The 449,370-nt window shown below is 67.0% G+C and carries 422 protein-coding genes, 5 tRNA genes, 1 other RNA gene and 1 riboswitch (2 of these 429 cut by a window edge); of the genes, 210 read left to right on the forward strand and 218 right to left on the reverse strand.

Annotated features, from left to right (window positions below; translation table 11 throughout):
• The 3 genes from LCM15_RS00775 to ccmE form a co-directional block, all read left to right on the forward strand.
• Positions 1-3,147 carry the 3' portion of an indolepyruvate ferredoxin oxidoreductase family protein gene (locus LCM15_RS00775; RefSeq protein ID WP_224852325.1) on the forward strand. It extends 276 nt beyond the left edge of the window, so 3,147 of the gene's 3,423 nt are visible here — the last part of the coding sequence; the start codon falls outside the window, past its left edge; the stop codon is at positions 3,145-3,147.
• Between the two features lie 128 nt (positions 3,148-3,275).
• Positions 3,276-4,088 (forward strand): glutamate racemase, encoded by an 813-nt coding sequence (locus LCM15_RS00780; protein ID WP_224852326.1) that lies wholly within the window; start codon positions 3,276-3,278, stop codon positions 4,086-4,088.
• A 141-nt stretch (positions 4,089-4,229) separates the two neighbouring features.
• The gene (gene ccmE / locus LCM15_RS00785) at positions 4,230-4,679 is read left to right on the forward strand and encodes a cytochrome c maturation protein CcmE (RefSeq protein ID WP_224852327.1); all 450 of its coding nucleotides are present in this window, start codon (positions 4,230-4,232) and stop codon (positions 4,677-4,679) included.
• Positions 4,680-5,148: 469 nt separating this feature from the next.
• Here the strand turns inward: ccmE and grxD are convergent, their stop codons facing one another.
• The 3 genes from grxD to xth all read right to left on the reverse strand — a co-directional run bounded on the left by grxD (position 5,149) and on the right by xth (position 6,759).
• Positions 5,149-5,511: a Grx4 family monothiol glutaredoxin gene (gene grxD, locus LCM15_RS00790; RefSeq protein ID WP_224852328.1), complete on the reverse strand. Its 363-nt coding sequence runs from the start codon at positions 5,509-5,511 to the stop codon at positions 5,149-5,151.
• Between the two features lie 131 nt (positions 5,512-5,642).
• Positions 5,643-5,885 carry a BolA/IbaG family iron-sulfur metabolism protein gene (locus tag LCM15_RS00795; RefSeq protein ID WP_224852329.1) on the reverse strand — a complete coding sequence of 81 codons (243 nt, stop codon included), beginning with the start codon at positions 5,883-5,885 and terminating at the stop codon, positions 5,643-5,645.
• A gap of 91 nt (positions 5,886-5,976) precedes the next feature.
• Positions 5,977-6,759: an exodeoxyribonuclease III gene (gene xth / locus LCM15_RS00800; RefSeq protein WP_224852330.1), complete on the reverse strand. Its 783-nt coding sequence runs from the start codon at positions 6,757-6,759 to the stop codon at positions 5,977-5,979.
• Positions 6,760-7,077: 318 nt separating this feature from the next.
• On the opposite strand from xth, the gene LCM15_RS00805 reads away from it, so the two are divergent.
• The 3 genes from LCM15_RS00805 to LCM15_RS00815 all read left to right on the forward strand — a co-directional run bounded on the left by LCM15_RS00805 (position 7,078) and on the right by LCM15_RS00815 (position 9,870).
• A complete protein-coding gene (locus LCM15_RS00805) occupies positions 7,078-7,845 on the forward strand; it encodes a DUF6749 family protein (protein ID WP_224852331.1) in 768 nt (255 codons plus the stop codon).
• An 85-nt stretch (positions 7,846-7,930) separates the two neighbouring features.
• The gene (locus LCM15_RS00810; RefSeq protein WP_224852332.1) at positions 7,931-8,989 is read left to right on the forward strand and encodes a DUF6902 family protein; all 1,059 of its coding nucleotides are present in this window, start codon (positions 7,931-7,933) and stop codon (positions 8,987-8,989) included.
• A complete protein-coding gene (locus LCM15_RS00815) occupies positions 8,986-9,870 on the forward strand; it encodes a DMT family transporter (protein WP_224852333.1) in 885 nt (294 codons plus the stop codon). The genes LCM15_RS00810 and LCM15_RS00815 overlap by 4 nt, the downstream gene beginning before the upstream one ends.
• Positions 9,871-9,953: 83 nt before the next feature.
• Here the strand turns inward: LCM15_RS00815 and LCM15_RS00820 are convergent, their stop codons facing one another.
• Together LCM15_RS00820 and pth are read right to left on the reverse strand one after the other, a co-directional pair.
• On the reverse strand, positions 9,954-10,322 hold the full coding sequence (locus LCM15_RS00820; RefSeq protein WP_224853048.1) for a DUF2237 family protein: 369 nt from the start codon (positions 10,320-10,322) through the stop codon (positions 9,954-9,956).
• 84 nt (positions 10,323-10,406) lie between these two features.
• A complete protein-coding gene (gene pth / locus LCM15_RS00825) occupies positions 10,407-11,162 on the reverse strand; it encodes an aminoacyl-tRNA hydrolase (RefSeq protein ID WP_224852334.1) in 756 nt (251 codons plus the stop codon).
• A 170-nt stretch (positions 11,163-11,332) separates the two neighbouring features.
• Here pth and LCM15_RS00830 point away from each other — a divergent pair, with 170 nt between their 5' ends.
• The gene (locus tag LCM15_RS00830; protein ID WP_224852335.1) at positions 11,333-13,582 is read left to right on the forward strand and encodes a molybdopterin-dependent oxidoreductase; all 2,250 of its coding nucleotides are present in this window, start codon (positions 11,333-11,335) and stop codon (positions 13,580-13,582) included.
• An 18-nt stretch (positions 13,583-13,600) separates the two neighbouring features.
• On the opposite strand, the gene LCM15_RS00835 is transcribed toward LCM15_RS00830, so the two are convergent.
• From LCM15_RS00835 to LCM15_RS00850, 4 genes are all read right to left on the reverse strand, one after another.
• The gene (locus tag LCM15_RS00835; RefSeq protein WP_224852336.1) at positions 13,601-14,173 is read right to left on the reverse strand and encodes a hypothetical protein; all 573 of its coding nucleotides are present in this window, start codon (positions 14,171-14,173) and stop codon (positions 13,601-13,603) included.
• A gap of 71 nt (positions 14,174-14,244) precedes the next feature.
• Complete coding sequence (locus LCM15_RS00840) at positions 14,245-14,562, reverse strand: hypothetical protein (RefSeq protein ID WP_224852337.1); 318 nt, start codon at positions 14,560-14,562, stop codon at positions 14,245-14,247.
• Between the two features lie 548 nt (positions 14,563-15,110).
• Positions 15,111-15,731 carry a 50S ribosomal protein L25/general stress protein Ctc gene (locus LCM15_RS00845; protein WP_224852338.1) on the reverse strand — a complete coding sequence of 207 codons (621 nt, stop codon included), beginning with the start codon at positions 15,729-15,731 and terminating at the stop codon, positions 15,111-15,113.
• 479 nt (positions 15,732-16,210) lie between these two features.
• The gene (locus tag LCM15_RS00850) at positions 16,211-17,377 is read right to left on the reverse strand and encodes an alpha-hydroxy acid oxidase (RefSeq protein ID WP_224852339.1); all 1,167 of its coding nucleotides are present in this window, start codon (positions 17,375-17,377) and stop codon (positions 16,211-16,213) included.
• 142 nt (positions 17,378-17,519) lie between these two features.
• Here LCM15_RS00850 and LCM15_RS00855 point away from each other — a divergent pair, with 142 nt between their 5' ends.
• Positions 17,520-18,287 (forward strand): ZIP family metal transporter, encoded by a 768-nt coding sequence (locus LCM15_RS00855; protein ID WP_224852340.1) that lies wholly within the window; start codon positions 17,520-17,522, stop codon positions 18,285-18,287.
• 101 nt (positions 18,288-18,388) lie between these two features.
• Positions 18,389-19,333: an N-acetyl-gamma-glutamyl-phosphate reductase gene (gene argC / locus LCM15_RS00860; RefSeq protein WP_224852341.1), complete on the forward strand. Its 945-nt coding sequence runs from the start codon at positions 18,389-18,391 to the stop codon at positions 19,331-19,333.
• A gap of 237 nt (positions 19,334-19,570) precedes the next feature.
• Here argC and trpA read toward each other — a convergent pair whose 3' ends face one another.
• The gene (gene trpA, locus LCM15_RS00865; protein ID WP_224852342.1) at positions 19,571-20,362 is read right to left on the reverse strand and encodes a tryptophan synthase subunit alpha; all 792 of its coding nucleotides are present in this window, start codon (positions 20,360-20,362) and stop codon (positions 19,571-19,573) included.
• Between the two features lie 159 nt (positions 20,363-20,521).
• Between trpA and ppk2 (LCM15_RS00870) the strand changes: the two genes are divergently transcribed.
• Positions 20,522-21,499, forward strand: a complete 978-nt coding sequence (gene ppk2 / locus LCM15_RS00870; protein ID WP_224852343.1) for a polyphosphate kinase 2 — start codon at positions 20,522-20,524, stop codon at positions 21,497-21,499.
• A gap of 10 nt (positions 21,500-21,509) precedes the next feature.
• Here the strand turns inward: ppk2 (LCM15_RS00870) and LCM15_RS00875 are convergent, their stop codons facing one another.
• On the reverse strand, positions 21,510-22,151 hold the full coding sequence (locus LCM15_RS00875) for a TIGR02453 family protein (RefSeq protein ID WP_224852344.1): 642 nt from the start codon (positions 22,149-22,151) through the stop codon (positions 21,510-21,512).
• 122 nt (positions 22,152-22,273) lie between these two features.
• Here LCM15_RS00875 and LCM15_RS00880 point away from each other — a divergent pair, with 122 nt between their 5' ends.
• From LCM15_RS00880 to LCM15_RS00900, 5 genes are all read left to right on the forward strand, one after another.
• Positions 22,274-22,906 (forward strand): DUF1007 family protein, encoded by a 633-nt coding sequence (locus LCM15_RS00880; RefSeq protein WP_224852345.1) that lies wholly within the window; start codon positions 22,274-22,276, stop codon positions 22,904-22,906.
• Positions 22,888-23,829, forward strand: a complete 942-nt coding sequence (locus tag LCM15_RS00885; protein WP_224852346.1) for a nickel/cobalt transporter — start codon at positions 22,888-22,890, stop codon at positions 23,827-23,829. The genes LCM15_RS00880 and LCM15_RS00885 overlap by 19 nt, the downstream gene beginning before the upstream one ends.
• A 74-nt stretch (positions 23,830-23,903) precedes the next feature.
• Positions 23,904-25,268 carry an MATE family efflux transporter gene (locus LCM15_RS00890; RefSeq protein WP_224852347.1) on the forward strand — a complete coding sequence of 455 codons (1,365 nt, stop codon included), beginning with the start codon at positions 23,904-23,906 and terminating at the stop codon, positions 25,266-25,268.
• A gap of 82 nt (positions 25,269-25,350) precedes the next feature.
• The gene (ychF, locus tag LCM15_RS00895; RefSeq protein ID WP_224852348.1) at positions 25,351-26,448 is read left to right on the forward strand and encodes a redox-regulated ATPase YchF; all 1,098 of its coding nucleotides are present in this window, start codon (positions 25,351-25,353) and stop codon (positions 26,446-26,448) included.
• A gap of 360 nt (positions 26,449-26,808) precedes the next feature.
• Positions 26,809-27,594 carry a hydroxypyruvate isomerase family protein gene (locus LCM15_RS00900; RefSeq protein WP_224852349.1) on the forward strand — a complete coding sequence of 262 codons (786 nt, stop codon included), beginning with the start codon at positions 26,809-26,811 and terminating at the stop codon, positions 27,592-27,594.
• On the opposite strand, the gene LCM15_RS00905 is transcribed toward LCM15_RS00900, so the two are convergent.
• On the reverse strand, positions 27,591-28,517 hold the full coding sequence (locus LCM15_RS00905; RefSeq protein WP_224852350.1) for a sugar kinase: 927 nt from the start codon (positions 28,515-28,517) through the stop codon (positions 27,591-27,593). The genes LCM15_RS00900 and LCM15_RS00905 overlap by 4 nt on opposite strands.
• A 42-nt stretch (positions 28,518-28,559) precedes the next feature.
• Positions 28,560-29,933, reverse strand: a complete 1,374-nt coding sequence (locus tag LCM15_RS00910; protein WP_224852351.1) for an FAD-binding oxidoreductase — start codon at positions 29,931-29,933, stop codon at positions 28,560-28,562.
• Between the two features lie 140 nt (positions 29,934-30,073).
• On the opposite strand from LCM15_RS00910, the gene LCM15_RS00915 reads away from it, so the two are divergent.
• From LCM15_RS00915 to LCM15_RS00925, 3 genes are read left to right on the forward strand one after another with little or no spacing between them, the layout of a single operon-like run.
• Entirely contained in the window at positions 30,074-30,811 is a 738-nt protein-coding gene (locus LCM15_RS00915; RefSeq protein WP_224852352.1) for an SDR family oxidoreductase, read from the forward strand.
• A 6-nt stretch (positions 30,812-30,817) separates the two neighbouring features.
• Positions 30,818-31,498 carry a GntR family transcriptional regulator gene (locus LCM15_RS00920; RefSeq protein ID WP_224852353.1) on the forward strand — a complete coding sequence of 227 codons (681 nt, stop codon included), beginning with the start codon at positions 30,818-30,820 and terminating at the stop codon, positions 31,496-31,498.
• Complete coding sequence (locus tag LCM15_RS00925; protein ID WP_224852354.1) at positions 31,495-32,337, forward strand: fumarylacetoacetate hydrolase family protein; 843 nt, start codon at positions 31,495-31,497, stop codon at positions 32,335-32,337. The genes LCM15_RS00920 and LCM15_RS00925 overlap by 4 nt, the downstream gene beginning before the upstream one ends.
• 408 nt (positions 32,338-32,745) lie before the next feature.
• On the opposite strand, the gene LCM15_RS00930 is transcribed toward LCM15_RS00925, so the two are convergent.
• Positions 32,746-35,535 carry a bifunctional aconitate hydratase 2/2-methylisocitrate dehydratase gene (locus LCM15_RS00930; RefSeq protein WP_224852355.1) on the reverse strand — a complete coding sequence of 930 codons (2,790 nt, stop codon included), beginning with the start codon at positions 35,533-35,535 and terminating at the stop codon, positions 32,746-32,748.
• A gap of 319 nt (positions 35,536-35,854) precedes the next feature.
• Positions 35,855-35,944: transfer RNA gene (locus tag LCM15_RS00935), tRNA-Ser, on the reverse strand.
• A gap of 538 nt (positions 35,945-36,482) precedes the next feature.
• On the opposite strand from LCM15_RS00935, the gene LCM15_RS00940 reads away from it, so the two are divergent.
• The gene (locus tag LCM15_RS00940) at positions 36,483-38,159 is read left to right on the forward strand and encodes a BCCT family transporter (RefSeq protein ID WP_224852356.1); all 1,677 of its coding nucleotides are present in this window, start codon (positions 36,483-36,485) and stop codon (positions 38,157-38,159) included.
• Between the two features lie 145 nt (positions 38,160-38,304).
• Here LCM15_RS00940 and LCM15_RS00945 read toward each other — a convergent pair whose 3' ends face one another.
• Positions 38,305-39,237, reverse strand: a complete 933-nt coding sequence (locus LCM15_RS00945; protein ID WP_224852357.1) for a 2-hydroxyacid dehydrogenase — start codon at positions 39,235-39,237, stop codon at positions 38,305-38,307.
• A gap of 38 nt (positions 39,238-39,275) precedes the next feature.
• On the opposite strand from LCM15_RS00945, the gene LCM15_RS00950 reads away from it, so the two are divergent.
• The gene (locus LCM15_RS00950; protein ID WP_224852358.1) at positions 39,276-40,187 is read left to right on the forward strand and encodes a LysR family transcriptional regulator; all 912 of its coding nucleotides are present in this window, start codon (positions 39,276-39,278) and stop codon (positions 40,185-40,187) included.
• Between the two features lie 3 nt (positions 40,188-40,190).
• Here LCM15_RS00950 and LCM15_RS00955 read toward each other — a convergent pair whose 3' ends face one another.
• The 13 genes from LCM15_RS00955 to LCM15_RS01015 form a co-directional block, all read right to left on the reverse strand.
• Entirely contained in the window at positions 40,191-40,868 is a 678-nt protein-coding gene (locus LCM15_RS00955; protein ID WP_224852359.1) for an RraA family protein, read from the reverse strand.
• Between the two features lie 34 nt (positions 40,869-40,902).
• A complete protein-coding gene (locus LCM15_RS00960) occupies positions 40,903-42,189 on the reverse strand; it encodes a TRAP transporter large permease (RefSeq protein ID WP_224852360.1) in 1,287 nt (428 codons plus the stop codon).
• A 3-nt stretch (positions 42,190-42,192) separates the two neighbouring features.
• Complete coding sequence (locus LCM15_RS00965; RefSeq protein WP_224852361.1) at positions 42,193-42,756, reverse strand: TRAP transporter small permease; 564 nt, start codon at positions 42,754-42,756, stop codon at positions 42,193-42,195.
• Complete coding sequence (locus LCM15_RS00970) at positions 42,753-43,751, reverse strand: TRAP transporter substrate-binding protein (RefSeq protein WP_224852362.1); 999 nt, start codon at positions 43,749-43,751, stop codon at positions 42,753-42,755. The genes LCM15_RS00965 and LCM15_RS00970 overlap by 4 nt, the downstream gene beginning before the upstream one ends.
• Before the next feature lie 61 nt (positions 43,752-43,812).
• Positions 43,813-44,622 (reverse strand): creatininase family protein, encoded by an 810-nt coding sequence (locus LCM15_RS00975; protein ID WP_224852363.1) that lies wholly within the window; start codon positions 44,620-44,622, stop codon positions 43,813-43,815.
• A 114-nt stretch (positions 44,623-44,736) separates the two neighbouring features.
• Entirely contained in the window at positions 44,737-46,071 is a 1,335-nt protein-coding gene (locus tag LCM15_RS00980) for an NAD(P)/FAD-dependent oxidoreductase (protein WP_224852364.1), read from the reverse strand.
• The gene (locus LCM15_RS00985; protein WP_224852365.1) at positions 46,071-46,787 is read right to left on the reverse strand and encodes an SDR family NAD(P)-dependent oxidoreductase; all 717 of its coding nucleotides are present in this window, start codon (positions 46,785-46,787) and stop codon (positions 46,071-46,073) included. The genes LCM15_RS00980 and LCM15_RS00985 overlap by 1 nt, the downstream gene beginning before the upstream one ends.
• Positions 46,784-47,800, reverse strand: a complete 1,017-nt coding sequence (locus tag LCM15_RS00990) for an ABC transporter ATP-binding protein (protein WP_224852366.1) — start codon at positions 47,798-47,800, stop codon at positions 46,784-46,786. The genes LCM15_RS00985 and LCM15_RS00990 overlap by 4 nt, the downstream gene beginning before the upstream one ends.
• Entirely contained in the window at positions 47,797-49,653 is a 1,857-nt protein-coding gene (locus LCM15_RS00995) for a dipeptide/oligopeptide/nickel ABC transporter permease/ATP-binding protein (RefSeq protein ID WP_224852367.1), read from the reverse strand. The genes LCM15_RS00990 and LCM15_RS00995 overlap by 4 nt, the downstream gene beginning before the upstream one ends.
• Entirely contained in the window at positions 49,654-50,610 is a 957-nt protein-coding gene (locus LCM15_RS01000) for an ABC transporter permease (protein ID WP_224852368.1), read from the reverse strand.
• A 10-nt stretch (positions 50,611-50,620) separates the two neighbouring features.
• A complete protein-coding gene (locus LCM15_RS01005) occupies positions 50,621-52,153 on the reverse strand; it encodes an ABC transporter substrate-binding protein (protein WP_224852369.1) in 1,533 nt (510 codons plus the stop codon).
• A gap of 61 nt (positions 52,154-52,214) precedes the next feature.
• Complete coding sequence (locus LCM15_RS01010) at positions 52,215-53,813, reverse strand: hydantoinase B/oxoprolinase family protein (RefSeq protein ID WP_224852370.1); 1,599 nt, start codon at positions 53,811-53,813, stop codon at positions 52,215-52,217.
• Entirely contained in the window at positions 53,810-55,912 is a 2,103-nt protein-coding gene (locus LCM15_RS01015) for a hydantoinase/oxoprolinase family protein (RefSeq protein WP_224852371.1), read from the reverse strand. The genes LCM15_RS01010 and LCM15_RS01015 overlap by 4 nt, the downstream gene beginning before the upstream one ends.
• A 116-nt stretch (positions 55,913-56,028) precedes the next feature.
• Between LCM15_RS01015 and LCM15_RS01020 the strand changes: the two genes are divergently transcribed.
• A complete protein-coding gene (locus LCM15_RS01020) occupies positions 56,029-56,706 on the forward strand; it encodes a GntR family transcriptional regulator (RefSeq protein WP_224852372.1) in 678 nt (225 codons plus the stop codon).
• A gap of 33 nt (positions 56,707-56,739) precedes the next feature.
• Here LCM15_RS01020 and LCM15_RS01025 read toward each other — a convergent pair whose 3' ends face one another.
• From LCM15_RS01025 to LCM15_RS01065, 9 genes are all read right to left on the reverse strand, one after another.
• Positions 56,740-57,843, reverse strand: a complete 1,104-nt coding sequence (locus tag LCM15_RS01025) for a c-type cytochrome (protein WP_224852373.1) — start codon at positions 57,841-57,843, stop codon at positions 56,740-56,742.
• Entirely contained in the window at positions 57,840-58,418 is a 579-nt protein-coding gene (locus LCM15_RS01030; RefSeq protein ID WP_224852374.1) for a cytochrome c oxidase assembly protein, read from the reverse strand. The genes LCM15_RS01025 and LCM15_RS01030 overlap by 4 nt, the downstream gene beginning before the upstream one ends.
• On the reverse strand, positions 58,412-58,834 hold the full coding sequence (locus LCM15_RS01035; protein ID WP_224852375.1) for a hypothetical protein: 423 nt from the start codon (positions 58,832-58,834) through the stop codon (positions 58,412-58,414). The genes LCM15_RS01030 and LCM15_RS01035 overlap by 7 nt, the downstream gene beginning before the upstream one ends.
• The gene (ctaD, locus tag LCM15_RS01040; protein ID WP_224852376.1) at positions 58,831-61,389 is read right to left on the reverse strand and encodes a cytochrome c oxidase subunit I; all 2,559 of its coding nucleotides are present in this window, start codon (positions 61,387-61,389) and stop codon (positions 58,831-58,833) included. The genes LCM15_RS01035 and ctaD overlap by 4 nt, the downstream gene beginning before the upstream one ends.
• 7 nt (positions 61,390-61,396) lie before the next feature.
• Complete coding sequence (gene coxB, locus LCM15_RS01045; protein ID WP_224852377.1) at positions 61,397-62,371, reverse strand: cytochrome c oxidase subunit II; 975 nt, start codon at positions 62,369-62,371, stop codon at positions 61,397-61,399.
• Between the two features lie 93 nt (positions 62,372-62,464).
• On the reverse strand, positions 62,465-63,508 hold the full coding sequence (locus tag LCM15_RS01050; protein WP_224852378.1) for an AI-2E family transporter: 1,044 nt from the start codon (positions 63,506-63,508) through the stop codon (positions 62,465-62,467).
• Between the two features lie 174 nt (positions 63,509-63,682).
• Positions 63,683-64,801 carry a carboxylate-amine ligase gene (locus LCM15_RS01055; RefSeq protein ID WP_224852379.1) on the reverse strand — a complete coding sequence of 373 codons (1,119 nt, stop codon included), beginning with the start codon at positions 64,799-64,801 and terminating at the stop codon, positions 63,683-63,685.
• A gap of 72 nt (positions 64,802-64,873) precedes the next feature.
• On the reverse strand, positions 64,874-65,254 hold the full coding sequence (locus LCM15_RS01060) for a hypothetical protein (protein ID WP_224852380.1): 381 nt from the start codon (positions 65,252-65,254) through the stop codon (positions 64,874-64,876).
• Between the two features lie 283 nt (positions 65,255-65,537).
• Positions 65,538-67,037, reverse strand: a complete 1,500-nt coding sequence (locus tag LCM15_RS01065) for a CoA-acylating methylmalonate-semialdehyde dehydrogenase (protein ID WP_224852381.1) — start codon at positions 67,035-67,037, stop codon at positions 65,538-65,540.
• Positions 67,038-67,142: 105 nt separating this feature from the next.
• Here LCM15_RS01065 and LCM15_RS01070 point away from each other — a divergent pair, with 105 nt between their 5' ends.
• The 3 genes from LCM15_RS01070 (at position 67,143) to coaD (ending at position 69,118) form a co-directional block, all read left to right on the forward strand.
• Positions 67,143-68,039 (forward strand): LysR family transcriptional regulator, encoded by an 897-nt coding sequence (locus LCM15_RS01070; RefSeq protein ID WP_224852382.1) that lies wholly within the window; start codon positions 67,143-67,145, stop codon positions 68,037-68,039.
• Positions 68,040-68,099: 60 nt separating this feature from the next.
• Complete coding sequence (locus LCM15_RS01075; RefSeq protein ID WP_224852383.1) at positions 68,100-68,534, forward strand: CBS domain-containing protein; 435 nt, start codon at positions 68,100-68,102, stop codon at positions 68,532-68,534.
• Between the two features lie 86 nt (positions 68,535-68,620).
• Positions 68,621-69,118, forward strand: a complete 498-nt coding sequence (gene coaD, locus LCM15_RS01080) for a pantetheine-phosphate adenylyltransferase (RefSeq protein ID WP_224852384.1) — start codon at positions 68,621-68,623, stop codon at positions 69,116-69,118.
• Here coaD and LCM15_RS01085 read toward each other — a convergent pair.
• Positions 69,115-69,261: a glyceraldehyde-3-phosphate dehydrogenase gene (locus LCM15_RS01085; protein ID WP_224852385.1), complete on the reverse strand. Its 147-nt coding sequence runs from the start codon at positions 69,259-69,261 to the stop codon at positions 69,115-69,117. The genes coaD and LCM15_RS01085 overlap by 4 nt on opposite strands.
• A 34-nt stretch (positions 69,262-69,295) precedes the next feature.
• Positions 69,296-69,469: a hypothetical protein gene (locus tag LCM15_RS01090; RefSeq protein ID WP_224852386.1), complete on the reverse strand. Its 174-nt coding sequence runs from the start codon at positions 69,467-69,469 to the stop codon at positions 69,296-69,298.
• A gap of 213 nt (positions 69,470-69,682) precedes the next feature.
• On the opposite strand from LCM15_RS01090, the gene LCM15_RS01095 reads away from it, so the two are divergent.
• Positions 69,683-69,898 (forward strand): hypothetical protein, encoded by a 216-nt coding sequence (locus LCM15_RS01095; protein ID WP_224852387.1) that lies wholly within the window; start codon positions 69,683-69,685, stop codon positions 69,896-69,898.
• Positions 69,899-70,170: 272 nt separating this feature from the next.
• On the opposite strand, the gene gap (LCM15_RS01100) is transcribed toward LCM15_RS01095, so the two are convergent.
• The 6 genes from gap (LCM15_RS01100) to speB (LCM15_RS01125) all read right to left on the reverse strand — a co-directional run bounded on the left by gap (LCM15_RS01100) (position 70,171) and on the right by speB (LCM15_RS01125) (position 75,416).
• Positions 70,171-71,172, reverse strand: a complete 1,002-nt coding sequence (gene gap / locus LCM15_RS01100) for a type I glyceraldehyde-3-phosphate dehydrogenase (protein WP_224852388.1) — start codon at positions 71,170-71,172, stop codon at positions 70,171-70,173.
• Between the two features lie 93 nt (positions 71,173-71,265).
• Positions 71,266-71,409 carry a hypothetical protein gene (locus tag LCM15_RS01105; protein ID WP_224852389.1) on the reverse strand — a complete coding sequence of 48 codons (144 nt, stop codon included), beginning with the start codon at positions 71,407-71,409 and terminating at the stop codon, positions 71,266-71,268.
• A gap of 375 nt (positions 71,410-71,784) precedes the next feature.
• Complete coding sequence (locus LCM15_RS01110) at positions 71,785-72,258, reverse strand: disulfide bond formation protein B (protein WP_224852390.1); 474 nt, start codon at positions 72,256-72,258, stop codon at positions 71,785-71,787.
• Entirely contained in the window at positions 72,255-72,833 is a 579-nt protein-coding gene (locus LCM15_RS01115) for a YqaA family protein (RefSeq protein WP_224852391.1), read from the reverse strand. The genes LCM15_RS01110 and LCM15_RS01115 overlap by 4 nt, the downstream gene beginning before the upstream one ends.
• A gap of 288 nt (positions 72,834-73,121) precedes the next feature.
• A complete protein-coding gene (locus LCM15_RS01120; RefSeq protein ID WP_224852392.1) occupies positions 73,122-74,264 on the reverse strand; it encodes a CaiB/BaiF CoA transferase family protein in 1,143 nt (380 codons plus the stop codon).
• Between the two features lie 171 nt (positions 74,265-74,435).
• A complete protein-coding gene (gene speB, locus LCM15_RS01125; RefSeq protein WP_263619525.1) occupies positions 74,436-75,416 on the reverse strand; it encodes an agmatinase in 981 nt (326 codons plus the stop codon).
• A gap of 360 nt (positions 75,417-75,776) precedes the next feature.
• Here speB (LCM15_RS01125) and guaB point away from each other — a divergent pair, with 360 nt between their 5' ends.
• The 3 genes from guaB (at position 75,777) to LCM15_RS01140 (ending at position 80,856) form a co-directional block, all read left to right on the forward strand.
• Entirely contained in the window at positions 75,777-77,225 is a 1,449-nt protein-coding gene (gene guaB, locus LCM15_RS01130) for an IMP dehydrogenase (protein ID WP_224852393.1), read from the forward strand.
• Positions 77,222-78,376, forward strand: a complete 1,155-nt coding sequence (locus LCM15_RS01135) for an RsmB/NOP family class I SAM-dependent RNA methyltransferase (protein WP_224852394.1) — start codon at positions 77,222-77,224, stop codon at positions 78,374-78,376. Before guaB ends, LCM15_RS01135 begins: the two co-directional genes overlap by 4 nt.
• Before the next feature lie 155 nt (positions 78,377-78,531).
• A complete protein-coding gene (locus tag LCM15_RS01140; protein ID WP_318246052.1) occupies positions 78,532-80,856 on the forward strand; it encodes an ATP-binding protein in 2,325 nt (774 codons plus the stop codon).
• 19 nt (positions 80,857-80,875) lie between these two features.
• Here the strand turns inward: LCM15_RS01140 and LCM15_RS01145 are convergent, their stop codons facing one another.
• Positions 80,876-81,472 (reverse strand): gamma-glutamyl kinase, encoded by a 597-nt coding sequence (locus LCM15_RS01145; protein ID WP_224852395.1) that lies wholly within the window; start codon positions 81,470-81,472, stop codon positions 80,876-80,878.
• Between the two features lie 178 nt (positions 81,473-81,650).
• Between LCM15_RS01145 and recA the strand changes: the two genes are divergently transcribed.
• The 4 genes from recA (at position 81,651) to LCM15_RS01165 (ending at position 86,301) form a co-directional block, all read left to right on the forward strand.
• Entirely contained in the window at positions 81,651-82,724 is a 1,074-nt protein-coding gene (gene recA / locus LCM15_RS01150; RefSeq protein WP_224852396.1) for a recombinase RecA, read from the forward strand.
• A gap of 323 nt (positions 82,725-83,047) precedes the next feature.
• On the forward strand, positions 83,048-85,723 hold the full coding sequence (gene alaS, locus LCM15_RS01155; RefSeq protein WP_224852397.1) for an alanine--tRNA ligase: 2,676 nt from the start codon (positions 83,048-83,050) through the stop codon (positions 85,721-85,723).
• Between the two features lie 4 nt (positions 85,724-85,727).
• Positions 85,728-86,012: a DUF1330 domain-containing protein gene (locus LCM15_RS01160; RefSeq protein ID WP_224852398.1), complete on the forward strand. Its 285-nt coding sequence runs from the start codon at positions 85,728-85,730 to the stop codon at positions 86,010-86,012.
• A gap of 1 nt (position 86,013) precedes the next feature.
• Positions 86,014-86,301 carry a DUF1330 domain-containing protein gene (locus LCM15_RS01165; protein ID WP_224852399.1) on the forward strand — a complete coding sequence of 96 codons (288 nt, stop codon included), beginning with the start codon at positions 86,014-86,016 and terminating at the stop codon, positions 86,299-86,301.
• A 121-nt stretch (positions 86,302-86,422) separates the two neighbouring features.
• On the opposite strand, the gene LCM15_RS01170 is transcribed toward LCM15_RS01165, so the two are convergent.
• A tRNA-Leu gene (locus tag LCM15_RS01170) sits at positions 86,423-86,508 on the reverse strand.
• Between the two features lie 202 nt (positions 86,509-86,710).
• Here LCM15_RS01170 and lipA point away from each other — a divergent pair.
• A complete protein-coding gene (lipA, locus tag LCM15_RS01175; protein ID WP_224852400.1) occupies positions 86,711-87,661 on the forward strand; it encodes a lipoyl synthase in 951 nt (316 codons plus the stop codon).
• Between the two features lie 118 nt (positions 87,662-87,779).
• Here the strand turns inward: lipA and LCM15_RS01180 are convergent, their stop codons facing one another.
• The 7 genes from LCM15_RS01180 to ssrA all read right to left on the reverse strand — a co-directional run bounded on the left by LCM15_RS01180 (position 87,780) and on the right by ssrA (position 93,037).
• Positions 87,780-88,007, reverse strand: coding sequence for a ribbon-helix-helix domain-containing protein (locus LCM15_RS01180; RefSeq protein WP_224852401.1), 228 nt, complete (start codon positions 88,005-88,007; stop codon positions 87,780-87,782).
• Positions 88,004-88,180 (reverse strand): DUF4169 family protein, encoded by a 177-nt coding sequence (locus LCM15_RS01185; protein ID WP_224852402.1) that lies wholly within the window; start codon positions 88,178-88,180, stop codon positions 88,004-88,006. Before LCM15_RS01185 ends, LCM15_RS01180 begins: the two co-directional genes overlap by 4 nt.
• Positions 88,181-88,474: 294 nt before the next feature.
• Positions 88,475-89,869 carry a class II fumarate hydratase gene (gene fumC / locus LCM15_RS01190; RefSeq protein WP_224852403.1) on the reverse strand — a complete coding sequence of 465 codons (1,395 nt, stop codon included), beginning with the start codon at positions 89,867-89,869 and terminating at the stop codon, positions 88,475-88,477.
• A 118-nt stretch (positions 89,870-89,987) separates the two neighbouring features.
• A complete protein-coding gene (locus LCM15_RS01195; RefSeq protein WP_224852404.1) occupies positions 89,988-90,464 on the reverse strand; it encodes an SspB family protein in 477 nt (158 codons plus the stop codon).
• 131 nt (positions 90,465-90,595) lie between these two features.
• Positions 90,596-91,846, reverse strand: coding sequence for a chromate efflux transporter (chrA, locus tag LCM15_RS01200; protein WP_224852405.1), 1,251 nt, complete (start codon positions 91,844-91,846; stop codon positions 90,596-90,598).
• Positions 91,847-91,902: 56 nt separating this feature from the next.
• A complete protein-coding gene (locus tag LCM15_RS01205; RefSeq protein WP_224852406.1) occupies positions 91,903-92,559 on the reverse strand; it encodes a DUF1194 domain-containing protein in 657 nt (218 codons plus the stop codon).
• Between the two features lie 125 nt (positions 92,560-92,684).
• Positions 92,685-93,037, reverse strand: a transfer-messenger RNA (tmRNA) gene (gene ssrA / locus LCM15_RS01210).
• Between the two features lie 265 nt (positions 93,038-93,302).
• Here ssrA and purM point away from each other — a divergent pair.
• Both purM and purN read left to right on the forward strand, forming a co-directional pair.
• On the forward strand, positions 93,303-94,349 hold the full coding sequence (gene purM / locus LCM15_RS01215; RefSeq protein ID WP_224852407.1) for a phosphoribosylformylglycinamidine cyclo-ligase: 1,047 nt from the start codon (positions 93,303-93,305) through the stop codon (positions 94,347-94,349).
• The gene (gene purN / locus LCM15_RS01220) at positions 94,346-94,942 is read left to right on the forward strand and encodes a phosphoribosylglycinamide formyltransferase (RefSeq protein ID WP_224852408.1); all 597 of its coding nucleotides are present in this window, start codon (positions 94,346-94,348) and stop codon (positions 94,940-94,942) included. The genes purM and purN overlap by 4 nt, the downstream gene beginning before the upstream one ends.
• Here purN and LCM15_RS01225 read toward each other — a convergent pair.
• Entirely contained in the window at positions 94,929-95,114 is a 186-nt protein-coding gene (locus LCM15_RS01225) for a hypothetical protein (RefSeq protein ID WP_224852409.1), read from the reverse strand. The two genes, purN and LCM15_RS01225, sit on opposite strands and share 14 nt — an antisense overlap.
• A gap of 239 nt (positions 95,115-95,353) precedes the next feature.
• Here LCM15_RS01225 and rnd point away from each other — a divergent pair, with 239 nt between their 5' ends.
• Positions 95,354-96,511, forward strand: coding sequence for a ribonuclease D (gene rnd / locus LCM15_RS01230; protein ID WP_224852410.1), 1,158 nt, complete (start codon positions 95,354-95,356; stop codon positions 96,509-96,511).
• Positions 96,512-96,601: 90 nt separating this feature from the next.
• Here the strand turns inward: rnd and LCM15_RS01235 are convergent, their stop codons facing one another.
• Positions 96,602-97,108 (reverse strand): hypothetical protein, encoded by a 507-nt coding sequence (locus LCM15_RS01235; protein WP_224852411.1) that lies wholly within the window; start codon positions 97,106-97,108, stop codon positions 96,602-96,604.
• A 131-nt stretch (positions 97,109-97,239) separates the two neighbouring features.
• On the opposite strand from LCM15_RS01235, the gene LCM15_RS01240 reads away from it, so the two are divergent.
• Positions 97,240-97,647, forward strand: a complete 408-nt coding sequence (locus LCM15_RS01240) for a SufE family protein (RefSeq protein WP_224852412.1) — start codon at positions 97,240-97,242, stop codon at positions 97,645-97,647.
• A gap of 211 nt (positions 97,648-97,858) precedes the next feature.
• On the opposite strand, the gene LCM15_RS01245 is transcribed toward LCM15_RS01240, so the two are convergent.
• The 5 genes from LCM15_RS01245 to LCM15_RS01265 all read right to left on the reverse strand — a co-directional run bounded on the left by LCM15_RS01245 (position 97,859) and on the right by LCM15_RS01265 (position 101,940).
• A complete protein-coding gene (locus LCM15_RS01245) occupies positions 97,859-98,824 on the reverse strand; it encodes a putative zinc-binding metallopeptidase (protein WP_224852413.1) in 966 nt (321 codons plus the stop codon).
• 130 nt (positions 98,825-98,954) lie between these two features.
• Positions 98,955-99,656, reverse strand: coding sequence for a hypothetical protein (locus tag LCM15_RS01250; RefSeq protein ID WP_224853054.1), 702 nt, complete (start codon positions 99,654-99,656; stop codon positions 98,955-98,957).
• Between the two features lie 2 nt (positions 99,657-99,658).
• Positions 99,659-100,951, reverse strand: coding sequence for a serine--tRNA ligase (gene serS, locus LCM15_RS01255; protein ID WP_224852414.1), 1,293 nt, complete (start codon positions 100,949-100,951; stop codon positions 99,659-99,661).
• Between the two features lie 51 nt (positions 100,952-101,002).
• Complete coding sequence (locus LCM15_RS01260) at positions 101,003-101,746, reverse strand: trypsin-like serine peptidase (protein ID WP_224852415.1); 744 nt, start codon at positions 101,744-101,746, stop codon at positions 101,003-101,005.
• Entirely contained in the window at positions 101,746-101,940 is a 195-nt protein-coding gene (locus LCM15_RS01265) for a hypothetical protein (protein ID WP_224852416.1), read from the reverse strand. Before LCM15_RS01265 ends, LCM15_RS01260 begins: the two co-directional genes overlap by 1 nt.
• Before the next feature lie 305 nt (positions 101,941-102,245).
• On the opposite strand from LCM15_RS01265, the gene yajC reads away from it, so the two are divergent.
• The 10 genes from yajC to LCM15_RS01315 all read left to right on the forward strand — a co-directional run bounded on the left by yajC (position 102,246) and on the right by LCM15_RS01315 (position 109,595).
• Positions 102,246-102,533: a preprotein translocase subunit YajC gene (gene yajC / locus LCM15_RS01270; protein WP_007799984.1), complete on the forward strand. Its 288-nt coding sequence runs from the start codon at positions 102,246-102,248 to the stop codon at positions 102,531-102,533.
• Between the two features lie 16 nt (positions 102,534-102,549).
• Positions 102,550-104,211, forward strand: a complete 1,662-nt coding sequence (gene secD / locus LCM15_RS01275; RefSeq protein WP_224852417.1) for a protein translocase subunit SecD — start codon at positions 102,550-102,552, stop codon at positions 104,209-104,211.
• A gap of 1 nt (position 104,212) precedes the next feature.
• Entirely contained in the window at positions 104,213-105,190 is a 978-nt protein-coding gene (gene secF / locus LCM15_RS01280; RefSeq protein WP_224852418.1) for a protein translocase subunit SecF, read from the forward strand.
• A complete protein-coding gene (locus LCM15_RS01285; RefSeq protein ID WP_224852419.1) occupies positions 105,183-105,935 on the forward strand; it encodes a sulfite exporter TauE/SafE family protein in 753 nt (250 codons plus the stop codon). Before secF ends, LCM15_RS01285 begins: the two co-directional genes overlap by 8 nt.
• A gap of 10 nt (positions 105,936-105,945) precedes the next feature.
• Complete coding sequence (locus LCM15_RS01290) at positions 105,946-106,299, forward strand: Mth938-like domain-containing protein (RefSeq protein WP_224852420.1); 354 nt, start codon at positions 105,946-105,948, stop codon at positions 106,297-106,299.
• A gap of 92 nt (positions 106,300-106,391) precedes the next feature.
• Positions 106,392-107,006 (forward strand): heme ABC exporter ATP-binding protein CcmA, encoded by a 615-nt coding sequence (ccmA, locus tag LCM15_RS01295; RefSeq protein ID WP_224852421.1) that lies wholly within the window; start codon positions 106,392-106,394, stop codon positions 107,004-107,006.
• Complete coding sequence (gene ccmB, locus LCM15_RS01300) at positions 107,003-107,659, forward strand: heme exporter protein CcmB (protein ID WP_224852422.1); 657 nt, start codon at positions 107,003-107,005, stop codon at positions 107,657-107,659. Before ccmA ends, ccmB begins: the two co-directional genes overlap by 4 nt.
• Before the next feature lie 490 nt (positions 107,660-108,149).
• Positions 108,150-108,878: a heme ABC transporter permease gene (locus tag LCM15_RS01305; RefSeq protein WP_224852423.1), complete on the forward strand. Its 729-nt coding sequence runs from the start codon at positions 108,150-108,152 to the stop codon at positions 108,876-108,878.
• A complete protein-coding gene (gene ccmD, locus LCM15_RS01310) occupies positions 108,875-109,036 on the forward strand; it encodes a heme exporter protein CcmD (RefSeq protein ID WP_224852424.1) in 162 nt (53 codons plus the stop codon). Before LCM15_RS01305 ends, ccmD begins: the two co-directional genes overlap by 4 nt.
• Positions 109,029-109,595, forward strand: coding sequence for a DsbE family thiol:disulfide interchange protein (locus LCM15_RS01315; protein WP_224852425.1), 567 nt, complete (start codon positions 109,029-109,031; stop codon positions 109,593-109,595). The genes ccmD and LCM15_RS01315 overlap by 8 nt, the downstream gene beginning before the upstream one ends.
• Positions 109,596-109,649: 54 nt before the next feature.
• Here the strand turns inward: LCM15_RS01315 and LCM15_RS01320 are convergent, their stop codons facing one another.
• The 12 genes from LCM15_RS01320 to LCM15_RS01375 form a co-directional block, all read right to left on the reverse strand.
• Entirely contained in the window at positions 109,650-109,805 is a 156-nt protein-coding gene (locus LCM15_RS01320; RefSeq protein WP_224852426.1) for a hypothetical protein, read from the reverse strand.
• A gap of 265 nt (positions 109,806-110,070) precedes the next feature.
• Positions 110,071-110,370, reverse strand: coding sequence for an FtsB family cell division protein (locus LCM15_RS01325; protein ID WP_224852427.1), 300 nt, complete (start codon positions 110,368-110,370; stop codon positions 110,071-110,073).
• A gap of 91 nt (positions 110,371-110,461) precedes the next feature.
• Positions 110,462-111,229: a bifunctional hydroxymethylpyrimidine kinase/phosphomethylpyrimidine kinase gene (gene thiD / locus LCM15_RS01330; RefSeq protein WP_224852428.1), complete on the reverse strand. Its 768-nt coding sequence runs from the start codon at positions 111,227-111,229 to the stop codon at positions 110,462-110,464.
• Positions 111,226-112,182 carry a HesA/MoeB/ThiF family protein gene (locus LCM15_RS01335; RefSeq protein ID WP_224852429.1) on the reverse strand — a complete coding sequence of 319 codons (957 nt, stop codon included), beginning with the start codon at positions 112,180-112,182 and terminating at the stop codon, positions 111,226-111,228. The genes thiD and LCM15_RS01335 overlap by 4 nt, the downstream gene beginning before the upstream one ends.
• The gene (locus tag LCM15_RS01340; protein ID WP_224853056.1) at positions 112,179-112,787 is read right to left on the reverse strand and encodes a thiamine phosphate synthase; all 609 of its coding nucleotides are present in this window, start codon (positions 112,785-112,787) and stop codon (positions 112,179-112,181) included. Before LCM15_RS01340 ends, LCM15_RS01335 begins: the two co-directional genes overlap by 4 nt.
• A complete protein-coding gene (locus LCM15_RS01345; protein ID WP_224852430.1) occupies positions 112,787-113,545 on the reverse strand; it encodes a thiazole synthase in 759 nt (252 codons plus the stop codon). Before LCM15_RS01345 ends, LCM15_RS01340 begins: the two co-directional genes overlap by 1 nt.
• A gap of 4 nt (positions 113,546-113,549) precedes the next feature.
• Positions 113,550-113,747, reverse strand: a complete 198-nt coding sequence (gene thiS / locus LCM15_RS01350; RefSeq protein WP_224852431.1) for a sulfur carrier protein ThiS — start codon at positions 113,745-113,747, stop codon at positions 113,550-113,552.
• Positions 113,737-114,684, reverse strand: coding sequence for an FAD-dependent oxidoreductase (locus tag LCM15_RS01355; RefSeq protein WP_224852432.1), 948 nt, complete (start codon positions 114,682-114,684; stop codon positions 113,737-113,739). Before LCM15_RS01355 ends, thiS begins: the two co-directional genes overlap by 11 nt.
• Entirely contained in the window at positions 114,681-116,465 is a 1,785-nt protein-coding gene (thiC, locus tag LCM15_RS01360; RefSeq protein ID WP_224852433.1) for a phosphomethylpyrimidine synthase ThiC, read from the reverse strand. Before thiC ends, LCM15_RS01355 begins: the two co-directional genes overlap by 4 nt.
• 125 nt (positions 116,466-116,590) lie before the next feature.
• A riboswitch (TPP riboswitch) is annotated at positions 116,591-116,718 on the reverse strand.
• A gap of 599 nt (positions 116,719-117,317) precedes the next feature.
• Positions 117,318-117,626, reverse strand: a complete 309-nt coding sequence (locus LCM15_RS01365; protein ID WP_224852434.1) for a MarR family transcriptional regulator — start codon at positions 117,624-117,626, stop codon at positions 117,318-117,320.
• Positions 117,627-117,726: 100 nt separating this feature from the next.
• A complete protein-coding gene (locus tag LCM15_RS01370; RefSeq protein WP_224852435.1) occupies positions 117,727-118,317 on the reverse strand; it encodes a hypothetical protein in 591 nt (196 codons plus the stop codon).
• Positions 118,318-118,815: 498 nt separating this feature from the next.
• Positions 118,816-119,706 (reverse strand): LysR substrate-binding domain-containing protein, encoded by an 891-nt coding sequence (locus LCM15_RS01375; RefSeq protein WP_224852436.1) that lies wholly within the window; start codon positions 119,704-119,706, stop codon positions 118,816-118,818.
• A gap of 129 nt (positions 119,707-119,835) precedes the next feature.
• Here LCM15_RS01375 and LCM15_RS01380 point away from each other — a divergent pair, with 129 nt between their 5' ends.
• Entirely contained in the window at positions 119,836-121,056 is a 1,221-nt protein-coding gene (locus LCM15_RS01380; protein ID WP_224852437.1) for an acyl-CoA dehydrogenase, read from the forward strand.
• Positions 121,057-121,469: 413 nt separating this feature from the next.
• Here LCM15_RS01380 and trhA read toward each other — a convergent pair whose 3' ends face one another.
• The 9 genes from trhA to LCM15_RS01425 form a co-directional block, all read right to left on the reverse strand.
• Positions 121,470-122,111, reverse strand: coding sequence for a PAQR family membrane homeostasis protein TrhA (trhA, locus tag LCM15_RS01385; RefSeq protein WP_224852438.1), 642 nt, complete (start codon positions 122,109-122,111; stop codon positions 121,470-121,472).
• A gap of 250 nt (positions 122,112-122,361) precedes the next feature.
• On the reverse strand, positions 122,362-122,649 hold the full coding sequence (locus LCM15_RS01390) for a putative quinol monooxygenase (RefSeq protein ID WP_224852439.1): 288 nt from the start codon (positions 122,647-122,649) through the stop codon (positions 122,362-122,364).
• A gap of 154 nt (positions 122,650-122,803) precedes the next feature.
• Positions 122,804-125,005, reverse strand: coding sequence for a 3-hydroxyacyl-CoA dehydrogenase NAD-binding domain-containing protein (locus tag LCM15_RS01395; RefSeq protein ID WP_224852440.1), 2,202 nt, complete (start codon positions 125,003-125,005; stop codon positions 122,804-122,806).
• 17 nt (positions 125,006-125,022) lie between these two features.
• Positions 125,023-126,234, reverse strand: a complete 1,212-nt coding sequence (locus LCM15_RS01400) for an acetyl-CoA C-acetyltransferase (RefSeq protein WP_224852441.1) — start codon at positions 126,232-126,234, stop codon at positions 125,023-125,025.
• Between the two features lie 13 nt (positions 126,235-126,247).
• Positions 126,248-126,886, reverse strand: a complete 639-nt coding sequence (locus tag LCM15_RS01405) for a glutathione S-transferase family protein (protein ID WP_224852442.1) — start codon at positions 126,884-126,886, stop codon at positions 126,248-126,250.
• A 488-nt stretch (positions 126,887-127,374) separates the two neighbouring features.
• Positions 127,375-127,587, reverse strand: a complete 213-nt coding sequence (locus tag LCM15_RS01410; RefSeq protein ID WP_224852443.1) for a hypothetical protein — start codon at positions 127,585-127,587, stop codon at positions 127,375-127,377.
• Between the two features lie 61 nt (positions 127,588-127,648).
• Positions 127,649-129,430, reverse strand: coding sequence for an acyl-CoA dehydrogenase (locus tag LCM15_RS01415; RefSeq protein WP_224852444.1), 1,782 nt, complete (start codon positions 129,428-129,430; stop codon positions 127,649-127,651).
• Positions 129,431-129,462: 32 nt separating this feature from the next.
• Positions 129,463-129,861: a MerR family transcriptional regulator gene (locus LCM15_RS01420; protein WP_222605535.1), complete on the reverse strand. Its 399-nt coding sequence runs from the start codon at positions 129,859-129,861 to the stop codon at positions 129,463-129,465.
• A 307-nt stretch (positions 129,862-130,168) separates the two neighbouring features.
• On the reverse strand, positions 130,169-130,540 hold the full coding sequence (locus LCM15_RS01425; RefSeq protein ID WP_224852445.1) for a MerR family transcriptional regulator: 372 nt from the start codon (positions 130,538-130,540) through the stop codon (positions 130,169-130,171).
• Between the two features lie 125 nt (positions 130,541-130,665).
• Here LCM15_RS01425 and LCM15_RS01430 point away from each other — a divergent pair, with 125 nt between their 5' ends.
• The 4 genes from LCM15_RS01430 to LCM15_RS01445 all read left to right on the forward strand — a co-directional run bounded on the left by LCM15_RS01430 (position 130,666) and on the right by LCM15_RS01445 (position 134,418).
• Positions 130,666-131,091, forward strand: coding sequence for a PaaI family thioesterase (locus LCM15_RS01430; RefSeq protein WP_224852446.1), 426 nt, complete (start codon positions 130,666-130,668; stop codon positions 131,089-131,091).
• Positions 131,088-131,597: a PaaI family thioesterase gene (locus LCM15_RS01435; protein WP_224852447.1), complete on the forward strand. Its 510-nt coding sequence runs from the start codon at positions 131,088-131,090 to the stop codon at positions 131,595-131,597. The genes LCM15_RS01430 and LCM15_RS01435 overlap by 4 nt, the downstream gene beginning before the upstream one ends.
• A 119-nt stretch (positions 131,598-131,716) precedes the next feature.
• Positions 131,717-133,066 (forward strand): MATE family efflux transporter, encoded by a 1,350-nt coding sequence (locus LCM15_RS01440; protein ID WP_224852448.1) that lies wholly within the window; start codon positions 131,717-131,719, stop codon positions 133,064-133,066.
• 527 nt (positions 133,067-133,593) lie between these two features.
• Complete coding sequence (locus LCM15_RS01445) at positions 133,594-134,418, forward strand: MurR/RpiR family transcriptional regulator (RefSeq protein ID WP_224852449.1); 825 nt, start codon at positions 133,594-133,596, stop codon at positions 134,416-134,418.
• Positions 134,419-134,428: 10 nt separating this feature from the next.
• On the opposite strand, the gene LCM15_RS01450 is transcribed toward LCM15_RS01445, so the two are convergent.
• Both LCM15_RS01450 and LCM15_RS01455 read right to left on the reverse strand, forming a co-directional pair.
• On the reverse strand, positions 134,429-137,026 hold the full coding sequence (locus LCM15_RS01450; RefSeq protein ID WP_224852450.1) for an AAA family ATPase: 2,598 nt from the start codon (positions 137,024-137,026) through the stop codon (positions 134,429-134,431).
• Positions 137,023-138,162, reverse strand: a complete 1,140-nt coding sequence (locus LCM15_RS01455) for a metallophosphoesterase family protein (RefSeq protein ID WP_224852451.1) — start codon at positions 138,160-138,162, stop codon at positions 137,023-137,025. Before LCM15_RS01455 ends, LCM15_RS01450 begins: the two co-directional genes overlap by 4 nt.
• Before the next feature lie 905 nt (positions 138,163-139,067).
• On the opposite strand from LCM15_RS01455, the gene LCM15_RS01460 reads away from it, so the two are divergent.
• The 5 genes from LCM15_RS01460 to uvrA all read left to right on the forward strand — a co-directional run bounded on the left by LCM15_RS01460 (position 139,068) and on the right by uvrA (position 147,370).
• On the forward strand, positions 139,068-141,884 hold the full coding sequence (locus tag LCM15_RS01460; RefSeq protein WP_224852452.1) for a xanthine dehydrogenase family protein molybdopterin-binding subunit: 2,817 nt from the start codon (positions 139,068-139,070) through the stop codon (positions 141,882-141,884).
• Entirely contained in the window at positions 141,881-142,402 is a 522-nt protein-coding gene (locus tag LCM15_RS01465; RefSeq protein WP_224852453.1) for a (2Fe-2S)-binding protein, read from the forward strand. Before LCM15_RS01460 ends, LCM15_RS01465 begins: the two co-directional genes overlap by 4 nt.
• The gene (locus tag LCM15_RS01470) at positions 142,399-143,382 is read left to right on the forward strand and encodes a hypothetical protein (RefSeq protein ID WP_224852454.1); all 984 of its coding nucleotides are present in this window, start codon (positions 142,399-142,401) and stop codon (positions 143,380-143,382) included. Before LCM15_RS01465 ends, LCM15_RS01470 begins: the two co-directional genes overlap by 4 nt.
• Positions 143,379-144,074: a Crp/Fnr family transcriptional regulator gene (locus LCM15_RS01475; RefSeq protein ID WP_224852455.1), complete on the forward strand. Its 696-nt coding sequence runs from the start codon at positions 143,379-143,381 to the stop codon at positions 144,072-144,074. The genes LCM15_RS01470 and LCM15_RS01475 overlap by 4 nt, the downstream gene beginning before the upstream one ends.
• A gap of 419 nt (positions 144,075-144,493) precedes the next feature.
• Positions 144,494-147,370: an excinuclease ABC subunit UvrA gene (uvrA, locus tag LCM15_RS01480; RefSeq protein WP_224852456.1), complete on the forward strand. Its 2,877-nt coding sequence runs from the start codon at positions 144,494-144,496 to the stop codon at positions 147,368-147,370.
• 133 nt (positions 147,371-147,503) lie between these two features.
• Here uvrA and LCM15_RS01485 read toward each other — a convergent pair whose 3' ends face one another.
• Together LCM15_RS01485 and LCM15_RS01490 are read right to left on the reverse strand one after the other, a co-directional pair.
• Positions 147,504-147,851, reverse strand: a complete 348-nt coding sequence (locus LCM15_RS01485) for an excinuclease ABC subunit A (protein WP_224852457.1) — start codon at positions 147,849-147,851, stop codon at positions 147,504-147,506.
• 341 nt (positions 147,852-148,192) lie between these two features.
• Positions 148,193-148,978 (reverse strand): enoyl-CoA hydratase, encoded by a 786-nt coding sequence (locus tag LCM15_RS01490; protein ID WP_224852458.1) that lies wholly within the window; start codon positions 148,976-148,978, stop codon positions 148,193-148,195.
• Positions 148,979-149,036: 58 nt separating this feature from the next.
• On the opposite strand from LCM15_RS01490, the gene LCM15_RS01495 reads away from it, so the two are divergent.
• Complete coding sequence (locus LCM15_RS01495) at positions 149,037-149,465, forward strand: PaaI family thioesterase (RefSeq protein WP_224852459.1); 429 nt, start codon at positions 149,037-149,039, stop codon at positions 149,463-149,465.
• Between the two features lie 137 nt (positions 149,466-149,602).
• Here LCM15_RS01495 and LCM15_RS01500 read toward each other — a convergent pair whose 3' ends face one another.
• Positions 149,603-149,830, reverse strand: a complete 228-nt coding sequence (locus LCM15_RS01500; protein WP_224852460.1) for a DUF1127 domain-containing protein — start codon at positions 149,828-149,830, stop codon at positions 149,603-149,605.
• Positions 149,831-149,899: 69 nt separating this feature from the next.
• Between LCM15_RS01500 and LCM15_RS01505 the strand changes: the two genes are divergently transcribed.
• The 4 genes from LCM15_RS01505 to LCM15_RS01520 all read left to right on the forward strand — a co-directional run bounded on the left by LCM15_RS01505 (position 149,900) and on the right by LCM15_RS01520 (position 153,310).
• Complete coding sequence (locus LCM15_RS01505; RefSeq protein ID WP_224852461.1) at positions 149,900-151,324, forward strand: PLP-dependent aminotransferase family protein; 1,425 nt, start codon at positions 149,900-149,902, stop codon at positions 151,322-151,324.
• A gap of 171 nt (positions 151,325-151,495) precedes the next feature.
• Positions 151,496-151,954 (forward strand): 50S ribosomal protein L13, encoded by a 459-nt coding sequence (rplM, locus tag LCM15_RS01510; protein WP_224853057.1) that lies wholly within the window; start codon positions 151,496-151,498, stop codon positions 151,952-151,954.
• 2 nt (positions 151,955-151,956) lie between these two features.
• Positions 151,957-152,445, forward strand: coding sequence for a 30S ribosomal protein S9 (gene rpsI / locus LCM15_RS01515; protein WP_224852462.1), 489 nt, complete (start codon positions 151,957-151,959; stop codon positions 152,443-152,445).
• 73 nt (positions 152,446-152,518) lie between these two features.
• Entirely contained in the window at positions 152,519-153,310 is a 792-nt protein-coding gene (locus LCM15_RS01520; RefSeq protein WP_224852463.1) for a putative nucleotide-diphospho-sugar transferase, read from the forward strand.
• Here the strand turns inward: LCM15_RS01520 and LCM15_RS01525 are convergent, their stop codons facing one another.
• Positions 153,311-154,333: a glycosyltransferase family 2 protein gene (locus tag LCM15_RS01525; protein ID WP_224852464.1), complete on the reverse strand. Its 1,023-nt coding sequence runs from the start codon at positions 154,331-154,333 to the stop codon at positions 153,311-153,313.
• 116 nt (positions 154,334-154,449) lie between these two features.
• Here LCM15_RS01525 and LCM15_RS01530 point away from each other — a divergent pair, with 116 nt between their 5' ends.
• Positions 154,450-155,562 (forward strand): glycosyltransferase family 4 protein, encoded by a 1,113-nt coding sequence (locus LCM15_RS01530; RefSeq protein ID WP_224852465.1) that lies wholly within the window; start codon positions 154,450-154,452, stop codon positions 155,560-155,562.
• 3 nt (positions 155,563-155,565) lie between these two features.
• On the opposite strand, the gene LCM15_RS01535 is transcribed toward LCM15_RS01530, so the two are convergent.
• From LCM15_RS01535 to guaA, 9 genes are all read right to left on the reverse strand, one after another.
• Positions 155,566-156,180, reverse strand: a complete 615-nt coding sequence (locus LCM15_RS01535) for a TetR/AcrR family transcriptional regulator (RefSeq protein ID WP_224852466.1) — start codon at positions 156,178-156,180, stop codon at positions 155,566-155,568.
• The gene (ppk2, locus tag LCM15_RS01540) at positions 156,180-157,049 is read right to left on the reverse strand and encodes a polyphosphate kinase 2 (RefSeq protein ID WP_224852467.1); all 870 of its coding nucleotides are present in this window, start codon (positions 157,047-157,049) and stop codon (positions 156,180-156,182) included. Before ppk2 (LCM15_RS01540) ends, LCM15_RS01535 begins: the two co-directional genes overlap by 1 nt.
• 51 nt (positions 157,050-157,100) lie before the next feature.
• A complete protein-coding gene (locus LCM15_RS01545; protein WP_224852468.1) occupies positions 157,101-158,051 on the reverse strand; it encodes an alpha/beta fold hydrolase in 951 nt (316 codons plus the stop codon).
• A 1-nt stretch (position 158,052) separates the two neighbouring features.
• The gene (locus LCM15_RS01550) at positions 158,053-159,006 is read right to left on the reverse strand and encodes a homoserine O-succinyltransferase (RefSeq protein ID WP_224852469.1); all 954 of its coding nucleotides are present in this window, start codon (positions 159,004-159,006) and stop codon (positions 158,053-158,055) included.
• Positions 159,007-159,087: 81 nt separating this feature from the next.
• Positions 159,088-159,945, reverse strand: a complete 858-nt coding sequence (locus tag LCM15_RS01555; protein WP_224852470.1) for an ATPase — start codon at positions 159,943-159,945, stop codon at positions 159,088-159,090.
• Between the two features lie 147 nt (positions 159,946-160,092).
• Positions 160,093-161,247 (reverse strand): OmpP1/FadL family transporter, encoded by a 1,155-nt coding sequence (locus tag LCM15_RS01560; protein ID WP_224852471.1) that lies wholly within the window; start codon positions 161,245-161,247, stop codon positions 160,093-160,095.
• A gap of 132 nt (positions 161,248-161,379) precedes the next feature.
• Positions 161,380-162,234 carry a DMT family transporter gene (locus LCM15_RS01565; protein ID WP_224852472.1) on the reverse strand — a complete coding sequence of 285 codons (855 nt, stop codon included), beginning with the start codon at positions 162,232-162,234 and terminating at the stop codon, positions 161,380-161,382.
• Positions 162,231-162,503: a putative quinol monooxygenase gene (locus LCM15_RS01570; RefSeq protein ID WP_224852473.1), complete on the reverse strand. Its 273-nt coding sequence runs from the start codon at positions 162,501-162,503 to the stop codon at positions 162,231-162,233. Before LCM15_RS01570 ends, LCM15_RS01565 begins: the two co-directional genes overlap by 4 nt.
• A gap of 147 nt (positions 162,504-162,650) precedes the next feature.
• Positions 162,651-164,216 (reverse strand): glutamine-hydrolyzing GMP synthase, encoded by a 1,566-nt coding sequence (gene guaA, locus LCM15_RS01575; RefSeq protein WP_224852474.1) that lies wholly within the window; start codon positions 164,214-164,216, stop codon positions 162,651-162,653.
• 337 nt (positions 164,217-164,553) lie between these two features.
• On the opposite strand from guaA, the gene LCM15_RS01580 reads away from it, so the two are divergent.
• Positions 164,554-166,083: a trimethylamine methyltransferase family protein gene (locus tag LCM15_RS01580; RefSeq protein WP_224852475.1), complete on the forward strand. Its 1,530-nt coding sequence runs from the start codon at positions 164,554-164,556 to the stop codon at positions 166,081-166,083.
• On the opposite strand, the gene LCM15_RS01585 is transcribed toward LCM15_RS01580, so the two are convergent.
• On the reverse strand, positions 166,076-166,372 hold the full coding sequence (locus LCM15_RS01585) for a DUF6477 family protein (protein WP_224852476.1): 297 nt from the start codon (positions 166,370-166,372) through the stop codon (positions 166,076-166,078). The genes LCM15_RS01580 and LCM15_RS01585 overlap by 8 nt on opposite strands.
• Before the next feature lie 223 nt (positions 166,373-166,595).
• On the opposite strand from LCM15_RS01585, the gene LCM15_RS01590 reads away from it, so the two are divergent.
• Positions 166,596-167,714 carry a DUF6456 domain-containing protein gene (locus LCM15_RS01590; protein WP_224852477.1) on the forward strand — a complete coding sequence of 373 codons (1,119 nt, stop codon included), beginning with the start codon at positions 166,596-166,598 and terminating at the stop codon, positions 167,712-167,714.
• A 42-nt stretch (positions 167,715-167,756) separates the two neighbouring features.
• Here the strand turns inward: LCM15_RS01590 and eda are convergent, their stop codons facing one another.
• The 5 genes from eda to metF all read right to left on the reverse strand — a co-directional run bounded on the left by eda (position 167,757) and on the right by metF (position 172,191).
• Positions 167,757-168,404 (reverse strand): bifunctional 4-hydroxy-2-oxoglutarate aldolase/2-dehydro-3-deoxy-phosphogluconate aldolase, encoded by a 648-nt coding sequence (gene eda / locus LCM15_RS01595; protein ID WP_224852478.1) that lies wholly within the window; start codon positions 168,402-168,404, stop codon positions 167,757-167,759.
• A gap of 84 nt (positions 168,405-168,488) precedes the next feature.
• A complete protein-coding gene (locus LCM15_RS01600; protein ID WP_224852479.1) occupies positions 168,489-169,715 on the reverse strand; it encodes a glycosyl transferase in 1,227 nt (408 codons plus the stop codon).
• Complete coding sequence (locus tag LCM15_RS01605; protein ID WP_224852480.1) at positions 169,708-170,499, reverse strand: HAD-IIB family hydrolase; 792 nt, start codon at positions 170,497-170,499, stop codon at positions 169,708-169,710. Before LCM15_RS01605 ends, LCM15_RS01600 begins: the two co-directional genes overlap by 8 nt.
• A 164-nt stretch (positions 170,500-170,663) precedes the next feature.
• Entirely contained in the window at positions 170,664-171,176 is a 513-nt protein-coding gene (locus LCM15_RS01610) for a hypothetical protein (RefSeq protein ID WP_224852481.1), read from the reverse strand.
• A 148-nt stretch (positions 171,177-171,324) separates the two neighbouring features.
• Positions 171,325-172,191: a methylenetetrahydrofolate reductase [NAD(P)H] gene (gene metF / locus LCM15_RS01615; RefSeq protein WP_224852482.1), complete on the reverse strand. Its 867-nt coding sequence runs from the start codon at positions 172,189-172,191 to the stop codon at positions 171,325-171,327.
• A gap of 94 nt (positions 172,192-172,285) precedes the next feature.
• On the opposite strand from metF, the gene LCM15_RS01620 reads away from it, so the two are divergent.
• Positions 172,286-173,191, forward strand: coding sequence for a LysR family transcriptional regulator (locus LCM15_RS01620; protein ID WP_224852483.1), 906 nt, complete (start codon positions 172,286-172,288; stop codon positions 173,189-173,191).
• 61 nt (positions 173,192-173,252) lie between these two features.
• On the opposite strand, the gene LCM15_RS01625 is transcribed toward LCM15_RS01620, so the two are convergent.
• Entirely contained in the window at positions 173,253-173,459 is a 207-nt protein-coding gene (locus LCM15_RS01625; RefSeq protein ID WP_224852484.1) for a cold-shock protein, read from the reverse strand.
• 229 nt (positions 173,460-173,688) lie between these two features.
• Here LCM15_RS01625 and LCM15_RS01630 point away from each other — a divergent pair, with 229 nt between their 5' ends.
• Positions 173,689-174,009 carry an ArsC/Spx/MgsR family protein gene (locus LCM15_RS01630; protein ID WP_224852485.1) on the forward strand — a complete coding sequence of 107 codons (321 nt, stop codon included), beginning with the start codon at positions 173,689-173,691 and terminating at the stop codon, positions 174,007-174,009.
• A gap of 102 nt (positions 174,010-174,111) precedes the next feature.
• Here the strand turns inward: LCM15_RS01630 and thrS are convergent, their stop codons facing one another.
• Complete coding sequence (gene thrS / locus LCM15_RS01635) at positions 174,112-176,061, reverse strand: threonine--tRNA ligase (protein ID WP_224852486.1); 1,950 nt, start codon at positions 176,059-176,061, stop codon at positions 174,112-174,114.
• 263 nt (positions 176,062-176,324) lie between these two features.
• Between thrS and LCM15_RS01640 the strand changes: the two genes are divergently transcribed.
• Positions 176,325-176,657 (forward strand): hypothetical protein, encoded by a 333-nt coding sequence (locus tag LCM15_RS01640; protein WP_224852487.1) that lies wholly within the window; start codon positions 176,325-176,327, stop codon positions 176,655-176,657.
• 7 nt (positions 176,658-176,664) lie between these two features.
• On the opposite strand, the gene LCM15_RS01645 is transcribed toward LCM15_RS01640, so the two are convergent.
• Both LCM15_RS01645 and gyrA read right to left on the reverse strand, forming a co-directional pair.
• Positions 176,665-177,357: a M48 family metalloprotease gene (locus tag LCM15_RS01645; protein ID WP_224852488.1), complete on the reverse strand. Its 693-nt coding sequence runs from the start codon at positions 177,355-177,357 to the stop codon at positions 176,665-176,667.
• 399 nt (positions 177,358-177,756) lie between these two features.
• Positions 177,757-180,486: a DNA gyrase subunit A gene (gene gyrA, locus LCM15_RS01650; protein WP_224852489.1), complete on the reverse strand. Its 2,730-nt coding sequence runs from the start codon at positions 180,484-180,486 to the stop codon at positions 177,757-177,759.
• Positions 180,487-180,716: 230 nt separating this feature from the next.
• Between gyrA and LCM15_RS01655 the strand changes: the two genes are divergently transcribed.
• Positions 180,717-180,986 (forward strand): usg protein, encoded by a 270-nt coding sequence (locus tag LCM15_RS01655; RefSeq protein ID WP_224852490.1) that lies wholly within the window; start codon positions 180,717-180,719, stop codon positions 180,984-180,986.
• A 335-nt stretch (positions 180,987-181,321) separates the two neighbouring features.
• On the opposite strand, the gene LCM15_RS01660 is transcribed toward LCM15_RS01655, so the two are convergent.
• Entirely contained in the window at positions 181,322-181,876 is a 555-nt protein-coding gene (locus LCM15_RS01660) for a YSC84-related protein (protein WP_224852491.1), read from the reverse strand.
• A gap of 138 nt (positions 181,877-182,014) precedes the next feature.
• A complete protein-coding gene (hemB, locus tag LCM15_RS01665; RefSeq protein ID WP_224852492.1) occupies positions 182,015-183,013 on the reverse strand; it encodes a porphobilinogen synthase in 999 nt (332 codons plus the stop codon).
• 231 nt (positions 183,014-183,244) lie between these two features.
• On the opposite strand from hemB, the gene LCM15_RS01670 reads away from it, so the two are divergent.
• The 4 genes from LCM15_RS01670 (at position 183,245) to LCM15_RS01685 (ending at position 192,046) form a co-directional block, all read left to right on the forward strand.
• Positions 183,245-183,766 carry a component of SufBCD complex gene (locus LCM15_RS01670; protein ID WP_224852493.1) on the forward strand — a complete coding sequence of 174 codons (522 nt, stop codon included), beginning with the start codon at positions 183,245-183,247 and terminating at the stop codon, positions 183,764-183,766.
• Positions 183,767-184,113: 347 nt separating this feature from the next.
• A complete protein-coding gene (gene mfd / locus LCM15_RS01675) occupies positions 184,114-187,590 on the forward strand; it encodes a transcription-repair coupling factor (protein ID WP_224852494.1) in 3,477 nt (1,158 codons plus the stop codon).
• A 392-nt stretch (positions 187,591-187,982) separates the two neighbouring features.
• Positions 187,983-189,716, forward strand: coding sequence for an alpha-amylase family glycosyl hydrolase (locus LCM15_RS01680; RefSeq protein WP_224852495.1), 1,734 nt, complete (start codon positions 187,983-187,985; stop codon positions 189,714-189,716).
• Between the two features lie 779 nt (positions 189,717-190,495).
• Complete coding sequence (locus tag LCM15_RS01685; RefSeq protein ID WP_224852496.1) at positions 190,496-192,046, forward strand: Hint domain-containing protein; 1,551 nt, start codon at positions 190,496-190,498, stop codon at positions 192,044-192,046.
• Positions 192,047-192,298: 252 nt separating this feature from the next.
• Here the strand turns inward: LCM15_RS01685 and LCM15_RS01690 are convergent, their stop codons facing one another.
• From LCM15_RS01690 to LCM15_RS01700, 3 genes are all read right to left on the reverse strand, one after another.
• On the reverse strand, positions 192,299-193,726 hold the full coding sequence (locus LCM15_RS01690; RefSeq protein WP_224852497.1) for a TRAP transporter large permease: 1,428 nt from the start codon (positions 193,724-193,726) through the stop codon (positions 192,299-192,301).
• A gap of 1 nt (position 193,727) precedes the next feature.
• On the reverse strand, positions 193,728-194,525 hold the full coding sequence (locus LCM15_RS01695; protein ID WP_224852498.1) for a TRAP transporter small permease subunit: 798 nt from the start codon (positions 194,523-194,525) through the stop codon (positions 193,728-193,730).
• Positions 194,526-194,603: 78 nt separating this feature from the next.
• A complete protein-coding gene (locus LCM15_RS01700; protein ID WP_224852499.1) occupies positions 194,604-195,665 on the reverse strand; it encodes a TRAP transporter substrate-binding protein in 1,062 nt (353 codons plus the stop codon).
• 325 nt (positions 195,666-195,990) lie between these two features.
• Here LCM15_RS01700 and LCM15_RS01705 point away from each other — a divergent pair, with 325 nt between their 5' ends.
• Positions 195,991-197,214, forward strand: coding sequence for a hypothetical protein (locus LCM15_RS01705; RefSeq protein WP_224852500.1), 1,224 nt, complete (start codon positions 195,991-195,993; stop codon positions 197,212-197,214).
• On the opposite strand, the gene LCM15_RS01710 is transcribed toward LCM15_RS01705, so the two are convergent.
• Positions 197,168-197,917 (reverse strand): FadR/GntR family transcriptional regulator, encoded by a 750-nt coding sequence (locus tag LCM15_RS01710; protein ID WP_224852501.1) that lies wholly within the window; start codon positions 197,915-197,917, stop codon positions 197,168-197,170. The two genes, LCM15_RS01705 and LCM15_RS01710, sit on opposite strands and share 47 nt — an antisense overlap.
• Before the next feature lie 88 nt (positions 197,918-198,005).
• On the opposite strand from LCM15_RS01710, the gene LCM15_RS01715 reads away from it, so the two are divergent.
• The 10 genes from LCM15_RS01715 (at position 198,006) to LCM15_RS01760 (ending at position 210,259) form a co-directional block, all read left to right on the forward strand.
• Positions 198,006-198,521, forward strand: coding sequence for a DinB family protein (locus tag LCM15_RS01715; RefSeq protein WP_224852502.1), 516 nt, complete (start codon positions 198,006-198,008; stop codon positions 198,519-198,521).
• A 611-nt stretch (positions 198,522-199,132) separates the two neighbouring features.
• On the forward strand, positions 199,133-199,546 hold the full coding sequence (locus LCM15_RS01720; protein WP_224852503.1) for a universal stress protein: 414 nt from the start codon (positions 199,133-199,135) through the stop codon (positions 199,544-199,546).
• A gap of 48 nt (positions 199,547-199,594) precedes the next feature.
• Positions 199,595-201,241 carry a BCCT family transporter gene (locus LCM15_RS01725; RefSeq protein WP_224852504.1) on the forward strand — a complete coding sequence of 549 codons (1,647 nt, stop codon included), beginning with the start codon at positions 199,595-199,597 and terminating at the stop codon, positions 201,239-201,241.
• Positions 201,242-201,532: 291 nt separating this feature from the next.
• On the forward strand, positions 201,533-202,735 hold the full coding sequence (locus LCM15_RS01730; protein WP_224852505.1) for an aminotransferase class V-fold PLP-dependent enzyme: 1,203 nt from the start codon (positions 201,533-201,535) through the stop codon (positions 202,733-202,735).
• A gap of 78 nt (positions 202,736-202,813) precedes the next feature.
• On the forward strand, positions 202,814-204,235 hold the full coding sequence (locus LCM15_RS01735) for a cryptochrome/photolyase family protein (protein ID WP_224852506.1): 1,422 nt from the start codon (positions 202,814-202,816) through the stop codon (positions 204,233-204,235).
• 146 nt (positions 204,236-204,381) lie between these two features.
• Positions 204,382-204,822: a TrgA family protein gene (locus LCM15_RS01740; protein ID WP_224852507.1), complete on the forward strand. Its 441-nt coding sequence runs from the start codon at positions 204,382-204,384 to the stop codon at positions 204,820-204,822.
• Positions 204,823-204,833: 11 nt separating this feature from the next.
• Complete coding sequence (locus LCM15_RS01745) at positions 204,834-205,961, forward strand: NUDIX domain-containing protein (RefSeq protein WP_224852508.1); 1,128 nt, start codon at positions 204,834-204,836, stop codon at positions 205,959-205,961.
• 58 nt (positions 205,962-206,019) lie between these two features.
• Positions 206,020-207,048: a cysteine synthase A gene (locus tag LCM15_RS01750; protein WP_224852509.1), complete on the forward strand. Its 1,029-nt coding sequence runs from the start codon at positions 206,020-206,022 to the stop codon at positions 207,046-207,048.
• 5 nt (positions 207,049-207,053) lie between these two features.
• Positions 207,054-209,546 (forward strand): DUF3772 domain-containing protein, encoded by a 2,493-nt coding sequence (locus tag LCM15_RS01755; RefSeq protein ID WP_224852510.1) that lies wholly within the window; start codon positions 207,054-207,056, stop codon positions 209,544-209,546.
• Positions 209,543-210,259 (forward strand): alanyl-tRNA editing protein, encoded by a 717-nt coding sequence (locus tag LCM15_RS01760; RefSeq protein ID WP_224852511.1) that lies wholly within the window; start codon positions 209,543-209,545, stop codon positions 210,257-210,259. Before LCM15_RS01755 ends, LCM15_RS01760 begins: the two co-directional genes overlap by 4 nt.
• A gap of 20 nt (positions 210,260-210,279) precedes the next feature.
• Here the strand turns inward: LCM15_RS01760 and LCM15_RS01765 are convergent, their stop codons facing one another.
• On the reverse strand, positions 210,280-211,173 hold the full coding sequence (locus LCM15_RS01765) for a DMT family transporter (RefSeq protein ID WP_224852512.1): 894 nt from the start codon (positions 211,171-211,173) through the stop codon (positions 210,280-210,282).
• A gap of 80 nt (positions 211,174-211,253) precedes the next feature.
• On the reverse strand, positions 211,254-212,084 hold the full coding sequence (locus tag LCM15_RS01770; protein WP_224852513.1) for a DUF533 domain-containing protein: 831 nt from the start codon (positions 212,082-212,084) through the stop codon (positions 211,254-211,256).
• Between the two features lie 133 nt (positions 212,085-212,217).
• Between LCM15_RS01770 and LCM15_RS01775 the strand changes: the two genes are divergently transcribed.
• Entirely contained in the window at positions 212,218-213,099 is an 882-nt protein-coding gene (locus LCM15_RS01775; RefSeq protein ID WP_224852514.1) for a DMT family transporter, read from the forward strand.
• Positions 213,100-213,108: 9 nt separating this feature from the next.
• On the opposite strand, the gene LCM15_RS01780 is transcribed toward LCM15_RS01775, so the two are convergent.
• Complete coding sequence (locus LCM15_RS01780) at positions 213,109-214,527, reverse strand: protein adenylyltransferase SelO (protein ID WP_224852515.1); 1,419 nt, start codon at positions 214,525-214,527, stop codon at positions 213,109-213,111.
• Between the two features lie 485 nt (positions 214,528-215,012).
• On the opposite strand from LCM15_RS01780, the gene LCM15_RS01785 reads away from it, so the two are divergent.
• Positions 215,013-215,945, forward strand: a complete 933-nt coding sequence (locus LCM15_RS01785) for a pirin family protein (protein WP_224852516.1) — start codon at positions 215,013-215,015, stop codon at positions 215,943-215,945.
• A 130-nt stretch (positions 215,946-216,075) separates the two neighbouring features.
• Here LCM15_RS01785 and LCM15_RS01790 read toward each other — a convergent pair whose 3' ends face one another.
• A complete protein-coding gene (locus LCM15_RS01790) occupies positions 216,076-216,522 on the reverse strand; it encodes a GNAT family N-acetyltransferase (RefSeq protein WP_224852517.1) in 447 nt (148 codons plus the stop codon).
• A complete protein-coding gene (locus LCM15_RS01795; RefSeq protein WP_224852518.1) occupies positions 216,519-217,457 on the reverse strand; it encodes a nucleoside hydrolase in 939 nt (312 codons plus the stop codon). Before LCM15_RS01795 ends, LCM15_RS01790 begins: the two co-directional genes overlap by 4 nt.
• A gap of 221 nt (positions 217,458-217,678) precedes the next feature.
• Here LCM15_RS01795 and zwf point away from each other — a divergent pair, with 221 nt between their 5' ends.
• The 4 genes from zwf to LCM15_RS01815 all read left to right on the forward strand — a co-directional run bounded on the left by zwf (position 217,679) and on the right by LCM15_RS01815 (position 222,335).
• Positions 217,679-219,139 (forward strand): glucose-6-phosphate dehydrogenase, encoded by a 1,461-nt coding sequence (gene zwf / locus LCM15_RS01800; protein WP_224853059.1) that lies wholly within the window; start codon positions 217,679-217,681, stop codon positions 219,137-219,139.
• The gene (gene pgl / locus LCM15_RS01805) at positions 219,136-219,813 is read left to right on the forward strand and encodes a 6-phosphogluconolactonase (protein WP_224852519.1); all 678 of its coding nucleotides are present in this window, start codon (positions 219,136-219,138) and stop codon (positions 219,811-219,813) included. Before zwf ends, pgl begins: the two co-directional genes overlap by 4 nt.
• A gap of 63 nt (positions 219,814-219,876) precedes the next feature.
• On the forward strand, positions 219,877-221,460 hold the full coding sequence (gene pgi / locus LCM15_RS01810; protein ID WP_224852520.1) for a glucose-6-phosphate isomerase: 1,584 nt from the start codon (positions 219,877-219,879) through the stop codon (positions 221,458-221,460).
• Positions 221,461-221,579: 119 nt separating this feature from the next.
• Positions 221,580-222,335, forward strand: coding sequence for a PRC-barrel domain-containing protein (locus LCM15_RS01815; protein WP_224852521.1), 756 nt, complete (start codon positions 221,580-221,582; stop codon positions 222,333-222,335).
• A 58-nt stretch (positions 222,336-222,393) separates the two neighbouring features.
• On the opposite strand, the gene LCM15_RS01820 is transcribed toward LCM15_RS01815, so the two are convergent.
• The gene (locus LCM15_RS01820; protein WP_224852522.1) at positions 222,394-222,831 is read right to left on the reverse strand and encodes a cupin domain-containing protein; all 438 of its coding nucleotides are present in this window, start codon (positions 222,829-222,831) and stop codon (positions 222,394-222,396) included.
• Between the two features lie 125 nt (positions 222,832-222,956).
• Here LCM15_RS01820 and LCM15_RS01825 point away from each other — a divergent pair, with 125 nt between their 5' ends.
• The 6 genes from LCM15_RS01825 (at position 222,957) to LCM15_RS01850 (ending at position 228,482) form a co-directional block, all read left to right on the forward strand.
• Positions 222,957-223,577, forward strand: coding sequence for a holin-associated N-acetylmuramidase (locus tag LCM15_RS01825; RefSeq protein WP_224852523.1), 621 nt, complete (start codon positions 222,957-222,959; stop codon positions 223,575-223,577).
• Positions 223,568-224,080, forward strand: coding sequence for a holin family protein (locus tag LCM15_RS01830; RefSeq protein ID WP_224852524.1), 513 nt, complete (start codon positions 223,568-223,570; stop codon positions 224,078-224,080). The genes LCM15_RS01825 and LCM15_RS01830 overlap by 10 nt, the downstream gene beginning before the upstream one ends.
• A 426-nt stretch (positions 224,081-224,506) precedes the next feature.
• Complete coding sequence (locus LCM15_RS01835; protein WP_224852525.1) at positions 224,507-226,474, forward strand: heme lyase CcmF/NrfE family subunit; 1,968 nt, start codon at positions 224,507-224,509, stop codon at positions 226,472-226,474.
• Positions 226,471-226,929 (forward strand): cytochrome c-type biogenesis protein CcmH, encoded by a 459-nt coding sequence (locus LCM15_RS01840; protein WP_224852526.1) that lies wholly within the window; start codon positions 226,471-226,473, stop codon positions 226,927-226,929. Before LCM15_RS01835 ends, LCM15_RS01840 begins: the two co-directional genes overlap by 4 nt.
• Positions 226,930-227,119: 190 nt before the next feature.
• A complete protein-coding gene (locus LCM15_RS01845) occupies positions 227,120-227,620 on the forward strand; it encodes a DUF2087 domain-containing protein (protein WP_224852527.1) in 501 nt (166 codons plus the stop codon).
• An 85-nt stretch (positions 227,621-227,705) separates the two neighbouring features.
• Entirely contained in the window at positions 227,706-228,482 is a 777-nt protein-coding gene (locus LCM15_RS01850; RefSeq protein ID WP_224852528.1) for an enoyl-CoA hydratase-related protein, read from the forward strand.
• A 312-nt stretch (positions 228,483-228,794) separates the two neighbouring features.
• Here LCM15_RS01850 and gltA read toward each other — a convergent pair whose 3' ends face one another.
• Complete coding sequence (gene gltA, locus LCM15_RS01855) at positions 228,795-230,093, reverse strand: citrate synthase (RefSeq protein ID WP_224852529.1); 1,299 nt, start codon at positions 230,091-230,093, stop codon at positions 228,795-228,797.
• Positions 230,094-230,196: 103 nt separating this feature from the next.
• Positions 230,197-231,603 (reverse strand): glutamate--tRNA ligase, encoded by a 1,407-nt coding sequence (gltX, locus tag LCM15_RS01860; RefSeq protein WP_263619527.1) that lies wholly within the window; start codon positions 231,601-231,603, stop codon positions 230,197-230,199.
• Between the two features lie 77 nt (positions 231,604-231,680).
• Here gltX and LCM15_RS01865 point away from each other — a divergent pair, with 77 nt between their 5' ends.
• On the forward strand, positions 231,681-233,726 hold the full coding sequence (locus LCM15_RS01865) for a ComEC/Rec2 family competence protein (protein WP_224852530.1): 2,046 nt from the start codon (positions 231,681-231,683) through the stop codon (positions 233,724-233,726).
• 10 nt (positions 233,727-233,736) lie between these two features.
• Here the strand turns inward: LCM15_RS01865 and lexA are convergent, their stop codons facing one another.
• From lexA to LCM15_RS01900, 7 genes are all read right to left on the reverse strand, one after another.
• A complete protein-coding gene (lexA, locus tag LCM15_RS01870) occupies positions 233,737-234,432 on the reverse strand; it encodes a transcriptional repressor LexA (protein WP_224852531.1) in 696 nt (231 codons plus the stop codon).
• Positions 234,433-234,510: 78 nt separating this feature from the next.
• Positions 234,511-235,680, reverse strand: a complete 1,170-nt coding sequence (gene glp / locus LCM15_RS01875) for a gephyrin-like molybdotransferase Glp (RefSeq protein WP_224852532.1) — start codon at positions 235,678-235,680, stop codon at positions 234,511-234,513.
• Positions 235,677-236,153 carry a cyclic pyranopterin monophosphate synthase MoaC gene (gene moaC / locus LCM15_RS01880; RefSeq protein WP_224852533.1) on the reverse strand — a complete coding sequence of 159 codons (477 nt, stop codon included), beginning with the start codon at positions 236,151-236,153 and terminating at the stop codon, positions 235,677-235,679. Before moaC ends, glp begins: the two co-directional genes overlap by 4 nt.
• Positions 236,150-236,953 (reverse strand): indole-3-glycerol phosphate synthase TrpC, encoded by an 804-nt coding sequence (gene trpC / locus LCM15_RS01885; protein ID WP_224852534.1) that lies wholly within the window; start codon positions 236,951-236,953, stop codon positions 236,150-236,152. The genes moaC and trpC overlap by 4 nt, the downstream gene beginning before the upstream one ends.
• Complete coding sequence (locus LCM15_RS01890; RefSeq protein WP_224852535.1) at positions 236,950-237,606, reverse strand: uracil-DNA glycosylase; 657 nt, start codon at positions 237,604-237,606, stop codon at positions 236,950-236,952. The genes trpC and LCM15_RS01890 overlap by 4 nt, the downstream gene beginning before the upstream one ends.
• Positions 237,603-238,625 (reverse strand): anthranilate phosphoribosyltransferase, encoded by a 1,023-nt coding sequence (trpD, locus tag LCM15_RS01895; RefSeq protein WP_224852536.1) that lies wholly within the window; start codon positions 238,623-238,625, stop codon positions 237,603-237,605. Before trpD ends, LCM15_RS01890 begins: the two co-directional genes overlap by 4 nt.
• Positions 238,622-239,203, reverse strand: a complete 582-nt coding sequence (locus LCM15_RS01900; RefSeq protein WP_224852537.1) for an anthranilate synthase component II — start codon at positions 239,201-239,203, stop codon at positions 238,622-238,624. The genes trpD and LCM15_RS01900 overlap by 4 nt, the downstream gene beginning before the upstream one ends.
• Positions 239,204-239,340: 137 nt before the next feature.
• Between LCM15_RS01900 and LCM15_RS01905 the strand changes: the two genes are divergently transcribed.
• Positions 239,341-241,185, forward strand: coding sequence for a divergent polysaccharide deacteylase family protein (locus LCM15_RS01905; protein WP_224852538.1), 1,845 nt, complete (start codon positions 239,341-239,343; stop codon positions 241,183-241,185).
• 89 nt (positions 241,186-241,274) lie between these two features.
• The gene (locus tag LCM15_RS01910) at positions 241,275-241,400 is read left to right on the forward strand and encodes a hypothetical protein (protein ID WP_318246053.1); all 126 of its coding nucleotides are present in this window, start codon (positions 241,275-241,277) and stop codon (positions 241,398-241,400) included.
• Between the two features lie 348 nt (positions 241,401-241,748).
• Here the strand turns inward: LCM15_RS01910 and LCM15_RS01915 are convergent, their stop codons facing one another.
• Complete coding sequence (locus LCM15_RS01915) at positions 241,749-241,922, reverse strand: hypothetical protein (RefSeq protein WP_224852539.1); 174 nt, start codon at positions 241,920-241,922, stop codon at positions 241,749-241,751.
• Positions 241,923-242,393: 471 nt separating this feature from the next.
• Between LCM15_RS01915 and LCM15_RS01920 the strand changes: the two genes are divergently transcribed.
• Positions 242,394-243,479, forward strand: coding sequence for a PA0069 family radical SAM protein (locus LCM15_RS01920; protein WP_224852540.1), 1,086 nt, complete (start codon positions 242,394-242,396; stop codon positions 243,477-243,479).
• A 397-nt stretch (positions 243,480-243,876) separates the two neighbouring features.
• Here LCM15_RS01920 and LCM15_RS01925 read toward each other — a convergent pair whose 3' ends face one another.
• The 3 genes from LCM15_RS01925 to LCM15_RS01935 are packed head-to-tail and all read right to left on the reverse strand — an operon-like array spanning position 243,877 to position 245,800.
• Entirely contained in the window at positions 243,877-244,524 is a 648-nt protein-coding gene (locus tag LCM15_RS01925) for an HAD family hydrolase (RefSeq protein ID WP_224852541.1), read from the reverse strand.
• A 19-nt stretch (positions 244,525-244,543) separates the two neighbouring features.
• Entirely contained in the window at positions 244,544-245,467 is a 924-nt protein-coding gene (locus tag LCM15_RS01930) for a methylenetetrahydrofolate reductase (RefSeq protein ID WP_224852542.1), read from the reverse strand.
• Between the two features lie 30 nt (positions 245,468-245,497).
• On the reverse strand, positions 245,498-245,800 hold the full coding sequence (locus LCM15_RS01935) for a hypothetical protein (protein WP_224852543.1): 303 nt from the start codon (positions 245,798-245,800) through the stop codon (positions 245,498-245,500).
• Between the two features lie 257 nt (positions 245,801-246,057).
• Here LCM15_RS01935 and LCM15_RS01940 point away from each other — a divergent pair, with 257 nt between their 5' ends.
• Together LCM15_RS01940 and LCM15_RS01945 are read left to right on the forward strand one after the other, a co-directional pair.
• Positions 246,058-246,756, forward strand: coding sequence for a sulfotransferase family 2 domain-containing protein (locus LCM15_RS01940; RefSeq protein WP_224852544.1), 699 nt, complete (start codon positions 246,058-246,060; stop codon positions 246,754-246,756).
• Positions 246,757-246,788: 32 nt separating this feature from the next.
• The gene (locus LCM15_RS01945) at positions 246,789-247,901 is read left to right on the forward strand and encodes a Ppx/GppA phosphatase family protein (protein ID WP_224852545.1); all 1,113 of its coding nucleotides are present in this window, start codon (positions 246,789-246,791) and stop codon (positions 247,899-247,901) included.
• Between the two features lie 355 nt (positions 247,902-248,256).
• On the opposite strand, the gene ssb is transcribed toward LCM15_RS01945, so the two are convergent.
• Positions 248,257-248,790, reverse strand: coding sequence for a single-stranded DNA-binding protein (ssb, locus tag LCM15_RS01950; protein ID WP_224852546.1), 534 nt, complete (start codon positions 248,788-248,790; stop codon positions 248,257-248,259).
• Between the two features lie 324 nt (positions 248,791-249,114).
• On the opposite strand from ssb, the gene LCM15_RS01955 reads away from it, so the two are divergent.
• On the forward strand, positions 249,115-249,732 hold the full coding sequence (locus LCM15_RS01955) for a lytic transglycosylase domain-containing protein (RefSeq protein WP_224852547.1): 618 nt from the start codon (positions 249,115-249,117) through the stop codon (positions 249,730-249,732).
• A gap of 102 nt (positions 249,733-249,834) precedes the next feature.
• The gene (locus tag LCM15_RS01960; RefSeq protein WP_224852548.1) at positions 249,835-250,983 is read left to right on the forward strand and encodes a cytochrome-c peroxidase; all 1,149 of its coding nucleotides are present in this window, start codon (positions 249,835-249,837) and stop codon (positions 250,981-250,983) included.
• A 3-nt stretch (positions 250,984-250,986) separates the two neighbouring features.
• On the opposite strand, the gene LCM15_RS01965 is transcribed toward LCM15_RS01960, so the two are convergent.
• Entirely contained in the window at positions 250,987-252,672 is a 1,686-nt protein-coding gene (locus LCM15_RS01965) for an ABC transporter substrate-binding protein (RefSeq protein WP_224852549.1), read from the reverse strand.
• A gap of 140 nt (positions 252,673-252,812) precedes the next feature.
• A complete protein-coding gene (miaA, locus tag LCM15_RS01970) occupies positions 252,813-253,727 on the reverse strand; it encodes a tRNA (adenosine(37)-N6)-dimethylallyltransferase MiaA (protein WP_224852550.1) in 915 nt (304 codons plus the stop codon).
• Positions 253,728-253,817: 90 nt separating this feature from the next.
• Between miaA and pyrH the strand changes: the two genes are divergently transcribed.
• On the forward strand, positions 253,818-254,543 hold the full coding sequence (pyrH, locus tag LCM15_RS01975) for a UMP kinase (protein WP_224852551.1): 726 nt from the start codon (positions 253,818-253,820) through the stop codon (positions 254,541-254,543).
• 251 nt (positions 254,544-254,794) lie between these two features.
• Here pyrH and LCM15_RS01980 read toward each other — a convergent pair whose 3' ends face one another.
• Complete coding sequence (locus LCM15_RS01980) at positions 254,795-256,150, reverse strand: TrkH family potassium uptake protein (protein ID WP_224852552.1); 1,356 nt, start codon at positions 256,148-256,150, stop codon at positions 254,795-254,797.
• Positions 256,151-256,154: 4 nt separating this feature from the next.
• Positions 256,155-256,817: a potassium channel family protein gene (locus tag LCM15_RS01985; protein WP_224852553.1), complete on the reverse strand. Its 663-nt coding sequence runs from the start codon at positions 256,815-256,817 to the stop codon at positions 256,155-256,157.
• Positions 256,818-256,990: 173 nt separating this feature from the next.
• Here LCM15_RS01985 and frr point away from each other — a divergent pair, with 173 nt between their 5' ends.
• From frr to lpxB, 12 genes are all read left to right on the forward strand, one after another.
• On the forward strand, positions 256,991-257,554 hold the full coding sequence (gene frr / locus LCM15_RS01990; RefSeq protein WP_224852554.1) for a ribosome recycling factor: 564 nt from the start codon (positions 256,991-256,993) through the stop codon (positions 257,552-257,554).
• Positions 257,555-257,594: 40 nt separating this feature from the next.
• Complete coding sequence (locus LCM15_RS01995; RefSeq protein ID WP_224852555.1) at positions 257,595-258,320, forward strand: isoprenyl transferase; 726 nt, start codon at positions 257,595-257,597, stop codon at positions 258,318-258,320.
• Entirely contained in the window at positions 258,317-259,105 is a 789-nt protein-coding gene (locus LCM15_RS02000) for a phosphatidate cytidylyltransferase (RefSeq protein WP_224852556.1), read from the forward strand. Before LCM15_RS01995 ends, LCM15_RS02000 begins: the two co-directional genes overlap by 4 nt.
• Positions 259,102-260,274 carry a 1-deoxy-D-xylulose-5-phosphate reductoisomerase gene (gene dxr / locus LCM15_RS02005; protein ID WP_224852557.1) on the forward strand — a complete coding sequence of 391 codons (1,173 nt, stop codon included), beginning with the start codon at positions 259,102-259,104 and terminating at the stop codon, positions 260,272-260,274. Before LCM15_RS02000 ends, dxr begins: the two co-directional genes overlap by 4 nt.
• 5 nt (positions 260,275-260,279) lie before the next feature.
• On the forward strand, positions 260,280-261,623 hold the full coding sequence (gene rseP, locus LCM15_RS02010; protein WP_224852558.1) for an RIP metalloprotease RseP: 1,344 nt from the start codon (positions 260,280-260,282) through the stop codon (positions 261,621-261,623).
• 119 nt (positions 261,624-261,742) lie between these two features.
• Positions 261,743-261,868, forward strand: coding sequence for a hypothetical protein (locus tag LCM15_RS22735; RefSeq protein WP_263619528.1), 126 nt, complete (start codon positions 261,743-261,745; stop codon positions 261,866-261,868).
• A gap of 80 nt (positions 261,869-261,948) precedes the next feature.
• A complete protein-coding gene (gene bamA / locus LCM15_RS02015) occupies positions 261,949-264,312 on the forward strand; it encodes an outer membrane protein assembly factor BamA (RefSeq protein ID WP_224852559.1) in 2,364 nt (787 codons plus the stop codon).
• A gap of 1 nt (position 264,313) precedes the next feature.
• The gene (locus LCM15_RS02020) at positions 264,314-264,886 is read left to right on the forward strand and encodes an OmpH family outer membrane protein (protein ID WP_224852560.1); all 573 of its coding nucleotides are present in this window, start codon (positions 264,314-264,316) and stop codon (positions 264,884-264,886) included.
• Positions 264,887-264,956: 70 nt separating this feature from the next.
• Positions 264,957-265,418 (forward strand): 3-hydroxyacyl-ACP dehydratase FabZ, encoded by a 462-nt coding sequence (gene fabZ / locus LCM15_RS02025; protein WP_224852561.1) that lies wholly within the window; start codon positions 264,957-264,959, stop codon positions 265,416-265,418.
• On the forward strand, positions 265,415-266,203 hold the full coding sequence (gene lpxA / locus LCM15_RS02030; RefSeq protein ID WP_224852562.1) for an acyl-ACP--UDP-N-acetylglucosamine O-acyltransferase: 789 nt from the start codon (positions 265,415-265,417) through the stop codon (positions 266,201-266,203). Before fabZ ends, lpxA begins: the two co-directional genes overlap by 4 nt.
• Positions 266,204-266,207: 4 nt before the next feature.
• Positions 266,208-266,993 (forward strand): LpxI family protein, encoded by a 786-nt coding sequence (locus tag LCM15_RS02035; protein WP_224852563.1) that lies wholly within the window; start codon positions 266,208-266,210, stop codon positions 266,991-266,993.
• Positions 266,990-268,147 carry a lipid-A-disaccharide synthase gene (gene lpxB / locus LCM15_RS02040; protein WP_224852564.1) on the forward strand — a complete coding sequence of 386 codons (1,158 nt, stop codon included), beginning with the start codon at positions 266,990-266,992 and terminating at the stop codon, positions 268,145-268,147. The genes LCM15_RS02035 and lpxB overlap by 4 nt, the downstream gene beginning before the upstream one ends.
• A gap of 80 nt (positions 268,148-268,227) precedes the next feature.
• Here the strand turns inward: lpxB and LCM15_RS02045 are convergent, their stop codons facing one another.
• Positions 268,228-268,908 carry an invasion associated locus B family protein gene (locus tag LCM15_RS02045; RefSeq protein WP_224852565.1) on the reverse strand — a complete coding sequence of 227 codons (681 nt, stop codon included), beginning with the start codon at positions 268,906-268,908 and terminating at the stop codon, positions 268,228-268,230.
• Between the two features lie 401 nt (positions 268,909-269,309).
• Here LCM15_RS02045 and LCM15_RS02050 point away from each other — a divergent pair, with 401 nt between their 5' ends.
• Positions 269,310-270,884, forward strand: a complete 1,575-nt coding sequence (locus LCM15_RS02050; RefSeq protein WP_224852566.1) for a helicase HerA-like domain-containing protein — start codon at positions 269,310-269,312, stop codon at positions 270,882-270,884.
• A gap of 277 nt (positions 270,885-271,161) precedes the next feature.
• On the opposite strand, the gene LCM15_RS02055 is transcribed toward LCM15_RS02050, so the two are convergent.
• Entirely contained in the window at positions 271,162-271,278 is a 117-nt protein-coding gene (locus LCM15_RS02055; RefSeq protein WP_224852567.1) for an entericidin EcnA/B family protein, read from the reverse strand.
• Positions 271,279-271,359: 81 nt separating this feature from the next.
• Positions 271,360-273,180 carry an extracellular solute-binding protein gene (locus tag LCM15_RS02060; RefSeq protein WP_224852568.1) on the reverse strand — a complete coding sequence of 607 codons (1,821 nt, stop codon included), beginning with the start codon at positions 273,178-273,180 and terminating at the stop codon, positions 271,360-271,362.
• A 362-nt stretch (positions 273,181-273,542) separates the two neighbouring features.
• On the opposite strand from LCM15_RS02060, the gene LCM15_RS02065 reads away from it, so the two are divergent.
• Positions 273,543-274,316: a 3-hydroxybutyrate dehydrogenase gene (locus LCM15_RS02065; protein WP_224852569.1), complete on the forward strand. Its 774-nt coding sequence runs from the start codon at positions 273,543-273,545 to the stop codon at positions 274,314-274,316.
• A 125-nt stretch (positions 274,317-274,441) separates the two neighbouring features.
• A complete protein-coding gene (locus LCM15_RS02070) occupies positions 274,442-275,491 on the forward strand; it encodes a patatin-like phospholipase family protein (protein WP_224852570.1) in 1,050 nt (349 codons plus the stop codon).
• A 242-nt stretch (positions 275,492-275,733) separates the two neighbouring features.
• Here the strand turns inward: LCM15_RS02070 and LCM15_RS02075 are convergent, their stop codons facing one another.
• The 3 genes from LCM15_RS02075 to LCM15_RS02085 all read right to left on the reverse strand — a co-directional run bounded on the left by LCM15_RS02075 (position 275,734) and on the right by LCM15_RS02085 (position 278,316).
• A complete protein-coding gene (locus LCM15_RS02075; RefSeq protein WP_224852571.1) occupies positions 275,734-276,429 on the reverse strand; it encodes a DUF502 domain-containing protein in 696 nt (231 codons plus the stop codon).
• A 79-nt stretch (positions 276,430-276,508) separates the two neighbouring features.
• On the reverse strand, positions 276,509-277,426 hold the full coding sequence (locus LCM15_RS02080; RefSeq protein ID WP_224852572.1) for a pseudouridine-5'-phosphate glycosidase: 918 nt from the start codon (positions 277,424-277,426) through the stop codon (positions 276,509-276,511).
• The gene (locus LCM15_RS02085) at positions 277,423-278,316 is read right to left on the reverse strand and encodes a PfkB family carbohydrate kinase (protein ID WP_224852573.1); all 894 of its coding nucleotides are present in this window, start codon (positions 278,314-278,316) and stop codon (positions 277,423-277,425) included. The genes LCM15_RS02080 and LCM15_RS02085 overlap by 4 nt, the downstream gene beginning before the upstream one ends.
• 448 nt (positions 278,317-278,764) lie before the next feature.
• Between LCM15_RS02085 and aroQ the strand changes: the two genes are divergently transcribed.
• Both aroQ and LCM15_RS02095 read left to right on the forward strand, forming a co-directional pair.
• Positions 278,765-279,208: a type II 3-dehydroquinate dehydratase gene (gene aroQ, locus LCM15_RS02090; protein WP_224852574.1), complete on the forward strand. Its 444-nt coding sequence runs from the start codon at positions 278,765-278,767 to the stop codon at positions 279,206-279,208.
• Positions 279,205-279,972: a LuxR family transcriptional regulator gene (locus LCM15_RS02095; RefSeq protein ID WP_224852575.1), complete on the forward strand. Its 768-nt coding sequence runs from the start codon at positions 279,205-279,207 to the stop codon at positions 279,970-279,972. The genes aroQ and LCM15_RS02095 overlap by 4 nt, the downstream gene beginning before the upstream one ends.
• A 466-nt stretch (positions 279,973-280,438) precedes the next feature.
• Here the strand turns inward: LCM15_RS02095 and tsf are convergent, their stop codons facing one another.
• On the reverse strand, positions 280,439-281,314 hold the full coding sequence (gene tsf / locus LCM15_RS02100) for a translation elongation factor Ts (protein WP_224852576.1): 876 nt from the start codon (positions 281,312-281,314) through the stop codon (positions 280,439-280,441).
• A gap of 98 nt (positions 281,315-281,412) precedes the next feature.
• On the reverse strand, positions 281,413-282,180 hold the full coding sequence (rpsB, locus tag LCM15_RS02105; protein WP_224852577.1) for a 30S ribosomal protein S2: 768 nt from the start codon (positions 282,178-282,180) through the stop codon (positions 281,413-281,415).
• Between the two features lie 247 nt (positions 282,181-282,427).
• Here rpsB and LCM15_RS02110 point away from each other — a divergent pair, with 247 nt between their 5' ends.
• Complete coding sequence (locus LCM15_RS02110) at positions 282,428-283,096, forward strand: helix-hairpin-helix domain-containing protein (protein ID WP_224852578.1); 669 nt, start codon at positions 282,428-282,430, stop codon at positions 283,094-283,096.
• A 46-nt stretch (positions 283,097-283,142) separates the two neighbouring features.
• Here the strand turns inward: LCM15_RS02110 and phoB are convergent, their stop codons facing one another.
• The 6 genes from phoB to LCM15_RS02140 all read right to left on the reverse strand — a co-directional run bounded on the left by phoB (position 283,143) and on the right by LCM15_RS02140 (position 289,357).
• A complete protein-coding gene (gene phoB / locus LCM15_RS02115; protein WP_224852579.1) occupies positions 283,143-283,832 on the reverse strand; it encodes a phosphate regulon transcriptional regulator PhoB in 690 nt (229 codons plus the stop codon).
• 14 nt (positions 283,833-283,846) lie between these two features.
• Positions 283,847-284,572: a phosphate signaling complex protein PhoU gene (phoU, locus tag LCM15_RS02120; protein ID WP_224852580.1), complete on the reverse strand. Its 726-nt coding sequence runs from the start codon at positions 284,570-284,572 to the stop codon at positions 283,847-283,849.
• Positions 284,573-284,575: 3 nt separating this feature from the next.
• Positions 284,576-285,373, reverse strand: coding sequence for a phosphate ABC transporter ATP-binding protein PstB (gene pstB, locus LCM15_RS02125; protein WP_224852581.1), 798 nt, complete (start codon positions 285,371-285,373; stop codon positions 284,576-284,578).
• A 36-nt stretch (positions 285,374-285,409) separates the two neighbouring features.
• The gene (pstA, locus tag LCM15_RS02130) at positions 285,410-286,771 is read right to left on the reverse strand and encodes a phosphate ABC transporter permease PstA (protein WP_224852582.1); all 1,362 of its coding nucleotides are present in this window, start codon (positions 286,769-286,771) and stop codon (positions 285,410-285,412) included.
• Positions 286,768-288,222 (reverse strand): phosphate ABC transporter permease subunit PstC, encoded by a 1,455-nt coding sequence (gene pstC, locus LCM15_RS02135; RefSeq protein ID WP_224852583.1) that lies wholly within the window; start codon positions 288,220-288,222, stop codon positions 286,768-286,770. The genes pstA and pstC overlap by 4 nt, the downstream gene beginning before the upstream one ends.
• Positions 288,223-288,316: 94 nt before the next feature.
• On the reverse strand, positions 288,317-289,357 hold the full coding sequence (locus LCM15_RS02140; protein ID WP_224852584.1) for a substrate-binding domain-containing protein: 1,041 nt from the start codon (positions 289,355-289,357) through the stop codon (positions 288,317-288,319).
• A 235-nt stretch (positions 289,358-289,592) separates the two neighbouring features.
• Here LCM15_RS02140 and LCM15_RS02145 point away from each other — a divergent pair, with 235 nt between their 5' ends.
• Positions 289,593-290,279: a hypothetical protein gene (locus LCM15_RS02145; protein WP_224852585.1), complete on the forward strand. Its 687-nt coding sequence runs from the start codon at positions 289,593-289,595 to the stop codon at positions 290,277-290,279.
• Between the two features lie 9 nt (positions 290,280-290,288).
• On the opposite strand, the gene LCM15_RS02150 is transcribed toward LCM15_RS02145, so the two are convergent.
• On the reverse strand, positions 290,289-291,329 hold the full coding sequence (locus LCM15_RS02150) for a sensor histidine kinase (RefSeq protein WP_224852586.1): 1,041 nt from the start codon (positions 291,327-291,329) through the stop codon (positions 290,289-290,291).
• A 377-nt stretch (positions 291,330-291,706) separates the two neighbouring features.
• Between LCM15_RS02150 and LCM15_RS02155 the strand changes: the two genes are divergently transcribed.
• Positions 291,707-292,219, forward strand: a complete 513-nt coding sequence (locus LCM15_RS02155) for a hypothetical protein (protein ID WP_224852587.1) — start codon at positions 291,707-291,709, stop codon at positions 292,217-292,219.
• 20 nt (positions 292,220-292,239) lie between these two features.
• Here the strand turns inward: LCM15_RS02155 and LCM15_RS02160 are convergent, their stop codons facing one another.
• Genes LCM15_RS02160 through LCM15_RS02170 form a run of 3 tightly spaced genes read right to left on the reverse strand, consistent with a single transcriptional unit; the run spans position 292,240 to position 294,294 of the window.
• Positions 292,240-292,761, reverse strand: a complete 522-nt coding sequence (locus LCM15_RS02160) for a gamma carbonic anhydrase family protein (protein ID WP_224852588.1) — start codon at positions 292,759-292,761, stop codon at positions 292,240-292,242.
• On the reverse strand, positions 292,758-293,399 hold the full coding sequence (gene gmk, locus LCM15_RS02165) for a guanylate kinase (protein WP_224852589.1): 642 nt from the start codon (positions 293,397-293,399) through the stop codon (positions 292,758-292,760). The genes LCM15_RS02160 and gmk overlap by 4 nt, the downstream gene beginning before the upstream one ends.
• 4 nt (positions 293,400-293,403) lie before the next feature.
• A complete protein-coding gene (locus LCM15_RS02170; protein ID WP_224852590.1) occupies positions 293,404-294,294 on the reverse strand; it encodes a YicC/YloC family endoribonuclease in 891 nt (296 codons plus the stop codon).
• A 244-nt stretch (positions 294,295-294,538) separates the two neighbouring features.
• Between LCM15_RS02170 and LCM15_RS02175 the strand changes: the two genes are divergently transcribed.
• Entirely contained in the window at positions 294,539-295,246 is a 708-nt protein-coding gene (locus LCM15_RS02175; protein WP_224852591.1) for a PAS domain-containing protein, read from the forward strand.
• 133 nt (positions 295,247-295,379) lie between these two features.
• Here LCM15_RS02175 and LCM15_RS02180 read toward each other — a convergent pair whose 3' ends face one another.
• Positions 295,380-296,294 carry a UTP--glucose-1-phosphate uridylyltransferase gene (locus LCM15_RS02180; RefSeq protein ID WP_224852592.1) on the reverse strand — a complete coding sequence of 305 codons (915 nt, stop codon included), beginning with the start codon at positions 296,292-296,294 and terminating at the stop codon, positions 295,380-295,382.
• Positions 296,295-296,733: 439 nt separating this feature from the next.
• Between LCM15_RS02180 and LCM15_RS02185 the strand changes: the two genes are divergently transcribed.
• Genes LCM15_RS02185 through ggpS form a run of 3 tightly spaced genes read left to right on the forward strand, consistent with a single transcriptional unit; the run spans position 296,734 to position 300,160 of the window.
• On the forward strand, positions 296,734-297,867 hold the full coding sequence (locus LCM15_RS02185) for an NAD(P)H-dependent glycerol-3-phosphate dehydrogenase (protein ID WP_224852593.1): 1,134 nt from the start codon (positions 296,734-296,736) through the stop codon (positions 297,865-297,867).
• Positions 297,864-298,640 (forward strand): HAD-IIB family hydrolase, encoded by a 777-nt coding sequence (locus tag LCM15_RS02190; protein ID WP_224852594.1) that lies wholly within the window; start codon positions 297,864-297,866, stop codon positions 298,638-298,640. Before LCM15_RS02185 ends, LCM15_RS02190 begins: the two co-directional genes overlap by 4 nt.
• 5 nt (positions 298,641-298,645) lie before the next feature.
• On the forward strand, positions 298,646-300,160 hold the full coding sequence (ggpS, locus tag LCM15_RS02195; RefSeq protein ID WP_224852595.1) for a glucosylglycerol-phosphate synthase: 1,515 nt from the start codon (positions 298,646-298,648) through the stop codon (positions 300,158-300,160).
• A 115-nt stretch (positions 300,161-300,275) separates the two neighbouring features.
• Here the strand turns inward: ggpS and LCM15_RS02200 are convergent, their stop codons facing one another.
• Together LCM15_RS02200 and LCM15_RS02205 are read right to left on the reverse strand one after the other, a co-directional pair.
• Positions 300,276-300,713 (reverse strand): DUF4174 domain-containing protein, encoded by a 438-nt coding sequence (locus LCM15_RS02200; protein WP_224852596.1) that lies wholly within the window; start codon positions 300,711-300,713, stop codon positions 300,276-300,278.
• Between the two features lie 160 nt (positions 300,714-300,873).
• Positions 300,874-302,244, reverse strand: coding sequence for a class II 3-deoxy-7-phosphoheptulonate synthase (locus LCM15_RS02205; RefSeq protein WP_224852597.1), 1,371 nt, complete (start codon positions 302,242-302,244; stop codon positions 300,874-300,876).
• 206 nt (positions 302,245-302,450) lie between these two features.
• On the opposite strand from LCM15_RS02205, the gene LCM15_RS02210 reads away from it, so the two are divergent.
• Positions 302,451-303,461: a GlxA family transcriptional regulator gene (locus LCM15_RS02210; protein ID WP_224852598.1), complete on the forward strand. Its 1,011-nt coding sequence runs from the start codon at positions 302,451-302,453 to the stop codon at positions 303,459-303,461.
• A gap of 182 nt (positions 303,462-303,643) precedes the next feature.
• Here LCM15_RS02210 and LCM15_RS02215 read toward each other — a convergent pair whose 3' ends face one another.
• A complete protein-coding gene (locus LCM15_RS02215) occupies positions 303,644-304,732 on the reverse strand; it encodes a PQQ-dependent sugar dehydrogenase (RefSeq protein ID WP_224852599.1) in 1,089 nt (362 codons plus the stop codon).
• 153 nt (positions 304,733-304,885) lie between these two features.
• Between LCM15_RS02215 and LCM15_RS02220 the strand changes: the two genes are divergently transcribed.
• The 7 genes from LCM15_RS02220 to LCM15_RS02250 all read left to right on the forward strand — a co-directional run bounded on the left by LCM15_RS02220 (position 304,886) and on the right by LCM15_RS02250 (position 310,871).
• Complete coding sequence (locus tag LCM15_RS02220) at positions 304,886-306,073, forward strand: ABC transporter substrate-binding protein (protein ID WP_224852600.1); 1,188 nt, start codon at positions 304,886-304,888, stop codon at positions 306,071-306,073.
• A gap of 99 nt (positions 306,074-306,172) precedes the next feature.
• Positions 306,173-306,952: an ABC transporter ATP-binding protein gene (locus LCM15_RS02225; protein WP_224852601.1), complete on the forward strand. Its 780-nt coding sequence runs from the start codon at positions 306,173-306,175 to the stop codon at positions 306,950-306,952.
• Between the two features lie 76 nt (positions 306,953-307,028).
• A complete protein-coding gene (locus tag LCM15_RS02230) occupies positions 307,029-307,853 on the forward strand; it encodes an ABC transporter ATP-binding protein (RefSeq protein ID WP_224852602.1) in 825 nt (274 codons plus the stop codon).
• Between the two features lie 62 nt (positions 307,854-307,915).
• Complete coding sequence (locus LCM15_RS02235; RefSeq protein ID WP_224852603.1) at positions 307,916-308,926, forward strand: branched-chain amino acid ABC transporter permease; 1,011 nt, start codon at positions 307,916-307,918, stop codon at positions 308,924-308,926.
• Positions 308,923-310,212, forward strand: coding sequence for a branched-chain amino acid ABC transporter permease (locus tag LCM15_RS02240; RefSeq protein WP_224852604.1), 1,290 nt, complete (start codon positions 308,923-308,925; stop codon positions 310,210-310,212). Before LCM15_RS02235 ends, LCM15_RS02240 begins: the two co-directional genes overlap by 4 nt.
• A 139-nt stretch (positions 310,213-310,351) precedes the next feature.
• On the forward strand, positions 310,352-310,591 hold the full coding sequence (locus LCM15_RS02245; RefSeq protein ID WP_224852605.1) for a DUF4777 domain-containing protein: 240 nt from the start codon (positions 310,352-310,354) through the stop codon (positions 310,589-310,591).
• A gap of 88 nt (positions 310,592-310,679) precedes the next feature.
• Positions 310,680-310,871 carry a hypothetical protein gene (locus tag LCM15_RS02250; RefSeq protein ID WP_224852606.1) on the forward strand — a complete coding sequence of 64 codons (192 nt, stop codon included), beginning with the start codon at positions 310,680-310,682 and terminating at the stop codon, positions 310,869-310,871.
• Positions 310,872-310,935: 64 nt separating this feature from the next.
• Here LCM15_RS02250 and LCM15_RS02255 read toward each other — a convergent pair whose 3' ends face one another.
• Positions 310,936-311,556 carry a helix-turn-helix domain-containing protein gene (locus tag LCM15_RS02255; protein WP_224852607.1) on the reverse strand — a complete coding sequence of 207 codons (621 nt, stop codon included), beginning with the start codon at positions 311,554-311,556 and terminating at the stop codon, positions 310,936-310,938.
• Positions 311,557-311,621: 65 nt separating this feature from the next.
• Between LCM15_RS02255 and LCM15_RS02260 the strand changes: the two genes are divergently transcribed.
• On the forward strand, positions 311,622-313,133 hold the full coding sequence (locus LCM15_RS02260) for a class I adenylate-forming enzyme family protein (RefSeq protein ID WP_224852608.1): 1,512 nt from the start codon (positions 311,622-311,624) through the stop codon (positions 313,131-313,133).
• A gap of 205 nt (positions 313,134-313,338) precedes the next feature.
• Here LCM15_RS02260 and LCM15_RS02265 read toward each other — a convergent pair whose 3' ends face one another.
• From LCM15_RS02265 to pdxH, 5 genes are all read right to left on the reverse strand, one after another.
• Positions 313,339-316,986 (reverse strand): vitamin B12-dependent ribonucleotide reductase, encoded by a 3,648-nt coding sequence (locus LCM15_RS02265; RefSeq protein WP_224852609.1) that lies wholly within the window; start codon positions 316,984-316,986, stop codon positions 313,339-313,341.
• 530 nt (positions 316,987-317,516) lie between these two features.
• Positions 317,517-317,593 (reverse strand) — tRNA-Pro (locus LCM15_RS02270).
• 57 nt (positions 317,594-317,650) lie between these two features.
• Positions 317,651-318,127, reverse strand: a complete 477-nt coding sequence (locus tag LCM15_RS02275; protein ID WP_224852610.1) for a DUF192 domain-containing protein — start codon at positions 318,125-318,127, stop codon at positions 317,651-317,653.
• The gene (locus tag LCM15_RS02280) at positions 318,100-318,642 is read right to left on the reverse strand and encodes a cold-shock protein (RefSeq protein WP_224852611.1); all 543 of its coding nucleotides are present in this window, start codon (positions 318,640-318,642) and stop codon (positions 318,100-318,102) included. The genes LCM15_RS02275 and LCM15_RS02280 overlap by 28 nt, the downstream gene beginning before the upstream one ends.
• A 106-nt stretch (positions 318,643-318,748) precedes the next feature.
• The gene (pdxH, locus tag LCM15_RS02285; RefSeq protein WP_224852612.1) at positions 318,749-319,354 is read right to left on the reverse strand and encodes a pyridoxamine 5'-phosphate oxidase; all 606 of its coding nucleotides are present in this window, start codon (positions 319,352-319,354) and stop codon (positions 318,749-318,751) included.
• A gap of 101 nt (positions 319,355-319,455) precedes the next feature.
• Between pdxH and fabI the strand changes: the two genes are divergently transcribed.
• Both fabI and gpt read left to right on the forward strand, forming a co-directional pair.
• The gene (fabI, locus tag LCM15_RS02290; RefSeq protein ID WP_224852613.1) at positions 319,456-320,262 is read left to right on the forward strand and encodes an enoyl-ACP reductase FabI; all 807 of its coding nucleotides are present in this window, start codon (positions 319,456-319,458) and stop codon (positions 320,260-320,262) included.
• Positions 320,263-320,280: 18 nt separating this feature from the next.
• Complete coding sequence (gpt, locus tag LCM15_RS02295; protein WP_224852614.1) at positions 320,281-320,805, forward strand: xanthine phosphoribosyltransferase; 525 nt, start codon at positions 320,281-320,283, stop codon at positions 320,803-320,805.
• Between the two features lie 67 nt (positions 320,806-320,872).
• On the opposite strand, the gene LCM15_RS02300 is transcribed toward gpt, so the two are convergent.
• The gene (locus LCM15_RS02300) at positions 320,873-321,742 is read right to left on the reverse strand and encodes an SDR family oxidoreductase (protein ID WP_224852615.1); all 870 of its coding nucleotides are present in this window, start codon (positions 321,740-321,742) and stop codon (positions 320,873-320,875) included.
• 92 nt (positions 321,743-321,834) lie between these two features.
• Between LCM15_RS02300 and LCM15_RS02305 the strand changes: the two genes are divergently transcribed.
• The 4 genes from LCM15_RS02305 to trpE all read left to right on the forward strand — a co-directional run bounded on the left by LCM15_RS02305 (position 321,835) and on the right by trpE (position 326,948).
• Positions 321,835-322,257: a winged helix-turn-helix transcriptional regulator gene (locus LCM15_RS02305; RefSeq protein ID WP_224852616.1), complete on the forward strand. Its 423-nt coding sequence runs from the start codon at positions 321,835-321,837 to the stop codon at positions 322,255-322,257.
• Positions 322,258-322,338: 81 nt separating this feature from the next.
• A complete protein-coding gene (locus tag LCM15_RS02310; RefSeq protein WP_224852617.1) occupies positions 322,339-323,541 on the forward strand; it encodes an aminotransferase in 1,203 nt (400 codons plus the stop codon).
• A 36-nt stretch (positions 323,542-323,577) separates the two neighbouring features.
• Positions 323,578-325,425 (forward strand): peptidyl-prolyl cis-trans isomerase, encoded by a 1,848-nt coding sequence (locus LCM15_RS02315; RefSeq protein WP_224852618.1) that lies wholly within the window; start codon positions 323,578-323,580, stop codon positions 325,423-325,425.
• 8 nt (positions 325,426-325,433) lie between these two features.
• On the forward strand, positions 325,434-326,948 hold the full coding sequence (gene trpE / locus LCM15_RS02320; RefSeq protein WP_224852619.1) for an anthranilate synthase component I: 1,515 nt from the start codon (positions 325,434-325,436) through the stop codon (positions 326,946-326,948).
• A 305-nt stretch (positions 326,949-327,253) separates the two neighbouring features.
• Here the strand turns inward: trpE and LCM15_RS02325 are convergent, their stop codons facing one another.
• Positions 327,254-328,855, reverse strand: coding sequence for an NAD(P)H-hydrate dehydratase (locus LCM15_RS02325; RefSeq protein ID WP_224852620.1), 1,602 nt, complete (start codon positions 328,853-328,855; stop codon positions 327,254-327,256).
• A gap of 173 nt (positions 328,856-329,028) precedes the next feature.
• Between LCM15_RS02325 and LCM15_RS02330 the strand changes: the two genes are divergently transcribed.
• The 4 genes from LCM15_RS02330 (at position 329,029) to LCM15_RS02345 (ending at position 332,987) form a co-directional block, all read left to right on the forward strand.
• Entirely contained in the window at positions 329,029-329,367 is a 339-nt protein-coding gene (locus LCM15_RS02330) for a P-II family nitrogen regulator (protein ID WP_007800427.1), read from the forward strand.
• A 64-nt stretch (positions 329,368-329,431) separates the two neighbouring features.
• Positions 329,432-330,838 carry a type I glutamate--ammonia ligase gene (gene glnA, locus LCM15_RS02335; RefSeq protein WP_224852621.1) on the forward strand — a complete coding sequence of 469 codons (1,407 nt, stop codon included), beginning with the start codon at positions 329,432-329,434 and terminating at the stop codon, positions 330,836-330,838.
• 420 nt (positions 330,839-331,258) lie between these two features.
• Positions 331,259-332,071, forward strand: a complete 813-nt coding sequence (locus tag LCM15_RS02340; protein ID WP_224852622.1) for a lytic transglycosylase domain-containing protein — start codon at positions 331,259-331,261, stop codon at positions 332,069-332,071.
• A 121-nt stretch (positions 332,072-332,192) separates the two neighbouring features.
• Positions 332,193-332,987, forward strand: a complete 795-nt coding sequence (locus LCM15_RS02345) for a hypothetical protein (RefSeq protein ID WP_224852623.1) — start codon at positions 332,193-332,195, stop codon at positions 332,985-332,987.
• On the opposite strand, the gene LCM15_RS02350 is transcribed toward LCM15_RS02345, so the two are convergent.
• Complete coding sequence (locus LCM15_RS02350; protein ID WP_224852624.1) at positions 332,977-333,723, reverse strand: heme-dependent oxidative N-demethylase family protein; 747 nt, start codon at positions 333,721-333,723, stop codon at positions 332,977-332,979. The genes LCM15_RS02345 and LCM15_RS02350 overlap by 11 nt on opposite strands.
• Before the next feature lie 116 nt (positions 333,724-333,839).
• Positions 333,840-334,439 carry a biotin transporter BioY gene (locus LCM15_RS02355; protein ID WP_224852625.1) on the reverse strand — a complete coding sequence of 200 codons (600 nt, stop codon included), beginning with the start codon at positions 334,437-334,439 and terminating at the stop codon, positions 333,840-333,842.
• 232 nt (positions 334,440-334,671) lie between these two features.
• Between LCM15_RS02355 and LCM15_RS02360 the strand changes: the two genes are divergently transcribed.
• The 3 genes from LCM15_RS02360 to LCM15_RS02370 all read left to right on the forward strand — a co-directional run bounded on the left by LCM15_RS02360 (position 334,672) and on the right by LCM15_RS02370 (position 335,710).
• Positions 334,672-335,016: a TfoX/Sxy family protein gene (locus tag LCM15_RS02360; protein WP_224852626.1), complete on the forward strand. Its 345-nt coding sequence runs from the start codon at positions 334,672-334,674 to the stop codon at positions 335,014-335,016.
• Between the two features lie 110 nt (positions 335,017-335,126).
• Positions 335,127-335,297 (forward strand): YqaE/Pmp3 family membrane protein, encoded by a 171-nt coding sequence (locus LCM15_RS02365; protein WP_007800413.1) that lies wholly within the window; start codon positions 335,127-335,129, stop codon positions 335,295-335,297.
• A gap of 5 nt (positions 335,298-335,302) precedes the next feature.
• The gene (locus LCM15_RS02370) at positions 335,303-335,710 is read left to right on the forward strand and encodes a DUF4112 domain-containing protein (RefSeq protein WP_224852627.1); all 408 of its coding nucleotides are present in this window, start codon (positions 335,303-335,305) and stop codon (positions 335,708-335,710) included.
• Between the two features lie 89 nt (positions 335,711-335,799).
• Here the strand turns inward: LCM15_RS02370 and ndk are convergent, their stop codons facing one another.
• The gene (gene ndk / locus LCM15_RS02375) at positions 335,800-336,222 is read right to left on the reverse strand and encodes a nucleoside-diphosphate kinase (protein WP_224852628.1); all 423 of its coding nucleotides are present in this window, start codon (positions 336,220-336,222) and stop codon (positions 335,800-335,802) included.
• Between the two features lie 217 nt (positions 336,223-336,439).
• Between ndk and LCM15_RS02380 the strand changes: the two genes are divergently transcribed.
• Entirely contained in the window at positions 336,440-338,299 is a 1,860-nt protein-coding gene (locus LCM15_RS02380; RefSeq protein ID WP_224852629.1) for an ABC-F family ATP-binding cassette domain-containing protein, read from the forward strand.
• 228 nt (positions 338,300-338,527) lie between these two features.
• Here LCM15_RS02380 and LCM15_RS02385 read toward each other — a convergent pair whose 3' ends face one another.
• The 5 genes from LCM15_RS02385 to LCM15_RS02405 form a co-directional block, all read right to left on the reverse strand.
• Positions 338,528-339,619 (reverse strand): ABC transporter ATP-binding protein, encoded by a 1,092-nt coding sequence (locus LCM15_RS02385; RefSeq protein WP_224852630.1) that lies wholly within the window; start codon positions 339,617-339,619, stop codon positions 338,528-338,530.
• 19 nt (positions 339,620-339,638) lie between these two features.
• The gene (locus LCM15_RS02390; RefSeq protein WP_224852631.1) at positions 339,639-341,294 is read right to left on the reverse strand and encodes an alpha-glucosidase; all 1,656 of its coding nucleotides are present in this window, start codon (positions 341,292-341,294) and stop codon (positions 339,639-339,641) included.
• A gap of 15 nt (positions 341,295-341,309) precedes the next feature.
• Positions 341,310-342,566, reverse strand: coding sequence for a carbohydrate ABC transporter permease (locus LCM15_RS02395; protein WP_224852632.1), 1,257 nt, complete (start codon positions 342,564-342,566; stop codon positions 341,310-341,312).
• Between the two features lie 2 nt (positions 342,567-342,568).
• Positions 342,569-343,543: a carbohydrate ABC transporter permease gene (locus tag LCM15_RS02400; RefSeq protein WP_224852633.1), complete on the reverse strand. Its 975-nt coding sequence runs from the start codon at positions 343,541-343,543 to the stop codon at positions 342,569-342,571.
• A gap of 86 nt (positions 343,544-343,629) precedes the next feature.
• Positions 343,630-344,994 carry an ABC transporter substrate-binding protein gene (locus tag LCM15_RS02405; RefSeq protein WP_224852634.1) on the reverse strand — a complete coding sequence of 455 codons (1,365 nt, stop codon included), beginning with the start codon at positions 344,992-344,994 and terminating at the stop codon, positions 343,630-343,632.
• 251 nt (positions 344,995-345,245) lie between these two features.
• Here LCM15_RS02405 and LCM15_RS02410 point away from each other — a divergent pair, with 251 nt between their 5' ends.
• From LCM15_RS02410 to LCM15_RS02460, 11 genes are all read left to right on the forward strand, one after another.
• On the forward strand, positions 345,246-346,277 hold the full coding sequence (locus tag LCM15_RS02410) for a LacI family DNA-binding transcriptional regulator (RefSeq protein ID WP_224852635.1): 1,032 nt from the start codon (positions 345,246-345,248) through the stop codon (positions 346,275-346,277).
• Between the two features lie 11 nt (positions 346,278-346,288).
• Complete coding sequence (locus tag LCM15_RS02415; protein WP_224852636.1) at positions 346,289-347,620, forward strand: GH1 family beta-glucosidase; 1,332 nt, start codon at positions 346,289-346,291, stop codon at positions 347,618-347,620.
• The gene (locus LCM15_RS02420) at positions 347,617-348,600 is read left to right on the forward strand and encodes an ROK family protein (protein ID WP_224852637.1); all 984 of its coding nucleotides are present in this window, start codon (positions 347,617-347,619) and stop codon (positions 348,598-348,600) included. Before LCM15_RS02415 ends, LCM15_RS02420 begins: the two co-directional genes overlap by 4 nt.
• Before the next feature lie 93 nt (positions 348,601-348,693).
• The gene (locus tag LCM15_RS02425; protein WP_224852638.1) at positions 348,694-351,078 is read left to right on the forward strand and encodes a glycogen/starch/alpha-glucan phosphorylase; all 2,385 of its coding nucleotides are present in this window, start codon (positions 348,694-348,696) and stop codon (positions 351,076-351,078) included.
• A gap of 61 nt (positions 351,079-351,139) precedes the next feature.
• The gene (gene glgB / locus LCM15_RS02430) at positions 351,140-353,326 is read left to right on the forward strand and encodes a 1,4-alpha-glucan branching protein GlgB (RefSeq protein WP_224852639.1); all 2,187 of its coding nucleotides are present in this window, start codon (positions 351,140-351,142) and stop codon (positions 353,324-353,326) included.
• A gap of 72 nt (positions 353,327-353,398) precedes the next feature.
• Positions 353,399-354,664 carry a glucose-1-phosphate adenylyltransferase gene (gene glgC / locus LCM15_RS02435; protein WP_224852640.1) on the forward strand — a complete coding sequence of 422 codons (1,266 nt, stop codon included), beginning with the start codon at positions 353,399-353,401 and terminating at the stop codon, positions 354,662-354,664.
• Positions 354,661-356,073 carry a glycogen synthase GlgA gene (gene glgA / locus LCM15_RS02440; RefSeq protein ID WP_224852641.1) on the forward strand — a complete coding sequence of 471 codons (1,413 nt, stop codon included), beginning with the start codon at positions 354,661-354,663 and terminating at the stop codon, positions 356,071-356,073. Before glgC ends, glgA begins: the two co-directional genes overlap by 4 nt.
• Positions 356,070-358,127 (forward strand): glycogen debranching protein GlgX, encoded by a 2,058-nt coding sequence (glgX, locus tag LCM15_RS02445; protein ID WP_224852642.1) that lies wholly within the window; start codon positions 356,070-356,072, stop codon positions 358,125-358,127. Before glgA ends, glgX begins: the two co-directional genes overlap by 4 nt.
• A complete protein-coding gene (locus LCM15_RS02450; RefSeq protein ID WP_224852643.1) occupies positions 358,124-359,980 on the forward strand; it encodes a 4-alpha-glucanotransferase in 1,857 nt (618 codons plus the stop codon). Before glgX ends, LCM15_RS02450 begins: the two co-directional genes overlap by 4 nt.
• A 12-nt stretch (positions 359,981-359,992) precedes the next feature.
• Positions 359,993-361,627, forward strand: coding sequence for an alpha-D-glucose phosphate-specific phosphoglucomutase (locus LCM15_RS02455; RefSeq protein WP_224852644.1), 1,635 nt, complete (start codon positions 359,993-359,995; stop codon positions 361,625-361,627).
• Positions 361,628-361,634: 7 nt separating this feature from the next.
• Positions 361,635-362,519 carry a DMT family transporter gene (locus LCM15_RS02460; RefSeq protein ID WP_224852645.1) on the forward strand — a complete coding sequence of 295 codons (885 nt, stop codon included), beginning with the start codon at positions 361,635-361,637 and terminating at the stop codon, positions 362,517-362,519.
• A 157-nt stretch (positions 362,520-362,676) separates the two neighbouring features.
• On the opposite strand, the gene LCM15_RS02465 is transcribed toward LCM15_RS02460, so the two are convergent.
• Positions 362,677-363,825, reverse strand: a complete 1,149-nt coding sequence (locus LCM15_RS02465; RefSeq protein ID WP_224852646.1) for a mechanosensitive ion channel family protein — start codon at positions 363,823-363,825, stop codon at positions 362,677-362,679.
• A gap of 231 nt (positions 363,826-364,056) precedes the next feature.
• Here LCM15_RS02465 and eno point away from each other — a divergent pair, with 231 nt between their 5' ends.
• Positions 364,057-365,331, forward strand: coding sequence for a phosphopyruvate hydratase (gene eno / locus LCM15_RS02470; RefSeq protein ID WP_224852647.1), 1,275 nt, complete (start codon positions 364,057-364,059; stop codon positions 365,329-365,331).
• A gap of 381 nt (positions 365,332-365,712) precedes the next feature.
• On the opposite strand, the gene LCM15_RS02475 is transcribed toward eno, so the two are convergent.
• The 4 genes from LCM15_RS02475 to LCM15_RS02490 all read right to left on the reverse strand — a co-directional run bounded on the left by LCM15_RS02475 (position 365,713) and on the right by LCM15_RS02490 (position 368,022).
• Positions 365,713-366,096 carry a hypothetical protein gene (locus LCM15_RS02475; protein WP_224852648.1) on the reverse strand — a complete coding sequence of 128 codons (384 nt, stop codon included), beginning with the start codon at positions 366,094-366,096 and terminating at the stop codon, positions 365,713-365,715.
• Complete coding sequence (locus LCM15_RS02480; protein WP_224852649.1) at positions 366,089-366,676, reverse strand: Panacea domain-containing protein; 588 nt, start codon at positions 366,674-366,676, stop codon at positions 366,089-366,091. The genes LCM15_RS02475 and LCM15_RS02480 overlap by 8 nt, the downstream gene beginning before the upstream one ends.
• A gap of 399 nt (positions 366,677-367,075) precedes the next feature.
• Positions 367,076-367,480: a cell division protein ZapA gene (locus tag LCM15_RS02485; protein ID WP_224852650.1), complete on the reverse strand. Its 405-nt coding sequence runs from the start codon at positions 367,478-367,480 to the stop codon at positions 367,076-367,078.
• Entirely contained in the window at positions 367,477-368,022 is a 546-nt protein-coding gene (locus LCM15_RS02490) for a hypothetical protein (protein ID WP_224852652.1), read from the reverse strand. The genes LCM15_RS02485 and LCM15_RS02490 overlap by 4 nt, the downstream gene beginning before the upstream one ends.
• A gap of 231 nt (positions 368,023-368,253) precedes the next feature.
• Between LCM15_RS02490 and tkt the strand changes: the two genes are divergently transcribed.
• Positions 368,254-370,272, forward strand: a complete 2,019-nt coding sequence (gene tkt / locus LCM15_RS02495) for a transketolase (protein WP_224852654.1) — start codon at positions 368,254-368,256, stop codon at positions 370,270-370,272.
• 380 nt (positions 370,273-370,652) lie between these two features.
• Here tkt and LCM15_RS02500 read toward each other — a convergent pair whose 3' ends face one another.
• Positions 370,653-371,621, reverse strand: a complete 969-nt coding sequence (locus LCM15_RS02500; RefSeq protein WP_224852656.1) for a DUF808 domain-containing protein — start codon at positions 371,619-371,621, stop codon at positions 370,653-370,655.
• A 276-nt stretch (positions 371,622-371,897) separates the two neighbouring features.
• On the opposite strand from LCM15_RS02500, the gene gap (LCM15_RS02505) reads away from it, so the two are divergent.
• Positions 371,898-372,905 (forward strand): type I glyceraldehyde-3-phosphate dehydrogenase, encoded by a 1,008-nt coding sequence (gap, locus tag LCM15_RS02505; RefSeq protein WP_224852658.1) that lies wholly within the window; start codon positions 371,898-371,900, stop codon positions 372,903-372,905.
• Positions 372,906-372,997: 92 nt separating this feature from the next.
• Here the strand turns inward: gap (LCM15_RS02505) and LCM15_RS02510 are convergent, their stop codons facing one another.
• From LCM15_RS02510 to LCM15_RS02530, 5 genes are all read right to left on the reverse strand, one after another.
• Entirely contained in the window at positions 372,998-373,549 is a 552-nt protein-coding gene (locus LCM15_RS02510; protein WP_224852660.1) for an NADPH-dependent FMN reductase, read from the reverse strand.
• A gap of 138 nt (positions 373,550-373,687) precedes the next feature.
• Complete coding sequence (locus tag LCM15_RS02515; RefSeq protein ID WP_224852662.1) at positions 373,688-374,896, reverse strand: beta-ketoacyl-[acyl-carrier-protein] synthase family protein; 1,209 nt, start codon at positions 374,894-374,896, stop codon at positions 373,688-373,690.
• Positions 374,893-375,153 (reverse strand): acyl carrier protein, encoded by a 261-nt coding sequence (locus tag LCM15_RS02520; protein ID WP_224852664.1) that lies wholly within the window; start codon positions 375,151-375,153, stop codon positions 374,893-374,895. Before LCM15_RS02520 ends, LCM15_RS02515 begins: the two co-directional genes overlap by 4 nt.
• 38 nt (positions 375,154-375,191) lie before the next feature.
• Positions 375,192-376,286, reverse strand: a complete 1,095-nt coding sequence (gene lpxD, locus LCM15_RS02525) for a UDP-3-O-(3-hydroxymyristoyl)glucosamine N-acyltransferase (RefSeq protein WP_224852666.1) — start codon at positions 376,284-376,286, stop codon at positions 375,192-375,194.
• A 30-nt stretch (positions 376,287-376,316) separates the two neighbouring features.
• On the reverse strand, positions 376,317-377,951 hold the full coding sequence (locus tag LCM15_RS02530) for a L,D-transpeptidase family protein (protein ID WP_224852668.1): 1,635 nt from the start codon (positions 377,949-377,951) through the stop codon (positions 376,317-376,319).
• Between the two features lie 334 nt (positions 377,952-378,285).
• Here LCM15_RS02530 and LCM15_RS02535 point away from each other — a divergent pair, with 334 nt between their 5' ends.
• A complete protein-coding gene (locus tag LCM15_RS02535; protein ID WP_224852671.1) occupies positions 378,286-378,855 on the forward strand; it encodes a YcbK family protein in 570 nt (189 codons plus the stop codon).
• 180 nt (positions 378,856-379,035) lie between these two features.
• Here LCM15_RS02535 and LCM15_RS02540 read toward each other — a convergent pair whose 3' ends face one another.
• From LCM15_RS02540 to LCM15_RS02555, 4 genes are all read right to left on the reverse strand, one after another.
• Complete coding sequence (locus LCM15_RS02540; protein WP_224852673.1) at positions 379,036-379,602, reverse strand: GNAT family N-acetyltransferase; 567 nt, start codon at positions 379,600-379,602, stop codon at positions 379,036-379,038.
• Positions 379,603-379,713: 111 nt separating this feature from the next.
• Positions 379,714-379,983 (reverse strand): 50S ribosomal protein L27, encoded by a 270-nt coding sequence (gene rpmA / locus LCM15_RS02545; protein ID WP_224852675.1) that lies wholly within the window; start codon positions 379,981-379,983, stop codon positions 379,714-379,716.
• An 18-nt stretch (positions 379,984-380,001) separates the two neighbouring features.
• The gene (locus LCM15_RS02550) at positions 380,002-380,583 is read right to left on the reverse strand and encodes a 50S ribosomal protein L21 (protein ID WP_224852677.1); all 582 of its coding nucleotides are present in this window, start codon (positions 380,581-380,583) and stop codon (positions 380,002-380,004) included.
• Positions 380,584-380,778: 195 nt separating this feature from the next.
• Positions 380,779-381,597 (reverse strand): DUF2059 domain-containing protein, encoded by an 819-nt coding sequence (locus LCM15_RS02555; RefSeq protein ID WP_224852679.1) that lies wholly within the window; start codon positions 381,595-381,597, stop codon positions 380,779-380,781.
• 168 nt (positions 381,598-381,765) lie between these two features.
• Between LCM15_RS02555 and LCM15_RS02560 the strand changes: the two genes are divergently transcribed.
• A tRNA-Ser gene (locus LCM15_RS02560) sits at positions 381,766-381,855 on the forward strand.
• A 478-nt stretch (positions 381,856-382,333) separates the two neighbouring features.
• On the opposite strand, the gene LCM15_RS02565 is transcribed toward LCM15_RS02560, so the two are convergent.
• From LCM15_RS02565 to purC, 6 genes are all read right to left on the reverse strand, one after another.
• The gene (locus tag LCM15_RS02565) at positions 382,334-383,668 is read right to left on the reverse strand and encodes a sigma-54-dependent transcriptional regulator (protein WP_224852681.1); all 1,335 of its coding nucleotides are present in this window, start codon (positions 383,666-383,668) and stop codon (positions 382,334-382,336) included.
• A 43-nt stretch (positions 383,669-383,711) separates the two neighbouring features.
• Positions 383,712-385,478: a sensor histidine kinase gene (locus tag LCM15_RS02570; protein WP_224852683.1), complete on the reverse strand. Its 1,767-nt coding sequence runs from the start codon at positions 385,476-385,478 to the stop codon at positions 383,712-383,714.
• Between the two features lie 37 nt (positions 385,479-385,515).
• Entirely contained in the window at positions 385,516-386,184 is a 669-nt protein-coding gene (gene purQ, locus LCM15_RS02575) for a phosphoribosylformylglycinamidine synthase subunit PurQ (RefSeq protein WP_224852685.1), read from the reverse strand.
• Positions 386,185-386,327: 143 nt separating this feature from the next.
• The gene (locus LCM15_RS02580) at positions 386,328-387,365 is read right to left on the reverse strand and encodes a zinc-binding dehydrogenase (RefSeq protein WP_224852687.1); all 1,038 of its coding nucleotides are present in this window, start codon (positions 387,363-387,365) and stop codon (positions 386,328-386,330) included.
• Between the two features lie 170 nt (positions 387,366-387,535).
• Positions 387,536-387,766, reverse strand: coding sequence for a phosphoribosylformylglycinamidine synthase subunit PurS (gene purS / locus LCM15_RS02585; protein WP_224852689.1), 231 nt, complete (start codon positions 387,764-387,766; stop codon positions 387,536-387,538).
• Positions 387,767-387,854: 88 nt separating this feature from the next.
• Positions 387,855-388,616, reverse strand: coding sequence for a phosphoribosylaminoimidazolesuccinocarboxamide synthase (gene purC / locus LCM15_RS02590; protein WP_224852691.1), 762 nt, complete (start codon positions 388,614-388,616; stop codon positions 387,855-387,857).
• A 159-nt stretch (positions 388,617-388,775) separates the two neighbouring features.
• On the opposite strand from purC, the gene LCM15_RS02595 reads away from it, so the two are divergent.
• The gene (locus tag LCM15_RS02595; protein ID WP_224852693.1) at positions 388,776-389,090 is read left to right on the forward strand and encodes a DUF1476 domain-containing protein; all 315 of its coding nucleotides are present in this window, start codon (positions 388,776-388,778) and stop codon (positions 389,088-389,090) included.
• Between the two features lie 269 nt (positions 389,091-389,359).
• On the opposite strand, the gene LCM15_RS02600 is transcribed toward LCM15_RS02595, so the two are convergent.
• Positions 389,360-390,640 (reverse strand): ATP-binding protein, encoded by a 1,281-nt coding sequence (locus LCM15_RS02600; RefSeq protein ID WP_224852695.1) that lies wholly within the window; start codon positions 390,638-390,640, stop codon positions 389,360-389,362.
• A 42-nt stretch (positions 390,641-390,682) separates the two neighbouring features.
• Between LCM15_RS02600 and LCM15_RS02605 the strand changes: the two genes are divergently transcribed.
• The 4 genes from LCM15_RS02605 (at position 390,683) to LCM15_RS02615 (ending at position 392,421) form a co-directional block, all read left to right on the forward strand.
• Positions 390,683-391,597: an MBL fold metallo-hydrolase gene (locus LCM15_RS02605; protein ID WP_224852697.1), complete on the forward strand. Its 915-nt coding sequence runs from the start codon at positions 390,683-390,685 to the stop codon at positions 391,595-391,597.
• Between the two features lie 128 nt (positions 391,598-391,725).
• Positions 391,726-391,800 (forward strand) — tRNA-Asn (locus LCM15_RS02610).
• Between the two features lie 124 nt (positions 391,801-391,924).
• Positions 391,925-392,146 carry a DUF6538 domain-containing protein gene (locus LCM15_RS22880; RefSeq protein WP_412103267.1) on the forward strand — a complete coding sequence of 74 codons (222 nt, stop codon included), beginning with the start codon at positions 391,925-391,927 and terminating at the stop codon, positions 392,144-392,146.
• Between the two features lie 56 nt (positions 392,147-392,202).
• Positions 392,203-392,421: a hypothetical protein gene (locus tag LCM15_RS02615; RefSeq protein WP_224852699.1), complete on the forward strand. Its 219-nt coding sequence runs from the start codon at positions 392,203-392,205 to the stop codon at positions 392,419-392,421.
• Between the two features lie 602 nt (positions 392,422-393,023).
• On the opposite strand, the gene LCM15_RS02620 is transcribed toward LCM15_RS02615, so the two are convergent.
• Positions 393,024-393,911 (reverse strand): SDR family oxidoreductase, encoded by an 888-nt coding sequence (locus LCM15_RS02620; RefSeq protein WP_224852701.1) that lies wholly within the window; start codon positions 393,909-393,911, stop codon positions 393,024-393,026.
• A gap of 115 nt (positions 393,912-394,026) precedes the next feature.
• On the opposite strand from LCM15_RS02620, the gene LCM15_RS02625 reads away from it, so the two are divergent.
• The 10 genes from LCM15_RS02625 (at position 394,027) to LCM15_RS02670 (ending at position 402,305) form a co-directional block, all read left to right on the forward strand.
• Positions 394,027-394,572: a TetR family transcriptional regulator gene (locus tag LCM15_RS02625; RefSeq protein ID WP_224852703.1), complete on the forward strand. Its 546-nt coding sequence runs from the start codon at positions 394,027-394,029 to the stop codon at positions 394,570-394,572.
• 339 nt (positions 394,573-394,911) lie between these two features.
• Complete coding sequence (locus LCM15_RS02630; protein WP_224852705.1) at positions 394,912-396,495, forward strand: ABC-F family ATP-binding cassette domain-containing protein; 1,584 nt, start codon at positions 394,912-394,914, stop codon at positions 396,493-396,495.
• A 264-nt stretch (positions 396,496-396,759) separates the two neighbouring features.
• Positions 396,760-397,590 carry a class I SAM-dependent methyltransferase gene (locus tag LCM15_RS02635; protein WP_224852707.1) on the forward strand — a complete coding sequence of 277 codons (831 nt, stop codon included), beginning with the start codon at positions 396,760-396,762 and terminating at the stop codon, positions 397,588-397,590.
• A 378-nt stretch (positions 397,591-397,968) separates the two neighbouring features.
• Entirely contained in the window at positions 397,969-398,604 is a 636-nt protein-coding gene (gene catB, locus LCM15_RS02640; RefSeq protein ID WP_224852709.1) for a type B chloramphenicol O-acetyltransferase, read from the forward strand.
• Between the two features lie 656 nt (positions 398,605-399,260).
• Positions 399,261-399,467 (forward strand): cold-shock protein, encoded by a 207-nt coding sequence (locus LCM15_RS02645; protein WP_224852712.1) that lies wholly within the window; start codon positions 399,261-399,263, stop codon positions 399,465-399,467.
• Complete coding sequence (locus tag LCM15_RS02650) at positions 399,464-399,703, forward strand: hypothetical protein (protein WP_224852714.1); 240 nt, start codon at positions 399,464-399,466, stop codon at positions 399,701-399,703. The genes LCM15_RS02645 and LCM15_RS02650 overlap by 4 nt, the downstream gene beginning before the upstream one ends.
• Positions 399,704-399,805: 102 nt before the next feature.
• Positions 399,806-399,970: a hypothetical protein gene (locus LCM15_RS02655; protein ID WP_224852716.1), complete on the forward strand. Its 165-nt coding sequence runs from the start codon at positions 399,806-399,808 to the stop codon at positions 399,968-399,970.
• Positions 399,971-400,174: 204 nt separating this feature from the next.
• On the forward strand, positions 400,175-400,426 hold the full coding sequence (locus tag LCM15_RS02660) for a DUF982 domain-containing protein (protein WP_224852718.1): 252 nt from the start codon (positions 400,175-400,177) through the stop codon (positions 400,424-400,426).
• A 159-nt stretch (positions 400,427-400,585) separates the two neighbouring features.
• Entirely contained in the window at positions 400,586-401,734 is a 1,149-nt protein-coding gene (locus LCM15_RS02665; protein ID WP_224852720.1) for a GAF domain-containing sensor histidine kinase, read from the forward strand.
• A 76-nt stretch (positions 401,735-401,810) separates the two neighbouring features.
• A complete protein-coding gene (locus LCM15_RS02670) occupies positions 401,811-402,305 on the forward strand; it encodes a hypothetical protein (protein WP_224852722.1) in 495 nt (164 codons plus the stop codon).
• A gap of 4 nt (positions 402,306-402,309) precedes the next feature.
• Here LCM15_RS02670 and LCM15_RS02675 read toward each other — a convergent pair whose 3' ends face one another.
• A complete protein-coding gene (locus LCM15_RS02675) occupies positions 402,310-402,762 on the reverse strand; it encodes a BON domain-containing protein (protein ID WP_224852724.1) in 453 nt (150 codons plus the stop codon).
• 158 nt (positions 402,763-402,920) lie between these two features.
• Here LCM15_RS02675 and LCM15_RS02680 point away from each other — a divergent pair, with 158 nt between their 5' ends.
• On the forward strand, positions 402,921-403,154 hold the full coding sequence (locus LCM15_RS02680; RefSeq protein WP_224852726.1) for a hypothetical protein: 234 nt from the start codon (positions 402,921-402,923) through the stop codon (positions 403,152-403,154).
• A gap of 475 nt (positions 403,155-403,629) precedes the next feature.
• Here the strand turns inward: LCM15_RS02680 and LCM15_RS02685 are convergent, their stop codons facing one another.
• Positions 403,630-404,484 carry an SDR family oxidoreductase gene (locus LCM15_RS02685; protein WP_224852728.1) on the reverse strand — a complete coding sequence of 285 codons (855 nt, stop codon included), beginning with the start codon at positions 404,482-404,484 and terminating at the stop codon, positions 403,630-403,632.
• A gap of 538 nt (positions 404,485-405,022) precedes the next feature.
• Between LCM15_RS02685 and LCM15_RS02690 the strand changes: the two genes are divergently transcribed.
• Positions 405,023-405,661, forward strand: coding sequence for an exopolysaccharide biosynthesis protein (locus LCM15_RS02690; RefSeq protein ID WP_224852730.1), 639 nt, complete (start codon positions 405,023-405,025; stop codon positions 405,659-405,661).
• A gap of 148 nt (positions 405,662-405,809) precedes the next feature.
• On the opposite strand, the gene LCM15_RS02695 is transcribed toward LCM15_RS02690, so the two are convergent.
• Complete coding sequence (locus LCM15_RS02695; RefSeq protein ID WP_224852732.1) at positions 405,810-408,029, reverse strand: glycosyltransferase; 2,220 nt, start codon at positions 408,027-408,029, stop codon at positions 405,810-405,812.
• The gene (locus tag LCM15_RS02700; RefSeq protein WP_224852734.1) at positions 408,026-409,072 is read right to left on the reverse strand and encodes a lysylphosphatidylglycerol synthase transmembrane domain-containing protein; all 1,047 of its coding nucleotides are present in this window, start codon (positions 409,070-409,072) and stop codon (positions 408,026-408,028) included. The genes LCM15_RS02695 and LCM15_RS02700 overlap by 4 nt, the downstream gene beginning before the upstream one ends.
• Positions 409,073-409,429: 357 nt before the next feature.
• Between LCM15_RS02700 and LCM15_RS02705 the strand changes: the two genes are divergently transcribed.
• Together LCM15_RS02705 and LCM15_RS02710 are read left to right on the forward strand one after the other, a co-directional pair.
• Positions 409,430-410,050 (forward strand): MarC family protein, encoded by a 621-nt coding sequence (locus tag LCM15_RS02705; RefSeq protein WP_224852736.1) that lies wholly within the window; start codon positions 409,430-409,432, stop codon positions 410,048-410,050.
• Between the two features lie 61 nt (positions 410,051-410,111).
• A complete protein-coding gene (locus tag LCM15_RS02710) occupies positions 410,112-410,693 on the forward strand; it encodes a TIGR02281 family clan AA aspartic protease (protein ID WP_224852738.1) in 582 nt (193 codons plus the stop codon).
• A gap of 9 nt (positions 410,694-410,702) precedes the next feature.
• Here LCM15_RS02710 and LCM15_RS02715 read toward each other — a convergent pair whose 3' ends face one another.
• Both LCM15_RS02715 and LCM15_RS02720 read right to left on the reverse strand, forming a co-directional pair.
• The gene (locus tag LCM15_RS02715) at positions 410,703-411,161 is read right to left on the reverse strand and encodes a DNA polymerase III subunit chi (RefSeq protein WP_224852740.1); all 459 of its coding nucleotides are present in this window, start codon (positions 411,159-411,161) and stop codon (positions 410,703-410,705) included.
• 59 nt (positions 411,162-411,220) lie between these two features.
• The gene (locus LCM15_RS02720) at positions 411,221-412,693 is read right to left on the reverse strand and encodes a leucyl aminopeptidase (RefSeq protein ID WP_224852742.1); all 1,473 of its coding nucleotides are present in this window, start codon (positions 412,691-412,693) and stop codon (positions 411,221-411,223) included.
• 149 nt (positions 412,694-412,842) lie between these two features.
• Here LCM15_RS02720 and lptF point away from each other — a divergent pair, with 149 nt between their 5' ends.
• The 6 genes from lptF (at position 412,843) to rsmA (ending at position 420,357) form a co-directional block, all read left to right on the forward strand.
• Positions 412,843-413,958, forward strand: a complete 1,116-nt coding sequence (lptF, locus tag LCM15_RS02725) for an LPS export ABC transporter permease LptF (protein ID WP_224852744.1) — start codon at positions 412,843-412,845, stop codon at positions 413,956-413,958.
• The gene (gene lptG / locus LCM15_RS02730) at positions 413,955-415,049 is read left to right on the forward strand and encodes an LPS export ABC transporter permease LptG (RefSeq protein WP_224852746.1); all 1,095 of its coding nucleotides are present in this window, start codon (positions 413,955-413,957) and stop codon (positions 415,047-415,049) included. The genes lptF and lptG overlap by 4 nt, the downstream gene beginning before the upstream one ends.
• The gene (locus LCM15_RS02735) at positions 415,049-417,232 is read left to right on the forward strand and encodes an LPS-assembly protein LptD (RefSeq protein ID WP_224852748.1); all 2,184 of its coding nucleotides are present in this window, start codon (positions 415,049-415,051) and stop codon (positions 417,230-417,232) included. Before lptG ends, LCM15_RS02735 begins: the two co-directional genes overlap by 1 nt.
• A complete protein-coding gene (locus tag LCM15_RS02740) occupies positions 417,223-418,455 on the forward strand; it encodes a peptidylprolyl isomerase (protein ID WP_224852750.1) in 1,233 nt (410 codons plus the stop codon). Before LCM15_RS02735 ends, LCM15_RS02740 begins: the two co-directional genes overlap by 10 nt.
• On the forward strand, positions 418,452-419,441 hold the full coding sequence (gene pdxA, locus LCM15_RS02745) for a 4-hydroxythreonine-4-phosphate dehydrogenase PdxA (RefSeq protein WP_224852752.1): 990 nt from the start codon (positions 418,452-418,454) through the stop codon (positions 419,439-419,441). The genes LCM15_RS02740 and pdxA overlap by 4 nt, the downstream gene beginning before the upstream one ends.
• Before the next feature lie 79 nt (positions 419,442-419,520).
• Positions 419,521-420,357, forward strand: coding sequence for a 16S rRNA (adenine(1518)-N(6)/adenine(1519)-N(6))-dimethyltransferase RsmA (gene rsmA, locus LCM15_RS02750; protein ID WP_224852754.1), 837 nt, complete (start codon positions 419,521-419,523; stop codon positions 420,355-420,357).
• Between the two features lie 102 nt (positions 420,358-420,459).
• Here the strand turns inward: rsmA and LCM15_RS02755 are convergent, their stop codons facing one another.
• The 7 genes from LCM15_RS02755 to LCM15_RS02785 all read right to left on the reverse strand — a co-directional run bounded on the left by LCM15_RS02755 (position 420,460) and on the right by LCM15_RS02785 (position 427,358).
• Complete coding sequence (locus tag LCM15_RS02755; RefSeq protein WP_224852755.1) at positions 420,460-421,161, reverse strand: DUF4167 domain-containing protein; 702 nt, start codon at positions 421,159-421,161, stop codon at positions 420,460-420,462.
• A 221-nt stretch (positions 421,162-421,382) separates the two neighbouring features.
• The gene (gene prmC / locus LCM15_RS02760) at positions 421,383-422,231 is read right to left on the reverse strand and encodes a peptide chain release factor N(5)-glutamine methyltransferase (protein ID WP_412103271.1); all 849 of its coding nucleotides are present in this window, start codon (positions 422,229-422,231) and stop codon (positions 421,383-421,385) included.
• 11 nt (positions 422,232-422,242) lie between these two features.
• Positions 422,243-423,292, reverse strand: coding sequence for a peptide chain release factor 1 (gene prfA / locus LCM15_RS02765; RefSeq protein WP_224852759.1), 1,050 nt, complete (start codon positions 423,290-423,292; stop codon positions 422,243-422,245).
• Between the two features lie 93 nt (positions 423,293-423,385).
• Positions 423,386-423,796 (reverse strand): DUF1499 domain-containing protein, encoded by a 411-nt coding sequence (locus tag LCM15_RS02770; RefSeq protein ID WP_224852761.1) that lies wholly within the window; start codon positions 423,794-423,796, stop codon positions 423,386-423,388.
• Positions 423,797-423,990: 194 nt separating this feature from the next.
• On the reverse strand, positions 423,991-424,950 hold the full coding sequence (speB, locus tag LCM15_RS02775) for an agmatinase (RefSeq protein WP_224852763.1): 960 nt from the start codon (positions 424,948-424,950) through the stop codon (positions 423,991-423,993).
• A 22-nt stretch (positions 424,951-424,972) separates the two neighbouring features.
• Positions 424,973-426,139 (reverse strand): M20 aminoacylase family protein, encoded by a 1,167-nt coding sequence (locus tag LCM15_RS02780; protein WP_224852765.1) that lies wholly within the window; start codon positions 426,137-426,139, stop codon positions 424,973-424,975.
• A gap of 58 nt (positions 426,140-426,197) precedes the next feature.
• Positions 426,198-427,358: a M20 aminoacylase family protein gene (locus LCM15_RS02785; protein WP_224852767.1), complete on the reverse strand. Its 1,161-nt coding sequence runs from the start codon at positions 427,356-427,358 to the stop codon at positions 426,198-426,200.
• Positions 427,359-427,421: 63 nt separating this feature from the next.
• Between LCM15_RS02785 and mazG the strand changes: the two genes are divergently transcribed.
• Together mazG and LCM15_RS02795 are read left to right on the forward strand one after the other, a co-directional pair.
• A complete protein-coding gene (gene mazG / locus LCM15_RS02790; RefSeq protein ID WP_224852769.1) occupies positions 427,422-428,258 on the forward strand; it encodes a nucleoside triphosphate pyrophosphohydrolase in 837 nt (278 codons plus the stop codon).
• 83 nt (positions 428,259-428,341) lie between these two features.
• Positions 428,342-429,343, forward strand: a complete 1,002-nt coding sequence (locus tag LCM15_RS02795; RefSeq protein ID WP_224852771.1) for a Fe(3+) ABC transporter substrate-binding protein — start codon at positions 428,342-428,344, stop codon at positions 429,341-429,343.
• Between the two features lie 372 nt (positions 429,344-429,715).
• Here LCM15_RS02795 and LCM15_RS02800 read toward each other — a convergent pair whose 3' ends face one another.
• The 3 genes from LCM15_RS02800 to fabD all read right to left on the reverse strand — a co-directional run bounded on the left by LCM15_RS02800 (position 429,716) and on the right by fabD (position 431,977).
• Positions 429,716-429,949 (reverse strand): acyl carrier protein, encoded by a 234-nt coding sequence (locus LCM15_RS02800; RefSeq protein ID WP_007800270.1) that lies wholly within the window; start codon positions 429,947-429,949, stop codon positions 429,716-429,718.
• Between the two features lie 218 nt (positions 429,950-430,167).
• A complete protein-coding gene (fabG, locus tag LCM15_RS02805; protein ID WP_224852774.1) occupies positions 430,168-430,905 on the reverse strand; it encodes a 3-oxoacyl-ACP reductase FabG in 738 nt (245 codons plus the stop codon).
• Positions 430,906-431,035: 130 nt separating this feature from the next.
• On the reverse strand, positions 431,036-431,977 hold the full coding sequence (gene fabD / locus LCM15_RS02810) for an ACP S-malonyltransferase (protein WP_224852776.1): 942 nt from the start codon (positions 431,975-431,977) through the stop codon (positions 431,036-431,038).
• A gap of 183 nt (positions 431,978-432,160) precedes the next feature.
• Between fabD and LCM15_RS02815 the strand changes: the two genes are divergently transcribed.
• The 12 genes from LCM15_RS02815 (at position 432,161) to LCM15_RS02870 (ending at position 443,819) form a co-directional block, all read left to right on the forward strand.
• Positions 432,161-433,360, forward strand: a complete 1,200-nt coding sequence (locus LCM15_RS02815; RefSeq protein ID WP_224852778.1) for a cytochrome b/b6 domain-containing protein — start codon at positions 432,161-432,163, stop codon at positions 433,358-433,360.
• Positions 433,361-433,628: 268 nt separating this feature from the next.
• A complete protein-coding gene (pyrC, locus tag LCM15_RS02820; RefSeq protein ID WP_224852780.1) occupies positions 433,629-434,663 on the forward strand; it encodes a dihydroorotase in 1,035 nt (344 codons plus the stop codon).
• Between the two features lie 189 nt (positions 434,664-434,852).
• Positions 434,853-435,533 (forward strand): orotate phosphoribosyltransferase, encoded by a 681-nt coding sequence (locus LCM15_RS02825; RefSeq protein ID WP_224852782.1) that lies wholly within the window; start codon positions 434,853-434,855, stop codon positions 435,531-435,533.
• Positions 435,534-435,778: 245 nt separating this feature from the next.
• Positions 435,779-437,263 (forward strand): replicative DNA helicase, encoded by a 1,485-nt coding sequence (locus tag LCM15_RS02830; protein ID WP_224852784.1) that lies wholly within the window; start codon positions 435,779-435,781, stop codon positions 437,261-437,263.
• A 61-nt stretch (positions 437,264-437,324) separates the two neighbouring features.
• Entirely contained in the window at positions 437,325-438,362 is a 1,038-nt protein-coding gene (gene alr, locus LCM15_RS02835; RefSeq protein ID WP_224852786.1) for an alanine racemase, read from the forward strand.
• Positions 438,359-439,141, forward strand: coding sequence for an MlaE family ABC transporter permease (locus tag LCM15_RS02840; protein ID WP_224852788.1), 783 nt, complete (start codon positions 438,359-438,361; stop codon positions 439,139-439,141). Before alr ends, LCM15_RS02840 begins: the two co-directional genes overlap by 4 nt.
• A gap of 17 nt (positions 439,142-439,158) precedes the next feature.
• The gene (locus LCM15_RS02845) at positions 439,159-439,905 is read left to right on the forward strand and encodes an ABC transporter ATP-binding protein (RefSeq protein WP_412103272.1); all 747 of its coding nucleotides are present in this window, start codon (positions 439,159-439,161) and stop codon (positions 439,903-439,905) included.
• A 3-nt stretch (positions 439,906-439,908) separates the two neighbouring features.
• On the forward strand, positions 439,909-440,292 hold the full coding sequence (locus tag LCM15_RS02850) for a hypothetical protein (protein ID WP_224852792.1): 384 nt from the start codon (positions 439,909-439,911) through the stop codon (positions 440,290-440,292).
• A 4-nt stretch (positions 440,293-440,296) separates the two neighbouring features.
• On the forward strand, positions 440,297-440,764 hold the full coding sequence (locus tag LCM15_RS02855) for a paraquat-inducible protein A (RefSeq protein ID WP_224852793.1): 468 nt from the start codon (positions 440,297-440,299) through the stop codon (positions 440,762-440,764).
• Positions 440,765-441,067: 303 nt separating this feature from the next.
• Positions 441,068-441,784, forward strand: a complete 717-nt coding sequence (locus tag LCM15_RS02860) for a DNA repair protein (protein WP_224852795.1) — start codon at positions 441,068-441,070, stop codon at positions 441,782-441,784.
• 57 nt (positions 441,785-441,841) lie between these two features.
• Positions 441,842-443,206 (forward strand): DNA repair protein RadA, encoded by a 1,365-nt coding sequence (gene radA, locus LCM15_RS02865; protein ID WP_224852797.1) that lies wholly within the window; start codon positions 441,842-441,844, stop codon positions 443,204-443,206.
• A gap of 40 nt (positions 443,207-443,246) precedes the next feature.
• The gene (locus LCM15_RS02870; RefSeq protein ID WP_224852799.1) at positions 443,247-443,819 is read left to right on the forward strand and encodes a CvpA family protein; all 573 of its coding nucleotides are present in this window, start codon (positions 443,247-443,249) and stop codon (positions 443,817-443,819) included.
• Between the two features lie 275 nt (positions 443,820-444,094).
• On the opposite strand, the gene LCM15_RS02875 is transcribed toward LCM15_RS02870, so the two are convergent.
• The 3 genes from LCM15_RS02875 to LCM15_RS02885 are packed head-to-tail and all read right to left on the reverse strand — an operon-like array spanning position 444,095 to position 446,659.
• Positions 444,095-444,199, reverse strand: a complete 105-nt coding sequence (locus LCM15_RS02875; RefSeq protein ID WP_224852802.1) for a DUF2474 domain-containing protein — start codon at positions 444,197-444,199, stop codon at positions 444,095-444,097.
• Positions 444,199-445,215 carry a cytochrome d ubiquinol oxidase subunit II gene (cydB, locus tag LCM15_RS02880; protein WP_224852804.1) on the reverse strand — a complete coding sequence of 339 codons (1,017 nt, stop codon included), beginning with the start codon at positions 445,213-445,215 and terminating at the stop codon, positions 444,199-444,201. Before cydB ends, LCM15_RS02875 begins: the two co-directional genes overlap by 1 nt.
• A gap of 16 nt (positions 445,216-445,231) precedes the next feature.
• Entirely contained in the window at positions 445,232-446,659 is a 1,428-nt protein-coding gene (locus LCM15_RS02885; RefSeq protein WP_224852806.1) for a cytochrome ubiquinol oxidase subunit I, read from the reverse strand.
• A gap of 223 nt (positions 446,660-446,882) precedes the next feature.
• Here LCM15_RS02885 and purF point away from each other — a divergent pair, with 223 nt between their 5' ends.
• From purF to LCM15_RS02900, 3 genes are all read left to right on the forward strand, one after another.
• A complete protein-coding gene (purF, locus tag LCM15_RS02890) occupies positions 446,883-448,349 on the forward strand; it encodes an amidophosphoribosyltransferase (RefSeq protein ID WP_224853063.1) in 1,467 nt (488 codons plus the stop codon).
• Positions 448,350-448,515: 166 nt separating this feature from the next.
• Positions 448,516-448,779 (forward strand): amidophosphoribosyltransferase, encoded by a 264-nt coding sequence (locus tag LCM15_RS02895; protein ID WP_224852808.1) that lies wholly within the window; start codon positions 448,516-448,518, stop codon positions 448,777-448,779.
• Positions 448,780-448,811: 32 nt separating this feature from the next.
• Positions 448,812-449,370: the 5' portion of an SDR family NAD(P)-dependent oxidoreductase gene (locus LCM15_RS02900; RefSeq protein ID WP_224852810.1), read on the forward strand. Its footprint extends 89 nt past the window's final position; 559 of the gene's 648 nt are visible here — the first part of the coding sequence; it begins with the start codon at positions 448,812-448,814; its stop codon lies beyond the right edge, outside the window.

The raw sequence follows: 449,370 nt of genomic DNA on the forward strand, positions 1-449,370 counted from the left end.
GGCAGCCAGCAGGCCGAGCTGCGCGGCGAGGGCAAGTATGACGGCGTGTTCGGCCTCTGGTACGGCAAGGGGCCGGGGGTGGACCGGTCCGGCGACGTGATGCGCCACGCCAACATGGCGGGCACCTCGCCGCATGGCGGCGTCATCATGGCGATGGGCGACGACCACACCGGCGAAAGCTCGACCGTGCTGCACCAGTCGGAATGGGCGATGGTCGATGCCTACATGCCGGTGGTCTCGCCCGCGGGCGTGCAGGAGATCCTCGATTACGGTGTCTATGCCTATGCGCTGTCGCGCTTCGCCGGCGTCTGGGTCGGGCTGAAGACCATGAAGGACACGGTCGAGGCCACGGCGGTGGTCGATGGCCGCCCCGACCGCATGTCGCTGGTCACGCCCGAGTTCGAGATGCCGCCGGGTGGCCTCAACATCCGGCTCGGCGATACGCCGCACGAGCAGGAAAAGCGCATCATCGACTACAAGCGCTTCGCCGCCGAGGCGTTCTCGCACGCCAACCGGATGGACAAGCGCATGTGGGGCAAACCCGGCGCCAAGATCGGCTTCGTCGCGGCGGGCAAGAACTGGCTCGATCTCGTGCACGCGCTGTCGCTGCTGGGCATCGACGAGGCCGAGGCCGAGCGGCTGGGGATCACCACCTACAAGGTCGGCCAGACCTTCCCGCTCGACATGCTGGGCTTCCACGACTGGGCCGAGGGGCTCGACCTGATCGTCGTGGTCGAGGAGAAGCGCAAGCTGATCGAGGTGCAGGTCAAGGAGGCGATCTTCGACGACCGCCGTGGCCGCCGGGTCTATGGCTGGCACAAGGGCGGCGGCGCCGGCTCGATGCACGGGCCGGAGCTGTTCCCGACGCAGGGCGCGCTCGATCCGATCATGATCGCCGAGCGCCTCGGCACCATCCTGATCGAGGAGGGCCGCGATACCGAGCGCCTGAAGGCCGCGCTGCAAACCCTTGCGAACGCGCGGAAATCCGACAATGCCGAGGATATCGCGGCGCGGCTGCCCTATTACTGCGCCGGCTGCCCGCACAACACCTCCACCAAGGTGCCCGAGGGCAGCCGCGCCTATGCCGGCATCGGCTGTCACTACATGGTGCAGTGGATGGACCGCGAGACCACCGGTTTCACCCATATGGGGGGCGAAGGCGCCAACTGGATCGGCGAGGCGCCGTTCTCGAAGCGCCCGCACGTGTTCCAGAACCTCGGCGACGGCACCTACAACCACTCCGGGGTGCAGGCGATCCGCGCGGCGCTCGCCGCCGGGACCAACATCACCTACAAGATCCTCTACAACGACGCCGTGGCGATGACCGGCGGGCAGGCCAACGAGGGCGGCCTCACTGCCGACCGCATCGCCCGCGAGCTCGTCGCGATGGGGGTGCAGCACATCGCCGTCGTCTACGACGAGAAGGAAGACGTGAATTTCGACCTCTTCCCGCGCGGCATCGACACCCACGAGCGCGCCGAGATGGAGGCGGTGCAGAAACAGATGCGCGAGGTCGAGGGCGTGTCGGTCATCCTCTACATCCAGACCTGCGCCGCCGAGAAGCGCCGCCGCCGCAAGCGGGGCCTGTTCCCCGACCCCGACAAGCGCGTCTTCATCAACACTGACGTGTGCGAGGGCTGCGGCGATTGCGGCGTGCAGTCGAACTGCGTCGCCATCGTGCCGGAAGAGACCGAGCTTGGCCGCAAGCGCGCCATCGACCAGTCGAGCTGCAACAAGGATTTCTCCTGTCTCAAGGGCTTCTGCCCGTCCTTCGTGACCCTCGAGGGCGCAAAGGTCCGCAAGGGTGCGACGACCGAGCTGGATCTGCCCGACATGCCCGAGCCGGCATTGCCGCGGATCGACGGCACCCACAACGTGGTGATCACCGGCGTCGGCGGCACCGGCGTGGTGACAATCGGCGCGGTGCTGGCGCAGGCGGCGCAGATCGCGGGCCTTGGCGCTGGGATGATGGAGATGGCGGGGCTGGCCCAGAAGGGCGGCGCGGTACATATCCACCTGCGGCTTGCCAACCGCCCCGAGGATATCTCGGCGGTACGCGTGGCGATCGGCGAGGCGCATGCGCTGATCGGCGGCGACCTGGTGGTGAGCGCCGGGGCCAAGACGCTGGGGCTGACCGCCTCGGGGCGCACCGGCGCGGTGGTCAACAGCCACGAGATCGTCACCGGCGAGTTCACCCGCGACACCGAGTTCGCCCTGCCGAACGACCGGCTGAAGCTCGCCATCGAGGCGCGGATGCAGGAACGTGCCAAGCTGTTCGATGCCACCGAGCTCGCCAAGGCGACGCTGGGCGACTCGATCTTCTCCAACATGATGATCCTCGGGGCGGCGTGGCAGCAGGGGCTGGTGCCGCTGCCGCATGACGCCATCGCCGAGGCGCTGCGCCTCAACGGCGCCGCGGTCGAGAAGAACCTGCGCGCCTTCGAGATCGGTCGCTGGGCGATGCTTCACCCGGAGGCGGCGGCCAAGCTGCTCAGCCCCACGGTGATCGATAAGCCCAAGACGCTGGGAGAGAAAATCGCCTTCCGCGAAGCGCATCTCACGGCCTACCAGAACGCGCGGCTCGCGAAGCGCTACCGCCGCATGGTCGACCGCACCGAGGACGCGCGCCTGCGCGAGGCCATCGCCAAGGGCTATCACAAGCTTCTGGCCTACAAGGACGAGTACGAGGTCGCGCGCCTGCATCTCGACACCGAGGCCAAGGCGCGGGCGCAGTTCGAGGGGGACTTCAAGATGCGCTTCCACCTCGCGCCGCCGCTGCTGTCGAAGACTGGCCCGGACGGGCGCCCGCAGAAGAAGGAGTTCGGCGAGGGGATGCTGCGCAACTTCCGCCTGCTGGCCAAGCTCAAGGGGCTGCGCGGCACGCCGTTCGATCCCTTCGGGCGCACCTCGGAGCGCAAGATGGAGCGGGCCTTGATCGCGCAGTACGAGCGCGACATGGACGAGGTTCTGCCCATGCTCACCCCCGAGACCCGGGATGCCATCGTGGCGCTGGCCGAGCTGCCGCTGAAGATCCGCGGCTTCGGCCCGGTCAAGGAGGCCAACGAGCGCGAGGCCGCCAAGCGCCGCGAAGAGCTGCTGGCGGTGATCCGCGACGGCGGCGGGGCGTTGGCACGGGCGGCGGAGTGATCCGCCGTCCCGGCACCCTTCGGCCCAAGCCTTCGGTCGCGATGGATTTCCGCGCCGAAGCGCCGTAAGAGCAGACCATACCGCGCAACGAGTCGCGGGATTGGGCAGTGGCGGCAGGAGGCAGGCCGATGGCGGTTGGCGTATTCGATTCCGGGCTTGGCGGGCTCACGGTACTGGACGCGGTGAGCAGGCGCTTGCCCGAGGTGCCCTTCGTCTACTTCGCCGACAGTGCCCACGCGCCCTACGGTGTGCGCGATGCCGACGATATCTACGACCTCACCACCGCCGCGGTGGAGCGTCTCTGGGAGGCGGGTTGCGATCTCGTCATCCTTGCCTGTAACACCGCCTCGGCCGCCGCGCTGCGCCGGATGCAGGAGAACTGGATCCCGCGCGACAAGCGGGTGCTGGGCGTCTTCGTGCCGCTGATCGAGGCGATGACCGAGCGCCAGTGGGGCGACAACTCGCCCCCGCGCGAGGTTGCGGTGCAGCACGTGGCGCTGTTTGCCACGCCCGCCACCGTGCGCAGCCGCGCGTTCCAGCGCGAGCTGGCGTTCCGCGCCATCGGTGTCGATGTCGAGGCGCAGGCCTGCGGCGGGCTCGTGGATGCCATCGAGGAAGGCGACATGATCCTCGCCGAGGCGCTGGTGCGCAGCCATGTCGACGCGCTGAAGCGCAAGATGCCCGCGCCGCAGGCGGCGATCCTCGGCTGCACGCATTACCCGCTGATGCAGGAGATCTTTCAGGAAGCGCTTGGCCCGGACGTCGCGGTTTATTCGCAGGCCAACCTCGTGGCCGAGTCGCTGGCCGACTACCTGCAGCGCCATCCCGGCATGTTCGGCACCGGCACCACCGGACGGTTTCTCACCACCGGCGATCCGCGCAAGGTCTCGGGCCACGCCACGCGCTTCCTGCGCCGCGAGATCACCTTCGAGGCGGCCTGAGCCGCCCAAGGCGTCCGCGTCCGCTCGCCGCAGTTTGATCTGTAACACTTACAGGTGCGCCGCCGAATGCGATATAGTCCGGGCTGACAGCGCGGGACGCGCTCGGCAAGCGGCCGCCGACCGGTCAGAACAGGAGACACCATGTCGCTCAAATCGCTCAAGAAACAGCGCCGGATCCAGGTGGTTGCTCTGGCCGCGGTCGCTCTTGTCGTCTCGACCGTGCTGATCGGATACGCGATGCGCGACGGCATCAACTTCTTCCGCTCTCCCAGCCAGGTGATGCAGGAGCCGCCCGCGCCGAATGAGACCTTCCGTATCGGCGGGCTGGTCGAGGACGGCTCGCTCATCCGGGGCGAGGGCCACGAGATCCGCTTCAGCGTCACCGATGGCGGCGCCTCGGTGCCGGTGGTGTTCGCCGGCGTGCTGCCCGACCTGTTTGCCGAGAACCAGGGCATGGTGGGCACCGGGCGCTACGTGGACGGGACGTTCGTGGCCTCCGAGATTCTCGCCAAGCACGACGAGACCTACATGCCGAAAGAGGTCATGGACGCGCTGAAAGAGCAGGGCGTCTATCAGGATCCCAACAGCTGAGAGGCTGGGGGCGCGACGGGATGGCTCGTCTTGAAACTACGCTCGAACGCGCATGGCGCGGAATCAAGGCCGAAGGCCGCCGCGCATCGTTCATGCTGAAAGCATGCCTTCGGCATGACCCGCCCCCCGGGCCGGCGATTTGGTTGAGGTCGGCGCTTAGCTTCGAGGTCCTTCGGACGTGGCAGATATAAATCGCGGGATTCCACGACAGGATCGCCACCCCGCGGACCGGCGAAGCGCAGCGGCGTCTAAGTTCGGATGATCTTGCGATTTGGCAGGGCCTTTTGCGCGGCCTAGAGCTCCTTCGGAACTGTCGGGCCCTCTTCACGGGCTACACATGCGGCGCGCCACTCGGCGGCCCGGCGATGCGCGGCGGCGTCGATGGCCAAAACGCCGTAAGAGACCGCCCACCAAAAGAAAAAGGCGGGCCCGAGAGCCCGCCTTTCCAAGTCTTACCAAGTAGATCGGATCACGCGTTGGCTTCGCGGATCTTCTCGGCGGCATCCTTGTTGTACTCGACACCGTTCTGCTCGAAGAGCTGGTCCAGCTCGCCCGAGAGGGTCATCTCGGTGATGATGTCGCAGCCGCCCACGAACTCGCCCTTGACGTAGAGCTGCGGGATGGTGGGCCAGTCGGAATAGTCCTTGATGCCCTGGCGGATCGCGTCGTCGGCCAGAACGTTCACGTCGTGAAAGTCTACGCCCATGTAATTCAGCACCCCGGCCACGCGGCTCGAGAAGCCGCATTGCGGCATGGTCTTGGTGCCTTTCATGAACAGCACCACGGTGTTGGACTTCACCGTCTCGTCGATCGTCGTCTTCGCGTCGGTCATATCTCTCTCCTGTCTGCGCGGTGCAGTGGCACCGGCTGGCCCCGCGCGCGGCAAGGCCGGTATCTCTCAGACCCCGGACCGGATCGTCGCGACGCGAGGCCGCAGACCCGGGCACGGGCGTCGGTGCGTGGTCAGTCCGGCGCCTTGGTGGTCAGCGCCAGCGCGTGCAACTCGCCATGCGCCCCGTCCATCTTGCCCTTCAAGGCGGCATAGACGGCGCGCTGCTGCTGGACGCGGTTCTTGCCGCGAAAGCTCTCGTCGATCACCTCGGCGGCGTAGTGGTTTCCGTCACCGGCGAGGTCGGTGATGGTGATCTTGGCATCGGGAAACTCGGCTCGGATGAGCTGTTCGATTTCCGTCGCTTCAATGGCCATTGGGGCGTGTCTCCGCTGTCGTCCGTTCCCACAAGATGTAAGCCCCGTGCGGGTCGGGTGCAAGCAGCCGCTCGCCCGGGTGCGGGCAGGATCAGGCGGCGAGGTCGATCCAGACCGGCACGTGATCCGACGGCTTGTCGCGGCCGCGGATGTCGCGGTCGATCTGGACGTCGGTCATCAGGTCGGCGGCCTGCGGGGTCAGCAGCAGGTGGTCGATGCGGATGCCGTTGTTCCGCTGCCACGCGCCGGCCTGGTAGTCCCAGAAGGAATAGTGGCCGGGGCCCTGGGTGCGGGCGCGGAAGGCCTCGGTGAAGCCGAGGTTGAGGATGCGGCGGAACGCGGCGCGGGTCTCGGGCAGATAAAGCGCGTCCTCGGTCCAGGCCTCGGGCTTGGCGGCGTCCTCGGCCTGCGGGATGACATTGTAGTCGCCCGCCATCACCGCCGGCATCTCGCTGGCCAGCAGGTCGCGGGCGCGGGCCTCGAGCCGGCTCATCCATGAAAGCTTGTAGTCGTATTTCGGCCCCGGGACCGGGTTGCCGTTGGGCAGGTAGAGTCCGCAGAGCCGCACCGCGTGGCTCTCGCCGACGACCGTGGCCTCGATCCAGCGCGCCTGCTCGTCCTCGTCATCGCCGGGCAGGCCGCGGGTGACATCCTCGAGCGGCAGCTTCGACAGGATGGCGACGCCGTTGAAGCTCTTCTGGCCGTGGGTCTCGACCTGCCAGCCGCGCTCTTCGAAGTGCTCGCGCGGGAAGGCCTCGTCGACCGACTTGATCTCCTGCAGGAGCGCGACGTCGGGCTGCGCCTCGTCGAGCCAGTCGGTGAGGGCGCCGATCCGCGCCTTGATGCCGTTGATGTTGAAGGTGGCGATCTTCATTTGGCCCTCCGGAATTTGAGCAAGCTATCGCCGAAGCGGCGCTCGGGAGCAAGGCCAAGGCGATTTTCGCGCTACGATTCGCGGCCGATTCACCGGCAGAAACCGGGTTTCAACAAGGCGCAAAAATTTATCCACAGAAATTATTGTTCTGTGAGCAACCTTGAATTGTGTTTTTTTTGTGTCTTTTAGGTTTTGGTCTTCATGTGGATAACTCTTGTATAACTCAACCTTAGCAAGAAACTATATTGCCAGAAACATGCATTGGAGGAAACCCTGAGCGTGCCAAAACGCAAACGCTACACCAGGAAGGGTTACCCAATGTCTGCACAACTCAAGCATGAAATCATTGAAGAATTCGCCAACGACTTCGGCGGCGACATGTTCGGTGGGGAAGGTGCCTCAATGTTCACCTCCTGCGCCGCTCCCGAGAGCTTTGGCAGCGCGCTGACCGGCGAAGCTGTGGATATGTTCACCTCCTGCGCAGCCCCGGTGAGCGGCTCTGCAGCCACCGGTGAGGCGACCGGCCTCTACACCTCCTGCGCCGCACCGCTGACCGGCTCGGCCGCGACCGGCGAGGCCACCGGCCTCTACACCTCCTGCGCCGAGCCCAAGGCCTCCGAGGCGCTGACCGGCGACGCGGTGGAGATGTTCACCTCCTGTGCCGCGCCGACCACCGGCTCGACCGCAACCGGCGACGTCGTGGGCCTGTTCACCTCGTGTGCCACCCCGACCATCGGTTCGACCGCAACCGGCGAGGCCACCGGCCTGTTCACCTCGTGCGCCGAGCCGAAAGCGTCCGAGACCCTGACCGGCGACGCCGTCGAGATGGTCACCTCCTGCGCCGCGCCGACCACCAGCTCGACCGATGCCGGCGATGCGGTCGAGATGTTCACCTCGTGTGCGACCCCGACCACCAGCTCGGTGGATGCAGGCGACGTGACCGGCCTGTTCACCTCCTGCGCCGAGCCGAAGGCCACCGCGGCCCTGACCGGCGACGCGGTCGAGATGGTGACCTCCTGCGCGGCACCCCGCGACAGCCGTGCCGTCAACGGTGACGTGACCGGCTCCTTCACCTCCTGCGCATAAGCCAGGGCAGCTATCGCTGCGGGCGTCTTATGGGGATGAGACGCCCGCGTGCGGCCGGAAACAGAACGACACAGGGAACTCCGTCATGACCAACGTTATCGCACTTCGCCCGAAGGCCCCCGTCGCATCGCAGGATGCCGGCGTCGCAGCGCTCGTGAAGAGCTTTGCCACCAGCCGGCGGCGAGAGGATGACGTGTTCTGGCTGAAGGAGAACGCCGAGCTTCTGAACATTCTGGAATGCACCGGGACCTACGTGCCCCGGGCCGCGCTCGCGCCGCTGCGCGGGTTCTACCATTCGGTGGAAGAGCGCATGGCCTTCTTCCCGCAATACTACCGCTTCCTGCTGTCGCTCACCCTCGATCTCGAGGATCTGGGCATGGAGGGCGACACCGGGGCCAAGCTGACCGAGCGCGCCGCGCGCCAAGGCTTTGCCGATGCCGAACTGTCGGACCTGCAGCGCATGGAAGCCCGCCGCCTTCTGGCCCGCCGGGGGCAGGTGAGCGCCGACGACGAGGGGCTGGCCGACCGGCTCCGCGCCTTCTGCGCGCGCTCGCAGACCTTCGCGCTGCCCAACAAGAAGGCCGCCTACGAGCTGACCCATATCGTCTTCTATCTCAGCGAATATGGCCGTCGCGACCCCGGGCTCGAGGAGGAGGCGATCAACAGCCTCTACTTCGCCGGAAACCTCGCCTATCTTGACCAGAACTCCGACCTGCTGGCCGAGATCTGCATCGCGCTGCGCTATGCCGGCGAGGTGCCGCCGCCGCTCTGGACGATCTGGCTCGATCGCGAGACCCACCTCTTCACCGTCGAAAGCGGCGAGACGCTCTCGGTGGCCGACGATTACCACGACTTCCTAGTGTGCAACTGGCACGCCGCGGTGATTGGCGGCAAACCGTTCCACAAGCCGCTCGACGGCGGGCGGATGCGCTTTGAGCGGGCACAGCGCGTCGCGCCGCTGCGCGAGCTGTCCGAGGCGCTCTTTGCCGAAGGCTCTGCCCGCAGCACCGACTGGGCCGGAATGCGCGCGCGGATGGGGGCGCGGCTGTCGCCGCAGACCCTCGACGTGGTCGACCAGCTTGCCGATCATTCGCCGCGCTTCGACGCCTTCTTCGAGGGCTTCGCCCGGGCAGGCAACGCATGAACGGGACACGCACAGCCATCGTGGGCGCCGCCCTTGTCGCGCTCTATACCGGGGCCATCGCCGCGGCGGACGGCATCACCAAGCTCATCGCCGGCGGCTATGCCGCGCCGCAGCTCTTCGCGCTGTCGGCGGGGCTCGTGCTGCTGATGTCCCTCGGCGCCGCGCGCAAGAACGGCGAGACGCTGCGCACCAGCTGCCGCGGCGCGATGGCGCTGCGGGCGCTGCTCACCGTGGTCTCGGCGCTGAGCTTCTTTCAGGCCTTCCGCCTGCTGCCCTTCGCCGATGTCTTCCTGTTCATCGCGCTGGTGCCGCTGATTGCTGCCTTGATGTCGGGCCCGGCGCTCGGCGAGCCGGTGCGCCCGGCGGTCTGGATGGCGCTGCTGCTCGGGGCGGGCGGCCTGCTCTTCGTGATGCCGGCGGGCGAATTCGCGCTCGATCCGGGCCATCTCTGGGCGCTCTTCGCGGCCTTCACCGGCACCGGCTCGATGATCGCCGCGCGCTACATCGCCCGCATCGAGCGCGTGCCGGCGGCGCAGGTGTTCTGGCCCAACCTCGCGCTGATGCTGAGCATGGCCGTGGCGCTGCCCTTCGTCTGGCAACCGATGCCGCTGTCGGATCTCGGTTGGGTCGTGACCTACGCGGTGTTTCTCTTCGCGGCGCGCTGGCTCTCGGTCGAGGCGCTGCGCCTGCTGCCCGCCTACGTGGCGACCCCGCTGATGAACCTGCAATTCGTCTGGATGGTGGTGATCGGCTGGTTCGGCTTCGGCGAGATCCCCGCGGTGGGCACCGTTCTGGGCGTCACGCTGGTGGTCGGCTCGGGCCTGTGGCTGCTCTTCGACGAGGCGGTCACGCAGGAGCGTCGCAGCTCGGCCAACGCCTGATCGATCCGGAAAGAAAAGACCCGCCCCGCAGCGCCCGCCGCTGTGGGGCGGTCGCGTTTCGGGGGCTTGGTCGGGCAGGGCGCTCAGGCGGCGTTGGCCTCCAGCACCTCGAGCGGCACGATCTCGAGCGCGCGCATGTGGGTCGCCTCGAGCGAGACCTTGGGCGCGCAGCCCTCGTCATGCGCCTGCAGGAACCGTGCGGCGCAGAGGCACCACGGGTCGCCGGGCTTGAGGCCGGGGAAGTGGAACTCGGGCCGGGGCGTCGACAGGTCGTTGCCGACGTAGGCGGAATAGGCGAGGAACTCGGCGGTCATCACCGCGCAGACCGTGTGGCTGCCGGCATCCTGCGCGCAGGTGTTGCAGTGGCCGTCGCGGAAAAAGCCGGTGACGGGCGCCATCGAGCAGGGCGAGAGCGGCCCGCCCAGAACGTTGATCGATCGGTCTTTCTGCATCATCGCACGTCTCCCTTGCGGGCAGGGTGACAAAGCGGCGCCGGGCTGTCCAGCGTCGCGCGGTCACGGCGTCGTCAGGCTCCGTCAGCGGAACTTGTCGGCGAGCTTCTGCAAGGGGGACCGGTCGTCGCGCTCTGCCTCTGCCTCCGCCGGGCGGTCGGGGGGCGGTGCACCTGCATCTGCGGCGATGGCGCTCTTGCCCGGCGCGCCCTTTGCGGGGGCGGCATCGGGGGAGGCGGGCGCCTTGTCCTGCTTGCCGCCCGATGACCGCGGCGGGTTCACCCGCAGCGCCACGGCGTTCTGGAACTTTCCGGTCTCCCTGCGTGCCAGCTCGCCCGCGCCGTCGGAGATGCCGCGCAGCAGGTCATCGAGCCAGTCCTCGTCGGCCTTGTGGAAATCGTGCAGCACGTAGGCCGCGACCAGATCCTTGCGGCCGGGATGGCCGATGCCCAGCCGCACCCGGTGATAGGCCTCGCCGATATGGGCGTGGATCGAGCGCAGCCCGTTGTGGCCGGCATGGCCGCCGCCGGTCTTCACCCGGCACTTGCCGGGCGCGAGGTCGAGCTCGTCGTGGAAGACCGTCACGTCATCGGACTCGAGCTTGAAGAAGCGCATCGCCTCGCCAACCGCCTGACCGGAGAGGTTCATGAAGGTGCCGGGCTTGAGCAGCAGCACCTTGTCGCCGCCGAGCCGGCCCTCGCTCACCTCGCCCTGAAAGCGGGCGCGCCACGGACCGAAGCCGTGATCCTCTGCGATCCGGTCGAGCGCCATGAAGCCGATATTGTGCCGGTTTCTGGCGTATTTGCCGCCGGGATTGCCCAGCCCCACGAAGATCTGCACGCGCACCTCCATCTGTTCCGCCTCTAGATAGGGCGGAGAGGGGGCGTTTCACAACCCGGAAGCCGGCCCGCCACGCCCTTGCGCTCATCGCCCGGGGCGCAGAATATGCGCCACCGCGTCGCGGCGAGCCAAGGGGCGTCGCGCGCGACCGACAGCAAGGAGTCCGGGAAATGTCCGATCGCAACCGCCGCACACGGGTCACTTCAAGCCATTGGGGTGCGTTCGAGCTCGATGTGGAGGGCGATCGCATCGTCGCCGCGCGGCCCTTCGCGGCCGATCCCAATCCGCCCGAGATCCCGCAGGCGATTCCCGCTGCCGTGCATCACCGCAGCCGGGTGGCGCGGCCCTCGATCCGCAAGGGCTGGCTCGATGGGCGCAAGCGGGGCGGGCGCGGCTGCGAGCCTTTTGTCGAGCTGCCCTGGGACGAGGCGCTCGACATCGCCGCGGCCGAGATCGACCGGGTGCGCCATACGCATGGCAACGAGGCGATCTTCGGCGGCTCTTACGGCTGGTCCTCGGCGGGGCGGTTCCACCACGCCCAGAGCCAGGTGCACCGTTTCCTCAACAGCGTCGGCGGCTACGTCGCCTCGTTCGGAAGTTATTCGACGGGCTGCGCGCAGGCGATCATGCCGCATGTCTTCGGGCGTGATTTCATCTCGCATCTCTACGACCATCAGGAGAACTGGCAGACGCTGGAGGCCGAGACCGAAACGCTTGTGATGTTCGGCGGCATCAACCCCAAGAACAGCCAGGTCAGTATGGGCGGCGTGACCGAACATGGCACCGCCGGCTGGATCGGGCGGTTCCTCGCCAAGGGCATGTACTGCGTCAACATCGGCCCGCAGCGCGGCGACGCCCCCGAGGGCTGCGAGTGGATGCCGGTGACGCCGGGCTCGGACACCGCCCTGATGCTGGCGCTGGCGCATGTGCTTGAAAGCGAGGGCCTCGCGGATCACGCGTTCCTCGCGCGCTGCACCACCGGCTACGACCGCTTCCGCCCCTATCTGCTGGGCGAAAGCGACGGGCAGGCCAAGACGCCCGAATGGGCGGCGCCGCTTTGCGGGGTGGCACCGGAGGCGATCCGCGCGCTTGCCCGTCGCATGGCCTCGACCCGCACGATGATCACCGTGGCGTGGTCGCTGCAGCGTGGCGAGCACGGCGAGCAACCCTATTGGATGTCGGCGGTGCTCGCGGCGATGCTGGGGCAGATCGGCCTGCCCGGCGGCGGCGTGGGCTACGGCTACGGCGCGATCGGCGGCGTCGGGCACAGCTTTCGGAGGATGCGGGGCATGACGCTGCCGCAGGGCGTCAATCCGGTGACCAAGGTGATCCCGGTGGCGCGCATCGCCGACATGCTGCGCAACCCCGGCCAGCCCTATGATTTCAACGGCCGGCGCGAACCCTATCCCGACATCCGCCTGATCTACTGGGCGGGCGGCAACCCGTTTCACCACCATCAGGATCTCAACGCGTTCCACGAGGCGTGGCAGCAGCCCGAGACGATCCTGGTCAACGAGCCGTGGTGGACGCCCACCGCCAAGCGCGCCGACATCGTCTTCCCGGCGACCACACCTTACGAGCGCGAGGACATCGGTCGCTCGCCGCTCGACGACTATCTCTTTCACATGCCGGCGATGATCCCCCCGGTGGGCGAGGCGCGCGACGATTACGACATCTTCGCCGCGCTTGCCGAACGGATGGGAGCGGCGCAGGCCTATACCGAGGGCAGAACCAGCACCGAGTGGATCGAGGCGCTCTACGAGGGCTATCGCCAGGTGTCCGCCGAGGACGGCATCGAGGTGCCCGATCTCGACGGGTTGCGCGAGGTCAACTGGCTGAAGCTGCCGATACGCTACGAGGGGCCGACCCCGAGCTTCCTGCGCCGCTTCCGCGACGACCCAGAGGGCGCGCCGCTCGGCACGCCCTCTGGGCGGCTCGAGATCTTCTCCGAGACCATCGACGGCTTCGGCTATGCCGATTGCCCCGGCCACCCGGTCTGGCTGCCGCCCTCCGAATGGCTGGGCGCGGCGCGGCAGGAGGCGCCGTTGCACCTTGTCTCGCCGCAGCCGGGCGACAAGCTGCACAGCCAGCTCGAGGCGGCGCTGGCGGACCGCCCGGGCGCGCGCCCCGAGACTCTGGTGATGCATCCCGACGATGCGGCGGCGCGCGGCATCGCAAGCGGCGATCTGGTGCGGGTGTTCAACACCCGCGGCGCGGTGCGGGCGCGGGCGCGGGTCAGCGACGAGATCCGCCCCGGCGTGGTGGCGCTGCCGACCGGCGCGTGGTTCGGCGACCCCGGTGAGAACCTCGATCCGCACGGCAACCCCAACGTGCTCACCGCCGATATCGGCACCTCGCGGCTGGGCCAAGGCTGCAGCGCGCATACCGCGCTGGTCGAGGTGTCGGGCCTCGACGCGTGAGGCGGGCGGGCGCCGGCCTCAGCCGCGCGCCCGGTCCGCGCGGAGCCAGCGAAACACCAGCATCAGGATGAGGGTGGTGGCGATCAGGCCAAAGAGATCGCCCACCGCATAGGCCACCAGAACGACCGCCGACCAGTTCGACAGGATCACCCCCGAGAACACCAGCGACTGACCCACAGAATTGATTACCGAGGCCAGCATCCCGACCAGCAGCAGCCATTTCCAGTGCACCCGCAGGCGCTCCTTGGCGTAGAGGTTGAACCCGAAGGCGCGCATCAGCTCGAAGGCAACCGGCGCCGCGACCGCACCGATGAGGATCGAGATCAGGACCATCGGCTCGCTCGCAGACCCGATCCCGGCATCGGCAAAGATACATTCCGACAGGAAGGCGCCGACGCAGAGCGCCGGGATCGCCGCGCGACCCAGCAGCCACGTCGCGAGAACCCGGACGCCGTGCGGCAGGTAGAGCAGGCTGGCGAAGCTGGTGACCTCGGGCAGAAGCCGCGCCTGCACGGGCGTGATGATCATCGTCGTGAGGCCATGGGCGAGGACATAGGCCACGACGGTCACACCGAAATATGGGATTTGCATCAGGAACAGGTCTTTCTCATCCGGGGTCTCGCGGCGTCGACCGCGCGGCACGACGGAGGGTCGGGTGCGGATCAGCTCGGAGGCAGATCCTTGCCGACCAGATCGCTGCGCACAACATAATTCCGCCCCCGGCTCTGTCCGGTCTGCTCGAGCAGCCCATAGCCCAGCAGGGTGCGGATCGCGCGATAGAGCGTGGCCTGCGCCACCGGTTCCAGCAGAGAGTGCTTGCGGATCTGTTCGGTGCTGATCTCGTCGTCAACACAGGAGGTCAGGCTGTGCGCCGCCAGCAGCACATCGCGCTCGGTGCGGCTGAGGTCCTCGAGCCCGACATCGCGTTCGAGCTTTCGCAGCATCTCCCGCAGTTCGAAGATCGGCGTCAGTTTGTCCATGGTCCGGGTCCCGTGAAACGCACGGCGTGCTTGTAAACAAAAGGAAAGAGAACCTCCTCAAGACGTTTATCACAATGATAAAGCAATGGAAGCCCTCTGCGCGGCGTGGTACTATCATCGAGACGACGTTCCGTGAGTGGTGCCGCCGTCTTGTATTTATATCAGTGTAGCCTCGGTGACCCCCGGTCATCGAGGCGTTTTCTTTTTACGCCTATTGCGTGTGCCGGCGCGTGGGCGCTTTGGACGTCGCGTGACGCAGGGCAGCCCCGCCCAAACCGCGCCACGCGGTTCCGTCATTGACGGCGGCGGTGGGGACGATCCGCCTGCCTCCCGCCGGTCGCGACACGCAGAAGATGAGTGCCAAACGCCGCGGCCCCATCCCTTGCCCAGCTCTCTGAAGACAACGTCGCCGGACGAGGGCGCGATCAGCCGCCGCGCGAGCCCGAATCAGGGGCCCTTTGTCGCGCACCCGAGCTGGCGTCGCGGAAACCAAAACGGCCCCGCCGCGAGGCAGGGCCGTTTCGTGATCTGTCGAAGCTGCGGAGGCGTTATTCCTCTGCGGCCTCCTCTTCGCCTTCATCGCCGTCTTCGGCGCGCAGGCCGCGCGGTGCCGAGATGTTGGCGATCACGAAGTCGCGGTCGATGGTCGGCTTTGCGCCTTCCGGCAGCGTCACGTCCGAGATATGGATGACGTCGCCGATCTGCTTGTCCGCGAGGTCCACGGTGATGTGGTCCGGGATGTCGCCGGCGAGCACTTCGAGCTCGACTTCCTGACGCACGACGGTCAGCACGCCACCCTTCTTCAGGCCCGGCGCGGTTTCTTCATTGATGAAGTCCACGTGGATGAAGAGGTTGATCCGGCTGGTGCGGCGCAGGCGCATCAGGTCGAAATGGGTCGGAAGGTCCTTCACGACATCGCGCTGCACGTCGCGGCAGATCACGCGCACGTCGTCATGCCCGTCGACCTTCAGGTTGAAGAGGGTCGACTTGAAGCGGCCTGCCTTCAGGCGCTTGAGCAGTTCGTTGAAGGGCACCTGGATCGCCAGCGGCTCTGCGTCGCCACCGAAAACAATCCCCGGAACCATGCCGTCGCGACGGACCTGACGAGCGGCGCCCTTGCCTGTCCCCGTACGTTCCAGAGCCACGAGATCAGGAATCTCACCAGCCATGTTGATATCTCCATAAATAAGGGCAGGGTGCCTCCAAGGCTGTCACCCCGCGTAAGAGCCGCTCCGATAGACCGGATCGCCCCCTTTCTCAAGTCTCTTTTTGCCCGCGGCCGCGCTTAGCGCGGGGTCAGGGCGATCTCGCCCCGCCTCGAGCACGGCCATGCCGGCGTTTCCCCGGCGTGCTGTCGAGGGGCTGAGCCCGCGCCAGCCTCTGGATCCCTCGGCGCCTTTGCTGAAACGCGCCTTAACGGCACCGACCTGCCTGCCTCCGGCGGGAGTATTTTTGACGAAGAGAAGCCGGGGGCGCGGCGCTCCTGGCTTCTTTGGTTCAAAAATACCTCGGGGGTGAATTGGCCGAAAGCCAAGAGGGGGCAGCGCCCCCTCTTTTCCATTAAAGGCGCACTTTTGGTGCGACAGGGGGCAGCGCCTCCTCCCGCATTCCATCTTGCTGTAGCGTCAGCCGGGCAGGGACTTCGCCCTCACGCCTGCCAGTCGCCCGAGAACCCTTTCGGGATCAGCAGGATGTCGCGGTCGACCTCATTGATGTCGGTGCGCCCGCAGAGCCCCATCGAGCTGTCGAGCTCTTTGTGGATCACGCGCAGCGCTTCGGAGACACCTTTCTCTCCCATCGCGCCCAGCCCGTAGACATAGGCGCGGCCGATCCAACAGCCCTTGGCGCCCATGGCCACGGCCTTGAGCACGTCCTGGCCCGAGCGGACGCCGCTGTCGAGATGCACCTCGATCTTGTCGCCCACCGCGTCCAGGATCGGCGCCAGCGCCCGGATCGAGCTCAGTGCGCCATCGAGCTGGCGGCCGCCGTGGTTGCTCACGACGATGGCATCGGCGCCGACATTGCAGGCCTCGAGCGCGTCGCGCGGGTCGATGATCCCCTTGATGATGAGCGGGCCCTCCCACATCTTGCGGAACTCGCGGATGCGGTCCCAGTTCAGCGCCTGATCGAAGCTCTGGGCGGTCCAGGTCGCCAGGCTCGAGGGGTCCTCGACGCCCTTGGCGTGGCCGACGATATTGCCGAAGAAGCGCCGCTTGGTCTGCAGCATCTCCAGCCCCCAGGGCACCTTGGTCATCATGTTGGCCACGGATTTCGGCGTCAGCTTGGGTGGGGCGGAGAGGCCGTTCTTGATGTCCTTGTGGCGCTGGCCCAGCAGCTGCAGGTCGACGGTGATCACCGCCGCCGAGCAGTTCGCCGCCTTGGCGCGGTCGAACAGGCGCTGCATGAAATCGTCGTCCTTGAGTGTGTAGACCTGCATCCAGAACGGCGCCGAGGTGTTCTCGGCCACGTCCTCGATCGAGCAGATCGACATGGTCGAGAGGCAATAGGGCACGCCGAATTTCTCGGCGGCGCGGGCGGCGTGGATCTCGCCATCGGCGTGCTGCATCCCGGTCAGACCCACCGGCGCCAGCGCCACCGGCATCGCCGCATCCTGTCCGATGAGCGTCGTCGCGGTGGAGCGGCCCGTCATGTCGATGGCGACGCGCTGGCGCAGGTAGATGTCGTCGAAATCCGAGCTGTTCTCGCGGAAGGTCTGCTCGCTCCAGCTGCCGGATTCGCAATAGTCGTAGAACATCTTGGGGACGCGGCGGCGGTAGATCCGCTTGAGGTCCTCGATTTCGGTGATGTGGGGCATGGACGGGTCCTTCAGCGCGATGCGGTCAGGTTTGATTACCAATTCGCGACAGTTTGCGCAATCTACCGATCTGGACATTTCCCCGCCCGGTCGGGTTAGTGGCGGCCGGGGAGGTCGGTGAGTGCAGTCAGGGGACGATGCGATGATCCTATGGGGCCTTCTGGCCAGTCTCGGAGCCGGTCTGATGACCGGGGTGGGGGCGCTGCCTGTGCTGTTCGGGCGCGAGATATCGCGCCGGACCAATGACATGATGCTGGGCTTCGCGGCGGGGGTGATGATCTCGGCCTCGTTCTTTTCGCTGATCCTGCCGGGCATCGACCAGGGCGAGGTGATCTTCGGCTCGACCGTGACGGCGGCGCTGATGGCGGCTGCGGGCATCGCGCTCGGGGCAGCCACGGTCGCGGGGATCAACCGCTGGGTGCCGCACGAGCATTTCGTCTCCGGCCCCGAAGGCGCCGATCCCGGCGCGCTGTCGAAGCTGTGGCTGTTCATTCTCGCGATCACCATCCACAATTTCCCCGAGGGCATGGCGGTGGGCGTGGGCTTCGGCGGCGGGGACGTGACCAACGGCATGTCGCTGGCCACCGGCATCGGGCTGCAGAACGCGCCGGAGGGCCTCGCGGTGGCTTTGGCCCTGCGGGGGCAGGGCTATGGTCGGCTGCGCAGCGTGTGGTACGCCACGCTGACCGGGCTGGTCGAGCCGATCGGCGGTCTCATCGGCGTGGCGGCGGTGTCGGTCTCTGTCTACGTGCTGCCGGTCGGGCTGACCTTCGCCGCGGGTGCCATGCTCTTCATCATCAGCCACGAGATCATTCCCGAAACCCACCGCCACGGGCACCAGAACCGCGCCACCACCGGGCTTCTGGTCGGGCTGATCCTGATGATGTTCCTCGACGTGACGCTGGGCTGAGGCGACGATCGTCCTGCGCGGGCGCTGGGGCGCGCGCGCGCGCCGTTTCCTTTTCACCGGCGCTCTGCTATAGCCGGGCCTCGCAACAAAGGAGGCACGACATGGCCCACAAGGTGTTCATCGACGGCGAAGCCGGTACCACGGGATTGCAGATCCGCGAGCGTCTCGAGGCGCGCGCCGATATTGCCCTGGTCCAGGTCGCCCATGAGCGCCGAAAGGACCGTGACGCGCGCTCCGAGGCCCTGGCCGAAGCCGACGTGGCGATCCTGTGCCTGCCCGACGATGCCGCGCGCGAGACCGTCGAACTGGCGGCGCCGCACGGCACCCGCATCATCGACGCCTCGACCGCGCACCGGGTGGCCGATGACTGGGTCTTCGGCTTCGCCGAGATGGCCAAGGGGCAGCGCGCGGCGATTGCCGGCGCGCAATACGTCTCGAACCCAGGCTGCTGGTCGACCTGCGCCATCGCGCTGATCCGGCCGCTGGTCGAGGCGGGGATCCTCGCGCCGGATGCGGGCCCGGCAATCTCGGGCGTGTCGGGCTATACCGGCGGGGGCAAGGCGATGATCGCCGAGTTCGAGGCCGGCGAGACCGACGGCGCCTTCCTCTACGGTGTGTCGCAGGGCCACAAGCACCTGCCGGAGATCTCGAAGCACGGCCTGCTGAGCGCCGCGCCGGTGTTCGTGCCTTCCGTCGGTCACTACACGCAGGGCATGGCGGTGGCGGTGCAGCTCGCGGGGCTGGGCGCGGACGGCATTGCCGCGGCGGAGGCGGCGCTGCGCGCGGCCTACGAGGGCGAGCGCTTCGTCTCGGTCGTTGCGGCGTCGGCGCACGAGCCGCGGGTGATGCCGCAGCGCCTGAACGGCACCAACCGGCTCGAGCTGTCGGTGCATGGCAACGCGGCGAGCGGCGCGGCGGTGCTGGTGGCGGTGCTCGACAACCTCGGTAAGGGCGCGTCCGGCGCCGCGGTGCAGAACCTCAACATCATGCTGGGCGTCGACGAGGGCGCCGGGCTCGAGGGGGCGGAGGCGCAGGCGGCCGAATAGGACGTTGCTTGGCTTCGGGTCGCAGAAGGGGCTCTGCCTCCTGTCGCACCGGAGGCGTGCCTTTTAAATTAGGGGAGGGGGCGCTGCCCCCCTCTGGGCCTGCGGCCCATTCACCCCCGAGGTATTTTTGAACCAAAGAAGATGTGGGGCTGCGCTGAGGTGGTGTCGGTAAGACAGAAGGGGCGTCCGGTTGGGCGCCCCTTTCTCTTCGTGCGTCGTCGTTTGGCCCTGGCGGGCTCAGGCGCGGTGGGCGCCGTCGGCGAGGGATTTCACGAAGGCGAGCACCTCTTCGGTGGGTTTGCCCTCGGCCTGGGCGGCAACGATGGCGGAGCCCACGACGCAGCCATCGGCGACGCCGGCGATGCTCTCGGAGGTTTCGGGCGTGCGGATGCCGAAGCCCACGATGACCGGCAGGTCGGTCTTGGCCTTGATGCGCGCCACTTCCGGGGCGACGTCGGCGGCTTGTGCGGCAGCGGCGCCCGTGATGCCGGTGATCGAGACGTAGTAGACGAACCCGGAGGTGTTCTGCAGCACCTTGGGCAGGCGCTTGTCATCGGTGGTCGGGGTGGCGAGGCGGATGAAGTTGAGGCCCGCCTTCTGCGCCGGGAGGCAGAGCTCGTCGTCTTCCTCGGGGGGCAGGTCGACCACGATCAGCCCGTCGATGCCGGCCTCGTTGGCGTCCTCGAGGAAGCGCTCGACGCCGTGGTGGTAGATCGGGTTGTAGTAGCCCATCAGCACGATCGGGGTCGTGTCGTCGCCGGTGCGGAAGTCGCGCACCATCTGCAGCGTCCGTTCCAGCGTCTGGCCCGCCTCAAGGGCGCGCTGGCCGGCAAGCTGGATGGTCGGGCCGTCGGCCATCGGGTCGGTGAAGGGCTGGCCGAGCTCGATGATGTCGACGCCGGCGGCGGGCAGGCCCTTCACCAGCTCGAGCGAACGGTCGTAGTCGGGATCGCCGGCCATGACATAGGCGACGAAGGCCTTCTTGCCCTCTGCGCGGAGCGCGGCGAATTTTGCGTCGATGCGGGTCATGGCGGTCCTTCCCTGATGCTCGCGGCAGGTCTGCCGGAATGGCGGGCGGAAATCAATAAGCTGTGCGCCGGGAGGCGGGCGCTTTCTTGACACCGGTCAAGGCGGCGCACAGCCTGCGAGGGGTAGGGATGTGAGCAGGACCGAGAGGAAAGCCATCCGATGAGCGCAACGCCCCCCGAGACCGACACCGCCGCCCATATCCCGACCCGGACGGAGACCGACGCCCCGGCGCCCGATGGCGCAGCCGCCGCCGCGCCGCGCAGCGCGCGCCGGATGGCCCCGACCCCGGACGAGATCAGGCGCGCCTTCGAGACCGGCGCCTATCCCTACGACACCAAGATGTCGACCAAGAGCTACGAGCACCAGAAGGCGCAGCTTCAGGCCGAGCTACTCAAGGTGCAGCTGTGGTTCCAGCAGACCGGCCAGAAGGCCGTCCTGCTGTTCGAGGGCCGGGACGCCGCCGGCAAGGGCGGCACCATCAAGCGCTTCACCGAGCATCTCAACCCGCGCCACGCCCGGGTGGTGGCGCTCAACAAGCCGTCCGAGCTGGAGCGCGGGCAGTGGTATTTCCAGCGCTATATCGAGCATCTGCCCACCGCCGGGGAAATCGTGCTCTACGACCGGTCGTGGTACAACCGCGCCGGCGTCGAACGGGTGATGGGGTTCTGCGCGCCCAACGACTATCTCGAGTTCATGCGCCAGACGCCGGAACTCGAGCGGATGCTGGTGCGGTCGGGGATCAAGCTCTTCAAGTACTGGTTCTCGGTGACGCAGGAAGAGCAGCGCCGGCGCTTCGAGAGCCGCGAGACCGACCCGCTCAAGCAGTGGAAGCTGTCGCCGATCGACAAGGCGAGCCTTGGCCGGTGGGACGATTACACCGAGGCCAAGGAAGCGATGTTCTTCTACACCGACACCGCCGATGCGCCCTGGGTGGTGATCAAGTCGGATGACAAGAAACGCGCGCGCCTGAATTGCATGCGGCATTTCCTGTCGCTGCTGGACTACCCCGGCAAGGACCGACACATCGCCGCGCCGCCCGACCCGCTGATCGTCGGCGGGGCGGGGCATGTGATCCATCGCGCTGACCACATCCTCGGCACCGCGCTGCATCCGGACACCCGTCACGCCGAGGGCTGAGAGGCGCGTCTCACAGATGCCGGGCGAGCCAGTCCTGCAGGGGCGAGAACCGGTCGAAGGTCTGCGCGAGCGTGGCCTCGGGGTCGCGCGCCAGCGCCTCGAAGAGATCGTCGGACCACGCCACGCAGCCGGACCGGCGCAGCAGGTCCGCGCGCGGATGCGAGGCCGGGTAGGGCGCTGGCACATCGCTCAGGGTCGCGGCGTCGAGCCTCGCGTTCAAACGCCCGAGCACGGTGGTGAGCGCGTCTCCGGCGACGCCCGCCACCGACTGCCGCCACGACAGGGACTGGTCACCGTCGAACGCCATCACGCCGGCCCCGGCGGTGGCATAGTCGGGCGAGAGCCCGAAATACCAGCTGCGCCCGCCGGGCAGGGTCCAGGCGGCGTGAAGATGGGTGTAGAACGGCGTCTTGTCACCGGAAAACCGCACGTCGCGATGCGGGCGGAACAGCTTGCCGCGCACCGGACGACCTGCGGCGGCGGCCAGCCGCGCAGAGAGGCGGTCGACCAGCATTTCGGCGGGGCGCCTCACCTCGCTGTCGTAGCGCTGCTTGTTGCGGCGGAACCAGTCGCGGTCGTTGTTGGCGGCAAGATCGGCCAGGAAGCGCCGGGTGTGGGGGGCAAAATCGGTCAGGTCAATCTGCGCGATCATCGCGCGGCTCCAATCCTTGAAAAACAATATGACTCGTACGTAACAGCTCACCATAGCACAGCTCCGCCGATGTGATCCAAGGAACCTTGCCAAGGGCGCCCGGCGCGGCTAGTCCGAAGCCCATGACACGCTGGATCGCCTGCATTCCGCTGCTACTGTCCGCTTCGCAGGCGGTCGCGCATCCGCATGTCTTCGTCGACAGTGCCCTGCGGATCGAGACCGATGCCGCGCGCAACGTTACCGGGGTCGAGCTGAGCTGGGCCTATGACGAGTTCTTCACGCTGCTGATCTTCGAGGACATGGGGCTCGACCCGGATGGCGACGGTCAGCTCACCGAGGACGAACTGGCGCAGCTTCAGGGCTTCGAGACCGACAACTGGCCCTCGGATTTCGAGGGCGATCTCTACCTTTCCTCAGAGGGGGAGGCCGTGACGCTCGGCGCGCCGGAGCCGCGTGAGACGCGGGTCGAGGACGGGCGCATCATCTCGGCGCATTTCCGTCCCGTGAACGGCGTTGCCGCCGACGGGCTCGAGGTCCGGCAGTACGATCCGACCTTCTACGTGGCCTACGAGATCACCCGCGGCGTCGAGATCGCCGCGCCCTGCCGTGCCGAGATCGAGAAGCCCGACCGCGACGCCGCCGACGCCTACGTCCAGAAGGAGCTCGAGCGCGTGCCGGAGGACCAGTTCGAGGTGCTCGAGGTCGGGGAACAATATGCCGACAGGATCAGCCTGACATGCGACCCGTCCTCCTGATCGGCGCCGCCGCGGTGGCGGCGCTGGCGGTCTGGCTCTGGGGATTTGGCGGCGCGGCCTGGGTCGAAGCCGCCGCGGTGCAGGGCCAGCGCGAGGCGCAGGTGGCGATGGCGCGCGGGCTCAGGGCGCTGCGCGCGGGCGAGCCCGGGGCGCTGACGGCGCTTCTGGGCCTGTGCTTCGCCTACGGTTTCTTCCACGCCGCGGGGCCCGGTCATGGCAAGCTGCTGATCGGCGGCTACGGTGTCGGGCGCCGCGTGCCGGTGCTGCGGCTGTCGACGCTGGCGCTGCTGTCGAGCCTTGCGCAGGCGGCGGGCGCGGTGGTGCTGGTCTATGCCGGACTCTGGGTGCTTGGCTGGGGGCGCGAGCAGCTCACCGACGCGGCAGAGGACTGGTTCGCCCCCGCAAGCTACGCCGCCATCGGGCTGATCGGGCTGTGGCTGGTGCTGCGCGGCGGGCGCAAGCTGCTGACGCGGGCGGAGACCGGACACGCACACGAACACGCACATGGCGACCACCATCACCACGCGCACGCCGATCATCACGGGCCGGGCGAGGTCTGTGCGAGCTGCGGCCACGCCCACGGCCCCAGCCTCGAGCAGGTCGAGCAGGTCCACTCGCTGCGCGATGCGCTGCTGCTGATCGGGGCCATCGCGCTGCGCCCCTGCACCGGGGCGCTGTTCCTGCTGATCCTGACCTGGCGCATGGGCATCGTCTCTGCCGGCATTCTCGGCACCTTCGCCATGGGGCTCGGCACCGCGACGGTCACGGTGGCGGTGGCGCTGGCCTCTGTCACGCTGCGCGAGGGCGCGCTTAGCCGCCTTACCGCGGGGCCGGGCGCGCTGCGGGTGATGGGCGCCATCGAGGCCGCCGCGGGCGCGGTGATCGCCATCCTCGCGGCGCAGGTGGTGTTGCACGCCATCTAGGGGCGAGGCGGCGTGGTCGGGCGGTCCAGACGCTGGACTTGCCTGCGCGGGATGCGCCCTCTAAAGCCCAAATCATGAGCACTGCAAAAACACATCTGGCCCACGCGCGGGAGATGCTTCTCCTTGGCTTGCCGCTGATCGGCGGCCACGTGGCGCAGCTTGCCATCATGTTCACCGACACCGCGATGATTGGGCGCTACGGCGTGGCCGAGCTGGCGGCGCTGACGCTGGCCGGCACGGTGTTCTCGCTGTTCTTCCTGTTCGGTTCGGGCTTTGCCTGGGCGGTGATGCCGATGGTGGCCAGCTTTGACGCCAGCAACGACCACCCTCAGATCCGCCGCGCGACCCGCATGGGGCTGTGGCTCTCGGCGGGGTTCTTCGCTCTGGTGATGCCGCTGCTGTGGTTCTCGGGGAGCCTTCTGCTGGCGCTGGGGCAGGCGCCGCAGGTGGCCGCCGACGCTCAGACCTACCTGCGCATCGCCGGCTGGGGACTGCTGCCGGCGCTCGGCGTGATGGTGTTCAAGAGCTTCCTCGCCGCGCTCGAGCACACCCGCGTGGTGTTCTGGATCACCGTCGTCGCCGCGATCGCCAACGGCATCGCCAATTACGCGCTGATCTTCGGCAACTGGGGCGCGCCCGAGCTTGGCATCCGGGGCGCCGCCGTGGCCTCGCTGGTGGCGCATGGCTGTTCGCTGATCGGCGTCGTGGCCTATGCAAGGCTGCGCCTGCCGCAGTACCCGCTCTGGCGCCGCTTCTGGCGGCCCGATCTCGAGATGCTGCGCGAGGTCTTTGCCCTCGGCTGGCCGATCGGTCTGACGACGCTGGCCGAGGTCGGGCTGTTCGCCGCCACCGCCATCCTGATCGGTTGGATCGGTCCGGCGCCGCTGGCCGCGCATGGCATCGCGCTGCAGCTCTCGGGGCTGACCTTCATGGTGCATCTCGGCCTCGCCAACGTCGCCACCGTGCGGGCCGGGCAGGCGCGCGGGCGCGGCGATACCGAGCGCCTGAAGCGCGACGCCCACATGCTCTTCGCGCTCTCGATCGCCACGGTCGTGCTCACCGTGATCGCCTTCGTCACCATTCCCGAACTGCTCATCGGCCTGTTCATCTCGCCCGACGATCCGCAGCGGGCCGAGATCATCTCCATCGGCGTGCTGCTGCTGCTGGTCGCGGCGCTGTTCCAGCTGGTCGACGCGCTGCAGGTGATCTCGCTCGGCATCCTGCGCGGGCTGCACGACACCCGCGCGCCGATGATCATCGCGGGGCTCTCCTATTGGGGGCTGGGGCTGCCGGCGGCCTACGTGCTGGGCTTCCCGGCGGGGTTCGGCTTTGTCGGCGTCTGGTTCGGTCTGGTGATCGGCCTCGGCATGGCCGCGATCCTCCTGATGCACCGCTTCTTCACCCGCGCGGGCACCGGCCCGACGGCGGGTCTCGTCTGAACCGAGGGGCCCTGCAGCCTCTCTTGCGCTTGCCCCGATCCGCGCCTAGAAGGCGCCCAACCAAAGCCAGAGGAGCCGCAAGATGGGATTTCGCATGGGGATCGTGGGTCTGCCCAACGTGGGCAAGTCGACCCTGTTCAACGCGCTGACCAGGACCGCCGCGGCGCAGGCGGCGAACTTCCCGTTCTGCACCATCGAGCCCAACGTGGGCGACGTGGCGGTGCCCGATGCGCGGCTCGACCAGCTTGCCGCCATCGCCAAGTCGCAGAACATCATTCCCACCCGCATGACCTTCGTCGACATCGCGGGTCTGGTGAAGGGCGCCTCCAAGGGCGAGGGGCTCGGCAACCAGTTTCTCGCCAACATTCGCGAGACCGACGCCATCGCCCACGTGCTGCGCTGCTTCGAGGATGACGACGTCACCCACGTCGACGGCCGCGTCGATCCGGTCTCGGATGCCGAGACCATCGAGACCGAGCTGATCATCGCCGACATGGAGAGCCTCGAGAAGCGGCTTCAGAACATCGTCCGCAAGGTGCGCGGCGGCGACAAGGAGGCGATCCAGCAGGAGCGCCTGATGAAGGCGGCGCTGGAGATGCTCGAGCAGGGCAAGCCTGCCCGCATGGTCGAGGTCGATGCCGAGGACCGCAAGCAGTGGACCATGCTGCAACTGCTCAGCGCCAAGCCCGTACTCTATGTCTGCAACGTCGACGAGGACGAGGCCGCCACCGGCAACGCGCTCTCCGAGGCGGTGGCCAAGATGGCCGCCGAGCAGGGCAACGCTCACGTGGTGATCTCCGCCAAGATCGAGGAGGAGATCTCCCAGCTAGATGGCGAGGAAGCCGAGATGTTCCTTTCCGAGCTTGGCCTGAAGGAAGCCGGTCTCGACCGGCTGATCCGTGCCGGCTACGAGCTGCTGCACCTCGAGACCTATTTCACCGTCGGTCCCAAGGAGGCGCGCGCCTGGACCATTCGCAAGGGCACGCTGGCGCCGCAGGCCGCGGGCGTCATCCACGGCGATTTCGAGAAGGGCTTCATCCGGGCCGAGACCATCGCCTTCGACGATTTCGTGGCGCTCGGCGGCGAACAGCCCGCCAAGGAAGCCGGCAAGATGCGCGCCGAGGGCAAGACCTACACGGTCAAGGACGGTGACGTCCTGCACTTCCTCTTCAACACCTGAGCTTTGCCCGGGGACGGCGCCCACGCGCCGTCCGACCGCACCGGCGCCTCTGGGCTATTCGAGACAGGCGTTGCCGGGGACGTCATGCGGCTGGCCTCGCGGGCACTTGTCGGCCACCCGATGCAGGCGCCGCCGTTTCACCCACCCGGACCGCAGGCGTGTAGCCTTACGAGACGCCTCACCGGGGCCCGTTCTGCGCCGGCGCTTTAGCACCCCCACGCCGACGCTCGCCGGCGTCTCGGACAGGCGCGCAACACGACAGCTCTCGACCTTCCCCTTCTTCTGGCTGAAAATATCCCGGGGAGCGCGAGGGGCAGCGCCCCTCGTCTCCGGCGCCCCCACACAGCGCAAGGCTCCCTGATGCAGGTCTCCGCCAATCTCGGCTTTCTCTATACCGATCTGCCGCTGCCCGCGCGCATCCGGGCTGCCGCGTCCGATGGTTTTGACGCGGTTGAATGCCACTTTCCCTACGCCCACGACCCGGCCGAGATCCGCAGCGCCCTCGAGGCCACCGGCCTGTCGATGCTGGCGCTCAACACGCGCCCCGGCGATCAGGGCGCGGGCGAGTTCGGCCTCGCAGCCCTTCCCGGCCGCAGCGATGACGCCCGCGCCGCCGTGGCGCAGGCGGTGTCCTATGGTGCGGCGATCGGGGCGGGTGCGGTGCATGTCATGGCAGGGCGCAGCGGTGCGGCGGCGGGCGCCGAGGCCGCCTTCCGGGACACGTTGGCACATGCCTGCGACCTCGCGGCGCCGCACGGCATGACGATCCTCATCGAGCCGATCAACACGCGCGACGTGCCGGGATATCACCTGACCTCGCTGGAGCAGGCTGCCGGCACCATCGCCGCGCTCGGGCGCGACAACCTGAAGATCATGTTCGATTGCTACCACCTGCAGATCCTGCAGGGCGATCTGACACGGCGCTTTGCCGAGCATCTGCCGCTGATCGGCCACGTGCAGATCGCCGCCGTACCGGATCGGGGCGAGCCCGATGCGGGCGAGCTATGCTACGCTGGCCTCCTGCGCGGTTTCCGGGAGGCAGGCTACCGTGGCGCCGTTGGCGCCGAGTACCGCCCGCGCGGCGGGGCCACGCGCGCGGGGCTTGGCTGGCTACCGCCCCTGCGCGCCGCGCTCGACGCGCCTTAGGCGGGCTCCAGCCCCGCCTTGTTCACGGCCTCGGCGACCAGCGCGCCGCGGCCCTGGATCACCTGGCCCGCCAGCGCCATCGCGGCGTGGGCCGAGTCTTCCAGCGTCTTGCCCCGTGCGAGCCCGGCCAGAAGCCCCGCGGCGAAGCTGTCGCCGGCAGCGGTGGTGTCGACCACGGTCTCGACCTTGGTCGCCGGAATCACCCGCGCGCCGCTTTCGCGCTGCCAGAGCAGCAGATCGCCCGGACCCTGCTTGACCGCGACCAGATCGGCCCCCTGCGCGCGATAGCGCTCGAGGCTCTGCTCCGGGGTCTCGTCGCCGAACAGGACTTGCTCCTCGTCGAAGGAGGGCAGCACGATGTCCGAGGTCCGCGCCCCCATCATCAGGCCCGCGCGCATGGCCTCGGGGCTTTCCCAGAGCTTGGGGCGCAGGTTGGTGTCGAAGGCCACGATGGCCCCGCGCGCCCGGGCTCGCGCCAGCGCGCCGCAGAAATACTCGCGCTCCTTGGCCGGCAGGATGGCCAGCGTGATGGCCGAGAAATGGATCATGTCACGGCCCTTGAGCGCCGCGTCGAGCCATTTCAGATCCTGCCCCATGCGCTTGGCCGCCGACTGCCCGCGCCAGTAGGAGAAGCTGCGCTCGCCGTCCTCGACCGAGATCATGTAGAGCCCGACCGTGGCATCCGGCAGCCGGCGCACCGCCGAGGTGTCGATGCGCTCGCCCTCCATGTAGGCCAGCATTTCCTGACTGATCGCGTCCTCGCCAACGCAGGTCGCATAGCCCACGCCCCAGCTCTCGGGCAGCATCCGGCGCATGTACCACGCGGTGTTGAACGTGTCGCCGGCAAAGCCGCGGCGATAGAGCCCGTCGCCGGCCTCGGACAGTTCGACCATGCATTCGCCAATGGCGAGAAAGGCGCTCATTGCGTCACTCCTTCGTCTCCGGATGCGCGGGCGGGGCGCCCGTCAGCGTTCCGGCGGTAACAGTTTGCCGGGGTTGAGAACAGCCTGCGGATCGAAGGCCGCCTTGACCCGGCGCATGATGGCCACAGCGGCGCCGTGCTCGGCGTCCATGTAGCCCTGCTTGCCAAGCCCGATGCCGTGCTCGCCGGTCACCGTGCCGCCAAGCCGCAGCGCCACCTTGGCGAGCGCGCCGGAGAACGCCAGAACCTCGGCGATCTCGGCGGGGTCGCCGGGATCGAAGCGCAGGCCGCAGTGGAAGTTGCCGTCACCCACATGGCCCACGATGGTACAGGTGAGCGCGCGGGTCTCGGCCTCGGCGCGGGCCGCGGCGATGGCCTCGGCCAGCCGCGAGATCGGCACGCAGACATCGGTCGAGTAGGTGCGCTTGCCGGGGCGCGGATCGAGCGCGCCGATCGCCGGCAGGGCGCCGTGGCGCAGGCTCCAGAGCGCGGTGCGGGCCTCGGTGGTCTGGGCCTCCTGCCAGTCTTGGGCGCCGGCATCCTCCGCGATCTCGCGGAAGCTTGCCACCTGTTCGCGTGCCGCTTCAGGAGCGCCGTGGAACTCTAGGAAAAGATGTGGTTTTTCCGGCATGTCGGTGCCTGAGTGCAAGTTGAACCCGCGCACCATCATCTCGTCGACCAGCTCGATCCGGGCCATCGGGATGCCGCTCTGGATCGTCAGGATCACGCAATCGACCGCCGCCGCCACGTCGTCGAAGCGGCAGGTCGCCGCCGCCACCGCCTCGGGCTGGCCGTGCAGCTTCAGCGTCAGCTCGGTGATCAGGCCGAGCGTGCCCTCCGAGCCCACGAGCAGGTGGGTCAGGTCATACCCCGCGGACGACTTGCGCGCCGCGCTGCCGGTGCGGATGATCGTGCCGTCGGCCATCACCGCCTCGAGCGCCAGAACGTTCTCGCGCATGGTGCCGTAGCGCACCGCCGTGGTGCCAGAGGCGCGCGTCGCCGCCATGCCGCCGAGCGAGGCGTCGGCGCCCGGATCGACCGGGAAGAACAGCCCCGTCGCGCGCAGCTCTTCGTTGAGCTGCTTGCGCGTCACGCCGGGCTGGACGACCACGTTCATGTCCTCGGCATGGATCTCGAGCACCTTGTTCATGCGCGAGAAATCGAGGCTGATGCCGCCGTTCACCGCCAGGTGCTGGCCCTCCAGCGAGGTGCCGGTGCCGAAGGCCACGATGGGCACGCCCTGCGCGGCGCAGATCCGGACGATCTCGGCGACCTCTTCGGTGCTCTCGGGAAAGGCCACCGCGTCGGGCAGGGCCTCGTCGTAATGGGCCTCGTTGCCGGCGTTCTGCTTGCGCGCGGCAAGGGCAGTGGAAAAGCGCGGGCCAAGAAGCTGCCCGAGCGCGTCAAATGCACTCATCTCGATGGTCTCCTGCGCCGGGGAATGCGCTTGCATTCGGTATACCAGCCAGTGACACTGTGGCAAGCAACTGGCGGAGGGGCGTTGCCCCAACCGGCAGGCAGGAGGGCGCTGGAGTGCGCGTCAAGGGAGGAGGGGTCATGACCCGGAGCATCGTCATCACCGGCGCGGGCAGCGGCATCGGCCGTGTCACCGCGCAGGCCTTCCTCGAGGACGGATGGCGCGTGGCGCTGGTAGGCCGCCGCGAGGCGCCGCTGCACGAGACCGCGAATTGCGATCCCAACGCGCTGGTGGTGCCGTTCGACGTCTCCGAACCAGCGGCGGTGGAGCAGGGCTTTGCGCAGATCGCCGAGAGCTGGGGCCGGATCGACGCGCTGTTCAACAATGCCGGCATCTTCACCAAGGGCGCGCCGATCGACGAGATCACGGTCGAGGACTGGCTGCAGCTCAGCGCCGTCAACATCACCGGCATGTTCCTCTGCGCCCGCGCGGCCTTTGGCGCTATGCGCCGTCAGGACCCGCAGGGCGGACGCATCATCAACAACGGCTCGATCTCCGCGCATGTGCCGCGCCCCGGTTCGTCGCCCTACACCACCTCGAAGCACGCGGTGACCGGGCTGACCCGCTCGATCAGCCTCGACGGGCGGCCATACGACATCGCCTGCGGCCAGATCGATATCGGCAACGCGCTGACCGAGATGGCCGCGCCGATGGCCGCCGGCGTCACGCAGGCCAATGGCGAGATTGCCGCCGAGGCGGTGATGGACCCTGAACATGTCGCCAGCTCGGTGCTGCACATGGCCAAGCTGCCGCTCGATGCCAATGTTCAGTTCATGACGGTGATGGCGACCAAGATGCCCTATATCGGGCGGGGCTGAGCCGGGATGGACACGCCGCAGGACACGCTGGCCGAGCAGATCGCCGCGCAGTTGCGCCGGGCGATCCTGTTCGGCACCCTGCCACCGGATGCGCCGATCAAGGAGCGCGACACCGCCGCTGCCATGGGGGTGAGCCGCACGCCGATGCGCGAGGCGATCCGCATCCTCGCCAAGGAGGGGCTGGTGGTGCTGCGCCCGGCGCGCAGCCCAGTGGTGGCACGGCCCTCGATCAAGGAGGTGCGCGATCAGGTCGTGGTGCTGCAGACGCTCGAGCAGCTGTCGGCGCGGCTGGCCTGCGACGCGGCGACCGAGGCCGATCTCGACGGCATCGCGGCGCTGCACCGGCGCATCGCCGAAACCTACGATCAGCTCGATGCGCTCGACGCCTTCGAGCTCGACATGAGCTTTCACCGCCGCATCGCGCAGGCGGCCCATAACGACGCCTTGGCGCAGACCCACAACCGTTACCTCGCGCGGCTGTGGCGGGCGCGGTATCTCTCGGCCCGGATGCAGCACAACCGGGCCCGCGTCGTGGGCAATCACGAAATCATCCTGCAGGCGCTCCGAGCCCGCGACGTGGACGCGGTGACCCGCGCCGTCGAGGATCACCTCGCGAGCCTTGCAGACGACATCGCCGCCGCCCTCGAAGCCGAGGCGGCGGCTGCAGACCAGGAGGACGAGACATGAAACTGATGCGAGTGGGCCCGCAGGGCCAGGAACGCCCGGTGGTGCTGGACAGCCAGGGCGAGATGCGTGACCTGAGCGGCGTGGTGCCGGATCTGGCAGGGAACGGCGTGTCGCTCGACGCGATCGAGGCGATCCGCGCGATCGATCTCGGGACCTTGCCGGTGCTGCCCGACGGCGCCCGCATCGGCGCCTGCCTGGATGGCGTGCCGAACTTTTTCTGCGTCGGTCTGAACTACGCCAAGCACGCCGCCGAGACCGGCGCCAAGCCGCCGAAGGAGCCGATCCTGTTCTCCAAGGCGGCCTCGGCACTCGCCGGTCCCAACGATGGGGTGATGCTGCCGCCGGGGTCGGAGAAATCCGACTGGGAGGTCGAGCTTGGCGTGGTGATCGGCAAGCCGTGCTGGCAGGTCTCGGAGGCCGACGCGCTGGACTACGTGGCGGGCTATTGCGTGGTCAACGACCTGTCGGAGCGGGCCTGGCAGATGGAGCATGGCGGCCAGTGGATCAAGGGCAAGTCGGCGCCGGGCTATGGCCCCTGCGGCCCGTATCTGGTGACCGCGGACGAGGTGCCTGACCCTCAGGCGCTGCGCCTGTCGCTGGCGCTGAACGGCGAGACGGTACAGGACAGCGATACCTCTGACATGATCTTCGGGGTGGCCGAGATCGTCTCCTACATGAGCCGGTTCATGGCGCTGGTGCCGGGCGACCTGATCGCCACCGGCACGCCCTCGGGCGTGGGCCTCGGCATGACCCCGCCGCGCTTCCTGCGCGCCGGCGACGTCATGGAGCTGAGCGTCGAGGGGCTGGGAACGCAGCGCCAGGAGGTGGTCGCGGGGTAGGGTGCTCGCGACCCACTCGCAGGCGCGGCTTGTGGATGCTAGCCGCGCCTGCGACATGCGCAAGAGACCAGAACCGAGGCGCCACGTCTGAAAGGGGCCCCGAGCGCGAGACGCCGAAGGCGCCGCGCATTCCCCACGCTGGATGGATGCCTTCGGCATGACCCGCCCCCCGGGCCGACGATCTGGTGACGCTGGGCTTTCAGCTTCGCGGTTTTTCGGCCTTGGCAGGGAGATATCGAGGGAGGCCGAAGCCGGATCGCTCTCCTGCGGACCGGTGACGGGAGTCACGCTTCTGAGGGCCGTCGTCGGACCTCACCAGACGACGCAAAAAAAGGCCGCGCCTGAGCGCGGCCTTTTCGATTTGTCCAGCGGCGTGCCGAGGCGCCCCGCGCCCCGGCGCTCAGCCGATCAGAAGTGGACCGAGCGGGTGGCCTCGGGGGTCTCGGTCGGCGGGGCGAACTTGGTCAGGTCGATGCCGTCTACCGCGGTCTTGTACTCGTCCGCGTTCGGTGTGCGGCCGAGGATCGCGGACAGCACCACCACCGGGGTCGAGGCGAGCAGCGACTCGCCCTTCTTCTCGGTAGAGTCCTCGACCACGCGGCCTTGGAACAGGCGGGTCGAGGTGGCGAGCACCGTGTCGCCCTTCGCGGCCTTCTCCTGGTTGCCCATGCAGAGGTTGCAGCCCGGACGCTCGAGATAGAGGATGTTCTCGTATTCCTTGCGCGCCTGGGTCTTCGGGAACATGTCGTCGAACTCGAAGCCCGAGTACTTCTGCAGGATCTCCCAGTCGCCCTCGGCCTTGAGCTCATCGACGATGTTGTAGGTCGGTGCGGCGACCACGAGCGGCGCCTTGAACTCGACCTTGCCGTTGGCCTTCTCGATGTTCTTCAGCATCTGCGCGACGATCTTGATGTCGCCCTTGTGCACCATGCACGATCCCACGAAGCCGAGATCCACCTTCTTCTCGCCACCATAGTACGAGACGGGGCGAATGGTGTCGTGGGTGTAGCGGCGCGAGGCGTCGGTGTTGTTGACATCCGGGTCGGCGATCATCGGCTCGTCGATCTTGTCGAGATCCACGACCACCTCGGCGACGTACTTGGCGTTTGCGTCCGGGGTCAGCGCGGGCTTCTCGCCCGAGCGGATCTCGGCGATGCGCTTGTCGGCCTTGTCGATCAGGCCCTGCAGGGTCTGAGCGGCGTTGTCCATGCCCTTGTCGATCATCACCTGGATGCGCGACTTGGCCAGCTCGAGCGAGCCGATCAGGGTCTCGTCGTTGGAAATGCAGATCGAGGCCTTGGCCTTCATCTCCGCGGTCCAGTCGGTGAAGGTGAAGGCCTGGTCGGCGAGCAGGGTGCCGATATGCACTTCGATGACGCGGCCCTGGAAGACGTTGTCGCCGAACTGTTCGAGCATCTGCAACTGGGTGGCGTGCACCACGTCGCGGAAGTCCATGTGATCGGCCATTTTGCCCTTGAAGGTGACCTTCACGGACTCGGGGATCGGCATGGTCGCCTCACCGGTCGCCAGCGCCAGCGCCACGGTGCCGCTGTCGGCGCCGAAGGCCACGCCCTTCGACATGCGGGTGTGGCTGTCGCCGCCGATGATGATGTCCCAGTCATCCACGGTGATGTCGTTGAGCACCTTGTGGATCACGTCGGTCATGGCGTGGTATTCGCCCTTGGGATCGCGCGCGGTGATCAGGCCGAAATCGTTCATGAACTTCATCAGGCGCGGGATGTTGGCCTCGGCCTTCTTGTCCCAGACGGACGCGGTGTGGCAGCCGGACTGGTAGGCGCCGTCGACGGTCGGCGAGATCACCGTCGCCGCCATCGCCTCGAGCTCCTGGCTGGTCATCAGGCCGGTGGTGTCCTGGCTGCCCACGATGTTGACCTTGACGCGCACGTCCGAGCCCGCGTGCAGGGTCTTGCCCGGCGTGGTGCCAAGCGCGTTCTTGTTGAAGATCTTCTCGACCGCGGTCAGGCCCTGGCCCTCGACCGAAACTTCCTTCGAGGGGGCAAAGACCGGGGTCGGCTCGACGCCGAGGGTCTCGGCGGCAAAGGTCTGCAGCTTCTTGCCGAACACGATGGCGTAGGAGCTGCCGGCCTTCATGAACTCGACCTTCTGCGGCGTGAAGGCGGAGGAGACGTCGACCAGCTCCTTGCCGTTCTCGTCGGTCAGTTTCATCGCCTTGGTGTCGATCTTCAGCACGGTGCCGGTGGCGACCGAGTATTTCTGCTCGAGCACCGGGTTGCCGTCATTGTTGAGGATCGCCTTGCCGTCCTCGTCGACCTTCTTGACCCAGTTCTTCAGGTCGAGCCCGATGCCGCCGGTCACGCCCACGGTGGTCAGGAAGATCGGCGAAATGCCGTTGGTGCCGGCCACGACCGGGGCGAAGTTGACGAAGGGCACGTAAGGCGAGGTCGGCTTGCCGGTCCACAGCGCCACGTTATTGACCCCCGACATCCGCGAGGAGCCCACGCCCATGGTGCCCTTCTCGGCGATCAGCATCACGCGCTTGCCCGGGTGCTGCAGCTTCAGCGCCTCGATTTCCTTCTGGGCGGTCTCGGAGATCATGCACTTGCCGTGCAGCTCGCGATCCGAGCGCGAGTGCGCCTGGTTGCCGGGCGAGAGCAGGTCGGTCGAGATGTCGCCTTCGGCGGCGATGTAGGAGACCAGCTCGATCTCTTCGTCGATATCGGGCAGCTTGGTGAAGAACTCGGCCTTGGCATAGCTGGCGAGGATGTCGTCGGCGATGGCGCTGCCTTCGGCATGGGCCTTGGCAAGGCGGTCCATGTCGGCCTCGTAGAGGAAGACCTGCGTCTTGAGGACCTCGGCGGCCTGCTGCGCGATCTCGCCGCTCTGGTTGAGCGCGAGGTCGAGCAGCACTTCGACCGAAGGGCCGCCCTTCATGTGCGAGAGCAGCTCGAAGGCGAAGGCCGGGGTGATTTCAGCGACCTTGGCCTCGCCGAGGATGATCTTCTTCAGGAATGCAGCTTTCACGCCAGCGGCGGAGGTGGTGCCAGGCAGGGTGTTGTAGATGAAGAACTGCAGGGAGTCGTCGCGGTGCGCGTTGCCGGTATCCTCGATCTGCACGATCAGCTCCGCCACCAGTGCGCCATCGTCGATCGGCTTGGGGTGCAGCCCCTCTGCCTTGCGCGTTTCGATCTCGGTTAGGTAGTCTGTGTACAAGCTCATGACGGTCCCTGCGGTTCAGAGTGGGCGAAGCGAACACGGCGGGCTCGACCACGTCGACCGGGCCGTATTCGCTAATTGTATGCGGCAGTATACGAATGCCGGATACGTGACAAGACCCCTGACAGCGGCAATGCGCTGCAGGTGCATCATGTGGTGGGACGTACTGGGTACGGGGGTGTCGCGTAGCCTGATTTGCTTGCGGGAAGCGACGGGGAGACGCTCACGCGCCGTCGGACGGCTGCAATCAAGCCGCATCCGGGGTGCGGTCCGTCCCGGGATGGCGCCGGGTCGGATGTGCCGGTCACTCAGAGTGTGAGGATGGCGGAGACGAAGGGATTCGAACCCTCGAGACGGTTTCCCGCCTACTCCCTTAGCAGGGGAGCGCCTTCGACCACTCGGCCACGTCTCCGTCGACGCGTATATCCAAGCGAAAGAGGGGAGTACAAGGCGAAATGTTGGGGGATTTGAAAACTTTTCTCGAAGGGGCGTTTGACGGCGGGGCGCGGGGCCTTGGGCATCGCAGGGCACGCGACAGGGGGCCGTGCCTTTCGCAGAGGCGTGCGGTTGAGCGGGCGCGTGGCTGACAGTGGGATATCGTTGAGAGTCCGCCCGGGCCGGACATTGGTCCGCGTTGATCGCGCGCGGCCTATGGAGGGGGCGCGGTGCAATGAACGACTGTGAGCGGCTTGAATGTGCTTGGATCGGTCCGGACGTTTGGTCTCAAGGTCTCAAGGTCTCAAGGTCTCAAGGTCTCAAGGTCTCAAGGTCTCAAGGTCTCAAGGTCTCAAGGTCTCAAGGTCTCAAGGTCTCATGGTCTCAGCGTCGGCAGTGCGGTGCCGCCCGGTCAACGGCGCAGGCGCGGGGGATCGCGCACAGATTGTGCGGAACCATTAGAGAGCGCTTCGGTTGGAGTATTGTGACAGTGTAAAAATACAAAGGCTCAACCCTTGGAACAGCTCGCCCGCCGCCTCGGCCTGAGAACCGATCCGACGATTTTCTTCGTTTCGGCAGCATGTACGGTCGTCTTCGTCCTCGCCCTCGTGCTCTTTCCCACACCCATCGAAGAGGCGTTCGCCGCCGGGCGAAGTTGGATCGTCACCAACCTTGGCTGGTTCTTCGTCCTGGGCGTCAACGTGTGGCTCGGCTTCCTGATCTGGGCGGCCATGTCGCGCCATGGCCATATCCGGCTGGGACGGAAGGGCGAGCGCCCGGTCTATTCCAACCTGTCGTGGTTCACCATGCTGTTTGCCGGCGGCATCGGCACGGTTCTGATGTTCTGGGGCGTGGCCGAGCCGATCAGCCATTTCTCCGACCCGCCGCTGCCCGGGGTCGATCCGTTCACCGAGGAGGCCGCACGGGATGCGATCTCGATCGCGATCTACCACCTCGGCCTGCACACTTGGACGATCTTCACCCTTCCGGGCCTCGCATTCGCCTATTTCATCAACCGCTACGACCTGCCGGTGCGGGTGAGCTCGGTGTTCTACCCGCTGCTGGGCGAGGGCATTCACGGCCCCGTCGGCAAAGCCATCGACATCGTCTCGATCCTCGGCACGCTGTTCGGCGTTGCGGTCTCGCTAGGGCTCGGCTCGAGCCAGATCGCCGCGGGCCTCGATGCGCTCCTCGGCACCGGAACCGGCGCCTGGGTGCAGGTCATCATCCTCGCGGTGCTCACCGCGGTGGCCGTGGGGTCGATCGTGGCAGGCCTCGACAAGGGCGTGAAGTTCCTGTCGAACCTCAATATCGGCATGGCGGTCGCGCTGATGATCTTCGTGCTGGTCTGCGGCTCGACGCTGTTCCTGCTGCGCGGCATCGTCGAGACCTTCGGGCTCTATCTCACCAACCTGCCGCGGCTCGCGTTCTGGAACGACATGCTCGCCAACGAGAACCCGACCACCGAGGCGTGGGGCTGGCAGGGCTCGTGGACGGTGTTCTACTGGGCGTGGACGGTGACGTGGTCGCCCTTCATCGGCCTGTTCGTGGCGCGCATCTCGCGCGGGCGCACGGTGCGCGAGTTCGTCTTCGGCGTGCTCATGGCGCCGTCGCTCTTCACCCTAATCTGGTTCGCCATCTTCGGCTGGCAGGCGATGGATTTCGACGGGCTCGGCGTGGCCGCCCGCGAGGCGATGGGCGACAGCGCCGGCGCGATCAGCAGCGCGGTGGCCGAGAGCGTGCCGCTGGCGATGTTCGCCTTCTTCGAGCAGTTCCCCTTCACGGAGTTCATCCAGGGCTTCGCGGTGGTGATCGTGGCGATCTTCTTCGCCACGTCCTCGGACTCGGCCTCGCTGGTGGTCGACATGCTTTGCACCGGTCAGGCGACCCCCGGCCCGGTCCATCAGCGGGTGTTCTGGGGTGTAGCCGAGGGCCTGGTCGCCGCGATGCTGATCCTGCTCGCGGGCGAGGCGGGGCTGACAGCGCTGCAGCAGGTGATCACCGTGGTCGGTCTGCCGATCTTCGTACTTGTGAGCATGATGATCCCGTCGATCATCCGGGGCTTCGCGGCCGAGGATATCGACCATATCAACATCGGCAAACGGCCCGAGCTGGAAGAGTTCGGCCACGGACCGGCCAGCGAGGAAAGCACCTCGGGCGGTCTGCGGGAAGAGAGCAGCCCGGCGGAGTAAGCGCCTAAGCCGGGACGCAGGCGCGGCCTAGCGGGGCCGCGCCTCTATCGCTGTCTCGAGCGGTGTCCGGCACAGGGCATCGAGCCCTCTCAGCAGGCGCCGAAGCAAGAGAACGCCGCGCGGTATCACAGCGCGGCGTCTTGCGTCAGTAGCCGCGCGACGCATCGGCGAGATCGGCGCAGGAGCCGGTGTCCTCGAAGGTCTTGAGGTTCGCGGCGATGATCCGTCCGCCGGTGGCGGCATCGATCTGAGACGCCACGTGCGGGGTCACGGTTATGCCGGGCGTGGTCCAGAACGGATGATCGGCGGGCAGCGGCTCCTGGTGGAACACGTCGAGCGTGGCCTGCTTGATCAGGCCGCTCTCGAGCGCCGCGAGCAGATCCTCATCCACGAGATGCGGACCACGGGCGCAGTTGATCACGCAGGCGCCCTCGGCGAGCTTGCCGAACAGTTCGGCGTTGAGGATGCCGGCGGTTTGCCCGGTCAGCGGCAGCAGGTTCACGAGGATCTCGCAGCCGTCGAGGAAGGCGTCCATCTGCTCGGGGCCGGTGAAGGTCTCGACACCGTCGATCGACTTGGGCGACTTGGACCAGCCGCGGGTGCAAAAGCCCAGCATCGACAGGGTCTGCGCCGCCGCCGCGCCGAGATTGCCGAGGCCCATCACGCCCACGGTGCGGTTGGGCGCCACCGGCACCACGATGGCATGCCAGTGGCGCTCGGTCTGAGCCTGCAACTGGCGCGGCATGTCGCGGTGGTGGCGCAGCACGTGCAGCGCCACGTATTCGCGCATCCGCTGGGTCAGATCATCGCCAACGGTGCGGATGATCGGCACGCCCTGCGGCAACTTCTCGTCGTTCAGAACGTGGTCGATACCCGCCCCGATCGAAACGATGGCCTTGAGATTGCTGAATTTCGCGAGATCGCCTGTACGCGGTCGCCAGACCACGGCATAGGTGACGTCGTCGGGGTCGGTGATGCCCTCCAGCGCGGCGATGTCCCAGCCTGGCATCAGCTCCTGCAGCATCTCTACCCACCACTGGGTCTTGTCTTCGAAGGGAAGGTAGACGGCGACGGTCATGTTCGCTCCTTTTGGTCGGTCATTTTTGGGGAATGGCAATGAATCTCAAGCAGCTCGAGGCGTTCTACTGGCTGAGCCAGTTCGGAAATCACCGGCAGACGGCCGAGTATCTCGGGCTGACGCAGCCTGCGGTCTCGGCCCGCATCACGGCGCTTGAGAAGGATCTTGGCAAGACCCTGATCGACCGTGAGGCCAACGGCTTTGCGCTCACCGATCAGGGGCTGGAAGTTGCGGAATTCGCGGTTCAGTTCCTGAACCTGCGCGAGGCGATGCTGGGCCGGTTGCAGGACCGGCACAAGCGCGGCGTGAGCCTTGGCCTCGTAGGCATGGCGGGGCTGACCTGGGGGCCGCGCCTTCGCAAGGCGCTGCTGTCCGAATTGCCCGAGATGACGATCGACATCTATGTCGGCTCGGATCTGCAGCTGCGCCGGCTGGTCGAGGCCGGCACGCTCGACGCGGCCTTCACCGCCACCGGCGACCGGGCGCGGGGCGCGGATTTCGCGGTGCGCTATGAGGTCGGCTGGGTGGCGCGGGCCGACGTGATCGCAGGATGCGCCCAGCCGATGAGCCCGGACGATTTGCGTGCGTTGCCGCTGGTGCACTACCCGAAGACCTCGCCGCTGTTCAATCCGGTGGCTGACTACGTCGACGAGATGGCCGAACGCAGCGCGCCGCGGCACTACGGCAATTCGCTCTCGGCGATCTGCGAGATGGTGCGCCTGGGCTACGGCGCCTCGGCGCTGCCGCTGGCGGCCCTCGAGAGCGAGATCGCCAGCGGCAAGGTCGTGGAGATCGCCGCCACCGAAGGGCTGGCGCCCTTGCATGTGGCCTGCACCCACGCCAACCGCGCCCGCCGCAAGCAGGTCGGCCAGGTGCTCGAGCTCGCGCGCGAGCAGGCGAGGGCGTGGTGCGCAGAGCATGGGCGCTACAGCTCCTTCGTGGACCTTTAGGCCTCAGCCCTTGGTCTTTTCCTCGACCATCTTGCTGGCACCCGACATCTCGCCGAGATGGGTGCCTGCGGTGACCTTGGCCTCGTTGACGCGGCCGCGTTCGGTCAGGAACTCGCCGCGCTCGATCACCTCGTCAAGGTCTTCGGGTGCGATGAAGAGCACGCCGCAATCATCGGCCAGCACCGCGTAGCCCGGCAGCACCGCTGCGCCGCCGATCGAGACCGGTACGTTGAAGCCGCCGCCGGTGTTGTAGAGGCGGGTGGTCACCGGCGAGGCGCCGCGCGACCACATGGCGAAGTCCTGCTCGGCAATCTCGGCCGTGTCGGTGTGGGGGCCGTCGACGCAGCCGCCTTCAAGCCCGATCATCGCCGCCATCCGGGTCACGCCGCCGCCCCAGCAGGCATACTTGGTGTCTCCGAGCCGATCCACGGCGAGGAAATAGCCCGGCCCGCACTGGCTCAGGCAATGGTGCAGGAGCGTGGAGTCGAGGCCCGGGATCGCCAGCGTGGCGAGGGTGCCGACCACGACCTTGCCGGGCAGCACCGGCTGGATCGCGGGGGCTGCAAAGCCATAGTGGTAGAAGTGGCCGATGGTCGCGGTCTCGAGCTTGGCGAGACGGTCGAGCTTCTCCTGCGGGATCTTCTCGGGCATCGGGTTGAGCTTGTAGACGAGGTTGGACATGGAAGGTCCCTTCTTTGGTCAATGGGTCAGGAGATCAGTTCTGCGGCCCGAGGATCAGGTCCGGCAGGAAGGTCACGGTCTGCGGCACGTAGGTCAGCAGCAGAAGCACGGCGATCAGCGGGATCAGCATCGGCAGCACTGCCATCGTCACCTTCTCGAAGCGGACACGGCCCACCTCTGCAACGATATAGAGGGCGATGCCCATCGGCGGCGTGGCGATGCCCAGCAGCAGGCCAAGCTGGATGATGATGCCGAAATGCACCCGGTCGATGCCGTAGGCGTCGATCAGCGGCAACAGCGTCGGCACGAGGATGAGCTTGGCCGGCACCCCCTCGACGACACAGCCGACGAGGATGATGAAGATCAGCAGCAGACCGAGGAAGACGTTCTTGTTCTCGGTGAACGAGAAGGTGAAATCTGCCAGCTTCTGCGGCGTCTGGTCGATGGCCAGAAGCCAGCCCATCGCGATCGAGAAGGCGATGATGATCATGATCACCGCGGTCATCATCGCGGTGTCGCTGAGCGCGGCAAAGAACGCGCGGAAGGTGAGATCCTTGTACCAGATGCCGATCAGGATGCAGTAGATGCAGGCCAGCACGCCCGCCTCGGTGGCGGTGACGAAGCCGAACATGATCGAGCCGAGGATGATCGCCGGCGCGACAAGCGCGAGAAAGCCGTGCTTGGCGGTGCCTGCGACCTCGCGCACGGTGGCGCGCGGCTGGGTCGGGAACTCCTGGAACTGGGCCCGGATGCGCACGTAGATCATCAGCGACAGGCCCACGAGGATGCCGGGGATCAGCCCCGCGAGGAACATCCGCTCGATCGACTGCTGCGCCAGAAAGGCATAGAGCACGAGCCCGATCGACGGCGGGATCAGCGGCCCGATGACCGACGACGCCACGGTGATCGCGGCGGCGAAGTCGGGCTTGTAGCCGCGCTCGCGCATCGCCTTGATCTCGATGGCGCCAAGGCCCGCGCAGTCCGCCACGGCGGCGCCCGAGATCCCGGCGAAGATCATCGAGGACAGGATGTTGACCTGCGCGAGACCGGCCTTGAGATGGCCCACCAGCGCGTTGGCGAAGGCAAAGATGCGCTCGGTCACGCCGGTGGCGTTCATCAGGTTGCCGGCCATGATGAAGAACGGCACCGCGGTGAGCGAGGCCTTGTTGACGCCCTCAAGCATCTGCTGCGGGATGATCTGCAGCGCGCTCGAGAAATCCGAGGTCAGGAAGGTGAGAACCGTCGCCGAGCCGATGGCGATGGAGATGGGCACGCGCAGCAGGATCAGCGCGATGAAGGTGCCGAAGAGGATCCAGGCCATGGGTCAGACTTCCGGGTGATGGTCGGTGACGTTCTCGGGCAGACCTGCCGCGAGCTTGACGATGTCGAGCACGGCGGTCAGCGCGACGAGCACTGTCGAGATGAAGAGGGGAAGCGAGAGCGCGAGGCGCGGCAGCTCGGTGCCCGCGGGCAGGGTGGCGCCGTCATAGATGCCGGTCGAGGTCGCGATCACCTTGGGCACTTGCAGCAGCAGCACGCCGGTGACGAGAAGCGTCGCGGCGTCCGAGACGATCCTCGTAATCGCCATGCCCGACGGTCCCATGCGCTCGGCGATGAAATCGATGCGCACGTCCTTGAGCCGGGCATAGAGTGCGAAGAACCCGAAGAAGCTCAGCCAGATGAAGAACACCATGGTCCACGGCCAGAGCCAGTAGGGCGCCAGCCCCATCGGGCGCAGGATCATGGTGGCGGTGGTCAGGCCCAGCATCGCCAGCAGGCAGGCGTTCGAGATCCACAGGAAGGCGCCGCCCAGCGTCCAGTTCAGCCGGTCGATCCGGTTGAGAGCCCGCTGCAGCGGGCTCTCGGGGGTGTAGTCGAACGGGGTCACTGGGCAACCCGCGTGGCTTCGACGGCGTCGAGCAGGCCTTCGGGCAGGGCGCCGGCCTCGTCCTGCGCCTCGTAGTAGGACTTCATCGTTTCGACCAGCGGCGCGGTGTCGAGCACGGTGTAGGTGGCCCCGTCCTCGACCATGCGCGCGATGCTCTCCTCGGCGACCTGGAACATCAGCTCCTGCGACATGGCGCCGGCCTCGTCATAGGCCTTGAGCAGGCCCTCGCGGGTCTCGTCGTCGAGCGCCTCGAGCGCGTCTTCGTTGACCATGAAACCGATCGACTGCCAGTACTCGTCCATCCGGGCGATGTTGGGGGCGACCTCGTTGAAGCGCATCGATTCCACCAGCGCGATGGGCGAGTTCACCGCCTGGACGATGCCTTTCGAGATCGACTGGTAGACCTCGGTCCAGGGCAGGGTGATGACCTCGGTGCCGATGGCGTCCCAGGTCTCGATGGCGCTCTTGCTCTCGTGCATACGAAGCTTCAGGCCCTGGTAGTCCTCCGCCGTGGTGAGCGGCACGTTGGCGACGGTCACCCGGAACGGACCGCGCAGCACGCGGGTCGGATCGCCGAGCGGGCGCACGCCGGCCTGCGAGGCGGCATTGTCGAACCAGCCTTTCACCAGGTCCGAGTTCATGAAGCGCACCCAGTGGTCGTAATCGTCGAAGGCGAAGGCGGGGGTGGTCCAGTCGAGCGCCGGCTCCCACTTCTTCATGTAGCTGTAGCCCTCGGCGTAGATCTGGATGATGTTGGCCTGCAACTGTTCGAGCACCGCGTTCTCCTTGCCGAGCTGCTCGTTGGGGTAGACGGTGATCTTGAGCTCGCCGTCGGTGTATTCCTCGGTGAGTTCGGCGAATTTCTCGAACACCTGACCCTCGGGGCTGTCGACCGGCATCTTGGTCGCCATCTTCCATGTGGTCTCGGCATGGGCGGCTCCGCCCAGGATCATCGCAAGGCCCGTGGCCATGCTGAGAAGCGTCTTGGTTTTCATTGGGATTAACCTCGATGTTGAAAGGTGGAGTGCCGGCTTTGCCGCCGGTCTTGAGGATGGCTCAGTCGTGCAGGCCCTTGGCCACGTGGTCGCGGACAAGGCCCGTGCCGATGGCGGCAAGGCGCTTGACCAACGCCTCGCCGGTCTCGGCCGAGCACAGGGTGGGATCGCAGCCATAGGCGCCGGTCTCCGTCGCCTCGAGCGCTTCGATGGGCGCCTGGATCTTGGCGCCGTCATAGACCACCGACGAAAAGCCGCCGATCTTCATGCCCTTGATCTCGCTGTCCGTGGGGGCGGGCCTGATCAGGTCGGCGCGGAGAAGGTCGGGATAGAAGTGCAGGCCGACCGAGGTCAGCGGGTCGCCGCCGTGGCCCGAGCTCGCCTTGGCGGTGTCGGCCCCGATGAGGGCGGGAAGTTCGCCATAGGCGACCTGCCAGAGATACATCGACGGGATGAAGAGCCCGGCCTTCTGGCGCCAGCGTAGCGCCACCTCGGTGATCGCGGGCACGTTGCCGCCATGGCCGTTGACGATCATCAGCTTGCGGATGCCGTGGCGCTCGAGGCAGCCGAACATGTCGTCGAGGATGCCGCAGAGCGTGGCGTGCGAGATCGAGATGCCGCCGTGGCTGCTCTCGAAATAGTCCTTGCCGCCGAAGGGAATGACGGGGGCCACGAAGGTGGGGACACCCTCGGCACGCGCGCCCTTGGCAATCTCGATCGCCATCAGGTCGGCGGCCATGTAATCGCCCATCGGCGCGTGGATGCCCTGATCCTCGAGCGAGCCCATGGGCAGCAGAACCACCGCCTCGGACGTGAGTTCCTGGCGCGCCTCTTCCGAGGTCAGTTCCGCGATCCGGATCTTTTCGATCATGCTGTCATGTCCTTGTCATCTTGTCCGCCAGCGTTGACGGGGAGTGAACGGGGCGGCGCCCCTCGGGTCCAATTCAATCGGGTTGCGGGCCGATAAACGGAATTTTTCGCCCGCTCATTCCGCTGCCGTCGCTACGGGGGCAGCGCCTGCGAGCGCCCCGAAACGCGACAGGCGGAAAGGGGCCGGGTCGACCAGAACTGTTTGATTCAACGCCATTTCCGAGGCGAGCTGTCCGGCGGCGGGGCCGATGCCGAAGCCGTGGCCCGAGAAGCCGGTGGCGATCACCAGCCCGGGGATCGCGGCGGCATGGTCGATGACCGGAACCGCGTCCGGGGTCACGTCGATGATCCCGCCCCATTTTTCAGCGATTTTCACGTCCCGGAAGGCGGGGAACACCTGCACCACCGCGCGCAGCGCCTGATCGAGCAGGGCGTGCTGCGGTTCGGGATCGAGGACGCGGCAGCGCTCGAACGGGGTAACGCTGTCGGCACTCCAGCGCCGTGGCGTTCTGAGGCCGTCCCAGAGGCCGCGGTCGAGGGTGAGAGAGACCTCGCCGCGATGCGCTTTCAGACTTTTCATGAAGTGCGGCAGCAGGCGGAGGCTGTCTGGGGTGATCTGCACCTTGGCGCGGCCCCGGCGCGAGATCGTGTAGCCGCCGTCGAGCCGCGGACGGATGCCGAACTGGCCATTGCCGAGCGCGTATTTCGGCCCGCCCGAGAGAGCTTCTGTGCGCATCACCGAGCCGCGCACCCGCAGCTGCGGCAGCGACACGCCGAGATTGCCGAGAAACAGCCGCGACCACGCGCCGCCGGCGAGGATCGCGGCACCGCAGGGGATGCGGCCGCGCTCGGTCAGCACCGCCGAGAGGCGCCCGCCCTTGGTCTCGAGGGTGCGCACGGCGCAGTTGGTGAGGATCGCGGCCCCCTTGGCCCGGGCGCCCTTGGCCAGCGCGGGGGCGGCAAGGGCCGGTTCGGCACGGCCATCATCGGCGGTCAGAAGGCCGGCGCGGGCCGGCACGCTGCCACCGGGAAACCGCGCCTGCAACTGCGCCTCGGTCAGGCGTTGCGCGCCGATGCCGAAGGTCTCGGCGTCCTGCGCGACGCTCTCGATCCACGCCATCTCGGCGTCGGTCCGGGCGGTGTAGACGATGCCGGTGCGGCGAAAGCCGGTGTCGTGGCCGGTGCGCTGTTGCAGCGTGTCCCAGATCCGCAGGCTCTCGATGCCCAAGGGGTACTCGGCGGCGTCGCGGCCCATGCGGCGCACCCAGCCCCAGTTGCGACTCGACTGTTCGCCAGCGATGCGGCCCTTCTCGATCAGGGCGACGCGAAAGCCCTGCTCGGCGGCCCAGAACGCCGCGGCGCAACCGACGATGCCGCCGCCGATGATGGCGAGGTCGACCTCGCCGGGCAGCTGGGCATCGCCTTCGACGGTGTCGACATAAGGTCTCATCACAGCCCCGGCTCATAGCGCCAGTTGACCACCAGCTCCGAGACGCTGGCGGTGTTCGGCAGGGTGACGACCTCGGCCACGAGTTTGGCGAGGTCTTCGGGCTGGGTGATTTCGTGGCGCGGCAGGTCGTGGCGCAGGGTGAGATCGGTGGCCACGAAGCTGGGACAGACGGCGCAGGCGCGCACGCCGTCGTCCCAGCCCGCCCGCCGCGCGGCGTGGGAGAGCGCAACGGCGGCGTGCTTGGTCATCTGATAGCCGGCATTGAGCCCGAGCACGCGCTTGCCCGAGGCCGAGGCGAGCACGATCACCCGCCCCGAACCGCTGCGGCAGAGCGCCGGCAGCGCCGCGCGGGTCAGGCGGAAGGGCGCCTTGATGTTGATCGAAAGCAGCGCGTCGAGCATCTCTTCCATCTCGTCGTCGGGTTGCGGCTTGTCCGGCATCAGCTCGAGCGGTCCGGCAATCCCGGCGTTGTTCACCAGCGCGTCGATGCGGCCGAAGCGTGCCTCGGTCGCCGCGACGAAGGCGCGGGCGTCCTCGGGCTTGGCCGCGTCGTAAGGAACCACCAGCGGATCGTATCGCGCCAAGCTCTCGGGCAGGCTGTCGGGGTCGCGCAGACCCAGCGACAGGGCATAGCCGCGCTCGGCGAGCGCATGGGCGATCGCGGCACCGATGCCGCGGTTCGCGCCGGTGATCATCGCGACGGGGTTCTCGCTCATGCGTGGACCTCCCGCATGGTCGCAGCCACCGGACCGGCCTTGATGCAGCGCACGTTCCAGCCGTCTCCGACCGGATCGAGCGGCGGCACGGCGCTGGCGCAGGCCTCCTCGGCGATCGGGCAGCGGGTGCGGAACGGGCAGCCCGAGGGGGGATTTGCGGGGCTCGGCAACTCGCCCTTCAGGATGCGGTCCGCGTCCGACCCCTCGTTCGGTTGCAGCGAGGGCGTCGCGGCGAGTAGCGCGCGGGTGTAGGGATGGGCGGGCGTGCCAAAGACCTTTTCGGCCGGCCCTTCCTCGACGATGCGGCCGAGATACATCACGACGATGCGGGTGCAGAGATGGCGCACCACGTGCAGGTCGTGGCTGATGAACATCATGGCGAGGTGGAGATCGCGGCGCAGATCCTCGAGCAGGTTCACCACCTGCGCCTGGATCGACACGTCGAGCGCCGAGACCGGCTCGTCTGCGACGATGAAGTCGGGCCGGGTCGAGAGCGCGCGCGCCACCGCGATGCGTTGGCGCTGGCCACCCGAGAACTCGTGCGGGCGGCGCTGTGCGGCCGAGGTCGGCAGGCCCACCTGTTCGAGCAGCCGCGCCACCTCGGCCTTGACCTCCGGGCCGGGCACGATGGCGTGGGTGCGCAGACCGTCAGCGATCTGAGCGCCGACGCTGCGGCGCGGGTCGAGCGAGCCGAACGGGTCCTGAAACACCATCTGCATCCGGCGCGAGAGCTTGCGCATCTCGGGGCCGGAGAGTGCCGAGAGGTCGTGCCCGTCAAAGCGCATGGCGCCGGTCGTGGGCAGGTCGAGCCCCATCATCATGCGGCCCAGCGTGGACTTGCCGCAGCCAGACTCTCCGACGATCCCGACGGTCTCGCCACGGGCGATGGTCAGGCTCACGTCGCGCACCGCCCAGACGTCGTGCGCCCGGCCCAGAAGCCCGCGACGCGTGGGGAAGTTGCGCCCGAGATTTTCGGCCACGACCAGCGGTGCGGCGGTGTCATGCTCGCTCATGTGACGGTCTCCCAGTGGAAGCAGCGGGTGACGCGGCCAGGGGCCGGGTGCTCTGCCGGAGGGGGATGAGCGCTGCAGCGCTCGGTGGCGAAGCCGCAGCGCGGCGCGAATCGGCAGCCGCGTGGCATCTGGCGCGGCGAGGGGACGGAGCCGGGGATCGCGGTCAGCCGCGCGGCCCCGCCCTCGGGGACGGAGGCGATCAGCGCGGCGGTGTAGGGGTGGCGCGGGCGCTCGAAGACCTCGGCCACGGGCCCTTCCTCGACCACCTCCCCGGCATACATCACCGTCACCCGGTCGGCGATCTCGGCCACCACGGCAAGGTCGTGGGTGACGAAGATCATGCCCATGCCCGGCGTGTCGCACTTGAGCTGCGCAAAGAGCTGCAGGATCTGCGCCTGAATGGTGGGATCCAGCGCGGTGGTCGGTTCGTCGGCGATCAGCAGGCGCGGGTTGTTGGCCACGGCCACGGCGATCATCGCACGCTGGCGTTGTCCGCCCGAAAGCTCGTGCGGGTAGGCGCGCGCCCGCTGCTCGGGGTCGGGGATGCCGACTTGACGCAGAAGCTCGACCACGCGCGTCTGCAGCGCCTCGCCCTCGACCTCGTGATGGGCGCGGATCGCCTCGGCCACCTGCTCGCCGATGCGCAGCACCGGGTTGAGCGCCGCGGCGGCGTCCTGGAACACCATCGACACTTCCTCACCGCGCAAGGTGCGGATGCCCTCTTCGTCGAGCTTGGCGAGATCCACCGCCTTGCCCGCGCGCGTGGTGTAGAGCGCCGTGCCGCCAGTGACGCGCAGCGTGTCCGGCAGCAGTCCGGTCATGGCGAGGCCGGTCAGGGTCTTGCCCGAGCCGCTTTCCCCGACCAGCGCCACGGTCTCGCCGGGGCGGACGGTCAGCGAAACGCGGCGCACCAGTTCCATGTCGCGCACGGCGATCGACATGTCTCGGATCTCGAGCAGGGGCGCGTCGGCCTCGGCCTCGAGCGACGTGATGCGCTTCTTGGCCGCCGCCGAACGCGGGCGCAGCCAGAGCGCGCCGCCGGCGGTGACGGCGCGGGGATCGAGCGCCGATTGCAGCCGGTCGCAGAGCAGGTTGAAGGTCAGGATGGTGCCGGCAAGCGCCAGCGACGGCCAGACCAGCAAGAGCGGCGCGACCTCCATGGCGCCGCGCGCCGAGCGGATCATCAGGCCCCACGAGGGCGTTGGCGGCACGACGCCAAGTCCGAGAAACGACAGCCCGCTCTCGATCACCATGGCCGAGGCCACCACAAGCGACATCTGCACCAGCAGCGGCGGCAGCACGTTGGGCAGGATGGTGCGCACGAGGATCGTCATCGGGTGCGTGCCCATGGCGCGCTGCGCGGTGACGAAGTCGAGACCGCGCACCTGCTGCGTGGCGGCATAGACCACCCGCGCATAGTTCGGGGTGTAGAGGATGGTCAGCGCCAGCACGAGCGGCCAGGTGCCCGCGCCGAGGATGGTCACCACCAGCAGCGCCAGAAGCAGCGGCGGAAGGCAGAGAATGATCTCGGCCGCGCGCACCGTGACAAGCTCTACGGCGCCGCGGAAGTAGCCACCAAGGAGGCCGAGCGCGGTGCCGATGATGGCGGCGAAGATCGCCGAGCCGACGGCGATGAACAGCGAGGCCCGCCCGCCCCAGATCAGGCGCGAGAGCACGTCGCGGCCGAAATCATCCTGTCCGAGCCAGTGCCCGGCCGAGGGGCCTGCGAAGCGGTTGGGGATGTCCATGCCGCGCACGTCCTGCAGCGGCAGGACCGGGGCGAGCAGCACGGTGGCGACGATCAGCGCGGCGATGGTGCCGGGCAGGATCAGCTTGCGAACAGAGCGGCTCATTCAGCGCACCAGAGAAATTCGGGGGTCGAGCAGGGCGTTCACCACATCCACGACGAGATTGAGAAACACGAAGAGCACCGAGATCGTCATCACGATGCCGACCACTTCGGGGTAGTCGCGCGCATCGACGGCGGCGACGAGGTAGCCAGAGAGGCCCGGCCAGTTGAACACGAACTCGACCAGAACGGTGCCGCCGATCAGTGTGCCCATCTCGAGGCCGAGCACCGTGAGCACGGGGATCAGCGCGTTGCGCACCACGTGGCGGCGCAGGATCGGATTGCGCTTCAGCCCCTTGGCGCGGGCGGTGCGTACGTAATCGCGCTGCAGCACCTCGAGCACCGAGGCGCGGCTCATCCGGGTGATGACGGCGAGCAGCGACAGCGCCACGGTACAGGCGGGCAGCAGCAGCAGCTGCAGGTGTTCGAGCGGGTCGTCGGAGAACGGGGTGAAGCCGCCTGCGGGGAGCCATTGCAGCTTCTGCGCGAAGATCAGGATCACCACCGAGCCCACGACGAAGACGGGTGTCGAGAGCGAGGCCGAGGCGAAGAACGAGATCACCGCATCGGCCTTGCCGTCGGCCCGGATCGCCGCATAGGTGCCCAGCGGCACGCCGATGCCGGTGGCGATCAGCGAGGCCGCGAGGATCACCTCGAGCGTGCGCGGCAGGCGCAGGGCGATCTGCTCGATCACCGGCGCGCCGTCGCGGAACGACCCGCCGAGATCACCGGTGAGCACACCGGTCATATGGTCGATATATTGCTGCCAGAGCGGGGCGTTCAGCCCCATCTGCTCGCGCAGCGCGGCGACGGCCTGAGGGTCGGCGGCGACATTGCTCTGACTGAGCAGCAGCTCTGCCGGGTCGCCCGGGATGAGGTGCAGGAGAAGGAACACCACAGAGACGACGATCCAGACTAGGAACAGCGCCACGAGGCTTCTGGCAGCAATATATCTCAGCATGGGCTCAGCGTCAGCCCAGCACGGTTTCTTCCAGCGTCATGCCGGAATAGAAGACAAGCTGGCCGGGCATCACGGTGAACCCTTCTGCGTTGGCGCGCATCGCGTAGCCCTGCGAGCGCCATGACAGCCCGACGATCGGCACCGTATCGATGGCGATCTCTTCCAGCTCCTTGTAGATCGCCCTGCGCTCCTCGGTGTCGAAGGTGGCGCGGCCGCGTGCGAAAAGCTCGGAGATTTCCGGTGTTTCCATGCCGTGGCTGCGCACGAAGCTCGGGCTGAGCGAGCCGTCGAGCACGGTGGCAAGACCGTCGGGGTCGTTGTTCATCGCCGCGGTGCCCATGACGGCGAGATCGTAGCTGCCCTCGTTGCCCTTCTTCACGCGGGACGACCATTCCGGCAGGTCGAGCTGCACGTTGATGCCGATCATCGACAGATACGCCTGACAGACCTCGGCAGTGGACTGGTGCATCCCGTACTGCGCCGTCGACAGCATCACGCAGTCAAAGCCGTCCGGATAGCCTGCCTCGGCCAAGAGCGCCTGCGCCTTCTCGGGATCGTAGGCCCAGGAATTGGCCAGCTCGAGATTGTAGAACTCGGAGCCCTCCGCGATCGGCAGGTGCTCGAGCGCGCCGCCGCGGCCGTAGAACGCCGCCGCCGCGATGTCTTCGCGCTTGATGGCGTGGGCCACCGCCTGACGGACCTTCGGGTTGTCGAAGGGCGGGCGCGAGGCGTTGAAGGTCAGGTACATGAACGGGCCGTCGGTGGCCTGCAGCGCGAGCGCGTCATTGGCCTCGATCTGGTCCATCGCCTGCCACGGCACGTATTCGATCAGGTCGACGTCGCCGGCCTCGAGCGCCGCCACGCGCAGGTTCTCGTCGGCATAGACGATGGCCTCGACGCCCGCCACCTTGGGCCGCTCGTCCTTGTAGTAGCCATCCCACGCCGAGAGCGAGATCGACACGCCGCGGTCGGCGCTGCCATACAGGAACGGGCCCGAGCCCATGGTGGTGTCGCGGGCTTCGCCTTTCTTGATCATCGGCATGTTGAAATGCGCGAACCAGCCCGGCAGAACCGCCAGCGGCTCGTCGGTGACCATGCGCACGGTCTTTTCGTCCGGGGTCTCGACCGAGGTGATCGCGGCGAGCTGGCCCTGCAGGTACGCGGCGCTGTCGGGCTTTTGCGCCTCGAGCACGTTCCAGGCGATGTCTTCGGAGGTGACGGGGGTGCCGTCATGCCAGGTGGCGTCGCGCAGGGTGAAGACCCATGCGCCATCGTCGTCGACATCCCAGCTCTCGGCCAGTTCGCCGCGCAGGGTGCCGTCGGGGCCATAGCCCAGAAGGCCGCGGTGGATCATCAGCTTGATGGTGCCGGCCGCCGTGCCGTTCGAGGCCCAGGCATCGAGACTCGGCGGATATGTCGAGAGGCCGAAGCGCAGTGTGCCGCCGTCCTGGGCATGGAGGGCCTTGGGTCCGAGAAAGCTCAGCGCGCCTGCGGCTGCGCCGGTGGTGGCGAGAAAGCCGCGACGGTTCATTCGCGTGGTCATTGCAGGGGTCTCCTTGTCGGGTTGTGGCGGGCTCTTGCTGGCCCCGTTGAATTCGGTCGGATTATTCCGCCGCGATCCGTGTTTCCGTGCTGTCCTCCGGTGTCCCGTAGCCCCCGCCTCCGGGGGTGATGACCTCGAGCCATTCGCCGGCGCGCAGCGTGCCGTAGCCACGCTCGAACGGGGCGCAGCCGGGGCTGGTGACGAAGCTGCCATGGCCGCCTTCGCCGCCGCCGCCGAGGCCCCATGAGCGCGACTTGTTGCGCGACACGTCGACATGCACCATGCACGGCTCGGTGGCGCGGTAGACCCGGCGCAGGCCCATGCCGCCGCGGTGCCTGCCGGCGCCGCCAGAGCCGTCGACCAGTTCGTAACGCTCTAGGATCAGGGGATATTCGCCCTCTAGCGCCTCGACGGGGAGGTTCGAGGTGTTGGTCGCGTGAACATGGATGCCGTCGAGCCCGTCCGCCTGCGGCCGGGCACCGCCGCCGCCGCCGATGGTCTCGAGATAGACCCAGTAGGTGCCCGCGTCGGGTCCGCTCTGGCGGGTGCCCGAGAACACCGCCACCGAGCAGGCGGAGTTGGTGCAGGCCGAGACCCTCCCGGGCACCGCCTGCGCGAGCGCGCCGAGGATCAGGTCCGCGACGCGCTGGCAGGTCTGGACCCGTCCGTTGACCGCGGCAGGGTGCTTGCAGTTGAGGATCGAGCCATGCGGCGCGGTGACGGTGATCGGACGCGCAAGGCCGGCATTGGGCAGAACCGTTGGGTCGATCACCGATTTCACGATGTAGTACACCGTTGCCAGAAGCGCCGTGCGGGTCATGTTGATCGGGGCGCGGATTTGCTCGGGCGCCTCGAAATCGAGCGCCAGTTCGTCGCCCGCGACGCTCACCGTCACCGCGAAGGGGATCGGGTCGTCGAAGTCGAGATTGTCGAACACGTCCTCGAAGCGCCAGCTGCCGTCGGGGAGGGCGGCAATGCCGGCGCGCATCTTGCGCTCGGCGTAATCGAGCAGTGCCTCGCCCGAGGTCAGCACCACGTCCGGGCCGTGGCGCGCGCAGAGCTCCTGGAAGCGCCGCACGCCGACCCGGTTGGCGGCCATCTGCGCGCGCAGGTCCGACAGCCGCTCCCGCGGGACCTGGCAGTTCAGCAGGATCAGTTCCTGGATGTCCTTTTGCAGCTCTCCGGCCCGGTAGAGCCGCACCGGCGGGATGCGCAGGCCTTCCTGGTAGATGTGGGCGTGCGCGCGGTCGACGAAATCCGAGTGGTGCGCGAGGTTGACCGTCCACGCCACCAGCCGGTCGTCGACGAAGATCGGCTCGGCCAGCACGATGTCGGGCAGGTGGGTGCCGCCGCCGCGATAGGCGTCGTTGCCGACAAACACGTCGCCGGGGCGCAGGTCCTCTTCGTCGTGATCCGCCAGCAGCATCGGGATGAAGTCGAGGAAGCTGCCGAGATGGATCGGGATGTGCTCGGCCTGACAGAGCGTGCGGCCCTGCCGGTCAAACAGCGCCGTGGAGCAATCGCGGCGTTCCTTGATGTTGGTCGAGTAGGAGGCACGCACGAGCGCCTCGCCGGTCTCTTCCACGATCGAGGAGAGCGCGGCGCCGATGACCTCGACGGTGATCGGATCGAGCGCGTGAGAGTGGGGTGAGCCGGTCATGCGCGGATCTCCAGGATCAGGTTGTCGATCTTGTCCACCGTGGCAGTGACACCGGGCGGCACCAGCGTCGTGGTGTCCATCTGCTCGACAATGGCGGGGCCGGAGAAGGCCATGCCGGGGACGAGCTTTTCGCGGGCATAGAGGGTGGTTTCGGTGAAGGTGCCGGTCTCCGGGTACCAGACCTCGCGGCTGCCGATGACGGCGGGGTCGGCGTCGGGATCGCCAAGCGCGCGCTCGGGCAGCTCGGCCTTCTGCACGAGGCCCATCGCCTCGGCGCGGAAGGTCACGCAGAGAATGCGCTCTTCGGGCACGGCAAAGCCGTAGAGCCGCTCATGCGCCTCGGTGAACCCCTGCCTGAGCGCTCGAAGAGTGGCCTCGGTCACCGGGCCGTCGGGCAGCGGGATCGACAGCTCGTAGTTCTGGCCATCGTAGCGCATGTCGATGCGGCGGGTGAGGCGGCGCTTGTCGACGGGAATTTCCTCGGTATCGAACCAGTCGGTGGCCTCGGCCTCGACGGAGGCCACGGTGTCGGCGATGGTGCCGAGATTGCCGGGATCGAGCGCGGTCAGGCGGGTGGCGGAGAAGTCGGCGCGCAGATCCGTGAGCAGCAGCCCCATGGCGCAGAGGATGCCCGGGCTGCGCGGCACGATCACCGTGGTCATGCCCAGCTCCTGCGCAAGCCGCACCGCGTGCAGGGGGCCGGCGCCGCCAAAGGCCATCAGCGCGTAGTTGCGAGGGTCGTGGCCGCGCTGCACCGAGATCACCCGGATCGCCTTGGCCATGTTGGCGGTCACAACCGAGATGATGCCCTGCGCCACCTCCATCGTCTCCATGCCCAGCCGCTCGCCGAGCTTGGCGATGGCCTCGAGTGCGAGGTCGCGGCGCACCTTCATGCGGCCGCCGAGGATCTCGACGGGGTTGAGGATCTGCAGCACGATATTGGCATCGGTGACGGTCGGATCGGTGGCGCCGCGTCCATAGCAGACCGGGCCGGGATCGGCGCCGGCGCTTTCCGGGCCGACCTTGAGCAGCCCGCCCGAGTCGATCGACGCGATCGAGCCGCCGCCGGCGCCCACGGTGTGGATGTCGAGCATCGGCGCCTTGATCGGGTAGCCGTGCACGACGCTTTCGTTGGTCTGGGCGGTCTCGCCGCCGGCCATGAGCGCCACATCCGACGAGGTGCCCCCGACGTCGAAGGTGATGATGTCGTCAAAGCCCGCGCGGGCGCCGATGGCCTGCGCCGCGACCACGCCGGTGGAGGGACCCGACAGCACCGCCCGGACCGGGGTTTGCGCCGCCGCCTCGAAGCGCACCACGCCGCCGTTGGACTGCGTCAAGTGCGGTGCCACCGGCATGCCAAGCTCCTGCAGGCGCGGGGTCAGCCGGCTGATGTAGCGGTGCATGATCGGGCCGAGATAGGCATTCACCGTGGCCGTCGAGAGGCGCTCGAACTCGCGGAACTCGGGGGCAATCTCGTGACTGGCGCAGAGGAACACGCCGGGCAGCTCGTGCTCGACGATGCGGCGGGCGGCCTGTTCGTGCACCGGGTTCACGAAGGCATAGAGAAAGCAGATCGCCACCGCCTCGACCCCGGCCTCTTTCATGGCGCGGGCAGCCGCGCGGACGGCCTCTTCGTCAAGCGATGTGTCGATCTCGCCGGTGCGCAGCATCCGCTCGGGCACCTCGAAGCGCAGCGCACGCGGCACGAGGGTTTGCGGCTTCTCGGCGAAGAGATCGTAGAGGTCGGGGCGCTTCTGGCGGCCGATCTCGAGCAGGTCGCGGAAGCCCTCGGTGGTGAGTAGTCCGACCTTGGCACCGCGATGGGTGATCAGCGCGTTGGTGGCGACCGTGGTGCCGTGGCCGAGATAGGCGATGGCGGCGGCGGGGCCGCTCGCGCCGCCCCCGGCATGCTCCGTCATGCCTTCCTCGACACCCTGCGCGATGCCGCGCGACGGGTCATCAGGGGTCGAGGAAACCTTCCACACCTCGATGCGACCGCTGGCCTCGTCGAACAGGCAGACATCGGTGAACGTGCCGCCGGAATCAACGCCGACGCGCCATGTGCCTGCTGCGGGGATGCCGTGCGATCCATCCATCATCGAAGTCTTGGCCTCCTGACGTGTACCTCATGTATACAAGAAAGCGAGATCGATTCTGTCCAGCTTTGTTTTGCCCGAAGGGGAATATTGGCCGGATAATCATGGAAGATTGATGGATGAGTAGTCAAACTTTTGTGGATACGGGCGATAATAGCGTATCCCAGGAAGGGTCCGCGCGGGATCGGGCCTATCAGGGTGTCCGGGCGGGCATTCTAAAAGGCGATTTCCCACCGGGCAGCTTCATCGAGGAGGCCGTGGCCTGCGAAGTGACAGGGGTATCGCGCTCCCCGGTGCGCGAGGCGCTGAACCGGCTGGCGGCGGAGGGTTATCTCGAGCTGCACCGTCGCCGCGGCGCGATGGTGTGCCGGCTCTCGGCCACCGAGCTGCGCGATCTCTACGAGGTCCGGCTGATGGTCGAGACCCACGCCGTGCGCAAGATCTGCCGCGAAGGCCGAACGCTGCCGCCCGACCTGCTACGGCTCTGCGATGCGCATGAGGCGATGCCGGCGGAGGATCTTTTGGGCTGCGTCGAGATCAACCGGCTGTTTCACCAGGCGCTTGTGGCGGCGGCGGGCAACCGCGTGCTGGTCGACGTGTTCGACGGGCTGCAGGCGCCGTTGTCGCGGGTCGCGATGGTGTCGCTGCAGCAGGGCTTCGGCAAGACCGAGGTGATCGAGGAGGAACATCGCGAGATGATCGCGGCGCTTTCGGTGCATGACGAGGCGCGGGCGCTCGCGGTGGTCGAGCGCCACCTCGCCCTGATGCCGCGCTTGCAGTCGGTGCTTTCGTCCTGAGCGGTCGAAAGCGGGGCGGCTTCTCGGGGGTGTTCACTCCGACGTGGCAACGCCCCGACCGGCGTACCACGCCGCGAGGTCGGCGATATCGTCGTCGCTGAGCGGTTTGGCCGCGGCCTGCATCAGATGGGCGCGGGGCGTTTCCGGCACAGGCCCGTCGCGGTACATCTTGAGCCAGTTGTAGATCCAGTAACCATCCTGCCCGGCGATGCGCGGGGTGTCGGCGCGCTTGGACGACCTCCCGTCGGCGCCGGCCCCCTCGTGGCAGGCGGCGCAACTGGCGATGTCGTCGTGCTCGCTGCCTTGTTCGGCCAGTTCACGACCGCGCTCAGGGTCGCCGAAGGGCAGCGGGCGTCCCTGCCACGTGGGCTCCATCCCGGCAAAGCGCGCGGCGATTCCGGAGATGGCATCTTTGCCCAGCGGGGCGGCGAGTGGCTCCATGAAGCCGCTCTCGCGATGGCCCTCGGCATAGGCGGTGAGCACCGTCGTGAGCCAGCCCTCGGACTGACCCGCGAGCTTCGGTCCGGTGCCCTCGCGGCCCAGACCGTCCTCGCCATGGCAGCGCGCGCAGGCAAGCTCGGGCTTGATCGCGCCAGGAAGGCCGCCGAAGCGCACGCCGGCGCTGTCATAGGAATCGGCCTCGCCGAAGGCAGCGATTTCAAAGGCTTCCCGGTCGAAGTTGTCATATTCGTTGAGGAACGCGGCGAGCGCCCACGGTTCGTCGTCCCGCTTTTCACCGGGCCAGGCGGGCATCCCGGTATATTTGAACCCGTGGCGCGCGATCCAGTAGAACTCCTTGGCGTCGTAATCCTCGGAGGTCAGCATCGGCGGCTCCGGCCGCATCCCCTCGACCACCGGGTTGCGCGGAATGCCGGGCCCGCCGTGGCAGGTCAGGCAGCCGGTGGCGAAGTGCCCGGCGCCGAGGCGGATCAGGCCGGGATCCTCGAGATCGACCTGTCGCGGCACCTCGAGCGAGATGGCGCGGATTGCCACGGCATTGCCGAGGTAGCCGTGCAGGATGCTGGCCACGCCCGGCAGGTGCGGCGCCGAGGCGGCGATGTTGTAGGGCGCGAGAAAGAAAAACGCGCCGCCAGCGACGGCAAGCGCCGCGACGCTTCCGAGAATGTAGCGCCTCATGTGGTGGCCTCCGTCAGTTTCAGCGCCAGACCCAGCCGGCGCATCGCGGCCACGAGATAGATCGCGCCACCGGCGCCGGCCATCATCGCGCCCGCGACCTGCTGCTCCTGCAGCGCGCTGAGGCCGAGATGCCCGGCGCAGATATCGCCGTAGAGATCACGCGGCGAGAGGCCGATCAGGGCGCCAAGAAGGGTCATGTGCATGGTGGTGGCGAGCAGCACCACGGCGCCGCCGAAGCCGCCGGCGGTGCGCACCGTGGCCCAGAGCAGCATCCCGGCGCCGAGAAAGCTCGCCTGTTCGAGGATGAACCCTGTCGTGCTCAGCCGCGCCCAGATATGCAGCGAGGGCAAGTGCCAGGCCCAGACAACCAGCATCTCGGCCACCGCGCCGAGCGTCAGCGCCATCGCGCCCGCGGGCAGGCGCAGCTTCGGCGCGTAGAGTGCCGGGACCACCGCCGTGACGCCCAGATGAAGCACCATGTGCAGCACCATCGAGCCGGTCGCCAGCGCCGGGAGCGGCGAGAGCCAGAGCGTCGCCAGCAGTCCCAGCGCAAGGAGGCGGCGAAGACTCAGCATGTGGCGAAGACCAGGCCGGGGATGACGGTGAAGCCGATCGCCACCACCGACAGCACGCAGAGCAGCAGCGCCACGTGGCCGATGAACCGATCCCGGCCACGCTCGGAGCTTTCGGTGATCTCCTCGAAGATCACGAAGACCCCGCCGTAGCGCCGCACCGCGATCCAGCCCAGCCACGTGATCAGCGCCGCCGAGATCAGCCCGAGCGCCACGATGATCCAGCGCGGCTCGACCAGCGACGCCATCGGGCCGGACTTGGCGCACCAGATCGCCGCCAGCCAGTAGCTGAGCAGGAAATGCGCCGCCCAGATCGAGGGTGCGGCCACGAGGATCCAGACCGAGCCCTGATCGATCACGCGAGGCGCGTCTCCGGGGGCGGTGAAGTGGCGGGGTTGCTCGTCGGAGCCGTGTCTCATGGGCCTACCCCCATCATCAGCGGGAACAGCGCCAGCAGCGCGAAGATCGTCACCGCCGTGAGCGCGAGGAAGTGCGAGAACAGGGTGAGGTTCATCAAGTCGGCGCGATACTCCGGCGTGCAATGGCCGAACTTCACCCGCGCCGCGACGTAGAGGTGCATCACCCAGTTCAGCAGCAGGTGCAGCCCCATCCAGAGGATCAGCATCCAGACCATGGCATCGAAGCTCTGCACGGTCGGGTCGAGCCCCTTGGCATAGGCCGACCAGCCCCATGCGCCGATCCCGAGCGCGCCCACCGGCAGCGCGCCGATCAGGAGCGCCATCGAAAGCCGGCGCCGTCCATGGCCCAGCGTCTCGCGCGAGGCGGTGGTCATGGCCCATGCGCCGATCAGCAGCGCCAGCCCCAGCAGCAGCCAGCCGAAGCCCGGCAGATGCGCGGCGGAGGGCAGGAAATCTGGCAGGGCGGTCCAGTAGAAAAAGTAGGAGAATACCAGCCCCATGAACGCCGTCATGTCGCCGGTCATGGTGATGAACACCGCCCACCAGCCCGGAGAGCGGTTGCCCTGCGCATAGGTCGGCAGAGTCAGCCCGCGCCCGGCGTATTTCTCGGGCCTTTCGGGGATCAGAGAGGTGCCGGTCCAGAGCCACCAGAGCGTGAAGCCGACAAAGCCCGCGCCGAAGATCAGGGTGATGGTCCAGAGGTGGAAGGTCGCGAGGATGAACACCGCGCCGAGGCAGAAGGCCGAGCCGAGGGTCAGGAAGCTCGGGCCGCCGACGCGCTGCACGAAGAGCGGCCGGGCGTCGAGGATGTCGGTCACGATCAGCTCGCGCTTGCCTTCCTCGGCATCGGGCAGGAACCACTCGCCCCGGTCGATCTCGCCGATGAGGCCGTCCTGCTCCCAAAGCGGGTAGCGGGTGTGGATATAGGGGATCGAGCGCACGCCCCACGGCTTGTCGGGCACTTCGGCCGCCCATTCCATCGTTCCGGCGTTCCACAGGTTGCGCTCGACCAGCGGGGCCTTGCCGCGCGGCCAGAGCACGTTGAGCGCCAGCACCGCGAAGCCCGCCGCGAAGATGAAGGCGCCGATGGTTGAGACCATGTTGAGCACGGCCCATCCATCCGAGAGGTCATAGGTCCAGACCCGGCGCGGCATCCCCATGATGCCGGTCCAGTGCATCGGCAAGAACGCCACGTTGAAGCCGCCGAACATCAGCCAGAAGCTCCACCGGCCGGCGCGGGCGTTGAAGGTCTTCTGGGTGACGAACGGGTACCAGTAATAGATGCCGGCAAAGAGCGGGAAGAGCATCCCACCGATCAGCGTGTAATGCAGGTGGGCGACAACGAAATAGCTGTCATGCGCCTGCCAGTCGAAGGGCACGAGCGCCACCATCACGCCGGTCAGACCGCCGAAGACGAAGATCGCCAGCGCGCCGCCGGCAAACAGCATCGGCACCGAGGGGCGCACCTTGCTCACCAGCATGGTGGCGATGAAACAGAAGATCTGGATGCCCGTCGGCACCGCCACCGCCTCGGAAGCGGCGGAGAAGAAGCTCAGCGAGATCTCGGGCAGGCCGGTGGTGAACATGTGGTGCACCCACAGCCCGAAGCTGAGGAAGGCCACGCCCACGGCGCTCAGCACGATCCAGCTGTGCCCGACCATGGGCCGGCCCGCGAAGGTCGGCAGCATGGTGGCGATGAGCGCGATCGAAGGCAGGAAGATGATGTAGACCTCCGGGTGGCCGAAGATCCAGAACAGGTGCTGCCAGAGCAGCGGATCGCCGCCGCGGTCGGGATCGAAGAAGGCCCAGCCGAAGGCGCGCTCCATCTCGAGCAGCAGGTCGCCGGCGATCAGCGGCGGGAAGGCGAAGAGGATCATGCCCGCCACCACCAGCACGTACCAGCAATAGAGCGGCATCAGGTTCAGCCGCATCCCCGGCGGGCGCGATTTCAGCACGCCCACGATCAGCTCGACCGCGGCGGCGATCGAGCTGACCTCGATGAACGACAGGCCCAGCAGCCAGATATCGGTGCCAAGCCCGCTATAGGCCGGGTCCGACGACAGCGGCGTGTACATGAACCAGCCGCCATCGGGCGCCACGCCGAAGAAGATCGAGCCGCTCACGAAGATGCCGCCGATCACGAAGCACCAGAAGCCGAAGGCCGACAGCCGCGGGAAGGGCAGGTCGCGTGCGCCGAGGATCTCGGGCAGGATGAGGATCGCCACCGCCTCGAAGATCGGCACGGCGAAGAGGAACATCATCGCGGTGCCGTGCAGGGTGAACAGCTGGTTGTAGAGCTGCTGCGATAACAGGTCGTTGCCCGGTACGGCAAGCTGCGCGCGCATCATCAGCGCGAGGATGCCGGCGAAGGTGAAGAAGGCGAAGGAGGTCAGCAGGTACCACTTGCCGATGTGCGAGTTGTTGACCGCCGAGATGATCTTCCAGCCCGGCGGCTCGCGCCACGCATCCATCAGGCGCTTGCGCTGCGCCTTGTCGCGGGCCTGGTCGTAAGGCTCGGGCGGCGGCAGGCGGGAGAGGTCGATCTCGTCGGTCATGGGCGGGTCAGTCCAGGCTCATCAGGAAGGCGACGAGCCGGTCGAGCCGGTCGCCCTGCAGGTCGGGATAGGGGGGCATGTCGATATCGGGCTTCATCGCGTGCGTGTTGGTGATCCACCGCGCCATGGTCTCGGGCGTGATGTCGTAAAGGCCCGCGCCCAGTTTCTCGCGGCTGGCGAGATGGGTGAGGTCGGGGCCCACGGGGCCCTGGGCCTCGGTGCCGCGGATGGTGTGGCAGGCGCCGCATCCTTCGGCCTGGAAGATCTCGAGGCCTGGGTCGCCCTCGGCGACCTCTGCGGGCGCGGCCTGCGCCGTGAGCCACGCATCAAAAGCCTCCTGCTCCATGACGATGGTATCGAAGCGCATCAGCGCGTGGGCGCCGCCGCAATACTCGGCGCAGAGCCCGCCCCAGTTGCCGGTGGCGACTGGCGTCAGCGCCAGCGTCGTCTCACGGCCCGGGATCATGTCCATCTTTCCGCCAAGGGCGGGCACCCAGAAGGAGTGGATCACATCGTCTGCGGTCAGCCGGAAGAACGCGGTGCGGTCGACGGGAAGCCGGATCTCGTTTGCGGTGACGACCTCGCCCTCGGGTGTTTCGTAGATCACCCGCCACCACCAGCGCTCGCCGTCCACGCGCACCGTCAGGTCGCCCTCGTCGGCGGTAATGTCGCGCAGGATGACGAGGCCCCAGACCAGAAGCGCGCCCACCACGACCGTGGGAAACACCGCGCCGCCCCAGAGGATGAAGCGTCGCGCCTGCGTCTCGAGCGACGGGTCGACCTGCCGGCGATGCGCATAGACCGCGGCCCCGATCACGAGGCACCAGATCAGCACGGCGCCGATCAGCAGCACCCAGAACAGGTCTTCGACCCGCTGCGCCTCGGCGCCGGCGGAGGCCAGCCAGTTGTGACGCCCCTCGCATCCCGCGAGGAGCGCCGGACCGATAAGAAGAATGCCGCGCCGCAACAGTTGCCCCGTCAAATCCCGTTTCCCTAGGGGCGCAACCTGCGACGGCGCGTCGCGGTTCCCGAAAATGTGACGCGGAGTGAGATCTTTGCGCGGAACCCGCGCGGCTCAGACCTTGCCGGAGGCCGAGAGCAGGATGGCGAAGGGGCGGGTGGCATCGATTTCGGCCATGACGATGATCAGGCTCGCGGTCAGTGGCACCGCCAGCACCGCGCCGGGCAGCCCCCAGAGCGCGCTCCAGAACGCCAGTGCGAAGAGCACCACGAAGGGGCTCAGATTGAACGCCCGGCTCATCATCCGCGGCTCGAGATAGCCTGCGACAAAGAGCTGCGCCGCGGTCAGCGAGACCGCCACCAGAGAGGCCACGGTGAAGGAGCCGAACTGCGCAAGGCTCAGCAGCACCGGGAAGATCACCCCAATCAGCGAGCCAATATAGGGGATATAGTTCAGCAGGGCGATGAGGATCGCCCAGAACAAGGCGAAGTCGATGCCGAAGAGCAGCATCACCCCGAAGGACAGGGCGCCGAGGATCACGTTCACCACCGTCTTCACCGACAGGTAGTCGCCGATCCGGTTGTTGATGCGGTTGATCAGAACGATGGTGCGGTTCTCGGCATCGGCGTTGCCCTCGAGCGCGAGGTTGAGCTTGCGCGCCATGCTCTCGCGCTCCGCCGTCAGGAACGAGGCGTAGAGCACCACGAGGAACAGCGTGCCGCCGAGGCCGCGGATCGACAGGATCACCGGCCCGATGAACGGCTGGATCTCGAGCCGGCCGAAGGTCATCGCGCGCAGCTTGGCCCAGCTCGGCTCATCGTCGAGCCCGACAAGTTGCGCCACATGGGTCATCAGGCTCTCGAGGTTGGCCTTGTAGCTCGGCAGTACGGCGGCGACCTGTGTGAAGGTGTCGAGCACGTAGGTGAAGAGCGCCACCAGCACGACGGTAAAGGCAAGCAGCACGAGGACGCGTCGGAGGATCGATGGCAGCAGGCCGATCACCGGCACCCGACCGAGGCGCGCGGTCACGTCGAACAGGATGTAGACCGAGATCACCGCCATCAGCACCGGCAACAGGACCGGTTTGCCGATGTGCAGAATGAAGCCGATCATGATGAGCAGCGCGAGCAGGTAGGTGGTTTGTCTCAGGGTGACCATTATGGGCGCATTTCGAAGTCGGGGGCCTCTGTCCAGCTGCAGCGTTCATGTGCCGCTCTATCCTCATGGCATATCTAGGGTTTCCGCAAGCCGATTACCTCCCCGCGACGCCGCTGCGGGGCGTTTTCTTTCATCGTGCCGTCCGAACTCCCGGCAGCGGTCACCCGCCGGTTGTCAGAGCCCCTCGTGGAATTCCTCGATCAGATGGCTGACCACGGCGCGCATCTGCGCGTCCCCGTCCTCGGGATGTGCCGCAGCCACCGCGCGCTGGCGTGACGAGGAATTGCCCTCGGCCACCACCTCGCGGCAGCGCTCGACCTCGGCCACGCACCCCAGCGCCGCGGCATCCTCGGCGATCAGCGCGATCAGCTCTTCGGTGAGCACCTCGAAGGGGGTGATCTGCCCGGCGCCGAAATCGATCAGACCTTCGGTGATGCCATAGCGCTGCGCCCGCCAACGGTTCTCGCCGATCAGGAAGTTCTCGTAGATCCGCCAGCGCAGGTTCTGCCGCCGCAGCCGCCAGAGCATCCGCAGGAGGCACTGGTTGATCGCCGCCAGCATCAGCGCGTCCTCGAGCCGCGGCTGGACGTCCATGATCCGGGTCTCGAGGGTCGGGAAGCGGGACGAGGGGCGCAGGTCCCACCAGATCTTCGAGCTGTCCTCGATGATCTCCAGATCGACCAGCGCCTGCACCGAGCGCTGGTAGTCTTCCCAGTTGGTGAACTGTGGCGGCAGCCCGGTGCGCGGCAGGTTGTCGAAGACCGAGATGCGGTAGCTCGCCAGCCCGGTGTCGATGCCCTGCCAGAACGGCGAGGACGTCGACAGCGCCAGCAGATGGGGCAGGAAGTAACTCGCCTGCCGCATCAGGTCGGCGCGCAGCTGATCGTCGCCCAGCCCGACATGCACGTGCATCCCGCAGATCAGCATCCGCTGCACCACGCCGCCGAGATCGCGCCGCAGGTCGCGATAGCGCTCCTTGTCGGTGTGGCTCTGGTTCTTCCAGTGCGCCAGCGGATGGCACGACGCGGCGATTGGCGCGAGATTGAAGCGCGCCGCGTGCTTCGAAATCGCCGCCCGCAGCCGTCTGAGATCGTCACGCGCCGTCGCGATGTCGGCACAGGGTTGGGTGCCGATCTCGATCTGGCACTGCAGGTATTCCGGGCTGACCTGCCCCTCGAGCTCCTGGCTGCAGGCCTCGAGCAGGCTTTTGGGCGCTTCACTCAGAGCCAATGTGTCGCGATCGACAAGAAGGTACTCCTCCTCGATCCCGAGGCTGAACTCAGGCATCTGCATCGACCCCTCCTTTCGATGGCGTTCGCCGAGGAAAGCAGAGCGGACGCCGCCGGGCAAGCCCGGCGATCGGTCTCAGCCGTGATCGGCCAGCAGATTGGAGAAACATCCCTGCCGCAGGCCGAGCACCGAGAGCGCGTCGTCCTCGTGTTGCTGGATGATCGGGATGACCGAGTTGATCCCGACCCACGAGCGCAGGATCATCTTGGCGACGGACAGCGACAGCTTGGTTGGGCAGTAATAGACCTTGAGCGTCTGGCTGCCCCGGCCGCAGAAGAAGCCGGCCTTCAGGGCCTGAAGCTGCATGAGCTTCACATAGTCCCACTCGATGGCGGTGACGCCGGACAGGTCAACCAGATGCTTCTGGGCCGGATGGGCATCCGGGTGCCGGGTATACGCCCGGAAAGCTTGGATATTTTCGTCGATCAGGATGCGGTCCTCGAACCGGAGATACACAACCCCTGATCTGGGCAGAATTCGGAAAGCGACAGGCATAAGGCAGCTCACCACTTATTTGTTAAAAATGTACTTATTCAATCGAGAGCGGGCGTCCGCGAACTCTGCGGCCCCGCTTCGTGCCCTGAGGTATGCCCCGAGCGGCCGTGTGGTGCAAGTCAGGCGGGTAGGACTTTTGCCGATCGCAACCACGAAGACACGTCTCAGGACATAGCCTGCACGCGAAACGCCCCGGATCGGTCAGATCCGGGGCGCCTGCTCTCATCCGTAATTCGGATGCGTGTCAGTCCATGGCCTTGAAGTTGAACTCGCCGCCTTCCTTAATCCCCGAGAACCAGCGCGCGGTGACGGTCTTGGTCTTGGTGTAGAAGCGGAAGGCGTCGGGGCCGTACTGGTTGAGATCACCGAAGGCGGATTTCTTCCAGCCTCCGAAGGTATGGTACGACAGCGGCACCGGGATCGGGAAGTTGATGCCGACCATGCCCACGTTGACCCGGTGCGCGAAATCGCGCGCGGTGTCGCCGTCGGCGGTGTAGATCGCCGTGCCGTTGCCGTAGGGGTTGTCGATCACCAGATCGAGCGCCTCCTCATACGATCCCGCGCGAACCTGGCTCAGCACCGGGCCGAAGATCTCTTCCTTGTAGATGTCCATGTCCGGCGTGACGTTGTCGAACATCGACGGGCCCACGAAGAAGCCGTTCTCGTAGCCCTGGAGCGTGAAGTCGCGTCCGTCGACCACCAGCTTGGCGCCCTGATCCACACCCGAGCTGATCAGGCCCTCGATGCGGCTCTTGGCGGCGCCGGTGATGACGGGGCCATAATCCACGTCCTCGCCCGCGGTATAGGGGCCGACCTTGAGCTTCTCGATGCGCGGCACCAGCTTCTCGACCAGCGCGTCGGCGGTTTCCTGACCCACCGGAACGGCCACCGAGATCGCCATGCAGCGTTCGCCCGCGGCGCCGAAGCCTGCGCCCACGAGCGCGTCGGCCGCCTTGTCGAGATCGGCGTCGGGCATGATGATCATGTGGTTCTTGGCGCCGCCGAAGCACTGGGCCCGCTTGCCGTTGCTGGCGGCCCGGCCATAGATGTACTGCGCGATCGGGGTCGAGCCGACAAAGCCCACCGCCGCGATGTCCTCGTTGTCGAGGATCGCGTCGACCACTTCCTTGTCACCGTTCACCACCTGCAGCACGCCCTCGGGCAGGCCGGCCTCGATGATCAGCTCTGCAAGGCGCAGCGAGGTCGAGGGCACGCGCTCGGACGGCTTGAGGATCATGGCGTTGCCGCAGGCCAGAGCCGGGGCCATCTTCCACAGCGGGATCATGGCGGGGAAGTTGAACGGGGTGATGCCCGCCACAACGCCGAGCGGCTGGCGCATCGAGTAGAGGTCGATGCCGGGGCCGCCATTGTCGGTGTACTCGCCCTTGAGCATGTGCGGCGCGCCCATGCAGACCTCGACCACCTCGAGACCACGCTGCACGTCGCCACGGGCGTCGGGCAGGGTCTTGCCGTGCTCCATCGAGAGCATCTCGGCCAGCTCGTCCATGTGTTCGTTGATCAGGGCACCGAACTTCATCATCACGCGGGCGCGGCGCTGCGGGTTGGTCGCACCCCAGGCCTTCTGGGCCTCGGCGGCCTTGGCGACCGCGTCGTTGAGCTCCTCGACGGTGGCGAGCGGCGTCTTGGCGATGGCTTCGCCGGTGGCCGGGTTGAACACCTCGGTGAAGCGGCCCGAGGTGCCCTTCACGTGCTGTCCGTTGATGAAATGCGTCAGTTCTTTCATGATCGCGCCTCCTGCTGGTCGGATTTGCCGCAAACTTAGTCTTGCGCAAATGCAGGCGACAGAGGTAATCGGGCAAAAGGGTTTTGCAAAAATGCAGGTGTGCCGATGCGCGGGAACTGGGACGATTTGCGGATTTTCCTTGCCGTGGCGCGGGGAGACAGCCTCTCCGGCGCCGGCCGGGTCCTGCGCATGGACCCGGCCACGGTGGGCCGCCGCATCGGCAGGCTCGAGGAAAATCTCGGCCAGCCGCTCTTTGCCAAGAGCCCGCAGGGCTACGCGCTGACCGAGGCCGGGGCGCGGCTGCTGTCGCACGCCGAAGAGGCCGAGCAGGCGCTCGGGCAGGGCGCCGAGGCGGTGCGCGGCGCGGGCGAGGGCCTGTCGGGGCAGATCCGCATCGGCGCACCTGATGGCTGCGCCAACTTCCTCTTGCCGCAGGTCTGCGCCGAGATCGGCGCGCAAAACCCTGATCTCGAGATCCAGATCGTGGCCCTGCCGCGCATCGTGAACCTGTCCAAGCGCGAGGCCGACATCGCCATCGGCGTCTCAGCCCCCACCGCCGGGCGGCTGGTGGTGCAGAAACTCGCCGACTACAAGCTGCACCTCGCCGCCTCCGAGGCGTATCTCGCGCAGCATCCACCTATCAACAGCCGCGCCGATCTGCGCGATCACCGCATCGTGGGCTATATCCCCGACATGATCTTCGACAAGGAACTCGACTACCTCGCGGACCTGGGAATCGAGCGGGTCGGGTTGGCCTCGAACAGCGTTTCGGTGCAGTTCCACTGGCTACGTCAGCACGCGGGCCTTGGCATCGTGCACGATTTCGCGCTGCCCGCGGCACCGGGGCTGCGCAAGGTGCTGCCGGAAGAGGTCGAGATCACCCGCAGCTTCTATCTCGTGCGCCACGAGGACGACCGCCGGCTCGGGCGGCTCAACGCCTTCGCAGGAGCGCTGGCGCAGGGGATTCGCAAAGAACTAACCCTGCTCGAAGGTCTGACTTGACAGATTGTCGCAGCCGCCGGACGCTGGATGCACGCGCAGAGATGGCATGGAGGAGAGCCGATGCAGGTGCAGCAGATTCTGAAGGACAAGGCCGATGACGGTGTCGTCACCGTGCCCCCCGCCACCACGGTCGCCGATGCGGTGCAGGTGCTGGCGGAACGGCGCATCGGCGGCGTGGTGATCTCTGAGGATGGCCAGACCCCGCTGGGGATCCTGTCGGAGCGCGACATCGTGCGGGTTCTGTCATCGCAGGGTGCGGACGTGCTCTCGGCCACCGTCGACACGCTGATGACCACCAAGCTTCAGACCTGCACCCGGGACGAGGACAGCGACGTGGTGCTGGCGCGGATGACCGAAGGCCGGTTCCGCCACATGCCCGTGGTCGAAGACGGCGTCATGGTCGGAATGATCTCGATCGGCGACCTCGTGGCGGCACAGATCGCCGAGCTTTCGATGGAGAAAGAAGCGCTTCAGGGCATGATCATGGGGCACTGACCGAACCGCCCAAAGCGGTCAGGGGGTTGCATTCAGGGAAGCAATATTGTTGCGTGCCTGAAAACTGACAGATCAGGGGCAGCCCTATGCGCATCGGCCTATATCCCGGCACCTTCGACCCAATCACGCTTGGTCATATCGACATCATCCGCCGCGCCGCGGCTCTGGTGGATCGACTGGTGATCGGCGTCGCCATCAATCGCGACAAGGGCCCGCTGTTCGATCTCGAGACGCGCGTCTCGATGATCGAGGCGGAATGCCGGGCGCTCTCGGAGGAAACCGGCACCGAGATCGTCGCTCACCCGTTCGAGAACCTGCTGATCGACTGCGCGCGCGATGTCGGAGCGCAGATCATCGTCCGCGGCCTGCGGGCGGTGGCGGATTTCGAGTATGAATTCCAGATGGTCGGGATGAACCGCTCGCTCGACGACAGCATCGAGACGGTGTTCCTGATGGCCGAAGCCCGGCATCAGGCCATCGCCTCGAAGCTGGTCAAGGAGATCGCCCGGCTTGGCGGTGACGTCAGCAAGTTCGTCACGCCAGCCGTGCACGATGCGCTGGTGAAGCGCTTCGAGGACGCTTAGGCGCCGTAGACCGCGCGGCGGGCGACTTCGGTCTCACGCCCAAGGATGTCGCAGTCCATGCGGGTGCGCTCGGGCAGGTTCTGCAGCGTGTAGAGGGCGCGGCGGTAGGCGTAGCGGCGGTAGATGCTGTTCAGTACGGTCATGTCATCGGTCCTTTGAGTCTGGAGAGGTCGGCGGTTAGGCGCGGGCCCGGCCGTAGACGGCCTCGGATGCGATGCGGCGCAGGTCGCCGCGAGAGATGCCGAGATCGAGCGCGGTGTTGAGGGACATCCGGCGCAGTTCGCGCAGGGTGCGGGTGTACCGGGCGCGCTGATCGAGGCGGGTTATTAGTGTTGCGAAAAAGCGGGTCATGCGGTGTCTCCGTCGCTCCCCCCTTCGTTGCTGTTGGCGCTAACTTAGGGTTTGCTGCGGCGCAGCACAATTTCCGAAATTCCAACCCCGCCCTGCAGTTTTTGCATGGCGACGGGCGCGGTTGCGTCGCCGCGCGGAGCCGTCAGGAAGTTCTTAACCTTCCGCACGTAGGGTTAACGGCATCGAGACACCCACGGATCAGGAGGTGATCGCATGGATATCCGTTCCTTCGGCGCACGCCCGACGCGCCGCCTCACACAGGCAACCCCGTCGCGTCCCCGCACATCCGGCACGGTGCAAAGCGCCGCGCAGGCTGGCGATGCGCCGCCGCCGGAGCGCGCCTTGCCGAACGCCATGATCGGGCAGGGCGTGCAGCCTCGCAGCGCTCGGCATGGCTACGCACTGGCGCGGCAGATGCAGAAGCAGTGACAGCGTAGCAGGGGCAGGCGGGGGTGAACGCTGAGAAAGCGCGGGCACGCGATCGGAGCGACCGGCCGGCAAACCGAGATACAGCCAGATAGAAGTCTGGCCGGCAGAACGATCGCTCAGACGATCAAGATACAGGCAAGAGACGGCATGGTCTGCCGTCACACCGACCAAACAGCAGACCACGATACAGGCAATAGAAAGGGGCGGGGCCGTTTCCGACCCCGCCCCGCGTGTTTGCTTGGCGACCCTTGGCCGCGCTCAGGCCTGCCTGATCAGATCAGCTTGCCCATCGCCACGGCGGTGTCCGACATGCGGTTCGAGAAGCCCCACTCGTTGTCGTACCAGGTCAGGATGCGGCACATGGTGCCTTCCATGACCTTGGTCTGGTCGGTGTGGAAGATCGACGAATGCGGATCGTGGTTGAAGTCGATCGAGACGTTGGCCTTGTCGGTATAGGCCAGCACGCCCTTGAGCGGGCCGTCCGCCGCCGCGCGGATGGCGTCGTTGATCTCGTCCACGGAGGTGGTCTTCTTGGCCTCGAAGGTCAGGTCGACGACCGACACGTTCGGCGTGGGCACGCGGATCGCGACACCGTCGAGCTTGCCGTTCAGTTCCGGCAGCACGAGGCCCACGGCCTTGGCAGCGCCGGTCGAGGTCGGGATCATCGACAGCGCCGCAGCGCGGGCGCGGTAGAGATCCTTGTGCATGGTGTCCAGCGTCGGTTGGTCGCCGGTATAGGAGTGGATCGTGGTCATGAAGCCCTTCTCGATGCCGATGGCATCGTTGAGGACCTTGGCCACCGGCGACAGGCAGTTGGTGGTGCACGACGCGTTCGACACGACGATGTCGTCCTTGGTCAGCACGCTGTCATTGACACCGTAGACGATGGTCTTGTCGGCGCCCGAAGCTGGGGCCGAGACCAGCACCCGCTTGGCACCGTTCTCGAGGTGCAGCGCGGCCTTGTCGCGGGCGGTGAAGATGCCGGTGCATTCCATCACCACGTCGACATCGCCCCAGGGCAGATCGGCGGGGTTGCGCTCGGCGCTGACCTTGATCGGGCCGCGGCCAACATCGATGGTGTCGCCGGAGACGGTCACTTCATGCGGGAAGCGGCCATGCACGCTGTCGAACTGCAGCAGGTGGGCGTTGGTTTCGACCGGGCCGAGGTCGTTGATCGCGATGACCTCGATGTCGGTGCGTCCCGACTCGATGATGGCACGCAGCACGTTCCGGCCAATGCGCCCGAAGCCGTTGATTGCGACTTTGACGGTCATGGGTATCTCCTTGCTATCGAAATGCTGAAGGTTGCGCGCAGGTCAACAGGTTGCCGCAGCTAAGTCAACCTGCCCCGGTGGGGTGCCGCGCGATTAGCGCCAGAAGGCCATCCAATCCAGCAATGCGAAGAACTTACGTCCCAGAAACACCAAATGCTGCGAGCCCCAGATCAGGCTGTCCGCGGCCAGCGCGGCGAGGATCAGCAGGGCGATCCATATGGCGATCCGATTGGTCATGACGCGCGTGATGCCAGAGCGCGCGCGGGCTGTCACGCACGATCTGTGCGGCGCGCGCGGGCAGGGGGCGACGTGTCTCTTTGCAACGGCGCGAAAGGGGCGCGAGGCCGTCGCGCCTCACGCATGGCGTCGTGAGGGGCGGCGGCGGCCGGGCCGTCTGCGTTTGACCGCGCCGAGGGCGTGGCCCGGCGGCACGGGTCATGGGGCTGTCAGCTTCCGCCGGAGAGGTGGAAGAGCGACGTGCGGGGCCGCTCTGGCGCGCGCGGGGCCGGGCGCCCCGGGGCTGTCGTTGGCAGAAAACACCTGAGGGGAGAGGCGGTTCAGCGCCCGGATCGGGCATCCGAAGAGGCCGATCCGGGCCGCTGTGTCTTTGGGTTAGGCCCTGCTCTTCAGCGCCGCCCAGAGCCAGAGCGCCATGAAAACGAGGCTGGCAATGGTGTTCCAGCTTGCCATCGATAGGCCGAAGAAATCCCACAGCACGTCATCGCAGCGCTGGATCTCGGCGCTCATGATCTGGTTGAGCAGATCGTCGGTGCTCATGCCGGTGACCGAGCCCGACGCGGTGCAGGAGGTGGGTCCTTCCCACCAGCCGCGCTCTACCCCGGTGTGGTAGGCGCCGATCCCGGCGGTGCTCAGCGCTGCAAGCGCGCCGAGAAGCGGCAGCGCCGGGCCGCGGGTGGCCAGCGCGCCGAGCGCGATCACCACGGCGGCCACGTGCGGCCAGCGCTGGTAGATGCACAGTTTACAGGGCGGCAGGTCGCCCAGGTACTGGAAGCCAAGCGCCCCCAGAAGCACCGCGACAGAGCCGGCGGCGGCCAACAGGATCAGGAGGTTGCGGGTCGATGTCATAGGTATCTCACGATGTAAAAGCCGCCAACGAGAAGCAGCACGAAAAGCGTGAAGACGACCCCGAGGCGGCGTTCGATGAAGTGCCGGATCGGCTCCCCGAAGCCCCACAGCAGGCCCGCCACCACGAAGAAGCGCAGGGCGCGCGCCACGATCGACGTCACGATGAAGGTTCCAACCGGCATCGCCGTCCAGCCCGACATGATGGTGATCACCTTGAACGGGAAGGGCGTCACGCCGGCCACCAGGACGGCCCAGAAGCCGACCCCGTTGAAGCGCTCGTTGAAGGCGGCCATCTGGTCGGCCTTGCCCATCGACTCGAGGATCGGGCGGCCAAGGCTTTCGAAGAAGAAATGCCCGATGCCATAGCCCGCGAGACCGCCCAGCACCGACGACACCGTGGCCACCAGCGCGATCAGCCACGCCTTGCGCGGCGCGGCAAGCACCATCGGGATCATCAGCACGTCAGGAGGGATCGGGAAGATCGAGGCCTCAATGAACGAGACAAGGGCCAGCGCCCAGAGCGCTTTGGGGTGGTCGGCCAGCGACATGGTCCAGTCGTAGAGGCGGCGCAGCATGAGCGATCTCCGTTTGTCCCCGACCGAGGAACCATGCCCGCGCCCGCCACGCAACAGACGAAAACGTGTTGCGGCGCGGATCGCGTCCTGAGGGTGACACAGCGCCGATGGTGCGGGCGGTAATCCGACGCGGCGCCGCCGCGGTTGCGCATAGGGCGAAGACGACGAGGGCCCTTGAACGCATGCCCCTGTTCGCCAGCGGCGCCCCTCAGGCCAGCAGGCAGGCTATCGGCGCCCGACAGACAGCCCCGGCGGGCGGCTGCCCCGATGCGGCAGCGCAAGGGCGCGTCAGTCGGTGTCGAGCCAGCGCAGGATATCGGCGCGGTTGCCGTCAAGTTCCGGCGGGGCGGGGCGCGCGGGGCGATCCTCCATGTCCGAGATCTTGATCGGGTTGCCGGCGGCCTTGAAGGTGGCGCGGCCATAGCGGTCGAGCACGTCCACGATCATGTTGCGCGCCAGCAGCTGCGGGTCCTTCATCACCTGCTCCATGCTCTGGATCGGCGCGCAGGGGATGCCGGCCGCGGTGAGCTTGGCCAGCCAGTGCGTCCGCGGGAACTCCAGCGTCACCGCCTCGATCAGGCGCTTGAGCAGCCGCGCGTGGCTCAGTCTCGCGGTGTTGTCGGCAAAGCGCGCATCGTCGGCCAGGGGCAGTTGCAGCGTGAGGCAGAGCTTTTCGAACTGCGCATCCGTGCCCGCGGCCAGAACGAAGGGCCCGTCCGAAGCCGCCACCGCCTCGCAGGGCGCGATCGAGGGGTGCCGCGTGGCATGGCTCGGCGCCGTGTCGTTCAGCGCCGCCTGCGCGATGGCCTGGTCCATCAGCGCCACTTGCGCGTCGAGCTGGCCCACGTCGATGCGCCGGCCCTTGCCGTCGGCCTGCCGGGCGTAGAGCGCTGCGAGAATGCCCTGAACAAGGAACATGCCCCCGGCGAGATCGCCGACCGAACTCGCCGCCCGGCGCGGCTCCGCCGGCGTTCCGGTCAGCCCCATCAGCCCTCCGCGCGCCTGCACCACGGTGTCATAGGCAGGGCGTTTGGCGTCGGGGCCGGTCTGGCCGTAGCCGCTCACCGAGGCGTAGTGCATCTGGGGAAAGCGCGCGTGCAGCGTGTCCCAGTCGAGCCCGTGCCGCGCCATCACCCCAGGGCGGAAATTTTCCACCAGCACATCGGCGCGGGCGAGCATGCGGTCGAGCAGCGCGCGGTCGGCCTCGAGATCGAGATCCAGCGCGATCGAGCGCTTGCCACGGTTCACGGCGGCGAAATAGGCGCTCTTGCCGTCCTTGAGCGGCGGCAGCCGGCGCGCATCGTCGCCCTTTCCGGGGCGCTCGACCTTGATCACCGCGGCGCCGAGATCGGCAAGGATCATCGTGGCATAGGGGCCGGAGAGGATGCGGCTGAAATCGACGACGGTGACGCCGTTGAGGGGGAGGGGCATGGGCCTTTGGCTCTCATGTTGTTTTTCTGCTCCCCCCGAGCTTTCCGCAGCTTCTGCCCTGCCGCAAGCGGTTCCTTGCCGATCGCCAAGAGTTTGCCCGCTTCATCCGGGGGTTGTATCCCGTCTGCCGCAGTTTCTGGGCGATTGTTCGGTGCGGTTGTGGCGGCAAGCCTATTTCGCGGGCAGTCCCGAGGCGCGGGCGTGGAACACGAAGCCAAGGAGATTCATCAGGAGCTGGGCCGCGAGGATCGAGGTCGACCCGCTGGGATCGTAATCGGGCGCCACCTCGACGAGGTCGATGCCGACGATGTGGTGCCGGCGCGCGACCTGCTGCAGGATCTCGAGCCCCTCGTAGTAGAGAAAGCCGCCATGGCTGGGGGTGCCGGTGCCCGGTGCGATCGAGGGGCAGAAGCCGTCGATATCGATGCTGATATAGACCGGAACGCCCTCGGGGAGGCGCTGCGCCACGCCGGTCGCGCCAAGACTCCGCGCCTGCCGCACCGACAGGATGTCGGAGCCCATGGCGCGCGCGGCGTCGTAGCCCTCCTTCGCGGTGGAACTGACATTGCGGATGCCGACCTGGGTGAGCCCGCTGACCCAGTCCTTCTCGGCGGCCCGACGCATCGGGTTGCCGTGGCCGCGGGTGACGCCGTGGCGCTCGTCGACGAAATCGAGATGGGCGTCGATCTGCAGGATGTGGAACGGGGCGCGGCCTTCGTAGGCCTCGATGCAGGGAATGTTGACCGAGTGGTCGCCCCCGATCACCACCGGCAGCGCGCCCGCCTTCAGCGCGGCTTCGACGCCCATGCGGATGTTGGTGTGGCTGGCCAGCGTGTCGGTGTGCACGATGTCCGCGTCGCCCATGTCGACGATGCGCACCTCTTCGCCAAGGTAGGTGACGTCGTCCTCGTGGTCATAGGCCCCGGCATGGCCGAAGGAAAACAGCGTCGAGGCCTCGCGCACCCCGCGCGGCCCGAACCGCGCCCCGGCCCGCCATTGGGTGCCGGCGTCATAGGGCGCGCCGAGGATCGCCGCATCGGCGTCGATGGCACTCCAGTCCGCCACGAAGGGCTTTTTCGCAAACGTGCAGATGCCGGTGAAGGGCAGGTTCAGCCGGCCGCTGTCGTATCCATGTGCCAAAATCGTCTCCATCTCCCGTGATCGTGGCGCCACCCTGCGCCAGCGCGGCGCGCGACGCAATTGCCGGGGGCAGGGACGTTCCCCCGGCGCCTGCGCCCGTAGCAGGTCCCGACGCCTCCGGCGGGAGTATTTTTGACGAAGAGAAGCCGGGGGCGCGGCGCTCATGGCTTCTTTGGTTCGAAAATACCTCGGGGGTGAATTGGCGCACAGCGCCAAGAGGGGGCAGAGCCCCCTCCTTCCTTTCGCAGCGGCGCCCCTCCGGCGCGTGGCCGGACCGGCGGACGCGGCCGGACCGCAGGAAGGGGGCTTTCGCCTGCCGCGCATCCGTGCAATAGGGACGTGCCAACCGATCCCCTCCCAAGGAGCCACCCCATGGAGATTCGCGAGGCGCTCACCTTCGATGACGTTCTTCTCGTTCCCGCGGCGTCCAGCGTGCTGCCCAGCACCGCTGACACCCGCACCCGCGTGACCAGATCCATCGCCCTCAACATCCCGCTTTTGAGCTCGGCCATGGACACCGTGACCGAAGCCCGCATGGCCATCACCATGGCGCAGGCCGGCGGCATCGGGGTGATCCACAAGAACCTCACCGTGGAGGAGCAGGCCCAGCAGGTGCGCCGGGTCAAGCGCTTCGAGAGCGGCATCGTCTACAACCCGGTGACCCTGACCCCGGACCAGACGCTGGCCGACGCCAAGGCGCTGACTGAGCGCTATGGCTTCACCGGGTTCCCGGTGGTCGACGAGAAGAAACACGTGGTCGGCATCGTGACAAACCGCGACATGCGCTTCGCGCAGAAGGACGACACGCCCGTCCGGGTGATGATGACCTCCGAGAACCTCGCCATCCTGCAGGAGCCCGCCGACCGGGACGAGGCGATCAGCCTGATGCGCGCACGCCGCATCGAGAAGCTTCTGGTCACCGACGCCGCCGGCAAGCTCACCGGGCTCTTGACGCTCAAGGACACCGAGAAGGCCGTGGTCAACCCCTCGGCCAGCAAGGACCGGCTCGGGCGCCTGCTCTGCGCCGCGGCCAGCGGCGTCGGCGAGTCCGGGTTCGAGCGCACCGAGGCGCTGGTCGATGCCGGCGTCGACATCGTGGTGATCGACACCGCGCACGGCCACTCGCAGGGCGTGCTCGAGGCGGTGTCCCGCGCCAAGCAGCTCTCGAACGAGCTGCAGGTGATCGCCGGCAACGTGGCCACCGCCGATGCCACCCGTGCCCTGATCGAGGCCGGGGCGGACGCGGTCAAGGTCGGCATCGGGCCGGGCTCGATCTGCACCACGCGCATGGTCGCGGGGGTCGGCGTGCCGCAGCTCACCGCCGTGATGGATTGCGCCAAGGCGGCCGGCGACGTGCCGGTCATCGCCGACGGCGGCATCAAGTTCTCGGGCGATTTCGCCAAGGCGATCGCCGCGGGCGCCTCCTGCGCCATGGTCGGCAGCATGATCGCCGGCACCGACGAGAGCCCGGGCGAGGTCATTCTCTACCAGGGCCGCTCGTTCAAGGCCTATCGCGGCATGGGCTCGCTCGGGGCCATGGCGCGCGGCTCCGCCGACCGCTACTTCCAGAAGGACGCAGCCTCCGACAAGCTGGTGCCCGAGGGCATCGAGGGGCAGGTGCCCTACAAGGGCTCTGCCGGCGCGGTGATCCACCAGCTCGTGGGCGGCCTGCGCGCGGCGATGGGCTATACCGGCAACGCCACCGTCGAAGACATGCGCAAGAACTGCACCTTCGTGAAGATCACCAACGCGGGCCTCAGCGAGAGCCATGTGCACGACGTGCAGATCACCCGCGAAAGCCCGAACTATCGCATCGGATGACACCGGCGGCACGGGTACAGGCCGCGGCGGAGATCCTCGATCGGATCGCCGCGGGCACACCGGCCGAGCAGGCGCTGCTCGGCTGGTCACGGGCCTCGCGCTTCGCGGGCTCCAAGGATCGTGCCGCGGTACGTGATCACGTGTTCGACGCGCTGCGCCGCTGGCGCTCGGCCGCGGCCTCGGGCGGCGGAGAGAGTGGGCGCGCCCGGATGCTCGGCCTGTTGCGCCAGCAAAGTATCGATCCGGACACGCTGTTCACCGGCGAGGGCCATGCGCCACAGCCGCTCGACGCGGCCGAGCACGCGGCGGGCCGGGTACCGGAGGGCCCCGAGGCGCTCGATCTGCCCGACTGGCTCTGGCCCGACTGGCAGGCGAGCCTTGGCGGGGCGGCGGCGCAGGCGGCCGAGGACCTGCGCCACCGCGCCCCGGTCTTCCTGCGCATCAACACCCTGAAGGCCACCCCGGATCAGGCCATCGCGGCGCTCTCGTCCGAGGGCATCGCCACCCGGGCCGCACCTCTGGCCGACACCGCGCTCGAGGTCATCGAGGGCGCACGGAAGGTGGCGCGCTGCAAGGCCTTCACCGACGGTCTCGTCGAGTTGCAGGACGCCGCAAGCCAGGCGGTGGTCGCGGCCCTGCCGCTTGCGCCGGGTCAGCGCGTGCTCGATTACTGCGCCGGTGGCGGTGGCAAGGCGCTGGCGATGGCGGCCCGGCTCTCCGGGCCTGTCGAGGCCCATGACGCCAATCCCGCCCGCATGTCCGATCTGCCCGCGCGCGCCACCCGTGCCGGCGCCGCGGTCGAGATTACGCAGGCGCCGCGCGGCCCCTATGATCTTGTCCTCTGCGATGTGCCCTGTTCCGGCAGCGGCTCGTGGCGGCGGGCGCCCGAGGGAAAGTGGCGTCTGACGGCAGAGGGGCTGGCCGACCTGACCCGCCTTCAGGGGCAGATCCTCGAGGCCGTCACGCCTCTGGTGGGTGCCGGCGGCACGCTGGCCTATGCCACCTGTTCCATGCTCAAGGCGGAGAACGGGGACCGGGTCGCCGCGTTCCTTGCGGATCACCCCGGATGGACCCTCGCGCAGGAGCGTCAGTTCCTGCCCTCCGACGGTGGCGATGGGTTCTACGTCGCCTGCCTGACCGCGCCGGAGTGAGCTCCGGCGCGCTTGACGCGCAGGCGTGTTCCCCGACAAACTCCTGAGCCAGGAGATGTCTCCGGGGCATGGTTTACCTTTGGTTAATACCCGGCGGCTAAAACCGGTCGCGATACGTCCCTTAGGGGTTGCCGCGACCGGCGAAGGGGGGCCAGGTGGGCGAGAGCACGGCGACAGAGCGGCTGAGGCCGCGCGGGGCGCACAGCGCCTTGCGCAGCACCGGGGTGCTGGTCGCGCTTGCTCTGGTCAGCGGCCTTGCGGCGCTGCTGAGCGCGCAGCCAGTGTTGCGGACCGGGATGCTCGCCGCCGCCGCCGCCTTTGCCACCACCGCCGGGCTGGCGCTGGTGAGCTATGCGCTCGGTCGGCGGCGCGATGCGCGCAGCTTCGCCGCGGTCTGCGCCTTCGCCGAAGGCGATCCGGCGCCCATTCTGGTGACCGACCCGGCGCTGCACCTGCTCTATGCCAATCCAAGCGCCCGGCGCGATTTCGAGGCCAGCCGCGGCGATGCCCTGCCGGAGGTCCTTGCGCGGCAGGTGGCCGGGGCCGAAGGGGTCAGCCGCCGGCTCTGGCTGCAGGCGTATGAGCGCGGTCACGCGCGGGAAGAGGTCGCGGCGCGTGGCGGTCGGCGGGTGCTGGCGCTGCGCGTGCTCGACAGCGCGCGCTGGGTGTGGCGGCTTGACCGGCTCCCGGACCGCGCCGACGATGCGGGCGCTGGCAAGGCCGGTCCCGGGGCCGGGCAGGACCCGCCGGTGCTGACGCTCGGGCGCAGCGGCGCCGTCCTCTACATGAATTCCCGCGCCCGCGCGCTGCTCGGACGTCGGGTGAGGCGCATCGAGGACGCGCTCGAAGAGCCGCCGCTGCGTCCCGGCGCGGTCCAGCGGCTGCTCACGCCCGAGGGACCGGAAAGCTTCGAGGTGCGCTGCATCGATGCGGGCATCGGGCGGCGCGAAGTCGTGCTGCACCCGGTCGAGGATGGCGATCTGTCCGAGGGGGGCGTGCCCGACGGTGTCGACGATCTCCCGGTGCCCTTGCTGCGGCTCGCGCCCGACGGTCGGATCCTGCGCGCCAATGTCTCGGCCTGCGACCTGCTCGACACCGAGCACGCGGATGGCCGCAACCTTGCCGAGTTCATGGAAGGGCTCGGGCGGTCTGTCCGGTTGTGGATCAGCGAAGCGGCGGCCGGCCGCGGCTTGCACCGCTCGGAGTTTCTGCGCCTGATCCGCCCCGACCGCGAGATCTTCGTGCAGGTCACGCTCAACCGGGTGCGCGTCGCCGGGGCGACCGAGCTGGTCGCGGTGCTCAACGACGCGACCGAGCTCAAGACGCTCGAGGCGCAGTTCGTGCAGAGTCAGAAGATGCAGGCCATCGGCCAACTCGCCGGTGGCGTCGCGCATGATTTCAACAACCTGCTGACCGCGATCTCCGGCCATTGCGACCTTCTGATGCTGCGCCACGATCAGGGCGATCCCGAGTACAGCGATCTCGTCCAGATCAGCCAGAACGCCAACCGCGCGGCGGCGCTGGTCAGCCAGCTACTGGCCTTCTCGCGCAAGCAGACCCTGAGACCCGAGCTGCTCGACCTGCGCGAGACGCTGTCGGACCTGACCCATCTTCTGAACCGGCTGGTGGGAGAGCGGGTGGAGCTTGTGCTGCAATACGACCCGGTGCTGCCGAAGATCCGTGGCGACCGGCGCCAGCTCGAGCAGGTGATGATGAACCTCGTGGTCAATGCCCGCGATGCCATGCCGGAGGGCGGCGAGATCCGGATCGAGACCGAGCGCATTGCCCTGATGGAGCCGCTCCAGCGCGAGCGCGCGCTGGTCGAGCCGGGAGAATACGCCGCGGTCCGGGTCAGGGACCGCGGCCGGGGCATTCCATCGGACAAGCTGCAGAAGGTGTTCGAGCCGTTCTTCACCACCAAGCGCACGGGCGAGGGGACCGGGCTTGGCCTCTCCACCGTTTATGGCATCGTCAAGCAGACCGGCGGCTTCATCTTCGTCGACAGCGTTCAGGGCGAGGGCAGTTGCTTCACCCTGATGTTCCCGGCCCACGAGGCGCCCGAACCCGCCTCGACAGGTCTGACCGATGCCCCGGCGCGGGCGTTGCCGGATGGCGGCTCAGGCAAGGTGCTTCTGGTCGAGGACGAGGCGCCGGTGCGGGCGTTCGCGGCGCGGGCGCTGGAGATGCGAGGCTACTCCGTCACCGAGGCCGCCAACGCCGAAGAGGCGCTCGCGCTGCTGGCGGATGAGGCGATGGAGGTCGACCTCATCGTCACCGATGTCGTGATGCCGGGGATGGACGGCCCGAGCTGGGTGCGCGAGGCGCGCCGCGCGCGCCCCGACACCCCGGTGATCTTCGTCTCTGGCTATGCCGAGGACGTGTTCGCCGAAGACGGGGAGGACGTGCCGAACTCGGTGTTCCTGCCCAAGCCGTTTTCGCTGACCGAACTCACCGAGACGGTGAGCCGGCAACTGTCCTAGCGGCCGGCTCAGCCCTGCGTCAGCCCTGCGCGCGTTCCCAGATGTCGAAATCGGCGGCGCATTTGCGGCGCAGCTTCGCCTCGAGCTCGGGCGAGAGGACAAGGTCGCCACGGGGCGAGACATTCTCGCGCGGCAGATCGAGCGTCACGCCGAGCCGGTCCTCGAGAAAGGCGATGATGCTGGCCTGGTTCTCGTACCGGAAGAGCTGGCTCACCCCGGTGCCGTTGGGCCGCGGCTCCACGAACTTGGCCTGGCTGCCGACATTGGCGAAGGGCGGGCGCTCGCCGCGCGTGTAGGCCTCGACGAAGTCGTCGAAACTGATCCCGCGGGTCGAGGTTGGCTTGCCGTCGAGAAAGCCGCGCTGGCGGTAACGGTACCACGATCCCAGCCACGACACTGGTTCGCGGATCACCGCCATCAGCTCCATGTCCGGCGTGCCCATCTTCTCGAACATCGGGCGGAAGAAGCGGTTGTAGCGGTAGACCGGCGCGTGTTTGAGCTCTGGCGGATCGAGCACCGTCATCGAGGCGTGCGGCGCCAGCGCGGATTCGTAAGCCGAGCTGCCCGTCTTGGGAACCGCCAGCAGCACCAATCGCGCCTTCCAGAATACCAGCATCGGTGAAACCTCCCGGATCTTCCGCCTGTAAACCACTCTTTAACCTTGAGAGAGAAGAGTGGTCCACGGAAAAGATCTTGAAATGTTCTTCTTTTGGTCCCATAACGGTATGAGAACAAGAGGCGAACAAAGCAGCGATTGCCGCCCTCGCACGGGTGTGGAATAAGGACTGAAACGCATGGCAACGGCAGATCTTCTGACTATGGACAGCAAGAAAGACGCAAACCGGCAGAAAGCCCTCGATTCCGCGCTGGCGCAGATCGAACGGCAGTTCGGCAAGGGCTCGATCATGAAGCTCGGTGGCGACAACGTCTTGAAGGACATCGAGGCGACCTCGACCGGCTCGCTCGGTCTGGATATCGCGCTCGGCATCGGCGGCCTGCCCAAGGGCCGCATCATCGAGGTCTACGGCCCCGAGAGCTCGGGCAAGACGACGCTCACGCTGCACGTGGTGGCGGAAGAGCAGAAAAAGGGCGGCGTCTGCGCTTTCGTCGATGCCGAGCACGCGCTCGATCCGCAATACGCCAAGAAGCTGGGCGTCGATCTGGACGAGCTGCTGATCTCGCAGCCCGACACCGGCGAACAGGCGCTCGAGATCACCGACACGCTGGTGCGGTCCGGCGCGGTCAGCCTCGTGGTTGTCGACTCGGTGGCGGCGCTGACGCCGAAATCCGAGCTCGAGGGCGACATGGGCGATTCGAGTGTCGGCGTGCAGGCCCGCCTGATGAGCCAGGCGATGCGCAAGCTCACCGGCTCGATCAGCCGCTCGAACTGCATGGTGATCTTCATCAACCAGATCCGGATGAAGATCGGCGTGATGTTCGGCTCGCCGGAAACCACCACCGGCGGCAACGCGCTGAAGTTCTACAGCTCGGTGCGTCTTGATATCCGCCGCATCGGTGCGATCAAGGACCGCGACGAGGTGGTCGGCAACCAGACCCGCGTGAAGGTGGTGAAGAACAAGGTGGCGCCGCCGTTCAAGCAGGTCGAGTTCGACATCATGTATGGCGAGGGCATCTCGAAGATGGGCGAACTGCTCGACCTCGGGGTGAAGGCCGGCGTGGTCGACAAATCCGGCGCCTGGTATTCCTATGGCGACGAGCGCATCGGCCAGGGCCGCGAGAACGCCAAGACCTTCCTGCGCGAGAACAGCCGGATCTCGCTCGAGATCGAGGACAAGATCCGCGCCGCCCACGGACTGGATTTCCACATGTCCGAAGAGGACGGTGGCGACGACGTGATGGAAAGCTGAGATCCGTTTCGTGCCCTCGGGCAGTCGGTTTTCAAACGGGGGCGCTCCTGTGGGAGCGCCTCTTTTTTGTTTGCGGGGAGGGGCGCTGCCCCTCTGCCGCGCGGGCGCGCGGCATTCACCCCGAGGTATTTGTCGAACCAGAGAAGAGGGGGCGCGGCGCGAGAGAGAAGCGGCGTGCCCGGGACGGGAGGCGGTGGCCGGCGCGGGGCGGAAGGCGATGGTCGGGGCGGGTGGCGGCTTTTCTGTCGCGGCTTATGGACAGGGGGCGGGCGTGGCGATACACCTGCGCGAACCTCTGAGATGCCAGCCAGACAAGGACGACCATGCCGAGCCTGAACGATATCCGCTCAACCTTTCTGGGCTATTTCGAGAAGCAGGGACACCAGGTGGTGCCCTCGAGCCCGCTCGTGCCGCGCAACGACCCCACGCTCATGTTTACCAACTCGGGCATGGTGCAGTTCAAGAACCTCTTCACCGGGGTCGAGACGCGCGATTACCAGCGCGCCACCTCGGCGCAGAAATGCGTGCGTGCGGGCGGCAAGCACAACGATCTCGACAACGTGGGCTACACCGCCCGCCACCACACCTTCTTCGAGATGATGGGGAACTTCTCCTTCGGGGACTATTTCAAGAAGGAAGCCATCCCCTTCGCCTGGGAGCTGGTGACGCGCGAGCTCGACATCCCCGCCGAGCGGCTTCTGGTGACGGTCTACCACACCGATGACGAGGCGGCCGAGATCTGGAAAAAGGTCGGCGTTCCGGACGACCGGATCATCCGCATCGACACCACCGACAATTTCTGGATGATGGGGCCGACCGGGCCCTGCGGCCCGTGCACCGAGATCTTCTTCGATCACGGCGACAAGTACTGGGGTGGCCCTCCGGGCTCTCCCGAAGAGGATGGCGACCGCTTCGTCGAGATCTGGAACCTCGTCTTCATGCAGAACGAGCAGTTCGAGGACGGCTCGATGCGGGCGCTCGACATGCAGTCGATCGACACCGGCATGGGCATCGAGCGGGTCGCGGCGCTGCTGCAGGGCACCAACGACAACTATGCGACCGACCTGATCCGGGCGCTGATCGAGGCCTCGGCGGACGCCACCTCGAGCGATCCCGACGGCCCGGGCAAGACCCATCACCGGGTCATCGCCGATCACCTGCGCTCGACCTCGTTCCTGATCGCCGACGGCGTGATGCCCTCGAACGATGGCCGCGGCTACGTGCTGCGCCGGATCATGCGCCGCGCCATGCGCCATGCCCACATGCTGGGCGCCAAGGACCCGGTCATGTACCGGCTGGTGCCGGCGCTGGTGCGCCAGATGGGGCAGGCCTACCCGGAACTCGTGCGCGCCCAGCCGCTGATCGAGGAGACGCTGAAGCTCGAGGAGACGCGCTTCAAGCAGACCCTCGACCGCGGCCTAAAGCTGCTCGACGACGAGCTGGTGGGGCTGGGCGAGGGCGCCAAGCTGCCCGGCCAGGCGGCGTTCAAGCTCTACGACACCTACGGCTTCCCGCTCGACCTGACGCAGGACGCGCTGCGCGAGCGTGGCCGCGAGGTCGACACCGGCGGCTTCGACGAAGCCATGGCTGAGCAGAAGGCCAAGGCGCGCGCCGCGTGGTCGGGCTCGGGCGAGGCGGCGGATCTCGCGATCTGGTTCGAGATCGCAGATGCCAAGGGCGCCACGGATTTCCTCGGCTACGACACCGAGACCGCCGAGGGCCAGATGCTGGCGCTGGTCAAGGACGGCGCGGAGGTCGACGCGCTCGAGGCCGGCGAGAGCGGCTGGGTGGTGCTGAACCAGACGCCGTTCTACGGCGAGAGCGGTGGCCAGGTCGGCGACAGCGGCTGGATGCGCCGGCTCGAGGACGAGGACGACGTCGCCGAGGTCACCGACACCCAGAAAATGGGCGGCGGCAAGGTCTTCGCGCATCAGGTGACGATCAAGCAGGGCCGCTTTGCCAAGGGTGAGGCGGTGGCGCTCGAGGTCGATCACGCACGCCGCGGCAAGATCCGCGCCAACCACTCGGCCACGCACCTGCTGCACGAGGCCCTGCGCCGGGCGCTTGGCGATCACGTGGCGCAGCGCGGCTCGCTGAACGCACCGGAGCGGCTGCGCTTCGACTTCAGCCACGCCAAGGCGCTGACGCCCGAGGAGATCTCGCAGGTCGAGCGTGAGGTAAACGCCTTCATCCGGCAGAACTCGGCGGTGAACACCCGCATCATGACGCCCGACGATGCCCGCGGCCTCGGCGCGCAGGCGCTCTTCGGCGAGAAGTACGGCGATGAGGTGCGCGTGGTGTCGATGGGCACCGAGCTGGGCTCCGGCAAAGGCACCGATGGCGAGACCTACTCGATCGAGCTCTGCGGCGGCACCCACGTGGCGCAGACCGGCGATATCGGCACCTTCGTGCTGACCTCCGAGACCGCCTCGGCGGCGGGAGTGCGGCGCATCGAGGCGCTGACCGGCGAGGCCGCGATGGCCGAACTACGTGGGCGCGACAAGGCGCTTGGCGAAATCGAGGGTCTGCTCAAGGCGCATGGCAGCGACGCTGTCGCGCGCGTGGGTGCGCTGCTCGACGAGCGCCGCAAGCTCGAGAACGAGGTGGCGCAGCTGCGCCGCGATCTCGCCATGGCCGGCGGCGCCGGACAGGGCGGCGGCGCCGAGGCGCGCGAGGTGGGCGGTGTCCCGTTCGTGGCGCAGGTGCTGAGCGGCGTGTCGGGCAAGGACCTGCCGCCGCTGATCGACGAGCACAAGGCGCGGCTGGGATCGGGCGCGGTGCTGCTGATTGCCGATACCGGCGGCAAGGTCGCCGTGGCGGCGGGCGTCACCGAGGACCTCACCGGCAGCCACTCGGCGGTCGATCTGGTGAAGGCGGCGGTCGAGGCGCTTGGCGGCAAGGGCGGCGGTGGACGGCCCGACATGGCGCAGGGCGGGGCAAAGGACGCCTCCGAGGCCGACGCGGCGATCAAGGCGGCGGAAGCCGTGCTGGCGGGGTGATCGGATGACGGCCTACATGATCGCCCGCATCGACGTCACCGATCCCGAGGAATACGCGATCTATGCGGGCCAGACCGTGGCGCTCGCCGAGAAGTTCGGCGGGCGGTACCTGGTCAAGGGCGGCCCGCAGCAGGTGGTCGAGGGCGCGGCCCCGACCCGCCACGTGATCGTCGAGTTTCCGAGCCGCGCTGCCGCGGAGCGCTGGTTCAATTCCCCGGAATATCAGCGCATCCTGCCGATCGCCCTGCGGGCGTCGACGCGGGATGTGGTCATCGTCGAAGGAGTCTGAGATGCCTGCACTGTGGATCGCGCATGTGACGGTCACCGATGAAGAGGCCTATGGCCGCTACGCCACGCTGGCCGGCCCGGCCATCGCCAAGCATGGCGGGGAGTTCATCGCCCGGGCCGGGCGCTACGTCCAGCTCGAGGGCAAGGAGCGCCCGCGCAATGTGGTGGCGCGGTTCGACAGCGTCGAGGCCGCCGAGGCATGCTACCACTCGCCGGATTACCAGGAGGCGCTGAGCCATGCGCGCGGCGCCTCGGAGCGCGAGCTGCTGATCGTGGAGACCAGCGCGTAACCATCACACGAGTCAGGCGCGCCTTTCCGGAGGCGCGCTTTCTCTGTTCGGCCGGGCGATGTGCAGCTAGGCGCTGTCACGTTTTGGCGAGGTCGTTCGTCGCGAATGCTCGTGAGAGGGGTGGTACGGGCGGTGGGGCTCGAACCCACACTTCCTCTCGGAAATCGGATTTTGAATCCGACGCGTCTACCATTCCGCCACGCCCGCACTGGGATCCGATCTATCCAAGGCCGCGAAGCCCGTCCAGCCCGAAATCGCGCAGAGCCGGCGCCGCGCGCGGACAGGTGCAGGGGGAACACTCGGGACCAAGGGGATACGCGACCGGCGCCTGACGCCGGCTGCACTGGCAACTCCCCCTGCAGTGCTGTATGTTGCGGGGCAAGTCTTAAGATATTGCGGGGAAGAACCGTTGCGCGACATCAAGATCCCGACCGAGCGTCACCCGGAAAAGGCGCACCGCAAGGACAATCCGCAGCCCAAGAAGCCGGACTGGATCCGCGTCAAGGCGCCCACCGGCAAGGGCTACCAGGAGACCCATCGCATCATGCGCGAGCACAAGCTCGTCACGGTCTGCGAAGAGGCGGGATGTCCGAATGCCGGCGAATGCTGGAACCAGGGCCACGCCACCATGATGATCATGGGCGATATCTGCACGCGCGGCTGCTCGTTCTGCAACATCGCCACCGGCCGGCCCAATGCGCTCGACGTGTTCGAGCCCGGACGGGTGGCGGACGCGGTGCAGAAGCTGGGGCTGAATCACGTGGTGATCACGTCGGTCGACCGCGACGATCTCGAGGATGGCGGGGCGGAGCATTTCGCCCAGACCATCCGCGCCGTCCGTCATCGCTCGCCGTCGACCACGATCGAAATCCTGACGCCGGATTTCCTGAAATGCGCTCCCGAGGTGCTCGAGACGGTGGTGCGCGCCAAGCCGGACGTGTTCAACCACAACCTCGAAACCGTCCCGGGGCTCTACCCCGAGGTGCGCCCGGGCGCGCGCTATTTCCATTCGCTGCGCCTGTTGCAGCGGGTGAAAGAGATGGACCCGTCCATCTTCACCAAGTCGGGCATCATGGTGGGCCTTGGCGAGGACGCGCAGGCAGTGCGGCAGGTGATGGACGACATGCGCGCGGCGGATGTCGATTTCCTGACCATCGGCCAATACCTGCAGCCGACGCCGAAGCACCACGCGGTCGATCGCTTCGTCACGCCGGACGAGTTCGCGACCTACGAGAAGAACGCCTATGGCAAGGGCTTCCTGATGGTTTCGGCCACGCCGCTGACCCGCTCGAGCTACCACGCCGGCGACGACTTCGCGCGGCTGCGCGAGGCCCGCGAGCGCAAGCTGGCCGAGGCCTGAGGAGCGCACACCGAGCGCGGAAATACAAAGGGCGCCCCGATCCGGAGCGCCCTTTTTCGTGTGTCGCGGCGAAGGAGCCGCCCGTGGAAATTTCTTATTCTAAGAAATTTCTCACCGCTCAGCCGTTGGCGCGGGCTTTGACGTGTTTCAGCACGTAGACCCGGATTGCCGAGGCCAGCCCGGCCTCCAACCCGCGGGTCTCGTCGATCTCCGCGGCGAGCGCATTGAGCGCCTTGCCCTCGGCCTTGGCGATGGCGCGGAACTCGTGCCAGAACGCCTCTTCGAGAGAGACCGAGGTGCGGTGACCGCGCAGGCTGAGCGAATGCTTGATGGGGCGCCCAGTCATTCGTCCCGCCTGTGCCCGTCGAGATCGCGCTCGGCTCTCTCCGTCACGCTCTTGTCGCGCCCCTTGTCGGCCTTGCTGCGACCGTGCACGGCTGCATTGCGCTCCGCCGTCGTGCGCTTGTCGGCCTTGTCGCGGGCCTTACGAGCCTTGTTCAGGTTGATCACTTTGCTCATGCTGCGAAACCTAGCGCGGCCCATACGTTTCGCAACGGGCGATCCGGCGGCCCGAGAGGAAATTTGCGGGGCGGGAGTCTGGCCGTTCGTGGCGGCTGAAGCGCGGCGTTTCGAGTACGGCGCAGGGGCGGCGCAACCGCCGCCACGGGCGAGGCGCGGGGGCGTGCGCGTGTCCGTGCCCAAGGGCCAAAAATTTTAGCTAAAATTTTTGCGCCTCTGGCCGCGCAGTGGTGCCAAAAGAAAAAACGGGCCCGAAGGCCCGCTTTCGATAGTCGTCGTCGTGGGAAGCGCAGATCAGTCCTTCGGGCCGATCATCTGCTCGGGCCGCACCACGCGGTCGAAGGTCTCTTCGTCGACGAAGCCGAGGTTGATCGCCTCTTCGCGCAGCGTGGTACCGTTCTTGTGCGCGGTCTTGGCGACCTTGGTGGCGTTGTCGTAGCCGATGGTCGGCGCCAGCGCCGTCACCAGCATCAGCGATTCCTTCATCAGCTTCTCGATCCGGGCTTCGTTGGCCTGGATGCCGACCACCATGTTGTCGGTGAAGGCCGAGGCGCTGTCGCCCAGCAGCTGCATCGATTGCAGCACGTTGTAGCTCATCATCGGATTGTAGACGTTGAGCTCGAAATGACCCTGCGATCCGGCCATGCCGACGGCGGCGTCGTTGCCCATCACATGGGCGCAGACCATGGTCAGCGCCTCGGCCTGGGTCGGGTTCACCTTGCCGGGCATAATCGACGAGCCGGGCTCGTTCTCCGGCAGGATCAGCTCGCCGAGGCCCGAGCGCGGGCCCGAGCCCAGCAGGCGGATGTCGTTGGCGATCTTGAAGAGCGACGCGGCCACGGTCTTGAGCGCGCCGGAGAACATCACCATGGCGTCATGCGCCGCAAGCGCCTCGAACTTGTTCGGCGCGGTGACAAAGGGCAGGCCGGTGATCTCGGCCATGTTCGCGGCCACGGCCTCGCCCCAGCCCTTCTTGGTGTTGAGCCCGGTGCCCACGGCGGTGCCGCCCTGTGCCAGCTCGTAGATGTCGGGCAGGCAGGCCTCGACGCGGGCGATGCCCTTGCGGACCTGATGCGCGTAGCCCGAGAACTCCTGGCCCAGCGTCAGCGGGGTGGCGTCCTGGGTGTGGGTGCGGCCGATCTTGATGATGTCGCTGAATTCGTCACGCTTGGCTTCGAGTGCCGCTGCGAGCTTTTCCAGCCCCGGCAGCAGAACGTCGCGCGCCTGCATGGCGATGCCCACATGCATGGCGGTGGGGAAGGTGTCGTTCGAGGACTGGCCCATGTTGCAGTGATCGTTCGGGTGGACGGGCTTTTTCGAGCCCATCTCGCCGCCCAGCATCTCGATGGCACGGTTCGAGATCACCTCGTTGGCGTTCATGTTCGACTGGGTGCCCGAGCCGGTCTGCCAGACCACCAGCGGGAAGTTGTCGTCGAACTTGCCCTCGATCACCTCGCCGGCGGCGGCGATGATCGCGTCGGCGATCTCGGCCTCCATCGCGCCGTTGGCCTTGTTGGCCATGGCGCAGGCCTTCTTCACCACGCCGAGCGCACGGATGATCGGCACCGGCTGCTTTTCCCAGCCGATCGGGAAGTTCATTATCGAGCGCTGGGTCTGCGCGCCCCAGTACTTGTCTGCGGGAACCTCGAGCGGGCCGAAGCTGTCGGTTTCGGTGCGGGTCTGGGTCACGGGAACCTCCTTTGGTACGCGGTCGCGCAATCTCTTACCCCGTGGCTCGGGAAAGGCAAGGCTGCATACCAAGGGATACCGTTAACAGCCGGGTCTTAGGCTGCGCCGGCTGCCGGGATCACGGCTTGCGGAATGCGTCGAGGCGCACGACCTCCGCGTCGTGCTGCCCGTCCGAGGGGCGCTCCGGTCCGCCATCGGGCGGGGTCGGATCGTCCTCATCCTCGTCCTCCTCCTCCGAATCCTCCTGGGTTTCGAAGCGCAGGCCGAACTCGACCGAGGGATCCACGAAGGTCTTGATCGCGTGATAGGGGATATAGAGTCGTTCGGGCGCCTCGCCGAAGCTGAGCGTCACCGCAAAGCCATCCTCACCGACCTCGAGATCGTCGAAGCGGTGCTGCAGCACCACGGTCATCTCGCCGGGATAGCGGTCGGAGAGCCAGTCGGCCAGTTCGACATCCGGGTACTGCGTGTCGAAGGTGATGAAGAAATGGTGGTCGCCGGGAAGCCCTCGCTCGGCGACATCCGTGAGAACGTCGTGAATCAGGCCGCGCATGGCGCGATGCATGAGATTGCCGTAGTCGATGCCGCCGGACATGGCACTATTCCTTGTGGTCTTTGGGTGTACCTTATTCGATCTGGCAGCGAGGAAAAGCCTCTGCGGCAGGAAAATGCAAGCAGGTGTACCGAGGCGTCGTGCCTGCGCGCGTCCGGACGCGGCGCTTCCCCTCACGGCAGGACCTGGCCCATCGCCCAACCGGCAAGCGCCGTCAGCGCCAGCGTCAGCGGGACGGAGCGCTTGAATGTCACCAGCAGGAGCGCGGCAAACGCGACGAGGACCACCGCGTTCGGGTGCAGGCTCGAGGGCACCGGCAGTGTCGCCGCAAGCGGTGCGTGCGCGGTGATGGTTTCGGCAAACAGCACGTGCAGGGCGAACCACAGCGACAGGTTGGCGATGACGCCGAGCACCGCCGCGGTGATCGCCGACAGCGCGCCCTGCAGCCGCGGGCGGGCGAGCAGCCTCTCGAGATGCGGCGCGAAGGCGAAGATCCACAGGAAGCAGGGCAGGAAGGTCATCCACAGCGTCAGCAGGGAAGCCGCCAGCGCCAGCCCCCAGCCGCCCGCCTCGTGGCCGATGAGCTGGCCGGTGAACTGGGTGACGAGGATCAGCGGCCCCGGGGTGGTCTCGGCCAGCCCCAGCGCATCGACCATCTGCTCCGGCGTCAGCCAGCCGCGAATCTGCACCACCTCCTGCGCCATCCACGCCAGCACCGCATAGGCCCCGCCGAACGAGACCACCGCGAGCTTGGCGAAGAACAGCCCCAGATCGAAGAGCAGCGTCTCGCCCGAGAACCACAGCAGCGGCAGCGGCAGCAACCAGAGCGCGCCCCAAAGCGCGATTCGGGGCAGGGTGGGAGCACCATGTGCGGGTGACGGGGCGGTGTGCTCCACCGTGGCCCCGCCCGTGACCCAGCCCCAGAGACCGGCGATGGCAATCACCAGTGGGAAGGGGGCGGCAAAGAGGTAGAGCGCGGCGAAGGCGAGCGCGGCGAGCACCATGGCGGCGCGCCCCGAGAGCGCCTTGGCCCAGAGCCGCATCAGCGCCTGCACCACGATCACGATCACCGTGGCCTTCACACCGAGCAACAGTGCCTCGGTCTGCGGCGCGGTGCCGAAGGCCGCGTAGAGCGCCGCAAGGGCTGCGATCACCACCGCGCCGGGCAGCACGAAGAGCGCCCCCGCCAGAAGCCCGCCCGGCGTGCCGCGCAGGCGCCAGCCCGCGTAGGTGGCAAGCTGCATCGCTTCCGGCCCCGGCAGCAACATGCAAAAGCTCAGCGCCGAGAGGAACTGCTTCTCGGTGAGCCAGCCGCGCTCGTCGACGAGCACGCGGTGCATCAGGCCGATCTGCGCCGCGGGACCGCCGAAGCTGAGCAGGCCGATCCGGCCGAAGGCATGGAAAAGAGAGGAGAACGTGGGCATGGGTCCGCTTTGACCGGGCTCTGTAACGGCGTCATGACGCATCGGAGGGGGTCATCTCAGCCGGTCACGCGCGCGATCTCGCGCAGGATCTTGCGGCGCAGGGTCTCGGTATAGGCGCGGTGGCCGCGCGCGGTCATCACGAACCCGTCGCGGGTGATCAGTGCGCGGCGGAAGAAGTTGCTCACCGCGAGCCCGTGGCCCGGCGCCTCGATGGCGAGCGCGTTGACGGTGATTCCGGCGCGCTCGGCACGTTGGCGCGCGGCGGCGGGCGCGCCACCGGAATTGGGCGTGCCGTCGCCGGAGACGTCGATCACCCTGCGGCGGCAGTCGGGCGCGCTTGCGAAGGCGTCGACGGCGGCGTGCAGCGCCGGCCCGGGGGCGGTGTCGGAGAGCATGAAGGCGCGCTCCATCGCCATCGCCCGCGCCGAGAGGCCCGCCACGGCGGCGGGGCCGGTCATCCGGGTCCAGCCGATGCTAAGCTGCTGATGCGCCTCGCCGGCCCACTGCATCACCGCGATGGCGACCTGATCCTGCACGAGGGTCTCGGCGATCACCGGATCGGTCAGCGCGATGGCAAGGCCCTCCGCCTGAATGCGGTACTCGGCCAGATCGACCGAGTTCGACACATCCATCGCCAACAGCAGCGCCGTCTCGCAGGCCGGGGCCGCGCAGGGAGCGAGAAGCGAAAGGCAAAGGGGCAGGGCGCGCAGCATGGCGCGATGCTGGCAGCAGGCCGGTGCCCGGTCAATCGCGGTGAGCGTTGCTCCCGCGCGAAGATCGGTGAAGATCGGTGCAGGCGATGCGCGACCAGCCAAACCTGAGCCTGGGAATGTGGGGAAGTGCAGGCTTCTGTTGCCAGGTGCCTGCGAACCCCGCCTTACGCTGCAAGGCGCAAGGGCTTAGATTTCGGTCTTTCGGACTGCTTACGCAGCCAGAGCGACCGGAGCACGATTGTCGTTGGCAATTATGCAATGTGAACCGATAACGGTGGTATCTCACCGGGACAAAGCCACATCTTTACACGTTCGTCGATCCTGTTTCGGCCCCATGCCTCCCCCCAACGAAGGGTGATTTGGTGGAGCCGCCGGGTACCGCCCCCGGGTCCGATCCGCTTATTACATGCGCGTTTATGCCCATAGTCCCCGAAGGAACGAGTTGAATATAGGCAGGTTGCGTGCGGATTCAAAGGGGGTCTGGCGGGGGTGGAGCGAATTTCTTTGGCGGGTTTCCCTGTGGCGAGGGCGTGACGCCTCCGGCGGGAGTATTTTTGACGAAGAGAAGCAGGGGCGCTGCGCGTGGGGCCCCGGGGGTGCGCGGGATGCCTTCGGCGGGCGGGGCGTGGCAAGCAGGAGAGGCGGGTGATCCGGAGGGGCGTGGCGTGCGGGCGCTGCTGCTTGGCGCTTTTCTTCGCGGCGCGCTTGCGCTAAGCCCGCGCCCAACGAACCCGGAGGGCGATATGAGCGACGGCAAGAACGGCATTACCTACGCGGATGCGGGCGTGGACATCGACGCGGGCAACGCCCTTGTGGACCGCATCAAACCGGCAGCCAAGCGCACCAACCGGGCCGGCACCATGTCCGGCCTCGGCGGCTTCGGCGCGCTCTTCGACCTCAAGGCGGCGGGCTATACCGACCCGGTGCTGGTCGCCGCAACCGATGGCGTGGGCACCAAGCTGCGCATCGCGATCGACACCGGGCACCTCGATGGCGTCGGCATCGACCTCGTGGCGATGTGCGTCAACGACCTCGTCTGCCAAGGCGCCGAGCCGCTGTTCTTCCTCGACTACTTCGCCACCGGCAAGCTCGACACCGACAGCGCGGCGCGTGTCATCGAGGGCATCGCCGAGGGCTGTGTGCGCTCCGGTGCGGCGCTGATCGGCGGCGAGACCGCCGAGATGCCCGGCATGTACCCGGCGGGCGACTTCGACCTCGCGGGCTTTGCCGTCGGCGCCATGGAGCGCGGCAGCGACCTGCCCGCTGGCGTGACCGAGGGCGACGTGCTGCTGGGCCTCTCCTCGGACGGGGTGCATTCCAACGGCTACAGCCTCGTGCGCAAGCTGGTCGAGGTTTCGGGGCTGGGCTGGGAGGCCGACTGCCCCTGGGCCGAGGGCTCGCTCGGGGCGGCTCTGCTCACACCCACGCGGCTCTACGTCAAGCAGGCCCTGGCAGCGGTGCGCGCCGGCGGCGTTCACGCGCTGGCCCACATCACCGGCGGCGGTCTGACCGAGAACCTGCCGCGCGTGCTGCCCGAGGGCATGGGCGCCGAGATTAGCCTCGACGCCTGGGAGCTGCCGGCGGTGTTCAAGTGGATGGCCGAGACCGGCGGCATCGCGCCGGCCGAGATGCTCAAGACCTTCAACTGCGGCGTCGGCATGGTGCTGGCGGTCGATGCCTCGCGCGCCGAGGCAATCGCCGAGCTGCTGCGCGACGAGGGCGAGACGGTCTACATGCTTGGCACCGTCACCGGCACGGCGGGCATGTCCTACGAGGGCACGCTGTCTTGAAACGCGTCGCCATCTTCATCTCGGGCGGCGGCTCGAACATGGTGAAGCTGGTCGAGAGCATGACCGGCGATCACCCGGCGCGCCCGGTGCTGGTGCTGTCAAACCGCGCCGATGCCGGGGGTCTCGCGAAGGCCGCCGAGATGGGGGTGCCGACGGCGGTGGTCGACCACCGGCCCTTCAAGGGTGACCGCGAGGCCTTCCAGGAGGCGCTGCAGGCGGAACTGCTGAAGGCCGCGCCGGACATTCTCTGCCTCGCGGGCTTCATGCGGGTGCTGACGGCGAGCTTCGTGCAGAACTGGCAGGGGCGGATGCTCAACATCCACCCCTCGCTCCTGCCCAAGTATCGCGGGTTGCACACCCATGCGCGCGCCCTCGAGGCGGGCGACACGGAGCATGGCTGCACCGTGCACGAGGTGACCCCGGAACTCGACGAGGGGCCGATCCTCGGGCAGGCGGTGGTTCCGGTGCGGCCGGGCGACACGCCCGACGATCTGGCAGACCGCGTGCTGGTGCAGGAGCATCGGCTCTACCCGGCGGTGCTGCGGCGCTTTGCCGAGGGCAACCGCGAGACGCTGAGGCTCAGCGCCGGGTGACCAGCGACGGCGCGGCATTGCCGTGCCAGTCGCCCGGGTCGAGCGTCGCCGGCGGTGCCATCAGCGCCGGAACGCCCATTCCCAGAAGCAGGACGAGCGCCGTGAGGAGCGGGGCCAGCGGGATCCGGTCGGTGCGGCGCGCGGGCATGGGGGCTGTGTCGAGGCAGGTCATCTCGGGAACTCCGGTTTGGTGTCGGGATGCCCCAGAGATAGTCGCAGCGCCTCCATCTTTAAAATGAATGTTCGGCAGGTTCCACGTCACGAAACGTGATGGAATGATGCAGCGCGGACGCGGGCCGGGCGCGGCGGCGTCGCTTTCTGGTGCGGGGGCTTTGCTCTGCGCCGTGGCGGGTGTAGGACAGGCCGAACCGCAAGAGCGACACAACAAGATCACAAGCGCCCGGAGCCCGCATGAAGACCATCACCTCGACCGAAGATCTCGCCGCCTTCTGCCGCGAGGCTGCCACGGCACCCTATGTCACGGTCGACACGGAATTCCTGCGCGAGCGCACCTATTACTCGAAGCTCTGCCTGATCCAGCTGGCCTATCCGGGCCAGGGCGACGAGAACGCGGTGCTGGTCGATCCGCTGGCTGGCGATCTGTCGCTCGAGCCACTGCTCGAGCTCTTCCGCAACACCAGCGTGGTCAAGGTCTTCCACGCCGCGCGGCAGGATCTCGAGATCTTCTACATCGATCATGGCGTGATCCCCGACCCGCTGTTCGACACCCAGGTCGCGGCGATGGTCTGCGGCTTTGGCGAGCAAGTGGGCTACGAAACGCTGGTCAAGCGCATCGCCAAGCAGGGGCTCGACAAGTCGTCGCGCTTCACCGACTGGTCGCGCCGCCCGCTGACCGACGCGCAGAAGAAATACGCGCTCGCCGACGTGACCCACCTGCGGGTGATCTACGAATACCTCGCCGCCGAGCTCGAGCGCACCGGGCGCGCCCGCTGGGTCGCCGAGGAACTGGGCGTGCTGACCGATCCCGAGACCTACATCACCCGGCCCGAAGACGCCTGGCAACGGGTCAAGACGCGCTCGTCCAGCCCGCGCTTCCTCGCCATCGTGCGCGAGCTGGCTGCGTTCCGGGAGGACTACGCCCAGTCGCGCAACATCCCGCGCAACCGGGTGTTCAAGGACGACGCGCTGACCGAGCTGGCCTCGACCAAGCCGGCGACGATGGAGGATCTGGGACGCTCGCGGCTGCTGCTGCGCGAGGCCCGCAAGGGCGCGATCGCCGATGGCATCCTCGCGGCCATCAAGGCCGGCCTGGAATGCCCGAAGGAGGCGCTGCCCAAGCCGGACATCAGCAAGGATCAGCTGCAGGTGAACCCGGCGCTGGCGGATCTTCTGAGGGTGCTTCTGAAGGCGCGCACCGAGGCCTCTGGCGTGGCGGCGCGGCTGATCGCACCGGCGGCGGATCTCGATGCGATGGCGGCGGGGCTGCGCGACGTGAAGGCGCTGACCGGCTGGCGCCGAGAAGTGTTTGGAGAGGACGCTCTGCGCCTCTGCGAGGGCCGCATCGGCCTCGCGGTCAAGGGGCGCGACGTCGAGGTGATCGAGATCTGAGCGCCGCGCTCGAGCCGCGCTTCAGGTGGAACTGCAACGCCCCGCGAGGGGCGTTGTCGCGTTTTGGGGGCTTTGATGGGGCGTGGCGCCTCAGCGGCGCGACACCAGCACGTTGCTGCGCCCGGCCACGCGGACCTCGCGGATGCCGAAAAGCTCCTGATCGGTGAGCCAGACCGCCGCGGTGGCGCTGCGCGCCGCGGGGCGGACATTCGCCGGGCCCGCGGATTGCAGGGCGTTCATGGTGTAGGCGAGGGTGTCGCCATCGGTCTGCGTTTCGTCGGGGATCAGGCGCACCTCGAACGGGCCGGCGCGGTTGGCGGTGCCGGTGACGCGGATGATCGCACCGCCGGGACGGCGCTCGATCAGCAGCTCGGAGATCGTCTCGATCGGGCTGCCGAGATAGGTCTCGGCGGCGTTCCTGCGGAAGATCGACGCGCGCCGGGCCGGGATCAGGGGATTCGCGCTGCCGGTGGCACTGGCGTCGACGGCGACGGGCGCGGGTTCGCTCTGCCCGAACCAGTTGACCGGGTTCCAGGAGCTGCTGCACCCTGTCAGCACAACGCCGGCGACGATCACAACGGAAAGAGTTTTCTTCATGGCGTTTCTGCCCCTTGCCTGCCTCGCCAATGGGGTTAGCGCATCGCGCGGACCTTGAAAAGCACCGCGTTCCGGGGCTGGACCTTTGCGCGCGTGCTGCCTACCTGTGGGGCGACAGCAGGAGATGGTTCATGGCACAGGCAGCATTCGAAGAGGTGGTCGAGGATTTCGAGTTTCTCGAGGACTGGGAGGACCGCTACCGGATGGTGATCGAGATGGGCAAGGCGATGCCGGCGCTGCCCGAGGCGCTGAAGGTGCCCGCCACCAAGGTGGAGGGCTGCGCCAGCCAGGTCTGGCTGCATCCGAAGATCGAGGCGGGCGTGTTCCATTTCGACGGCGACAGCGACGCGATGATCGTGCGTGGCCTGATCGCGGTGCTGCACAAGCTCTATGACGGGCTGCCCGTGGGCGAGGTCGCGAAGCTCGATGCCCGCGCAGAGTTGGGCCGGTTGGGCCTGAATGAGCATCTGTCGGCGCAGCGGTCGAACGGGCTGCGCGCCATGGTCGAGCGTATCCAGACCACGGCTGCTGCGGCCTGATTGATATTATATCCAAACCCTTACGATTCGGTCTTCGTGTCAGGCCTGAGGTCTTAAGGAGAGGAAGGGGGCGCTGCCCCCTCTTGGCCTTTGGCCAATTCACCCCCGAGGTATTTTTGAACCAGAGAAGCCATGAGCGCGGCGCCCCTGGCGTCTCTTCGTCGAAAATACTCCCGCCGGAGGCAGCCGGGCATCGCGGCCGGGCGCGGGGTCAGACGTGCCCGTTGCGGCGCAGCCAGCCATGCGCGAAGGCGAGCTTGTCGCGCACCCCCTGGGCCAGGACGAACGGGTAGAGATCGGGCAGATCCATGGCGCGGTTGACGTGGTTCATCGCGATGGAGAGGTCGACCGCCACGGTGATCTCGGCCTCGGTATCGGTGGCGGCGTAGGCATCGTGGCCTGCGGGCGGGCCGTCGGGCAGGGCCAGTCCGGAGGCCGCGGCGCTGTCGACGAGGTCGATCAGATGCAGCAGGTGCGCGATGGTCTCGGCCCAGTCCTCGTGCGGGTGGGCGGTGGCGTAGCTGGTGATGTGGGTCTCGTCCGCCGGCTGGGGATCGGCATAGTGACGCCCGAGCGCGGCACCGTAATCGGCGCGCTCGTCGCCGAACAGGGCACGGAACTGCTCGAGGAAGTCGGGGTTCTCGGACAGGCGCAGGTGCAGGAAATGCGCCGTCTCGTGGCGCATGTGACCCAGCATGGTGCGGTAGAGCTCGCCAAGATCCTCCTGCCGTTGCGCCAGCACCGCGTCGCTGGCTTCGGACACGTTGATGGTGATCACCCCGTTGGCATGGCCCATGGTGATGTTCCGCTGCCCGGCGGCGGTCTGCTCGGAGAGCAGCTTGAACACCGGGCGGTCGCCGGGATCCGTCGGAGTGAACCAGCCCCACCGCGCAAGGTTGGCGAGCATCCAGCGTTTGGACCGTTCGGAGGTCTGCCAGAGCGGACGGTTGCCGTCCTCGCGCAGGTCGGGAAGCACCTCGGTCATCGCGCAGGAGCGGCAAAGCTCGCCTGAATCGGCCGTCCAGTTGCAGGCGATGAGATCGCGATTCGCGCAGGGCTCGCTCAGCGGCACCATGCGCTGCGCGTCGGGGTCGAAGCACACCTGCTCGCCGCAGGTGCAGCTGGTGTTGTGGAAATAGAGCGGGGCCCCGCAGCTGGGGCACTGAAAGATCTGCATCTGGGGGTCCTGACCCGGAAGGTTCCGTCTGCAGGTAACGGCCGCGGGTGCGCGCGGGTTCCGCCGCGCGACACAATCAGGAGGGCGGCTTGGCGCGTCTCAGGTCACGGTGAGCGCGAGGCGGCGCGCCTCACTCGGTGTCGGTGCCGCGCAGCGCCAGAATGCCGAAGATGCCGACCACCGAGAGCCCCACCACGGCGATGTTGAGCGGCGCGGAGTTCGCGACGATCACCCCTACCAGCGCCCAGATCACCGTGATGCCGTAGAGCGGCGCGCGGTGCAGGCGGTATTGCACCACCAGCGCGATCACCAGCGCGATAACCAGCGCCACCAGCGCCGCGGGCGTGGGCCCGAGCAGCCCGTAGCCTGCCAGAAGCAGCCCGATCGAGACCGAGGAGGCTGCGGTCAGCCAGCCGGCATACACCGCCAGCGGCGAGACCTGCAGCCAGCGGTCCATGTCGCCGGTGCGGAACAGCGCCAGCAGCGCGGTGACCAGCATCACCCAGATCATCGCGGTGGCGGCGATCGGCGAGATTTGCGCCACCGGCAGCCAGACCACGCCCACGGCGAGGCTGATGAAGAGAGGCTGGCGGTGTGGTTGCCAGTCGGGATCATCGGCGCGGCGGAACAGGCCGAACCCGGTGCCGGCGATGAGCCAGAGATAGATCAGGCCCCAGATCGCAAAGGCATAGCCCGCCGGCTGCACCGGCGGGTTGTCCTGCGGGATCGGGAAGGCGCTCGGGTCGAACCCGTTGAAGCCGGGAAACAGCACCGGCCCGGCGGCGAAGACCACCGCGGCCAGGAACACCAAGATCGCCCAGAGCACCTGCATGGTCACACCAGCTCGCCGTCGGCGGTGAGGGTGGTCTTGCCGCCGAGCCACGGGTGCAGCGCCTCGGGCAGCTTGACCGAGCCGTCTTCCTGCTGGCCATTCTCGAGCACCGCGATCAGGCAGCGCCCGACGGCGAGGCCCGAGCCGTTCAGCGTGTGCACGTACTCCGGCTTGCCGCCGCCGGCGGGCTTGAAGCGGGCGTTCATCCGGCGGGCCTGGAAATCGCCGCAGACCGAGACCGAGGAGATCTCGCGGTAGGTATTCTGCCCCGGCAGCCAGACCTCGATGTCATGCGTGCGCTGCGCGCCGAAGCCCATGTCGCCGGTACAGAGCGCCACGGTGCGGTAGGGCAGGCCGAGCTTCTCGAGAATGCCCTGCGCGCAGGCAGTCATGCGGTCGAGTTCGTCGCGGGATTTCTCCGGGTGCGTGACCGAGACCATCTCGACCTTCTCGAACTGGTGCTGGCGCAGCATGCCCGACGTGTCGCGCCCGGCAGAGCCCGCCTCGGAGCGGAAACACTGGGTGTGGGCCACGTAGCGGCGCGGCAGGTAGCTTTCCTCGACGGTCTCGCCGTTGACGATGTTGGTCAGCGTCACCTCGGCGGTGGGCACCAGCCACCAGCCATCGCGGGTCTGGTAGCTGTCCTCGCCGAATTTCGGCAGCTGGCCGGTGCCGTACATCATCTCTTCGCGCACCAAGACCGGGGTCCAGGTCTCGGTCAGGCCGTTCTCCTCGACATGGGTGTCGAGCATGAACTGCGCCAGCGCCCGGTGGATGCGCACCACGCCGCCCGAGAGCACCACGAAGCGCGAGCCGGAGAGCTTAGCCGCGGTCTCGAAATCCATGCCCTTCTGCACGGCAGCGAGCTGGTAGTGCTCCTTCGGCGCGAAATCGAATTCGGCCGGCGTGCCCCAGCGGTGGATCTCGACATTGTCGTCCTCGTCGGTGCCGTCGGGCACATCGTCGAAGGGCAGGTTGGGCAGGCCCATGAGCAGCTCGTCGAGCTGCGCGTCGAGCTCCTTGGCCCGGTCCTGCATCTCGGAGACCTCGGCCTTCTTTGCCCCCACGAGGGCGCGCAGCCGCTCGAACTCGGCCTCGTTGCCGGAGGCCTTGGCGGCGCCCACGTCCTTGGCGGCTTTCTTCTGCTCGGCCTGCGCGGTTTCGGCGGCGTGGATCGCGGCGCGGCGCGCTTCGTCGATCTTCAGGATCGAGGGCGATTGCGGCTCCATCCCGCGGCGAGACAGCGCCGCGTCGAATGCGGCGGGGTTTTCTCGGATGGCGCGGATGTCGTGCATCGTCCCTTGTCCTTCTTTTCGGGTGCGAGTCGGGGCGGTTATGCCCTCTTTTCACTCGAAGGTGTAGGGGGCGCCCTGCAACAGCCGCTTGCGCACCCACTCGTCGACCGGGACCACCAGCGCCTTGCCTCCTGCCGAGGCCGAGACCACGCCGATCACCTGCCAGTCCGGGCCGCCGCTGAGCACCGGGCCACCGGAATTGCCCGGGCGCACCGGGCAGTCGACGAAGAGCAGCCGGTGGACCGGCCTTCCGTCGCAATCGAACCGGCCCGAGAGCCGATGCGGGCGGTGATCGTGGTAGCCCGCCAGCGCGTAGCGCGGGGCGACCGAGCTGCCGATCCGGAGCGGGGCCACGGCGGCGATCGGCGCGGCGAGGTAGACCAGCGCGATGTCGTGCTCCACGTCGAGCTGCACCTGCGCATAGGCCTTCGGGTGGACCTCGTAGCCGGCGACGGGGCTGTCGCCGGCATCGTCGCCGCCGTACCAGCCAGCGGCAAAATGCAGCAGGTCGGGCGCGGTGGGGTGGCCGTCCGGGCCGGCCACGCAATGGGCGGCCGTCAGCAGCGTGTCGGGGGCGACCAGCGCCGCGCTGCACATCCCGAGCCGGCTGACGCCGCGGGTGTTGAGCCTCCCGACCGCTTCCCAGTCCGAAAGCCGGTCGCGGGCCATGGCGGGCAGCTCTCCTGCGCGTGGGGTCATCATACGGGCCTCGGGATCCTGCGCGGGAAGACGGCCGGGCAGGGCGAGGGCCAGCAGCAGGACGAATGCCCGCGTGGTGGTGCGGCCAAGAGTCATCACCAGCTCGGGTGGTAGAACTCCCCGGCATTCATGCCGATATAGAGCGGTCCGCAGCTCTGCCCGACATTGACGCCGGTGCGCACGCCGCCGGTGCCGACGCCGACATTCACGTTGGCGCTGGGTCTGGGACTGCAGCGCTCGCATCCGGCGAGCGCACTGCCCGCAACGGCGAGGATCAGGAACAAACGCATCTGGCTCAACCTTGTCTTGCGCCCGGGTTCGGGCATTCTCCTCAGCCTAGGCGCCGGGAGGGCGTTGCGGCAAGGGCGCAGGCGTGCGCGATGGGTCGTGAGCCATGGCAGAGCGCCGGTCTGGTGCGGGGGAGGCAGCCACCGGTCCCGTGCCGGCGCGCCCCCGATGGCATTCCCCAGTGGCATCCCACCTCCCGGGCAATGCCTCCCGAGGCTTCTTGCATCCCTTGCCGTTCGCACATAGGTTCCGCGCGACCTGACCGGGGGCTTCCCCCGCATTCATTCCATTCTGAGGAGCCCCGCCCATGGACCCAGCCGCGCTTGGACAATTCCTTCCGCTCATCCTGATCTTCGCGATCATGTACTTCCTGCTCATCCGCCCGCAGCAGAAGAAGATGAAGGAGCACCAGAAGATGGTGGCGGCGCTGCGCCGGGGCGATCAGGTCGTCACGCAGGGCGGCATCATCGGCAAGGTGGCCAAGGTCAAGGACAACAACGAGATCGACGTCGAGATCGCCGAGGGCGTGAAGGTCCGCGTGGTGCAGAACACCGTCACGCAGGTCCTGTCCAAGACCGAGCCGGCCGAGAGCTGAGCCCCTAGGCGCCGACATGCTACAGATCGATACCTGGAAACGCGTCCTCATCTGGGCGCTAGTGGTGGCGGGGCTGGTGCTGGCGGCGCCGAACCTCTTCTATAATCGCGTTGAATCGCACAATGATGCCGTGAAGGCCATCGAGGCGCAGGGCAGCACGCCCGAGCGCGAGGCGCAGGCCGCGGCCTGGCCGACCTGGCTGCCCTCGGACCTCGTGAACCTCGGCCTCGACCTGCGCGGCGGCGCGCATCTGCTGGCCGAGGTTCGGCTGTCGGATGTCTATGCCGCGCGCATGGAGTCGCTCTGGCCCGAGGTGCGCGACGCGCTCCGCGGCGCCCGCGACGAGGTCGGCACGATCCGGCTTCAGCCCTCCGATCCCGGCACCCTCCGGGTGCGGATCTCCAACCCCGACGGCATGGCGCGCGCGCTCGAACTGGTGCGCGGACTGGCGCAGCCGGTGGTCTCGCTCACCGGGGCCGGCGCCACCGACCTGCAGGTCGCGGGCGACGGCAGCGACATCGTCGTGTCTCTCTCGGAGGCCGAACAGCGCGCCACCGACGAGCGCACCATGCAGCAGTCGCTCGAGATCATCCGCCGCCGCATCGACGAGGTCGGCACCCGCGAGCCGACGATCCAGCGCCAGGGCTCCGACCGGATCCTGATCCAGGTGCCGGGCATCGGCTCCGCCGCCGAGCTCAAGGAAATCATCGGCACCACCGCGCAGCTGACCTTCCAGCCGGTCGTCGGCCGTGCCTCCAGCGCCAGCGAAAACCCCGGTGTCGGCAACGAGGTGCTGCCCTCCCTGAACGAAGAAGGCGTCTACTATATCCTCGAGACCGCCCCGGTGGTCACCGGCGAAGAGCTGGTCGACGCGCAGCCGAGCTACGACCAGAACGGTCGTCCGGCGGTGAACTTCCGCTTCAACCCGAGCGGTGCGCGCAAGTTCGGTGACTACACCGCCGAGAACATCGGCTCGCCCTTCGCCATCGTGCTCGACGACGAGGTGATCTCGGCCCCGGTGATCCAGAGCCACATTCCCGGCGGCTCGGGCATCATCACCGGCAATTTCGACATCGCCGAATCCACCAACCTCGCGGTGCTTCTCCGTGCGGGCGCGCTGCCCGCCGGGATGGAGTTCCTCGAAGAGCGCACCATCGGCCCCGAGCTCGGGCAGGACAGCATCGATGCGGGCAAGCTCGCCACCGGCGTGGCCTTCGCCGGTGTGCTGATCTTCATGTTCCTGAGCTATGGCCTGTTCGGGCTGTTCGCCAACGTGGCGCTGATCCTGAATATCGGGTTGATCGTCGGCGTGCTGTCGATGATCGGCGCGACGCTGACGCTGCCGGGCATCGCCGGCATCGTGCTGACCGTCGGTATGGCGGTCGACGCCAACGTGCTGATCTTCGAGCGCATCCGCGAAGAGATCAAATCGTCCCGCGGCCCGGCCCGCGCGATCGAGCTTGGCTATTCGAAGGCTCTGTCGGCCATCGTCGACGCCAACATCACCACGGTGATGACCGCCATCATCCTGTATGTCATGGGCTCGGGCCCGGTGCGCGGCTTCGCCATCACGCTCGGCATCGGCATCGTGACCTCGGTGTTCACCGCGATCTGGGTGACCCGCCTGCTGATCGTGATCTGGTTCGAACGCCGCCGCCCCAAGACGCTGGAGATCTGACATGCGCCTTCTGAGACTGGTGAAGGATGAAACCTCCTTCGATTTCTTCAAGCACTGGAAAATCTGGCTCGGCATCTCGGGCTTCATGATCGTGCTGGCGATGGTCAGCTTCGGCGTGCGCGGCCTGAACTACGGCATCGACTTCCGCGGCGGCACCACCATCCGCACCGAGAGCGCGCAGCCCGTCGACGTGGGCGCCTACCGCGATGCGATCAGCGCGCTGGGGCTGGGCGACAGCACCATCTCCGAGGTGTTCGACCCCACCTTCGGGCCGGACGAGAACGTCGCCATGGTCCGCATCTCCGCGCAGGACGGTCAGGAGGCGGTCACCGCCGATACCATCGCCGCGGTGGAGGGAGCGCTGCAGGAGGTCGCCCCCGACATCCGCTTCGTCTCGGTCGAGAGCGTCGGGCCCAAGGTGTCGGGCGAGCTCATCCAGACCGCGTTCGTCGCCGTGGGCCTCGCCATCGGGGCGGTGCTGATCTACATCTGGCTTCGGTTCGAATGGCAGTTCGCCGTCGGCGCGGTGATCGCGCTGGTGCACGACGTGTTGCTGACCATCGGGGTGTTCTCGGAGGTGGGCATCAAGTTCGACCTCGCCATCATCGCGGCGCTCCTGACCATCGTCGGCTACTCTCTCAACGACACCGTGGTGGTGTTCGACCGGGTCCGCGAAAACCTGATCAAGTACAAGAAGCGCCCGCTGAAAGAGGTGCTGGGGCTGTCGATCAACGAGACGCTGAGCCGGACCCTGATGACCTCGCTCACCACGCTGCTGGCGCTCTTCGCGCTGTTCGCGCTTGGCGGTGACGTGATCCGCGGCTTCGTCTTCGCAATGATCTGGGGCGTCTTCGTCGGCACCTACTCGTCGATCTTCGTGGCCTCCGCCATTCTGCTCTGGCTCGGCGTCAAACGCGACTGGACGGACCCGGAAGCCGAGGCCGAGACCAAGAAGACGGCCGACGGCGCCAGTGTCTGAGATCCTCGCCCAGAGCCTCGCCACGCCGGGGCTCTGGGCCATGCTGGCCACCTGCTTCGTGGCCGGCCTCGTCTACGGGTTCGCCGGCTTCGGCGCGGCGCTCGTGTTCATGCCGGTGGGCACGATCTTCCTGCCGGTCGAGGACGCCATCGCCGCGTTCAACCTTGCCAACATCGTTTCCATTTTCACGGTCCTGCCGCGCGCCCTGCCGCAGGTCGACCGGCGCGGCACCGCGACGATGGTGCTCTGCGCCGTGCCGACGGTGGCGCTTGGCATCTGGGTGCTGAAGCTGGCCGATGTGACGCTTCTTCGCTGGGCGGTGATCGCGGTGGCGGGGATCACCCTCGTGGCGCTGGTCGGCGGCCTGCGGTATCGCACGACGCCCGGGCCGGCCGCCCGCGCCGCGGTGGCTGGCGCCACCGGATTCATCGGCGGTGCGACCGGGCTGCTGGGGCCGGTGCTGATCCTGTTCCAGCTCGCCGGGCAGGACAGCGTGGCCCGCTCGCGCGCCACCATCCTCGTTTTTCTCAGCTGCACCTCGATCCTGCTTCTGGCCCTGATGGCGCTGCAGGGCGCGATGACGGCCTCGGCCATCCCGCTTGGTTTTCTCATGTTTTTGCCATATGGTCTGGGCACGAAGGTGGGTCAGGCCTTGTTCGATCCGGCGCGGGAAGGGGAATACCGCATCGTATCCTACCTGATCATCGCAGCGGCGATCCTTCTTGGGCTGCCGGTATGGGACTAGGGGAAATACCATGCAGATGAATGACGTGAGCTTCGGCTCTGCGACGCCGGTTGATGGCTACGGGCCGGGTTTCTTCCGCATCGGCGGCCAGCCGCTCGACGGGGCGCTCTGCATCTCGATCTCGGGCGCGCGCAGCTGGGGCGGGCTCGAGGACGAGGCGGCGCTGTTCGATCTGGTCGCCGATGTCGACGTGCTCTTCGTCGGCACCGGGCCAGAGCTGGCGCCGCTGCCAGAGGCGCTGAGGGCGCGGCTCGAGGCCGCGGGTGTCGGCGTCGAGGTGATGAGCACGCCCTCCGCCTGCCGCACCTACAACGTGCTGCTGGGCGAGGGGCGCCGCGTCGCGCTGGCGGTGCTGCCGGTCTGAGCACTCCCCTGCGAGGGCTGCCGCCGCACAGGCATCGGCCCGCGCGGTTTTGACGCTTCCGCTCCGCCGATCCCTGCGCTACTCCCGGTCTCATGATACTGAGCGTGACCGATCTTGCGGTGTCCCGTGGCGGGGTGCCGGTGCTCGAGGGGATGAGCTTTGCGCTGGCCCCGGGCCGCGCGGTGGTGCTGCGCGGGCCGAACGGGTCGGGCAAGACCACGCTTCTGCGCACCATCGCCGGCCTGCAGCCGGCCTATGCCGGCACCATCGAGGGGGCCGGCGAGCGCATCGCCTATGCCGCCCATTCCGACGGTCTCAAGGCGATGCTGAGTGTCACCGAGAACCTGCGCTTCTGGGCGCAGGTGTTTGGCACGAAAGACATTTCCGCCGCGCTGCATGATTTCGACCTCGACCGCCTCAAGGACCGTCTGGCGGGCAACCTGTCGGCCGGGCAGAAGCGCCGGCTCGGGCTGGCGCGGATGATGGTCACCGGTCGCCCGGTCTGGGTGCTGGACGAACCCACCGTGTCGCTCGACACCGCCTCGGTGGCGCTCTTCGCGCAGGCGGTACGGCGGCATCTAGAGGGCGGCGGCGCGGCCCTGATGGCCACCCATATTGACCTTGGCATTCCCGAGGCGGAGGTGTTCGACGTGACTCCGTACAAGGCCAGCCAGCGGGCCGCCCTGCAGGACGAGGCCTTCCTGTGATCGCGCTGCTGACACGGGATCTGCGGCTCGCGGTGCGGGCCGGCGGCGGCTTCGGGCTTGGGCTGGCCTTCTTCCTTATCGTCACGGTGCTGGTGCCCTTCGGGGTCGGGCCCGAGACCGGTCTGCTCGCGCGCATCGCGCCGGGCGTGCTGTGGATCGGCGCCCTGTTGGCCTGCTTGCTGTCGCTCGACCGGATCTTCGCGCTCGACTGGGAGGACGGCTCGCTCGATCTGCTGGCCACCGCGCCGCTGCCGATGGAGGGAATCGTCTCGGTCAAGGCGCTGGCGCACTGGCTCACCACCGGCTTGCCGCTGGTGCTGGCGGCGCCGGTGCTGGGGGTTCTGCTGAGCCTGCCGCTCGAGGGCTATTTCTGGGTGCTGGTGTCGCTGGCCGCCGGCACGCCGGCGCTGTCGGTGATCGGCACCTTCGGCGCGGCGCTGACGGTGGGGCTGAAGCGCGGCGGGCTGCTGCTGTCGCTCTTGGTGCTGCCGCTCTACGTGCCGACGCTGATCTTCGGCGCCGAGGTCGCCCGGCGCGGGGCCGAGGGGCTGGCGGTGCAGACGCCCCTGCTGATGCTGGCGGGGATCAGCGCGGGCGTGATCGCGCTGCTGCCCTTCGCCAGCGCGGCGGTGCTGCGGATCAATCTGCGCTGAAAGCTAGCGGTCAAATACTCTCCCCGCGATATCGGAGCAATGCCAGCGCGGAATCAAGGCGAAGCCGCCTCTCACACATCGCATTCTGCGATGTGTTGCCGGCAGGCGTTTGCAAGCAAACGCCGAGAGGCGCGCCATCGTCATGCTGGAAGCATGCCTCCGGCATGACCCGCCCCGACGGGCTGGCGATTTGGCTGGTCTCGGTGACACGTGTCGAGGTCCTTCGGATTTGGCAGGGATAAATCAATAGGATCGACGTTCCGTGCGGCACCCCGCGGGCCGGCGACGGCGCGGCGGCGCCGGGCGTTTCGAGAGCGAGGGCGGGTCCTGTACTCAAAAATATCCCAATTCTTGGATCAACACGTGAGGGCTTTCCCCGCGAGAGTCTTGCCCACGCCGACGCCCCCGACACCCCCTGCGGCGCCACGGCCCTTGCCCCTGACGGAAAATTCAGGTGAAACACGCCGACACCTGCGCTACGGAAAGAGCCATGTCGATCTGGGAATACGCCAACCCTGTCAAATTCATCCGCACCACCGACAAGATCCTGCCATGGGTTTCGGTCGGGGCGGTGCTGTGTCTGGTGACCGGGCTGGTCTGGGGCTTCTTTTTCACCCCGGATGACTTCCGGCAGGGCTCGACGGTCAAGATCTTCTACCTGCACGTGCCCGCCGCGATGATGGCGATCAATGCGTGGGTGATGATGCTCGTGGCCTCGCTGGTCTGGATCATCCGCCGTCACCACGTCTCGGCGCTTGCCGCCCGCGCGGCGGCGCCCGTTGGGGCCACCTTCACCCTCATCGCCCTGGCCACCGGTGCGTTCTGGGGCCAGCCCATGTGGGGCACGTGGTGGGCGTGGGACCCGCGGCTGACCTCGTTCCTCGTGCTGTTCCTGTTCTACCTCGGCTACATGGCGCTGTGGTCGGCGATCGAGAACGACGACACCGCCGCCGATCTGACCTCCATCCTCTGCCTCGTGGGCTCGGTCTTTGCCGTGCTGTCGCGCTACGCGGTGCTGTTTTGGAACCAGGGCCTGCACCAGGGCGCGTCGCTGTCGCTCGACAAGGAAGAGAACGTGGCAGACGTGTTCTGGTACCCGGCGCTGGTCTGCATCGCGGGCTTCATCCTGCTGTTCATCGCGCTGGTCTTCCTGCGCACCCAAACGGAAATCCGCGCGCGCCGCGCCCGCGCGCTCATGGCACGGGAGCGGCAGGCATGATGCCCGAGCTTGGAAAATACGCCTTCGCGGTGATTGCCTCCTACGGCGTGGGGCTCGGGCTTCTGGCCGCGCTGGTGATCGCCAGCATCGCCCGGTCGCGCCGCGTGCGCGCCGAGCTGGAGCAGATCGAAGAGCGGAGCAAACGCCCCCATGTCTGAGACCAACCCCGACACCCGCAAGCGGCGCATCTCGCCGCTGATGATCCTGCCGCCGCTGATCTTCGCGGCCTTCGTGGTGATGGCCTATTTCGGAATGCAGCGCGGCGACACGACGACGCTGCCCTCGACCTTCATCGGCAAGCCCGCTCCGGCCCTGCCGGAAACCACGCTCGAGGGGTTTCCGGGCGTGCGCGATGCGGATCTGCGCGCGGGCGATGTGACGGTGGTGAACTTCTGGGCCTCGTGGTGTCCGCCGTGCCGGGCCGAGCATCCGCGCCTGCTGGAGCTGCAGGAGGAGGGCGTGCGCATCGTCGGCGTCAACTTCAAGGACAAGGCAGGGGCGGCCGCGGGGTACCTCACGGAAGAGCACTCGCCCTTCATCGGCGTGCCCTTCGATCCGCAGGGGCGTGCGGCGATCAACTGGGGGGTCACCGGCCCGCCCGAGACCTTCATCGTGGCAGGCGACGGCACGGTGCTGCACAAGCACGTCGGGCCGCTGGCCGGGACGCTTTACAACGATGTCTTCCTGCCGAAGCTCTACGAGGCGCTTGGTCGCTGAGCGGGGCGTGGGGGCGCGGCCGGAACCGCGCCCTGATCGAGCGAGGCCCGGCGATCAAAGATCGCAGGGCGTGCTCATGTCGAGGCTGCTGCAGCTCGGCTGGATGGGCTGCGGCTGGCCCTGCGCCGCGAAGGCGCCGAAGATGGCCAGCAGCGCAAGCGCCCCGGCCTGAATGATCGTGATTGTCCTGACTTTCCTGCTCTTGTTCATGAAACTGCCTGCGGTTTGTTTTTTTATTGTAGGTAAATAAGAAAGCGCAGACGGGATTGTTTTCAAGCGCGCTGTTTCACGCCGTGGCCGGAGGGCTTGCCGAAATGGCAAGCTTTCGCTGGTTTCGCGCAAAGATCGACGCGAAAGCGCCGAGCGCCGCGGTAGATCGTAATGTTTCGTGAAAGTGAATTGCCTAGGGATGAGGCAGGTCGCGCGCGCTCAGGGCGCTCTTTAAGACCCGGAGCGCAGCCGATTCAGGGCCGCGTCAGCGGACGACGATCTCGTCCGAGCGCATCACGCCAAGGATGTCACGGGCCTGCTGGTCGAGCAGGTCGAGATCGAGATATTCGTCCGACAGGCGGTGCGTGAGGTTCTCCATCCGGGCGACATCGCTCTCGAGAGACGTCAACTCTGCGGCGAGCCGTTCGCCCTCGACCTCGATCTCGGCGCGGCGGAACAGCCCGAAATCGCCCTGCACGGCGGCAAAGACGAAGTAGCCCGAGAGGCTCAGGGTGATGGCGGTGTAGATCACGACACCGAATGCGGGTTTGCGCCTTGCGCTCATGTCTGCGCTCTTGCTCTGCCTTGGGAGGCACCTCTGGCGGGTGCGTTGCACGCAGTATGGCACAGGCGATTCTGGATGGGAATCCCTCCTGTCAGGCGTGGGACATATTTCCGCGCGTTCTCTCCGGTGGGGACACCGCGCGGGCCGCGCGGAAGCGGGCGGTGAGGATGCCCTTGGCCTCGAACACCGCGCGCTCCATGTCGATACCTTGGGCAAGGCCGCCCGCGACGGCCGAGGCGAGCTGACAGCCGGTGCCGCGCAGGGCGGCGTCGAGGCGCGGGGCGTGGAACTCGACCACCGGTGACGCGCGGTGGTAGAGGCGGTCCGTGGCGTCCTGCGGCGTCAAATCATGGCCGCCCTTGACCAGCACCGCGCCGCAGCCGCTGTCCTGTAGCCGCCAGATTGCCTGCGCGGGGGAGCAGCCAAGCGCCGCCGCGAGGGCGTCGAGTTCCGGCAGGTTCGGGGTGAGCAGCGTGGCGCGTGGTACGAGGTGGGCGAGCAACGCGGCGATGCCGTCTTCGTCGAGCAGCGCCCGGCCAGAGCTTGAGACCAGCACGGGGTCGAGCACCACGGGCCGGTCGGGCAGGGCGCGCGCGATGGCGTCGACAAGGGCGGCGCTGCCCAGCATCCCGATCTTGACCGCATCCACCGGTCCTTCGCAGGCCGCGGCGATCTGGCTGGCGACCAGCGCGGGCGGCATGAGCTGCACCTCGCGGACCGCGGCGTCGCTCTGCGCGGTGACGGCGGTGACGGCGGCGCAGCACTCCAGACCCATCGCGGCCAAGGTGGCGGCATCGCGCAAGAGTCCTGCGCCGCCGCTGGAATCAATGCCGCCGATGCAGAGGACGCGCGCGCTCATGTGGCGAGCACCGCTGTTAGCCGGCCCGCCGCCCGTACCTTCTCTGCCGCGCGCCACGCCCGGAGACCGGTGGCGCAGGCGAAGACCACGCGCTGGCCGGGCGCGCCTTGCAATTCGGAAAGCCCACCCTCGGGCAGTCGCTGCGCCCGAGGCGACGCCGGCACGGGCGCCTCGTCGCAAGATCGCAGGTCGATGACGAGATCCGAAGGCAGCAGTTGCGAGGCGGCGAGGATCTCGGGGCCAGCCGTGTCCGGCTCGGGGGCCGTGTCGAAGCGGAAGCCACCGATGCGCCAGCTTGCGAGATCCAGCGTCAGCATCTGCCCCAGCGGCGAGGGCGCCAGCCCGAGCAGCACCGTAAGCGCCATCTGCGCCTGCAACGCGCCCAGCGTTGCGACGACGGGGCCCATCACCCCGGCGGCATCGCAGCTCGTGAGCACCGGCGGCAGCTCGGGGAACACGGCGCGATAGCTCGGCGCGCCACCGCAGAACCCGCCGACATGGCCCGCGCGACCGGTCACCGCGGCGCTGATGAACGGGGTGTTCGCGGTAAGGCAAAGGTCCGAGAGCACGTAGGTCGCGGTGACCCTGTCGGCGGCGTCGATCACCAGATCGGCCTCGGCAAGGGCGGCGGCCGCGCTGTCGGACAGGAGCGGCGCGCAACGCGGGACGATCCGGCACTCGGGGTTCAGCGCCGCCAGCGTCTCGGCGGCGACCTGCGCCTTGGGGCGGCCGAGATCCGACATCCGGTAGAGGGTCTGCCGGTGCAGGTTGCTCTCGTCCACGGTGTCGGGGTCGTAGAGCGTGATGCGCCCGACCCCCGCGCCTGCGAGCAGTGGCAGCAGGGCCGCGCCGAGGCCGCCCGCGCCGGCCACCAGCACCCGGGCGCGCGCCAGACGCGCCTGACCCTCGGGGCCAATCTCGGGCAGGCGCATCTGTCGGTCGTAGCGGCTCATGCGTGCACCCGTGTCGCCGCGATCCACTCGCGGCAGCGGGCCTCGGGGCTTTGCGCCTGCTGGATGTCGGTCACCACCGCCGCGCTGTCGGCGCCAGCCTCGAAGAGACCGGGCAGGCGCTCGGGCGTCAGCCCGCCGATGCCGACCAGAGGCGTGTCTCCCACCAGTTGCTTCCAGCGCCTGACCTTGTCCAGCCCCTGCGGCGCCCATTTCATCTTTTTCAGAAGCGTCGGATAGACCGGCCCCAGCGCCACGTAGTCCGGGGCGCAGGCCAGCGCGCGGTCGAGCTCGGCTTCGTCATGGGTCGAGAGGCCGATGCGCACGCCAGCCCGGCGCAGGGCGTCGAAATCGGCGTCGTCCATATCCTCCTGTCCGAGATGGACGAAGGTGCAATTCAGATCCAGCGCCAGCCGCCAGTGATCGTTGACCACGAGCTGCGCGCCATGCACCGCGCAGATGTCGCGGGCGCGGGCGATCTGACGGCGCAGCTCGGCTTCGGGCAGATCCTTGAGGCGAAGCTGCACCAGCCGCACGCCCTGCGGCACCAAAAGCTCAAGACGGCCGACATGGCCGGTGATGAGGTAGAAGCGATCGAGCCAGCCCATCATGCCAACTCCGCCATGCCGAAGAGCGGGGTCGAGGCGGTGGCCATGTCGCGGCAGGGCATCAGCCCAGCGTCATGCGCGGCGCGTCCCGCCGCCACCGCCGCGCCGAAGGCACGGGCCATGGCGACTGGGTCGAGCGCCTTGGCCACCGCGGTGTTGAGCAGCACCGCGTCGAACCCCATCTCCATCGCCGCCATCGCCTGCGACGGCGCACCGATCCCGGCGTCGATCACCAGCGGCACGTCGGGGAAATGCGCGCGCATGCTGCGCAGCGCCTCGCGGTGGCGCAGCCCCTGACCGGAGCCGATCGGCGCCCCCCAGGGCATCAGCACCCGGCAGCCCGCCTCGATGAGCCGCTCTCCCACGATCAAGTCCTCGGTGGTGTAGGGGAACACGTCGAAGCCCTCCTCGGTGAGGATGCGCGCCGCCTCGACCAGCGCGAACGGGTCGGGCTGCAGCGTGTCCGCGTGGCCGATCACCTCGAGCTTGATCCAGTTGGTGCCGAAGAGCTCGCGCGCCATCTGCGCCGTGGTCACCGCCTCGCGCACCGAGTGGCACCCGGCGGTGTTGGGCAGGATGCGGCAGCCGCTCTGGCGCAGGATCTCGCGGAAGGCGTCGCCCGCGCTGCCCTCGCGCCGCAGCGACACGGTGATGACCTCGGCGCCGGAGGCGGCGATGGCCTCGCGCAGCACTTGCGGCGAGGGATATTGCGCGGTGCCCAGCATCAGGCGGCTATTGAGTTGGGTTCCGTAAAACATCGTCTCAGCCTCCCTGCATCGGCGAGAGCACCTCGACCCGCGCGCCCTCGGTCAGCGCTGCGGCCGCGCGTGCGGTGCGGGGGATGAAGCTGCCGTCAAGCGCGGTGGCGACGGCAGTGGCGGCAAAGCCCTGCTCCTCGATCAGGTCGTGCAGGGTGCGGGCGCGGGTCTCGACCGGCGCGCCGTTGAGGTCAATGCGCATGGGTGACGTCCTTCGTAAGGGGCGCTGCGAGCGCCGCGGCCAGCTCCTCGCCCAGCACCGGGGCCATGAGAAAGCCGTGCCGGTAGAGTCCGTTGAGGTGGATGCGGTCGGGCGCGTGGCGCAGCGCCGGGATGTTGTCGGGAAAGGCGGGGCGCAGGCCCGCGCCGGTGGCGATCACCTCGGCCTCTGCAAAGCCGGGATGCAGCGTGTAGGCGGCGGAGAGCAGCTCCATCACCGCGCGCGCGGTGACCGGGCCGGGCCGGGCGCTTTCCACCATGGTGGCGCCGATCATGTAGCGACCGCCGCCGCGCGGCACCACGTAGCAGGGAAAGCGCGGGTGAAGCAGCCGCACGGGCCGGGTGAGCTGCACGTCGGGCGCGCAAAGCTCCAGCATCTCGCCCCGCACGGCGCGCAGGTCGGGCAGGTGGCCTGCAGCGGCAAGCCCCCGGCAGTCGACGATATCGCCGCGCGGGGCCTCCTCGCGGAAGGCCACGCCCTGCGCCACGAGCCGCGCGCGCAGATGGGCGAGCGCCGCGCGCGGGTCCATGTGGGCCTCGTCGGGGAAGTGCAGCCCACGAGCAAAGCGCCCGGCCAGCTCCGGCTCGAGATCGGCGGGCGAGACCGCGCGGTGGCCTTGCGTGGCGCGCGCGAAGCGGTCGAGCTCGGCGGCATCGCGCGGCGGGGCCACGACCAGCGTGCCGCGTTGCTCCACGCCGGGCACCCGGGCCTGCCACCAGCCGAGCGCCGCCTGACCTTTCGAGACCACCACCCGAGGCGCGGCCTCGCCCTCGCAGAACGGCGCCAACATGCCGCCCGCGAGATGCGAGGCGGGCGCGGGCACGTCGCCGGGCGCGATCACCTCGACCGGAAACCCGCGCTCGGCCAGCGCGGTGGCGGCGCAAAGCCCCGCCACCCCGGTGCCCAGAACCGAGATCATTCCGACGGCTCGGCGGGCACGTAGAGCGCGCCGCCCTCGCGGAACCTCTCGGCCATCTTCTCCATGCCCTGCTGCTTCTCGGCCTCGGCGCGGATGTCGTGGCTGATCTTCATGGAGCAGAATTTCGGCCCGCACATGGAGCAGAAATGCGCCACCTTGTGGGCCTCGGCGGGCATGGTCTCGTCATGCATCTCGCGCGCGGTGTCGGGGTCGAGCCCGATGTTGAACTGGTCAATCCAGCGGAACTCGAACCGCGCCCGGCTGATGGCGTCGTCACGCAGCTGCGCGCCGGGATGGCCCTTGGCGAGATCGGCGGCGTGCGCGGCGAGCTTGTAGGTGATCACGCCGGTCTTCACGTCGTCTCGGTCGGGCAGGCCGAGGTGTTCCTTCGGTGTCACGTAGCAGAGCATCGCGGTGCCGAACCAGCCGATCATCGCCGCCCCGATGGCCGAAGTGATGTGGTCGTAGCCCGGCGCGATGTCGGTGGTGAGCGGCCCGAGCGTGTAGAACGGCGCCTCGTGGCAGTGCTTGAGCTGCTCGTCCATGTTCTCCTTGATCTTGTGCATCGGCACGTGGCCGGGGCCTTCGATCATCACCTGGCAGTCCTTGGCCCAGGCGATCTTGGTCAGCTCGCCCAGCGTGCGCAGCTCGGCGAACTGTGCCTCGTCATTGGCATCGGCAATCGCGCCCGGACGCAGCCCGTCTCCCAGCGAGAAGCTCACATCGTAGCGACGGCAGATGTCGCAGATCTCGTCGAAATGCTCGTAGAGAAAGCTCTCACGGTGATGATGCAGGCACCACTTGGCCATGATCGAGCCGCCGCGGCTGACGATGCCGGTGACGCGTTTGGCGGTCATCGGGATCATGTGCAGGCGCACGCCGGCATGGATCGTGAAGTAGTCGACGCCCTGTTCGGCCTGCTCAATCAGCGTGTCGCGGAAGATCTCCCATGTCAGATCCTCGGCGATGCCGCCGACCTTCTCGAGCGCCTGATAGAGCGGCACCGTGCCGATCGGCACCGGCGCGTTGCGGATGATCCAGTCGCGGATGTTGTGGATGTTGCGCCCGGTCGAGAGGTCCATCACCGTGTCTCCGCCCCAGCGGATCGCCCAGACCATCTTTTCGACCTCTTCCTCCATCGAGGAGGTGACCGCCGAGTTGCCGATATTGGCGTTGATCTTCACCTTGAAGTTGCGCCCGATGATCATCGGTTCCAGCTCGCGGTGGTTGATGTTGGCCGGGATGATGGCACGGCCTGCGGCGATCTCGTCACGCACGAACTCGGGGGTCACGAGGTCGGGCAGGTTGGCGCCCATCGGTTCGCCGTCGCGCGTGTGGGCGGCGAGCCGGCCCTCGTTCTCGCGGATGGCGACGAATTCCATCTCCGGGGTGACGATGCCGGCGCGGGCATAGGCTAGCTGGGTGACGGCGCGGTCGCCGGTGGCGCGCAGCGGTTTGCGCTGCTCGGGGAAGCCCGGCACCAGCCGGTCGCCCTTGGCAAAGCCGTTATCGGCGTCGGTGACGCTGCGACCGTCATATTCCTCGACGTCGCCGCGGCTCTGCAGCCAGCCGCCGCGGACCTCGGGGAGGCCCTTGGCGATGTCGATCTCGATTGCCGGATCGGTATAGGGGCCGGAGCTGTCATAGACCCGCAGCGGCGCCTCGCCGGTGAGGGCAATCTCGCGCAGGGGCACGCGCAGCTCGTGCAGCTCCCCGTGGACATAAACCTTGGTCGAGGCGGGCAGTGCGCCCGTGGTGATGGTTGGGATGGTGTCTTTCATTTCGGTCTCCTCTCGCGATGAGACCCAAGCGAAACGTAGTGCAGAAAGGGGCCGGACGGCCCGGGTTGCGGCGATGCGCAACAGGGCCATGCGGCCCGAAAAGGCCGCCCCACGAGATGCGTTGGGGGAATGCCCTTCGGTCTTCCTACGCCAGCGTCAACTGGGTCAGGTTCGAAGGGTCGCGTCACCCCGGCATCGATGTGCCGGTGTCAGCCTCTCAGTCCCCTCTGGCGGGACTCCCCTGACGTGCTGGCAGGATAGGAACTCACGCTCGGCGGTCAAGCGGCGAAATCGGCTGCGCCGGAGATTTCGGTTTAGAGATTCTGAAAATTACTTTTTTACATTGAATTAGGCGTGAAGCTTAAATCTGTACATGAGCTCTAGATGCGCTCGATCAGCAAACGCGGGGCGCCGCTCGTCCCCATCTCCTGCCAGCGCTCGCGCTCCTCTCGCCCGAGCGGATTTAGCTGGCGGACTGCAAACGCTTCCGACAGCCTCGTCTCTGACAGCGCCGCGCGCGCGCCGGGGAGGCGCCCAGCCACCTTCGCTTCGCTCGTTAGGGAGAGCGTCTTCTCGTGGCGTCGCCGTTCTACGCGTCGCCTAGCGCGACCGCGTTCGGGACGCCCCAGTCAGCCCCGCTAGCAATCATCGGGGAAAGGGCCGCGCACAGCCGACCGGCGTGCGATCGGCGTCATCGCGCGGCCCCCTGCCGACGCCTGAGATTCGGCAGGCCGGTCAACAGATTTCATATCGAAGCGATAGTCGGCGGGCGAACAAAAATCGCACCGGCATGAATGGCCCGGACCGAGAGGGGAGTTTCTCACGCCGAAAACTTCGGCGCAGCCCTCACGGTCAGAGCGATTGCGCGGTGGCGCCCAGCCTGTAGACCTTGGTCTTGTGGTTCGGCGAATGCTCGATATAGCCAAGCTCGATCAGACGCTTCATGGCGCGATGGAAGGTGGCGTGCTTCATCTCTTCAACCGCCGTTGCGTTACGCACCTGATCGGAGGAAATGTCGCTCGTGCCGTCATTTTGGGCCGCAACGGCGTGAAACGCATAGAGCAGGTCGCGCTCATTGCGGTTCAGATCCTCGAGCCCGAGGTCCTTCTCCATCTGCCACAGGGCAGCTCTCAGCTTCGCGATGCCGGATAGCGCACTCATCATTTGCGTCCAAATAGTATTAAAGTATCCGCATGATAAATTTTCATGGCACCGGGTGCAATACCGGTTTGTGCAAAGGCAGAATTGTGATTGTGACAACCTATTCAGATTGCTGAATAAGTTTAAAAATTCCTATCAGAATGAGCATGAAGAGCGCCAAGCCGGCAATATCGCTGAGGACTGTGGGGTAGGCGATCGAGAACGAGATCGCGTAGGTTGGAAAGAGATCCCAGAGCAGGCTGCGCAGGACGAGCGCGAATGCCGAGGCCATGATCCCCGCAAGCAGGATGAGCCTCCAGACCCGGCGGCAGCCACTGAGGTCGATCTCTGTGTCGATGCCGGCCCACCGCATCGTGGTAAAGGCGAACGGCGCGCAGATCGTCACGAGAAGGACGTGGCCATCGGCAGAGCTCATCATCTCGCTCGGGCTATATCCTTCCATCGCCGCCTGAAGCAGGATGCCCGGTAGAAAATAGGCCAGAGATTTCCAGCCATAGAGCCAGGCCGACAGCACGATCAGGCCGAAGCCAAGGATGACATAATCACGATTGCAGTCGAAGGCGCTGCAGATCGCCTCGTGTGATTGCAGCAGGAAGATCAGGATGCCCGAGAGGGTCGCGGCCCGGAGGACGTGGGTTCTTGCAGGATTCGGTGCGACGGTATCGTCGTCGGTCTTCCAATTCGGCCCCAAGGGGTTGCTCCTCAATTCTCGGGAAAGACCAAAATCTCGGCGCCATCAATTCCAAGTTGGTATTTTGGTCGGAATGCTCGCATTGCGTGTTAAGCTTAGGTCCAGTTCCTCTCGAAAAACGATATTTCAGCGGCTGACTTGCACATCAGGGAGCGTCCCGGGGTCCCCAAGCGCCGACCAACATGCAGGTAAGCCTATCGAAAAGATACACCGTTTGGGTGTTCAGTTCTATCGGAAAACACCCTCTCCGGTCAACGGGACCCGACGGAACGTGCTGTCTCGCGGTTTCAGCGACGTTCAGCGGCGGGCCAGGATGTATGAAGAATGGACGTTTTCAACGTCATGCTCTTCGCCGCTTTGTTCGTGCGCAAATGTCGCTCTTCGCGACGCTCTGCCCGATACGACACTCGCGACGCCTGATGCCGCTTTCCGTCGCACACGCGCACGGAGAATAACCGGACGGACGGCCGTGCTTGATCCGGGACGGGCGCGGTGCCCTCAGCGGCCGATCTCGTCAAGCAGCCAGTCGCGAAAGCGGTGAACGTGGGGGCTGTTCAGCGCCGGCTCGGGCAGGATCAGCGCATAGTGCTCTCCGGTGGCGAACCGCCGTGGCGCGGCCAGCGCCAGCGCACCGCGCTCGAGCGCGGGCCGGGCGACGATCTCGGGCACGATGCCCACGCCGAGTCCGGCGATGGCGGCGTCGACGATCATGTCGAAATGATCGAGCCGCGCGCCCCGGAGAATGCGGCGGGGATCGGTGTCGGAGCCGCGGAACCAGTCGAGCCAAAGCGTCGGTCGGGTCGATTGCTGCAGGAGCGGCAGCTCCAGAAGGTCGGCATCGCTGAGCGCATCCTGACCCGCAAGCAGCGCGGGGGCGGCCACGATCACCATGGTTTCGGGGATCACCGGTTCGGTGGTGACGCCGGGGATATCATGTCGGCTGCGCATAATGGCGAGGTCGAAAGGCTCGCGCCCGAAATCCACCGGCAGGAGCCGCGCCGAGAGGTCGAGGCTGATCTCTGGGGCGACCTGCGCAAAGCGCGCAAGGCGCGGGATCAGCCAGATCCGCGCCAGGCTCGGCAGGACCGCCATGCGGAGCACAGCGTCGCGTCCGCCGAAGGCCATCACCCCCATGGCCGCCGCGTCGAGCTCGGCCAGCAGCTCCTCCGCGCGATCGAGAAACGCATGGCCTGCGGGCGACAGGACCAGTCTTTGCCGCACGCGGTTGAACAACGCGACGCCAAGCCGGTCCTCGAGCGAGGCCAGCGAGCGGGAAATCGCGCTCTGTGTCAGACCAAGGCTGTCGGCGGCCATGGTGGTGGTGCCGCGGCGGGCGCAGGCGGTGAACGCCTCGAGCTCGGCGACGGAGGGAATATAGGCTTTGCGCATCGCGGCTCCGGCGAAAGAGTTGATGGTGGGGTTTATGAGAAATCCTCATTGCTTGCGCAAATTAAATCGTTTCCATCCCGGCACGCGCGGGCGTAGGGTTCGCGTCGAAACGCGAAAAGGATCCCGACCATGGCCGACGCCCCCAACCTTCGTCCCAAGGATAACCCCTCCCTCGCCGGATTCGCCTGGGAGGATCCGTTCCTCTTCGACGCCCAGCTCGAGGAAGACGAGCGTATGATCGGAGAGAGCGCCCGCGCCTTTGCGCAGGACAAGCTGCTGCCGCGGGTCGAGCGCGCCTACATGGACGAGCAGACCGATCCCGAGATCTTTGCCGAGATGGGCGCGCAGGGCCTGCTGGGTGTCACCGTGCCCGAGCAGTATGGCGGCATCGGGGCGGGCTATGTCAGCTACGGCCTCGTCGCGCGCGAGGTCGAGCGGGTGGATTCGGGCTATCGCTCGATGATGTCGGTGCAGTCGAGCCTGGTGATGTACCCGATCTACGCCTACGGCTCCGAGGAGCAGCGGCAGAAATACCTGCCCAAGCTGTCCTCGGGCGAGTGGATCGGCTGCTTCGGCCTGACCGAGCCCGATGCCGGCTCGGACCCGGCGGGCATGAAGACCCGCGCCGTCAAGACCGAGGGCGGCTACCGCCTGAACGGGGCCAAGATGTGGATCTCGAACGCGCCGATCGCGGATGTCTTCGTGGTCTGGGCCAAGTCCGAGGCACATGGCGGCAAGATCCGCGGCTTCGTGCTCGAGAAGGGCATGAAAGGGCTGTCCGCCCCGAAGATCGGAGGCAAGCTCTCCCTGCGCGCCTCGATCACCGGCGAGATCGTCATGGAGGACGTGGAGGTCGGCGAGGACGCGCTGCTGCCCAATGTCGAAGGCCTCAAGGGCCCGTTCGGCTGCCTCAACCGTGCCCGCTATGGCATCGCCTGGGGCGTCATGGGCGCGGCCGAGTTCTGCTGGATGCAGGCGCGCCAATACGGGCTCGACCGCAAGCAGTTCGACAAGCCGCTGGCCGGCACGCAGCTGTTCCAGAAGAAGCTCGCCGACATGCAGACCGAGATCGCGCTCGGGCTGCAGGCGGCGCTGCGGGTGGGGCGGCTCATGGACAGCGCGCAGGCGGCGCCCGAGATGATCTCGCTGATCAAGCGCAACAATTGCGGCAAGGCGCTCGATATCGCGCGCATGGCGCGGGACATGCACGGTGGCAACGGCATCCAGATCGAATACGGCGTAATGCGCCACGCCGCCAACCTCGAGACGGTGAACACCTACGAGGGCACCCACGACGTGCACGCGCTGATCCTCGGGCGGGCGCAGACCGGGCTCCAGGCCTTTTTCTGATCCCTGAAACGCTGCGGATCTAGGGGGCGGTGCCGGAAGGTGCCGCCCTTGTGCGTTTGGCCGGGCAAGGGAGGGGCGCTGCGCCCCTGTCGCACCAAAAGTGCGCCTCTCAGGAGGAAAGAGGGAGCGCTGCACCCTGTCGCACCGGAGGTGCGCAATTCAAGGAGAAGGAGGGGGCTCTGCCCCCTGTCGCACCAAAGGTGCGCCACCAAGAAAGAACAAGGGGGCTCTGCCCCCTCTTAGCCTGTGGCCAATTCACCCCCGAGGTATTTCCGAACCAAAGAAGCCTGGAGCACTGCGCCCGCATCTTCTCTTCGTCAAAAATACTCCCGCCGGAGGCAGGCCGGACCGGGCCGCCCGTAGCAATGCTCGACAGGCGCGCAGCGGAGATGTCGCGTCTTTGGCAGCGCGTGTCATCGTGCGACTAGGATGATCGCCGCGTAATGGCTGGCGGCGGCGGCAAGCACATGGCCGTGCCAGATGGCGCGTGCATAGGGGATGCGGTTGGAGTGGTGGAAGATCGTGCCGACCGTGTAGACGAGGCCGCCTGCGATCAGCAGGATCAGGGCCTCGAAGGGCAGCGCCTTCAGGAACGGCCACGCGGCGATGCCACCGAGCCAGCCCTGCGCGAGATAGAGCGCGAAGCCGAGCCGCGCCCAGCGGTGGATCGAGCGCAGCTTCAGCGTGATGCCGACGGCGGAGATCGCCCAGGATGCCGCGGTCAGCGCTAGCCCCTCGGCGCCGCCGATGCCAAGCAGCGCCATCGGCGTGTAGGTGCCCGAGATCAGCAGGTAGATTGCCGCGTGATCGAAGCGGCGCAGTACCGCGCGGGTGGGGGCGTGGAGCGTGAGATTGTAGGCCGCCGAGAAGCCGAAGCTCGCGATCAGCCCGAGCGCGTAGGGCAGCAGCGCCCAGGTCGCGCCGGGTGCGCCTTCGAGCGTGGCCCAGACGAACAGCGCCGAGACCGCCGCGACCGCGAAACACACGCCAAGCACCAGCACGACACCGTCTGCAATCTGTTCGGCCAGCGTGTGGGGAAGGGTGTATCGGGTCATGGATCTCGTCTCGGACGTCTTTCCGGCTTTCGTGTTCTTACGACCGTGGCGATGGTCCCGGGGCAGGGCGCCGAGACCCGCTGGCCGCTATGGGTGGGCGCATAAAGCGGGGGAAGAACAAGTTGATACGGCAATGAGGCAAAAATGTGTCCCGGCGCCGGCATCCCGCGGGCGCGCGACGCTGGCCGCCCCGCGGCATTTGCGCCGCTAGGGTTGGACGAGGCCCGCCGCCGGGGCCTCGGCGCGTCTGTCAGGCGAGGCGCGCAAGCGGTGTCACCGTGGCCCCGCTGCCCTCGGCGATGCGCTCGAGCGCCTTGCGGAAGGCTTCGGTGTGGGGCGCGTGCATGTGGGCGTCGTAGGCCTCCGGGGTGTCGTATTCGGCCATCAGAACGATGCTGCCGCCTTTCTCGCTCAGGGCCTCGAAGCGGATATTGCCGGGCTCCCCGCGCGAGGCTTCGGCGAGACGGGCGGCAAGGGTCTTGAGTCGGGTATCCTGTCCGGGCCGGGGGATGGCGCGGACCATGACGGAACAAGTCATCAGTCACTCCGTAAATCTACTGTTGAGAAGTCTTTGCGCCGGGCAGCGGCGTGTATCGCTAACATAGGCGCGGTCGCGCGGATTTCACCGGGCTGGCATATCAAGAAAACGTGTCGGGACGCCCCCTGAGGGGCGCCCCGCCATCGCCTCGCGATCAGGCTGCGGCCTCCTGCGGCGCGCTGAAGCGCTCGTAGAACTCGTCGCCTTCTTCGGCCATCTCGCGCAGCAGGTCCGGACAGGCGAAGCGCGCGCCATGGGCCTCTGCGAGCTGGCCGCAGCGCTCGGCCGCGTAGGGCGCCCCGAGCATGTCGAGCCACGAGAACGGGCCGCCGGACCAGGGCGCGAAGCCCCAGCCTAGGATGGCGCCGACATCGCCTTCGCGGATGTCCTCGAGCACGCCTTCCTCGAGCGCGCGCACCGCCTCGAGCACCTGCACGAACAGCAACCGGTGCTGCACCTCGGTGAGCGAGGGCTGGTCGTCGGCGACGGGGTACTTCGCCGCGAGGCCCTCCCAGAGGAGCTGGCGCTTGCCCTTGTCGTCATAGTCGTAGAAGCCGGCATTCGCCTTGCGTCCCAGACGGCCCTCGTCGGCCATCCAGAACACCACCTCGTCGACCGCGCCGTCGGGATAGGCATCGCCCATCGCGGCCTTCGTCGCCTTGGCGATCTTCACGCCGAGATCGATCGAGGTTTCGTCGACCAGCTGCAGCGGCCCCAGTGGCATCCCCACGAGCTTGGCGGCGTTCTCGATCAACGCCGGGTCGACGCCCTCGGCCACCATGCGGATGCCCTCGTTGATATAGGGGATGATGCAGCGGTTGGCGTAGAAGAAGCGCGCGTCGTTGACCACGATCGGGGTCTTGCGGATCTGGCGCACGAAATCGAGCGCCTTGGCCACCGCGCGGGTGCCCGTCGCCTTGCCCTTGATGATCTCCACCAGCATCATCTTCTCGACCGGCGAGAAGAAATGAATGCCGATGAACTGCTCGGGGTTGCTCGAGGCCTTGGCGAGCTCGGTGATCGGCAGGGTCGAGGTGTTGGTGGCGAAGATGCAGTCCTCGCCCACGTGCTCGAGCACCTTCTGCGTGACCTCGGCCTTCACCTTCGGGTCCTCGAACACCGCCTCGACGATCAGGTCGCAGCCCGCAAGCTGGGCGTAATCGTCGGTCGCGGTGATGAGCGAGAGCGCGGCCTCCTTCTTCTCGGGCGTGGCCTTCTTCCGGGCGATGCCATTGTCCATGTAGGAGGCGGTGTAGGCGCGGCCCTTCTCTGCGGCGTCCTTCGACTGGTCGAGCAGCACCACCTCGATCCCGGCCATGGCCGAGACCAGCGTGATGCCGGCGCCCATCATGCCCGCGCCAAGCACGCCGACCTTCTTCACCTTCTGGTCCGGCACGTCGGGCCGGTTGGCGCCTTTCTCGAGCGCCTCCTTGTTGATGAAGAGCGAGCGGATCATCGCGCTCGACGACGGGTTCAGCAGCACGTTGGTGAACCAGCGCGCCTCGATCTTCAGCGCCGTATCGAAGGGTACAAGTGCCCCCTCGTAGACCGCCGAGAGCATCGCCTTGGCCGCCGGGTAGACGCCCTTGGTCTTGCCATGCACCATGGCCGAGGCGCCGACGAAGGTCATGAAGCCCGCCGGATGATAGGGCGCGCCGCCGGGCATCTTGTAGCCCTTGGCGTCCCACGGCTTGACGATGTCGGCCGGGCTTGCCGCCAGAACCCAGGCCTTGGCGTCGGCCAGCGGATCCTCTGAGACCTCGTCGATCAGCCCGGCGCTCTTGGCCTTCTTCGGGTCCGAGAGCTTGCCCTCGAGCAGGAAGGGCGAGGCCGCCATGGCGCCCAGCTTGCGTGACAGACGCGTGGTGCCACCGGCGCCGGGAAAGATGCCGACCATGATCTCGGGCAGGCCGATCTTGGCCTTGGGGTTGTCGGCGGCAAAGATCCGGTGGCAGGCCAGCGGGATCTCGAAGCCGATGCCGAGCGCGGTGCCGGGCAGGACGCAGGCGATCGGCTTGCCGCCCTGGTTCTTGTCATCCATGCCGGCGCGCTCGATCTTCCGCAGGATGGTGTGGATCTGCATGATGCCGTCGAAGATGCTCGATGCGGGATCGTCGCCGCCGTCTTCGCGCATCTTGGCGATCACGTTGAGATCCATGCCGCCGGCGAAGCTGCCCGCCTTGCCGGAGGTCAGCACGATGCCCTTCACGGCGTCGTCGGCGAGGGCCTCGTCGATCAACGCGTCGAGCTGCTGGAAGCCCTCGATGCTCATCACGTTCATGCTCTTGCCCGGGGTGTCCCAGGTGATGGTGGCGACGCCTTCGGCGTCGGTCTGCAGGGTGAAATGCTGGCTCATGATCTGGTGTCCTCCCGTCACACGCGTTCGATGATGGTGGCCGCGCCCATGCCCGAGGCGACGCAGAGCGTGGCGAGACCGGTGCTCTTGCCGCTGCGCTCGAGTTCGTCGAGCAGGGTGCCGATGATGATCGCGCCGGTGGCGCCGAGCGGGTGGCCCATGGCGATGGCGCCGCCGTTCACGTTCACCTTGTCATGGTCGACGTCGAAGGCCTGCATGAAGCGCAGCACCACGCTGGCGAAGGCCTCGTTGACCTCGAACAGATCGATGTCCGAGATCGCCATGCCGCTGTCGGCGAGGATCTTCTCGGTCACCGGCACCGGGCCGGTCAGCATGATGGTCGGATCGGTGCCGATCTTGGCGGTGGCGCGGATGCGGGCGCGCGGCTTGAGCCCATGCGCCTCGCCGAACGCCTTGGAGCCGATCAGCACCGCGGCGGAGCCGTCGACGATGCCGCTGGAGTTGCCGGCATGGTGCACGTGCTCGATCTTCTCGAGATGCGGGTATTTCATCAGCGCGAGCTGGTCGAAGCCCGGCATCACCTCGCCCATCTCCTTGAACGAGGGCTTGAGCCCGCCCAGCGACTGCATGTCGGTGCCCGGGCGCATGTACTCGTCGCGGTCGAGGATGGCGACGCCGTTCTGGTCGCGCACGGTGATCACCGAACGCGAGAAGCGGTCGTCGCTCCAGGCCTCGGCGGCGCGGCGCTGGCTTTCGACGGCGAAGGCGTCGGCATCGTCGCGCGAGAAACCGTACTCGGTGGCGATGATGTCGGCCGAGATGCCCTGCGGCACGAAGTAGGTTTTCATGGCGAGGCTCGGGTCGACCGCGATGGCGGCGCCGTCGCTGCCCATGGCAACGCGGCCCATCATCTCGACCCCGCCGGCGATATAGCCCTCGCCGGCACCGCCACGCACCTGGTTGGCGGCGAGGTTCACCGCCTCCATGCCCGAAGCGCAGAAGCGGTTGATCGACAGGCCGGGGATGCGCTCGTCAAGCTCCGAGGCCAGCACCGCCGAGCGCGCCAGACAGCCGCCCTGTTCGGCGACCTGCGTGGCGTTGCCCCAGATCACGTCCTCGACGGCGTGGCCCTCGAGCCCGTTGCGCTCCTTCAGCGCGTTCAGCGTCAGCGCTGACAGCCGCAACGAGGTGACCTCGTGCAGGGCGCCGTCCTTGCGGCCCTTGCCGCGCGGAGTGCGCACGGCGTCGTAGATGTAAGCGTCAGTCATTCTGCTCCTCCTCTCAGGCCCGGTCCGCGGGGGAACCGGGCATCAGGTCATATGGGTGTTTCCAGCCGTCGAGCGCCTCGATGTTCGACAGCCAGCGATCGATCTCCGGCCAGTCGCTGCGGGCGAAGCCGAAGGGTTCGGGATAAAACAGGTAGCCGCAGCAGGAGAAATCGGCGTGGGTCGGGCCGTCTCCCACGACCCAGTCGCGGCCCGCGAGATGGGCGTTCAGCACCTGGTAGGCGGCCTTGAGGCGGCCTTGGGTGAAGGCGATGACCTCGGCCGGGCGCTTGTCCTCGGGCAGGAAATTCATCAGGAAACGCGTCATGCCGGCCTGGCTCGAGAGCTTGTGGTTGTCCCAGAACACCCAGCGCATCACCTCGCGCGCGTCCTCGGGGGTGGCGCCGCCGAAGCGGCCGGTCTTCTCGGTGATGTACATCTGGATCACGCCGGACTGGGTGAGCCTGACGTCGCCGTCTACGAGCACGGGGGCTTCGCCCATCTCGTTGATCTGCGCGCGGTACTCGGTGCTACGGGTCTCGCCGTTGAAGAAGTCCACCTTGACCGGCTCCCAGTCGAGCCCGGATAGCGCGAGGGGCAGGGCGGCCTTGTAGGCATTGCCGGATTCCCCGAAGCAATAGAGTTTGATGGTCATGCGGTCGTCCTTTCGGCTGCGCTTGTGGGTCGGGCCGGAGCGGGGGTTTCGCACCCCCGCACCCCCGCGGAGTATTTTCGACGAAGAGAAGGGGCTGCCGCCGAAGGCGGGTAACCCGGTGTTAACTTCGAATGCAGTAGCGTTTCCGGGCGGTACAGGCTGGAGAGCCGATGACCGCACGTGGAGAAGCGCCGCCATCCCGCCGCAGCACTGGCCGGATGGCGGCGTGGACCGAGAGCTGCCCACCAAGCTGCCGCAAGGGCTCCCCGCCGCGCGGCGCCGGGCCCGATGCGCGGTCCCCCTGCTTCTTTACGTCCCAAATACTCCACGGGGGTCCGGGGGTGTGAAACCCCCGGTCCTTCGCTCGAGATGGGCGGCGTGGTTGGAAAAATAGGCAGAACGCTGGCCACAACAGTGGCCGGATCCGTGGCGATCATGCTGCGCATTGGCCCTCCCTGCCGCCGCGGCTCGTGTAACGTCGGTCAAAGCTAGCGCTTGCGCGCCTCCAGCTCGGCGGTGAACAGCTGCAGCCGGTGCGAGAGCACCTCGCTGTCGGTGACGCTGTCGAAATGCTCGAAGAGAAACGACAGTGCCTCGCCCTCGTCGAGCCCGGCTTCCTCGGCAAAGCGGCGCAGGCCGCGATAGCCGTCCTCGGTCATCGCGAGCGACAGGCGGCGGGTCAGGCGAAAGCGTTTCGGCAAGGTCTCTCTCCTTCGGTCAGGGCGGATGGGCGGGGCGCGAGGCCCCGCCGCCACCCTCGCGTCAGAAGCTTTCGACGTCCAGCGCCATCACGGTCTCGGCACCGCTCTCGATCCGCGCCAGATGGGTGCGGGTCGCGGGCAGCTGGCGCGCCATGTAGTAGCGCCCGGTGGCGATCTTGGCGTTGAGGAAAGCGCGGTCGGCACCGTCCCCGTCCAGCGCGGCCTTCGCCGCCACCGCCATGCGCGCCCACATCAGGCCGAGGCAGACATGGCCGAACAGGTGCATGAAGTCATACGACCCCGACAGCGCCTCGTTCGGGTTCTTCATGCCGTTCTGCATGAAGAACATGCCGGCCTGCTGCAGGTCCTTCGAGGCGGCCTTGAGCGGCTCGAGGAACTGCGCGTCGAACGCCTCGTCCTGGCCCTTGTGCTCGGCGATGAAGCGCTTGACCATGTCGAAGAAGGCCATGACGTGCTTGCCGCCATCCTGCGCCAGCTTGCGGCCCACCAGATCCAGCGACTGGATGCCGTTGGTGCCCTCGTAGATCATCGTGATGCGCGCATCGCGGACGAACTGCTCAAGCCCCCATTCCCGTGTGAAGCCCGAGCCGCCCAGCGTCTGCTGCGCCAGCACCGCGGTCTCGAAGCCCTTGTCGGTGAGGAAGCCCTTGATCACCGGGGTCAGCAGAGAGATCAGCCCCTCGGCATCCTTGTCGCCCGAGCGATGCGCCTGATCGATCAGCGAGGCGCCCCAGAACACCAGCGCCCGCGCGCCCTCGGTCAGGGCCTTCTGGTCCATCAGGTTGCGGCGCACATCCGGGTGGACCATGATCGAATCCGCCGGCCCCTCGGGGTTCTTGGCGCCGGTCACGTCGCGGCCCTGAAGCCGGTCCTTGGCGAAGCCGAGCGCGTTCTGGTAGGCCACGGCGCCCTGTGCATAGCCCTGCAGGCCGACGCCGAGCCGGGCTTCGTTCATCATGGTGAACATCGCCCGCATGCCCTTGTGCGCCTCGCCCACGAGGAAGCCGGTGGCGCCGTCGTAGTTCATCACGCAGGTGGCGTTGCCGTGGATGCCCATCTTGTGCTCGAGTCCGCCGCAGCTCACCGCGTTGCGATCGCCCAGCGAGCCGTCCTCGTTGACCATGAACTTGGGCACGATGAACAGCGAGATGCCCTTCACCCCCTCGGGTCCGCCGGGGATCTTGGCCAGCACGAGGTGGATGATGTTGTCGACCATGTCGTGCTCGCCGGCCGAGATCCAGATCTTCGAGCCGGTGATCTTGTAGGTCCCGTCCTCCTGCGGCTCGGCCTTGGTCTTGATGAGACCCAGATCGGTGCCGCAATGGGGCTCGGTGAGGTTCATCGTGCCGCCCCACTCGCAGCTCACCATCTTGGGCAGATAGGTGGCCTTCTGTTCGTCGGAGCCATGCGCGTGGATGGCATTGTAGGCGCCATGGGTCAGGCCCTGATACATGTTGAAGGCCATGTTGGCCGAGGAGAACATCTCGCCCACCGCGGTGGAGACGAGATAGGGCAGGCCCTGACCGCCATATTCGGGATCGCAATCCAGCGCCGGCCAGCCGCCCTCGCGCATCTGGTTGAAGGCATCGAGGAAGCCGTCCGGAGTGCGCACCACGCCGTTTTCCAGCGTGCAACCCTGCGCGTCGCCCACGGGGTTCAGCGGGGCGAGCACGTTCTCGGCGAGTTTCGCCGCCTCGTCGAGGATCGCCGCGGTGGTGTCGCGGTCGAGCTCGTCATAGCCCGGAATGCCGGTGCTGCTGACATCGAGGACGTCGTGCAGCACGAACTGCATGTCCTTCACGGGGGCGGTGTAGCTCGGCATATCTCTCCTCCTTCATGCCTCCGGCCGATGGATCAGCCGGCCTTTTTCTGCTGCAGCTGCTGGAGCATCCTCTCGCCCCATGCCAGCTGGTCCTTCAGATCGTTGATCGCCGCATCGAGCTCGTCGCGCTGCTTTTGCAGGTCGTCGAGCCGCTGCTGGGCGATCTCGTAGGTGCGGGCGATCTGCGTGTGCTGCTGGTCGCCCATGTCATACAGGTCGAGCAGCTGGCGGATCTCCTCGAGGCTGAAGCCGAAGCGCTTACCGCGCAGGATCAGCTTGAGCCGGGCGCGGTCGCGCCGGGTGAAGAGCCGTTTCTGACCTTCCCGCACCGGGAAGAGCAGCTCCTTCTGCTCGTAGAAACGCAGGGTCCGGGGGGTGACGTCGAACATGTCGCACATTTCCCGGATCGTCATCATCTGCTCGTCGCTCATTGGTTCTGCTCCCCTCACGTCGCGTTAAGATGCAGCGTGAGGTGCGCCTTCACACCGAGTCTTACAATGGCAAATTTGGTTGACGTAACCGAGACGCCGCGTCACTTTCAAGTTGACGTAACTTCCTTTCGCGTCACCTGTTAGCGAAGGACATTTCGTTACGTAAGCCGGGCGCTTCGCGAAACCGAATGTCGGGGACGATCAGGCGCCTCACGAGATTTTTTTCAAAGCGCTTTCAAGAACGCGTCATCCGCGCGAAATTCAACGCCCCGAAGGGCGGCAGGCGGCGAGATTCGCGCCGCGGCCCTCAGCCTTCCAGCGATTTCGCGGTGTCGTCCCGAAGCGCTTTGAGCTCCGCCATGGCCTCGTCGAGCTGGCGCCTCTGCTCGGCCAGTTCCAGCATCTGCCGGTCGGCCATCTCGAGCCAGGCCTGCATCTGCGCCTGGCTGCCTTCCTGCTCGCGCATCGCCAGCCACTGCCGGATGTCCTCGAGCTGGAAGCCGAAGCGGCGTCCGCGCAGGATCAGCACCATGCGCGCCACTTCGCGCGGGCCGTAATAGCGCGAGCGGCCCTCCCGGTCGGGCGAGAGCAGCTCGATATACTCGTAGTAGCGCAGGGTGCGCGGCGTCACTTCGAAGCGCTCGCACATCTCCTTAAAGCTGAGACGGGACTCGCTCATCTGCTCCTCCTTGACCATGAGGCTGAACCTAGTGCGCCCATGGCGGCGGCGCAACTCGATCGGCAGAGCCTTGCGAAGCCCTTGTCACGCCCGCATAAAGGCGGCGACAGCCACGGAGGCGCCCTATGCATGTCGACAAGACCACGCTCGCGCGCGAGTTCATCAACCTTATCCCGCAGGCGCGGGCGCTGCAGCTTGAGATCACCGAGATCCGCGACGGTGTCGCGGTGATCCGAATGCCCTATGACGCGGGCCTGGTGGGTGATCCGGACACCGGGGTGATCCATGGCGGCGCGGTCTCGACGCTGATGGACACCTGCGGCGGCGCGGCGACCATGGCACATCCGAGCAATCCCGGCGGCACCGCCACCATCAGCCTGCGCATCGACTACCTGCGCGCGGCCACCCCCGGCCAGGCCATCGTCGCGCGGGCCGAGTGCCACCACGTCACCCGGTCAGTGGCTTTCGTGCGCGCCACCGCCCATGACGACGACGCCGAGAACCCGGTGGCCACCGCCACCGGCACCTTCACCGTGGAGGGCGCCGCATGAGCCGCCGCCCCCCCGAGCCGGTGCAGGTGGTCAAGCAACGCCGCGACGCCGCGCTTGCCGCGCTCGCCGAGCGGGTGCCCTATATCCGCTTTCTCGACATCTCCTTCGATCGCCGCGGCGACGAGCTGACCGGCGTGATGCATTACGACGACAAGCTGATCGGCAATCCGCACCTGCCGGCCCTGCATGGCGGCGTCACCGCCGCCTTCCTCGAGGTGACCGCCATCATCACCCTCAGCTGGGGGCTGCTCTGGGAAGACGTCGAGAGCGGCGTCCTCACCCTCGACGCGCTCGAGGCCGGAGAGCTTCCGCGCTTGCCCAAGACCATCGACTTCACCGTCGACTACCTGCGCTCGGGCCTGCCGCGCGATGCCTATGCCCGGGCCCACGTCACCCGCTCGGGCCGCCGCTATGCCAGCGTGCGCGCCGAAGCCTGGCAGGACAATCACAGCCGCCCCATCGCCCAGGCCCACGCGCATTTCCTGATGCCCCGCAAGGAGAGCTGACGCAGGCCGCCCGCAGCCCGCGTCCCCGGCTTCTCTACGTCAAAAATACTCCGGGGGAGTCCGCGCCTGCGCGGACGGGGGCAGCGCCCCCTCCGGCGGTCCCGCACAGAGCTTGAGCCATGTCCACTACGTCAGCCGCCCCGATCACCCATTCCCGCGTCATCAAGATCGCCATCCCGATCCTGCTGTCGAACGTGACGATCCCGATCCTCGGCGCGGTCGATACCGGCGTGGTGGGCCAGATCCCGCAGGCCGAGCCGATCGCCGCGGTGGGCATTGGCGCCATCGTGCTCTCGGCGATCTACTGGGTGTTCGGCTTCCTGCGGATGGGCACGGTGGGGCTCGCCGCACAGGCCGCCGGGGCCGGGGACCGGGCCGAGGTGGCCGCGCTGTTGACACGGGCCCTGCTCATCGGGCTGGGCGCCGGGGTGCTCTTGATCGCGGCGCAGTGGGGCATTTTCACCGCCGCCTTTGCCGTCTCGCCGGCCTCCGCCGAGGTCGAGGCGCTCGCCCGCGGCTACATGCAGATCCGCATCTGGTCGGCGCCGGCGGCGATCGCGATCTACGGCATCACCGGCTGGCTGATCGCGCAGGAGCGCACCCGCGGCGTGTTCGTGCTGCAGCTCTGGATGAACGCGATCAACGTCGCGCTCGATCTGCTTTTCGTGCTCGGCTTCGGCTGGGGCGTCGAGGGGGTCGCTATCGCCACCTTCATCGCCGAGTGGTCCGGCCTCGCCATGGGCCTGTGGCTGTGTCGCGCCACGCTGGGCCTGCCCGCCGCGCGCGATTGGCCCCGGATCTTCGACAGGCTGCGCCTCAAGCGCATGGCGGCGGTCAACACCGATATCCTGATCCGCTCGCTGCTGCTCGAGACGATCTTCGTCTCGTTCCTGCTGGTCGGCGGCCGTTTCGGCGATGTCACTCTGGCCGCCAACCAGGTGCTGTTGCAGTTCCTGATGATCACCGGCCACGCGCTCGACGGGTTCGCCTTCGCCGCCGAGGCGCTGGTGGGCCGGGCGTTCGGGGCGGGGCAGGTGCAGCTCCTGCGGCGCGGCGCGGTGCTCACCAGCGCCTGGGCCACCGCATCCGCCGCGCTGATGGCGCTGTGCTTCTGGCTCGCCGGCCCGCTGATCATCGACATCATGGCCACCGATCCCGGGGTGCGCGCCGAGGCGCGCAGCTACCTGCCGTGGATGGTGCTCGCGCCGCTGACCCAACTTGGGCTGACCATGTTCGACGGCATCTTCATCGGCGCCACCCGCTCGCGTGACATGCGCAACATGATGATCATCTCGACCCTGCTTTACGGCGTGGCGCTGGCGGTGTTCATCGGTCCGCTGGAGAACCACGGGCTGTGGCTGGCGATGCAGGTGTCCTTCGTGGCGCGCGGGCTGACGCTGGCGCTGCGCTACCCGGCGCTTGAACGGGCTGCCCATGCAGCCGCCGGGCCGGTGCCGCACGCCGCCTAGCCTGCGCGCACAACCGCAAGTCCGCGTTAGCAGCGGTCCACGCGTAATTTCCCGCCTGCGCCGCGAGAGCGTCCCCTCGGCTTCGCGACACGACGCCGCTCAGAGGACGAACGGAGGCCGATCAATGCCCGACAATGCGCGCTGTGCCTCTTTAGGTTGCCAAACTCAGGGCCGAAGGGCTGCCAGAAACCCTTCCCGACCTGCGGGCAGGCTCTGCCGTGCGCGACCGGCTTGCGCGCGCCCTTGCGGGATTCGCTGAGCGCATCGCGACGGCCCGGCGGCGCCCGGCACACGATGACGGTTTGACGAACCCTAGTTTCATGCGGATTTAAAAAGCGGTTCCGGATCGCCGCTAATCGCCCTTAGGTTGATATCGTCACGGCGGATTTATGCGCGTTGAGGGGCGGTCTGACCTGAGGACGGCATTTTCGGTGCGAAAGTCTCGAAATCGTATCGCGGGACTTGCGCAAAACCGGTGAGCAACACAAAAATGAGGCCATATTTTTTGATTTCAGTACGGTTTTGTTATGTTTCTTTCCCGCGTGCGTGCGCAACTTCCCGATTTGCATCGCGCCGAGTACAAGCTCGGCTGCTTCCTCCTCGAGTTTCCGGGAGACCTTGCCTCCTATGACGCGCAGGAGCTGGCGCGGTTGTGCGGCGTCTCCAAGGCGACGGTGTCCCGGTTCGTGCGACGGCTGGGGTTCGAGAATTACGACTCCGCCCGGCGCGCCGCCCGCGACGAGCGCCAGCAATGCAACGGACAGATCGATGCGCGTCCGCGCCAGAAGGCCGGACCGGCGGAGATCTCGGATGCCGTGCGCGACGAGATCGACAACCTGATCTGGACCTATCAGCAGGTCGATGCCGACGATCTCGAAAGCCTCGCGGATGCGGTGGTGTTGGCGCGGCGGGTGTGGCTGGTGGGCTTCCGGCTGTGCCGGGTGTTTGCGGACTACCTGCAGAGCCAGCTCGTGCAGGTGGTGCCGACCTGCGCCAGCATCCCGCATCGCGGCGGCAGCCTTGGCGAGTACGTCAGCGAAATCGGCCCCGAGGATCTGGTGATCTGGATCGCGCTGGGGCGCCGCGAGGGACGCACCGAGGCGCTGCTCCACGAGCTGCGCCGCAGCGCCGTGCCGATCGCCCTGATCGGGGACGAGGAGGCCGGGCTTGCCGCCGGGGTGCGCTGGCAGTTCCGCTGCCGGACCGAGACCTCCGAAGCGCAGGGAAGCCACGCCGCGGTGCTGTCGCTCTGCAACCAGATCGGCGCCCGCGCGACCCAGCGCGCCGGCGCCATCGCGCGCTCGCGACTGCGCCGGATCGACGAGGTGAACGCCCGGCTGGGGGAGGTCTGAGCGTCCTCGTTCAGGCGGTCTCGTCGAGCGGCAGCACCCGCAGCGCGCGCCCGCCCAGATCGCGGAAGGCGCGCTGACGGCAGGTGAGCACGAGGATCTGCAGGTCCGCCGCCTGCCGGTGCAGCGCGTTGAACATGCGCTCGATGCGGTCGTCGTCGGTGAACACCAGCGCATCGTCGAGGATCACCGGCGCGGCGCGGCCCGCCGCCTGCAGCATCCGCGCGAAGGCCAGCCGCACCAGCAGCGCCACCTGCTCCTGCGTGCCGCCCGAGAGGATATCCAGCGGCTCGGTCTGGCCGTGGCGCACGAGGCCCTCGGGCAGCAGCGAGTCCTCGGCCCAGGTCAGCTCGGACTCCGGCCACAGAAGGTTGAGCAGCGGGCGCAACTCCTTGGCCACCGGCTCGAAATAGCGCTCCCTGGCCTCGGTCCGCGCCGCGGTGAGCGCCTGTTCGAGCCGCGTAAGCGCTGCGACCTCGTGGTTGATGCGGGCAAGGTCCGCCTCGGCCCCGGCGAGCGTCTCCTCGGTCTCGGCAAGGCGTTCCTCGACGGCATCCCCGGCGGCGCGGGCGATGCGCTCCTCGAGGCGGGCGAGCTCGGGGCGCAGGGTCTCGATCTCCTGCCGGGCCTGATCCTCGACCGACTGCGCCCGTGCCAGTGCCGCCTCGGCGCCGGCAAGATCCGGGGCGCTCTGCAGCTTTTCGGCATGGGCCGCTTCGGCGAGGTGAAGCTGTTGTCGGGCGGTCTCGGCCTGCGCCGCGAGCGTCGCCTCGTCCCCCTCCGCGCCCTCGAGCGCCGCCCGAGCCCGGGCGCTGCGGTCCGAGACCTGCGCCAGAAGCGTCTCCGTGCGGGTCTTCTCGGAGAGCGCCTGCGACAGCCGGTCGGCGGCGCTGGCAAGCCGGGTGCGCGCACTCTTCTCGGCCTCGCGCGCCGCCTCGTGGGCGGCAATCGCGGTGGCGAGATCGGGCGCGTCGCCGGCCTCATCGGCCTTGGGCAGGGCCGCAAGCTGCTGTCGCAGCGCGTCGAGCCCCTCGGGCGCGAGCGAGGCGAGCACCGCGCGGGCCTCGCCAAAGGTCTGCTCGGCGCGGCTGCGGGTGGCGACCATGCTGCGGGCGCTGTCGAGATCCTCTGCGCCGATCTCGTCGAGGGCCGCGCGCAGGGCGGCGCGGGCGGTCTCGACCGGATCGCTGCCGCCGGTCTCGGGCGGGCGGATATCGAGCCGGCCGATGCCGTCGATCTCGAGCTGCGCGGCGCGGGTCAGGGGCAGGGCGTGGCCGTCCTCAAGCGAGCGGCCATCGAGCCGGACCTGCACGGTGGCGCCCTCGGCGTAGTGCATCAGGATTTGCGTGGCGCGGGCATCGCGGGCGGCTTCGGTCGCGGTGAGATCGGCGGCGCGGGCCTCGATCCGTTGGAGGGCCTTGCTGTCCGGGCCCTGTATCGCCGCCTTGGCGCGCTCCATCTCGGTGCGGGCGCGGTCGGCCTCGGCAAGGCGGGTCTCGAGATCACGGCGCCGGTCGGCGCTGTCGCGCGCTGCCTGCGCACGCTCGGCCCGGCGCCGGTCGGTCTCGGACTGGTCGAGCGCCTCGGCGGCGCCCTGCAGGGCGCTCTGGGCCTGCGCATGGGCCTCGGACGCCTCGGCATGGGTGGCGCGGGCCTGCGTGGCGGCGGCCTCGGTTTCTGCAGCGAGCGTGGTGGCCTCGGCAAGCTCCGCCAGCGCCTTGCGCAGCCCGTCGAGCCGCGCCTGCGCACTCGAGGCGGTGAGCCGGGCCATGTCGGTCTTGCGGGCTAGCGCCTCGGCCTCCTCGGCGTGGCGGGTGGCGGCCTGATGCGCCGCGCGGGCGGCCTCGAGCCGGCTGCGGCGGTTCTCGACCGCGTCGGTGCCGGTCAGCTCGGCCAGCGTGCGGCGGGCGCGGTTGCGCGCGGCGAGGGCGCCGTGCAGATCCTGCGTGAGCCCCGCCAGCCTGTCGCGTTCCGCCGTGAGTGCCTCGACCTGGTCCTGCGCCGCCTTCCAAGGGCCGCCGGTGCGCGGCCGCCCGGTGCCGGTGGCGTAGAGCCCCAGCTCCTCGCGGCAGCGCCGGAGCGCCGCATCCATGCGCCGCCCGCCGGTCATCGCCTCGACCTCCTCGCTGACCGAGGACAGCAGGTCGCGCCGCGCCTCGAGCGCCGCGTCCTTCTCCTTCTTCGAGCCATCGGTCAGCGCGGTGAGGCCCTGCCGGACCCAGATCAGCCCCGACGGACCGCCAGCATCCTGACCGAGCGCGCGGGCGATCCACGCCTCGGCGGCGTCGGCCTGCGCGATCAGGCGGCCGTCGCGATGCACCGTCGCGGACGGCTTTTGCAGCCAGCGCTTGGCGACGGTGAAGGTTCCCTCGGGGATCTCCAGCTCGACCCGGATCTCCGGGGCGCCGCCGGCATGGGGGCGCAGCGCCTTGGTCTCCTTGTCGGCGCTGCCGTGGGGCTTGAAGAACAACGCCTGCAGCGCGTCGAACAGCGTCGACTTTCCGGCCTCGTTGGGTTCGCTCAGCACGTTCAGCCCGTCGCCGATGCCGTCGATGCGGACCGGCGAGGTGAACTGGCGGACGTTGTGCAGCTCGATGGCGCGCAGTTTCATTCCGCGCCCTCCCGCACATAGGCATAGAGACGCGCCAGCGCATCGGCGGCGGCGGCGCGCTCGTCGGGGGGCAAGGTGTCGGCCTCGGCCTCGGCGTCCGCCATCAGCGCCTCGGCGGCGATGCGCAGCGCGCCGCCGCCATGGTCGATCTGGTCGAGATCGGCGGCGTCGTACTGGGTGCCGAGCGCCTCGGCGCGCAGCTCGAAATGGGCGAATTCCGGCCCCAGTCGGGCGATGGCCGCCTCAAGCTGGGCGCGGTCGGACAGCCCGGCCCAACCCGAGGCGATGACCCGCACCAGCACGTCGCGCCGTCCCGACTCTGGCAGCGCGGCGGCAAGCGCGGCGGCGGCGTCCTGACGGGGATGCAGCGGCAGGGGGATCTCGGTCCAGAGGAACTGGCCGGTCTCGACCTCCTCGACCTGCGGCACCGCCCCGGGGCCGGTGAGGCTGACGCAGAGGCACACGCCGCGGGTGCCGTGCTTGAACCGGTCCTGCTCGGGGCTGCCGGGATAGTGCACGCGGGGCGAGACCTCCATGCGCCCGTGCCAGTCGCCGAGGGCCAGATAGTCGAGCCGCGCGCTGCGGTCGCGGTCGGGCGCGATGACCTCGCCGCTCTCGGTGAAATCGGTGACGCCGCCATGGGCAAGGCCGATGCGCAGGTGGCCCTCGGGGCTGTCCATGCCCACCAGCGCCTCGGTGGGATCGCTGCCGCCGGCCCGGTAGGCGACCGGGCAGGGCAGGAGGGTGGCGTGGTCGCCGAGGGCGATGGGCGCCGCCTCGGTCAGCGCTTTGACATTCGCCGGAGCGGCCTCGCGGATGCTGTCCCAGAGCGGCTCGGCATCGCGCAGGTTGTCGTGGTTTCCGGGCAGCAGCCACCAGGTGACGCCCTCGGCCTCGCCCATGGCGGCGAGCGCCTGACGCACCACGCCCGGCGATGGCGTGGCGGTGTCGAAGGTGTCTCCGGCCAGCAGGATATGCGCGGCGCCCGTCTCTTTGGCCACCTGCGCGAGGCGGGCGATGGCGCCGTGGCGGGCCTCCATGAGCCGGCCGCGGATATTGCCGTCGGCGGGCTGGGGAATGTTGGCGAACTTGCGACCGATATGCAGGTCGGAGCTGTGCAGAAAGCGCAGGGTCATCGAGGCTCCCGGGGTCTTCGGATCGTCGGCGCCGCGCGGTGACGGGGCCGTTGCGGCGGCGGCGTGGTCTTGCCGCGACTGAACCGGGACCAACGTCGGGTTGCAAGGGCTTTCCCGCGCGGTCGTGGTGGGTTGGTGCGCGTTCGGCAGGGCGAGGGGGAGAGGGAGGGGCTCGGATGTTGGGGTATCGCCGCCCGCCGAGGCTGGTCTGGGCGGGGTTTTGTACAGAGGGTCGGCCCCTTAGGCCCGGTTGGGCCAGACAGGTCCGTCAGGCTAGTCCGCAGGTCGAAGCCGTGCGCAGTCACCTCCCTGCGCTAACATTTCCGAAGAGGCATGTGTCAATGCGCCGACACGTCGGCTGATTTCAATGTTCTCGGATCAACCTGAGGGAGCTAGTGTGACCATATTGATTGTCAAACTATGAAGGATCAAAACGTTTCCTTTCGCGTCTTAGTAGATCTTTTTTCATTCGGTGGGGCTGCAGATTTTTTCCCGGTCAGGGCTGCGGGTCTACCACGTTTCATCCCGACGTTGCGGGCAGGCGTCCGATTGTTCTCTGACGCCTGTCTCTCGGGCGGCTCTCTTTCTTCGTGAAAGGAGGATCGTGATCTGCCGCGTGGCGGATGCGTCGGGGTTCAGGTGAGTGTGTTTGTGTGTCGGGCCGTCGTGGCCCTTTGGTTCGGGCGCGGTACTTTCAGGCTGCGCCCGGGCCGGTCCCCTCTCTTAAGGCAGCTTCCGGTTTTTCAGGTGCGCTGACCGCGAAAAACCTCGCCGCGCCGCGCCGCGGCACTTGACCTGCGCGTTGCGTGAGGTCAACCTCGCCTCAATTATTTTGGTTTGAGTCAATTACGAACGTCCTGCGGGACGGGCTCCGACCTGAAGTGTCGAGGAAGAGGGACAGGGACATGAGTGCCCCGCCGGTCAGCCGCGCCGCGCCGATGTCGCGCCGCGGCTTTCTCAGGACTGCGTCCGGTATCATTGGGCTGAGCGTGCTGGGGCTGCCGGGCCGCGGGCAGGGCGCGGATGTGGGCGTTCCCGCACCGCTGGGTCCGGTGCCCGGGGTGGCGGCTCAGCGCATCGAGGGGCTGGCCAAGGTCACCGGCGAGAAGGTCTATGCCCGCGATTTCCGCGCCCGCGACATGGCGGGCTGGCCCGATCACCAGTGGCATGCGCTGTTCCTGCGCGCGCGCACCACGCAGGAAGCCTTCCTCGGGCTCGACCTGTCGTCGCTGCCCTCCGGGGCGACGCCCACGCGGGTGGTCCTCGGCAGCGATCTCGAGCCGGGCTTTTTCGACGCGCCGGTGGAGTTCAGGCGCGATCTGCACATCGACGCCCTGCTGTCGGCGCGGGCCGAGGAGCAGAGGAAGACCGCCAAGGTTGGCAGCTTCAACCTGCCCGACGGGCTGAGCTTCGATCTTCTGGTGAGGCCGGGCACGACGCCGAACTTCCTCGGGCAGGCGGTGGCGCTCTTGCTCTTCGACAGCCTCGCCACCTATCGCGCGGCGCGACGGTTCCTTGCCGGAGATGACGGCATCGTGCAGCGCTACGGGCCCGGCGACGGGCCGGATGGCACGCCTTTGCCGGAGCAGCCCTTCGATCCGCGCACGCTCTACGTCAAGGACCCGGATTTTGATTATGCCGGCACCGACGCCGAGACCTACGCGCGCGAGGCGCCGCAGGTTCAGGCCCGCATCCGCGAGGCGCTGGATGCGGCGACCGGGCTGATCCGCCAGCCGATCCGCGCCGAGATGCGCGCGATGGACCCGATGTTCATGGAGCCCGAGGCCGGCCTCGCCTGGATCGACCCGGCCCGCAAGGAAATGCAGCTGGTGCTCGGCACCCAGTCGCCCGACGGCGACGTGCGCAACATCGCCAGCATGTTCGGCAGCAAGGCGTCTCCGGTCCGCGACCTCAGCCAGGTGACCCTGCACAGCTGCTATCCGGGCGGCGGTTTCGGCGGGCGCGACAGCTCGCCGTTTTCGCTGATGCTGGCGCTGGCGGTGGCCTTTGCCGAGGGCAACCCGGTGCGGCTCGCCTATGACCGGTTCGAGCAGTTCCGCGTCGGGCTCAAGCGCCATGCCACCGTGGCCCAAGGCACGCTCTATGCCCATGCCGACATGCGGCTCGAGGCGGTCCGTCTGAACATGGTGTTCGATGGCGGCGGGCGGCGCAACCTGTCGCCCTACGTGGCCTCGCTGGGGGCGCTCTGCGCGGGCGGCAGCTACCGCCTTCCGGTGGCCGACATCCACGCCGAGGCGCTGCACACCGAGAACATCTCGGGCGGCTCGCAACGCGGCTTCGGCGGTCCGCAGGCCTATTTCGCCATCGAGACCGCACTCGACGATCTTGCCGCGGCGCAGGGCTGGGATCCGATGGCGCTGCGCCGGGCCAACCTGATCGCCGAGGGCGACACCACCGTCACCGGCGGCCCCATCGAGCAGAGCCTGAACCTGTCGGAGATGCTGGACATCGCCGAGGCCCACCCGCTCTGGGCCGAGCGCGCCGCGATCCGGGCCGGGCACGAGGCCGAGGGCCGGACCTACGGCACCGGCCTTGCCATGTCGCTGCAGGCCTACGGCACCTCTGGCGACGGCATGGTCGCGGCGGTGCATCTCGAGCGCGACGGCACGCTGACCGTGCAGTCCGACGCGGTCGACATGGGCAACGGCTCGGCCACCACGCTGGGGGTGACCATCGGTCCGATCCTCGGGGCCAATGCGGCGCGCGTTGAGATGGGCGGCTACACGCTTTTCGCGCAGACCGGGCTGAGCGATGACAGCGCCAATCACCAGCGCTGGAGCGATCCGATGTGGACCCAGAAGGGCACCGGCTCGTCCTCGGCCTGCCTGACCGGTCTGCATCAGGTCAACACCGTGCAACAGACGGCGCAGGCGCTGCTGCGCGGCTCGCTTCTGGTCGGGGCGGCGAAGCTCTGGGGGCGCGGGCCGCTGTCGGCAGACGAGGTGGTCTGGGAGGCCGGCGCGCTGCGGCCCGCCGGCGGGGGCGGCGCGCCGCTGACGCTGGCCACGCTCGCCCGGGCCGTGCACGAGATGGGTCTGCCGACAGGCGCGCTCGGACATGCCTATTTCCAGAACGTCTGGGCCGAGGCCGATTTCGACACCCCCGGCGGCGCGCTGCATCTGCAGCTCGACGGGCTGGCCTATTACCGCGGCAGCAAGACCGCGCCCCTGCCGATCCCGCGCCGCAACGGCCGCTACCCCGCGCCCGAGACCCAGCGCTATTCGCGCTATGTCTGGGCGCCCTGCGTCAACGTGGTCGGCCTGACGCTCGACCGCGCCAGCGGGCGGGTGCAGATCGAGAACGTGCTGAGCGTGCTCAATGCCGGACACATCCACGTGCCCGAGATGGTCTCGGGCCAGAGCCAGGGTGGGGTGGCCATGGCGATCGGCTACAGCCTGCTCGAGGATATGCCGCCGGGGATGGCGGGGCCCGCCGACGGGCGCTGGAACCTCAACCGCTACCACGTGGCGCGAGCCGGCGACGTGCCCTTGGGCGATCGCTACGTGCCGGGCGCCCGGGCGCAGGAGTTGATCACCATACCGCAGCCGGAGGGCAGCAAGCGGGTCGGGCGCGGCATCGCCGAGGCGGTGATGTGCTCCATTCCGCCCGCGATCTCGAACGCGCTGCGCGATGCCACCGGCGTGCGCTTCGCCTCGCTGCCGATCACGCCGGAGAAGATCCTCGGGGAACTCGCGCCATGACCATCCGTTTCTCTGTCAACGGCGTCGGTTTCGAGCTGCCGGACAGCCGCGGCCAGGACACGCTGCTCGATTTCCTGCATGAGGAGCTGAACCTCACCGGCACCAAGCTCTGCTGCGGCATCGGCGTGTGCCGCGCCTGCACCGTGCAGGTGGTCAAGCCACCAAGCCCGGCGCCGGTGCCGACGATCAGCTGCTCGACCGCGCTGGCGACGCTCGACGGCACGCAGGTCTCGACCATCGAGAGCGTCGCCCGCAACGGCCGGCCCGGCCCGGTGCAGCAGGCCTTTCTCGACGGCTTCGCCTTCCAGTGCGGCTATTGCGCGCCGGGCTTCGTGATGGCGGCGCGGCTGTTCCTGAGCGGGCTGCGGGCGCAGCCGGTGCCGCCCGACCAGCTCGAGGCTGCGATGATGGACGCCATCGGCAGCCATATCTGCCGCTGCACCGGCTACGTGCGCTACTTCGACGCGCTGCGACCGCTCGCCGAGGCGGTCAATGCGGGGGAGGCGATCGAGCTATGAGAGCGCTCTTTCTCTTCGTCGCGCTGGCGCTGGCCGCCCTCGCGTCGCCAGCCGCCGCCGAGACCCCACACGCGGTCTACGGCGCGGCCTGCGCCGCCGCCATTGCGCCGATCCCGGGGTTCGACTGCGCCGAGGGGGTGACCGTGCCGATCACCATTGACGGCGTCGAGATCACCGACCGCGCGCCCGAGACCTGCGACCGACCGGGGCTGCTCGACAACGGGCCGGGCTCGGACGGGCAATGCGTGCCGTTCTCGCGGATCCTCGACCTCTCGACCGGGACCGCGCAGGTCTCGGTCATGTGCCGCCAGAAACGCTTTCGCAGCGCCGACAGCAGCGCGTTCGACGAGATCGACGTGATCGCGCACAACCCGGCCACCGGCGCGACCTGCTGGTTCCAGGCCGAGGGCACCGAGGAGGCCCCGCTCAGCGGCGCGGCGGTGCCGTCGCCGACCGGGCCGGAGGGGGCGGGCTTCTGGGCACCGCCGGCGACCGTGGCCGCCGCGGGCTGCGGCACCTGCCACGACAACGACCCGTTCATGTATTCGCCCTTCGTGGGTCAGGTCTGGGGCCATGTGCCGACCAACCCGCTCGGGCCCTATGCGCATGTGGATGCGGGCTTCGGCTTTGCCGACTGGCCGACCCACGAGATGCAGCCGCGCGACAACACCTGCCTTGGCTGTCACCGCATCGGCACCGGGCACCTGACCCCGCCGGACCCTGCGGCGGAAAAGCCCGGCTCCTGCGGCCAGCTCGCCGCGTGGATGACCGGCGCGCCGGCGCCGGGGGCCGATGCGGCGGCCCGAAGCTATCCGCTCAGCCACGCCATGCCACCCTATTTCGGGCTGTCGGAAGAGGCATGGCACGAGATTTACGGCGACTCTGTCTCGGTGGTGCGATCTTGCTGCGCCGACCCGGCCCAGCCCATGTGTAACACGCGCGAGATCCGCGCCTATCTGGAGGACGGACCTGTTCCATGAAGAATGCAGTGGCCTTTCCGCATTTGCTGAGAGCGCGGATCCTCTCGGACCTCCCCGGGGAGGACAAGGCGGCGTTCCTGAACCGTTGCGAGAAACGCAGCTTTGAATTCCCGGAGGTGCTGCTGGATCAGAACGAGGTGCCGCCGGGCCTGTTCCTGGTGGCGCATGGGCGCGTCGACGTGGTGCTGATCGGGGAGCGCGGCGAGCAGACGCTGCTGGCGCATCTCGGGCCGGGCGAGACGGTGGGCGAGATCGAGTGCATCTCGGGCGAGACCTGCATCGCGCGGTGCCGCACCCAGCCGCTCACGACGCTGCTCTTCTGTCCCACCGCGGTGGTCTACGAGTTCCTGCGCGCGCCGCTCTTTATGCGCAACGTCGCTGCGGTGTTCCGCGGACGTATGGCGCAGGACAATGCGGTCAAGGCGCTCGATCAGCACGGCTCGCTGGAGCAGCGGCTGTTCCTGCGCCTGCGCACCATGTGCGACGGGCGCGACCGGGTCCGCGCCAACCAGGCGGAGCTGGCCGAGATCCTCGGCTGTTCGCGTCAGAGCGTGAACAAGGCGCTGGGGCGCCTGCGCTCGGAGGGCATCATCGACGCCTCCAAAGGGCAGGTGGTCATTCTCCAGTCGAACCCCTCTCTCGACGTGCTGGGGGCCGACGCGCGCGTCGACGCGGTGCGCAAGAGCGGCTGACACGGGATCGGCGCCTGTCTAAGGCCGGGGCCATGTGGGGGGCGACGAGGGGGCGCTGCCCCCGCCCGCGCTGCGCGCGGACTCCCCCGGGATATTTTCGGCCAGAAGAAGACATGGGCGCAGCTCCCCTGGCTTCTCTTCGTCAAAAATACTCCCGCCGGAGGCAGGCCGGACAGATCGGCCGGGCGCGGCGCGGGGGCGAAGAGACGCGGGCCGGGGGCAGGTGGCTCCGAAGTTGCGGAGGGAGGCGGTGCGAGGCACCGAGGACGCGGTTTGCGGCGCCGCGTGGGCCGGGCGATCGTCATTGATTTCTTTCAATCTGGAAGCTGTGTGGTAACGTTCCTGAAATGTTCCGGCATTGGCATTGGCCAAGCCGATGCTTTCACCTATGTAACGGGCAATCCCGTCTCGGAGGTCTCATGCCAGAGCTGAAGCAGATCGAGGTTCGCGGTGCGCGCGAACACAATCTGAAATCCATCGATGTCGATATTCCCCGCGACGAGCTGGTGGTGATCACCGGCCTGTCGGGCTCGGGCAAGTCCTCGCTTGCCTTCGACACCATCTATGCCGAAGGGCAGCGCCGCTATGTCGAGAGCCTCTCGGCCTATGCGCGGCAGTTCCTCGACATGATGGAAAAGCCCGATGTCGACCATATCGCCGGTCTGAGCCCGGCGATCTCCATCGAGCAGAAGACCACGTCGAAGAACCCGCGCTCGACCGTCGGCACGGTGACCGAGATCTACGACTATCTCCGCCTGCTCTTCGCCCGCGTCGGCACGCCCTATTCGCCCGCCACCGGGATGCCGATCGAGGCACAGCAGGTGCAGGACATGGTCGACCGCGTCATGGGCATGGAAGAGGGCACCCGCGGCTACCTGCTGGCGCCGATCATCCGCGACCGTAAGGGCGAGTACCGCAAGGAGTTCCTCGAACTGCGCAAGCAGGGCTTCCAGCGCGTCAAGGTCGACGGCCAGTTCTACGAGCTCGACGAGCCGCCGACGCTCGACAAGAAATTCCGCCATGACATCGACGTGGTCGTCGACCGCATCGTGGTGCGCGAGGGGCTCGAGACCCGGCTGGCCGACAGCTTCCGCACCGCGCTCGATCTGGCCTCGGGCATCGCCATCCTCGAGACCGCCCCGAAGGAGGGCGAGCCCGAGCGCATCACCTTCTCGGAGAATTTCGCCTGCCCGGTGAGCGGCTTCACCATCCCCGAGATCGAGCCGCGCCTGTTCTCGTTCAACGCGCCGTTCGGGGCCTGCCCGGAATGCGACGGGCTTGGGGTCGAGCTGTTCTTCGACGAGCGTCTGGTGGTGCCCGATGCCACGCTGAAGGTCTCGGACGGGGCCATCGCGCCGTGGCGCAAGGGCAAGTCGCCGTATTTCCTGCAGACCATCGAGTCGATCGCCAAGCATTACGAGTTCAATAAGAACGAGCGCTGGAAGGACCTTCCGGCGCATGTCCAGCAGGTCTTCCTGCATGGCTCGGGCGACGAGGAAATCCAGTTCCGCTATGACGAGGGCGGCCGGGTCTACCAGGTCTCGCGCGTGTTCGAGGGGGTGATCCCCAACATGGAGCGGCGCTACCGCGAGACCGACAGCAACTGGGTGCGCGAGGAGTTCGAGCGCTACCAGAACAACCGTCCTTGCGGCAGCTGCGGCGGCTACCGGCTGCGCGAAGAGGCGCTGGCGGTGAAGATCGGCAGCCCGGACAATCTTCTGCATATCGGCCACGTCGTCGAGATGTCGATCAAGGAGGCCCATGCCTGGATCGAGACGGTGCCGGGCAACCTCACCGGTCAGAAGAACGAGATCGCCCGCGCCATCCTCAAGGAGATCCGCGAGCGGCTCGGCTTTCTCAACAACGTCGGGCTTGAGTACCTGACCATGAGCCGGGCCGCGGGCACGCTCTCGGGCGGCGAGAGCCAGCGCATCCGCCTCGCCAGCCAGATCGGCAGCGGCCTGACCGGCGTGCTCTACGTGCTCGACGAGCCGTCCATCGGCCTGCACCAGCGCGACAATGACCGGCTGATCGGCACGCTGAAATCGCTGCGCGACCAGGGCAATACGGTGATCGTCGTCGAGCATGACGAGGACATGATCCGGCAGGCCGACTACGTCTTCGACATCGGCCCCGGCGCCGGGGTGCATGGCGGGCAGGTGGTGAGCCACGGCAAGCCCGAGGAGATCGCCGCCGATCCCGGCAGCCTCACCGGTCAGTACCTTGCCGGCACGCGTGAGATCGCGGTGCCCGCCAAGCGCCGCAAGGGCAACAAGAAGAAGCTCAAGGTGGTCAAGGCGACGGGCAACAACCTCAAGGAGGTCACCGCCGAGTTCCCGCTGGGCAAGTTCGTCTGCGTCACCGGCGTGTCGGGTGGCGGCAAGTCCACCCTGACCATCGAGACGCTCTACAAGAACGCCGCGATGAAGCTCAACGGCGCACGCGAGACGCCGGCGCCCTGCGAGACCATCAAGGGGTTCGAGCATCTCGACAAGGTCATCGACATCGACCAGCGCCCGATCGGCCGCACGCCGCGCTCGAACCCGGCCACCTATACCGGCGCCTTCACCCCGATCCGCGATTGGTTCGCGGGGCTGCCCGAGGCCAAGGCCCGGGGCTACAAGCCGGGGCGGTTCTCCTTCAACGTGAAGGGCGGGCGCTGCGAGGCCTGTCAGGGCGACGGCGTCATCAAGATCGAGATGCACTTCCTGCCCGACGTCTATGTCGAGTGCGAGACCTGCAAGGGCAAGCGCTACAACCGCGAGACTCTGGAGATCAAGTTCAAGGGTAAGAGCATCGCCGATGTGCTTGATATGACTGTGGAAGAGGCGCAGGAGTTTTTTACCGCAGTGCCCTCGATCCGCGAGAAGATGGATGCGCTGATGCGCGTCGGGCTGGGCTACGTCAAGGTCGGCCAGCAGGCCACGACGCTTTCGGGCGGCGAGGCGCAGCGGGTGAAGCTGTCGAAGGAGCTGGCAAAGCGCTCGACCGGGCGCACGCTCTACATCCTCGACGAGCCGACCACCGGTCTGCATTTCGAGGATGTGCGCAAGCTGTTGGAAGTGCTGCACGAACTGGTCGAGGCCGGCAATACGGTGGTGGTGATCGAGCACAATCTCGACGTCATCAAGACCGCCGACCACATCATCGACATCGGTCCCGAGGGTGGCGATGGCGGTGGTGAGATCGTCGCGGTGGGCACACCCGAGGAGGTGGCCGAGGTCGCGCGCTCGCACACGGGGCACTACCTCAAACCGATGCTGGCGCCCGGCAAGGGGGCGGTGGCCGCGGAGTAAGCGCCTTGCGTGCTTCAGGCGCTGGTGCTGACTTGTTTCTGCACTTTAGGATTGGGCCTCAGCCCTCTGAATGAAATGAAAAAAACCGCGCCTTGATGGGCGCGGTTTTTGTCTTTCCGGGGTAGGGGCGATGTCAGTCCGCCAGGGCGGCGATTGCTCCAATGACGTTCAGCACCTTCCGGGTTTCGGGGTCGACACGATAGACCACGTCGTCATTGCGGTAATAGGTGCCGTCCGGCAGCCCGTAGCGATCCGGGTTGCGCAGGATGATCACGTCGCCGTCGATGCGGTCACCGGTGCGGTAGCGATAGCGGTAATCGTCGTCGTGCCGGTCGGTATAGCCCTTCACGTGGCCCGGCGGGTTACACCCGTTCTGCTTCTTGGCAAGGCCGGGCGGGCAGCCCTTGGGAGCGGCGCTGGCGGCGATCGGCATGGTAAGGGCGCCCGCGGACAGGGCGGCGAGGGCGAGGGTGCGGAACATCTGGGCTCTCCTTTTTCCGGAGAGTATAACGCAGCACGCGACAGGATTTGTTCCCCCTTGGTAAATGTGGGCGGTACACCGCTTATCGGTGCATTGGTGGGCCTTCCGCCTCATGTCGGGGCCCGACTTGATCTGCGCATGGAGCTGGTGGCAGGCGTCCAGCGGCGGCAAGGACTGCGCATTTGTGCACGCCTTCGACGGGAAAGCGATGCCCGCAACGAGGCGCCGGGGCTGGTCGATCTGCCCCAGTCTATTGGTGGAATGCGCTCTGGCGTTCGTGGCCCCGACAGATGGCCGCGTGTCCCATGCCCGCCCCCAGTATCGCGCCCAGCAAGTGTCGCCTACCGCGCCCAGTCCGGAGGGCGCTTTTCGAGAAAGGCCGCGATGCCTTCCTCGGTGTCGCGCCAGAGCATGTTTTCGACCATGACCGCCCCGGCATGGGCATAGGCCTCATCAAGGCCCATCTCGGCCTGCGCATAGAAGGCTTCCTTGCCGATCTTTACTGCCGCGCCGAGCTTGCCGGCGACGGTCCCGGCCAGCGTGGCCGTGGCCTCGGCCAGTTCCGCGCCCGGCACGACGCGGTTGATCAGCCCCATCTGCACCGCCTCCTCGGCCTCGGCAAAACGACCGGTGGACAGCAGCTCGAAAGCCTGCTTGCGGGGGATGTTGCGGGTCAGCGCCACCATCGGGGTCGAGCAGAACAGGCCGATATTCACCCCGTTGACCCCGAACCGCGTGCCCTCGGCGGCCACCGCGAGATCGCAGGAGGCGACGAGCTGGCAGCCGGCGGCGGTGGCGATCCCGTGCACCTGCGCGATGACCGGCTGGGGCAGGCGCTGGAGCCCCGTCATCACCTCGGTACAGCGGGCAAAGAGGTCGGCAAAGTAGGCCTTGCCGCCATCCTCGGCCTGCCGGCCCTGCTGCATCTGCCTGAGATCGTGGCCCGCGCAGAATGCCTTGCCCTCGCCTGAGACCACCACGGCGCGGATCTCGCGATCCTCCCGCAGCGCGTCGATCTGCGCCTTGAACGCGGCGAGCATCTCGTCCGAGAGCGCGTTCAGCCGCTCGGGCGCGGTCATGCGCAGATGCGCGACCGCCCCGGTGTCGTGACGTTCCAGCAGAGCCATCTTGTCCTCCCACTCCGTTTGCGCTGAGGTTAGCCCTGCGGCGAGCGGGAGGACAAGCATGGCGCTGACGATGACGGTTGAGGAGGTCGAGAGCTACCTCGCGGAGGTGTTTCCGCAGGTCGACGGGATGTTCGGCATCGACCGGCTGGACGACGATCTGCTGGTGATGCGCCTGCACGTGTCCGATGCCCACCTGCGGCCCGGCGGCACGGTGTCCGGGCCGTCGATGTTCGCGCTCGCCGATGTCGCGGCCTATGTGGCGACGCTGGCGCGGATCGGGCGGCAGGCCCTGACGGTGACGACGCATTGCTCGATCGACTTCATGCGCAAGCCCGAGGCGGGCAGGGATCTGCTGGCGGAGGCGCGACTGCTCAAGCTCGGGCGCAGCCTGAGTGTTACCGATGTGCTTCTTTATTCCGAAGGCTCTGACAAACCGGTGGCGCACGCGTCGCTGACCTATTCGATCCCGCCCGCGCCGGTTGGATAGGGCCGGGAGGCTTGTCCGATGCACGTTCAGTGATGCGTGACGCGGCTTCGTCCTTTGAAAAGCCCGCGACTCCACAATGAAAAAAGGCGCGAGGAATGCCTCGCGCCCAGGGGAAGAGGTTCCGGCAGGTCCGGGGATCAGCCCTGCCAGAACATGCGGCGTGCCTCCTTGTAGGCGACGTGCCGTTCCAGGCCGACATCCCGCAGCAAATGATCGTCGAGCTGGCCAAGCGCCTTTCGGGTGCGCCGGCGCTCGGACCATTTGGCCAGCACCACCGCAGTTCGCAGCGCAATTGCCGCGAGCAGCGGCAGCGGGCGCTGCGCCTCGAGATAGGCAATATGCGGGGCGTGGGTGGTGGTGGTCATGGGGTGGCTCCGATTTTGTATTAGTACAATACCCTTGATTGTCGTGTTCAAATGATACATTGTGCAAATATGAGCGTCGAGAAGAACATTGTGACCGATACAATATCCGAGCTGTTCGAAGCGCAGCCCGGTGGACCCAAGTACCGGGCGCTGTCAGCCGCGCTGCGGCAGGGCATCGCCGCCAAGCAGCTCGGCAATGGAACGCAGCTTCCGCCGGTGCGCGATCTTGCCTGGCGGCTCGGGATGACCCCGGGCACTGTCGCGCGCGCCTATACGCTGCTGACCGACGAGGGGCTTCTCGTTGCCGAAGTTGGCCGGGGCACCTTTGTCAGCGGCGCGCCGGAGCCGCGCCCGCCGCTCTACATCACCTTGCCCCAGAAGGAGGCGCCGGACGGCGCCGAGATGGTGAGCCTGTTCACCGCGCGGCTTCCGGACCTCGGGCAGGTGGCGCTGATCCGGCAAGGATTTCAGCGCATTGCCGAACAGGAGGGGCGGGATCTGCTGGACTACCCGTCGGCGGCGTCCTTCGCGCCGGCGCGGCAGGCGGTGGTCGACTGGCTGGCCGGGGTTCCGCTCGGCGCGCTGCATCACGAGGACGTGGTGCTGTCGCACGGCGCCCAGAGCGGCATTTCTCTAGTGATGCAGGCCGTTCTGCGCGGGCGACGGCCAGTGGTGATGGTCGAAGAGCTGGCCTATCCGGGCTTTCGCCGCGCGGCCGAACTGCTGCGGGTCGAGATTGTATCGGTTCCTATGGACGAACACGGGATTGTACCATCCGCGCTCGCCGAGCTGGCGCGCCGGCACGAAGCGCAGCTGCTTTGTACCTCTCCCGAGCTGCACAATCCCACCGTCACGATCACCCCGCAGGACCGGCGACGCGAGATCGCCGCGGTGGCGCAAAGCTGCGGCTTCGACATTCTCGAGGATGACAGCACCTTCCTTGGCGACAGCCGCGCCGAGAGCTACCGGGCGCTGCTGCCCGATCAGGGCTGGTACGTGGCATCGATCTCGAAAACGCTCACTCCGGCGCTGCGCATCGGCTTTGCCATCGCCCCGCAGCGCAGCCGTACCGCGCTTCGGCGCGTCGCCGAGAACGGCTTCTTCGGTCTCGCGCGGCCTCTGGCGGATCTGACCGAGGATCTGCTCACCCGGGAAGAGACCCGCCAGATCGTGCGCTCGGTGCGGCAGCGCAACGCAGCCTATGTGCGCAGCACGGTGAACGCGCTTGGCGGGTTCGATCTGAGCTGGCACGAGGACTCGCCCTTCGTCTGGCTGCGGCTGCCCGCTGGCTGGCGCTCGGCCGCGTTCTGCCTCGCCGCCGAGCAGAAGGGGGTGCAGGTGCGCCCGGCGGAGGATTTCGCGCCGCGCACCGGCTTTGCGCCGCACGCCGTGCGCATCGGCATGAACGCCCAGGTGGAGATGTGCGAGTTCGAGGCGGCGCTGGCGCGGCTGCGCAGGCTGCTCGACAATCCGCCGGAGCAGATTCTGGTTTGAGATTGTGGGGTATTATTATACCATAATTTCAAGCATATGTTTTTGCTTGATAAATTTGATTTTTGCCCGCTTGACTGCAATTTCCGGACGCGTATAACCCGGCAATCGGAATTCGGACCCTCCACGGTGTCCGCTCAAGACAAGCTCCAAGACAAGCTCAAGGGCAACACGATGAAAACCTTCTCTGCAACTCCGGCAGACATCGAGAAGAGCTGGATCGTGATCGACGCGGAAGGCGTCGTTCTCGGCCGTCTCGCATCGATCGTCGCCATGCGCCTTCGTGGCAAGCACAAGGCAACCTTCACGCCGCACATGGATATGGGCGACAATGTCATCGTCATCAACGCCGACAAGGTGCAGATGACCGGCAAGAAGCGTGAAGAGAACTTCTACTGGCACACCGGTCACCCGGGTGGCATCAAGTCGCGCACCAAGGCACAGATCCTCGAGGGTGCACACCCCGAGCGCGTGGTGTTCCAGGCCGTCAAGCGCATGCTGCCGGGCAACCGCCTGTCGCGCGCGCAGCTGACCAACCTGCGCATTTACGCCGGCGCCGAGCATCCGCACGAGGCGCAATCGCCCGAAGCGCTCGACGTCAAGTCGATGAACAAGAAGAACACCCGGGTGTAATCATGGCTGAACAGATCAATTCCCTGGAAGAACTGGGCGCCGCAGCCGGTGTGGACGCAGCCCCGGAAATCGAAGAAGCGCCGCGCGAGCCCGTCCGTGACGAGTTCGGCCGTGCCTACGCCACCGGCAAGCGGAAGGACGCGGTCGCCCGCGTCTGGATCAAGCCGGGCTCCGGCAAGGTCTCGGTGAACGGCAAAGAGCTGAACGCCTACTTCGCCCGTCCGGTGCTGCAGATGATCCTGCGCCAGCCGTTCTCGGTTGCCGGCGTGGAAGACCAGTTCGACGTCTACGCCACCGTCAAGGGTGGTGGCCTCTCCGGTCAGGCCGGCGCGGTCAAGCACGGTGTCTCCAAGGCGCTGCAGCTCTACGACCCGTCGCTGCGTTCGGCCCTGAAGGCCGCAGGCTTCCTGACCCGCGACAGCCGCGTGGTCGAGCGTAAGAAGTTCGGTAAGCGCAAAGCCCGCCGCAGCTTCCAGTTCTCGAAGCGTTAATCGCTTCCTTTACGCAAATTTCAGGGCAGCCGGAGCGTCTCCGGCTGCCCTTTTTTGGGCGACGGGGCAGCACATGGAGAGGAATCGTTTCGAGGCGCAGGGGTTCGTCGTTCTCATCTGCTGCGACTCGAATTTCTTCGAATTGGCGCAAGTTTTCGAACGCAATCTGCTGAACGTTCAGGGTAGCTATCCAGTGATCGGTGATCTCGGCCTGACCGAGACACAGCGCGCCGCGCTTCAGTCGGAACTGATCGACCTGCGCAGCGACGGCAGCTTCCGCGAGTTCAGCGAGGCTGGCTATATCCTGACCACCCACAAGCCCGCCGCCATCCGTGAGGTGATCCGTCGGTTCGGTCTGCCTTGCCTGGCACTCGATGCGGACATGCTGCTGACCGCGCGCCTACAAGCTGGCGAATACGGCGGCGCCGATATCGCGGTGACTCCGCGCATGCGCCGCAGAGAAAAGCGGTTCGAAGATCATCGCAATGGCTACCTCAATGCGGGATTCTTCTATGCCGCCGCCACGCCGGAAGCAGACGCCTTTTTAGTAGAATGGCAGCGCCGCTGTGAGGCTGGGGACAAGTCCGACCAGCTGATCCTGTCGGAAATGACGCAGGATTGGAAAGGGGATCCGCTGGGCGCGTGCATATCTCGCGGGGGGCTGAGCCTCGTGAAGTTGGCGCCCTGGATCTACAACGACACCCGGCACTATCGCGGCAAGGTCGTCCATTTCAAGGCGTTGGGCCGCAGAGGTAAAAACCGCCTCAAATGGGAGCGCATCGCGCGGCGAATGCAACGCGCGCCGCGTCTGTACGGCGCGCTCCTTGCACTGCTGCGGCGGTTCGCTCAGCCTTTCCCGCGCTGATCACCAAACCGCGTTGCCGGTTTTCTCGAGGCTGCTCCAGCCGGTTAGCGGCACGGAGTGGGGCCCGAGGAAGCTGGCGTTCTCCTCGCGCATTTTCGACAGCATGGTTTCAATGCGCAGGTAATCCTTGTTGCCCTTGGAATAGCCCCCCGTCTGCGGAGCCCATTCTAGCTTGCGCAGCATCGCGGGCGTGTAACGGTAGTGCAGCAGTGGCAGCAGGATGCGATGGCTCAGAGCGAGGGTGGTGCGGTGGCTGCTGTAGAAGGCCTGACCTGGCCGCCATTTCTGGATCAGGGGTTTCACCAGCGTGCCCGAGGGGGCCTTGCGCGCTCCCAGCAGGCGCAGCTTCAAACGGTTTTTGAGCCCGATCTCCTCCTTGCCGGCATAGGCCACGTCGAGCCTGTGGCGCACGCCCACGTAGCGATGGCGAGGAGATTTGTTCGGACGAAGTGAGAAGTGCCGCGCCCCGTCGAAGAACCATTCTGCCGCGGGCCAGGTGAAGCCGCTTTCGGGATAGGCAGCAAGATCGGCGATGTCGCGGGGATAGAGATCGATCATCCCGGCCCAGGCACCGTTCGCGCCCTCGGCTTCAAGCCGCGAGATGACGTCGTTCAGGGTCTTCCCGTCCGGCAGAAGCACGAATTCGTCGATGTCGCATTGCAGCGCCCACTGGTTCATGCAGAAACGGTCCATCAGCTCGGTTCGCCAGACATGGATCATGCGCAGATCGCCCCCGACGCGGACAATCCCGGGGCGTCGCTCAGCGGGCGGAATGTCGCCATAGCGGCTTGTCGAGGACAGCAGGCAGACGTCGGGCTGTTCCAGCAGGTAGTCGGGCGTTCCATCATTCGAGGCATCGTCGAGGATGAAGAAGCGCTTCACCCCGAGCGCGCGGTAGTGTCCCAGGAAATCCGGAAGGAATGGGCGCTCGTTGCGCACAACGAGGATCAGCGGAAGGCCGGGCGCGTTTGACAGGTCGTTGTTCCGGACCGAAACGTCTGGGGCGGGCAACTGGTCGGTCATGGGAACTCCTTCAACTCGCAGTTTCGGATGTTGTACCGGGCGGCTCGGCGGCGGCAAGCCCTAGCACCACGGTGTTCGATATCGTAGTCAGGAGCTACGCTTGATCCGAGGATACCATGCCGCGCCCCCTGAACATCTTGTTTCCCTATACCGGTGACAGCGTCGGTGGATCGCATATCTCATCGTTGCTCTTGGCGCGCGCCCTACGGGAGGGCGGGCATAACGTGACGCTGGGTCTGCATCGCGGGGTGGGGGCGCTCGTTGATCGTCTCGCCGCCGAGAACGAGCCTTGGGTGCCCTTGCCGGACGTCGAGGCGCCTAAACTGCGCGCCGCCTGGCGCTCGGCGCTGGCCCGGCGGCGCACGCGGCGCGGACTGGCGGAGTGGCTCAGCGCGCATCACTTCGATATCGTGCACACCCACGACATGCGCAACCACCTGATTTGGAACGCGGCGGATGGTCCCGCCCATGTCTGGCACCAGCGGACGCCTGCCTCCGGCAAGCATATGACCAATTGGGGCCTGCGCGCCGCGGCCTTCATTGCCGTGTCCCGATTTACGCTGCAGAGCCTTCCCGTTGCGCTGCAAGCTCATGCCAAGATGATCTACAATCCGTTCCTGCCGCAGCAGCCTGCGAGCGAAGAGGCCCGTGCCGCCTTGTGTGCCGCGCTTGGGGTCGCGCCGGGAACGGCGGTGGTCGGCTATGTCGCGAACTTCTCGGATCGCAAGCGCCCGGAGCTGTTTGTCGAGATCGCAGCGCAAGTCCGCGCGGTCCACCCAGGACCGCTGGTCTTTCCGATGTATGGGGCCTTGCACGAGCCGTTTCTGGGGCGCGTAAAGGCGCGGATCGCGAATCTCGGGCTTGGCGATGCCGTGCGGCTGATCGGTCCCCAGGCGCCCTTCGGCCCGGTGATGGCGGGCTTTTCAGCGCTCGTCGCCCCGGCGCGAAACGAGGCCTTGGGGCGGACGCTGATCGAGGCAGGGCTTGCCGGTGTCCCGCTGATCGCCACCCGCGAAGGTGGCAATACCGAGATCGTCGAGGATGGCGTGACGGGCCATCTCGTGCCGCCCGACGATGTGGAGGGTTTCGCGCGGGCGGTGCTTGAAGTGCTGTCGAATCCCGCGGAGTCGGCCGCGCGCTGCGCCGCCGCCCGCGCGCGCTGCGAGAGACTTTTCTCGCTTGGCGCCCATGTGGCCGCCATCGAGGCAGTTTACGACGAGATCATCTGACCCTCAGTCCGGCGGGATGAGACCGAGTCCGCGCAGGTAGATGCCGATCCCGGTCTCGAGCAGCGCTTCGGGCGGGAAGGGCGACTGGGTGCCCGGCGAGTTGCGGGCGAACAGCTCGACAACCCCGTGCGAGAACGCCCAGACATGCGCCGAGACCATCGAGGGCGGCGGGCGCTTTTCCGGCGGGATGTGCTGCGACAGCTCGGCGGCGGCGCGCTCGGGAATGCCGCGGGCGCGGGCCGAGAGCGTGGCAAGCTCGGGCGAGTGGTTGACCGAGATGCCGCTTTCGAACATCGCGATGTAGTGCCCGGGATGCTTGCGCGCAAAGGCCAGATAGGCGCGCCCCGTGGCCTCGAAGGCGGCCAGCGCCGACGGCTTGCCATCGTCATAGGCATAGGCCATCAGGTCGGCGAAGATCTCGTAGCCCTGCCGGGCGGCCTCGGCGATGAGGTCCTCGCGCCCGTCGAAGTGGCGGTAGACCGCGGCGGGCGTGACGCCGGCGCGCTTGGCGGCTTCCGACAGGGTGAAGCCGGTCGGACCCTTCTCCTCGATCAGCGCGAGCGCCGCATCGACCAGCGCCTGACGCAGGTTGCCGTGATGATAGCCGCGCTTGGACATCAGGCGTCCCAGATCTCCGGGCCGCCCGCGATCTTCGGATCGGGCGCGCCGACCGCGCGGACGTCTTTCCCGGTGTAATCGAGATGGCTCAGAACGTGCCGGATCGCCGCGAGCCGCGCGCGTTTCTTGTCATCGGAGCGGATCACCGTCCATGGCGCCGGGGCGCTGTGGGTGCGCGACAGGGTCTCCTGGATCGCGGCGCTGTAGGCATCCCAGCGCTTCAGCCCCTCGACATCGATCCAGCTCAGCTTCCACTGCTTGAGCGGGTCGCCCTCGCGCTTGAGGAAGCGGCGCAGCTGTTCGGCGCGTCCGACGTTGAGCCAGAATTTGAAGACCCGGATGCCTTCCTCGACCAGCATCTGCTCGAACTGCGGCGCCTGGGCAAAGAAATTCTCGCGCTCGGTCTCGGTGCAGAAGCCGAAGACCTTCTCGACGACGCCGCGATTATACCAGGAGCGATCGAAGAACACGATCTCGCCGCCGGCCGGGAGGTGCTCGATATAGCGCTGGAAATACCATTGCGTCGCCTCGGTGTCCGACGGCTTGGAGAGCGCCACCACGCGGGCGCCGCGCGGGTTGAGGTTCTCGCGGAAGCGCTTGATCGTGCCGCCCTTGCCGGCGGCATCGCGGCCTTCGAAGACGCAGGCGATGCGCTGGCCGGTGGCCTTGGCCCAGCTCTGCATCTTGACCAGTTCGATCTGCAGCGCCTCCATCTCGCGGTGGTAGGCTTTGCCCTTCATCTCCTCGGAATAGGGGTAGGAGCTCGACAGGATCTCGTCCTTGTCGGCGCGCTTGAGCGCCTTGCGGATGTCATCGGGGGCTTCGTCGTTGAAGTAGCTGCTGATGGCGCCGTCGAAGGGAGTGGTCAAGGCGGGTGTCCTGCTGGTGGCCGTGCGGGCCAATATGGAATGTAAATCGCCTTAACGCAAACCCGCGCGGGCGGCGACCCGGTCGATCGCGGCATACATCTGCGAGGCGGCGACGTGCTGCGCCGCGTGGCCGACGCCCGGCAGCACGATGAGATTGGCGCCGGGGATCTGCCGCGACGTGGGCACCGAGTGGATCTGCAGCCCGACGGTGGTGTCGGCATCGCCGTGCAGCATCTCGACCGGCAGGTCGAGCTGGCCGTAGCGCGGCACCATCTGCGCGATCTCGGATTTCAGCGAGGCCCGTTGCAACGCGTTCTCGCGCAGGCTCGCGGGGCGCAGCGCCAGCTGGGCGCCGATATGCTCGGCATAGCCCGCCGGCACCGGCTGCGGCGCGAAGACGCCGGCGATGGCGTTGAGCACGCGCTCCTCTCCGGCCAGCGCCGAGATCGCGGGGTTGGCGATGCCCGAGAGCGGCCCCGAGGTCAGGCGGTAGAAGAACGGCACCCCGGTGTCCCAGGTCTGCGAGGCGGCCGAGACCAGCACCAGACCCGAGACCCGCTCGGGATGCTCCACCGCCCAGGCCAGGGCCACGGCGCCGCCGTAGCTGTGGCCAAGCACGATCGGGCGCTCGGCCCCAAGCTGGCGGCTGGCGGCGCTGAGCAGAGCGGCCTGTTCGAAGATCGATGCGCCGTCATTGTCGATGCGCGGCGTGTAGCCCATGCCTGGCCGGTCGAAGGCGATGACGCGGTACCGCCGCGAGAGCTGATCGACGGCGCGATAGGTCCAGTCGCGCAGGTTGCCGCTGGCGCCGTGGATCAGCACGAGCGGCGGGCCGTTGCCCTTCTCGACATAATGCACGCGATGACCCGAGACCTCGAGAAACCGGCCCTCCGGCGGATAGGCCTCGAGCGCGGCGGCGCTGCTGCTGTCGGAGGCCTGATTGCCGGCGGCGCAGGCCGCGACGCCAAGACACAGGAGGGAAAGCAGCGCGCGTCGTTTCATCTCAGGGGCCCTTTCGAGTACGCCAGTCGGTGCTCTCGACGCCGATGCGGGCAAGATCGAAAGCGGTGGTCTGGTAGATTTCATTGATCCAGTTGCCGTAGAGCAGGTGGGCGTGGCTGCGCCAGCGGTTCAGCGGCATCTGGTCGGGATCGTCGTCGGGGTAATAGTTGGCCGGCACGTTGATCGGCTTTCCGCCCGCAACATCGCGGTCGTACTCTTCCTTCAGCGTGCCGCTGTCATACTCGAGGTGATTGAAGATATAGAGCGCCCGGTGGCCCGGATCCTCAACCAGCGCGGGGCCGGTGTCGGAGCTGTCGATCAACACCCGCAGGCCAGTCGCCTCGACCTCGTCGCGACGCATCTCGGTCCAGCGCGACACCGGCATTACCATGTCGTCGGAAAAGCCGCGCAGGTAGGGCGAGGCGGGCGCGAGGTTCTGGTGCCGCACGCAGCCAAAGGCCTTGGCCTCGAGGATGTGCTTGGGCACGCCGTGGAAATAGTTGATCATCGCCATGCCGCCCCAGCACACGCCGAAGGTGGAATGCACGTGGGTCTGGGTCCAGTCGAACACCCGCGTCAGCTCATCCCAGTAGGTGACCTCGGTGAAGGGCAGATGCTCGATCGGGGCACCGGTGATGATGAGCCCGTCGAACTTCTCGCCCGTGGCCTCGACCTCGGCGAAGGGGCGGTAGAAATTCTCCATGTGGTCGGCGGCGGTGTTGCGTGTCTGATGCTCGGACATCCGGATCAGCGACAGCTCGATCTGCAGCGGCGTCGCGCCGATCAGGCGGGCGAACTGGTTCTCGGTCTGGATCTTCTTCGGCATCAGGTTGAGCAGCGCGATGCGCAGGGGGCGAATGTCCTGACGTCCGGCGCTGTCCTCGTCCATGACCATGACGCCCTCGTTGGTGAGAACGTCATAGGCGGGCAGGTCGGAGGGCAGCTTGATGGGCATTGTGGTTCACTTCTTCTCGGGCTGGACAGGTAGGGCGGCGCGCTGGGTTTTCCAAGCGCCGCGGCGGAGGGGCGGGCGGCCTTAGACGGGCAGGGCGGCGGCGATGACCTGCGTGAAATCCGTCTCGTCGCGGACCGTGGCCATGTCGGCGGCCTCGACGGTGACGCCCCAGTTCTTCGCCATCGCCTCGTAGCGCGGCTGGCGGTGGGCCAGCGCGCGGGCATAGGTCCAGCGGATGAAGGCGTCGGGATCGACGGCGGCTTCGGAAAGCCCGGTCTCGTCGAGATAGGCGCGCCAGGCCGAGGCGAGGAATTCCGGCTGGTAGGCCATCGGCTTCGGCGCGCGGTCGAAGCGGCGGATCAGCTCTTCGGTGTGGGCCTCGGTGCCGCGGATCCAGACCATCAGCGCATTTCGCGAAAGCTCCGACAGGATGCGGTCCTTCGGGTTGTCGGGATCGACCCACTCGCAGATCGAGCCGCCGGTGTCGCAGACGAAATGCGGGTAGCCGTAAAGCTCTTCGGAGCGGTCGATGAAATAGCGCGTGTCGAGCAACGCCTGTTCCTCGGCGCGGCGGAACTGGTCCTGACGCAGCCGGTAGGTCTCGATCGGCAGGCCGCCCTTGGCGGTGTCGCCGGGCTTGCCGAGGTAGGCCGAGACCGGGGTCAGGTTGTCGAAGCTGAGATTGGTGCCGATATGGATCGAATCCGACATCAGCAGCTCGCGCAGGAACGGCACCTTCATCGCCTCGCGCTTGGCGTTGTCGGCGATGTACTCGCCCATGTAACGGGTGCCGATGCGGTAATCGATCGAGTAGTGGAACCAGCGCCCGGTCTGGCGCAGCATCGACGAGACATGCGTCTTGCCGAGGCCCGACATGGCGAACAGCACCACGCGCTTGTGCGGCGCGGTGCGCCAGTCGTTCGCGGTCGGGTAATACATGGGCGGGCATCCTTCGAGTCGTTCCAAGTACAGGTACTGAGGCCCGCGCATGGCGTCAAATGGCGCGGCTTCAGGGGCCAGAATGCAGACCGCCCGGGTGCCTCTCGGCACCCGGGCGGGCCAACATGCTACTCGATGGCGGTGCCGTCAGAAGCGGTAGGCGACCTTGAGGCCGACGCCCCAGGAGTCGTTGTCCTCGAAATCGGCGCGGGCCACGTCGGGCGTGCCGGTCTCGGGCTTCGCGTCGCCAAGCCAGAAGTAGCTCACACCGCCGGAGACGGTGACGGCTTCGTTGACGTTGTAGGAGCCGGCGAGGCGCAGCTGGGTGTAGCCGGTGGTCGGCGCCAGCGGCGAGACGAGATCATCGCCCGGCGCTTCGTAGGTCGCGCTGATGGCGGCGGAGAACTTGTCGTTGAAGCGGCGGCCGACGCCCAGCGTGTAGGCGGTGCTGTCCTCGAGATCGATCAGGCCGTTGCCGGTGACGAGGTCGAGGTTGTCGGGATCGACGCGGAACTGCGAGTGCTTCACGTAGCGGACGCCCCCGAAGAGCAGCGTGTCCTCGGCGATGCCGGTCTGGAACTCGAGGTTCCAGCTTTCCGGGGTCTTCACCTCGGTCTCGCTGTCGCCGTCGAGCAGCGGCAGGGCCGGGATCGGGCCGGGGCCATCGGGATCGACCAGCGGGCCGGACTCCTTGGTGTCCATGTCGTGGGTGATCGACGAGTTGTAGGTCAGCGCCACGCGCAGCGCGATCTCGGGCACCTCGTAGGCCGCGCCGAGCACGTAGCCAAGGCCGTTGGTCTTGTCGAGATTGACCTCGTAGCCGCTCACCGCGCCATAGGCCGCGCCCTGCAGGTGGATGTCGCCCTCCGCCTGCTGGAAGCGCAAGCCGCCGAACGCGCTCCAGTTGTCGTCGAACTGGTACTTGGCCAGCGCGGTCAGGGTGTTGGTGTTGGCTTCGGCAGTGGTGCCGCCGAGGGGAATGTTGCCGCTCTCATAGGCGATGTCGGCGCCGAAGGGGCGGTCGTAGATCAGTGCCAGCGCCAGCCGGTCGTTGACATCGTACTTGACGCTGAAGGACGGCAGCCAGAAGCCGTCGGCCACGTCGTCGATACTCTGCGCCGGAAAGGGCGGCGAGATGTTCTTGCCCGTCAGCGACGGGTTGGCATAGCCGAGCGAGAATTCCAGCACGTTGCCGGTCTCGTACAGGATCATCGCCGATTGCTGCGTCCGCTCGATGCCGCCCGCGTGCAGCGCCGTCGCAGACAGCGCCAGCGCCGATGCACCGGTGAGTATAATCTTCATGAGTTCCCTCTCCCTAAGGTGTTCTCCTCCACCTCCAAACGCTAACGACGGGGCGGTTGCACGGTCAATCAATGACCGTGCGTAACTTTACGTGCCGCGTCGTAACGTCACTTTGGAGAGACAGTCGGGGAGTCAGCGCGTTTCCCGCAAGATATTGAAATAGTTTGCACCGAAGATGATCGCAGCGCCAAGGAAAACAAACGGATCCAGCGCCTCGGCATAGAGCAGCATCCCCACAACCGCGACCAGTGGCAGGCGAGCGAAATCGATCGGCATCACAACCGGAGCGGGTGCGAGGCGCAGCGCCGTGGTGAGACAGAAATGCGCCACGAGGCCGGCGACGGCGATCAGCGCCACCCACGGCCATGTGGCGGCGGCGGGCAGGGCGATGTCGCCATCGATCCCGGCGCATATCAGTCCGAAGACCGCCTGCATCACGGTCAGCCAGAACAGGATGCAGCCGGTGGAGGCGGTGCGGGTGAGCCTGCGGGTGAACACCGCCGAGCCGGCAAAGCCGATCCCGGCGAGCAGCGCCGCGACCAGCCCGGGGCTGAGGGTCTCGGGCGTCGGGCGGGCGACCACGAGAATGCCGATGAAGCCGATGCCGGCGGCGATGGCGCGGGTGGTCGTGATGCGCTCGCCCAGCACAAGCGGGGACAGCAGGATGACCCAGAGCGGCGAGGTGAACTCGAGCGCGAAGACCTGTGCCAGCGGGATCGTGGCGACGGCAAAGAACCAGCAGTTCTGACCAGCGAAATGGCTGATGTTGCGCGCCACGTGCAGGCCGAAGCGGTCGCGGTTGACCTGCGAGAGCTTGCCCGTGGCGATGAGCACCGAGGTGACGATGATGGCGCCGATGATCGAGCGGTAGAGCATGATCTCGAACGTATCGAGATCTAGGCTGACGGCCCGACCCGCCACCGCCATCGAGGTGAAGGAGACAACCGCACCGGTCATCCACAGAACGGCCTGAAGGGTCTGGCTCATGCTTGGGTCACCTCGTAATCGCGCGGGCAGTCCGCGGTGACGCGCGCCCAGTCCCTTGCCAGCGTGCGGCGCTGATGCGCCTCGAAGGCGGCACGGTCGGTGAAGCGCTCGGCCACCGAGAACACGCCCGGCGCGGTCTCGGAGACCTCGAAGGCGAGGCAGCCGGGCTCGGCGCGGGTGAGGCGGATGTGCTCGGGCAGCGCGGCGCGGATGGCATCGGCGCGTTCCGGCGGGCAGGTCATGGTGCCGGTCAGGCGGATCTCGGGCATGGGGTCTCCTCGGCCGGGGGCGGCCTCCTCGACCCCCCGCGGACCGCGCGACCTTGGCGCGCGCCCGGAAAAGACACAAGCCCCGCATCGGGCGATGCGGGGCCTGCAAAGACCATTCGTGTGCAATCGGTCACGCGCAGTGCGCGATCACTCCAGTTCGATCGTACCCGGCGGCTTCGAGGTGCAATCGTAGAACACCCGGTTGATGCCCTTCACCTCGTTGATGATGCGGGTCGAGGTCTCGCCGAGGAACTCGTGGCTGAACGGGTAGTAATCCGCCGTCATGCCGTCCACGCTCGTCACGGCGCGCAGCGCCAGGGCGTAATCGTAGGTCCGCCCGTCGCCCATCACGCCCACGGTGCGCATCGGCAGGATGGCCGCGAAGGCCTGCCAGATCTCGTCGTAGAGCCCGTGCTTGCGGATCTGGTCGATATAGACCGCATCCGCCTTGCGCAGGATCTCGAGCTTGTCGCGGGTGATCTCGCCGGGGCAGCGGATCGCAAGGCCCGGCCCGGGGAACGGGTGGCGACCGATGAAGCTTGCCGGCAGCCCAAGTTCGTGCCCGAGCGCGCGGACCTCGTCCTTGAACAGCTCGCGCAGCGGCTCGACCAGCTTAAGGCCCATCTTCTCGGGCAGGCCGCCGACGTTGTGGTGCGACTTGATGGTGACCGAGGGACCGCCGGAGAAGCTCACGCTTTCGATCACGTCGGGATAGAGGGTGCCCTGAGCGAGGAACTCGGCGCCTTCGATCTGGTCGGCGTATTTCTGGAACACGTCGATGAACAGCTTGCCGATCGTCTTGCGCTTGGTCTCGGGGTCCGAGACGCCCTCGAGCGCGCCGAGGAAGAGATCGGACTCGTCGGCGTGGATGAGGTTGAGGTTGTAGTTGTCGCGGAACATCGACACCACTTGCTCGGCCTCGTTGAGGCGCAGCAGCCCGTGGTCGACGAAAACGCAGGTCAGCTGGTCGCCGATCGCCTCGTGCAGCAGGATGCCGGTGACCGAGCTGTCGACGCCGCCCGACAGCGCGCAGATCACCTGCTTGTCGCCGACCTGTTCGCGGATCTTGGCGATCATCTCTTCGCGGTAGGCGGTCATCGTCCAGTCGCCGGTGAAGCCCGCGATCTTGACGAAGTTCTCGTAAAGCGTGGCGCCGTTCGGGGTGTGATGCACCTCCGGGTGGAACTGCACCGCGTAGAAGCGCCGCTCGAGATCGGCGATCATCGCGAAGGGCGCGCCGGGCGAGGTGCCGTAGACGTCGAAGCCCGGGGCGATCTCGGCGACGTGGTCGCCGTGGCTCATCCAGACCTGCTCGCGCCCGGTGGCGTCGAGGAACCAGCCGTTGAAGAACTCGGTGCTGTGCTCGGTCGGCGTCACGTAGGCGCGGCCGAACTCGGCGGTGTGGCTCTCGCCCGCCTCGATGCGACCGCCGAGGTCCTGCATCATCACCTGCTGGCCGTAGCAGATCCCGAGAATCGGCACGCCAAGCTCGTAGACCGCCTTGGGCGGGCGCGGCGAGCCTTCGCGGGTGACGCTGTCCGGGCCGCCGGAGAAGATGATCGCCTTCGGGGCGAACTCCTTCAGGAAGGCGTCGGAGACGTTCTGATAGGGATGGATTTCGCAATAGACGTTCAGCTCGCGCAGACGGCGCGCGATCAGCTGCGTCACCTGCGAGCCGAAATCGATGATGAGGAGGCGGTCATGCTGGGTCATGGCCACGCTTTAGAAGCGCTTGGCGCATTGCGCAAGAGGCCAAGGGCTCAGGCGCGGACCGGATCTAGCAGCGCCACGCCGCCCAGCCAGACGACACAGAGCACCGATAGGGTGATGGTCGGGGCGAAGGCCGCCACTGCGACCCAACGGGCCGGGGGGGCATTGAGAGGAGAGGCGGGTTGCCCCACGGTTCCGGTGGAGGCGCGTTTGTACCGGTGATATGTCGCATTCATTCCCCATCCGCCGCTAACACGCATCCGACGCGCCGGGCTGGGGGATAAGAAAAAGAGAACCTTGGGCGCAGGAACGCGCCGGGAACGACGCGGGGACAACGAACATGGCCGAGGCGACGACGCGCAGGCGAAGCAGAGACGGCGAGGCGGGGCGCGGCTCGGCGGTGGTCGAGACGGCGCGCTATATCGAGCGCAACATTCCCGATCTCGAGATCCTCGACGAGGAGGCGCTGCAGATCATCGAGCACAACGCCGAGACCGTGCTGGAAGAGATCGGCGTCAATTTCGTCAACAACCCCGGCGCGCTCGAGCGCTGGCGTGAGGCCGGCGCCGAGATCGAGGGCGAGCGGGTGCGCATACCGCGTGGTCTGGCGCGTCAGCTCTGCGCCACCGCGCCGAGGCAGTTCACGCAGGTCGCCCGCAACCCGTCGCGGAATGTCGAAATCGGCGGGCGCAATCTCGTGCTGGCGCCGGTCTATGGCCCGCCCTTCGTGCACGACGCCGAGCGCGGGCGGCGCTATGCCACGATCGGGGATTTCCGCAATTTCGTGAAACTCGGACAGATGTCGCGCTGGCTGCACCATTCCGGCGGCACCGTCTGCGAGCCCACCGACCTGCCGGTGAACAAGCGCCATCTCGACATGCTGCACGCGCACATGACGCTGTCGGACAAGCCCTTCATGGGGGCGGTCACCGAAGCCAGCCGGGCGCAGGACAGCGTCGACATGTGCGGCGTGCTCTTCGGCGAGCGGTTCGTGCAGGACAACACGGTTCTGACGTCGCTGATCAATATCAGCTCGCCGCTGACTTTCGACGACACGATGATGGGCGCGCTCGAGGTCTATGCCGCCAACAATCAGGCCTGCATCATCTCGCCCTTCATCGTCTGCGGGGCGATGGCGCCGGTCTCGGTGGCGGGCACGCTGACGCAGGTGCTGGCCGAGGCGATGGCGGGCGTGGCCTATGCGCAGCTCGTACAGCCCGGCGCGCCGGCAATCTTCGGGGCGTTCGTGACCTCGATCGACATGACCTCGGGCGCGCCCACCTTCGGCACCCCCGAGGCGGCGCAGATCACCTACGGAGCGGGGCAGCTGGCGCGCCGGCTGGGGCTGCCGTTCCGCTCCGCCGGGTCGTTCTGCGGCTCCAAGCTGCCCGATGCGCAGGCCGCCTACGAGAGTGCGAACGCGCTCAACAACGGGCTGCTGGCGGGGGTGAACTTCATGCTGCACGCCTGCGGCTGGCTCGAGGGCGGGCTGGTGGCCTCTTACGAGAAATTCGTCATGGATGCCGACCAGCTTGGCGCGCTGCACAAGATGGCCGCAGGCGTCGCGGTAGACGAGAGTGCGCAGGCGATGGACGCGTTGCGCGATGTCGGACCGGGCGGGCATTTCCTCGACTGCGACCACACGCGGGCGCAGTCCGGCACCGCGTTCTGGCGCTCTGAGCTGTTCGACCACCAGCCGTTCGAGAGCTGGATCGAGGAAGGCGGGCGCGACACGCTGGCGCTGGCCTCCGAGCGGGTGCGCAGCCTGCTGGCAGCCTACGAGCCGCCCGCCATGGATCCCGCCACCGCCGAGGCGCTCGACGCGTTCGTGGCGGAGAGAAAGGCGCGGATGCCCGACAGCTTCATGTAGGCCGAGCGTCGGCCAGCGCCATCTGGCGCGCCTCGCCGATCACCGCTGCCAGGGTCTCGACATGGCGCGCGACGGAATAGGCCCCGTCGCGCGCCTGTCTGCGCTCTTCCATCAGGCCTTCGATCTCGAGCAGCTCCAAGAGCGCCGCGCCGCGATGTTTCGGCGGCGCGCCTCGAAGGATGCGCGCCAGATGCGGGTCGCGGCGATAGTCCTCGGCGGCGATGCGCGCGGCGCGGATCAGCAGGCGCGGACGGTGGAGGCTGTGCAGGAGGCTGGTGAGATCGTGCATCGGTCTGTCCTTCGGCATGGTGACGCCCAACCATGCCACGTGAAATCCCGGTGTTGCGGTTCAACCAGAACGGAAGAACGCTCAATTAAGAGTTGTTTATGAATTGTGGATAATTTTCGATGTCCGGGGAAATCATTAACGTTCAGGACATTTGAGCGCGCTGATTTTGTGGTCGGTCTGGGGAGTAACCTGTGGATAAACTTAGAGACCGAGGGGACTTACCATGAATTTTTACTGTGGAGACAAAGCTGAAGCACCGACCTTTCCCGCGTGGGTGCCAGAGGAGGCGCGGCACTATCTCGCCCATACGGTAGCCGGCGAGGCCATCCGCAAGCTGGCGCGGGATGCGGGCTGTCATGCCTCGACCGTGCTGCGCCAGGTGCGCCGCATGGAGACGCTTCGGGACGACCCGCTGGTGGATGGTGCGCTGCGCCGTCTCGGCGCGATGCGGCCTCAGGCGATGGCAGTTCCCCCCACCAAGGAGTTCGGAGCGATGAACGAGATGACCGGCCACGAGACGGCCCCGGACGAGGTCAAGCTGGCGCGCGAGGCGCGCCGGGTGCTGCGCAGGCTTTGCGAGAGCGGCGCGGTGCTCGCGGTGGCCGCCGAAATGGACAAGGGCGTCGTGGTGCGCGACAGCGGTGAGGGCGGCTCGACCCGCACCGCGGTGGTCGATGCGCCGATCGCGCAGGCGATGGCGCTGAAGGGCTGGATCGCCTGCGATGCGCCCGGTCGGATCTCGCGCTATCGCATCACCTCGGCGGGACGCGCGGCGCTGGGGCGGCTGCTGGCCGAACAGGAGACCAAGCTGCGGGGCTTTGCCGAGTCGCAGGCCGGGTTCGACAGCGGCCGTGCCGCCGAGGAGGCGATGCAGGCCGAGGAAGACGATCCCAAGACCCGCCGCCGCAACCTCATGCACGAGGTGCCTCTGGCGCTGCTGGCGCGGCGCCGAGACAAGGATGGCGCGCCGTTCCTCTCGGATGAGCTGGTGCGCGCCGGAGAGCGCCTGCGGGAGGACTTCGAGCTGGCCCAGATGGGACCGCGGGTGACGCAGAACTTGGACCAGTTCCTGACCGCCGGCGTCGATCGGGGCGTCTCGGGGGGCGGGCAGAGCGGGCCGGATGCGGCGCGCGCCCGGCTGACCGCGGCGCTGCGCGAGCTGGGGCCGGGCCTCGGCGACGTGGCGCTGCAATGCTGCTGCTATCTCGAGGGGCTGGAGCTGACCGAGAAGCGCATGGGCTGGTCGGCACGGTCGGGCAAGATCGTTCTGCGCATCGCGCTGCAGCGGCTGCACCGGTATTACGACGATCTCAATGCCAGGGGCGGCGGCATGATCGGCTGAAAGGTTGGGGGGCCGTGCGACGGCCCCCCTCCCGGGCACGGCTCAGTTGCGCGGCAGTGCTGCGGCCTCGGCGGCCAGAGCGGTGATGCCCTCCCAGTCGCCCGAGAGCATCTTGTCCTTGGGCGCGACCCAGCTCCCGCCACAGCACAGCACGTTGGACAGTCCGAGATAGTCGGCGATGTTGCCTATGCTGATGCCGCCCGTCGGGCAGAACCGGACCTGCGGAAGCGGCGCGCCGATGGCCTTCAGCGCCTTGGCCCCGCCCGCGGCCTCGGCCGGGAAGAACTTCTGCACCGTGTAGCCGCGCTCGAGCAGGGCCATCGCCTCCGAGGCGCTGGCGGCGCCCGGCAACAGCGGCAGGTTGGCCTCTTCGCAGGCGTCGAGCAGCTTGTCGGTGGCGCCCGGCGAGACGCCGAACCTCGCGCCCGCATCGACCGCCTTCTGCACGTCGTCCGCGGTCAGCAGCGTGCCCGCACCGACCACGCCGCCCTCGACCTTTGCCATCTCGGCGATGGCTTCCAGTGCGCAGGGGGTGCGCAGCGTCACCTCCAGCACCGGCAGACCGCCCTTGACCAGCGCCTGCGCCAGCGGCGCGGCATGGGCGACATCGTCGATGACGAGCACCGGAATGACCGGGGCGAGGCGGCAGAGCTTTTCGGATTCGAGGCTGGCGGCGGCGGGGGTGATCATGGTCGGATCTCCTGGTTCCAAGGGCGTTGGCCCCGCGTTAGCATGTTTCCCCGGCGGGGTGTAGAGCGCTAACATCACCGTCCGTCAGGCGCCGCCGAATTCCTCCTGGTCCGCCGCCACCGCCGCCCGGAAGTCGCTGAGCAGCGTCGGGTCGGCGGAATGCACGCGGTTCCACGTCGGGATGAAGGGCGTTTCCTGCGGGTTCTCGATGAACAGCTGGCCGGCGCGGGTGATGTTCTCGCCAAACAGCTCGATGCTCTGTTCCTCGGCGTGGCGGTCGATGCTGAGGCCGTTCATCTTGGCGTCGGCCCAGTAGGCCTCGAGCAGGTCGAGCGCGGAGCGGTAGTAGGTGGCCTTGAGGGTGCGGAACACGTGCGGCGTGAACACCGTGCCGTCGGCGGCGAGCTTGCGGTAGATCGCCTTGCAGATGTCGGTCGACATGCGCGACAGCCCCTGCGAGGCGTCTTCGGGCGACAGCTCCTGGTGCTTGTGGTCGTACTGGTCGGCGATCTCGACCTGGCAGACCTGGCGCGGCCCGAGGTTGCGCCATGCTTCCGACAGCACCCCGATCTCGAGCCCCCAGTCCGAGGGGATGCGCAGGTCCGGCAACAGCCCGGTGCGCAGGGCCATCTCGCCCGAAAGCGGGTAGCGGAAGGCGCGCAGGTAGTCGATGTAATCACGGTCGCCGATGGTGCGCTTGAGCGCGATGAGCAGCGGCGAGACCAGCAGCCGCGTCACCCGGCCATTGAGCTTTCCCTGGCCCACACGCGGGTAGAAGCCCTTGGAAAGCTGGTAGGGAAAGGTCGGGTTGGCCACCGGATAGACCAGCCGGTCGAGCATCTCTCGCTTGTAGGTGACGATGTCGCAATCGTGGATCGCCATCACCGAGCTGTCGGCGCAGGAGATCAGGTAGCCCATGCAGCCCCAGACGTTCTTACCCTTGCCCGGCTCCTGCGGGGCGAGCCCCAGCGCCTCGAGCCGGCCCATGATCTGCGACATGCGCGGGCTGTCGTTCCAGATCACCGTGGTCTGCTGCGGCAGCACGGAGAAGAACTCCCGCGCGTGGCGGTACTGCGCCTCGTCGGCGCGGTCGAGACCGATGATGATGCGGTGCAGGTAGGTGACCTGCTTCAGCTCCTGCAGGATGTTGGGCAGCGCATCGCCTTCCAGCTCGGAGAACAGAGAGGGCAGGATCAGCGAGATCCTGCGGCTTTGCGCGAAGGTCTCGAGCTCGTAGATCAACTCCTCGGTCGGGCGCGAGCGCAGGTTGTGGAACTGGGCGATGTTGCCGTTCTGCTGGAAGTCAGCCATGTCGGTCTGCTCTCTTGCTGTATCCGAGCCTGTCGAGAAGCCGAAGAACGCAGGCGTTCCAGCCTGCGGGTCCGGGGGCTTCGCTGCGGAGGATGGTGCCTGTGGTTTCACCGGGGAGGGCGGGAATGCCCGGGCCGTGATCGTTGCGGACGATGACGCCGTAATCGGCGGTCTCGAGCATTTCGCGATCGTTCGGCGCATCGCCGAGCGCGACGGCGGTGTCGCATCCGAGATCAGCCATGATGCCGGCCATCTGCTGCGCCTTGGTGCCGCCATAGGAGAGCGTCAAAAAGCGCCCGCCGTGCCGCGCCGCGATGCCCTTTGCTTCGAGCGCCGCGAGGAACGCGGCCAGCCCGTCCTCGTCGCCGCTCCAGACTCCGGGCTCGGTGAAATTGCGCAGCCGCGCCAGACGCGCGCCTTCGGGCGGAAGACCGGTGATCTCCGCGACCTCCGCATCGGTCATGTCGCCGAAGCCGCGGTAGCAGGTGCGCACCGCGGCTGGCAGCTGGTCGAGCGCCCCGCGCAGCCGCTCGTAGGGGCTGCGGTCGTGCATGTCGGCGCCGGGGATCACCCGTTGCGCGCCGTTTTCGACGATGATCGGCCAGTCGCCAAGGCCAAGAGCCTGATGCAGTGGCGCAATCTCGGCGCCGGTCTTGGAGCTTGCGAGGATCAGGGGGATCTCCTGCGCCCGCAACGCCTGCAGCGCGGGCAGGGCGGCGCTGTAGCTGTAATCGCCGTGGTCCAGCAGCGTGCCGTCCAGATCCGTGAAAACGATAAGCCGCACTTGCCGCTCCATCCCTCGCCGTTTCACCGGAGCGTAACCGGATTGCGGCGCGAGTGGGAACAGGGGGTGCGGCTTTGATTGATGAAGTTTGTGTAAGAGACGGATTTACCGCCTCTTTTCAGAGCGTTCCCGGCCGGTCGTCGGCGGGACACAGCCGATCGGCATCACGCCCGGCGATGGCGCCCGAGCAGAGGTAGCGTGCGCGACGGGTGCCGCGCGACGCTGTCGCCTCCCTCGCTCTGCCGGCGGTCCGGCCAGAAGCAGAGCAGCAGGCCGATGCACCAGCTGATGGCAAACAGCATGAACGGGATCGAGGCGGAGAGGATGGCGAATTCGCGTGTGAGATGCCCGGACAGACCAAGCGCCATGACCAGCCCCATACTCGGCACGACAAAGAGCAGCGGCAGCAGCGCGTTTCCAAGCAGAACCGCGGGCAGGTCGCGCATCGCAGACGGTCGGGAAAAACGCTCCGCAGCCCAGTCGGGCATCAGCTTCGGCCAAGTGAGGACCGCGGCGGCGGCGAGGGCGATGAGGGAAATGACGATCGGGACAATGACATGCCGCCCGGCCTCCAGCTGCCAGGGCACGCTGGCAAGAAAGCCCAGCGTTGTCAGACCGGCATAAACGCCGGCGGTCCGGTGGGCGAGACGATAAAAGTTCGAGCAAAAAACGCGCATTTGGAAACACACTCCATTGAGATGAGGAGCGGTCTAATGCTTCAAATTGGCACGATTAGGGCAGGCTTTCGGCAAGACGGCGAAGTCTTGCCGACGACAATTGGCCCTCCGCTGCCACGCCCGGACCTGGAAGTTCGGGCGGCGCGGTTCAGGCCACGCGCTCGAGCTTGGAGTCGGGCGTCACGCCGAGGGCGAAGCAGACATCGCGGGTCAGCTCGGGGCGGTTGAGCGTGTAGAAATGCAGCTTGTCGACCCCGCCTTCGATCAGCTCCGAACACAGCTCGGTGCAGATCGATGTCGCGAGCAGGTCCTGCCGCCCGTCGCGCCCGGCCTTCTCGAACGCCTCGATCACCCAGGTGGGGATCTTGGTGCCGCAGGACTCGGCAAAGCGGCGCGCGCCCTTCCAGTTCTCGATCGGCAGGATGCCGGGCACGATCGGCTTGTCGATGCCGGCCTTCTCGCAGGCATCGCGGAAGCGGAAGAAGGTTTCGGCCTCGAAGAAGAATTGCGTCAGCGCTTCCGAGGCGCCGGCATCGAGCTTGCGCTTGAGCCACTCCACGTCGGCCTGGCCGGAGCCGGCTTCGGGATGGATGTCGGGATAGGCGCCGACGCGGATGTTGAAATCGCCCGCCTCGCGAAGCGCCTCGATCAACTCGACCGAGCTGGAAAAGCCGTCTTCGTGCGGCGTGAAGCCGGTGGCGCCCTTCGGCGGGTCGCCCCGCAGGGCCACGATATCGCTCACACCGGCGGCATGGAACTGCTCGGCGATGGCGAGGGTCTCGGACTTGGTGGCGTCGACGCAGGTCAGGTGTGCGGCGACCTTCAGCCCGGAATGCTTGTGCAACGTCGCGACCACGTCACGGGTCAACTCACGCGTGGTGCCGCCGGCGCCATAGGTCACCGAGACGAAGCGGGGGTCCAGCGGTGCCAGCGATTGCACCGTGTCCCACAGGCGGAAGGTCGCCTCGATATTGCGCGGCGGAAAGAACTCGAATGAGATGTCGGGGCGTTGCATTGCCGGGATCCTCTTTTGTTGCGAGGCTTGTCGCACATACCGCAATGTGAGACAAACTCATAAATCTCAAGAACAACATGAGTGAAACGATAGGATGCACATCGAGTTCCGTCATCTTCGCACGATCAAGGCGGTGCACGAGGCGGGCAGCGTGGCGCGCGCGGCCGACCAGCTCAACATCACCCAATCGGCCCTGAGCCACCAGATCAAGGGCCTCGAAGAGCAGGCCGGGATCGAGCTGTTCGTGCGGCGCTCAAAGCCCATGCGGCTGTCGGCGGCGGGGACGCGGCTGTTGCGGCTGGCCGAGCAGGTTCTGCCGCAGGTCGAGGCCGCGCAGGCCGAGTTCGCGGCGCTGAGGGCAGGGCGCTCGGGCCGTCTCCACATCGCCATCGAATGCCACGCCTGCTTCGAGTGGCTGTTCCCGGTGCTCGAGGCGTTCCGGAAGAGCTGGCCCGACGTCGATGTCGACATCCGACCGGGCCTCGCCTTCGACGCGCTTCCGGCGTTGCAGAAGGAAGATGTAGACGTCGTGATCTCGTCCGATCCAGAGGCGCTGAGCGATATCACCTTCACGCCGCTGTTCGATTACAGCCCGGTCTTCGTCGCCGCGGCCTCGCATCCTCTGGCCCAGAAGCCCGTCATCGAAGCGGCGGATTTTCGCGGTGAGACGCTGATCACCTACCCGGTGGAGCGCACGCGGCTCGATATCTTCTCGCAGCTTCTGACCCCGGCCAAGGTCGAACCCGCCGCGATTCGTCAGGTTGAACTGACCGCGGTGATTCTGCTTCTGGTGGCATCGAACCGCGGCGTCTCGGTGCTGCCCGACTGGGTCGTGCGCGAGGTGAAATACAACTCGGATTACGTGACGCGCCAGATCACCGAGAAAGGGCTGACCCGGACGCTCTATGCCGCGACGCGCAGTGGCGACCTCGAAAAGCCGTACATGGCCGACCTGATCCAACTGGCCGGGCAGGAAGCACACAAGCTTCAGACGCAGTAGCCCTGCGGCTCGGAATTGAGCCCGGCCCAATCGAGGGCCAAGGCAGTATTATCTTGGGAAATCAGAGGGGTTTCAGGTCCGATGCCATCATGCGACCGTCACGACCTTCCTTGAGATCGTAACTCACCCTTTGGTTGTCGGCGAGCCCGGTGAGGCCGGACCGCTCGACAGCAGAAATATGAACAAAAACGTCTTTCCCGCCCTCTTCCGGCGCAATGAAGCCGTAGCCTTTGGTCGTGTTGAACCATTTCACGGTGCCACTCGGCATGTTCCCGTGCTCCTTCCAGTCGTCCGATGTTGTTGCCCGGCCTGGCCCGGGCGCCCCGTCACATTCGCCTTTCAGGAAGAAAGAGAGCTTATATTGCTGCACTTTCGGCGCTGATCATCGAAGGTCACGAAGCAAAGCGTTGCACAGGTTCGGCAAAAATCAAGAGAAAGACTTCGCTCCCGAAGCGATCGGCGATAATTTGTCGCCGCAAGACGAAGGAGAAGGCGAGATGCGGGTCTACGGGCTGAAAAATTGCGACACCTGCCGGAAGGCGATGAAGGCTCTGCCAGAGGCCGAGCTGATCGACGTGCGCGTCGACGGGGTGCCCGGCGAGGTGCTGGCCGAAGCGCAGGCGCGCTTTGGCGACAAGCTGGTCAACACGCGCTCGACCACATGGCGCGGGCTGTCGGAAGAGGCGCGCGCAACACCGCCGCTCGAGCTGTTGGCGGCGCACCCGGCGCTGATGAAGCGGCCACTGATCGTCGACGGCGACGCGATGTATCTCGGCTGGGACAAGGCCACGCAGGGCGCGCTCGGCGTCAGCGCCTAAGAACAAGCCGGCGCGCGGGACGCGGTGTCACACAAACAAAACGGCCCCCGCGAAGATCGCGGGGGCCGTGACGTCTGATATAAACTGTTCCGGGCGAACCGATCAGCCGCGCAGATCCGGCGGCGTCGCCTCGAGCCCGAGCTCCTGCGTGATTTCGTCCAGCGTCGCAACCTTGGTCTGCTTTTCGCCGAGGCGCCGCACGGTGACGGTGCGCTCTTCGACCTCACGGTGGCCGACGGCGAGGATCACCGGCACCTTGCCGACCGAGTGCTCGCGGACCTTGTAGTTGATCTTTTCGTTGCGAATGTCGGCCTCGGCGCGCACGCCCGCGGCTTTCAGCTCGGCGACGACCTCGTGCACGTAGTCATCCGCCTCCGAGGTGATCGACGCCACCACGACCTGCCGCGGCGCGAGCCAGAACGGCAGCTTGCCGGCGTGCTCCTCGATCAGGATGCCGATGAAGCGCTCGAACGAGCCGAGCACGGCGCGGTGCAGCATGACCGGACGGTGCTTTTCGCCATCCTGACCGATATAGCTGGCATCGAGCCGCTCCGGCAGGTTGGGGTCGACCTGCAGCGTGCCGCATTGCCATTCCCGCCCGATCGCGTCGGTCAGAGTGAACTCGAGCTTCGGGCCGTAGAAGGCGCCTTCGCCCTCCTGCAACTCGAAGCCGTAGCCGGCGGCCTTGCAGGCGTCTCCCAGCGCCGCCTCGACGCGGTCCCAGCTCTCTTCCGAGCCGATGCGCTTTTCGGGGCGGGTGGAGAGCTTGATGCTCCAGTTCTCGAAGCCGAGATCGGCGTAGATGCCGGCGAGGAACTCGATGAACTTCTTGGTTTCCGCCTCGATCTGGTCGTCGGTGCAGAAGATGTGCGCGTCGTCCTGCGTGAAGCCGCGCACCCGCATGATGCCGTGCAGCGCGCCCGAGGGTTCGTAGCGGTTGCACGAGCCAAACTCGGCCATGCGCAGCGGCAGGTCGCGATACGACTTGAGCCCGTGGTTGAAGATCTGCACGTGACAGGGGCAATTCATCGGCTTGAGAGCGTTGATGCTCTTCTCGCGGGCATGGTCTTCGTCGACCTCGACGATGAACATGTTCTCCTGGTAGTTGTCCCAGTGCCCCGAGGCTTCCCAGAGCTTGCGGTCGACCACCTGCGGCGTGTTCACCTCGACATAGCCGTCGCGGTGCTGCTGGCGGCGCATGTAGTCCTGCAGCGAGGTGTAGATCGACCAGCCGTTCGGGTGCCAGAAGATCTGGCCCGGCGCTTCGGGTTGCAGATGGAAAAGGTCCATCTCGCGGCCGAGCTTGCGGTGATCGCGCTTGGCGGCTTCCTCCAAGAAATTGAGGTAGCCCTGCAGGTCCTTGCGGTTGCGGAAGGCCACGCCCTGAACGCGCTGGAGCATCGGGCGGTTCACGTCGCCGAACCAGTAGGCGCCCGAGACGCCCATCAGCTTGAACGAATCCGCCGGAAGCTGGCCGGTGTGCTGCAGGTGGGGGCCGCGGCACAGATCCTGCCAGTCGCCATGCCAGTACATGCGGATCGGCGCGCCCTCGGGAATGCGATCGATCAGCTCGACCTTGTAGGGCTCGCCGTTCTCTTCATAGAACGCGCGCGCGCGGTCGCGCTCCCAAATCTCGGTGGTCACCGGCTCGCGGGCGTTGATGATGTCCTTCATCTTGGCCTCGATCTGACCAAGATCCTCGGGCGTGAAAGGCTCGGCGCGGTCGAAATCGTAGAACCAGCCATGCTCGGTGACCGGGCCGATGGTGACCTTGGTGTCGGGCCAGATCTCCTGCACGGCGCGCGCCATCACGTGGGCGAGGTCGTGGCGGATCAGCTCGAGCGCCGGGGCCTCGTCCTGCAGCGTGTTGATGGCGATCTGCGCGTCCTGCTCGATCGGCCACTGGAGATCCCAGTGCTGGCCGTCGACCGTGGCCGAGATGGCCTTCTTCGAGAGCGATTTCGAGATCGACTCGGCGACCGCAGCCGGGGTCACACCCTGCTCGTAATCGCGCTTGTTGCCATCGGGAAAGGTGAGAGAGATCTGGGCCATAGCGGCTCTCCTCGTCGGTTTGGCGCCCACGGAACGCCCGGTTGCGGGTTATGTTGCGCGGGTCTTGTGGCCGGGTGAGAAGGGGGTGTCAAGAACACTTGGCCGCGGCTTTGGCGTGACGCCGGGCGTATGGGGCGCGGGCACCTCACCGTGGATGGCGTCTTGCGGCGGCCCGGGGCATACGTCTTTGTGATCACCGAGCGGCGTGGTATCGCGGCGCGCCGGTGTTAACCTCACCCGGTATCACGACCATGGAGGACGCTATGACCGCTAAGATCCTGACCCCGTGCCTCGCGCTTGTCTGCTGCCTCGCAACGGCGGCGGCGGCTGGCGTCCCGCGGTCTTCCGCCGCGACAGCGCTCTCCGGAGAAACGGCCTCCGCACCGCCGACGGGCGAGGCGCCGTTGCAGCTTGCCCTGACCTTCGGAGACCCGGTTCCGCTGACGCAGGGCGAGAAAGCCTCGATCCGCTTTCTGATGCCCGATGTCGATCCCGAAGCGTTCCCACCCGAGACATGGGGCGCAGTCCGAGGCGTGCTGCTGAGCAACGATTTCGATTCCGAGAAGCGGCTGCAGCTGAAGGCGCTGCTCCCTTAAAGGGCGGTCAGCGCCGGCCAACCGCCTCCCAGCGGGCTTCGAGCTTTTCCAGCGCCGCGATGCGCTCTTCGGTCTTGGGGTGCGACATGAGCCAGGCGGGCACGGTGCCGCGGGCGTTGGTCAGCGCCTCGAGCTTGGTGAAGAGCGTCTTCTGAGGCGCCACGCCGATGCCTGACTTGTGCAGAAGGGCCGCGGCGTAGGCGTCGGCCTCGTACTCGTCCCCGCGCGACAGCCGCGCCGCCAGAAGCTTCATCGCCGCGGTGGCGAGGTAGGGGCCGACGCCGGGCAGGAACCGCCCCAGCACCATCGCCATGGCAGTGCGGATCGCGTTCTGGCCGGAGAAGTCGATCATCCGCCGCCGCGAATGCCCCAGTGCCACGTGGCCCAGCTCGTGGGCGATCACCGAGGCCATTTCCTCGGCCGAGACCTCTCCCGCCCGGTAGCGGTTGTAGAAGCCGCGGGTGATGAAGATGCGCCCGTCCGGCGCCGCGAGGCCGTTGACCGGCTCGATCTCGTAGATGTTGACGCGGATCCGTGACAGCTCGAGCGCCGCCGCCATGCGATCGGTCAGCGCCTTCAGCCGGGGATCCGCCAGCTCGGTGGACTTGGCGTCGAGCTCCTTGGTGGTGCGCCAGACCGACACGCGGTACATGGCGAGCGCGTAGAGAATGGCGAGAAGGATCGGGGTGAACTTCAGCATGTGCCGAATATGGGGCCGCGCCGCGCCCCCTCCAAGAGCAAATGTCGCAGCCACTTCGCGCACCGCGACGCCAGCTGCCCCCGAACTTCTCCAGGTACCAAAAACCAGAAAAGCCCGCCCGCCACCGATCGGCCCCGCCGGGACCTCGCGCCGGTCAACTCACAAAGCCGCGCCAGCCGCCCCGCGCCACGTCCTGAGCTTCTCTACGTCCCAAATACTCGAAAAATTTGCCCGCCACTTATCGGCCCCGCCGGGACCTCGCGCCTGTCATAGCACAAAGCCGCGCCAGCCGTCCCGCGCCACGTCCTGAGCTTCTCTACGTTCCAAATACTCAAAAAAGAAACCTCCCGGCCAGGAACCCCGGCCGGGAGGTCAGAAACCATGGCGATGCGGGACCGCTCAGCCTTCGCCGGCCTCGCTCTCACCGTCGCCCTCGTCCTCGTCGCCCTGATCGGCGATCCAGGCCACCGAGACCACGGTCTCGCCCTCGCGGGTGTTGAACACCTTCACGCCGCCGGCGCTGCGCGAGCGGAACGAGATGCCCTCGACCGGCACGCGGATCGACTGCCCGGTGGAGGTGGCGAGCATGATCTGGTCTTCCATCTCGACCGGGAACGAAGCGACGATCTCGCCGCCGCGCATGGATTTCTCCCACGCGGTGACGCCCATGCCACCGCGACCGCGGATCGGGTAGTCGTGGCTCGACGACAGCTTGCCCAGACCCTTCGCGGTGATCGTCAGCAGCAGGTTCTCCGCCGCCGACATCTCGGCATAGCGCTCGGCCGAGAGCAGGCTGTCGGCATTGCCCTCGTCGTCGTCGCTGGCCGCCTCGGCATCGTCCGCAAGTCCCGCCATGGCGCGGCGCATCTTGAGATAGGAGGCACGCTCGTCCGACTCGGCCTCGAAGTGCCGTATCACCGACATCGACACGACCTCGTCGCCATTGGAGAGCTTCACGCCGCGCACGCCGGTTGAGTTGCGCGAGTTGAACACCCGCACGTCCGGCACCGGGAAGCGGATGGCGCGGCCGGAATTGGTGACCAGCATCACGTCGTCGTCTTCCGAGCAGATCCGGGCGTTGATCAGGCGGGTCGCCTCGTCGTCGCCCTCGAACTTCATCGCGATCTTGCCGTTGCGCATGACGTTGGTGAAGTCCGACAGCCGGTTGCGGCGCACCGAGCCCTTGGAGGTGGCGAAGACGATCTGAAGGTCGTCCCAGTCCTCTTCGGGGCGGTCAACCGGCATGATCGCCGCCACCGACACGCCCTGCGGGATCGGCAGGATGTTGACGATGGCCTTGCCCTTCGAGGTGCGTCCGCCCTGCGGCAGGCGCCAGCACTTGAGCTTGTAGACCATGCCAGCGGTGGTGAAGAACAGCAACTGGGTGTGGGTGTTGGCCACGAAGAGCTGGGTGACGACGTCGTCTTCCTTCAGCCCGCCGCCCGACAGGCCCTTGCCGCCGCGCTTCTGCGAGCGGTAGTCGGCCAGCGGGGTGCGCTTGATGTAGCCCGACTGCGTCACGGTGACGACCATGTCCGAGCGCTCGATCAGGTCCTCGTCGTCCATGTCGCCGGCCCAGTCGACGATCTCGGTGCGGCGCGGCACCGCGAACTGGTCGCGCACGGCGGTCATCTCGTTCGAGATGATCTCCATGATGCGCTCGCGCGAGCCGAGGATCTCGAGGTATTCCTTGATCTTGCCGGCGAGCTCCTCGAGCTCGTCGGTGACTTCCTTGACGCCCAGCTGGGTGAGACGCTGCAGGCGCAGCTCGAGGATGGCCCGGGCCTGCGTCTCCGACAGGTTGTAGGTGCCGTCCTCGTTCATCTTGTGGGTCGGGTCGTCGATCAGCTGGATATAGGGCGCGATCTCATGCGCCGGCCAGCGCCGGGTCATCAGCTTCTCGCGCGCCTCGGAAGCGTCGACCGAGGCGCGGATGGTGGCGACCACCTCGTCGACATTGGCCACCGCCACGGCGAGGCCGCACAGGATGTGGCTGCGCTCGCGGGCCTTGCGCAGCAGGTAGGCGGTGCGCCGCGCCACCACGTCCTCGCGGAAATCGAGGAAGGCGGTGAGGAAGGTGCGCAGGGTGAGCTGCTCGGGCTTGCCGCCGTTCAGCGCTAGCATGTTGCAGCCGAAGCTGACCTGCATCGGCGTGAAGCGGTAAAGCTGGTTGAGCACCACCTCGGCGGTGGCGTCGCGCTTGAGCTCGACCACCACGCGCACGCCCGAGCGGTCGGATTCGTCCTGCACGTGGGCGATGCCCTCGATTTTCTTGTCGCGCACCGATTCCGCGATGCGCTCGATCATCGTCGCCTTGTTCACTTGGTAGGGGATCTCGTCGATGACGATGGCGTAGCGGTCGCGCTTGATCTCCTCGATGCGGGTCTTGGCGCGAATGATCACCGAGCCGCGCCCCTCGAGATAGGCCTTGCGCGCGCCGGAACGGCCGAGAATGACGCCGCCAGTGGGGAAATCCGGCGCCGGGATGTACTCGATCAGCTGCTCGGAGCTGAGATCGGGGTTCTCGATCAGCGCCAGCGTCGCGTCGATCACCTCGCCGAGGTTGTGCGGCGGGATGCGCGTGGCCATGCCGACCGCGATGCCCTCGGCGCCGTTGACCAGCACGTTGGGGTAGCGCGCGGGCAGCACCACCGGCTCGTTGCGCTCGTTGGCGTAGTTCGGGACGAAGTCGACCGTGTCCTTGTCGATATCCTCGAGCAGCGCCTCGGCGGTGCGCTCGAGCCGCGACTCGGTGTACCGGTAGGCGGCGGGCGGATCGCCATCCATGGAGCCGAAGTTGCCCTGACCGTCGATCAGCGGCAGCGACATGGAGAAATCCTGCGCCATCCGCACCAGCGCGTCATAGACCGCCGAGTCGCCGTGCGGGTGGTAGCGGCCCATCACGTCGCCCACGGCGGTGGCGCATTTGCGGTAAGGTTTGGACTTGGTCTGCCCGTTCTCCCACAGGGTGTAGAGGATGCGTCGGTGCACGGGCTTCAGCCCGTCGCGCAGATCCGGGATCGCGCGGCTCACGATCACGCTCATGGCGTAATCGAGGTAGCTCGACTTCATCTCGTCGATGATGGAGATCGCGGGGCCACTATAGGAAGGGCGCTCGGGTCCGCTCATTTCCTCATCGTTTTCAGGGGGTTCCGGCGTGTCGGTCACGATGCTCGCCTGTCCGTTATTATGCTATATCTTGTGAGAGAGGCTTATATCAGATGCAGGATATGGGGCGCAATGGCAGCGGCGCGACAAAACTGGCAGCCACGGGGATCAGATGCTAACAACCTGTTTTAATTGAAAAAAGAGGAGCATCGCGGCAGGCTTTAAGCACGAAGAAAAGCCGAGGTAAAGCGATGCAGGAAACACCCACCGAACTGATGCTCAAGGGCTATGGCCTGACGACGGCGGAGATCTTCTACCGGATGCCCGATTACCGCCACGTTCTCAATACCTTCGTCTGGCAGGACTACGACCTCGCCCCGGACCACCCGCGGCTGTTCAGGTTCGTCGAGTTCTGGCAGGACGAGATCGAGGGTCCGCTGCACTCGATCCGCTTCACCCACCGCAAGATGCTGTCCTCCGGCGAATGGCGGCACGTGGTGGGCGAATTCACGTACCACTGACGCAGCCCGGTGTGGCGGGGGCGGGGAGGGGCGCTGCCCCTCTTTCGCCGGCGGGCCTGCGAAATTCACCCCGAGGTATTTCAAGAACCAGAGAAGAGGCGGGCGTCGGTCTGTCCGGTCACCCCCCGCCACGGCGGGCGAGGGGCTTCTCCGGTTGCGGTCATCGGCGCCTCCGCCTGTACCGCCCCTCGTCACTAGCGCGTTAAGGTTAATGATCCGTTCCCGACGCCGGCGCTTCTTTGGTTCGAAAATACCTTCGGGGGGTGAATTCGCGGATGCGAAGAGGGGGGCAGACAGCCCCCCTTACGCCCGCTGATCCAGGTGCGTGGCCGGGATCAGGGAATGATCCGGGTGTATTTCGTACCTTCGAGCGTGGCGCCAAGGCGCAGCCCGGACTGACCGAAGATCACCGCGATCACCGGCGAGAGCGAGGTGGTGGTTTCCGCCGAGAGCGTGTCGCCGCGTTCCGGGGTGGCGTATTCGATATTCGCAGCGGCCGCCCAGCCCGGCGAGCGGCGGAAGTTGGCGAGCGCGTCGTCGGTCATGAAGAACAGCACATGCGCATATTGCTGGGCGCCGATCTGCAGACCGCCGGAGCCGCGCACCATCGAGTAGTAATCGACCGTGGCGCCGCCGACGCGCAGCGCGCCGCGCCCGTAGGCGCCGCCGAGGCCGAGACCGGCCTCTGTCACCAGCGGCATCACCAGCATCCCGGCGGCCTTCTGGCCGAGATCGACGGTGCCCGGAAACTGCGAGTACATCTGGCTCAGCGTGCTGTCCACGCGCGCGTCGATCGTGGCCGAGCCGGAGCTGCCAATGCCGTTGCCGCAGGCTGCGAGAAGCGGCAGCGCCGCCAGTCCGAGGGTAAAGCTGCGTCGGGTCATCATCATGGGGGTGCTGGTATCCTGTCTTGCCGATGCCTCTGGTCCGGCTGTCCCGCCGGTTTACATGTCGTGGTTATACGCTGCAAATGCGGGCCTGTCACGGCGCAAGCGCGCTTTGCAGCAGCGCCTGCGGCATTCCGCTTCTCAGCCGTTCAGCAGCCGGGCCGCCTGCGGTGCGAAATAGGTCAGCACCCCGTCGCAGCCGGCGCGCTTGAACGCCATCAGGCTCTCGAGCATCACCCGGTCGTGGTCGAGCCAGCCACGCTCGATCGCCCCCGCCAGCATCGCGTATTCGCCCGACACCTGGTAGGCGAAGGTCGGGGCGCCGAACATCTCCTTGGCGCGACGGCAGATGTCGAGATAGGGCATCCCAGGCTTGATCATCACCATGTCGGCGCCCTCGGACAGGTCACGCTCGATCAGCCGCATCGCCTCGTCGGAATTGCCCGGCATCATCTGGTAGCCGCTCTTGTCGCCCTTCAGCGCCCCCGCGGCGCCGACCGCGTCGCGGAACGGCCCGTAGAAGGCCGAGGCGTACTTGGCGGAGTAGGACAGCAGAAGCGTGTTGCGGAAGCCCTCGGCCTCGAGCGCCGTGCGCATCGCGCCGATGCGCCCGTCCATCATGTCCGAGGGGCCGATCATGTCGGCCCCGGCGCGGGCCTGGCTCAGCGCCTGCTTGACCAGCGCCTCGACGGTCTCGTCATTGACGATCTCGCCATCGACCACGAACCCGTCATGGCCGTTGCTGTTGTAGGGGTCGAGCGCCACGTCGGTCATCACCGCGATCTCCGGCACCGCGTCCTTGATCGCGCGGGTGGCGCGGTTGGAGAGGTTCTCCGGGTTCCAGGCCTCGGCGCAGTCCTCGGTCCTGAGCGTCGCGGGCGTGTAGGGGAACAGGCAGATCGCCGGGATGCCGAGCGCATGGGCCTCGCGCGCCGCCTCGACGACCTTGTCGACCGAGAGGCGGTTGACCCCGGGCATCGAGGCCACCGGCTCGACCACGCCCTCGCCGTCGCGCACGAAGACCGGCCAGATGAAATCCGCCGGGCTCAGGGTGGTCTCCGCCGTCAGGGCGCGGATCGCCGGGGACTTGCGCAGCCGGCGCAGCCGGGTGGCGGGAAAGGGGGCCTGGGTGGGGAGCATGTCCGGTTCCTCGGTGTCGTGGGCGGCGTCTTCGGCGCGATACCCCCGTCGAATGCACCCCCGGCGGGGGGCTTGTCCAGACCCGCCGAGGGAGACTTCGCGTCGCAGCCCGGGCCGCGGCGCGGCGCTGCGGGCACAGGCGGGGCCTCATTCCCCGGCGCGGGGGGCGGGCTCTGGGCAAGCGGCAACAGGCGGGCTAGAAGGCGCAAAACGGATTTCGCGAGGCACGCAGTGGATTGGTACCGGATCGTTCTTGAAACCATCGACATGCGCTCGTTCTCGAACCTCTGGTTCTGGATCGCGCTGGCGGTGGTCTGGTCGACCGCGAGCCACTGGGTGCTCGGCGTGCCCTTTGACATGGTGATGCGCGCCCGCCGCCACGGCGGCCAGGCCGAGCGCGACCTCGAGGATATGGTCCGGATCAACGTGAACCGCCTGCTCTTCATCACCGAACAGGCCGGGGTCTGGGGCGTGGCACTGGTCTCGGCGCTGCTGTCGATGCTGGCGGTCTCGGGCTTCGGCTACGCGGTGGAGCTGGCGCAGGCGCTGTTTCTGCTGGCCTTCCCGATGTCGCTGGTCGGGCTGATGAGCATCGGCACCGCGGAGAGGATCCGCGGGACGGGTCTTACGGGCGAGCCGCTGCGGCGCAAGCTTGCCGCGCATCGGTTCTGGGTTCAGGTGATCGGTCTGATCTCGATCCTCGTCACGGCGCTCTGGGGCATGGCGCAGAACATGTCCTTCGCGGTGCTCTGAGCAAGGGCTTTCCTGAACCGCGCCGAGCGTGCCGCGCCCTGCGTTCCTCGATAGGGTCTGACGGTCCCTAAGACGCCCCCGAGCGCGACATGCCGTGCGTCTCACTCTGCGCGATGACCACTTTACTGTTTACTGTAGCCAAAGAGAGACAACCCGAGCGCGCTATCGGGCCTGACGCTCCATTCGACGCGCGCAAGCGCGACATGCCGTGCAACTCGGTCCAAGCGCGAACGTCCCTCGACCACGCCCAAAACGCGACAGCCCGTGCGCCCGGCCACGCCCCACGCGCGCAAAGCCGCGCTATGAGCGGTTGACGGCGCCGCGTGCGCGCGCCACATCCCATTCCCATGTTACAGTCCCGCATCACCATGGGCGGCGCGCCCGAAGGCTTCGACGCGAAGCTGATCCTGGCCGAGGTCGAAAAGGCCGCCGGTCCCGTCATTCACGTCGCCCGCGACGACAAGCGCATGGCGGCGCTGCAGGAGGCGCTGGCCTTCTTCGCGCCCGACATGCCGGTGGTGCGGTTCCCGGCCTGGGACTGCCTACCGTATGATAGGGTCTCGCCCAATCCCGACATCTCGGCGGCGCGCATGTCGACGCTGGCGGCGCTGGTTCACGCCATGCCGCAGCGCTTCGTGCTGCTGACCACGCTGTCGGCGGCGATGCAGTACATTCCCGCGCGCGAGCTGCTGCGCGATGCCGCGTTCTCGGCCCGGGTCGGCGACCGCATCGACGAAAAGGCGCTGCGCGATTTCCTCGTGCGCATGGGGTTCTCGCAGGCCCCCACGGTGACCGAGCCCGGCGATTACGCCATTCGCGGCGGCATCATCGATATCTTTCCGCCGGGCGAGGGCGGGCCGGTGCGGCTCGACCTGTTCGGCGACGTGCTCGACGGCGCGCGGCGCTTCGATGCGGTCTCCCAGCGCACCACGGAACAGCTCGACCTGATCGAGCTAGCGCCGGTCTCGGAGGTGATCCTCGACGAGGCGGCGATCACCCGGTTCCGGCAGAACTACCGCATCGAGTTCGGCGCCGGCGGCAGCGACGATCCGCTTTACGAGGCGGTCAGCGCCGGGCGCAAGCAGCAGGGCATGGAGCACTGGCTGCCGTTCTTCCACGAGCGGCTCGAGACGCTGTTCGACTACCTGCCGGGCGTGCCGCTCTTGATGGACGACCAGCTCACCCCCGCGCGTCTGGCGCGGTGGGAAAGCATCGAGGACCAGTACCAGACCCGCCGCCACGCCATGGCGCAGAAGGGCCGGATCGACTCGGTCTACAAGCCGGTGCCGCCGGGCCAGCTTTACCTCGATGACACCGCCTGGGAGATGGCCACCGAGGGCCGCCGCGTGGTGCAGTTCCATCCGCTGCCGCAATCCAGCGGGCCGGGCGTCGTCGATGCCGGCGGGCGCATCGGGCGCAGTTTCGCGCCCGAACGTCAGCAGGAAAACGTCAGCATCTTCGGAGCGCTGGCGGATCACGTGAAGACGAAGATGCAGGACGGCCCGGTGCTCATCGCGTCGTGGTCCGAAGGCGCGCGCGAGCGCCTGACGGGCCTGATCGAGGACGAGGGGCTGGCCGAGGCGATCCCGATCGGCAACGGCACGCGGATCGGCAAGCGCGGCCTGCATCTGGCGGTCTGGGCGCTGGAGACCGGCTTCGAGGCGCCGTGGGAGCAAGCCGGCAAGGGCCAGCGCCTGACGGTGATCTCCGAGCAGGACGTGCTGGGCGACCGGCTGATCCGCGCGCCGAAGAAGCGCCGGAAGGCCGAGAACTTCCTCACCGAGGCGCAATCCCTGACGCCGGGCAACCTCGTGGTGCATGTCGATCATGGCATCGGGCGCTATCAGGGCATGGAGGTGATCTCTGCCGCCGGCGCCGCGCATGAGTGCCTGCTGCTGGAATATGCCGAGGGCGCGCGGCTCTATCTCCCGGTCGAGAACATCGAACTGCTGTCGCGCTACGGCCATGACGAGGGTCTGCTCGACCGGCTCGGCGGTGGGGCGTGGCAGGCCAAGAAGGCCCGCCTCAAGGAGCGCATCCGCGAGATGGCGGACAAGCTCATCCGCGTCGCGGCCGAGCGGGCACTGCGCAAGGCGCCGATCATCGACCCGCCGCCCGGCGCGTGGGAGAGCTTCTGCGCGCGCTTCCCCTATACCGAGACCGACGACCAGATCGGCGCCATCGAGGACGTGCTGCAGGACATGACCAGCGGCAACCCGATGGACCGGCTGATCTGCGGCGACGTGGGCTTCGGCAAGACCGAGGTCGCCATGCGCGCGGCCTTTGTCGCCGCCATGTCCGGCGTGCAGGTGGCGGTGATCGCGCCGACCACGCTGCTGGCGCGCCAGCACTACAAGAGCTTTGCCGAGCGCTTCCGTGGCTTCCCGATCAACGTGGCGCCGCTGTCGCGCTTCGTCAGCTCGGGGCAGGCGGCCAAGACTCGCGACGGCATCACCAAGGGCACCGTCGACATCGCCGTCGGCACCCACGCGCTTCTGGCCAAGAATATCCGCTTCCAGAACCTCGGTCTGCTGATCATCGACGAGGAGCAGCATTTCGGCGTCGGCCACAAGGAGCGGCTCAAGCAGCTGCGCTCCGACATCCACGTGCTGACGCTGACCGCGACACCGATCCCGCGCACGCTGCAACTGTCGCTGTCGGGCGTGCGGGACCTGTCGATCATCGGCACGCCGCCGGTGGACCGGCTGTCGATCCGCACCTACGTCTCCGAGTTCGACGCGGTCACCATCCGCGAGGCGCTGCTGCGCGAGCATTATCGCGGCGGCCAGAGCTTCTACGTGGTGCCGCGGATCTCGGACCTCGCCGAGATCGAGGAGTTCCTGCGCGATCAGGTGCCCGAGGTGTCCTATGTGGTGGCGCATGGCCAGATGGCCGCGGGCGAGCTCGACGATCGGATGAACGCCTTCTACGACGGCAAGTTCGATGTGCTGCTGGCCACCACCATCGTGGAGTCGGGCCTCGATATCCCGACCGCCAATACCATGGTGGTGCATCGCTCGGACATGTTCGGCCTGTCGCAGCTCTACCAGATCCGGGGCCGGGTCGGGCGCTCGAAAACCCGCGCCTATGCCTATCTCACCACCCAGCCGCGCGCCAAGCTGACCGACACCGCGCAGAAGCGTCTGCGCGTGCTGGGCTCGCTCGACACGCTGGGGGCTGGCTTCACGCTGGCCTCGCAGGATCTCGACATTCGCGGCGCCGGCAACCTGCTCGGCGAAGAGCAGTCGGGGCAGATGCGCGATGTGGGCTACGAGCTTTACCAGTCGATGCTCGAGGAGGCGATCGCCAAGATCAAGTCCGGCGAGATGGAGGGGCTGCTTGACGATGACGGCCAGTGGGCGCCGCAGATCAATCTCGGCGTGCCGGTGCTGATCCCCGAGGACTACGTGCCCGATCTCGACGTGCGTCTCGGCCTCTACCGGCGCCTGTCGGAGCTGTCGACCAAGGTGGAGCTGGAGGGCTTTGCCGCGGAGCTCATCGACCGGTTCGGCAAGCTGCCGAAGGAGGTCAACACGCTGCTGCTGATCGTGCGCATCAAGAACATGTGCAAGCGTGCCGGCATCGCCAAGCTCGATGGTGGCCCCAAGGGCGCGACGATCCAGTTCCACAACGACAAGTTCGCCAAGCCCGAGGGGCTGGTCTCGTTCATCCAGGACCCGAACAACCACGCCAAGATCAAGGACAACAAGATCGTGGTGCGGCGCGACTGGGCCAAGGACAGCGACAAGATCAAGGGCGCCTACGCCATCGCCCGCGATCTGGCCGAGAAGGCCGGTGCCATCCGTCTGCGCAAGGACGCCTGAGCCGGCGCGCGTGCGCCGGAGGAGCGTCGGCGCGGAGGCGCGCAACAGGCATGACGTGCGGCCGTCCCCAACAGGCGGCCGCGGCGTCCGGCACGGCCAACCGCGCGGCGCGCGGTCGTCAAATCCGGTGGATGCAGGACGGGGCAGCGCCGCCCGGCGACATCTGACCCCGACGTGCCGATCGGCTCGGCAGGGCGCTGCGAGATGCCTTTTCGGGCACTCGCTTCGCTTCTCCCGCCCAGCAAAGCGCCGGGCAGCTTTTCCCTTGTGAAAGCAGTTTGAAGGCCTTAACCGAAAATAAAAGCGTCCTGTCGCATCTCGCGCGTAGGGGAGCCGTCCCGTTCCGCATGTGTGCCAGCGGCCCCTGCCAGACCGGGAGACCAAGGGATTCCATGACCGAGAGCACTTTCAGCGCCAGACTGGCTTCGCTGCTTCACTTCATCTACCCCGACGTGGACGCTCACATTCTCGGCAGTCAGGTGGTCGAAGCCTTCTGGCCTGAAGACACCCATCGCCGCCGCAAGCCGCGCAAGCCGGGCAACAATCTCTGGACCCAGAACGACGCGTTGCTGATCACCTATGGCGACAGCCTGATCGACGGCCATCACAAGCCGCTCGACCTGATGCACGACTTCCTGCTTTCCCATATGAAGGGGGTGGTGAACGGGGTGCATATCCTGCCGTTCTTCCCCTACACCTCGGATGACGGCTTCGCGGTGACCGATTACCGCAAGGTGAACCCGCAGCTGGGCGAATGGGCCGACATCACCCGCATCGGCAGTGAATTCCACCTGATGTCGGATCTCGTGCTGAACCACGTCTCGAGCCAAGGTGTCTGGTTCAACGCCTACCGGCAGGGCCAGAAGCCCTACGACAAGTTCTTCTTCGAGGCCGACCCGTCCGACGATGTCTCGATGGTCACGCGTCCGCGCACCACGCCGCTGCTGCAGGAGGTCGAGACCGCGATGGGCACCCGCTATGTCTGGTGCACCTTCAGCCACGACCAGATCGATCTCGATTTCCGCAACCCGGACGTGCTGCTCGAGATCGTGCGCATCATCCGTCTGCATATCGACAAGGGCGTGCGGATCATCCGCCTCGATGCGGTGGCCTTCCTGTGGAAGGAGCTTGGCACGACCTGCATTCACCTGCCGCAGACCCATGCGGTGATCCAGCTGATGCGGCTGCTGATGGATTACGCCACCGAGACGGTGATCCTGCTGACCGAGACCAACGTGCCCAAGGCCGAGAACCTGAGCTATTTCGGCCACCGCAACGAGGCACACATCGTCTACAACTTCCCGCTGCCGCCGCTGACGCTGCACGCGATGATGTCGGGCTCGGCGCGCTATCTCAACGATTGGCAGCGCCGGATGCCGCCGGCGCCGCTGGGCTGCGCCTATCTCAACTTCACCGCAAGCCATGACGGCATCGGGATGCGCCCCGCCGAAGGGTTGCTACCGCCCGCCGAGATCGGGCAGATCATCGACACCATCCATGAGGTCGGCGGCAAGGTCTCGATGCGCTCGCTGCCCGGAGGGGGCGAGGCGCCCTACGAGCTCAACTGCACCTTCTTCGAGGCGATGGGGCGCACCTTCAACGGCACCGACGATCTGCATATCGAGCGTTTCCTGTGCTCGCAGACCATTCCGATGTCGCTCGAGGGCATTCCGGCGTTCTACATCCACTCGATGCTGGCCACGTCCAACGATCTCGACGCGGTCGAGCGCCGCGGCATGAACCGGGCGATCAACCGGCACCGCTGGGACTATCCCGAGCTGCAGGAAAAGCTCGCCGATCCCGAGACCATCCATGCCCGCGTGCTCGCGGCGCTGTCCGAGCGACTGAAGCTGCGGGCACAACAGCCGGGCTTCCACCCCAACGCGACGCAGTTCACGCTGAGCGTGGATGACCGCATCTTCGGGCTCTGGCGGCAGTCGCTGGACCGCGCGCAGTCGATCTTTGCGCTGCACAATGTCAGCGGCGAGACCGTCGAGATCCCCCATGAGGATCTGAACCTGATCGCCGACGAAAACTGGGTCGACCTGCTCAGCGGCGAGACCGTCGAGGCCGGACCGGTGACGATGGCCCCGTATCAATGCCGCTGGATCACCAACCTCGTGTGATCGGTGCGAACCTGATCGTGTCCAGAAAGTGGCGCAGATCCGGCTGGGGGTGGGGTCGCGGAATTTTTAGCCCGTGCTCGTTGTCGGCACTGGCCCAATCATTGCCGCAATTGTGGCGTTTCAGCCCGGTTGATTCGGGGCGCGCCGGGTGGGATTTGCAAAAATTGCTCGAAATGACGCTCTGCAGGGCGAATTGAACACGTTTCGGGAACAGGTCGCGCCACATTTGTGACCAGTTCCGCTCGGTCACAGCACTCGCGCGATGTGCGAAAAAGTCTGCCCTCAGGTTGTGCGGCGTTCCGGCGCTTACGTCGCATGTCCTTACGTTAACGGCTCGTTTACTTGAGTTAATCGCGCATCGACGCTCACTCAGCAGAAACGGAATTCAACTATCGGATTAGTGATCGCCCTAGCGTTGCGCGTCAATTTGTCAACTATGCGTTGTAAGGTGCCCAGAATATGCCTTTTTTTCCTTTGAGCGAATGAACGACCGGGTTTAGAAGATCCACAAGCCAGACTGCGGCTTACAAGATAAGACCACGGGGGCGGCCGCTGACCTGTCAGGCATCTGCAAGGATGCGAGGGATGCGTATGGAGGTTTGCCCTCCGCCGCCGATTGTTGCTTTTCGTTCTCACCCTGTGTGGGGGCGTCAACAACAGCGACCCCTTCGTGACCTTGCAAGCCAGACGAGCGAAATAATGGTGATGGCGTTTTGCGCCGTCAAAGTGCGTTGAGTTCCGGGTCCGCCCCGGTTGTAAGGTAATGAGGGTCGAATTTAATGGCTGATCTGGTTCTGGACTGGAGTTTGCTTGGTGCCTACGGCACCGATCTCGAGAACACCGCATCCGACGGGGTGACCGCAAGCGTGGAGACCGGCGGCGTCGCCGTGGACATCACCTACACCGCCCAGGATGAGGGCGCGCAGGCCTTCACGGTGAACTTCACCGGCTACGTGCCGGAGGGGTCGGACACCGACGCGAACTCGCATCTCAAGCTGCTCGGCGCCGGCGGGAACGGGGGCGGCAGCACGACCGCCACCTCGACCACCGTGCTGAACTTCAGCTCGAGCAACGAGCTCTACGGCGACGAGGTGCAGAACGTCTCGTTCCTGCTCAACGACGTCGATGGCGGCGCGGGCGGCGACTTGGGCGATCTGCTCGACTACACGGCTGCGACCGGTGGAAGCTTCGAGGACAACGTGACCGTTCTCGCCTATGACGCGCAGGGCAACCCGGTCGACGTGACGCTCACGGCGCTGGGGGCGGGCACCAGCGTCGACGGCGACACCGCCACCGGCAGCGAGGTCACGGATTTCGCCGAGCAGGACGGCACGCTTCAGGTGTCGATCGCTGGCCCGGTCTCGCGCATCGAGATCGTCTACGCCAATGGCGGCGATCAGGAGCAGGGCGTTCTGATCTCGGATGTCGACTTTTCGACCACCGATCCGGAACTGCCCCCGGAAGACGACGGCAACCGCCCGCCCGAGGCGATTGACGACATGATCACCGTGACCGCGTCTGAGCCCGAGACGTTCGACCCGTCGGCAAACGACACCGACCCCGACGGCGACACGCTGACCATCACCTCGGTCGGCGAGGCGCAGCACGGCAGCGTGACGTTGAACCCCGACGGCACCGTGACCTATGTCGCGGACGAGGGCTTCAACGGCAACGACAGCTACGAATACACCATCGACGACGGCCACGGCGGCACCGACACCGGCAATGTCACGATCGACGTGCTGCCGTGTTTCACTCCGGGCACGCTGATCGCCACGCCGCAGGGCGAGCGCCTCGTCGAGGATCTCGAGGTCGGCGACCGCGTCATCACCCGCGACAACGGCATCCAGCAAATCCGCTGGATCGGTCGCAAGGAGCTGACCGGCTTCGAGCTGTCCCGCAAGCCGCACCTCAAGCCGGTGCTGATCCAGCAAGGCGCGCTTGGCAAGAACCTGCCCGAGCACGACCTGCTCGTATCGCCGAACCACCGCGTGCTGGTCGCCAATGACAAGACCGCGCTCTATTTCGAAGAGCGCGAAGTGCTCGCGGCGGCGAAGCACCTGACCGGTCTCGACGGCGTCGACGAGGTCGAGACGCTCGGCGTCACCTACATCCACATGATGTTCGACACCCACGAAGTGGTTCTGTCGAACGGCGCGTGGACCGAGAGCTTCCAGCCCGGCGACCTGTCGCTGCGCGGCATCGGTGACGAACAGCGTCAGGAGATCTTCGAGCTGTTCCCCGAGCTCGAGCACGCCGAGGGCCTCGAGGCTTACGGCGCCGCGCGCCGCTCGCTGAAGAAGCACGAGGCGCAGCTGCTCACCGCCTGAAGCGGGGCGGGGCCGGACGCGGTATGCGGTCCGGCGCACCTCGAACCGGCGTTAGTACGATCTTAGGGAAACGGAGCGGTGAAGACCGCTCCGTTTTCTTTTGCGCGATGCCGGGGTTGGGCCTGTCGCCAACACGTAGGTGGCGGGAGCGGCGAACATGCCCAAGGCGGCTTGGATCAGTCGGCAGGAAAAAGGCCGCGCCCGGAGGGGGCGCGGCCTGTGTTCTCAGAAGCTGTCGGGGCGCAGCCGCGCTCAGTTGCCGTAGGCCACCGAGGGCAGCCACGTGGTCAGTTGCGGGAACTCGAACACGATGAACAGGCCGATCAGCTGCAGGATCACGAAGGGCACGATCCCGCGATAGATGTGCGACAGCGACACCCCCGGCGGGCAGACGCCCTTGAGGTAGAACAGCGCAAAGCCCACCGGTGGCGTCAGGAACGAGGTCTGCAGGGTCACCGCCACGAGAATGGCGAACCACACGACCTGCGGGTCGCGCACTTGGTCATAGCCCGGGACCGCCAGCTCCAACCCCTGAATGATCGGCAGCATCAGCGGCATGATGATGATGGTGATCTCGATCCAGTCGAGCAGGAAGCCGAGGCAGAACACGATGAACAGGATGAAGGCCAAGGTCCAGTAGGGGCTGTCGAAGGCCGAGAGCACCAGCTCCTGCACGATCTCGTCGCCGCCATAGCGGCGCAGCACGTAGGCGAAGAAGTTGGCCGCAAGGAAGATGCCGACGATATAGCCCGAGGTGTTGAGCGTTGAGCGGGCCACCTCGCGGAAGACCTTCCAGTTCAGTTTGCGAGCAAACAGCGCCAGAAGCGTCGCGCCGAAGGCCCCGAGGCCCGAGGCTTCGGTGGGGGTCGCGAGGCCCACGAAGATCGATCCCAGCACCAGCAGGATCAGGAACATCGGCGGCACCACCGCGACCAGCACCTCCTTCACCTCGCTCCATCCGACGCGGGAGCTGCGCTCGGGCGCCGGCATCGCGTCTGGCGCGATGAACCCGTAGACCACGATGAACACGATGTAGAGCGCGCCGAGGATCAGGCCCGGGAACAGCGCGCCCATGAACAGGTCGCCAAGCGAGATCGCAAGCTGGTCCGACATGATGACCAGCATGATCGAGGGCGGGATCAGGATGCCCAGCGTCCCGGCCGAGGCGATGGTGCCGGTGGCGATGGGCTTGGAGTAGTTCTGCGCCATCATCGCAGGCAGGGCCATCACGCCGAGCAGCGTCACCGAGGCGCCGATCACGCCGGTCGAGGCGGCAAGGATGATGCCGATCAGCAGCACGGTCAGCGACAGCCCGCCGCGCAACCCGCCGAACAGCTTCTGCATGGCGTGCATCATGCGCTGCGCCACGCCGGACTGGTCGAGCATCAGGCCCATGTAGATGAACATCGGCAGCGCCACGAGCACCGGGTTCTTGATGGTGTTGCCGAAGATCCGCCCCGACAGCGCCTGCAGCTTGCGATAATCGATGCCGGTGCGGTCGAAGGCCATGATCTCGCCCCAGAAGCGGCGATAGGGATCGAGCCCGATCTCGGCGATCAGCACGAAGACGAGGCTCACGCCGACAAGGGCAAAGGCCACCGGGATGCCGCGGAACAGCATCCAGATGAAGGTGGCGAACATCGCCGCGACGGCGATTTCGTTGATGGTCAGCCACTCCATGTCAGGCGTCCTTGCGGTCGAAGAGGCGCGCCACGACGATGGCGACGACGGTCAGGATGAGGGCGATGAGGATGGTCCAGCGCATCTCGTGCTGGCCGAACTCCCATGCGTCGAAGATCGGCAGGCGGCTCACGTCGCGGGCGCTCATCTCGGGATCGCGGGTGGCGTAGGCGACGCCGAAGATGGCGTAGTAGCACACGAGGTTGATGGCATAGGCCACCGACGGGAACGCGAAGAGCAGCTGTTTCCACAGCGCCGGGCGGGTGAGCTTTGCAAGCAGGCGAACATAGGCCGACCACACCGCGATGGCGACGAAGATGAAGGCCAGGTTCATGAAGCCCTTCATGATCCAGAGATTGTGCAGCCCGTTGGGGCTGTCGGAACCTTCGTCGGCGCGGATCGAGGTCAGCGCGTAATCGAGCGTCACGTCCCAGCACAGCAGGATGAACGGCAGGAACAGCCAGACAAGCCCGAGGATGTCGGTGCGGATGCGCTTTCTCTGCTCGAAGTTGTCGTAGAAGATATCGACCCGCACGTGGCTGTTGGTGGTCACCGCGTAGCCGATCCCCATCAACACCGCGGCGCCGTAGAGCCACCACTGCAGATCGTCGAGCCAGGCCTGATTGTGGCCCATCTGGCGCAGCACCACCTGCGCACAGATCGCGATCATCAGGATCGGGAACAGCCATGCGGCCAGGTTCGAAACCTGGATGACGAAACGGTCGCCACGATTATGGTCTGCGCGCCCGATCTCTCCCGGATCGGAGATCGCGGCCACGACCTCGGTTTGCTCGCTCATCGAGCCTGCCTCCCTCAAGCATGTATGGCCGGGACGGAGATGCCGCCCCGGCCTTGGTCGGTATGGCTGACGCCGGGCTTACTGGTCGGCGACCGAGGTGTAGGGGCGCGGCAGGTAGATGTTGTTCGACCACAGCTTGTAGTCCTGACGGAACTGCTGCAGGTCGTCCCAGACCTCCTGGAAGAACGGGTCCTCGGCGCCAAGCTCGTCGGCAACCTCGAGCCACGCGCTCTCGAACTGCTGGAGTTGCTCCTCGCTCCAGTTCTTGATCTCGACGCCGTGCTCGTCGACGTTTTCCTTCATCGCCGGGAAGTTCTTGGCTTCGCCCTCGGCGAAGTTGTCGGCGAGGTTGGCCATGCAGGCGATCTCGATCTGGTTCTGGGCGATCTCGTCCAGGTCTTCCCAGCGGTCCTTGTTGATCAGCAGCTCGAACATGGTCGAGGGCTGGTGCCAGCCGGGGAAGTAGTTGTACTTCGCGATGTTGTAGAAGCCGAGGTTGGCATCCACCAGCGGCATCGAGAATTCGGTCGCATCGATCGCGCCGCGCTCGAGCGCCGGGAAGATGTCGCCGCCCGCGAGCAGCGAGGTCGACACGCCGAGCTTCTGCATCACTTCCGCGCCGAGGCCGAAGAAGCGCATGTTGAGGCCCTGCAGGTCCTCCATCGAGTTGATTTCCTTCTTGAACCAGCCCGAGGTTTCCGGCGCGTACATGCCGCAGAGGATGACCTTCACGTTGTAGCCGTTGTCGTCATACATCTGCTGGAAGTACTTCATACCGTCGTCATAAAGCATCCAGGCCAGCATCTCGCCCGGCTCGGGGCCGAAGGGCACCGCGGCGAAAAGGCCGGCGGCGTTCATCTTGCCCTGCCAGTAGCCGCTCGTGGAATAGGCCGCGTCGACCGAGCCGTTCGAGGTCGCATCGAGCATCTCGAGCGCGGGCACAAGTTCGCCGGGGTTGAAGTGCTCGAATTCCACCTCGGTCGAGATCGAGTTGATCTTGTCGACGAAGTTGACCGACGCGGTGCCGAGGATCGGCAGGTTGTTGGCGTAGCCGCTGGTCATCTCGAACAGTTCCTGCGCCGAACCGGCGCCGGTCATCACGAAAGAGGCCGCTACCGCGGCCGCGAAAGTCCGTTTCATTGGTTTTCCTCCCTGTAAGTCCCTCGCCCTCTCCCGTGGGCGTTCGGCAGTCTCCAATCTGCCGGGTCTAGACGGTAACGGGGGCGTGATGCGGTGTGAATACCCAATACTGCGCAGAGGCGTGCGTTTGCATGTGTCCCGTGATCGGACGCCGGATCTCTGCCGGCGTTGGTCCTCGGGCTGGTTGGCAGCCAGAGACGGGACGACGTCCCGGCCCGATCACGGGTGGTCCGCGACGGCCCGGCATTGTGAGCGCGCGGCGCTTGCGGGCGGTCACCAAAACCTCTTTAGCTGCGCGCAGCGCAGGTTGCAGAAGGACACAGCGATGCACGCAGTCGCAGATACAGGGCGCCTGGTGGCGGACGGCATCATCACCCCGGCGCAGGCCGGCGAGATCGAGGCGCGGGCCCGCGAGGCGATGATCGCGCTGGCGGTGAATACGATCCTTGTCACCGGCATCCTCGCCGCCACCGGCGGTCTGATCTTCTGGCTGGCCAGCCCGCTGGCGGTGGCCGTCGGCGGCACGCTGACGCTGCTCTGCGGGGTTGCGGTCCTGCTGCGCGGCGGCGCGATGCTGCGCATGTTCGGCAATGCCGCGACGCTGATCGGCGCGGGGATGCTGCTCGGAGGCGGCGCGCTGGAGCTGCTCGACAATCACCCCGACCACGCCGGCGCTGTGATGCTGGTGACCGGCGCGCTGATCGCTCTGCTGTCGGCGCTGGCGCTGCGGCGGGCACGCGCGCCGGCACGCTTCTCCACCGCCGCGATCCTGCTGATGGGGCTGGCGCTGCACCTCGGCGGCCTCGCCTATCTCGTGGGGGACAACGCGGTCTCGGGGCTGCCGATCAGCGTCTACTACCTCTACACCGCGGCGGTGATCGCGTGGGGCGGCTGGCGCGTCGATGTGCGTCTGGTCACGGCGCTGTCCGTCGTGCCGTTCGCGCAGATGCTCGACACCTCGACGTTCTATTTCCACGCGGCCTACGTGTTCTTCTCGCCCGAGCCGACGCTGTCGATCCTGCAGATGGCGCTGCTGATCTGCGGCTGTCTCTGGCTCGCCGGGCGGAGCGACGAGCGGTTGGCGCGGCACGCGCGGGTGCTGATGGTTCTGGCCTTTGTTGTCGCCAATCTCTGCGCCCTCGTCGGGACCCTCTGGGGCGACGTGGTGGGCGAGCACATCTGGGGGCCGGGGCGCTATCGCTACGGCGATGCGACCTTTTCCTACGAGGAGTTCGCCGCCCTGCGCGAGCGCTTCCGCGACTCGACGCTGGTGATTTCGCGGCACGCCTACACGGCGCTCTGGGCGCTGGCGCTGATCGCGATGCTCGTCTGGGCCGGGCTTCGAAACCAGCGCGGGCTGTTCAACGCGGCTCTGACCTTCGCTGCGATCCACGCCTACACCCAGCTCTTCGAGAGCTTCTGGGACGAACCGCTCGCCTATGTCGTGGCCGGTCTCACTGCGATCCCGCTGGCGTGGGGCGCGTGGAGGCTGAACCTCTGGCTCAGGAGCCGGGCTGCGCCGGCGCCTTCGCCGCGCGCCGCGCCATGACGGCGCCGGCGAGCTCGACCGTGTAACGCTCGAGCGCGGTGAGCGCGGCGTCGCAGGCGGCCGCGTCCTGCGCCTCGACCGCGTCAGTGACGGCCCGGTGCAGGGCGGCGATGCGGGCCCGGTCCCGGGCGGTGAAGGTGATCATGTTCATCAGCGGCTGCATCGCCTCGACCGCCCCGGCGAGCTGGTAGGACAGCACCGGGTTGGCGGCGGCATCGACCAGCGCCCGGTGGAAGGCCACGTCGGAGGCGCAGAACGCCTCGTCGCTGAGCTGCGCGTCGGACTGGCGGGCAAGCTCGGCGCGCATGGTGTCCAGATGCGCGCTCGTGCGCCGCGCGCAGGCCAGCGGGGCGCAGGCGCGTTCCATCGCGAAGCGGGCCTCGCAGGCGGTCTCGAGCGGGATGGCGTTCATCGACAGGAGCAGCGTCGAGGTGGTGATCTGCTGGCCATGCGCCGCCTCGTAGGAGAGGTGGTTGACGAAGGCGCCGCCGGTGGCGCCGCGTCGGCTCCGGATCAGCGACTGCGCGGCCAGCCGCTTCAGCGCCTCGCGCACCGTCGGCCGCGACACGCCGTATTGCTCGGCGAGCTCGGCCTCGGAGGGCAGCCGGTCTCCGACAAGCAGCCGGCCCGCGACGATGTCATCGCGCAGGGAGCGGGCGATCTCGGTGGAGCGATCGGTCTTCGGGGGACTTGCTGACGACATGAGGCGGTGTTTATTTGTCAGACAATTGACTGTCCAGCGCCGAGTCTCCGTCTCGGCGCATGGCATAGCCAGAGAAGGACCCGCTGCGATGCTGTCCCCGGACTACGTGCTGAGCATGGCGCGCTACAATGCCTGGCAGAACCGCCAGATGAAGGCCGCGCTCGAGGCGCTGCCCGAGGCCGAGCTGAAGCGCGACCGGGGGGCGTTTTTCGGATCGATCTTCGCTACGGTCAACCATCTGCTCTGGGGCGATGCCATGTGGATGAGCCGGGTCTCGGACTGGTCAAAGCCGGATGTCGGTATCGACGGCAGCACTGGAATGACGCCGACGCTCGCGGTCTGGAGCGCCGAGCGGTTCCGGGCCGATGCGCGGATGCTGCTCTGGGCCGAGCGGCTGCGGGCGGTGGATCTGACCGGCGACCTGCGCTGGTATTCCGGCGCCACGGGGCGCACGCAGGTCCGGCCCGCGGGCCAGTGCGTGGCGCATATGTTCAACCATCAGACCCATCACCGGGGACAGATCCACGCCATGGTGACGGCAGCGGGCGGCGCGGGCTGGATGAGCGATCTCGTCTACATGCCGGGCGAGGGGCCGTGGCTGTGAGCGTGGGGGCAGGGAGGGGCGCTGCCCCTCTGCCGCCCATGGGGCGGCATTCACCCCGAGGTATTTGAAAACCAGAGAAGCAGCCTGCCGGGGCTTGGGTGGAGAGAGCAGGCGCTCTGAGTGGGGCGCGTATGGTCGGGCCACTGCGACCAGCGCCGCGGTGCGCGGGATCGGATATGACCCGTTGCTGGCGGCGACGACGGCGTGGCGGTGGGGGCGGACATCCTGAACGGCAGGCAGCGGGTCGGTCTCCGCGGGGCGCGGGATGTGCTGATGGCAATGCCCGGCGGGAGGGCGGGTCGGCGCCTGCGAGGGACCCGCGGAGGGCGCGCGAGGGCCGCGCTTCGGGCCGCATCGTTGTGCATGAAAACCAGCGAACAACCAAAACGCGATCCTAGGAGGTCGCATTTGCGAATAAATGTCGTTTTTGGACAACTATGCGCCTTGTCCCTTTTTGCCTTAACCGTTAGGTGCGCTACCCTGCGTCATCGGCGGTGTTTTGCCACATCGCCGTAATCACGGGCCGACGCCGCGCTTTCGCACCCCTCGCAGGGCGGGCGGCGGTCGAAAAGCCGGGGCCAACCCGGGTAACCTGGACACAGGAGGGACACGTGTTCGAACGCATCATGGTGCCGGTCGACCTGACCCATGCCGAACGGCTCGAAAAAGCACTGCAATGCGCCGCCGATCTTGGCGCGCATTACAACGCGACGGTGATCTATGTCGGCGTCACGACGGAGCAGCCGTCCGCGATTGCCCACACGCCTGAGGAATATGGCGAGAAGCTCGTCGCTTTCGCCAACGAGCAGGCCACGAAGCGCGGCATTTCCACCGACGCCAAGGCCTATGCCAGCCACGATCCGAGTGTCGATCTCGATCCGACGCTGCTCAGGGCAGTTGACGAGGTGAATGCCGATCTGGTCGTAATGGCGAGCCACATTCCCAATGTCGCCGACCACTGGTGGCCGGCGAATGGCGGCAGTGTCGCCACCAAAGCAAAAATCTCGGTGATGCTGGTGCGCTGACGGCGCAACCACGACACCGAATAACAACAAGAGAGGGAATTTCGTGCCATGAGTGACACGAGCGACGATCAGGGAATCCCGGCGCCAGAAGGCAATGCGGATCTCATCGACACCGATTACGTCATCGGTCAGGACAATATCGAAACCCAGATCGGGCCCTTCGGGCTCGACATTCACAACCCCGTCTTCGCGATCTCCGGCCTCGCCGTCATCGCCTTCGTGTTCTACACGCTGGCGCTGCCCGAGCAGGCGGGATCTGTGTTCAGCTGGCTCTTCGACAGCGTGACCAAGGGCTTTGACTGGTTCTTCCTCGGCGCGGCGAACATCTTCGTGATCTTTTGCCTGCTGCTGATCGTGACCCCGGTGGGCTCGGTGCGGCTTGGCGGGGCGGATGCGTCGCCGGATTACACCTATGCCGGCTGGTTCGCGATGCTGTTTGCCGCAGGCATGGGCATCGGCCTGATGTTCTACGGCGTTTCCGAGCCGATGAGCCACTTCTCCTCCTCCATCGGCGGCGTGGCCATGGGCGAGGACGGCGTGCGCACCGACTGGGCACCGCTTGGCGGGGCCGAGGGCAACGAGGAGGCCGCGACCCGGCTCGCCTTTGCCGCCACGATCTTCCACTGGGGTCTGCACCCCTGGGCGATCTACGCGGTGGTGGCGCTGGCGCTGGCGCTGTTCTCCTACAACAAGGGTCTGCCGCTCACCATCCGCTCGGCGTTCTACCCGATCCTCGGCGAGCGCGTCTGGGGCTGGCCGGGCCACATCATCGACGTGCTGGCGGTGTTCGCCACGCTCTTCGGTCTGGCCACCTCGCTGGGCTTCGGCGCGACGCAGGCCAATGCCGGTCTGAACGAGCTTTTCGGCATCCCGGTCAGCTCGACCACCGAGGTCATCCTGATCTCGGCGATCACTGCCGTGGCGCTGATCTCGGTGCTGCGCGGCCTCGATGGCGGCGTGAAGGTGCTGTCCGAGATCAACATGGGCCTCGCGTTCCTGCTGCTGATCTTCGTGCTGCTGGCGGGCCACACTATGGCGCTGCTCACCGGCTTCGTCGACTATCTCGGCGCCTACCTGCAGTACCTGCCGGCGCTGTCGAACCCGATCGGCCGTGAAGACGTCAGCTTCATGCAGGGCTGGACCTCGTTCTACTGGGCGTGGTGGATCTCCTGGTCGCCGTTCGTGGGCATGTTCATCGCGCGCGTGTCGCGTGGCCGGACCGTCCGTGAGTTTGTCGTCTGCGTGCTGCTGATCCCGAGCCTCGTCTGCGTGCTGTGGATGAGCGTCTTCGGCGGCAATGCCATCCAGCAGGTGCTGAACGACGGCTACACCGCCGCACAGGAAGCCGAGCTGCCGGTCAAGCTCTTCAAGATGCTCGACGTGATGCCGCTGTCCTCGATCACCTCGCTGATCGGGATCGTTCTGGTGATCGTGTTCTTCGTGACCTCGTCGGACTCCGGTTCGCTGGTGATCGACACCATCACGGCGGGCGGCAAGGTCGACGCGCCGGTGCCGCAGCGCGTGTTCTGGTGCATCTTCGAGGGCGCCGTGGCCATCGTGCTGCTGCTCTCGGCGGGCGGTCTGGCATCGCTGCAATCGATGGTGATCTCGACGGGTCTCCCGTTCACCATCGTGCTGCTCGTCATGTGCTGGGCGATCTGGCGCGGCCTGATGTCGGAGCGGCGCAACACCTGATCCGACGTCGCGATTGCACGTGAGTAAGAGCGCGGGCCCTCGGGCCCGCGTTTTTCATTTGCGGGAGGGGCGCGTCCGGCGTCCGAGGCCTGATGGCCAAAGATCGACCCCACCAAGATCTGCGGTTTCTCAAAACCCAGTCGCCTTTGCCGGACCCCCGCCAGACGGCGCCTCATCCCCACGTTGCATCACCGCCCAACCATTGCGGTTTCCCTCCTCCGGCCCGGCCCGCATCGCCTTGACGCCCCGCGACACAGCCGGTTTGGTGCAGCGCAAATCACAGGAGTCAGGATGATGCTGGATCTGGAGTTCGTGCGCGGGCAGTTTCCCGCCTTTGCCGAGCCGTCGCTCGAGGGTTGGGCGTTTTTTGAGAATGCCGGCGGCTCCTACACCTGCCAGCCGGTGATCGACCGGCTCACGCGGTTCTACCACCAGCGCAAGGTGCAGCCCTATGCGCCGTTCCCGGCCTCCGAGGCGGCGGGCGCCGAGATGGACGAGGCGCGCACGCGCCTGGCCGGGCTGCTGGGCGTGGAGACCGAGGAGCTGAGCTTCGGCCCCTCGACCACGCAGAACACCTATGTGCTGGCGCAGGCCTTCCGCAAGTTCATGCAGCCGGGCGAGGCCATCGTGGTCACCAATCAGGATCACGAGGCCAATTCCGGTCCTTGGCGGCGGCTGGCCGAGGACGGGATCGAGATCCGCGAGTGGAAGATCGACCCCGAGACCGGGCATCTCGATCCGGCGGCGCTGCAGAAGCTGCTCGACGAGAAGGTCCGGCTGGTCTGTTTCCCGCATTGCTCGAACGTGGTGGGCGAGATCAACCCGGTGGCCGAGATCACCGCGCTGGCCCATGCCGCCGGCGCCTTTGCCTGCGTCGATGGCGTGAGCTTCGCGCCGCACGGCTTCCCGGATGTGGGCGCGCTTGGCTGCGACATCTACCTGTTCTCGGCCTACAAGACCTTTGGTCCACATCAGGGGATCATGGTGATGCGCCGCGCGCTGGCCGAGGCACTGCCCAATCAGGCGCATGGCTTCAACGGCGACACGCTCTACAAGAAGTTCACTCCCGCCGGGCCGGATCACGCGCAGGTCGCGGCCTGCGCCGGCATGGTCGACTATATCGAGGCGCTGGCGGCGCATCAGGGCGTCGCGCCGGGCGCGGTGGCCGGGTTGATGCATGAGCACGAGGTGCAGCTCATGCAGCCCCTGCTGGATTTCCTCGGGGCGCGTAATTCCGTCCGGCTGCTCGGCCCGAACACCGCCGCGAACCGCGCGCCGACGGTGGCCGTGGCGCTGCAGGGGCCGGCGGAGCCGGTGGCCCGGCGGCTGGCGACGCACAAGGTGATGGCGGGCGGTAGCAACTTCTACGCCGTGCGTGCGCTTCAGGCGATGGGCATCGATCCCGACGAGGGGGTGCTGCGGCTGTCCTTCACGCATTACACCGCGCCCGAGGAGGTCGACCAGCTGATCGCGGCGCTCGATCGGGAGTTGTAAAGCTCTCTCGCGCCGCGGCAAGTCGGTTGACCCGTGGCGCGGGGCGCTACCTTGCTTTCGGAACCAAGCGAGGACCGCATGAGCGACAAAAGCCCCATCATCGTCTGGATCCGCCGCGACCTGCGGCTGAGCGACCACGCCGCGCTGCACGAGGCGGGAAAGTCCGGTCGCCCGGTGATCCCGGTCTTCATCCGCGACCACACCGTCGACCAGCTGGGCGCCGCGCCGAAATGGCGGCTGGGGCTGGGGCTCGAGTGCTACGGCAAGGCACTGGCCGAGAAGGGCAGCCGGCTGATCCTGCGGGCAGGGCCGGCGCGCGAGGTGCTCGAGGAACTGATCGACGAGACCGGCGCCGGCGCGGTCTGGTGGCAGCGCGCCTACGATCCCGCCTCGGTCGAGCGTGACACCGCGGTCAAGTCGGCGCTCACGGACCGCGAGATCGACGCCGAGAGCTTTGCGGGGCATCTGCTGTTCGAGCCGTGGACGGTCGAGACCAAGCAGGGCGGCTTCTACAAGGTCTACACGCCGTACTGGCGCGCGGTCTGCGAGCGCGAGGTGCCCGAGCCGCTGCCCGCGCCGTCGAAGCTCGCCACGCCACAGAGCTGGCCCGAGAGCGAGGCGCTCGAAGACTGGGGGCTGGGCGACGCCATGCGGCGCGGCGCGGCGGTGGTCGCGCCCTACGTGCAGCTCGGAGAGCAGGCGGCGCAGTCGCGGCTCGGCGCGTTCACCTCGGGCAAGATCGCCGATTATGACAGCGGTCGGAACCTCGTCGCCGAGGATGGCTGCTCGTCCATGTCAGAGAACCTCTCGCTTGGAGAGATCAGCCCGGCGCAATGCTGGCACGCTGCGATGCGCGCCAAGGACGCGGGCAAGGAGGGGGCCGAGACCTGGGCCAAAGAGCTGGTCTGGCGCGAGTTCGCCTATCACCTGCTCTGGCACACCCCGCGTCTGGCCGAGAGCAACTGGCGAGAGGAATGGGAGGCGTTCCCGTGGAACGAGGACGAGCGCCGCAAGGAGGTGATCGCGTGGAAGCGCGCGCGCACCGGCATCCCCTTCGTCGATGCGGCGCTGCGCGAAATGTACGTGACCGGGCGGATGCACAACCGCTCCCGGATGATCGTCGCGAGCTACCTGACCAAGCACCTGATGTGTCACTGGAAGATCGGTCTCGAGTGGTTCGAGGACTGCCTGATCGACTGGGATCCGGCCTCGAATTCCCTCGGGTGGCAGTGGTGCGCCGGCAGCGGGCCGGACGCCACGCCGTACTTCCGGGTCTTCAATCCGATCACCCAGCGCGAGAAATTCGACCCCGACAAGGCGTATGTCGAGCGGTGGATCGCCGAAGGGCAGGACAACCCGCCGAAGACCGCGCTGAGCTATTTCGACGCCATCCCCGAAAACTGGGCGATGACGCCGGACGATGCCTATCCCGACCCGATCGTCGGCCACGATGAGGGGCGCAAGGCGGCGCTCGAGGCGTATGAGAACCGGGATTTCTGAAACCGTCACCCGGGGGCAGGCTGTCTCGCACCGGTCACATGCCTCTCCGCAATGACCTCGCGCCGGTGCCTTCGGCTTGCCAGCCATTCCCGGGCGTGGCTTTTTTGCCCCGATCCCGAGGTTGACCGGATGAGAGGCCCGCGCCGATGTTCACAGCTGCCCGCCTGATTGCCGCCCTGTGCATGGCGGGGGTTGGATATGTCGCGTCGGACTACGCCAAGGGCCTCTATGACGGGGTGAAGAATGTCGGTCTTTTCACCTTCATCAACACCGCCATCGGCTTTCTCTGCGGCTGGATCATCGTCGGGCCGCGCGCCGGGCGTGGCATGTCCGCTGCGATCTCGAATGGCCTCACCGGAACCGTCGCGCTCGTGTTCTGGTGCCTGATGCTCTATTCGCTCAAGCAGACGTGGGAGCTTGCGCTGCGCCGGCGCTACGACGGGCCGCTCGAGGCCGTGGGCGGGGTGTTCGAGAACGCGCTGGACTACGGTGAGCCCCTGCTCAACACCGGCTTCTTCATGCTGCTCATCATCGGCGCCGTGGTGACCGGCGTTCTGTCCGAAATCGCCGCGCGCCACTGGCGCTGAAGGAGGTCCACATGCCCGATCTGTTCGTCTATGGCACCCTCTGCCACCGGCCCGTGCTGACCGAAATCCTCGGCCGCGAGGCGGACACGGTCCCGGCCATGTTGCCCGACCTGTCGGTCTACTATGCCGGGAACAAGGGCGTGCCCGAGGCCGTGCTCTGCGCTGCACCGGGGACGGCCGCCGAGGGTCTGCTGCTTCAGGGGCTCTCTGATGACGACATGGCCCGGCTGGCGTTCTTCTCGGGCGGGGTCGACGCGGAGTTGCAGGAGCGCGAGGCGTTCACCGGGACGGGCGCGCGCGTGCCGGTGCTGGTCGCTTGCAGCGCCTGCCTGCCGCAGCACTGCGGGCCGCTCTTTCACCTGTCCGAATGGGCTGCGGACTGGGGCGAGCTGGCGCGGCTGACCGCGCGCGAGATCATGCGGCAATACGGCCGCGCCAGTGTGGCCGAACTCGCCGGGCGGCGATCGTTCCTTGCGGCGCGCGCCTGGGCCCAGATCCTCGCACGAGGCGGCGCCCCGCATGAGCTGCGCGCGAAGCGTTCCCCCGACACCGTCGAGATCGTGCAGGACCGCGGCGGCTTCGAGGGGTTCTTTCGCACCCGGGCCTTCGATCTGCGGCACCGGCGCTTCGATGGCAGCATGACCGAGACCTTCTCGCGCGAGTGCTTCGTGGCCTATGATGCGGCGCTGGTGCTGCCCTACGACCCGGCGACCGACCGGGTGATGCTGATCGAACAGCTGCGCTACGGCCCCCTGTTCCGGGGCGATCCGCAGCTCACCGTGCTCGAACCCGCCGCCGGGCTGGTCGACGCGGGCGAAAGCCCCGAGGCCTGCGCGCTGCGCGAGGCGCAGGAGGAAGCCGGGCTCGACATCCGCGAGCTGCGCCCGATGATGAAGGTCTATGCCGCGCCGGGCTACAGCACCGAGTTCTACCACTGCTTCCTCGGGCTGTGCGCGCTGTCGGACGCCGACAACGGCATGGGCGGGCTCGAAGACGAGCACGAGGACATCCGCAATCACGTCATCCCGTTCGAGGAGGCGCTCGCGCTTTGCGACAGCGGCGAGGTCAATGTCGGCCCTCTCGCGATGATGCTTTACTGGCTGGCACGTCATCGTGAGGAGTTGCGTTCGAGCGCTTGAGTTCCCCGGGGGCGCGCCCTAAACCTGTGCCCCAGACCGAGACAAAGGGGAGGCACCCATGCGGGTTGCACAGGATCTTGCGCATCTGATCGGACACACGCCGCTCATCAAGCTGCGCAAAGCCAGCGAGATGACCGGCTGCACCATTCTGGGCAAGGCGGAATTCGCCAATCCCGGCCAGTCGGTCAAGGATCGCGCGGCGCTCTACATCATCCGCGACGCCGTCGAGAAGGGCCTTCTCGAGCCCGGCGGCACCATCGTCGAGGGCACCGCAGGCAATACCGGCATCGGTCTCGCGCTGGTCGGCGCCTCGATGGGCTTCCGGACGGTGATCGTGATTCCCGAGACCCAGTCGCAGGAAAAGAAGGACATGATCCGTCTTGCCGGCGCCGAGCTCGTGCAGGTGCCCGCGGCGCCCTACAAGAACCCCAACAACTACGTGCGCTACTCGGGCCGTCTGGCCGAGAAGATGGCGCGCACCGCCGAGCACGGCGCGATCTGGGCCAACCAGTTCGACAACGTGGCGAACCGGCAGGCCCATGTCGAGACGACCGGCCCCGAGATCTGGGAACAGACCGGCGGCAAGGTCGACGGCTTCATCTGCGCCGTGGGCTCGGGCGGCACTCTGGCGGGCGTTGCGCAGGCGCTGCAGCCCAAGGGCGTGAAGATCGGCCTCGCCGATCCCGAGGGCGCCGGTCTCTACAAGATCTACACCGGTGAGGAGAACCCCGGCGACTCGATCACCGAGGGCATCGGTCAGGGCCGCATCACCGCCAATCTCGAGGGCTTCACCCCCGATTTCACCTGCCGCGTGCCCGACGACGAGGCGCTGCCGGTGGTCTATGACATGCTGGCCGAAGAGGGCCTCTGCCTCGGCGGCTCGTCGGGCGTGAACGTGGCCGGCGCGATCAAGATGGCCAAGGAGCTTGGCCCCGGCCACACCATCGTCACGGTGCTCTGCGACTTCGGCAACCGCTACCAGTCGAAACTGTTCAACCCCGACTTCCTCAGAGGCAAGGGCCTGCCGGTGCCGTCGTGGCTTGACCGTGCGCCCGCCTCCATCCCCGGTGTCTTCGAGGACGGGTGATCCCGATGCTGCGCTGGTGTCGCGTCGCAGCCCTTTGGCTTGTCCTCGCGGTGAGCGCCGGCCTTGCCGGCGCTCAGGAGCCTGAGGCCGATTACGAAACCTGGAGCGAGGTCGCGGACCGCGCCGAGGAGGCCGTGGCCAACGAACAGGCCTCGACCGAGGCGTTCGAAGAGCTGCGCACCAAGCTTGCGGGCTGGCGCGACACCTTCCTGCAGGCCGAAAGCACCAATGCGAGCCGCATCCAGACGCTGCAATCGCAGCTCGATGCGCTCGGGCCTGCCCCGGGCGAGGACGAGACCGAACCCGAGTCCATCGCGCTGCGCCGCAGCCAGCTCAATGACGAGCTGCAGCGCCTGCAGGCCCCTGCGAGACGGGCGCAGGAGGCGCATACGCAGGCCGACGGGCTGATCCGCGAGATCGACACCATCGTGCGGACCCGGCAGGCCAACGCGCTGCTCGCGCTTGGGCCATCGCCGCTCAACCCGACCCTCTGGCCCGACGCCGGCTCGGCGCTGGTCCAGTCCGGCCAGAGCCTGCTTCTCGAGCTGCGCGAGAACGTGCTGTCCGATGCCAAGCGCTCCGAGGCCTGGCGCAACCTGCCGGTCATCGTCCTGCTCCTTGTGCTCGCGCTGCTGCTGGTGGTGCGCGGGCCGATCTGGATCGACAAGCTGATCGGCTGGCTGCGATCGAGCACCCGCCGCGGCTCGGGCGTGTGGAGCTTCATCGCCTCGATCATCCGCATCATCCTGCCCTTTGCGGGCCTCGTGATGCTGGTCGCCGCGTTCCGCGCCTCGAGTTTTGTGGGCGTGAACCTCGAGCGTGTGCTCGAGATGATCCCGGTCTGGGGGGCGGCTCTGCTGATCGTGCGCTGGCTCGCGGACCAGAGCTTCAACAGCAACGACGACATCGCCACCCTGCCGCTGCCGCGCAAGCAGCGCCTCGAGGCGCGCTACTACGCCAACCTGCTGGCGATCCTGCTCGTGCTTCGCTCCGCCGGGGAAACCATCGGCGAGATCTTCAGCTATCCCGAAGAAGTGCAGGTGGTGCTCGACTACCCGGTGCTGCTGCTCTGCGCGCTGATGCTGTGGCGGCTCGGGCATATCCTCACGACGCTCAGCGACGATTCCGAGACCGACGGGACCTTGCTGGAGGGATCGACCTTCCGGCTGCGCATCGCCCGGACCATCGGCCGGTTGACCATCTTCGTCGCGATCATCGGTCCGGTGATGTCGGGCATCGGCTATGATGCCGTCGGGCAGGGGCTGATCTATCCGACCATCCGCACGCTTGCGCTGCTCGCGCTTGTGCTGGTGCTGCAGCGCTTCGTGAACGATCTTTACCAGCTGGTCACCGGGCGCGATCCGCAGGCCTCGGACAGCCTGTTCCCGGTTCTGGCCGGTCTCATCCTGATGCTGCTTCAGGTCCCGGTGCTGGCGCTGATCTGGGGCGCGCGCGTCGCCGACCTGACCGAGCTCTGGACCCGCTTCCAGGTCGGTCTGCAGATCGGCGAGACGCGGATCTCTCCAAGTGATTTCCTGACCTTCGCGGTGGTCTTCGCGATCGGCTACACGCTCACGCGGATGCTGCAGGGCGGTCTGCGCAGCACCATCCTGCCGAAGACCCGGATCGATGTCGGGGGGCAGAACGCGCTGGTCGCGGGGATCGGCTATCTCGGCGTCTTCGTGGCGGCGCTGATCGCGGTGACCGCCGCCGGTCTCGACCTGTCGTCGCTGGCCATCGTCGCCGGTGCGCTGTCGGTCGGGATCGGTTTCGGCCTGCAGACCATCGTGTCGAACTTCGTCTCGGGCATCATCCTTCTGATCGAACGCCCGATCTCGGAAGGCGACTGGATCGAGGTCAACGGCAACCACGGCATCGTCAAGGACATCTCGGTGCGCTCGACCCGGATCGAGACCTTCGACCGCACCGACCTGATCGTGCCGAACTCGGATTTCGTGTCGGGCACGGTGACCAACTACACCCGTGGCAACGTCATCGGGCGGGTGGTGATGACGGTGGGCGTGGCCTATGGCACCGACACCCGCAAGGTGCAGGACATCCTTCTGCGTATCGTGCGCCAGCACGACCTCGTGTTGCTCAATCCAGAGCCGATGGTCACCTTCGAGGAGTTCGGCGCAAGCTCTCTGAAATTCGTGATCCGGGCCATCATTCGCGATGTCGGGCAGATCCTGATCGTGACCTCGGATTTCCACCACGAGATCGCGCAGCGCTTCGCTGAGGAGGGCATCGAGATCCCGTTTGCACAGCGCGACGTCTGGCTGCGCAACCCCGAGGCGCTGTTCCCGGACCGGGATCCCACTGGACCGCGCCCCCCCGGGGGCGGGTCGACGCCGGAAGACAAGGCGTCGCGCGAGCGGGCGGCGGCGGAGCAGTCCTCGCATTCGGGCATCGTGCCCGCCGGGCGCGACGGCGACGCTGACGGAGGCGGCGATGGCGGTGGGGATGGCGGCGCAGACGGCGGAGATGGCGGCCGATGACGGCGGCGCTGTTCCGCGAGGATGCCTATCTTCGCGATGCCACCGGGGTGGTTCGGGCTCATACCCAGGAGGGCGGCATCGTGCTCGACCGGTCGGTGTTCTTTCCCCGCGGCGGTGACCAGCCGGGCGACAGCGGGCGGCTGGACTGGCACGGGCGCAGCCTGAGCATCGCCACGGCGATGCGGGGCGATCGAGACGCGGTGATCCTCGTGCCCGCCGAGCCGCTGCCGCTGCCGGCGCCCGGCACCGTGGTGACCCAGCGCCTCGACTGGGAGCGCCGACACCGGCACATGCGCGTGCACAGCGCCCTGCACCTGCTTTCCGTGGCGGTGCCGCTGCCGGTCACCGGCGGCACGATCGCCGCCGGTCACGGCTGGCTCGAGTTCGCCTCCTCGGAGCTTCCGGAGAGCCGCGAGGCGCTGGAGGCGATGCTCAACGGCTTTGTCGAGCGGGATCTCCCGATCAGCGCCGACTGGGTCGAAGAGTCGGTGCTCGACGCCAATCCGGCGCTGGTGCGGTCGATGACGGTTCAGCCACCGCGCGGGCAGGGCGCGGTGCGGCTGGTGCGCATCGGTCGGGGGGCTGGCCAGATCGACCTGCAGCCCTGCACCGGCACCCACGTGGCGCGCACCGGCGAGATCGGACGCATCCGCATCGGCAAGATCGAGACCGAGGACGGGCAGAGCTGCCGGATCAACCTCACGCTCGACTGAGGGGCAGGTGGCGGCCCGGCTCAGGCGTTGACGGGAACCTCGGCTCCCGTGCGCCGCCGTCGCCGCGGCAAGAGGATGTAGAGCGCGAGGCTCGCCAGCACGATGGCCCCGCCCGCAAGCATCCGCGGCGTCGGCGCCTCGCCGAGACCGACCCACACCCAGAGCGGGCCGAGCACGGTCTCGAGCAGCATCAGCAGGCTGACATTGGCGGCCTGCGTGTAGCGCGAGGCCTGCGACAGCGAGAAGAATGAGATCGGCAGGATCAGCAGCGCGGTGATGAGGATCATCGCCACGTTGCCATCCGCGATGCGCCCGGGCCCGGCCACGATCAGGCCCGCGAGCCCGGCCAGCAGCGAGCCGGTGCCGAGCGCCGGCAGCAGCGGCAGCTCCGGCGCGCGGCGCAGGCTGACGAAGGTGGTGGCAAGGCTCAGGGCCGCGCCGAGACCGCAGAGCGCCCCGGTCAGGGCGGCGGCGTTCAGCGCCAGATCACCATGGCCCGAGACCGCGATGCCGATGCCGGCGAGCACGGCGACGATGGTGGCCCAAGTGGCTCGGCTGGCGGGCTCTCCCAGCAGGAGCCACGACAGCAGCGCCGACCAGACCGGCACCGTGGCGACCGCGAGCAGCACCACCGCCACCGGGGCCGCGGCGATTCCCATCGGGAACAGGAGCGCGTTGAAGAACTGCGCCAGGATCAGCACCAGCCCCGCCGGGCGCAGCAGCCGGTGCAGTGGCGCCTCGCGGCGCGCGAGACAGGCCCAGGCGAGCCAGAACATCGCGCCCACGCCAAAGCCGCGCCAGGGCATCATCTGCCAGCCGTCGAGCCCCGAGATCCGCATGAGCAGCGCGTCCGGGGTCAGCACCAGCGCGCCGAAGGCCGCGAGCGCGATACCAAAGCGGGACGAGCGTTGCATGGCGGGACTCCTTCTTGCGCACAAAAGCCAGCCCCGCCCGGCGGGCGCCGGACGGGGCGGAACTCTGCGGGCAGAGTGGTTCAGGAATAGAGCGGTTGCAATCCCATCTGCATGTGCAGCTGGTTGACCACCAGTTCCGACAGCCCCATCGCCTTGGCCAGCCGGTCGAGATACCCGGCCTCGGCATCGGTATCGACGCGGATGGTCATCAGCGAGGCGGCATAGACCTGTGCCTTCTGCGCCTCCGGCGTTTCGGCCGCGAGGGTTTCGGGATCGACCTTGGCGGCAAGCTGGGTCTTCACGAAGGCGAGGTCCTCGGCGGTGGCGTCCTCGCCCAGAGTCTCGAGGATCTTGGCCTGTTCCGCCTTGTCGATGCCGCCGTCCGATTTCGCGGCCTGGATCATCGCGCGCAGCATCAGCCCGGCGGCCTGCTCGGCCTCGGGCGGGGTGTCGGCGGTGCTGACCTGGTCGAGCATCGCGCCGACGCCCTTGCCGCTCATCGCGGCGGCCCCTCCGGCGGCGGCAAAGAGCGCCGGCAGCCCGGCGCCGCCGTCGCCCGAGAGCGCCGAGAGCAGCCCGCCCTTTGGGCTGCCAGCGTCCGAAGGCGAAAGGCCCGCCCCGCCGAACATCGCGCCGAAGCCGCCCTCCTGCATCTTGCGCATCATCTCCTGCAGCGGGTTGGCCGAGCCGGTCTCCTGGAACTTGGCCATCATCTCCTGCAGCGGCGTGGCGGCGTCGCCGGACCAGATCTTGCCCATCTGCGATTGCAGGTTGGTGCCGGGCTCGCTGCCCTTGACCTGCGCGCCGCCGCCAAGCAGGGCGCCGGGGCCGCCGCCGCCGGACAGCTTGTCGACGCCTCGTGCCGCGGCGTAGCCGATGGCGAGCTTCGCCAGCGTACCCATCAATGACATGGTGTCCTCCTCCCGAACTGGTCTCCGTTGGCCTCACCTTGGCAGAAAGCCCCCGCGCGGGGGAAGGAAAAACGCCCGGACCTCGTGCGGGCATTCGCTTGACGCCCCGCGCGGTTCGGTGTTGAGCCGTGGCATGACACTTCGCAAGTCCATGGATCTCGCCGGTGCGGCGGGGCTGATCGGGTTCTCGACGCTGCTGGCGTTCAACCAGGTCGTCGTGAAACTCACCAATGACGGTATCTCGCCGGTGCTCTCCGCCGGGCTGCGCTCGGCGGTCGGGGTGCTGGTTCTGGGGCTCTGGATCGCGTGGCGGCGCCCCGGGGCGCTCGCGGGCATGGCGCAGGCCAAGGCCGGCGGGCTGCTGCTCGGGCTGCTGTTCTCGGCCGAATTCATGGCGCTGTTCACAGCGCTCGACTACACCACCGTGTCGCGCGGCTCGATCGTGTTTTACTCGATGCCGGTCTGGCTGGCCCTCGCAGCGCATCTCTGGCTGCCCGGAGAGCGGCTGACCCGCGCCCGCCTGCTGGGCCTGCTGCTGGCGATGGCAGGCGTGGGCTGGGCGCTGTGGGATCCGCAGAGCCGCAGTGCAGGCGACTGGCGCGGCGATGCGCTGGCCCTGCTCGCCTCGCTGCTCTGGGCCGGGATCGTACTCACGGTGCGCCTGGGGCGGGCCGAGCGCCTGAGCGCCGAGGCGCAACTGATGTGGCAGGTGGCAGTCTCGGCGCTGATCCTGCCGGTGCTGGCGCCGTTCTTCGGCCCGCTCCTGCGCGCGCCCACGGCGCTGCACTGGGGCGGCGTGCTGTTCCAGGGCATCGTGGTCGTCGGTGTGGGATTCACCTTCTGGATGGGCGTGATGAAGCGTTACCGCGCCTCCGACGTGGCCGCCTTCAGCTTCCTGTCGCCGGTGCTGGCGGTCGGCATGGGCTGGCTGCTGCTGGGCGAGCCGGTGGGGCCGAACTTCCTCGGCGCGCTGGTGCTGGTGGCGGCGGGGATCGTGCTGATCAACCGCCGCTGAGCCGCTCCCTCAGGTCCCGCAGAAGGTGGCCGGGACGATCTCGTCCTCGGTCGGCGGATGCCGTAGCTCCTCGGCCTCGGGCTGGTCGTCATAGGGCCGGGCCAGCACCGCGTTCAGGTGATGAAAATAGCGCTCGTCGCCGTCGACCGCAGCGGCGATCATCTGCTCGATGCGGTGGTTGCGCGGGATGAAGGCGGGGTTGCTGCGCCGCATCAGCCCCTCCGGGTCGGGCTCGTCCGCGATGCGCTCGCGCCAGCGCGCCTCCCAGCCGTCGAACGCGGCGCGGTCGGTGAACTGATCGCGCGCGTTATCCTCGAGCAGGGCCCGGAAGGTGTTGGTGAAATCCGCCTGACCCTTGTGCATGAGGTCGAGCAGCTCGCCGATCAGCGCGGCATCGCCGGGCTCCGGGTCGGCAAGGCCGATCTTGGCACCGAAGCGCTTGAGCCACGCGGCGCGAAGCAGGTCCGCCATGCCGTGCACGATCTCGGTGAAGGCCTTCACGCCATCGTCGGCATCGGGCATCAGCGGCACCAGCGCGGTGGCGAGCTGCGCCATGTTCCAGACGATGATGTCGGGCTGGGCCGAGTAGGCGTAGCGCCCGTGGCGGTCGATCGAGGAGTACACCTGATTGGGATCGTAGCGGTCCATAAAGGCGCAGGGGCCGTAATCGATGGTCTCGCCAGAGAGCGTGCAGTTGTCGGTGTTCATCACGCCGTGGATGAAGCCGAGGCTCAGCCACTGCGCCACCAGCGTCGCCTGCCGCTCGCAGACCCTGGCGAGCAGCTCGTCGGGGCTGGTTACGCCGGGATAGTGCCGATCGACGGTGTAGTCGTAGAGGGTCTGCAGCTCCTCGTACTGCCCGCGGGCGGAGAAGAACTGGAAGGTGCCGACGCGGATATGGCTCTGCGCCACGCGGGTGAGCACGGCGCCGGGCAGGGGGCGTTCGCGCAGGATGTCCTCCCCGGTGCGAACTGCCGCCAGCGCCCGCGTGGTCGGCACGCCGAGCGCGTGCATCGCCTCGCTCACGACGTACTCGCGCAGCACCGGCCCGAGCCAGGCGCGCCCGTCGCCGCGCCGCGAGTAGGGCGTGGGGCCAGAGCCCTTGAGCTGGATGTCGCGGCGCGTCCCGTGCGTGTCCACCACTTCGCCCAGGAGCAGCGCGCGCCCGTCACCCAGTTGCGGAGAAAAGCCTCCGAACTGGTGGCCGGCATAGGCCTGCGCCAGCGGGTCGGCGCCGTCGGGCAGCACGTTGCCGGCAAAGATCGGCCCGAGCCGCGGGTCATCGCTGCCGGTGATGCCGAGCTCGCCGGCCAGGGCCTCGTTGAAGGCGATGAGCGTCGGCTGCGCCGCGGTGGCGGGCTTGAGCTTGGTGTAGAAGGCGCCGGGCAGGCGGGCGTAGCTGTTGTCGAAGGGGATGTGCAGGGTCATGGCCCAGAGATAACCGCTCGCGCGCGGAAAGAAAGGCCCCATCCGCGCAAGCTCTGACCTGCGCCCCATTGCAGAGGCACGGTGCGCCTCCTCTCTGCGTCCCGAATATGATCGGCCCGAGGTCCACGGGGCGGGCCACAGGTCAGGCGCGCCGCTTCCTCCCGACCGACCGCGCCCAGGCCGGGGCCGGTGCGCAGCTCCCGTCTCCTCTACGTCCCAAATACACACGGCCCGAAGTTCGCCACAGGCGCCCCGCCGGCCCAACCCGACCAAGCTGCGCCCACGCCGGGGCCGGTGCGTGGCTCCGATCTTCTCTACGTTCCAAATACTCACGACGCAGCGCCCGCCACCGGAGAGACCTCGATCAGGCGCGCGCCAACCGCAATCTATTCGCGCAAATGCGCACATGATTAGCGCATATATGGGTCTATCGTGCGCTAAATAACGCGCTATCTTATCCTTATCATCCTGAGAGGAGACATCCCATGAGCTGGAACCCCGCGCTGGACCCGCATTGCCCCACCGGAGACGAAGTTGACGCCATCGACACGCTGATCGTGCCGCGGGCTCGAGATCTTGGCGGCTTCGAGGTGCGCCGCGCGCTGCCTGCGCCGAAGCGGCAGATGGTCGGCCCGTTCATCTTCTTCGACCAGATGGGCCCGGCCGAGTTCCTGCCGACGCGCGGCCTTGATGTGCGGCCGCACCCGCATATCGGGCTGGCGACGATCTCCTACCTGTTTCGGGGAAGGATGCATCACCGCGACAGCCTCGGAACCGATGCCTGGATCGAGCCGGGCGCGGTGAACTGGATGGTGGCGGGTCACGGCATCACCCATTCCGAGCGCACCGATGACAAGACACAGGTCGATCCGATGCCGTTCTTCGGCATTCAGACCTGGGTGGCGCTGCCGAAGGATCACGAGGACCGCGCACCGCTGTTCCAGCACGCCGCGGCCGATGCGCTGCCTTACCTTGAGGGCGAGGGCAAGTCGGTCCGCCTGATCCTCGGTGACGCCTGGGGCGAGCACGCCCCGGTCGAGACCGCCTCGCAGATGTTCTATGCCGACGCGGTGCTCGAGGCCGGTGCGGCGATCCCGATGCCCGACAACCACGAGGACCGCGGCGTCTACGTGGTCGAGGGGGCGGTGGAGCAGGCCGGAACCACCTATGAGGCCGGCCAGATGATGGTGTTCCGCCCCGGCGATCGGGTGTCGCTGCGAGCCGGCCCGAATGGCGCTCGGGTGATGTTGCTGGGCGGCGAGACGCTGGAGGGGCCGCGCTATATCTGGTGGAACTTCGTGGCGTCCTCGAAGGAGCGCATCGAGGAGGCCAAGGAGGCGTGGCGCCGGGGCGACTGGGACAACGGGCGCTTTCACCTGCCGCCCGGGGATGACGCGGAGTTCATCCCTCTGCCGTGAGGGGCGTTCGGCTTGCGGGGTCAGAACACCCGCGTCAAAGCCGGAGAGACCGGGACACGGACGCAATTGTCTGCCGCCGGGGGAGGATGCGGACTTCTTCTCTCCGCCGTGAAAGGCGATCCACGCAGGGTCAGAACACCCGCGTCATTGCCACACTGCGTTCGCGCGGCTTCAGGCGCGCGCGGCGGAAGAATCCCTGAAGGCGCTCGTCGTCTCGGTCGATTTCGAGATGCAGCGCCGCGACGCCGCTGTCGCGCAGCCCGTTCGAGAGCGCGTGCAGGGCCTCTCCGCCCATCCCGCGACGGCGCACGGCGGGGCGGATGTAGAGCTCGTCGACTCGGGCATCGAGGCCGCCGAACTCGATGCTCCAGCCAAAGCTCACCACGACATAGCCCACAGGTGACTTGCGGGGGCCGATCAGCCAGATGGCGCCGTGGGGCTGGCCTTCGAGGATCGGCTCCAGCGCCGCCTGCACGTGCTGCGCATCGGTGCCGTAGCCCTGCTCGGCATGAAAGGCCGCGACGAGCGGCATCAGCCGGGCGAGATCGTCCAGGCCTGCCAGATGCAGTGATTTCATAGCCGTGCCAAACGTTCCGTCAGAAGGGTGAAGAATCCGTCCGCGTCGATGTCGCGGATGAAGGTGGCGTTGGGCGCGCGGTCGGTCACGCCCCACCAGTCGGCCACGGTCATGCCGCGGGTGAGATCGGAGACGGTCTCGATCTCGACATTGATGAAGCGGCCCGCGAAGAGCTCCGGCTTCAGCAGGTAGGCGGTCACGCAGGGGTCGTGCAGCGGCGCGCCGTCGGAGCCGTATTTCTCGCGGTCGAAGCGCTCGAAGAAATCGGTCATCTCGGCCACCGCGGTGCCGACCTTGGTGCCGAGCGCGCGGAAGGCGTCGTTGCGGGGCGGGGTGACGAGCGCCTTGTGGGTGGCGTCGAGCGGCAGCACGGTGATCGGGGCGCCGGAGCGGAACACCAGCTCGGCCGCTTCGGGGTCGACATAGATGTTGAACTCGGCCGCCGGAGTGATGTTGCCGACCTCGAAATAGGCGCCGCCCATCAACACGATCTCCTTCACCCGCGCGGCGATCTCGGGGGCGCGCTGGAAGGCGGTGGCGATGTTGGTAAGCGGGCCGAGCGGGCAGAGCGTGACCGTGCCCTCGGGCTCGGCGCGCAGCGTCTCGATGATGAAATCGACGCCGTGCTGTTCCTGCAGCGCCATGGTGGGGCCGGGCAGGTCGGGGCCGTCGAGCCCGGTCTTGCCGTGGACATGCTCGGCGGTGACGAGGTCATGCGCCAGGGGCCGGTCGCAGCCGGCGAACACCTTGATGTCCGGGCGGCCCGCCAGTTCGCAGACGATGCGCGCATTGCGCGCCGTCAGATCGAGCGGCACGTTGCCGGCGACGGCGGTGATGCCCAGCACCTCGAGTTCCTCGGGCGAGGCCAGCGCAAGCAGAATGGCAACCGCGTCGTCCTGACCGGGATCTGTGTCGATGATGATTTTCTGGGCCATGATCGTCCTCGGTTGGTTTCAGCCAGACAGGTCGCACGGAGGCCCCCGGCGTTCAAGGACCAAGCGCCTGCGACGGCAATTCGCTGCCGTGCAGAAAATTATGTCAGGTCAACATTGCCGTTACCCAATGCGATGTTAGACTCGCCTCGCAGATTGGGATAGGGAGTGGGCGCGGTTAGCGCTAACGATCAGCAATGCAAAGAATCGGAGACACACCCGAGATGGTTTCCCGCGTCATTCCCGTCGAGCCTTTTGACCTCATCATCTTCGGGGGCACCGGTGATCTCGCCCGTCGCAAGATCCTGCCGGCCCTGTTCCGGCGCTTCTGCTCGGGCCAGATGCCCGAAGACAGCCGGGTGATCGGCGCCGCGCGCTCGGAGATGGACGATGCCGCCTTCCGCGACTTCACCCGCGAGGCGCTGGTCGAGTTCGGCAAGTCGCAGGCCGACAATTCCGAGGCCATCGAGGCGTTCCTGTCGCATCTGCATTACGTTCCCGTGGATGCCAAGGGCGAGGGCGGCTGGGACGCGCTCAAGAACCTGCTGCGCGAGGACGAGGGCATCGTGCGCGCCTATTACTTCTCGGTCGGTCCGAGCCTGTTCGCCGATCTCGCCGGGCAGGTGCGCAACCATGGCCTGTCGAACCGCGCCACCCGCATCGTCGTCGAGAAACCCTTCGGCCACGACCTCGAGAGCGCGCGCGCCCTGAACGAAGAGCTTGCGCAGTATTTCCACGAGGATCAGATCTACCGCATCGACCACTATCTCGGGAAAGAGACGGTTCAGAACCTGATGGCGGTACGCTTCGGCAACATGCTGTTCGAGCCTCTGTGGAACGCGCAATATGTCGACCACATCCAGATCACCGTGGCCGAGACCGTCGGCGTCGGCGGACGCGGCTCCTACTACGACAAGTCCGGTGCCATGCGCGACATGGTGCAGAACCACCTGATGCAGCTTCTGTGCCTGATCGCGATGGAACCTCCGGCGCGGTTCGAGGCCGACGCGGTGCGCGACGAGAAGCTCAAGGTGATCCGCGCGCTCGAGCCGGTCGATCCCGACCAGATCGTGCGCGGGCAGTATACCTCCGACGGCGAGATGCCGTCCTACCGCGAGGATGCCGAGAACCCGACCTCCAAGACCGAGAGCTTCATCGCGCTGAAATGCTACGTGTCGAACTGGCGATGGGCCAACACGCCGTTCTATCTGCGCACCGGCAAGCGGTTGACGGCGCGCGCGTCCGAGATCGCGGTGGTGTTCAAGGAAACGCCGCATTCGATCTTCGGCATTGACAGCGGCCGCCACCGCAACGTGCTCTCGATCCGCCTGCAGCCCAACGAGGGCATGACGCTCGGCGTCACCATCAAGGAGCCGGGGCCGGGCGGGATGCGGCTCGTGGACGTACCGCTCGACATGTCCTTCGCCGAGGCGCTGGGGCCGGAGGCCGAGGAGGTCACCGATGCCTACGAGCGGCTGATCATGGACGTGATCCGCGGCAACCAGACGCTGTTCATGCGCGGCGACGAGGTCGAGGCCGCCTGGGCCTGGACCGATCCGCTGATCGAGGGCTGGGAACGCCGCGGCGACTCGCCCAAGCCCTACGACGCCGGAAGCGCCGGGCCGGACGATGCTGCCTTCCTCATCAATCGCGACGGGCGCCGCTGGCGCGGGATCAAGTCATGAGCTACGAATTCAAGCAATACCCCGATCGCGAGATGCTCGCGATGGACCTCGCCAACCAGATCGCCGGAGAGCTGCGCGCGGCCCTCAGCCATCAGGAGCGCGCCGCGCTGGCGGTGCCCGGCGGCACCTCGCCGGGGCCGGTCTTCGATACGCTCTGTGCCGCCGATCTCGACTGGGCGCGGGTCGACGTGATGCTGACCGACGAGCGCTGGGTGCCCGAAAGCTCCGAGCGCTCGAACACCCGGCTCCTGCGCGAGCGGCTGCTGACCGACCGGGCCTCTGCCGCGCGCCTCCTGCCGCTCTATGCCGACGCTGAGACCCCCGAGGAGCGGCTGGCCGAGCTGGCCGACGGCATCGCCCCGGCGCTGCCTCTGGCGGTGGTGCTTCTGGGGATGGGGGCCGACATGCACACCGCCTCGATCTTTCCCGAGGCCGACAAGCTCGAAGAGGCGCTGGCGGGCAATGCCCCGATCCTGCTGCCGATGCGCGCGCCGGGGGCGCCCGAGCCCCGCATCACGCTGAGCGCGCAGGTGCTCGATGGCGCGCTGAAGAAGCACGTCGTGATCTACGGCACCGAGAAGCGCGAGGTGCTTCAGAACGCGCGCGGGCGGGCGCCCATTGACGCGCCGATCAATGCCGTGCTTGACGAGGCCGTCGTGCACTGGGCCGAGTAGCCCCGGGCTGCGCGACAGCCGCCCGAGAGATAATTGGCCGATTGAACCAGAGTGAGAATTGACATGTGGGATGACCTCAAGAGCCTCGCCGCCGCGCGCGACGGGACCCGTATCGACGCGCTGTTCGCGCAGGATGCCGCGCGGGCCGAGACGTTCTCGGTGCGCCATGACGGGATGCTGTTCGATTACTCCAAGACCCTGATCGACCCCGAGATCCGCGCGGCGCTGATCGCGCTGGCCGAGGGGGCGGGGCTGGCCGAGCGTCGCGGTGCCATGTTCTCGGGCGCGAAGATCAACGAGACCGAGGGCCGCGCCGTGCTGCACACCGCGCTGCGCAATCTCGACGGCACGCCGGTCGAGGTCGATGGCGTCGACGTGATGCCCGAGGTGCTCGACACCCTGTCGCGCATGGAGGCACTTGCTGACGAGATCCGCGCCTCGGAGATCACCGACGTGGTCAATATTGGCATCGGCGGCTCGGATCTCGGGCCAAAGATGGGCTACATCGCCCTGGCACCTTACGCCGACGGGCCGCGCTGCCATTTCGTCTCGAACGTCGATGGCGCCGACATCGCCGACACGCTGAAGCTCTGCAAGCCAGAGAGCACGCTGTTCATCATCGCCTCGAAGACCTTCACCACGATCGAGACCATGACCAACGCCAAGAGCGCCTGGGCCTGGCTCGAGAAGAATGGCGTCTCGACCGAGGGCAAGTTCGTGGCGCTGTCCTCGAACCAGGCCGCAGCTGGCGAATGGGGCATCCCCGAGGATCGGGTCTTCGGCTTCGAGGACTGGGTCGGCGGGCGCTACTCGATGTGGGGTCCGATCGGTCTGTCGCTGATGATCGGCGTCGGGCCCGCGCAGTTCCGCGCCTTCCTAAAGGGCGGCATGGCGATGGACGCCCATTTCCGCACCGCGCCGCTCGCGCAGAACATGCCAGTGATGCTGGCGCTGGTGGGGATGTGGCACAACCAGGTGCTGGGCCACGCGACCCGCGCGGTGCTGCCCTATGACAACCGCCTGAGCCGGCTTCCGGCCTATCTCCAGCAGCTCGAGATGGAGAGCAACGGCAAGGGCGTGAGCATGAACGGCGCCGATCTCGCCTGCAATTCCGGCCCGGTGGTCTGGGGCGAGCCCGGCACCAACGGCCAGCACGCGTTCTACCAGCTGATCCATCAGGGCACCCGGGTGGTGCCGTGCGAGTTCATGGTGGCGGCGCAGGGCCACGAGCCCGAGCTGGCGCATCACCATGCGCTGCTGATCGCCAATTGCCTTGCCCAGTCGGAGGCGCTGATGCGTGGCCGCAGCCTCGACGAGGCGCGCGACAAGGTCGCCGGCAAGTTCGAGGGCGACGAGCTCGAGCGGCAAGCACGGCACCGGGTGTTCCCGGGCAACCGCCCCTCGACCACGCTGATCTATCCCAAGCTCGAGCCAGAGACGCTGGGGCGCATCGTGGCGCTCTACGAACACCGCGTCTTCGTCGAGGGCGTGATCCTCGACATCAATTCCTTCGACCAGTGGGGCGTCGAGCTTGGCAAGGAGCTTGCGACCGCACTTGGCCCGATGGTGACGGGTGAGGCGCCGGCCGACGAAAAGGACGGCTCGACCCGGCAACTCCTCACATTCATTCACAAGAATGCGAGATAAAGTTCCATAAAAAACATGTTACTGGTGGACCTTTGCCCGGGTGGAACGACCCGGGCAACTGCGTGTTGTGAGGGCAGACGTCGCAACGCAGTGACGAACACACCCACGGAGGATACACCATGAAACGCCTTACCATGACCGTCGCAGCCATTGCCCTCACCGCTGGTGGTGCCATCGCACAGACCGCCACTGATGAGAGCAACATGGAGCAAGCCGAAACCAACATGGAGCAGGCTGGCGAGAACGTCGAGCAGGCGGCCGAGAACACCGGTCAGGCCATCGAGAACAGCGCCGAGAACGCCGGTCAGGAGATTGAGAACGCTGCCGAAGACGCCGAGCGTGAGATCGACCAGGCAGCGAACCGCACCGGCCAGAGCATGGAAGATATCTTCGGCATGGACGAAGACGGCCTCATCCGCAGCCGTGACATCACCGGCGGTGCCGTTTACGCGGTCCGCGAAGATGCTGCCATGACCGACACCGACATGGCCGAAGGCGAGCCTGCCATGGGTGACGAGACCGAAATGGCGGACACCAATGCTGACGCCGAGATGAACGCCGAAACCGACGAGACCGACATGGCCGCCAACGATGGCATGGCGACCACCGGCGGCATGGGCACCTACACTGAGATCGGCGAAAACTGGGATAACGTTGGCGAGATCGAAGACATCGTCTTCACCGCCGATGGCAAGATCGAAGGTGTCGTGGCCGAAGTGGGTGGCTTCCTCGACATCGGCGACAAGCACGTGCACATCTCTCTCAGCGACGTGCAGCTGATGCCGATCGACGATGGCTCCTATGCCCTGGTGACCAACTACACCAAGGATCAGCTGATGGAGATGCCCGACATCGACGAGTCGGCAATGCAATAAGCCGCGCTCTTGCGCAGCATTCCAAGGCCGGGGATTTTCCCCGGCCTTTTTCTGTGCGCTATCGGGAAATATCGAAGCCGGGGTCGGCCAGCTGGAAGCCCTCGAAGCGGAACCCGGGCGACACGGTGCAGCTTACCAGCGTCCAGTCCCCGAGGCTGCGCGCTGCCTGCCAGTGGTGGGCAGGCACGATGATCTGGGGCCGTTCCGGCCCGCTCAGGTCCTGCCCGAGCCGGTGATCCTCGCGCGGGCCCGCCGCGTCGGGCGAGATCGACAGCTCGAGCGGCGCCCCGGCGTGCCAAAGCCAGATCTCGTCCGCATCGACCCGGTGCCAGTGGCTGCGCTCTCCGTCTTTCAGCAGAAAATAGATGCAGGTCCCTGCGGGCCGCTCCCCGGGTTGCGCATCGGCCACCCATGTCTGGCGGTAGTGGCCGCCCTCCGGGTGCGGCTCGAGCCGCAGCAGGGCGATGATCTCCTCGGCGGTTTGGGTCTTGGTCATGCGGGCTCCGTGCGCTGCGGTCATCTCTCGTTCACCCGGATCTGGCCGGATGTGACGGGAGGGAACCAGCCTTCGCGGCAGAAGGGAACCCTCGCGGTTTTGTTGCCGAAAGAAGGAGGCCTGCCATGAGTGTGACTCCCCGCATCCGCCAGATCGCGGACGAGATCGTCCAGCGAGAGGGTGGCTACGTCAACGATCCCGACGACCCCGGCGGCGCCACCAAGTTCGGCGTGACCATCCACACGCTGCGCCGGCTCGGCATGGATCTGGACCGAGACGGCGATGTCGATACCGGCGATGTCCGGGTGCTGAGCCGCGCTCAGGCGGTTGAGGTCTTTCTGGAGCACTATTTCCACCGCCCGCGCCTCAATGAGCTGCCCGAGGTGCTGCAGGCCTCGGTCTTCGACATGTACGTGAACGCCGGGGCCAACGCGGTGAAGATCCTGCAGCGGCTTCTGTGCGAGATGGGGCAGGGCGTGGCGGTGGACGGTGTCCTCGGGCCGCGAAGCCTCGCCGCCTGCGCCCGCGCCGCCGCGGCTGCGCCCGAGCACATCGCCGACGCCTACGGGATCGCGCGGCGAAACTACTATTTCGCTCTGGCCGACGCCCGCCCCGCGAGCCGAAAATACGCCCGCTCCCGCGCGGGAGGGAAAGGCGGCTGGATCCGCCGCGCCGAAGCGTTCATCGCCCCGCGCTACCACATGACGGAGGCCGAGTTTCGCGCCCGGGTGGGCTTATGGGGCTGATCGATCGCGCGATGGCGCTGCTCTTCGGCTCGGGGCGCAACGTGGTGGCCGAGACCGCCGAGGTCTTCCGGGTCAATGCCGAGGCGCGCGATGCGCGCGAGGCCGGGCTGCGGGGCGAGGCGCTGGCGCAGTTCGGCGCCGAGTTCGCGCGCCAGCGGCGCTCGCGCTTCGATCGGCTGATGGACGGTCTCAACCGCCTGCCGCGCCCGGCGCTGGCGCTCGGCACGCTGGGGCTCTTTGTCAGCGCGATGTGGGACCCGGAGTGGTTCGCGGCGCGGATGCAGGGGCTGGCTCTGGTGCCCGAGCCGATGTGGTGGCTGCTGACCGCCATCGTGGGCTTCTATTTCGGCGCGCGCCACCAGACCAAGGGGCAGGAATTCCGCCGCGACATCGCCGCCGTGGTCGCTGCCGCGCCGATGGTGCGGCCCGAGGGACCGCCCTCCGCGCAAGGGCGGAGCGACAACGCGGCGCTGGCGGATTGGCGGGAGAGCTTGGGCCGGTGACGGCGGGCTGACCTTGGGGTGAGTGTCATTCGCGTTTTGACCGTGCGGAACGGTGGCCGCCGGCCGCCGCGCATCGGTCATGCTGAAAGCATAGCTCCGGCATGACCCGCCCCCGGACCGGCGATGTGCCGACGTTTGCGCCAAGCTGAGAGACGCTTCGGAATTGCCCGGGATGACATAAAGGACGCGCCGAAAAGAACGCCAATCCGCCGACCGACGATGCGCGGCCTCGTTTTTCCTTGCACCTCTTGGAGAAAGCCGCATTTCGATAAGCATTGCTGCCGCCATAGCAATTCAGGTCATTCCCGGTGGCGTCCCGGCCCTGCGCCTTCATTCCTCCCCGACATACGGTTGCGACAATGTGAACGCCGGTCAAAAGTGATTTTCGTTGGCCGGTCCCATGCCCTTTCGTATACACGGGGCACCATGATTACCGAGCTCGGACACTTCGCCCTCATCCTCGCCGCCCTCGTCGCCTGTGTTCAGGCGGTGGTCCCCATGATCGGCGCCCATAAACGCTGGCCCGGCTGGATGGCCGTCGCCGAACCTGCCGCCACGGCGCAGTTCCTGCTGGTGCTGATCAGCTTCGCGGCGCTGACTCACGCTTTCGTCACCTCCGACTTCTCGCTGCGCCTCGTGGTGATGAACAGCCACTCGGCCAAGCCGATGCTCTACAAGATCAGCGGTGTCTGGGGGAACCACGAGGGCTCGATGCTGCTCTGGGTGATGATCCTGTCGCTCTTCGGGGCGCTGGCGGCGTGGTTCGGAGGCAACCTGCCGCCGACGCTGCGCGCCCGCGTGCTGGGCGTTCAGGCCATGGTGGGCGTGGCCTTCTTCGCCTTCATCCTGATGACCTCGAACCCGTTCCTGCGCATGGCGGTGCCGCCCTTCGACGGGCAGGACCTGAACCCGCTGCTGCAGGACCCCGGGCTCGCCTTCCACCCGCCGTTCCTCTACCTCGGCTATGTCGGGCTTTCGATCTGCTTCAGCTTTGCCGTGGCGGCGCTGATCGAGGGCCGGGTCGACGCCGCGTGGGGCCGCTGGGTGCGGCCCTGGACGCTGCTGAGCTGGGTGTTTCTCACCATCGGCATCGCGCTCGGCTCGTGGTGGGCCTATTACGAGCTTGGCTGGGGCGGATTCTGGTTCTGGGACCCGGTCGAGAACGCCTCGTTCATGCCGTGGCTGCTGGCCGCCGCCCTGCTGCACAGCGCCATCGTGGTCGAGAAACGCGAGGCGCTGAAGAGCTGGACCATCCTGCTCGCCATCCTCGCCTTCGGTTTCTCGCTGATGGGCACCTTCATCGTCCGCTCGGGTCTTCTGACCTCGGTGCATGCCTTTGCCACCGACCCCGAGCGCGGCGTCTTCATCCTTGCCATCCTCGTGATCTTCACCGGCGGCGCGCTGACGCTGTTCGCCGCCCGCGCCGGGGCCATGCAGGCCAAGGGCGTGTTCGGCGTCGTCAGCCGCGAATCTGCGCTGGTGGCCAACAACATCCTCCTCGCGGTGGCCTGTTTCGTGGTCTTCGTCGGCACGCTCTGGCCGCTGGTCGCCGAGATGCTGTTCGCCCGCAAGCTCTCGGTCGGCGCGCCGTTCTTCAACATGGCCTTCACGCCCTTCATGGTGATTCTGGGCCTGCTGCTGCCCATCGGCGCCATGCTGAGCTGGAAGCGCGCCAAGGTCGGTCGCGTCATGCGCCAGCTTGCCCCCGCGCTCGGCCTCGCCATCGCCGTCGCCGGCCTGTTCTGGACCATCCAGACCGGGCGCAGCCTGCTCGGGCCGGTGGGGCTGTTCCTCGGCACCTGGCTGGTGGCCGGCGCGATCACCGACCTGCTGAGCCGCATCGGCAAAAGCCGCGACTACAGCCGCCTCTTGCGTTTGCCGCGGGCAGACTGGGGCAAGGCCGTGGCGCATGGCGGGCTCGGCATCTGCATGGCCGGCATCGCCGGCCTGATGGCCTGGCAGCAGGAAGATATACGCGTGGCCGAGCTTAACCAGCCGTTCGAGCTTGGCGGCTACGAGTTCGAGCTCCTGGGCGTCGAGCGCGTGCGCGGGCCCAACTACTTCTCCACCATGGGCGAGGTCGCGGTGCGTCAGGACGGCGAGGAGATCGCCCATCTCTACCCGGAAAAGCGCGAGTACCCGGTCGCCAAGATGCCCACCACCGAGGCCGCCATCGACTACCGCTTCCTGCGCGACCTCTACGTGGTGATCGGCGATCCGCAGTCCGGCGGCGGCTGGACCATGCGGGTCTACATCAAGCCGCTGGCGAACTGGATCTGGGGGGGCTGCATCCTGATGGCCCTGGGCGGCCTGCTGAGCCTGTCCGACCGGCGCTTCCGCGTGGCCGCGGGCGCCCGCAAGGCCACCCCCGCGAAGGGAGTGCCGGCGGAATGATGCGCTCTGTCCTTGCCCTTGCCTTCGTGCTGATCGCCACCCTCGCGCAGGCGGTCCAGCCCGACGAGATCCTCGACGATGCCGCGCTCGAGGCGCGGGCGCGCGAGATCTCGCAGGGGCTGCGCTGCCTGGTCTGCCAGAACGAGAACATCGACGATTCCAACGCCTCGCTGGCCCGCGACCTGCGCCTGCTGGTGCGTGAGCGTCTGGTCGAGGGCGACAGCAACGACGAGGCCGTCGCCTACATCGTCGACCGCTACGGTGAATACGTGCTGCTGAAGCCCACCACCGGCGGCTGGAACTGGCTGCTCTGGGCCGCGGGGCCGCTGCTCTTCGTCTTCGCGCTGCTCACCGGCGCGCTCTACATCCGTGGCCGCTCCCGCGCCGCGGCCCCCGCCGAGGCCGGGCTCAGTGACGACGAGAAGGCGCGGCTCGAGCAGATCCTGCGCGAGTGATGCGAGAGGCGGGCGATGGACCCGCGGACCGGCGCCTGCTATGATCCCGGCAGGGTCCGCAGTTCACCCAGGCGCCGCCACTCGCTAAACCTGCTTTCTCATCGCTGATCCACGTTCCCGGCGATACCCGACGGACAAGGGCGGACCTCCACCCCTGAACAGGGGCGCGGTATCGGATCCGGAGGATTTGATGACCCGAGACGTGATTTCCCTGCAGATCGACGATCTGTCGCAATTCGCCCGCACCCTGCGCGCAGGCCTCGCCAACCCGCCTTCGCATGTCGAGATGCTGGGCCAGATCGCCCGCGCGGCGGGGTACCGCAACTATCAGCACCTGCGCGCCCATCACACGCCGGCGCCGAAACCCGACGCCAAGCGCGTCGACAAGGCCCTGCGTTACTTCGACGGGCAGGGGCTGCTGATGCGCTTTCCCGGCCGGACGCAGATGCAATGGCTCTGCCTCTGGGCGCTCTGGGCCCGTCTGCCAGCGCGCGAGGAGATGTCCGAGCGTGCCATCAGCGCCCGGATCGACAGCCTCACCGCCTTTCGCGACGCCGCGCAGCTGCGCCGCAGCATGGTGGAGGCGGGGCTTCTGACCCGCACCCTCGACGGCGCGGTCTACCTCCGGCGCGAGCAGCAACCGAGCGCCGAGGCCCGCGCGCTGATTTCCGCGGTGTCGGCGCGGATGTGACGCCGCGTTTGCCTTTGCCAAGGGTGTCTCCTGCCTGTCTTATGACGCCCGGACCCGAGAGGCGGGAGGAGACAGGAGGCACCCCATGCAGTACGAGACCATCACCTACGAGATCGCCGAGGACGTCGCGGTCATCACCCTGTCGCGGGCCGACGTGATGAACGCGCTCAACACCCAGATGCGCGCCGAGATCACCCACGCAGTGCAGGCGGCCGGCCGCGCGGCGCGGGTCGTGGTGCTCACCGGCGCGGGAAAGGCGTTCTGCTCGGGGCAGGATCTCGGCGACCGCGAGACCGCCGCCAACATGGATCTCGAGCGCGTGCTGCGCGACGAGTACGAGCCGATGCTCAACGCCATCACCGGTTGCCCGGTGCCGACCATCGCCGCGGTGAACGGCGCGGCGGCGGGGGCCGGCGCCAATCTCGCGCTGGTGCATGACGTGGTGATCGCCACCGAGAGCGCCTTCTTCATGCAGGCCTTCACCCGCATCGGCCTCATTCCCGATGCCGGCGGCACCTGGGCGCTGCCGCGCCAGATTGGGCTGGCCAAGGCGATGGGGGCGGCGCTCTTCGCCGACCGCATCTCTGCGCGCCAGGCCGATGCGATGGGCATGATCTGGGAAGCGGTCCCCGACGCCGAGTTTGAGGCCACCTGGCAGGCCCGCGCGGCCTATCTCGCCAACGGCCCGACCGAGGCCTATGCCCGCATCAAGACGGCGCTGCGCGGCGCCTTCGAGAACAACCTCGAGGCCCAGCTGCGCCTCGAGTCCCGCCTTCAGGGCGAATGCGGCAAGACCCGCGACTTCAAGGAAGGCATCGTCGCCTTCCTCGAAAAGCGCCCGCCCAGTTTCGAAGGCCGCTGACCGCACCCATCCCACAGGGAGCGCCCTGACCGCTCAGGCGCCCCTGTCTTCTTCTGGCCAAAAATATCCCCGCCGGAGGCATCCCACGCAAACCACGCCGCGCGGCACCTAACCACCCCCCGGCGCTCACAACCTCCCGGCCAGCACAGCGGCCCACGCCCGGGCGCGCCAAACTTCTCTTCGTCAAAAATACTCCCGCCGGAGGCATCCCGCGCATGCCACCCAGCACCACGCCGGCACAGCATCCCAAGGACCCCAAACAAAAAAGCCGCCCCGAAGGGCGGCTTTCTCGTCTCGTACAAGACCGCTGCGTCAGCGGGTCTCGATATCGGTGTAATCGCGGGCCGTGCTGCCGAGATAGAGCTGGCGCGGGCGGCCGATCTTGTGCTGCGGATCGGCCAGCTGTTCCTTCCACTGCGACACCCAGCCCACGGTCCGCGACATCGCGAAGATCGGGGTGAACATCGAGGTCGGGAAGCCCATCGCCTCGAGGATGATGCCCGAGTAGAAATCGACGTTCGGGAACAGCTTCTTCTCGGCGAAATAGGGATCGGCGAGCGCTTGCTTTTCGAGCTCCTTCGCGGTGGCGAGGATCGGGTTGTTCTCGACGCCGAGCAGGTCGAGCACCTCGTCGGCGGACTGCTTCATCACCGTCGCGCGCGGGTCGAAGTTCTTGTAGACGCGGTGGCCAAAGCCCATCAGGCGGAACGGGTCGTTCTTGTCCTTGGCGCGGGCGATGAACTCGGGAATGCGGTCGGGCGAGCCGATTTCCTTGAGCATCTCGAGGCAGGCCTGGTTGGCGCCGCCATGGGCCGGACCCCAGAGGCAGGCGATGCCCGCCGCGATGCAGGCGAACGGGTTGGCGCCCGAGGACGAGGCAAGGCGCACGGTCGAGGTCGAGGCGTTCTGCTCGTGATCGGCGTGCAGGGTGAAGATCCGGTCCATCGCGCGGCTCAGGATCGGGTTCACCTGGTAGGTCTCCGCCGGCACGCTGAAGCACATGTGCAGGAAGTTGGCCGCGTAGCTCAGGTCGTTGCGCGGGTACACGAAGGGCTGGCCGATCGAGTACTTGTAGGCCCAGGCCGCGATGGTCGGCATCTTGGCGATCAGGCGGTGCGAGGCGATCTCACGCTGCTTGGGGTCCGCGATGTCGGTGCTGTCGTGGTAGAAGGCCGACATGGCGCCGACCACGCCCACCATGGTCGCCATCGGGTGCGCGTCGCGGCGGAAGCCACGGAAGAAATACTGCATCTGTTCGTGCAGCATGGTGTGGCGGGTGATGGTGTTCTCGAAGGTCTCGAGCTCGGTCGCCGAGGGCAGCTCGCCGTAGAGCAGCAGGTAGCAGACCTCGAGGTAGTGCGACTTCTCGGCCAGCTGGTCGATCGGGTAGCCGCGGTGCAGCAGCTCGCCCTTGTCGCCGTCGATGAAGGTGATGGTGCTGTCGCAGCTCGCGGTCGAGGTGAAGCCCGGATCGTAGGTGAAGACGCCGGCCTGCGCGTAGAGCTTGCGGATGTCGACGACGTCGGGGCCCGCGGTCGGCGAATACATCGGCAGATCGTAGGTCTGGTCGTCGATCGTCAGAGTCGCATTTTTCGTCGGAGTTTCAGCCATGTTTCGTCGTTCCTTTCGAAAGGGCCCCGGCGCCGTGCGCCCGGGGCGATAGTGTCTAACATGGCCTTGGCGAGCCGTTTGTCGAAACGCTCCCTTCAGGCCGTCACCCCGTCTCAGAGGCGGCTGCGTGCGCGAGGCGGGAAAGGCTTTCTTCCTTGCCGAGCACCAGCATCATGTCAAAAACGCTCGGGGTGACGGCGCGTCCTGCCAGAGCGGCACGCAAGGGGCCGGCAAGCTTGCCGAATTTGGTCCCCTGTGCCTCTGCGAAAGCGCTCATCTCCCCCTCGAGTTCTTCCCGCGACCAGCTAGCATTTTGCAGCTGCGGCGTCAACGCAGCCAGTATACCACGGGATACTGGGTCCAGCGCCTTGGCCGCCTTCTCGTCCGGCTCAATCGGCGTTTCCGCAAGGATAAAATGCGCCTTTTCAAGCAGTTCAGGGAAGGTTTTGGCGCGGTCTTTCAGGCAGTACATGCCGCGCAGCAAACCGTCGCGCTGCGCTTCCGTCAGGGCAAGCAGACCCGCGGCATCGAGATACGCCTCGATTTCTTGCAGCAGTGCAGCATCGTCGGCGATGGCGATATGCTGGCCGCAGAGATTCTCCAGCTTCTTGAAATCGAACCGGGCGGCGGACTTGCCGATTCCCGACAGGTCGAACCACTCCATGGCCTGCGCATCGGTGAAGAACTCGTCGTCGCCGTGGCTCCAGCCGAGCCGGGCGAGGTAGTTGCGCATCCCCGCGGAGGGGTAGCCGATCTTCTGGTATTCATCGACACCGAGCGCGCCGTGGCGCTTCGACAGCTTCTTGCCGTCGGGGCCGTGGATCAGCGGGATGTGGGCATAGACCGGCAGCGGCCAGCCCATCGCCGTGTAGATGCCCATCTGACGCGCCGCGTTGTTCAGGTGATCGTCCCCCCGGATCACATGGGTCACGCCCATGTCGTGGTCGTCGACCACGACGGCCAGCATGTAGACCGGGGTGCCATCCGAGCGTAACAGGATCATGTCGTCGAGCTGATCGTTGCGGATCGTGACCCGGCCCTGCACCTCGTCCTCGATCACCGTCTCGCCCTCGGTCGGCGTCTTCAGCCGCACCGCGTAGGGGGCATCGGGGTGGCTGGCCGGATCGGCGTCGCGCCACGGGCTCTGGAACAGGGTCGAGCGGCCGGCCGCCTTGGCCTCTTCGCGGAAAGCGGTGATCTCGTCCTGGGTCGAGAAGCACTTGTAGGCCGCGCCCCGGGCGAGAAGCTCGCGGGCCACCTCGGCATGACGGTCGGCGCGCTCGAACTGGCTCACCACCTCGCCGTCATGGTCGAGCCCGAGCCAGTCGAGCCCCTTGAGGATCGCCTCGGTGGCTTCGGGGGTCGAGCGCGCGCGGTCGGTATCCTCGATGCGCAGCAGGAACTTGCCGCCCCGGCCGCGGGCATACAGCCAGTTGAACAGCGCCGTGCGCGCGCCGCCAATGTGCAGGTAGCCGGTGGGCGACGGCGCGAAACGGGTGACGACGGTCATGGGTATTAACCTCTCGGTAACCAAGGGGGCGTAGGGTTTTCCCGGTTCCTTAACCAGCGGACGGGTCAGGGGCAAGTATGGGGCGGATGGGGGAGCGGCTGACGTCGGCGCTGACATCGGCGTTGACTGGGCAGCGGGGCCACCTGTTTCCCTGGTGCGCGGTGGCGCTGGCAGGCGGCATCGGCACCTACTTCGCTCTCCCCGATGAGCCGCCGGTCTGGAGCCTCGTGTCGGCGGCGTGTGTGGGAAGCATATTGCTGGCACTGTCGCGGCGGCTTCCCATGTGGCTCGCTCCACTGGCCGTCGCGCTTGCCCTCGCGGTGCTGGGGATCGCACTGGCGGGGGGGCGCGCGCATCTGATGTCCGGGCCCCAGCTGGGGTTTCGATACTATGGCCCGATCGAGGGGCGGGTCATCGGGATCGACCGCTCGGCATCGGATGCGCTGCGCCTGACCCTCGACCGGGTGGTGCTGGAACGCATGGCGCCGCACGACACCCCTCTGCGGGTGCGCGTCTCGCTGCACGGGCGGCAGGACGATCCGCCGCCGGGGCCCGGCGACGTGGCGATCCTGACCGGCCATCTCTCACCCCCCGCCGGCGCGGCCGAGCCCGGCGGGTTCGACTTTCGCCGTCATGCGTGGTTCCTGCGCCTTGGCGCGGTGGGCTACACCCGGACCCCGGTGCTCCGCCTTGCCCCGGCGCAGCGCGACACGCCGGTGCTGCGCCTGAGGCTCGCCATCGCCGAGAGGGTGCGCACGGCGCTGCCGGGCGAGGCCGGGGCCTTTGCCGCCGCCATCATGACCGGCGACCGCTCCGCCATCGGCCTGCCGACGCTCGAGGCGCTCCGGCACAGCAACCTCGCGCATCTTCTGGCCATCTCCGGGCTGCATATGGGGCTGCTCGCGGGCGTGGTCTTCTCCGCGACGCGCTTGGCGCTGCTGATCCCGCGACACACCCGTCACGGCTGGCCCGGCAAGAAGATCGCCGCCGGGGTGGCGCTGGTCGCCGCCGCCGGATACCTCGCGCTGTCGGGCGGCAATGTCGCCACCCAGCGCGCCTTCGTGATGGTGGCGGTGATGCTGGTGGCGCTGCTGTGCAACCGCCGGGCGCTATCGCTGCGCAGCGTGGCGCTGGCGGCGATGATCGTGCTGGCGTTGCGCCCCGAAGCGCTGCTCGGGCCGGGCTTCCAGATGAGCTTTGCGGCGACTTTGGCGCTGGTCGCGGTGTTCGGTGCCATGCGCGACCTCGCGATCGAGCGCGGACTGCCGTGGCTGGCACGGCCAGTGCTGACGCTGGTGGTCTCATCGGTGACCGCCTCGCTCGCCACGGCGCCGGTGTCGATGGCGCATTTCAACATCGTCTCGCATTACGGGCTCGTCGCGAACCTCGTGGCGGTGCCGGTCATGGGGCTGATCGTGGTGCCGATGGCGGTGGTGGCTGCGCTGCTCATGCCGCTGGGGCTCGAGCCGTTCGCGTTGTGGGTCATGGCGCTGGGGCTCGAGTGGATCCTGACGATCGCCGACACGGTCACAAGCTGGGAGGGCGCGCTGGGGCAGGTGCGCGCGCCCGGCGCATGGGTGCTGCCACTGCTGGCCGCGGGCGGGTTGATCCTGTGCCTGTGGCAGGGGCGCGGCCGCTGGGCCGGGCTGCTCCCGCTTTCGCTGGCGGTAGCTCTTTGGGCCGGTGGGACGCGCCCGGCGCTGCTGATTTCCGACAGCGGAACTCTGGTCGGCGCGATGACCCCGGAGGGCCGAGCCCTCTCTCGCGAGCGCGGCGCCGGCTTCGTGGCCGGGGTCTGGCTGGAGAATGACGGTCAGCCCGGCGGGCAGGCCAAGGCGGCGGCGCTGTGGCCCGAGGGCGACGAGGCGAGGGTGGCGCGGATTTCCGTCGCCGGAGCGCGCGTGACGCACTTGCAGGGCAAGCGCGCTGCCGCTGCGTTCCGAGGCTGTGGAGCGCGCGAGCTCGTGGTGTCGAGCACCGATCTGCCGGACTGGCCGGGCTGCGAGATCTTCGACCCGGAGCGGCTTGCCCGCACCGGCGCGGTGGCGTTGTGGCAGACACGTGAAGGCCCGCGCATCGAAACAGCGGCGGGCCGAAGGCTCTGGCACCGAGGCGCGGACTGAGCGTGCCGGATCAGTAGGTCCGGATCAGACCGACGAGGCGGCCCTGCACCTTGACCGCGCCCATCGGCAGCACGCGCGGCTCGTAGGCCGGGTTCTCGGCCTCGAGCACGATGGTGTCGCCCTTGCGGCGGAAGCGCTTGAGCGTCGCTTCGTAGCCTTCGATCTGCGCCACGACGATGTCGCCGTTGCTGGCCGACGCGCTCTCGCGGATGATCACCACGTCGCCGTCATGGATGCCGGCATCGATCATCGAGTCGCCCTTGACCTCGAGCGCGTAGTGATGCGCGTTGCTCGACAGCATGGCGCCGGGCACGGCGATGTTGGGCGGATTGTCGGCGATCGACTGGATCGGCTCACCGGCGGCGATGCGCCCGAGAAGCGGCAGTTCCAGCGCCTCGGCATTGCTGATCGGCTGCGCCTTGGCAGGACGGCTGTCGGGGCGGTCGCCGTCGATCACCTGCGGCGTGAAGCCGGCGGGCTTGCCACCAAGGCTTTCAGGCAGCTTCACGATCTCGATTGCGCGGGCGCGGTGAGCGAGGCGGCGGATGAAGCCGCGCTCTTCTAGCGCCGTGATCAGGCGGTGGATGCCGGACTTGGATCGGAGATCGAGCGCATCCTTCATCTCGTCGAAACTGGGCGGCACGCCATCGCGCTGCAGCCGTTTGTTGATGAAATCCAGAAGGTCGAGCTGTTTCTTGGTCAGCATTCTGCGGTCTCCGCCGTTTGTCTGCCCTTTGTTCTACGCATGTTCTTGTTTTGTGTCAACATGCTGGGGCAAACATGGTTAAAGGCGCACAATCTCGACCGTGTCCCCGGCAGCGTGCGCCTCGTCATTCGGCGGGCGCACCACCAGCACGTCCGAGGCACCGAGTACGCTCAGTAGGGAGCTGTCCTGCCGTCCGAAAACGGTCACGCGTCCGTCCGGCCCGGTGCGGGCGCGCATGTAGTGTTCTCGCGGGCCATTCGCGGGGATCTCGGCGGCCAACTCCGCCGCGTCGCGCGGTGCGGGCGCGGCGGGCAGGCCCTGCAGCGCGCGGATCACGGGCTTCACGAAGATCTCGCCGCAAACCATTGCCGAGACGGGATTTCCCGGCAACCCGATCATCATCGCGTTGCCCAGCCGGCCCGACATCAGCGGCTTGCCCGGCCGCATGGCCACCTTGTGAAAGGCGCGCTCGAGACCAAGCTTCTGGGCGACCCTCGCCACGAGATCGTGATCGCCGACAGAGGCGCCGCCGATGGTGATCACCAGATCGGCGTCGTCCACCAGCCCCAGCACGGTCGAGAGCGCCGCTTCGGTATCGCGCGCGATCGGCAGGATGCGCGGCTCGGCGCCGGCCTGAGTGAGCATGGCGTGCAGGCCGAAGGTGTTGGAGACGATGATCTGGTCGGGGCCGGGCGTCTCGCCGGGCATCACAAGCTCGTCGCCGGTCGAGATCAGCGCCACGCGCGGGCGGCGGGAGACTGAAACCGTGGGGACGTTCATCGCGGCAAGCAGGGCGATGTCCTGAGGGCCAAGCAGGCGCGGCGCGGGGATGGTCTCTCCGACGCGGAAATCGCCGCCGAGAGGGCGGATATTGTTGCCCCCGCCGAGGCGGTCGGTGATCAGGATCGTGTCGCCGTCGCGCTCGACATCCTCCTGGATGACCACGGTGGCCACGCCCTCGGGGACCGGGGCGCCGGTGAAGATCCGCACTGCTTCGCCATCGCCCACGGTGCCGTGGAACGACGACCCCGCGGCGGATTCCCCGATGACTTTCAGCCTCTTGCCGGGCATAGCTTTAGTGACGCCGTAACCGTCCATCGCCGAGGCATCGAAGGGCGGCTGGTCGCGGCGCGCCGTCACGGGCTCTGCCAGCACGCGCCCGACGGCGCGGTGCAGCGGGACCGTCTCGGCCGGCAGCGGCGCGGTAAGAGAGAACAGCCGCTCCAGCGCTTCGGAAACTGATATCATGTCGCCTCGTAACGACCTGATTTGCCGCCATCTTTCAGGATTACGCGGATGCCGCCAATCTCCATCGCCTTATCCACGGCCTTAGCCATATCGTAGACCGTGAGGGCCGCGGTCGAGACCGCTGTCAGCGCCTCCATCTCAACGCCGGTCTGGCCGGTGGTCTTGACCGTGGCCTCGATGCGCAGGCCCGGAAGCGCGGCATCGGGGGTGATCTCGACCGACACCTTGGTCACCGGCAGCGGGTGGCAGAGCGGGATCAGCTCGGGCGTCTTCTTGGCGCCCATGATGCCCGCAAGCCGCGCCACGCCGATCACGTCGCCTTTCTTGGCGCGGCCTTCGGTGATGATGTCGAAGGTCTCGGGCGCCATCTTCACCCAGCCTTCGGCGGTCGCGACGCGGGCGGTCACCGCCTTGTCGGACACGTCGACCATGTGCGCGTCGCCCTTGGCGTCGAAATGGGTCAGACCGCTCATGCCGGCACCGGATCGCTGAGCAGGGTGCGGGTCGCGTCCTCGACATCGTCCTGCCGCATCAGGCTTTCGCCGATCAGGAAGCTGCGGGCGCCGTGGCCCGCCATGTCGGCGAGGTCGGCAGGGGTATGGAGGCCGCTTTCGCAAACCAGAACGCGATCCTCGGGCACCCGCTTCGACAGCTCGCGCGTGGTATCAAGAGTGAGATCGAAGGTCTTGAGATTGCGGTTGTTAATGCCGATCAGGGGCGATTTCAGTTTGAGGGCGCGCTCGAGTTCTTCGGCGTCATGCACCTCGATTAACGCGTCCATGCCCCAGATCGATGCCGCGTCCTCGAGCTCGGCGGCAAGCGTGTCCGAGACACTCGCCATGATGATGAGGATGCAGTCGGCGCCGAGCGCGCGGGCCTCGGCGACCTGATAGGGGTCGTACATGAAATCCTTGCGCAGCGCCGGCAGCGAGGTGGCCGCGCGCGCCTCGGTCAGGAAGGATTTGGCGCCCTGGAAGGACGGGGTGTCGGTCAGGACCGACAGGCAGGTGGCCCCGCCGCGTTCGTAGGCGGCAGCCAGCGTCGCGGGGTGAAAATCCTCTCGGATCAGGCCCTTGGAGGGCGAGGCTTTCTTGACCTCCGCGATCAGCCCGTAGCCCGTCTCCGAGGCCTTGCGCAGGGCGGCGGCGAAGGGGCGCACGGGGTCGGCGCTGCGTGCCTCGGCCTCGATCTCGGACAGCGGCCTGACGGCCTTGTCGGCGGCCACTTCCTCGAGCTTGTAGTGCTTGATCTTGTCGAGAATGGTGATGGTCATGCGGTCGCCTCCGGCGTGGTCCAGTTGATCGGCGTGTCGCCCCGAGCAATAAGCCACTCGTTCACACGGGAAAAGGGGCGCGAGCCGAAAAAGCCGCGCCGCGCCGAGAGCGGCGAGGGATGGGCCGAGCGCAGGATCAGGTGCTCTTCGCCGCCGATGTGCTTGGCGAACCCCTGCGCGTGGTTGCCCCAAAGGATGAAGGCGCGGGGCGTTCCGGAGAGCCTCTCAAGGACCTGTGCGGTGAGCCGTGACCAGCCGAGCTTGGCATGGGCGCCGGCGCTGCCTGCGGGCACGGTCAGCGCGGTGTTGAGCAGCAGCACGCCCTGTGCCGCCCAGAACCGCAGGTCGGCATTCGGCGGGCAGGCGCCGAACTCGGCCTCGAGCTCCTTGTAGATATTGCCGAGCGAGCGCGGCAGCGGGCGCACGTCCGGTTCGGCCGAGAAGGCGAGCCCGTGGGCGTGGCCCGGCGTCGGGTAGGGATCCTGCCCGAGGATCACCACACGCACATGCTCGGGCGCGCAGGCATGAAGCGCGGCGAAGATCTGCGGCGCGGGCGGCAGGATCTGCCGCGTCTCGGCCGCGAGAGCGGTTTCGATGCGCGGCAGGTCGTCGTGGAAGAAGGGCAGGTCGGCCCAGGCCTCTGGAGGTCTCATGCGGCCTTCTGCGTGGCCTCTGCCAGCGCCGCGATCTTGCCCCGCGCCGCGCCGCTGTCGATGCTCTCGCGCGCCTGCGCCACGCCCTCGCGCAGGTCCGCAGCCTTGCCGGCCACCACGAGCGCCGCGGCGGAATTCAACAGCACCGCGTCACGATAGGCGGTCCGGGCGCCATCCAGCAGCGCGCGGAAGGCCGCGGCATTCTCGGACGGGGTGCCGCCGACGATCTCTTCGAACGGATGCTCCGGCAGGCCCGCGTCCTCGGGATGCAGCTCGATCTCGCGCACCGATCCGTCTTCCTCAAGCGCCGCGACCCAGCTCTTGCCCGAGATCGCCAGCTCGTCGGTGCCGTCCGAGCCGTGCACCAGCCAGGCGCGCTCGGAGCCGAGCTTGGCCAGCGTCTCGGCCATCGGGCGGATCAGCTGGCGCGAGAAGGCGCCGGTGAGCTGGCGCTTGACGCCGGCGGGGTTGGTGAGCGGGCCGAGGATGTTGAAGATCGTGCGGGTGCCAAGCTCGGTCCGGACCGGGGCCACGTGCTTCATCGCCGGATGGTGCATCGGCGCCATCATGAAGCAGATGCCCACGCTTTCGAGGATCGGCGCGATGGCGGTGGCGGGCAGCATCACCTGGATGCCCATCTCGGCCAGCGCGTCGGCGGAGCCGGATTTCGACGACAGGTTGCGGTTGCCGTGCTTGGCCACGGTGACACCGGCCCCGGCGACCACGAAGGCGGTCGCGGTCGAGATGTTGAGCGTGCCCTTGCCGTCGCCCCCGGTGCCGACGATGTCGATGGCGCCTTCGGGCGCGATCACGGCGTTGCGCTTGGCGCGCATCACGCCGGCGGCGGCGGTGTACTCGTCGACCGTCTCGCCCCGGGTGCGCAGCGCCATCAGGAAGCCGCCCATCTGGGCCGGCGTGGCCTCGCCCTCGAACAGGACCTCGAAGGCGGCCTCCGCCTCCTCCTGCGTCAGCGGGCGGGTGGCGGCGGTGCCGATCAACGGCTTGAGGCGGTCGCTCATGCGGGGACCTTCATCGTGTCGAGGAAATTCTTGAGCAGCTGGTGCCCGTGTTCAGAGGCGATGCTCTCGGGGTGGAACTGCACGCCGTGGATCGGCAGGTCGCGGTGGCGCAGCCCCATGATGGTGCCGTCCTCGAGCCAGGCGTTGACGATCAGCTCCTCGGGCAGCGTGTCGCGGTCGACCACGAGGCTGTGATAGCGCGTCGCCTCGAACGGCGAGGGCAGGGTGCTGAACACCCCGGTGCCGTCGTGATGCATGGACCCCATCTTGCCGTGCACGATCTCGGAATGCTGCGTGACGGTGCCGCCGAAGGCCTGACCGATGGTCTGGTGTCCGAGGCAGACGCCGAAGAGCGGCGTGCCGGTCTCGGCCGCGGCCTCGGTCAGCGCGAGGCAGATCCCGGCCTGATCCGGGTCGCAGGGGCCGGGGCTCAGCAGGATACCTGCGGGCTTCAGCGCCATCGCCTGCTGCACGTCGAGCGCATCGTTGCGCCAGACCTGCGTCTCGACACCAAGCTCGCCCACGTAATGCACGAGGTTGTAGGTAAAGCTGTCATAGTTGTCGATGAGCAGAAGCATGAGGCATTCTCGGGCTGGAGACAGGTCTTGGTCGGGGCTATACATGCGCCCCAAGATGGTGCAGCGTCAAGGGGATGCGCCACGAGAACGGCCCGGGCACGGGGCCGGGGGCGCAGCGGGCGAAGAGGGCAGAAGCGATGGCACGAGGGTTTCTCGCGGGGGCGATCATCGGCACGGTGGTGTCGGGCGTGACACTGGGCACGGTTTCGGTGCTGACGGGCCCGCCACTGCGCGAGCGCGCGGCGCTGCCGCCGGAGGCCGAGGTGCCGGGATCGGCGCCTGCGAAGATCGGGACGGCCGGGACGCCCGAGGCCGAGACAACCGCGGTCGGGGAGAGCCGCTTGGAGCCGGCCCGTGAAGGGGCGGGTGAGGGCGTGAATGCACTGCGTGGAGAGGCCGAGGTTTCGGAAGAGCCAGAGGTTTCAGAAGAGGCCGAGGTTACAGAGGTGGCGCCCTCCGACAGCGACATGGTGGCGGACACCTCCACTCCCGAGAGCGATGACACCACCGGCGCCGAGGGCGCTGCGGCCTCGGAGCCTGATGTCAAAACCGGCGCCGCACCGGCGGACGGGGACACACCCGCGCTTGCCGAGGCCGAGGAAGCGTCGCCCGAGGGCGCGGACGCTCCCGCCGCGCCGGACACCGATGCCAGCCCCGGCGATGCTGCCGCTCTCGCGAGCGACCCCGCCTCGGACACCGCAACCTCGCGTCAGGACGCCGCGCCGCAGACCAGCTCCGAGGACGGCGTCGAAACCGTCACGCCCGCCGCTGGGACGCCCCCGGAGGAGCCCGCGGGGGCCGAGACCGTCTCGCGCCCCGGCAGGCCCGGCGAGGTGACCGCCGCCGCGCCCGAGCCGTCCCCCGGCATCAGCGCCGCCTCCGACACGCCGCCCGAGGCCGAGACGGTGCTCGACGCGCCCACGGCCCCTGCTGAACCCGACACTAATACCGCGTCGATGGAGATGGCGAGCGCCGACACGCCCGAGCGTCGCGACACCGTCCAGCCCGACGCGCCGCAGGGCGAGGACGCGCCTGAGCTCTCCACCCAGACCCCGGCCGCGCCGCTGCCCGCGCCGCTGCCCGCGCCGCTGGTGCCGGGCGAGAACACACGGCCCAGGGTCAGTACGCTTCCGGGTCGCGCCGGCGCGGATGGCGGTGAGGATGGCACGCCCACAATCGGCACGCGGGCCGGCTCGCTCGTCGAGCGCGGGGCGTCCGAAGAGGCCAGCCGTCTGCCGTCGATCGGGGAGGCGGTGCCGGCAGAGCCCAGCGCCGCGCCCAAGGCCGATCCGTCCCCACAGCCGCCGCTCGAGCGTTACGCCGTCTCGGTCGAGGCCGAGGACGGCGCCCCGCGCATGGCCATCGTGCTGATCGACGACGGCAGCGGCCCGCTCGGCCCCGACACGGTCGGCGCGTTTCCCTTCCCGGTCAGCTTCGCCATCCCGGCCTCCCATCCCGACGCCGCCGACACCGCGCGGGCCTATCGCGATGCGGGCTTCGAGGTGCTGGCCGTCGCGGGCGTGCCGGAAGGCGCGCAGGCCACCGACGTGGAGGTCACGCTCGAGGGAAGCCTCGGCGCGGTGCCCGAAGCGGTGGCGGTGATGGAAGCGCTTGGCGATGGGCTGCAGGGCTCCCGCGCGATCTCCGAGCAGGCGGCGCAGTATCTCGGCGCGTCCGGTCACGGGCTGCTGATGCAGCCCAAGGGGCTGAACACCGGCGAGGCTTTGGCCCGTCGCGAAGACGTGCCCACGGTGACGGTGTTCCGCGATTTTGACGGAGACGGGCAGGATCCCCGCGTGATGCGCCGCTTCCTCGATCAGGCGGCCTTCAAGGCGCGTCAGGAGGGGGACGTGGTGATGCTCGGGCGGTTGCGCGCCGACACGGTCTCGGCCCTCCTGCTCTGGGGCCTGCAGGACCGCGCCAGCAGCGTCGCGCTGGTGCCGATCTCTCTCGTTCTCCGCGACAGCCTCGGGGAAGACTGAGCCCTCAGCAGGCGCCGCATCGCCGTTCGCGCCATTGCCGCTTCCTCGATCAGGCGACCTTCAAGGCGCGTCAGGAGGGGGACAGTGTGATGCTCGGGCGGTTGCGCGCCGACACGGTCTCGGCGCTGCTGCTCTGGGGTCTGCAGAACCGCGTTAGCAGCTTAGTGCTGGTGCCGATATCTCTCGGTCTCCGCGTCAGCTTCGGGGCAGACTGAGGCCACGGCACTCGGCAGCGCTCCTGCCTTCTCTACGTCGAGAAATACTCCGGGGGAGTCCCGGCCCCGCCGGGACGGGGGCAGCGCCCCCTCATTCCTCTCCGGTCATGCCTAGTAAGTCGAGGGGAGCGCCGTCTGCGTCTGTCGTGTTAGACTTTGCATGAGGTCGGCGCACGCATCGCCGAAATGCGTCGTCAATGCAAACCGGGCGCTGAGCGCCGTCACAAGCGCCGATGCCGCGATGGTATCCGGCAAATGATGAACGGCCTCGCTCAGCCACAGGACGCCGTGCTGCGGATCGTCGAGAGGCGGGCCTCGTTCTCGGCGTCGCCGAGGGGCAGCGTACAGTCAGGCGTGACCGTCATCCGGCGAAACCGGGGTCATCGCCCACCGAACCGCCAGCGCGACCGCGAGGAGGAGCGGGATCATGGTGCCCGCGCCCCAGGACAGAAACGCCCAGATGGTCAGCCCCGCCGATGCGAGAACCGCTACAAGAAGTGTGACCAGATGTGTCACGGGCATGATCGTCTCCCCTACCTCTTGAGGAAGATAGGATATCCGGGGCCGGTTTCAAAGGGAAAGCCTCGGCGCGGCGACAGTGTGCCATGCGCAGACGGGTACGGAGGTGCGCGGCCTAACGGGACAGAGTCGTTGCGTTCGGGCGCAGGCAGACCAGGCGACAGGGAGCCGGATCAACGCGCGTTGGTTTCGGAGCATAACGTCGATCCTATCCGCCATCTCGCCTAACACACCGCTGGGAGGTTGTTTGAGGCAGCCATCGCCATCAACACGGGCGAGACGAGGTCCGTCGCCCGCGGTGGCCTTCGGTAAGGTCATCGCCCGGGTGACGCGGTTCGCGCGGGCGAGCTGCGCGCACCATGCCGCGGAAGCATGGGCACGGCCTGCTTCGCGGCCTGCGAACGCCGCGGTCTCGGCGACGACACCACCCGCGGTGGCCTTGCAAATGTTCCCCTAATGTTCCACTATCCATCCATGACCGACTCTCCGCGCCAGATCGACAGGGACCGCCGTCCGGGACGCGGGGCCGCCAGCCGCGAGTCCGGGCGGTTCGAGCGGCTGCGCTACGAGGACGCTCATGATGGCTGGGAGATCGAGGAGGAGCTGCCCCCGCTGCGCACCGAGGTGCGCGAGGAGCGGCCCCGCAGCCTGATCAACTACGTCTCTTCGCCCGACATTCCCTTCGACCGCAGCATCAACCCGTATCGCGGCTGCGAGCATGGCTGCATCTATTGTTTCGCGCGACCGTCCCATGCCTATCTCGGCCTCTCGCCGGGGCTGGACTTCGAGACCCGGCTCATCGCGCGGCCCGATGCGCCGGAGGTGCTGGCCCGCGAGCTGCGCGCGAAGCGTTATCGCGTCGCCACCATCGCCATCGGCACCAACACCGATCCCTACCAGCCGGTCGAGCGCGACAGGGGTATCATGCGCGCCTGTCTCGAGGTGCTGCGCGATCATCGCCACCCGGTGGCGATCGTCACCAAGGGCACGCTGATCGAGCGCGACATCGACATCCTGTCCGAGATGGCGGCGATGGGGCTGGCGCGGGTGGGCGTGTCGGTCACCACGCTGGAGGCCGACCTGTCCCGGCGGATGGAGCCGAGGGTGCCGGCGCCCAAGCGGCGTCTGGCGACGATACGGCGCCTTGCGGAGGCGGGGATCGAGACGCGGATCATGGTCTCGCCGGTGGTGCCGGCGCTGACCGACCCGGAGCTCGAAGCGATCCTGGCCGCCGGGGCCGAGGCCGGCGCCGCGGCGGCGAGCTGGATCATGCTGCGCCTGCCGCTGGAGGTGGCCCCGCTCTGGCGTGCGTGGCTCGAGGAGCATTATCCCGGGCGGGCGGGCCGGGTGATGGCGCGGCTGCGCGAGATGCACGATGGCGCCGACTATTCCGCGCAATGGCATCGGCGGATGCGGGGCGAGGGCAACTATGCAAAGCTGATCGCGCAGCGCTTCGACAAGGCGGCGCGGCGGCTCGGCCTCGACCGGTCTCTTGGCCCGCTGCGCTGCGATCTGTTCCAAGTGCCGGCACGGGCGGGAGATCAGTTGAGCCTGTTCTGAGGGCGCCGATCCGGGTTCGTTAAGCGCCGGGAAGCCGTCGCGGTTGCCTGCGCCCGCTGCTTGAGGGGCAGCGCCTTTGCCGGAAGCTCGTGGTGCGGCACGGGCCGGCCTGCCTCCGGCGGGAGTATTTTTGACGAAGAGAAGTTTGGGGCGTTGGTCCCCGGCGGCGGGGGCATTTCGGAGAGGGGCCGTCGCTGTCGGAGTTGATGCCGCCCAGCGTGGCGGCGGTCTGTTTGAGGGGCGGGCGCGGGCCTGCGGGGCGGGTGCCGCGCGCATGACCCGCAGGGGCGCGGGCGGAGACCTTTCGACCGGCAGGCGCGAACACGTCGCGCGGCGCGTCACACCGAGGCGGGGCAGGTGCGACGCGCGATCGCCCCCGCCCTAAGGACGATCCCCCTTAACGCAGCCGGTCCAGAAGCGCGGGCAGAGCTGCGTCGGTGTAATCGGCGATCGTGGCTTTCGCCCCGGCCTCGCACAGGCGCGCGTGGCTGAGGCCCGAGCGTACACCGATGGCATAGGCGCCAGAGCGCGCAGCGGCGCGCATTCCGCTGGGGCTGTCCTCGAAGGCAAGGCAGTGCTGCGGCAGGGCCCCGAGCTGGCGCATCGCGGCGAGGTAGGGCTCGGGGTCGGGCTTGGCGCGGGCGCATTCGTCGCCGATGATCAGCAGTTCGAACCGGTCGCGGAGCCCGATCGCCCTGAGCATGTGCTCGCCGTTCTCGCGCGGGGCGTTGGTCACCACCGCCAGCCGCCAGTTTTCGCGGTCGGCCTCGTCGAGCAGCGCCACTGCGCCGGGCATCGGCTCGGCCCCGTCGCCGAGACGTTCGCGGAACCGACGTTCCTTTTCGTCGGACAAGGCCTGCGCGTCGCAGCCCGGGAAGAGCTTGGGGAACATCTCGAGATTGTGGTTCCCGTGGATGCTGTTTTCATAGATCTCCGGGGTCAGCTCCTTGCCGTTCTCGGCAAAGATTTCCGCGAAGACCGCGTAGTGGAGCGGGTCGGAGACGAGCAGGGTGCCGTCCAGATCGAAGAGGAGCGCTTTTGTCATGCCCTCCCGATACAGCGTCTCAGATCGCCCGTCGAGCCGGACGCGTCGCAGCCCCGCCATGCGCCGTGGCCCAGTCGGTGCAGGCCTTGATGCCGCCGAGCGGAAAGAGGTGGGCCTGTGCGATGGGAAAGCCCGGATCGGCGGCCTTGCGGGCGGCCAGCTCGGCGGCGAGTTCGGCCGGCTCGTAGGGCAGCAGCAGCTTGCCCATGTCGAGCGCGCGCTTCTGCAGCACCCGGAGCGAGGGTCCGACGCCGCAGGCGATGGCGAACTTGAGCATGGTCTGCAGCTTGGCGGGGCCGGCGAGGCCGATATGGATCGGCAGCGCGACGCCGTGGGCGCGCAGGCGGCTGGCCCAGTCGAGGATCGGGGCGGCCTCGAAGGCAAACTGGGTCACCATCGCCATCTGCGCGTCGCTGCGGTCCGAGAAGTCCTGTTTCCAGCGCGCGGCGGCCATGGCCTCGGCCTCGCCGCCATCGGCGTCGATGTCACGGCTGCCTTCGGGGTGGCCGGCCACGTGCAGCCGGGTGAACCCCGAGGCATCGAAGAGCCCGGTCTCGAGCAGCTGCATCGAGCTGTGGAACGCCCCGCGCGGCTCGGAGACGCCGCCCGCGAGGATCAGCCCCTGCGTGACGCCGGCCTCGCCCTGATAGCGCGCGATCCAGTCGGCCAGCATCGCTTGGTCGGCGATGAGACGGGCCGGGAAATGCGGCATGGGGGCGAAGCCTTCGCCGGCAAGGCGCTTCGCGGTGGCGACCATGTCCTCGATCGGCGTGCCGTCGATATGGGCGATGTAGACGCGGGTGCCCTCCGGCAGGAGGGCGCGGAAATCCGCGACCTTGGCGGCGGTGCGCGGCATCACCTCGATGGAATAGCCGCTGAGGAAGCTGCCAAGCGCCGGGGGCTGTGGCGAGGCCTTGGGCTTGCGAAACTTCAGCAGCGACATGCAGTGGGTCCTCAGGGTCATCGGGCTGGCTCAGAGGGCGGCCGGGCGGGGCGCCGGAGGAACGGCGCACGCGGGCCGGTGGGCAACGTTGCTCCGCTGCGCGAAAGCGACGGCGGTGGGCATGGCCAGCGTGTGAGGCGGGTTGTCGAACATGCGGGCGCAGGCGCGGCGACAGTCGGCGACATCGGGAACGGGGTCGGCGACCCTGCGCCTAGCCCGGTCGTGCGCTCGTTCGGACGGCGCCGGGCGCGCGGCCTTGGCACCACCACCGCCCAGAACGGTGAGACGCGGCGCCGGAAGGTCGCGCCACTGGGCGATGCTGATCTCGGGCATGGCAGGCGATTCCCTTCCTCATGGTTCAATCGGTGTAGTCGGGTCGCCTCGCGCGGCGGGGGCGGTTTTCGACACTCACCGGTCCGTGTGCGACCTCGGCTCCTGCGGCCGTCCGGCCAGAAAGGCAAAGCCGGACAAGGCGGCCTTGATGAAATAATATCGTTTTGACATAATTTTGCTGCGGCTGTGCGGCGCCCTTGCCGTGAGGTCGGCGCGTGGATGGGGTCGACCGCGACAGACGGGAGGGACGCAGGGCGATGGTGATCGCGGTGAAGGCTCACAGGATTGCGTACATGGCTCTGCCCAAGGCGGGCTGCTCCACCGTAAAGGCAGCGCTGGCGCAGGTCGACCCCGACGCGACCCTGCCGGAGAACGCCCGCCCCGACGTGATGACCTGGCACCGGCTTTATCCGACCATGCGCTTCCGCCCGCACCGCTGGCAGGCCTATGACGGCTGGTGGCGCTTTTGCGTGGTGCGCGATCCGCTCAGACGGCTGCTGTCGGTCTATACCAACCGGGTGGTTGGCCTGCGCGAGCTGCACAATTGCCGCAATATCCGGCGCGGTCGGGTCGATCTGCCGATGGATCCCGACCCGGATTTTTTCTTTCAGAACCTGCGCGGCTATATCGATGCCGCCTCCGCCATCAAGCATCACGCGCTGCCCGCCTGGCTGTTCCTCGGGCCGGATCTCGGGCGCTATGACCGGATCTACCGCACCTCCGAGCTTGCGCGCTTCGGAGAGGAGCTGGCCGAGCGCACCGGCGCCCCGGTCACCATCGCGCGCGAGAACCCGAGCGGGATGCGGCTCAGCCTCGACGATCTGGCGCCAGCGACGCGCACCGCGCTGCGCGATCACCTTGATGCGGAATACGGCTATCTGGCCGAGTTTTATGAAAATCCCTTTGGCCCGCGCCAGCATCGTGCTTGCACGGGACCCACACGCCGCGTATCCTGATCGCAACTTAAAATTCGGAAAGGCGCATAGTCATGGCGCCAAGGCGTTCCAAAGGTGCGGGCGCTTTCCCGAAACCGGTAGAGAGCCCCGCGCCGCAACCGCCGGATCCCAGTGCGCTTTACGCCGCCCTGGATCTGGGTACGAACAGCTGCCGCATGTTGATTGCCCAACCCAAGGGCAGTCAGTTTCATGTGGTGGACAGCTTTTCCAAATCCGTTCAGCTCGGGCAGGGTCTCGAGCGGACGGGAAGGCTGTCGCGCGCCTCGATGAACCGCACCATCGGGGCGATCCGGGTCTGTCAGCAGAAGATCAAGCGCCACAAGGTCGAGCGCATGAGGCTGGTGGCCACCGAGGCCTGCCGCCGGGCGCAGAACGCGCGCGAGTTCATCCGGCAGGTGCGGCGCGAGACCGGCCTGCAGCTCGAGATCATCCAGCCCGAGGAAGAGGCCCGGCTTGCGGTGATCTCCTGCGCGCCGCTGGTCTCGACCCGCACCGAGCAGCTTCTGGTGGTCGATATCGGCGGCGGTTCGACCGAGCTGGTGTGGATCGACCTCTCATCGGTGCCGCGCCGGGACCGGCCGGCGGCGATCATGCGGCTTCATGCCGGCTTCCACCCGCCCGAGAGCCCGTTTCCAGCCGCCAAGGTGGTCGACTGGATCTCGGTGCCTCTGGGGGTGGCGACCCTGCGCGACCAGTTCAACGATGTCGAGGATGACGCCGCGCGCTACGCGCTGATGAGCTGGTATTTCGAGGAGAACCTCTCGGAATTCGCGCCCTACAAGGACACCCAGTCGCGGGAGGGGTTCCAGATCGTCGGCACCTCCGGCACGGTCACCACGGTGGCGGCCTCGCATCTGGGGCTGCGGCGCTATGATCGCACCAAGGTCGACGGGCTGCGCATGACCTCGGACCAGATCGAGGCGGTGATCGGGCGTTACCTCGAGATGGGCCCCGCCGGGCGTCGCCGCGATCCGCGCATCGGGCAGGACCGGCAGGCGCTGATCATGTCGGGGGCGGCGATCCTGCAGGCGCTGCTGCGGCTCTGGCCGACCGACCGGCTGTCTGTGGCCGACCGCGGCCTGCGCGAGGGGCTGCTCTACGCCCAGATGTCTGCCGACGGGGTGCTCGAGGACGGCCCACTCTGAGGCGGCTGAGCTTCTAGGCGGCAGGCGTCTGTTTGCGGAGTGGCACTCCTGACCTCGATGACGTTCAGGGACCGATCCCCGCGCTGATCCGCCCGGCACAAGCCGAAGGCGCCGGGCGAGCGTCTGCCCGTCGCTGCGAGCTGGGGCTTTGCCCTGTTTGCGCTGTGGATCGAGGTCGTCCGGACTTGGCGGGGATCAATCGACGACCTCGCAGGCGGCAAGCGCCCCCCACGGGCAGGCGAGAGCCCGGCTCGTGTCGCACACTTTGGCGCGTCGGCCCGATCTTGCCGCGCCTGAAAAAAGCCCGGCGCTCGTGAGAGCACCGGGCCTTGTCTCCTCAGCCAGAGGCGTGACCTCAGAACGGGATCTCATCGTCGAGATCGCGCGAGGGGGCGCGGCCACCGCCGCCGCCGCCACCGTTGCCACCCGAGCCGCTGCCGTAATCGTCGCGGCCACCGCCGTAGCCGCCACCGCCGCCGGAGCCACCACCGTAGCCGCCGCCCGAGCCGCCGAAGTCACCGCCGCCGCCGCCGCCCTGGCGGCTGTCGAGCAGGGTCAGCTCGCCGCGATAGGGGCGCAGCACGACCTCGGTCGAATAGCGATCCTGGCCGGACTGGTCCTGCCATTTGCGGGTTTCGAGCTGGCCTTCGATATAGACCTTCGAGCCCTTGCGCAGATACTGCTCGGCGATCCGCGCCAGCGGTTCCGAGAAGATCGCGACCGAGTGCCACTCGGTGCGCTCGCGGCGCTCGCCGGTGTTGCGGTCTTTCCAGTTTTCCGAGGTGGCGATCCGCAGGTTGCAGACCTTGCCGCCGTTCTGGAAGGTGCGGGTTTCGGGATCGGCCCCGAGATTGCCCACCAGGATCACCTTGTTCACTGAGCCGGCCATGTCATCCTCACGCGTTGTTCCGATTCTTCTCCCCCGGAGGGGTTTGGACGAGCCTTACACAGCCACGCCGCGCCGCGCCACCGCCTCATCGAGGAAAACCGGGGCGGGCGGGCCCCGTCCCGCCCAATGCCCGATCCTCCGGCCACAGGGGATACACCCACCATGGTTAACGAACCGTTCGCCGATGTTTAACGTAACATTGGCGGGAACCTGCGCGCCGCCGGGCGCAGGGGTGGCGAATTCTCGCGTGATCCGTATAGTCAGCGCGGGATTTGAGGGGCGCAACGCCGCCCCTCCGGACACTGGGACAGAACAGGGTGGTTCATGCGAGTACTGCCACGTAGGGCGTTTTCGGCGCTGCTTTTCGCCGCGATTTCCGCCACGGCCGTTCAGGCCGACACCATTTCGACCAAGAGCCGGAGCACGCTGTTTCGCAGCCAGACGTCGGTGCTCGACAGCCGTGCGGCGGAGCAATACCGCAGCTCGGTCCGGCTCAAGCCCGCCTCGGTGATCACCCCGACCAAGTGGGGACCGATGGGCGGAGACGAGGGCACCGCGCCGGCCTATCGCGGGCATTACAACGGCCCCTATGCCGACATGGCGCGCGTTGCCGCGCGGCGGCACGGCGTGCCGGAGGATCTGTTCCTGCGGCTGGTGAAGCAGGAATCGAACTTCAACCCGAAGGCGCTGTCGCACAAGGGGGCCATCGGGCTCGCCCAGCTCATGCCCTTCACCGCCAAGCGGCTCGGGGTGAACCCGCACGACCCGGCACAGAACCTCGAGGGCGGCGCACGCTATCTCAAGCAGCAGTTCGTCACCTTCGGCTCGTGGCGGCTGGCCCTGGCGGCCTACAATGCCGGCCCCGGGGCGGTCGAGAAGCACGGCGGTGTGCCGCCCTACCGCGAGACGCGCAATTACGTGAAGGTCATCTGGGGAAGCTGAGCAGGGCGGGACATATTGTCCTAGAGAATTGCTCGGGAATTGACCTCTCAGGCGCTTGGGGCTAGGCACGGGGCATTGCCTCGTGCCCAGTGGATGCGCCCGATGAAGACCGCCCCGATCCTCAGCCTGACCGTCGCCGCCGCGCTCGCGGCGGGCCTTGCCGCCAGCGCCCTGCGCGCCACGCCCTCGGAGATCCCCGGCAGCCTAGAGGCGCTCGGCGAGGCGCTGTTCTTCGACACCATCCTTTCGGCCAACCGCACCCAGAGCTGCGCCACCTGTCACGATCCGGCCTATGCCTTCGCCGATCCGCGCGGAGCGGCGTCTCCGGGGGATGATGGCGCCTCGCTCGGCGACCGCAACGCGCCGACCGCCACCTATGCCGCCTTCGTGCCGCCCTTCGGGAAGAACGAGGAGGGCGAGTGGCGGGGCGGACTGTTCCACGATGGCCGGGCCGGCACGCTCGAGGAGCAGGCCGGCGGGCCGCCTCTCAACCCGGTCGAAATGGGCATGGCCGACGAGGCCGCCGTGGTGGCACGCCTGCGCAAGGATGAGGTCTATGCGGAGGCCTTTTCAAAGCTCTTCGGGGCCGGGGTTCTCGACGATCCCAAAGCCGGCTACGAGGCCATGACCCGCGCCATCGCCGCCTATGAGCGCGGGCCGGTCTTCGCGCCCTTCGACTCGAAATACGACCGCTTCCTGCGCGGCGAGGCGGAACTGACCAAGCAGGAGGAACTGGGGCGGCTGCTGTTCTTCTCGGAGCAGTTCACCAACTGCAACCAGTGCCACCAGCTTCGGCGCAGCGCCGTCGATCCGCAGGAGACCTTCTCGGACTACCGCTTCCACAATATCGGTGTGCCCGAGAACCGCGATCTGCGGGCCATGAACGGCATCACCACCGCCGATCTCGGGCTGCATGGCAATCCGGGCGTCGAGGCGGCTGCCGACAGCGATGGCCGCTACCGCACGCCGACGCTGCGCAACGTCGCGGTGACCGCGCCTTACATGCATAACGGCGTGTTTGCGGATCTGCGCACCGTGATCCTGTTCTACAACACCTACAACACGCGCTCCGAGGCGCGGAAGATCAACCCCGAGACCGGCGCCCCCTTCGCGCCGCCCGAGGTGGCCGACAACATCGCGATGGAGGAGCTCACCGACGGACCGGCGCTCGACGACCAGCGCATCGACGCGCTGGTGGCGTTCCTCGAGACGCTGACGGATCAGCGCTACGAGCATCTGCTCGAGGAGTAGCGCTCAACTCTCGGTGAGGCCGAGCTTGTAGAGATGGATCTCGAAGGCCGGGTGCATCTCGGCCCCGGTGACGCCGGGGCGATAATGGCGGTAGAGCGAGCGCCAGAACGGCTGAACGATGACCGCATCCTCCTGAAGCAGCCGCTCGATCCGCGCCATGACATCGCGCCGCGCCGTGTTGTCGGCGATGGCCAGCGCCTCGGCCACCAGCGCGTCGAAGGCGGGGTTGGCATAGCCGGTCTCGTTCCACGACTCGCCCGAGCGGTAGGCCAGCGCCAGCACCTGGATGCCCAGTGGCCGATGGTTCCATTCGGTGATCGACAGCGGATAGCTCTTCCAGTCACTCCAGAAGCGCGACCCGGGCAGGACGGTGTGCTTGACCTTGATCCCGGCGTCCCGGAGCAGTGCCGCGCAGGCCTCTCCGGTGCGCCGGGCCAGACCGTCGTCGAGCGTGACGAGATCGTGCTCGAATGCCAGCATCCCGGCCTCTTCGAGAAGCGCCACCGCTGCCTCGGGGTCATAGGGCGTACCACCGACCTCGGCGTAATCAGGATGGACCGGCGCGACGTGGTGGTTCTCGGCCACCACGCCCAGATCGGCATGGCCGTATTCGAGGCAGAACGCATTGTCGATGGCGAGCTGCAGCGCCCGGCGGACGCGCCTGTCGGCATAGGGGGCCTTGCCCCCGACCAGTGCGGTCTGGTTGCCGCGCAGCACCACGGTGGCGCCGGTCACGACCTCGGAGCGCTCCCATCCCAGCGCGTCGCCGAGGGCGATGAACCGGCCGATATTCTCGTAGAGCATGTCGACCTCGCCGGCCTCGGCGGCGGCGAGCCAGACGGCGGGGTCGGTGCCGTAGTCGAGAAACTCGATGCGCTCGAGCGTGGCGCCGCCGAAGCCCTCGGCGTGATCGCCCCACCAGTCATGCGCGCGGTTGCGGACCAGAACCGCACGTTCGCCCGGTACGAGGCTTTCGGGCAGGTAGGGCCCGGTGCCCACAGGGTTCTCGAGCATCTGCTCGGGATCGTGGCTGGCATGAACCACCGCCGCGGGATAGTCGGAGAGCCCGACGATCAGCGCCACGTCGGGCTTCGGCAGGGTCAGGCGCACGGTGAGCGGGTCAATCTCGGTCACCGCGCCGTCGAGCAGCTTGCCGGTCTCGCGATCCACCAACGTCGTGAGGCGACCGGCCATCGAGTTGCCCGCGACCTCGCGGTCGCACCAGTACTCGAACAGGCGCACGACGTCGGCGGCGGTGAACGCGTCTCCGGTGGTCCACGTCACGCCGGGGCGGATGTGCAGCACGTATTCGGTGGCGTCGTCGTTGACGTCCCAGCGCTCGAGCAGCATGCCGCGGACCGAGCCGTCGCGGTTGTACTCCACGAGGTATTCCAGCCAGCCGCGGGTGATGTTGGCGATCTCGGACCAGTCAGCGGTGCGCGGATCCTTGAGCGGGCGCACCTCCATCTGGATGCGCAGGGCGTCCGAGGTGTCCGGCCCCGCCGCCGGTGCCTCCTCGGCCTGCGCGGGCGTGCCCAGACCGCCCAGCGCATAAGCGGCGCCGACGCCAAGACCAAGGCCGGTGACCCGGGTTAGGAACTCGCGCCGTCCGATCAGGCCCTCTGCCAGCTCGCGCGCGTAAAGCTCTGCCGCGGGATGCGTCTTCCGGGGCTCGCCGGTCTTGGTCATGTCGGTCCTTTCCTGCCGCACCGGCAGTGTCCTTCGCGCAGATCAAACCTCATATGCGCGGGAGGGGGCAAGGATTTTCCAGAACCAGCCTGCTCAAGGCGCAGACACGGAGGGCTTCGCCTTGCGCGGGCCGGCTGCTCTCAGGCACCGGCTTCGGCGGGGGCGATCTGCGGCCAGTCGCGCATCCGGGCGCGGAACCAGCTGCGCTGGCGCTTTGCGAATTGCCGCGTGAGAACCGTGGCCCGCTCCGATGCCTCCGCCAGCGAGATCTCACCGCGCAGATGTGCCATCAGTTCGGCGGCACCGATCGCCTTGGCCGAGGGCAGCTCCGGCGACCACGTGGCGAGGTTGGCGCGGGCCTCGTCGAGCGCGCCGCCGCGAATCATCTTGTCGAACCGCCGCTCGATTCGCGGCGTGAGCCAGTCCTTGGGCGCATCGAAGAGGATCGGCTGACAGCGCGCGAGCGGCAGCATCGGGGCAGGGGTCTCCTCCTGCCACCGGGCCAGTCCGCGTCCCGTGGCGCGCAGGACCTCCCAGGCGCGCTGCACCCGCATGGGGTTCCTCGTGTCGATGCGCCCGCGGGTCTCGGGGTCGAGTTCGGCCACCATGGGCGCAAGCGCCCCCGCCTCCAGCCGCGCCATGGCCTCGGCGCGAATCCCCGGCGGGGTCGCGGGGATCTCGGCCAGCCCCTCGGTCATGGCCGCGAAATAGAGCCCGGTCCCGCCGACGATGATCGGCCGCTCGCCGCCGTCGAGAATCGGCGCAAGATCCCTCAGCCACTGCCCCACGGAATAGGTCTCGCTGCCCGGAACGTGACCGTAAAGCCGGTGCGGCGCCTGCGCTTCTTCTTCGGAAGAGGGCCGCGCGGTGAGCACCCGCCAGTCGGAAAACACCTGGATCGCATCGGCGTTGACGATGACCCCGCCCTGTCGCGCGGCAATCTCGACCGCCAGAGCGGACTTGCCGCTGGCGGTCGGTCCGGCGATCAGGACCGGGCGGTCCGGGTCTGGCGCGAGACGCGCAACTGTGTCTGCCAGGCCGGCCTCGCTCACCACGTCGTCTCCACATCCTGCGCCATTGCAGCGGCGCGGGTTTTCCGCCACATATGGCGCCCAACCTATCCCCTCTCAGCGACGGAGTTCAACATGGCCGAGGCACCGCAGACCACCTTCAAACGCGTCCTGCTGAAAATCTCCGGGGAGGCGTTGATGGGAGAGCAGGGCTACGGCCTCAACCCGCCCACTGTCGAACGCATCGCCCGCGAGGTGAAGAGCGTGCACGACATGGGCGTCGAGATCTGTATGGTGATTGGCGGCGGCAACATCTTCCGCGGACTGGCCGGCTCGGCGCAGGGGATGGAGCGCACCACCGCCGACTACATGGGGATGCTTGCCACGGTGATGAACGCGCTGGCGATGCAGTCGGCGCTCGAGGAGCTGGGCGTGTTCACGCGGGTGATCTCGGCCATCCGCATGGACGAGGTGGCGGAGCCCTACATCCGCCGCCGCGCCGTGCGCCACCTCGAGAAGAAGCGGGTGTGCATCTTCGCCGCGGGCACCGGTAACCCCTATTTCACCACCGACACCGCCGCCACGCTGCGTGCCAACGAGATGGCCTGCGAGGCGATCTTCAAGGGCACCAAGGTCGACGGCGTCTACGACAAGGATCCCGTAAAGCACGCCGACGCGGTGCGTTACGACGACGTCAGCTATGACGACGTGCTGGTGAAGAACCTCAAGGTGATGGACGCCTCGGCGATCGCCCTGGCCCGCGACAACAGCCTGCCGATCATCGTCTTCTCGCTCGACGAGCCGGGCGGCTTCCGCGGCATCCTTGCCGGGCAGGGCACGTATACGCGCGTCAGCGGCTAAGGGCCGTCCCGGCGCGCTGTTGATCCCGGCGCTGCGCAGGCGGCACGGTCGGACGCCTCCGGCGGGAGTATTTTTGACGAAGAGAAGCCAGGGGCACAGAGCTCCTGGCTTCTTTGGTTTGAAAATACCTCGGGGGTGAATTGGCGCAAAGCGCCAAGAGGGGGCTGAGCCCCCCTCTTCTTTCTGCAAGGCGCAGCTCCCGACCGGCCGAGCAAGCAGGGCCGCGCCTAGCAAGGGCGCAGCCCGGTCCCTCAGCCGAGATGGATGCGGCCCTCGGGGAAGCGCACGCGCGGTACGGAGCGGGTGGCAAGGAAATAGCCCAGCGTCAGCGGGCCCACGCGGCCGAGGAACATGATCGTCATGATCACCACGCGGCCCGGCTCGGTCAGGTCACCGGTAAAGCCGCGCGACAGCCCGACCGTGCCGAAGGCCGAGGCGACCTCGAAGCAGACGTCGAGGAAATGCCCCTCCTGCGTGGCGCTGAGGATGAACACGCCGATGAACACCAGCACCACGCTGATCGCGGTGAGCGCCATGACCTTGAGCACCTCCGTCAGGCTGATCGAGCGTCCGAAGGCGTTGAGCTGGGTGCGGCGCTGGAAGAAGGCCACCGTGGCGAGGCACATGACCACGAAGGTCGTCACCTTGATGCCGCCGGCGGTCGAGGTCGGCCCGCCGCCGATCAGCATCAGCGAGATCACCATGAGCGAGGTGCTGTCATGCATCCCCGCCACGTCGACGGTGTTGAACCCGGCGGTGCGCGGCGTCACGCCCTGAAACCACGCCACCATGATCCGCACCCAGGGGCTGTCGAACTGCGCCAGCGTCGCGGGGTTGTGCCATTCCAGCGCCGCGAAGGCGCCCCAGCCCCAGAGGATGAGCGCAGCACTGCCGGTCAGCATGATCTTCGTGTGCAGCGAAAAGCGCGACCAGCGGCGCAGCCGGGCGACATCGTCGATCACCACGTAGCCGATGCCCCCCACGATGAAGAGCAGGGGGACCACGAGGTTCACCAGCGGGTCGGCGGCGAAGGGCACGAGCCCGGGAGAGAAGGTCGAGAAGCCGGCGTTGTTGAAGGCCGAGACGGAATGGAACAGCGCCACCCAGAGCCCGCGTCCGAGGCCGAGCATCGGCACGAAACTCAGCGCCAGCAGCGCGGCCCCCACAAGCTCGCAGATCAGCACCACCTGGAAGATCCGCTTCACCAGCCGCATCAGCCGGTGCAGCGAGCTCTGGTTCAGCTCTTCGCGCAGGAAGATCTGCCCGGTCAGTCCCACCGGCACCCGCAGCGCCGCGAGCACCAGCACCGCGAAGGTCATCAGTCCCAGCCCGCCAAGCTGGATCAGCACCATCAGCACCGCCTCGCCGAACACGGTATAGGCGCCCACCGGGTCGATCACGGCCAGCCCCGTCACCGTTACCGCGGAGGTGGCGGTGAAGAAGGCCTCGGACCACGTGATCGGGATCAGCGTTGCGCCCGGCAGCTTGAAGCAGACCGCGCCCAGCACGGTGAAGCCGAGATAGAGCGCCGCGAGCGCCAGCGGGGGCGGCACACGCAGCAGCCGGCGCGCGAAGCGTTGCCGCGAGGCAGTGAGGCCGAATGCCATGGGATCAGAGCTCTTCGCCGAAGGCGCGCAGGTCGCCGCGTTTGCCCAGCAGCAGCAGACGGTCGTCCTTCTGCAGGGTCGCGGTGGGGGTGGAGCAGTCGCGGAACTCGGTGCCGCGCATCAGGCCCAGGAGCCGCAGGTCGGGGCGCTCCTTGAGATTGAGGTCCTCGATCGGCGCGCCGTCAAGGCGCTCGGGCAGCAGGATGTTGACGACGCTGTAGCCGTTGCCGAGGCTGACATAGTCCTTCATCGCCGGGTTGTTCAGCATCTGCGCCGTGTGACGGCCCATCTCCTGCTCCGGCAGGATCACCCGGTCGGCGCCGAGTTTCGACAGGATTCGGTGATGCGTGCGGTTGGCCGCCTTGACCCAGATCCGGTCCAGCCCGAGCAGCCGCAGGTTCATCGTGGTCAGGATGCTCGACTGGATGTCGGACCCGATGGCGCAGAGCGCCACGTCGTACTGGTCGATCCCGGCCTCGCGCATGGCAGTCTCGTCGGTGGTGTCGAGGATCGCCGTGGCGTTGAGGGTTTCGGCCATGCGCGCCACGAGCTTCTCGTCGATATCGACGCCCATGACATGGTTTCCGAACCGCGCGAGTTCCTGCGCGACGGTGCTGCCGAACGCGCCGAGACCGATGACGACGAAGGTGGAATGGGGACGCGGCAAGCGGCTCTCCTTCTTGTGGGCGCTGCATTGTTTGCGGGACGCTTTCACCGGGCCGCGGCCAAGTCAAGAGAGGGGGGCCGCGGGCAGGGCCGTGTCCGCAAACCGCTATACATCCCAAGTTTCCTGCCTTAGAAAGCGGTCGGAACGAAAAACACCTGAGCGGGCAGACCAACATGTCAGAAGATTTCGAACTCGATACCGACGATCTGAAGCGCCGCATGGATGGCGCCATGGCGAACCTGCGCACCGAATTCGCCTCGCTTCGTACCGGCCGCGCCTCGGCCTCGATGCTCGAGCCGGTGCAGGTCGAAGCCTATGGCCAGATGACGCCGATCAACCAGGTCGGCACGGTGAACGTGCCAGAGCCGCGCATGGTCACCATCAATGTCTGGGACAAGGGCATGGTGAACAAGGTCGAAAAGGCGATCCGCGAGTCGGGCCTTGGGATCAACCCCCAGATGAACGGCACCATCATCATGCTGCCGATCCCCGAGCTGAACGAAGAGCGCCGCCGCGAGCTGGGCAAGGTCGCCGGCCAATATGCCGAGCACGCCCGCGTCTCGGTGCGCAACGTGCGCCGCGACGGCATGGACCAGATCAAGAAGGCCAAGGCCGACGGCATGTCGGAAGACGACCAGAAGTTCTGGGAGTCCGAGGTGCAAGAGCTGACCGACTCCTATATCAAGAAGGTCGATCAGGCGCTCGAGACCAAGCAGGAAGAGATCATGCAGGTCTGAGCGCGACCGACGGCGCCAGAGGCAAAGGGAGGGGCCGACCATGCCCAAACCGATCCGAGATGGCGCCGGTCCGCGTCATGTGGCGATCATCATGGATGGCAACGGCCGCTGGGCACAGCGCCGGGGCCGTCCGCGGCTGTTCGGCCACCATGCCGGGGCCAAGCGGGTGCGCGAGATCGTCGAGGCCTGCCCGGACCTGGGCGTCGGCTATGTGACGATCTTCGCCTTCTCCACCGAGAACTGGAAGCGCACCCAGACCGAGGTCGCGGGGCTGATGAGCCTGTTCCGGCGCTACATCACCAAGGAAGCGCGCTCGCTTCTCGGCGAGAACGTGCGGGTGCGCTTCATCGGTGACCGGGTTCGGCTCGACAAGAAGCTGGTGACGCTGATGGACGAGCTCGAGCAGCTCACCGCCGGCTGCACCGGGGTGAACCTCACCATCGCGATCAATTACGGCGGCCGCGACGAGGTGGCCCGCGCCACCAAGCGGCTTGCCGAGGACGTGGCGGCGGGGCGGCTCGACCCGGCCAGTGTCGACGAAGAGACGCTGCCGAAATATCTCGACACCTGCGTGCTGCCCGATCCCGACCTGGTGATCCGCACCAGCGGCGAGGCGCGAATCTCGAACTTCCTGCTGTGGCAGTCGGCCTATGCGGAATACGAATTCGTCGACACGCTCTGGCCCGATTTCAGTGCCGAAGAGTTCGGCTCCCTCGTGAGCGCCTACGGCTCGCGTGAACGGCGATACGGAGGAGTGAAGGCATGAACAGCTCACGTTGGACGGACCTCAAGCCCCGGGTGCTCTCGGCGGCGGTGCTCATCGCGCTGGCGATGGCGGCGGTGTGGATCGGCGGGCTCGCGTGGCGGGCCTTTATCTCGCTCGCCTGCGGAATCATGGTGTGGGAGCTTGTGCGCATGGTGGACACCGCGCGCGACAAGTCTGCCAACATCCTCGGCATCGTGGCGGGGCTTTGCGCGCTGGCCACACCCTACCTGCCGCCAGCCTTCGCCCTGCCGCTTCTGCTGCTGCCGTCGATGGCAGGGTTCGGGCGGATGGAGCGCGGCGGGGTGACTTATGCCGTCTTCACCGCGATGATATTGCTCGCCGGTTACGGTTTCATGAAGCTGCGTGCCGATTTCGGCCTCGTGTGGTTGCTCTGGCTGGTCTGCGTGGTGGTCATCACCGATGTCGGCGGGTACTTCGCCGGACGCCTGATCGGCGGTCCGAAGCTCTGGCCGCGCGTAAGCCCGAAAAAGACATGGTCTGGCGCGGTGGCGGGCTGGGTCGGTTCGGCGGTGGTCGGGCTGGTCTTTGCCGGTACCGCCCATGCAGGGCTTGGCCTCATGGGGATCTCGATCGCGATCTCGATGGCGAGCCAGATCGGCGACATGGCCGAAAGCACGATCAAGCGCCGGGCCGGGGTCAAGGACAGCTCGACCCTTCTGCCGGGCCATGGCGGCTTGCTCGACCGCTTCGACGGAATGCTCGGCGCGGCGCTGTTCCTGCTGATCGCGGGGCAGATCGTGGACTTCCCGCCGGGGCTTGAATGAGACGGATCTCGATTTTCGGGGCCACCGGCTCCATCGGGCAGAACACCATCGACCTGATCAAGCGCGACCCCGAGGCCTACCACGTGGTGGCGCTGACGGGCGGGCGAAACGTGGCGCAACTGGCCGAGGATGCCATCGCGCTGCGGGCAGAGATCGCCGTCACCGCCGACGAGGCGCTGCTGCCGGAACTGCGGGAGCGGCTGTCGGGCAGCGGTGTCGAGGCGGCGGCGGGCGAGACCGCGCTGGTCGAGGCGGCGCACCGCCCCGCGGACTGGGTGATGTCCGCCATCGTCGGCGCGGCCGGGCTGCCGCCGGGGCTGGCGGCGCTCGAGCAGGGCGCGACGCTGGCGCTCGCCAACAAGGAAAGCATGGTCTGCGCCGGCCCGCTGGTGATGCAGACAGCGCGCGCCCATGGCGGCGCGGTGCTGCCGGTCGACAGCGAGCATTCGGCGGTCTTTCAGGCCCTGATCGGCGAGGATCTGAGCGCGGTCGAGCGGGTCATCATCACCGCCAGCGGCGGCGCCTTCCGCGACTGGCCGCTCGAGAAGCTGGCGACGGCAACGCCAGAGCAGGCCGCAACCCATCCCAACTGGGACATGGGCCAGCGCATCACTATCGACAGTGCCTCGATGTTCAACAAGGCGCTCGAGCTGATCGAGACCAAGGAATTCTTCGACATCGACCCGGGGCTCATCGAGGTGCTGGTGCATCCTGAATCGATGATCCACGCCCTGGTGGGCTTCAACGACGGCGCGCTGATGGCGCATGTGGGCCCGCCCGACATGCGCCACGCCATCGGCTTTGCGCTGCACCACCCGCGCCGTTGCGCGCTCCCCGTGGAGCGGCTCGACCTCGTGAAGATGGGGCAGTTCACCTTCCGCGCGGCCTGCGAGACGCGCTGGCCGGCGCTGCGGCTGGCGCGCGAGGTGATGCAGGCGGGCGGGCTGTCGGGCGCGGTGTTCAACGCCGCCAAGGAGCGCGCCCTCGACGCCTTCATCGCAAAGCGCATCGGCTTTCAGCAGATGGCCGAGGTGGTCGAGGAAACACTTCAGCGTGTGTCGGCCCGTTCCAGCCTGCTCGCGGTCGGGATCAGTCTTGATAACGTGCGCGCGGCTGACCATCTCGCCCGGAGGACCGCGGACGAGATCATGAAAATAAACGAGAGGTAGAGCTTTTGGACCTAGCGCAGCTGATGCCGCAATTCGGAGGCGTGATCTATACGCTCATCGCCTTCGTGGTGGCGCTTTCGGTGATCGTGGCCATCCATGAATACGGCCACTACATCGTCGGGCGCTGGTCAGGGATCGACGCGGATGTGTTCTCGCTCGGCTTCGGGCCGGTGATCTATTCGCGCTATGACAAGCGCGGCACCAAGTGGCAGATCGCGGCGCTGCCGTTCGGCGGCTACGTCAAGTTCAAGGGCGACGCCAATGCCAGCGGCGGCGCCGATCCCGACAGCCTCGCGCAGATGTCAGAGGCCGAGCGCCGGCGCACGATGAACGGCGCGCCGCTCTGGGCGCGCGCCGCAACCGTGGCCGCCGGTCCGGTGTTCAACTTCGCGCTGACGATCCTGATCTTCACCGGGCTTTTCATGGTGCAGGGCAGGGTGACCGAGCCCTTCACCGTGGGCGACCTGCGGGCGCTTCCGGTGGCGCAGGAGCTGCGCGAAGGCGACGAGATCCTTGCCATCAACGGCGCGCCGATGCCGTCCTTCGACGACCCCGAGGGGTTCGAGAACTTCATGCAGTCCCTGCCGCACGAACCGGTGCTGCCTTACACCGTTTCGCGCGACGGCGCGCAGATCGAGGTCGACGGGCCGTATGTCTATCCGCCGCTGGCCACCCAGATCGTGCCGCGCTCGGCCGCCTACGAGGCCGGGCTCGAGCCGGGGGACATCATCCTCGAGATTGACGGCGAGCCGGCCTTCGCCTTCGAGCAGCTCAAGGAAAAGGTCGAGGGTTCCGAGGGCGCACCGCTGGCGCTCACGGTCTGGCGCGAGGGCGAGACGCTCGAGCTCGAGATGCCCCCCAAGCGCACCGATGAGCCGCTGCCCGAGGGCGGCTATCACACCGTCTACCGCATCGGCATCGTCGGCGGGATGGCCTTCGAGCCTGCGACCAGCATGATCGGCCCGATCGATGCGGTCTGGGGCGGCGTGCAGCGCACCGGCGACATCATCTCGGGCTCGCTCTCGGGGCTGTGGAACATGGTGGTCGGCAACATCTCGTCGTGCAACCTGTCGGGCCCGATCGGGATCGCCCAGACCAGCGGCGCGATGGCGAGCCAGGGCGGGCAGAGCTTCATCACCTTCATCGCGGTGCTGTCCACCGCGGTGGGCCTTCTGAACCTGTTCCCGGTGCCGGTGCTCGACGGCGGCCATCTGGTGTTTCACGCCTGGGAGGCGGTGACCGGCAAGCCGCCCTCGGACAAGGCGCTGAACGTGCTGATGTCCATCGGCCTCGTGCTGATCCTGTCGCTGATGACCTTTGCGCTGACCAACGACCTGTTCTGCCCCTGAGGGCGGCCTTCCGCACGAACCGCGACGCCGCGGTTTCGTGCGGGCCTTGCCCCAAATCAGCCGCAATGCGTGACTAGAAGCGGTCCGGAAACCAACGTCTGGACACCGGCTCGACCACCATGCACACGCTTCACACCGGATATCGCAGCCTCGGGCTGCTCGTCATGATCAACCTGGACCGGCTTCTCAGCGTCCTCGCGATTGCGGGCGCGCTGTATCTCGGCGCCTTTCTGGGATCACTCTGAAAACAGCCCGTTTCGGCTTTTGACAAGGTCCTTCAATCCCGATACTCACGTTGAAAAATAAAGGCGGAGTGGATTGAAGGATGACCCAAGGGCTTACAGGGGCCAGCCTCCTGCGTGGCGCGCGCAACCTTAAGTTTGGCAGCTCGCTAGCGGCGCTTTCTGTCGCGATATCAGTGGCTTTCACGGCGCTTCCGGTGCCGGCCCAAGCCCAGACGTTTTCGTTCAGCAATGTTTCGATCGAGGGCAACCAACGGATCGAGGCGGGCACCATCCTCAGCTATGCCGGCATCGAGCGCGGCGCGCCGGTTTCTGGCGGTGAGCTGAACGCGGCGTATCAGCGCATCGTGGAATCGGGCCTGTTCGAAACCGTCGAGATCGTGCCGCAGGGCAACACGCTGGTGATCCGCGTCACCGAGTATCCGACGATCAACCGCATTGCCTTTGAGGGCAACCGCCGGATCAAGGACGAAGATCTCGCCGCCATCGTCAGCGCGCAGCCGCGTCGGGTCTACAGCCCGAGTGCGGCAGAGCAGGACGCCAACGCCATCGCCGAGGCCTACACCCAGCAGGGCCGCATCTCGGCGCGGGTGACGCCCAAGCTGATCCGGCGCTCCGACAACCGCGTCGATCTGGTCTACGAGGTCTTCGAGGGCGGCGTGACCGAGATCGAGCGCATCGCCTTCGTCGGCAACACCGAGTTCAGCGACCGCCGTCTGCGCGGCGTGCTTCAGACCAAGCAGGCCGGCCTTCTACGCGCGATCATCACCGCCGATACCTTCATCGCCGACCGGATCGAGTTCGACCGTCAGCTGCTGCAGGATTTCTACGCCTCGCGCGGCTATGTCGACTTCCGCATCACCGGCGTCAATGCCGAGCTGGCCTCTGAGCGCGACGCGTATTTCGTGACCTTCAACGTCGAGGAAGGCCAGCAGTTCGACATCGGTCGCATCAGCGTGCAATCCGATCTGCCCGAGGTCGATACCGCCTTGTTCCGCGACGCCATCAAGATGAAGTCGGGCCAGACGTACTCGCCCTCCACGGTCGAGAACGAGATTGCGCGGCTCGAGCGGCTCGGCGTGCAGGAAGGCCTGACCTTCGTGCAGGTCAATCCGCGCGTCACGCGGAACGACCGCACCCAGACCCTCGACGTGACCTTCGAGCTGACCCGCGGCGAGCGCATCTTCGTCGAGCGCATCGACATCGAGGGCAACACCACCACGCTGGACCGCGTGGTCCGGCGGCAATTCGACACGGTCGAGGGCGATCCGTTCAATCCGCGCGCCATCCGGCAATCCGCCGAGCGCATCCGCGCGCTGGGATACTTCGCCGACGCCGAAGTGAACGCCCGCGAAGGCAGCACGCCGCAGCAGGTGATCATCGACGTGAACGTCGAGGAGCAACCGACCGGCTCGATCGGCTTTGGCGGCTCCTACTCGACCTCGAACGGCCTTGGCGTGTCGCTGTCGTTCAGCGAGCGCAACTTCCTTGGCCGCGGGCAGCGTCTGTCCGCCAGCATCGGCACCGCGTCGACGAACAACAACTACTCGTTCAACTTCGTCGAGCCGCGCTTCCTTGGTCGTGACCTGACCTTCGGCCTTGGCGCCAGCTACCGGGCGACGGAACAGGAATACTCCGAGTTCGACACCGAACGCGGCTTCCTGCGCCCGAGCATCGGCTTCCCGATCTCGGAATTTGGTCGTCTCAGCCTGAACTACACGCTGGAATACAGCGACATTCTCAACAGCGACGATAACGATGCCGGCCAGATCATCCGCGCCGAGGAAGAGCTCGGCGCGCGCTGGGACAGCAGCCTTGGCTACACTCTGAGCTGGGACACCCGGCGCGACGGCCTCGATCCCAACGCGGGCGTGCTGCTCGAGTTCGGTCAGGACTTCGGCGGTCTTGGCGGCGACACCAGCTTCATCGAGACCAACCTTCGCGCCGTGGCCCAGCAACGGGTCTGGAACGAGGACGTCACGCTGCGGGCCTCGTTCGAGGCCGGTGCGCTGAACTACACCAGCGGTCGCAGCCGCGTCACCGACCGTTTCCGTCTGAGCGACTCCACGCTGCGTGGCTTCGAGTACGGCGGCATCGGCCCGCGGGAATACAACGACGCCGCGGACGTGAACGACTCTCTCGGCGGTAACTACTTCGCCGTGATGCGGCTCGAAGCGGAATTCCCGATTGGTCTGCCGGACGAGTACGGCATCAGCGGCGGCCTGTTCTACGACATGGGCTCGGTCTGGGGGCTCGATAGTGCGACCACCTCCACGACGTCGAACGACATCCTCTACGAGGATTTCAGCCTGCGTCACGTGATCGGCTTCTCGGTGTTCTGGGACTCGGCGCTCGGCCCGCTCCGGCTGAACTTCTCGCGCCCCCTCGTCAAGGAAGACGAGGACCGCGAACAGAACTTCAGCCTGACCGTCTCGACCGAGTTCTGAGATGGTCCGGGCTCTGAGGTCTCTTGCCCTCGCGCTCGGCCTAGCACTGGCCGCCGGGTCCGCGTCCGCTCAGGGCGCGGATCCCGGCATCGTCGAAAGCGACTTTCTAACCGTGGAGTTCGACCGGCTGTTCGCCGAGAGCGCCTATGGCAAGCGGGCGGCGGAGCTGCTCGAAGAGGAAGGCGCCGAGATCGCCGCCGAGAACCGCCGCATCGAAGCCGAGTTGACCGAGGAGGAGCGCGACCTCACCGAGAAGCGTGGCAAGATCGACCCGATGGAGTTCCGGGCGCTTGCGGATGCGTTCGACCAGAAGGTGCAGGGCCTGCGGCGCGAACAGGACGCGAAGGCCCGCACCGTCGCAGAGCTGTCCGAAAAGTACCGCCGCGACTTCATCGCCGCCGCCGAGCCGGTGATCGAGCAGATCATGCGCGAGGCCGGGGCGGTGGTGATCCTCGAGAAACGCTCGCTGTTTCTCGCCGCCGACGTCATCGACATCACCGACGTGGCCATTGCGCGGATCGACGCCGAGATCGGCGACGGCTCCGAGGCGCCCGAGGGCCCCGAGCAGCCCTGATCCGGCCCCGGGCTTGCCCCCTTACGCGGCTGTTGCTAGTCACGGGGCAACAGATCGACAGGAAAACACAATGACCGACACGTTGCTCACCGCGGATATCCAGCTGATCCAGCGCATTCTTCCGCACCGGTACCCGTTCCTTCTGGTGGACCGGGTGATCGAGATCGACGGCTACAAATCGGCGGTTGGCATCAAGAACGTCACCATGAACGAGCCGCATTTCCAGGGCCACTTTCCGGGTCAGCCGATCATGCCGGGCGTCACCATCGCCGAGGCCATGGCGCAGACCGCCGCCGTGATGGTGGGCACCGCGCTCGATCTCGCCGACAAGGACCTGAAGGTCTATTTCATGGCCATCGACAAGTGCAAGTTCCGCCGCATGGTGGTGCCCGGCGATCAGCTCCGGATGAACCTCACCACGTTGCGCGGCAAGCCCGGCGGCAAGGTCTGGAAGTTCGGTGGCGTGGCCGAGGTCGAGGGCGAGATGGCCTGCGAGGTCGAGTTCACCGCGATTATGGACCTGCCGACGTGACCGGGACGCAGATCCATCCCGGCGCCATCGTCGAGGACGGGGCGCAGATCGGCGAGGGCTGCATCATCGGCCCGTTCTGCCATGTCGGCCCCGAGGTGGTGCTCGGCCCGCGCGTCGAGCTGAAATCCCACGTCGTCGTCACCGGCAAGACCGAGATCGGCGAGGACACCGTGGTGTTCCCATTCGCGGTCATCGGCGAGATCCCGCAGGACCTCAAGTTCCGCGGCGAGAGCACCCGCCTCGTGATTGGCAAGCGCAACCGCATCCGCGAGCATGTCACGATGAATTCCGGCACCGAGGGCGGTGGCGGGGTGACCCGCGTCGGCGATGACGGCCTGTTCATGGCCGGCTGCCACGTGGCGCATGACGTGCAGCTTGGCGACCGGGTGATCCTCGTCAACAACTCCGCCGTCGCGGGGCATTGCGTGATCTCCGACGACGTCATCGTCGGCGGTCTGTCCGGCGTGCACCAGTGGGTGCGGATCGGGCAGGGCGCGATCATCGGCGCGGTGACCATGGTCACCAACGACGTGATCCCCTACGGCCTCGTGCAGGCCCCGCGCGGCAAGCTCGACGGGTTGAACCTCGTTGGCCTCAAGCGCCGCGGCGTCAGCCGGGCCGACATCACCGCGCTGCGTGCTGCGTTCCAGATGCTGTCGCAGGGTGAGGGGGCGTTTGCCGACCGCGCCAAGCGGCTCGGGGACGAGACCCAGAGCGAGCAGGTGCGCGAGATCGTCGACTTCATCCTCGGCGACAGCGATCGTCATTTCCTGACCCCGGGCTGAGCGCATGTTGGCGCTGATCGCAGGGCAGGGCGCCTTGCCCCGCGCGGTGGCCGACGCCTGCCCGGAGCGCCCTCTGATCTGCGCGCTCGAGCCGCACATGCCCAAGGGGCTTGCGGTGGATCGCAGCTTCCGGATCGAGACGCTGGGCAGCTTCCTGCACTGGCTCCGGCAGCGTGGCGTCACGCGGATCTGCATGGTGGGCCGTGTCGCCCGCCCCGAGATCCGGCTGGCCCGACTCGACTGGCGCACCGTGCTGATGCTGCCGGCCTTCCGCCGCGCGCTGAAGCGCGGCGACGACGGCGCTCTGCGCATCGTCATCGGTCTGCTCGAGGGCGCGGGCTTCGAGGTGGTGGGTGCCCACGAGGCCGCCCCCGATCTTCTGCCGCCCTCCGGCGTTCTGACGCAGGTGCAGCCCGGCGCCGCCGACATCGCCGCGGCACGGCTGGGCGATCAGGTCAGTCGCGAGCAGGGCGCATGCGATTTCGGACAGGCCTGCGTGATCCGCGACGGCGCGGTGCTGGCGCGCGAGGACGACGCCGGCACCGATGCGATGATCGGCGCGCTTGGGGAGGCAGCGGGCGGCGTTCTCTACAAGGCCGAGAAGCCGGGGCAGGATCATCGCGCCGATCTGCCTGTGGTCGGGCCCCGCACCGCCGAAGGGGCGATCCGCGCGGGGCTCTCGGGCATCGTGCTCTCGGCGGGGGGCGTGATGATGCTCGACCGGGCCGCGATGGTCGCGGCGCTCGACGCTGCCGGGCTGTTTCTCTGGGTGCGGGAGCGCGAGGCATGAAGGTCTATATCACCGCAGGCGAGCCGTCGGGCGACAAGCTTGGCGCGGCTCTGATGGAGGGCCTCAGGGCGCGGGTGCCCGAGGTCCAGTTCACCGGCATCGGCGGCGAGCGGATGATCGGGCAGGGGCTCGAGAGCCTGTTTCCCATGGACGAGATCTCGGTCATGGGGATCACCGAGATCCTGCGCCAGTACGGCAAGCTCAAGGCCCGCATCCGCGAGACCGCCGAGGCGATCATCGCCGCGCGGCCGGATGTGCTGATCACCGTCGACCTGCCGGAGTTCTCGCTGCGCGTGGCCGAGCTGGTCAAGGCGCGTTCCGACATTCGCGTGGTGCATTACGTGGCGCCCACGGTCTGGGCGTGGCGCCCGAAGCGCGCCATTAAGATGGCGCGCCATGTCGATCAGGTGCTGGCCCTGCTGCCCTTCGAGCCGCCCTACATGGAAGCCGCCGGGATGCGCTGCGATTTCGTCGGCCACCCGGTGGTGACCGAACCGCAGGCCGGTGCGGACGATGTCGCGGCCTTCCGCCATCGCCATAGCCTGGGCGAGGCGCCCGTGGCGCTGATGCTGCCCGGCTCGCGCCGCTCCGAGGTCTCGCGGCTGGCGCCGGTTTTCGGCGAGGTGGTCGCGCGGCTCAAGCAGCAGCGTCCGGACATCCGTATCGTCCTGCCCGCCGCCGCGCCGGTGGCGCCGATGGTCGAGGAACTCTGCGCAGGCTGGGCGGAGCCGCCGCTGGTGCTCGATCCGCGCGAGCTGGGCGCGGAGATGGCCGCCGAGAAGCGCGCTGCCTTCGCCGCCGCCGACGTGGCGCTCGCCGCCTCCGGCACCGTCTCGCTCGAGCTGGCCGCCGCGGGCACGCCGATGGTGGTGGCCTACGATATGGGCTGGCTCTCGCGCGAGATCATCGGGCGGATGCTTCTGGTCGACACCGTGACGCTGGTGAATCTCGTCTCCGAGACCCGCGCCGTGCCCGAGTTCATCGGCAAGGCCTGCCGCCCGGCACCCATCGCCGAGGCGCTGCTGTCGGTTCTGGCGGCGCCACAGGCGCAGGTCGAGGCGATGGCGCTGACCATGGAGCGGCTGGGCCGCGGTGGCCCGCATCCGGGCGACCGCGCCGCGCAGGCGGTGCTCGAGGGGCTGGGGCGGGCCTGAGCCACCCAGCGATGCCTGACGCAAAAAGGGCCGCGGGATGTCCCGCGGCCCTTTCGTATCCGGTGTACGATTTAAAGCGGTTACTGGCGCAGCTTCGAGGTCTCGTCGAAGCCCGCGGTGAAGCCCGAAAGCGACATGTCGAGCTCGACCCGCTGGTCCGGGGCCAGAGCGGGCACGATGGCGACCGTTGCGGCGCTGCCGGCCTTGAATCGGGCCACGTCGTCGGCGGTGAAGCCCACACGCGCATAGCAGCCGACCTGCGTGCAGAACGAGAAGTCGTAGCGCTTTGCCTGACCGCCATCGACGGTGATCGACAGCTTCTGGGTCAGCAGGGTCTCGAGCGGCACGACAAAGGTGCCACCGGCGACGACCTGGCCGCCATTCTGCAGACGGAACACGCTGACCTCGGCCACGTCACCACCGTTCTCATCCTTGAGAAGCTGGTACATCTGGCACGGGTCCTCGGCGTTGGTGCCCTCGGGCACGCGCAGGCACTGCACCTCCCAGTCGCCGTGGGTCGACTTGGTGTAGGTCTCGGGCTGCTTGCTGCCGGGCGTGTCGGTTTCGCCGGTGCTCAGCGGACCGCCGATGGAGGTCTGCGGCTGTGCGTCGGACTGGTCTGCGGGCTGCTCGGCAGGCTGCTCAGCCGGCTGTTCTGCCGGCGTCTCGGAGGACTGCGCGTTGTCCTGCGCGAAGGCCGGGGCGGCAGACAGGCCAACCACGAGCGGCAGGGCCCACAGGGCGGAATGCAGTCTTGTCATGGAAACTCCCTCGGAATGGTCATGCGTCCTCGTCCGAGTATCACGGCGCCGACGCAGTGTCAGGCCGGAATTGCCGCGCCCCGGACACAATGGCGGGAAGCCGCAAGTTGGTGCAACAAAAGAGAAAAGGGACCAGATGGTCCCTTCCCCCTTGCTCCCTGCCGGACCGGCCGGCTTTGTCATTGGCCGAACGCTACGAAACTCTTGTGAAACGGTCAACAGGCTTTCTCACGCCAGCGCGATCACAATTGCATAAAAAGGCCGCGCCCGAGGGCGCGGCCAGTCTGACAGGGAGGAAGTCCGCCCGAGGCAGGAGAGGACATGATGCCCCGGGCAAAAAAGATACTGGCGTCAAAAGGTTAAGATTGTATGCTCGGACCGCACGCGCGTGGAGGTCCGGCATGGAAAGTGGCGTTTTTTTAGGCGGTGGCGGGGAGGGCTACGGCGAGAAACAGTATCTGGCGCTGAAATACGCAAATCGCCACGGGCTGATCGCGGGCGCCACCGGCACCGGCAAGACGGTGACGCTGCAGATCCTCGCCGAAGGCTTCTCGGCGGCGGGCGTGCCGGTCTTCCTGGCCGATGTGAAGGGCGACCTCTCGGGTCTCGCCAAGGCCGGCCACGCCGAGGGCAAGCTGCATGACGCCTTCGCTACGCGCAACGCCACCATCGGGTTCGACGATTTCGCTTACGAGGCCTTCCCTACGGTGTTCTGGGACCTGTTCGGCGCGCAGGGCCATCCCGTGCGCACGACCGTGGCCGAGATGGGGCCGCTGCTGCTGGCGCGGCTGCTCGAGTTGACCGACGCGCAGGAGGGGGTGCTCAACATCGCCTTCCGCCTGTCGGACGAACAGGGCCTGCCGCTGCTCGATCTCAAGGATCTTCAGGCGCTGCTGGTCTGGGTCGGTGAGAACGCGAAGGAGCTTTCGCTGCGCTACGGCAACGTCTCCACCGCCTCGATCGGTGCGATCCAGCGCCGGCTTCTGGTGCTCGAGAACGAAGGCGGTGACAGGCTCTTCGGCGAGCCGGCGCTGGCTCTGGCGGACCTGATGCAGCAGGCCCCGGACGGGCGTGGGCACGTCAACATCCTCGCCGCCGACGCGCTGATGGGCGCGCCCCGGCTTTATGCCACGTTCCTGCTCTGGCTGCTGTCGGAGCTGTTCGAGGAGTTGCCGGAGGTCGGCAATCCCGACAAGCCGAAACTGGTGTTCTTTTTCGACGAGGCGCATCTGCTGTTCGACGACGCGCCGAAAGCGCTGGTGGACAAGGTCGAGCAGGTGGCTCGGCTGATCCGCTCCAAGGGCGTAGGGGTGTATTTCATCACCCAGAACCCGGACGACATCCCCGAGGACGTGCTCGGCCAGCTCGGCAACCGGGTGCAGCACGCGCTGCGTGCCTTCACCGCGCGGGACAAGAAGGCGCTGCGGCAGGCCGCAGAGACCTACCGCCCGAACCCCGCCTTCGACACCGAGGTGGCGATCCGCGAGGTCGGCACCGGGGAGGCGGTGACCTCGATGCTGCAGGAGAAGGGCGTGCCGGGCATCGTGCAGCGGACGCTGATCCGCCCGCCGGCGTCACAGCTTGGCCCGATCACGCCCGAGGAGCGGGCAGAGGTGCTGACTGGGTCGAGGTTCGCGAAGACATACGACACGCCGCTCGACCGGCGGTCGGCGTACGAGATGCTCAGGGACCGGGCCGCGCAGGCAGCCGGAGAGGCCGAGCGCACCGAAGACGAGGCCTCGGAGGCCGACGACGCCGAAGAGGAGGGGCGCGAGTACAACCGCGCCCGGCGCTACGATCCGACGCCGCGCACCAAGCCGGCACGCAAGACGACCGGCAAACCGCGCCCCAGCAGATACAGCGCGCCGAACTCCATCGGCGAGGCGCTGGGGCAGGCGGTGCTCAAGGAGCTGTCGGGCACCACCGGAAAGCGCCTCGTGCGCGGCATCCTCGGGGGGCTGTTCAGGGCACGCTAGTCGTGGAGACTGGGCGCCTCTCCGTGCCAGAGAGCCGGTCCCGTCATTGACGGGGCACCGGTAGCCGGGAGGCCCGCAATGCCGCGCAGGCCGCGTTCAGCGGCTATGGCGGAGGATGAGACGACGGCACAGGTTACGCGCCCGACCACGAAGCTCGGGTGAGGGCGCTTTGGGCGCAAACCGAACGCGGTCGCGCGTCATTCTGGCGACGCGCCCTTGCTTTCAGACAAACCGAAAGCAGGCGCGGCGCGGGTGGCGAAAGGTTCGGATCGGCCGATTAGAACCAGCTTTCGACAGTGCGTGCGCCGTTGGAGATGTCCTGTCCGACGCCGTCGATGGTGGCGCAGCCGCCGAGGGTGGCCGTCAGCGCGGCGATGAGAAGTGCCTGTTTCATGGGTCTGCTCGTCGTTTGTTCTTGTTGGTCTTGCTTGTCGTTTGATCCGGTCGCCCGGTCGGGCGCAACCCTACACCGATTTCACTGATCCTGCCACCACCACGCGTTCGGCATCCACTCGGTCCAGTCGCCATAGACGGGGATGTGGTCGGAATAGGTCAGCTCCTTGGCATGGGCGATGCGTGAGACGTTCCACTGGTAGATCGGGATCACGTAGCGCCCGGTGGTCAGGACCCGGTCGAGCGCGCGTGACGCGGCGACGAAATCCTCGCGGCTGGTGGCGTTGAGCAGCGTGTCGATCATTGCGTCCGCCGCCGGAGACTGCATCCCCATCAGGTTGCGCGAGCCGTCCTGCATCGCCGCCTCCGAGCCCCAGTAGAGGCGCTGCTCGTTGCCGGGGCTGAGCGAAATGCCGCGGCGGAAGAAGGTCATGTCGAAATCGAAGCGGCTCAGACGCTCGTTGTACTGCGCGGCGTCGATCACGGTGACGCGAGGCGCGATGCCCATGCGCCGCAGCGCCTGCACGTAGATGTCGATGATCGATTGCTCTTCGCCGGCGCCCTGGTCGAGCACAATCTCGAACCGGAAGGGCTGCCCGTTGGCGTTCTTCATCACGCCGTCCTGGATGGTCCAGCCGGCCTCTTCCATCATCCCCATCGCGGCGCCGATGTTGCGGCGGTTGCGGGCGCTGCCGTCGCCCTCGGGCAGGGCGTAGCCCTCGAGCGCACCGGGCAGCAGCGTGTCGGCGAAGGGCTCGAGCAGCTCGCGCACGCGGCCCTCGGCGGGGCCTTCGCTCATGGCGAGGTCGGAGTTGGAGAAATACGAAGTGATGCGCGGCTGGCGCGAGCCGGTCATGGTCTCGTTGATGTACTCGAAGTTGAAGGCATGGATCATCGCCGCGCGCACCCGCCAGTCGGCAAAGACACCGCGGCGGGTGTTCATCACGAAGCCCGTCATGCCGGTCGGGCGGCCATGCGGGATTTCGGATTTCACTACGTCGCCGCGTTGCACCGCCGGGAAATCGTACTGCGTCTCCCATTTCTCGGCGTTGTTCTCGCGCAGGGCGTTGAGGGCGCCGGCCTTGAAGGCCTCGAATTGCACGGTGCCGTCGCCGAAGAACTCCATTCGGATCTCGTCGAGATTGGCCTGACCGGTCATGAAGGGCAGGTCCTTGCCCCAATAATCGGGATTGCGCCTGAGCGTGACGTAGCGCCCGGCCTCGAAATCGTCGATGACGTAGGGCGCGGTGGTAATCGGCACCACGTCGAGCCCGCTCGAGCCGAAATCGCGGCCCTCCCATTGCGCCTTCTTCAGGATCGGGCGCAGCCCGATGATCAGCGCCAGTTCGCGATCGTCGCTCGTGAAGGTGAAGCGGATCTTGTTGGGGCCGGTCTGCTCCATGCTCTCGACCTGCGACCATGCCCCGCGATAGCGCGGATGACCCTCGGTCGCGACGGTCTCGTAGCTCCACATCACGTCCTCGACGGTGACGGGGCTGCCATCCGAGAAGCGGGCCTCGTCGCGCAGGGTGAATTCGACCCATTCACGATTCGGCCCCGTCTCGATGGTTTCTGCGAGCAGGCCATAGAGCGAGAACGGCTCGTCCCAGCTGCGGCCCATCAGGCTCTCATAGGCCAGCGAGCGGAGTTGCCAGGGCACCGAGCCCTTGAGGATGAGCGGATTGAGGCTGTCGAAACTGCCGGTCTCGCCGGTGACCAGCCGACCGCCCTTGGGCGCGTCGGGGTTCACATAGGGCAGGTGATCAAAATCTGGGGGCAGGGCAGGCTCGCCATACATAGCTATGCCATGCGCAGGCTCGGCGGAGGCGATTCCACCGCAGGCCAGAATCGCTCCGAGCGCCAGTGCGCCGACCGTGCGGCGCGCGAAATAATCCGCCATCATTGCTGAAACACTCCCTCACTGCCCTTGTTTTCTTGGCCCCGGACGGTACCGGGGCTTTCACGTCTTTTCAAACTTTTAGCTTGGACTCCAGCGGTAAAGCGCGTATAAAGAGGGCACTGCTCGATAGGTTTCTTGCCTGTATGAAACCTGCCTCAATGACTGAACGCCGGCCTTGTGCCGGCGTTTTTTTTGGTTTCGAGCTCGACTGGTGCGGCGCTTTTGCGGCCTGTTCGCGTCGAGCGCAAGGCGGTTTTGCTCGCGAAAGCGTGAACCCCCGCTTGCGGACCGGCCCGTTTCGGTATTCGCTGATCTTGCAGCTGCAGCATGGCCATGCTGCGGGCGAGAAAAGCGAGGAGTTTCACATGTCTCTCAAGGGCAAGACCGCAATCATCACCGGCTCGAATTCGGGCATCGGGCTTGGCGTTGCGCGCGAACTGGCGCGGGCCGGGGCCTCGGTGGTGCTGAATTCCTTCACCGACAGCGCCGAGGACCACAAGCTGGCCGAGGATCTCGGCAAGGAGTTCGGTGTCGACGCTCGCTATATCAAGGCAGACATGTCCAAGGGCGCCGAGTGCCGCGCGCTGATCGAGGCCGCGGGGGCCTGCGATATCCTGGTGAACAATGCTGGTATCCAGCACGTCTCGCCGATCGACGAATTCCCGGTCGAGAAATGGGACGCAATCATCGCCATCAACATGAACTCGGCCTTTCACTGCACCGCCGCGGCGCTGCCGATGATGCGGCAGGCGGGCTGGGGCCGGGTGGTGAACATCGCCTCGGCGCACGGTCTGACCGCCTCGCCCTTCAAGTCGGCCTACGTCGCCGCCAAGCACGGGGTGGTTGGCATGACAAAGGTGGTGGCGCTCGAGACCGCCAAGGAGCCGATCACCGCGAACGCGATTTGCCCGGGCTATGTCAGGACGCCGCTGGTCGAGGCGCAGATCCCGGACACGGCCAAGAAATACGACATGAGCGAGGACGAGGTGGTCGAGAAGGTCATCCTCGAGCGCCAGCCCTCGAAGGAGTTCGCCACCACCGAGCAGATCGGCGGCACGGCGGTGTTCCTGTGCTCGGACGCGGCGGCGCAGATCACCGGCACCACGATCTCGGTCGACGGCGGCTGGACGGCGCTCTGAGCCGCTGAGCTCCGGGGGCGGCGGTCCGCATTGAGGAGGGGCGCTGCCCCTCTTGGCCTGCGGCCAATTCACCCCGGGATATTTCGGGCCAGAAGAAACAGGGGCGTTGCACGAAAGGGGCGGCGATGACACGGCGGATCAACCTTGCGCTGCAGGGCGGTGGCGCGCATGGCGCCTTCACCTGGGGTGTGCTCGACCGGTTGCTCGAGGTGGAGGATCTCGAGATCGCCGCGATCTCGGGCGCCTCGGCCGGGGCGCTCAACGGTGCGGCGCTGAAGGCCGGGCTGGTGCGCGGCGGGCGCGAGGGCGCGCGCGAGACGCTGGACTGGCTCTGGAACGAGGTCTCGGGGCTGCGCGATATCTCGATTCCGGAATGGATGCACGCGTGGCTGCCGCATCCCGGCACGGTCAGCAGCGCGGTGCAGTACTCGCTGCCCTTTGCCGCCGGCGAGAGCGTGGGCCGGATGCTGTCGCCCTATGCGTGGGGGCCGCTCTATCGCAACCCGCTGGAAGACATCCTGCGCCGGATGGAGTTCGCCGATATCTGCGCCGATGCGGGGCCTGCGTTCTTCGTGTCGGCCACGGCGGTGCGCGACGGCAAGGTGCGGGTGTTCGCGGGCGACACGCTCTGTCCCGAGGCGATCCTCGCCTCCGCCTGCCTGCCGACGCTGTTCCAGGCGGTGGATCTGATCGATCCCGAAACCGGCGTCACCGAGGCCTTCTGGGATGGCGGCTATTCCGGCAACCCGGCGCTGTTTCCGCTGTTCCGGCCGGAGCTGCCGGACGATCTGGTGATCGTCAACATCAACCCGATCGTGCGCGAGGCGGTGCCGGTGACGCCGCCGGAGATCCAGAACCGGATCAACGAGATCAGCTTCAACGCGGCGCTTCTGCGTGAACTGCGCGCCATCGAGTTCGTGCAGCGCCTGATCGAGGCAGGCTCGGTCGCCGAGGGGGCGATGAAGAAGCTGCGCGTCCACATGATCGCCGATGACAGCTTGATGAACGCGCTCTCGGTGGCCACCAAGATGGTGCCGCTGCCGGGCCTGATGGCGCAGCTCAAGGCCGCCGGTCGGCGCGCGGCGGGGAGCTTCCTCGGCGAGCACGGCGACGCGATCGGGGTGCGCCAGACCGCTGATCTGCGCAAGATGTTCTCGTCTCCGATGCAGTCGTGAGGTCAGGCGCCTTGGGGGCCTTTGCGGGGCGTCCGTGGCAGGCGCCCTCGGGTTTTGGGGGCGTGCCGTGGATGGTCGCGGGCCAAGGCGCGGAGCGCCTGAGCCACAGGCCATGAATCCGTGCCGAAAATAAGCGTGAGCGTTCTGACAGACTTCAGAAATGCGCATGGCGACGCGCGGCGCAGCTCTTACAAATGGTGCCAGTTGTCACGCCGTGAGACAGACTACCGCGGCCCGCGCCCTCAGGAGGCCTTGCGCACCGGTTCGACCCGGGGTTTCTCGCCCGGACGCTCGGGCGGATAGACGAGACCCGCCGAGATCACCAGCTTGGCGGCATCCTCGAGGCTCATATCGAGCTCGACCACGTCCTCTTCCGGGAAGAACAGCAGGAAGCCCGAGGTCGGGTTCGGCGTGGTCGGCACGAAGACCGATGTCAGCCCGCCCATCGTCTCGGCGCGCTCCGCGACCTCGCCCTTGGCCTGCGTCGAGATGAAGCCGACGGCCCAGATCCCCTTGCGGGGATATTGCACGAGGCAGGCCTTCTCGAAGCTGCGCTCGGACTGGGCAAAGACGGTCTCGGCGATCTGCTTGATGCCGGAATAGATCGTGCGCACCACCGGCGTGCGCTCGACAAGGCTTTCGGCGAAGCGGATCAGTGACCGCCCGATCAGCCCCTTGGCGACCCAGCCGACGAGGATGGTGAACACCAGAAAGAAGATCACGCCGAGGCCGCGCAGGTTGATGCCGATATAGGCCTCGGGGTTGAACTGGTCCGGGATCAGCGGCAGCACGAACCCGTCGACGAAGCCGAACATGGTCCAGATGAGCCAGATCGTCAGGCCGATGGGGGCGATCACCACCAGACCTGTCAGGAAGCTCGCGCGCAGGGAGGCCAGCAGGCCCCGCCTGCGCGGTGTATCGTCGAAGGGCGTGTTCATTGTCCGTCCAGAAGCCGAGTGCCAGGAAGAAGGTAGGCGTACGGGATCAGGTCTACAATGATGCGGCCAAAGCGAAAGCTCAATTTCGGGGCAGGGCGCTTATTTCCTTGGCGATGCGTGCCCCCAGCCGCGCATTGTTCAGGACAAGCGCGATGTTGGAGTCGAGCGAGCGCCCCTCGGTGAGCTCGAAGATGCGCTGCAGCAGGTAGGGCGTGAGGTCCTTGCCGCGGATGCCGTGGGTCTCGGCGTCGGCATTGGCGCGTTCGATCACCGGGCTCATCTCGCTGCGCACGATCTCGGCCTCTGCGGGGATCGGGTTGGCGACGAGCTGGCCGCCGGGAAGCCCCAGCGCGGTGCGCATGGCCTGTGCCTCGGCGATGGCACGCGGGGTGTCCATGCGCAGCGGCGCGCGCAGGCCGGCCTCGCGCGACCAGAAGGCCGGCAGCTGGTCCTGTCCGTAGGCGATCACCGGCACGCCAAGGGTTTCGAGCACTTCCAGCGTCTTGGGCAGGTCGAGAATGGCCTTGGCGCCGGCGCAGACCACGGTCACGGCGGTCTGGGCCAGTTCCTGAAGGTCGGCCGAGACGTCGAAGCTCTGCTCGGCGCCCTTGTGCACGCCGCCGATGCCGCCGGTGGCAAAGGTCGAGATGCCGGCCTGCGCGGCAGCGATCATGGTGGCGGCCACCGTGGTCGCGCCGGTGCGGCCTTGAGCCATGCACACGGCGAGGTCGGCGCGGCTCAGCTTGGCGACGCCGCGGGCCTGTGCCAGCTTCTCGAGCTGGTCGTCCTCGAGGCCGACGCAGAGTTCGCCGTCGAGCACCGCGATGGTCGCGGGTTCGGCGCCTTCCTCGCGGATCACCGCCTCGACCTTGCGGGCCATCTCGAGGTTCTGCGGCCACGGCATCCCGTGGGTGATGATCGTCGATTCCAGTGCCACGACCGGGGCCCCCTTGGCGAGGGCGTCTGCGACGGCGGCGGAAAGTCTGATGTGGCTCATGAGGCGATGTCTCCGGAAACGTAGGCGGCTGCGGCATCCAGGGCGAGGCTCAACGCCTCGGCCCGGGCCGCGCCGCGCAGCTCTGCCACAATATGCGCCGCCATGAAAGTGTCACCGGCACCGGTGACCCGGGTGACCAGCACCTCCGGTGGCCGTTCGGCCACGAGCCCGTCGGTGGTGGCGTCGCAGGCGGCGTCTCCGCCATTCGTCACCACGGCACGTGCAGCGCCACGTTCGACAAGCTTTGCAGCGGCTTGCGGGGCGCTCTTGAAGCTTTCCTGACAGAGCAGACCGGCTTCCTCGAGGTTGACGTACAGCACGCCGCGACCGGCGCGCAGGAACGGCATCAGCCGCTCGGCCTTGCCGGGGCTCGCGGGGGCGATGCGCATGTCGGCCTTGGCGAAGGCCGCATCGCGGACGATCTCGTCGAGCAGCGTTTCCTTGAGATTGCCGTCGAGCGCGACGGAGCCGGTGAACGGCGTCTCGAGCGTGCCCAGCGTGCCGTCCGACAGCGGACGAAGGATGCGCGAGCCTGCGCGCTCGAGCGAGTGGGCATCCGCGATGGCGGCGATCAGCCCGTTGGCGCCTTCGACGGCCATGTAGCGATCGGTGGGCAAGTCCTCGGAACGATAGAGAAATCTGGTATCGCAGCCGAGCTGTTCGCAGGCCTCGGCCAGTTCGTGGCCTTCGGGATCCTGACCGACGGAAGAGAGCAGCGCCGGGCGCAGCCCGAAGCGCGCCAGCGTCATCGCGATGTTGAGCGCCACGCCGCCGGGAAGACGGGTGATGCGGCCGGGCACGTCGGAGCCCTGGCGCATGTGGCTGGCGGAGCGTCCGATCACGTCCCACAGGACGGAGCCGATGCAGAGAATGTCCGGTGTATCTGTCATGTCCGTCTTTTGACCGAGCCGGGCGGGTCCGACAAGTGCGAAGCAGCGCGATGCGGGGTCCGCAAGCACTTTGCCTGAGGGCGCGAGGCTGGTATCTCAAACCGTGGAGCCGTAAGGCTTTTCGTTGTTGGCTAAACGGCCAGACCTCAGCGTCACGCCGCAACCGCGCTTGGTTTGGGGGCTTGAGGGGGCGGTCGTACCGGTCCTCAGATCAGACATCCATCTATCTTATAATCAGTATTATGTAAATATAATTGGCAGCCAAAGCACGGAATGCATTGAATTATCGGGTTTGGCCCCTGATCCAGCGCCCCGCAGCAAGGCTCACATCGCAAACAGGCTTGCGCCATGGCGGCAAACCAGTGCACCCCCGCGTCGGTAATGGCGCTTATTTACAAGCGCAGGTTTACGACGAACACTGAACCCAGTCTGCCGAAGGTCCCGCACAATGCCCAGCTTCCTCATTCTTAACGGTCCGAACCTGAACCTCCTCGGCGTGCGCCAGCCCGAGGTCTACGGGCGCACCACGCTGGCCGATGTCGAAGCCATGTGCCGTGCCCACGCCATCGAAATCGGCGTCGAGGTCGAGTTCGAGCAGAGCAACCACGAAGGCGCGCTGGTCGATGCGATCCACGGCACGCGTGGACGGATCGATGGCCTGATCCTCAATGCCGGCGCCTACACCCACACCTCCATCGCCCTGATGGACGCGATCAGCTCGGCCGAGATCCCGGCGATCGAGCTGCACCTGTCGAATGTCCATGCCCGCGAGGCATTCCGCCACCAGAGCTACATCGCTCGGGTCTCGGTCGGCGTGATCTGCGGCTTCGGGGCGCGCGGTTACACGCTGGCGATGGACGCGATGAAGAGCCATCTGGACGCCGCGCCATGACAGCCTGCGCGACCCTGCACAGCCGGCTTCTCGAAATGACCAATGCCGGCAGCGTCGAAGCCCTCTGGGCCATGCATGTCGAGAGCATGGCCGGCTTTGGCTTCGACCGGCTGATGTACGGGTTCACGCGCTACCGCACCACGACCTCGCTCGGCGATCCGAATGATTTCGTGCTGCTGACCAACCATAGCACCGACTATATCGACGGCTTCGTCGGCCAGGGTCTGTATCATCATGCGCCCATGGTCCGTTGGGCGCTTGAGCATGACGGCGCCTGTTCGTGGCGTGTCCTCGGCGAGATGATGGCCGAGGGCAAGCTGACGGACGTCGAGCGGCGCGTGATCGCGTTCAACCTGTCGATGGATGTGCGCGCCGGCTACTCGGTGAGCTTTCGCTCGCTCTCGACCCGCGCGAAAGGCGCCATCGCGCTGACCGCGCGGGCCGGACTGCAGCAGCACGAGGTCGATGCCGTCTGGGAGCGTCACGGTGAGGAGATCACGCTGCTCAACAACCTGCTGCATCTCAAGATCCTCACCCTGCCCTATATCCCGCCGAACCAGTCGCTCACGAAGCGCCAGCGCGAGGCGCTGGAATGGGTCGGCGACGGCAAGACTATGCAGGACATCGCGGCGATCATGGGGCTGACACAGGCCACCATCGAAAAGCACCTGCGGCTCGCGCGGGAGGCGTTGAACGTAGAAACCACCGCCCAGGCGGTAGCCAAGGCCGCGTTCCAGAACCAGATGTTTATAATCGACATCTGAACGGCGACATCGCGCAAAACTGAACGATCTGGTCGAGTCGCACTCCACTTGGGCGGTCGTTCTTCGCACGCAAATCGCGCGAGAGTTTTCACTTTGCTTCCGGGATTGTTAAGCAAAGCGAAATCTAGATAGGCAATATTCGTATCAAAGACGGAAATTTCACGGGCGCGGGCGTCCCGCGCTTCCATGAAAGGTCGTAAATTGCGATTGTATCGTCGTTCCGTGAGTGGTGGCTTTGGCCATGGAACAAGAGGACCCACCCCTCGCAATTACGGGGGCCCTGGGATCTCCCGGTGTAAACCGGAGCCGGGGGGACTTGCGCAATTTTCGCATGAGTCTCCTCGGCACCCCTGCCCGGCTCTCCGATCGTCCCCAACCCTGCCGGGGCGCTGACCGCAGGACCAAAAAGGAGCCGCCCCGGGGGGCGGCTCCTGTCATTGCTAGCCTTCGAAAGAGCGCGGCGGGATCAGCCCTGCGCGGCCTTCGCAACCTCGGCTGCGAAATCCTCTTTCTCTTTCTCGATGCCTTCGCCGACCTGCATGCGGACAAAGCCCACGATGGTGGCGCCGGCTTCTTCGGCGGCCTTCTCGACGGTGATGTCGGGGTTGATGACGAACTGCTGGCCCAGCAGGGTCACTTCACCGAGGAACTTCTTCATGCGGCCGACGATCATCTTCTCGATCACGGCGTCCGGCTTGCCGGATTCCTTCGCGATGTCGATCTGGACCTGACGCTCCTTCTCGACGACCGCCGGGTCGAGGTCGGCTTCCGACAGCGAGGCCGGGTTTGCGGCTGCGATGTGCATCGCGACCTGCTTGCCGAACGCGTCGTCACCGCCCTTGAGTGCGACCAGCACGCCGATCTGGCCGAGGCCCGGAGCGGCTGCGTTGTGCACGTAGGTGGAGACCACGTCGCCTTCGACCTTGGCCATCCGGCGCAGGGTCATGTTCTCGCCGATCTTGGCGATCTTGTCGGTGATGATTTCGGAGACCTTCTTGCCACCGATTTCGGTCTCGGCCAGCGTCTCGACGCTGTCGACACCGGTTGCGGCCTTGGCGATGTCCGACACCATGGTCTGGAACTCGGCGTTCTTCGCGACGAAGTCGGTTTCCGCGTTCACCTCGACGGCGACGCCGGTGCCACCGTTGACTTCGACGGCCACGAGGCCCTCGGCAGCGGTCCGGCCCGATTTCTTCGCGGCCTTGGCGAGGCCCTTGGTGCGCAGCCAGTCGATCGCGGCTTCCATGTCGCCGTCGGTCTCGGTCAGCGCCTTCTTGGCATCCATCATGCCTGCGCCGGTCATCTCGCGCAGTTCTTTCACCTGTGCAGCAGTGATCGCCATGTGCTTGGCTCCCTCTCGAGTGGTCGTGTGCGGCAGGCCCTGCCCCGGGCCTTGCCGCTCATGTCATGCTTGCGTGACGCTTTCGCGACAGCGGCGGATCAGTTCTGGCCGGCGCCGGCCAGCAGTTCTTCTGCCGGTGCGTCTTCCAGAGAGCCAAGGTCGACGCCTGCAGCTTCCATCTGGCCGGTCATGCCGTCGAGGGCCGCGCGGCTGACGAGGTCGCAGTAGAGCGCGATGGCGCGAGCGGCGTCATCGTTGCCGGGGATGATGTAGTCCACACCCTCGGGCGAGCAGTTGGTGTCGACGATGGCGACGACCGGGATGCCCAGCTTCTTGGCTTCGGCGATGGCGAGCTGCTCTTTCTTGACGTCGATGACGAAAAGCAGTTCCGGCAGGCCGCCCATTTCGCGGATGCCGCCGAGCGACGCCTGCAGTTTGGCCTGCTCGCGCTCCATGCCGAGGCGCTCTTTCTTGGTGAGGCCTTCGGCGCCGGACTCCATCTGCTCGTCGATCGCCTTGAGGCGGTTGATCGACTGCGAAACGGTCTGCCAGTTGGTCAGCGTGCCGCCGAGCCAGCGGTGGTTCATGTAGTACTGGGCGCACTTCTCTGCGGCTTCGGCGATCGGCTGAGCTGCCTGACGCTTGGTGCCGACGAAGAGAACGCGGCCGCCCTTGGCGACGGTCTCGCGGATGACGTTCAGGGCCGCGTCGAGCATCGGCACGGTCTGGGTCAGGTCGAGAATGTGGATGCCGTTGCGCGCACCGTAGATGAACTCGCCCATGCGGGGGTTCCAGCGCTGCGTCTGGTGGCCAAAGTGAACGCCTGCTTCAAGCAGCTGGCGCATGGAGAACTCGGGAAGAGCCATGTCCTATATCCTTTCCGGTTTCATATCCTCGGCGGGGGCTTGACCCGAAATGGGGCAACCGGTGGACGCTGTGGGGATGTCTCCCCCATAGGCCCGACCCCGCCTGCGGGGTTCGTGAGCGCGCCTATAAGCGCTGCGGGCGCCAAGCGCAAGCCCTCAAGGAACCTTGTGGACAAGCCAGCGGTTTCTGACGCATCGTCACCGGCATTGGCCGACATCCCCGTATTGCTACCATTTGGAGAGCGATTTGACAGACCTGACTTCCGTCCGTGGCATCGGACCCGCGCTTGCGGCCCAGATTCTTGAGCTTGGCATCGACAGCGCCGAGGCGCTGGCCGGGGCCGATCCCGAGCGCCTGACCGCCCTGCCCCGCACCCGGCTGGCCCGAGCGCAAAGCCTGATCGCGGCGGCGGTCGACAGCCTTTCCAAAGATCCCGCGCCCGCGCCGCGCACGGCCGACACCGAAGCCGCGCCCGCGCCCGGCACGCCCGGCGACGACAAGCTCGAGGATCCCGAAGCGCCGACCGAGGCGCAGCGCATGATTCCCGAGCCGGATCCGGACAGCCCGCTGGCGGTCAACGACCCGCTGCCCGAGCCGGCCTCCGCCCGCACGCTCGAGCGCGGCAGTGGCAAGGCCAAAGGCGCCAAGAAGGACAAGTCCGCGAAGAAGGACAAGAAGAGCGACAAGAAGCTCAAAGCCGAAAAGACGGCCAAGGACGAGAAGACGTCCAAGGGCGACAAGAAGGCAAAGGACGACAGCAAGGCCAAGGCTGACAAAAAGTCCAAAGAAAAGAAAGACAAGAAGGCGGAAAAGACCGAGCTGAACAAGGCCGACGCCAAGAAGCAGAAGAAAAAGGCCAAGGCGGCAGAGGCGCTCAAGGCCGAGAAGAAATCCAAAAAGAAGAGGAAAAGCTGAGACGCGCCTGACGGGCGGGCACTCGCCCGCCTCTCAGGGCAGCACCTCAGCCCAGCGCGTAGCCCGCGCCGCGCACGGTGCGCAGCGGATCGCCGCCCCCATAGACGCCGAGCGCCTTGCGCAGCCGCCCGATATGGACGTCGACGGTGCGGGTGTCGACATAGATGTCGCGCCCCCAGACCCGGTCGAGCAACTGCTCGCGCGACCACACGCGGCCGGGCTTTTCCATGAAGGTCGAGAGCAGGCGGAACTCGGTCGGGCCAAGCTTCAGCTCCTGCCCGTCGCGGGTCACCCGGTGGGTCTCGGCGTCGAGGATGATGTCGTCATACTCGAGCCGCAGACCCGCCGCCGCAGGCCGCGACCGGCGTAGCTGCGCCTTCACCCGCGCCATCAGCTCGCGCAGGCTGTAGGGCTTGACGACGTAATCGTCGGCCCCGGTCTCGAGCCCGCGGATCCGGTCGATCTCTTCCGACCGGGCCGAGAGCATGATGACCGGCACGCCCCGGGTCTCGGGGCGGGTCTTGATCTGGCGGCAGACCTCGATGCCCGAGAGGTTCGGCAGCATCCAGTCGAGCACGATCACGTCGGGCTCTTCCTCGTCCAGCATGACGAGGGCTTCCTCGCCATTGCCGGCGGCGGCGACACGGAAGCCTTCGGCTTCCAGATTGTAGCGCAGTACTTCGCGCTGCGAGGCTTCATCCTCGACGACCAGAACGGTGGGCTGATCTGCCGACATGGGGTATTCCTTGATTAGAGGTCGGCGCTCAGCGCCGGATCGCTCGACGTGCGGTCTTCCTTGACGCGCACGCCCTCGGGCTTCTCGCCGGTCGCGAGGAAGATCACCTGCTCGGCGATGGCCGTCACGTGGTCGCCCATGCGCTCGATGTTCTTGGCGATGAAATGCAGGTGCATGCACGAGGTGATGTTGCGCGGATCCTCCAGCATGAAGGTCAGGAACTCGCGGAACAGCGTGTTGTACATCTGGTCCACATCGGCATCGCGCTCGATCACGTCGCGGGCCAGCGCCTCGTCGCGCTTGATATAGGCGTCGAGCGCATCCTTGAGCATCATCTCGACATCGCGCGCCATGCGGCGCAGCGCGGTGGTCGAGCCGTTGATCTGCGTCATCTGGGCCAGCACCGTGGTGCGCTTGGCCATATTCTTGGACAGGTCGCCGATGCGCTCGAGGTTGGCCGACATGCGCATCACCGACAGCACCACGCGCAGGTCGCTGGCGGCGGGCTGGCGGAGCGCGATGACGCGGGCGGCTTCCTCGTTGAGGCTTTCCTCCATCGCGTCGATGGCCAGATCGCCCGTGCGGACCTGTTCGGCGAGTTCCTCGTCGCGGGTCTCGAGCGACTTGGCGGCATCGTGGATCGCGGCCTCGACGAGACCGCCCATCTTGAGGATCTGAGCCTGGATGCCTTCGAGATCGCGGTCGAACGCGGTGGCAATGTGATGCTTGAGATCGCTCATGATTTATCCGATCCGTCCAGTGATGTAGGACTCGGTGCGCGAGTCCACGGGGTTGGTGAAGATCTGGCTGGTCTCGCCGTACTCCACGAGGTTGCCGAGGTGGAAGAACGCGGTCTTCTGGCTGACGCGCGCCGCCTGCTGCATCGAGTGCGTCACGATGACCACCGAGTACTTGGTGCGCAGCTCGTCGATCAGCTCTTCGACCTGTGCGGTCGCGATCGGGTCGAGCGCCGAGCAGGGTTCGTCCATCAGCAGCACTTCGGGCTCGGTGGCCACGGCGCGGGCGATGCACAGACGCTGCTGCTGACCGCCCGAGAGGCCGGTGCCGGGCGCGTGCAGACGGTCCTTCACCTCGTCCCAGATGGCGCCGCGCCGCAGCGCCTTCTCGACGATCTCGTCAAGCTCGGCCTTGTTCTTAGCAAGCCCGTGGATGCGCGGCCCGTAAGCCACGTTGTCATAGATCGACTTGGGGAACGGGTTCGCCTTCTGGAACACCATGCCCACCTTGGCGCGCAGTTGCACCGGGTCGACGCGTTTGTCGTAGATGTCCTCGCCATCGAGCGAGATCAGGCCCTCGACGCGGCAGATGTCGATGGTGTCGTTCATCCGGTTCAGGCAGCGCAGGAAGGTCGACTTGCCGCAGCCCGACGGTCCGATAAAGGCCGTGACGGTCTTGTCCTGCAGCTCCACCGACACGTCCTTGATGGCGTGGTTGTCGCCGTAATAGACTTGCACGTCCTTGGCGGAGATCTTGATTTCGTTGGCTTCCACGTCGGTCTTCCTCAACGGTGCGTCATACATGGGTGTTATCCCCCTTACCGAGATTGTCGCTCATCGTCACCACCGGCGCTCGAACTTGCGGCGAAGGATGATGGCGATCACGTTCATGACCAGCAGGAACACGAGCAGGATGATGATACCGCCCCAGGCGCGTTCGTAATAGGCCGGGTCGGCGCGCTTGGCCCATTCGTAGATCTGCGCGGGCATCGCCGAGTTCGGCGACAGGAAGCCCGAGATGACCCCGTCCGGGTAGTTGGTCGCGATGTAGCCCACCATGCCGATCAGCAGCAGCGGCGCGGTCTCGCCAAGCGCCTGCGCAAGCCCGATGATGGTGCCGGTCAGGATGCCGGGCATGGCCAGCGGCAGCACGTGGTGGAACACCGACTGCATCTTCGAGGCACCGACCCCGAGCGCGGCGTCGCGGATCGACGGCGGCACCGCCTTGAGCGAGGCGCGGGTCGAGATGACGATGGTCGGCAGGGTCATCAGCGTCAGCGTCAGCCCCCCCACCAGCGGCGCCGACTGCGGCAGGTGCGCAAACTGGATGAAGGCGGCAAGGCCGAGGATGCCGAACACGATCGAGGGCACCGCGGCGAGGTTGGAGATATTGACCTCGATGAAGTCGGTGAACTTGTTCTGCGGCGCGAACTCCTCGAGGTAGATCGAGGCCGCGACGCCGATCGGCAGGGCAAGGAACAGCACCACCAGCATCATGAAGAACGAGCCCAGCATCGACACGCCGAGACCGGCCTGCTCGGGGCGGCTTTCCGAGGCGTCGGCGCCGGTGATGAAGGCGAAGTTGAAGCTCTTGTGGACGGTGCCGTCCTCGCGCAGCGCATCGACGAGGTCGAGATGCCCGGCGTCGATGTTCTTGTCCTGGGTGATGCTGTCGCGGCTCACGCGGCCCTTGAGGTAGCCGTCGACCCGGCTCGAGGCGAGGATCTGGAAATCCACCGTCTCGCCGATCAGGTCGGGATTGGCGATCACGCGGTCGCGCAGCTGCGCCGCCGCCGAAGCCGAGATCAGCGCCTTCATGTCACCGGCATCGTCGTACTCGGTGGCGATGCCCTTGTCCTGCACCTGCTCGAAGACGGCATTCTGGATCAGGGGGCTGTAGCCGAAGGTCGAGACCTTGGCGATGTCCTCCGGATCGCGGTTGCCGTTCTTGTCGAGCTTGGCGGGGTCGAGATAGACCGGCACCTCGATGAAGGTCTGCATGAAGGCGCTGCTGCCGTTCGAGACGATCGCGCTCAGCAGCACCACCAGAAAGAACAGGCCGGTGCCGATGGCCGCCAGACCGTAGGCCCGGAAGCGCTTTTCGGAGGCGTTGCGCTTCTTGGTCCGGCTCCCGACGGCGGTCAGGCTGGTGGTCGGGCGGGCGTTGGGGCGGGAGCCGCCCTGCGAGGTCGCGTCGGTCATTCGTACTGCTCCCGGTATTTGCGCACGATGTAGAGGGCGAAGACGTTCAGCCCCAGCGTGATGATGAAGAGCGTCATGCCAAGGGCGAAGGCCACCAGCGCCTCGGGCGAGGCGAAGTCGGCGTCGCCGGTGAGCTGGCTGACGATCTTGGCGGTGACGGTGGTCATGGCGTCGAACGGGTTGAGCGAGAGCCGCGCCGCGGCCCCTGCCCCGAAGACCACGATCATGGTCTCGCCGATGGCGCGCGAGGCGGCCAGCAGGACCGCGCCCACGATGCCCGGCAGCGCCGCCGGCAGGATGACCTGCTTGATGGTCTCGGACTGCGTCGCGCCCAGCCCGTAGGAGCCGTCACGCAGCGACTGCGGCACCGCGTTGATGATGTCGTCCGACAGCGAGCTGACGAAGGGGATGAGCATGATGCCCATCACCAGACCCGCGGTCATCACCGCGGTGCCGGCCTGCATCCAGCCCAGCCCGTCGCGGCCGAACACGGTCAGCAGAATCGGCCCGACGGTGAGCAGCGCGAAGAGACCGTAGACGATCGTCGGGATACCGGCGAGCACCTCGAGCAGCGGCTTGGCCCAGGCGCGCATCCGCGGGCCGGCATATTCCGACAGGTAGACCGCCGCGAACAGGCCGATCGGCACCGCGACGATGAGCGCGATGATCGAGATGTAGAGCGTGCCCCACAGCAGCGGCCAGATGCCAAGCTCGGACCCGCCGCCGAACGACGGCGACCAGGTGAACGAGCCGAAGAACTTCGAGGCCGGGTAGATCTGGAAGAAATGCCAGGTGTTGCCGACCAGCGAGAGCACGATGCCGATCGTCGTCAGGATGGCGATCGACGCCGCCGCAAGCAGGATCATGCGGATGCCGGTCTCGACGGAGTTGCGCGCGCGGAAGCTGCCATGCGACTGGGCGATCCCCCAGGCAAGCCCCGCAATCGCCAGCACGAGCACCACCGCGGTGCGCCAGAAATCGCCGGTGGCGTTCATCGCGCGGTAGCGCTGCGCCGCCTCGAGCACCTCGGGGCTGACATCGGAGCCGAGCGCCACGCCGGCCTCGCCGAGCAGGCTGCGCACGTTGGAATCCGCGGCGCTCATCGCGTCGGCGTCTCCGGAGGTGATCAGGCCGCGGCCGACCGCGGTGTCGAGCCCGTCGGCCACCCGGCGCACGTCGGACATCACCAGCCCGAGCGTCGAGCCCTCGGGCACCGCGTTCTCGCCCAGCCCGGCGGTCACCTGACGGTCGACAAGGATCGGCTGCACCAGCAGCCAGACGACCAGCGCCAGCAAGGCCGGCGCCATCACCTTCATCGCGACGTTCCAGCCGTAGTAGTTTGGAAGGGAATGCGGGCGCACACCGCCGGCAGTGGTCACGCGCATACGGCCGGCGATGAAGCCCATGGCCGCGAGCGCGAGCACGATCAGAAAGAGCCAGAGTACCGGCATATCGCCCCCAGAGGTCGTTTCGAAGTTGCAAATGGCCTAAGAGAAGACGGGGCGGCGCACAACGCACCGCCCCGAAGCAATCTGGAATATCCGATTACATGTTCGAGCCCATGGTCTCTTCGTTGGAGATCTTGGACTGGGTGTCGGCAAGCTCGGGGTCGGAAACGAGGCCGTAGTTGGCGAGCGGGCCGTCGGGGCCTGCGATCTCGTCGGCGACGAAGAACTCGGCGTATTCCTTCAGGCCGGGGATCACGCCGATGTGGGCTTTCTTCACGTAGAAGAACAGCGGGCGCGACACCGGGTACTCGCCTTCGGCGATGGTCTCGGTGGTCGGCTCGACGCCGGACATGGTCGCGACCTTAAGCTTGTCGGTGTTGTTCTCGTAGAACGCCAGGCCAAACACGCCGATGCCGTTGGGGTTGCTGTCGATGCGGGCGAGGGTCTCGGTGTAGTCGCCGTCGATGTCGACCGACTTGCCGTCGGTGCGGACCGCCATGCAGGCGTCCTCGGCGTCGTCTTCCGACATGCCGCCTGCGACCATCGCTTCCATCGCGCCGGTGTCTTCGCAGCCCTGCAGCAGGACCTTCTCTTCAAAGACTTCGCGGGTGCCGTGCTTGGTGCCCGGGATGAAGGCGGCGATTTCGACGTCCGGCAGGTCGGCGTTGAAGTCGGCCCAGGTGTTGTGCGGGTTGGCGACCAGCTCGCCGTCGACCACGACCTGCTCGGCCAGCGCGTTGTAGAGATCCGACGGCTCGAACGCGGTGAACTCGGGGCCGGTCTGCTGCGAGGCGAACACGATGCCATCATAGCCGATGCGGACTTCGATGATGTCGCTCACGCCGTTGGCGGCGCAGGTCTCGATTTCGCCGTCGCGGATGGCGCGGGAGGCGTTCGCGATGTCGATGGTGTTCTCGCCGACGCCTTCGCAGAAGCGCTTGAGGCCAGCCGAGGAGCCGCCCGATTCCACGACCGGGGTCGGGAAGTCGAAGTTCTCACCGAAGGCTTCTGCCACGATCGACGCGTAGGGCAGAACGGTGGACGAGCCGGCGACCTGCACGTTGTCACGGGCGGCAGCGGCGGAAGCCGAGACGGCGGCGATGGCCAGAGCCGATGCGGCGAGTTTGACGGATTGCATGTACATGCTCCTGTAACTTTGGTTCTGGTCCCCTCCCCTGGGGAACCTCGCCGGCAGGCCTAGGCGTCCGGCGCGATGCTTTTGTGACAGGTAGGTAACAGTTTAATGACAGTGCGGGATTTATCGCTTCATCTGGCGTCGACCCGCCAAGCTCCGCGTGCCGCCGAACGCTCCGGCACGGGCCCCGGCTCGGTTCTACACTGCTTTCGTTTTCAATCCGGGACGAGGCAAGCTCATGAAACAGAAGGCCTTTATTCGCGCAGCCGGAGACGCGGCCGTGGTCTGGGTGCGCCCGGCCAGCGTGACCCGTCAATTCGGCTCCAAATGGCCCGTCGGACGCGCCCGCGTGCGCACCCTGCGCCGCGTCCTGCCGCAATGGGGCGTCGACCTGCTGCGCCCGGCGATCAGACGGGCCGAACCGTTCGCGATTCCCGGCCAGTTCTTCGGACCCAAACCGCGAGTTACCGAGACCCATCGGTTCCGGCTTCTCGAGGATCTCATGGCCCACGGGGACGATCTTCGCGCCAGCCTGTGGTTCCGCGAACTCTCGGATGACCTCGCCTCGACCGGCATCGCCTCCTACAAACGCCGCCGACTGAGCAGCGAGGCCGAGATCATCGCGTTCCTCGACAGCTACATGCTCGGTATGATCGAAAGCTTCCGCACCACCGGCTTCGATGTCTCGAAGTCCGGCTTTGAACCCACCGCGGTGATCGACGCCGAGGGCAACCTGATGAAGACCGGCTCGGGCAACCACCGCTTCTGCATCGCGGTCCTTCTGGACCTGCCGCGGTTTCCGCTTTTGATCGTCGGCGCGCACGAGGACTGGGTGCGCCGACGTATCGCAGGCCCCCTTACCGTGGAGAAATTCGCCGCACAGCTTCCGGAGATCGAGGCGCGCCACCGTCATCCCGGGGGCTGAGGCCCCGGCTCAGACCTCGCGGGGGAGCAGCACGCGGAACGTGGTGCCCTTGCCCGGCGCGCTCTCGATCTTGAGGCGTCCGCGGTGCCGGTTGACGATGTGCTTGACGATGGCAAGGCCAAGCCCGGTGCCGCCCATCTCGCGCGAGCGGTGGCTGTCGACCCGGTAGAAGCGTTCGGTCAGGCGGGGAATGTGGATCGGGTTGATCCCCGGCCCCGTGTCGGTGACCGTCAGCTCCACGCCCTCCCCGCGCAGCCTTGGCTGGTAGCCCGGCTCGGCGATGTGGACCCGCACCTCGGCGCCCTGGCCCGAATACTTCACGCCGTTCTCGATCAGGTTCACCACGACCTGCCGAAGCTGGTCAGGATCGCCGGGCACCTCGAGCCCGGTCTCGGGCGCGTCGGTTGCGAGCGTGACGCCGGCATCGTCGGCCAGAGGCGCCAGCCCGCGGATCACCGAGTGGACCAGGGCGGCCAGATCGACCGGCTCGGTCGGGCGCACGCGCTCTTCCGCCTCGACCCGGCTCAGCGACAGAAGATCGCCGACCAGCCGTTCCATGCGCCCTGCCTCGTCTTCCATGATCCCGAGAAACCGGTCGCGCGCGGTGGCATCATCGCGCGCCGGCCCGCGCAAGGTTTCGATGAACCCCAGAAGCGCCGTCAGCGGCGTGCGCAGCTCGTGGCTGACATTGGCGACGAAATCCCGCCGCATTTGGCCCGCCTGCTCGAGATGGGTGATGTCGGTGAAGGTCAGCAGCACGCCCGGCTTGCCTTCGAGCGGCAGCGAGCGCACCGAGACCTCGTAGGTCGTATCCTGCCGCCCGTCACTGGTGAGATAGCGGGTCAGTCGCGGGGCCGCGTCGCGGAACGTGCCTTCGATGGCGTCAAGCAGCGACGGCTGGCGCAGCGCGGTGATGAAGTGCCGCTCCTCGAGGCCCTCGCCCAGCAGCGTCTTGGCCTCGGCATTGGCGGCTTCGACGCGCTCGTCCCAGCGGATCAGAATCGCAGGAAGCGGAACTGCGGCGACGACATGTCTGGAATCGGTCTGCATCAGGATCCTTCCCTGCGACATCGCTTTCTGCGTTGCGATGAGCTGCACTGGCAGCGGTTTGGCATGCGTCTGTACCGGGGGCAAGAACCGAGCGCCCCATGCGGCTGCCTGTGCGGCTCGTGTGGAGGAGGCCGCAGCGCGCCCCCTCGCCGCTGCAATGCGGCATCATCTCGACCATGGCGAAACTGCGAGGATGTCTTGTTTCATTGAGACACCCTGCGATGACAGACCGAGAAGTAAGGCGAACACAAGGAAATGTGATCGGCGGGATACCACTTATAGGTGTGCAGAATGGCGAAATTTGATTGCAGTTGCCTTGATTTTGACGTTTTATGGAGGTGTAGGTGGGGGCGCTTACAACCACAGGACCTCGTGTCATGCCAAATGAACCGATCGAGATACACTGCCCCTGTTGTGGGCAGGTCGCTCAGTTCCACGAGCCGTTCCGTTTTACTTGTGTGATCCGTTACTCGGAAGTGCCTGAAAGCGCGCACCTTTGGGGACGTTTCGTGGTTGAAGAATTGTACCCGGAGCAGTTTCGCTGGACACAACCGGAGGCCAAGAAGCCGACGTTCCATCAGGACGGCACGGACGGTCCCGGATATCGCCTCAATCATCACGGGATGGTCGAGTGCGCCGCCTGCCAAACCTTGAAACCTGCGACCATTTCATGGCCGGAAGATGCCTACTGGAAATGGAGCATCGACGGCCACCAGCTGGTCGCACGCCATCGCAACCACGCGCGGCAGATCCTGTCCTATCTTCGGGATCGCGACCGTGTTCCGAACCGCAAGCCGGCGCTGCGCAACATCCCGACGGTCATGCTGACCCGTCAGATGGCGCCGCGCGTGGAGTCCCGGCTCGAGCACGCCCTCGAGAACGCGCCCTGAGCGAGACCGGGTCTGACGCGTCAGAGCGCCGTCAGACCCGCCTTGAACCGGCGCGCGTTGGCCTGATAGCCGAGCGCCGATTTCCGCAGCCCCTCGATGGCCGCCGCGTCAAGCTGGCGGATGACCTTGCCCGGCATTCCCATCACAAGGCTGCCGTCCGGGATCTCCTTGCCCTCGGTGATAAGCGCGCCCGCGCCGATCAGGCAGTTGCGGCCGATCTTGGCGCCGTTGAGGATGGTCGCGCCCATGCCGATCAGGCTGTTGTCGCCGATGGTGCAGCCGTGCAGCATGACCTTGTGGCCGATGGTGCAGCCCTGCCCGATCACCAGCGGATAGCCCATATCGGTATGACAGATGACGTTCTCCTGCACGTTGCTGCCGGCGCCGACGCGGATCTCCTCGTTGTCGCCGCGCAGGGTGCAGCCGAACCAGACCGAGGCGTCCTCTTCGAGCACGACCTTGCCGATCAGATTGGCATCAGGCGCGGCCCAGGCGCTGTCGGCGAGCTGCGGCGCGTGGCCGTCCAGTGCGTAGATCGTCATGCGTCTCCCTCCTCGAATTCTGCCTGCAGCTTGCGCACGTGGTCGAGCAGGTGCGGCTGCTGCGTCCGCCGCAGGCGCGCGGCGGTGACGATGCTCTTGAGCCGGGCTTCGGTGGCGTCGAGATCCTCGTTCACCAGCACGAAGTCATACGACCCCCAGTGCGAGATCTCGTCCCAGCTCTTCTGCATCCGCCGGTCGATGATCTCCGGCCCGTCCTGCCCGCGCGATTCCAGCCGGCGTTTGAGCTCGGCGATCGAGGGCGGCAGCAGGAAGATCGACAGCGTGTGCAGCGCGAGCTCCGAATTGGTCATCTGCTGGGCGCCCTGCCAGTCGATGTCGAACAGCACGTCCTTGCCATCGATGATGGCGTCGCGCACCGGCCCCTTCGGAGAGCCGTAGAAATTGCCGAACACATGCGCGTGCTCGAGCATCTCGCCATTCGAGACGGCCTTCTTGAACGCCGCCTCGGACATGAAATGGTAATCCTCGCCATCGATCTCGCCCGCGCGCGGTGCCCGCGTGGTGGCCGAGACCGAGAAGATCACCGAGGGATCCCATGCCCGCAGCCGCTTGGCCAATGTCGATTTGCCTGCGCCCGAGGGCGAGGACAGGATGATGAGAAGACCTCTTCGGCTCATCGGATCACTCCACGTTCTGGACCTGCTCGCGCATCTGGTCGATCACCGTCTTGAGCGTCAGACCGATCTGGGTCAACGCCGAAGAGCCGGATTTCGAGCAGAGCGTGTTGGCCTCGCGATTGAATTCCTGCATCAGGAAGTCGAGCTTGCGCCCGACGGCTCCCGTGTCCTGCAGCAGAGCCCGCGCCGCGGCCACATGCGCGGTCAGCCGGTCGAGCTCTTCGGTGATGTCGGATTTAACGGCGATGAGCGCAAGCTCCTGCGCCACGCGGGCCTCGTCGGCGCCATCCGTGGCGTCCATGATACGCCGCAGCGCCGTGCGCAGCTTCTCGGCCTGCTCGTCGCGCCGGCTCTCGACCGTTTTGGCCGCTTTCGCCACCAGCGCCTCGATCTCGTCGATCTGGCCGCTCAGCACCGTCATCAGCGCCTGCCCCTCGCGGGCGCGCATCTCGGCGAAGTCGTCGAGCGCGGCCTCGAACTCGGCCATCAGCGCCGCGCGCAGCGCCGGCACGTCGCGCGTGCTCTGGCCCGTGGCCATGACACCACGCAGGGCGATGATCTGCGCCGCGCTCGAGCGTTCGAGCGGAACGCCACGCAGGCTGGCAGCGTCCTCGATCCGCGCGATGGCGTCGAGCACCCGCGACATGGCGACCTCGTCGAGTTCAGCCGCCTCTTCCTCGCTTCCACCTGTGACGCGGAGCGCGATCTGGACATTGCCGCGTGCAAGTTTTGCCTGCGCCGCCTTGCGAACCAGCGGCTCGAGTCCCTCGATCCAGTCGGGCAGCCGAAGCCGCAACTCGAGCCCCTTGCCGTTGACGCCACGCAACTCCCAGCCCCAGCGGAGCCCGTCGAGTTCGCCGCTGCGGGAGGCAAAGCCGGTCATCGATTGCCGCATTCTCGCCGCTCCATGTTAAGGCCGGGTTGCCCGCAGGGAAATTGCGGGGTTTCATCGGCCTACCCTCTGAGTCCGGGCATGGCAAGCCACCCGTTCCGGCGCCAGACGTTAACCTTTCAGTCAGAATTGGGGCGGAATTCCGTCTCATTTGAGATAAGTTGAGACCCAAGATGACACAAACGACCAGCAACATGGAACGGGGGCTCCGGCGTTGCAGGCGACTGGACTGGAAGGAGCCCAAGGCATGTTCGGCACTGGCAGAAAAGACAGGGGCATCGTCTCGATGACCGATCGTGAAAGACAAAAAAGGCTTGAGCCTCTGCAGCTCGTGGAGCGTTATTGGCGCGAGCTCGCAGCCGAGCGGCGCGAGGTTCCCCTGCGGAGCGAGATCGATCCGCGACGTATCGAGAACGCGCTCGAATATGCGTTTCTCGCCGAACGCATCGCGCCGGGTTTGGCGAAACTGCGGGTCTCCGGCTCTCATCTCAACGACCTGATGGGGATGGAGACATCGGGGATGCCGTTGTCGACCCTGTTTTCCTCAGCGGCCCGCGAGACACTGTCCGATGCCGTTACCCGGGTGTTTGCCGAAGGCGCCATGGCGCAAATCCGCCTGTCCGGAGAAGAAGGGTTTGGGCGCAACGGGTTGGAGGGCGATCTTGTGCTTTTGCCGCTTCGCTCCGACATGGGAGACATGACGCGCATGATCGGTGCGCTTGTCACCACGGGGCGCATAGGTCGTACCCCGCGCCGCTTCGATATCAAGAACGTTTCGGTGCAACTACCTGATCTGGCTGCAATATCTCCGGATGCTCAGCCCGAGCCTGCGCGGCCTGCGGCAAAGACGCCGACGATGCCGGGCTTTGCCGAGGCGGCGACACCTTTCGAGGGCGCCCCGCCCTCCGGCGGGAAGAAACGCCCTCACCTGCGTCTGATTGTCTCGAACGACTAGGGGCGTCTTCTTTATCCGACAGGCGCTTAAGGCTGGACCTTAAATCATCACCTCAAGATCATACGACAAGCAAGAGCCCCCGCGCGATTTCTCGCGCGGGGGCTTTGCATTCAACCAGCGTCTCGCAAGAGATTCACTCGGCGGCGAGCTTCATGCTGCTGCCATGCTCTTCGAGCACCGAGTGATACTCCTCGTGCTGACCGGCATAAGCCAGCGTCGCGCGGAGCATCCCGGCCTTCGAGCCGCAGTCGTAGCGCTGGCCGCTGAAGCGGAAGCCTGCAAGGCCCACGCGGGCGACGCCCTTCGCGATGGCATCGGTCAGCTGGATCTCGCCGCCGAGGCCCGGCTCCTGGTTGCGCAGATCGTCGAAGATCGAGGCGTCGAGGACGTAGCGACCAACCACGGCGTGCAGCGAAGGCGCCTCTTCCGGCTCGGGCTTCTCGACCATGCCGGAGGCCGGCACCATCTGGCCCACCGGGATGCCCTTCGGATCGAGCACACCATAAGACTGCACTTCGTCGCGCCCGACTTCCATGGTTGCGACCATGTGGCCGGCGGCGCCGGTCTCGTAGGCTTCGATCATCTCGCTCAGGCAGCCCTTCTGCCCCATGATCAGGTCGTCCGGCAGGATCACCGCGACGGGCCCCGGGAGGCACTCGTCGACGGCACAGAGCACGGCGTGCCCAAGGCCGAGCGGCTCGGGCTGCATCACGAAATGCGCCTGCTCCAGCTCGGTGTCGATGGCGTTGTCATCGAGCGTGTCGGCGATGGCGTGCTTGCCCTTCTGGCGCAGTTGATTGCAGAGCTTCTCGTCCTTGTGGACATAGCGCTCGATGGCATCTTTCGATGGGTGCGACACGAACACCATGCGCTCGATGCCCGCCGCGCGGGCCTCGTCCATGGCAAACTGAAGCAGCGGACGGTCGAGCACGGGCAAAAGCTCCTTAGGCGTCGCCTTGGTCGCCGGAAGGAACCGCGTACCGAGCCCTGCCACCGGGAAAATTGCGGTACGCACTTTTTGACGGGCAGTCGGACTGGTGTTGGTCACGTCGGTATCTCCTTGAAGGTCGCTTGTCGCTGTTGCCGCAGTGCGGCGAACACGTAAGAGCTTATGCCCTGTGGGCGTCATGGCAACTAACGTCATCCGGGAGCAAAGGTTCCGCAAAAAAGTTAACTGGTTTTATTGGCGTTTTCCAAAGGCACGCCAATTCAATCTGTTGCGGGACGAGGTGCACATGTTCAGGAAAAAACGCAGTGATCGCGCGGAAATTGAATCAGCTCCGCCCGGCAGACACGCAGCGAGGCAGATTTTGCGCTTAAATTCAGGGCAAATCGAGTCTTCGCTTCGCTGGTGCAGAAAAACCGGCCCCTCCGCTTGGCGCCGGGGAACCCTGCGCCTACTCTCACGTTAGTGATCAAGGACAGAATGGAGAGAGCCAAATCGGCCCGGCCTTCCCGATGGATGGGGGATGGTCCGGCACAGCATTATGGACGGACTGACATTGAACATCCCGCCCGCCCGCGCACCCGGCGACATGTCGCGTCGCGCTGAACCTTATGCCCGCCTTGCCGTTATCGGAATGGGAAGCTGGGGCACCGCCCTTGCCGCCGTCGCGGCATCGGCCGGCTGCGACACCCGCCTCTGGGGCCGCCGCGACGCTCTTGCGCAAACAATGGCAGAGACCCGGCAAAACCCAGAGCACCTCCCCGACATCGACCTTCCCGCAACCCTGACCCCGACCTCGGATCTTGCCGCCGCGCTGGATTGTGTCGAGGCGGTGCTTCTGGTGACGCCCTCGCACACGCTGCGCGACATGGCGCGCAAGATGAAGCCGCACCTGCCCGAGGGCATTCCCATCGCGCTGTGCTGCAAGGGCATCGAGCGCGGCACTGGTTTCCTGCTCAGCCACGTGATCGAAGAAGAGTTGCCGGGCCACCCGGTCGGCGCCATCTCCGGTCCGACATTCGCCCGCGAGACGGCGCTCGGGCATCCGACCGCCGCGACGGTGGCCTTCAATTTCCGCCATCACGATCGTATCGCCCCCGAGCGCGCCCCCGCCGCGCGCCTCGCCCTAACGATGCAGACGCAGGCGTTCCGGCCCTATGTTTCCGACGACCTTATCGGTGTCGAGGTCGGCGGCGCGGTCAAGAACGTGATCGCCATCGCCTGCGGCATGATGACCGGCGCGGGCTTTGCCGAGAACACGCGCGCAGCACTAATCACTCGCGGGATGGACGAGATGAAGGCGCTGGCCGAAGCTCTGGGCGGCAAGCGTGAGACGGTGACCGGGCTTGCCGGTGCCGGCGATCTGACGCTCACCTGTTCGTCCACCACATCGCGCAACATGTCGCTGGGCACGCAGCTTGGGCAGGGCATACCGCGCGCGGCCTGCTTCGATGGCAAGCCCACCGTCGTCGAGGGAGAGACCAACGCGATCTCGGTGGTCGATCTGGCCCGCCGCGTCGGCGTCGAGATGCCGATCTGCGAAGCGGTCCATGCCATCCTGCACGAGGGCGCACCCCTCGCCGAAACCTTCAAGGCGCTGTGGTCCCGCCCGATCGAGGGCGAGCCCCGCGCGCTCGACATCACGCTTCACCCCTACGAGGGAGACCCCGCATGAGCTTTGACCACCCCCACAACCGCGACATTGCAGGCTGCCGCTTCGTGCTGGCAACCGACCTCGACGGCACGTTCCTCGGCGGCTCGGAGGAAGACCGCGCGACGCTTTACAAGTGGATCGAGGACAACCGCGACACCGTCGGCCTGATTTTCGTCACCGGCCGAGACCCCAAGTTCATCGGAGAGCTCTGCGGCGGCGGTGTGCCCTGGCCGGAATACGTGGTCGGCGATGTCGGCACCACCATCGCCCGCGTCGACGAGGGCAAGATCCATCCGATCGAGCCGCTCGAGGTCGAGATTGCCGACACCTGGGGCAATGCCGGTGAGACCGTGCGTTCGGCGCTCGATGGTCATCCCGGACTGACGCTGCAGCCGACCGAGTTCCGCTACCGTGTGAGCTATGACCTCGACGCCGAGAATTTCGACGACAGCGCGCACGGCATCGTCCGCGAAATGGGACACGACACGCTGGTGTCGGACAACCGCTATTTCGACGTGCTGCCGCGCGGCATCTCGAAGGGGCCGTCGCTGCGCCGCCTCGTAACCCATCTCGGCATCGAGGAGAGCCGCGTGCTTGCGGCAGGCGACACGCTCAATGATCTGTCGATGCTGGAATGCGGGCTTCAGGCCGTCGCCGTCGGTGGCTCCGAGCAGGCCCTGCTCGACCGGGTGTCGCGCCTGCCCCACGTGCACACCGCCGAAGCGATCGGCGCAGCGGGCATTCTCGAGGCGGTCGAGGCCTTCAACCTGCATCCCCTCCCGAAAGGAGCGTAATCCTCATGTCCAGCGATCTGGTAATTGTCTATCACCGTCAGCCCTATGAAGAAGTCGAGGTCGACGGCAAGATCGAGTACCACGCGAACAAGAGCCCGAACGGCATCGTGCCGACCCTGAAAAGCTTTTTCGGCAAGGTCGACAACGGCGCATGGGTCGCCTGGAAAGAAGCCGAAGACACCTCCGATCCGGGCTTCGAGCGCGTGGTGCAGATCGAGGACACCTTCGGCAAGTACACCGTGTCTCGCCTGCCGCTGACCGCGGCGCAGGTCAAGAGCTTCTATCATGTCACCTCGAAAGAGGCGTTCTGGCCGATCCTGCACGGGTTCAAGGAAAAGTATAACTACGACCCCGTGGACTGGCCCACCTTCAAGGAGGTCAACTGGGCCTTCGCCGAGGCCGCCGCGTCGGAGGCCGCCGAGGGGGCAAGCGTCTGGGTGCACGACTACAATCTGTGGCTCGTGCCGGGCTACCTGCGTCAGATGCGGCCGGATGTGCGGATCTCGTTCTATCACCACACCCCGTTCCCGGCGGCGGACATGTTCAATGTGCTGCCGTGGCGTGGCGAGATCATCGACTCGCTGCTGTGCTGCGATGTGGTCGGCTTCCACATCCCGCGCTACGCCTCGAACTTCGTCTCCTGCGTGCGCTCGCTGCGAGACGTGGGCAACGTGCCGCGGATCAAGGTCGAGAACGACATGATGTCCGAGGGGTCTGCGCTGTCGGACCGCACCGTGCCGACCGAGATCCACACCGACGACCGGGTCGTGCAGCTTGGCGTCACGCCAGTTGGCGTTGATGTCGAGTATATCAAGTCGCTGGCCGCGTCCGAAGAGACCGACAAGCTCGCCACGCGGTTCCGCGAAGAGATCGGCGACACGCGCGTGCTGCTCTCGGTTGGCCGCACCGACTATACCAAGGGCGGGGCCGACCAGCTTCTGGCCTTCGAACGCCTGCTCGAGCGGCGCCCGGATCTTCGCGGCGTCGTGCGGCTGTTGCACGTCTCGGTCCCGGCCAACCGCAACATGACGGTCTACCTGCCGATCCAGAAAGAGCTGGAGGAGATCGCCGGCCGCATCAATGGCCGGTTCGGAACCTTTACCTTCCAGCCGGTCGCCCTGATCTCCCGCCCCATTCCCTTCGAGGAGCTGGTCGCGTGGTACCAGGTCGCGGACGTGGCGTGGATCACGCCTCTTGCCGACGGCATGAACCTCGTCTGCAAGGAATACGTGGCCGCCCGCAAGGATGGCGACGGCGTACTGGTGCTGTCGGAATTCGCCGGCGCCGCGGTGGAGATGGGCGCCGCCGTTCTGGCCAATCCGTTCTCGACCCGTGCAATGGACTTCGCCATCGACATGGCGCTGGACATGCCGCAGGACGAGCGCAAGGCCCGCATGGAGCTGCTGCGCGCCTCGGTCGAGAAGCGCGACACGCAGCACTGGGCCGAGGAACAGCTCGCCCTGCTCTCGCCCAAGGATTTCGGCGACGCAGGCCAGCGCGAGGAAGCGGAGCTCGCCTGACGACTGGCTTGAACGCAAGCCTGCGAGACGGAGCCGTCTCACACGAAAAAAGGGGCAAGCAGAGATGCTTGCCCCTTTGCATTTCCTCAGGCGACAGCCTGTCGCTTGGAGGACTTCAGTTGCGCATCTCGTTGCGCCGCATCGGCATCCGGTCGATCACCGCGAACAGCTCTTCGGGCGTCAGCACCGCATCCTGTTCGAGCTTCACGCCGCCATCCTTGCCCACCAGCACGAACTTGAACCCACCGGGCTGGAAGCCCTGCCTCAGCGGCGAGGGCGTGCGGTCGTCAAGATCGCTCAGTACCACGATGTCGCGCTCGGCCAGCGCCGCTCTGGCCTCGCGCAGCATCTCCATCTGGCGGGCGTAGTCGGGATGATCCTGCGACGGCGCGAACAGCAGCACGGGCCGCTTCTCCCAGCGCATCGCGTCGAGGTCGCGGGCGTCTGCAGGAAGGGTCTGGAACAGGTCGGGCGCGGATGCTGCCTGCGTGGCGGCAATTGCTCCCGCAACGACAGCGACCCCAAGCTTCGTCCTCATGTGAATGCGGCCCATTGCGAACTCCTGTCTGGATGGGTTTGATCCCTACGCACGAACGCCGCGAAGGGTTCCGCCAGAATGTCGCCACACGGGAGGCCCTGCTTCTCTCACGCCAGCGAAAACGCGAAACGGCCGCCCCGAAGGGCGGCCGTTTGCAAGATCGGATCGCGGCGGATCAGCCGTGCGCCGCCTGCGGCTGGTCGTCCCGCAGCGAGGTCAGTTCCTCGGCCACGAGGAAGGCCAGCTCGAGCGATTGCGACGCGTTGAGACGCGGATCGCAGGCGGTGTGGTAGCGGTCGCTCAGGTTCTCGTCCGAGACCGCGAACACGCCACCGGTGCACTCGGTCACGTCCTGCCCGGTCATCTCGAAATGCACGCCGCCGGGGACGGTGCCCTGATCGCGGTGCACGGCGAAGAAATCGCGCACTTCGCGCAGCACCGAGTCGAACGGACGGGTCTTGTAGCCGCTGGCCGACTTGATGGTGTTGCCATGCATCGGATCGCAGACCCAGACCACGTTCGCGCCCTCGCTGCGCACCGTCTCGATTAGGCGCGGCAGATGCTCGGCGGCCTTGCCGGCCCCGAAGCGGGTGATCAGCGTCAGGCGACCGGCCTCGTTCTCGGGGTTCAGCTTGGCCATCAGGACCTTGAGGTCTTCCGAGGTCATCGACGGGCCGCACTTGAGACCGATCGGGTTCATCACGCCGCTGGCGAATTCCACATGCGCGCCGTCCGGCTGACGGGTGCGGTCGCCGATCCAGATCATGTGGCCGGAGCCAGCAAGCCACTTGCCGGAGGTCGAGTCGATCCGGGTCAGCGCCTCTTCGTACTCGAGCAGCAGAGACTCGTGCGAGGTGTAGAAGTTCACCTGATGCAGCGCCGCCGAGCGGTTGCTGTCGACGCCGGCCGCTTTCATGAAGTCGAGCGTGTCACCGATGCGGTTGGCCATGTCGCGGTAGCGCGCGGCCTTCTCGCCCTCGGTGAAGCCCAGCGTCCACTGGTGCACCTGATGCACGTCGGCATAGCCGCCGGTCGAGAAGGCGCGCAGCAGGTTGAGCGTGGCCGCGGCCTGCGTGTAGGCCTGCAGCATCTTCTGCGGGTTCGGCTTGCGCGCTTCGGGGGTGAAGGCCAGCTCGTTGATGATGTCGCCGCGGAAGCTCGGCAGTTCGAGACCGTCCACGGTCTCGGTCGGGGCCGAGCGCGGTTTGGCGAACTGGCCGGCCATTCGGCCCACCTTCACCACCGGCACCTTGGCGCCGTAGGTGAGCACCATCGCCATCTGCAGCATCACCTTGAAGGTGTCACGGATGCCGTTGGCCGAGAACTGGTCGAAGGCTTCGGCGCAATCGCCGCCCTGCAGCAGGAAGGCCTCGCCGCGCGAAGCTTTGCCGAGCTCGGTCCGCAGCCGGCGCGCCTCGCCTGCAAATACCAGCGGCGGATATTTCGACAGCTGCGCCTCGACGGCCTCCAGTTCGGCCTGATCCTGATACTCGGGCATCTGGATCCGGGGCTTTGCTCTCCAGCTCGACTTGGTCCACTCACTCATGGCTCTCTCCCACGCGGTCTCCGTTAGCGAAAACGTCTGGAGGCTCTACCAAAGTGAGCCAAAGAACGCCATAGGAAATGCCGCTGATCTCTTGACGGGTTTTGGGCTTTCTGCCCATGTGGCCGGACCCAGCCGAACGCCGTAAACGCGTTCTTGAGACTGCGGCCCGTATAGGTCGCACGCCCCGAATAGCCGCGAGGGATTATATGCCGGTGCAGAACAGAGCTTTCGAGGCCGAAACGCAGGCCAAGCCGCGCCGGTTCGTGTTTGTCCTTCTGCCGGAGTTTTCCCTGCTGAGTTTTTCCGCCGCGCTCGAGGCGCTGCGCATTGCCAACCGCATGGCCGGGGCCCCGCTTTACAGCTGGGTGTTGACCTCCGAAGGCGGTGAGACCGCGCGCTGCTCGGCGGGCGCTGCGTTCAATCTCGATTGCGAGCTGCCCGAGCTGACCCGCGACGACGTGGTGCTGCTTTGCGGCGGGCTCGATATCGCCGATGCCACCACCAAGCGGCTGATGAACTGGCTGCGGCGCGAGGCCCGGCGCGGGCTCACCATGGGCGGGCTCTGCACCGCAAGCTGGTCGCTGGCCGAGGCCGGGCTGCTCGACGGCAAGCGCGCCACCATTCACTGGGAAAACCAGGACGGGTTCGAAGAGGAATTCCCCGAGGTCGAGCTGACCAAGTCTGTTTTCGTGGCCGACGGAAACCGGCTCTCGACAGCCGGCGGCACCGCCTCGATCGACCTGATGCTGAAGCTGATCGCCGACGATCACGGCGCCGACATGGCCAACGCGGTGGCCGACCAGCTGATCTATTCCTCGATCCGCACCGATCAGGACACCCAGCGGCTGTCGACGCCCACGCGCATCGGCGTGCGCCATCCCAAGCTGGCGCAGGTCATCAAGATGATGGAAGGCAACATCGAGGAGCCGATCTCGCCGGCGCTGCTGGCACGGGATGTCGGCATGTCGACGCGCCAGCTCGAGCGGTTGTTCCGCCGCTACCTCAACCGCTCGCCCAAGCGCTACTACATGGAGCTGCGGTTGCAGAAGGCGCGCAACTTGCTCATGCAGACCGACATGAGCGTGATCAACGTGGCTCTGGCCTGCGGCTTCGCCAGCCCCTCGCATTTCTCGAAATGCTACCGGGCGCATTACCAGACCACGCCCTATCGCGAGCGTGGCACGCTGGGCGGCAAACCGCCTCGCGACGAGGGCTAGGCGTCTTCAGCCGACCGACGAAAAAGGTCTGCGTAGCCTGCCTCCTGCCTCGGTCGTCTCCCTCCGACGCGCTGCGTCTTAAGCAACTCGTCGAGAGAGCCCGACAGGTGGCGGAGCTCCGCATTGAAACGGCTGTCCGAGCAGCTTGCCAGCGGCCTGCTAGGGCTGCGTCGCGGCGTGCCTCAGGGCCGTGTCGCGCGGTAGAGCGTGCCGTTGCCTTCGCTGAGGAACCAGATCGCGCCGTCGGGGCCCTGATCGACGTCGCGCACCCGCTGCGTGGCCTCACTTTTGAGCTGTTCGACCTCGCGCAGCGGGTCGCCCGACAGGCGCGCGATGTAGTCGAACTTGAGCGACCCCACGAGCGCATCCCCGTCCCAGCGTCCGCCCCGCAGGAACACGATGTCCGACGGCGCGTTCGACGGGTCCCAGTAGAAGATCGGCTGCTCCATCCCGGGCTTCGAGGTGCCCTCGCCGATCCTGGCGCCGGAGTAGTGCCGCCCGTAGGAGATCACCGGCCAGCCGTAATTGGCGCCCTTCTCGATCCGGTTGACCTCGTCCCCGCCCTGCGCGCCGTGCTCGACCGCCCAGAGCTGGCCACGGCCATCGAAGCCGAGCCCCTGCGGGTTGCGGTGACCGTAGCTCCAGATCTCCGGCTGCGCGCCACTCTGCCCGACGAACGGATTGTCGCGCGGCACCGCGCCATCGCGGGTGATGCGGATCACCGAGCCGTTGTGGCGGGCCAGGTCCTGCGCCGCCGGTCGGTCGCCGCGTTCGCCGATCGTGACGAAGAGATGCCCGTCCGGCGCCTCCTCGATGCGCGAGCCGAAATGCCGCCCGCCGCTAGAACCCGGCGCCATCTCGAAGATGGTCTCGGCGCTCTCGAGCCGGCTGCCATCCTGCGACAGCCGCGCCTTCAGGACCGCGGTGCCGGCGCCACCCTGCTGGCGCTTGGAATAGGTCAGGAAGATCTCGCGGCGCGTGTCGAAATCGCGCGGCACGAGCACGTCGAGCAGACCGCCCTGCCCGCGCGTATAGAGATCGGGCAGCCCCGAGACCCGCTGCGCGCGGCCGTCGCGCACCGCCAGCAGATCGCCCCCGCGCTCGGTGATCAGGATCGTTCCATCGGGCAGGAAATCGAAGCTCCACGGCGTGTCGAGCCCCTGCACAACCGGGCTGATCGAAAGCGGCCCCGTGCTGCTTGGAATGTCCTGCGCCAGCGCCGTCCCCGCGGGGACAAGCGCAAGCCATGCTGCGAAAATCGCGTGCTTCATCTCGGGCACCTCCCTCCTGTCGATATGGGGCCGCAGGACAGGCGGGCAAGTTGGTTGCCCGTGCGGAAGCCAAGCCTGTGCCCCCTTTTCTTTTGTCAAGGGCTTGCATAGGCTGACGCCCGGACAACGCGTTCCAATAAGGGAGATCCTCACATGAAAAAGTGGCTTCTGGCTTCTGCCGCCACCACGCTGCTTGCCGCTGGCGCCGTTCAGGCCGAAGACGCCAAGATCGGCGTCATCCTCGGCTTCACCGGCCCGATTGAATCGCTGACCCCGTCGATGGGCGCGAGCGCCGAGCTGGCCCTGACCGAGGTCAACGATAGCGGCAAGTTCCTCGAGGGCGTCACGCTGAGCCCGGTGCGCGCCGACTCGACCTGCATCGACAGCGCCGCCGCAACCGCAGCCGCGGAACGCCTCGTCACCACCGATGGCGTGGTCGCGATCATGGGCGCCGACTGCTCGGGCGTGACCGGTGCCGTCCTGTCGAACGTCGCGGTGCCGAACGGCGTGCCGATGATCTCGCCCTCGGCCACCTCGCCGGCGCTGTCGAATGCCGAAGACAACGGCCTGTTCTTCCGCACCTCGCCCTCCGACGCCCGCCAGGGCGAAGTGCTCGCCAGCATCCTGAGCGAGCGCGACGTCTCCTCGGTGGCGGTGACCTACACCAACAACGACTACGGCAAGGGCTTTGCCGACAGCTTCGCCGCGGCCTTCGAGGCCGAGGGCGGCGAGATCACGCTGTCCGCGCCGCACGAGGACGGCAAGGGCGACTACTCCGCTGAAATCGGGGCGCTGGCCTCGGCCGGTGGCGACGTGCTCGTAGTGCTGGGCTACTCCGACCAGGGCGGCAAGGGCATGATCCAGGCCGCGCTCGACACCGGCGCCTTCGACACCTTCGCCATGGGCGACGGCATGTATTCCGACGCGCTGGTGGCCGATCTCGGCGGCGATATCGAAGGCAGCTTCGGGTCGGTGCCGTGGGCCGAGGGCGAAGGCACCGAAGCCTTCACCAAGCTCGCGACCGACGCCGGCATTAACGCCGAGAGCTCCTATACCCGCGAAAGCTATGACGCGGCGGCCCTGATCGCGCTGGCGATGATGAAGGGCGGCGAGGCGTCCTCGGCCGCGGTGGCGGCAAACGTGCTCGACGTGGCCAACGCGCCGGGCGAGCCGATCCTGCCGGGCGAGCTTGGCAAGGCGATGGAAATCCTCGCCGAGGGCGGTGACGTGGACTATGTCGGCGCCACCAACGTGGAACTCGTCGGTGAAGGCGAAGCCGCCGGCACCTACCGCTATTACGAGATCAAGGACGGCGACTTCAGCACCGTCTCGTTCAAGTAATCTCGCGTCACGGATGACGATGGACAGCCCGGGGTCGGTCCCCGGGCTGTTTGCAATAACAAGACAGGCGCAGCAAACCGCGCCGGAGGGGAACAAGCATTGATCCGGGTGGACAACCTGCACCGCCATTTCGGCGGCTTCCGCGCCGTTGACGGCGCCTCGCTCGAGATTGCCGACGGCTCGATCACCGGGCTGGTGGGCCCCAACGGGGCCGGCAAGTCGACACTTTTCAACGTCATCGCCGGCGCCCTGCCGCCGACCTCCGGCACGATCTGGATGGACGGCGAGGACATCACCGGCCTGCCGCCGCACGCGCTGTTCCACAAGGGGCTGCTGCGCACCTTCCAGATCGCGCACGAGTTCTCGTCGATGAGCTGCCGCGAGAACCTGATGATGGTGCCGGGCGAACAGGCGGGCGAGAGCCTGTGGAACGCCTGGTTCGGGCGCGGCCGTATCGCGCAGGAAGAGGCGGCGCTTCTGAAGAAGGCCGACGAGGTGCTCGACTTCCTGACCATCTCGCACCTGAAGGACGAGAAGGCCGGCAACCTGTCCGGTGGGCAGAAGAAGCTGCTCGAGCTCGGGCGCACGATGATGGTCGACGCCAAGATCGTCTTCCTCGACGAGGTCGGCGCGGGCGTCAACCGCACGCTGCTCAACACCATCGCCGACACCATCGTGAAGCTCAACCGCGAGCGCGGCTACACCTTCTGCGTCATCGAGCACGACATGGATTTCATCGGCCGCATCTGCGACCCGGTCATCGTGATGGCCGAGGGCAAGAAGCTGGCCCAGGGCACGCTCGACGAGATCAAGGCCAACGAGGCCGTCATCGAGGCCTATCTCGGCACCGGGCTCAAGAACAAGGAGGCGGCGGGATGAGATCAGCGCTGCGCGGTGGGGGCGCTGCCCCCACACCCCCGAGGTATTTTCGAACCAAAGAAGAGGGGGCGGTGACATGAGCGGCGGTCCCTATGGCGATCGAGGCAACAAGGACCTCAGCATCGCCAACCCGCGCGGCATGGGGGTCGAGCGCCCGGTGCGCGCGGGCGGACGCGAACGCCCTGCCCCCGGCGGGCCGTTCCTGATCGGCGAGGCGATGACCGGCGGCTATGGCCGCGGCTCCGATATCCTGCACGGCTGCACAATCGCGGTCGATCGCGGCGAGATCGCCGTCATCGTCGGGCCCAACGGCGCCGGCAAGTCGACGGCGATGAAGGCGGTGTTCGGAATGCTGAGCCTGCGCGAGGGCATGGTGCGCCTCGACGGCGAGGACATCACCGCGCTGACGCCGCAGGCCCGCGTCCGCAAGGGCATGGGCTTCGTGCCGCAGACCCACAATATCTTCACCTCGATGACGGTCGAGGAGAACCTCGAGATGGGCGCCTTCATCCGGCGCGACGACATCGCGGACACCATGGAGCAGGTCTATACGCTGTTCCCGATCCTCAAGGACAAGCGCCGGCAGGCCGCGGGCGAGCTTTCGGGCGGCCAGCGCCAGCAGGTCGCCGTGGGCCGGGCGCTGATGACCAAGCCCAAGGTGCTGATGCTCGACGAGCCCACCGCCGGGGTGAGCCCGATCGTCATGGACGAGCTCTTCGACCGCATCATCGAGGTCGCCCGCACCGGGCTGCCGGTGCTGATGGTGGAGCAGAACGCCCGCCAGGCGCTGGCCATCGCCGACAAGGGCTACGTTCTGGTGCAGGGCCGCAACGCTCATACCGGCACCGGCAAGGCGCTGCTCGAGGATGACGACGTCCGCCGCAGCTTCCTGGGGGGCTGAGCCATGACCTGCGCTGCGATCCGCCTTCACAAAAGACCAAGACTTACCGGGGAGCACCCCTGATGGATTTCCTTAACGCGTTGGTCGTCCTGGCCAACTTCGTGTTCATTCCCGCCTTTGCCTATGGCAGCCAGCTGGCGCTGGGGGCGCTTGGCGTGACGCTGATCTACGGCATCCTGCGGTTCTCCAACTTCGCCCATGGCGACACCATGGCGATCGGCACGATGTTCACTATCCTTGTGACCTGGGGGCTGCAGGCCCTGGGCGTGAGCTTCGGCCCGCTGCCCACGGCGCTTCTCGCCATTCCCTTCGGCATTGTGCTGACCGCGCTGCTGGTGCTGGGCACCGACCGGCTGGTCTATCGCTTCTACCGCGAGCAGAAGGCCAAGCCGGTGATCCTCGTGATCGTGTCGATGGGGGTGATGTTCATCTATAACGGCCTCACCCGCCTGATCATCGGCCCCGGCGACCAGAACTTCGCCGATGGCGAGCGCTTCCTGGTGTCGGCGCGTGACTTCAAGGCGATGACCGGCCTCGACGAGGGGCTGGCGCTGAAATCGACGCAGGCGATCACCGTGGTGGTGGCGATCCTCGTGGTCGCGCTGCTGTTCTGGTTCCTCAACCACACCCGCACCGGCAAGTCGATGCGGGCCTATTCCGACAACGAGGATCTGGCGCTGCTCTCGGGCATCAACCCCGAGCGTGTGGTCATGGTGACGTGGATCATCGTGGCGGCGCTGGCGGTGGTGGCGGGCACGCTCTACGGGCTCGACAAGAGCTTTAAGCCCTTCACCTACTTCCAGATCCTGCTGCCGATCTTCGCCAGCGCCATCGTCGGCGGGCTCGGCTCGCCGATCGGCGCGATTGCCGGAGGCTTCATCATCGCCTTCTCCGAGGTCGGCATCACCTATGCCTGGAAGAAGGTGCTCGAATACATGCTGCCCGAGAGCCTCGAGCCGTCGGGGCTCGTGCAGCTCATGTCCACCGACTACAAGTTCGCCGTCAGCTTCGTGATCCTGATCATCGTGCTGCTGTTCCGGCCGACCGGTCTGTTCAAGGGAAAATCGGTATGAGGACGCTCGCTCTTTTCGCACTGATCGCGGCGCTGATCCTCGGCACCGGCTTCGTGCAAAGCTGGAACTCGGCGCTGATCATCCTCAACATGGGTCTGGTGAGCGCCATCATGGCGCTTGGCGTCAACCTGCAATGGGGTCTTGCGGGGCTGTTCAACGTGGGCGTCATGGGCTTCGTGGCGCTCGGTGGTCTGGCCGTGGTGCTGACCTCGGTCGCGCCGGTGCCCGAGGCCTGGGAAGCGGGCGGCTGGCGGGTCGCGGCGGCCATCGTGCTGGCGCTTGCCGCCATCGCGGTCGCCGTCCTTGCCTGGAAGAGACTGCCGCGCAAGACCCGCGGCTGGGCCGTCGCCGCCATCGCCGTGGTCGGGTTCTTCGTTTATCGCGCGCTGCTCGACCCGGCGGTCTCGGCCATCGAGGCGGTCGATCCCGCCGCCACCGGGTTCCTCGGCGGGCTCGGTCTGCCGGTTCTGCTGGCCTGGCCGGTAGGCGGTCTGCTCGCCGCGGGCGTGGCCTGGGTGATCGGCAAGACCGCGCTGGGGCTGCGCTCGGACTACCTCGCCATCGCCACGCTGGGCATCGCCGAGATCATCCTCGCGGTGCTGAAGAACGAGGACTGGCTGACCCGTGGCGTCAAGAACGTCATCGGCCTGCCGCGCCCGGTTCCCTACGAGATCGACCTGCAGGGCGATCCGGGCTTCGTGGAGACTGCTGCCGGCCTCGGGCTCGACCCGACCACCGCCTCGACGATCTATGTCAAGCTTGGGTACTCGGTGCTGTTTGCCGTTGTGCTGGTGGCGTTGCTGGTGCTGGCGCAACTGGCGCTGAACTCGCCGTGGGGCCGGATGATGCGCGCGGTGCGCGACAACGAGGAGGCCGCCGAAGCGATGGGCAAGGATGTCACCGCGCGGCACCTGCAGATCTTCATCCTCGGTTCGGCGCTCTGCGGAATCGCCGGTGCGATGATGACCACGCTCGACGGCCAGCTCACCCCCTCGAGCTACCAGCCGCTGCGCTACACCTTCCTGATCTGGGTGATGGTGATCGTCGGCGGCTCGGGCAACAACCTCGGCGCGGTGCTGGGCGGGTTCCTGATCTGGTTCCTCTGGGTGCAGGTCGAGCCGATGGGCCAGTGGCTGATGGGGGCGATCACCGCCGGTATGGCCGACGGCTCGGCGCTCAAGGCGCACCTGCTGGGCAGCGTGCAGCACATGCGCCTGCTGACCATGGGGGTGATCCTGCTGCTGGTGCTGCGCTTCGCCCCGAGAGGGCTGTTGCCGGAGCGCTGATAGCAGACGCTTAATCTCTCGTGCTGCAAGATGGCCCCGGTGTCTGCGCCGGGGCCTTCTCATTTGCAAGGTTCCGCCGATGGCGCGGTGCACTCCGACAGCCCCTGGAACGCAGTGCATGAGTGGACGTTGACCCGGCATGAAACAGATGGAATGGACCCGCATCACCCGTAATTGGAACCAGGCCGCAGGCCGTCTGCGTCAGCGCTTTCCGCATGTCGATGACACGGCGCTGAGCAATGCGCCGCCGCAGGTCGACGAGGTCGCCCGCCACGTCGCGGATCGGCACGACCTGACGCTGCGCGAGGCGCGGCGCGAGGTCGAGGACCTGCTGTTTCCCGTCTGCCTGCCGGAGCCGATTCAGCGCGCCGCGGGGTGATCTCCGGCGGTGCGTAAATTTACCTAAGGTTGTGGAACCCGGCACCCGTGGACCGAGTTTCTAGGACAGGTATTAGGAGGCTGCGCCAATGCTCGATTTCTTCTTCCGTCCGATACGCTCCATGATCCCCGGATCCCTCTCCGGTCGCATCAACGCCCCTGCCGGCGCTTATGCGAGGGGGGATGCCGTGCTGGTCGACGCGACCCAGCCAGAGGACCTCTCCTTCTGGCGCGCCGAGGACGAGCTTGCCAAGCTCGCCGCGCTGGCCCGCGAAAGCTGACCAGTCGCCGCGGCGCACAACTTTTCGGTACCCTGCGCGTCTGCCCGCGCAGAGCAAAGAATGGTCAACCCAGAGATGTGATCCAGAGGATCGTGGCATCTTCCGGGCTGGCCGACACCACGTTATGGCCCATGCTCGCGTCGTAATAGGCGCTGTCGCCGCGGCGCATCTCGATCGGCTCGTAGAACTCGGTGTAAAGCTTGATAACGCCGGTGAGGACGTAAAGAAACTCCTCGCCGTCGTGGCGCACCCAGCCGTCGAACTCGTCCATGCTGCGGGCCCGTACGCGGGCTCGATAGGGCAGCATCTTCTTCTTCGTCAGGCTTTCGGCCAGCAACTCGTGCTCGTAGGTCACCGTGGCCTGATGCAGCCCCTGACCGTCGCGCGTGTGCACCATCCGGCCCGAGACCTGATCCTTCTTCGGCGGTGTGAAGAGCTGCGGCACGCCGATGCCAAGACCCACCGCCAGCTTCTTCAAAGCGTCATAGGTCGGCGACATCTGCCCGTTCTCGATCTTCGACAGCGTCGAGCGCGCCAGCCCGGCCTCGCGGGCGGCCTGCTCGAGCGTCCAGTCGCGGGCCTTGCGCAACTCGCGCACGCGCACCCCGAGGTCGAGCGGTTCGGCAAAGGCCTCTTCGCCGGTTTCCCGCGCCAGGCGGATGAGGGTCTTGGGGTCGCGGGTCATGGCTCTTCCTATAGGGCCGGCACGGGAGCCTTGCAACAAATCCGGAGCCGCCCTAAGCCAATGGCATGGTCTCGCTTTTCGACGAAGGCGCGTTCGCGCCCTGCCCCGCGCCGTTCAACCTCGCCGCCCATGTGCTGGAGGCCGGCGCCGCCACGCCCGACAAGATTGCGCTGGCCACCGTCAAGCCCACCGGCGCCGCGCGCTGGTCCTACGGACGGCTGATCGCCGCGGTGCGGGGCACCGCCACCGGTCTGCTCGAGGCCGGGCTGGTGCCCGGTGACCTCGTGCTCATGCGGCTTGGGAACACCGTCGATTTCCCGATTGCCTATCTCGGCGCCATTGCCGCCGGTCTGGTGCCGGTGCCGACGTCGTCGCAACTCACCGAGCGCGAAGTCGCGGCGATGCTCGAACACCTGAAGCCCGCTGCCATCCTGCGCGGCGAGGGCGTCGCCTGCCCCGAGACCGGCATTCCGGTCTTTGGCCCCGAACAGTTTGAGGCGTGGCACGATCTTGCGCCCGCGCCGTGGCATATGGGCGATCCCGAGCGGCTCGCCTACATCATCTACACCTCCGGCACGTCGGGCGTGCCGCGCGCGGTGGGCCACGCGCACCGGGCGATCTGGGCGCGGCAGATGATGATGGACGGCTGGTATGGGCTGGGGCCGGGCGACCGGCTGCTGCACGCCGGCGCGTTCAACTGGACCTACACGCTGGGCACCGGCCTGATGGACCCGTGGACCATGGGCGCGACCGCCCTGATCCCTCAGGCAGGCACCGATCCGGCCCAGCTTCCGCTGCTGCTCAAGCGCAACGACGCGACGATCTTCGCCGCGGCACCCGGCGTATATCGCAAGCTGCTGAAATATCCGCTGCCGCCGCTGCCGAAGCTGCGCCACGGGCTGGCGGCGGGCGAAAAGCTCACCGCGGCGACGCGCGACGCGTGGCACGAGGCCACCGGAACCGAGATCTACGAAGCCTTCGGCATGTCCGAATGCTCGACCTTCATTTCCTCGGCCCCGGCGCATCCATGCGAGGCCGACAGGCTGGGCCGACCGCAGGTCGGGCGCCGGGTGGCGATCCTGGGCGAGGACGGCGCAGCGGTGCCGCTGAACGACCCCGGCACCATCGCGGTGCATCGTGGCGATCCGGGGCTGATGCTGGGCTATGTCGGCGCGCCGGAGGACACGGCGCAGCGCTTCCACGGCGACTGGTTCCTGACCGGCGATCAGGGCAGCATGGATGAGAGCGGCCAGATCCGCTATCTCGGTCGCGGCGACGACATGATGAACGCCGGCGGCTACCGGGTCTCACCGATCGAGGTCGAGGCCGCACTCGCGGACTTGCCCGGCATCACCGAGATCGGCGTGACCGACGTGACTGTGAAGGAGGGCGTCAGCGTGATCGCCGCCTTCTACGTGGCAGAGGCGGAGCTGGACGAGGACACGCTCGCGGCCCGCGCTGCGGAGCGTCTGGCGCGCTACAAGCAGCCGCGCGCCTTCGTGCGCGTCGAGGCGCTGCCGCGCAATGCCAACGGGAAGCTGATCCGTAAGGCGCTGAAGGACCACGTGCTCTCGTAGGGCCACGCGGTGGGGGCCGGGTCCGAGTTCCCGGACGAGGCCAATCGCCTCAGCCCGGTCACTTTCCGACGCGCGCTTCGTCAGGCGTGGTTCCTGCGCGACCGGCAGGCGACCGACGCCATCGTCTCCGCCAGACCACCCCGCGCAGGGAAACCGCAGTCCGGGCGGATTAGCGGCAGGGCACGTCCGCGCCCTGCCCGATCCCTCAGCTGCAGCCCGAGGTCGAGCCGCAGGTGTTGCACTTCATGCAGGTGCCGTTGCGCACCAGCGTGTAGTTGCCGCATTCGCCGCAGGGATCGCCCTCGTAGCCCTGGATCCGGGCCTTGGCACGAGCGTCCATCGCCATCGCCGAGGTTGCCGTGCCAAGCGTCGTCACCGTGCTCTGCACCGTCTGGGCACTCACCGCGCCATGCGAGGCCACCGGGCCGGTGCCCGTCCGCTGGCCGCCCTGCAGGACCACCAGTTCCTGCGGCAGGCGCTTGCGAAGATAGCCGGTCGAGGAAATCTGCTTGAGCATTTCCAGCGAGCGGGCCGCGGTGTTCTCGGACAGCTCCTCGACATTCGACACGCTCTCTTCCTCGCCGCGCCCGAGATCGTCGAAGCTCGCCCCCGAGGGCTTCACATGCGCCAGATCGGTGCGGTCGAGATAGGACACCGCCAGCTCGCGGAAGATGTAGTCGAGGATCGAGGTCGCATTCTTGATGCTGTCATTGCCCTGCACCATGCCCGCGGGCTCGAACTTGGTGAAGGTAAAGGCATCGACGAACTCTTCCAGCGGCACCCCGTATTGCAGGCCCACCGACACGGCGATGGCGAAGTTGTTCATCATCGCACGGAAGCCGGCCCCCTCCTTGTGCATGTCGATGAAGATCTCGCCGAGGTTGCCGTCCTCGTATTCGCCGGTGCGGAGATAGACCTTGTGGCCGCCGACCGTGGCCTTCTGGGTATAGCCCTTGCGGCGCTCGGGCATCTTGGTGCGGCCGGCGCGGATGATCTCCTTGATCACCACCTTCTCGACGATCTTCTCGGCGATGACCTGCGCCTTCTCCTGCGGCGTGCCGCTCTCGAGGGTCTCGAGCGCGTCATCGTCGTCCTCGACCAGCGCCGAGGCCAGCGGCTGGCTCAGCTTGGAGCCGTCGCGGTAGAGCGCGTTGGCCTTTACTCCCAGCGACCAGGACAGCTCATAGGCCTTCTGGCAATCCTCGACCGTGGCCGCGTTCGGCATGTTGATGGTCTTGGAAATCGCCCCGGAAATAAAGCTTTGCGCGGCGGCCATCATGTGAATGTGGCTGTTGACCGACAGGTAGCGCTTGCCCTTTTTTCCACAGGGATTTGCACAGTCGAAGATCGACAGGTGCTCGGGCTTCAGATGGGGCGCGCCCTCGAGGGTCATGGTGCCGCAGACATGGTCGTTGGTGGCCTCGATATCGGCGCGAGTGAAGCCCAGATGCTTGAGCAGATCGAAGGTCGGGTTCGAGAGCTTGTCGGCAGGAATGCCAAGGCCGTCGCGGCAGAACTCCGCGCCCAGCGTCCACTGGTTGAACACGAAGCGGATGTCGAACGCGCTGCCGAGCGCGCGCTCGACCTTCTCGATCTGCGCCGGACCGAAGCCAAGACCGATCAGCGCGGTGTGGTTGATGCCGGGCGCGTTGCCGAGCGTGCCGTGCCCGACGGCGTAGCCCACGATCTCCTCGATCTGGCTCGAGCTGTAGCCCAGCTTTGCGAGCGCCGAGGGCACCGAGCGGTTGATGATCTTGAAATAGCCGCCGCCGGCGAGCTTCTTGAACTTCACCAGTGCGAAGTCCGGCTCGATGCCGGTGGTGTCGCAGTCCATCACCAGACCGATGGTGCCGGTGGGCGCGATGACCGAGACCTGCGCGTTGCGGTAACCGTGCTGCTCACCCAACCGCAGCGCCTCGTCCCAGGCGGACTGCGCCAGAGCCACCAGCGCCTGATCCGGACAGTTGCCGTGATCGAGTGCCACCGGTTTCACCGAAAGGCCCTCGTAGCCGTCCGTCTTGCCGTATGCAGCGGTCCGGTGGTTGCGGATGACGCGCAGCATGTGCGCGGCGTTGCGCTCATAGCCCGGGAAGGCGCCAAGTTCGCCGGCGATCTCGGCCGAGGTGGCGTAGCTCACGCCGGTCATCAGCGCGGTCAGGGCACCGCAGAGCGCGCGGCCCTCGTCGCTGTCATAGCTCAGGCCCATGTTCATCAGCAGGCCGCCGATGTTGGCGTAACCGAGGCCAAGGGTCCGGAAGTCATAGGACAGCTGGGCGATCTCCTTCGAGGGGAACTGCGCCATCAGCACCGAGATTTCCAGCGTCAGCGTCCACAGACGGGTGGCGTGCATGTAGCGCTCGGCATCGAACTGGCCGTCTTCGAGGAAGGTCAGCAGGTTCATCGATGCAAGGTTGCAGGCCGTGTCGTCGAGGAACATGTATTCCGAGCACGGGTTCGAGCCGCGGATTTCTCCATCCGCCGGGCAGGTGTGCCACGCGTTCACGGTGTCGTGGAACTGGATGCCCGGATCGGCACAGGCCCATGCGGCGTGGCCGATCTGCTCCCACAGCTCCTTGGCGTCGACGGTCTTGGCGACCGAGCCGTCGGTGCGGCGGATGAGCTCCCACGGTTTTCCCTCGCGGACCGCCTCGAGGAAGGCATCGGTGACGCGGATCGAGTTGTTCGAGTTCTGGCCCGAAACCGTGGCGTAGGCCTCGCTGTCCCAGTCGGTGTCGTAGGTCGGGAACTCGATCGAGGCATAGCCCTGCCGCGCATAGTCGAGCACGCGCTTGATGTAGGTCTCGGGGATCGCGACCTTCTTGGCCTCGCGGATCGCCTTTTTCAACGCGGTGTTGGCGCTGGCCTCATAGGCCTCGCTCTCGAGCCCGTCCCACGCGCGGATGGCGTCGAAGATGGCATTGAGCATCTTCTCGTGCATCTTCGAGCCGGCGACGATGCTCGCGACCTTCTGCTCTTCCTTGACCTTCCAGTTGATGAACTCCTCGATATCCGGGTGATCGGCATCGACGATGACCATCTTGGCGGCGCGCCGCGTGGTGCCGCCCGACTTGATCGCCCCGGCGGCGCGATCACCGATCTTGAGAAAGCCCATCAGGCCAGAGGACTTGCCGCCGCCCGAGAGGCGCTCGTTCTCGGCGCGCAGGCTCGAGAAGTTGGTGCCGGTGCCGGAGCCGTACTTGAACAGCCGCGCCTCACGAACCCAGAGGTCCATGATGCCGCCATCGCCGACAAGGTCGTCGGCCACGGACTGGATGAAGCAGGCGTGGGGCTGCGGGTGCTCGTAGGCCGACTTCGACTTGGTCAGCTTGCCGGTCTTGTGGTCGACATAGTAGTGGCCCTGCCCCGGACCGTCGATGCCGTAGGCCCAGTGCAAGCCGGTGTTGAACCATTGCGGGCTGTTCGGCGCCGCGGTCTGGCTCGCCAGCATGTGACGCATCTCGTCGTAATAGGCCTGCGCATCGTCTTCGGTTGTGAAGTAGCCGCCTTTCCAGCCCCAGTAGGCCCAGGCCCCGGCGAGCCGGTCGAAGACCTGCTTGGCCGAGGTCTCGCCGCCGCGCGGGGTGTTCTTGTCGGCGGGAACCGAGCGCCACAGGAACTCGGGCACGTTCTTCTCGGCAACCTTCTTGAGGTCCGTCGGCACTCCCGCCTTGCGGAAGTATTTCTGCGCGATGACGTCCGAGGCCACCTGGCTCCAGCTTGCCGGAACCTCGAGGTCGTCGAGCCTGAAGACCGTGGAGCCGTCGGGGTTGCGGATCTCGGAGGTCGTGGTGACGAACTCGATCCCCGCGTAAGCGTCCTGTCCGGCTTGGGTGTACGTTCTCTCGATCTTCATCGGTCTGCCCTCAGCTGCCCACATGTATCGGTGGCAGCGAAGACGGCCTCTCTGGTCAGCGACGGAAGCCAATCCGTCCCTGTCGGGCCATGCTGTCTGTCTGCTGCCTTGGTCTGTCCCCGCCGGGCGCCACAATATGTTGTGATCTTGCCTCCGGCCCCCACAAACTGACGCAAGTGGCGGGACCGGGTCAACGGATTTTTCCGGCGCTCCGCATATATTTTGCGTTGAGCGCAGGCCTTCATACTAGGGCTATGGGTTGTTCCCGAGTCATCCACACCCCCGCCCGAAACAGGCGCGAACGGTTGGACAAGGAAAATCCCTCCCTCGGGCGGAAGTTATCCACAGCTGTTGAGAACTGCCCTGAGCATATCTTCCCGATATGCATGACATTCGTGCAACAGCGGTGTTTCTGAGGGGGCCCGGCGATGTCTGCCGAAAAAACAGGCAGAATGCGTCCACGTCACGCCAAAGGACGCGCTTGCGACGGGCAATTCCGGAATCACCGGCGGATGAGATTGTGGGGAAAGTGGTCGGGGCGGCGAGATTCGAACTCACGACCTTCTGTACCCAAAACAGACGCGCTACCAGGCTGCGCTACGCCCCGACAGGCTCCGCATAATGCGAAGCCGAGAGATTGAAAAGGGCCAATCCGCGCGATGTGTTACTCGCAGGGCCAGGCCGGTTCGCCGGTGATCGCGGGATGCATCATCTCGCTGCCCTCGGCGATACCGAGCTGTGCCGCCATGCCGCCATTGATCTCGAGCACGTACTGCACAGGCCCACCGCTCGGGATCGGCGTCTCGTCATGCGGCACCGCCATCGGGTGCACCTTGACGACCCGTCCCTCCGCATCGGCAAAGATCATGTCGAGCGGAATGAGCGTGTTCTTCATCCAGAAGGCCGTCGGGCGCTCTGTCTCGTACACAAACAGCATCCCTGCGCCCGGCGGCATCTGTTCGACATGCATCAGCCCCTGAGCGCGCTCGGCCGCATCGTCTGCGACCTTCACGCTCAGGCGCACGCTGCCCCAGTCGCCCCGGAGCCAGATGGCATCGTCCCGGCAGGACTGCGCGGCGAGAGGGCCGCCCGCGAGGGCGGCGATCAGCACTGTCAGCTGGAAGAAACGGCGGCTTCCCATGCATTTACCTCGGTGGCCATCTGCCCACGCTTTCCGTTAATGATACGGATTGCAAGCGCTTCGCCGGGCTGAAGGTCCGCGAGGCCGGAGCGCCGCAAAACTTCGATGTGAATGAACACGTCATCGGAGCGCCCGAAGACGTTGGCAAAGCCAAAACCCTTGGCCTTGTCGAACCATTTGACCCGCGCCGGCTCGAGCGGAGCCGCACGCATGATCTCGGGATCGACGTCCTCGAAGTCGGCCAGCGGAGCGCCGGCCGGCGCTTCTGGCGGTTCGATCCTGCGCACCTCGGTGGCCTGCATACCGCGTTCGGTCCGCTGCGCAGCCACCTCGATTCGTGCCCCGTCGGCCACCGAACTTTGGCCGAAATTGCGCAGGACGTTTGCATGAAGCAGGATATCGGGCCCACCTTCATCGGCGATTACAAAGCCAAATCCCTTGACGGGATCGAACCACTTTACCTTCCCGAGAACGTTGAACGTCTCTTCGTCATGCTGTGTCAACTGTGTTTCCATTGGTCGTCATGCGTATCCCCAAGCCCCTCTTGCGACAGCAGGGACTGCAATTGCAAGCCCACTCAACTTATATTTGCAAGCCTGTGCATTTCACGTGACGCGAAATTCATGGGTTCAGTCGTTCGATGCGCCAAGGGTCGGCAATAGACCGCCGACGCCACGTGAATCGATCATGCAACCGGAAGGCGCCATCGGCCCAGAACTCGATCTCCAATGGGGCGATCCTCACCCCACCCCAGAACGGCGGGCGCTTCGGGGAGGGACCATGGGTCGCAGTGACTTTCGCAACATCGGCCATCAGGGCCGCGCGCGACGACAAGGGTTGCGACTGCCGCGACGCCCACGCGCCGAGCCTCGATTTCAGGGAGCGGCTGGCGTAGTAGGCATCGGCCTGCGGGCCGTCCTCGCGCGTGACCGTGCCGCGCACACGTATCTGACGGCGTAATGATTTCCAATGCATGACGAAGCCGGCCTTGCCGCTGGCTGACAGCTCCTGCCCCTTCGCACTCTCGTAATTGGTGTAGAACACGAAGGCGTCCGGCTCGATCTCCTTGAGCAGGACCATACGCACGTTGGGCAGACCGTCCGGGTCCACCGTCGCCAGGGCGATGGCGTTGGGATCGTTGATCTCGGTCTTCTCGGCCTCAGCCAGCCAGTTTCGGGCGATCGCGAAGGGGTCGTCCCCCGCGAAGATGCCTGTGCGGTCGGACATGTCGGGTCTCCTTCACCTGCGATGACAGCGCAAACCCTTGAAGCCGTTGCGAGCTTGCCCTAAAGGGTTCCGAACACAGAAATGTCGGGCGGAGACCGGAAATGTCAAACACTCTGATGGCGGGCAAGCGAGGCCTGATCATGGGCCTGGCCAACGACAAATCGATCGCCTGGGGCATCGCCAAGGCGCTCGCAGACGCCGGCGCCGAGCTCGCCTTCTCGTATCAGGGCGAGGCCCTGAAGAAACGCGTCGATCCGCTGGCCGCTCAACTTGGAAGCGATATCGTGCTGCCCTGCGACGTTGGCGACGAGGCGTCGATCGACGCTCTGTTCGACGGGCTGAAAGAGCGCTGGGACAATCTCGACTTCATCGTCCACGCCATCGGCTTCTCCGACAAGAACGAGCTGCGCGGCCGCTATGTCGATACCAGTCGCGACAACTTCAAGCTGACCATGGATATCTCCGTCTACTCGTTCACCGCTGTGATGCAGCGGGCCGAGAAGATGATGAACAAGGGCGGCTCCGCCCTCACCCTCACCTATTACGGCGCCGAGCGCATCATGCCGCATTACAACGTGATGGGCGTGGCCAAGGCCGCACTCGAGGCGTCGGTGCGCTATCTCGCCGAGGATCTCGGCCGCGACGGCATCCGGGTCAACGCGATCTCCGCCGGCCCGATCAAGACGCTGGCCGCCTCGGGCATCGGCGATTTCCGCTACATCATGAAGTGGAACGAGTACAACTCGCCGCTGCGCCGCAACGTGACCATCGACGATGTCGGCGGCTCGGCACTTTACCTGCTGTCGGATCTCGGCGCGGGCGTCACCGGCGAGACCCATCATGTCGATGCGGGCTATCACATCGTCGGCATGAAGGCGCCGGACGCGCCGGATATCACCAAGGCCTGAGCTGCAGGAGCAACGCGCATGACCCACGACCTTCTGCCGCATGAAAAGGGCTTTCACGTCAGCTGGGACCAGCTGCACCGCGATGCGCGGGCGCTGGCCTGGCGGCTTCAGGGCCACGGCCCCGAGGATGGCGGCTGGAAGGCCGTGGTGGCGATCACCCGGGGCGGCATGGCCCCGGCGATGATCATCGCCCGCGAGCTCGACATCCGGACCGTCGATACGATCAGTGTCAAGAGCTACCACTCGGGCGGCGGCAAGGCCGACCAGCGGCGCGAGGCGCAGGTGCTGAAATCGCCCGACACGGCGCTTGTCGGCGATGGCGAGGGCATCCTGATCATCGACGACCTGGTCGACAGCGGCAAGACGCTCGAGCTGGTGCGCAGCCTCTATCCCAAGGCCCATGTGGCGACGGTCTATGCCAAGCCGATGGGCAAGCCGATGGTCGACAGCTATATCACGGAAGTCAGCCAGGACACCTGGATCTTCTTCCCGTGGGACATGGCGCTGCAATACGTAAAGCCCTATCGCGGCGATACCGACTGAGCGCCAAAATTTTTCGTCCGAAAAATTTTCGCCCCGCGCCCGATCAAGGCGCGGGGCGTTTTCGTGTTCAGAGCGCCGCTGCGAGCGTGTCGCGCCACGGCGTTGTCGGGCGACCGAGCAGGGTCGAGAGCGATTTGTCCTGGCTGTACAGGCCACCCTGCGCCGCCCCCTTCTCGCTGTCGGCCAGCATCTCGGCCACCGGCGCCGGCAGGCCCGCGCCGATCAGCGCCGCCTGATAGGCCTCGAAGCTCATGTCGGTATAGGCGATCTCCTGGCCCGAAAGCTCGGACAGCGCGGCGGCAAATTCCGGCAGGCTGAAAGCGGTGTCGCCGGCCAGTTCATAAACCGTGCCCGTGGCGGGCAGGTCGCTGCTCAGCACGATGGCCGCCGCTTCGGCATAGTCGGCACGGGACGCGCTCGAAACGCGGCCATCGCCGATGGTGCCGATCAGGCCGCCATGTTCCAGAGCCAACGGCACGCCCATGGTGTAGTTCTCGGTGTACCAGCCGTTGCGCAGCAGCGCGTAAGGCAGGCCCGAGGCTGCCAGCGCCTGCTCGGTCGCCACGTGTTCCGAGGGCAGTACGGTCAGCGGCGAGCGGTCGGCGCGGAGGATCGACGTATACGCGACGAACCGGACGCCGGCGCGCTTGGCCGCGTCGATCACGTTCTCATGCTGCGCCGCGCGCTTGCCGACCTCGCTCGAGGACACCAGCAGCACGCGTTCGACGCCCGCGAAGGCCGCCTCCAGCGCTGCCGGATCGTCATAGGAGGCCACGCGGACGCTGACCCCCTTGGCTTCCAGCGGGGCGGCGGCCTCGGGGCGGCGCACCAGCGCGCCGATTTCTGCCGCTGGAACGCGGGCAAGAAGGGCCTCGATAACAAGGCTGCCGAGCTGACCTGAGGCGCCGGTGACGAGATACTTGAGCGTGTCTGACATGGGATGTTCCTTATCCGTGGATTTGGTCTATAACCGTGATATGGTCTCAGATGTAGACCGGGTATCTGCCACTGTGAAGGAGGCACTTCATCATGACCAGGGAACAGCCGGGTAACCTCCTCGGCATCGAGATCCTGCAACAGCTCGCCGCCTTCGAGGGTGCCCCCGACGATCCCGGCATCTGCCCGGTGCGCGATGTGCTCGACCGGGTGGGCCAAAAATGGACGCTGCTGCTGCTGATCGCCCTCACCTCCGGCCCGCTGCGCTTTTCGGCGCTGCAGCGGCAGGTGGGCGACATCTCCAAGCGGATGCTGACCCAGAGCCTGCGCCAGCTCGAGCGCGACGGGCTGATCTCGCGGGAGGTCTTCCCGACCAAGCCGCCCTCGGTGGAATACGCGCTGACCGAGCTTGGCCAGTCCGCGCTCGGGCCCATCGCCGTCCTGACCGACTGGGCAGACCGCAACCATGGCCGCATCCGCGCCGCGCGCACAGCTTTTGACCGCGCCGAGGCCTGAGCGCGGCCCCCACCACGGCGGACCTTTCCCCGCCCGAACCTCCCTGCTAGCGTGCGCCGAAATCATGCCGGATCCGACAGAATGACCCATCTTAGCCGCACGCAATCCACCTTCACGCCGCCGGTCCCCGAGGCCAAGCGCTGGATCGAGGGCGTGTCCTTTCCCGCCGACCGACCACTGATCAACGTGAGCCAGGCCGCGCCGGTCGATCCGCCCCCCGCCGCCCTGCGTCGCGCCATGGCCGAGGCGATGGAGCGGCCCGAGACGCATCTCTATGGTCCGGTGCTGGGGCTGCCGGCGCTGCGCGCCGCGCTGGCCCGGGACTGGAGCGCGCATTACGCCGCCGAGGTGAGCGCCGATCAGGTCGCGATCACCGCGGGCTGCAATCAGGCCTTCGCGGCCACGATGGCGGCCATTGCCGGTGAGGGCGACGAGGTGCTGCTGCCGACGCCGTGGTACTTCAATCACAAGATGTGGCTCGACATGCAGGGCGTGCGCGCAGTGCCCCTGCCCACCGGCGAGGACCTGCTGCCCGTCGCCGAGGAGGCCCGCGCGCTCATCTCCCCGAAGACCCGCGCCATCGTGCTGGTCTCGCCCAACAATCCCGGCGGCGTCGAGTACCCGGCCGAAACCCTCCGGGCGCTCTATGACCTCGCACGCGAGCACGGCATCAGGCTGATCGTCGACGAGACCTACAAGGATTTCGACAGCCGGACCGTCGCGCCGCACGACCTGCTGCGCCAGCCGGGCCACGAAGACACGCTGATCCAGCTTTACAGCTTCTCCAAGGCCTACCGCCTCACCGGCCACCGCGTCGGCGCAATCATTGCGGCGCCCAGCCTGCTTCAGGAGGTGGAGAAATTTCAGGACACGGTGGCGATTTGCGCGCCGCAACTCGGGCAGGTCGCGGCGCTCTGGGGACTGGAGAACCTCGGCCAGTGGGTGGCCGGCGAGCGGGACGAGATCCTCGCCCGCCGCGCGGCGATCACCGCCGCGTTCCCGCGGCTCAAAGCGCACGGCTGGCGGCTCAAGGGGCTGGGGGCGTATTTCGCCTATGTCGAACATCCCTTCGCCGAACGCTCCGACGTGCTGGGCCGCAAACTGGTGCACGAGGCCGGCATCCTCGCCCTGCCCGGCACCATGTTTGTGCCCCCCGAGGACCCGGCCGGGGCGCGGCATTTCCGCTTTGCCTTCGCCAATCTCGACGCCAACGCGATCACCGTGTTGTTCGACCGGCTCGAGGCGCTGGACTGGCCCCTTGCGGGCACCGGCAGCCCGGCATAGACACGGGCGCCAGAACCATAAGGGGAAGAGGCAGTCATGGCGCGCGGAACAGGCGGCATCACCAAGTACATCGTCTGGGCGATCCTGATCGCCTCCTTCGTCGGTTTCGGCGCCTTCGGAACGGTGAATTTCTCCGGCGGGGTCGGCAATATCGGCTCGGTCGGCGACACCACGATTTCGACCAGCGACTATGCCCGCGCGCTGCAATCCGAGCTGCGCGCCCAGCAGGCCCAGACCGGGCGGGCGGTCACGGTGGAACAGGCGCGCCAGTCGGGCCTCACCGATCAGGTGCTTGCGCAGGTCGTGACCAATGCCGCGCTCGAGGACGAGACCACGCGCATCGGCCTGTCGGTCGGTGACGAGCGCGTAGCCGAGGATCTGCGCAATGTAGAGGCCTTCAACGGCCCGGATGGCAGCTTCGACCGCAGCGCCTATGCCTACGCGCTGCAGAACGCCGGTCTCAACGAGGGCGAGTTCGAGGAAAACCTGCGCCGCGACGCCGCGCGCTCGATCCTCAGTGCCGCGGTGATCTCGGGCACCACCCTGCCCGACACCTATGTCGACACGCTGCTCGAATATATCGGCGAGAGCCGCGCCTTCACCTGGGCCACGCTGGAGCGCGACGCGCTCAACACCGGGCTGTCGGTGCCGTCCGACGACGAGCTGCAGGCGTGGTACGAAGAGAACATCGACCTCTTCACCCTGCCCGAAACGAAGGTCATCACCTTTGCCTGGCTGACGCCGGACATGATCGTCGACACCGTCGAGGTCGAGGACGACGCCCTGCGCGCCGCCTATGAAGAGCGCACGAGCGAGTTCAACCAGCCCGAGCGGCGCCTGGTCGAGCGGCTGGTGTTCAGCACCGAAGCCGAGGCGCAGGCCGCCGCCGACCGCATCGCGTCGGGCGAGGCCGAGTTCGAGACCGTGGTCGAGGAGCGGGGCCTGTCGCTCATCGACACCGACATGGGCGACGTGACCCGCGACACGCTCGGCGATGCCGCCGAGCCGGTGTTCTCGGCAGAGGTCGGCGATGTGGTGGGCCCGGCGCCCTCGTCCTTTGGTCCGGCGCTCTACCGCGTCAACGGCGTGCTGCCGGCAGAGGAGACGCCCTACGAGGAGGCGATCCCCGATCTGCGCGAGGCGCTGGTGCTTGACCGGGCGCGGCGGGTGATCGCGGGCATGGCGTCGAGCATCGACGACGAGCTGGCCGGTGGCGCGACGCTGGAAGAGCTGGCGCAGGATACCGACATGGAGCTCGGCCAGATCGACTGGACCGCCAGCACCGATACCGGCATCGCCGGATACCAGTCCTTCCGCGAGGCGGCTGCCGCCGCGGCCCAAGGCGACTACCCGGCGATTGCCGAGCTGGGCGATGGCGGCATCTTCGCGCTGCGTCTCGACGAGCTGCGCGCCCCCGCCCCGGCCCCGTTCGAGGATGTGCGCGACCGGGTCGCAGAGCTCTGGGAGCAGGAGCAGGCCACCAACGCGCTGATGGCACAGGCGGAAGACATCGCCACCCGCATCTCCGAGGACCAGAGCTTTGGCGAGAACGGGCTCGAGGCCACCGCCGAAAGCGGCCTCACCCGCGAGGCCCGCATTCAGGGCCTGCCCGCCGCGGTGCTCGAGGCGGTGTTCGAGATGTCCGCCGGAGAGGCCCGCGCGGTGCGCGGCGACGGTGTGGCCCTGATCGTGCGGCTCGACGACGTCACGCCGGCGAACATGGAGGACCCGCAGATCCAGCAGCTTGGCAACGCGCTGCGCGATCAGGCCGCTAGCAGCGTGTCGCAGGATCTGTTCCGCGCGCTCAACGTCGACATCCAGCAGCGCGCCGGCATCAGCATCGATCAGTCCGCGGTGAACTCCGTGCTCAGCACCCTGCAGTAAGGCGCATCATGGCCACGCTGATACCCTCATTCGAAGACTTCGCGCCGGCCTATGAGGCCGGCCGGAACCAGGTGGTCTACGCGCGCCTTGCCGCCGATCTCGACACGCCAGTGTCGCTGATGCTCAAGCTGACCGGCGCCGCCAAGGATGCCTTCATGCTCGAGTCGGTGACCGGCGGCGAGGTGCGCGGGCGCTACTCCATCATCGGCATGAAGCCTGATGTGGTGTGGAAGTGCCACGGCGAGGGCGCCCAGATCAACCGGCAGGCCCGCTTCGATCCCGACGCCTTCGTGCCGGTGGAAAGCGATCCGCTCACCGCGCTGCGCGCGCTGATCGCCGAAAGCCGCATCGAGCTGCCCGAGGATCTGCCGCAGGCCTCTGCCGGGCTGTTCGGCTATCTCGGCTACGACATGATCCGGCTGGTCGAGCATCTGCCCAACGTCAACCCCGATCCGCTCGGCCTGCCCGACGCGCTGATGCTGCGGCCTTCGGTGGTGGCGGTGCTCGACGGGGTCAAGGGCGAGGTCACCGTCGTCGCTCCCGCGTGGGTGCAGGACGGGGTGTCCGCCCGTGCCGCCTATGCCCGTGCCGCCGAGCGCGTGATGGACGCGGTGCGCGATCTCGAGCGCGCGCTGCCGCAGGCGAGCCGCGATCTGGGGGACGCGCGCGAGGCCGGCGAGCCGGTGTCGAACTTCACCCGCGAGAGCTACAAGGCAGCGGTCGAGACCGCCAAGGACTACATCCGCAAGGGCGACATCTTCCAGGTCGTGCCGGCGCAGCGCTGGACGCAGGACTTTCCGCTGCCGCCTTTCGCGCTTTACCGGTCTCTGCGACGCACCAATCCGTCGCCCTTCATGTTCTATTTCAACTTCGGCGGCTTCCAGGTCATCGGCGCGAGCCCGGAGATCCTCGTGCGGGTCTTCGGCCGCGAGGTGACGATCCGGCCGATCGCCGGGACCCGTCCGCGCGGCGCCACGCCCGAGGAGGATCGCGCGCTCGAGGCCGATCTGCTGGCCGACAAGAAGGAACTGGCCGAGCATCTGATGCTGCTCGATCTGGGTCGCAACGACACCGGCAAGGTGTCGAAGATCGGCACCGTGCGCCCCACCGAGAAGTTCATCATCGAGCGCTACAGCCACGTAATGCACATCGTGTCCAACGTCGTGGGCGAGCTGGCAGACGATCAGGACGCCCTGTCGGCGTTCTTTGCCGGGATGCCGGCGGGCACCGTCTCGGGCGCGCCCAAGGTGCGTGCGATGGAGATCATCGACGAGCTCGAGCCCGAGAAACGCGGTGTTTATGGCGGCGGCGTGGGCTATTTCAGCGCCGGCGGCGACATGGACATGTGCATCGCGCTGCGCACCGCCATCGTGAAGGACGAGAAGCTCTACATTCAGGCCGGCGGCGGCGTGGTCTATGACAGCGACCCGGAAGCCGAGTACATGGAGACGGTGCACAAATCCAACGCCATCCGCCGCGCGGCGGCGGACGCGGCGCGGTTCACCTCCTCCGGCAATAACTGAGAGACGGGCCCACGTGGGCCCGTTTTCTTTTGCTGCCCCTGACATTTTCTGCCTCCAGCATCGACGCCCGTCGTGCCTCGCCGGTCCGCGGGGTGGCGACCCTTGCGCGGAATCCCTCGGTTTATCCCGGCCAGAACCGAAGACCGTCAAAGCTGGGTTCGGGCGTTGACAAATCGCCGGCCCGGGGGGCGGACCGGCGATGGCGCGCCTCTCGGCGTTTGCCTGCAAACGCCTGCCGGCAACACATCGCTGAACGCGATGTGTGAGAGGCGGCCTGCGGCCTTAATTCCGCGCAGAGACACCGCTCAGAGCAGGTCCGCGAGAACCCCCGGCAGCGCCTCCGGCAGATCCTCGGCGATCAGCCCCGGGCCGAAGGCACGCGCGGCCTCGACATGCAGCCACGCGCCGGCGCTCGCCGCCTCGAAGGCCGCCAGACCGCGCGCCATCAGTCCGCAGATCAGCCCCGAGAGCACGTCGCCCGCGCCCGCTGTCGCAAGCCATGGCGCCGCCCGCTCGCCGACACCGGCGTTCACCGCGCAGCGCCCGTCTGGCGATGCGATCACCGTGTCGGGCCCCTTCAGAAGCACCACGCAGCCCGCCCGCCGCGCCGCCTCGCGGGCCGCGTCCGCGCGGCTGTAGGCCGGGCCGGCCTCGGCCACCTCGCGCAGCCGCGCCGAGAGATCCGGAAACAACCGGCCGAACTCGCCGCCATGCGGGGTCAGCACGCAGCCCTTGTGCAGCAGGCCGAACAGCTCGCCCGGCTCGTCGGCAAAGGCCGAGAGCGCGTCGGCATCGAGCAGCGTCGGGCGTTCTGCCTCGAGCGCCACGGGCACCAGCGCCTGCGCCCGCTCGAGCCCCAGCCCCGGCCCGAGGCAGAGCGCGTTGAGCCGGTCGTCCTCGAGCAGTTCCGAAAGCTCTTCGCCGCCCTCGACCCGGCGCAGCATCAGCGCGGTGATCTGCGCGGCGATCTCCATCTGGGCCGCACCGGGCGCGCCCAGAGTCACCAGCCCCGCGCCCACGCGCAGCGCCGCGCGGGCCGAGAGCCGTGCCGCGCCGGTGCGCCCGAACCCGCCCGACAGCACCAGCGCGTGGCCATGGCTGAACTTATGACCGCCCGCCTTGGCCAGCCCCGCGGGCGCCGTCACCTCGGCGACGCGCTCGCTGCGCGGCGCGCGCGAGCGGCGCTGCTCCAGCCCGATCGGCACCACGACCACGGTGCCGCAGAGATCGGGCCCTTCGTCGAGCACATGACCCAGCTTGCGCGCGTGGAAGGTCACGGTCAGGTCAGCCGCCGCCGAGGCGGCCTCGAGCACCTCCGGCAGGCCCACGAAATGCTCGTCGCGCAGCACCCGTCCGCTGTCGCTGCACAGCCCGCTCGGCAGGTCCACGGCGACGATCAGGGGCGTCCAGTCCGGGCGCTCGCTGGCGCTGATCGCGGCCCCCTCGCCGCGCAGCTCTGCCAGATCCAGAAGTGTCGCACCGAGATCGGCGATGGGACGGCTCAGGCCGGTGCCGAAGAGCGCATCGACCACCAGTGCCGCGCGCCGGCTCGAGGCCTCGAAGCCCGGCTCGAGCGGCAGGATCGGGCCGATCTCCTGCCAGCGTTCGGCGTTGCGCCGCGCATCCGTCGGCAGCCGCTCGAGCGCGCCGTAGAGGTAGAGCTCGACCTCCCAGCCGCGCGCCGCCAGAAGCCGTGCGATGACGAAGCCGTCGCCGCCATTGTTTCCCGGCCCGCACAGCACCACGGCCCGGTGCGCGCGACGGGAAAGCTCGGGCCAGTGCCGGAACACCGCCTCCACCACGCCTGCCCCGGCACGCTCCATCAGCTCGAGCCCGGTGGCCTCGCCCGAGTTGATCGCCGCGGTCTCGATCGCGCGCATCTGCGCCGCCGTCAGGAGATCTGCCATGTGTTCCACCTCAAGTTTTCATTTCGCCCATTCTGAAGGCATGTTGCGTAAAATTCGCGCGCTCGTTACAAATCGCCCTATGCACCCCCTGCCCCCTTAGGCTATCCGATTGTGGCCGCCGGGCAGAAATGATCTGGCAGGGTCCGACACGGGATTACGAGGAGAAATAGACCATGAAAAAGGTCGAGGCGATCATCAAGCCGTTCAAGCTCGACGAGGTCAAGGAGGCGCTTCAGGATGCTGGCATCCAGGGCCTCTCGGTCCTCGAAGTGAAGGGCTTTGGCCGCCAGAAAGGCCATACCGAGCTGTATCGCGGCGCGGAATATGTGGTCGATTTTCTGCCCAAGGTGAAGATCGAGGTCGTCCTGGACGACGAGCTCGTCGACGCCGCCATCGAGGCAATCATCTCTGCCGCCAAGACCGACAAGATCGGCGACGGCAAGATCTTCGTGAGCCCGATCGAACAGGCCATCCGGATCCGCACCGGCGAATCCGGCTCGGACGCGCTCTGAGCGCGGCACGAGCGGCCGAACAATAATCATACCGGACCCAAAGTCACAGAAAGGGAAGATGGGAATGAGCATCAAAGACGTTCTCAAGCTGATGAAGGACGAGGAGGTCGCTTACGTCGACATCCGCTTCACCGATCCGCGCGGCAAGCTGCAGCACGTGACGGTGATTGCCGATGAGGTCGACGAGGATTTCCTCGAGGAAGGCTTCATGTTCGACGGTTCCTCCATCGCTGGCTGGAAGTCGATCGAAGCATCCGACATGAAGCTGATGCCCGACCCCGACAGCGTCTATATCGATCCGTTCTACGCCGAGAAGACCCTCTGCGTGCACTGCTCGGTGGTCGAACCCGACACCGGCGAAGCCTACGATCGCGACCCGCGCGGCACCGCCCAGAAGGCCGAAGCCTACCTCAAGGCATCCGGCATCGGCGACACCGCGTTCATGGGTCCGGAAGCGGAATTCTTCCTGTTCGACGACGTGAAGTTCTCGGTCTCGATGAACAAGGTCTCCTACGAGGTCGACGCGCTCGATGCCGCGTGGAACAGCGACACCGACTACGAGATGGGCAACTCCGGTCACCGTCCGGGCATCAAGGGTGGCTACTTCCCGGTCAACCCGATCGACGATGCGCAGGACCTGCGCTCCGAGATGCTGTCGACCATGAAGCGCATCGGCATGAAGGTCGACAAGCACCACCACGAGGTGGCGTCGTGCCAGCACGAGCTTGGCCTGATCTTCGGCACCGTCACCAAGCAGGCTGACGAGCTTCAGAAGTACAAGTACATCATCCACAACGTGGCGCAGGCCTACGGCAAGTCGGCAACCTTCATGCCTAAGCCGATCGCCGGCGACAACGGCACCGGCATGCACGTGAACATGTCGATCTGGAAGGACGGCAAGCCGCTCTTCGCAGGCGACAAGTACGCCGACCTGTCGCAGGAAGCCCTGTGGTATATCGGTGGCCTGCTCAAGCACGCCAAGGCGCTCAACGCCTTCACCAACCCGTCGACCAACTCCTACAAGCGTCTGGTCCCGGGCTTCGAGGCCCCCGTCCTGCGCGCCTACTCGGCCCGCAACCGGTCGGGCTGCGTTCGTATCCCGTGGGCGGAATCGCCCAAGGCCAAGCGCGTGGAAGCCCGCTTCCCCGATCCGTCGTCGAACCCCTACCTGTGCTTCGCGGCGCTCCTGATGGCCGGCCTCGACGGCATCAAGAACAAGATCGATCCGGGCGAAGCCATGGACAAGAACCTCTACGACCTGCCGCCGGAGGAGCTCGAGGGCATCCCGACCGTCTGCGGCTCGCTGCGTGAGGCTCTGGACGAGCTGAAGGCCGACATGGACTTCCTGCTGGCCGGTGACGTGTTCACCAAGGACCAGATCCAGGGCTATATCGACCTGAAGATGGAAGAGCTCGAGCAGTACGAAATGACCCCGCACCCGGTCGAGTTCAAGCTGTACTACAGCTGCTGATCTTAGCGGATCCATTCGGGAAAGGGCGCCTTCGGGCGCCCTTTTTCGTTGCGCAGGAGCTGTTTCGCCGTGACGGCGCGTCGACCTCCCCCATCAGTCGGTGTGGGCGGGCGTGAGGTGCTGCGCGGAGTACGCTGTGTGTATGCCGCCGGTCGTCTTGCGGCGCGCCTCACACGCCACAGAGGCGCAGCGCTGCGTGGCGAACGTCGCGAACGGGGGCACGGCAAACGGCGGCGCGGTCGGCGTGGGTCGCGTCCATCCTCCCTAGAGTGCGGGGAACTGCGCGCTCTCAGCCCCTTCGGACGGCGGGCACGTCGGCGGAGTTTCCACCCTCGGACGGGCGCCTCTACATTTCTATTTGCCGCCCCGCGGTGCCGAGCTACCGTGTCTGCCAACTCGAAACGAATTGGAGAACCAAGAATGTTCCGCCGGGTATTCAAACTTGCCGCAGCCATCAGCCTTGGGCTCGCCACGGCAGGCACCGTCCAAGCCGCCACATGTGGCAACAACGCCAGCGGCTTCGACGCGTGGAAGCAGGCCTTTGCCGCCGAGGCGCAGCGCGCCGGGGTCGGCCAGCGCGGCATTCAGGCGCTGATGAATGCGCAGTATTCCACCACCACCATTTCGGCGGACCGCAATCAGAAGGGCGTGAAATATGCGCTCAACGATTTCATCCGCATCCGTCTCGGATCGCTCGACGGGTTTGCCGCAACCGGGCGCAAACGCGTTCAGAGCAACCCGCAGTTCTATTCGTCCATTGAGCAGCGTTACGGCGTTCCGGCGGGCATTCTCGTGGCGATCCACGGCATGGAGACCGGCTTTGGCCGCACCATGGGCAGCGTGCCGGTGGTCTCCTCGATCAGCACCGTGGCCTATGATTGCCGCCGTTCGTCCTTCTTCACGCCGCACGCGCTCGCCGCGCTGCAGATGGTCGATCGCGGGATGTTGTCGCCGAGCCAGAAGGGCGCGGCCCATGGCGAGCTCGGACACACCCAGTTCCTGCCCGGCAACGCCATGCGCTACGGCGTCGACGGCAACGGCGATGGCCGCGTCGATTTCTACAACGAGTGGGACGCGCTGGCCTCGACCGCCAACTTCCTGCGCCAGAAGGGATGGCAGCCGGGTCAGCCCTATCAGGAAGGCACCGCGAACTTCCGCGTGCTGAACGAGTGGAACGCCGCCACCGTCTACCAGCAGGCCATCGCCCTCGCGGCGGAGCGCATCGACCGCTAAGCCCGGTCCTAAACCGGTTCGGTGGACGGGGTACCATGGCTGGCGATGGTTAATGTCGCATTAAGGCCACCACCCCGTCCACTGACGGTCATAGTCTCTGAATATCTCGTTCGCATTGTAAGTGTTTAACGAGTTCAGGGAGGCCACAGCATTGGGCCATACAGAGACACCGCACGCCGGCATTTTTCTCACCCATGACATTGTGCTGAGCGACAGGCAGTTGCTCAGCGACGCAGCGCAGGTGTTAAGACGCCTCGACTGCGCTTCTGGTCGGGCGATCCGCCGTTCGAGGAAACGGGCCGCACTGATGGCCGATCATCTCGGAATCGCCGTGCGCGTTCAGCGCCTTCCCGGCGAAGCGCCCTACCTCTCGGTTCGGGTTCTTAACCGCAATGACAAGCAGGCCGACGACACGCTCGCCCGCCGGATCCTGTCCCAGACCGTCCGCGGAATGCTCTCGCATATCCCCGTCGAGACCATCGACTGGTACGACCGCGAGACACTGATTGAGCCCGACGAGTTTCGCGAGATTTTCCGCCCGGACCCGGCCGAGAGCGATTACAGACCGTCCCAGCCGCCGCATGTTGACTTCGCCGCGGCCGAGCACCTGCGCAGCATGATGACGGTCGCCAGCGCGCCGGTCCCCGCCGAGGCGCCCCGTGCAGATGCCCCGAGTGTCGATGCGCCCGCGCCCGTGGCCCAGCGGCAGGCCCCCGAGGGGGCGCTGGCGGAAGGCTCGGGCGAGAGGCGGCGTGGCTTAGTGACCGGCCTCATGCGCGCCCCGCGCCTGCTCTGGAATTTGTGCTGCGAGGTGGACGTGCGATTGATCTCTCAGATCACGGCGATCGTGGCGCTACTGGTCGCGCTGCAGAACGCACAGGTCCTGCACGACCTTCTGGCGCCCATCATGCGCTAAGGGCGAGCGCCCGCGCGCGGTCCATGACGTAGGTGTGGATCGAGAACACCACCGCGCGGGTCTCTGGCAAGCGGAGAAGGCACTGCCGCTCGGTGCGAAAGTACGGCGCGGTCTCCGGGTCCGAGCGATCGTCATTGTCGCGCCGGGGGCCGGGCTGGAACAGCGTCGGATCGTCGTACCAGAGCCGGTTGAACCGCATCAGCGGGCGCCCGGGCTGTACCCCGTCGAACAGCCGCTGCACGCGGGCCGCGAGAGTGGCGTCATATTCGGGGATCGGCACATGGATCTCGGTGAGCGGGCGCATCATCTTTTGCGCCAGCCGCCAGCCGGCAGGAAAGCACAGCACCGCCCCCGTGAGCACGTGCTCGGCCTCGCCGTCCGTCTTTTCGAGCAGGCAGAGGTCTTCCTGCACCAGCCGGCCCAGCGTGCCCAACGGGTCGGCCCGGTCGAGCGTGACCTGCCCGCCATCCGGGCGCACGACCCGCGCGCCATCTCGGGCAAAGCCATTCGGAAGATGCGAGAGCACCACCTCCAGCAGCTCGTCCGCCGACGGGCGGGCGCGCTCGGACAGCGCCAGCACCGCATCGCGATTGGTGTCGAGCAGATGCTCGCGAGCCGCCATCTGCCCGGCATAGGCCTCATCGACAAGCAGCCAGTCCGACATGGGAACCGGGCCGATATCGGGCAGCGGCCGCGAGACCGACAGGTCGAAGGGAAGGCGCTCTTGCAGGGGCATGTCACAGGGCTAGCGCCACGGCGGGCGCCCTGCAAGACGCGACGGCGTGGCGCGCAACGAAAAGCGGCGCGGGAAGGCCCCGCGCCGCTTGATCTGCTTTGCTCTGAGGCGACGGCTCAGCCGCGGGCGCGGCCCAGGGCCTTCCATGCCAGCGGCAGGGTCATCGCGGCCAGCGCCAGCTTCACCGCGTCACCGACGAGGAACGGGGTCAGGCCCCACTCGAGGATCGGCTTGTCCCAGCCATAGAGCATACCGAGCCAGATCAGGCCGGGCACGTAGATCAGGGCGTTGCCGAGCAGCATCGCACCGGCCATCTTGGGCGCCGAGCGGTCCCAGCCGGCGCGCGCCAGCGTGCCGAGCAGCAGCACCGCCATGACCCAGCCCACGAGATAGCCGCCGGTGCCGCCCATCATGTAGGTCAGGCCGTTGGACTCGGCCGAGCTGCCGGCGAAAACGTCGTAGCCAAGCGCACCCACCAGCATGTAGCCGAGGATGGTCACGAGGCCGAGCCGCGCGCCATAGGCGGCGCCGAGGGTCAGCACGCCGAAGGTGCCCATGGTGATCGGCACCGGCCACATCGGCACCTTGATCTTGGCCATGATCGCCAGAAAGGCGATGCCGGCCACCACGAGGGCAGCCTGCTTGAGGCGCAGGGCGGTGCCTTCCGTGGCACCGAAGCTTTCCACCAGAACGGAGCGGTTCTGTGCGATGGTCATCGGGTGTCCCCCTTTTTTCATCTCCATTGCCTCAGGTTTTGCACCAAGGCGGTGCACACCGCAAGCCGTGACAGAGCCGTCATGTGCGCTTAATTTGCAAACTCGGCCTTTGCAGGCGCAAAGTGTCGCCCTGCCCGGCCCGCGCCTTTGGGGCTCGGGTGCACGGTCATGGCTTGCCGCTGCGTACGCGCGGTGTCAGGTTCTGGGCGGTCCATTCAACCCCGAGGCGCAGATGTCCACGCCGGTCTCCTCCATCCGCAATCTGGGCCCCGCCGTCGAGGCGGCCTGCGCTCGCGCCGGCATTTCTGACGCGGAGACGCTGAGAAAGATCGGCGCGCATGACGCCTATGGCCGGATGCTGCGCACCGGTACGAAACCGCATTTCATCGGGTACTACGTGCTGCACATGGCGCTTCAGGGCCGGCCATGGAACGATTGCCGGGGCAAGGAGAAGGACGACCTGCGGCTGCAGTTCGATGCGCTCTGTGCCGAGATCACGGGCCGAAGCAATGCGCCCTCGGCTCTCGAGGCGGCACTTGACGAGATCGGGGTGATCGAGCGGCGCAAAGGAGGCTGACGCGCCTCCTAGATACGGGCCTGCGGGGCCGCTGTAAGGTGTCCGGGGGAACTCTGCACGGGGGGATCACGTTGATTTGCGAACGTCACACGCATCGGAGGCCCTACCCCATGGACCTTATTCGCATCATCGTCGCCATCCTGCTGCCGCCGCTCGGCGTTTTCCTGCAGGTCGGCCTAGGCAAGCATTTCTGGATCAACATCCTGCTCACGCTTCTGGGTTACATCCCCGGCATCGTCCACGCCGTTTGGATCATCGCCCGGACGCCCGAACACGCGTGATCGCCATGTCGCGTCATGAAACCTTCGAACGGATCGAGCGCGTCGAGCGCTACGCCCGCCGCATGGACCGGGCCTTCCGCCTGCCGTTCACCAATATCCGGCTGGGCTGGGATTCGATCCTGGGCCTCGTGCCGGGCGTGGGCGACACCCTAGCCCTCGCCCCGGCGGTCTGGATCGTGAACGAGGCCCGCAACCTCGGGGCGCCGAAGTCCTTGATCGTGCAGATGGCTTGGAATGTCGGCGTGGACTGGGCGATCGGTCTCCTGCCGCTGATCGGCGACATCATGGACATCGGCTACAAGGCCAACACGCGCAACGCGGCCCTGCTGCGCAAATGGGCCGAAGAGCGCTATCGCGACGCCGGAGAAGGTTCAGGCGCGGCGCCGGACTATCAAAGCGCAAAGTTCGCCTGATGTGTCTTGCGCGTCGGCGCGACCCACCAAACGAAAACGGGCGTCCCGAGGGACGCCCGTTCTGCAGTCTCAGGTCCAGAGCGGACGGCTTAGCCGACCAGCTCGATACCTGCGAAGAAATAGGCGATCTCTTCCGCCGCGGTCTCCGGAGCGTCGGAGCCATGCACGGAGTTCTCACCGACCGACTCGGCGAACTCCGCGCGGATGGTGCCTTCGGCGGCGTCGGCCGGGTTGGTCGCGCCCATCACTTCGCGGTTCTTGGCGATGGCGCCTTCCCCTTCCAGCACCTGAACGACGACCGGCTCGGACGCCATGAACTCGCACAGTTCGTCGTAGAACGGGCGCTCGGCGTGCACCTTGTAGAACTCGCCGGCCTGCGCCTTGGTCATGTGGATGCGCTTCTGTGCGACGATGCGGAGGCCCGCTTCCTCGAACTTGGCGTTGATCTTGCCGGTCAGGTTGCGGCGGGTGGCATCGGGCTTGATGATCGAAAAGGTCCGTTCGAGGGCCATGTCTGTCTCCATTGAAAAGCCGGGCATCTCGCCCGGCCGGTATTTGCTGGTGTGGGCGTTACCATGCACGCGCCGCCTTGGAAAGACCCGAGCCGCCCCGCTTTGCGGCGGGTTTCGGCCAGCGAGGGGTCGGCCACTCGCGCTCCCCGGGATATTTCCAGCCATGAGAAGATCATGGGGGATTTCCGCGGCGCGGCAGCTCTGCTAGAGCGCCCCCATGCTCAGGATCGATGACATTTCCTATTCCGTCGAGGGGCGGCCCCTGTTCGAGGGCGCCTCCGCGGTGATTCCCGCCGGCCACAAGGTCGGCCTCGTTGGCCCCAACGGTGCCGGCAAGACAACGCTGTTCCGGCTGATCCGCGGCGAGCTCACGCTCGACGGCGGCGAGATCGGCATGCCCGAGCGCGCCCGCATCGGCGGGGTGGCGCAGGAGGCGCCGGCCTCGGACGTGTCGCTGATCGAGACGGTGCTGGCCGCCGACATCGAGCGCGCGGCGCTGATGGCCGAGGCCGAGACCGCCACCGATGCGCACCGCATCGCCGAGGTGCAGACCCGGCTGGCCGATATCGACGCGTGGTCGGCAGAGGGCCGTGCGGCCTCGATCCTCAAGGGTCTGGGCTTTGACGAGGCGGCGCAGCAGCGGCCCTGCTCGGACTTCTCCGGCGGCTGGCGGATGCGTGTGGCGCTGGCCGGCGTGCTGTTTGCCGAGCCCGACCTGCTGCTGCTCGACGAGCCTACGAACTATCTCGATCTCGAGGGCGCGCTGTGGCTCGAGAACTATCTGACGCGCTACCCGCACACGGTGATCGTGATCTCGCACGACCGCGGGCTGCTGAACCGGGCGGTGGGTGCGATCCTGCATCTCGAGGACCGGAAGCTGACGCTGTACCAGGGCGGTTACGACACCTTCGCGCGCACCCGGGCCGAGCGCCGCGCGGTGCAGGCGGCGGCGGCGAAGAAGCAGGAAGAGCGCAAGGCCCATCTGCAGAGCTTCGTCGACCGGTTCCGCGCCAAGGCTTCGAAGGCCAAGCAGGCGCAGGCACGTCTCAAGATGATCGCGCGGATGGACACCATCACCGCCCCCGAGGAAGCCGCCAAGCGGGTGTTCAGTTTCCCGCAGCCGGATCAGCTATCGCCGCCCATCGTGGCGCTCGAAGGCGGGGCCACGGGCTATGGCGAGCGGCAGGTGCTGTCGCGGCTGAACCTGCGCATCGATCAGGACGACCGCATCGCGCTGCTGGGCCGCAACGGCCAGGGCAAGTCGACGCTGTCGAAGCTCCTCGCGGACCGGCTGGTGCTGATGGACGGCAAGATGGTCCGCAGCTCGAAGCTGCGCATCGGCTATTTCGCCCAACACCAGGTCGACGAGCTGCATCTCGACGAGACGCCGCTGCAACACCTTCAGCGCGAGCGCCCCGATGCCGCGCCCCCGAAGCTTCGCGCCCAGCTGGCGGGCTTCGGCCTGATGGCGGCGCAGGCGGAGACCGAGGTCGGCCGGCTCTCGGGCGGCCAGAAGGCCCGGCTCTCGCTGCTGCTCGCGACGCTCGACGCCCCGCATATGCTGATCCTCGACGAGCCGACCAACCACCTCGACATCGAGAGCCGCGAGGCGCTGGTCGAGGCGCTGACGGAATATTCCGGCGCGGTGATCCTCGTGAGCCACGACATGCACCTGCTGAGCCTCGTGGCCGACCGGCTGTGGCTGGTGAAGGACGGCACCGTCAAGCCCTACGAGGACGATCTCGACGCCTACCGGACGCTCCTGCTGACGCAGGACAAGCCGGCGAAATCCGACAAGGCGAAGCCCGCCGCGCCCAAGGCGCCGAAGCCCACGCGCGACGAGATCCTCGCGCTGCGTTCCGAGGTGCGCAAATGCGAGGCGCGGGTCGAGAAGATCGAGGACATGCGCGAGAAGCTCGCGAAGAAGCTCGCCGATCCGGCGCTCTACGAGGCCGCTCGTGCCGGAGAGCTCGACACCTGGAACAAGAAATACGCCGAGGTGATGGACGGGCTGCATCGCGCCGAGGCGCTCTGGGAAGCGGCGCTGCAGAAGCTCGAGACCGCCCAAAGCGCCTGAGCCCGCCCCCGCGCCCGGTGGTCCGCTCGGGACGCCTCCGGCGGGAGTATTTTTGACGAAGAGAAGCCAGGGTCACAGCGCTCCTTGCTTCTTTGGTTCAAAAATACCTCGGGGGTGAATTGGCGCAAAGCGCCAAGAGGGGGCAGAGCCCCCTTCCTCTTTTCTTAAAGGCGCACCGGGCGGGCGATCCTAAACCCGCCCGACGCTGGCCCGAGGACCGAAGCCGGGTCAGCGGTAGAGCAGCGACACGCCCTCGCTGAAGAGATGCACCTTCTCGGGCGCGGCGGCGAGGGTGACCTCGGAGCCGCGCAGCCCCTTGTGAATGCCCGGAAGCTTGGCGATCACCGGCTCCTTCGAGGCGCCGTCATCGGCGAAGTGCAGAAGCGTCACCTCGCCGAGCGCCTCGGTCAGCGCCACCTTGCCGGTATAGGCGCCCTCGCCCTCGGCCAGAACGAAATCCTCCGGCCGGAAGCCCACGTTCACCTTCAGGCCCATATCGGCCTCCGTGGTGGGCACGGTCGAGACCGCGCGACCGCCGGCATCGAGCCGCACGGTGGTGCGCTCGCCGGTGGCGATCACCTCTCCGGGCATCAGGTTCATCGCGGGCGAGCCGATGAACTGCGCCACGAACTCGGAATTCGGCGTCTCGTAAAGCTCGAGCGGCGAGCCGACCTGCGCCACGCCCTTGTTGGCCAGCACCACGATGCGGCTCGCCAGCGTCATCGCCTCCACCTGGTCGTGGGTCACGTAGATCATCGTGCGATCGGGCATCTGCTCCTTGAGCTGGGCAATCTCGATCCGCGTGGCGACGCGCAGCGCCGCGTCGAGGTTCGACAGCGGCTCGTCGAAGAGAAAGACCTTGGGGTCGCGCACGATGGCGCGGCCGATGGCGACGCGCTGGCGCTGCCCGCCCGAGAGCGCCTTGGGCAGCCGGTCGAGATAGGGCTCGAGCTGCAGCATCTTGGCGGCGCGGTCCACCGACTTGCGGATCTCGTCCTTGGACTTCTTGGCGATCTGCAGTGCGAAGGACATGTTCTCGCGCACCGTCATGTGCGGGTAAAGCGCGTAGCTCTGGAACACCATGGCGATGCCGCGTTGCGCCGGTGGCACGTCGTTGACGCGCTGGCCGTCGATCTCGAGCGTGCCGGCGGTGATCTTCTCGAGCCCAGCGATCATCCGCAACAGCGTGGACTTGCCGCAGCCCGAGGGGCCGACGAAGACGATCAGCTCGCCGGCCTTGATGTCTAGATCGATATGCTTGAGCACCTCGACGGTTCCGCCATAGGTCTTGCCAACATCCGTGAGTTTCAGATCGGCCATTTGCGTCCCCCCTCCGAGATCAAGATTTCAGCGCCAGCACGGGCTGCCAGCGCCCGAAATGCAGCTTGCCGTCGGGTGCGGGCCCGGCCGAGCCGATCTCGGCGCCGATTTGATGCCACGTCCCCGAAGGTGCGTCGACGGTGACCGGCCCGTCGCTGATGTTGAAGGCGCAGAACAGCTCTTCGCGGCCAAGGCAGCGGCGGAAGCTGAGCACCGGGCCATCACAATGCACCTGCGAGATATCGCCCTTCTTCAGCGCTGCGTGGCTCTGCCGGAACGAGATCGCCCGGCGGTAGTGATGCAACATCGCCAGCGGGTTGGCCTCTTCGTCCTTCACGGTGCGGCTGAGATGGGCGTGGCTCACCGGCAGCCAGGTGCGCATGGCGCTGCTGAAGCCGCCATTGTGCTCGTTGGAATCCCACACCATCGGCGTGCGAGCGCCGTCGCGGCCCTTGAAGGCCGGCCAGAACCGTTTGCCATAGGGGTCCTGCAGATCCTCGAAGGCGATCTCGGCCTCGGGCAGTGCCAGTTCCTCGCCCTGGTAGAGGCAGGCCGAGCCGCGCAGGCACATCATCAGCGTGATGTAGAGCCGGGCCGCGGGCTCGGGGATGTTCCAGCGGGTGATGTGGCGCACCACGTCGTGGTTCGAGAACGCCCAGCAGGCCCAGCCGCCCGGCGCCTTTTCCTCCATGTCGTCCATCACCTTCTTGATGAAGGCGGCGGTCGGCGCGTGATCCGACAGCAGGTCGAAGGCGTAGGACATGTGGAGGTGATCGTCACCGCGGGTGTACTCGCCCAGCACCTCGAGCCCGCGCAGATCCTCGCCGACCTCGCCCACGGCGGCGGCATCGTACTCGTTCATCAGCGACCGCAGCCGGGCGAGGAAGTCGAGGTTCTCGGGCTGGGTCTTGTCGTAGAGGTGATTTTGCCAGGTATAGGGGTTCACCGCCGGGGCGGTGATCGGGTTACGCTCCTCGGGCGGCAGCGCCGGATTGTCGCGCAGCTGCTCGTCGTGGAAGTAGAAATTCACCGTGTCGAGGCGGAAGCCGTCGACGCCCCGGTCGAGCCAGAACTTCGTCACGTCGAGCAGCTCCTGCTGCACCTCGGGCTCGTGGAAGTTCAGGTCCGGCTGCTCGGTGAGGAAGTTGTGCAGGTAGTACTGGCAGCGGGTCGGGTTCCATTGCCAGGACGAGCCGCCGAAGATCGACAGCCAGTTGTTGGGCGGCGTGCCGTCGGGCTTGGCGTCGGCCCAGACATACCAGTTGGCGCGCGGGTTGGTTCGCGAGCTGCGGCTCTCCTGGAACCACGGGTGCTCGATGGAGCTGTGCGAGATCACCAGGTCCATCAGCACCTTCAGGCCGAGGGCATGGGCGGTCTCGATCACGGTGTCGAAATCCGACAGCGTGCCGAACATCGGGTCGATGTCGCAGTAATCGCTGACATCGTAGCCGAAGTCATGCATCGGCGAGCGGAAGAACGGCGAGATCCAGATCGCGTCCACGCCGAGCGAGGCGACGTAGGGCAGACGCTGGGCGATGCCGAGCAGGTCGCCCACCCCGTCGCCGTTGCTGTCCTGATAGCTGCGCGGGTAGATCTGGTAGATCACCGCACCGCGCCACCAGTCGGGGTCTTTCTTGAGGTAGCGTGTCGCGGTCATGTCCGGAGTGTCGGTCATGTGATGTGTTCGTCCTTATTTCACCGAGCCGGCCAGCAGGCCGCGCACGAGGTATTTCTGCATTGCGAAGAAGACCACCAGCGGCACCGCGATCGACACGAAGGCGGCGGCGGCGAGGATGCCCCAATCGCCCCCGCGCGAGCCCAGCAGGTCGTCGGCGATCTTGACGGTCATCACCCAGCTTTCGCTGTTGGAAGGAAGGAAAACCTTGGCCACGAGCAGATCGTTCCATGTCCAGAGGAACTGGAAGATGGCGAAGGAGGCAAGTGCGGGGAAGCTCAGCGGCAGCACGATCTTGGTGAAGACCTGAAAATCGGTGGCGCCGTCCACCTTGGCGCTCTCGATGATGTCGCGCGGCAGGCCGATCATGTAGTTGCGCAGAAGGTAGACCGCGAGTGGCAGGCCAAAGCCGGTATGCGCGAGCCAGATGCCGAGGAAGCTCTGCCCGATGCCGATCTGGTTGTGCAGCGTCAGCATCGGCACCAGCGCCAGCTGCAGCGGCACCACCAGAAGACCCACCACCGCCGCGACCAGCCAACCGCGCCCCGGGAAATCCATCCACGCCAGCGCATAGGCCGCGAAGGCCGCGATCAGGATCGGGATGACGGTCGCGGGTACTGTCACCGTCAGCGTGTTGATGAAGGCGCGGTCCATGCCGTCGGAGGTCAGGATCTGGCGATAGTTCTGCCAGCCGAAATCGGGCGGTTGCTTGGTGACGACGTAAAGCGAGGGCGCGCGGCTGATCTCGCCGTCATTGACGTAGGTAAAATCGCCGTTCTTGGCCACGGTCAGCGAGCGTTGCAGCACCGCACTGCCCGGCATGATCGGCAGGCCGTCCTCGGTGGCCTCGGGGAATTCGGGCTCCCCGTCGGCGGGATAGGCGATCTCGATGCGCTCGTCGTCGATCTCGCCGTCCTCCTCGGTCACCTCGACCTCGAACCATGCGAAGGTCTGGCCCACTTCGGCGGCGCCGGGGTCCCGCCCGGTCAGCCCGAAATCAGATACGCTGCCCGAGCCGCCCTCGAAGACGTTGCCCTCGAGCACGTAATAGTCCCCGTCCTGCCGCACGCTCTCGGGCTCGGGGCGCATCCGCTCGGCACTCTCGACCGGGAACATCGCCGCCCACCAGCCGGTCTCGGAGATCTGTTCGCGGTCGCGGAAGGAGGACACCAGAAGCCCCACGGTCGGGATCAGCCAGATCACCACGAGAAGCAGCACGGCGATGTTGGTAACAAGGCTGAGCGAGGATTTGTGGCCTGCAATATTGTCCATGATTACAGCTCCTTGCGCGCCTGACGAATGTTGTAGATCATCACCGGCGTGACGATCAGCATGATCACGAAGGCCACCGCGGTGGCGCGTCCGTCATCGCGGAACATGTAGTTCATCATGTAGCTCGGCAGGATCTCGGTGTCGAAATTGCCCCCGGTCATCGTGTAGACGATGTCGAAAACCTTGAGCGTCAGGAAGGTAATGGTGGTCCAGACCACGGCGATGGTGCCGGCGATCTGCGGGATCTTGATGCGGAAAAAGATCTGGAACGGGTTGGCGCCGTCGAGGATGGCGGCCTCGATGGTCTCTTCCGGGATGCCGCGCAGCGCGGCCGAGAGGATCACCATGGCAAAGCCGGTCTGCATCCAGACCATGATGATCATGACGAAGAAGTTGTTCCAGAACGGGATCTGCAGCGGATCGACGGCGGCCAAGCCGAAGAAATCGCGCACCGCGTTGATGATGCCGATATCGGGATCGACCGCGTAGACGAATTTCCAGATCAGCGAGGCGCCCACGAAGCTGATCGCCATCGGCATGAAGATCAGCGACTTGGCGATGCTGCCCCATCTCAGCCGGTCGGTGAGCTGCGCCACCAGGAGGCCGAAGAAGGTCGCCGCGGCGGGCACGAAGAGCACCCAGAGGAAATTGTTGAAAAGCGCCACGCGGAAGCCGTGTTCGGAGAACATCTGGATGTAGTTGCCGAGGCCGACGAACTCGTTGCCCGAGCGGTTGTAGAGCGAGCGCAGGAAGCTGCCGAGCACCGGGTAGACGAGGTAGAGTCCCAGCGCGAGGATCGCCGGCATCAGGAACAGCCAAGGCCGCACCGCCGTGGCGCGGGCGATGTTTCGGCCCTGATCGTCATCGCGCGGCGGAAAGACGAACCGGTCGAGAATGATGTTGGAGAGGTAGAAGTACCCCACGCATCCGCCGACCCCGATGATGATGGTCAAAATGCCCTGAAGGATCGGTGACATGGCGTGTGTGCTCCCTCGCGTCTGCCCTGTGCGCGTTCCCCCGTGCCGACACGGGCACGGGGGAGGATCGTTGCGGCCTCAGCCGGTCAGCGGATCGAGTCCCAGCGGCTCTGGATGGTCGCGGCCACGCTTTCGGCATCCTCGCCGCCGACGTAGTCGATCATGCCGCTCCAGAAGGCGCCGGCGCCGATCTCGGCGGGCATCAGGTCGGAGGCGTCGAAGCGGAAGGTCGTTGCGTCGGCAAGGATCTCGCCCATCGCGCGCTGCGCGTCGGTGGCGTAGACCTCCGGGTTGACCCCGGCATGGGCGGTAAGAAAGCCGTCCTGCGCCATCCACAGCTCATGCGCGATCGGCAGCTTGAGATACTCGAGCATCGCGTCCGTCGCCTCGGACGGGTTGGTGATCGAGAACAGCGTGCCGGCGCCCAGCACCGGGTTGCCGAGATCCTTCTCTTCGTAGGACGGCATGTAGAAGAAGTCGACGTTGTCGCCAAGCTCGGCGCTTTCGGGGAAGAAGGCCGGGATGAAGCTCGCCTGACGGTGCAGGTAGCAGGTCGGCGGCACCGCGAAGAGGCCCGAGGGGCTGTCGCGGAAATCGGTGGTGGCCGCGGCCTGCGCCCCGCCGCGCACGAAATCGTCGTTGCGCACGAACCAGCCGAATTCCTCGATGCTCTCGACCACCTGCGGATCGTCGAACGGGATCTCGTTGGTGACCCACTGGTCGTAGACCTCGGGCGTGTGCATCCGCAGCATCAGATCCTCGACCCAGTCGGTCGCGGGCCAGCCGGTGGCCGCGCCGGAGCCGAGGCCGATGCACCAGGGTGTGCCGCCATCATCGACGATCTGCTCGGTCAGCTCCTTGAGCTCTTCCATGCTCTCGGGGATCTCGTAGCCCATCTCGTCGAAGGCGATGGGCGAGTACCACACGAGGCTCTTGAGATCGACGCGGTAAAACAGGCCGTAGACATGCTCCTCCCCGTCCTCGCCCTCGTAGGTCGACAGGTCGACCCAGCTGTCACCGGCGGAGAAGTTCTCGGCCACCCAGTCGGCGGTGTCGTCGGGCAGCGGCGTCAGCAGGCCCTGGCTCGCCATGTCGGCGGCAAGGCCCGGCTGCGGGAACACCGCAAGGTTGGGCGCGGTGCCGGCGCGGGCGGAGATCACGATGTCCTGCTCGAAGCTGTCGGAGCCCGAGTAGTTGACCTCGGCGCCGGTGGCATCTTCGAAGAAGCGGAAGACGACGTCCACCTTGGCCTTCTCGTTTCCCGTCCAAGGGCCGGTGATCTCGACGGTCTGGCCGCTGAGGTCGTACTGCTCGGCAAAGGCATCGTAGGCGTCCCACTGGAAATCGCCCTCGCCCACCTCGAAGGGCATGTCCTGGGCAAGAGCGGCACCGGCGGACAGCGCAAGAATTGCCGCACTGCCTAGAAACGAGGGTTTCGAGAGATACTTCATAGGTGATCGTCCTCCACGATTTCGCGAGACCTAGCTCGCGCGTTCACAGTTTTGGGGCGAGTCACCCCAAAGCGCTTTGAAGTTGGCCGAGGGTTGCGTGTTTCCTGCGGCAAGTCAATTGCCATATGAGCTATTTTCTAAGGCTTCCACGCTGCGGCGCGGTTTATCCGCGGCCGGAACAAAACCCTTTTCGTCCTCTCGAAATTGCGGCTATGGTGGCTGCGATCCGAAGCGCTTTGGAGGCCTAAGCCATGAATCTGAAGCAACTCGCCGCCCATCTCGGACTGTCACAGACGACCGTGAGTCGTGCCCTCAACGGGTATCCGGAGGTCAGCGAGCAGACCCGCATCCGCGTGGCCGAGGCTGCGCGGGCGCTGAACTACTCCCCCAACGCCCGCGCCAAGGGTCTGGCGACGGGGCGCGCCATGGCGATCGGCCACGTGATCCCGATCTCGACGCAGCACGAGATGGTCAATCCGGTCTTCGGAGACTTCATCGCCGGCGCGTCCGAGGCCTATCTCAAGGCGGGCTACGACATGACGCTGTCGATCTCCGGCGACGAGGACGAGGCCGACAATTACCGCCGCCTCAAAGCCAAGGGCCATGTCGACGGCATCATCGTGCACGGCCCCAAGATGGCCGACGGGCGCATCCCGTTCCTGCGCGGGCTCGACCTTCCCTTCGTGGTGCATGGCCGCGCCTCCGATCTCGACGTGCCCTATAGCTGGATCGATATGAACAACGCCCGCGCCTTCAAGCGCGCGACCTCGTTCCTGCTCGATCTCGGCCACACGCGGATCGCGCTTCTGAACGGGCTCGAGTTCATGGATTTCGCCTATCGTCGCCGCATCGGCTATGAAGAGGCGCTGGGCGAACGTGGCCTCGCCCCAGACCCGGCGCTGATCCGCGGCGAGGAGATGACCGAGCCCTTCGGCTACCGCGCCGCCGCCGAGCTGCTTGCCACTGACGAACCACCCACCGCCTTCCTGAGCTCGTCGCTGATCACCGCCATTGGCATCCGCCGGGCGATCCACGAGGCCGGGCTCGAGATGGGCCGCGACGTGTCGGTGCTCACCCATGACGACGATCTGAGCTACCTCGCCAATGGCCGCGACATGCCGATCTTCACCGCAACGCGCTCCTCGGTGCGCGAGGCCGGGCGCATCGCCGCCGAGATGCTGCTGCGCCACATCGCGGAGCCGGGGCGCGACCCCGAAACCCATCTGCTCGAAGCACAACTGATCATCGGCGGGTCCACCGGCCCTGCCCCGAAACAGACTTAGGATTCACACCCATGCTCCTGACCCGAAAGGACTTCCCCGAAGGCTTCACCTTCGGCACCGCCACCTCGAGCTATCAGATCGAGGGCCACAAGTTCGGCGGCGCCGGCCGCACCCACTGGGACGATTACGCCGACACGCCCGGCAACGTGGTGCGGGCCGAGAATGGCGACGTGGCCTGCGACCACTACCACCGCTTTACCGAGGATCTCGACCTTGTCGCCGCCGCGGGGTTCGATGCCTACCGTTTCTCGATCTCGTGGGCGCGGGTGCTGCCCGAGGGCCGTGGCGCGGTGAACCCCGAGGGGCTCGACTTTTACGACCGGCTCACCGATGCGATGCTCGAGCGCGGGCTCAAGCCCTATGCCACGCTGTATCACTGGGAGCTGCCCTCGGCGCTCGCCGATCTCGGCGGCTGGCGCAACCGGGACATCGCGCAGTGGTTCGGCGACTTCACCGAAGTCGCGATGAGCAAGCTCGGCGACCGGATGGAGACCGTGGCCCCGATCAACGAGCCGTGGTGCGTGGCGTGGCTGAGCCATTTCCTCGGCGGTCAGGCACCGGGCCTGAGGGACATCCGCGCCGCCACCCGCGCGATGCACCACGTCCTTCTGGCGCATGGCCGCTCGATCGAGGTGATGCGCGGGCTTGGGATGTCGAACCTCGGCGGCGTGTTCAATCTCGAATGGTCCGAACCTGCCGATGACAGCGAGGAGGCACAGCAGGCCGCCGCGCGCTATGACGGCATCTACAACCGCTGGTTCATGGGCGGCGTGTTCAAGGGGGAGTATCCCCGGATCGTGCTCGACGGGCTCGAGCCGCACATGCCGACGAACTGGCAGGACGACATGGCGCTGATTTCGCAGCCGCTCGACTGGTGCGGCGTCAACTACTACACCCGCAAGCTCATCGCGCCGGACACCAGCCCGTGGCCCTCGCTCAAGGAGGTCGATGGCATCCTGCCCAAGACCTACATGGGCTGGGAGATCTACCCCGAAGGCCTGCTGCGGTTCCTCGAGCGCACGGCGCAGGAATATACCGGCGACCTGCCGATCTTCGTCACCGAGAACGGCATGGCGGCGCATGACGACATCGTCGCCGGCGAGGTGCAGGACGACCACCGCATCGCCTATATCGAGGCCCATCTGGCGGATGTCCGCCGCGCCATCGCCCGCGGCGTGCCGGTGAAGGGCTATTTCTGCTGGTCGCTGCTCGACAACTACGAGTGGAGCTTCGGCTACGACAAGCGGTTTGGGCTGGTGCATGTGGATTTCGACACGCTTGCACGCCTGCCCAAAGCCTCCTACCACGCGCTTAAGGGAGCGCTAACGGAGGGCCAACCATGAGCCACGCGATCACCGCAGTTCTCGCCGATATCGGCGGCACCAACACCCGCGTCGCGCTGGCTGCCGGCCCGACCGTGCAGGAGGCCAGCGTCAAGCGCTACCGCAATGCCGAGTGGAGCGGCATCGGCGCGGTCCTGCGCGACTATCTCGACGCCGCCGAGATCGAACCCGACGCGGCCTGCGTCGCCATGGCAGGCCCGGTGCGCGACAGCGCCGGCAAGCTGACCAACCTCGACTGGGAGGTGAACCGCGACATCCTGCACGCGGCCACCGGCGCCCGCACCCTCGCGGTGCTCAATGACATGCAGGCGCAGGGCCACGCGCTGGGCCATATCCCGATCGAGAACCTCACCACGCTGCACAAGGGGGCCGCCGCCAGCCCGCAATCGGCGCGGCTGGTGGTGGGGGTCGGAACCGGCATGAACGCCGCGCCGGTCTATCGCCTTGGCGAGCAGACGCTCGTGCCGCCGGGTGAAGCCGGCCACGCCACGCTGGCGCTGCGCTCGGATGACGAGTTGCGGCTGTTCCAGTACGTCTCGCGCAAGCATGACGGCGCGGGGGTCGAGCATTTCCTCTCGGGGCGCGGCTTCGAGCGGATCTGGCACTGGCTGTGCGAGGAAGACGGCGTCACCGACACCGCGCAGATCAACATCCCGGCCGCCGAGATCATGGCGCTGAAGGAGGCCGGCGATCCCCGCGCGGCGCGCGCGGTCGAGACCTTCTCGCGGCTGCTGGGGCGGGTCTGTGGCGATCTGGCGCTGATCACCCTGCCCTTCGGCGGCCTCTACCTGATCGGCGGCGTGGCGCGGCATTTCGGCCCCTACCTGCTCGACAACGGATTTACCGAAGGATTTCGCGACAAGGGGCGGTTCAGCACCTTCATGGACCAGTTCCCCGTGCATCTCGTCACCGATGACTTCGCGGCGCTTACGGGTTGTGCATGTCACCTGACGGAACAACTGCAATTGCAGACCCCGTGAGACGGTAACCTTGTATTCTGACCGGATGCGGTATTGATAGCAGAACACTCCGCTCAGGAGCACCTATGACCCTATCGAGCGAGCGATAAGACCATGCTGCAACTCTCCACGCCCTCCCTGCGCGACTCGATCCTGCGCCATCTGACCTATTCCTTTGGCAAGGATCCCGAGCACGCGATGCTCGAAGACTGGCGCATGGCGCTGAGCTACGCGGTGCGCGACCGCATCGTCGACGCCTGGTTCAAGGCGACCGAGCGCACCTATGACAGCGGCGCCAAGCGGGTGTACTACCTGTCGATGGAATTCCTCATCGGGCGCCTGCTCGAGGACGGCATCGTCAATCTTGAGCTGGTCGAGGAAGCGAAAGCAGCGCTCGCCGAGTTCTCCAAGGACTATCACGAAGTGCTGGCAGACGAGCCCGATGCCGCGCTTGGCAATGGCGGCCTTGGCCGGCTTGCCGCCTGCTTCCTCGAAAGCCTGTCGACCATCGGCTGCCCGGCGCATGGCTACGGCATCCGCTACGAGCACGGCCTGTTCCGGCAGAGCTTTGTCGGCGGTCGCCAGGTCGAGCAGCCCGAGCTCTGGCTCGGCCAGCGCCACGCCTGGGAATTCGAACGCCCCGAGGTGCGCTACCGCATCGGGTTCGGCGGCCACGTCACCAACCACGGCGAGACGGTGCGCTGGCACCCGGCCGAAGAGGTCGAGGCCGAGGCGTTCGACACCCCCGTGGTCGGTTGGAAAGGCCGCTGGGCCAACACGCTGCGCCTGTGGTCGGGGCGTGCCATCCACCCGTTCGACCTGGCCGCGTTCAACCACGGCGATTACGCCGGCGCCGCTGCCCCCGAGGCGCTGGCGCGCACCATCAGCCGCGTGCTCTACCCCGACGACACCACCGAGCAGGGCAAGGAGCTGCGCCTCAAGCAAGAGTACTTCCTGACCGGTGCGGCGCTGCGCGACATCCTGCGCCGCTTCAACAACCAGTTCGGCGACCTGCGCAAGCTGCCCTCGAAGGTGGCGATCCAGCTCAACGACACCCACCCGGCAATCGCCGGGCCCGAGCTGATCCGCATCCTGCACGACGAGCGCGGCATCCCCTTCGACGAGGCGATGGAGATCGCGCGGAACACGCTCAGCTACACCAACCACACGCTGCTGCCCGAGGCGCTGGAAAGCTGGGGCGAGGCGCTGTTCGGTCGCCTGCTGCCGCGCCACATCCAGATCATCGACCAGATCGACAACGCGCACGCCACCCGCAACCCGTCGCGCACCCAGTCGATGCGCGCCGACCATCAGGTCAAGATGGGCCAGCTCTCCTTCGTCATGGCGCACAAGGTCAACGGCGTCTCGGCGCTGCACACCGAACTGATGAAGACCACCGTCTTCGAAGAGCTGCACAATCTTCATCCCGACCGCATCGTCAACCAGACCAACGGTGTCACGCCGCGGCGCTGGCTTCTGGGCTGCAACCCCGGTCTGGCCGGTCTCATCACCGAGTCGATCGGAGAGGCATGGGTCGACGATCTCGAACAGCTCGAAGCGCTCGAGCCATATATCGAGGATGCCGGCTGGCTCGACCGCTATGGCAAGATCAAGCGCGACAACAAGGTCGAGCTGTCGAACTGGATGGGGCAGACGCACGGCTTCCATGTTGATCCCGACATGATCTTCGACGTGCAGATCAAACGCCTGCACGAATACAAGCGTCAGCACCTCAATATCCTCGAGACCATCGCCCACTGGCTTGAAATCCGCGACAACCCGGATGCCGACTGGACGCCGCGGCTCAAGCTCTTCGCCGGCAAGGCGGCGCCGGGCTATTTCTTTGCCAAGGACATTATCCGCCTGATCAACGACGCGGCGGCGGTGATCAACGCCGATCCGGTGACCAGCAAGTACCTCAAGATCGCCTTCCTGCCGAACTACAACGTCACGCTGGCCGAGCGGCTGGTGCCGGCAGCCGACCTTTCGGAACAGATCTCGACCGCGGGCAAGGAAGCCTCGGGCACCGGCAACATGAAGTTCGCCCTGAACGGCGCGCCCACCGTCGGCACGCTTGACGGTGCCAATGTCGAGATCCGCGATCACGTGGGGGCCGAGAACTTCTTCCTCTTCGGCATGACCGCCGAGCAGGTGATGGAGCGCCGCATGGTCGAAGGCCACGCGCAGAAGGCCATCGCCGCCGACCCGCGCCTCGCCCGCGCGCTCGAGGTGATCCGCGAGGGCCGGTTCTCGCCGTCCGAGCCCGAGCGCTATCACAACATCACCGGCAATCTCGAAGGCGCGGATTATTTCCTCGTCTGCTCGGACTTTACCGATTACTGGCGCGCGCAGCGTGAGGTGGACGTGGCCTTCAAGGACCCGCAGGGCTGGGCCCGTACCGCGGCCTTCAACACGGCACGCTCCGGCTGGTTCTCGTCCGACCGGACGATCCGCGGTTACATGGCGGATATTTGGGACGCCAAGAGCCTTCTCGACTGATCCGCGACAAGAGTTGACGCGAGACATTGCAGCTCGCGTCAATCGCACTAAGCTTCGAGGCATGACTGATGCAAATCATCCTCCCGCCTCGGAATTTCATCGCCTGACCCAGGGTCAGCATGACGATCCATTCGCCCTGCTCGGGCCGCACCGGACCAAAGATGGCGACCGCCAGGTCACCGCCTTCGATCCGGGCGCCAGGCAGATGTGGGCGGTGATCGGCTCGGACACCCACCCGCTCGATCCGGTCGCAGACACGCCCGGTGTGTTCCGCGGCAAGGTCCCCGGCGACAAGCCGTATCACCTGCGCGGCAAGGCCGGCGAGGAGAGCTGGGAGTTCGAAGATCCCTACCGGTTCGGCCCGGTGCTGGGCGAGATGGACGAGTATCTCCTCGGCGAAGGCAGCCACCTGCGGATGTGGGAAGCGCTTGGCGCGCACGTGATGACGCACGAAGGCTGCGAGGGCACGCATTTCGCCGTCTGGGCGCCGAATGCCCGGCGCGTCTCGGTGGTTGGCGACTTCAACTGGTGGGACGGTCTGCGCCACACCATGCGCAAGCGCGGCGCCACCGGCGTGTGGGAGATCTTCATCCCCAATGTCGGGGATGGCGCCCTCTATCGCTACGAGATCGCCGGTCCGGACGGCACCATCCAGCCGCGCAAGGCGGATCCGGTGGGCTTTGGCTCGGAGCATCCGCCCGCCAACGCCTCGATCGTGCGCGACATTCGCGAATATGGCTGGTCCGACGGCGACTGGATGACCAAGCGCGAGGCGATGCAAAGCCGCGAGGCGCCGATTTCGGTCTACGAGGTCCACCTGCCCTCCTGGCGGCGCAAGGATCGAGGCCGCCCGATATCGTATATCGAAGCCTCCGACGAGCTGATCGCCTATGTCAAAGAAATGGGCTTCACCCATATCGAGTTGATGCCGATCAGCGAATATCCGTTCGACGGCTCCTGGGGCTACCAGCCGATCGGCATGTTCGCACCGACCATCCGCTGCGGCCTTCCCAACGAGTTCCGCGACCTGATGAACGCCGCCCACCGCGCGGGGGTTGGGGTGATCCTCGACTGGGTGCCGGGCCACTTCCCGTCCGACCCGCACGGGCTTGGCAAGTTCGACGGCACGGCGCTGTACGAACACGCCGACCCGCGCGAGGGCTTCCACAAGGACTGGAACACGCTGATCTACAATTATGGCCGCGCCGAGGTGTCGAACTTCCTCACCGCGAACGCGCTGTTCTGGCTCGAGGAGTTCCACGCCGACGGTCTGCGCGTCGATGCGGTGGCGTCGATGCTCTATCGCGACTATTCGCGCAGCCCCGGCGAATGGGTGCCCAACAAGGATGGCGGGCGCGAGAATTACGAGGCCATCGCGGTGCTTCAGCGCATGAACACCGAGGCCTATGGCGAGAACGCGGGCATCATGACCGTGGCCGAGGAAAGCACCGCCTATCCCGGCGTGTCGCAGCCGGTCGATCAGGGCGGGCTCGGCTTCGGGTTCAAGTGGAACATGGGTTGGATGAACGACACGCTCGAGTACATCAAGAAGGACCCGATCCACCGCTCGTACCATCACCACCAGATGACCTTCGGGCTGGTCTACGCCTTCTCGGAGAACTTCATCCTGCCGATCAGCCACGACGAGGTGGTGCACGGCAAGGGCTCGATGTTCGGCAAGATGCCGGGCAACGAATGGGAGAAGTTCGCCAACCTGCGCAGCTATTACGGCTTCATGTGGGGCCACCCCGGCAAGAAGCTGCTGTTCATGGGCCAGGAACTGGCGCAACGCAGCGAGTGGAACCACGACGCGCAGGTAGACTGGGAGTGCTTGTCGAACCCGCAGCATGCCGGAATCCAGCGCCTCGTGCGCGATCTCAACCACCTGTACCGCGACACCCCGGCCCTGCACGCACGGGACTGCTTCGAGGACGGCTTCCAGTGGATCAACGGCGGCGACACGCAGAACTCGGTGTTCTCGTGGGTCAGGCGCGGCGGACCGGACGACCCGGAGGTCGTGGTGATCTGCAACTTCACACCGAAGGAGCACGGCGCCTACCGTCTGGGGATGCCGGCTGCCGGCACATGGCGCGAGGCGCTCAACAGCGACGCCGAGATCTATGGCGGCAGCAATCGCGGCAACCTTGGATCGGTGGAGGCGCAGGACGGCGCGTATCACGGCCAGCCGGCCCATGCCGACGTGACCCTCCCGCCGCTCTCGACCATCTACCTGGTGCGCGACGCCTGAGCGGCCTCCGGGGCATATCAAACGGTCACCACACCACGGGGGGAGGCGACCGGACAACGAGGAGGAAATGACATGTCACGGACGCACCAGAAACTGTCAGGACGAAGCATGGCCTTCGTTCTGGCCGGCGGCCGCGGATCGCGCCTGCACGAGCTGACCAACACTAGGGTGAAGCCCGCGGTCTATTTCGGCGGCAAGGCGCGGATCATCGATTTCGCGCTGTCGAACGCGCTGAACTCCGGCATCCGCAAGATCGCGCTGGCGACGCAGTACAAGGCGCACAGCCTGATCCGGCATTGCCAGCGCGGCTGGAACTTCTTCCGCGCCGAGCGCAACGAATTCCTCGACATCCTGCCCGCCTCGCAGCGGGTCTCGGAAGGAATGTGGTATCGTGGCACCGTCGATGCGGTGGCGCAGAACATCGACATCATCGACAGCTACGATATCGACTACATCGTCATCCTCGCCGGCGACCACATCTACAAGATGGATTACGAGGCGATGATCCGGCAGCATGTCGAGACCGATGCCGAGGTTACCGTGGGGTGTCTGACCGTCGACCGCTCCGAGGCCAGCGCCTTTGGCTGCATGGCCGTCGACGGGCGCGACCGCATCACCTCGTTCCTCGAAAAGCCCGCCGATCCGCCGGGTCTGCCCGACGATCCCGAGAAGACACTGGTCTCGATGGGCATCTACGTCTTCAACTGGCACCACCTGCGCGAGCGGCTGGTGAAGGACATGGAGAACGACGCCTCGAGCCACGATTTCGGCCATGACATGATCCCCGAGATCGTCTCCAAGGGCACCGCGCAGGCTCACCGCTTCGAGGACAGCTGCGTGCGCTCTCGCCCCGATGCGCCGGCCTACTGGCGCGATGTCGGCACCGTCGACGCGTTCTGGAAGGCCAATATCGACCTCACGGACTTCTCCCCCGATCTCGATCTGTGGGATCGCAACTGGCCGATCTGGACCTATTCCGAGCTGGTTCCGCCGGCGAAATTCATCCATGACGAGGACGACCGGCGCGGCGCCGCCGTCAGTTCGATGATCTCCGGCGGGTGCATCGTCTCGGGCACCGAGATCCGCAATTCGCTGCTCTACACCATGTGCCACACCAACTCCTATGCCTCGCTGCAGGGGGTCGTGGCGCTGCCTTATGTCAACGTCTCGCGGCACGCGCGGCTGACCAATGTCGTCATCGACAGTGGTGTGCATATTCCCGAGGGGCTCGTCGTCGGCGAGGACCCGGAGGAAGACGCCAAGTGGTTCCGCGTCAGCCCCGGCGGCGTGACGCTCATTACCCAGCAGATGCTGGACCGGAGGAAAGCCGAGAAATGACGAGAGTGCTGTCTGTCACGTCGGAATGCGTGCCACTCATCAAGACCGGAGGGCTTGCGGACGTGGCGGGCGCGCTGCCCGGCGCACTGGCCCCAAAGGGTGTCGAGATGCGCACCCTGCTGCCCGGCTACCCCAAGGTGATGTCCGAGGTCGGACGGCGCCGCAAGGTCGCCGAATGGGACGACCTCTTCGGAGGCGCCGCGCGGCTCTATCGCGGCAAGCTTGGCGAACAGGTCCTCTACGCGCTCGACGCGCCGCATCTCTATGAACGCGACGGCGGCCCCTATATCGACAGCCACGGAAGCGACCATTCCGACAATGCCGAGCGCTTCGCAGCGCTGTCGGTCACCGCGGCCATGCTCTGCGCCGACGGTGTCGAAGGGTGGTTTCCGCAGGTCATGCACTGCCATGACTGGCAGGCCGGCTATGCACCGCTCTATCTCCGCGAGCTTGGTGCGAGCGACCGGGTGGCCTCGCTGATGACCATCCACAACATCGCCTTTCAGGGTCTGTCGCCGGCCTCGATGATCTCGCCGCTGAGCCTGCCGTCCTCGGAGTTCAACGAGCGTGGCTACGAATACTGGGGCAATATCAGCGCCTTGAAGGCCGGTCTTGTCTACGCGGATAAACTGTCGACCGTCTCGCCCACCTATGCCTCCGAACTGATGACCAGCGAATACGGCATGGGGCTCGACGGCGTGCTGCGCGAGCGGCAGGAAGATCTCGTCGGCATCCTCAACGGCATCGACGAGGATCTCTGGCGGCCGCCCTACAAGGCGCCGTCCGGCAAGGCCAAGCACCGCGCCGCCCTGCGCAATGAGTTCGGCCTCCCGGACTGGCCCGGCCCGATCTGCGTGCTGGTCTCGCGTCTGACAGAGCAGAAAGGCATCGACATCCTGCTGCAGGCCCTGCCGGCATTGCTCGACCGCGGTGGCCAGCTGATCATTCTGGGCAGCGGCGACCGCGCCTTCGAGCGGGCCTTCCAGGGCTACGCCGAAGCGCACGAGGGCGTCGCGGCCACCATCGGCTATGACGAGGCGCTGGCGCGCCGGATGATCGCCGGGGGTGATGCCATCCTCGTGCCGTCGCGCTTCGAGCCCTGCGGCCTGACCCAGCTCTATGGCTTGCGCCACGGCACAATCCCGGTGGTCGGGCTCACCGGCGGGCTTGCAGATACGGTGGTGAACGCATCGCCTGCAGGATTGGCATCCGGTGCCGCAACCGGGCTTCAGTTCCACCCGCTGACCGCGCAGGCCCTTGCGCAGGAGTTCATGAAGCTGGTCAATCTCTACCAGGATCGTGAGACCTGGAACAGGATGATGAAGAACGCCATGGCCGCCCCCGTGGGCTGGGACCAATCCGCCACCGCCTATGCGTCGCTCTATGCCGAGCTGGTCAGGGCGGAATGAGCGCACCCGACATGCTGGCAGGCCGCGCCGCGCCCCTGGGCGCGAGCTTCGATGGCGACGGGGTGAACTTTGCCGTGTTCTCGGAACACGCCGAGGCCGTCCACCTGTGCCTGTTCGACGACCATGGCACCGAGACCGCGCGCCTCGCCATGCCGGAGCGCGACGGGGACATCTGGTATGGCCGCGTACCCGGCCTGATGCCCGGCCAGCTCTATGGCTACCGCGTCGAAGGCCCGTTTGCGCCGCGTGAAGGTCACCGCTTCAACCCAGCCAAGCTGCTGCTCGATCCCTACGCGCGGCGGCTGACCGGGCATCCGACCTGGCACGCGTCGCTCTATGGCGGGGTCGAGGCGCCCGATCCGCACGACAGCGCACGCTACATGCCGAAATGCGTGGTCGAGGACACGAGCTTTGACTGGGGCAACCACAAGGCGCCCAACACGCCGCTCGAGGAAAGCATCATCTACGAGGCCCATGTGAAGGGCCTGACGAAGAAATTCCCCGATGCCGACCACCCCGGCCACTTCCTCTCGCTGGCCTCGGACCCGGTGCTCGAGCACCTGATCAAGCTCGGCGTCACCGCGGTGGAGCTGCTGCCGGTGCAAGCGTTTCTCAATGATCGCTTCCTGGTTCAAAAAGGCCTCGTAAACTACTGGGGTTACCAGACTTTGGGCTTCTTTTCGCCCGAGCCGCGGTACTTGAGTCAGGGTCGGCTGTGGGAGTTCCAGTACACCGTGGCCCGCCTGCATTCGGTGGGCATCGAGGTCATCCTCGACGTGGTCTACAACCACACCTGTGAAGGCGACGAGAACGGCCCGACCTTCTCGTTCCGCGGTCTCGACAACCGATCCTATTACCGGCTGCACGAGGACAAGCGCTTCTATCACAACGACACCGGCACCGGGAACAGCGTCAATATCGAGCATCCCATGGTGCTCCGCATGGTGTTGGATTCGTTGCGCTATTGGTCGACCACCATGGGGGTGGACGGCTTCCGCTTCGATCTCTGCTCGACGCTCGGGCGCACCGAGACCGGGTTCGACCGCGAAAGCGCCTTCTTCAAGGCCGTCCGGCAAGATCCCGTTCTGGCGACGAAAAAGCTGATCGCAGAGCCTTGGGACATCGGCCCCGGAGGCTATCAGCTTGGCAACTACCCGCCGCCCTTCGCCGAATGGAACGACCAGTATCGCGACGGCGTGCGGCGGTTCTGGCGCGGCGATCTCGGCCACGTGCCGGTGCTGGCCGACCGCATCACCGGCTCGGCTGGCCTGTTCGACCATTCCGGGCGCCACGCGACCTCGTCGGTCAACCTGCTCACCGCCCATGACGGTTTCACCCTGACGGACGTCGTCAGCTACACCGAGCGTCACAACGAGGCCAATGGCGAGGACAACCGCGACGGCCATGGTGAGAACCACTCTGACAATTTCGGCGTCGAGGGCCCCACGGACGATGCCGAGATCAACGCGCAGCGCGCGCAACGCCGGCGCAACATGATGGCCACGCTGCTGCTCAGCCAGGGCACCCCGATGATCCTCGCGGGCGACGAGGTGGGCCATTCGCAGAACGGCAACAACAATGCCTATGCGCAGGACAATGACACCACCTGGATCGACTGGGAGGCCGCAGACGAGGCGTTTCTCGCCTTCACGCGCCTGCTCATCAGCTTTCGCAAGGCGCACCCGATCCTGCGGCAGAAGCGCTTCCTGCACTCGATCCCGCGCAAGGTCGACGGCGTGACGGACCTGTTCTGGTGGCGCCCGGACGGCACCGAGATGACCCGCGCCGACTGGACCAACGGCCATATGAAGGTGCTCTGCGCCGAGTTCCGTATGGCCAGCGGCACCCCGAAATATGCGCAGCGCGAGGACGCGATCTACCTCGCCTTCAATTCCGGCGATGCCACCGCGCTCACGCTGCCGAGCCTGCCAGAGGGCTTCTGCTGGGTGCGCCACATCGACACCTCAAGCCCCGATCTCGGCGCCGAGCGCGTCGGAACCACCATCCAGATGGCCGCCAATTCGGTGATTGCCCTCGTCGAGGAACCTGTATGAGTGACAGCATCAACACCCGCGCGGAAAAAGCCGGAATCGTATCCGAATTCCGCGACTTGCACGGCGAAACTCAGGTTTCGAGCGAAGAGACCAAGACGGCGCTTCTGGCCGCGATGGGCCTCGCCGATGCGCCCGACCGGCCCGAGACCGAGCTGCCGCGCTGGCATGTCTGCGAGCCGGGAGAGCCGGTGGGCCTCGTGCCGTCGGGCGCCTGGCAGCTGACCCGCGAGGATGGCAGCCAGACCGAGGGCCGCGGCGCGCTGCCCGAGCTGCCTCTGGGCCGGCACCGGCTCGAAAGCGGCGGCGAGCGCTGCTGGCTGCTCTGCGCGCCCGAGCGCCTGCCGCTGCCGCGCAAGCTCTGGGGCCTGATGGCGCCGCTGGCCTGCCTGCGCAGCGAGGCCGAGGGCGGGCTCGGCAGTTACGACGATCTCGCCCGGCTGGCCGAGGGCCTCGGCCCCACCGGCGCGGCCTTTCTCGGCATCAATCCGATCCATGCGGGGTTTCTGACCAACCCCGAGGGCTTCAGCCCCTACACGCCCTCGCACCGCCGCCGCGTCGCGCCGCTTTACCTGCACACCGCCACCCGCGCCGAGCCGGCAGGCCCGATCCTGATCCTGCCAGAGGAGGTGCCGGCGCGGCTGGCCGCACTCGAGGAGGAGTTCCGCGCCGCTCCGCCCGGCCCCGGCTTCGACGAATACCTGCGCCACGAAGGCGCCTCGCTGCATCGCTTCGCGACCCATCAGGCGCTGTCGGAGAAATTCGGCGCCTATTGGGACAGCTGGCCCGCGGCCTATCAAGACCCGGACAGCCCCGAGGTGGCCCAGGCCGCGCAGGAGCTGGCCGACCGGGTGCGCTTTCACGCCTGGCTGCAATACAGCTCCGAGGGATCGATTTCGGAAACCCAAAGACGGGCGCAGGATGCCGGGCTCGAGCTTGGGCTCTATCTCGATCTTGCCGTCGGTACCCACCCGCACGGCGCCGAGACCTGGGAGGACCGCGAGAGCTTTGCCTTCGGCGCCAGCCTCGGCGCGCCGCCCGACGCCTTCGCACCGCAAGGCCAAAACTGGCACCTCGCGCCGTTCAACCCGGTGCACCTGATCGACACCGGCTTCGAGGCGCTGGCCGCGACGCTGCGCCAGCAGTTGCGCTTCTCGGGCGCGCTGCGGATCGACCACATCCTCGGCTTCGAGCGCGCTTACTGGGTGCCGGAGGGCGACCTGCCCGGCGCCTATGTCACCATGCCCCGCGACGCGATGCTGGCGGTGGCGCGGATGGAGGCGGCGCGCGCCGGCGCGGTGATCGTCGGCGAGGATCTGGGCGTCATTCCCGACGGGTTGCAGCACGCCCTGAAAGACAGCGGCATCCTCGGCTGCCGACTGATGTGCTTCGAGCACACCGGTGACCCGCCGTGGTACAAGGCGCCTCAGGCCTACGACGAGGGCGTCATCGCCAGCTTCTCCTCGCATGACCTGCCGACCTGGAAAGGCTGGCGCGAGGGTCGTGAAATCGCCCTGCGCCGCGACATGGGCATCATCCCCGCCGAGCGGGCCGAGGGCATGTTCGGCTTCCGCGGCCGCGAGGTCGAGGGCATCGACGGCGCCACCGCGCCCTACCGCGACGACCACGCCCCCGAGCGCCCCGAGGCGATGGCGGCGCTGCTGGCGGAAACCGCATCCTGCATGGTGGCGTTACAGGTCGAGGATATCCTCGAGATGGAAAGCCAGCCCAACATGCCGGGAACGGTATGGGAATACCCGAACTGGCGCCAGCGGCTGCCCGCCGGCGTCGACGAGATCGCGGCAAGCCCGGTGCTTGCAAACGCTGCCCGGATCATGAAACGTGCCGGGCGATAGGAGACAACACTCATGACCAGCATTCGCACCATCCCGACCGAGCCGATCAAGGGCCAGAAGCCGGGCACCTCGGGCCTGCGCAAGAAGACCGAGGTGTTCCAGAGCCACCACTACCTCGAGAACTTCATCCAGAGCATCTGGAACGGCATCGGCGGCGTGAAGGGCAAGACGCTGGTGCTCGGCGGTGACGGGCGGCACTTCAACTCGCAGGCGGCGCAGGTGGTGCTGCGCATGGCCGCGGCCAGCGGCGCCAAGAAGGTCATCGTCGGCAAGCGGGCGTTGCTGTCGACCCCCGCCGCCTCCAACCTGATCCGCAAGCGCGGCGCCGATGGCGGCATCATCCTGTCGGCCAGTCACAACCCCGGCGGACCGAAGGGCGATTTCGGCGTCAAGTTCAACGCCGGAAATGGCGGGCCGGCCGCCGAGGGCATCACCGGCAAGATCTTCGACGCCACCAAGGAGATCGCCGAGTTCCACATCGCCGAGAGCCACGACATCGGCCTGCGCATGACGGACACGGTGACGCTTGGCGAGATGGAGATCGAGATCGTCGACCCGGTCGAGGACTATGCCGAGCTGATGGCCGAGCTGTTCGATTTCGACGCCATCCGCGCGCTCTTCAAATCCGACTTCCGGATGCGCTTCGACGCGATGCACGCGGTCACCGGCCCCTACGCGACACGGGTTCTCGAAGAGATTCTGGGCGCCTCGCCCGGCACCGTCTTCAACGCCATCCCGCTGCCGGATTTCGGCGAGGGTCACCCCGACCCGAACCCGACCTGGGCCAAGCAGCTGTGGGACGAGATGATGTCCGACAGCGGCCCCGATTTCGGCGCCGCCTCAGATGGCGACGGCGACCGCAACATGGTGGTGGGCCGGCATTGCTACGTCTCGCCCTCTGACAGCCTCGCGGTGCTCGCGGCCAACGCCACGCTGGTGCCGGGCTACAAGGATGGCCTCAAGGGCGTCGCGCGCTCCATGCCGACCTCGCAGGCGGTCGACCGTGTCGCCGAGAAGCTGGGGATCGACTGCTACGAGACCCCGACCGGCTGGAAGTTCTTCGGCAACCTGCTCGACGCCGGTCGCGCCACGCTGTGCGGCGAGGAGAGCTTCGGCACCGGCTCCGATCACGTCCGCGAAAAGGACGGGCTCTGGGCGGTGCTGTTCTGGCTCAACATCCTCGCGGTGAAGAAATGCTCGGTGGCCGAGCTGATGGAGGCGCATTGGGCTGAGTACGGCCGCAACTACTACTCTCGCCACGATTACGAGGCGGTGGACAGCGACGCGGCTGCCGGCGTGATGGAGCATGTGCGCGCGCAGCTCGCCACCCTGCCCGGCACCAGCTTCGGCAGCCTGTCCGTCGCCGCGGCGGACGAGTTCTCCTACGACGATCCGGTCGACGGCTCGCGCGCCGAGGGCCAGGGCCTGCGGGTGCTGTTCGAGGGTGGCGGCCGCCTGGTGCTGCGCCTGTCGGGCACCGGCACGGAAGGCGCGACGCTGCGGGTCTATCTCGAGAAGGTCGAGACCGACCCGGACGCCTTCGGCCTCGATCCGCAGGAGGCCCTGGCCGAGGTCATCGCCGCCGCCGAGGCGATCGCCGAGATCACCTCCCGCACCGGTCGCACCGCGCCCGACGTGATCACCTGAGCCGAAGGTGGACACGTTACGCGCCATCGCGCTGATGGTGGCCTCGATGGCTTTGCTGGCCGCCAGCGACGCCTTTCTCAAGCTCGCCTCCCAGACCGCCCCGGTCGGACAGGTCATGGTGATGCTGAGCGTCGGGGCCACCGCGCTGTTCTTCGCCCTCGCCGCCCTGCGCGGCGTGCGGCTGAGCCTGTCCCAAGCCTTCGAGCCGAAGGTGATGCTGCGCAATCTCTTCGAGATGATCGGCGCCCTGGGCATGATCGTCGGGCTGTCGAAGATCCCGCTGTCTCTGATGGCGGCGATCATGCAGACCGCGCCCTTGGTGGTCACGCTGGGCGCGGCGCTGTTCCTGCGCGAGCCGGTGGGTTGGCGGCGCTGGCTGGCGATCGGCGCGGGCCTCGTGGGCATGTTGATGGTGATCCGCCCCGGCGGCGCTGGGTTCACCGGGTGGGAGCTCTTCCCGGTGATTGGCGTCACCGGGCTGGCCGCACGGGATCTCGTGACACGGACCCTGCCCGCGCGCATCCCGTCGCTGGCGGTGTCGGCCTACGGTTTCGCCGCGGTGCTCCCCGTGGGGCTCGCGGTGCTCCTGATCACCGGCGCGCCGCTCTCGGGCGAGGCGCAGACCTTCGGCTACATGACCGGTGCCGTGGCGGTGACGGCGGCGGGCTATCTTGCCGTGACGATGGCCATGCGCATGGCGCCGGTCTCATCCGTGGCGCCGTTCCGCTATACGCGGCTGGTGTTCACCGCCGGCCTCGGCATGGCGATCTTCGGAGAGCGCCCGGATGGCTGGACCTGGGCCGGCGCCGCGCTGATCCTCGCCGCCGGGCTCTACAGCTTCCTGCGCGAGCACCGGCTGGCCCGGCAGCAGGCGGCGGTGCTCCGTCCCTGACACCGGCACCCGGTCGCACGGGTCGGCCTGCCTCCGGCGGGAGTATTTTTGACGAAGAGAAGCCAGGGGCGCAGCGCTCTTGGTTTCTTCTGGCGTCAAATATTCCGGGGGGAGTCCGCGCGTCCCGCGCGGGCGGGGGCAGCGCCCCCAAACCGGCCTAGCCGCCTATAACCTCGATCCCCGCCGGCATCGGACGGCCTCCGCCATCCACCGAGACCGTCTCGCGGGTGCGCGGCAGCGCCTCGGGCATCTCCTTCTGGATCCAGGTGATCAGCTCCTCGCGGATCTCGCAGCGCAGGTCGTAGGTGCGCGGGGCGTTGCGGGCCGAGGCCAGCACCCGCACTTCCATTACCCGCTCGCGGAAATCGTTGACCTGCACGTGGCAGACATTGCCATCCCAGAGCGCCGAGTTGCGGCAGACCTCCTCGGTCTTGGCGCGCAGCCGCTTGATGTCGGCGCAGTGGTCGAGATAGAGCAGCACGCCGCCGATCAGGGACGAGCTGTCGCGGGTCCAGTTCTGGAACGGCTTCTCGATGAAGTAGCTCAGTGGCACGACGAGACGGCGCCAGTCCCAGATCTTGATCACGACGTAGGTGCCGGTGATTTCCTCGACCCAGCCCCACTCGCCCTCGACGATCACCGCGTCGTCGATGCGGATCGGCTGGGTCACCGCCAGCTGGATGCCGGCGATCAGGTTCTTCAGCACCGGCTGAAACGCCAGACCGACCACGATCCCGGCCGCCCCGCCGGCCGCCAGCAGCGACACGCCCCATTGCCGCACCCCCTCGAAGGTCATCAGGATCGCCGCGGTAGCCACGATGACGATCACCCAGCCCGCCAGCCGCACCATGATGCGGCTCTGGGTGACGTGCTTGCGGGCAAGGTAGTTGTCCTCGCTGTCGAGGGTGAACTTGCGCAGGTGCACCGTGGTCCAGATGTGCAGCGCCGTGTGCAGCGTCCACGCCACCAGCACCATGAACGCGATGAGCAGCGCGTGCTGGCCGAGATCGGTCTGCTCGGGACCGAGCGGCGCCACCGCGACGCCGATGAACAGAGCCGCCACCACGAGCCCCAGCCGGAGCGGCCGGCGGGTGCGCGCCACGAGGCTGCGCCAGAACAGGTCCCTTCCCGCGACCGCGCGATCAAGGATGGCGTAGACCAGCCGGAACACCAGCAGCCCGAGCAGGAAGAACGCCAGCACCACCGCCACCGGCATGACCCACTCCGGCAGGACCGGAATGACCTCCTCGATATCGGTGGTGATCTCGGCGACCTGCTGCTCGATCTGGTCGAGTTCGTTTTCCATGCGCGCTCCTTGCCGGTGCACGCCTCCTCTCGCGCCCGCGTCCGTTGCCTCTGGTCTCCTCGCCCTCACAGAGAATAGCTGCAGCGCGGCATTTGGCAAAACCCGCGCGCCGTCGTGAGAAATGTTAGCGATATCGCGCCGCCTAGCCGCCTGTTAGCGCTGCGCAAGTTTACTTTCGCTCAACGGCTGTTATAGCTCGCTCAAACCCATCTGGAGGCGAGGGACGCACCCATGAGCACCATCATCGACATTCACGCCCGCGAGATCCTCGACAGCCGTGGCAACCCCACGGTCGAGGTCGACGTCATGCTGGAAGACGGCAGCCTCGGCCGCGCCGCGGTGCCCTCGGGCGCCTCGACCGGCGTGCACGAGGCGCATGAGCGCCGCGACGGCGACAAGGGCCGCTACATGGGCAAGGGCGTGCTCGACGCCGTGGCCGCGGTGAACGGCGAGATCGCCGAGACGCTGGTGGGCTTCGACGCCACCGAGCAGGAAGCCATCGACGGCGCCATGATCGAGCTCGACGGCACCGACAACAAGGGCCGGCTCGGCGCGAACGCCATCCTCGGCGTCAGCCTCGCCACCGCCAAGGCCGCGGCCGAGTTCACCGCCCAGCCGCTCTACCGCTATGTCGGCGGCACCGCCGCCCGCGTCCTGCCGGTGCCGATGATGAACATCATCAACGGCGGCGAGCACGCGGACAACCCGATCGACATCCAGGAATTCATGATCATGCCGGTCAGCGCGGAGAACATCCGCGAGGCCGTGCGCATGGGCTCCGAGGTGTTCCACACCCTGAAGAAAGAGCTCTCCGCCGCCGGCATGTCCACCGGGCTCGGCGACGAGGGCGGCTTCGCCCCCGAGCTCGGCGGCACCCGCGAGGCGCTGGACTTCATCCTGAAGTCGATCGAGAAGGCCGGCTACAAGCCCGGCGAGGACATCTACCTCGCGCTCGACGCCGCCTCGACCGAGTATTTCAAGGACGGCAAGTACGAGATGAAGGGCGAAGGCCTGTCGCTGTCCTCGGCCGAGAATGTCGACTACCTCGCCAAGCTCTGCGCCGACTACCCGATCATCTCGATCGAGGATGGCTGCGCCGAGGATGACTGGGAGGGCTGGAAGCTGCTGACCGAGAAGCTGGGCGACAGCGTGCAGCTGGTGGGCGACGACCTCTTCGTGACCAACCCGGCGCGCCTGTCGATGGGCATCGAGCAGAGCGTGGCGAACTCCATGCTGGTCAAGGTCAACCAGATCGGCTCGCTCTCCGAGACCCTGCGGGCGGTCGAGATGGCCCACCGCGCGCGCTACACCAACGTGATGTCGCACCGCTCGGGCGAGACCGAGGACGCGACCATCGCCGACCTCGCCGTGGCCACCAACTGCGGCCAGATCAAGACCGGCTCGCTGGCCCGCTCGGACCGGCTCGCCAAGTACAACCAGCTAATCCGCATCGAGGAAATGCTGGGCGACACGGCCATCTACGCCGGCCGCTCGATCCTGCGCTAAGGGTTTGGCGCTCCTGCGGGGGGCGTTGGTTGAGATTTTGGAGGGGCGGTGACCTGAGGTCGCCGCCCTTTTGCTGTGTTTCGGGGCCGGAGCTCGTTGGCCGTTAGCTCACTGTCGCTTGCGGCCCATCTGCAACATTCATGCACCTCGCAGTGTGGCGCGAAGCTCTGGTACGATCGGCGGGAGCTGACCTTCGCTTCGTCTTGGATGAACTGCGGCGATGTGCGAGTCGTAGGATGGCTATTTGAACCTCCGACACGTCGCAAAGCAGCACGTTAGACTATAAAAATACACAATGGCAGGTTACGCTATGCTGTGACGCGGCCTGCCCAGAAACGGCCGTTCTACGCAAGTGCAGATATGCACAGCCGGAGCGGTCATTTAGATAAAGAGGCTTTCGAGCGCCGATACAACAAATGCCTGTTCTTGCCGAGTGAGCGATCTGACTTCCTTTGCGAACGCTGCCAGCTCGCCTGCAAGGTGCGCGTCTATAGTACCGGTTTTGGTTGCGCCCAGAACACCCAGCTTTTCTTCCTTTATCCGTATAATCTGCGAAAACGAGACTACAGACTTACCAGTGGGCGACTTAGGTAGACCCGGAATTTCTCCGTCATCCAAGACACAATCACCTTTGTATCCCGAGCCGGAGTTCAGAAAAAGAAACGCGAAAACGGTCTCGTTCTCGGTTCGTCCGAGGCAAATGTGAAATTTCTCCTTGCCGGCGATGGTCGAGTATAAGCGGATGATATCTCCCGCTTCATACATACGATGAGTATTCTGCCAAGGTAGCAGCTTGCTCGAAATTTGGCTCCTCAAAAAGCAAGCCAAGCTTCATGGCATAGGCAGATCGTCCACCGTCTTCACGCCAAGCGTCGAGGTATGCGGGATCTTCATGAGTGAGTCGCCGGATTTGGCTGAAGCCCAACGCCTGAACAACGCCAAGTGATTCAGTGAGAACCTCCATATCGCTTTCTGACAGGAATTCTTGAGGAACCAATGCGTCATTAACGGGGAAGAAATGCTTGGTTGACCTGTTGCTAGGAACCGATTTCCAAGGCACTCCATGCAAACCATGGTCACGCATGGCCTTCGCATTCCCTTTAAGTAGGTCGTAGGCGAGCGAGGGGACAGGCCCGTGAAGCATCGCGCAGTAGTTGTCGTAGGTTACCGGCCTTCCCCATTCGTTTAGATGGTTACGATCTGCAAGGAACAACGTTTTGACTAGGTCATACTGCGACACGTTGCGCCCACGCTTCTTTGCTTCAGCCATGACGAAGTACAGAGCGGACACGATGCGGTCCACGTTAGGCTTCATCTCAACATGTTCAGGGATAGCGTTGCTCATCATTCGGACCTCATCGGTCGTTCCATATAGTAGAATCTAGCAGGTTTCCAAGATATGCGAAAAAAATTTAAGATGCTCCGTGCGCGCTGGGACAGCGTTGAGTTCTTGAGGCAAAACATAGTGCTCCTGGGGTGAATGTCCGCTCTGCAGTCGATTCCGTTCCTGCTTTGCCCATGGCGCCTAGTTCGGCTCTGGACCACAAGCGCCGACGAGCAGAGACATCTATTAAGCTGCAGCGACGAATCCGTTCTGAGAAAACCAGCCGTTGCTCCATTAGAGCTCGCACCGCTTTCAAAGTGTCTAGCAAGCTCTCCAAGCCAAGCCTCCAAACGACCGGCTCACACGAAAAAAGGCGGCGACCACCGGTCGCCGCCCCTCCTCAACCCACACCAAAAGACCTCAGCCCGCCGCCTTGGCCTCGATCTCCTCGGCCACCGCCTCGGCGCGTGCGGCAAGCTCGGCGAGGGTATCCGAGACGCTCGCCGGGATCACCGGGACCTCGACCTTCTCGGGCGCGGGCAAGGGCCGCTCGCGCAGTTCGCGCAGCTCCTCGGCCATTTCGCCCAGCTTGTCCTCGGCCTCGCGCAGGCGGTCCTCGAGACCGGCGGTCTTGTCGGCCAGCATCAGGCCCGACATCAGCAGCATCCGCGCCTCGGGCATCCGGCCGATCTGCTCCACGAGCACCGAGGCCTCGGTGTCGAGCATCCGCGCGGCGGTGAGCAGGTATTGCTCCTCGCCCTCCTGGCAGGCGACGTCGAAGCTGCGGCCGCCGATGTTGATCTGAACTTCCATCTGCTGGCTCATTGCGCCGTCTCCTCTTCGCCTGCCGCCTGCGCCAGCACCGGCTCGAGCGCGCCGAGCACCGCCCGCGCCTCCGCCGCCTCGACCGCGCGCGCTGCGCGCAGCGCCTCGAGCTCGGCCAGCATGGCCTGGTTGATCAGGTGCGGCTCGCCGAGGTTCTCGGCCAGCGCCGCGCGCATCTCGGTGCAGCTTTTCAGCAGCGCGTCATTGGCCTGACGCAGGCGCTGCAGCTCGCCGTCGAGCGCCTGCATCCCGTCGCGCTGCGCTGCGATCTGCTCTTGCAGCGCGGCGTCGGGCTCGGCCTGCGCGGGGGCCTCGGGCTGCGCTTCGAGCTGGTCGTGCAGCGCCTTCACCCGCGCCTCGAGCTGGGCGTTGGCCATCTGCTCGTCCTCGAGCGCCGCGCTCAGGCGGGCGATCTCTTCGGCGGAGCCGTCATCGACCGGCTCGGGCGCGGCCGGCTCCCTCGCCGACAGCGTCTCGACGCCCTTTGAAATGCGGTCGAGCGCCCGCGTCATGCGTGACTGCAACTCGTCAATCTGGCTCATCTTGCCCTCTCTCGATCTGCCTTCGGGACCTGTCGCGCCGATCGTTGCGAATCGAACCCGTCCCGTTTCGCGACAGTTTACCAAGCGCTCCCGGAAAATGCGCCCCATATGTCCCAAGTGGTTACGGGCGGCAGTTCATCCGCCGGCGGGGCGTTGCCGGTGCGAACCCTTGAACTTCGACGCCACACTGCTATTAGCGCGGAAACGGCTCTGGGATAGAGAGGACTTCCCGTGGATATCAATGCCCTTCGAGACGCACATCCCGACCACTGGATGCGTGCCACTGCCATCCGTGCACTGACGCTGGACGCGGTCGCAGCGGCCAATTCCGGACACTCCGGTATGCCCATCGGCATGGCCGACGTGGCGACCGTCCTGTGGTCGAAGCACCTCAAGTTCGACGCGAAGGCGCCGAACTGGCCGGATCGCGACCGTTTCATCCTGTCGGCGGGCCACGGCTCGATGCTGCTTTATGCGCTGCTCTATCTCAGCGGCGACGAGCAGATCACCCTCGACCAGGTGAAGAACTTCCGCCAGTGGGGCTCGCGCACCGCCGGCCACCCCGAGAACTTCTACGCCGACGCCATCGAGATGACCACCGGTCCGCTCGGCCAGGGCATCGCGCACTCGGTCGGCTTCGCCATGGCCGAGGAGATCCTGCGGGCGCGCTTCGGCAAGGCCGCGGTGAACCACCACACCTACGTGATCGCCGGTGACGGCTGCCTGATGGAAGGCGTGAGCCAGGAGGCCATCGGCCTCGCGGGGCGCTATGCGCTCGGCCACCTCATCGTCATGTGGGACAACAACGACATCACCATCGACGGCAAGGTGTCGCTGTCGGACCGCACCGACCAGGTCGCGCGCTTCAAGGCGTCGGGCTGGCACGTGCAGGAGATCGACGGCCACGACCCCGAGGCCATCGACGCCGCCATCGCCGCCGCGAAGAAGGTCACCGACCAGCCGTCGATGATCGCCTGCAAGACCCATATCGCGCTGGGTCACGCCGCGCAGGACACCTCCAAGGGTCACGGCGCGCTCACCAATGCCGAGCAGAACGCCGACGCCAAGGCCGGCTGGGGCTGGACCACCGGCCCGTTCGAGGTGCCCGCCGAGATCAAGAGCTGGTGGGAAGAGATCGGCAGCCGCGGCGCCGCCGAGCGCGAGGCATGGGATGGCCGGATTAGCTCCATGTCTGACCGCAAGCAGGCCGAGTTCGCCCGCACTATGGCCGGCGACACGCCCAAGAAGCTGTCCTCGGTGATCCGCGCGCTGAAGAAGCAGAGCACCGAGACCGAGCCCAAGGTCGCGACCCGCAAGGCCTCGGAAATGGTGCTCGAAGTGGTCAACCCGGTGATGCCCGAGACCGTGGGCGGCTCTGCCGACCTCACCGGCTCGAACAACACCAAGACCGGCGACATGGGCGTGTTCGACACCGACAACCGCGGTGGCCGCTACGTCTACTGGGGCATCCGCGAGCACGGCATGTCCTCGGCGATGAACGGCATGGGCCTGCATGGCGGCATCCGCCCCTATGGCGGCACCTTCATGGCCTTCACCGACTATGCCCGCCCGGCAATGCGTCTGGCCGCGCTGCAGAAGACCCCCACGGTCTTCGTCATGACCCATGACAGCATCGGCCTTGGCGAGGACGGCCCGACCCACCAGCCGATCGAGCATCTCGCGATCTCGCGCGCGACGCCGAACACCCTCGTGTTCCGCCCCGCCGACGTGGTCGAGACCGCCGAGGCCTGGGAAATCGCGCTGAGCCAGAAGAGCACGCCCTCGGTGATGTCGCTGACGCGCCAGAACGTGCCGACCGTGCGGACCCAGCACAAGACCAACAACCTTGTCGAAAAGGGCGCCTATGTGCTCGCCGATGCCGAGGGCAAGCGTCAGGTCATCCTGATGGCCACTGGCTCGGAGGTCGCCATCGCGCTTGAGGCGCGCGACCTGCTGCAGGCCGAGGGCATCGGCACCCGCGTGGTCTCCATGCCGTGCCTCGAGCTCTTCGCGGCGCAGGACGAGGCCTACCGCAAGCGCGTGCTGCCGGGCGGCCCGGTGCGCGTGGCCGTGGAAGCCGCGACCCGCTTCGGCTGGGACAAGTGGCTGCTGGGTGAGCGTGGCCGCGAGGCCAAGGCCGGCTTCGTGGGCATGGACGGCTTCGGCGCGTCGGCTCCGGCCGAGGTGCTTTACGAGAAGTTCGGCATCACCGCCGAGGGCGTGGCCGAAAAGGCCAAGTCGCTGCTCTGAGCCCTGCCCTTTGTCGATAGACAGGAAAGCGCGCCGCATTTGCGGCGCGCTTTTTTCGTCTTCGGCCAACTGCAGAACGCTCCAACGTTGCCCGCGCGGAATTAAGGCCGCAGGCCGCCTTTCACACATCGCATTTTGCGATGTGTTGCCGGCAGGCGTTTGCAAGCAAACGCCGAGAGGCGCGCCATCGTCATGCTGAGAGCATGCCTCTGACATGACCCGCCCCCGGGCTGGCGATTTGGTGACGACAGCGTTTTGTGTCGAGGGACTTCGGACGTGGCCGCCATAAATCAAGAGGCTCCACTCTCGAGACGCCACCCCGCGGTCCGGCGATCGCAAGGCTCAACCAACGGCTATGCTGACACTCAGTGCGCCTCTTTTCAGTGCGCCTCTTTCGTGCCTCCGAAGAGCGGCATCACCAGCTTGGTGACGATCGGCACAAGGATAAGCCCCCAGGCCAGCCCGACGACGAAGTCCATGGCGGCGGTGGCCAGCCACAGCACCGCGCCCTGCCATTGCTCGCTCACGGCGTGCTCCGCGATCACAGCGTAGTGGTGGATGAACTCCTCGGGCGCGTGCCAGCCGATCTGGGCGAGCGAGTGGATGATGATCGAGCCGCCGACCCAGAGCATCGCCGCGGTGCCGACGATGGAGAGCAGTTTCATCACGTAGGGCATCCCCTTGACGATGCCCCGGCCCACGGCGCGGGTGAACGAGAGCTGGCCCACCTGCGTGAGCCACAGGCCCACGTCGTCCATCTTCACAATCAGCGCCACGGCGCCGTAAACCAGCGCCGTGATGCCAATGGCCACCAGCGCCAGAACGACCGCCTGGATCCAGACCTCGGGCGCCTCGATGGTCGAGAGCGCGAGCGTCATGATCTCGGCCGAAAGGATGAAGTCGGTCTTGATCGCGCCCTTCACCTTCTTCTCTTCGAGATGCGCCGGGTCGCCGACCTTGTGGCTGCCATCGGGTCCGCCGGACTGCTCGTCATGCGGCAACACCACATGCGCCACCTTCTCGGCCCCCTCGAAACACAGGTAGGACCCGCCCAGCAGCAGCAGGTACGGCACCAGCCATGGCGCAAAGGCGGCCATCAGCAGCGCCGCCGGCAACAGGATGATGAGCTTGTTGAAGATCGAGCCGCGGGCGATCTTCCAGATGATCGGCAATTCGCGCGCGGGGGCGAAGCCGTGCACGTATTTCGGCGTCACCGCCGCGTCGTCGATCACCACGCCGACGGCCTTCGAGCCGGCCTTGGCGGCGTTGGCCGAGATGTCGTCGACCGAAGCGGCCGCAATCTTGGCGATGCCCGCCACGTCGTCGAGTAGCGCCAGAAGCCCGCTCATGTCTGTCTCCGTTCTTTCGTTTCGCTCAAACTAGCGGGCACCCTGCCCGGTTCAAGCGCCGACGTTTCCGGACCTGCGCCGAAGGCCTCGTCATGCCATCCGGACCGCGTTAGCGCAACCTTCTCCCGGCGCCCCTCGGACAAGGCGAAAATGTTAGCGCAATCCGCATGTTTATCGCTAACATATTGTGCTTATTTGATAATTTTGATTGAGAGAGCAGTGTGCATCCGTATACAGGGCCGCAACATCCGAGCCACATCCAAGAGGACATCGCCCATGACCGTCACTGTCGGGATCAACGGATTCGGCCGCATCGGCCGCTGCACGCTGGCCCATATCGCCGAGAGCGCCCGCAACGACGTGCAGGTGGTCAAGATCAACGCCACCGGCCCGATCGAGACCTCCGCCCACCTGCTGCGCTATGACAGCGTGCACGGGCGCTTCGGTGGTGAGGTGAAGGTGGTGAACGGCAACGCGCTGGATCTGGGCCGCGGTCCGATCGACGTCATGTCGACCTACGAGATGGGCGAACTCGACTGGACCGGCTGCGACGTGGTTCTCGAATGCACCGGCAAGTTCAACGACGGCAACAAGGCGGTGCAGCACATCCACCAGGGCGCCAAGTCGGTGCTGATCTCGGCCCCGGCCAAGAACGTGCAGAAGACCATCGTCTACGGCGTCAACCACCGCGATCTGGTGCAGGGCGACGTGATGATCTCGAACGGCTCGTGCACCACCAACGGTCTTGCGCCGCTGGCCAAGGTCCTTGACGAGGCCATCGGCATCGAGAGCGGCGTGATGACCACGATCCACAGCTATACCGGCGACCAGCCGACGCTGGACCGCCGCCACAACGACCTCTACCGCGCCCGCGCGGCAGCCATGGCGATGATCCCGACCTCGACCGGCGCCGCCAAGGCGCTAGGGGAAGTGCTGCCAAATCTGAAGGGAAAGCTTGACGGATCGGCCATTCGTGTGCCAACTCCGAACGTCTCGGCCGTGGACCTGACCTTTCAGGCCTCCAAGGACGTGACCGTCGAGGATGTGAACGAGATCGTGCGCGAAGCCGCGTCTGGCCGGATGGGAATGGTCCTGTCCTACGACCCGGAACCCAAGGTCTCGATCGATTTCAACCACACGACGGCAAGCTCGATCTTTGCACCCGAGCAGACCAAGGTTGTCGGCAAGCGCACCGTGCGCGTGCTCGCGTGGTATGACAACGAGTGGGGCTTTTCCGCCCGTATGGCGGATGTGGCCGCAGCAATGGGCCGCCTTCATCACTGATGGAGCAGCCCCGGTCCTGACCCCACATCGAGGGGCGGCGGAGGGGAGACCGCCGCCCCTTTGTTCTTAAGGCCCTGCTCCTGCCGACGGGCTCAGCTCAGCTTGTCGATCCAGACCGAGAAGGCCTGCATGAACTCCGTCAGGAACTCCCGCGTCCCCGCATTGCTCAGCCGGCCCTGATCGTCGAAGAGCTTGGCGATATTGCCGATATACGCCTCGGGCTGCTGCATCGGGGCCGCGTTCAGGAATACGAGGCTCTGGCGCAGGTGGTGGTTGGCCCCAAAGCCGCCGATGCCGCCCGGAGAGCCGGTGACGATGGCCGAAGGCTTGCCGTCCCACACGCTCTCTCCCACGGGGCGCGATCCCACGTCGAGCGCGTTCTTGAGGCTGGCCGGGACCGACCGGTTGTACTCGGGCGTCACGAACAGCACCGCATCGCTGCGCCCGACGCAGCGCCGGAAGCTCTGCCACGCCTCGGGCGGCGTGCCCTCGTCGAGATCGGGGTTGTAGAGCGGCAGCGCGCCCGTGCGCGCAAAGCTGAACTCCAGCCCCTCGGGGGCGAGCTCGGTGAGCGTGCAGGCAAGCTTGCGGGTGTAAGACCCCTCGCGGAGCGATCCGACAAGGACGGTGACGTACTTGGACATGATGATCTCCGATGTTCGGTGACCAAAACGTAAGCGCTTGGGGCCGTGATGGTTAGGGGCGGTTGCGCACCATCGCTGTTCGTGGATTGACGGAACGCCTGCGCGATATCGCCAGCGGCCGCCCGGCGCGGCCCGGGATCAGGCCTTGCGCAGCGCCAGAACCGCGTTCAGCCCGCCGAAGGCGAAGGCGTTCGACAGCACCACCGAGACATCCGCCTCGCGGGCCTCGTTCGGCACCACGTCGAGGGCGCATTCCGGGTCCGGCTCCTCGTACCCGATGGTCGGGGCGACGATGCCGTCCCGCAGCGCCATGATGCAGGCCAGAAGCTCGACCGCGCCGGTGCCGCCGATGCAATGGCCGTGCATCGCCTTGGTCGACGAGATCATCACCCGGTCGGCCTGACCGCCGAGCGCGTCGGCCACGGCGGCGCATTCGGTCTTGTCATTGGCGGCGGTGCCGGTGCCATGGGCGTTGATATAGCCCACTTCGGAGGCGTTGATGCCACCGTCGCGCAGCGCGCCGGTGATCGCGCGTGCCGCGCCCTGCTTTGAGGGCATCACGATGTCGGAGGCGTCAGAGGTCATGGCAAAGCCCACCACTTCGGCGAGGATCTCGGCGCCGCGCGCCTTTGCGTGCTCGTATTCCTCGAACACGTAGACGCCAGCCCCCTCGCCCTGCACCATGCCGTTGCGGTTGGCCGAGAATGGCCGGCAGGCATCGCGCGACATCACCCGCAGCCCTTCCCACGCCTTCACCCCGCCGAAGCACAGCATGCTCTCGGCGCCGCCGGTGAGCATCACCGAGCAGGTGCCACCGCGCACCATGTGATAGGCAAGCCCCATGGCATGGTTCGACGAAGCGCAGGCCGTGGCCACGGTGAAGGTCGGGCCGCGCAGGTTCATCTCCATGCTGACATGGGAGGCGGCGGCGTTGTTCATCAGCTTCGGCACCACGAAGGGGTGAACGCGGTTCTTGCCTTCCTCGTAGACCGAGCGGTAGTTCTCGTCCTGCGTGGTCAGACCGCCGCCCGAAGTGCCGAGCACCACGCCCGAGCAATCCGCCAGAGCGCCGGTAAAATCGATCCCGGACTGCGCCACCGCCTGCCGCGCCGCGAGCAGCGCGAACTGGGTGAAGCGGTCATAGAGCGACATCTGCTGTCGGTTGAAGGCGTTCTCGGGCACGTAGCCCTTGATCTGGCCGCCAATGCGGATCGCCAGACGCTCGACGTCGCGGAACTCGAGCTCGGAGATGCCGCAACGACCCTCGCGCATGGCTTCGAGGGTCTCCGGCACGTCACGGCCAAGGGCATTGATCGTGCCGGCGCCGGTGATGACGACGCGTTTCACTTCTTCTGCTCGGCGATCAGGGCTTCGATCCCGGCCACGATGCTGGCGACCGACGAGATGTCGAAATCGCTTTTCTCGGGCTCGTTGGCGTTGAACGGGACGGAGATGTCGAACTCTTCCTCGATGGCGAAGATGCTCTCCACAAGGCCGAGGCTGTCGATGCCCAGATCCTCGAGCGTGCTGTCCATCGTGACGTCTGACGGCTCCAACACGGCCTGTTCGGCGATGATCGCGATCACACGGTCCTTAACACTCATGGGCGGCGCTCCCTATTCGTCGCAGAGTCCCGGCTCGTCTACTCATTCCCCGTCAGCTTGGAAACCGCTTTCTTCAGCTCTGCGACATCGCGGAACAGGCGCGGCAGGCGGCGCATCCCCTTGTAGCTCTCGACGTGCTGATCCATCTTGATCGCCGGGTAGCCGAGCATGGCGCGCCCTGCCGGCACATTGGCCAGAACCTTGGCGCCAGCGCCGATCACCACGTTGTCGCCGACGAAGACGTTGTCGACGAGGCCGCTCTGACCGGCCATCACCACGTTGTTGCCGACCTTGGCTGAACCGGCGATCCCCGCGAGGCCGCACAGAAGACAGTTCTCGCCCACCACCGTGTTGTGGCCCACCTGCACGAGGTTGTCGATCTTGGTGCCCGCGCCGATCATCGTGTCGCGCACCGTGCCGCGGTCGATGCAGGCATTCGCGCCGACCTCGACATCGTCTGCGATGGTGACGCCACCGAGCGAATGGATACGCGCCCAGGCCTGCGCCTCGCCCCCGGAATCCTTGCCGAGGCTCTCGCGCACCTTCTCGACGCCCGACGGCTCGGGCGTCACGAAGGAGAAGCCGTCGCCGCCGATCACCGCGTTGGGCTGGGCGATGAAGCGGTCCCCGATGGTGCAGCGCGCGCCGATCTTGGCGCCCGCATGGATCAGCGCGTTCGCACCGATGGTGGTGTTCCAGCCGATATTCACCTGCGGCCCGATCACCGAGCCAGCGCCGATGCTCACGCCGGCGCCGATCACCGTGAAGGGCCCGACCGAAACGCCTTCGCCAAGCCGCGCCGAGGGGTCGATCACCGCCATCGCGTGGATGCCCTCGTGATAGCCCTGCCCCGGATCCATCATCGCCGAAACGCCCGACAGCGAATGGCGCGGGCGTTTGGGCAGCAGCACCGCGCTGAGTCCCATGGCCTCCCAGTCCGCCCCTTCCCAGAGCAGCGCTGCGCGTGCCCTGCCCTCGGAGAGCTGCTCTGCGTATTCCGGCTTCATCGCGAGCGCGAGATGCTCCTCGCCGGCCATCGCGGGCTCGGCCACGCCGCTGACGCGGATGTCGGTGTCGCCAAGCGCCTCGAGGCCGAGGGCAGCGGCAATGTCGGAAATGCTGTAGGTCGGCATCGGATCCTCCGGGATGTCTTCCCGAAGGACTTAACTCTCCACGCCGCCCAGTGCCACCCCTGCCGCGGCAAGCGCGTCCCAGATCTTGGCGTCACGGCCATAGACATCGGCGCGGTAGTTCATCTTGCCCTTCGCCTGCGAGAACGCGGTGCGGTAGATCAGGTGCACCGGCACCGGCTTCTCGAGATTGACCCGGCTTTCCGAGCCACCGCGCAGGCGCGACGCGAAGAAGCCCTCGGGATCGTCGGTCTGCAGCGCCAGCAGCGCGTAGGCGAAATCCTTGGGATCGGCGAGCCGGATGCAGCCGTGCGAGAATGCCCGCTCGGTGCGCGAGAACAGCGACTTCGACGGCGTGTCGTGCAGGTAGATGTTGTACTTGTTCGGGAACATGAACTTCACCTGCCCGAGCGCGTTTCGCGGCCCCGGCGGCTGGCGCATCGAGAACGGGAAGCTCGCGGCGGAGTACTGCGCAAAGCCGTGGCCGCGATTGACCTGACGGCCGCGGCTGTCGGTGATCACCAGATGGCTCACCGCGCCGGGGTTGCGGCGGAGCTGCGGCAGGTACTCGTTCACCACGATCGAGCGCGGCACGTACCACGACGGGTTGATCACCATGAACTCCATCACGTCCGAGAACTCGGGCGTGCGGCGGTCAGTGTCCTTGGCGCCCACGACAGAGCGGGTCTCGAAGGTGACCTTGCCGTCATCGATGATGCTGGCGTGGAAATCGACGATGTTCACCTTCACGTGGCGCTCGCCCAGACCTTCGGCGAAGTTGATCCAGCGCTCGCGCTCCATCGCCACGATCACCGACTTCAGGCGCTCGACCGCGGGCACGTTCAGTGCGCTGAGCGTCGACGGTCCAGCCACCCCGTCCGCGGCGAGACCATGGTCCCGCTGAAAGTCCAGAACGGCGTTGCGCAGCGTGTCGTCGTAGCGCGGCGAGAGCGTCGGCTTGAGATACTCCATCTCGATCAGCCGGTCGCGCAGGATGACCACGCCGGGGCCGCTGTCGCCGGGCTCGAGCTTGCCCACCGTCACCGGCGCGCCCCAGCCACCGCGGGCGACGATGCGCTCGAGGCTCATCTTCTCGCGCATCAGTCGCGTGTATTCGGGCGTCGTCGGCGCCAGCTCGCGGAACACGGCGCGCGGCTCGCCTGTCGCGAGCGCCTCGAGCAGTTCCTGCGAGGGGCGGCGGACAGGCGGGCGTTTGATGCCGCTGTCAATACGGCGGCCATCAAGAGCACCACCACTGAGATCATGGGCGAATTGCAGGTAGGCGCGCGACAACTCGACCTCGAGCTGGCCGCGGTCACGGTCGCTGCGCACGGCGCGCATCATGGCCATCAGCGCGGTGGGATCGTAGCGACGCGCCGGCAAGCCGTGATTGCCCGCGGTCGACAGCGCCTCGATCAGAGCCGCGCGCCGCGCCGTGGCGGCGTCGTCCGCCGAGGTCCAGATCGGCTCGAACCCGCGAGCGCGGTAGAACGCCGCCATGCCTTCGTCTTCCGAGAGGGACTCGGCCACCGCCAGCTTGTATCCGGTCAGCGACAGGCTTTGCGCCTGCGCCGGCTGGGGCGCCGCGGCAAACATCCAGCCCGAGGACACCCCGATCGCCAGACCGAGCTTCAAAGCGGTGGAAAATTGCCTGCGTGACTTTGTCATAGTGATCCCTGAAATCGAGCGGTCTTCTTTGAAACTAGTGTTGGACATCAGACGTCTACCCTGTCCATTCACATTTCCCGCAGTTTGAGAAATTCTCCTGCGTCGCGGCACGCGCGCACCAGCCCTGAGCGTCAGCACGATCTGGCCACAAGATCTGGTCAATTTGCGCAGGATCTTGCCGAAATCCGGCAAATAAACTCGACGTGACCGAAACGGCCTTCTCAGAATTTTTACTCTGTGGCATATAATCCACGCATCTGGGGATAGATGGCAGGTGTCGTCCAACGAGGCGACGCAAACAGGTACAGCGACTTAACGGGACAGGCGCTTTCACATGACAAAACCAACTTCGGGCGGCCTCACACGCCGCGGACTTCTTGGCGCATTCGCCGCCACACTCGTCACCGCAGCCCCCACCTACGGAAACGCAGCAGGATTTCTGCGCGGGGCTGGCGACATTCGTCGGATCAAGATGTATTCAGGGCGCACCGGTGAGAAGATCGACATGATCTACTGGATCGAGGGACAGTACATTCCTGAATCCCTCAAGCAGATCAATTACTTCATGCGCGACTGGCGCAGCAACGATGTTACCAACATCGATCCGCGCACCATCGACATCATGACCGCGGCTCACAATCTGCTCGAGACGGATGAGCCCTACATGCTGATCTCGGGCTATCGGTGCCCGAAAACCAACGCGATGCTGCGTGCCCGCAGCTCCGGTGTGGCAAAGAACTCCCGCCACCTTCTCGGCGAAGCAGCGGACCTTCACCTCAAATCGCGCTCGGTCAATCAGATGGCAAGCGCTGCGTCTGCCTGCAAGGCCGGCGGCGTCGGACGCTACACCAGCTCGAGCTTCGTTCACATGGACTGCGGTCCGGTGCGCACCTGGGGAAGCTGAGCGCCGACTTAACCGCGTGTTAAAAGTAGAACATGCTGCAAGGCGTCCGGTTCCGGGCGCCTTTGCTTTTTTTCAGGATTTCTTGCGGTTTTCCGCGATTGACCGGATGCGCGCCCTGCCCGGCACGAAAAAGCGCCCCGCGAGGGGGCGCTTTCGGAACGTTGGTGCAAGACCGCCGGATTACGACATGCGGCGCAGGTAGGTCCAGGTCGGCACCTTGGCATTGCGCGCCACCGAAAACGCCTCTGCATCCCCGATATACTCGAAGCCGCAATTGGTCAGTACCCGCGCCGAGGCGGGGTTGTCCTGAAACACACTTGCGAACATCGTCGCCGAACCCAGCGGGTTTGCCTCGACCAGCGCGCGCAGCGCCTCAGAGGCGTGGCCCGTGCTCCAGTATGGCGGCGCCACCCAGTAGCCGATTTCGCTCTGGTTGCCCTCGAGCCGCTCGAGCGAGATCACACCCATGACCTCCGGCCCCTCCTGCGCGGAGGCGTCGAGCACCCAGATATCCTCGGCGCGATCCTCGGCGGTGCCGCGGGCGATGAACGCCTCGGTGGCGCCGGGCGGAAGCGGGTGCGGAATCGACGTGGTCATGCGGGCGACGCGCTCATCCGAAGAATAAAGCGAGATCAGCCCGGCATCCGAGCGACGCAGCGGGCGCAGGACAAAGCGCTCAGTCGCGATCTCGGGCTGCAGGACGACGGGCTTGGGCCGCGTCGGTGTTTTCAGTTGGTCCAGACTCATGTGCACACTCCTCAATGCACGTTCCGGTGAATCGGCGTCCCCTCCTCATGAAACGCCGAAGGGGACCGGCTTTCGCCGATCCCCCTTGATTTTCACATCCTGTGGATCGGCTTACTCGGCAGCCTCGGCCACCGGAAGGACGGATACGAAGGTGCGGCCCTTCAGGCCCTTGCGGAAGGTCACCGAGCCGGCTTCGGTTGCAAAGATGGTGTGATCTTTGCCCATGCCCACACCGTTGCCCGGCCAGTACTTGGTGCCGCGCTGACGGATGATGATGTTGCCCGGGGTCGCATCCTGACCGCCATAGAGCTTGACGCCAAGACGGCGGCCTGCGGAGTCGCGGCCGTTACGGGAGGAACCGCCTGCTTTTTTATGTGCCATGGGTTAGTCTCCTTGTTCTCAGGCGAGGGTCTTGGCCTGCTCGACCCACTCGGGCTTCACCTTGGTGGCCTCGAAGGTCTCGGGGTTCACTGCGGCGAGCTCGGCGTAGGTGTTGATGCCGGCCTCGTTGAGCTTCTTGGCGGCGGCGGGGCCGACACCGGTGATTGCGGTCAGGTCGTCACCTGCGGCTGCAGCCGGAGCTGCGGCTTTCTTCGGTGCGGACCCGGCTGCCGGAGCGGCCACGGAGCCTGCGCCGGCGGCGGCCTTGACGCCCGACTTCTCTGCGCCCGACGCGAGGATCTCGGTCACGCGAACGAGGGTCAGCTTCTGGCGGTGACCCTTGGTGCGCTGCGAGCTGTGCTTGCGGCGACGCTTGACGAAGTGGATGACCTTGTCACCCTTGATCTGGTCGACGACCTCGGCCTGCACGGCAGCACCAGCCACCAGCGGCGCGCCGACGGTGACGCTGTCGCCGCCCAGCATGAGGACATCGTTGAACTGCACGGTTTCACCCGCGTCTGCGGCCAGCTTTTCCACGCGGAGCACGTCGCCCGCCTGAACCTTGTATTGCTTGCCGCCGGTTTTCATCACCGCGAACATCTGCATCTTCCTTCGTTTCCCGCGTCCTATGGTGCCCTATCGGGTCTTTCCCGGGCCTTAAGGCCCACCTCGAACAGCGCGCCCTCTGGGGACTGTCATTGATATAAGAATCGAAAGCGGGGCCGCAACAGCCCCGATCCGAGCCGCGCTTATGCGAGGATATCGCCGCTTTGTCAACCCGCGCGGGGAAAAGCCCTAGAGCTCCTGCGCCTGCATCTGCTGCGCCGCCGCAAGACCGAGCGCGTAGGAGATATTGTCGTACATCGCATTGAAGCCCGCGAACAGTGCGCGGTTCATCGCCCTGCCCTCCGGGCTGGACGACAGATCGACATAGGCCTCCAGATCGCCGTCGGGCAAAGGCTCGTAGGCCATCAGCAAGTACCCGTAGAGCCACTCCCGGCTGTCGGCCCGGGTCGCCGGCTCCTGCGCCCAGACCTCGTCGAGGATCTCGCGCTCGGACATCTCGAGCGCGCCGCCATCCACGAGCCCGGCATAGAACTGGAAGCTCGCGTTGAGCGCGCCGGTGACGTTGGCTTCGATCAGATCGTTGGCCTGCACGAAATCCGTCACCAGCCCAAGCCGCGCGTCCGACGAGCCGTCGAGTCCGCGAAACACCTCGCGCGCAGCGGTTTCGACACCATCATCGATCAGCGCGCGCCGCGCCGAAAGCTCGACCTCGATCACCCGCTCGCCGGTCTCGCTGCCGAAGAAGCGCAGCAAGGGCGTCGCGTCGGTGTCGCCGAAGCTGTCCTGAAACTCGGCCCGGACCACCTCTTCCATCGCGTCGGTGTCGTAGATCCGCGCCACCGAGTCCTGCCAGCCCGGCGTCGCGCCGCCCGGAATCAGGTCGCGGGCCATGTCGGCGCCGTATGCGATGCCTTCCTCGCGCATGATCTCGACGATCTCGGGAAGGCCCAGCCGGTCGAGCAGGGCATCTGCGGGACGCGCCGGATCGGCAACCACCGGCGCGGCGAGCGTTGCGGACAGCAGGCAGGCGACGAAGCGCAGGGCCATGTCAGAGATTCCTTGGGTTTCGGGTCGGGGCGAGCGTAGGCCCGGATACGGCGTTTTCCAAGGCCGCGGGGGCCGTGGGAACAACTTCGGCACGTTCTGCACGGTTCCGCAAAATTCCCTGTTGCACCCCGTCGCGCATCTCGTTAAACGGCCCTCCACGACCCCCGCGGAGAGGTGCCGGAGTGGTCGAACGGGGCGGTCTCGAAAACCGTTGACCCTTCACGGGGTCCCAGGGTTCGAATCCCTGTCTCTCCGCCACTTGCCTTTGTTATCAAAGGCAAGACGGCAATCGGCGTACACTTGGATGGGCGCCGATATCAGCCAGACCACTCATGTTTCTGTCAAGCTTCCTCCCCCGCCCGGGGAACGCTCTTCGAATGCGGAGCGGCGCCTTGCGCGGCTCCCTTCTCGGACCCGTCTGCCGGCGTCGCACGCCGCATTTTCAGGCGGACATTTCGCCGGACAGACGTCCGCCAGATGTCAGACCTTCGCGGATCATTCCTGCGCAGCTAAGCAGCCAGCGGCAAAACGGCTTTGGCACGATGAACTGTGAGGGGGGTACAGATGGGTCAGAACGCCATCGGGCCGCTCTGATATATAACCATCACGGCGTGCGTGCTGCGCGTGGTCAGCGCTGCGGGCCTCGCCATGGCGGCGGCGGGCGCTGAACGGATGCCGCGCCTCGCAAGGCGCGGCTTACAATGTCGCGACAGATCTAAAGCGATCCGATTAACGCTCAGAGGTAATCGGCGCGCTGCAGGCCGTACTTGGCCATCTTCTCGTTCAGCGTCCGGCGCGGCAGGCACAGCTCGTCCATCACCGCCGAGATCGAGCCCTTGTGGCGGCGCATGGTGTTGTCGATCAGCATCCGCTCGAACGCCTCGACATACTCCTTGAGCGGCTTGCCCTCGGTGGTCATCACCGGCTGCATGTCCTCATGGTCGTTCATCAGCAGCGAGGCGATGGTGCCCTGCCCGCGCCGCGATTGCAGCACCGCACGCTCGGCGAGATTGATAAGCTGGCGCACGTTGCCGGGCCACGGCGCCTGCAGCAGCTGCGCCGCCTCCTGCGCCGAGACCTTGGGTGCGTCGCAGCCGTACTCGTCGGCAAAGCCTTCGGAAAGCCGGGTGAAGAGCGTCAGGATGTCCTCGCCGCGGGCGCGTAGCGGCGGCACGGTGATTTTCAGCGCGGCAAGGCGGTAGTAGAGATCGGGGCGCAGTGCGCTCTCGCAGGTGCGGCCCTCGTCCTGCAGGTTGCAGATCGCGACGATCCGGGTCTCCGGCGGGGTGCCCTGATCGTTGATCACCGACAGCAGGCGCGCCTGTGCCGAATCCGAGAGCGACTCGACGTCCTCGAGCACCAGCGTCCCGCCGCGCGCCTCTTCCATCGCCGGAAGCCGTGTCTCGTCGGGCTGCATCGGGCCGAACAGCCGGCGCATCAGCGCATCTTCGTCCATCGCGGCGCAGGAGAGCAGCACGAACTTCTTGCCCGCGCGCGAGCCCACCGCGTGCAGAGCATGGGCGATCAGCGTCTTGCCGGTGCCGGTCTCGCCTTCGATCAGCACATGACCGTCGGCCTGGCCGAGATCGAGCACATCCTCCCGCAGCCGCTCCATCGCCGGGCTCTGCCCGATGAGCTTGCTCATCAGCTGGCCGCCATCCGAGAGCTCGCGGCGCAGGGCGCGGTTGTCGAGGGTCAGGCGGCGCGCATTGGTCGCCTTCTTGGCCAGCTCCGACATGCGGTCGGGGTTGAACGGCTTCTCGAGGAAATCGAAGGCCCCGATGCGCATCGCCTCGACCGCCATCGGCACATCGCCATGACCGGTGATCATGATGACCGGCAGCGCGCTGTCGGCGCCCATCAGCTTCTTGAGGAACTGGATCCCGTCCATGCCGGGCATCTTGATGTCCGAGATCACGATGCCGGGGTAATCGGTGCCGAGCGCGCCGAGCGCCTCTTCGGCGCTGGCAAAGGCTTCGGTGTCGTAGCCCGACAGCGCCAGCCACTGGCTGATCGACTGCCGCATGTCCTTTTCGTCGTCGACGATGGCGATCTTCATGGCTTTTGTCATTCTCGTCTTGCGCCTTTTCTGCCTGCGTCTTTCCCGCTGCCAACTACTCGGCGGCGCGGGTGGTTTCATTCAAGATAGGAAGCTGCATCTCGAAAACAGCCCCACCGTCGACCCCGTTGCGGGCCGTCAGGCGCCCGCCGAGATCGGCCACGATGCCGGAACTGATGGCAAGGCCGAGCCCGGTGCCGTCGCCGGGCTGCTTGGTGGTGTAGAACGGCTCGAAGAGCGCATCCATGTCCTCGATGCCGTGGCCGTTGTCGCGCACCGACAGGGTCGCGGTCTCGCCACTCGCCAGGATGATCTCGAGCTCGGGCTGGGCCACGGATTTGGTCGCGTCGATGGCGTTGCGCAGCAGGTTCACCAGAACCTGCTCGATCCGCATCCGGTCGCCCATCACCCGCACCGGCTCGTCTGGCAGGATCTTGGAGATCCGCACCCGACGCGCCTTGAGCTGCGGCTCCATCATCGACAGCGACGACGCCAGCGCCTCGGCCATGTCGACCGGAGAGAGCTGCTCCTGCCCCTTGCGGGCATAGGATTTGAGCTGCCGGGTGATGGCGCCCATGCGCTCGATCAAATCGTCGATGCGGTGAAACGCGGTCATCGCCTCGTCGGGGCGGTTGCGCCGCAGCAGCAGCCGCGCCCCAGCAAGGTAGGTCTTCATCGCCGCCAGCGGCTGATTGAGCTCGTGGCTCACGGCGGCCGACATCTCGCCAAGCGCGGCGAGCTTCGAGCTCTGCTCGAGGGTCTGCTCGGCCGAGGCGAGATCCTTCTGCACCTTCTCGCGCTCGGAAATCTCGCGCTGGAGCCGCGCATTCAGGCGGCGCAGCTCGGCGGATTCGCGTTGGAACAGGGCCATGCGCAGCGCCGTGCGGCGGCTCAGCGCGTAGAAGGCCAGTGCCGCCAGCAGCGCGAAACCCATGATCTCGAGCGCCAGCACAGCGTTCACCTTCTCGCGCACCGAGGCGTAGGTGGTGAAGGTGGCCATGGTCCAGCCGCGGAACGGGATGCGCCCATCGACCCGCATCACCGCCTCGCCCTGCAGGTAGGCGTCGGGCGGCAGCGCGGTCCAGTCGGCGGTGGCCTTGATGGCGCGCTCGATCGCGCTCTCGGGAGACTGGCGCACCAGCGCCTCGTCCATGGTGCGGCCCCGCCAGCGCGGCTCGGTGGCGAGGATGATGGTGCCTTCGGAGTTCAGCACCGCCACCGCGTCGGTGATCCCGGCCCAAGCGCGCTCGAACTTCGCCAGATCGACCTCGACGATGATCACGCCGACCACGCTGTTCTGGCTCTCGACACGGCGCGAGTAGGTGAAGGTGTACCCCCCCGCCTCGCGCTCCTGCGAGGTGAAGACGGTGGTGTTGGAGCGCAGCGCCTCGACGAAATGCGGCGCGTTGCGGTGCTGCTCGCCCAGACGGTTGCGGTCGGTCGCCGCCACGGTGCGGCCATCGCGGTCGAGCAGCATCAGCGAGGCGGCGCCGATCTCGTCGACATAGGAGATCAGGCGTTGCGAGGACTGGCTGAAATCGCCGGAGTTGAGCGCGCCGATCAGCGCCGGGTCACGCGCAAGGAGCTGCGGCACGATGGCATTGCTGCGCAGCTCCGAGAGAATGTTGCCGGAATAAAGCGCCACACGAAGCTCGGCCCGGTTGCGGGTCGATTCCGTGAACCGGTCGGTGAGCATCATGTTGGTGACCCACACGGTCACCACGGCCAGCACGACGAGAAGGACGAGCGCGACCCGCACCCGCCATCCCAGTGGCCCCGAGCGCCTTGCGCGCCGGGTCTTTTCCTTGGCCGTCCCTGACATGGGCAGCAAGTTACGCGCCCACGCTCAGGCTCTCAAGTCAGGCTTCCGCCAGGGCGGCGGTCAGATGGGCGAAAAGACGCGCACCGTCCTCGTTGCCCTGCGCCGGATCGCAGGCCCGCTCGGGGTGCGGCATCATGCCGAGCACCCGGCGGTTCGACGACAGGATGCCGGCAATGTCCCGGTCCGAGCCGTTGGGGTTGTCGGTGTAGCGGAACGCCACCCGGTCCTCGGCCTCGAGCTGATCCAGCGTCGCGGCATCGGCGGTGTAGTTGCCGTCATGGTGCGCGATCGGGATGCGGATGGTCTCGCCGGCCTCGTAGCCGCGCGTGAAGACCGACTGGCTCTCGGCCACGTTCAGGCCTACGGTGCGGCAGATGTACTTAAGACCCGCGTTGCGCAGCAGCGCGCCGGGAAGGATCTTGGTCTCGGTCAGCACCTGAAAGCCGTTGCAGACGCCAAAGGCATAACCGCCGCGCTCGGCATGGGTCTTGACCTCGTTGCAGATCGGCGAGTTCGCGGCGATGGCGCCGCAGCGCAGGTAATCGCCGAACGAGAAGCCGCCCGGGATGCCGACGATGTCGATGCCCGAGGGCAGCGCCGTGTCCTTGTGCCAGACCATCTGAACATCGAGCCCCGCCTTGCGGAAGCCCTCGGCAAGATCACGATCGCAGTTCGATCCGGGAAAGACGATGACGGCAGCTTTCATGGCGGGCTCGCTTGACGTTGGTAAGGTCAGGTTGGGTGAGGTCGGATTGGCCTCCGCATAGCGGCTTTTCCCGCCCGGCGCAATCGCGGGCGGGCGCCCTCCGGCGCGAGGCCGGGGCGCCCTGCCCTTCGCACTGATCCAGTTCAGCTCTGGAAGTCGGTGATCACCGCAACGCCCGGCGGCGTCGGCCCGTTGAAGGCGGCGAGTTCGGCGCCGGCGGCGCTGAGCGGCACCTCGCGCGCGATGAGCGGCGAGAGGTCGACCTTGTCGCGGGTGATGAGCCCCAGCAGCGACGGGTAGCGGTGCGCCGGCATCCCGCGCGTGCCATAGAGCGCGAGGTTGCCGTGGTAGACCGCCGCCATGTCGACATCCATATGCGAGGTATGGCCCACGGGCATCCCGACTTGCACGTGCCGCCCAAGGGGGCGCAGGCAGCGGATCGAGGCGTTGACGGTCTGCGGGATCCCCAGCGCCTCGATGCTCACGTGAACGCCGCCGCCGGTGATCTCGCGGATCTGCTCGGCGGCATCGCCCTCCGCGGCGTTGACGGCCGCATCCATGCCCAGAGACATCGCGTGATCGAGCTTGTCCTGCACCACGTCCACCACGACCACATGCGCGCCAAGCGCCCGGCCCAGCAGCGCCGCCGACAGACCGACGCCCCCGGTGCCATGCACCGCCAGCCACTCGCCGCCCTGCAGCGCGGCGCGCCCGGTCAGCGCGTGCCACGCGGTGGTGACCCGGCATCCGAGCCCCGCGGCCAGCGTCGGGGAGATTTCCTCAGGCAGGCGCGCAAGGTTGAAGTCGCGCGGCACCGCCACGTATTCGGCAAAGGCGCCCGGCTCGATGAAGCCCGGCAGGCGCTGGTCGGCGCAGACGGTCTGCTGCCCCGCACGGCAGCTCGGGCAGGTGCCGCAGGAGAGGATGAACGGCGCCACCAGCACGTCGCCCAGCTTCCATTGCGAGTTCGGCCCGGCGGCGACCACGCGGCCGCAATACTCGTGCCCCGGGATCTGGCCGGGCTTGACGCGGGGATGTTCACCCACCCAACCGTGCCAGTCCGAGCGGCAGACGCCGCAGGCCAGGACCTCGAGCACGACGCCGTCTTCCGGGCAATCCGGCTCGGGCACCGTCTCGAGCGACAGATCCTTGTTATACTCCCGCAACACCGCTGCGCGCATGGCTTTCTCCTCTTACATTTCCCGCAGAGGTGACGCGAATTGACACCGGAACGCAAGCCGATCCCGCAGGCGGGCGGAAACGAAAGCGGGGCGCCGAAGCGCCCCGTCCCGGCAGGCCAAAGCCCGCCTTGATCCTCAAGCCTTGATCGGCGCGTTGCGCCGGACCGGGCTCAGGCCATCTCGATCGAGTAGCTCTCGATCACGGTGTTGGCGAGCAGCTTCTCGCACATCTCGCGCACCGCGTCCTCGCCGGTGCCGTCCTCGAGATCAAGCTCGATCACCTTGCCCTGACGCACGCCATCGACGCCATCAAAGCCCATCCCGTGCAGCGCGTGCTTCACCGCTTCGCCCTGCGGGTCGAGCACGCCGTCCTTGAGCATCACATGCACCCGTGCCTTCATGGCGTCTTCTCCGTCTGTTGCGGGAGGCGCGGCCTCCCGTTCCTGAAATCACCGCGCCGGAAGCGCGCGCCCAAGCTTAGTTGATAAGTCAGTTGATGAGCTTGGGCTTGGAAATATGCGTGGACTTCTTGGGCATCACGCCCAGGCGCTCGGCCACTTCGGTATAGGCATCGGTCAGCGAGCCGAGGTCGCGGCGGAACACGTCCTTGTCGAGCTTCTGCCCGGTCTGCAGATCCCACAGGCGGCAGCTGTCCGGCGAGATCTCGTCAGCGACGACAAGGCGCTGGAAATCGCCGTCATAGACGCGGCCGATCTCGATCTTGAAGTCGACAAGGCGAATGCCGACGCCGTACATCAGGCCCGACAGGTAGTCGTTCACCCGCAGCGCGAGGCTGAGGATGTCGTCCATGTCCTGCTGGCTGGCCCAGCCGAAGGCCGCGATGTGCTCTTCGGTGACCAGCGGATCGCCCAGCTTGTCGTCCTTGTAGCAGTACTCGACGATCGGGCGCGGCAGCGGCGTGCCTTCCTCGATCCCCAGTCGCTTTGCCAGCGATCCGGCGGCGAAGTTGCGCACGATGATCTCGAGCGGAATGATCTCGCAGGAGCGCACGAGCTGCTCGCGCATGTTCAGGCGCTTCAGGAAGTGGGTCGGAACACCGATGTTGTTCAGACCGGTCATGAAGAACTCGGACAGGCGGTTGTTGAGCACGCCCTTGCCGTCGATCACGTCCTTCTTCTGGGCGTTGAAGGCGGTCGCGTCGTCCTTGAAGTACTGCACGATGGTCCCGGGCTCGGGGCCTTCGTAGAGAATCTTTGCCTTGCCTTCGTAGATCTTTTTGCGGCGTGCCATGGGATTCCTTTCCAAGCGGGACACAGAGGGCGCTTCTGCGTCCTGCGAGGCCCTATAAATCATGCCTTCTCGCCTCGCAAGCGGGCGGTTGGGCTTGCGTGGTTCTGCAGCTGTGAAATACTCGCTCTTGCGGAGGAGACCCTCCGGGGAGCGAGAGAAATGACAACGTTCGACGACCGCGAGACTGCATTCGAGAACAAGTTCGCCCACGACCAGGAGATGGCCTTTCGCGCCGAGGCCCGGTGCAACAAGCTGCTCGGGCTCTGGGCGGCCGACCTGCTGGGCAAGACCGGCGACGAAGCCGAGGCCTACGCGCGCGAGGTGATCAAGGCCGATTTCGAAGAAGCCGGCCACGAGGACGTGGTGCGCAAGGTTGCCGCCGACCTCGGCGACAAGTCCGATGCCGATGCGATCCGGCAGAAGCGCGCCGCGCTGCTGATTGAAGCCAAGGGCCAGATCCTGCTCGAGGGTTGAGGCCGCCGGTAGCGGGCAAGCGACGCGGAGGCGCAGGTGACGCGCCGGACTTGTGGCGCGCCTTCGAGGCGCGCCGAATGGGCCTTTGCCTGCTCTCGGAGGGTTTGCAGGACTTCACTCCGGCACATTCTGGAAGCGCGTCTTGGAAAGACCGTGACCGCGTCGGCTTGGTGCGCAGCATCGGGGCCACGTGACGAAGGCACACAATCCCCCGCTGCCAGCCACATGCCAAGACCAACCTGACGGCGCAGACGCACAGCGCCCCCTGCTCAGCGCGCGATGACGATATCCGCCCGCAACCCGCCCAGCGTCTCGCTTTCGCTAAGCCGCAACACCCCGCCATGCGCCCGCGCGATGTCGGCCGCGATCGCGAGCCCCAGCCCCACGCCCGGCCCCTTGTCCTGATTGCGCGCCGGGTCGAGCCGGACGAAGGGCCGCTGCGCATCCTCGCGCTGACCGGGCGGGATCCCCGGCCCGTCATCCTCGACCCGGAGCCGCAGGCTTTTGTCGCTGAGCGTGACCGACACCTCGCAGCAGCTGCCATAGCGCACGGCATTGCTGACAAGGTTCTCGAGCGCCCGCCGCATGGCAAGCGGGCGCAGCGACACCATCCCCTCGCCCTCGACCGACACCAGCGCCACGTTGCGCCCGCCACGCTGCGCATCCTCGACCACGCTCTCGGCGATATCCACCGGGTCGATCGGCTCCGCCGCCGCCGCCAGCGCGTCACCCCGCGCGAAATCGAGGAAGGCGTCGATCAGCCGCTGCATGTCCTCGACATCGCGCTCCAGCGGCTCGCGATCGGCATCGTCCAGCATCGACAGGCCAAGGCGCAGGCGGGTCAGCGGGGTCCGCAGATCGTGGCTCACGCCCGACAGCATCATGGTGCGCTGTTCGATCTGGCGCTCGATGCGGTTGCGCATGTCGAGAAACGCGTGCCCGGCGGCCCTGACCTCGACGGCGCCCGCCGGAGAATACGGCACGTGCCGGCCCCGCCCGAAGGCCTCTGCCGCCTGCGCCAGCCGGGTGATCGGGCGCAGCTGGTTGCGCAGGTAGAGAAACGCGATCAGCGTCATCAGCACGCCGAACACCATCATGTTGACGAACAGCTGGTGCGCGTTCGTCGGCGAGGCCCGCCGGCGCGGCACCTGTACCCGCATCAGCTCGTCCTCGTGGCGAACGAAGAGCACGACCTCAGCGTCATCGGGCAGCAGGATCCGCTCGAGACCGGACACGTTGCGCTCCAGCGTCTGGGTCACCACCAGCCCCGAGAAATCGAACCAACGCCGCTGGCTCTGCTGCGGCAAGTCGCTCTCGTCCACCTCGCTCAGCGTCAGATCCAGCGCCGGCGCAAGCTCCGGCTGCTCGAGCACCAGATTGATCTCGCGTGCGAGGTCGCGGCTCATCTGGCTCGACACGCCCTCGAAATGGCGCTGCACGAAGACCACCGAGACCACCAGCTGCAGCGTCACCACCGGCAGGATCAGGATCAGCGCCGCCCTCCCGTAGAGACCGCGGGGCACATAGCGTTTGAGCCAGTGGAAGGACATGCGTTACCTCTGCTGCGACTGACAGACAGAAAGCCCCGAAACATGCAGGACCCGCAACCGGATTTTCGCCCCATCCCCGGCGCGCCCGAGACCCTCGCCCCCGGCCTGCGCCGGATCGTGGCGCCGAACGCCTCGCCGATGACCTACCGTGGCACCAACACCTACCTCATAGGCACGGGCGGCCTCGCGGTGATCGACCCGGGCCCGATGATCGAGGCGCATCTCGCGGCAATCCTCTCGGCCCTGCGGCACGGAGAGCGGATCACCCACATCCTCGTGACCCATGCGCATCTCGACCACTCCCCCCTCGCCAGGACGCTCTCCGAGGCCACCGGCGCACCGGTGCTGGCCTTCGGCGATGCCACAGCGGGGCGCAGCGCGGCGATGCAGGCGCTCGCCGAGAGCGGCATGGTGGGCGGTGGCGAGGGCGTCGACGCGGGCTTCGTGCCCGACGCGTGCCTCCCCGATGCCGCGCTCGTTTCGGGCGATGGCTGGCAGCTCGAGGCGCTGCACACGCCGGGCCATTTCGGCAACCACCTGAGCTTTGCATGGGGCGACATGCTGTTCTCGGGCGATCTGGTGATGGGCTGGGCAAGCTCGCTGGTCTCGCCCCCCGATGGCGATCTCACCGCCTTCATGTCATCACTATCGCGGCTGGCGGCGGGGCGATGGTCCCGCTTTCATCCCGGCCATGGCGCCCCGGTGGAGCGCCCCGCCGCGCGCCTGACGGAGCTGCGCGATCACCGCCTGATGCGCGAGGCGCAGATCCTCACGGCGCTGCGCTCCGGCGCGTCCGATGCCGCCGGTCTGGCGGCCCGGATCTACACCGAGACCCCCGCGGCGCTGCTTCCTGCCGCAACCCGCAACGTGCTGGCGCATCTGATTGATCTCGAAGCCTCGGGCCGCGCCCGGGCGCTCATGCCCCTGTCGGAAAAGGCAATGTTTGAAGCGACTTAACGGAAACGCAAAAAAATCCGGAAAATCTCAAAAACCCTCTGGACGCCCGGAGTCGCGATTGCTATACGCCCACACACCGCAGGACGCGGCGCCTTGGACACCACGGCGACGCGCTCCGAAGCAAAAGTTCCGGCGTAGCTCAGCGGTAGAGCAGTTGACTGTTAATCAATTGGTCGTAGGTTCGATCCCTACCGCCGGAGCCAATTCACCCACTAAGCCGTTGATAATCAAGGCATAGGCTGAATTTGGCAAGTACGGTGTCACACAGCACTGTAGCACAAGTTCCTGAAATGCGGGTCGCTCGTCTCCACTCCTGGAGGCCGCATCTTGGCGACCACCCCTTACCTCTTACAACGCGGCTCCACCTGGAGCTGGCGTCGGCGCGTGCCTGAGTTTTCCACAAAAACCCGACATTGGCAGCTGTCTCTGCGCACCACGGACAGGTCGATCGCGTGTATCATCGCACGCAGATTGAACGACGAGTGGGATCGGATGCTGGATGCACTCGCCGATGGGAAGCTGCCCCCGCCCACGCCGAGGCCTGACTGACCTCGGTTGTGCGCAGCGAGCTTGACCGCATCGAGCGTCAGCGCAGGATCAGCCGGATGGACCCGGTGGGCACATCCGAGGAAGACGAGCGTCTCGATTGGGCGACGGCGCGCGCCTGGTCCCACCTGGCGAGCAAGGGACTGCATCCGGAGCGTTCTGCTCAGGACCGACGTGCCGTACTTAACGAGGGTTCGAACGAGGCGGACATCGCGTCGCTGGAGACCATTCTTGGTGTTCTGTCGCGTGATGTGCTGTCCGAAGCGGGCGTCAAATAGTTGCTTCGCGCCGCCCGGGACAGCATTCAGACGGCAGCAGACGAGACCTTGCCGCCTGCGGCCGAAACGATCCCTCTCTAGGGCAACCGCTGCTGGCGGGAAAAGCCGCGGCCTGGTCCACGACTGTCGGTAAGATCCTAGCCTGGAACAAGCGAGCGCCCTTGCGCGGGAAATGCGCCGCCGAGATCGTCCAAACCCGAGAGCCCCTTTTCACCTCCGAGGACGCCAGCCTGAACGAGGCACCTGCCCCACCTCAAGTCTCGGACCGGAGGCCATACTGCGAGTATTTGGTGGGGTGCAGTGGCTGATCCGTCCACAGCAACTCGCGTTGGATATGGCAGACGAAGCCGCTTTCGATAGGCTTGATCTCGGTATCAGATGGTGTGCGTTTCGAGCGGCGTTCGGCTTTCATCGTGATCCCGGCACACCTCGCGGGCGGCGAGGTGTACCGGCTTGGGTGTGAGAAACGGAGTCCGGTGCGGGAGGGCCGGATTTCCGGGAGGGCCGGGATCTGCGTGCCGGCATGCGACAGCCACGCCGGGCTCAGTTTCGGTCCAAGGAGGTTCGGCGACCCACGGGGTTCAGTAGCATTTGGTCGAACGTCAGCCCTGATAGTCGGACGTCTCGATATCGGCGACGATGCCGGGCTGTTCGGGCTGCCAGCCGAGCGTCTCCCGCGTCCAGTCGTTCGATGCGGGACCGTCGTTTGCAACCCAGACCGCCAACGGCCCGAAATGCGCCTGTGCGTCCTCGGGTGTGAGGGCGATGGAGGGCAAACCGAGTTGGCGACCGATCGCTTCGGCGATGTCCCTGAAGGGAACACCCTCCTCCGCGACGGCGTGGTAGGCCTCGCCTTGAGCGCCACGCTCGAGCGCAAGCCGGTAGACGCGCGCAGCGTCAAGGCGATGGACGGCGGGCCACAAGTTCCGCCCCGCCCCGATATAGGCGGACACGCCCTTTTCGCGCGCGATGGCGGCGAGCATCGGCACGAAGCTGTGTTTCTCCCCCTTGCCATGCACGGATCTCGGATTGCGGACAACATTCGCGTGTATGCCTCTATCCGCAAGCGCAAACGCTGCCTGCTGGGAAGCGCGAGGGAAAGCGGGGACCACGTCGGGGCGGTCCGTTTCCCGGGCCTTCTCTCCCGTCAGGTGCAGGAAGCCATCGGTCACGACGATCGGACGCACCGATCCGGCAAACACATCTCCGAAGACCTCAATTGCCGTGCGATCTTCTGCGGCCAACTCGCCGATGCGCGAAAGATCCAGCCCGAAGGCCGTATGGATGATCCCATCCGCAGTCTCGGCGCCGCGCCGCAGGACGTCGATATTTTCGAGAGCACCGACAAGCGGCGTGACCCCGGCGGCGCTCAGCGCCTCGGCCTTTGCGGGCACGCTCGTCAGACCGGTCACGGAATGACCTGCGGCAATAAGATCCCGCGCGATCATCGATCCGATCCAGCCGCTCGCCCCTGTCAGAAAAACACGCATGATTGAACTCCTTGCGCATGGTGGCGGGGATCCTATGATCTCCGTCAGTCACTGACATAATGTAATGTCAGTCACTGACATAATGTAATGTCAGTCACTGACAAGGGGTGAGCCAGTGGCAGATACGGCGCGGACGCGATTGCAGCAGGCGGCGGTGGAGCTTTTCGGCAAGCAGGGGTTCGACAACACCACCGCCGCCGAGATCGCCACCCATGCAGGCGTGACCGAACGCACTTTTTTCCGGCACTTCGCTGACAAGCGCGAAGTCCTGTTTGATGGGCAGTCGGTCCTTCTGGGGGCGCTGCTTGCCGCGGTCGAAGAGGTTCCGCGCGATGCGCCGCCTCTGAGCACACTGTTCCGGGCCTTCCGGTCGGTCTCTCCGCTCTTGGAAGCCAATCGCCCCTTCTCGGAGCCCCGGCAGGCGGTGATCGCGGCGACGCCGGCGCTTCAGGAGCGTGAACTGGCAAAGATGGCGGCACTGTCCGAGGCGCTGGCGCAATGCCTGCGCGCGCGCGGCGTATCGGGGGACCGTGCTGCGTTTGCCGCGCAGATCGGGATGACGGCCTTTGCTCACGTTACATCAGCTTGGCTGAACCAGGCCTCGCCCGGTCTGACGGAACGCCTGGATCGGGCGGAGCAGGATCTCAGGACATTGATATGACCTATGCCGATCGACGCTGATGAATATGATCATGGCCGTCATTGGGGCACATAAAGAGCGTCGTTTCCGGTTTGCTTGTTTCCCGGTTGTTCGACGTCAGACAGAACCGACTTTCGTGTCAGGTCGCTGCCCCGGACAGGCTCTGCCAAAGAGACCTTGCCGTGCGGGCGTATTGCGGCGTCGGTCCGGACCAAGCCCAGGGCCTTGGTTGGCCCTGACTTGCAAAATCGCCACGCGAACAATAGCTCTAAGTAAACCCTGAAACCGGAGATGCCGTCACCATGGACCAGACCCTCGCCGCATTCGTCCCTTCGATTTCGCTGCGAGAAGACCTGTCCCATGCCTGCATCCGTTTCCCTCTCCGCCCTGTCCTGGTCCACACCTGACGACGCGCCCCTCCTCACCGACCTCGATCTGACCTTCGGCCTCGAGCGCACCGGCATCGTCGGGCGCAATGGCATCGGCAAGAGCACCCTCCTTCGCCTGATTTCAGGGGAACTGAGCCCGACTTCGGGGCAGGTCCGCGTGACCGGCTCCGTCGCGATGATGCGGCAGGAGGCGATGGAACGGCCAGATGACCGCATCGCCGATCTCTTCGGCGTGCGCCCCGCGCTCGATCTGCTTGAGCGGGCGGAGGCGGGGCGTGCGGATGTCGATGACCTGGCCGAGGCGGATTGGACCCTGCCCGCGCGGATGGAAGCAGCGCTTTTGCGCTGTGGCTTGTCTGTCGAGCCGCAGACCCTGCTTGCGACGCTATCCGGCGGCCAGCGCAGCCGAGCCGCTCTTGCCGCCCTGATCTTCGCCGAGCCGGATTTCCTGGTGCTGGACGAGCCAACGAACAATCTCGACCGGGAGGGGCGCAAGGCGGTGATCGACCTCCTCCGGGGGTGGACGGGCGGCGCGATCATCGCCAGCCATGACCGCGAGATCCTCGAAGAGATGGACGCGATCGTCGAACTCAGCTCGCTTGGCGCGGCGCGGTATGGCGGAAGCTACAGCGATTTCCGGCAGCGGAAGGACACCGAGCTGGACGCGGCCGCGCGTGCCCTCGCCCACGCGGAGAAAACCCGCTCCGAGGTGGCCCGCCGCGCGCAGCAGGCGAGCGAGCGCAAGGCCCGCAAGGACAGTGCCGGACACCGTGCGCGGGCAAGGGGCGATCAGCCGAAGATCCTGATGGATGCCGCCAAGGGGCGGGCCGAGGCCTCGGGCGGCGCGGGTGTCCGCCTGCGCGATGCCCGGCAGGAGGCGGCAGAAGAGGCGGTGTCCGCCGCTCGCGAGACGATCGAAACCCTGAATCCCTTGCGCATGGACATTCCCCCGACCGGGCTTGCGAGCGGCAAAACGGTGCTGCACCTGGACAGGGTGACCGGAGGCCATGACCCCGATCATCCGGTGATCCGGGATCTGTCACTGACCGTGACCGGCCCCGAGCGCATTGTCATCTCCGGGCCGAATGGCAGCGGAAAGACGACGCTTCTGAAGATCATCACCGGGCAGATCGTGCCGCAGAGTGGACTCGTGACGCTTTCGGTTCCATTTGCCGTCCTGGATCAGCATGTCCAGCTGCTTGACCCGGCTCTGTCTCTTCGCGACAATTTCCGGCGTCTCAACCCCGCGGCCGATCCCCACATCGCTCACGCGGCGCTGGCCCGGTTCGGTTTCCGCGCCGCGGATGCCCTGCGTCGCGCGGGAGAGCTGAGCGGGGGCGAGCGTCTGCGCGCTGGTCTGGCCTGTGCCCTCGGAGCCACCCCACCGCCGCCGTTGCTGATCCTGGACGAGCCGACCAATCACCTCGATCTGGATGGCATCGCAGCACTTGAGGCTGCGCTGGCGGCTTATGATGGGGCAGTTTTGGCGATCAGCCATGACACGGCATTCCTTGACTCTCTCGCCCCTGACAGGACGATTGATCTTGGAGCATGACCGTTTTTGCCCGCCCTGCTGACGCAAGGTTCAAGGAAATGCGGCACCGAGTTCGAACCAGCCGCTTGCGTCAAGCCGCGGCGCAGCCGCCATCAAGAGAGCGTTTGCCCAGAAAGGCCCAGGAGTGATGCGCAGCTGGCTCGCTTGGTCGCAGGGCCTGCAGCACCGCCGCATGTCCGCTTCGCGCCCGACGCGGACATGAAAACCTCTAAGGATACCCAGAAATCTGTGATAATTTTGCGCGATCAACTCGGAGGCCCGCACATGACGAACGCTCAATCGGTTTCTGATCATTGGGGCAAGGGCGACGTTTATGCGCGCATCCTGGAAGCCATGAAACGCGCTGGGATCGACCCCGCTTCCGCGACCATCGAAGACCTCGCCCCTGTCGATCATTTCCACGCACGCGGCTTTGCTGCAACCGTGGACCTTGCAGATGTCTTGCCGATCCAGGAGGGCGACCGACTTGTCGACATTGGATGTGGCATCGGCGGTCCCGCCAGATACCTCGCCAAACGCTTTGGCTGCCATGTGGATGGTCTCGACATCACCGGGCCCTTCGTTGAGGCCGCCGAGCGGTTGAGCACGCTTGTCGGACTGGAGGACATGGTGACGTTCCGACACGGCGACGGCCAGAAACTCCCTTACAAGAATGAAGCATTCGACGGCGGTTACGCGCAGCACGTTACCATGAACGTGCCCGACCGCGACGGCTTCTTCGCTGAAGCCGTCCGTGTGCTGAAGCCCGGCGCGTTCTTTGCGCTGACTGAGCATGGGCTCGGCGAGGTTGGAGAACCACATCACCCTGTCCCCTGGTCACAAGACGGAACCGGCGCTCATCTGATGCGCCCATCAGACACCGTCGCGGCGCTTGAGCGGGCCGGGTTTTCCGACATACAAGTGACGGATACCGGTGCAAAATACCTGCAGGGCTACAGGGCTGCCATCGAGCGCTCCGAAAAAGGCGAGGCCCCGGTGTTCGGAGTGCATATTCTCTTGGGCGAGCTCGCGCCGCAGATCGTCAGAAATGCCGCTCGGAATATCGAAGAGAACAGAACCCATCCGGTTCAGATTGTCTGCTTCAAGTCGAAATAGAACAGTCTTCCCGTAAAATGCGTATGTCCGCTTCGGACGCCAAGCAGCCGCTCGCCTGCTGATCGATGCTGCCCGGCGATGCGAACCTCCGGTATCGTGAAGCCGAGCCGCCGCAATGCTGGTCTCGGCGAACGGCAGCTCTGGACCGGAAGCCCCATCTCAGCAGTGCGGACGAAACCGCCGATGACCCGACTTGCGCCTGCGGACTGTGGGGCTATGATCAGCTCGCGTTTAAAAGGCTGAAAACCCGATGAAGTCTGCGGACCGAACCATCTGAATAAGTCCCTGTACGAAAGTGCAGGGGTATAGCGCGCCGCCACCGGCGGTCGCGATTGGCTTGCGTGTGCGAACACGAGCCATTCACTCAGAGGTTTGAAAATGCAAAACTACTTCGAGAGCCCTTTCCGGGGCATCACCTTGGACAAACAGGTCACCAACCCCAACATTCTGGTCGGACGGTTCAGCTACTACTCAGGCTACTATCATTGCCATAGCTTCGACGACTGTGCCCGCTATCTGGTGCCAGACGACGGCGTTGACCGCCTGATCATCGGGAGCTTCTGCTCGATAGGGTCCGGCGCTGCCTTCATCATGGCGGGAAATCAGGGCCATAGATACGACTGGGTTAGCACGTTTCCATTCTACTGGATGTCCGACGTGCCCGAATTCAAAGGGGCTGAGAACGGTTACCGTCCAGCCGGTGACACGATCATCGGCAATGACGTGTGGATTGGCTCCGAAGCGATCGTGATGCCGGGCGTCAAAATCGGCGATGGCGCCGTCATCGGAACGCGCGCCGTGGTGACGAAGAATGTAGAGCCCTACTCCATCGTTGGCGGGCATCCGGCCAAGGAGATCCGGAAGCGGTTTGATGACGGTTTGGTCGATCTTCTGCTCGACCTTCAGTGGTGGGAGTGGTCAGAAGACCAGCTGAGAGCCGCTATGCCGCTTCTAACCAGCGGCGACATTGAAGCGCTACACGCGCATTGGCGCGCCCATATCCGCGAAAGTTAAACCAACGCGCGCGCCATCAGTCTTATGGCGCGCGCACCGTTTCGCAGCGGGCTCGGAACCCGACATACAGGACAGCGGCATACCGCCTGTCCACTCCGTCGGAGTCGTATGACGCAATCGGTCGAAAGCCGTCATTCACCAGGGAGACCGCCGCTGCGGCGCCGCTTCCCCACACCGGCCATTCGCGCTTGGTCCCGCAGTAGCTGAATGCGGGCAACGACGGCCTTGCAGGACCTTCTTCCCGTCCGCCGCGAGTGCTCGAGTTGCGCTCCGGCTGCAAAGCCCCGCAGGACAGAGGGCGGAAAGCCGACCTCCGCTGCGTCTTGGACAAATGGCATGATGCGCAGGACGTAGAAACGGCTCCCGGCACACAGCGCCCCTTCCCTCTCGCGCTTCCGGCTTGGTCGCCGACGCTGGACCGACGCGCAACCAACGGACGCTCTGAGCACTCCCGACCCGCAGCCCCGGCTCAGCAACTGGCTACGATCACACCTCGGCCCTTGAAATCTTTCAGGCGAACACCATCTAGAAAAGTGCTGACGTTTCTTCTCTTCGTTATTCCGCCGCCAGTGGCTTGGTTTCGGTTGATCGGCTTGGATCGACGATGCCGGGCTGCCGCGATTTTGCGGGCAGCGTATACAAGGGAGACCACGGACATGGCCAATGGCACCGTGAAATGGTTCAACAGCACCAAAGGCTTCGGCTTCATCGAGCCTGAAAACGGCAGCAAGGATATCTTCCTGCACATCTCTGCCGTCGAACGCGCCGGGATCAGCCGGATCGAAGACGGTCAGGCTGTCACCTTCGACATTGAGAGCGGTCGTGACGGTCGCGAGTCTGCCAGCAATCTGGCCCTCGCGTGAAAAAGACGCTGGAAGACTTATCCGTAGGTGTTCCGGCTCAAAAGGGAAACGGCGGACGGCTTCTTGCCCCCACCGTTTCCGCTTCGGCTGCAAAAGCCGCTGAGCCAATGACTGCGCTTGACAAGACGACCGCAAGCGCAAAGCGCCTGCTGGATGACGAGGCTCTGGCCCGGTCGGAAAAGACGGCACGGCTGAAGGCTGCGCGCGAGGATCGCGACAAGGGCGCCGACGACTGATCCCCGTCCCCACATCGCCGCTCTCCACGTTCCTGCCCGCGCGAGATTCTCCGAGAGGACCCGCGGGTCTCATTGTAATAAAATCAACACGAGGAGACGGTCATGGGCTATTCCCAACCGAAAAAGCAGCTCGATCTCAAGGACTTCCTGAGTACACCTGCGAAGAAACGTCCCTACAGTCGAAAGTTCGGCGCAATGAAGCCGCAAGCGACGACGCCGAAACCGACGGCAACGCCGGCAATCGACCCGAAAGACGCGGAAAGCTGAGCGTCACGTCATCAATCCCTCCGGATCCCGGAGCAGAATAACGGGGTTGGTTCCGGGCAATCGGAGCCGACAGTCTCGCCGATGCGAGACCAGGCGCGGCCATCGTCGCACCAAACAGGCGATCTCCTCCATTCTAGACGAGCGTTGCGAACTGCCTTTCCAGGCAGGCTGCGCCGGGATCGCGTTACCAGACAAGGACATAAAATGATTGAAATGCATTGGGGTGACCCAATCACCCTTTACCCGACGAAAGATGGCGTCGCCGAACGCTTCAGTACGATCGAAAAGGCGCGTCACTGGCTGCGCCGCCACTGGCCCACCTCTGACGAGGCGCGTCAGGCCGCCCTCGAAAAGATCGAATCCGCAATGGACTGCATGAGCCCGGTGAAAGACGCGCGCAGCGCCTTTGTCGCAGCTGCCTTGTCCGCCGGGTTCGTTCCCGACCGCGCGTCGTGAGGCGCGACGAACATTCGGGGACGCGCATTGGTCGATAGGAATCCTGCATCGGGTCAAGTAACTTGAGCTGAAATCAATCTATTGGCCAGACGCATGTATCCCACTATTGACCCCCTCCAGGAAAGTATCCGGCAGGTCGAGCTTGTCTCGGACATTTCCATGATTCTCGATGCCTGCGGCAGGGCAACCGGCATGGGCTTTGTTGCCGTCGCCCGCGTGACCGAAGACCGCTGGGTGACCTGCGCGTCCCGCGACACGATTAACTTTGGCCTGACGCCCGGCGACGAACTTGATGTCGCATCGACCATCTGTCGCGAAGTCCGGGCCTGCCGCAGCATCATCACGATTCCGGATGTGGATGAGAGCGACGTCTATCGCAATCACCCGACGCCCCTGCAATACGGGTTCAAGAGCTACATCTCCGTTCCGATCGTCAGGAGCGATGACAGTATCTGGGGCACGCTCTGTGCCCTCGATCCCGACCCGCGCGACATCGGCCCGCAGGAGGAACAGCTCTTCACGATCTTTGCCAGATCAATCGCCCGCGAGCTCGACCGCCAAGACGAGCTCGCCATGGGTCGGCAGGAGATCGCAGAGGGTCGCGCCAACCTTCAGACCGAACGCGATACCGCCCGCTTGCGGGAAGAGTTCATCGCCATCGTCGGGCACGACCTGCGCAATCCGATCGCCGCCGTGGCAGCCGGCTTGCGGATGATCGAGAAACGCAACCTGTCGCCGGAGCGCCAGGCGATGTTGGTGCTCGAGATGCAGCGTGCGCTGACCCGGGCCAGCCAGATCATCACCAACCTGATGGATTTCGCTCGTGGCCGTCTTGGCGCAGGGATCGAAGTGAATGCGCCCGCGCCGGTTGATCTTGAGCCGGTGTTCCGCGACGTAATTGGCGAGATCGAGCAGGTTGCCGGCCAGCCGGTCCTGCCGTCGATCGACCTGCCGCGCGCTCTGGTCGCCGATCCTCAGCGGCTTGGCCAGCTCTTGTCGAACCTTCTGGGCAATGCCGTGGCCCACGGCGCCCCCAATCAACCCATCTCGGTCGACATCGCCGAGCGCGACGGTGAGCTGGTTGTCAGTGTCATGAACCAGGGCACGCCGATCCCGCCGGAAATACAGGCGTCATTGTTTCAGCCGTTCTCACGCAATGAGAGTAAGCAGAAAAGCCTTCAAGGTCTTGGGCTTGGTCTTTACATCGCGTCACAGATCGCCATAGCGCACGGCGGACGGATCGATGTTTCGTCTTCAGCGGAGGCGGGCACGACCTTCACCCTGCATATGCCAGCGAAGTGGGCCTGAGGTCATGGCATCCTAGCCAGCGCCGCAACGATGTTCTTCGCGGCGAGGGGTTTTGCAGGAAACGGATTTTGGCCCGGTGTGGCTTGAGGTGCGAGACGCGGCCTCTCCCCGGTTCTCCGACGCCGACATGCCGTGGATCGAGGACAATCCAAACGGGGCCGAAATCAACGGGGCCCAAGACAGCGCGCAGCTCGACGGGGTCATCGCGCATCACCGCAAACTGATCAGGCTGCGCCGCGAGCGCGATATCGTGGCCTTCGGCGAGACGGTCCCGTTCCTTGAGGATAGCCCCATAATCATGGCCTACGAACACCGGCTTGGCGACGAGTGGGTCGTGGTGGTGGGCAACTTCACCGGCGAGACGCAGGAGCTCGACCTGCCGGAGGGCGTCGAGCGCGCGGGGGGTGCCTTGTCATCTTTCAGGATGCCCGGGACTGCCTGCCGTCTGCTCTGCGTCTGGCCTCCTACGAGAGCCTCGCGCCGCTGGTCAGCTGACTTGAGGGAGCGCTTGGCCTCGTGGGGACGGTTGGCCGAGGTTTGGCTGAGCCGGCCCCGGCCGTCCTTCCCTTAGCGTCTCAAAGTTCGGCCACCGCGAGCCGGTTCTGGACGCTGAGGACGCCGGGGACGGACTGGGCGATGCTTGTGGCCAGCGTCCGCTGAAACTCCAGCGCCACCGTACCGGACATCTCCACCACGGCGCCCGAGACGCGGGTGTCGATGATCTGGTCCGCTAGCCTGTCATCCGCCGCAAGCGCTTTGACCACGGACCGGGTGAGCACGGCATCGCTGAGCGGCTCTCCCGCGGGGGGCCCGACAGCGGCCTCCGGTTCCATCGGCTGTCGCACGCCATGATAGCCACCGGGGCGGTCCGGCTCGGCATGTTCGGAAAAGACGGTGCGGTCGGACGTTTCTTCCGGCGTCTTGTCCTCCGGTTCCGACGCCTTCGCCTCTGGGTCCGGTGCCTTGTCCTCTTGTTCCGGAGCGTTGTCGTCTTCTGGCTCAGAGCTCTTGTCGTTCGGGTGTGACATGGGGCCTCCAGTGAGCGTCGTGTCAGCGCAGTCGGACCGCCATGCGCTCCGCCGCGCAGGGTCAACCATCGGCAGGGTACGGACGTTCCCAGCCGGCGCAGCCGATGCGGGAACAGCCGGGTGCCGCTTCGCGTTGAGATCCTGAGAAAGGACATCCCATGCCCGTACCATCGACCCCTCCCGAAGAGCCGACCACCCCGCCCCCCGATCTGCCGCCCTCCGAGGTGCCGCCGACCCCGGACCCTGACACCCCGACCGAACCGCCGCGCGAAATGCCCCCCGAGCCGGACCTTCCGCCAAACGCGCCGCCCGAGCCAGAGCCCGAGCTACCCCCCGACGGCCCCGATGAGGCACCGGAGCCGGATATTCCCCCCGGCCCGCTGCCGGTCTGAGAGACGTGGTTAGAGGATATCGCGACACGCCGTGAGGCACGCGCGGGACCCGCCCGCGCGCCGCCTGTAAGACGCTCTCCCTGCCCCACCTTTGGCTGGTGGACCTATCTCAGCGCGTGGGCAGCAGTGTCCGCGCGCCGAAGTGCACTCGAGTGTCAGCGACAATCAGCATAAAGCTGTTTTCCTGCCGAGCGATCTTGCCGACGTCCCACCCGGCATCTCTATGCCGGTCGGCAACTCGCTAGGCTCGCCGGCCGCGAGCTGATGCGCCACCCTCACGGCCCACGCCGCTCTCGGCAGACGCCCAGCTTTCAACCCAAATTCCGCTTAAAGCACTCAAGCGGCGCGCCAGCGTGGCGTATTGATGCACACACACGCATTCATCCGCGCAAAAACTTCCCTACCGAAATACATGCCCATGCGCCAAAGCGCGAGGGGCCATCCCATCCTATATCCGTAGAGAACGCCTAGAGCGTCAAATAATCGGCTTCCCGCCGGTCACCGCGATTGTGGCGCCCGAAGTATAGCTCGACGCGGGATCGGCCAGCATGACATAGGCCGAGGCCAGCTCCGCGGGCTGCGCCGGGCGCCCCATGGGGTAATTCGCGCCGAAATTCGCCACGCTCTCGGCCGGCAGCGTCGCGGGGATCAGCGGCGTCCAGACCGGACCGGGCGCCACGCAGTTCACCCGGATCCCGCGCGGCCCGAGCGACTGGGCGAGGCCCGCCGAGAAGTTCTGGATCGCGCCCTTGGTGCTGGCATAGGCCAGAAGGCCCGGGTTGGGCATGTCGGCATTCACCGAGGCGCTGTTAATGATCGACCCGCCCTGTTTCATCAGCGGCACGGCGACCTTGGACAGGTAGAACATCGAGAAGATGTTGGTGCGGAAGGTGCGTTCCCACTCTTCGTCCGGGATGTCCTCGAACGTATCGTACTGCATCTGGTGCGCGGCGTTGTTCACGAGGATGTCCAGCCGCACGAACGCCTCGGCAGTGCGGGCAACGATATCGCGGCAATGCTGCGCGGATTGGATGTCGCCCGGCAGCAGCAGAGCGCGCTGACCGGCGTCCTCGATCAGCTCGCGGGTGCGCTCCGCTTCGGCGTCTTCGGACAGGAAGGACACCGCTACATCCGCCCCCTCTCGCGCATAGGCCAGCGCCACGGCGCGTCCGATGCCGCTGTCGGCGCCGGTGACAAGGGCGCTCAGCCCGGCCAAACGGCCCGAGCCGCGGTAGCTGTCTTCGCCGTGATCCGGCACGGGCTGCATGTCTTCGGTATGACCGGGCAGGTCCTGAGACTGTTCGGGAAACGGCGGGCGGGGATGGTCCATGGGGATGCTCTCCGGTGTTGATGTCTTGGATGCTGTCAGCCCAACAGGCCACCGGCGCGAACGTTCCGGACAACGCTTCTTGCCAGCGGCTTCCTGCGCGGAGGCTGTTCTGCGCAAGGCGCCGCCAGATAACGGGGGCCTCAGTGCCCGCGTGGCAGTGCGCCCGTGATGAGGGTCTGAAAGGCCCCTGTGGTGGCAAGGCCGGTTGGCTTCCGGAGCAACGCTTTGATGGCGCGTGAAACATAATGCCGTCCGCTCTCCGCCTTATGCCGGGCACGTCCGTCGCTAGCGAGGCGCTCTATCCGGATTCCACCCCGGTCGGTCCACGACCTTGCGAGCAAGGGAGTTTCCGGCGACCCCTGCCCGTCCGCGCTATGACGGCCCGAAGCCGCAAGCGAGGATCTCTCAAACCGACGAACGGTGTCACACCCGCACCGGCGGCGCGTGTCCGCCCTGCAAGGCAACGCCCGCACCCGGAACCTCCCCGCGGGCAGGCCGTTATCCCGGCGACCCCGACCGTCAAAGGAGCCAGTCAACCATGACGACCCGGCAGGACACATCCGCACCGGGCGCCGCTGCGCCTCGATCCGGCCCCGAGGCGGTGCCGGCCCTCGTCGATCGCCTGAAGGCCCTGGCCGACGGCTCCGAGACCGTGTCCTTCGCGGAGCTCAACAGGACCATCGGAGCGCAGGGCCATGCCCCACTCCTGATGGTCGTCTCCATCTTCATGGTCCTCCCGATCGGCATGATCCCCGGCATCGGCGGCGCGCTGGGGGCGATCGTCGCGCTGATCGGGGTGCAGATGCTGCTCGGGCGCGAGGCGATCGGCCTGCCTGATCTGTTCGGGCGCAGAACCCTGTCCGCCGAGCGGCTGCGCCGCGTCGCCGTCCACATCCGCCCCATAGCGGACTGGCTGCGCAAGCGCCTTCGGCCCCGTTGGAGCGCGCTCGCCGAAGGGCGCGTCTCGCTTTGCATCATGGCGATCCTGCTGATCGTCGCGGGCGGGTCACTCCTGGTGCTCGGCGCGATCCCAGTGACGACGCCCTTGCTGGGCCTACCCGTGGCCGTCTTCGCGCTCGGCGTGCTGGGGCGGGATGGCATGGTCGTGGCGGCGGGATATGTGCTGCTAGCGCTGGTGATCCTTGGCGCGACGTGGATGAAGGCCTCCTCGGGGTAAGGCCAAGACACCTCGTGGGCAGGCCCTCGCGGGCGCCGTGACGTTTGCCGCAGCGCGCGCGTCACCACGCAAACCGCTCAGCCGGCCCGCCCCGAGAACCTGCAGAAGCAGTCCACGCGTGCCCACATCAAGCGCGCCCCCCTCCCGCTCACTTGGCCTTGTCCTCGCTCGCCGCCTTCTTCGATATGGCCGCCTTGTAGATCGACAGCACCGAGGCCGAGAAGGCCTCGACCGAGTGCTTCATCGCGGCCTCTCGTGCAGCGGCGCCCATCCGCTCGCGCTTCCGGCCCGACACCATCAATCCGTGCAGCGTCTCGGTCCAGATCTCGAGCGTCTCCGGGGTGGCGTAGCCGGTCTCGCGGTTCTCGACGAAGGCGTCGATGCCGCTGGAATTCACCGCGACCACCGGCAGGCCCGCAGCCATCGCCTCGAGCACCACCATGCCCTGTGTCTCGGACGCCGAGGCGAAGACGAAGATGTCCGAAATCCTCAGCCAGGACGGCACGTCGTCCGAGGCCACCTCGCCCACGAGCCGCACGCAATCCTGCAGATCCAGCTCGTCGATCATCGCCTCGAGCGTGGCCCGTTCCTCGCCCTCGCCAAGCACCAGCAGCCGGAAGCGCGGGGCGCCACGGTCCCGCAATGCTCCCATTGCCTTAAGGATGAAGGACAGGTTCTTTTCTGGAGACAGGCGCGCGACGGTGATCAGCAGGAGGCGGCTGTCGGGGTTCACCTCCCCACGCAGCTGCGACAGCCGCTCGGCGGGCTGGTTGCAGTAAAGCTCGGTATCGACCCCGGTGGGCTGCACGTCCACCGGCACGTGCACTCCGATCAGGCGGACGTAGTCCCGCGTGACGGGGGTGGGCACGATGACGCTGTCGCAGCGATTGGCAAACCGGTTGATGATCCAGTGCGCCACCACATTGCGGAACAGCGCCCCCGGCAGCGGCACGATATGCGCGAAGTGCTCGAGCCGCGTGTGATAGGTGAAGACCGCCGGCACCCTCAGGCGCCGCGCCAGCCGAAGCCCCAGCGTTCCCAGCCAGAACGGATGATGCAGGTGGACGACATCCGGGGAAAACTCCCGCAGGCGCTTCCAGGTGCGCAGGTGGAACGGGTTCGCGAGGCGGATCATCGAGCCCTCGCGCGCCAGCGCCGGCACCCGCCAGACGCTCGGCTCGGTCTGGGTGGTGCCGTAGGACGGACAGACCACAAGCACCTCGTGCCCCTGTGCCTCGAGACCGCGCTTGAGACGCTCGACCGAGAGCGGCAGCCCGCCGGTGAACGGCAGGTAGGAGTTGGTGAACATCGCGATGCGCAGCGGACGCCCAAGCTCGACCGGATCGGGCATGTCGTAGCTCGGGTAATAGCTGCGGTCGCGGAACAGCCTGCGGTAGAGGTAGACCCCCAGCAGCACCAGCGCCGTGAAGCCCAGAAGGAAGTTCCAGATCCCGACGTAGAACAGCGAGTAGATGTAGAACCAGGCCCCCTCGACCCGCCGGGCCATCAGGCTGGGCGCGGTCTCGACCGGGATCATCTTCACATCGACCCCGGCGGGCCCGACCTTGAGCGTGAGGTAGTGGTAGAAGCTGGTGTCGTCGTTCAGCACCAGCCCGCCTGCCCCGCCGGTCACGATGTGGCGGATCCCGTCCACGGTCTGGTCCGAGTAGGTCGACGCCCCTGCCGAGATCACCACGTCGGCGCCAAGCCGCTGCAGCAGGTCCAGAAGCCGGGTCCGCGCCTCCGGCTCCGACCAAGCTCCGGTGTCGGGCTCGAACAGGGTTTCGGGCACCGGGTCGAGCAGCGGGTGCCCGAGAAAGACGATGATCGGCCGCTCGTCTCGGGCATCGAGAATGTCGCGCAGCCAGCGCTCCTGCCAGTCCGTCGGGGTGCGCCCGGTGGCATCGAGAAAGACCAGCCGGGCCGCATCGAGGCTGACGGAATAGAAATAGGGCCCGAACCGCTGGTAGAAGCGGCCAGCGCCGAAATCCTCGACCTCGTTCTGCCCAAAGGTGAGCAGGTAGGGTTTGCGCAGATGTCCCAGTGTTCCGAGGATGGCGCGGTACTTGTCCTCGCCGCCCGCGCTGACGATGTTGCCCGCGGAGACCATGAAATCGGCCTCCGAGAGGTTGATGCGCGGCAGGATCCTCTCCTCGAACACCCCGATCGAGTTGTTGACCTGCCCCACAACGGCAAAGCTCAGCGTGTCGCGGTCGAGGGCGGTCTCCTCGATCCGTTCGATCTGCGACACCAGAAGCGCGCTCCCGGTCGGGGCGTTGGCGTAGAGGTAGATCTTGTAGCCCAGCACCGCGAGCAGCACGGCCACGTTCACCGCAAGCAGCAGCGACAGGATCTTGCGGCGGGTCATGTCCGCAGCCCCTGCAGCCGCAGGAGGCGGAACGACACCACCCCTCCGATCGCCATGCCGAGATAGATCGTCAGAAGCCGCCACGCGAAGATCACGAGGACCAGCTGGCCCTCACCGATCTGCCCCGCCATCAGCCCCGCGAAGGCCAGTTCCGAGAACCCGGCCCCGCCCGGCGTCGGTGCGAAATACATCAGGAACGTCACCACCGAGAGCGTCCCGATGACGGTCAGCCAGTCCGGCTCCAGCCCCAGCAGCGCCATCAGCAGCGCGGGCATCGCGAAGAGGGTGAGAAGGAAGGCCAGCGTCGCCAGCACCGCGGCGATCGACAGATGCGGCGCGGAGGAGATAAACCGGCGAAAGCCGTCTGAGAAAGACCGGGCTTCACGCTTCAGCGCCGCGGACCATGCGGTGCGGCGCTCCTGTCCCAGCAGATGCAGACGCTCGAGCAGCAACAGCACGCGGTCAATGATGGCCAGCATCCAGGCCGGGCGAAGGAGCAGCACCAGAAAGCCCGCCATGTAGGCCGCGATCACCGCGCCGATGGTGTTCGCCAGCGCGCCGGAGCTCCCCGCGATCTCGACCTCGGGCGCGGCGACGAGAAACAGCGGCGCGGCGATGAAGATGACCAGCATGGCGAGGATGGTCCTGATCGACGTCGCAGCCGCCGAGAGCCCGATGCCCACGCCGCAGCGCTGCAGGTACCAGATCTGGGCAAAGCCTCCCCCCGTCGCCATTGGGGTGATGTTGGAGAAGAACAGGTTCACGAACACCAGCGGCGCGATCTGCCCCACCGTCACCGGCGCATCGAGGGCGCGCAGGACGAAATAGAGCCGCAGCCCGTCGGCCACGAAATAGACCAGCAGGAACAGACCGATCAGCGCCACGGCGCGCGGGGTGACCAGCCGCGGGTCGAAGGGCGGCATCCCGTCCCCCACGAAGGCGGCGATGGCCCAGAATGCGGCCCCGCTGAGAACAAGGAATGCGACCGCGCCAAGCAGGAACCGCACCCTGCCCGGTGCTGCGGTTCGTTCGTCTTTCGTCATGGACTCAGGTTCCGTCATTGCGCGCTGCTCTCGCGGACATATGCCGGTCCGACGCGCGGACGACAATGCCCTAAGGGTCGACAACGCATCCCACTTTTGAGCGAGCTGCCAGTCGCGGACACTCCCCCAGCAGGCGATGAAACGTACCGGATGCACTCAGCGGCAGGCCGGTTTGATCCGATCAGCCGCGCCTTATTTAGGTTTTCACGCATTCGCCCCAAGGACGACACGCACGTGCCAACGCCCCACTCCCGCGAGAGCGGCAAGACGCCGCGCGCGGGCGCAAAGCCACACCCCCGCGCCGATCATCCAAACACTGCGCTGGACAGCCCGCGCGCGCCATCCTACCCCTGAGCCATGGACAGCGCCTTTCTCATCACCGCCTTCGCCACGCTCTTCGTGGTGATCGACCCGGTCGGGCTCGCCCCGATCTACATCGCGCTGACCGCCGGCGCGGACAGCCGCCACCGCCGCATCCTCGCGCTGCGCTCCTGCGGCATCGCCATGGCGATCCTGATGCTGTTCACCTTCTTTGGTGAGCAGGTGCTTGGCTTCATCGGCATCTCGATGCCGGCCTTCCGCATCGCCGGCGGCATCCTGCTGTTCCTGACCGCGCTCGACATGCTGTTCGAGCGCCGCTCCAAGCGGCGCGAGGACAAGGCCGAGGAAGACGACGCCCTGCCCGACCCGTCAGTCTTTCCCATCGCCATCCCGCTGATCGCCGGCCCCGGCGCCATCGCCACGATGATTCTGCTCGTGGGCCAGACCAACTCGGCGCTCGAGATGGCGGCGGTGATCGGGGTGATGATCTCGGTGCTGCTGATCGTGCTGATGATGTTCCTCGCCGCGCCGATCATCGAGCGCCTGCTCGGCCATACCGGCATCGTCGTGGTCACGCGCCTTCTGGGCATGTTGCTCGCCGCGCTGTCGGTGCAGTTCGTGATCGACGGGCTGCGCACGATCTTTGCGGTCGGATAGGCCCTGTCATCCTGCGGCGAAGGGCCTACATTGAGGGCGACACCCCGCCACGGATGACCCCATGACAGGACACGAATACGGACGTCTGGCCTATCTCGGCCTGCTGGCGCTGGCGCTAATCCTGTGGTTCTTCTTCCGCGACCGCACCCGCATGGGCCTCAAGCTGCAATATCTGGGCGTCTGGGCGCTCATCCTGCTCGGCGCCATCGCGGCGGTCGGGCTCTGGGGCGACATCCGGCAGACGGTGATGCCGCAGCAGGCCGTGTTCACCGAGGACGGCCGGGTCGAGCTGCCGCGCGCCCCCGACGGGCACTATTACGTCTCGCTCGACCTCAACGGCGTGCCCACGCGCTTCGTGATCGACACCGGCGCCACCGGCATGGTGCTGTCGCGCGACGATGCCGAGCGCGCCGGGCTGACCCCGGATCAGCTGATGTTTCGCGGACAGGCCAACACCGCCAACGGCATGGTGCGCACCGCGCCGGTGCGACTCGAGCGCGTGGCTCTGGGTCCCTTCATCGACCGCAACGTCCGCGCCTATGTCAACGAGGGCGAGATGCAGACCTCGCTTCTGGGTATGAGCTACCTGCAGCGCTTCGACCGGCTGGAAATCTCGAACGGGCGGCTGATCCTCGAGCGCTGAGGCCGCCGCTCACGCTTCGGCCTTCTTCTCCCAGCGCCCGCTCTCTTCCGACCAATACTGCGCCTTGCACCCGGCGCCGGTCAGCGTCCGCCACTGGCCGCGTGCGGCGTCGAGGGCCATGCCGTCATGGCCATCGAACAGGATGCAGACCCGTTCGAGCCGGTTGACCTCCTCGGGCGCCACCTGCGCGCCGTCCACCGCCATCAGGCAGGCGGGATCGTTGGGCAACCCCTCCTGCACGGTGAGCAGCACGGGCTGGAGGGCATCGTGCTTCCCCCCCGCCTGCCCGTGCGGCAGAAACCCGTCCTCGGGTCCCATCCAGAGCCGCTGGTCGAGCCAGTCGATGCGCCCGGGATCGGTGCCGCGCACCGCCACGCGCCAGCCTGCCGCCAGAGATTTCTCCAGCAGCAGCGGCAGCGTCGCTTCGAGCGGGCGCTGGGTCAGGTGGTAGAAATAGGCCGCCCCCATCTCAGCCTCCCCCGAAGGGAAGGCTCAGGGCGCGGCCCGGCAGAGCGGCGGCCATCGGCTCAGCCCTCCTTGCGCTCGAAGGTCTCGCGCACCAGCCGGTCGAGCGACATCACGCCCCACCCGGTCGCCCCCTTCGGCGCCAGCGTGCTCTCGGACTTGAGCGAGGCGACGCCCGCGATGTCGAGGTGGATCCACGGCATCCCGTCCTTGACGAAGCGCTTGAGGAACTGCGCCGCGGTGATCGAGCCGCCGGGGCGCCCGCCGACATTCTTCATGTCCGCGATGGGCGATTTCAGCTGATCGTCATAGGCCTGACCGAGCGGCATCCGCCACGCGCCTTCCCCCTCGGCACCGGCGGCCTTGAGGAAGCCCGCGGCGAAGCGCTCGTCATTGGAATACACGGCGGCGTTCTCATGCCCCAGCGCCACGATGCAGGCGCCGGTCAGGGTGGCGAGATCGACGATGGCGGCGGGGTTCTCGTGTTCCTGCGCGTACCAGAGCACGTCGCTCAGAACGAGCCGGCCCTCGGCGTCGGTGTTGATGACCTCGATCGTGTCCCCCTTCATCGAGGTGACCACGTCGCCCGGCCGTACGGCATTGCCCGAGGGCATGTTCTCGACCAGACCCACCAGCCCGGTGACGTTGGCCTTGGCCTTGCGCAGAGCCAGCGCCTTCATCACGCCCGAGACCACGCCCGCGCCGCCCATGTCCATGGTCATGTCTTCCATGCCGCCCGCGGGCTTCAGCGAAATGCCCCCGGTGTCGAAGACCACGCCCTTGCCGACCAGCGCCAGCGGGTCGCCCTCGCCGCCCTTCCAGCGCATGATGACCATCTTCGAGGGCGAGACCGAGCCCTGCCCGACGCAGAGCAGCGCGCCCATGCCAAGCTCTGCCATGCGGTCCTCGTCGACCACCTCGACCTCGACGCCAAGCTCGCGCAGCCCCTCGAGACGCGCGGCGAACTCGGTGGTGGTCAGCACGTTGGCGGGCTCGCTGACCAGATCACGGGTGAAGAACACCCCGCCCGCCACCGCAAGCATCGGCGCCACCGCGGCCTCGACCTCATCCGGCTTGGTGCAGAACACGCGTGCCGGGGCCAGCGCCGTGCCCTTGTCGCTCTTGTGGTCGGTGAAGCTGTAGCCGCGCAGCGCGAGGCCGAGCAGCGCCTGCTCGAGGCCGTTCTGGCTCTCGCCCAGAACCGTCACGGCGCGCGATCCCGCCGCCTTGGCGATGGCGGCGCCCGCCTTGCGCGCGTCGGCGACATCCGGCCGGCGCTCGAGCTTCACGATATCGACCGCCTCGGCCTCCATGCCGGACGGATAGGACAGGCTCACCACGCTGCCGGCGGACTTCTTCGCCCAACCCTCGTCGGCGACGGCGCGGGCCACCGCGCCCTTGGTCAGCCGGTTCAGCCGCCTCGCGCCGCGCCCGAGCTTGCCCTCGCTGTCGACGAAGACGGCGACGCGGCCCTCGGCGCCCGCAAGGGCGTCGAGGTCGGTTTCGGCAAAGGTGAACTCGCGCAGATCGGTCATCATGCTCTCCTGTTGTCTGTCCCCGGGAGTCGTAGAGCCGCGTGACGGCATTGACCAGAGGCAGCTTTTCCCGCACATACCGATCCGATAGCTTGGGCCGCAGCACAGGATCTGGAGGGCACATACGCGTGCAGAGATTCGACAGATACATGCTGTCGCAACTCATGGTGGTGTTTGGGTTTTTCGCCCTTGTGCTCGTCATGGTCTATTGGGTCAACGCGTCGGTCATTCTGTTCGACGAGCTGATCACCGATGGCCATTCGGCCCGCATCTTCCTCGAGTTCAGCCTGCTCAGCCTGCCCGGTGTTATCGCGCTGGTCCTGCCGATGGCGGCCTTCGGGGCGGCGGTCTACGTGACCAATCGCATGTCCAACGAATCCGAGATGACGGTGCTTCAGGCCGGCGGGGTGTCACCGTGGCGGCTGGGCCGGCCGGTGCTGGTCTTCGGGCTGCTGATCGCGCTGATGATGTCGGTGCTGACCCACGCGCTGGTGCCCGCCTCGGCCACGCAGCTGCGCGAACGCGAGCGCGAGATTTCCGAGTCGGTGGCGGCGCGGCTGCTGCACGAGGGCACGTTCCTGCACCCGGCCCGCGGCGTGACCTTCTACATCCGCGAAATCACCGACAACGGCGAGCTGCGCGACGTGTATCTCAGCGACCGGCGCAACGACGCGCGCACCGTGACCTACACCGCCGAGACCGCCTATGTCACCCGCGATGACGGCGGGCCGAAGCTGACCATGCGCAGCGGCCTGGCGCAGGAGCTTCGGACCAGCGACCAGACCCTGTCGACGACCAATTTCTCCGATCTCACCTACGATATCAGCGGCTTGGCCACCTCTGGCGACCCCGAGCGGCGCCGGGCGCGGCAGGTGCCGACGCTCGAGCTGCTGACCCAGACCGAAGCGGTCGCCGAGGAGGTCAACGACAGCGTCGGCGAAGTGCTCGAAGAGGCCCACAACCGGTTCCAGATGCCCCTGCTCTGCGTCGTCGCGGCGCTGATCGGCTACGCCGCGCTGATGACCGGCACGTTCTCGCGCTTCGGCGTCACCCGGCAGATCGTCGGCGCGATCTTCCTGCTGGTTCTGGTCAAGCTGGTTGAGAGTGCCATCACCGATCCGGTGCGCTCGAACCCGATGCTGTGGCCCCTGATCTACCTCCCGAGCCTCGTCGGCTTCGCGATGGCCGCGGTGCTGCTCTGGCGCGCCGCGCGCCCGTTCCGCCGCGAGCGCCGGCGCAGCCGGGATGCCGAGGTGGCCGCATGATCCTGCACCGCTATTTCGCCCGCCGCTTCCTCACGGTGTTCCTCTCGATCCTGACGGTCTTCGCGCTGTTTCTCGCGCTGCTCGATCTGGTCGACCAGCTGCGGCGCTTCGGCAGCGACGTGAGCTTCGGTGAGGTGGTCTACCTGACGCTATTGAACCTGCCCTCCGGCCTCTACGAGATCCTGCCGCTGGTGATGATCCTCGCCACCGCGGCGCTGTTCCTGATGATGGCGCGCAGCTCCGAGCTGGTGGTGGTGCGCGCCGCCGGGCGCTCGGGCCTGACGGCGCTGGCCGGTCCGGTGGCGGTGGCGCTGGTGATCAGCGCCGTGTCGGTCGCCATCCTGAACCCGATCGTCGCCGCGACCTCGCGGCAATCCTCGGATCTCAGCGAAAGCTACAAGAGCGACGGCGCCTCGACCATCTCGATCGGGCGCGAGGGGCTGTGGCTGCGCCAGGGCGGCGCCGAGGGCGACACGGTGATCCGTGCCGCGCGCGCCAACCAAGATGCCACCGTCCTCTACGAAGTGAGCTTCGTCGAATACGAGGCCGAGAGCGGCCCGCTGCGCCGCATCGAGGCCGAGGAAGCGGCGCTCGAGGACGGCGCGTGGGTGCTGAGCAATGCCAAGGCCTGGCCACTGCAGAGCGGACGCTCGCCCGAGGGCATGTCGGAGCGGTTCGAGCGGCTCGAGCTGCCCTCGGATCTGACCCGCAACGGCATCCGCGACCGCTTCGGCAAACCGTCCTCGGTGGCGATCTGGGACCTGCCCGAGTTCATCGACGGTCTCGAGATGGCCGGCTTCTCGGCCCGGCGCCACATCGTCTGGCTGCAGATGGAACTGGCGCGCCCGGTCTTCCTCGTGGCGATGGTTCTGGTCGCGGCGGGCTTCACCATGCGCCCCGCCCGTCTTGGCCGCACCGGCCTGCACGTGCTGGCGGCGGTGCTTCTTGGCTTCGGCCTCTATTACGTGCGGAACTTCGCGCAGATCATGGGAGAGAACGGCCAGCTCCCGCCGATCCTCGCCGCGTGGATCCCGCCCATTGCCTCGCTGCTGCTCGCGCTGGGGCTTGTCCTGCAGATGGAGGACGGCTGATGCAGACCGCCCGTGCCGCGTGGCTTGCCGCCATGCTGGCAGTGACCGCCCCCGCGCCGCTTCTGGCGCAGACCATGACCTTGTCCACCGAGACCGCCGACGCCGAATCCGAGCCGGCGCTGCTGGTCGCCGATCAGGTGTTCGTCGAGGATGGCGCGCGGCTTGTTGCCACCGGCAACGTCGAGGCGCTGCACGAGGGTGTCCGCCTCAGTGCGACGCGCATCCTTTATGATCAGGAGGCGGGCCTGCTGACCATCGAAGGCCCCGTCCGAATCACCGATGCGACCGGGAACCTGCTGCTCGCCGACGCCGCCGAGATGGAGGACGGCCTGCGCAACGGCCTGCTCAGCGGCGCGCGCATGGTGATGGACGACCAGCTTCAGCTCGCCGCCGTCGAGGCGCAGCGGGTCGGCGGGCGTTACACCCAGCTCAGCCGTGTCGCGGTGACCTCGTGCCAGGTCTGCGGCCGCAACGAGGTGCCGCTCTGGCAGATCCGCGCCGACCGGGTGATCCACGACCAGGACGCGCGTCAGCTGTATTTCGAGGGCGCCCAGCTTCGGGTGCTCGACGTGCCGATCCTGTGGGTGCCGCAGCTGCGTCTGCCCGACCCCAGCCTCGCCCGCGCCCGTGGTTTCCTGACCCCGACGCTGCGCAGCACCTCGCTGCTCGGCACCGGCGCGCGCATTCCCTATTTCATTCCGCTCGGCGACCATCAGGACATCACCCTGACCCCCTATCTCTCGAGCGAGACGCGCACCCTCGAGGCGCGCTATCGGCGCGCCTTCACCTACGGCACCATCGAGCTCAACGGCGCGGTCACGCGGGACACGCTGCTGCCGGACGATCTCCGGGGCTACCTTTTTGCCGAGGGTGAGTTCGAGCTGCGCAACGGCTTCCGCTTCGATTTCGACATCGAAACGGTCTCGGACGACTCGTATTTCAACCAGTACGACTACGGCGAGAACGAGCGCCTCGACAGCGCCTTCACGCTCAGCCGCGCGCGGCGCAACGACTTTTTCTCGACCGACCTGATCCACTACGAGACGCTGCTCGCCTCCGAAGACGACGAGACCCAGCCCTCGGTGATCGCCAATACCGAGTACGAGCGCCGGTTCTTCCCGGAGCGCCTCGGCGGGGAACTCCGTCTCGGGGCGATGGTGCATGGGCATTACCGGCGCTCGGATCTCGACATCGACAGCGATGACGAGGACAGCGTGGTCGACGGGCGCGACATGGCGCGCCTCAGCGCCGAGGCCAGCTGGCGGCGGCGCTGGACGCTGGCGGGCGGCGTCCGGCTGGGCGTTCTGGGGCAGCTCTGGGCCGACCGCTATGCCGTGTGGGACGATGCCAGCGCCGATGCCGAGGCGTCGCAGCTCGTCCCCGGTGCCTCGGTCGAGTTGCGCTGGCCTCTGGTCAGCCGGCAGGCCTTCGGCGGGCGCTCGCTGCTCGAGCCGGTGGCGCAGTTCGGCTGGATCGGCGGCGACCGCCCCAACATCCCCAACGATGAAAGCACGCGCGTCGAATTCGACGAAGCCAACCTGCTCTCGCTCAGCCGCTTCCCGGCCAGCGACCGCCACGAGCGCGGCCTCGTGGGCGCGGCGGGCGTGCGCTGGCAGCACGAGGCCTCCGCGGGCTGGACCGCGGGTCTCACCGTGGGCCGGGTCTGGCACGACGAGATCGACGACGATTTCAGCCGCTCGTCCGGCCTCGACGGCGAGACCTCGGACTGGCTGATCTCTGGAGGCTTTGCCAACCCGCTGGGTCTGAGCCTGTCGGTGCGCGGCCTGCTCGACCAGCAGGGCGAGTTCAACAAGGGCGAGGCGCGCGCGAGCTGGTTCAACGACCGCACCGCGCTTGATGCGTCGTACCTGCTGCTGCTGGCCGACCCGAAGGAGGACCGCCCCGAGAGCCAGGCGGAGTGGCGCTTCGAGGGCAGCTACCGGATCAGCCGCCACTGGACCGGCACCGGAGAGTGGCGCTACGATCTCGCGGACCGCCGGGTTGACCGCGCCGGTCTGGGACTGCAATACCGCAACGAATGCGTTCAGGTGGGGGCGTCGGTCTTGCGCCGTTTCGCTTCCTCGACCAACCTCGAACCGTCCACGGAGTTCGACCTCACGGTCGCCCTGACAGGCTTCGGCACCGCCGCAAGCGACAAGGAGTATCGACGCACATGCAAATGACCCCTGCCCGCCTTCTTCGCGCCCTCACCCTGACGGCCGGTCTGGCGCTGACCCTGACGCCGGGCACGGCACCGGCGCAGAACCTCTTCGCGCCCGCCATCACCGTGGACGAGATGGTCATCACCAATTACGAGCTCGAGCAGCGCCGCCGCATGATGACGCTGCTGCGCGCGCCGGGCGATGTCACCGAGCTGTCGCGCGAACAGCTGATTGACGACCGCCTGCGCCTCAAGGCGGCACGCGAAGCCGGAATCGAGCCCTCCGAGCAGGACGTGCTCGACGGCATGGAGGAATTCGCCGGCCGTGCGAACCTCAGCCGCGAGCAGTTCGTCGCACAGCTCAATCAGGGCGGCGTCGACGAAGAGACCTTCCGCGATTTCGTCCGCGCCGGCACCGCCTGGCGCGAGCTGGTGCGGGCACGGTTTGCCTCGCGCACCCAGATCACCCCCGAAGAGGTCGACCGGGCGCTCTCGACCGGCGGCGGCGGCTCCGACGTGCGGGTGCTGCTCTCCGAGATCATCATGCCGATCAACGCCCAGAATGCCGCGGCCGTGCAGGCCCGCGCCGAGCGCATTTCGCAGATGACCTCGGCCTCGGAATTCTCGGCGCAGGCGCGGCAGTATTCCGCCACCGCGACCCGCGACAATGGCGGCCGGCTGCCGTGGCGCGACCTGACCGAACTGCCGCCGCAGATCCGCTCGCTGGTGCTGGGCCTCGCGCCCGGCGAGGTCACCGCGCCGCTGCCGATCCAAGGGGCCGTGGCGCTGTTCCAGCTGCGCGACATCGAGGAAAGCGGCTATACCGCCCCGGAATACGCCGCCATCGAATACGCCGCCTACTACATGGCCGGCGGCCGCTCGCCCGAGACGCTCGCCCAGGCGCGGGTGCTGGCCGGGCGGGTCGACCGTTGCGATGATCTCTACGCCACTGCCAAGGGCCAGCCCGAGGAGGTGCTCGACCGCGTCACGCTGCCGCCCGCCGAGATCCCGACCGACATCGCCTACGAGCTGTCGAAGCTCGATCCCGGCGAGGTCTCGACTGCGCTGACGCGGGCCGACGGGCAGACGCTGGTGTTCCTGATGCTCTGCGGTCGCACCGCCGCGGTGGCCGAGGATGCCGACCGCAGCCAGGTCGAGATCGGCCTGCGCAACCGTCGCCTCACCGAGGTCTCCGACAGCTACCTCGCCCAGCTGCGTGCCAACGCGCGCATCGTCGTGAAATGAGCCCCCGGCCCGCCCCCGTGGCGATGAGCTGCGGGGAGCCCTCTGGCATCGGCCCGGAACTCGCGGAAGCCGCGTGGAAGGCGCTCGGCGCGGAGCTGCCCTTCGTCTATCTCGGCGCGCCGGCGCATCTGCCCGGCAGCGTGCCGCACGTTCTGATCGCGCGCCCCGAGGAGGCGGCGCAGGCCGCCGAGACCGGCCTGCCGGTGCTGGCGCTCGACATCCCCGGCCCGCGCGTGCCGGGCACGCCGCAGCCGAACCAGGCCGCCGGCGTCATCGCCTCGATCGCGCGTGGTGTCGGGCTGGTGCAGGACAGGGCGTGCTCGGCGCTCTGCACCCTGCCGATCTCCAAGCAGGCGCTGGCCGAGGGGGCGGGTTTTGCCTATCCCGGCCACACCGAGTATCTCGCCGCCCTCGGCGGCGTCGACGAGGTGGTGATGATGCTGGCCTCGGACGAGCTCCGCGTGGTGCCCGCCACGATCCACATCCCGGTCTCCGAGGTGCCCGCGGCTCTGACGCCCGCGCTGCTCGAGAAGCGCCTGCGCATCACCCACGCCGCGCTCATCGCGCGCTTCGGCATCAGCGCGCCGCGCATCGCCGTGGCCGGTCTCAACCCCCATGCGGGCGAAGGCGGGCGCATGGGCCGCGAGGAGATCGAGCTGATCTCGCCGGTGCTTGAGACGCTGCGCGCCGAGGGCATGGACCTGATCGGCCCGCTGCCCGCGGACACCATGTTCCACGCCGAGGCGCGGGCGGGCTATGACGCGGCGGTGGCGATGTATCACGACCAGGCGCTGATCCCGATCAAGACGCTGGCCTTCGACCGCGGTGTCAACGTCACGCTCGGCCTGCCCTTCATCCGCACCTCGCCCGATCACGGCACCGCCTTCGGCATTGCCGGACAGGGCGTCGCCAACCCGACCTCGACCATCGAGGCGCTGCGCATGGCGTGGCGGATGGCCGGTGGACAATCCGGAAGCGCGGCGTGAGCGTCAGCGCCGCAGCGGGGGCGCTGCCCCCGTCCGCCTGAGGCGGACTCCCCCGAGGTATTTTGGAACCAGAGAAGACATGAGCGCCATCGACGGGCTTCCACCGCTGCGCGAGGTCATCGCCTCGCACGAGCTGTCGGCGAAGAAATCGCTGGGGCAGAACTTTCTGCTCGACCTGAACCTGACCGCCAAGATCGCGCGGCAGGCCGGCGACCTCACGGGCATGGACGTGCTCGAGATCGGGCCGGGCCCGGGCGGGCTGACCCGCGGGCTGCTGGCCGAGGGCGCGCGCAAGGTTCTGGCGATCGAGAAGGACACCCGCTGCCTGCCGGCGCTGTCCGAGATTGCCGCGGCCTATCCGGACCGGCTCGAGGTGATCTCGGGCGACGCGCTGCAGATCGACCCGCTGGCGCATCTGACGCCGCCGATCGCGATCTGCGCCAACCTGCCCTACAATGTCGGCACCGAGCTGCTGGTGCGCTGGCTGACGCCGGAGGACTGGCCGCCGTTCTGGCAGACCCTGACGCTGATGTTCCAGCGCGAGGTGGCCGAGCGCATCGTGGCGCAGCCCGGCTCCAAGGCCTATGGCCGGCTGGCGGTGCTGGCGCAGTGGCGCGCCGAGGCGCGGATCGTGCTGAGCCTGCCGCCCGGCGCCTTCACGCCGCCGCCCAAGGTCTCGTCGGCGGTGGTGCATCTGCGCGCCCTGCCCGAACCGCGCTTCCCCGCCGAGCGCGCGGTGCTCGAGCGCGTGGTGGCGGCGGCCTTCAACCAGCGCCGCAAGATGCTGCGCGCCGCGCTGAAGGGGCTGGCGCCGGATATCGAGGACCGGCTCGAGGCCGCGGGCATCGCCCCCACCGAACGCGCCGAGCAGGTCTCGCTCGAGCAATTCTGCGCCCTCGCCCGCGCCCTGGCCTGACGCACTGGCCCGAGGCCTGAGCGCCGTCACACAGCACACAAAAGAAAGACGCCATCTCCGCGGGGGAGATGGCGTCTTTTTCGTCTCTGGCCTGACGCGGCCTTACTCGGCGGCGTCGGAGGCGGGCGTGTCGTCGCTCGCCGGCTTGCGGCTGCGGGGTTTCCTTGCAGGCTTCTCGGCCGCCTCGCCTTCGCCGGCAGGCTCGGCTTTCTTGCGCGGGCTGCGCCGGGTGCGCCTGGGCTTGTCCTCCGCCGAAGCGGGCGACGCTTCCGAGCGGTTTTCCGGCGTCTCGACCAGACCCGACTCCCCGTCTTCGCCCGCCGGGTCGATCACGTCGTCCTGGGGGACAGGCTTCGGCTCGGAGCGCTGCTCGGCGCGCGGGGCGGATTGGGGCTGGTCGCCATTGCCGCCATTGCCACCGTCGGAGGAGGACTGGCCACCGTCGCGGTCGTCACGGTCAGAACTCTTCTGCGCGTCACGATCGGCGCGCTCCTTGTCGCGCTGCGCCTGACGCTCGCGGTTCTCGCGCTCCTGCTGCTCACGCTTGGCGTCGACCTCGCGCTGCGCTTCGGAGAGCATCCGGAGGTAATGCTCGGCGTGCTGCTGGAAGTTCTCAGCCGCCACCCGGTCATTGCCAAGCGCCGCGTCGCGGGCCAGCTGGTTGTACTTGTCGATGATTTGCTGCGGAGTACCGCGCACCTTGCCCTCGGGGCCGTTGCTGTCGAACACACGGTTGACGACGTTGCCCAGCGAGTTGCGGTTGCGGTTGTTCTTCGACCGCGAACGGGATTTCGAGGATCGCATCTGTTCTGCTATCAGCCTTGTGTCTGACTGTCCCTGTGACCCTGCGGCGCCGCTGGCGCCATCGTGTGCGGGATCACATCAATGTTGGGTTGAAGTCGGGCGGGACCGCCGGAGGCATCCACCGCACCGAACCCCTCCTGCTAACCATGTCGGGGCCACGGAAACAAGGGGAAATCTCGAATAAGCCAAGAAAACCGCCGAAAATTGCAGCGACTTGCCGCTCAGGCCGCGGCGATCCGCCCGACCACGACCCGGTCGCGCCGGTCGAGATCGGCGATCACCGCCACCTCGGCAAGGCCCGCGGCGCGGAACAGATCCGCCACGGCAGCGCCCTGTGTGGGGCCGATCTCGACCATCAGCCGCCCGCCGGGCAGCAGGTGCGAGGGTGCGCCGGCGGCGATCCTGCGATAGGCGGTCAGGCCGTCGCCCTCATCGGTGAGCGCGATGCGCGGCTCGTGGTCGCGCACCTCGGGGGAAAGATCGAGCATCTCGTCGAGCGCGATATAGGGCGGGTTCGAAACGATCAGGTCGAAGCGTTCGCGGTCGTCCTCCCCCAACGCGCCGAACCAGCTGCCCCGGGCCAGCGCCACGCGGGCCTCGAGGCCAAGCGCGTCGCGGTTGCGGAAGGCCACCTCGAGCGCGTCCTGCGACAGGTCCGTGCCGATGCCGGTGGCGCGCTCGCGCTCGCACAGCAGAGTCAGAAGGATGCAGCCCGATCCGGTGCCGAGGTCGAGGATCCGCGTAAACGGTCCCGCCAGCGCCGCCTCGATCAGGATCTCGGTCTCGGGCCGCGGGTCGAGCACCGCCGGGGTGACAAGGAACTCACGGCCGTAGAACAGCCGCCGCCCGGTGATGTGCGACACCGGCACATGCGCGGCGCGGCTGTCGATGACGGTTTGAAACAGCAGCGCGTGCTCGGGTTCGACGGGATCCGGCAGAAACAGCGTCAGCCGCCCCGGCGCCACCTTGAGCACATGCGCCAGCAGGCGCCGCGCGTCGCGGCCGGGATCGGGGATGCCCGCCTCGGCCAGCCGCCGCGTGGCCTGCGCCAGCAGCGCCGAGCCGGTCACGCGGTCTGCGCTCACGCGCCCATCTCCGCAAGCTGCGCCGCCTGCGCGTCGGCTGTGAGCGCGTCGATGATCTCGTCCAGATCGCCCGCGAGGATCTGCTCGAGCCGGTAGAGCGTCAGGCCGATGCGGTGATCGGTTAGGCGGCCCTGCGGGAAGTTGTAGGTGCGGATGCGCTCGGAGCGGTCGCCGGAGCCGACCTGCGCCTTGCGATCCGAGGCGCGGGCATCGGCGGCTTTCTGGCGCTCGAGGTCGAACAGCCGCGTGCGCAGCACGTTCATCGCGATCTCGCGGTTGCGGTGCTGTGACTTCTCGGAACTGGTCACCACGATGCCGGTAGGCACGTGGGTGATGCGCACCGCCGAGTCGGTGGTGTTGACGTGCTGCCCGCCCGCCCCCGAGGCGCGCATGGTGTCGATGCGGATGTCGGCGGCGGCGATGTCGATGTCGACGGCCTCGGCCTCGGGCAGCACCGCCACGGTGGCGGCGGAGGTGTGGATGCGGCCGCCGCTCTCGGTCTCGGGCACGCGCTGGACGCGGTGCACGCCGGATTCGAACTTCAGCCGGGCGAAGACGTTCTCGCCCTCGATGCGCACCACCAGCTCGCGCAGGCCGCCAAGCTCGGTGGGCTGTTCCTCGATCACCTCCCAGCGCCATCCCCGCGCCTCGGCATAGCGCTGGTACATGCGCGCCAGATCGCCGGCGAACAGCGCTGCTTCTTCGCCGCCGGTTCCGGGCCGGATCTCGAGCATGGCGGGCCGCGCATCGGCGGCATCCTTCGGCAGAAGCGCCAGCTGCAGCGCCTTCTCTGCCTCGGGCAGGCGCGCGCGCAGAGCGGGAAGCTCCTCCTCGGCCAGCTCCTTCATCTCGGGATCGTCCAGCATCGCCTCGGCCTCGCCAAGCTCGGCCTGCAGGCTGGTCCAGTCGCGGATCTGTTCGACCACGGGGCGCAGCTCGGCATATTCGCGGCCAAGCGCGGCAATGTCGCCCGATCCCTGGGCCAGGCGGGCCTCGAGATACTCGAAACGTTCACGAATTTGCTGAAGACGGTCAGAGGGGATCATGGCGCAACTGTCTTCCCCGAAACCATCGGCGGGTCAAGGGCGGGCGCTGCGGCGCGGGCGAGATTTCCGCGCCCGCGGGCTGCCGGCACGGGCTCACTCGACGGTGTTGAGCCGCCCCAGCCAGCCGTCGACGCGGGCCTTGTTGGTGCCCATGTCGGACTGCCCGAAACGCTGCCGGGCGTAGATCTCGATGAACCCGTCGTCGAGTTGCACCGTGGTATAGTCGGGGAAGCCCATCCACTGCGAGCGCGTGAGATAGGTCACGCGGCCATCATCGGGGCTGCCGGCAAGGACTTCCGTGCGCGGCGTCTCGAGGATGATCCGGTGCAGCATGGCGATCATCGCATCATCGCCGGGCACCCGGCGGCGCACGCCATGGGCCAGATCCTGATCCGCCGAGACCTTGGGATCGACATGCCACACCCCGGGATCGGACGGGGCGAGCCGGATCCAGGCCAGACCGCCGATGACAACAAGCACGATGAGCCAGAATATCTTACGCACGGAGACCGGTCCTTTCAGGTCTTTCAGTTGGGTCGGAACAGATCCCGGACCGCGCATGGCGACCGGGTCTCTCGGGACGGACCACCCGATAGGCGGGCGTCCCCGTGTTCCCATGATTCCGCCGGCAGGAAAAGGCCGACGGGCCATCGTTCGCGGTATCCCGCGCACTCACTGGCGGTCACTGGGGCCGGGCGCTAGCGGCGCGTCCAGCCCCAGAGGCAGAGCAGCTCGGTCGCCACATGTGCGCCGGCGATGGCGGTGGCGCCGGTGGTGTCGAAGGGCGGAGAGACCTCGACCACGTCGCCGCCCTTGAGGTCGATCCCCGCCAGCCCGCGCAGCATCACCGCCGCCTGATGACTGGTCAGCCCGCCCCAGACCGGCGTGCCGGTGCCCGGCGCGAAGGCCGGATCGAGCGCGTCGATGTCGAAGGTCAGGTAAACCGGGTGGTCGCCGACGATCGCCTTGGCCTGCGCCACGATCGCCTCGGGCCCTTGCCCGTGCACTGCGCGCGCGTCGAGGATGTGAAAGCCCAGCGTGTCGGGATTGTCGGTGCGGATGCCGATCTGCACCGACCGCGTCGGATCGACCAGACCCAGCTTCACCGCCTTGTACATGAAGGTGCCGTGATCGATGCGGTCAAAATCGTCATCCGCCCAGGTGTCGGTGTGGGCGTCGAACTGGATCACGCTCAGCGGGCCGTACTTGGCCGCATGGGCCTTGAGCAGCGGCAGGGTGATCGAGTGATCGCCCCCCAGCGTCACCATCGCCGCCCCCTGATCGAGGATGCCCTTCGCGTGCGCCTCGAGCGTCGCCGGGAAGGCCGGCACGTTGGCATAATCGAAGGCCAGATCGCCGTAATCGGCGATGGCGAACTCGCTCAGCACGTCATAGCCCCAGCCGTAGGGCGCATCGCAAGGCTGCAGCAGCGATGCCTCGCGGATCGCGCGCGGCCCGAGCCGCGTGCCGCTGCGGTTGGTCACCGCCTGATCGAAGGGCACGCCGGTCACCGCCACGTCGACGCCGCGCAGGTCCTTGGTGTACTTGCGCCGCAGGAACGATGTGGCACCGCCGAACACGTTCTCGAAACTCGGCCCCTTCAGCTCCTCGCGGGTGAAGGCGTGATCGATCTGGGTCTTTGCGTCTTCCAGCGCCATGATGGTCCTCGGCCTTGTCCTGTCAGCTCTTGAGCGGCAGCGCGGTCTCGACCAGCCGCGCGAAGAAGCTCGCACCCATCGGCGCGATCGCGTCGTTGAAATCGTATTGCGGGTGGTGGCAGTTCGGCGTGTCACCCTGCCCGAGGAACAGGTAGGCGCCGGGGCGCGCCTCGAGCATGTAGGAGAAATCCTCGGCCGGCATGATCGGATCGATGTCGTCGCGCACGTTCTCGGGCCCCACCACCTCGCGCGCCACCTGCGCGGCAAAGCGCGTCTGTTCGGCGTGGTTGACCGTCGGCGGATAGCCACGCTCATAGGTCACGCTGGCGGTACAGCCATAGACCTGCGCCTGCAACTCGGCGATCTCGCGCAGGCGTTTCTCGGCGAGGTCGCGGATCTCGGGCCGGAAGCTCCGCACCGTCCCGGCAAGGAAGGCCGTGCCGGGAATGATGTTATGCGCGGTGCCGGCATGGATCTGCGTCACCGAGACCACCAGCTTGTCGATGGCCGAGACGTTGCGGCTGACGATGCTCTGCAGCGCCTGCACCATGGCCGAGGCCGCAGGAATCGGGTCGGCGCTCTCCTGCGGCTCGGCGCCGTGGCCACCGACGCCCGTGATGTCGATGCGGAACTCGTCGGCCGAGGCCATGAGCGGGCCCGGCGCGGTGTGGATATGGCCCTCGGGATCGCCCGGCGAGTTGTGGATGCCGTAGACCTCTTCGATGTCGAAACGGTCCATGATGCCCTCTTCGACCATCACCTTGCCGCCGCCGCCGCCCTCTTCGGCGGGCTGGAACAGCAGCGCCACGCGGCCGGCGAAGTTGCGGGTCTCGGCGAGGTACTTGGCCGCGCCCAGAAGCATCGTGGTGTGGCCGTCATGACCGCAGGTATGCGCCATGCCCGGCACCTTCGAGGCGTGCTCGGTGCCCGAAAGGTCCTCCATCGGCAGCGCGTCCATGTCGGCGCGCAGCCCGATGGTGCGCCCGGGTTCGCGCCCCTCGATGATCGCCACCACGCCGGTCTTCGCGATGCCGGTATGGATCTCGGAAATGCCGAAGCCTTTGAGCTGCTCGACCACGAACGCGGACGTCTTGACGCAATCGAACAGCAGTTCGGGGTTCTGATGCAGGTGCCGACGCCACGCGGTCAGCGTGTCGGCCTCGGCGGCGATGGAATTGATGACGGGCATGTCGGTCTCCTTCGAAGGCTCCCCCGAGCCCGCTTTCGCCTATCGAACCCCAAAGCGCTCAGCGCTGCAAGGGCTGGCGGGCCTCGATCAGCTTGGCAAAGAAGCTCGCCCCGATCGGTGCCGCCTCGTCGTTGAAATCGAACTTCGGATGGTGGCAGAATGGCCCCTCGCCCTGCCCGAGATAAAGGAACGCACCCGGCCGGGCCTCAAGCATGTAGGAGAAATCCTCGGCCCCCATCGAGGGCACGCTGTCGTCGATCACCTCGGCGACCACCTCGCGCGCGACGCCGACGGCAAAGGCGGTCTGCTCGGCGTGGTTGATGGTCGGGGGATAGTTGCGCTCGTAGTCGAGCTCGGCGGTGACCCCATAGGCCATGGCCTGCCCGGCGACGATCTCGCGGATGCGCCGTTCGGCCATGTCGCGGATGCCGGGATCAAAGCTGCGCACGGTCCCGGCGAGATAGGCGGTCTCGGGGATCACATTGGTGGCCGAGCCGGTCTGCACCACGGTGAGCGAGACCACCAGAGATTCCAGGGGATCGGTGTTGCGCGCCGGCACCGTCTGCAGCGCCTGCCCGATGGCCAGCGCGCAGGGAATGGGATCGATGCAGGTGTCGGGATGCGCCGCATGACCGCCGCGCCCGGTGAGGCGCAGCTCGAAATCGTCAACCGCCGCCATCAGCGGGCCGGGCCGCGTGGCGATCTCGCCCAGCGGGCGCGACGGATCGGTGTGCAGCGCATAGACCTGCTCGATGCCGAAGCGCTCCATGATGCCTTCCTCGACCATGATGCGGCCGCCGCCGATGGTCTCTTCCGCAGGCTGGAAGATCAGCGCCACCTTGCCCGCGAAGTTGCGGGTCTCGGCCAGGTATTTCGCGGCGCCCAGCAGCATCGTCGTGTGGCCGTCATGGCCACAGGCGTGCATCTTGCCCGGCACCTCCGAGGCGTGCTCCGCGCCGGTATCCTCGTCCATCGGCAGCGCGTCCATGTCGGCGCGCAGGCCGGTGACGGGCCCCGCGCCCTGCCCCTCGACGATCGCCACCACGCCGCTTGTCGCGATGCCCGTGTGAATGTCGGTGATGCCGAACTCGCGCAGCCGCTCGACCACGAAGGCGGCGGTCTCGTGACACTCGAGGCTAAGCTCGGGATTGCGGTGCAGATGCCGCCGCCAGGTCTTCATCTCCTCGGCGTAATCGGCGATGCGGTTGACGATGGGCATGGGTGGACTCCGGAACTTCCTTGGCGCAGGACTGCACCCAATACCGAAACGCGGGGGAAGTCCATGAGCGACACGCAGAGCAACGCAGCGCCGCAAGACCTGATCCACGACCCGAAGGGCGGCATGCCGCGCCTGCTCGAGATCATGCGCCGGCTGCGCGATCCCGAGACCGGCTGTCCGTGGGACGTGGCGCAGGATTTTGCCACCATCGCGCCCTACACCATCGAGGAAGCCTACGAGGTCGCCGACGCCATCGAGCGCGAGGCCTGGGGCGAGCTGAAGGGCGAGCTGGGCGATCTGCTGTTCCAGTCGGTGTTCCACGCCCAGATGGCCAGCGAGCGCGGGCTGTTCACCTTCGACGAGGTGGCCGACACCATGTCCGACAAGATGGTCGCCCGGCATCCCCACGTGTTCGGCGACGAATCGAACGCCAAATCCCCCGAACAGCAGGTTTCGGACTGGGAGGCGATCAAGGCCGAGGAGCGCGCGGCGCGGGCCGAGAAGGGTGTGCTCGACGGCGTGGCGCTGGGGCTGCCGGCGCTGCTGCGCGCGGTGAAGCTGCAAAAGCGCGCCGCGCGGGTGGGCTTTGACTGGCCCTCGACCGACGGGGTTATCGACAAGATCGTCGAGGAGGCGCAGGAACTGCGCGAGGCCCGCGATCCCGCCCATGTCGAAGAGGAGTTCGGCGACCTGCTCTTCGTCATGGCCAACCTCGCGCGGCATCTGGGCATCGACCCCGAAGCGGCGCTGCGCGGCACCAATGCCAAGTTCACCCGCCGCTTCGAAGCGATCGAGGCGGGGCTGGCTGCGCGCGGCAAGCGTCCCGAGGACAGCACGCTCGAAGAGATGGACGCGCTCTGGGACGCGGCCAAGGCGCAGGAGAAGGCCGAAAAATCCTGATAGAACCAGTCGGTCATTGACCCGACCAAAACGATCAGGTTATGTCCCGCCATCTGCAATCCGCACCGATGGGAGACCGATATATGCGCCTTGCAACCACCGCCCTTGCCCTGATCGCGACCGTGAGCCCGGCTCTGGCCGAAGAGGTGAACCTCTATTCCTACCGCCAGCCGGAGCTGCTGGCGCCGCTGACCGAAGCCTTCACCGAGGCCACCGGCATCGACGTCAACGTGGCTTTCCTCGACAAGGGCATGGTCGAACGGCTGCAGGCCGAGGGCGACCGCTCGCCCGCCGATCTGGTCTTCACCGTGGACATCTCGCGTCTCTCGGCGGTGGTCAATGCCGGGCTGACGCAGGCGGTCGACAGCGACGTGCTGAACGAGAACGTGCCGGAACAGTACCGCGACCCCGAGGGTCACTGGTTCGGCCTGACCACCCGCGCGCGCATCGTCTACGCCTCCAAGGACCGCGTCGATCCCTCCGAGGTGACCAGCTACGAGGATCTCGCCGACCCCAAGTGGGAAGGCCGCATCTGCACGCGCTCGGGCACCCATCCCTACAACGTGGCGCTGGTCTCGGCGATGCTGCACCACCACGGCGAGGAAGAGACCAAGACCTGGCTCGAGGGCGTGAAGTCCAACCTCGCGCGCAAGCCGCAGGGCAATGACCGCGCCCAGGTCAAGGCGATCTGGTCCGGCGAATGCGACATCTCGCTCGGCAACACCTACTACATGGGCAAGATGCTCGAGGATGACGAGCAGACCGAATGGGCCGAGTCGGTCAACGTGCTGTTCCCCGAGTTCGAGGGCGCCGGCACCCACGTGAACATCTCCGGCGTGGCGATGACCAAATCCGCGCCGAACCGCGAGAACGCGCTGAAGATGATGGAATTCCTGACCCAGCCCGAGGCACAGGAAATCTATGCCCACGCCAACTACGAATACCCGATCGCGCCCGGCACCGAGGCCGACGAGCTCGTGCAGGGCTGGGGCAGCTTTGAGGCCGACGACGTCAACCTGATGACGCTGGCCGACCTGCGCGCCGATGCGCTGCGCATCATCGAAGAGGTCGATTTCGACGGCTGACCGGCCGCCCACCCGGTGACCGATCTCAGGCGCGGTGCTCTTCGGGGCCCGCGCCTTTCTCCTGTCCGCCGCCTTTTTCTTGTCCGTTCCCAGCGCCCTGCCCCGGAACCAGCACCCGGACGCCATCCCCGGCCTGCCTCCGGCGGGAGTATTTTTGACGAAGAGAAGCCAGGGGCGCTGCGCCCATGTCTTCTTCTGGCCGAAAATATCCCGGGGGAGTCCGCGCGCAAGCGCGGGCGGGGGCAGCGCCCCCAACGGCACGAGGGCCCTCACGCGGCGCCCCGCCGGAGCAGGACACGCGCCCGCACGAAACGAAAACGGCGCCCCAAGGGGACGCCGCTTGATAACTTCCGGTCGGTCCGGAGGCGTCGCTTACGACGCTTCCTTGATGAACTTGACCGCATCGCCGAAGGTCTGGATCGTCTCGGCGGCGTCGTCCGGGATCTCGATGCCGAACTCTTCCTCGAAGGCCATGACCAGCTCGACGGTGTCGAGGCTGTCTGCGCCCAGATCGTCGATGAACGAGGCGCTCTCGGTCACCTTGTCTTCTTCAACGCCGAGATGCTCGACAACGATCTTGCGCACGCGATCAGGGATATCGCTCATGTTTCCGTCCTCACATTTGTCCGGGCCCTGCGGCCCTCTCTGCCCTTGCCCCACCGGGGTGGTGGCTCAACTTCGCCCTTAGCGGGCGCCTCAACCCCGGATGGTCCGGGTCCGGCCTTGCAGTGCGACGGATCGCACCCCCCGGCCTCGTTCACTGCGCGCCTATATCATAAGGGACCGGGTTGGCAAATGCTTTCCGCCCCTGATGAAACACGCTTTTACAGCATCGCCATGCCGCCGTTTACATGCAACGTGGCGCCGGTCACGTAGCCTGCCTCGGGGCTCGCGAGGTAGAGCACCGCCGAGGCGATCTCGTCGGCGCTGCCCATTCGGCCCGCCGGAATCTGGCCGAGGATCCCGCCCTTCTGCTCGTCGTTCAGCTTGTCGGTCATCGCGGTCTCGATGAAGCCCGGCGCCACCGCGTTGACGGTGATCCCGCGCGAGGCGACCTCGTAGGCCAGCGACTTCGACATGCCGACCATGCCGGCCTTGGCGGCGGCATAGTTGCCCTGCCCGGGGTTGCCGGTGGCGCCGACGACCGACGAGATGTTCACGATGCGGCCCCAGCGGGATTTCATCATGCCGCGCAGCACACCCTTGCAGAGCTTGAAGGTGGCGGTGAGGTTGACGTCGAGCACCGACTGCCACTCATCGTCCGACATCCGCATGAAGAGGTTGTCGCGGGTGATACCGGCATTGTTGACGAGGATGTCGACGCTGCCCATCGCCTCGGCCGCCTGCTTCGGCAGCGCCGCCACCGCCTCGGGGTCGGACAGGTTGCAGGGCAGCACGAAGGCCCGCTCGCCCAGCTCCTCGGCCAGCGCCTGCAGCGGCGCCTCGCGGGTGCCCGAGAGCCCCACCGTCGCGCCGGCCTCGTGCAGCGCCTTGGCGATCGCCCCCCCGATGCCCCCGGAAGCCCCGGTGATCAGCGCGCATTTTCCAGTCAGATCGAACATGGCTCGGCTTGCCTCTCTATCTCTTGTCAGTTCTGTCAGGTCTTGGTGCTTGCTGTCGCGTATCGCATCGGCCTGCGTGCAGCGCAAGCGCGCGCCGCGCGAGGCGCCCGCTTGCGCGGCAAAAGGGGCCTTACTCGGCCGCTTCCAGCACCTTGGCCACATCCTCGGGCGTGCCCACGGTCTGAACGCCCGCCGGGCGGTGGATGCGGCGCACCATGCCGGTCAGGGCCTTGCCGGCGCCGATTTCCCAGAAGTCGCTGACGCCCTGCGCCACCATGTATTCCACCGACTCGCGCCAACGCACCGATCCGGTCACCTGCTCGACCAGCAGGGCGCGGATCTCGGCGGGATCGGTGACTGCGCTGGCGCGCACGTTGGCGACCAGCGGCACGCGCGGCGCGGCGATCTCGACCGCGGAGAGCGCCTCGGCCATGACGTCTGCGGCGGGCGCCATCAGCTCGCAATGGAACGGCGCGCTCACCGGCAGCATCACGGCGCGCTTGGCGCCCTTTTCCTTAGCGATCTCGACGGCGCGCTCGACCGCGGCCTTGCTGCCCGAGATCACCACCTGCGCGGGATCGTTGTCATTGGCCGCAGCACAGACGCCGCCGCCCTGCGCGGCCTCTGCCGCCACCGCCTGCGCGGTGGCGAGATCCAGCCCGAGCAGCGCCGCCATGGCGCCCTCGCCCACCGGAACCGCCTGCTGCATGGCGCGCCCGCGGGTGCGCAGCAGCCGCGCCGCATCGGCGATGCTGAGCGCACCGGCGGCGGTGAGCGCGGAGTATTCCCCCAGCGAGTGACCGGCCACGAAGCTCGCGGCTGAGATATCGATGCCCTCGGCCTCAAGCGCGCGCATCGCCGCAAGAGAGGTGGCCATCAGCGCCGGCTGGGCGTTCTCGGTCAGGGTCAGCGTCTCGGCCTCGCCCTCCCAGATCAGCGCAGAGAGCTTCTGGCCCAACGCCTCGTCGACCTCCTCGAACACAGCGCGCGCCGCCGGGTAGGCCTCGGCCAGCGCCTTGCCCATGCCGATCGCCTGTGCGCCCTGGCCGGGGAAAATGAATGCTCGGGACATCTGCGGTCCTCCCAACTGTTGCGGTTTGCGCACGTCTGCCGTGCCGTTGGAGGCCTCCCTTAGCGCCGTTGCCGTGGCTTCGCAACGCTCACGCACGTGATCTGTGCGCCGCTCCGCAATTGCGCTGCGGCGCAGCATCGCTAGGTTGAACGCCGTAACACCCCCACCCGACAGGACCCCCGGATGCCCCTTTCCAACACCGCCACCTCCTACGGCAGCCTCGCGCGGACTTTCCACTGGCTGATCGCGCTCGGCATCCTGATGATGATCCCGCTCGGCTGGATCGCGCATCTCGCGCCGATGCAGGATGCGGACCAGATCGCGCTCAAGACGGCGCTGTTCTCGACCCACAAGACGCTCGGCGTGGCGATCTTCCTGCTGGCGCTGGGACGCATCCTCTGGGCCATCGTGCAACCGCGCCCGGTGCCGCTGCACCCCGAGCGCCGCGCCGAGACCACGCTGGCGGAGGCCGTGCACTGGGCGCTCTACGCGGCGCTGGTGATCGTGCCGCTGTCGGGCTGGATCGAGCACGCCGCGACCGACGGATTCGCGCCGATCTGGTGGCCCTTCGGACAGGATCTTCCGTTCGTACCGAACGATCCGGCCCTGGCCGAGACCTTCGCGACGGTGCATTTCCTCGCGCAGTGGCTGCTGGTGGGCGCTCTCGTGCTGCACGTGGCCGGCGCCATCAAGCACGCCGTGCTGGACCGCGACGCCACCCTGCGCCGCATGGCCCGTGGCGCGCCGGCAGGACGGCCCGGCGCGCGCCACGGCGGCGCGGCCCCGGCGGTGCTGGCGCTCGCGGCCTGGATCGCGGTGCTCGGCGGCGGCGCGGCGGCGGGGTATTTCACCACCGACGAGCGCGGCGAGACCCCGGCGCTGGAAGCCGCCGCCTCGGACTGGCAGGTCGAGGAGGGCACGCTCTCGATCAGCCTCGTGCAGATGGGCTCCGAGGTCACCGGCAGCTTCGCCGACTGGACAGCGGCGATCAGCTTCGAGCCGCAGGACGCACCGGGCAAGGCCGGCGAGGTCGAGGTGACGATCTCCATCCCCTCGCTGACGCTCGGCTCGGTCACCAGCCAGGCGCTCGGCGCGGACTTCTTCGCCGCCGACGACTTTCCCACTGCCAGCTTCCGCGCCGACATCGTGAACGCGGCCGATGGCTACGAGGCGCAGGGCACGCTGTCGCTCAAGGGCGCCGAGATGCCCGTCACCCTGCCCTTCAGCCTGACCCTCGACGGCGACACCGCGAAGATGGAAGGCCGCACGACGCTCGACCGGCGCAACTATGGCATCGGCGACAACATGGCCGACCCCGGCCAGCTGAGCTTCGAGGTCGAGGTACTGGTGGAGCTGACCGCCACCCGCAGCGACGACACCTGAGGCCTGCCCCGGCCCCGCGGGCCGGGCTGCCTCCGGCGGGAGTATTTTTGACGAAGAGAAGCCAGAGGCACAGCGCTCCTGGCTTCTTTGGTTCAAAAATACCTCGGGGGTGAATTGGCGCACAGCGCCAAGAGGGGGCAGCGCCCCCCTCTCTTTTTGGGAGGCGCACCTCTGGTGCGACATGGCGCAGCGCCCGATGCGGTTGCGGCACGGCGCGCTGGGCGCTTCGCGCTGGCCCGGGCCCTCGCTGCGTGCTATCGGCTCGGCCATGACCCAGATCACCTTGCGACGCCCCGACGACTGGCACCTGCACCTGCGCGATGGCGCGATGCTGCGCGCCGTGACCCCCGAGACCGCGCGCCATTTCGGGCGCGCCATCATCATGCCCAACCTCATGCCCCCGGTGGTGACCGGCGCGCAGGCGGCGGACTATCGCGAACGCATCCGCGCCGGCATCCCCGAGGGCAGCGACTTCACGCCGCTGATGACGCTCTACCTCACCGAGGAGACCGACCCGGCGGATGTCGCGAAGGCCAAGGCCCAAGGCATCATCACCGCGGTGAAGCTCTACCCCGCGGGGGCCACCACCAACTCGGCCTCGGGCGTGCGCGATTTCGACAAGGTCCGCCCGGTGCTCGAGACCATGGCCGAGCACGGCATTCCGCTCTGCGTGCATGGCGAGGTGGTCGATGGCGATGTCGACATCTTCGACCGCGAGGCGGTGTTCATCGACCGCGTGCTCGATCCGATCCGCCGCGCCACGCCGGGCCTGCGGGTGGTGATGGAGCACATCACCACCAAGGACGGCGTCGACTACGCCCGCGCGGGCGGCGACACGCTGGGGGCCACGATCACCACGCATCACCTGGTGATCAACCGCAACCACATCCTCGTCGGCGGCATCAAGCCACATTACTACTGCCTGCCCGTGGCCAAGCGCGAGACCCATCGCCAGACCCTGCTCGAGGCGGCGACGAGCGGAGACAAGAGCTTCTTCCTCGGCACCGACAGCGCGCCGCATACCGATCCCAACAAGGAAAGCGCCTGCGGCTGCGCCGGCTGCTTCACCGCCACCAACACCATGTCGGTGCTGGCGGAGGTGTTCGAGCAGCAAGGCGCGCTCGACCGGCTCGAGGCCTTCACCTCGCTCAACGGACCGGCCTTCTACGGGCTCGCACCGAACGAGGCGCGGATCACGCTCGAGAAGGGCGATGCGGTGCGCTATCCCGAAAAGATCGAGACAGGCGACGGCCCGGTCACCGTGTTCGATCCCGGCTTTCCGCTGCACTGGCGCGTGGTCTGAGCCTAGGGGTACGGTAAGAGCTGACGGCACCGGCCCCTCGGGCCGGTGCGAGGGGCGCTGCCCCTCTGCCGCGCAGGGCGCGCGGCATTCACCCCGAGGTATTTGTCGAACCAGAGAAGATGCGGGGCCTTCCCTGCGGGGCCGGTTTCGGGCTAGAGGGGCGGCGTCTTTCAGTCAGGAGTCTGCCCGATGATCCCCTCGTCCTATCCCTCGTCCGAAGAAATGGCTCGCCTCACCGCGCGGATGCTGTGGGAGATCGGGGCGGTGCATTTCATGGAGAACGGCGCGCCGTTCAAGCTGGCCTCCGGCCTGCCCTCGCCGGTCTATATCGACTGCCGCAAGCCGAACTCCTTCCCGCGGGTGCGCGCCACGCTGATGGATTTCCTCACCGTCACCGTGATGCGCAACGCAGGCTTCGAGGCGTTTGACAACATCGCCGGCGGCGAGACCGCTGGCATCCCGTTTGCCGCCCTGGTGGCCGAGCGCATGGCGTTGCCGATGACCTATGTGCGCAAGAAGCCCAAGGGCTATGGCCGCAATGCCCGCATTGAGGGCGTGATGAGCGAAGGCCAGCGGGTGCTTCTGGTGGAGGATCTGACCACCGATGGCGGCTCCAAGCTGAGCTTCGTCGACGCGATCCGCGAGACCGGCGCCAGCTGTGCCCACACGGCGGTGATCTTCTATTACGGCATCTTCCCCGAGACCACCAAGACGCTCGGCGATCACGGGGTCGAGCTGCACTATCTCTGCACCTGGCACGACGTGCTGGCCGAGGCGAAGGCGCGCGGCGGCTTTGACGCCGACACCCTGGCGCAGGTCGAGGCCTTCCTCGCCGATCCGCGCAAATGGCAGGCGGAAAACGGCGCATAGGCCGGTTTTCTCCCCAGCCACCGCGCTGGGGAGAATCGCGACCACCGCTCTAAATGTTGCGGCAATATTTCGCCGTGATACGATATGAAGACGGTCGTGGGCGCCGCCCACGATCTCCACCGGCTTATCCTCCGGTTGTCCACACACATATCCCGATTGGTGTTTGCGCCTTCATTGGCTATCACGCACCAACCACCCGGGCCGGGGCATAACGGGTCAGAGACAGGCAAGGACAGGGCAGAGCAATGAACGATCACAGCGTGTTCAATCCGACCGGCGTCGAGGTCGAGCAGCCGGAAACGATGCCGCATTCGATCGAGGCCGAACAGCAGCTGCTGGGCGCGATCCTGACCAACAACGACATCTACGACCGGGTGGCCGCGATCCTCAGCGCGCACCATTTCTTCGAGCCGGTGCACGCCCGCATCTACGAGATCGCCGCCGCGCGCATCGCCAAGAACAACCTCGCCTCCCCGGTGACGCTGAAGGCGTTCATGGAGGATGACGAGGGCCTCAAGGAGCTGGGCGGGCCGGCCTACCTCGCCCGTCTCGCCGGTGCCGCGGTGTCGAGCTTCGCGGTGCGCGACTACGCCCAGATGATCTATGACCTCGCGGTGCGCCGCGACCTGATCCAGCTGGGCCGCGACATCGCCTCGAAGGCCGCCAAGGTCGACGTGAAATCCGAGCCCAAGGAACAGATCGTCGAGGCCGAACAGGCGCTGTACAAGCTGGCCGAGCAAGGCCAGACCGAGGGCGGCTTCCAATCGTTCCTGCGCGCCGTGACCGAGGCGGTGAACGTCGCCAACGCCGCCTACCAGCGCGAGGGCGGGCTTGCCGGCATCTCTACCGGCCTCATCGACATGGACAAGAAGCTCGGCGGCCTGCACCCGTCGGACCTTCTGATCCTCGCCGGGCGTCCCTCGATGGGCAAGACGTCGCTCGCCACCAACATCGCCTTCAACATCGCCAAGGCCTACAAACGCGGCCAGAAGCATGACGGCTCGGAGGGCGCCATCGACGGTGGCGTCGTGGGCTTCTTCAGCCTCGAGATGAGCGCCGAGCAGCTCGCCGGTCGTATCCTTGCCGAGGCCTCCGAGATCTCGAGCCACAAGATCCGCCAGGGCGACATGGACGAGAAGGAATTCCGCCGTTTTGTCGAGGCCGCGAAGGATCTCGAGGCCTGCCCGCTCTTCATCGACGACACCCCGGCCCTGCCGATCAGCCAGGTCGCGGCGCGCTCGCGGCGCCTGAAGCGGACCCACGGGCTCGACCTCATCATCGTCGACTACCTGCAGCTGCTGCGCGGCACCGCCGATAACCGGGTGCAGGAGATCGCCGAGATCTCGATGGGCCTCAAGGCCATCGCCAAGGAACTCAACATCCCGGTGATCGCGCTGTCGCAGCTGTCGCGTCAGGTGGAAAGCCGCGACGACAAGCGGCCGCAGCTCTCGGACCTTCGCGAATCGGGCTCGATCGAGCAGGACGCCGACGTGGTGATGTTCGTGTTCCGCGAGGAATACTATGTCGAGCGGGAGAAGCCCTCGGACGACCGGCTCGACGAGATGGCGGCGTGGCAGGAGCGCATGAGCCGCCTGCACGCCAAGGCCGAGGTGATCATCGGCAAGCAGCGTCACGGTCCCATCGGCACGGTCGAGCTGTCCTTCGAAAGCCAGTTCACCCGCTTCGGCAATCTGGTCAAACCGTGGCAGCAGGACGGCGACGGCTTCTGAGCCGCCGCCCGCGACCGCTTTCCCACTTGACGCCCCTGCAGGGTTGGATTTCAAGCGAGCCATGGCACAGGCACACCTTACGATCGACCTCGCCGCGATCCGCGCCAACTGGCGCGCGCTCGCAGACCTCACCACCGGCGAGGCCGGGGCCGTCGTGAAGGCGGATGCCTACGGGCTGGGGGTCGACAAGGTCGCCCCGGTTCTCGCCGACGAAGGCGCCAGGCGCTTCTTCGTCGCCATCGCCTCGGAAGGCGTGACGCTGCGCCGGGTGCTGGGCGAAGGCCCCGAGATCTGCGTGTTCTCGGGCCACATGAAGGGCGACGCGGAGCGGCTGCGCGCCGCCAACCTCGTGCCGATGATCAACTCGATCGACCAGATGCTGCGCCATGTCGAGGCCCTGCCCGCCCATCCGTTCGGCATACAGCTCGACAGCGGCATGAACCGGCTCGGCATGGAGCCTTCGGAATGGGCGGCGCTGCGCGAGATCGCGCTGGCGCAGAAGCCGCGGCTGGTGATGTCGCATCTGGCCTGCGCCGACGAGCCCGAGCACGGCATGAACGCGCTGCAGCTGCGCACCTTCCGCGAGATGACCGACGACATCGAGGCGCCGCGCTCGCTCTCCGCCACCGGCGGCATCCTGCTGGGGCCGGACTACCATTTCGAGCTGACCCGCCCCGGCATCGGCATCTATGGCGGTCTGCCCTTTGCCGATGCCACGCCAGTGGTCGAGCTGGCGCTGCCGGTGATCCAGACCCGCGAGGTCACGCCGGGCGAGTCGGTGGGCTATGGCAACGCATGGGTGGCGCGCGTGCCCACCAAGGTCGCCACCATTGCCGCGGGCTACGCCGACGGCATCCACCGGGCGCTCGCCCCAAAGGGCTATGTCTGGGCCGGCAACACCCGCTGCAAGATCCTCGGACGGGTCTCGATGGACCTGATCACCGTCGACGTGTCGGCGCTCAAGGAGGTGCCCGAGCAAGTCGAGCTGCTGGGCCGGAAACAGGGCGTCGACACCGTGGCGGATGCCATCGGCACCATCGGCTACGAGGTGCTGACCTCGCTCGGGACCCGCTACGACCGGACCTATACCGGGGCATGAGCCTTGCCACGCCACTGGCGCTGATCGGCCGTTCGGCTCTGGCTTTGCTGGCCGCCATTGGCCGTGTGACGCTGTTCGCGGGATCTGCGATTAGCCACGTGGTCCGCCCGCCCTTCTATGGGCGCGAGTTCCTCAATGCGCTTCTGCAGATCGGCTGGCTGTCGCTGCCGGTGGTCGGGCTGACGGCGGTGTTCACCGGTGGCGCGCTGGCGCTGCAGATCTATTCCGGCGGGGCACGCTTCAACGCCGAGGCGGTGGTGCCGCAGATCGTCGCCATCGGCATGGTGCGCGAGCTCGGGCCGGTGCTCGTGGGGCTGATGATCGCCGCGCGCGTGACCTCGAGCATCGCCGCCGAGATCGCCACCATGAAGGTGACCGAGCAGATCGACGCGCTGGTCACACTCTCGACCCACCCGATGAAGTACCTCGTCGCGCCGCGCCTTCTGGCGGCGCTGCTCGTGGTGCCGCTGCTGGTGGCCGTGGGCGACGTGATCGGCATTTTCGGTGGCTACGTCGTCGCCACCGGCTCGCTCGGGTTCAACGCGGCGGCATACCTTAAGAACACGGTCGATTTCCTCGAGCCGCTCGACATCGTGTCGTCGCTGGTCAAGGGCTGTGCCTTCGGCGGCATCGCGGCGCTGATGGGCTGCTATTTCGGCATGACATCCGGTCGCGGCGCGCAGGGCGTTGGCCGCGCCACCAAGGGTTCGGTCGAGGCGGCGGCGGTGCTGATCCTCGCGGCCAACTTCCTGATCACGGGGGTGTTCTTCTCGATATGACCGAGACCCGCCCCCCGATGATCGAGCTGCGCCACGTGGCCAAGGCCTTCGGTTCCAAGCCCGTGCTACGCGATGTGGATCTGAGCATTCCGCGCGGCACCTCGATGGTGGTCATCGGCGGCTCGGGCACCGGCAAGTCGGTGACGCTGAAATGCGTGCTTGGCCTGATCGAGCCAGATGCCGGGCAGATCCTCGTCGATGGCCACGACGTGCACGAGGGCGACCGGGACGCGTTCCTCGCCCGGTTCGGAATGCTGTTTCAGGGCGCCGCGCTGTTCGATTCGCTGCCGGTCTGGCAGAACGTCGCCTTCCGCCTGCTGCGCGGTGCGCTCAGGAAGCCCAAGCGCCATGCGCGCGAGATCGCCATCGAGAAGCTGCGCCGCGTGGGCCTGACCCCCGACGTGGCCGATGCCTTTCCCGCCGAGTTATCGGGCGGGATGCAGAAGCGTGTGGGCCTCGCGCGCGCCATCGCCGCCGACCCCGAGATCATCTTCTTCGACGAGCCCACCACCGGGCTCGACCCGATCATGGCCGGCGTCATCAACGACCTGATCCGCAAGATCGTCACCGAGATGGGCGCGACCGCGATGACCATCACCCACGACATGAGTTCGGTGCGCGCCATCGCCGATGACGTGGCGATGCTGCATGACGGCGTCATCAAGTGGACCGGCCCCGTGGGCGAGATGGACCGCGCCGACGACCCGTATCTGCAACAGTTCATCCACGGGCGCGCCGAGGGCCCGATCGAATCCGTGAGGTAGACCATGCTCGAGCCCAGCCCCATCCTGCTAGCCTTCCTGTTCTTCAAGCGCTTCCTCTTTCTCGAGCTTGTCGCCGTTCTGGCGCTGGCCCGCATCATCCGTGCCTCGGGCCCGTCGCGATGGGCGGCCCTGCTGGCGCTGGTGCTGGCGGTGCTTGGCGCGATCGTCCTGCTTGCGCCCGCCGCCGGCCTGACCGGCGGTGCCCTCCTGGCCGGTGCGGCGCAGTTCATGGCCACCGGCGGCGGGATCGCGCCGCTCCTGATCCCCTCGCTCTGCCTCATCGTCAGTGCCGGCCTGCCGGGCCGCCGCGGTCGTGCGCTCGACATCGCGCATGTCATTGTGCTGATCGTGCTCTTCGGCCTCTGGCTGGCGACCCGTCTGGTCTGAGGCGATGGCCAACACGCGCAGGATGGCAACAGCCCTGAAAGCCGCCAATCTCGCGCTGCTCGTGCTGTACCCGGTGGCCTGGGCGGCGCCGCTGATGCGCGCGGGTTTCCTGCCGCTGTTCGGGCTGGACGAGATCAGTGTCCTGTCCGGCCTTCAGGCGCTGTGGCGCAGCGACATCTTCCTCGCGCTGGTCGTCACGGTGTTCGCGCTCTTCGCGCCGTGGCTCAAGACGCTTGGCCTCGCGCTGATCCAGTTTGGCATTCTCGACCGGCGCGCTCTTGGCGCCGTCAGCCTCCTCGGCAAGCTGGCGATGGCCGATATTTTTCTCATCGCGGTATATATCACACTGGCGAAGGGCATCGGCGTGGGCCGGATCGAAACCGCTTGGGGGCTTTACCTGTTCACCGGCTGCATCCTGGCATCGCTTCTGATTTCATTGGCGGAATCGCGGAACAGGACCCGCCTGGGTTGATCCGAATCGGCGGGACAATCCCGCGATTCGATTAAGATTTTGCTAATTCCTGCGGTCAGGTTCCGACCGTCTTAAAAAAAATCTAGGTGAAATTGCAACCTTCGGCGTATTCTTGCCGTTACCAATTTATGCAAATCATAATTACTCCGGGGGCATAAACCCATGATGACGCAGATGCGTGCCACGGCCCTTCTCCTACAGTATCTCATGCAGCGGGTTTCCTACCTGTTGCTCCTCTCTCTGGGGCTTGGCCTTGGCGCTTATTCTGCGGCGGCCGCGCTCGGTTATGTAAATTGGTTGACCATGCCGCTCACCTTCGGCGATCAGGTCGTTCCGCAGGCCGGCATCTACATCCAGCTCGGCCTGACGGTTCTGGCGCTGGGGCTGATGTTCTTCCTGCCCTCCAACGCCCGCATCATGACGCTGGAGAACTCGCACCGGCGCTTTCACATGACCATGCGCGACGTTGCTCGTGCCTATTCCGCCTCGCACCGCGCCGACCGCGAGGGCGTGTTCACGCTGTCCTCGGAATTCGACTCGGTGCGCGAGCGCATCGCTTATCTGCGCGATCACCCCGATCTTGGCGATCTAGAGCCTTCGGTGCTGGAAGCGGCGGCGCAGATGAGCCACGTGTCGCGCGAACTTGCCGACGTCTATTCCGACAGCAAGGTGCAGCGCGCCCGCGATTTCCTCACCGCGCGTCAGCAGGAGCTCGAGGATTTCAACATCCGCCTCGAGCAGGCCAAGCGTGTCGCCAACGAGATCCGCACCTGGCACATGCGCGTCGAACTCGAAGAGGACGTGGCCGAGTCCCAGCTGTCGCGTCTGCGTGACGAACTCGAGGGCATCCTGCCCGAGATCCAGGTGTCCCAGCCGCAGGAGCGAGCGCACAACGTCGCCGCGCTCCGTGATGCGCAATCGGGCTGGGTCCGTGGCCCGGAGCGCGAGGAAAGCCACGCGCAAGAGCCTGTTCAGGCCGACCCGATGGTCGCGGTTATCACCCGGCGCGCGGCGGAATAACTCCCGCCTCGCTGCGAGGCGCTTGCACCTGCCCTGCCGCTGCGCCAAAGAGGCGGCATGGCGCGCGCATCCTCCACCTTTGTCTGTCAGTCCTGCGGCAACACCACCTCGAAATGGTCGGGGCGCTGTGAAGCTTGCGGCGAATGGAACACCATCGTCGAGGAGGCGCCGCTGTCGAGCGGCCCCTCCGGCAAGACCCTCGGCAACGCGCGCGGCCGCGCCGCCAAGCTCACCGACCTCTCGCATCCCGAAGCCCCGCCGCCGCGCACCGCCTGCGCCATCGGCGAGCTGGACCGGGTTCTGGGCGGAGGGCTGGTGCCCGGCTCGGCGATCCTCGTGGGAGGCGATCCGGGCATCGGCAAGTCGACCCTGCTGCTGCAGGCTGCCGCCGCCTTCGCGCAGGCCGGTCTCAAGGTCATCTATGCCAGCGGCGAAGAGGCCAGCGCGCAAGTGCGGATGCGGGCGCAGCGGCTTGGGCTCGAGCAGGCGCCGGTCAAGCTCGCCGCCGAGACCAACCTGCGCGACATCCTGACCACGCTCGAGGAAGAGCGCCCGACGCTGGCGATCATCGACTCGATCCAGACCATGTGGGCCGACAACGTGGGCTCGGCGCCGGGCTCGGTGGCGCAGGTGCGCGCCGCCGCGCATGAGCTGACCACCTTTGCCAAGAGCCGCAACACAAGCGTCATCATGGTCGGCCATGTCACCAAGGACGGCCAGATCGCCGGCCCTCGCGTGGTCGAGCACATGGTCGACACGGTGCTCTATTTCGAGGGCGAGCGCGGCCACCAGTTCCGCATCCTGCGCAGCGTCAAGAACCGCTTCGGCCCGGCCGACGAGATCGGCGTCTTCGAGATGACCGGCGCGGGTCTGTCCGAGGTAGCGAACCCCTCGGCGCTGTTCCTGTCCGAGCGCGGCAAACCAGCGCCCGGCTCGGTGGTGTTCTCGGGCATCGAGGGCACGCGACCGGTTCTGGTCGAGTTCCAGGCGCTGGTCGCTCCCACCCCGCAGGCCAACCCGCGCCGCACGGTGGTGGGCTGGGACGGCAGCCGGCTGGCGATGATCCTCGCGGTGCTCGAGGCGCGCTGCGGCATCCCCTTCGCCGGGCTCGACGTCTATCTCAACGTGGCGGGCGGCATGAAGGTGAGCGAACCGGCTGCCGATCTCGCCGTCGCCGCAGCGCTGCTTTCGGCGCGCGAGGACGTGGCGGTGCCGCCCGAAACCGTGGTTTTCGGGGAAATCAGCCTATCAGGCGCGCTGCGTCCGGTCGGGCAGACCGAAAACCGGTTGAAAGAGGCGCAGAAACTTGGTTTCTCCACAGCCATTCTGCCGCGCGGCGGCAAGGCCAAGGGTTCCGGGATGGAGCTGACCGAAATGGCGGATCTCGCCAGCGTGGTTGGCGAGGTCTTCGGCGCCGGTTAAGAGGGCCCGCACAGGCCGGGACGACAAGGGACAGGATCGGATGGAAGGTTTCACTGTAGTTGATGGCGTGGTTGCCGTCGTCATCGTGCTGTCGGCACTGCTGGCCTATTCGCGAGGCCTCGTCCGCGAGTCGCTGGCGATCGCCGGCTGGATCGCCGCCGCCATTCTCGCCTACATGTTCGCGCCACAGGTGCAGCCGCTGGTTCAGGAGGCTCCGGTGATCGGCGACTTCCTCGCCGACAGCTGCGAGCTGGCGTTGATTGCCGCCTTTGCCGCGGTGCTGGCGGTGGCGCTGGTGGTGATCTCGCTCTTCACGCCGGTGTTCTCGAGCCTGGTGCAGCGCTCCGCGCTTGGCGGGCTCGATCAGGGGCTTGGCTTCATGTTCGGGGTCGCCCGCGGCATCCTGCTCGTGGCAATCGGTTTCTTCGTCTACCAGACGGTGATCACCGCACAGGGCATCCCGATGATCGACAATTCGCGCTCGGCGGCGGTCTTCGCCCAGTTCACCGACCGCATCGAAGAGCAGAACCCCCAGGCGGCGCTCGGCTGGGTCACCCGCCAGTACGAAGACCTGGTTGCGGTCTGTCAGGCGCCGGGCAACAACGACGCCTGAGCCTCTTCCGACAGTCTGAATTGCAAAGCGCGCGGCCCCCGGGCCGCGCGCTTTTCGTTTCTGGTGTCACCTGCGGACGGAGGACATCGCTCCCTTACCGCCCGCTGCGCATCGCAGGTCCACTGGGCGGCGGACCGACTGCAGAGATCCTCGATTTGCCCCGGCCAAGTCCGAAGGACCTCGAAGCCGGGTGACCACCCCGATCGCCATCCCGGAAGTGGACCGGAGATGCCCGGCGGTCTGCGGCCTTGCGTCTGCGCAACAGCGTCCCGCCGCTACAGCAAGACCGTTCGGATCGCGAAGGCAACCGCGCTGATCACCGCCAGCCCGCCGAGATAGAGCAGCACGAACCAGCCCAGTTTGCGAAGCCGGTCGGGCATCAGTGATAGCCCTCGCCAAGCTTCATCTTGCCGCGGAACACCCAGTAGGCATAGGCCGTGTAGGCAAGGATGATCGGCACCAGCACTACCGCGCCCACGAACATGAACATCTGCGATTTCTCAGGCGCAGCGGCCTCTTGCAGCGTCACCGAGGGCGGGATTACGTAGGGCCACATGGACACGCCGAGCCCCGCGAAGCATAGCAGGAACAGCCCCAGCGCCAACACCAGCGGCAGCCAGTCCGGCCCCTTGCCGAAGGTCAGCGCGCGCGCCAGCCACAGCGTCAGGACCGCCACGAGCACCGGCACGATGGCCACCTCGAGAATGCCGGGCCAAACCAGCCAACGCTCGAAATAGGCGGTCTCGAGGAAGGGGGTCGCCGCGCTGACCGCGACGATGCCGCCCACCGTCACCAGCCCCGCGATGCGGGCCAGCCAGCGCGCCCGCTCCTGGATCTCGCCCTCGGTCTTGAGGTTGAGCCAGCAGGCGCCCAGCAGCGCGTAGCCCACCACGACCGAAGCCCCGCAAAGCAGGGTGAACGGCGTCAGCCAGTCCCACCAGCCGCCGGCATAGGCGCGGCCCTCAACGGTGATGCCCTGCAGCAGCGTGCCCAGCGTCATGCCCTGCGCCAGCGCCGCCACGGTCGAGCCGCCCATGAACGCCAGGTCCCAGGTCCGGCGCGAGAACATCCCGACCGAACGCCAGCGGAATTCGAACGCAACGCCCCGGAACACCAGTGCCAGAAGCATGGCGATGATCAGCGGATAGGTCGCCGGCAGGATGATCGCGTAGGCCAGCGGGAAGGCCGCGAACAGCCCGCCGCCCCCCAGCACCAGCCAGGTCTCGTTGCCGTCCCAGACAGGGGCCACGCTGTTCATCATCAGGTCGCGGTCCTGCTTTTCGGGGAAGAACGGGTAGAGGATGCCAAGCCCGAGGTCGAAGCCGTCGAGCACCACGTAGACGAAGACGGCGAAGGCCAGAAGCAGCGCCCATGCGGTTGTCAGATCGAGTGCCATTGCGCGTCCCTCCGGCTTATTCCGCCGGGGCCGAACGGCCCCGGTCGAACTGTTGCTGCGGCGTGATGCCGGCGGCGCGGGTCGGACCGGGCTCGGCATCGACATCTGGCTCGCCGAGGTCGGGTTCGCGGTGCATCAGGCGCAGGATATAGAGCACCCCTGCCCCGAACACGGCGAAATAGATCACGATAAAGGCGATCAGCGACCAGCCCACGGCGCTTGCGCCCAGCGGAGAGACCGCATCGGCGGTGCGCAGCTGGTTGTAAACCACGTAAGGTTGCCGTCCGACCTCGGTGGTGATCCAGCCCGCGATCACCGCCACGAGCCCCGACGGCCCCATCGCGACCATCGCGCGCCAGAGCCAGGGCGAGGCGTAGAGATTGCCGCGCCAGCGCGACACCAGCCCCCAGAGCCCGGCCCCCACCATCAGAAACCCGAGGCCCACCATCACCCGGAACGACCAGAAGATTACCGCCACCGGCGGCTCCTCTTCGTCGGGCACCACGTCGAGCCCCTCCATCGCGCCGTTCCAGCCCAGACCGAAAATCACCGAACTCAGGTGCGGGATCGAGAGCTCGTAGCGCATCTCGCCCGCCTCCTGATCCGGCAGCCCGAACAGGATCAGCGGCGCGCCGTCCTCGTGGCTGTGGAAATGCCCCTCCATCGCCGCGATCTTCACCGGCTGATGCTCGAGCGTGTTGAGGCCGTGCTCGTGGCCCACCATGACCTGCAGCGGCGCGGTCACCACGATCATCCACATCGCCATCGAGAACATCCGCCGTGCCGCGGCGTTGTGCACCCGGCCCCTCAGAAGCTGCCAGCCCCCGACCCCGCCAACGATAAAGGCCGTGGTCAGGTAGGCCGCCGTCAGCGTATGCGCGAGGCGGTAGGGAAAGGACGGGGTGAAGACGATGGCCCACCAGTCCTCGGGGATGAACTGCCCGTCTGCGTTGACGCCAAAGCCCTGCGGCGTCTGCATCCACGAGTTCACCGACAGGATCCACGTGGCCGAGATCGCGGTGCCGACCGCGACCATGGCGGTTGCGAACATGTGCAGCCCCGGCCCCACCTTCTCGCGCCCGAACAGCATGATGCCGAGAAACCCGGCCTCAAGGAAGAACGCGGTCAGCACCTCGTAGGCCATCAGCGGACCCACGACCGGCCCTGCCAGATCCGAGAACACCGACCAGTTGGTGCCGAACTGGTAGGACATGACGATGCCCGAGACCACGCCCATGCCGAAAGCGATGGCGAAGATCTTGACCCAGAAGTTGAAGACGTCGCGGTAGGCCGCGTCCTTGGTCCAGAGATACAGCCCGTTCAGAACCGCGAGGTAGCTTGCCAACCCGATGCTGATCGCCGGAAAGATGAAGTGGAACGACACGGTGAAGCCGAACTGGATGCGCGCCAGCAGCGTTGCGTCGAGGCCGAGGAATGTGTCCATGCCGAGGTCTCCATATGCGGTCCCGCCACCAAGTAGAGCGGATTTCCGCCCGCGCCAGTCGCGGAGCGCGGCAATGCGTCGCGCCCGCCGCGCGTCATGCTCGTGCGGAGGTTGCATAGGCGCAGAGTTTTATGATCCTTCCGTGACATGTATCGCGGATGCGATTATGTGGGGGCAACTCTCCCCAATACCGGATTCGGAGCTGCCCTTGTCCGAGCGCCAAATGCCCCCCGCCCATCCCTTCGATTTCGATGCCGTCGACGGCGACAAGCTGCACGAGGAATGCGGGGTCTTCGGAATGATCGGCGTCACCGACGCCGCCAACTTCGTCGCCCTCGGCCTGCACGCCCTGCAACATCGCGGGCAGGAAGCCGGCGGGATCGTCTCCTACCACCCCGAGCACGGGTTCAACTCGGCCCGCCGCTTCGGCTATGTCCGCGACAACTTCACCAAGCAGTCGCTGATGGAAACCCTGCCCGGCGCGCTGGCCATCGGCCACGTGCGCTACTCCACAGCGGGCTCCAAGGGCGCGCAGATCCGCGACGTGCAGCCCTTCTTCGGCGAGTTCTCGATGGGCGGCGCGGCGATTGCCCATAACGGCAACATCACCAATGCCGAGGCGCTGCGCCGCGAGCTGATCGAGCGCGGCTCGATCTTCCAGAGCTCGTCGGACAGCGAGTGCATCATTCACCTGATGGCGCGCTCGCTGCAGCGCGACATCCCGGCCCGCATGGAAGACGCGCTGCGCCGCGTCGAGGGCGCCTTCTCGGTCGTCGCCATGACCCGCACCAAGCTGATCGGCGTGCGCGACGCGCTCGGGGTGCGCCCACTGGTGCTGGGCCGCGTCGGCGACGGCTGGTGCCTGTCGTCGGAGACCTGCGCGCTCGACATCATCGGCGCCGAGTACGTGCGCGAGATCGAGCCCGGCGAGATGGTGGTCATCACCGAGAAGGGCGTCGAGAGCACGCATCCCTTCCGCAGCCGCAACTCGCGCTTCTGCATCTTCGAGCATGTGTATTTCTCGCGCCCCGATTCGATCATCGGCGGTCGCTCGGTCTACGAGACCCGCCGCCAGATCGGCGTGGAGCTCGCCCGCGAGGCGCCGATCGACGCCGACCTCGTCTGCCCGGTGCCCGACAGCGGCACCCCCGCGGCGATCGGCTATGCGCATGAAAGCGGCATCCCCTACGGCATGGGGATCATCCGCAACCAGTACATGGGCCGGACCTTCATCGAACCGACCGAGCAGATCCGCAACATGGGCGTGCGCCTGAAGCTCAACGTCAACCGCGCCCTGATCCGCGGCAAGCGCGTGGTGCTGGTGGACGACTCGGTGGTGCGGGGCACCACCTCGCGCAAGATCAAGGAGATGATCCTCGATGCCGGCGCCGCCGAGGTGCATTTCCGCATCGCCTCGCCGCCCACTGCGTGGCCCTGCTTCTACGGCGTCGACACGCCCCAGCGCGAGAAGCTGCTGGCGGCGACCATGTCCGAGGACGAGATGTGCGAGCATCTGGGCGTCGACTCGCTCAAGTTCATCTCGCTCGACGGTCTCTACCGCGCCGCGGGCGAAGCGGAGGGCCGCAACAACAGCTGCCCGCAATATTGCGACGCCTGCTTCTCGGGCGAATACCCGGTCGAGCCGGCCGACATGCTCGAGAAGGGCTTCAAGCTCAAGGCTGCGGAATAAGCGCTGCATCGGCGCGCCTTTGCCGGCGCGCCGGCCCCTTCCCGCCCATCCTCCGCCGCCCGTGCCGCGCCTCACAGTGGCGTGACGGGCCGGCGTCTTTCTTGTCCGTCCCACCGGCTTTATTGAGCCGCCCATCCCAAGCGGACCAGACAGGAGGATGGCCAGAATGGCTCAGCAACAAACCCCGAGACAGGTCGCAGAACGCGCCACGAAATCGGTCGAGATTCCGCGCAGCGGCCCGATGCTGCTTGGCGTGTTCGGCGACCGGAACGCCCCCGAAGCGCTGGTGCGCCTGCCCAACGGGCGGCTCGACACGGTGGCGCTCGGCGACCGGGTGAGCGGGCGTCAGGTGGTGGCGATCGCAGACGGCCGCATCGCTCTGGCGCAGCGCGGCAAGGCCTACTGGCTGGAACAGCTCGGCGGACGTTGACAAAGCCCGCCGCGCGGGCCAATGGGGCAGGCATGACCGACCAGATTGCCATCGTCACCGGCGCCTCGCGCGGCCTGGGCTTTGCCCTCGCCGAGGCGCTCGCGCCCCGCTACCACGTCGTCGCCGTCGCCCGCACCGTGGGCGGTCTCGAGGATCTAGACGACCGCATCAAGGCCCGCGGCGGCAGCGCCACGCTGGCCCCCATGGACATCACCGAGCGCGACGCCATGGCGCAGCTCTGCCGCTCGGTCCACGACCGCTGGGGCGGTGCCGCGCTCTGGGTGCACACGGCGATCCACGCGGCCCCCCTCGCCCCGGCGAGCCTGATGGCCCCCAAGGACTTCCAGAAGGCAGTCGGCATCAACGTGGCGCCGATGGGCTATCTCGTGCCCTTCATGGCCCCGCTGCTGGGCGAGGCCGGCCAGGCGCTGTTCTTCGACGATCCGCACGCCGGCGCGCGCTTCTACGGCAACTACGGCGCCACCAAGGCCGCGCAGATCGCGCTCGCCCGCTCCTGGCAGGCCGAGAGCAGCAAGACCGGCCCGCGGGTGCAGATCCTCGAGCCGCGGCCGATGAACACCACCACCCGGA

The sequence above is a fragment of the Salipiger bermudensis genome (assembly GCF_020171625.1).
In the GTDB taxonomy this organism is placed as follows: domain Bacteria; phylum Pseudomonadota; class Alphaproteobacteria; order Rhodobacterales; family Rhodobacteraceae; genus Salipiger; species Salipiger bermudensis_B.

Excerpts from the sequence above, each read along its gene's own strand:
- LCM15_RS00780 (WP_224852326.1), top strand. The coding sequence starts at position 3,276 with ATGGCGGTTGGCGTATTCGATTCCGGGCTTGGCGGGCTCACGGTACTG.
- ccmE (WP_224852327.1), top strand. The coding sequence starts at position 4,230 with ATGTCGCTCAAATCGCTCAAGAAACAGCGCCGGATCCAGGTGGTTGCT.
- grxD (WP_224852328.1), bottom strand. The coding sequence starts at position 5,511 with ATGACCGACGCGAAGACGACGATCGACGAGACGGTGAAGTCCAACACC.
- LCM15_RS00795 (WP_224852329.1), bottom strand. The coding sequence starts at position 5,885 with ATGGCCATTGAAGCGACGGAAATCGAACAGCTCATCCGAGCCGAGTTT.
- xth (WP_224852330.1), bottom strand. The coding sequence starts at position 6,759 with ATGAAGATCGCCACCTTCAACATCAACGGCATCAAGGCGCGGATCGGC.
- LCM15_RS00805 (WP_224852331.1), top strand. The coding sequence starts at position 7,078 with ATGTCTGCACAACTCAAGCATGAAATCATTGAAGAATTCGCCAACGAC.
- LCM15_RS00810 (WP_224852332.1), top strand. The coding sequence starts at position 7,931 with ATGACCAACGTTATCGCACTTCGCCCGAAGGCCCCCGTCGCATCGCAG.
- LCM15_RS00815 (WP_224852333.1), top strand. The coding sequence starts at position 8,986 with ATGAACGGGACACGCACAGCCATCGTGGGCGCCGCCCTTGTCGCGCTC.
- LCM15_RS00820 (WP_224853048.1), bottom strand. The coding sequence starts at position 10,322 with ATGCAGAAAGACCGATCGATCAACGTTCTGGGCGGGCCGCTCTCGCCC.
- LCM15_RS00830 (WP_224852335.1), top strand. The coding sequence starts at position 11,333 with ATGTCCGATCGCAACCGCCGCACACGGGTCACTTCAAGCCATTGGGGT.
- LCM15_RS00835 (WP_224852336.1), bottom strand. The coding sequence starts at position 14,173 with ATGCAAATCCCATATTTCGGTGTGACCGTCGTGGCCTATGTCCTCGCC.
- LCM15_RS00840 (WP_224852337.1), bottom strand. The coding sequence starts at position 14,562 with ATGGACAAACTGACGCCGATCTTCGAACTGCGGGAGATGCTGCGAAAG.
- LCM15_RS00845 (WP_224852338.1), bottom strand. The coding sequence starts at position 15,731 with ATGGCTGGTGAGATTCCTGATCTCGTGGCTCTGGAACGTACGGGGACA.
- LCM15_RS00850 (WP_224852339.1), bottom strand. The coding sequence starts at position 17,377 with ATGCCCCACATCACCGAAATCGAGGACCTCAAGCGGATCTACCGCCGC.
- LCM15_RS00855 (WP_224852340.1), top strand. The coding sequence starts at position 17,520 with ATGATCCTATGGGGCCTTCTGGCCAGTCTCGGAGCCGGTCTGATGACC.
- argC (WP_224852341.1), top strand. The coding sequence starts at position 18,389 with ATGGCCCACAAGGTGTTCATCGACGGCGAAGCCGGTACCACGGGATTG.
- trpA (WP_224852342.1), bottom strand. The coding sequence starts at position 20,362 with ATGACCCGCATCGACGCAAAATTCGCCGCGCTCCGCGCAGAGGGCAAG.
- ppk2 (WP_224852343.1), top strand. The coding sequence starts at position 20,522 with ATGAGCGCAACGCCCCCCGAGACCGACACCGCCGCCCATATCCCGACC.
- LCM15_RS00875 (WP_224852344.1), bottom strand. The coding sequence starts at position 22,151 with ATGATCGCGCAGATTGACCTGACCGATTTTGCCCCCCACACCCGGCGC.
- LCM15_RS00880 (WP_224852345.1), top strand. The coding sequence starts at position 22,274 with ATGACACGCTGGATCGCCTGCATTCCGCTGCTACTGTCCGCTTCGCAG.
- LCM15_RS00885 (WP_224852346.1), top strand. The coding sequence starts at position 22,888 with ATGCGACCCGTCCTCCTGATCGGCGCCGCCGCGGTGGCGGCGCTGGCG.
- LCM15_RS00890 (WP_224852347.1), top strand. The coding sequence starts at position 23,904 with ATGAGCACTGCAAAAACACATCTGGCCCACGCGCGGGAGATGCTTCTC.
- ychF (WP_224852348.1), top strand. The coding sequence starts at position 25,351 with ATGGGATTTCGCATGGGGATCGTGGGTCTGCCCAACGTGGGCAAGTCG.
- LCM15_RS00900 (WP_224852349.1), top strand. The coding sequence starts at position 26,809 with ATGCAGGTCTCCGCCAATCTCGGCTTTCTCTATACCGATCTGCCGCTG.
- LCM15_RS00905 (WP_224852350.1), bottom strand. The coding sequence starts at position 28,517 with ATGAGCGCCTTTCTCGCCATTGGCGAATGCATGGTCGAACTGTCCGAG.
- LCM15_RS00910 (WP_224852351.1), bottom strand. The coding sequence starts at position 29,933 with ATGAGTGCATTTGACGCGCTCGGGCAGCTTCTTGGCCCGCGCTTTTCC.
- LCM15_RS00915 (WP_224852352.1), top strand. The coding sequence starts at position 30,074 with ATGACCCGGAGCATCGTCATCACCGGCGCGGGCAGCGGCATCGGCCGT.
- LCM15_RS00920 (WP_224852353.1), top strand. The coding sequence starts at position 30,818 with ATGGACACGCCGCAGGACACGCTGGCCGAGCAGATCGCCGCGCAGTTG.
- LCM15_RS00925 (WP_224852354.1), top strand. The coding sequence starts at position 31,495 with ATGAAACTGATGCGAGTGGGCCCGCAGGGCCAGGAACGCCCGGTGGTG.
- LCM15_RS00930 (WP_224852355.1), bottom strand. The coding sequence starts at position 35,535 with ATGAGCTTGTACACAGACTACCTAACCGAGATCGAAACGCGCAAGGCA.
- LCM15_RS00945 (WP_224852357.1), bottom strand. The coding sequence starts at position 39,237 with ATGACCGTCGCCGTCTACCTTCCCTTCGAAGACAAGACCCAGTGGTGG.
- LCM15_RS00950 (WP_224852358.1), top strand. The coding sequence starts at position 39,276 with ATGAATCTCAAGCAGCTCGAGGCGTTCTACTGGCTGAGCCAGTTCGGA.
- LCM15_RS00955 (WP_224852359.1), bottom strand. The coding sequence starts at position 40,868 with ATGTCCAACCTCGTCTACAAGCTCAACCCGATGCCCGAGAAGATCCCG.
- LCM15_RS00960 (WP_224852360.1), bottom strand. The coding sequence starts at position 42,189 with ATGGCCTGGATCCTCTTCGGCACCTTCATCGCGCTGATCCTGCTGCGC.
- LCM15_RS00970 (WP_224852362.1), bottom strand. The coding sequence starts at position 43,751 with ATGAAAACCAAGACGCTTCTCAGCATGGCCACGGGCCTTGCGATGATC.
- LCM15_RS00975 (WP_224852363.1), bottom strand. The coding sequence starts at position 44,622 with ATGATCGAAAAGATCCGGATCGCGGAACTGACCTCGGAAGAGGCGCGC.
- LCM15_RS00980 (WP_224852364.1), bottom strand. The coding sequence starts at position 46,071 with ATGAGACCTTATGTCGACACCGTCGAAGGCGATGCCCAGCTGCCCGGC.
- LCM15_RS00985 (WP_224852365.1), bottom strand. The coding sequence starts at position 46,787 with ATGAGCGAGAACCCCGTCGCGATGATCACCGGCGCGAACCGCGGCATC.
- LCM15_RS00990 (WP_224852366.1), bottom strand. The coding sequence starts at position 47,800 with ATGAGCGAGCATGACACCGCCGCACCGCTGGTCGTGGCCGAAAATCTC.
- LCM15_RS00995 (WP_224852367.1), bottom strand. The coding sequence starts at position 49,653 with ATGAGCCGCTCTGTTCGCAAGCTGATCCTGCCCGGCACCATCGCCGCG.
- LCM15_RS01000 (WP_224852368.1), bottom strand. The coding sequence starts at position 50,610 with ATGCTGAGATATATTGCTGCCAGAAGCCTCGTGGCGCTGTTCCTAGTC.
- LCM15_RS01005 (WP_224852369.1), bottom strand. The coding sequence starts at position 52,153 with ATGACCACGCGAATGAACCGTCGCGGCTTTCTCGCCACCACCGGCGCA.
- LCM15_RS01010 (WP_224852370.1), bottom strand. The coding sequence starts at position 53,813 with ATGACCGGCTCACCCCACTCTCACGCGCTCGATCCGATCACCGTCGAG.
- LCM15_RS01015 (WP_224852371.1), bottom strand. The coding sequence starts at position 55,912 with ATGATGGATGGATCGCACGGCATCCCCGCAGCAGGCACATGGCGCGTC.
- LCM15_RS01020 (WP_224852372.1), top strand. The coding sequence starts at position 56,029 with ATGAGTAGTCAAACTTTTGTGGATACGGGCGATAATAGCGTATCCCAG.
- LCM15_RS01025 (WP_224852373.1), bottom strand. The coding sequence starts at position 57,843 with ATGAGGCGCTACATTCTCGGAAGCGTCGCGGCGCTTGCCGTCGCTGGC.
- LCM15_RS01030 (WP_224852374.1), bottom strand. The coding sequence starts at position 58,418 with ATGCTGAGTCTTCGCCGCCTCCTTGCGCTGGGACTGCTGGCGACGCTC.
- LCM15_RS01035 (WP_224852375.1), bottom strand. The coding sequence starts at position 58,834 with ATGAGACACGGCTCCGACGAGCAACCCCGCCACTTCACCGCCCCCGGA.
- ctaD (WP_224852376.1), bottom strand. The coding sequence starts at position 61,389 with ATGACCGACGAGATCGACCTCTCCCGCCTGCCGCCGCCCGAGCCTTAC.
- LCM15_RS01050 (WP_224852378.1), bottom strand. The coding sequence starts at position 63,508 with ATGGTCACCCTGAGACAAACCACCTACCTGCTCGCGCTGCTCATCATG.
- LCM15_RS01055 (WP_224852379.1), bottom strand. The coding sequence starts at position 64,801 with ATGCAGATGCCTGAGTTCAGCCTCGGGATCGAGGAGGAGTACCTTCTT.
- LCM15_RS01065 (WP_224852381.1), bottom strand. The coding sequence starts at position 67,037 with ATGAAAGAACTGACGCATTTCATCAACGGACAGCACGTGAAGGGCACC.
- LCM15_RS01070 (WP_224852382.1), top strand. The coding sequence starts at position 67,143 with ATGCGCGGGAACTGGGACGATTTGCGGATTTTCCTTGCCGTGGCGCGG.
- LCM15_RS01075 (WP_224852383.1), top strand. The coding sequence starts at position 68,100 with ATGCAGGTGCAGCAGATTCTGAAGGACAAGGCCGATGACGGTGTCGTC.
- coaD (WP_224852384.1), top strand. The coding sequence starts at position 68,621 with ATGCGCATCGGCCTATATCCCGGCACCTTCGACCCAATCACGCTTGGT.
- LCM15_RS01085 (WP_224852385.1), bottom strand. The coding sequence starts at position 69,261 with ATGACCGTACTGAACAGCATCTACCGCCGCTACGCCTACCGCCGCGCC.
- LCM15_RS01090 (WP_224852386.1), bottom strand. The coding sequence starts at position 69,469 with ATGACCCGCTTTTTCGCAACACTAATAACCCGCCTCGATCAGCGCGCC.
- LCM15_RS01095 (WP_224852387.1), top strand. The coding sequence starts at position 69,683 with ATGGATATCCGTTCCTTCGGCGCACGCCCGACGCGCCGCCTCACACAG.
- gap (WP_224852388.1), bottom strand. The coding sequence starts at position 71,172 with ATGACCGTCAAAGTCGCAATCAACGGCTTCGGGCGCATTGGCCGGAAC.
- LCM15_RS01105 (WP_224852389.1), bottom strand. The coding sequence starts at position 71,409 with ATGACCAATCGGATCGCCATATGGATCGCCCTGCTGATCCTCGCCGCG.
- LCM15_RS01110 (WP_224852390.1), bottom strand. The coding sequence starts at position 72,258 with ATGACATCGACCCGCAACCTCCTGATCCTGTTGGCCGCCGCCGGCTCT.
- LCM15_RS01115 (WP_224852391.1), bottom strand. The coding sequence starts at position 72,833 with ATGCTGCGCCGCCTCTACGACTGGACCATGTCGCTGGCCGACCACCCC.
- LCM15_RS01120 (WP_224852392.1), bottom strand. The coding sequence starts at position 74,264 with ATGCCCCTCCCCCTCAACGGCGTCACCGTCGTCGATTTCAGCCGCATC.
- speB (WP_263619525.1), bottom strand. The coding sequence starts at position 75,416 with ATGGAGACGATTTTGGCACATGGATACGACAGCGGCCGGCTGAACCTG.
- guaB (WP_224852393.1), top strand. The coding sequence starts at position 75,777 with ATGGAGATTCGCGAGGCGCTCACCTTCGATGACGTTCTTCTCGTTCCC.
- LCM15_RS01135 (WP_224852394.1), top strand. The coding sequence starts at position 77,222 with ATGACACCGGCGGCACGGGTACAGGCCGCGGCGGAGATCCTCGATCGG.
- LCM15_RS01145 (WP_224852395.1), bottom strand. The coding sequence starts at position 81,472 with ATGCTGGTATTCTGGAAGGCGCGATTGGTGCTGCTGGCGGTTCCCAAG.
- recA (WP_224852396.1), top strand. The coding sequence starts at position 81,651 with ATGGCAACGGCAGATCTTCTGACTATGGACAGCAAGAAAGACGCAAAC.
- alaS (WP_224852397.1), top strand. The coding sequence starts at position 83,048 with ATGCCGAGCCTGAACGATATCCGCTCAACCTTTCTGGGCTATTTCGAG.
- LCM15_RS01160 (WP_224852398.1), top strand. The coding sequence starts at position 85,728 with ATGACGGCCTACATGATCGCCCGCATCGACGTCACCGATCCCGAGGAA.
- LCM15_RS01165 (WP_224852399.1), top strand. The coding sequence starts at position 86,014 with ATGCCTGCACTGTGGATCGCGCATGTGACGGTCACCGATGAAGAGGCC.
- LCM15_RS01180 (WP_224852401.1), bottom strand. The coding sequence starts at position 88,007 with ATGACTGGGCGCCCCATCAAGCATTCGCTCAGCCTGCGCGGTCACCGC.
- LCM15_RS01185 (WP_224852402.1), bottom strand. The coding sequence starts at position 88,180 with ATGAGCAAAGTGATCAACCTGAACAAGGCTCGTAAGGCCCGCGACAAG.
- LCM15_RS01195 (WP_224852404.1), bottom strand. The coding sequence starts at position 90,464 with ATGTCCGGCGGCATCGACTACGGCAATCTCATGCATCGCGCCATGCGC.
- chrA (WP_224852405.1), bottom strand. The coding sequence starts at position 91,846 with ATGCCCACGTTCTCCTCTCTTTTCCATGCCTTCGGCCGGATCGGCCTG.
- LCM15_RS01205 (WP_224852406.1), bottom strand. The coding sequence starts at position 92,559 with ATGCTGCGCGCCCTGCCCCTTTGCCTTTCGCTTCTCGCTCCCTGCGCG.
- purM (WP_224852407.1), top strand. The coding sequence starts at position 93,303 with ATGAGCGACGGCAAGAACGGCATTACCTACGCGGATGCGGGCGTGGAC.
- LCM15_RS01225 (WP_224852409.1), bottom strand. The coding sequence starts at position 95,114 with ATGACCTGCCTCGACACAGCCCCCATGCCCGCGCGCCGCACCGACCGG.
- rnd (WP_224852410.1), top strand. The coding sequence starts at position 95,354 with ATGAAGACCATCACCTCGACCGAAGATCTCGCCGCCTTCTGCCGCGAG.
- LCM15_RS01235 (WP_224852411.1), bottom strand. The coding sequence starts at position 97,108 with ATGAAGAAAACTCTTTCCGTTGTGATCGTCGCCGGCGTTGTGCTGACA.
- LCM15_RS01240 (WP_224852412.1), top strand. The coding sequence starts at position 97,240 with ATGGCACAGGCAGCATTCGAAGAGGTGGTCGAGGATTTCGAGTTTCTC.
- LCM15_RS01245 (WP_224852413.1), bottom strand. The coding sequence starts at position 98,824 with ATGCAGATCTTTCAGTGCCCCAGCTGCGGGGCCCCGCTCTATTTCCAC.
- LCM15_RS01250 (WP_224853054.1), bottom strand. The coding sequence starts at position 99,656 with ATGCAGGTGCTCTGGGCGATCTTGGTGTTCCTGGCCGCGGTGGTCTTC.
- serS (WP_224852414.1), bottom strand. The coding sequence starts at position 100,951 with ATGCACGACATCCGCGCCATCCGAGAAAACCCCGCCGCATTCGACGCG.
- LCM15_RS01260 (WP_224852415.1), bottom strand. The coding sequence starts at position 101,746 with ATGACTCTTGGCCGCACCACCACGCGGGCATTCGTCCTGCTGCTGGCC.
- LCM15_RS01265 (WP_224852416.1), bottom strand. The coding sequence starts at position 101,940 with ATGCGTTTGTTCCTGATCCTCGCCGTTGCGGGCAGTGCGCTCGCCGGA.
- yajC (WP_007799984.1), top strand. The coding sequence starts at position 102,246 with ATGGACCCAGCCGCGCTTGGACAATTCCTTCCGCTCATCCTGATCTTC.
- secD (WP_224852417.1), top strand. The coding sequence starts at position 102,550 with ATGCTACAGATCGATACCTGGAAACGCGTCCTCATCTGGGCGCTAGTG.
- secF (WP_224852418.1), top strand. The coding sequence starts at position 104,213 with ATGCGCCTTCTGAGACTGGTGAAGGATGAAACCTCCTTCGATTTCTTC.
- LCM15_RS01290 (WP_224852420.1), top strand. The coding sequence starts at position 105,946 with ATGCAGATGAATGACGTGAGCTTCGGCTCTGCGACGCCGGTTGATGGC.
- ccmA (WP_224852421.1), top strand. The coding sequence starts at position 106,392 with ATGATACTGAGCGTGACCGATCTTGCGGTGTCCCGTGGCGGGGTGCCG.
- LCM15_RS01305 (WP_224852423.1), top strand. The coding sequence starts at position 108,150 with ATGTCGATCTGGGAATACGCCAACCCTGTCAAATTCATCCGCACCACC.
- ccmD (WP_224852424.1), top strand. The coding sequence starts at position 108,875 with ATGATGCCCGAGCTTGGAAAATACGCCTTCGCGGTGATTGCCTCCTAC.
- LCM15_RS01315 (WP_224852425.1), top strand. The coding sequence starts at position 109,029 with ATGTCTGAGACCAACCCCGACACCCGCAAGCGGCGCATCTCGCCGCTG.
- LCM15_RS01320 (WP_224852426.1), bottom strand. The coding sequence starts at position 109,805 with ATGAACAAGAGCAGGAAAGTCAGGACAATCACGATCATTCAGGCCGGG.
- LCM15_RS01325 (WP_224852427.1), bottom strand. The coding sequence starts at position 110,370 with ATGAGCGCAAGGCGCAAACCCGCATTCGGTGTCGTGATCTACACCGCC.
- thiD (WP_224852428.1), bottom strand. The coding sequence starts at position 111,229 with ATGAGCGCGCGCGTCCTCTGCATCGGCGGCATTGATTCCAGCGGCGGC.
- LCM15_RS01335 (WP_224852429.1), bottom strand. The coding sequence starts at position 112,182 with ATGAGCCGCTACGACCGACAGATGCGCCTGCCCGAGATTGGCCCCGAG.
- LCM15_RS01340 (WP_224853056.1), bottom strand. The coding sequence starts at position 112,787 with ATGGGCTGGCTCGATCGCTTCTACCTCATCACCGGCCATGTCGGCCGT.
- LCM15_RS01345 (WP_224852430.1), bottom strand. The coding sequence starts at position 113,545 with ATGTTTTACGGAACCCAACTCAATAGCCGCCTGATGCTGGGCACCGCG.
- thiS (WP_224852431.1), bottom strand. The coding sequence starts at position 113,747 with ATGCGCATTGACCTCAACGGCGCGCCGGTCGAGACCCGCGCCCGCACC.
- LCM15_RS01355 (WP_224852432.1), bottom strand. The coding sequence starts at position 114,684 with ATGATCTCGGTTCTGGGCACCGGGGTGGCGGGGCTTTGCGCCGCCACC.
- thiC (WP_224852433.1), bottom strand. The coding sequence starts at position 116,465 with ATGAAAGACACCATCCCAACCATCACCACGGGCGCACTGCCCGCCTCG.
- LCM15_RS01365 (WP_224852434.1), bottom strand. The coding sequence starts at position 117,626 with ATGAGTGCGCTATCCGGCATCGCGAAGCTGAGAGCTGCCCTGTGGCAG.
- LCM15_RS01375 (WP_224852436.1), bottom strand. The coding sequence starts at position 119,706 with ATGCGCAAAGCCTATATTCCCTCCGTCGCCGAGCTCGAGGCGTTCACC.
- LCM15_RS01380 (WP_224852437.1), top strand. The coding sequence starts at position 119,836 with ATGGCCGACGCCCCCAACCTTCGTCCCAAGGATAACCCCTCCCTCGCC.
- trhA (WP_224852438.1), bottom strand. The coding sequence starts at position 122,111 with ATGACCCGATACACCCTTCCCCACACGCTGGCCGAACAGATTGCAGAC.
- LCM15_RS01390 (WP_224852439.1), bottom strand. The coding sequence starts at position 122,649 with ATGACTTGTTCCGTCATGGTCCGCGCCATCCCCCGGCCCGGACAGGAT.
- LCM15_RS01395 (WP_224852440.1), bottom strand. The coding sequence starts at position 125,005 with ATGAGCCAGCATTTCACCCTGCAGACCGACGCCGAAGGCGTCGCCACC.
- LCM15_RS01400 (WP_224852441.1), bottom strand. The coding sequence starts at position 126,234 with ATGACTGACGCTTACATCTACGACGCCGTGCGCACTCCGCGCGGCAAG.
- LCM15_RS01405 (WP_224852442.1), bottom strand. The coding sequence starts at position 126,886 with ATGACCATCAAACTCTATTGCTTCGGGGAATCCGGCAATGCCTACAAG.
- LCM15_RS01415 (WP_224852444.1), bottom strand. The coding sequence starts at position 129,430 with ATGCCGAGCTACACCGCCCCCGTGAAGGACATGCAGTTCGTGCTGCAC.
- LCM15_RS01420 (WP_222605535.1), bottom strand. The coding sequence starts at position 129,861 with ATGAGCGACGAGCAGATGATGACGATCCGGGAAATGTGCGACATGTTC.
- LCM15_RS01425 (WP_224852445.1), bottom strand. The coding sequence starts at position 130,540 with ATGAGCGAGTCCCGTCTCAGCTTTAAGGAGATGTGCGAGCGCTTCGAA.
- LCM15_RS01430 (WP_224852446.1), top strand. The coding sequence starts at position 130,666 with ATGCATGTCGACAAGACCACGCTCGCGCGCGAGTTCATCAACCTTATC.
- LCM15_RS01435 (WP_224852447.1), top strand. The coding sequence starts at position 131,088 with ATGAGCCGCCGCCCCCCCGAGCCGGTGCAGGTGGTCAAGCAACGCCGC.
- LCM15_RS01440 (WP_224852448.1), top strand. The coding sequence starts at position 131,717 with ATGTCCACTACGTCAGCCGCCCCGATCACCCATTCCCGCGTCATCAAG.
- LCM15_RS01445 (WP_224852449.1), top strand. The coding sequence starts at position 133,594 with ATGTTTCTTTCCCGCGTGCGTGCGCAACTTCCCGATTTGCATCGCGCC.
- LCM15_RS01450 (WP_224852450.1), bottom strand. The coding sequence starts at position 137,026 with ATGAAACTGCGCGCCATCGAGCTGCACAACGTCCGCCAGTTCACCTCG.
- LCM15_RS01455 (WP_224852451.1), bottom strand. The coding sequence starts at position 138,162 with ATGACCCTGCGCTTTCTGCACAGCTCCGACCTGCATATCGGTCGCAAG.
- LCM15_RS01460 (WP_224852452.1), top strand. The coding sequence starts at position 139,068 with ATGAGTGCCCCGCCGGTCAGCCGCGCCGCGCCGATGTCGCGCCGCGGC.
- LCM15_RS01465 (WP_224852453.1), top strand. The coding sequence starts at position 141,881 with ATGACCATCCGTTTCTCTGTCAACGGCGTCGGTTTCGAGCTGCCGGAC.
- LCM15_RS01470 (WP_224852454.1), top strand. The coding sequence starts at position 142,399 with ATGAGAGCGCTCTTTCTCTTCGTCGCGCTGGCGCTGGCCGCCCTCGCG.
- LCM15_RS01475 (WP_224852455.1), top strand. The coding sequence starts at position 143,379 with ATGAAGAATGCAGTGGCCTTTCCGCATTTGCTGAGAGCGCGGATCCTC.
- uvrA (WP_224852456.1), top strand. The coding sequence starts at position 144,494 with ATGCCAGAGCTGAAGCAGATCGAGGTTCGCGGTGCGCGCGAACACAAT.
- LCM15_RS01485 (WP_224852457.1), bottom strand. The coding sequence starts at position 147,851 with ATGTTCCGCACCCTCGCCCTCGCCGCCCTGTCCGCGGGCGCCCTTACC.
- LCM15_RS01490 (WP_224852458.1), bottom strand. The coding sequence starts at position 148,978 with ATGGCTCTGCTGGAACGTCACGACACCGGGGCGGTCGCGCATCTGCGC.
- LCM15_RS01495 (WP_224852459.1), top strand. The coding sequence starts at position 149,037 with ATGGCGCTGACGATGACGGTTGAGGAGGTCGAGAGCTACCTCGCGGAG.
- LCM15_RS01500 (WP_224852460.1), bottom strand. The coding sequence starts at position 149,830 with ATGACCACCACCACCCACGCCCCGCATATTGCCTATCTCGAGGCGCAG.
- LCM15_RS01505 (WP_224852461.1), top strand. The coding sequence starts at position 149,900 with ATGAGCGTCGAGAAGAACATTGTGACCGATACAATATCCGAGCTGTTC.
- rplM (WP_224853057.1), top strand. The coding sequence starts at position 151,496 with ATGAAAACCTTCTCTGCAACTCCGGCAGACATCGAGAAGAGCTGGATC.
- rpsI (WP_224852462.1), top strand. The coding sequence starts at position 151,957 with ATGGCTGAACAGATCAATTCCCTGGAAGAACTGGGCGCCGCAGCCGGT.
- LCM15_RS01520 (WP_224852463.1), top strand. The coding sequence starts at position 152,519 with ATGGAGAGGAATCGTTTCGAGGCGCAGGGGTTCGTCGTTCTCATCTGC.
- LCM15_RS01525 (WP_224852464.1), bottom strand. The coding sequence starts at position 154,333 with ATGACCGACCAGTTGCCCGCCCCAGACGTTTCGGTCCGGAACAACGAC.
- LCM15_RS01530 (WP_224852465.1), top strand. The coding sequence starts at position 154,450 with ATGCCGCGCCCCCTGAACATCTTGTTTCCCTATACCGGTGACAGCGTC.
- LCM15_RS01535 (WP_224852466.1), bottom strand. The coding sequence starts at position 156,180 with ATGTCCAAGCGCGGCTATCATCACGGCAACCTGCGTCAGGCGCTGGTC.
- LCM15_RS01545 (WP_224852468.1), bottom strand. The coding sequence starts at position 158,051 with ATGAAACGACGCGCGCTGCTTTCCCTCCTGTGTCTTGGCGTCGCGGCC.
- LCM15_RS01550 (WP_224852469.1), bottom strand. The coding sequence starts at position 159,006 with ATGCCCATCAAGCTGCCCTCCGACCTGCCCGCCTATGACGTTCTCACC.
- LCM15_RS01555 (WP_224852470.1), bottom strand. The coding sequence starts at position 159,945 with ATGTATTACCCGACCGCGAACGACTGGCGCACCGCGCCGCACAAGCGC.
- LCM15_RS01560 (WP_224852471.1), bottom strand. The coding sequence starts at position 161,247 with ATGAAGATTATACTCACCGGTGCATCGGCGCTGGCGCTGTCTGCGACG.
- LCM15_RS01565 (WP_224852472.1), bottom strand. The coding sequence starts at position 162,234 with ATGAGCCAGACCCTTCAGGCCGTTCTGTGGATGACCGGTGCGGTTGTC.
- LCM15_RS01570 (WP_224852473.1), bottom strand. The coding sequence starts at position 162,503 with ATGCCCGAGATCCGCCTGACCGGCACCATGACCTGCCCGCCGGAACGC.
- guaA (WP_224852474.1), bottom strand. The coding sequence starts at position 164,216 with ATGACCCAGCATGACCGCCTCCTCATCATCGATTTCGGCTCGCAGGTG.
- LCM15_RS01580 (WP_224852475.1), top strand. The coding sequence starts at position 164,554 with ATGGCCGAGGCGACGACGCGCAGGCGAAGCAGAGACGGCGAGGCGGGG.
- LCM15_RS01585 (WP_224852476.1), bottom strand. The coding sequence starts at position 166,372 with ATGCACGATCTCACCAGCCTCCTGCACAGCCTCCACCGTCCGCGCCTG.
- LCM15_RS01590 (WP_224852477.1), top strand. The coding sequence starts at position 166,596 with ATGAATTTTTACTGTGGAGACAAAGCTGAAGCACCGACCTTTCCCGCG.
- eda (WP_224852478.1), bottom strand. The coding sequence starts at position 168,404 with ATGATCACCCCCGCCGCCGCCAGCCTCGAATCCGAAAAGCTCTGCCGC.
- LCM15_RS01600 (WP_224852479.1), bottom strand. The coding sequence starts at position 169,715 with ATGGCTGACTTCCAGCAGAACGGCAACATCGCCCAGTTCCACAACCTG.
- LCM15_RS01610 (WP_224852481.1), bottom strand. The coding sequence starts at position 171,176 with ATGCGCGTTTTTTGCTCGAACTTTTATCGTCTCGCCCACCGGACCGCC.
- metF (WP_224852482.1), bottom strand. The coding sequence starts at position 172,191 with ATGCAACGCCCCGACATCTCATTCGAGTTCTTTCCGCCGCGCAATATC.
- LCM15_RS01620 (WP_224852483.1), top strand. The coding sequence starts at position 172,286 with ATGCACATCGAGTTCCGTCATCTTCGCACGATCAAGGCGGTGCACGAG.
- LCM15_RS01625 (WP_224852484.1), bottom strand. The coding sequence starts at position 173,459 with ATGCCGAGTGGCACCGTGAAATGGTTCAACACGACCAAAGGCTACGGC.
- LCM15_RS01630 (WP_224852485.1), top strand. The coding sequence starts at position 173,689 with ATGCGGGTCTACGGGCTGAAAAATTGCGACACCTGCCGGAAGGCGATG.
- thrS (WP_224852486.1), bottom strand. The coding sequence starts at position 176,061 with ATGGCCCAGATCTCTCTCACCTTTCCCGATGGCAACAAGCGCGATTAC.
- LCM15_RS01640 (WP_224852487.1), top strand. The coding sequence starts at position 176,325 with ATGACCGCTAAGATCCTGACCCCGTGCCTCGCGCTTGTCTGCTGCCTC.
- LCM15_RS01645 (WP_224852488.1), bottom strand. The coding sequence starts at position 177,357 with ATGCTGAAGTTCACCCCGATCCTTCTCGCCATTCTCTACGCGCTCGCC.
- gyrA (WP_224852489.1), bottom strand. The coding sequence starts at position 180,486 with ATGAGCGGACCCGAGCGCCCTTCCTATAGTGGCCCCGCGATCTCCATC.
- LCM15_RS01655 (WP_224852490.1), top strand. The coding sequence starts at position 180,717 with ATGCAGGAAACACCCACCGAACTGATGCTCAAGGGCTATGGCCTGACG.
- LCM15_RS01660 (WP_224852491.1), bottom strand. The coding sequence starts at position 181,876 with ATGATGATGACCCGACGCAGCTTTACCCTCGGACTGGCGGCGCTGCCG.
- hemB (WP_224852492.1), bottom strand. The coding sequence starts at position 183,013 with ATGCTCCCCACCCAGGCCCCCTTTCCCGCCACCCGGCTGCGCCGGCTG.
- mfd (WP_224852494.1), top strand. The coding sequence starts at position 184,114 with ATGTTACAGTCCCGCATCACCATGGGCGGCGCGCCCGAAGGCTTCGAC.
- LCM15_RS01680 (WP_224852495.1), top strand. The coding sequence starts at position 187,983 with ATGACCGAGAGCACTTTCAGCGCCAGACTGGCTTCGCTGCTTCACTTC.
- LCM15_RS01685 (WP_224852496.1), top strand. The coding sequence starts at position 190,496 with ATGGCTGATCTGGTTCTGGACTGGAGTTTGCTTGGTGCCTACGGCACC.
- LCM15_RS01690 (WP_224852497.1), bottom strand. The coding sequence starts at position 193,726 with ATGGAGTGGCTGACCATCAACGAAATCGCCGTCGCGGCGATGTTCGCC.
- LCM15_RS01695 (WP_224852498.1), bottom strand. The coding sequence starts at position 194,525 with ATGAGCGAGCAAACCGAGGTCGTGGCCGCGATCTCCGATCCGGGAGAG.
- LCM15_RS01700 (WP_224852499.1), bottom strand. The coding sequence starts at position 195,665 with ATGAAACGGACTTTCGCGGCCGCGGTAGCGGCCTCTTTCGTGATGACC.
- LCM15_RS01705 (WP_224852500.1), top strand. The coding sequence starts at position 195,991 with ATGCACGCAGTCGCAGATACAGGGCGCCTGGTGGCGGACGGCATCATC.
- LCM15_RS01710 (WP_224852501.1), bottom strand. The coding sequence starts at position 197,917 with ATGTCGTCAGCAAGTCCCCCGAAGACCGATCGCTCCACCGAGATCGCC.
- LCM15_RS01715 (WP_224852502.1), top strand. The coding sequence starts at position 198,006 with ATGCTGTCCCCGGACTACGTGCTGAGCATGGCGCGCTACAATGCCTGG.
- LCM15_RS01725 (WP_224852504.1), top strand. The coding sequence starts at position 199,595 with ATGAGTGACACGAGCGACGATCAGGGAATCCCGGCGCCAGAAGGCAAT.
- LCM15_RS01730 (WP_224852505.1), top strand. The coding sequence starts at position 201,533 with ATGATGCTGGATCTGGAGTTCGTGCGCGGGCAGTTTCCCGCCTTTGCC.
- LCM15_RS01735 (WP_224852506.1), top strand. The coding sequence starts at position 202,814 with ATGAGCGACAAAAGCCCCATCATCGTCTGGATCCGCCGCGACCTGCGG.
- LCM15_RS01740 (WP_224852507.1), top strand. The coding sequence starts at position 204,382 with ATGTTCACAGCTGCCCGCCTGATTGCCGCCCTGTGCATGGCGGGGGTT.
- LCM15_RS01745 (WP_224852508.1), top strand. The coding sequence starts at position 204,834 with ATGCCCGATCTGTTCGTCTATGGCACCCTCTGCCACCGGCCCGTGCTG.
- LCM15_RS01750 (WP_224852509.1), top strand. The coding sequence starts at position 206,020 with ATGCGGGTTGCACAGGATCTTGCGCATCTGATCGGACACACGCCGCTC.
- LCM15_RS01755 (WP_224852510.1), top strand. The coding sequence starts at position 207,054 with ATGCTGCGCTGGTGTCGCGTCGCAGCCCTTTGGCTTGTCCTCGCGGTG.
- LCM15_RS01760 (WP_224852511.1), top strand. The coding sequence starts at position 209,543 with ATGACGGCGGCGCTGTTCCGCGAGGATGCCTATCTTCGCGATGCCACC.
- LCM15_RS01765 (WP_224852512.1), bottom strand. The coding sequence starts at position 211,173 with ATGCAACGCTCGTCCCGCTTTGGTATCGCGCTCGCGGCCTTCGGCGCG.
- LCM15_RS01770 (WP_224852513.1), bottom strand. The coding sequence starts at position 212,084 with ATGTCATTGATGGGTACGCTGGCGAAGCTCGCCATCGGCTACGCCGCG.
- LCM15_RS01775 (WP_224852514.1), top strand. The coding sequence starts at position 212,218 with ATGACACTTCGCAAGTCCATGGATCTCGCCGGTGCGGCGGGGCTGATC.
- LCM15_RS01780 (WP_224852515.1), bottom strand. The coding sequence starts at position 214,527 with ATGACCCTGCACATCCCCTTCGACAACAGCTACGCCCGCCTGCCCGGC.
- LCM15_RS01785 (WP_224852516.1), top strand. The coding sequence starts at position 215,013 with ATGAGCTGGAACCCCGCGCTGGACCCGCATTGCCCCACCGGAGACGAA.
- LCM15_RS01790 (WP_224852517.1), bottom strand. The coding sequence starts at position 216,522 with ATGAAATCACTGCATCTGGCAGGCCTGGACGATCTCGCCCGGCTGATG.
- LCM15_RS01795 (WP_224852518.1), bottom strand. The coding sequence starts at position 217,457 with ATGGCCCAGAAAATCATCATCGACACAGATCCCGGTCAGGACGACGCG.
- zwf (WP_224853059.1), top strand. The coding sequence starts at position 217,679 with ATGGTTTCCCGCGTCATTCCCGTCGAGCCTTTTGACCTCATCATCTTC.
- pgl (WP_224852519.1), top strand. The coding sequence starts at position 219,136 with ATGAGCTACGAATTCAAGCAATACCCCGATCGCGAGATGCTCGCGATG.
- pgi (WP_224852520.1), top strand. The coding sequence starts at position 219,877 with ATGTGGGATGACCTCAAGAGCCTCGCCGCCGCGCGCGACGGGACCCGT.
- LCM15_RS01815 (WP_224852521.1), top strand. The coding sequence starts at position 221,580 with ATGAAACGCCTTACCATGACCGTCGCAGCCATTGCCCTCACCGCTGGT.
- LCM15_RS01820 (WP_224852522.1), bottom strand. The coding sequence starts at position 222,831 with ATGACCAAGACCCAAACCGCCGAGGAGATCATCGCCCTGCTGCGGCTC.
- LCM15_RS01825 (WP_224852523.1), top strand. The coding sequence starts at position 222,957 with ATGAGTGTGACTCCCCGCATCCGCCAGATCGCGGACGAGATCGTCCAG.
- LCM15_RS01830 (WP_224852524.1), top strand. The coding sequence starts at position 223,568 with ATGGGGCTGATCGATCGCGCGATGGCGCTGCTCTTCGGCTCGGGGCGC.
- LCM15_RS01835 (WP_224852525.1), top strand. The coding sequence starts at position 224,507 with ATGATTACCGAGCTCGGACACTTCGCCCTCATCCTCGCCGCCCTCGTC.
- LCM15_RS01840 (WP_224852526.1), top strand. The coding sequence starts at position 226,471 with ATGATGCGCTCTGTCCTTGCCCTTGCCTTCGTGCTGATCGCCACCCTC.
- LCM15_RS01845 (WP_224852527.1), top strand. The coding sequence starts at position 227,120 with ATGACCCGAGACGTGATTTCCCTGCAGATCGACGATCTGTCGCAATTC.
- LCM15_RS01850 (WP_224852528.1), top strand. The coding sequence starts at position 227,706 with ATGCAGTACGAGACCATCACCTACGAGATCGCCGAGGACGTCGCGGTC.
- gltA (WP_224852529.1), bottom strand. The coding sequence starts at position 230,093 with ATGGCTGAAACTCCGACGAAAAATGCGACTCTGACGATCGACGACCAG.
- gltX (WP_263619527.1), bottom strand. The coding sequence starts at position 231,603 with ATGACCGTCGTCACCCGTTTCGCGCCGTCGCCCACCGGCTACCTGCAC.
- LCM15_RS01865 (WP_224852530.1), top strand. The coding sequence starts at position 231,681 with ATGGGGCGGATGGGGGAGCGGCTGACGTCGGCGCTGACATCGGCGTTG.
- lexA (WP_224852531.1), bottom strand. The coding sequence starts at position 234,432 with ATGCTGACCAAGAAACAGCTCGACCTTCTGGATTTCATCAACAAACGG.
- glp (WP_224852532.1), bottom strand. The coding sequence starts at position 235,680 with ATGATATCAGTTTCCGAAGCGCTGGAGCGGCTGTTCTCTCTTACCGCG.
- moaC (WP_224852533.1), bottom strand. The coding sequence starts at position 236,153 with ATGAGCGGTCTGACCCATTTCGACGCCAAGGGCGACGCGCACATGGTC.
- trpC (WP_224852534.1), bottom strand. The coding sequence starts at position 236,953 with ATGACCATCACCATTCTCGACAAGATCAAGCACTACAAGCTCGAGGAA.
- LCM15_RS01890 (WP_224852535.1), bottom strand. The coding sequence starts at position 237,606 with ATGAGACCTCCAGAGGCCTGGGCCGACCTGCCCTTCTTCCACGACGAC.
- trpD (WP_224852536.1), bottom strand. The coding sequence starts at position 238,625 with ATGAGCGACCGCCTCAAGCCGTTGATCGGCACCGCCGCCACCCGCCCG.
- LCM15_RS01900 (WP_224852537.1), bottom strand. The coding sequence starts at position 239,203 with ATGCTTCTGCTCATCGACAACTATGACAGCTTTACCTACAACCTCGTG.
- LCM15_RS01905 (WP_224852538.1), top strand. The coding sequence starts at position 239,341 with ATGGCACGAGGGTTTCTCGCGGGGGCGATCATCGGCACGGTGGTGTCG.
- LCM15_RS01910 (WP_318246053.1), top strand. The coding sequence starts at position 241,275 with ATGCTCGGGCGGTTGCGCGCCGACACGGTCTCGGCGCTGCTGCTCTGG.
- LCM15_RS01915 (WP_224852539.1), bottom strand. The coding sequence starts at position 241,922 with ATGCCCGTGACACATCTGGTCACACTTCTTGTAGCGGTTCTCGCATCG.
- LCM15_RS01920 (WP_224852540.1), top strand. The coding sequence starts at position 242,394 with ATGACCGACTCTCCGCGCCAGATCGACAGGGACCGCCGTCCGGGACGC.
- LCM15_RS01925 (WP_224852541.1), bottom strand. The coding sequence starts at position 244,524 with ATGACAAAAGCGCTCCTCTTCGATCTGGACGGCACCCTGCTCGTCTCC.
- LCM15_RS01930 (WP_224852542.1), bottom strand. The coding sequence starts at position 245,467 with ATGTCGCTGCTGAAGTTTCGCAAGCCCAAGGCCTCGCCACAGCCCCCG.
- LCM15_RS01935 (WP_224852543.1), bottom strand. The coding sequence starts at position 245,800 with ATGCCCGAGATCAGCATCGCCCAGTGGCGCGACCTTCCGGCGCCGCGT.
- LCM15_RS01940 (WP_224852544.1), top strand. The coding sequence starts at position 246,058 with ATGGTGATCGCGGTGAAGGCTCACAGGATTGCGTACATGGCTCTGCCC.
- LCM15_RS01945 (WP_224852545.1), top strand. The coding sequence starts at position 246,789 with ATGGCGCCAAGGCGTTCCAAAGGTGCGGGCGCTTTCCCGAAACCGGTA.
- ssb (WP_224852546.1), bottom strand. The coding sequence starts at position 248,790 with ATGGCCGGCTCAGTGAACAAGGTGATCCTGGTGGGCAATCTCGGGGCC.
- LCM15_RS01955 (WP_224852547.1), top strand. The coding sequence starts at position 249,115 with ATGCGAGTACTGCCACGTAGGGCGTTTTCGGCGCTGCTTTTCGCCGCG.
- LCM15_RS01960 (WP_224852548.1), top strand. The coding sequence starts at position 249,835 with ATGAAGACCGCCCCGATCCTCAGCCTGACCGTCGCCGCCGCGCTCGCG.
- LCM15_RS01965 (WP_224852549.1), bottom strand. The coding sequence starts at position 252,672 with ATGACCAAGACCGGCGAGCCCCGGAAGACGCATCCCGCGGCAGAGCTT.
- pyrH (WP_224852551.1), top strand. The coding sequence starts at position 253,818 with ATGGCCGAGGCACCGCAGACCACCTTCAAACGCGTCCTGCTGAAAATC.
- LCM15_RS01980 (WP_224852552.1), bottom strand. The coding sequence starts at position 256,150 with ATGGCATTCGGCCTCACTGCCTCGCGGCAACGCTTCGCGCGCCGGCTG.
- frr (WP_224852554.1), top strand. The coding sequence starts at position 256,991 with ATGTCAGAAGATTTCGAACTCGATACCGACGATCTGAAGCGCCGCATG.
- LCM15_RS01995 (WP_224852555.1), top strand. The coding sequence starts at position 257,595 with ATGCCCAAACCGATCCGAGATGGCGCCGGTCCGCGTCATGTGGCGATC.
- LCM15_RS02000 (WP_224852556.1), top strand. The coding sequence starts at position 258,317 with ATGAACAGCTCACGTTGGACGGACCTCAAGCCCCGGGTGCTCTCGGCG.
- dxr (WP_224852557.1), top strand. The coding sequence starts at position 259,102 with ATGAGACGGATCTCGATTTTCGGGGCCACCGGCTCCATCGGGCAGAAC.
- LCM15_RS22735 (WP_263619528.1), top strand. The coding sequence starts at position 261,743 with ATGCACACGCTTCACACCGGATATCGCAGCCTCGGGCTGCTCGTCATG.
- bamA (WP_224852559.1), top strand. The coding sequence starts at position 261,949 with ATGACCCAAGGGCTTACAGGGGCCAGCCTCCTGCGTGGCGCGCGCAAC.
- LCM15_RS02020 (WP_224852560.1), top strand. The coding sequence starts at position 264,314 with ATGGTCCGGGCTCTGAGGTCTCTTGCCCTCGCGCTCGGCCTAGCACTG.
- fabZ (WP_224852561.1), top strand. The coding sequence starts at position 264,957 with ATGACCGACACGTTGCTCACCGCGGATATCCAGCTGATCCAGCGCATT.
- LCM15_RS02035 (WP_224852563.1), top strand. The coding sequence starts at position 266,208 with ATGTTGGCGCTGATCGCAGGGCAGGGCGCCTTGCCCCGCGCGGTGGCC.
- lpxB (WP_224852564.1), top strand. The coding sequence starts at position 266,990 with ATGAAGGTCTATATCACCGCAGGCGAGCCGTCGGGCGACAAGCTTGGC.
- LCM15_RS02045 (WP_224852565.1), bottom strand. The coding sequence starts at position 268,908 with ATGACAAGACTGCATTCCGCCCTGTGGGCCCTGCCGCTCGTGGTTGGC.
- LCM15_RS02050 (WP_224852566.1), top strand. The coding sequence starts at position 269,310 with ATGGAAAGTGGCGTTTTTTTAGGCGGTGGCGGGGAGGGCTACGGCGAG.
- LCM15_RS02055 (WP_224852567.1), bottom strand. The coding sequence starts at position 271,278 with ATGAAACAGGCACTTCTCATCGCCGCGCTGACGGCCACCCTCGGCGGC.
- LCM15_RS02060 (WP_224852568.1), bottom strand. The coding sequence starts at position 273,180 with ATGATGGCGGATTATTTCGCGCGCCGCACGGTCGGCGCACTGGCGCTC.
- LCM15_RS02065 (WP_224852569.1), top strand. The coding sequence starts at position 273,543 with ATGTCTCTCAAGGGCAAGACCGCAATCATCACCGGCTCGAATTCGGGC.
- LCM15_RS02070 (WP_224852570.1), top strand. The coding sequence starts at position 274,442 with ATGACACGGCGGATCAACCTTGCGCTGCAGGGCGGTGGCGCGCATGGC.
- LCM15_RS02075 (WP_224852571.1), bottom strand. The coding sequence starts at position 276,429 with ATGAACACGCCCTTCGACGATACACCGCGCAGGCGGGGCCTGCTGGCC.
- LCM15_RS02080 (WP_224852572.1), bottom strand. The coding sequence starts at position 277,426 with ATGAGCCACATCAGACTTTCCGCCGCCGTCGCAGACGCCCTCGCCAAG.
- LCM15_RS02085 (WP_224852573.1), bottom strand. The coding sequence starts at position 278,316 with ATGACAGATACACCGGACATTCTCTGCATCGGCTCCGTCCTGTGGGAC.
- aroQ (WP_224852574.1), top strand. The coding sequence starts at position 278,765 with ATGCCCAGCTTCCTCATTCTTAACGGTCCGAACCTGAACCTCCTCGGC.
- LCM15_RS02095 (WP_224852575.1), top strand. The coding sequence starts at position 279,205 with ATGACAGCCTGCGCGACCCTGCACAGCCGGCTTCTCGAAATGACCAAT.
- tsf (WP_224852576.1), bottom strand. The coding sequence starts at position 281,314 with ATGGCGATCACTGCTGCACAGGTGAAAGAACTGCGCGAGATGACCGGC.
- rpsB (WP_224852577.1), bottom strand. The coding sequence starts at position 282,180 with ATGGCTCTTCCCGAGTTCTCCATGCGCCAGCTGCTTGAAGCAGGCGTT.
- phoB (WP_224852579.1), bottom strand. The coding sequence starts at position 283,832 with ATGTCGGCAGATCAGCCCACCGTTCTGGTCGTCGAGGATGAAGCCTCG.
- phoU (WP_224852580.1), bottom strand. The coding sequence starts at position 284,572 with ATGAGCGATCTCAAGCATCACATTGCCACCGCGTTCGACCGCGATCTC.
- pstB (WP_224852581.1), bottom strand. The coding sequence starts at position 285,373 with ATGTATGACGCACCGTTGAGGAAGACCGACGTGGAAGCCAACGAAATC.
- pstA (WP_224852582.1), bottom strand. The coding sequence starts at position 286,771 with ATGACCGACGCGACCTCGCAGGGCGGCTCCCGCCCCAACGCCCGCCCG.
- pstC (WP_224852583.1), bottom strand. The coding sequence starts at position 288,222 with ATGCCGGTACTCTGGCTCTTTCTGATCGTGCTCGCGCTCGCGGCCATG.
- LCM15_RS02140 (WP_224852584.1), bottom strand. The coding sequence starts at position 289,357 with ATGCAATCCGTCAAACTCGCCGCATCGGCTCTGGCCATCGCCGCCGTC.
- LCM15_RS02145 (WP_224852585.1), top strand. The coding sequence starts at position 289,593 with ATGAAACAGAAGGCCTTTATTCGCGCAGCCGGAGACGCGGCCGTGGTC.
- LCM15_RS02150 (WP_224852586.1), bottom strand. The coding sequence starts at position 291,329 with ATGCAGACCGATTCCAGACATGTCGTCGCCGCAGTTCCGCTTCCTGCG.
- LCM15_RS02155 (WP_224852587.1), top strand. The coding sequence starts at position 291,707 with ATGCCAAATGAACCGATCGAGATACACTGCCCCTGTTGTGGGCAGGTC.
- LCM15_RS02160 (WP_224852588.1), bottom strand. The coding sequence starts at position 292,761 with ATGACGATCTACGCACTGGACGGCCACGCGCCGCAGCTCGCCGACAGC.
- gmk (WP_224852589.1), bottom strand. The coding sequence starts at position 293,399 with ATGAGCCGAAGAGGTCTTCTCATCATCCTGTCCTCGCCCTCGGGCGCA.
- LCM15_RS02170 (WP_224852590.1), bottom strand. The coding sequence starts at position 294,294 with ATGCGGCAATCGATGACCGGCTTTGCCTCCCGCAGCGGCGAACTCGAC.
- LCM15_RS02175 (WP_224852591.1), top strand. The coding sequence starts at position 294,539 with ATGTTCGGCACTGGCAGAAAAGACAGGGGCATCGTCTCGATGACCGAT.
- LCM15_RS02185 (WP_224852593.1), top strand. The coding sequence starts at position 296,734 with ATGGACGGACTGACATTGAACATCCCGCCCGCCCGCGCACCCGGCGAC.
- LCM15_RS02190 (WP_224852594.1), top strand. The coding sequence starts at position 297,864 with ATGAGCTTTGACCACCCCCACAACCGCGACATTGCAGGCTGCCGCTTC.
- ggpS (WP_224852595.1), top strand. The coding sequence starts at position 298,646 with ATGTCCAGCGATCTGGTAATTGTCTATCACCGTCAGCCCTATGAAGAA.
- LCM15_RS02200 (WP_224852596.1), bottom strand. The coding sequence starts at position 300,713 with ATGGGCCGCATTCACATGAGGACGAAGCTTGGGGTCGCTGTCGTTGCG.
- LCM15_RS02205 (WP_224852597.1), bottom strand. The coding sequence starts at position 302,244 with ATGAGTGAGTGGACCAAGTCGAGCTGGAGAGCAAAGCCCCGGATCCAG.
- LCM15_RS02210 (WP_224852598.1), top strand. The coding sequence starts at position 302,451 with ATGCCGGTGCAGAACAGAGCTTTCGAGGCCGAAACGCAGGCCAAGCCG.
- LCM15_RS02215 (WP_224852599.1), bottom strand. The coding sequence starts at position 304,732 with ATGAAGCACGCGATTTTCGCAGCATGGCTTGCGCTTGTCCCCGCGGGG.
- LCM15_RS02220 (WP_224852600.1), top strand. The coding sequence starts at position 304,886 with ATGAAAAAGTGGCTTCTGGCTTCTGCCGCCACCACGCTGCTTGCCGCT.
- LCM15_RS02230 (WP_224852602.1), top strand. The coding sequence starts at position 307,029 with ATGAGCGGCGGTCCCTATGGCGATCGAGGCAACAAGGACCTCAGCATC.
- LCM15_RS02235 (WP_224852603.1), top strand. The coding sequence starts at position 307,916 with ATGGATTTCCTTAACGCGTTGGTCGTCCTGGCCAACTTCGTGTTCATT.
- LCM15_RS02240 (WP_224852604.1), top strand. The coding sequence starts at position 308,923 with ATGAGGACGCTCGCTCTTTTCGCACTGATCGCGGCGCTGATCCTCGGC.
- LCM15_RS02245 (WP_224852605.1), top strand. The coding sequence starts at position 310,352 with ATGAAACAGATGGAATGGACCCGCATCACCCGTAATTGGAACCAGGCC.
- LCM15_RS02250 (WP_224852606.1), top strand. The coding sequence starts at position 310,680 with ATGCTCGATTTCTTCTTCCGTCCGATACGCTCCATGATCCCCGGATCC.
- LCM15_RS02255 (WP_224852607.1), bottom strand. The coding sequence starts at position 311,556 with ATGACCCGCGACCCCAAGACCCTCATCCGCCTGGCGCGGGAAACCGGC.
- LCM15_RS02260 (WP_224852608.1), top strand. The coding sequence starts at position 311,622 with ATGGTCTCGCTTTTCGACGAAGGCGCGTTCGCGCCCTGCCCCGCGCCG.
- LCM15_RS02265 (WP_224852609.1), bottom strand. The coding sequence starts at position 316,986 with ATGAAGATCGAGAGAACGTACACCCAAGCCGGACAGGACGCTTACGCG.
- LCM15_RS02275 (WP_224852610.1), bottom strand. The coding sequence starts at position 318,127 with ATGGGAAGCCGCCGTTTCTTCCAGCTGACAGTGCTGATCGCCGCCCTC.
- LCM15_RS02280 (WP_224852611.1), bottom strand. The coding sequence starts at position 318,642 with ATGGAAACACAGTTGACACAGCATGACGAAGAGACGTTCAACGTTCTC.
- pdxH (WP_224852612.1), bottom strand. The coding sequence starts at position 319,354 with ATGTCCGACCGCACAGGCATCTTCGCGGGGGACGACCCCTTCGCGATC.
- fabI (WP_224852613.1), top strand. The coding sequence starts at position 319,456 with ATGTCAAACACTCTGATGGCGGGCAAGCGAGGCCTGATCATGGGCCTG.
- gpt (WP_224852614.1), top strand. The coding sequence starts at position 320,281 with ATGACCCACGACCTTCTGCCGCATGAAAAGGGCTTTCACGTCAGCTGG.
- LCM15_RS02300 (WP_224852615.1), bottom strand. The coding sequence starts at position 321,742 with ATGTCAGACACGCTCAAGTATCTCGTCACCGGCGCCTCAGGTCAGCTC.
- LCM15_RS02305 (WP_224852616.1), top strand. The coding sequence starts at position 321,835 with ATGACCAGGGAACAGCCGGGTAACCTCCTCGGCATCGAGATCCTGCAA.
- LCM15_RS02310 (WP_224852617.1), top strand. The coding sequence starts at position 322,339 with ATGACCCATCTTAGCCGCACGCAATCCACCTTCACGCCGCCGGTCCCC.
- LCM15_RS02315 (WP_224852618.1), top strand. The coding sequence starts at position 323,578 with ATGGCGCGCGGAACAGGCGGCATCACCAAGTACATCGTCTGGGCGATC.
- trpE (WP_224852619.1), top strand. The coding sequence starts at position 325,434 with ATGGCCACGCTGATACCCTCATTCGAAGACTTCGCGCCGGCCTATGAG.
- LCM15_RS02325 (WP_224852620.1), bottom strand. The coding sequence starts at position 328,855 with ATGGCAGATCTCCTGACGGCGGCGCAGATGCGCGCGATCGAGACCGCG.
- LCM15_RS02330 (WP_007800427.1), top strand. The coding sequence starts at position 329,029 with ATGAAAAAGGTCGAGGCGATCATCAAGCCGTTCAAGCTCGACGAGGTC.
- glnA (WP_224852621.1), top strand. The coding sequence starts at position 329,432 with ATGAGCATCAAAGACGTTCTCAAGCTGATGAAGGACGAGGAGGTCGCT.
- LCM15_RS02340 (WP_224852622.1), top strand. The coding sequence starts at position 331,259 with ATGTTCCGCCGGGTATTCAAACTTGCCGCAGCCATCAGCCTTGGGCTC.
- LCM15_RS02350 (WP_224852624.1), bottom strand. The coding sequence starts at position 333,723 with ATGCCCCTGCAAGAGCGCCTTCCCTTCGACCTGTCGGTCTCGCGGCCG.
- LCM15_RS02355 (WP_224852625.1), bottom strand. The coding sequence starts at position 334,439 with ATGACCATCGCACAGAACCGCTCCGTTCTGGTGGAAAGCTTCGGTGCC.
- LCM15_RS02360 (WP_224852626.1), top strand. The coding sequence starts at position 334,672 with ATGTCCACGCCGGTCTCCTCCATCCGCAATCTGGGCCCCGCCGTCGAG.
- LCM15_RS02365 (WP_007800413.1), top strand. The coding sequence starts at position 335,127 with ATGGACCTTATTCGCATCATCGTCGCCATCCTGCTGCCGCCGCTCGGC.
- LCM15_RS02370 (WP_224852627.1), top strand. The coding sequence starts at position 335,303 with ATGTCGCGTCATGAAACCTTCGAACGGATCGAGCGCGTCGAGCGCTAC.
- ndk (WP_224852628.1), bottom strand. The coding sequence starts at position 336,222 with ATGGCCCTCGAACGGACCTTTTCGATCATCAAGCCCGATGCCACCCGC.
- LCM15_RS02380 (WP_224852629.1), top strand. The coding sequence starts at position 336,440 with ATGCTCAGGATCGATGACATTTCCTATTCCGTCGAGGGGCGGCCCCTG.
- LCM15_RS02385 (WP_224852630.1), bottom strand. The coding sequence starts at position 339,619 with ATGGCCGATCTGAAACTCACGGATGTTGGCAAGACCTATGGCGGAACC.
- LCM15_RS02390 (WP_224852631.1), bottom strand. The coding sequence starts at position 341,294 with ATGACCGACACTCCGGACATGACCGCGACACGCTACCTCAAGAAAGAC.
- LCM15_RS02395 (WP_224852632.1), bottom strand. The coding sequence starts at position 342,566 with ATGGACAATATTGCAGGCCACAAATCCTCGCTCAGCCTTGTTACCAAC.
- LCM15_RS02400 (WP_224852633.1), bottom strand. The coding sequence starts at position 343,543 with ATGTCACCGATCCTTCAGGGCATTTTGACCATCATCATCGGGGTCGGC.
- LCM15_RS02405 (WP_224852634.1), bottom strand. The coding sequence starts at position 344,994 with ATGAAGTATCTCTCGAAACCCTCGTTTCTAGGCAGTGCGGCAATTCTT.
- LCM15_RS02410 (WP_224852635.1), top strand. The coding sequence starts at position 345,246 with ATGAATCTGAAGCAACTCGCCGCCCATCTCGGACTGTCACAGACGACC.
- LCM15_RS02415 (WP_224852636.1), top strand. The coding sequence starts at position 346,289 with ATGCTCCTGACCCGAAAGGACTTCCCCGAAGGCTTCACCTTCGGCACC.
- LCM15_RS02420 (WP_224852637.1), top strand. The coding sequence starts at position 347,617 with ATGAGCCACGCGATCACCGCAGTTCTCGCCGATATCGGCGGCACCAAC.
- LCM15_RS02425 (WP_224852638.1), top strand. The coding sequence starts at position 348,694 with ATGCTGCAACTCTCCACGCCCTCCCTGCGCGACTCGATCCTGCGCCAT.
- glgB (WP_224852639.1), top strand. The coding sequence starts at position 351,140 with ATGACTGATGCAAATCATCCTCCCGCCTCGGAATTTCATCGCCTGACC.
- glgC (WP_224852640.1), top strand. The coding sequence starts at position 353,399 with ATGTCACGGACGCACCAGAAACTGTCAGGACGAAGCATGGCCTTCGTT.
- glgA (WP_224852641.1), top strand. The coding sequence starts at position 354,661 with ATGACGAGAGTGCTGTCTGTCACGTCGGAATGCGTGCCACTCATCAAG.
- glgX (WP_224852642.1), top strand. The coding sequence starts at position 356,070 with ATGAGCGCACCCGACATGCTGGCAGGCCGCGCCGCGCCCCTGGGCGCG.
- LCM15_RS02450 (WP_224852643.1), top strand. The coding sequence starts at position 358,124 with ATGAGTGACAGCATCAACACCCGCGCGGAAAAAGCCGGAATCGTATCC.
- LCM15_RS02455 (WP_224852644.1), top strand. The coding sequence starts at position 359,993 with ATGACCAGCATTCGCACCATCCCGACCGAGCCGATCAAGGGCCAGAAG.
- LCM15_RS02465 (WP_224852646.1), bottom strand. The coding sequence starts at position 363,825 with ATGGAAAACGAACTCGACCAGATCGAGCAGCAGGTCGCCGAGATCACC.
- eno (WP_224852647.1), top strand. The coding sequence starts at position 364,057 with ATGAGCACCATCATCGACATTCACGCCCGCGAGATCCTCGACAGCCGT.
- LCM15_RS02475 (WP_224852648.1), bottom strand. The coding sequence starts at position 366,096 with ATGTATGAAGCGGGAGATATCATCCGCTTATACTCGACCATCGCCGGC.
- LCM15_RS02480 (WP_224852649.1), bottom strand. The coding sequence starts at position 366,676 with ATGAGCAACGCTATCCCTGAACATGTTGAGATGAAGCCTAACGTGGAC.
- LCM15_RS02485 (WP_224852650.1), bottom strand. The coding sequence starts at position 367,480 with ATGAGCCAGCAGATGGAAGTTCAGATCAACATCGGCGGCCGCAGCTTC.
- LCM15_RS02490 (WP_224852652.1), bottom strand. The coding sequence starts at position 368,022 with ATGAGCCAGATTGACGAGTTGCAGTCACGCATGACGCGGGCGCTCGAC.
- LCM15_RS02500 (WP_224852656.1), bottom strand. The coding sequence starts at position 371,621 with ATGAGCGGGCTTCTGGCGCTACTCGACGACGTGGCGGGCATCGCCAAG.
- gap (WP_224852658.1), top strand. The coding sequence starts at position 371,898 with ATGACCGTCACTGTCGGGATCAACGGATTCGGCCGCATCGGCCGCTGC.
- LCM15_RS02510 (WP_224852660.1), bottom strand. The coding sequence starts at position 373,549 with ATGTCCAAGTACGTCACCGTCCTTGTCGGATCGCTCCGCGAGGGGTCT.
- LCM15_RS02520 (WP_224852664.1), bottom strand. The coding sequence starts at position 375,153 with ATGAGTGTTAAGGACCGTGTGATCGCGATCATCGCCGAACAGGCCGTG.
- lpxD (WP_224852666.1), bottom strand. The coding sequence starts at position 376,286 with ATGCCGACCTACAGCATTTCCGACATTGCCGCTGCCCTCGGCCTCGAG.
- LCM15_RS02530 (WP_224852668.1), bottom strand. The coding sequence starts at position 377,951 with ATGACAAAGTCACGCAGGCAATTTTCCACCGCTTTGAAGCTCGGTCTG.
- LCM15_RS02535 (WP_224852671.1), top strand. The coding sequence starts at position 378,286 with ATGACAAAACCAACTTCGGGCGGCCTCACACGCCGCGGACTTCTTGGC.
- LCM15_RS02540 (WP_224852673.1), bottom strand. The coding sequence starts at position 379,602 with ATGAGTCTGGACCAACTGAAAACACCGACGCGGCCCAAGCCCGTCGTC.
- rpmA (WP_224852675.1), bottom strand. The coding sequence starts at position 379,983 with ATGGCACATAAAAAAGCAGGCGGTTCCTCCCGTAACGGCCGCGACTCC.
- LCM15_RS02550 (WP_224852677.1), bottom strand. The coding sequence starts at position 380,583 with ATGTTCGCGGTGATGAAAACCGGCGGCAAGCAATACAAGGTTCAGGCG.
- LCM15_RS02555 (WP_224852679.1), bottom strand. The coding sequence starts at position 381,597 with ATGGCCCTGCGCTTCGTCGCCTGCCTGCTGTCCGCAACGCTCGCCGCG.
- LCM15_RS02565 (WP_224852681.1), bottom strand. The coding sequence starts at position 383,668 with ATGACAAAAGCCATGAAGATCGCCATCGTCGACGACGAAAAGGACATG.
- LCM15_RS02570 (WP_224852683.1), bottom strand. The coding sequence starts at position 385,478 with ATGTCAGGGACGGCCAAGGAAAAGACCCGGCGCGCAAGGCGCTCGGGG.
- purQ (WP_224852685.1), bottom strand. The coding sequence starts at position 386,184 with ATGAAAGCTGCCGTCATCGTCTTTCCCGGATCGAACTGCGATCGTGAT.
- LCM15_RS02580 (WP_224852687.1), bottom strand. The coding sequence starts at position 387,365 with ATGCGCGCAGCGGTGTTGCGGGAGTATAACAAGGATCTGTCGCTCGAG.
- purS (WP_224852689.1), bottom strand. The coding sequence starts at position 387,766 with ATGAAGGCACGGGTGCATGTGATGCTCAAGGACGGCGTGCTCGACCCG.
- purC (WP_224852691.1), bottom strand. The coding sequence starts at position 388,616 with ATGGCACGCCGCAAAAAGATCTACGAAGGCAAGGCAAAGATTCTCTAC.
- LCM15_RS02595 (WP_224852693.1), top strand. The coding sequence starts at position 388,776 with ATGACAACGTTCGACGACCGCGAGACTGCATTCGAGAACAAGTTCGCC.
- LCM15_RS02600 (WP_224852695.1), bottom strand. The coding sequence starts at position 390,640 with ATGTCCTTCCACTGGCTCAAACGCTATGTGCCCCGCGGTCTCTACGGG.
- LCM15_RS02605 (WP_224852697.1), top strand. The coding sequence starts at position 390,683 with ATGCAGGACCCGCAACCGGATTTTCGCCCCATCCCCGGCGCGCCCGAG.
- LCM15_RS02615 (WP_224852699.1), top strand. The coding sequence starts at position 392,203 with ATGGACCCGGTGGGCACATCCGAGGAAGACGAGCGTCTCGATTGGGCG.
- LCM15_RS02620 (WP_224852701.1), bottom strand. The coding sequence starts at position 393,911 with ATGCGTGTTTTTCTGACAGGGGCGAGCGGCTGGATCGGATCGATGATC.
- LCM15_RS02630 (WP_224852705.1), top strand. The coding sequence starts at position 394,912 with ATGCCTGCATCCGTTTCCCTCTCCGCCCTGTCCTGGTCCACACCTGAC.
- LCM15_RS02635 (WP_224852707.1), top strand. The coding sequence starts at position 396,760 with ATGACGAACGCTCAATCGGTTTCTGATCATTGGGGCAAGGGCGACGTT.
- catB (WP_224852709.1), top strand. The coding sequence starts at position 397,969 with ATGCAAAACTACTTCGAGAGCCCTTTCCGGGGCATCACCTTGGACAAA.
- LCM15_RS02645 (WP_224852712.1), top strand. The coding sequence starts at position 399,261 with ATGGCCAATGGCACCGTGAAATGGTTCAACAGCACCAAAGGCTTCGGC.
- LCM15_RS02655 (WP_224852716.1), top strand. The coding sequence starts at position 399,806 with ATGGGCTATTCCCAACCGAAAAAGCAGCTCGATCTCAAGGACTTCCTG.
- LCM15_RS02660 (WP_224852718.1), top strand. The coding sequence starts at position 400,175 with ATGATTGAAATGCATTGGGGTGACCCAATCACCCTTTACCCGACGAAA.
- LCM15_RS02665 (WP_224852720.1), top strand. The coding sequence starts at position 400,586 with ATGATTCTCGATGCCTGCGGCAGGGCAACCGGCATGGGCTTTGTTGCC.
- LCM15_RS02675 (WP_224852724.1), bottom strand. The coding sequence starts at position 402,762 with ATGTCACACCCGAACGACAAGAGCTCTGAGCCAGAAGACGACAACGCT.
- LCM15_RS02680 (WP_224852726.1), top strand. The coding sequence starts at position 402,921 with ATGCCCGTACCATCGACCCCTCCCGAAGAGCCGACCACCCCGCCCCCC.
- LCM15_RS02685 (WP_224852728.1), bottom strand. The coding sequence starts at position 404,484 with ATGGACCATCCCCGCCCGCCGTTTCCCGAACAGTCTCAGGACCTGCCC.
- LCM15_RS02690 (WP_224852730.1), top strand. The coding sequence starts at position 405,023 with ATGACGACCCGGCAGGACACATCCGCACCGGGCGCCGCTGCGCCTCGA.
- LCM15_RS02695 (WP_224852732.1), bottom strand. The coding sequence starts at position 408,029 with ATGACCCGCCGCAAGATCCTGTCGCTGCTGCTTGCGGTGAACGTGGCC.
- LCM15_RS02700 (WP_224852734.1), bottom strand. The coding sequence starts at position 409,072 with ATGACGAAAGACGAACGAACCGCAGCACCGGGCAGGGTGCGGTTCCTG.
- LCM15_RS02705 (WP_224852736.1), top strand. The coding sequence starts at position 409,430 with ATGGACAGCGCCTTTCTCATCACCGCCTTCGCCACGCTCTTCGTGGTG.
- LCM15_RS02710 (WP_224852738.1), top strand. The coding sequence starts at position 410,112 with ATGACAGGACACGAATACGGACGTCTGGCCTATCTCGGCCTGCTGGCG.
- LCM15_RS02715 (WP_224852740.1), bottom strand. The coding sequence starts at position 411,161 with ATGGGGGCGGCCTATTTCTACCACCTGACCCAGCGCCCGCTCGAAGCG.
- LCM15_RS02720 (WP_224852742.1), bottom strand. The coding sequence starts at position 412,693 with ATGACCGATCTGCGCGAGTTCACCTTTGCCGAAACCGACCTCGACGCC.
- lptF (WP_224852744.1), top strand. The coding sequence starts at position 412,843 with ATGCTGTCGCAACTCATGGTGGTGTTTGGGTTTTTCGCCCTTGTGCTC.
- lptG (WP_224852746.1), top strand. The coding sequence starts at position 413,955 with ATGATCCTGCACCGCTATTTCGCCCGCCGCTTCCTCACGGTGTTCCTC.
- LCM15_RS02735 (WP_224852748.1), top strand. The coding sequence starts at position 415,049 with ATGCAGACCGCCCGTGCCGCGTGGCTTGCCGCCATGCTGGCAGTGACC.
- LCM15_RS02740 (WP_224852750.1), top strand. The coding sequence starts at position 417,223 with ATGCAAATGACCCCTGCCCGCCTTCTTCGCGCCCTCACCCTGACGGCC.
- pdxA (WP_224852752.1), top strand. The coding sequence starts at position 418,452 with ATGAGCCCCCGGCCCGCCCCCGTGGCGATGAGCTGCGGGGAGCCCTCT.
- rsmA (WP_224852754.1), top strand. The coding sequence starts at position 419,521 with ATGAGCGCCATCGACGGGCTTCCACCGCTGCGCGAGGTCATCGCCTCG.
- LCM15_RS02755 (WP_224852755.1), bottom strand. The coding sequence starts at position 421,161 with ATGCGATCCTCGAAATCCCGTTCGCGGTCGAAGAACAACCGCAACCGC.
- prfA (WP_224852759.1), bottom strand. The coding sequence starts at position 423,292 with ATGATCCCCTCTGACCGTCTTCAGCAAATTCGTGAACGTTTCGAGTAT.
- speB (WP_224852763.1), bottom strand. The coding sequence starts at position 424,950 with ATGGCGCTGGAAGACGCAAAGACCCAGATCGATCACGCCTTCACCCGC.
- LCM15_RS02780 (WP_224852765.1), bottom strand. The coding sequence starts at position 426,139 with ATGCCCGTCATCAATTCCATCGCCGCCGAGGCCGACACGCTGACCGCG.
- LCM15_RS02785 (WP_224852767.1), bottom strand. The coding sequence starts at position 427,358 with ATGCCCATCGTCAACCGCATCGCCGATTACGCCGAGGAGATGAAGACC.
- mazG (WP_224852769.1), top strand. The coding sequence starts at position 427,422 with ATGAGCGACACGCAGAGCAACGCAGCGCCGCAAGACCTGATCCACGAC.
- LCM15_RS02795 (WP_224852771.1), top strand. The coding sequence starts at position 428,342 with ATGCGCCTTGCAACCACCGCCCTTGCCCTGATCGCGACCGTGAGCCCG.
- LCM15_RS02800 (WP_007800270.1), bottom strand. The coding sequence starts at position 429,949 with ATGAGCGATATCCCTGATCGCGTGCGCAAGATCGTTGTCGAGCATCTC.
- fabG (WP_224852774.1), bottom strand. The coding sequence starts at position 430,905 with ATGTTCGATCTGACTGGAAAATGCGCGCTGATCACCGGGGCTTCCGGG.
- fabD (WP_224852776.1), bottom strand. The coding sequence starts at position 431,977 with ATGTCCCGAGCATTCATTTTCCCCGGCCAGGGCGCACAGGCGATCGGC.
- LCM15_RS02815 (WP_224852778.1), top strand. The coding sequence starts at position 432,161 with ATGCCCCTTTCCAACACCGCCACCTCCTACGGCAGCCTCGCGCGGACT.
- pyrC (WP_224852780.1), top strand. The coding sequence starts at position 433,629 with ATGACCCAGATCACCTTGCGACGCCCCGACGACTGGCACCTGCACCTG.
- LCM15_RS02825 (WP_224852782.1), top strand. The coding sequence starts at position 434,853 with ATGATCCCCTCGTCCTATCCCTCGTCCGAAGAAATGGCTCGCCTCACC.
- LCM15_RS02830 (WP_224852784.1), top strand. The coding sequence starts at position 435,779 with ATGAACGATCACAGCGTGTTCAATCCGACCGGCGTCGAGGTCGAGCAG.
- alr (WP_224852786.1), top strand. The coding sequence starts at position 437,325 with ATGGCACAGGCACACCTTACGATCGACCTCGCCGCGATCCGCGCCAAC.
- LCM15_RS02840 (WP_224852788.1), top strand. The coding sequence starts at position 438,359 with ATGAGCCTTGCCACGCCACTGGCGCTGATCGGCCGTTCGGCTCTGGCT.
- LCM15_RS02845 (WP_412103272.1), top strand. The coding sequence starts at position 439,159 with ATGATCGAGCTGCGCCACGTGGCCAAGGCCTTCGGTTCCAAGCCCGTG.
- LCM15_RS02850 (WP_224852792.1), top strand. The coding sequence starts at position 439,909 with ATGCTCGAGCCCAGCCCCATCCTGCTAGCCTTCCTGTTCTTCAAGCGC.
- LCM15_RS02855 (WP_224852793.1), top strand. The coding sequence starts at position 440,297 with ATGGCCAACACGCGCAGGATGGCAACAGCCCTGAAAGCCGCCAATCTC.
- LCM15_RS02860 (WP_224852795.1), top strand. The coding sequence starts at position 441,068 with ATGCCGCTCACCTTCGGCGATCAGGTCGTTCCGCAGGCCGGCATCTAC.
- radA (WP_224852797.1), top strand. The coding sequence starts at position 441,842 with ATGGCGCGCGCATCCTCCACCTTTGTCTGTCAGTCCTGCGGCAACACC.
- LCM15_RS02870 (WP_224852799.1), top strand. The coding sequence starts at position 443,247 with ATGGAAGGTTTCACTGTAGTTGATGGCGTGGTTGCCGTCGTCATCGTG.
- LCM15_RS02875 (WP_224852802.1), bottom strand. The coding sequence starts at position 444,199 with ATGCCCGACCGGCTTCGCAAACTGGGCTGGTTCGTGCTGCTCTATCTC.
- cydB (WP_224852804.1), bottom strand. The coding sequence starts at position 445,215 with ATGGCACTCGATCTGACAACCGCATGGGCGCTGCTTCTGGCCTTCGCC.
- LCM15_RS02885 (WP_224852806.1), bottom strand. The coding sequence starts at position 446,659 with ATGGACACATTCCTCGGCCTCGACGCAACGCTGCTGGCGCGCATCCAG.
- purF (WP_224853063.1), top strand. The coding sequence starts at position 446,883 with ATGCCCCCCGCCCATCCCTTCGATTTCGATGCCGTCGACGGCGACAAG.
- LCM15_RS02895 (WP_224852808.1), top strand. The coding sequence starts at position 448,516 with ATGGCTCAGCAACAAACCCCGAGACAGGTCGCAGAACGCGCCACGAAA.